The 461,373-nt window shown below is 73.0% G+C and carries 349 protein-coding genes, 4 tRNA genes, 3 rRNA genes, 1 other RNA gene, 18 pseudogenes and 1 riboswitch (1 of these 376 cut by a window edge); of the genes and pseudogenes, 153 read left to right on the top strand and 222 right to left on the bottom strand.

Annotated elements, in window-relative coordinates:
- On the top strand, positions 1-323 hold the 3' portion of the coding sequence (locus E4N63_RS20950; protein ID WP_230241434.1) for a GNAT family N-acetyltransferase. 181 nt of this gene lie to the left of the window's left edge; only the last 323 of its 504 coding nucleotides appear in the window; its start codon lies off the left edge, out of view; it ends in the stop codon at positions 321-323.
- Between the two features lie 617 nt (positions 324-940).
- Here the strand turns inward: E4N63_RS20950 and E4N63_RS20945 are convergent.
- The 7 genes from E4N63_RS20945 to E4N63_RS20915 all read right to left on the bottom strand — a co-directional run bounded on the left by E4N63_RS20945 (position 941) and on the right by E4N63_RS20915 (position 9,319).
- The gene (locus E4N63_RS20945) at positions 941-1,219 is read right to left on the bottom strand and encodes a DUF6059 family protein (protein ID WP_230241433.1); all 279 of its coding nucleotides are present in this window, start codon (positions 1,217-1,219) and stop codon (positions 941-943) included.
- 20 nt (positions 1,220-1,239) lie between these two features.
- Positions 1,240-2,682: an acyltransferase domain-containing protein gene (locus E4N63_RS20940; protein ID WP_230241432.1), complete on the bottom strand. Its 1,443-nt coding sequence runs from the start codon at positions 2,680-2,682 to the stop codon at positions 1,240-1,242.
- Between the two features lie 592 nt (positions 2,683-3,274).
- Positions 3,275-3,562, bottom strand: coding sequence for an acyl carrier protein (locus E4N63_RS20935; protein ID WP_043461716.1), 288 nt, complete (start codon positions 3,560-3,562; stop codon positions 3,275-3,277).
- Positions 3,563-3,969: 407 nt separating this feature from the next.
- Complete coding sequence (locus E4N63_RS20930) at positions 3,970-5,187, bottom strand: ketosynthase chain-length factor (RefSeq protein ID WP_230241431.1); 1,218 nt, start codon at positions 5,185-5,187, stop codon at positions 3,970-3,972.
- A complete protein-coding gene (locus tag E4N63_RS20925) occupies positions 5,184-6,449 on the bottom strand; it encodes a beta-ketoacyl synthase (protein ID WP_125626636.1) in 1,266 nt (421 codons plus the stop codon). Before E4N63_RS20925 ends, E4N63_RS20930 begins: the two co-directional genes overlap by 4 nt.
- Positions 6,450-6,764: 315 nt before the next feature.
- Entirely contained in the window at positions 6,765-8,309 is a 1,545-nt protein-coding gene (locus tag E4N63_RS20920; protein ID WP_230242578.1) for an acyl-CoA carboxylase subunit beta, read from the bottom strand.
- A gap of 215 nt (positions 8,310-8,524) precedes the next feature.
- Complete coding sequence (locus E4N63_RS20915) at positions 8,525-9,319, bottom strand: AfsR/SARP family transcriptional regulator (RefSeq protein ID WP_125622818.1); 795 nt, start codon at positions 9,317-9,319, stop codon at positions 8,525-8,527.
- A 237-nt stretch (positions 9,320-9,556) separates the two neighbouring features.
- Between E4N63_RS20915 and E4N63_RS20910 the strand changes: the two genes are divergently transcribed.
- The 4 genes from E4N63_RS20910 to E4N63_RS20895 all read left to right on the top strand — a co-directional run bounded on the left by E4N63_RS20910 (position 9,557) and on the right by E4N63_RS20895 (position 14,198).
- A complete protein-coding gene (locus E4N63_RS20910; RefSeq protein WP_039824057.1) occupies positions 9,557-9,874 on the top strand; it encodes a hypothetical protein in 318 nt (105 codons plus the stop codon).
- Positions 9,871-12,186, top strand: a complete 2,316-nt coding sequence (locus tag E4N63_RS20905; RefSeq protein WP_228429538.1) for a TOMM precursor leader peptide-binding protein — start codon at positions 9,871-9,873, stop codon at positions 12,184-12,186. Before E4N63_RS20910 ends, E4N63_RS20905 begins: the two co-directional genes overlap by 4 nt.
- Positions 12,187-12,278: 92 nt before the next feature.
- The gene (locus E4N63_RS20900) at positions 12,279-13,529 is read left to right on the top strand and encodes a sensor histidine kinase (protein WP_230241430.1); all 1,251 of its coding nucleotides are present in this window, start codon (positions 12,279-12,281) and stop codon (positions 13,527-13,529) included.
- Positions 13,530-13,583: 54 nt separating this feature from the next.
- Positions 13,584-14,198 carry a DNA-binding response regulator gene (locus tag E4N63_RS20895; RefSeq protein WP_125622816.1) on the top strand — a complete coding sequence of 205 codons (615 nt, stop codon included), beginning with the start codon at positions 13,584-13,586 and terminating at the stop codon, positions 14,196-14,198.
- Positions 14,199-14,411: 213 nt separating this feature from the next.
- Here E4N63_RS20895 and E4N63_RS31220 read toward each other — a convergent pair.
- From E4N63_RS31220 to E4N63_RS20835, 12 genes and pseudogenes are all read right to left on the bottom strand, one after another.
- Positions 14,412-14,636: pseudogene (locus tag E4N63_RS31220) on the bottom strand (4'-phosphopantetheinyl transferase superfamily protein); the annotation flags it as partial.
- Between the two features lie 424 nt (positions 14,637-15,060).
- Positions 15,061-16,305, bottom strand: coding sequence for an acyltransferase domain-containing protein (locus tag E4N63_RS20885; protein ID WP_125622815.1), 1,245 nt, complete (start codon positions 16,303-16,305; stop codon positions 15,061-15,063).
- A gap of 69 nt (positions 16,306-16,374) precedes the next feature.
- On the bottom strand, positions 16,375-18,114 hold the full coding sequence (locus E4N63_RS20880; protein WP_230241429.1) for an acyl-CoA dehydrogenase: 1,740 nt from the start codon (positions 18,112-18,114) through the stop codon (positions 16,375-16,377).
- The gene (locus E4N63_RS20875) at positions 18,111-19,922 is read right to left on the bottom strand and encodes a fatty acyl-AMP ligase (RefSeq protein WP_230241428.1); all 1,812 of its coding nucleotides are present in this window, start codon (positions 19,920-19,922) and stop codon (positions 18,111-18,113) included. The genes E4N63_RS20880 and E4N63_RS20875 overlap by 4 nt, the downstream gene beginning before the upstream one ends.
- Before the next feature lie 56 nt (positions 19,923-19,978).
- On the bottom strand, positions 19,979-20,176 hold the full coding sequence (locus E4N63_RS20870; protein WP_125622812.1) for an acyl-CoA carboxylase subunit epsilon: 198 nt from the start codon (positions 20,174-20,176) through the stop codon (positions 19,979-19,981).
- A 136-nt stretch (positions 20,177-20,312) separates the two neighbouring features.
- A complete protein-coding gene (locus E4N63_RS20865) occupies positions 20,313-20,951 on the bottom strand; it encodes an antibiotic biosynthesis monooxygenase family protein (protein ID WP_125622811.1) in 639 nt (212 codons plus the stop codon).
- Positions 20,938-21,933, bottom strand: a complete 996-nt coding sequence (locus tag E4N63_RS20860) for an aromatase/cyclase (RefSeq protein ID WP_230241427.1) — start codon at positions 21,931-21,933, stop codon at positions 20,938-20,940. The genes E4N63_RS20865 and E4N63_RS20860 overlap by 14 nt, the downstream gene beginning before the upstream one ends.
- A gap of 90 nt (positions 21,934-22,023) precedes the next feature.
- Positions 22,024-23,052: a ketoacyl-ACP synthase III family protein gene (locus tag E4N63_RS20855; RefSeq protein ID WP_043461746.1), complete on the bottom strand. Its 1,029-nt coding sequence runs from the start codon at positions 23,050-23,052 to the stop codon at positions 22,024-22,026.
- 28 nt (positions 23,053-23,080) lie between these two features.
- Positions 23,081-24,697, bottom strand: a complete 1,617-nt coding sequence (gene cimA, locus E4N63_RS20850) for a citramalate synthase (protein ID WP_125622809.1) — start codon at positions 24,695-24,697, stop codon at positions 23,081-23,083.
- 10 nt (positions 24,698-24,707) lie between these two features.
- Positions 24,708-25,865 carry a CaiB/BaiF CoA-transferase family protein gene (locus E4N63_RS20845; RefSeq protein ID WP_228429536.1) on the bottom strand — a complete coding sequence of 386 codons (1,158 nt, stop codon included), beginning with the start codon at positions 25,863-25,865 and terminating at the stop codon, positions 24,708-24,710.
- The gene (locus E4N63_RS20840) at positions 25,862-27,070 is read right to left on the bottom strand and encodes a cytochrome P450 (RefSeq protein ID WP_125622808.1); all 1,209 of its coding nucleotides are present in this window, start codon (positions 27,068-27,070) and stop codon (positions 25,862-25,864) included. The genes E4N63_RS20845 and E4N63_RS20840 overlap by 4 nt, the downstream gene beginning before the upstream one ends.
- A gap of 99 nt (positions 27,071-27,169) precedes the next feature.
- Positions 27,170-28,291, bottom strand: coding sequence for an epoxide hydrolase family protein (locus tag E4N63_RS20835; RefSeq protein ID WP_125622807.1), 1,122 nt, complete (start codon positions 28,289-28,291; stop codon positions 27,170-27,172).
- 140 nt (positions 28,292-28,431) lie between these two features.
- On the opposite strand from E4N63_RS20835, the gene E4N63_RS20830 reads away from it, so the two are divergent.
- The gene (locus tag E4N63_RS20830) at positions 28,432-28,890 is read left to right on the top strand and encodes a nuclear transport factor 2 family protein (RefSeq protein ID WP_125622806.1); all 459 of its coding nucleotides are present in this window, start codon (positions 28,432-28,434) and stop codon (positions 28,888-28,890) included.
- A 16-nt stretch (positions 28,891-28,906) separates the two neighbouring features.
- Positions 28,907-30,028 (top strand): winged helix DNA-binding domain-containing protein, encoded by a 1,122-nt coding sequence (locus E4N63_RS20825; protein ID WP_230241426.1) that lies wholly within the window; start codon positions 28,907-28,909, stop codon positions 30,026-30,028.
- A 120-nt stretch (positions 30,029-30,148) separates the two neighbouring features.
- Here E4N63_RS20825 and E4N63_RS20820 read toward each other — a convergent pair whose 3' ends face one another.
- Genes E4N63_RS20820 through mpaD form a run of 4 tightly spaced genes read right to left on the bottom strand, consistent with a single transcriptional unit; the run spans position 30,149 to position 35,345 of the window.
- Positions 30,149-30,970, bottom strand: coding sequence for a bifunctional 2-polyprenyl-6-hydroxyphenol methylase/3-demethylubiquinol 3-O-methyltransferase UbiG (locus tag E4N63_RS20820; RefSeq protein ID WP_125622804.1), 822 nt, complete (start codon positions 30,968-30,970; stop codon positions 30,149-30,151).
- A complete protein-coding gene (locus E4N63_RS20815) occupies positions 30,967-32,016 on the bottom strand; it encodes a ketoacyl-ACP synthase III family protein (protein WP_043461901.1) in 1,050 nt (349 codons plus the stop codon). The genes E4N63_RS20820 and E4N63_RS20815 overlap by 4 nt, the downstream gene beginning before the upstream one ends.
- A gap of 42 nt (positions 32,017-32,058) precedes the next feature.
- A complete protein-coding gene (locus E4N63_RS20810; protein ID WP_230241425.1) occupies positions 32,059-34,050 on the bottom strand; it encodes an amino acid adenylation domain-containing protein in 1,992 nt (663 codons plus the stop codon).
- A complete protein-coding gene (gene mpaD, locus E4N63_RS20805) occupies positions 34,047-35,345 on the bottom strand; it encodes a daptide-type RiPP biosynthesis aminotransferase (RefSeq protein ID WP_125622801.1) in 1,299 nt (432 codons plus the stop codon). Before mpaD ends, E4N63_RS20810 begins: the two co-directional genes overlap by 4 nt.
- A 168-nt stretch (positions 35,346-35,513) precedes the next feature.
- Between mpaD and E4N63_RS20800 the strand changes: the two genes are divergently transcribed.
- Entirely contained in the window at positions 35,514-36,908 is a 1,395-nt protein-coding gene (locus tag E4N63_RS20800) for a GMC family oxidoreductase (protein ID WP_230241424.1), read from the top strand.
- A 90-nt stretch (positions 36,909-36,998) separates the two neighbouring features.
- Here E4N63_RS20800 and E4N63_RS20795 read toward each other — a convergent pair whose 3' ends face one another.
- The 3 genes from E4N63_RS20795 to E4N63_RS20785 all read right to left on the bottom strand — a co-directional run bounded on the left by E4N63_RS20795 (position 36,999) and on the right by E4N63_RS20785 (position 39,824).
- Complete coding sequence (locus E4N63_RS20795; RefSeq protein ID WP_228429535.1) at positions 36,999-37,610, bottom strand: malonic semialdehyde reductase; 612 nt, start codon at positions 37,608-37,610, stop codon at positions 36,999-37,001.
- A gap of 222 nt (positions 37,611-37,832) precedes the next feature.
- The gene (locus E4N63_RS20790; protein WP_230241423.1) at positions 37,833-39,356 is read right to left on the bottom strand and encodes a vanadium-dependent haloperoxidase; all 1,524 of its coding nucleotides are present in this window, start codon (positions 39,354-39,356) and stop codon (positions 37,833-37,835) included.
- A gap of 144 nt (positions 39,357-39,500) precedes the next feature.
- Positions 39,501-39,824: a 2Fe-2S iron-sulfur cluster-binding protein gene (locus E4N63_RS20785; RefSeq protein ID WP_019711514.1), complete on the bottom strand. Its 324-nt coding sequence runs from the start codon at positions 39,822-39,824 to the stop codon at positions 39,501-39,503.
- A 148-nt stretch (positions 39,825-39,972) separates the two neighbouring features.
- Here E4N63_RS20785 and E4N63_RS20780 point away from each other — a divergent pair, with 148 nt between their 5' ends.
- Positions 39,973-41,466 carry an MFS transporter gene (locus E4N63_RS20780; protein ID WP_230241422.1) on the top strand — a complete coding sequence of 498 codons (1,494 nt, stop codon included), beginning with the start codon at positions 39,973-39,975 and terminating at the stop codon, positions 41,464-41,466.
- A gap of 106 nt (positions 41,467-41,572) precedes the next feature.
- On the opposite strand, the gene E4N63_RS20775 is transcribed toward E4N63_RS20780, so the two are convergent.
- The 4 genes from E4N63_RS20775 to E4N63_RS20755 all read right to left on the bottom strand — a co-directional run bounded on the left by E4N63_RS20775 (position 41,573) and on the right by E4N63_RS20755 (position 47,058).
- Positions 41,573-43,342 (bottom strand): MFS transporter, encoded by a 1,770-nt coding sequence (locus tag E4N63_RS20775; protein WP_185831121.1) that lies wholly within the window; start codon positions 43,340-43,342, stop codon positions 41,573-41,575.
- A gap of 281 nt (positions 43,343-43,623) precedes the next feature.
- Entirely contained in the window at positions 43,624-44,517 is an 894-nt protein-coding gene (locus tag E4N63_RS20765; RefSeq protein WP_221772604.1) for an SDR family NAD(P)-dependent oxidoreductase, read from the bottom strand.
- Positions 44,518-44,521: 4 nt separating this feature from the next.
- The gene (locus E4N63_RS20760; protein WP_230241421.1) at positions 44,522-46,039 is read right to left on the bottom strand and encodes an alpha/beta fold hydrolase; all 1,518 of its coding nucleotides are present in this window, start codon (positions 46,037-46,039) and stop codon (positions 44,522-44,524) included.
- Positions 46,039-47,058: an LLM class F420-dependent oxidoreductase gene (locus tag E4N63_RS20755; RefSeq protein WP_230241420.1), complete on the bottom strand. Its 1,020-nt coding sequence runs from the start codon at positions 47,056-47,058 to the stop codon at positions 46,039-46,041. The genes E4N63_RS20760 and E4N63_RS20755 overlap by 1 nt, the downstream gene beginning before the upstream one ends.
- Positions 47,059-47,311: 253 nt before the next feature.
- On the opposite strand from E4N63_RS20755, the gene E4N63_RS20750 reads away from it, so the two are divergent.
- On the top strand, positions 47,312-48,364 hold the full coding sequence (locus E4N63_RS20750; protein ID WP_050363827.1) for an NADP-dependent oxidoreductase: 1,053 nt from the start codon (positions 47,312-47,314) through the stop codon (positions 48,362-48,364).
- Complete coding sequence (locus tag E4N63_RS20745) at positions 48,361-49,911, top strand: MFS transporter (RefSeq protein WP_125622794.1); 1,551 nt, start codon at positions 48,361-48,363, stop codon at positions 49,909-49,911. The genes E4N63_RS20750 and E4N63_RS20745 overlap by 4 nt, the downstream gene beginning before the upstream one ends.
- Before the next feature lie 92 nt (positions 49,912-50,003).
- Here E4N63_RS20745 and E4N63_RS20740 read toward each other — a convergent pair whose 3' ends face one another.
- A complete protein-coding gene (locus E4N63_RS20740) occupies positions 50,004-51,563 on the bottom strand; it encodes an alpha/beta fold hydrolase (RefSeq protein WP_230241419.1) in 1,560 nt (519 codons plus the stop codon).
- A 223-nt stretch (positions 51,564-51,786) separates the two neighbouring features.
- On the opposite strand from E4N63_RS20740, the gene E4N63_RS20735 reads away from it, so the two are divergent.
- Both E4N63_RS20735 and E4N63_RS20730 read left to right on the top strand, forming a co-directional pair.
- On the top strand, positions 51,787-52,659 hold the full coding sequence (locus E4N63_RS20735; protein ID WP_230241418.1) for an LLM class flavin-dependent oxidoreductase: 873 nt from the start codon (positions 51,787-51,789) through the stop codon (positions 52,657-52,659).
- Between the two features lie 143 nt (positions 52,660-52,802).
- Complete coding sequence (locus E4N63_RS20730) at positions 52,803-54,029, top strand: FAD-dependent oxidoreductase (protein WP_230241417.1); 1,227 nt, start codon at positions 52,803-52,805, stop codon at positions 54,027-54,029.
- Positions 54,030-54,144: 115 nt separating this feature from the next.
- On the opposite strand, the gene E4N63_RS20725 is transcribed toward E4N63_RS20730, so the two are convergent.
- Positions 54,145-55,293, bottom strand: a complete 1,149-nt coding sequence (locus E4N63_RS20725; RefSeq protein WP_230241416.1) for a hydrolase — start codon at positions 55,291-55,293, stop codon at positions 54,145-54,147.
- 237 nt (positions 55,294-55,530) lie between these two features.
- Positions 55,531-55,998, bottom strand: a complete 468-nt coding sequence (locus E4N63_RS20720) for an SRPBCC family protein (RefSeq protein WP_227959730.1) — start codon at positions 55,996-55,998, stop codon at positions 55,531-55,533.
- Positions 55,999-56,199: 201 nt separating this feature from the next.
- Between E4N63_RS20720 and E4N63_RS20715 the strand changes: the two genes are divergently transcribed.
- The 4 genes from E4N63_RS20715 to E4N63_RS20700 all read left to right on the top strand — a co-directional run bounded on the left by E4N63_RS20715 (position 56,200) and on the right by E4N63_RS20700 (position 59,003).
- Positions 56,200-57,033 carry an SDR family NAD(P)-dependent oxidoreductase gene (locus E4N63_RS20715; RefSeq protein WP_125622788.1) on the top strand — a complete coding sequence of 278 codons (834 nt, stop codon included), beginning with the start codon at positions 56,200-56,202 and terminating at the stop codon, positions 57,031-57,033.
- 122 nt (positions 57,034-57,155) lie between these two features.
- Complete coding sequence (locus E4N63_RS20710) at positions 57,156-57,737, top strand: flavin reductase family protein (protein ID WP_125622787.1); 582 nt, start codon at positions 57,156-57,158, stop codon at positions 57,735-57,737.
- A gap of 32 nt (positions 57,738-57,769) precedes the next feature.
- Positions 57,770-58,705: an MBL fold metallo-hydrolase gene (locus tag E4N63_RS20705; protein ID WP_125622786.1), complete on the top strand. Its 936-nt coding sequence runs from the start codon at positions 57,770-57,772 to the stop codon at positions 58,703-58,705.
- Between the two features lie 37 nt (positions 58,706-58,742).
- Positions 58,743-59,003, top strand: a complete 261-nt coding sequence (locus tag E4N63_RS20700) for a hypothetical protein (protein WP_230241415.1) — start codon at positions 58,743-58,745, stop codon at positions 59,001-59,003.
- A gap of 93 nt (positions 59,004-59,096) precedes the next feature.
- Here the strand turns inward: E4N63_RS20700 and E4N63_RS20695 are convergent, their stop codons facing one another.
- Together E4N63_RS20695 and E4N63_RS20690 are read right to left on the bottom strand one after the other, a co-directional pair.
- Positions 59,097-59,558: a nuclear transport factor 2 family protein gene (locus E4N63_RS20695; protein WP_228429534.1), complete on the bottom strand. Its 462-nt coding sequence runs from the start codon at positions 59,556-59,558 to the stop codon at positions 59,097-59,099.
- A gap of 243 nt (positions 59,559-59,801) precedes the next feature.
- On the bottom strand, positions 59,802-60,923 hold the full coding sequence (locus E4N63_RS20690; protein ID WP_230241414.1) for a winged helix DNA-binding domain-containing protein: 1,122 nt from the start codon (positions 60,921-60,923) through the stop codon (positions 59,802-59,804).
- Between the two features lie 470 nt (positions 60,924-61,393).
- Between E4N63_RS20690 and E4N63_RS20685 the strand changes: the two genes are divergently transcribed.
- Positions 61,394-61,467: transfer RNA gene (locus tag E4N63_RS20685), tRNA-Lys, on the top strand.
- 116 nt (positions 61,468-61,583) lie between these two features.
- Here E4N63_RS20685 and E4N63_RS20680 read toward each other — a convergent pair.
- From E4N63_RS20680 to E4N63_RS20670, 3 genes are all read right to left on the bottom strand, one after another.
- Positions 61,584-62,624 carry a glycoside hydrolase family 6 protein gene (locus E4N63_RS20680; protein ID WP_230241413.1) on the bottom strand — a complete coding sequence of 347 codons (1,041 nt, stop codon included), beginning with the start codon at positions 62,622-62,624 and terminating at the stop codon, positions 61,584-61,586.
- Positions 62,625-63,498: 874 nt separating this feature from the next.
- Positions 63,499-64,278, bottom strand: coding sequence for an HAD-IIA family hydrolase (locus E4N63_RS20675; protein WP_125622781.1), 780 nt, complete (start codon positions 64,276-64,278; stop codon positions 63,499-63,501).
- Between the two features lie 348 nt (positions 64,279-64,626).
- Positions 64,627-65,520, bottom strand: a complete 894-nt coding sequence (locus E4N63_RS20670; protein WP_230241412.1) for a hypothetical protein — start codon at positions 65,518-65,520, stop codon at positions 64,627-64,629.
- Between the two features lie 603 nt (positions 65,521-66,123).
- Here E4N63_RS20670 and E4N63_RS20665 point away from each other — a divergent pair.
- The 3 genes and pseudogenes from E4N63_RS20665 to E4N63_RS20655 all read left to right on the top strand — a co-directional run.
- Entirely contained in the window at positions 66,124-66,507 is a 384-nt protein-coding gene (locus E4N63_RS20665; protein ID WP_228429618.1) for a YciI family protein, read from the top strand.
- A gap of 78 nt (positions 66,508-66,585) precedes the next feature.
- Positions 66,586-67,734, top strand: coding sequence for a Gfo/Idh/MocA family oxidoreductase (locus E4N63_RS20660; RefSeq protein WP_230241411.1), 1,149 nt, complete (start codon positions 66,586-66,588; stop codon positions 67,732-67,734).
- Positions 67,735-67,750: 16 nt separating this feature from the next.
- Positions 67,751-68,227 (top strand): annotated as a pseudogene (locus E4N63_RS20655) (heme-degrading domain-containing protein); the annotation flags it as partial.
- Between the two features lie 355 nt (positions 68,228-68,582).
- On the opposite strand, the gene E4N63_RS20650 reads toward E4N63_RS20655, so the two are convergent.
- Positions 68,583-69,365 carry an alpha/beta fold hydrolase gene (locus E4N63_RS20650; protein WP_230241410.1) on the bottom strand — a complete coding sequence of 261 codons (783 nt, stop codon included), beginning with the start codon at positions 69,363-69,365 and terminating at the stop codon, positions 68,583-68,585.
- A gap of 497 nt (positions 69,366-69,862) precedes the next feature.
- On the opposite strand from E4N63_RS20650, the gene E4N63_RS20645 reads away from it, so the two are divergent.
- The 4 genes from E4N63_RS20645 (at position 69,863) to E4N63_RS20630 (ending at position 73,431) form a co-directional block, all read left to right on the top strand.
- The gene (locus tag E4N63_RS20645; protein WP_230241409.1) at positions 69,863-70,957 is read left to right on the top strand and encodes a YncE family protein; all 1,095 of its coding nucleotides are present in this window, start codon (positions 69,863-69,865) and stop codon (positions 70,955-70,957) included.
- Between the two features lie 306 nt (positions 70,958-71,263).
- Positions 71,264-71,929, top strand: a complete 666-nt coding sequence (locus tag E4N63_RS20640) for a hypothetical protein (protein WP_230241408.1) — start codon at positions 71,264-71,266, stop codon at positions 71,927-71,929.
- 159 nt (positions 71,930-72,088) lie between these two features.
- Entirely contained in the window at positions 72,089-72,613 is a 525-nt protein-coding gene (locus E4N63_RS20635) for a SigE family RNA polymerase sigma factor (RefSeq protein ID WP_374112883.1), read from the top strand.
- Entirely contained in the window at positions 72,610-73,431 is an 822-nt protein-coding gene (locus E4N63_RS20630; RefSeq protein ID WP_230241406.1) for a hypothetical protein, read from the top strand. The genes E4N63_RS20635 and E4N63_RS20630 overlap by 4 nt, the downstream gene beginning before the upstream one ends.
- 129 nt (positions 73,432-73,560) lie before the next feature.
- On the opposite strand, the gene E4N63_RS20625 is transcribed toward E4N63_RS20630, so the two are convergent.
- A complete protein-coding gene (locus E4N63_RS20625) occupies positions 73,561-74,118 on the bottom strand; it encodes a GNAT family N-acetyltransferase (protein WP_374112808.1) in 558 nt (185 codons plus the stop codon).
- A 56-nt stretch (positions 74,119-74,174) separates the two neighbouring features.
- Positions 74,175-74,783: a TetR/AcrR family transcriptional regulator gene (locus E4N63_RS20620; RefSeq protein ID WP_230241405.1), complete on the bottom strand. Its 609-nt coding sequence runs from the start codon at positions 74,781-74,783 to the stop codon at positions 74,175-74,177.
- Between the two features lie 92 nt (positions 74,784-74,875).
- Here E4N63_RS20620 and E4N63_RS20615 point away from each other — a divergent pair, with 92 nt between their 5' ends.
- A complete protein-coding gene (locus tag E4N63_RS20615; RefSeq protein WP_230241404.1) occupies positions 74,876-75,625 on the top strand; it encodes an SDR family NAD(P)-dependent oxidoreductase in 750 nt (249 codons plus the stop codon).
- Positions 75,626-75,806: 181 nt separating this feature from the next.
- Here the strand turns inward: E4N63_RS20615 and E4N63_RS20610 are convergent, their stop codons facing one another.
- The 3 genes from E4N63_RS20610 to E4N63_RS20600 all read right to left on the bottom strand — a co-directional run bounded on the left by E4N63_RS20610 (position 75,807) and on the right by E4N63_RS20600 (position 77,738).
- On the bottom strand, positions 75,807-76,595 hold the full coding sequence (locus tag E4N63_RS20610; protein WP_230241403.1) for a YidC/Oxa1 family membrane protein insertase: 789 nt from the start codon (positions 76,593-76,595) through the stop codon (positions 75,807-75,809).
- Between the two features lie 118 nt (positions 76,596-76,713).
- Positions 76,714-77,055 (bottom strand): DUF6412 domain-containing protein, encoded by a 342-nt coding sequence (locus E4N63_RS20605; protein ID WP_230241402.1) that lies wholly within the window; start codon positions 77,053-77,055, stop codon positions 76,714-76,716.
- Between the two features lie 299 nt (positions 77,056-77,354).
- Positions 77,355-77,738 (bottom strand): hypothetical protein, encoded by a 384-nt coding sequence (locus E4N63_RS20600; RefSeq protein WP_230241401.1) that lies wholly within the window; start codon positions 77,736-77,738, stop codon positions 77,355-77,357.
- A gap of 298 nt (positions 77,739-78,036) precedes the next feature.
- Here E4N63_RS20600 and E4N63_RS20595 point away from each other — a divergent pair, with 298 nt between their 5' ends.
- The gene (locus E4N63_RS20595) at positions 78,037-78,330 is read left to right on the top strand and encodes a hypothetical protein (RefSeq protein ID WP_230241400.1); all 294 of its coding nucleotides are present in this window, start codon (positions 78,037-78,039) and stop codon (positions 78,328-78,330) included.
- Positions 78,331-79,111: 781 nt separating this feature from the next.
- Here E4N63_RS20595 and E4N63_RS31570 read toward each other — a convergent pair.
- Entirely contained in the window at positions 79,112-79,378 is a 267-nt protein-coding gene (locus E4N63_RS31570; protein ID WP_374112882.1) for a transposase, read from the bottom strand.
- A 36-nt stretch (positions 79,379-79,414) separates the two neighbouring features.
- Positions 79,415-80,503 carry a transposase gene (locus E4N63_RS20590; protein ID WP_374112807.1) on the bottom strand — a complete coding sequence of 363 codons (1,089 nt, stop codon included), beginning with the start codon at positions 80,501-80,503 and terminating at the stop codon, positions 79,415-79,417.
- Positions 80,504-80,751: 248 nt separating this feature from the next.
- Here E4N63_RS20590 and E4N63_RS20585 point away from each other — a divergent pair, with 248 nt between their 5' ends.
- From E4N63_RS20585 to E4N63_RS20555, 7 genes are all read left to right on the top strand, one after another.
- On the top strand, positions 80,752-82,140 hold the full coding sequence (locus E4N63_RS20585) for an SIR2 family protein (protein ID WP_230241399.1): 1,389 nt from the start codon (positions 80,752-80,754) through the stop codon (positions 82,138-82,140).
- Between the two features lie 16 nt (positions 82,141-82,156).
- Positions 82,157-82,573 carry a hypothetical protein gene (locus E4N63_RS20580; protein WP_230241398.1) on the top strand — a complete coding sequence of 139 codons (417 nt, stop codon included), beginning with the start codon at positions 82,157-82,159 and terminating at the stop codon, positions 82,571-82,573.
- A gap of 871 nt (positions 82,574-83,444) precedes the next feature.
- The gene (locus E4N63_RS20575; RefSeq protein ID WP_230241397.1) at positions 83,445-84,083 is read left to right on the top strand and encodes a hypothetical protein; all 639 of its coding nucleotides are present in this window, start codon (positions 83,445-83,447) and stop codon (positions 84,081-84,083) included.
- A gap of 57 nt (positions 84,084-84,140) precedes the next feature.
- Positions 84,141-84,515, top strand: coding sequence for a hypothetical protein (locus E4N63_RS20570; RefSeq protein WP_230241396.1), 375 nt, complete (start codon positions 84,141-84,143; stop codon positions 84,513-84,515).
- Complete coding sequence (locus tag E4N63_RS20565) at positions 84,490-85,707, top strand: hypothetical protein (RefSeq protein WP_230241395.1); 1,218 nt, start codon at positions 84,490-84,492, stop codon at positions 85,705-85,707. Before E4N63_RS20570 ends, E4N63_RS20565 begins: the two co-directional genes overlap by 26 nt.
- Complete coding sequence (locus E4N63_RS20560) at positions 85,694-86,041, top strand: hypothetical protein (RefSeq protein WP_230241394.1); 348 nt, start codon at positions 85,694-85,696, stop codon at positions 86,039-86,041. Before E4N63_RS20565 ends, E4N63_RS20560 begins: the two co-directional genes overlap by 14 nt.
- Positions 86,042-86,069: 28 nt before the next feature.
- A complete protein-coding gene (locus E4N63_RS20555; RefSeq protein ID WP_230241393.1) occupies positions 86,070-86,540 on the top strand; it encodes an S-4TM family putative pore-forming effector in 471 nt (156 codons plus the stop codon).
- A gap of 44 nt (positions 86,541-86,584) precedes the next feature.
- Here E4N63_RS20555 and E4N63_RS20550 read toward each other — a convergent pair whose 3' ends face one another.
- Entirely contained in the window at positions 86,585-86,965 is a 381-nt protein-coding gene (locus tag E4N63_RS20550) for a 5-formyltetrahydrofolate cyclo-ligase (protein ID WP_308188725.1), read from the bottom strand.
- Positions 86,966-87,095: 130 nt separating this feature from the next.
- Between E4N63_RS20550 and E4N63_RS20545 the strand changes: the two genes are divergently transcribed.
- The 6 genes from E4N63_RS20545 (at position 87,096) to E4N63_RS20520 (ending at position 95,688) form a co-directional block, all read left to right on the top strand.
- Complete coding sequence (locus E4N63_RS20545; RefSeq protein ID WP_230241392.1) at positions 87,096-87,479, top strand: very short patch repair endonuclease; 384 nt, start codon at positions 87,096-87,098, stop codon at positions 87,477-87,479.
- A gap of 223 nt (positions 87,480-87,702) precedes the next feature.
- Positions 87,703-89,235 (top strand): ATP-binding protein, encoded by a 1,533-nt coding sequence (locus tag E4N63_RS20540; RefSeq protein WP_230241391.1) that lies wholly within the window; start codon positions 87,703-87,705, stop codon positions 89,233-89,235.
- On the top strand, positions 89,225-90,259 hold the full coding sequence (locus tag E4N63_RS20535) for a PD-(D/E)XK motif protein (protein WP_230241390.1): 1,035 nt from the start codon (positions 89,225-89,227) through the stop codon (positions 90,257-90,259). Before E4N63_RS20540 ends, E4N63_RS20535 begins: the two co-directional genes overlap by 11 nt.
- 61 nt (positions 90,260-90,320) lie before the next feature.
- Positions 90,321-93,290 carry a Z1 domain-containing protein gene (locus E4N63_RS20530; RefSeq protein WP_230241389.1) on the top strand — a complete coding sequence of 990 codons (2,970 nt, stop codon included), beginning with the start codon at positions 90,321-90,323 and terminating at the stop codon, positions 93,288-93,290.
- Between the two features lie 86 nt (positions 93,291-93,376).
- Positions 93,377-94,372: a DNA cytosine methyltransferase gene (locus E4N63_RS20525; RefSeq protein WP_230241388.1), complete on the top strand. Its 996-nt coding sequence runs from the start codon at positions 93,377-93,379 to the stop codon at positions 94,370-94,372.
- Between the two features lie 185 nt (positions 94,373-94,557).
- Positions 94,558-95,688 (top strand): DNA cytosine methyltransferase, encoded by a 1,131-nt coding sequence (locus tag E4N63_RS20520; protein WP_230241387.1) that lies wholly within the window; start codon positions 94,558-94,560, stop codon positions 95,686-95,688.
- Here the strand turns inward: E4N63_RS20520 and E4N63_RS20515 are convergent.
- From E4N63_RS20515 to E4N63_RS20505, 3 genes are read right to left on the bottom strand one after another with little or no spacing between them, the layout of a single operon-like run.
- On the bottom strand, positions 95,667-96,617 hold the full coding sequence (locus tag E4N63_RS20515; protein WP_230241386.1) for a DUF6339 family protein: 951 nt from the start codon (positions 96,615-96,617) through the stop codon (positions 95,667-95,669). The genes E4N63_RS20520 and E4N63_RS20515 overlap by 22 nt on opposite strands.
- Entirely contained in the window at positions 96,614-97,588 is a 975-nt protein-coding gene (locus tag E4N63_RS20510) for a hypothetical protein (protein WP_230241385.1), read from the bottom strand. The genes E4N63_RS20515 and E4N63_RS20510 overlap by 4 nt, the downstream gene beginning before the upstream one ends.
- The gene (locus tag E4N63_RS20505) at positions 97,585-99,684 is read right to left on the bottom strand and encodes a helix-turn-helix transcriptional regulator (protein ID WP_230241384.1); all 2,100 of its coding nucleotides are present in this window, start codon (positions 99,682-99,684) and stop codon (positions 97,585-97,587) included. Before E4N63_RS20505 ends, E4N63_RS20510 begins: the two co-directional genes overlap by 4 nt.
- 376 nt (positions 99,685-100,060) lie before the next feature.
- On the opposite strand from E4N63_RS20505, the gene E4N63_RS20500 reads away from it, so the two are divergent.
- Genes E4N63_RS20500 through drmB form a run of 5 tightly spaced genes read left to right on the top strand, consistent with a single transcriptional unit; the run spans position 100,061 to position 111,799 of the window.
- A complete protein-coding gene (locus E4N63_RS20500; protein WP_230241383.1) occupies positions 100,061-104,761 on the top strand; it encodes a sacsin N-terminal ATP-binding-like domain-containing protein in 4,701 nt (1,566 codons plus the stop codon).
- Positions 104,758-106,683 (top strand): ATP-dependent helicase, encoded by a 1,926-nt coding sequence (locus E4N63_RS20495; RefSeq protein WP_230241382.1) that lies wholly within the window; start codon positions 104,758-104,760, stop codon positions 106,681-106,683. Before E4N63_RS20500 ends, E4N63_RS20495 begins: the two co-directional genes overlap by 4 nt.
- Positions 106,676-107,500, top strand: a complete 825-nt coding sequence (locus E4N63_RS31215; protein ID WP_308188724.1) for a hypothetical protein — start codon at positions 106,676-106,678, stop codon at positions 107,498-107,500. The genes E4N63_RS20495 and E4N63_RS31215 overlap by 8 nt, the downstream gene beginning before the upstream one ends.
- Positions 107,398-109,956 (top strand): helicase-related protein, encoded by a 2,559-nt coding sequence (locus E4N63_RS20490; protein WP_308188723.1) that lies wholly within the window; start codon positions 107,398-107,400, stop codon positions 109,954-109,956. Before E4N63_RS31215 ends, E4N63_RS20490 begins: the two co-directional genes overlap by 103 nt.
- Position 109,957: 1 nt before the next feature.
- On the top strand, positions 109,958-111,799 hold the full coding sequence (gene drmB, locus E4N63_RS20485; RefSeq protein WP_230241381.1) for a DUF1998 domain-containing protein: 1,842 nt from the start codon (positions 109,958-109,960) through the stop codon (positions 111,797-111,799).
- A 22-nt stretch (positions 111,800-111,821) separates the two neighbouring features.
- Here the strand turns inward: drmB and E4N63_RS20480 are convergent, their stop codons facing one another.
- Complete coding sequence (locus E4N63_RS20480; protein WP_308188722.1) at positions 111,822-112,442, bottom strand: ATP-binding protein; 621 nt, start codon at positions 112,440-112,442, stop codon at positions 111,822-111,824.
- A 239-nt stretch (positions 112,443-112,681) separates the two neighbouring features.
- Here E4N63_RS20480 and E4N63_RS20475 point away from each other — a divergent pair, with 239 nt between their 5' ends.
- The 8 genes from E4N63_RS20475 (at position 112,682) to E4N63_RS20440 (ending at position 117,134) form a co-directional block, all read left to right on the top strand.
- Positions 112,682-113,530: a helix-turn-helix transcriptional regulator gene (locus E4N63_RS20475; RefSeq protein WP_230242576.1), complete on the top strand. Its 849-nt coding sequence runs from the start codon at positions 112,682-112,684 to the stop codon at positions 113,528-113,530.
- Complete coding sequence (locus tag E4N63_RS20470) at positions 113,527-113,736, top strand: DUF397 domain-containing protein (protein WP_125624543.1); 210 nt, start codon at positions 113,527-113,529, stop codon at positions 113,734-113,736. The genes E4N63_RS20475 and E4N63_RS20470 overlap by 4 nt, the downstream gene beginning before the upstream one ends.
- A 33-nt stretch (positions 113,737-113,769) precedes the next feature.
- Positions 113,770-114,279 (top strand): DUF6879 family protein, encoded by a 510-nt coding sequence (locus tag E4N63_RS20465; protein ID WP_125624544.1) that lies wholly within the window; start codon positions 113,770-113,772, stop codon positions 114,277-114,279.
- 236 nt (positions 114,280-114,515) lie between these two features.
- Complete coding sequence (locus tag E4N63_RS20460) at positions 114,516-114,710, top strand: hypothetical protein (protein ID WP_230242575.1); 195 nt, start codon at positions 114,516-114,518, stop codon at positions 114,708-114,710.
- Complete coding sequence (locus E4N63_RS20455) at positions 114,691-115,215, top strand: DUF6879 family protein (protein ID WP_230241379.1); 525 nt, start codon at positions 114,691-114,693, stop codon at positions 115,213-115,215. Before E4N63_RS20460 ends, E4N63_RS20455 begins: the two co-directional genes overlap by 20 nt.
- Positions 115,212-116,042 (top strand): helix-turn-helix transcriptional regulator, encoded by an 831-nt coding sequence (locus tag E4N63_RS20450; RefSeq protein ID WP_230241378.1) that lies wholly within the window; start codon positions 115,212-115,214, stop codon positions 116,040-116,042. Before E4N63_RS20455 ends, E4N63_RS20450 begins: the two co-directional genes overlap by 4 nt.
- 109 nt (positions 116,043-116,151) lie before the next feature.
- Positions 116,152-116,400 carry a DUF397 domain-containing protein gene (locus tag E4N63_RS20445; protein ID WP_125624547.1) on the top strand — a complete coding sequence of 83 codons (249 nt, stop codon included), beginning with the start codon at positions 116,152-116,154 and terminating at the stop codon, positions 116,398-116,400.
- A gap of 146 nt (positions 116,401-116,546) precedes the next feature.
- Positions 116,547-117,134, top strand: coding sequence for a hypothetical protein (locus E4N63_RS20440; RefSeq protein WP_268271033.1), 588 nt, complete (start codon positions 116,547-116,549; stop codon positions 117,132-117,134).
- A 22-nt stretch (positions 117,135-117,156) separates the two neighbouring features.
- Here E4N63_RS20440 and E4N63_RS20435 read toward each other — a convergent pair whose 3' ends face one another.
- Positions 117,157-117,891, bottom strand: coding sequence for a hypothetical protein (locus E4N63_RS20435; RefSeq protein WP_230241377.1), 735 nt, complete (start codon positions 117,889-117,891; stop codon positions 117,157-117,159).
- A gap of 144 nt (positions 117,892-118,035) precedes the next feature.
- Between E4N63_RS20435 and E4N63_RS31565 the strand changes: the two are divergent.
- Both E4N63_RS31565 and E4N63_RS20430 read left to right on the top strand, forming a co-directional pair.
- Positions 118,036-118,135, top strand: a pseudogene (locus tag E4N63_RS31565) (DEAD/DEAH box helicase family protein); the annotation flags it as partial.
- Between the two features lie 261 nt (positions 118,136-118,396).
- Positions 118,397-120,706 carry a xyloglucanase gene (locus E4N63_RS20430; RefSeq protein WP_230241376.1) on the top strand — a complete coding sequence of 770 codons (2,310 nt, stop codon included), beginning with the start codon at positions 118,397-118,399 and terminating at the stop codon, positions 120,704-120,706.
- Between the two features lie 192 nt (positions 120,707-120,898).
- Here E4N63_RS20430 and E4N63_RS20425 read toward each other — a convergent pair whose 3' ends face one another.
- The 4 genes from E4N63_RS20425 to E4N63_RS20410 form a co-directional block, all read right to left on the bottom strand.
- A complete protein-coding gene (locus E4N63_RS20425) occupies positions 120,899-121,915 on the bottom strand; it encodes an endo-1,4-beta-xylanase (RefSeq protein ID WP_125624550.1) in 1,017 nt (338 codons plus the stop codon).
- A gap of 132 nt (positions 121,916-122,047) precedes the next feature.
- A complete protein-coding gene (locus E4N63_RS20420; protein WP_230241375.1) occupies positions 122,048-123,679 on the bottom strand; it encodes a glycoside hydrolase 43 family protein in 1,632 nt (543 codons plus the stop codon).
- A gap of 855 nt (positions 123,680-124,534) precedes the next feature.
- Positions 124,535-125,107 carry a hypothetical protein gene (locus tag E4N63_RS20415; RefSeq protein ID WP_125626740.1) on the bottom strand — a complete coding sequence of 191 codons (573 nt, stop codon included), beginning with the start codon at positions 125,105-125,107 and terminating at the stop codon, positions 124,535-124,537.
- Between the two features lie 355 nt (positions 125,108-125,462).
- On the bottom strand, positions 125,463-126,050 hold the full coding sequence (locus tag E4N63_RS20410) for a TIGR03086 family metal-binding protein (protein WP_230241374.1): 588 nt from the start codon (positions 126,048-126,050) through the stop codon (positions 125,463-125,465).
- 76 nt (positions 126,051-126,126) lie between these two features.
- Here E4N63_RS20410 and E4N63_RS20405 point away from each other — a divergent pair, with 76 nt between their 5' ends.
- From E4N63_RS20405 to E4N63_RS20395, 3 genes are all read left to right on the top strand, one after another.
- Positions 126,127-127,062, top strand: coding sequence for a helix-turn-helix domain-containing protein (locus E4N63_RS20405; protein ID WP_230241373.1), 936 nt, complete (start codon positions 126,127-126,129; stop codon positions 127,060-127,062).
- A 177-nt stretch (positions 127,063-127,239) separates the two neighbouring features.
- Positions 127,240-128,013, top strand: a complete 774-nt coding sequence (locus E4N63_RS20400; RefSeq protein ID WP_230241372.1) for a helix-turn-helix domain-containing protein — start codon at positions 127,240-127,242, stop codon at positions 128,011-128,013.
- A 223-nt stretch (positions 128,014-128,236) separates the two neighbouring features.
- The gene (locus E4N63_RS20395) at positions 128,237-128,494 is read left to right on the top strand and encodes a hypothetical protein (RefSeq protein WP_125626744.1); all 258 of its coding nucleotides are present in this window, start codon (positions 128,237-128,239) and stop codon (positions 128,492-128,494) included.
- 116 nt (positions 128,495-128,610) lie between these two features.
- Here E4N63_RS20395 and E4N63_RS20390 read toward each other — a convergent pair whose 3' ends face one another.
- The gene (locus E4N63_RS20390; RefSeq protein ID WP_230241371.1) at positions 128,611-129,594 is read right to left on the bottom strand and encodes a pentapeptide repeat-containing protein; all 984 of its coding nucleotides are present in this window, start codon (positions 129,592-129,594) and stop codon (positions 128,611-128,613) included.
- A 226-nt stretch (positions 129,595-129,820) separates the two neighbouring features.
- On the bottom strand, positions 129,821-131,032 hold the full coding sequence (locus E4N63_RS20385) for a DUF445 domain-containing protein (protein ID WP_374112806.1): 1,212 nt from the start codon (positions 131,030-131,032) through the stop codon (positions 129,821-129,823).
- Between the two features lie 550 nt (positions 131,033-131,582).
- Here E4N63_RS20385 and E4N63_RS20380 point away from each other — a divergent pair.
- A complete protein-coding gene (locus E4N63_RS20380) occupies positions 131,583-132,899 on the top strand; it encodes an SGNH/GDSL hydrolase family protein (RefSeq protein WP_228429530.1) in 1,317 nt (438 codons plus the stop codon).
- 37 nt (positions 132,900-132,936) lie between these two features.
- Positions 132,937-134,454 (top strand): oxidoreductase, encoded by a 1,518-nt coding sequence (locus tag E4N63_RS20375; RefSeq protein WP_230241370.1) that lies wholly within the window; start codon positions 132,937-132,939, stop codon positions 134,452-134,454.
- 298 nt (positions 134,455-134,752) lie between these two features.
- On the opposite strand, the gene E4N63_RS20370 is transcribed toward E4N63_RS20375, so the two are convergent.
- From E4N63_RS20370 to E4N63_RS20345, 6 genes are all read right to left on the bottom strand, one after another.
- Complete coding sequence (locus tag E4N63_RS20370) at positions 134,753-135,772, bottom strand: hemolysin family protein (protein WP_125625965.1); 1,020 nt, start codon at positions 135,770-135,772, stop codon at positions 134,753-134,755.
- The gene (locus tag E4N63_RS20365) at positions 135,769-137,079 is read right to left on the bottom strand and encodes a hemolysin family protein (protein WP_185831338.1); all 1,311 of its coding nucleotides are present in this window, start codon (positions 137,077-137,079) and stop codon (positions 135,769-135,771) included. Before E4N63_RS20365 ends, E4N63_RS20370 begins: the two co-directional genes overlap by 4 nt.
- Positions 137,080-137,647: 568 nt before the next feature.
- Complete coding sequence (locus tag E4N63_RS20360) at positions 137,648-138,385, bottom strand: DUF1707 domain-containing protein (protein WP_228429528.1); 738 nt, start codon at positions 138,383-138,385, stop codon at positions 137,648-137,650.
- 80 nt (positions 138,386-138,465) lie between these two features.
- Positions 138,466-139,482 carry an ATP-binding cassette domain-containing protein gene (locus E4N63_RS20355; RefSeq protein WP_228429614.1) on the bottom strand — a complete coding sequence of 339 codons (1,017 nt, stop codon included), beginning with the start codon at positions 139,480-139,482 and terminating at the stop codon, positions 138,466-138,468.
- A gap of 89 nt (positions 139,483-139,571) precedes the next feature.
- Positions 139,572-140,372: an ABC transporter permease gene (locus E4N63_RS20350; protein ID WP_230241369.1), complete on the bottom strand. Its 801-nt coding sequence runs from the start codon at positions 140,370-140,372 to the stop codon at positions 139,572-139,574.
- A gap of 144 nt (positions 140,373-140,516) precedes the next feature.
- On the bottom strand, positions 140,517-141,260 hold the full coding sequence (locus E4N63_RS20345) for an ABC-2 family transporter protein (RefSeq protein WP_230241368.1): 744 nt from the start codon (positions 141,258-141,260) through the stop codon (positions 140,517-140,519).
- A gap of 404 nt (positions 141,261-141,664) precedes the next feature.
- Here E4N63_RS20345 and E4N63_RS20340 point away from each other — a divergent pair.
- Positions 141,665-143,701 (top strand): annotated as a pseudogene (locus E4N63_RS20340) (transglycosylase domain-containing protein); the annotation flags it as partial.
- Positions 143,702-144,431: 730 nt separating this feature from the next.
- On the opposite strand, the gene E4N63_RS20335 reads toward E4N63_RS20340, so the two are convergent.
- On the bottom strand, positions 144,432-144,776 hold the full coding sequence (locus tag E4N63_RS20335) for a co-chaperone GroES (protein ID WP_230241367.1): 345 nt from the start codon (positions 144,774-144,776) through the stop codon (positions 144,432-144,434).
- Positions 144,777-145,012: 236 nt separating this feature from the next.
- Positions 145,013-145,327 (bottom strand): annotated as a pseudogene (locus E4N63_RS20330) (DUF3618 domain-containing protein); the annotation flags it as partial.
- 215 nt (positions 145,328-145,542) lie between these two features.
- Here E4N63_RS20330 and bcp point away from each other — a divergent pair.
- From bcp to E4N63_RS20310, 4 genes are all read left to right on the top strand, one after another.
- Positions 145,543-146,022 carry a thioredoxin-dependent thiol peroxidase gene (gene bcp / locus E4N63_RS20325; protein ID WP_125624413.1) on the top strand — a complete coding sequence of 160 codons (480 nt, stop codon included), beginning with the start codon at positions 145,543-145,545 and terminating at the stop codon, positions 146,020-146,022.
- 279 nt (positions 146,023-146,301) lie between these two features.
- Positions 146,302-146,772 carry an HNH endonuclease gene (locus E4N63_RS20320; RefSeq protein WP_374112805.1) on the top strand — a complete coding sequence of 157 codons (471 nt, stop codon included), beginning with the start codon at positions 146,302-146,304 and terminating at the stop codon, positions 146,770-146,772.
- Positions 146,769-147,614: an HNH endonuclease gene (locus E4N63_RS20315; protein ID WP_230241366.1), complete on the top strand. Its 846-nt coding sequence runs from the start codon at positions 146,769-146,771 to the stop codon at positions 147,612-147,614. Before E4N63_RS20320 ends, E4N63_RS20315 begins: the two co-directional genes overlap by 4 nt.
- 33 nt (positions 147,615-147,647) lie before the next feature.
- A tRNA-Leu gene (locus tag E4N63_RS20310) sits at positions 147,648-147,723 on the top strand.
- A gap of 54 nt (positions 147,724-147,777) precedes the next feature.
- Here E4N63_RS20310 and rdgB read toward each other — a convergent pair.
- From rdgB to E4N63_RS20290, 4 genes and pseudogenes are all read right to left on the bottom strand, one after another.
- Complete coding sequence (gene rdgB / locus E4N63_RS20305; protein ID WP_125624416.1) at positions 147,778-148,389, bottom strand: RdgB/HAM1 family non-canonical purine NTP pyrophosphatase; 612 nt, start codon at positions 148,387-148,389, stop codon at positions 147,778-147,780.
- 244 nt (positions 148,390-148,633) lie between these two features.
- A complete protein-coding gene (locus E4N63_RS20300) occupies positions 148,634-149,026 on the bottom strand; it encodes a hypothetical protein (RefSeq protein ID WP_125624417.1) in 393 nt (130 codons plus the stop codon).
- Between the two features lie 385 nt (positions 149,027-149,411).
- On the bottom strand, positions 149,412-150,158 hold the full coding sequence (rph, locus tag E4N63_RS20295) for a ribonuclease PH (RefSeq protein WP_125624418.1): 747 nt from the start codon (positions 150,156-150,158) through the stop codon (positions 149,412-149,414).
- A 266-nt stretch (positions 150,159-150,424) separates the two neighbouring features.
- Positions 150,425-150,694 (bottom strand): annotated as a pseudogene (locus E4N63_RS20290) (glucose PTS transporter subunit EIIB); the annotation flags it as partial.
- 232 nt (positions 150,695-150,926) lie between these two features.
- On the opposite strand from E4N63_RS20290, the gene E4N63_RS20285 reads away from it, so the two are divergent.
- Both E4N63_RS20285 and E4N63_RS20280 read left to right on the top strand, forming a co-directional pair.
- Positions 150,927-152,198 carry a PTS transporter subunit EIIC gene (locus E4N63_RS20285; protein ID WP_125624419.1) on the top strand — a complete coding sequence of 424 codons (1,272 nt, stop codon included), beginning with the start codon at positions 150,927-150,929 and terminating at the stop codon, positions 152,196-152,198.
- 314 nt (positions 152,199-152,512) lie between these two features.
- The gene (locus tag E4N63_RS20280; RefSeq protein ID WP_125624420.1) at positions 152,513-153,760 is read left to right on the top strand and encodes a PTS transporter subunit EIIC; all 1,248 of its coding nucleotides are present in this window, start codon (positions 152,513-152,515) and stop codon (positions 153,758-153,760) included.
- A gap of 189 nt (positions 153,761-153,949) precedes the next feature.
- On the opposite strand, the gene E4N63_RS20275 is transcribed toward E4N63_RS20280, so the two are convergent.
- Positions 153,950-154,702 carry an MBL fold metallo-hydrolase gene (locus tag E4N63_RS20275; RefSeq protein WP_125624421.1) on the bottom strand — a complete coding sequence of 251 codons (753 nt, stop codon included), beginning with the start codon at positions 154,700-154,702 and terminating at the stop codon, positions 153,950-153,952.
- A gap of 291 nt (positions 154,703-154,993) precedes the next feature.
- On the opposite strand from E4N63_RS20275, the pseudogene E4N63_RS31560 reads away from it, so the two are divergent.
- Positions 154,994-155,514: pseudogene (locus tag E4N63_RS31560) on the top strand (type II toxin-antitoxin system PemK/MazF family toxin).
- Positions 155,515-155,560: 46 nt separating this feature from the next.
- On the opposite strand, the gene E4N63_RS20265 reads toward E4N63_RS31560, so the two are convergent.
- The 6 genes from E4N63_RS20265 to clpS form a co-directional block, all read right to left on the bottom strand.
- Positions 155,561-156,511, bottom strand: a complete 951-nt coding sequence (locus E4N63_RS20265; protein WP_125624423.1) for a PLP-dependent cysteine synthase family protein — start codon at positions 156,509-156,511, stop codon at positions 155,561-155,563.
- Positions 156,511-156,840 (bottom strand): MoaD/ThiS family protein, encoded by a 330-nt coding sequence (locus E4N63_RS20260; RefSeq protein ID WP_125624424.1) that lies wholly within the window; start codon positions 156,838-156,840, stop codon positions 156,511-156,513. Before E4N63_RS20260 ends, E4N63_RS20265 begins: the two co-directional genes overlap by 1 nt.
- A 123-nt stretch (positions 156,841-156,963) precedes the next feature.
- On the bottom strand, positions 156,964-157,065 hold the full coding sequence (locus E4N63_RS31555; protein ID WP_019711586.1) for a putative leader peptide: 102 nt from the start codon (positions 157,063-157,065) through the stop codon (positions 156,964-156,966).
- A gap of 89 nt (positions 157,066-157,154) precedes the next feature.
- On the bottom strand, positions 157,155-157,580 hold the full coding sequence (locus tag E4N63_RS20255) for a Mov34/MPN/PAD-1 family protein (RefSeq protein ID WP_019711587.1): 426 nt from the start codon (positions 157,578-157,580) through the stop codon (positions 157,155-157,157).
- A 218-nt stretch (positions 157,581-157,798) separates the two neighbouring features.
- Complete coding sequence (locus E4N63_RS20250; protein ID WP_230241365.1) at positions 157,799-158,392, bottom strand: DUF2017 domain-containing protein; 594 nt, start codon at positions 158,390-158,392, stop codon at positions 157,799-157,801.
- Positions 158,392-158,703: an ATP-dependent Clp protease adapter ClpS gene (gene clpS / locus E4N63_RS20245; RefSeq protein WP_125624426.1), complete on the bottom strand. Its 312-nt coding sequence runs from the start codon at positions 158,701-158,703 to the stop codon at positions 158,392-158,394. Before clpS ends, E4N63_RS20250 begins: the two co-directional genes overlap by 1 nt.
- Before the next feature lie 83 nt (positions 158,704-158,786).
- On the opposite strand from clpS, the gene E4N63_RS20240 reads away from it, so the two are divergent.
- Positions 158,787-160,115: a nicotinate phosphoribosyltransferase gene (locus tag E4N63_RS20240; RefSeq protein ID WP_125624427.1), complete on the top strand. Its 1,329-nt coding sequence runs from the start codon at positions 158,787-158,789 to the stop codon at positions 160,113-160,115.
- A 312-nt stretch (positions 160,116-160,427) separates the two neighbouring features.
- Entirely contained in the window at positions 160,428-161,015 is a 588-nt protein-coding gene (locus E4N63_RS20235; protein WP_043471157.1) for an isochorismatase family protein, read from the top strand.
- A 139-nt stretch (positions 161,016-161,154) separates the two neighbouring features.
- On the opposite strand, the gene E4N63_RS20230 is transcribed toward E4N63_RS20235, so the two are convergent.
- From E4N63_RS20230 to E4N63_RS20205, 5 genes are all read right to left on the bottom strand, one after another.
- Positions 161,155-161,475, bottom strand: coding sequence for a hypothetical protein (locus tag E4N63_RS20230; protein WP_125624428.1), 321 nt, complete (start codon positions 161,473-161,475; stop codon positions 161,155-161,157).
- Between the two features lie 124 nt (positions 161,476-161,599).
- Entirely contained in the window at positions 161,600-163,990 is a 2,391-nt protein-coding gene (locus tag E4N63_RS20225; protein WP_374112804.1) for an immune inhibitor A domain-containing protein, read from the bottom strand.
- A gap of 801 nt (positions 163,991-164,791) precedes the next feature.
- Complete coding sequence (locus E4N63_RS20215; RefSeq protein WP_230241364.1) at positions 164,792-165,235, bottom strand: RDD family protein; 444 nt, start codon at positions 165,233-165,235, stop codon at positions 164,792-164,794.
- A gap of 370 nt (positions 165,236-165,605) precedes the next feature.
- Positions 165,606-166,271 (bottom strand): RDD family protein, encoded by a 666-nt coding sequence (locus E4N63_RS31205; protein ID WP_230241363.1) that lies wholly within the window; start codon positions 166,269-166,271, stop codon positions 165,606-165,608.
- Positions 166,272-167,047: 776 nt separating this feature from the next.
- Positions 167,048-167,470, bottom strand: coding sequence for a DUF2510 domain-containing protein (locus E4N63_RS20205; RefSeq protein WP_230241362.1), 423 nt, complete (start codon positions 167,468-167,470; stop codon positions 167,048-167,050).
- 318 nt (positions 167,471-167,788) lie between these two features.
- On the opposite strand from E4N63_RS20205, the gene E4N63_RS20200 reads away from it, so the two are divergent.
- Positions 167,789-168,232: an SsgA family sporulation/cell division regulator gene (locus E4N63_RS20200; protein ID WP_125626010.1), complete on the top strand. Its 444-nt coding sequence runs from the start codon at positions 167,789-167,791 to the stop codon at positions 168,230-168,232.
- 123 nt (positions 168,233-168,355) lie between these two features.
- Here E4N63_RS20200 and E4N63_RS20195 read toward each other — a convergent pair whose 3' ends face one another.
- Together E4N63_RS20195 and hppD are read right to left on the bottom strand one after the other, a co-directional pair.
- Entirely contained in the window at positions 168,356-169,723 is a 1,368-nt protein-coding gene (locus E4N63_RS20195) for an FAD-binding oxidoreductase (protein ID WP_230241361.1), read from the bottom strand.
- A gap of 142 nt (positions 169,724-169,865) precedes the next feature.
- On the bottom strand, positions 169,866-171,011 hold the full coding sequence (hppD, locus tag E4N63_RS20190) for a 4-hydroxyphenylpyruvate dioxygenase (RefSeq protein WP_125626008.1): 1,146 nt from the start codon (positions 171,009-171,011) through the stop codon (positions 169,866-169,868).
- Between the two features lie 145 nt (positions 171,012-171,156).
- Here hppD and E4N63_RS20185 point away from each other — a divergent pair, with 145 nt between their 5' ends.
- A complete protein-coding gene (locus E4N63_RS20185) occupies positions 171,157-171,630 on the top strand; it encodes an Lrp/AsnC family transcriptional regulator (protein ID WP_125626007.1) in 474 nt (157 codons plus the stop codon).
- 27 nt (positions 171,631-171,657) lie between these two features.
- Here the strand turns inward: E4N63_RS20185 and E4N63_RS20180 are convergent, their stop codons facing one another.
- Together E4N63_RS20180 and E4N63_RS20175 are read right to left on the bottom strand one after the other, a co-directional pair.
- Entirely contained in the window at positions 171,658-172,449 is a 792-nt protein-coding gene (locus E4N63_RS20180; protein WP_230241360.1) for a S16 family serine protease, read from the bottom strand.
- Positions 172,450-172,694: 245 nt separating this feature from the next.
- Entirely contained in the window at positions 172,695-173,336 is a 642-nt protein-coding gene (locus E4N63_RS20175) for an IclR family transcriptional regulator (protein WP_030547190.1), read from the bottom strand.
- Between the two features lie 376 nt (positions 173,337-173,712).
- On the opposite strand from E4N63_RS20175, the pseudogene E4N63_RS20170 reads away from it, so the two are divergent.
- Positions 173,713-174,003: pseudogene (locus E4N63_RS20170) on the top strand (alpha/beta fold hydrolase); the annotation flags it as partial.
- A 62-nt stretch (positions 174,004-174,065) separates the two neighbouring features.
- Here E4N63_RS20170 and E4N63_RS20165 read toward each other — a convergent pair.
- A complete protein-coding gene (locus tag E4N63_RS20165; protein WP_125626005.1) occupies positions 174,066-175,856 on the bottom strand; it encodes a DEAD/DEAH box helicase in 1,791 nt (596 codons plus the stop codon).
- A 364-nt stretch (positions 175,857-176,220) separates the two neighbouring features.
- Positions 176,221-177,993, bottom strand: coding sequence for an MFS transporter (locus E4N63_RS20160; RefSeq protein ID WP_374112803.1), 1,773 nt, complete (start codon positions 177,991-177,993; stop codon positions 176,221-176,223).
- A 366-nt stretch (positions 177,994-178,359) separates the two neighbouring features.
- Between E4N63_RS20160 and E4N63_RS20155 the strand changes: the two genes are divergently transcribed.
- A complete protein-coding gene (locus E4N63_RS20155) occupies positions 178,360-179,241 on the top strand; it encodes an alpha/beta fold hydrolase (RefSeq protein ID WP_230241359.1) in 882 nt (293 codons plus the stop codon).
- 264 nt (positions 179,242-179,505) lie between these two features.
- Here E4N63_RS20155 and E4N63_RS20150 read toward each other — a convergent pair whose 3' ends face one another.
- The 5 genes from E4N63_RS20150 to E4N63_RS20130 form a co-directional block, all read right to left on the bottom strand.
- A complete protein-coding gene (locus E4N63_RS20150) occupies positions 179,506-181,851 on the bottom strand; it encodes a xanthine dehydrogenase family protein molybdopterin-binding subunit (protein ID WP_125626971.1) in 2,346 nt (781 codons plus the stop codon).
- A gap of 1 nt (position 181,852) precedes the next feature.
- Complete coding sequence (locus E4N63_RS20145) at positions 181,853-182,719, bottom strand: (2Fe-2S)-binding protein (RefSeq protein WP_230241358.1); 867 nt, start codon at positions 182,717-182,719, stop codon at positions 181,853-181,855.
- A gap of 1,378 nt (positions 182,720-184,097) precedes the next feature.
- Positions 184,098-184,994, bottom strand: coding sequence for a xanthine dehydrogenase family protein subunit M (locus E4N63_RS20140; RefSeq protein WP_043469717.1), 897 nt, complete (start codon positions 184,992-184,994; stop codon positions 184,098-184,100).
- Between the two features lie 461 nt (positions 184,995-185,455).
- Positions 185,456-185,746 carry a DUF3039 domain-containing protein gene (locus tag E4N63_RS20135; RefSeq protein WP_078650063.1) on the bottom strand — a complete coding sequence of 97 codons (291 nt, stop codon included), beginning with the start codon at positions 185,744-185,746 and terminating at the stop codon, positions 185,456-185,458.
- A gap of 189 nt (positions 185,747-185,935) precedes the next feature.
- Positions 185,936-186,514, bottom strand: coding sequence for a YqgE/AlgH family protein (locus tag E4N63_RS20130; protein WP_019711605.1), 579 nt, complete (start codon positions 186,512-186,514; stop codon positions 185,936-185,938).
- A 288-nt stretch (positions 186,515-186,802) separates the two neighbouring features.
- Between E4N63_RS20130 and murA the strand changes: the two genes are divergently transcribed.
- Positions 186,803-188,143 carry a UDP-N-acetylglucosamine 1-carboxyvinyltransferase gene (gene murA, locus E4N63_RS20125; protein ID WP_230241357.1) on the top strand — a complete coding sequence of 447 codons (1,341 nt, stop codon included), beginning with the start codon at positions 186,803-186,805 and terminating at the stop codon, positions 188,141-188,143.
- 106 nt (positions 188,144-188,249) lie between these two features.
- Here the strand turns inward: murA and E4N63_RS20120 are convergent, their stop codons facing one another.
- The 10 genes and pseudogenes from E4N63_RS20120 to E4N63_RS20075 form a co-directional block, all read right to left on the bottom strand.
- The gene (locus E4N63_RS20120) at positions 188,250-188,531 is read right to left on the bottom strand and encodes an HU family DNA-binding protein (protein ID WP_019711607.1); all 282 of its coding nucleotides are present in this window, start codon (positions 188,529-188,531) and stop codon (positions 188,250-188,252) included.
- 317 nt (positions 188,532-188,848) lie between these two features.
- Positions 188,849-190,291: an NAD-dependent malic enzyme gene (locus E4N63_RS20115; protein WP_230241356.1), complete on the bottom strand. Its 1,443-nt coding sequence runs from the start codon at positions 190,289-190,291 to the stop codon at positions 188,849-188,851.
- Positions 190,292-190,782: 491 nt separating this feature from the next.
- Entirely contained in the window at positions 190,783-193,188 is a 2,406-nt protein-coding gene (locus E4N63_RS20110) for a UvrD-helicase domain-containing protein (protein ID WP_230241355.1), read from the bottom strand.
- Between the two features lie 228 nt (positions 193,189-193,416).
- A complete protein-coding gene (locus E4N63_RS20105) occupies positions 193,417-194,181 on the bottom strand; it encodes an anti-sigma factor (RefSeq protein ID WP_230241354.1) in 765 nt (254 codons plus the stop codon).
- Positions 194,178-194,765: a sigma-70 family RNA polymerase sigma factor gene (locus E4N63_RS20100; protein ID WP_030549204.1), complete on the bottom strand. Its 588-nt coding sequence runs from the start codon at positions 194,763-194,765 to the stop codon at positions 194,178-194,180. The genes E4N63_RS20105 and E4N63_RS20100 overlap by 4 nt, the downstream gene beginning before the upstream one ends.
- Before the next feature lie 567 nt (positions 194,766-195,332).
- Positions 195,333-195,960, bottom strand: a pseudogene (locus E4N63_RS20095) (ABATE domain-containing protein); the annotation flags it as partial.
- A 221-nt stretch (positions 195,961-196,181) separates the two neighbouring features.
- On the bottom strand, positions 196,182-196,553 hold the full coding sequence (locus E4N63_RS20090) for a hypothetical protein (protein ID WP_230241353.1): 372 nt from the start codon (positions 196,551-196,553) through the stop codon (positions 196,182-196,184).
- 365 nt (positions 196,554-196,918) lie between these two features.
- Complete coding sequence (locus E4N63_RS20085) at positions 196,919-198,295, bottom strand: uroporphyrinogen-III synthase (RefSeq protein WP_230241352.1); 1,377 nt, start codon at positions 198,293-198,295, stop codon at positions 196,919-196,921.
- Positions 198,296-198,402: 107 nt separating this feature from the next.
- A complete protein-coding gene (locus tag E4N63_RS20080) occupies positions 198,403-199,782 on the bottom strand; it encodes a NarK/NasA family nitrate transporter (RefSeq protein ID WP_230241351.1) in 1,380 nt (459 codons plus the stop codon).
- A 196-nt stretch (positions 199,783-199,978) separates the two neighbouring features.
- The gene (locus tag E4N63_RS20075) at positions 199,979-200,950 is read right to left on the bottom strand and encodes a LysR family transcriptional regulator (protein WP_230241350.1); all 972 of its coding nucleotides are present in this window, start codon (positions 200,948-200,950) and stop codon (positions 199,979-199,981) included.
- 345 nt (positions 200,951-201,295) lie between these two features.
- Here E4N63_RS20075 and E4N63_RS20070 point away from each other — a divergent pair, with 345 nt between their 5' ends.
- A complete protein-coding gene (locus tag E4N63_RS20070; protein ID WP_230241349.1) occupies positions 201,296-202,507 on the top strand; it encodes an MFS transporter in 1,212 nt (403 codons plus the stop codon).
- Positions 202,508-202,553: 46 nt separating this feature from the next.
- On the opposite strand, the gene E4N63_RS20065 is transcribed toward E4N63_RS20070, so the two are convergent.
- From E4N63_RS20065 to E4N63_RS20050, 4 genes are read right to left on the bottom strand one after another with little or no spacing between them, the layout of a single operon-like run.
- Positions 202,554-202,913, bottom strand: coding sequence for a hypothetical protein (locus E4N63_RS20065; protein ID WP_043469739.1), 360 nt, complete (start codon positions 202,911-202,913; stop codon positions 202,554-202,556).
- The gene (locus tag E4N63_RS20060) at positions 202,910-203,773 is read right to left on the bottom strand and encodes an extradiol ring-cleavage dioxygenase (RefSeq protein WP_125625169.1); all 864 of its coding nucleotides are present in this window, start codon (positions 203,771-203,773) and stop codon (positions 202,910-202,912) included. The genes E4N63_RS20065 and E4N63_RS20060 overlap by 4 nt, the downstream gene beginning before the upstream one ends.
- A gap of 27 nt (positions 203,774-203,800) precedes the next feature.
- Positions 203,801-204,628, bottom strand: coding sequence for a citryl-CoA lyase (locus E4N63_RS20055; RefSeq protein WP_230241348.1), 828 nt, complete (start codon positions 204,626-204,628; stop codon positions 203,801-203,803).
- Positions 204,625-205,821 carry a CaiB/BaiF CoA-transferase family protein gene (locus tag E4N63_RS20050; protein WP_230241347.1) on the bottom strand — a complete coding sequence of 399 codons (1,197 nt, stop codon included), beginning with the start codon at positions 205,819-205,821 and terminating at the stop codon, positions 204,625-204,627. Before E4N63_RS20050 ends, E4N63_RS20055 begins: the two co-directional genes overlap by 4 nt.
- Before the next feature lie 249 nt (positions 205,822-206,070).
- Between E4N63_RS20050 and E4N63_RS20045 the strand changes: the two genes are divergently transcribed.
- On the top strand, positions 206,071-207,561 hold the full coding sequence (locus tag E4N63_RS20045) for an amidohydrolase family protein (RefSeq protein ID WP_230241346.1): 1,491 nt from the start codon (positions 206,071-206,073) through the stop codon (positions 207,559-207,561).
- Positions 207,562-207,679: 118 nt separating this feature from the next.
- Complete coding sequence (locus tag E4N63_RS20040; protein ID WP_125625160.1) at positions 207,680-208,513, top strand: IclR family transcriptional regulator C-terminal domain-containing protein; 834 nt, start codon at positions 207,680-207,682, stop codon at positions 208,511-208,513.
- An 86-nt stretch (positions 208,514-208,599) separates the two neighbouring features.
- Here E4N63_RS20040 and ssrA read toward each other — a convergent pair.
- From ssrA to ftsE, 5 genes are all read right to left on the bottom strand, one after another.
- Positions 208,600-208,978: a transfer-messenger RNA gene (gene ssrA, locus E4N63_RS20035) on the bottom strand.
- 199 nt (positions 208,979-209,177) lie between these two features.
- A complete protein-coding gene (smpB, locus tag E4N63_RS20030) occupies positions 209,178-209,684 on the bottom strand; it encodes an SsrA-binding protein SmpB (protein ID WP_043469750.1) in 507 nt (168 codons plus the stop codon).
- A gap of 18 nt (positions 209,685-209,702) precedes the next feature.
- On the bottom strand, positions 209,703-210,887 hold the full coding sequence (locus E4N63_RS20025) for a S41 family peptidase (RefSeq protein ID WP_125625157.1): 1,185 nt from the start codon (positions 210,885-210,887) through the stop codon (positions 209,703-209,705).
- A 67-nt stretch (positions 210,888-210,954) separates the two neighbouring features.
- On the bottom strand, positions 210,955-211,866 hold the full coding sequence (ftsX, locus tag E4N63_RS20020) for a permease-like cell division protein FtsX (RefSeq protein WP_019711624.1): 912 nt from the start codon (positions 211,864-211,866) through the stop codon (positions 210,955-210,957).
- 42 nt (positions 211,867-211,908) lie between these two features.
- Positions 211,909-212,598, bottom strand: a complete 690-nt coding sequence (ftsE, locus tag E4N63_RS20015) for a cell division ATP-binding protein FtsE (protein ID WP_039824235.1) — start codon at positions 212,596-212,598, stop codon at positions 211,909-211,911.
- Positions 212,599-212,904: 306 nt separating this feature from the next.
- Between ftsE and E4N63_RS20010 the strand changes: the two genes are divergently transcribed.
- Complete coding sequence (locus tag E4N63_RS20010) at positions 212,905-213,096, top strand: hypothetical protein (protein ID WP_019711626.1); 192 nt, start codon at positions 212,905-212,907, stop codon at positions 213,094-213,096.
- A gap of 234 nt (positions 213,097-213,330) precedes the next feature.
- On the opposite strand, the gene E4N63_RS20005 is transcribed toward E4N63_RS20010, so the two are convergent.
- The 4 genes and pseudogenes from E4N63_RS20005 to E4N63_RS19990 all read right to left on the bottom strand — a co-directional run bounded on the left by E4N63_RS20005 (position 213,331) and on the right by E4N63_RS19990 (position 218,981).
- On the bottom strand, positions 213,331-214,236 hold the full coding sequence (locus E4N63_RS20005) for a hypothetical protein (RefSeq protein WP_230241345.1): 906 nt from the start codon (positions 214,234-214,236) through the stop codon (positions 213,331-213,333).
- Positions 214,237-214,567: 331 nt separating this feature from the next.
- Positions 214,568-215,674, bottom strand: a complete 1,107-nt coding sequence (gene prfB / locus E4N63_RS20000; protein WP_227959636.1) for a peptide chain release factor 2 — start codon at positions 215,672-215,674, stop codon at positions 214,568-214,570.
- A 106-nt stretch (positions 215,675-215,780) separates the two neighbouring features.
- Positions 215,781-217,121: pseudogene (locus tag E4N63_RS19995) on the bottom strand (serine/threonine-protein kinase); the annotation flags it as partial.
- 176 nt (positions 217,122-217,297) lie between these two features.
- Positions 217,298-218,981: pseudogene (locus E4N63_RS19990) on the bottom strand (serine/threonine-protein kinase).
- Between the two features lie 564 nt (positions 218,982-219,545).
- On the opposite strand from E4N63_RS19990, the gene E4N63_RS19985 reads away from it, so the two are divergent.
- The 5 genes from E4N63_RS19985 to E4N63_RS19965 all read left to right on the top strand — a co-directional run bounded on the left by E4N63_RS19985 (position 219,546) and on the right by E4N63_RS19965 (position 229,677).
- Positions 219,546-223,565, top strand: a complete 4,020-nt coding sequence (locus tag E4N63_RS19985) for an FHA domain-containing protein (protein WP_230241344.1) — start codon at positions 219,546-219,548, stop codon at positions 223,563-223,565.
- Positions 223,566-224,053: 488 nt separating this feature from the next.
- Positions 224,054-225,475, top strand: a complete 1,422-nt coding sequence (locus E4N63_RS19980) for an ABC transporter substrate-binding protein (protein WP_125626605.1) — start codon at positions 224,054-224,056, stop codon at positions 225,473-225,475.
- A 16-nt stretch (positions 225,476-225,491) separates the two neighbouring features.
- Positions 225,492-226,841: a carbohydrate ABC transporter permease gene (locus E4N63_RS19975; RefSeq protein ID WP_125626606.1), complete on the top strand. Its 1,350-nt coding sequence runs from the start codon at positions 225,492-225,494 to the stop codon at positions 226,839-226,841.
- A gap of 53 nt (positions 226,842-226,894) precedes the next feature.
- On the top strand, positions 226,895-227,797 hold the full coding sequence (locus tag E4N63_RS19970; RefSeq protein WP_125626608.1) for a carbohydrate ABC transporter permease: 903 nt from the start codon (positions 226,895-226,897) through the stop codon (positions 227,795-227,797).
- Positions 227,798-227,934: 137 nt separating this feature from the next.
- On the top strand, positions 227,935-229,677 hold the full coding sequence (locus E4N63_RS19965) for a glycosyltransferase (protein ID WP_230241343.1): 1,743 nt from the start codon (positions 227,935-227,937) through the stop codon (positions 229,675-229,677).
- A 52-nt stretch (positions 229,678-229,729) separates the two neighbouring features.
- Here the strand turns inward: E4N63_RS19965 and E4N63_RS19960 are convergent, their stop codons facing one another.
- From E4N63_RS19960 to E4N63_RS19940, 5 genes are all read right to left on the bottom strand, one after another.
- Positions 229,730-230,509 (bottom strand): glycosyltransferase, encoded by a 780-nt coding sequence (locus E4N63_RS19960; RefSeq protein ID WP_230241342.1) that lies wholly within the window; start codon positions 230,507-230,509, stop codon positions 229,730-229,732.
- 418 nt (positions 230,510-230,927) lie between these two features.
- Positions 230,928-233,810, bottom strand: a complete 2,883-nt coding sequence (locus tag E4N63_RS19955) for a CDP-glycerol glycerophosphotransferase family protein (RefSeq protein ID WP_230241341.1) — start codon at positions 233,808-233,810, stop codon at positions 230,928-230,930.
- Positions 233,811-234,057: 247 nt separating this feature from the next.
- Positions 234,058-239,061, bottom strand: coding sequence for an NAD-glutamate dehydrogenase (locus E4N63_RS19950; RefSeq protein ID WP_230241340.1), 5,004 nt, complete (start codon positions 239,059-239,061; stop codon positions 234,058-234,060).
- 588 nt (positions 239,062-239,649) lie between these two features.
- Positions 239,650-240,312 carry an HAD family hydrolase gene (locus E4N63_RS19945; protein ID WP_230241339.1) on the bottom strand — a complete coding sequence of 221 codons (663 nt, stop codon included), beginning with the start codon at positions 240,310-240,312 and terminating at the stop codon, positions 239,650-239,652.
- Positions 240,313-240,529: 217 nt separating this feature from the next.
- The gene (locus E4N63_RS19940) at positions 240,530-241,036 is read right to left on the bottom strand and encodes a hypothetical protein (RefSeq protein ID WP_125626121.1); all 507 of its coding nucleotides are present in this window, start codon (positions 241,034-241,036) and stop codon (positions 240,530-240,532) included.
- 294 nt (positions 241,037-241,330) lie between these two features.
- Here E4N63_RS19940 and E4N63_RS19935 point away from each other — a divergent pair, with 294 nt between their 5' ends.
- Complete coding sequence (locus E4N63_RS19935) at positions 241,331-241,852, top strand: Rv3235 family protein (RefSeq protein ID WP_230241338.1); 522 nt, start codon at positions 241,331-241,333, stop codon at positions 241,850-241,852.
- Between the two features lie 126 nt (positions 241,853-241,978).
- Here the strand turns inward: E4N63_RS19935 and secA are convergent, their stop codons facing one another.
- On the bottom strand, positions 241,979-244,810 hold the full coding sequence (secA, locus tag E4N63_RS19930) for a preprotein translocase subunit SecA (RefSeq protein WP_125626120.1): 2,832 nt from the start codon (positions 244,808-244,810) through the stop codon (positions 241,979-241,981).
- A gap of 236 nt (positions 244,811-245,046) precedes the next feature.
- On the opposite strand from secA, the gene E4N63_RS19925 reads away from it, so the two are divergent.
- The gene (locus E4N63_RS19925) at positions 245,047-246,306 is read left to right on the top strand and encodes a winged helix-turn-helix domain-containing protein (protein ID WP_125626119.1); all 1,260 of its coding nucleotides are present in this window, start codon (positions 245,047-245,049) and stop codon (positions 246,304-246,306) included.
- A gap of 75 nt (positions 246,307-246,381) precedes the next feature.
- Here E4N63_RS19925 and E4N63_RS19920 read toward each other — a convergent pair whose 3' ends face one another.
- The 7 genes from E4N63_RS19920 to mtnA all read right to left on the bottom strand — a co-directional run bounded on the left by E4N63_RS19920 (position 246,382) and on the right by mtnA (position 254,904).
- Positions 246,382-247,125, bottom strand: coding sequence for a response regulator transcription factor (locus tag E4N63_RS19920; RefSeq protein WP_019711647.1), 744 nt, complete (start codon positions 247,123-247,125; stop codon positions 246,382-246,384).
- A gap of 197 nt (positions 247,126-247,322) precedes the next feature.
- Entirely contained in the window at positions 247,323-248,009 is a 687-nt protein-coding gene (gene hpf / locus E4N63_RS19915; RefSeq protein ID WP_043471213.1) for a ribosome hibernation-promoting factor, HPF/YfiA family, read from the bottom strand.
- Positions 248,010-248,380: 371 nt separating this feature from the next.
- The gene (locus tag E4N63_RS19910; protein WP_230242571.1) at positions 248,381-249,124 is read right to left on the bottom strand and encodes a ComF family protein; all 744 of its coding nucleotides are present in this window, start codon (positions 249,122-249,124) and stop codon (positions 248,381-248,383) included.
- An 86-nt stretch (positions 249,125-249,210) separates the two neighbouring features.
- Positions 249,211-251,016 carry an LpqB family beta-propeller domain-containing protein gene (locus tag E4N63_RS19905; protein ID WP_230241337.1) on the bottom strand — a complete coding sequence of 602 codons (1,806 nt, stop codon included), beginning with the start codon at positions 251,014-251,016 and terminating at the stop codon, positions 249,211-249,213.
- Positions 251,017-251,060: 44 nt separating this feature from the next.
- Entirely contained in the window at positions 251,061-253,064 is a 2,004-nt protein-coding gene (gene mtrB, locus E4N63_RS19900) for an MtrAB system histidine kinase MtrB (RefSeq protein ID WP_230241336.1), read from the bottom strand.
- Between the two features lies 1 nt (position 253,065).
- A complete protein-coding gene (mtrA, locus tag E4N63_RS19895; protein WP_019711651.1) occupies positions 253,066-253,743 on the bottom strand; it encodes a two-component system response regulator MtrA in 678 nt (225 codons plus the stop codon).
- Between the two features lie 15 nt (positions 253,744-253,758).
- The gene (mtnA, locus tag E4N63_RS19890; RefSeq protein WP_230241335.1) at positions 253,759-254,904 is read right to left on the bottom strand and encodes an S-methyl-5-thioribose-1-phosphate isomerase; all 1,146 of its coding nucleotides are present in this window, start codon (positions 254,902-254,904) and stop codon (positions 253,759-253,761) included.
- 183 nt (positions 254,905-255,087) lie between these two features.
- On the opposite strand from mtnA, the gene E4N63_RS19885 reads away from it, so the two are divergent.
- The 5 genes from E4N63_RS19885 to E4N63_RS19865 are packed head-to-tail and all read left to right on the top strand — an operon-like array spanning position 255,088 to position 260,603.
- On the top strand, positions 255,088-256,359 hold the full coding sequence (locus E4N63_RS19885; RefSeq protein ID WP_230241334.1) for a hypothetical protein: 1,272 nt from the start codon (positions 255,088-255,090) through the stop codon (positions 256,357-256,359).
- 7 nt (positions 256,360-256,366) lie between these two features.
- Positions 256,367-257,068: a DUF4129 domain-containing protein gene (locus E4N63_RS19880; protein WP_228429610.1), complete on the top strand. Its 702-nt coding sequence runs from the start codon at positions 256,367-256,369 to the stop codon at positions 257,066-257,068.
- Entirely contained in the window at positions 257,065-258,315 is a 1,251-nt protein-coding gene (locus tag E4N63_RS19875; protein ID WP_230241333.1) for a DUF4350 domain-containing protein, read from the top strand. The genes E4N63_RS19880 and E4N63_RS19875 overlap by 4 nt, the downstream gene beginning before the upstream one ends.
- The gene (locus E4N63_RS19870) at positions 258,312-259,277 is read left to right on the top strand and encodes a MoxR family ATPase (protein WP_125626261.1); all 966 of its coding nucleotides are present in this window, start codon (positions 258,312-258,314) and stop codon (positions 259,275-259,277) included. The genes E4N63_RS19875 and E4N63_RS19870 overlap by 4 nt, the downstream gene beginning before the upstream one ends.
- Positions 259,278-259,292: 15 nt before the next feature.
- Positions 259,293-260,603, top strand: coding sequence for a DUF58 domain-containing protein (locus E4N63_RS19865; protein WP_230241332.1), 1,311 nt, complete (start codon positions 259,293-259,295; stop codon positions 260,601-260,603).
- A 155-nt stretch (positions 260,604-260,758) separates the two neighbouring features.
- Here the strand turns inward: E4N63_RS19865 and rrf are convergent.
- The 4 genes from rrf to E4N63_RS19845 form a co-directional block, all read right to left on the bottom strand.
- A 5S ribosomal RNA gene (rrf, locus tag E4N63_RS19860) occupies positions 260,759-260,875 on the bottom strand.
- 75 nt (positions 260,876-260,950) lie between these two features.
- Positions 260,951-264,076, bottom strand: a 23S ribosomal RNA gene (locus tag E4N63_RS19855).
- 322 nt (positions 264,077-264,398) lie between these two features.
- A 16S ribosomal RNA gene (locus E4N63_RS19850) occupies positions 264,399-265,924 on the bottom strand.
- Together the 16S, 23S and 5S rRNA genes form the textbook arrangement of a ribosomal RNA operon.
- A gap of 594 nt (positions 265,925-266,518) precedes the next feature.
- A complete protein-coding gene (locus E4N63_RS19845) occupies positions 266,519-267,526 on the bottom strand; it encodes a stage II sporulation protein M (protein WP_125627075.1) in 1,008 nt (335 codons plus the stop codon).
- A 130-nt stretch (positions 267,527-267,656) separates the two neighbouring features.
- Here E4N63_RS19845 and E4N63_RS19840 point away from each other — a divergent pair.
- A pseudogene (locus tag E4N63_RS19840) lies at positions 267,657-268,667 on the top strand (RDD family protein).
- Between the two features lie 93 nt (positions 268,668-268,760).
- Here the strand turns inward: E4N63_RS19840 and E4N63_RS19835 are convergent.
- Positions 268,761-269,366, bottom strand: a pseudogene (locus E4N63_RS19835) (hypothetical protein); the annotation flags it as partial.
- A 72-nt stretch (positions 269,367-269,438) separates the two neighbouring features.
- Positions 269,439-270,896 (bottom strand): adenosylhomocysteinase, encoded by a 1,458-nt coding sequence (ahcY, locus tag E4N63_RS19830; RefSeq protein ID WP_019711661.1) that lies wholly within the window; start codon positions 270,894-270,896, stop codon positions 269,439-269,441.
- 346 nt (positions 270,897-271,242) lie between these two features.
- Between ahcY and E4N63_RS19825 the strand changes: the two genes are divergently transcribed.
- On the top strand, positions 271,243-273,432 hold the full coding sequence (locus E4N63_RS19825) for a fructose-specific PTS transporter subunit EIIC (RefSeq protein ID WP_308188721.1): 2,190 nt from the start codon (positions 271,243-271,245) through the stop codon (positions 273,430-273,432).
- A gap of 170 nt (positions 273,433-273,602) precedes the next feature.
- Here the strand turns inward: E4N63_RS19825 and E4N63_RS19820 are convergent, their stop codons facing one another.
- From E4N63_RS19820 to E4N63_RS19795, 6 genes are all read right to left on the bottom strand, one after another.
- A complete protein-coding gene (locus tag E4N63_RS19820; protein ID WP_125624128.1) occupies positions 273,603-274,526 on the bottom strand; it encodes a cation diffusion facilitator family transporter in 924 nt (307 codons plus the stop codon).
- Between the two features lie 87 nt (positions 274,527-274,613).
- Positions 274,614-275,810: a mannose-6-phosphate isomerase, class I gene (manA, locus tag E4N63_RS19815; RefSeq protein WP_230241331.1), complete on the bottom strand. Its 1,197-nt coding sequence runs from the start codon at positions 275,808-275,810 to the stop codon at positions 274,614-274,616.
- Between the two features lie 150 nt (positions 275,811-275,960).
- The gene (locus E4N63_RS19810) at positions 275,961-277,148 is read right to left on the bottom strand and encodes an SIS domain-containing protein (protein WP_125624130.1); all 1,188 of its coding nucleotides are present in this window, start codon (positions 277,146-277,148) and stop codon (positions 275,961-275,963) included.
- A gap of 461 nt (positions 277,149-277,609) precedes the next feature.
- Positions 277,610-277,852, bottom strand: a complete 243-nt coding sequence (locus tag E4N63_RS19805; protein ID WP_230241330.1) for a Trm112 family protein — start codon at positions 277,850-277,852, stop codon at positions 277,610-277,612.
- Positions 277,853-278,019: 167 nt separating this feature from the next.
- Entirely contained in the window at positions 278,020-279,378 is a 1,359-nt protein-coding gene (locus E4N63_RS19800) for a phosphomannomutase/phosphoglucomutase (RefSeq protein WP_230241329.1), read from the bottom strand.
- Positions 279,379-279,522: 144 nt separating this feature from the next.
- Complete coding sequence (locus E4N63_RS19795) at positions 279,523-279,963, bottom strand: DUF3499 domain-containing protein (protein WP_230241328.1); 441 nt, start codon at positions 279,961-279,963, stop codon at positions 279,523-279,525.
- Between the two features lie 270 nt (positions 279,964-280,233).
- Here E4N63_RS19795 and E4N63_RS19790 point away from each other — a divergent pair, with 270 nt between their 5' ends.
- Positions 280,234-280,698, top strand: a complete 465-nt coding sequence (locus E4N63_RS19790) for a metallopeptidase family protein (protein WP_095757259.1) — start codon at positions 280,234-280,236, stop codon at positions 280,696-280,698.
- Positions 280,699-280,777: 79 nt separating this feature from the next.
- Here the strand turns inward: E4N63_RS19790 and E4N63_RS19785 are convergent, their stop codons facing one another.
- The 3 genes from E4N63_RS19785 to E4N63_RS19775 all read right to left on the bottom strand — a co-directional run bounded on the left by E4N63_RS19785 (position 280,778) and on the right by E4N63_RS19775 (position 286,867).
- A complete protein-coding gene (locus E4N63_RS19785) occupies positions 280,778-282,325 on the bottom strand; it encodes a DUF5719 family protein (protein WP_230241327.1) in 1,548 nt (515 codons plus the stop codon).
- Positions 282,322-286,332, bottom strand: coding sequence for a glycosyltransferase family 2 protein (locus E4N63_RS19780; protein ID WP_230241326.1), 4,011 nt, complete (start codon positions 286,330-286,332; stop codon positions 282,322-282,324). The genes E4N63_RS19785 and E4N63_RS19780 overlap by 4 nt, the downstream gene beginning before the upstream one ends.
- Positions 286,333-286,603: 271 nt before the next feature.
- A complete protein-coding gene (locus tag E4N63_RS19775) occupies positions 286,604-286,867 on the bottom strand; it encodes a WhiB family transcriptional regulator (RefSeq protein ID WP_004952403.1) in 264 nt (87 codons plus the stop codon).
- Positions 286,868-287,655: 788 nt separating this feature from the next.
- On the opposite strand from E4N63_RS19775, the gene E4N63_RS19770 reads away from it, so the two are divergent.
- The 3 genes from E4N63_RS19770 to E4N63_RS19760 all read left to right on the top strand — a co-directional run bounded on the left by E4N63_RS19770 (position 287,656) and on the right by E4N63_RS19760 (position 290,650).
- Positions 287,656-288,165 carry a cysteine dioxygenase family protein gene (locus tag E4N63_RS19770; protein ID WP_125624136.1) on the top strand — a complete coding sequence of 170 codons (510 nt, stop codon included), beginning with the start codon at positions 287,656-287,658 and terminating at the stop codon, positions 288,163-288,165.
- 122 nt (positions 288,166-288,287) lie between these two features.
- Positions 288,288-289,289: a 2-phospho-L-lactate transferase gene (gene cofD, locus E4N63_RS19765; protein WP_125624137.1), complete on the top strand. Its 1,002-nt coding sequence runs from the start codon at positions 288,288-288,290 to the stop codon at positions 289,287-289,289.
- On the top strand, positions 289,286-290,650 hold the full coding sequence (locus tag E4N63_RS19760) for a coenzyme F420-0:L-glutamate ligase (protein WP_230241325.1): 1,365 nt from the start codon (positions 289,286-289,288) through the stop codon (positions 290,648-290,650). The genes cofD and E4N63_RS19760 overlap by 4 nt, the downstream gene beginning before the upstream one ends.
- Before the next feature lie 123 nt (positions 290,651-290,773).
- Here E4N63_RS19760 and E4N63_RS19755 read toward each other — a convergent pair whose 3' ends face one another.
- The 3 genes from E4N63_RS19755 to E4N63_RS19745 form a co-directional block, all read right to left on the bottom strand.
- Entirely contained in the window at positions 290,774-291,739 is a 966-nt protein-coding gene (locus E4N63_RS19755) for a DNA-3-methyladenine glycosylase (RefSeq protein ID WP_374112802.1), read from the bottom strand.
- A 225-nt stretch (positions 291,740-291,964) separates the two neighbouring features.
- Complete coding sequence (locus E4N63_RS19750) at positions 291,965-293,047, bottom strand: NDP-sugar synthase (RefSeq protein WP_125624139.1); 1,083 nt, start codon at positions 293,045-293,047, stop codon at positions 291,965-291,967.
- 82 nt (positions 293,048-293,129) lie between these two features.
- Positions 293,130-294,497, bottom strand: coding sequence for a peptidoglycan recognition protein (locus E4N63_RS19745; RefSeq protein ID WP_230241324.1), 1,368 nt, complete (start codon positions 294,495-294,497; stop codon positions 293,130-293,132).
- A gap of 128 nt (positions 294,498-294,625) precedes the next feature.
- On the opposite strand from E4N63_RS19745, the gene E4N63_RS19740 reads away from it, so the two are divergent.
- The 4 genes from E4N63_RS19740 (at position 294,626) to E4N63_RS19725 (ending at position 300,517) form a co-directional block, all read left to right on the top strand.
- Entirely contained in the window at positions 294,626-295,381 is a 756-nt protein-coding gene (locus E4N63_RS19740) for a TIGR03089 family protein (RefSeq protein ID WP_125624141.1), read from the top strand.
- 142 nt (positions 295,382-295,523) lie between these two features.
- Entirely contained in the window at positions 295,524-296,810 is a 1,287-nt protein-coding gene (locus E4N63_RS19735; protein ID WP_230241323.1) for an LCP family protein, read from the top strand.
- A gap of 454 nt (positions 296,811-297,264) precedes the next feature.
- A complete protein-coding gene (locus E4N63_RS19730) occupies positions 297,265-298,776 on the top strand; it encodes an LCP family protein (protein WP_308188720.1) in 1,512 nt (503 codons plus the stop codon).
- Positions 298,777-298,825: 49 nt separating this feature from the next.
- The gene (locus E4N63_RS19725) at positions 298,826-300,517 is read left to right on the top strand and encodes an LCP family protein (protein ID WP_230241322.1); all 1,692 of its coding nucleotides are present in this window, start codon (positions 298,826-298,828) and stop codon (positions 300,515-300,517) included.
- Between the two features lie 153 nt (positions 300,518-300,670).
- Here the strand turns inward: E4N63_RS19725 and E4N63_RS19720 are convergent, their stop codons facing one another.
- A complete protein-coding gene (locus E4N63_RS19720) occupies positions 300,671-301,756 on the bottom strand; it encodes a glycosyltransferase family 2 protein (RefSeq protein ID WP_125626887.1) in 1,086 nt (361 codons plus the stop codon).
- 263 nt (positions 301,757-302,019) lie between these two features.
- Between E4N63_RS19720 and E4N63_RS19715 the strand changes: the two genes are divergently transcribed.
- Positions 302,020-303,192 carry an LCP family protein gene (locus E4N63_RS19715; protein WP_308188719.1) on the top strand — a complete coding sequence of 391 codons (1,173 nt, stop codon included), beginning with the start codon at positions 302,020-302,022 and terminating at the stop codon, positions 303,190-303,192.
- A gap of 80 nt (positions 303,193-303,272) precedes the next feature.
- Here E4N63_RS19715 and E4N63_RS19710 read toward each other — a convergent pair whose 3' ends face one another.
- Positions 303,273-303,821: an acyl-CoA thioesterase gene (locus E4N63_RS19710; protein ID WP_230241321.1), complete on the bottom strand. Its 549-nt coding sequence runs from the start codon at positions 303,819-303,821 to the stop codon at positions 303,273-303,275.
- 140 nt (positions 303,822-303,961) lie between these two features.
- Between E4N63_RS19710 and E4N63_RS19705 the strand changes: the two genes are divergently transcribed.
- Positions 303,962-305,215 (top strand): LCP family protein, encoded by a 1,254-nt coding sequence (locus E4N63_RS19705; protein WP_125626999.1) that lies wholly within the window; start codon positions 303,962-303,964, stop codon positions 305,213-305,215.
- Between the two features lie 44 nt (positions 305,216-305,259).
- On the opposite strand, the gene E4N63_RS19700 is transcribed toward E4N63_RS19705, so the two are convergent.
- Positions 305,260-306,237, bottom strand: coding sequence for a LacI family DNA-binding transcriptional regulator (locus tag E4N63_RS19700; RefSeq protein WP_228429516.1), 978 nt, complete (start codon positions 306,235-306,237; stop codon positions 305,260-305,262).
- A 218-nt stretch (positions 306,238-306,455) separates the two neighbouring features.
- On the opposite strand from E4N63_RS19700, the gene E4N63_RS19695 reads away from it, so the two are divergent.
- From E4N63_RS19695 to E4N63_RS19670, 6 genes are all read left to right on the top strand, one after another.
- Positions 306,456-307,472, top strand: coding sequence for a zinc-binding dehydrogenase (locus E4N63_RS19695; RefSeq protein ID WP_125625871.1), 1,017 nt, complete (start codon positions 306,456-306,458; stop codon positions 307,470-307,472).
- Entirely contained in the window at positions 307,465-308,046 is a 582-nt protein-coding gene (locus E4N63_RS19690; RefSeq protein WP_230241320.1) for a TRAP transporter small permease, read from the top strand. Before E4N63_RS19695 ends, E4N63_RS19690 begins: the two co-directional genes overlap by 8 nt.
- Entirely contained in the window at positions 308,043-309,317 is a 1,275-nt protein-coding gene (locus E4N63_RS19685; protein ID WP_230241319.1) for a TRAP transporter large permease, read from the top strand. The genes E4N63_RS19690 and E4N63_RS19685 overlap by 4 nt, the downstream gene beginning before the upstream one ends.
- A 66-nt stretch (positions 309,318-309,383) precedes the next feature.
- Positions 309,384-310,403 (top strand): DctP family TRAP transporter solute-binding subunit, encoded by a 1,020-nt coding sequence (locus E4N63_RS19680; protein WP_125625868.1) that lies wholly within the window; start codon positions 309,384-309,386, stop codon positions 310,401-310,403.
- 100 nt (positions 310,404-310,503) lie between these two features.
- Entirely contained in the window at positions 310,504-310,938 is a 435-nt protein-coding gene (gene aroQ / locus E4N63_RS19675) for a type II 3-dehydroquinate dehydratase (protein WP_125625867.1), read from the top strand.
- A gap of 5 nt (positions 310,939-310,943) precedes the next feature.
- Positions 310,944-312,824, top strand: coding sequence for a bifunctional sugar phosphate isomerase/epimerase/4-hydroxyphenylpyruvate dioxygenase family protein (locus E4N63_RS19670; protein WP_230241318.1), 1,881 nt, complete (start codon positions 310,944-310,946; stop codon positions 312,822-312,824).
- A 54-nt stretch (positions 312,825-312,878) separates the two neighbouring features.
- Here the strand turns inward: E4N63_RS19670 and E4N63_RS19665 are convergent, their stop codons facing one another.
- Positions 312,879-314,036 carry an acyl-CoA dehydrogenase gene (locus E4N63_RS19665; protein WP_267133669.1) on the bottom strand — a complete coding sequence of 386 codons (1,158 nt, stop codon included), beginning with the start codon at positions 314,034-314,036 and terminating at the stop codon, positions 312,879-312,881.
- Positions 314,037-314,220: 184 nt separating this feature from the next.
- Here E4N63_RS19665 and E4N63_RS19660 point away from each other — a divergent pair, with 184 nt between their 5' ends.
- Complete coding sequence (locus tag E4N63_RS19660) at positions 314,221-315,561, top strand: UDP-glucose/GDP-mannose dehydrogenase family protein (RefSeq protein WP_125625865.1); 1,341 nt, start codon at positions 314,221-314,223, stop codon at positions 315,559-315,561.
- Positions 315,562-315,617: 56 nt separating this feature from the next.
- Here the strand turns inward: E4N63_RS19660 and E4N63_RS19655 are convergent, their stop codons facing one another.
- Positions 315,618-316,286, bottom strand: coding sequence for a GntR family transcriptional regulator (locus E4N63_RS19655; RefSeq protein WP_125625864.1), 669 nt, complete (start codon positions 316,284-316,286; stop codon positions 315,618-315,620).
- Positions 316,287-316,603: 317 nt separating this feature from the next.
- Between E4N63_RS19655 and E4N63_RS19650 the strand changes: the two genes are divergently transcribed.
- From E4N63_RS19650 to E4N63_RS19640, 3 genes are all read left to right on the top strand, one after another.
- Positions 316,604-317,986, top strand: a complete 1,383-nt coding sequence (locus E4N63_RS19650) for an FAD-binding oxidoreductase (RefSeq protein ID WP_230241317.1) — start codon at positions 316,604-316,606, stop codon at positions 317,984-317,986.
- Complete coding sequence (locus tag E4N63_RS19645) at positions 317,883-319,313, top strand: (Fe-S)-binding protein (protein WP_308188785.1); 1,431 nt, start codon at positions 317,883-317,885, stop codon at positions 319,311-319,313. Before E4N63_RS19650 ends, E4N63_RS19645 begins: the two co-directional genes overlap by 104 nt.
- Before the next feature lie 91 nt (positions 319,314-319,404).
- Positions 319,405-319,791 carry a VOC family protein gene (locus E4N63_RS19640; protein WP_125624753.1) on the top strand — a complete coding sequence of 129 codons (387 nt, stop codon included), beginning with the start codon at positions 319,405-319,407 and terminating at the stop codon, positions 319,789-319,791.
- 60 nt (positions 319,792-319,851) lie between these two features.
- Here the strand turns inward: E4N63_RS19640 and E4N63_RS19635 are convergent, their stop codons facing one another.
- From E4N63_RS19635 to E4N63_RS19625, 3 genes are read right to left on the bottom strand one after another with little or no spacing between them, the layout of a single operon-like run.
- Positions 319,852-321,069: a dipeptidase gene (locus E4N63_RS19635; RefSeq protein ID WP_230241316.1), complete on the bottom strand. Its 1,218-nt coding sequence runs from the start codon at positions 321,067-321,069 to the stop codon at positions 319,852-319,854.
- A gap of 35 nt (positions 321,070-321,104) precedes the next feature.
- A complete protein-coding gene (gene purE, locus E4N63_RS19630; RefSeq protein WP_125624751.1) occupies positions 321,105-321,635 on the bottom strand; it encodes a 5-(carboxyamino)imidazole ribonucleotide mutase in 531 nt (176 codons plus the stop codon).
- Positions 321,632-322,771, bottom strand: coding sequence for a 5-(carboxyamino)imidazole ribonucleotide synthase (locus E4N63_RS19625; protein WP_125624750.1), 1,140 nt, complete (start codon positions 322,769-322,771; stop codon positions 321,632-321,634). Before E4N63_RS19625 ends, purE begins: the two co-directional genes overlap by 4 nt.
- A gap of 271 nt (positions 322,772-323,042) precedes the next feature.
- Here E4N63_RS19625 and E4N63_RS19620 point away from each other — a divergent pair, with 271 nt between their 5' ends.
- Entirely contained in the window at positions 323,043-323,555 is a 513-nt protein-coding gene (locus E4N63_RS19620; RefSeq protein WP_125624749.1) for a GtrA family protein, read from the top strand.
- Between the two features lie 44 nt (positions 323,556-323,599).
- Here the strand turns inward: E4N63_RS19620 and E4N63_RS19615 are convergent, their stop codons facing one another.
- Positions 323,600-324,841, bottom strand: a complete 1,242-nt coding sequence (locus E4N63_RS19615) for an ATP-binding protein (protein ID WP_043467732.1) — start codon at positions 324,839-324,841, stop codon at positions 323,600-323,602.
- 60 nt (positions 324,842-324,901) lie between these two features.
- Positions 324,902-325,582 (bottom strand): response regulator transcription factor, encoded by a 681-nt coding sequence (locus tag E4N63_RS19610; protein WP_043467731.1) that lies wholly within the window; start codon positions 325,580-325,582, stop codon positions 324,902-324,904.
- Between the two features lie 343 nt (positions 325,583-325,925).
- On the opposite strand from E4N63_RS19610, the gene E4N63_RS19605 reads away from it, so the two are divergent.
- Positions 325,926-326,129, top strand: a complete 204-nt coding sequence (locus tag E4N63_RS19605; protein WP_019711691.1) for a cold-shock protein — start codon at positions 325,926-325,928, stop codon at positions 326,127-326,129.
- On the top strand, positions 326,044-327,873 hold the full coding sequence (locus tag E4N63_RS19600) for a DEAD/DEAH box helicase (RefSeq protein ID WP_374112801.1): 1,830 nt from the start codon (positions 326,044-326,046) through the stop codon (positions 327,871-327,873). Before E4N63_RS19605 ends, E4N63_RS19600 begins: the two co-directional genes overlap by 86 nt.
- Before the next feature lie 356 nt (positions 327,874-328,229).
- Here the strand turns inward: E4N63_RS19600 and E4N63_RS19595 are convergent, their stop codons facing one another.
- The gene (locus tag E4N63_RS19595; RefSeq protein WP_125624748.1) at positions 328,230-328,718 is read right to left on the bottom strand and encodes an ATP-binding protein; all 489 of its coding nucleotides are present in this window, start codon (positions 328,716-328,718) and stop codon (positions 328,230-328,232) included.
- Positions 328,719-328,900: 182 nt separating this feature from the next.
- Positions 328,901-329,281, bottom strand: coding sequence for an STAS domain-containing protein (locus E4N63_RS19590; protein ID WP_125624747.1), 381 nt, complete (start codon positions 329,279-329,281; stop codon positions 328,901-328,903).
- Positions 329,282-329,518: 237 nt separating this feature from the next.
- On the opposite strand from E4N63_RS19590, the gene E4N63_RS19585 reads away from it, so the two are divergent.
- Positions 329,519-330,520 carry an RNA polymerase sigma factor SigF gene (locus E4N63_RS19585; RefSeq protein ID WP_125624746.1) on the top strand — a complete coding sequence of 334 codons (1,002 nt, stop codon included), beginning with the start codon at positions 329,519-329,521 and terminating at the stop codon, positions 330,518-330,520.
- Positions 330,521-330,728: 208 nt separating this feature from the next.
- Here E4N63_RS19585 and hutI read toward each other — a convergent pair whose 3' ends face one another.
- From hutI to hutU, 4 genes are all read right to left on the bottom strand, one after another.
- Positions 330,729-332,045, bottom strand: coding sequence for an imidazolonepropionase (gene hutI / locus E4N63_RS19580; RefSeq protein ID WP_230241315.1), 1,317 nt, complete (start codon positions 332,043-332,045; stop codon positions 330,729-330,731).
- A gap of 118 nt (positions 332,046-332,163) precedes the next feature.
- Positions 332,164-333,630: a formimidoylglutamate deiminase gene (locus E4N63_RS19575; RefSeq protein WP_125624744.1), complete on the bottom strand. Its 1,467-nt coding sequence runs from the start codon at positions 333,628-333,630 to the stop codon at positions 332,164-332,166.
- Positions 333,621-334,877, bottom strand: a complete 1,257-nt coding sequence (locus E4N63_RS19570; RefSeq protein WP_308188718.1) for an allantoate amidohydrolase — start codon at positions 334,875-334,877, stop codon at positions 333,621-333,623. Before E4N63_RS19570 ends, E4N63_RS19575 begins: the two co-directional genes overlap by 10 nt.
- A complete protein-coding gene (hutU, locus tag E4N63_RS19565; protein WP_125624742.1) occupies positions 334,874-336,556 on the bottom strand; it encodes a urocanate hydratase in 1,683 nt (560 codons plus the stop codon). Before hutU ends, E4N63_RS19570 begins: the two co-directional genes overlap by 4 nt.
- A 251-nt stretch (positions 336,557-336,807) precedes the next feature.
- On the opposite strand from hutU, the gene E4N63_RS19560 reads away from it, so the two are divergent.
- Positions 336,808-338,184, top strand: a complete 1,377-nt coding sequence (locus E4N63_RS19560) for a diaminopimelate decarboxylase (protein ID WP_230241314.1) — start codon at positions 336,808-336,810, stop codon at positions 338,182-338,184.
- A gap of 38 nt (positions 338,185-338,222) precedes the next feature.
- Entirely contained in the window at positions 338,223-339,596 is a 1,374-nt protein-coding gene (locus E4N63_RS19555) for an APC family permease (RefSeq protein WP_228429515.1), read from the top strand.
- 238 nt (positions 339,597-339,834) lie between these two features.
- On the opposite strand, the gene E4N63_RS19550 is transcribed toward E4N63_RS19555, so the two are convergent.
- The 3 genes from E4N63_RS19550 to E4N63_RS19540 form a co-directional block, all read right to left on the bottom strand.
- On the bottom strand, positions 339,835-340,467 hold the full coding sequence (locus E4N63_RS19550; RefSeq protein ID WP_228429514.1) for a hypothetical protein: 633 nt from the start codon (positions 340,465-340,467) through the stop codon (positions 339,835-339,837).
- 168 nt (positions 340,468-340,635) lie between these two features.
- Positions 340,636-341,511, bottom strand: a complete 876-nt coding sequence (locus E4N63_RS19545) for a MurR/RpiR family transcriptional regulator (RefSeq protein WP_227959549.1) — start codon at positions 341,509-341,511, stop codon at positions 340,636-340,638.
- A gap of 215 nt (positions 341,512-341,726) precedes the next feature.
- Positions 341,727-343,205 carry an acyl-CoA synthetase gene (locus E4N63_RS19540; RefSeq protein WP_374112881.1) on the bottom strand — a complete coding sequence of 493 codons (1,479 nt, stop codon included), beginning with the start codon at positions 343,203-343,205 and terminating at the stop codon, positions 341,727-341,729.
- Positions 343,206-343,500: 295 nt separating this feature from the next.
- Between E4N63_RS19540 and E4N63_RS19535 the strand changes: the two genes are divergently transcribed.
- The gene (locus E4N63_RS19535) at positions 343,501-343,926 is read left to right on the top strand and encodes a hypothetical protein (protein ID WP_125626111.1); all 426 of its coding nucleotides are present in this window, start codon (positions 343,501-343,503) and stop codon (positions 343,924-343,926) included.
- A 487-nt stretch (positions 343,927-344,413) separates the two neighbouring features.
- On the opposite strand, the gene E4N63_RS19530 is transcribed toward E4N63_RS19535, so the two are convergent.
- Positions 344,414-345,799, bottom strand: coding sequence for a cystathionine beta-synthase (locus E4N63_RS19530; protein ID WP_125626112.1), 1,386 nt, complete (start codon positions 345,797-345,799; stop codon positions 344,414-344,416).
- A gap of 183 nt (positions 345,800-345,982) precedes the next feature.
- Here E4N63_RS19530 and E4N63_RS19525 point away from each other — a divergent pair, with 183 nt between their 5' ends.
- From E4N63_RS19525 to E4N63_RS19515, 3 genes and pseudogenes are all read left to right on the top strand, one after another.
- On the top strand, positions 345,983-347,167 hold the full coding sequence (locus E4N63_RS19525; protein ID WP_230241313.1) for an SGNH/GDSL hydrolase family protein: 1,185 nt from the start codon (positions 345,983-345,985) through the stop codon (positions 347,165-347,167).
- Between the two features lie 353 nt (positions 347,168-347,520).
- A complete protein-coding gene (locus E4N63_RS19520) occupies positions 347,521-348,741 on the top strand; it encodes an acetyl-CoA C-acetyltransferase (RefSeq protein ID WP_125626114.1) in 1,221 nt (406 codons plus the stop codon).
- A gap of 483 nt (positions 348,742-349,224) precedes the next feature.
- Positions 349,225-350,036, top strand: a pseudogene (locus E4N63_RS19515) (hypothetical protein).
- A 41-nt stretch (positions 350,037-350,077) separates the two neighbouring features.
- Here E4N63_RS19515 and E4N63_RS19510 read toward each other — a convergent pair.
- Positions 350,078-350,443: a hypothetical protein gene (locus E4N63_RS19510; protein ID WP_125625557.1), complete on the bottom strand. Its 366-nt coding sequence runs from the start codon at positions 350,441-350,443 to the stop codon at positions 350,078-350,080.
- A 97-nt stretch (positions 350,444-350,540) separates the two neighbouring features.
- On the opposite strand from E4N63_RS19510, the gene E4N63_RS19505 reads away from it, so the two are divergent.
- On the top strand, positions 350,541-350,771 hold the full coding sequence (locus E4N63_RS19505) for a DUF4287 domain-containing protein (protein ID WP_019711705.1): 231 nt from the start codon (positions 350,541-350,543) through the stop codon (positions 350,769-350,771).
- A gap of 177 nt (positions 350,772-350,948) precedes the next feature.
- On the opposite strand, the gene E4N63_RS19500 is transcribed toward E4N63_RS19505, so the two are convergent.
- A complete protein-coding gene (locus E4N63_RS19500; RefSeq protein WP_230241312.1) occupies positions 350,949-351,782 on the bottom strand; it encodes a Bax inhibitor-1/YccA family protein in 834 nt (277 codons plus the stop codon).
- A 566-nt stretch (positions 351,783-352,348) separates the two neighbouring features.
- On the opposite strand from E4N63_RS19500, the gene E4N63_RS19490 reads away from it, so the two are divergent.
- Both E4N63_RS19490 and E4N63_RS19485 read left to right on the top strand, forming a co-directional pair.
- Complete coding sequence (locus E4N63_RS19490) at positions 352,349-353,578, top strand: cation:proton antiporter (protein WP_230241311.1); 1,230 nt, start codon at positions 352,349-352,351, stop codon at positions 353,576-353,578.
- A complete protein-coding gene (locus E4N63_RS19485; RefSeq protein ID WP_230241310.1) occupies positions 353,575-354,585 on the top strand; it encodes a potassium channel family protein in 1,011 nt (336 codons plus the stop codon). The genes E4N63_RS19490 and E4N63_RS19485 overlap by 4 nt, the downstream gene beginning before the upstream one ends.
- Before the next feature lie 263 nt (positions 354,586-354,848).
- Here the strand turns inward: E4N63_RS19485 and E4N63_RS19480 are convergent.
- Positions 354,849-354,931: transfer RNA gene (locus E4N63_RS19480), tRNA-Leu, on the bottom strand.
- A gap of 457 nt (positions 354,932-355,388) precedes the next feature.
- Here E4N63_RS19480 and E4N63_RS19475 point away from each other — a divergent pair.
- Both E4N63_RS19475 and E4N63_RS19470 read left to right on the top strand, forming a co-directional pair.
- Positions 355,389-356,165 (top strand): ABC transporter ATP-binding protein, encoded by a 777-nt coding sequence (locus E4N63_RS19475; protein WP_230242562.1) that lies wholly within the window; start codon positions 355,389-355,391, stop codon positions 356,163-356,165.
- A gap of 129 nt (positions 356,166-356,294) precedes the next feature.
- Positions 356,295-358,811, top strand: a complete 2,517-nt coding sequence (locus E4N63_RS19470; protein WP_125625561.1) for an ABC transporter permease — start codon at positions 356,295-356,297, stop codon at positions 358,809-358,811.
- Positions 358,812-358,925: 114 nt separating this feature from the next.
- On the opposite strand, the gene E4N63_RS19465 is transcribed toward E4N63_RS19470, so the two are convergent.
- Together E4N63_RS19465 and E4N63_RS19460 are read right to left on the bottom strand one after the other, a co-directional pair.
- Positions 358,926-360,245: a cyclopropane-fatty-acyl-phospholipid synthase family protein gene (locus E4N63_RS19465; protein ID WP_230241309.1), complete on the bottom strand. Its 1,320-nt coding sequence runs from the start codon at positions 360,243-360,245 to the stop codon at positions 358,926-358,928.
- Positions 360,246-360,555: 310 nt separating this feature from the next.
- The gene (locus E4N63_RS19460; protein ID WP_230241308.1) at positions 360,556-361,920 is read right to left on the bottom strand and encodes an NAD(P)/FAD-dependent oxidoreductase; all 1,365 of its coding nucleotides are present in this window, start codon (positions 361,918-361,920) and stop codon (positions 360,556-360,558) included.
- Positions 361,921-362,483: 563 nt separating this feature from the next.
- On the opposite strand from E4N63_RS19460, the gene E4N63_RS19455 reads away from it, so the two are divergent.
- Positions 362,484-362,756, top strand: a complete 273-nt coding sequence (locus E4N63_RS19455) for a type II toxin-antitoxin system Phd/YefM family antitoxin (RefSeq protein ID WP_230241307.1) — start codon at positions 362,484-362,486, stop codon at positions 362,754-362,756.
- Entirely contained in the window at positions 362,753-363,022 is a 270-nt protein-coding gene (locus E4N63_RS19450; RefSeq protein WP_125625565.1) for a type II toxin-antitoxin system RelE/ParE family toxin, read from the top strand. Before E4N63_RS19455 ends, E4N63_RS19450 begins: the two co-directional genes overlap by 4 nt.
- Positions 363,023-363,034: 12 nt before the next feature.
- Here E4N63_RS19450 and E4N63_RS19445 read toward each other — a convergent pair whose 3' ends face one another.
- From E4N63_RS19445 to E4N63_RS19395, 11 genes are all read right to left on the bottom strand, one after another.
- Positions 363,035-363,988, bottom strand: coding sequence for a Ppx/GppA phosphatase family protein (locus E4N63_RS19445; RefSeq protein WP_230241306.1), 954 nt, complete (start codon positions 363,986-363,988; stop codon positions 363,035-363,037).
- Positions 363,985-364,575: a DUF501 domain-containing protein gene (locus E4N63_RS19440; protein ID WP_125625567.1), complete on the bottom strand. Its 591-nt coding sequence runs from the start codon at positions 364,573-364,575 to the stop codon at positions 363,985-363,987. Before E4N63_RS19440 ends, E4N63_RS19445 begins: the two co-directional genes overlap by 4 nt.
- Before the next feature lie 119 nt (positions 364,576-364,694).
- Positions 364,695-365,171: a septum formation initiator family protein gene (locus tag E4N63_RS19435; RefSeq protein ID WP_228429513.1), complete on the bottom strand. Its 477-nt coding sequence runs from the start codon at positions 365,169-365,171 to the stop codon at positions 364,695-364,697.
- Between the two features lie 145 nt (positions 365,172-365,316).
- Positions 365,317-366,603: a phosphopyruvate hydratase gene (gene eno, locus E4N63_RS19430; protein ID WP_125626728.1), complete on the bottom strand. Its 1,287-nt coding sequence runs from the start codon at positions 366,601-366,603 to the stop codon at positions 365,317-365,319.
- Positions 366,604-366,890: 287 nt separating this feature from the next.
- Positions 366,891-367,622, bottom strand: a complete 732-nt coding sequence (locus E4N63_RS19425; protein WP_230241305.1) for a transglycosylase family protein — start codon at positions 367,620-367,622, stop codon at positions 366,891-366,893.
- A gap of 4 nt (positions 367,623-367,626) precedes the next feature.
- Positions 367,627-367,791: riboswitch (cyclic di-AMP (ydaO/yuaA leader) on the bottom strand.
- A gap of 320 nt (positions 367,792-368,111) precedes the next feature.
- Entirely contained in the window at positions 368,112-368,927 is an 816-nt protein-coding gene (locus E4N63_RS30680) for a transglycosylase family protein (protein WP_308188717.1), read from the bottom strand.
- Between the two features lie 181 nt (positions 368,928-369,108).
- The gene (locus tag E4N63_RS19415) at positions 369,109-370,422 is read right to left on the bottom strand and encodes a cytochrome P450 (protein WP_230241304.1); all 1,314 of its coding nucleotides are present in this window, start codon (positions 370,420-370,422) and stop codon (positions 369,109-369,111) included.
- A gap of 171 nt (positions 370,423-370,593) precedes the next feature.
- A complete protein-coding gene (locus tag E4N63_RS19410; RefSeq protein ID WP_228429512.1) occupies positions 370,594-371,382 on the bottom strand; it encodes a lysoplasmalogenase in 789 nt (262 codons plus the stop codon).
- A gap of 506 nt (positions 371,383-371,888) precedes the next feature.
- Positions 371,889-372,323: a DUF6479 family protein gene (locus E4N63_RS19405; protein WP_125624185.1), complete on the bottom strand. Its 435-nt coding sequence runs from the start codon at positions 372,321-372,323 to the stop codon at positions 371,889-371,891.
- 28 nt (positions 372,324-372,351) lie between these two features.
- Positions 372,352-373,452 carry a MazG family protein gene (locus E4N63_RS19400; protein ID WP_230241303.1) on the bottom strand — a complete coding sequence of 367 codons (1,101 nt, stop codon included), beginning with the start codon at positions 373,450-373,452 and terminating at the stop codon, positions 372,352-372,354.
- Positions 373,453-373,533: 81 nt separating this feature from the next.
- Positions 373,534-374,175 (bottom strand): SurA N-terminal domain-containing protein, encoded by a 642-nt coding sequence (locus E4N63_RS19395; protein WP_230241302.1) that lies wholly within the window; start codon positions 374,173-374,175, stop codon positions 373,534-373,536.
- A gap of 700 nt (positions 374,176-374,875) precedes the next feature.
- Between E4N63_RS19395 and E4N63_RS19390 the strand changes: the two genes are divergently transcribed.
- The 3 genes from E4N63_RS19390 (at position 374,876) to E4N63_RS19380 (ending at position 378,631) form a co-directional block, all read left to right on the top strand.
- Positions 374,876-375,952, top strand: coding sequence for an acyltransferase (locus E4N63_RS19390; RefSeq protein ID WP_374112880.1), 1,077 nt, complete (start codon positions 374,876-374,878; stop codon positions 375,950-375,952).
- Positions 375,953-376,157: 205 nt separating this feature from the next.
- Positions 376,158-377,123, top strand: a complete 966-nt coding sequence (locus E4N63_RS19385) for a glycosyltransferase family 2 protein (protein WP_125624188.1) — start codon at positions 376,158-376,160, stop codon at positions 377,121-377,123.
- Between the two features lie 11 nt (positions 377,124-377,134).
- On the top strand, positions 377,135-378,631 hold the full coding sequence (locus E4N63_RS19380; RefSeq protein WP_230241301.1) for an alpha-2,8-polysialyltransferase family protein: 1,497 nt from the start codon (positions 377,135-377,137) through the stop codon (positions 378,629-378,631).
- Positions 378,632-378,692: 61 nt separating this feature from the next.
- Here the strand turns inward: E4N63_RS19380 and E4N63_RS19375 are convergent.
- Together E4N63_RS19375 and E4N63_RS19370 are read right to left on the bottom strand one after the other, a co-directional pair.
- Positions 378,693-380,281, bottom strand: a pseudogene (locus tag E4N63_RS19375) (protein kinase).
- Positions 380,278-380,985 carry a hypothetical protein gene (locus tag E4N63_RS19370; RefSeq protein WP_230241300.1) on the bottom strand — a complete coding sequence of 236 codons (708 nt, stop codon included), beginning with the start codon at positions 380,983-380,985 and terminating at the stop codon, positions 380,278-380,280. The pseudogene E4N63_RS19375 and the gene E4N63_RS19370 overlap by 4 nt, the downstream one beginning before the upstream one ends.
- Before the next feature lie 466 nt (positions 380,986-381,451).
- Here E4N63_RS19370 and E4N63_RS19365 point away from each other — a divergent pair, with 466 nt between their 5' ends.
- On the top strand, positions 381,452-382,174 hold the full coding sequence (locus E4N63_RS19365; RefSeq protein ID WP_230241299.1) for a DUF4190 domain-containing protein: 723 nt from the start codon (positions 381,452-381,454) through the stop codon (positions 382,172-382,174).
- A 43-nt stretch (positions 382,175-382,217) separates the two neighbouring features.
- On the opposite strand, the gene E4N63_RS19360 is transcribed toward E4N63_RS19365, so the two are convergent.
- A complete protein-coding gene (locus E4N63_RS19360) occupies positions 382,218-382,994 on the bottom strand; it encodes an HNH endonuclease family protein (protein WP_374112800.1) in 777 nt (258 codons plus the stop codon).
- Positions 382,995-383,421: 427 nt separating this feature from the next.
- On the opposite strand from E4N63_RS19360, the gene E4N63_RS19355 reads away from it, so the two are divergent.
- A complete protein-coding gene (locus tag E4N63_RS19355; protein ID WP_230241298.1) occupies positions 383,422-385,500 on the top strand; it encodes a neutral/alkaline ceramidase in 2,079 nt (692 codons plus the stop codon).
- Positions 385,501-385,646: 146 nt separating this feature from the next.
- Here E4N63_RS19355 and E4N63_RS19350 read toward each other — a convergent pair whose 3' ends face one another.
- The 6 genes from E4N63_RS19350 to E4N63_RS19325 form a co-directional block, all read right to left on the bottom strand.
- Positions 385,647-388,367 carry a cation-transporting P-type ATPase gene (locus E4N63_RS19350; protein ID WP_125624195.1) on the bottom strand — a complete coding sequence of 907 codons (2,721 nt, stop codon included), beginning with the start codon at positions 388,365-388,367 and terminating at the stop codon, positions 385,647-385,649.
- 304 nt (positions 388,368-388,671) lie between these two features.
- Entirely contained in the window at positions 388,672-392,205 is a 3,534-nt protein-coding gene (gene mfd, locus E4N63_RS19345) for a transcription-repair coupling factor (protein ID WP_125624196.1), read from the bottom strand.
- A gap of 267 nt (positions 392,206-392,472) precedes the next feature.
- Positions 392,473-395,037, bottom strand: coding sequence for an ABC transporter permease (locus tag E4N63_RS19340; protein WP_125624197.1), 2,565 nt, complete (start codon positions 395,035-395,037; stop codon positions 392,473-392,475).
- Positions 395,037-395,867, bottom strand: coding sequence for an ABC transporter ATP-binding protein (locus tag E4N63_RS19335; RefSeq protein ID WP_125624198.1), 831 nt, complete (start codon positions 395,865-395,867; stop codon positions 395,037-395,039). Before E4N63_RS19335 ends, E4N63_RS19340 begins: the two co-directional genes overlap by 1 nt.
- A gap of 556 nt (positions 395,868-396,423) precedes the next feature.
- The gene (locus tag E4N63_RS19330; RefSeq protein WP_125624199.1) at positions 396,424-396,945 is read right to left on the bottom strand and encodes an SUKH-3 domain-containing protein; all 522 of its coding nucleotides are present in this window, start codon (positions 396,943-396,945) and stop codon (positions 396,424-396,426) included.
- Position 396,946: 1 nt separating this feature from the next.
- The gene (locus tag E4N63_RS19325; RefSeq protein WP_043470479.1) at positions 396,947-397,471 is read right to left on the bottom strand and encodes a YwqJ-related putative deaminase; all 525 of its coding nucleotides are present in this window, start codon (positions 397,469-397,471) and stop codon (positions 396,947-396,949) included.
- A 416-nt stretch (positions 397,472-397,887) separates the two neighbouring features.
- Between E4N63_RS19325 and E4N63_RS19320 the strand changes: the two genes are divergently transcribed.
- The 4 genes from E4N63_RS19320 to E4N63_RS19310 all read left to right on the top strand — a co-directional run bounded on the left by E4N63_RS19320 (position 397,888) and on the right by E4N63_RS19310 (position 402,898).
- On the top strand, positions 397,888-398,895 hold the full coding sequence (locus E4N63_RS19320) for an SMI1/KNR4 family protein (protein ID WP_230241297.1): 1,008 nt from the start codon (positions 397,888-397,890) through the stop codon (positions 398,893-398,895).
- Positions 398,892-399,749 (top strand): hypothetical protein, encoded by an 858-nt coding sequence (locus tag E4N63_RS31550; protein ID WP_374112799.1) that lies wholly within the window; start codon positions 398,892-398,894, stop codon positions 399,747-399,749. Before E4N63_RS19320 ends, E4N63_RS31550 begins: the two co-directional genes overlap by 4 nt.
- 611 nt (positions 399,750-400,360) lie before the next feature.
- Complete coding sequence (locus tag E4N63_RS31545; RefSeq protein ID WP_374112798.1) at positions 400,361-401,497, top strand: SUKH-4 family immunity protein; 1,137 nt, start codon at positions 400,361-400,363, stop codon at positions 401,495-401,497.
- A gap of 255 nt (positions 401,498-401,752) precedes the next feature.
- Positions 401,753-402,898, top strand: coding sequence for a cellulose-binding protein (locus E4N63_RS19310; RefSeq protein WP_230241296.1), 1,146 nt, complete (start codon positions 401,753-401,755; stop codon positions 402,896-402,898).
- A 137-nt stretch (positions 402,899-403,035) separates the two neighbouring features.
- Here the strand turns inward: E4N63_RS19310 and E4N63_RS19305 are convergent.
- A pseudogene (locus E4N63_RS19305) lies at positions 403,036-404,565 on the bottom strand (sensor histidine kinase).
- Positions 404,566-404,719: 154 nt separating this feature from the next.
- Between E4N63_RS19305 and E4N63_RS19300 the strand changes: the two are divergent.
- From E4N63_RS19300 to E4N63_RS19270, 7 genes and pseudogenes are all read left to right on the top strand, one after another.
- Positions 404,720-405,612: pseudogene (locus E4N63_RS19300) on the top strand (hypothetical protein).
- Between the two features lie 29 nt (positions 405,613-405,641).
- A tRNA-Gln gene (locus E4N63_RS19295) sits at positions 405,642-405,713 on the top strand.
- A 115-nt stretch (positions 405,714-405,828) separates the two neighbouring features.
- Positions 405,829-407,283, top strand: coding sequence for a bifunctional UDP-N-acetylglucosamine diphosphorylase/glucosamine-1-phosphate N-acetyltransferase GlmU (gene glmU / locus E4N63_RS19290; RefSeq protein WP_125626670.1), 1,455 nt, complete (start codon positions 405,829-405,831; stop codon positions 407,281-407,283).
- A 104-nt stretch (positions 407,284-407,387) separates the two neighbouring features.
- Entirely contained in the window at positions 407,388-408,365 is a 978-nt protein-coding gene (locus tag E4N63_RS19285) for a ribose-phosphate diphosphokinase (RefSeq protein ID WP_019711758.1), read from the top strand.
- 292 nt (positions 408,366-408,657) lie between these two features.
- The gene (locus E4N63_RS19280) at positions 408,658-409,242 is read left to right on the top strand and encodes a 50S ribosomal protein L25/general stress protein Ctc (protein ID WP_230241295.1); all 585 of its coding nucleotides are present in this window, start codon (positions 408,658-408,660) and stop codon (positions 409,240-409,242) included.
- A 144-nt stretch (positions 409,243-409,386) separates the two neighbouring features.
- The gene (gene pth / locus E4N63_RS19275) at positions 409,387-409,977 is read left to right on the top strand and encodes an aminoacyl-tRNA hydrolase (protein ID WP_125626673.1); all 591 of its coding nucleotides are present in this window, start codon (positions 409,387-409,389) and stop codon (positions 409,975-409,977) included.
- 92 nt (positions 409,978-410,069) lie between these two features.
- Positions 410,070-410,585: a hypothetical protein gene (locus tag E4N63_RS19270; RefSeq protein ID WP_230241294.1), complete on the top strand. Its 516-nt coding sequence runs from the start codon at positions 410,070-410,072 to the stop codon at positions 410,583-410,585.
- 175 nt (positions 410,586-410,760) lie between these two features.
- On the opposite strand, the gene ppc is transcribed toward E4N63_RS19270, so the two are convergent.
- On the bottom strand, positions 410,761-413,502 hold the full coding sequence (gene ppc / locus E4N63_RS19265; RefSeq protein ID WP_230241293.1) for a phosphoenolpyruvate carboxylase: 2,742 nt from the start codon (positions 413,500-413,502) through the stop codon (positions 410,761-410,763).
- 192 nt (positions 413,503-413,694) lie between these two features.
- Between ppc and E4N63_RS19260 the strand changes: the two genes are divergently transcribed.
- Both E4N63_RS19260 and E4N63_RS19255 read left to right on the top strand, forming a co-directional pair.
- The gene (locus E4N63_RS19260; protein WP_125624008.1) at positions 413,695-414,699 is read left to right on the top strand and encodes a fatty acid desaturase; all 1,005 of its coding nucleotides are present in this window, start codon (positions 413,695-413,697) and stop codon (positions 414,697-414,699) included.
- The gene (locus E4N63_RS19255) at positions 414,696-415,385 is read left to right on the top strand and encodes a TetR/AcrR family transcriptional regulator (RefSeq protein WP_125624007.1); all 690 of its coding nucleotides are present in this window, start codon (positions 414,696-414,698) and stop codon (positions 415,383-415,385) included. Before E4N63_RS19260 ends, E4N63_RS19255 begins: the two co-directional genes overlap by 4 nt.
- 136 nt (positions 415,386-415,521) lie before the next feature.
- Here the strand turns inward: E4N63_RS19255 and E4N63_RS19250 are convergent, their stop codons facing one another.
- Positions 415,522-416,349, bottom strand: a complete 828-nt coding sequence (locus E4N63_RS19250) for a trans-aconitate 2-methyltransferase (protein ID WP_125624006.1) — start codon at positions 416,347-416,349, stop codon at positions 415,522-415,524.
- 161 nt (positions 416,350-416,510) lie between these two features.
- Between E4N63_RS19250 and E4N63_RS19245 the strand changes: the two genes are divergently transcribed.
- Positions 416,511-417,008 carry a MarR family winged helix-turn-helix transcriptional regulator gene (locus E4N63_RS19245; protein WP_019711766.1) on the top strand — a complete coding sequence of 166 codons (498 nt, stop codon included), beginning with the start codon at positions 416,511-416,513 and terminating at the stop codon, positions 417,006-417,008.
- A gap of 40 nt (positions 417,009-417,048) precedes the next feature.
- Here the strand turns inward: E4N63_RS19245 and E4N63_RS19240 are convergent, their stop codons facing one another.
- The 20 genes from E4N63_RS19240 to rsmI form a co-directional block, all read right to left on the bottom strand.
- Positions 417,049-417,711: a TetR/AcrR family transcriptional regulator gene (locus tag E4N63_RS19240; RefSeq protein ID WP_125624005.1), complete on the bottom strand. Its 663-nt coding sequence runs from the start codon at positions 417,709-417,711 to the stop codon at positions 417,049-417,051.
- 10 nt (positions 417,712-417,721) lie between these two features.
- The gene (locus E4N63_RS19235) at positions 417,722-419,362 is read right to left on the bottom strand and encodes an amidohydrolase (RefSeq protein WP_230241292.1); all 1,641 of its coding nucleotides are present in this window, start codon (positions 419,360-419,362) and stop codon (positions 417,722-417,724) included.
- Positions 419,353-419,982, bottom strand: coding sequence for a thioesterase family protein (locus tag E4N63_RS31200; protein WP_230241291.1), 630 nt, complete (start codon positions 419,980-419,982; stop codon positions 419,353-419,355). Before E4N63_RS31200 ends, E4N63_RS19235 begins: the two co-directional genes overlap by 10 nt.
- Entirely contained in the window at positions 419,979-421,640 is a 1,662-nt protein-coding gene (locus tag E4N63_RS19225) for an AMP-binding protein (RefSeq protein WP_230241290.1), read from the bottom strand. The genes E4N63_RS31200 and E4N63_RS19225 overlap by 4 nt, the downstream gene beginning before the upstream one ends.
- Positions 421,637-422,554, bottom strand: coding sequence for an enoyl-CoA hydratase/isomerase family protein (locus E4N63_RS19220; protein WP_230241289.1), 918 nt, complete (start codon positions 422,552-422,554; stop codon positions 421,637-421,639). The genes E4N63_RS19225 and E4N63_RS19220 overlap by 4 nt, the downstream gene beginning before the upstream one ends.
- Positions 422,555-422,645: 91 nt before the next feature.
- Entirely contained in the window at positions 422,646-423,422 is a 777-nt protein-coding gene (locus E4N63_RS19215; RefSeq protein ID WP_125624002.1) for an amino acid ABC transporter ATP-binding protein, read from the bottom strand.
- A gap of 14 nt (positions 423,423-423,436) precedes the next feature.
- A complete protein-coding gene (locus E4N63_RS19210; protein WP_125624001.1) occupies positions 423,437-424,090 on the bottom strand; it encodes an amino acid ABC transporter permease in 654 nt (217 codons plus the stop codon).
- 76 nt (positions 424,091-424,166) lie between these two features.
- Entirely contained in the window at positions 424,167-424,976 is an 810-nt protein-coding gene (locus E4N63_RS19205) for an ABC transporter substrate-binding protein (protein ID WP_230241288.1), read from the bottom strand.
- 462 nt (positions 424,977-425,438) lie between these two features.
- Positions 425,439-426,215, bottom strand: coding sequence for a response regulator transcription factor (locus tag E4N63_RS19200; protein WP_125623999.1), 777 nt, complete (start codon positions 426,213-426,215; stop codon positions 425,439-425,441).
- 433 nt (positions 426,216-426,648) lie between these two features.
- On the bottom strand, positions 426,649-427,908 hold the full coding sequence (galK, locus tag E4N63_RS19195) for a galactokinase (RefSeq protein ID WP_125623998.1): 1,260 nt from the start codon (positions 427,906-427,908) through the stop codon (positions 426,649-426,651).
- Positions 427,905-429,092: a UDP-glucose 4-epimerase GalE gene (gene galE, locus E4N63_RS19190; protein ID WP_125623997.1), complete on the bottom strand. Its 1,188-nt coding sequence runs from the start codon at positions 429,090-429,092 to the stop codon at positions 427,905-427,907. Before galE ends, galK begins: the two co-directional genes overlap by 4 nt.
- A gap of 14 nt (positions 429,093-429,106) precedes the next feature.
- Positions 429,107-430,192: a galactose-1-phosphate uridylyltransferase gene (galT, locus tag E4N63_RS19185; RefSeq protein WP_230241287.1), complete on the bottom strand. Its 1,086-nt coding sequence runs from the start codon at positions 430,190-430,192 to the stop codon at positions 429,107-429,109.
- Positions 430,193-430,441: 249 nt separating this feature from the next.
- Complete coding sequence (locus tag E4N63_RS19180; RefSeq protein ID WP_125623995.1) at positions 430,442-431,140, bottom strand: LuxR C-terminal-related transcriptional regulator; 699 nt, start codon at positions 431,138-431,140, stop codon at positions 430,442-430,444.
- Positions 431,141-431,466: 326 nt separating this feature from the next.
- Positions 431,467-432,936 (bottom strand): PQQ-binding-like beta-propeller repeat protein, encoded by a 1,470-nt coding sequence (locus E4N63_RS19175; protein ID WP_230241286.1) that lies wholly within the window; start codon positions 432,934-432,936, stop codon positions 431,467-431,469.
- Between the two features lie 913 nt (positions 432,937-433,849).
- Positions 433,850-435,673, bottom strand: a complete 1,824-nt coding sequence (locus tag E4N63_RS19170; protein WP_125623993.1) for an ABC-F family ATP-binding cassette domain-containing protein — start codon at positions 435,671-435,673, stop codon at positions 433,850-433,852.
- 138 nt (positions 435,674-435,811) lie between these two features.
- Positions 435,812-436,912 (bottom strand): 4-(cytidine 5'-diphospho)-2-C-methyl-D-erythritol kinase, encoded by a 1,101-nt coding sequence (locus tag E4N63_RS19165; protein ID WP_308188715.1) that lies wholly within the window; start codon positions 436,910-436,912, stop codon positions 435,812-435,814.
- 44 nt (positions 436,913-436,956) lie between these two features.
- Complete coding sequence (rsmA, locus tag E4N63_RS19160) at positions 436,957-437,925, bottom strand: 16S rRNA (adenine(1518)-N(6)/adenine(1519)-N(6))-dimethyltransferase RsmA (protein ID WP_228429506.1); 969 nt, start codon at positions 437,923-437,925, stop codon at positions 436,957-436,959.
- Positions 437,926-438,091: 166 nt separating this feature from the next.
- Entirely contained in the window at positions 438,092-439,081 is a 990-nt protein-coding gene (locus E4N63_RS19155; RefSeq protein ID WP_308188714.1) for a ubiquitin-like domain-containing protein, read from the bottom strand.
- Between the two features lie 1,214 nt (positions 439,082-440,295).
- Positions 440,296-441,306 (bottom strand): TatD family hydrolase, encoded by a 1,011-nt coding sequence (locus tag E4N63_RS19150; protein ID WP_125626546.1) that lies wholly within the window; start codon positions 441,304-441,306, stop codon positions 440,296-440,298.
- Between the two features lie 88 nt (positions 441,307-441,394).
- Positions 441,395-442,285: a 16S rRNA (cytidine(1402)-2'-O)-methyltransferase gene (gene rsmI / locus E4N63_RS19145; protein WP_230241284.1), complete on the bottom strand. Its 891-nt coding sequence runs from the start codon at positions 442,283-442,285 to the stop codon at positions 441,395-441,397.
- Between the two features lie 114 nt (positions 442,286-442,399).
- On the opposite strand from rsmI, the gene E4N63_RS19140 reads away from it, so the two are divergent.
- Entirely contained in the window at positions 442,400-444,289 is a 1,890-nt protein-coding gene (locus tag E4N63_RS19140) for a dolichyl-phosphate-mannose--protein mannosyltransferase (RefSeq protein WP_230241283.1), read from the top strand.
- 100 nt (positions 444,290-444,389) lie between these two features.
- Positions 444,390-446,021: a penicillin-binding transpeptidase domain-containing protein gene (locus E4N63_RS19135; protein WP_125626549.1), complete on the top strand. Its 1,632-nt coding sequence runs from the start codon at positions 444,390-444,392 to the stop codon at positions 446,019-446,021.
- A 753-nt stretch (positions 446,022-446,774) separates the two neighbouring features.
- On the opposite strand, the gene E4N63_RS19130 is transcribed toward E4N63_RS19135, so the two are convergent.
- From E4N63_RS19130 to E4N63_RS19100, 7 genes and pseudogenes are all read right to left on the bottom strand, one after another.
- On the bottom strand, positions 446,775-448,190 hold the full coding sequence (locus E4N63_RS19130; protein WP_230241282.1) for an HNH endonuclease signature motif containing protein: 1,416 nt from the start codon (positions 448,188-448,190) through the stop codon (positions 446,775-446,777).
- An 812-nt stretch (positions 448,191-449,002) separates the two neighbouring features.
- Positions 449,003-450,265 carry a serine hydrolase domain-containing protein gene (locus E4N63_RS19125; protein WP_230241281.1) on the bottom strand — a complete coding sequence of 421 codons (1,263 nt, stop codon included), beginning with the start codon at positions 450,263-450,265 and terminating at the stop codon, positions 449,003-449,005.
- 130 nt (positions 450,266-450,395) lie between these two features.
- Positions 450,396-451,217, bottom strand: a complete 822-nt coding sequence (locus E4N63_RS19120; protein ID WP_125627043.1) for an energy-coupling factor ABC transporter ATP-binding protein — start codon at positions 451,215-451,217, stop codon at positions 450,396-450,398.
- 91 nt (positions 451,218-451,308) lie between these two features.
- Entirely contained in the window at positions 451,309-452,070 is a 762-nt protein-coding gene (gene cbiQ / locus E4N63_RS19115; RefSeq protein ID WP_125626691.1) for a cobalt ECF transporter T component CbiQ, read from the bottom strand.
- A gap of 2 nt (positions 452,071-452,072) precedes the next feature.
- Positions 452,073-453,391 (bottom strand): annotated as a pseudogene (locus E4N63_RS19110) (energy-coupling factor ABC transporter permease).
- A 333-nt stretch (positions 453,392-453,724) separates the two neighbouring features.
- Positions 453,725-456,055 carry an MMPL family transporter gene (locus E4N63_RS19105; RefSeq protein ID WP_230241280.1) on the bottom strand — a complete coding sequence of 777 codons (2,331 nt, stop codon included), beginning with the start codon at positions 456,053-456,055 and terminating at the stop codon, positions 453,725-453,727.
- Between the two features lie 464 nt (positions 456,056-456,519).
- Positions 456,520-457,119 (bottom strand): TetR/AcrR family transcriptional regulator, encoded by a 600-nt coding sequence (locus E4N63_RS19100; protein ID WP_230241279.1) that lies wholly within the window; start codon positions 457,117-457,119, stop codon positions 456,520-456,522.
- 292 nt (positions 457,120-457,411) lie between these two features.
- On the opposite strand from E4N63_RS19100, the gene E4N63_RS19095 reads away from it, so the two are divergent.
- Complete coding sequence (locus E4N63_RS19095) at positions 457,412-460,783, top strand: S41 family peptidase (protein WP_230241278.1); 3,372 nt, start codon at positions 457,412-457,414, stop codon at positions 460,781-460,783.
- A 113-nt stretch (positions 460,784-460,896) separates the two neighbouring features.
- On the top strand, positions 460,897-461,220 hold the full coding sequence (locus E4N63_RS19090; RefSeq protein ID WP_230241277.1) for a hypothetical protein: 324 nt from the start codon (positions 460,897-460,899) through the stop codon (positions 461,218-461,220).
- Positions 461,221-461,373: the final 153 nt, after the last annotated feature.

Raw genomic sequence — 461,373 nt, 5'->3', positions numbered from 1 at the left:
GCATCGCGCTGCTCCCCATCCAGCGCCGCGACGAGGGCGACTTCATCGGCTACTGCGGGCTGATCACCGGCCGCTCCACCCTGGAGGAGCCCGAGATCGCCTACGAGTTGTTCCAGCGCGTGCACGGGCGGGGCTACGCCACCGAGGCGGCCCGCGCGGTGCTCGACGCCGCTGCCGCGACCGGGCGGAAACGGCTCTGGTCGACCGTCGGCACGTGGAACACCCCCTCGCTCCACGTCCTGGAGAAGCTCGGGTTCGAGCGGGACCACGTTTCCACGGAAGACAACGGTGAAGTGGTATGGCTCACCCGCTCGTTGCCGTGACACGGGCCGCGCCCCCGTGGCTTCGCGCTCGCATGGTCCCGTGTGCCGGCGCGGTGTTGAGGGATGTGGGCAGCTGGACGGCAGTGGTGGCCGGCTCGGTCGGTAGTCCCCCGGCCTGCCTTCGTGACACCGGCCGACGCCATCGGCGGCGTCCGACCAGCGCACGTGGAGGGCTTGCCCGTACCGGCGGTTACGGGGGGGGCCGCCGGCCCCGGCGCCCGGGGCGGTGCGGAAAGCACCGAATCCGGCATGCCTATACCGGGTGAACGGGGGCACCCGCTCAGCAGGGTGAGGTGCCCGGTCCGGCGCCGCTGGGGGCGACGGGCCGGGCGAACCCGTGATTCGGCACCCTCTTCCGCCGGCTCCCCCCGTCTCGGGCTCCGCTTTCCCGGATCCTTCATCGATCCCGCACTGTGCGCTGCCGCGCGCGGGCGGTCGCGCCGCGTGCTTGCCCTCGTCCTCCGCCTGAGGTCCGCGGCTTTCCCGCCGGGGCCGGTGCTCTCGGCCTCACGGCTCCCCGGCGGCTGTCCGCCACGTCCGCCGGCCCTGCCGCCCGCTCCTTCCGCCCGTCCGGCCGAGACCCGGAGGGCCACCGGCGAGGAGGCGGCCGGTACGGGCTACGGGGTGCCGTCCGACGGGCCGGTGCCGGGTGTCAGTTGGCGGGCCAGGGCGCGTTCGGTGGCCGTCAGCGGGAGGTCCGGGCGCAGGCGTTCCGGGTGGGCGGCCGGTGGTCCTGCCCGCAGCGGTCCCGCCACCGGCTGCCTCGCCGCCGTTGCCGGATGGCGCCGCTCCGCCTCCGCCGGCGGCAGCGGCGGCATCCACAGGCAGCCGGCCCCGATCACCGCGTCGGTCACCGCGGCCGCCGCCCGGCGCAGAGCGCGGCCGATCCCCCGCACGGCCCTCCCCCGCCCGGTTCTCATGTTCCGGGTGCGGAAACGGTGGGCGCGGAGACGCCCGCCGCCGGGGCGGCCTGCGGCCGGGTCCCGGCCGGGGCGTCCAGGGCGTGCGCGATGTCCGAGGCGTCCGGCCTGTCCAGGGAGTCCAGAGCGTCCGAGGTGTCCGGGGCCGCCTGCCAGGTCCACAGCCGGGACAGGGCTTCCGGGTCGAGGGCGTGTCCCTCCTGCCAGATCCGTGCGGCGGCGGCCAGGACGGAGGAGCGGTCGGCCCCGGGCGGCCCCGGCCGGGCCGGGAGCAGCGGCAGGGCCGCCGAGGCCCCGAGCCGTACGGCCCGGTGCCGGCGGGCGAACGCGGTCAGCGTCTGCCGGGGCCCGGCCTCGACGAGCAGCATGTCGTCCACGGCGAGCAACTGGTCCAGGGCGGGCCGGAACCAGACGGTGTCGGTGAGCTGCCGGGCCCAGAAGCGCGGGCTGCGGGCCTCCTCCGGGGTCATCAGCTCGCCCGTGTAGCCGGAGTACAGGGGAAGTCGGGGCTCGTTGAGACGGATCTCGCGGTACGCCTCCTCGACGGCGTCGGAGGCGGGGGCCATCGCCGGGCAGTGGAAGGGGCTGGTGGCGGGGACGGCCACGACGGTGTGGCCGTCGGCGCGCAGGGCGGCGGCGACCGCGGCCAGCGGCTCGTCCGGGCCCGCGAGCATCGTCTGCGCCCGGGCGTTGACGGCGGCGACGGCCACGTCCCCGCGCAGATACGGGCGGAGGGTGTCCTCGGAGGCCGCGACCGCGAGCATGCCGCCCGGGGGGATGCGCACGGCGTGCCGCACCCGCTCGCGCATCATGGTGACCGCGTCGGGCAGCGAGACGACTCCGGCGAGGACGGCGGCCACCAGTTCGCCCGCGCTGTGGCCCAGCAGAGCGGCGGGGCGCACGCCCCAGCCGATGACCATGCGGCCGAGGGCGTAGTCGACGGCGAAGAGCAGCGGCTGCGCGCGGCGCACATCGTCGATGTCCACGGCAGGTGCCCCTCCGGCGGCACCGGCCAGCCAGTCGGCGCGGACCGCCGGGCCGTCCTCGCCGAAGAGGGCGAGCACCGCGTCGACGGCGGCGGTGAACACCGGTTCGCGCCCGTAGAGCCCGGCCGCCATCCCGAGGTGCTGGGAGCCCTGGCCGGGGAAGAGGAGGGCGACCGGGCGGGGATGGTGCGCGGTGACGGCCTTCGCCCCGTCGACGGCGGCGGGTGCTCCCCCGGCGGTGGTGACGGCCGAGGCGCGCACCGGGCCGGGGGCCCGTTCGCAGGGCACGGTGGCCGGCAGGGCGGGGAACGCCTCGGGCGGGAGTCCGTCGAGCAGCGGGCGCAGCACGGCGCGTACGGCGGCCTCGTCGGCCTCGTCGCGGCCCGACCAGAGCAGCAGCCGGGGCGCGTCCGGGTCGGCGAGCGGGCCGCCGTGTTTGAGGGGCCGCAGCACGGGCGGCTCGTCGGGGTCGTCGCCGGGGCGGCGGGGTCGAGGACGCCGAGGACGGGGTCGCCTTCGGCCACGGCCTCGGCGGCGCGCCGCAGCGCGTACACGGTGATGGCGCCGGGCCCTGGCTCGCCGAAGCCCGCGACGAGCGCGAAGTCGGTTGCCCCGGAGCGGAGTTCGTCCCGGGCACGGCGCAGGGCGCGGCCCGGGGAAGCCGAGGCGCGCACCGGGAAACCCTCGTGCTCGGGCCCCGGGCGGTCGGCGGCGGACGCGGGGACGGCGGCGGTGTCGGCGCCGATGTGGACGACGGTGCGGGCCGGAAGGGACTCCGGCGGCCGGCCGAAGGCGCGCAGCACCGCGGAGACGGCGGCGGTCGTCGCCGCGAGGGGCGGGCCGGGGCGGAGTCTTCGGCGGGCGCGGCTCCGGGACTGACCACGAGCCTGCGGACCACGGCGGTGTGGGTGGTGAGCGACGGCATCGGATGCCCTCCTTCTCGGCGCGCTGTCCGGCGGGTGCCGGTGGCCGCCCCGCCGGGTGACGGCGGGCGGCCGGGGCCGGCGCGGGCGGGGGTTCCCGCGCCGGCGCTGGGGATACGCGGTCAGGAAGCTTGGTCCCGGCCCGCGTTGACCAGTTCGAGCAGTGCGCGCGGGGTCTCCGCGTCGACGACCGCGTCGTCCGGTATCTCCCGTCCGTACTCGCGCTGAATCTGGCCGATGACCTGGAGCAGCGCGAGCGAGTCGTAGCCGAGGTCGATGAAGGTGGTGTCCAGGACGTCGCCGTCGAGGTCGACGCCCTCCTCCTCACCGGCGCTCTCGCGGAGCATCCGGGTGAGGTCGGCGAGGGTCACCTCGGTCGTGGTGGTGGTCGTGGCCGTGGTCGGCGCCATGGTGGGTCCTCTCTGTGATCGATGAGCCAACGCGCGTCGGTCCGCGCGGATCGGCGGGTCGGTGCGGTGGCCGCCGGGCCCGGGTGGCCCGGCGGGCGGTGACGGGCCTGCCCTGGCGACCGGGCGGGCAGGTGGCCGGGGAGTCCGGGTGGACTGTGGCCGGGTGGACCGGTGGTTCGGGTGGGTCCGGGTGGACCGGTGACCGGATGGACGGGTTGTTCGGTTGACGCGGTGGCCAGGTGCCGGCGGCGTCACCCGGCCGGCGGGCCGGTTGACGGTCGCCGGGGTGTTCCGCCGGTCGCCGCCGGCCCCGGGGCAGGCCGCCCGGTGGCCGGACGGGCGGGTCCGGACGAGCCCGTGGCGGATCCCGCCGGGCCCGGCCGGCGATCCCGGCCCGGCGGCCGCCGTCAGGCGGGCCGGCGCAGGACGAGGGCCGCGTTGAAGCCGCCGTGGCCGCGGGCGAGGACCAGCACCGTGCGCAGGTCCGCCTCCCTCGGGTCCCCGGTGACGAGGTCGAGGCGGTGCTCCGGGTCCGCCTCGGTGACGTTGGCGGTGGGCGGGATGACGCCGTCGCGCAGGGACAGCAGCGCGGTGGCGGCGTCGAGGGCCGCGCCGCCGGCGAGCAGCCGCCCGGTCATGCTCTTGGGCGCGGTGACGGGCACGCCGTGCGGACCGAAGACGTCCTCCAGGGCCCGCGCCTCGGCCCGGTCGAGGGCCGGGACCCCGGAGGCGTCGGCGAAGACCGCGTCCACCTCGCCGGGCGCGACGCGGGCGTCGGCGAGGGCGTTGCGCGCCGCGCGGGCCAGCCGGCAGGAGCCGGGGTCCTCGCCCGGGTCCAGGGTGGCCGCGTAGCCGGCGATCTCGCCGTAGATCCGCGGGGCGCCGCGTTCGCGGGCGGACTCCGCGTCCTCCGTGACGAGGATGGCGCCGCCCTCGCCGGGGACGTAGCCGCAGGCCGCGGCGGCGAAGGGCAGATAGGCGCGGGCGGGGTCGCGCTCGGTGCTCATCAGCCCGGAGGCGATCTGCGGGACCCAGCCCCAGGGGCACAGGGCCGCGTCGACACCGCCCGAGACGACGAGCGGTACGCCCTTGCGGATGTGACGGCGGGCCTGGCCGAGGGCGTCGATCCCGCCCGCCTGCTCGGTGAGGAGGACGCCGCTGGGGCCGCGCATCTTGTGCCGGATGGAGATCTGGCCGGTGTTGACGGCGTAGAACCAGGCGAAGGACTGGTACGCGCTGACGTATTCCTTGCCCTGGCTCCACAGGTTCTGCAGTTCGCGCTGGCCGAACTCGACGGCGCCGCCGGAGGCCGCGGTGACCACGCCCATGCCGTACTCCGGCAGTTCGTCCGGCCGGACGCCCGCGTCCTCGACGGCCCACTCGGCGGCGGTGAGCGCGAGCCGGGTCATGTGGTCGGTCTGCGGCAGCAGCCGGCTGGGGATGTGCTCCTCGGCCGTGTAGCCGGGGACCTCGCCCGCGACGCCCGACGGGTACTGCGAGGCGTCGAAGCGGGTGAGCTCCGCCAGGCCGCTCTCTCCGGCGAGTGCGGCCTTCCAGAAGTCGTCGGTGCCGAGCCCGTTGGGGGCGGCGATCCCGAGTCCGGTCACCACGGTGGTGGCTGTCATGCGGCGCTCCTCTCCGGGCGGGCGAGCACCATGGCGCTCTGGAAGCCGCCGAAGCCGCTGCCGACGCTGAGGACCACGTCGGCGCGCTGCTCGCGGGCGGTCAGCGGGATGTAGTCGAGGTCGAGTTCGGGGTCGGGGTCGCGGAGGTTGGCCGTGGGCGGCAGCACGCCGTGCTCCATGGCCAGGGCGCAGGCGGCGATCTCCAGGGAGCCGATGGCGCCGAGGGAGTGCCCGATCATGGACTTGATGGAGCTGATCGGGGTCTCGTAGGCGTGGTGGCCGAGGCTGCGCTTGAAGGCGCCGGTCTCGTGGCGGTCGTTCATCTTGGTGCCGGAGCCGTGGGCGTTGATGTAGCCGATGTCGCCGCCGTCGATCCGCGCCTCGGCCAGGGCGGCGTCGATGGCCTCGGACATCTCCCGGCCGTCGGGCTTGAGGCCGGTCATGTGGTACGCGTTGCAGCGGGCGGCGAAGCCGGCGATCTCCGCGTAGATGTGGGCGCCGCGCCGCCGGGCGCTCTCCAGTTCCTCCAGGACGAGCACGGCGGCGCCCTCGCCGAGGACGAGCCCGCTGCGGGTGCGGTCGAAGGGGCGGCAGGCGCTCTCGGGGGTGTCGTTGCGCGGGGTGGTGGCGTGGATGGCGTCGAAGCAGGCCGAGGTGATCGGCGAGATGGGGGCCTCCGTCGCGCCGGTGATCATGACGTCGGCGGTGCCCTCCCGGATCAGTTCGACGGCGTGGCCGATGGAGTCCAGGCCCGAGGTGCAGCCGGTGGAGACCACGGCGGCGGGGCCCTCGGCTCCGGCGGCGCGGCCCACCTCGGCGGCCATGGAGCTGGGCACGAAGTGCCGGTACAGCTCGGGTACCGCGTAGGTGTGGTCGACGTTCCAGTGGCGGCCGCCGTCGCTGACGACGACGTACTCCCGCTCCAGACTGGTGGTGCAGCCGACGGCGCTGCCGAGCGAGGTGCCGATCCGGCCCGGGTCCAGCGCGCCGGGGTCGAGGCCGCTGTCGGCGACCGCCTCGCGGGTGCTGACCACGGCGAACTGGGCGGCCCGGTCGAGGCGGCGGATCTCCTGCGGGGTGAGCCCGGCGGCGGCCGGGTCGAAGTCGCACTCGGCGGCGACCCGGGAGCGGAACGGGGAGGCGTCGTAGAAGGAGATGGTGCGGGTGGCGGAGCGGCCCGCGGTGAGCAGCTCCCAGTACTCCTTGACGCCCACCCCGCCGGGGGCCACGGCGCCCAGCCCGGTGATGACGACTCTGCGCATCGCCGTTACCTCGTCTCCGGCCGGGCCGGATGTCCCTGCGGACGTCCGGCGGACTGAACTGTGCGGGCCACTGTCGATCCCTTCGTCGGTGACGCATCGGCGCTCCCGGAGGCGGTCCGGGGCCCTTGGAAGCGGTGCGCCCCTGTGGAGGCGGCTTCGGCGGCCGGGGCGGTCCGGGGTCCTGCCGGTTCCGCCCCGGCGCCGGTCCGGGCGGCCGCCCGCTTGTGACGTGCCGCCGCTACCGGTGCCGTCATGGTTCGGGCGGGTCCTCGACAGCGGCTCGCGCCGGAATGGAACACCGGTGCGGGACCCCGTTCACAGCGGCACGTTCCCGTGCTTGCGGGCCGGGAGTTCGGCGTGCTTGCCGCGCAGCATCGCCAGCGAGCGGATCAGCACCCGCCGCGTCTCGCCGGGTTCGATGACGTCGTCGACGAGCCCCCGCTCGGCCGCGTAGTAGGGGTGCATCAGCTCGGCCCGGTACTCCTTCACCAGCCGGGCGCGGGTGGCCTCCGGGTCGTCGGAGGCGGCGATCTCGCGCCGGAAGACGACGCCCGCCGCGCCCTCCGCGCCCATCACGGCGATCTCGTTGACCGGCCAGGCGAAGGACAGATCGGCGCCGATGGAGCGGGAGTCCATGACGATGTACGCGCCGCCGTAGGCCTTCCGCAGCACCAGCGAGATGCGGGGCACGGTCGCGTTGCAGTAGGCGTACAGCAGTTTGGCGCCGTGCCGGATGACGCCGTCGTGCTCCTGGTCCACGCCGGGCAGGAAGCCGGGGACGTCGACGAGGGTGAGCAGCGGGATGTTGAAGGCGTCGCACACGGAAACGTGGCGGGCGGCCTTCTCGGAGGCGTGGATGTCCAGGACGCCGGCCAGCGCGGCGGGCTGGCTGGCGACGATGCCGACCACCTGCCCGTCCAGGCGGGCCAGCCCGCAGACCACGTTGGGCGCCCAGGCCTCGTGCACCTCCAGGAACTCGCCGTCGTCGACGATCTCCGCAACGACCTCGCGCACGTCGTACCCCCGCGCGGGGTCGGCGGGCACCAGCTCCGCGAGGGCGCCGGTGTGCCGGTCCGGGGTGTCGTCGCCGTGGGCGGCGGGCGGCAGTTCACGGTTGTTCGACGGCAGCATGGACAGCAGGAAGCGCACGTCCTCCAGGCACTCGGTCTCGTCGTCGTGGGCGAAGCCGGCGACGCCGGAGACGCGGGCGTGCACGTCCGCGCCGCCCAGCTCGTTGTGGGTGATGCGTTCGCCGGTCACCGCGTGGACCACGTCGGGTCCGGTGAGGAACATCTGGGCGGTCTCCCGCACCATGAACACGAAGTCGGTCAGCGCCGGCGAGTAGGCCGCGCCTCCCGCGCACGGCCCGAGGATCACGCTGATCTGCGGGATGACACCGGAGGCCGCGGCGTTGCGGCGGAAGATCCCGCCGTAACCCGCGAGGGCGGTGACGCCCTCCTGGATCCGGGCGCCCGCGCCGTCGTTGAGGCCGACCAGCGGGGCCCCGGCGGACAGCGCCAGGTCCATCACCTTGTGGACCTTCTCGGCGTGGGCCTCACCGAGCGCGCCGGCGAAGACCCGGAAGTCGTGGGCGTAGGCGAAGACGGTGCGCCCGTGCACCAGGCCCCAGCCGGCCACGACGCCGTCGCCGTGCGGTCTGCGGTCCTCCAGGCCGAAGCCGCTCGCACGGTGCCGGCGCAGGGGTTCGATCTCGGTGAAGGTGCCCTCGTCGAAGAGGACGTCCAGCCGCTCGTGGGCGGTCAGTTTGCCCCTGGCGTGCTGCCGCCGGGTGGCGGCGGGGTCTGGTCCGCGGCCCACTTCCTCCTTGAGGCGCCGCAGTTCGGCGGCGGCCCGGCGCAGGTCGGGCGCGGGAGGCGCGGTGCCGCGGGCGGCACGGGCGGCCGGGGGCGCGGGGTGCGGGCGGTGGCGGGGGTGGGGTGAGGTGGTCGTCAAGGGTCGTCATCGGCCGAACGTAGGAAGCACACCTGGAGTCCGGCTGGAGGAGGCGCGGCGGGCGGCGGGCGGGCGGCGGCGCGCTGCCCGTCGGTTCCGCGGGGGCGGGCGGCGCGGGCGGTTCAGCCCGCGGCGGGCACCGTCAGGTCGAGGCGCGGGTCCCCGGAGAGCACGGCGTGGTGGAGCTGCTGGAGCTTCGGCGAGGGTTCCATGCCGAGCTCGTCGACGAGGGTGCCGCGCAGCCGCTGGTAGGCCTCCAGGGCCCGCCAGGCGCCGCCGGCCCGGTGCATGGCCAGCATGAGCTGGGCGCAGAAGTTCTCGTGCATGGGGTGGCGGGCGGCCAGCACCCTTAATTCCGGAACGAGTTCGGTGTGCCGTCCCAGCCGCAGATCGGCGTCGATGCGGCGCTCCAGGGCGGCCATGCGGTCCTCGTCCATCCGCAGCACCTCCAGTTCGAGGACGCTGCCGACGCGCACGTCCACCAGGGCCGGGCCCTGCCAGAGGTCGAGCGCGGCGCGCAGCAGCCGGGAGGCCGCGCGGTGGTCGCCGGCCTCGTGGGCGGCGCGGCCGGAGGCGGCGAGCTGCTCGAACTCCTGGACATCGACCTGCCCCGGCTGCACCTGGAGCAGGTAGCCGCCGTGCTGGGTGACCAGGACGTCCTTGGCGTCCCGCGCCGGGTCGCCGCCGAGCGCGGTCGCGATCTTGCGGCGGAGCTGGAGGATGTACGTCTGCAGCGTGGTCGCGGCGCTGCGCGGGACGTCCTCTCCCCAGATCTCCTGCATCAGTGTGGGTACGGTGACGACGTGGTCGGCCTGGAGTGCCAGCAGTGCGAGGATCTGGCGGGGCTTGGCGGCGGTCGGCACCACCGAGATTCCGCGCTCCTGCGCCGTCAGCGGGCCCAATACCTTGATGTCCACAGTGCTCCTCCCCTTTCGAGCCGTCCGCACCGGCCGTCCGCCGGCGGGTCTTCTCGGAGCATGCGGTCGAGACTCGCACTCCGCCCCTTGAGCCGACAGTGAGCGGCTCATGAGCGCAATCATGAAAATCTCATGGCGAGGGGATGAGTTCGGCACTGCCGGTGAAAGGGCTTGCCACCACACAATTTCTCCACGATCCGTCGAACGCAGGCTCGTCGATCCAACGGAGGAATTGTCATGGCCACCATCGCACCCCAGACCGCGGCCGACGCCGTCTACACCCTGCAGGACGATCTCCGCTTCGCCGAACTGGCCGCCCGCACCGGGCTGGAGCCGGAGCTGGCCCGGCGCTGCGCCGACGACCCCGCGGCCCTGCTGGAGGAGTTCGGCCTGTCGGCCGCCGAGCCGCTCTACACCGGGCAGTCGGTCGTCGTCGAGGAACTCGACCGGGCGGACGGACTCGCCCTGGTCGCACCCACGCTCGGCTGCACCGTGGTGCCCGGGCCCGAGCCCACCCCGCTGCCGGCCGCCGGCCCGGGGGCGGTGGGCGTGTGAGGACTTCCGAAGAGGCCGCCGGGGGACGACCCTTCGTTGGTTTCAAGCGCCACTTCCGGGTCGAGGTGGTGCCGGGCGAGGCGGTGTACCTGCTGTCCGTCCGCGGTGTCTCGGCCCTGCACGGGGCGCATGTGGAGGCGCTGGCACCGCTGCTGGACGGCACCCGCACCCTCGCCGGGCTGCTGCGGGACGCCGGTTCCGCGGTCCCGGTCGCGGAGGCGGGGCGGGTGGTGGGTGAGCTGGCCCGGGCCGGTGTCGTCGGCTACCACCCCGCGGAGCCGGCCTCCGGGGCGCCGGACTCCGCCGCCGCCTACTGGGATCTGGCCGGTCTCGACGCCGGCCGGGCCGCCGAGACCCTGGCCCGGGCCACCGTACGGCTGGTCACGGTGGGCCGCGTGGACGCCGGGGAGGCCCTCGCGGCCTGCCGGGCGTCCGGGCTGGCCGTGGCGGGTCCGCCCACCGGGCCGGAACCGGACGGTACGGGTGCGGGGGAGGCCGTGTTCTCCCTGGTGCTCTGTGACGACTACCTGGCGCCGGGGCTGGCGGCGGTCGACGCCCGGCACCGGGCCGCGGGCCGGCCCTGGCTGCTGGCCAAGCCGTGCGGCGCGGAGCCGTGGGTGGGGCCGGTCTTCCGGCCGGGAGACGGGCCCTGCTGGTCCTGTCTCGCCCACCGGCTGCGCGCCCACCGGCAGTCGGAGATCCCGGTGCAGCGGGCCCTGGGGACGGAGGGGCCGGTGCGGCGCCCGGCGGCCTCGCTCGCCGCCGGGCGGTCGCTGGGCCTGCACACGGCCGTGCTGGAGGCGGCGAAGTGGCTGGCCGGGGCCCGGCACGAGGCGCAGCGGGCGGTGTGCACGCTGGACACGCTGAGCCTGCGCACCACTCACCACGGGGTGCGGCGCCGGCCGCAGTGCCCCGCGTGCGGGGACGCCGGGCTGGTCACGGCGCTGGGGAACCGGCCGGTCACCGTCGCGTCGCGGCCGAAGGCGGCGTACGGCGGCGCCAACGACCGTGCCCTCGCCCCGGAGCAGGTGCGCGAGCGGTACGGGCATCTGGTGAGCCCGGTCACCGGGATCGTCACCGAGCTCCGCCACGACCCCCGGCTGCCCGACGGCCTCAACTGCTGTACGTCCGGCCGCAATCTGGCCCTGGGGCCGCGGTCGCTGGCCGAGGTCCGGGGCGGGCTGCGCAGCCTGAGCGGCGGCAAGGGGGTGACGGCGGCGGAGGCCGAACTCGGCGCGCTCTGCGAGGCGGTGGAACGTTTCTCCGCGACCCGGCAGGGCGACGAGGCCACCGTGCGGGACACCCTGCGCGGCCTCGGGGAGGAGGCCGTGCACCCCAACGCCTGCCAGCTCTTCGCCGAGGAGCAGTTCCGCGACCGCGAGCGCTGGAACGCCACGCACCCGCTGTTCCAGCAGGTGTGCGCGCCGTTCGACGCGGACCGCCCGGTGGACTGGACGCCCGTCTGGTCGCTCTCCTCGGGGACCCGCCGGATGCTGCCGACGTCGATGCTGTATTTCGGCCACGGGGCGGACCAGGAGGGCGTACCCCGCGCGGACTCCAACGGCAACGCGGCCGGCAGCAGCCTGGAGGACGCCATCGTCCAGGGTTTCCTGGAACTGGTGGAGCGGGACGCGGTGGCCCTGTGGTGGTACAACCGCACCCGGCACGCCGCGGTGGACCTCGACGCCTTCGACGAGCCCTGGCTGGCGGCCGCCCGGACGGCTCACGCCCGGATGAACCGCGCACTGTGGGTGCTGGACCTGACCGCGGACTTCGGCATTCCCGTCATGGCGGCGGTCTCCCGGCGGACCGACAAGGCGGCCGAGGACATCAGCTTCGGCTTCGGGGCGCACTTCGACCCCCGGCTCGCGCTGCGCCGGGCGGTCACCGAGATGAGCCAGTTGCTGGTCCCGGTCGCCGGTGCCGGGGACGGCGGGGAGTATCCGGCGGCCGGCCGGGAACTGGTCTCCTGGTGGTCCTCGGCCACCATACGGAATCAGCCATATCTCGTCCCGGATCCAGCCGAGTCCCCCCGGGTTCCCGGCAGTTGGGACCACACGCCGCGCCCGGACCTGCGGCAGGACATCGAGGCGGCCGACGCCCTGGTGCGTGCCCACGGCATGGAATTGCTGGTCCTCGACCAGACCCGGCCTGACGTGGGATTACCGGTCGTCAAAGTACTGGCGCCGGGGATGCGGCACTTCTGGGCCCGGCTGGCTCCCGGACGTCTCTTCGACGTACCGGTGGCCCTCGGCCGTCTCGACCGGCGCACGCCCTACGGTGCCGTGAATCCCATTCCGCTCTTCGTCTGAACCCGGATGACCATTCCTCAACCATGGGCCCGGGAAAACCGTTGGCCATAATATGCGGTCCATACCCGAGGTTTCCGGCGAGGAGAAATCTGGTGATCGACCGCATGGTTGGTGCCGAGAACGGCGTGCCCTCCGGCCGGCCCCCCGATTCACCCGGGGACCGGCCGGTCCCGGACCCGGCTCTTCCGGCGCCGAGGCTGGCCAGGACGATCACGGTCGGCGTGCTGGTGTACTACTGCGGAATCGCCGTACTGAACGTCCTGTGGAGCGGGGCCACCGCAGGCCGGCTCGCCGTCTGCCTGGTCTGCGTGGCCGTGGTCTTCGCCCTGCAATTGTTCCACGTCTCGCCCCGCGCCCGGCGGTGGCCCCTGCGTCGCCGGTGTCTCACCCTCGGCGCGCAGGCGGCCCTGACCTATCTGCCCCTCGCCGTGTTCGGGCTCGAATGGGGCAGCATGGCCGGTCCCCTGGCCGGCTCCCTGTTGCTGCTGCTGCCCCCGCGGGCGGCCTGGCCGCTCTTCGCCCTGATCGCCGCCGGGATGCTGGCGCTGTCGCTGCTGGAGGGCTCCGGCATCGTCATGGTCGTGTATCTGACCACCTCGACGATGATGGCCGGAGTCATCCTCTACGGCACCGCCCGGCTCTCCGACCTGGTGACCGAGGTCCACGCCTCACGCGGCGAACTGGCCAGGATGGCGGTGAGCCAGGAACGGCTGCGCTTCGCGCGCGACCTGCACGACCTGCTCGGCTACAGCCTCTCCGCGATCACCCTCAAGAGCGAGCTGATACACCGGCTGATCACCAGCCGCCCGGACCGGGCGCGGGAGGAGATCGCCTCGGTGCTGGAGGTGTCCCGGCAGGCCCTGGCCGACGTACGGCTGGTGGCCAGCGGCTACCGGGACATGTCCCTGGCCGACGAGGCCGACTCGGCCGCCAGGATCCTGGCCACGGCGGACGTCGCCGCGGAGGTGTCCATCTCCACCGGCCGGCTGCACCCGGTGGTCGAGACCGTGCTCGCCACCACCCTGCGGGAGGGAATGACCAACGTGCTCCGGCACAGCAAGGTGGAGAACTGCACCATCACCGCCGAGGCGGACGGCGATCTCGTGCGGCTCACCCTGCTCAACGACGGAGTGACCGGAACACGGCGCCGTTCCCCCCACAGCGGCAGCGGTCTCGGCAATCTGCAGACCCGGCTCTCCGCGATCGGCGGCCGGGTGGAGGCCGGCGTCCAGGAGGACGGCCGTTTCCGGTTACTGGCCGAGGCTCCCGCCCGGCCGCTCGGCACCGGTATCCCCGGGGACGGCGCCGCCGGCTCCCCGGCCGCGGCGGTCACCGCGGCATGACGCGCACCCGCTCCGTGCAGCGGCACAGGGCGACACCTTGGTTTGGGGGAACCAATGCTGTCCGTGAGGATCCTGCTGGCCGAAGACGTGCACATGATCAGGGGAGCCCTGATCGCCCTGCTGGAACTGGAGCCGGACTTCGAGGTGGTCGCCTCCGTCGACCGCGGTGACCTCATCGTGGCGGCCGCCCTTACGGCACGGCCCGACGTCGCCGTCATCGATGTCGACCTACCCGGGACCGACGGCCTCACGGCCGCCGCCGAACTGCAGACGCGGCTCCCGGACTGCCGCACCCTGATCCTCACCAGCCTCGGCCGTCCCGGCGTCCTCCGCCGGGCGATGACCGCCCAGGTCTCCGGCTTCCTCCTCAAGGAGGCGCCGCCGGACCGGCTCGCCCAGGCGGTACGGACCGTCGCCGCCGGACAGCGGGTCATCGACCCCCAACTCGCCCTCTCCGCCTGGGACTCCCCGGAGAACCCGCTCTCCCCGCGGGAGACCGAGGTGCTCCGCCTCGCCGCGCGGGGCGCCGACGCCGCGGAGATCGCCGGCTGCCTGTACCTGACCACGGGAACGGTCCGCAACTACCTCACGGCGATCGTCACCAAGCTGAACGCCCGCAACCGGGTGCACGCCATCCGGATCGCCGAGGAGGCGGGCTGGATCCCCTGACCGTCCGCCCGGAGCGCCTTGGCCGCCCGGGCCGCCCAGCAGCAGGGTGTCCAGCAGCCCCTCGTCGAGCGCGGTCCGCACGGACAGGTCCGTGCCCCCGCCGAACCCGGCGTCGCAGACCGCGGCGCTCAGCACGTAGTGGCCCACCCGGAAGGTGGCGAAGGCCCACTCGTCGCCCTCCACGGGCGTCCCGTCCGGCCGTACGAGGCGGGCGCCCCGCTCCTCCCCCGGCGCGGCCGGGTCGAAGCCGAACTCCGTGAACCGGAACCGCAGTCCCTGGCCGACCGCCTTGCTGTACGCCTCCTTGAGCGTCCACAGCCGGACCAGGGCGTCGTTGCGCTCCCGGCCCGCCGTGGTGCGCAGCGCCGCGTACTCGTGCGGGGTGCAGGTCCGCGGCTCGGAGCCCGTCCCGGCCAGCCGCCGGTCGGCGCGCTCCACGTCCACCCCGAGCCGGCCGCGGCGGGTGATGCCCACCACGATCACCTCCTCGGTGTGGCTGAGGCTGACGTCGATCTGGTCGCACCCGCGGACGAAGGGGCGCCCGCCCGGCTGGTAGGCCAGGTCCACCAGATCCGGCGCGGTGTCGATGACCGCCGCGACGGCGTGCCGCAGCACCAGCCGCGAGGCGGCGAACCGCCGCCGCGTCACCGGGTGGGTGAGGGAGGCGTAGCGGCTCCAGTCCCGGCCCAGCAGCGGGCGCAGCCGGCCGGGGTCCCCCGCGGAGCCCAGCCAGTCCGCCTGGTACCCGTACAGCAGGACGGTGCCGGCCGCGGCGAGCGCCCCGCGCACCCGGGGCCAGGGACCGTCCGGGCCGGGGACCGCCACCGGCGCGGGTATCCGTCCCGCGGATCCCGCCGCCACCTCAGACGCTCGCCGACGAGCCGGCGAGCGGCCAGGCGTCCAGGGCCGAGCAGACCCCGGCCAGGTCCACCGCGTCGCTCCGCGGGCCCGGGCAGGCGGCCAGGCACACCGGCCCGTCCGTCCCGCCCAGGCGCCGCAGGAACGGGGTGAGCACCACCCGCGGGCCGATCTCGACGATGTGCGTCGGCACCTGCTGCGCCAGCAGTTCCCGCGCCGCGTCGGCGAAGCGGACCGGCGCGGTGATCTGTTCCGTCCAGTACGGGGCGTAGAGCGGCTCGGCGGTGAACCGGCCGTGGACGGTGGAGTAGTACGGCAGCCGCGGCGGGCCGCCGGGCAGCCGCCGGGCGACCGCCTCGAACCGGGGCAGCACGGGATCCATCAGCGGGGAGTGGAAGGCGTGCGTCACCCGCAGCGGGCGGCAGGCGATGCCGTCCGCCTCCAGCCGGTCGCGGAGCCGCTCCAGCGCGCCGAGGTCGCCGGAGAGGACGGTGGCCCGGGCGGCGTTGACCGCGCCGATGCCCACATCCGGCTCGGCGGCGGTCAGTTCGGCCAGTTCGCCGGGGGTGGCGCAGGTGGCCAGCATGCCGCCGCCGGAGGGCAGGTACTGCATGAAGGCGCCCCGGACGGCGACGAGCTTCGCCGCGTCGGCCAGGGTGAGGGCCCCGGCGACGGCGGCCGCCGCGAACTCGCCGATGCCGTGGCCGAGGACGGCCACCGGCTCGACCCCCGCCTCCTGGAGCGTGCGGGCGAGCGCGTACCCGACGGCGAAAAGCGCCGGCTGCGCGAACGCCGTCTGGTGGACGCGTTCGTCGCCGCTGAGGATCAGGTCCACCATCGACCGGCCCGTGTACGGGAGCACCGCCTCGGCCGCCTCGTCCAGCCGGCCGCGGTAGCCGGCGGAGTCGAGGTAGAGCCCGGCGGTCATTCCGGGGTGCTGGGAGCCCTGGCCGGTGAAGACGAAGGCGGCGCGGATGGAGTCGCCGCCGCCCGGCCGCGGCAGGCGCAGCTCCAGCCGGCGGGCGAGCTGCCGGATCGTCGGGTACGCCCAGATGTCGGTGGGCTCGATCAGCGGACCGAACTCCTCCTCGATGTCGCCGTAGAGGCCGAGGGCGGCCACGGAGTCGAGGCCGTACTCGGCGAAGTCCGCGTCCTCGGGGATGTCGCGGCAGAGATAGCCGGCGAGACGCCCCGCCAGCCAGGCCGGGAAGTCCGGTTCGCGCGCGTCGCTGGAGGGCCGCAGGGACATGGCCTCCTCCTTCTCATCGGTTGCGGGTGTCCGCCGCCACCGGCCGGGGGCTCCGCCGGCCGGCCGCGGTCAGGCCAGTGCGGTGCCGTACAGGTCGTAGCTGCGCCGGCCGTGCAGCCGGGCGAGCACCTCGGCGACGACCCGGCGTCCGGCCTCCTCGGGCAGCGGGGGCAGGTGCAGGCCGAGCCGGTGGCAGAGGCGGTGCAGCGCGGCGGTCACCCAGGCCGGGTCGGCGAGGAAGGCGTCCGCGCGGCCCCCGTCGCCGCCGCCGTCGCCGCCGCCGTCGCCGTGGAGCTGTCCGCGCCAGACGCCGAGACAGGCGGCGGCCGTCAGCAGCAGGGCGTAGCGGTCCGCGAGGCCGAAGCTGTACGAGCTGACCAGAGCGGCCCGGTCGCCCGGCTCGACGGCGGCGAACTCCTTCCGCAGTTCGCGGAGTTCGCCGGTGAGGGCGGTGAGCGGGGCGTACAGCGGGCTGTCCGCGGGCTCCCCGGCCGCGCCCTCCACGAGGGTCGCGGCGAGCGGGTCCGAACCGCCGAGCAGCGCGGGGCTGCTCAGGTCCAGCGGCGGCAGCGGACCGTGGAGCCGGAAGAGCGCGGGGGGCGGCGCCGGGTCGGAGAACCAGGCGTGCCGGGCGAAGAAGGGCAGCTGCGGCAGGATGCTGACCTGGCGGCCCGCGCTGCCCGCGTGTCCGAGGGAGGTCACCGGCAGGTCGCGCAGATGCTTGCGGAACATCCCGTACCGGCCGTCCTCGGCGAAGGTGCCCTCGCCGAGCACCGCCGACAGGGCGTCCATCGACTCGGCGACGAGTTTCGGCGCGACATAGGCGGCCGCGGCCGCGTAGGCGCTCATGCTGCGCGGCAGCACGTGCAGGGCCCGGGTGGCGACCAGGGCCAGGCAGTCGCTGAGCAGCTGGTCGAGGAAGGCGCCGGTCAGCACGGAGCGGACGTGCCGCCCGTCGAGCGGGGACCGCCCGTCCGCGCGGCCGCGGGCGGCGAAGCCCGCCACGGTGCGCAGGGCCGTGTCCGCGCCGGAGAGCACGATGGAGGGGATGAGGCCGCGGATCACCAGGGACGAGCGCAGGGAGAGTGCGTAGCCGTCCCCGGCCCCGCCGATCAGGGCCTCGCCCGGTACGGGGCAGTCCACGGCCTCCAGGCCGCCGAACTCGGCGCTGCGCATCCCGGTGGTGGTGTGCCGGCCTAGGTGGCGCAGCCGGCCGGCGGGGAGTTCCCGGCGGTCGAGGAGGAGGACGGAGTGGCTGAGCCCGCCGGGGGCGTCCGAGGTCCGGGCGAAGACGACGAGTCCGGCGGCGCGGGCGGCGTTGGCGATCACGGACTTGCGGCCGCTGAGCAGGAACCCTCCGGCGCCGTCGGGTGCGGCGGCGAACTCGTCGCGCACGAAGTCGTTGCCGTGCGCCACCTCGTGCCGGGCGACCGCGATCCGGTCGCCGCCGAGCAGCAGCCGGGCTGCGCGGTGCCGCTGCTCGGCACGGCCCGCCGTCCAGACCGGGACGGCGGAGAAGAAGCAGTTGAGGCCGTAACCGAAGCCGAGGGAGGCGTCGCGGCGGAAGACGGGGCGGAGCACCCGGCCCAGGACGTCCAGCCGGTCGAGCCGACCGCCGAGCGGCGCGGGGACGAACTCGGCGTTGAACTCCTGCTCGTCCAGCACGTGTTCGGCCCCGGGCGGGATCTCGCCGCGCGCGTCGGCGGCGAGCAGCGCGTCCTGGCCCAGCGGGTTGCCGGGCTCCTCCAGCGGGCCGAAGGCCCGTTCCAGCCGGTCGATCCGCTCCTCGGGCCGCTCCGCCCCCGTCACCGTCCACCCGCCGGCAGCAGCGGTGTGACCTCGGGGTCGAGCCGCTGGTGCAGCGGTTTCAGCTCGCCCCGCAGGAAGAGCCCGCGCATCGCCGCGCGCTCGACCTTGCCGCTGGTCGTCCTCCGCACCGTGCCGGAGCGCACCAGCAGCACCCCGCCCGCGCTGATCTCGAACTCCTCGGCCAGGCAGCGCTCGACGGCCGCGGCCAGACCGGGCAGATCGACGTCGTAGCGGCTGCGGGCGCGCAACTCCTGGACGACGACGACCCGTTCGCGTTCGCCGGGGACCGCGAAGACGGTGCCGGCGCCGAAGAGGGCGCTGACGCGCTGCACGGTGCGTTCCAGGTCCTGCGGATACAGATTGCGTCCGGCCACCACGATCATGTCGCGGAGGCGGCCGGTGACGTACAGCTCGCCGCGGTGGAGCGTCCCGAGGTCGCCGGTGCGGAGGTGGCCGGCGGTGTCCTCCGGCCCCTGCGGCCCGGCGGCGGGCGGTTCGCCGGCGCGCGGTTCGTCCGGCGTGCGGGCGCCGAAGGTCCGGGCGCTCTCGGCGGGCCGTTTCCAGTAGCCGCGGGCCACGCCGGCGCCGCGCACCCGGATCTCGCCGATCTCGCCCTCCGGGAGAACCCGCCCGCTGTCGGGGTCGGTGACGCGCACCTCGGTGCCGGCGGCGGCGGGGCCGCAGGAGAGCAGGGTCCGCACGGGGCGGCCGGGGACCGGCTCGGCGATCTCGTGCCGTTCGAGGGCGGCCGCGTCCACCGTGAGGGCGGCCGCGGCCCCGTTTCTCCGGTCCGCCGCCGCGCCGGTCACCAGCAGGGTGGCCTCCGCCAGCCCGTAGCAGGGGGTGAAGGCGCCGGGCCGCAGCCCGGCCGGGGCGAACTTCTCGGTGAAGGCCCGCCGTGTCTCCTCCCGTACCGGCTCGCCGCCGCTGACGGCGGTCTCCCAGCCGGACAGGTCCAGGCCCGCGGTCTGCTCCTCGGTGATCCTGCGCACGCACAGGTCGTACGCGAAGTCCGGGGCGGCGCTGACGGTGACGCCGTACCGGGCGATGGCCTCCAGCCAGCGGACCGGCCGCCGCACGAACGCCTCCGGCGAGAGCACCACGGAGGTGCCGCCGAGCCACAGCGGGTGCAGCAGCTGGCCGGCCAGGCCCATGTCGTGGTGGAACGGCAGCCAGCCGCCGATCCGGGCGGCGGGGACGGTGCCCAGCGCCCGGCAGATCGCCCGCTGGTTGGCGAGGAGATTGCCGTGGGTGACCACCACGCCGCGCGGCTCGGCGGTGGACCCGGAGGTGTACTGCAGGAACGCCACCGATTCCGGGCCGAGTTCCGGCGGGCGCCAGGGTGCGGAGCCCGGCACCACGTCGGCGGCAAGGCAGGGCACGCCGCCGTGGCCGGAGCGGGCGAGCAGCTGGGAGACCTCCGGGGCCGCGGCGGCGTCGGTGAGGACGACGCAGGGCGCGGCGTCCTTGACGATGCCCGCGATCCGCGTCTCGTGGTGGCTCCCTCGGCCGGGGCCTCCCGCCGGGGGCGGTGCCGGGACGGCGACGGCACCGGCGTAGAGGCAGGCCAGGAAGGAGACGGCGAACAGGCGGCGGTCCGTGTGGAGCACCAGCACCCGTTCACCGGCCGCCCCGCGGTCCTGGAGCCAGCCGGCCAGCCGCCGGGCGCCCGCGTCCAGCGCCCGGTACGAGACGGTCTCGGCCCGGCCCCGCTCCTCGGTGTCGGGCAGCACCACGAGCGCCTCCCGGTCGGGTGCCTGTGCTGCCCTCGCCTGGACGAGTTCTGTGAAGTTCCGGTAGCCGGACAACGCTCCCCCTCACATGTCGCGGACACCGTCGCCGGCCGGCGGCGGCTCGAACACCGTCACGCGCGGGCGGACCAGGTCACGGGCGGCCGGAAGCGGTCCCTGCCCGGTCCCCAGCCGGCGCGCGGCGGCGGTGGCGGTTCGGCGTCCGGGCCGCGTGCTCCGCGCAGCCGTGCCAGCAGCACGGCGGTGACGGCGGCCAGTTCGGCCTCGTCCGGCCGCCCCCGTACGACGGTGAGTCGCGTCTCGTTCGCCATGTGTGCAGGGTGCGCCCGGCCGCTCGAACCGCACTCGTGTGCGGAACGCGGACGAGCCGGGGACGCGTGGTCCCCGGCTCGCCCGGGAGCGGAAGTGCGGTGTGTGCGCGGAGAAGAGGCCCGCGGGGCCCGGGGATCAGTCGGTCGCGATCCGTTCGTACGCCACGTGCCGGGTGCGTTCCACCACGAGCCGGACGGCGGCCGTCCCGGCCTGCCGTTCGCGCCAGCCGGCGAAGCCCGGGCTGCTCAGCGCCCGGTCACAGGAGCCGGTGTCCCGCCACCACAGCAGGCCGGTGTACCGGCGCGGGTCGATGGTGGAGCGGAGCAGATCGCTGCCGCCGAAGCCGCCGAGCCGCTCGCAGGAGGCGGTCAGCTCCGCGAAGCCCGCCTCGAACAAACGGTGTTCGCCCACGACCGTGGCATGGACGAGCACCACGTTGGCCGCGCCGACCACCGCGTTCTCCAGGGTCCGGCGGGCGACGCTCACCGCCTGGTCGGCCTCGGTCTCCACCATGGCGCCGAGCCTCCGCACATGGGACAGGAAGACGTCGTCGTGCACCACCGCGAGGAAGCTGTCGAGCCGGTTCCAGTGGCCGAGGTGCACATAGACGTCCGGCCGCTCCACGAGCCGCACGGTCACCAGGAACTCGAAACCCGGCTGGCGGCGCAGATACTGCGAGTGCTCTCTGAACTCCCGTTCGAAACGCTCCACATCCCCCCTGACCGTGAAACGGTTGATCACGGCCAGGGGCCTGCTGAGGTCACGTCCGGGCACGTACGGCCTCCGCGAACTCCTTGGCGTGCCGCAGGGTGGTCGTGCTGTTGGTCCCCAGGGCCCGGCGGACGAGGGCCCGGGCCTCGGCGTACGTGGCCTGCTGCCCGAGGGCGTGCCGCACGCCCTCCGGGTCGAGGACGACGCTGTGCCGGGAGGTCGCCCGCACCCCGTCGCCGTGCGGCACGATCTCCCACCGCCCGGTGTGGACGCTCATCGCCACCGGCACCCGGAGCTGCTTGTAGACGATCACGTGGCGGTCGGGGAAGCAGATCCGCGCGGAGGTGGTGTTGTGCACCGAACCGTCCGGGCTGCGGGTGTCCATGTCCATGCGCTGGATGCCCGGTTCGTCCTCGGTGAGCTCCAGGCGGGCCACGTGCGGCAGCCGCTCGGGCCAGCGGTCGGCACGGTCGAGGAAGGCGTACACGTCCTCGGCGCGGCCGGCGATGTCCACCGAGTCCTCGAAGGTGAGCGCGAGTTCGTCGCGCGCCGCGCCCAGTTCGGCGGCGTTCCGCAGGGCCGCCAGCTCGGCGCGGCTGTTGCGGTCCACGGCCTCCCCGATCAGCTCGACGGCCGCCGGGTCGTCGTCCACGGCGCGGTAGTCGTGCAGCAGGACGACGCGGCTGCCGCCGCCGTCGACCGGCTCGACCCGCCACTCGCCGCCCATGGCGGCCACCGGGTGGGCGCTCACCACCTGGCGGAAGGACACGGTCCGCGCACTCGCGTCGAGGATCCGGCGGGAGGTCCAGTGCCGGACCCGGTCGCCCGCCAGGGCCCAGATCCGCAGCGTCTGACGGCCGTCCGGCTCCTCCTCCGCCTCGGCGTGCACGGTGGGGCCGAAGACCTGCGGCCACCCCGAGACGTCCGCGATCAGGGCGAAGACGGCGGCCGGGGCCGCGTCCACCGTGACGGTGTGCTCCGTGCGGTGGGCCGCGCCGCCGGCGGCGGGCGTGGTCGTCGTCGTTGTCGTAGCGTTCGGCGCCACGGCGAACCTTCCCTTCGGTCACGCCGTTCGCACGGCGGAGGTTGTCAGACTGCCAGCGGGCGCTGGAGCCCCGCTGGAGCGCGCGTCCCGTCAGGCCCAATCCGGCCGGTCGAGGATGTCCACCACCGCGCAGCCCCAGCTGTAGCCCGCGCCGACCCCGATGAGGACGCAGCGGTCCCCGGGCACGGCCGAGCCGGAGCCCACCAGGTAGTCCAGGCCCGCGAACTGGTCGCCCGCGCCCAGATGCCCCACCGTGCGGCTCCACTCCCAGGTGGTGCGGGCCGGATCGATGCCGTACGGCCCGTAGTAGATGGTGCTGAGGCGGCGGCGGCCGAAGTGCGGCAGCACCACCCAGTCGGCGTCGGCCAGTTCCATGCCGGCGTCGGCCAGGGCCTGCTTGACGACGCTCCGCTGGCCCGCGTTGGCCCGGGTGATGGCGTACGACATGCCGGCGCGGGCCGTGAAGGCGCGTTTCGCCTCCTCGAAGTCGACCGGAATGCGATGGCTGAACGGCGCCTTCCCGAACGGGTCGTCACCGCGGTGCATCGGCTCCAGCTCGGAGTCGGCGAGCACGGCGAGCGACACCAGCCGGGCGTAGCCGCCGCGCCGGGAGAGGACCAGCGCGGTGCCGCCGTCGGCGTACGGGGTGCCGGGGTCGGTGCGCCAGCGGTCGATGCCGGGTTCGCAGAACCGGTCGGCGGTGGTGAGCAGCGCGTCGCAGCGGTGCGGGGCCGCGGTGAGATACGCGGTGGCGAGGTCGAGGGCGGCCATGCCGCCGTTGGACATCTGCCGGATCTCGATCGCGGGGCAGGAGTTGCCGGTGGTCTCGCGCTGGATGTAGGAGGCGACGGGCCACAGGTCCTGGCCCTGGTGGTAGGTGTCGGCGTGCAGGATGAGGTCGATGTCCCCGGGGGACGAGCCGGCCCGCCGCAGCGCCGAACGGGCCGCGGCGACCGCCATCTCGGCCGCCGACTCGTCCGCCGAGTGGGACACCGACAGCACGCCGGTCGCCGACGCGAGCCGGGCCGGGCAGTCCCCGGCGGCCACGGCGTCGGCCACCCGCAGGGATCCGGGCAGCCGGATCCCGGTGCCCCGTATGAAGACGTTCTCCACGCGCACAGCCACTCCCCCTGTCGGTGATCCCCGGTCAGCCGGCCGCCGCGCAGCGGGACGGCTCCGCGGCGGCCGGTGCCGCCGTGTCGAGCAGCGCGTAGTGCACCGCGTCCAGCAGGGCGCGCCAGGAGGCGGCCACCGTGTTCTCGTCGACGCCGACGGTGCCCCAGGTGCGCCGCCCGTCGCCGAAGGTGATCAGGACCCGGGCGGCGGCCTCGCTGCCACGGCCCAGCACCCGCACCTGGTAGTCCGTCAGTTCCAGCCCGGCGAGCTGCGGGAAGAACGGGTCGAGCGCCGCGTGCAGGGCCCGGTCGAGCGCGTTGACGGGGCCGTTGCCCTCGCCCTCCGCGACGAGCGGCACCCCGTCGATCCGGAGCCGCACCCGCGCCCGGGTCGGGGCCCGGCCGGCCGGGCCGGCGTCCACCCGGACGTCCCAGGACACCACCTCGAACGGGCGGGCGGGGCGGCCGCCGCCGTCCAGTTCCTCGCGGAGCAGCAGCTCGAAGGAGGCGTCGGCGGACTCGAAGCTGTGGCCGCGGTTCTCCAGGTCCTTGATCCGGGCGGCGGCGCGCGCCACCGTCTCCGAGCCCGCGTCGACCTCGTAGCCCAGCTCGCGGGCCTTGAGCTCCACCGAGGAGCGGCCGCCCATGTCCGAGACGAGGGTGCGCATCCCGTTGCCGACCAGGGCCGGGTCGATGTGCTGGTACAGGCCGGGGTCGACGCGGAGCGCGGAGGCGTGCAGGCCCGCCTTGTGGGTGAAGGCCGCGGGGCCGACGTACGGGGCCGCAGCCCGGCCCGGTACGCCGGTGAGCTCCGCGACGGCCCGCGCCGAGAGCGCCATCCCCCGCAGCCGGGCGGCCGGGACGACCGGCAGGCCGCGCTTGAGGACGAGATTGGCCGCGACGGTGAACAGGTCGGCGTTGCCGCAGCGTTCGCCGTAGCCGTGCGCCGTGCCCTGGACGTGGCGGACCCCGGCGTCCACGGCCGCGATGGTGTTGGCCACGGCGCAGCCGGAGTCGTCGTGGCAGTGGATGCCGAGCGGCACCCCGGTCGCCCCGGCGGTGGCGGTGACGACGGCGCGGACGGCGTCCGGCAGCGAGCCGCCGTTGGTGTCGCACAGGACGACGGCCTCGGCCCCGGCGTCGGCGGCGGCGCGGACCACGTCCAGCGCGTAGCCGCGGTCGAGCCGGTAGCCGTCGACGTAGTGCTCGGCGTCCACGAACACCCGCCGGCCCTCCCGGACCAGCAGCCGGACGGTGTCGCCGATCATGGCGAGGTTCTCGGCGAGGGTGGTGCGCAGCGCGAGCTCCACATGGCGCGGGTGGCTCTTGGCCACCAGGGTCACGACGGGGGTCTCCGCGTCCAGCAGTGCGCGCACCTGCGGGTCGGCGGCGGCCGGGACGCCGGGTTTGCGGGTCGCGCCGAAGGCCGCCAGCTCCGCGGTGCCCAGGCGCAGTTCGGTGCGGGCCCGCCGGAAGAACTCGGTGTCCTTCGGTACGGCGCCCGGCCAGCCGCCCTCGATGAAGCCGACGCCGAAGGCGTCCAGGTGGCGGGCGACGGCGAGCTTGTCGTCGACCGTCAGCACCATGCCTTCCTGCTGCGTTCCGTCCCGCAGGGTCGTGTCGTACAGCTGGAAGCGCTGCGCGGTCATCGCCCCTCCCTCAACTCGGTGGTGTCGTCGCCGGCGTCCGCGACCGTCCGGTCACGGTCCGGCGGCCGGCTGGAGCCGTCCTCGATCCGGCCTCGAACGGCGGTACGGGCCCGGCCGGTGGAGCGGCCGGGGCGGCGGCCGGGTCCCGGAAGCGCGGCGCCGGGGCGGCCGGGCCGCTGCGCCGGGCCCGGTGGTGCGGGTGGTCCGCGGCCTCGGCGGCGGTCAGCACCGGGGTGACGCAGGCGTCGGTGCCGGCGAACCGGGCGGCCCAGGCGTCGCGGTCCCGGCGCGCGAAGGCGGCGGCGAACCGCTGCCGCAGAGCGGGCCAGTTGTCCCGGTCCCAGCGGTCGGGAAGGTGCTCCCCGTTCAGGCCGAGCCCGTCGAGCAGGGAGCGGTAGAACGGCTCCTCCAGCGCGCCGACGGCGATGTGACGGCCGTCGGCGCAGGCGTAGCAGCGGTAGAAGGGCGCACCGCCGTCGAGGAGGTTGACGCCCCGCTCGTGCCGCCACTGGCCGGCGCCGGCCATGGCGACCAGCATGCCCAGCATCGACCCGGCCCCGTCCACCACGGCCGCGTCGACGATCCGCCCCCGGCCGGTGCGGTGGCGTTCGTACAGGGCGGCGAGCACCCCGGCGACCAGGAACATGCTGCCGCCGGCGAAGTCGCCGAGGAGGTTGAGCGGCGGCACCGGGGGGCCGCCCTCCTCCCCGACCGCGTGCAGCGCGCCGCTCAGCGCCAGGTAGTTGATGTCGTGCCCGGCCGTGCCGGCCAGCGGGCCGTCCTGGCCCCAGCCGGTCATCCGGGCGTACACCAGGCCCGGGTTGCGCGCCTGGCACGGCCCCGGGCCGATGCCGAGGCGTTCGGCGACGCCGGGCCGGAACCCCTCCACCAGCACATCGGCCTCCGCCGCCTCCCGCAGCAGCCGGGCCGCGCCCTCCGGGGTCTTCAGGTCCAGCTCCACGGCGCGCTGCCGGCCGCGGTCCAGCAGCCGGTGCCACTCCGCGAAGGAGCGGCCGCCGCCGGGGCGGTCGACGCGGACGACCGCGGCACCCATCTCGGCCAGCAGCAGGCAGGCGTACGGGGCCGGCCCGATCCCGGCGAGCTCCACCACGCGGAGCCCGGCGAGCGGGCCGGCCCCGGACACGGCCCCCGGCAGGGCCTCGGTCACCAGGTCACCGGCATCTCGTAGACGCCGTACATGACGTTGCCGTCCTTGTAGGACAGCTCCTGCCAGGGCTTGGCCAGCCGCAGCTCCGGTATCCGGCGGAAGAGGGTGCTGAGGACGACGTCCAGCTCCACCCGGGCGATCTCCGCGCCGATGCAGTGGTGGACGCCGTGCCCGAAGGCGAGGTGGGTCCGGTCGCCCCGGCTCAGGTCGAGTTCGTCGGGGCGGTCGAAGACGTCCGGGTCCCGGTTGGCGGACATGCCGAGCAGGATCATGCCCTCGCCCTCGCGGATGACCACGTCGCCGATCTCGATGTCGGCGAGCGCGACCCGGGAGGTGGCGAGGTCGCCGGGGGACAGATAGCGCAGCAGTTCCTCGATCGCCTTGGGCGCCAGCTCCGGGTCGGACCGGTAGGCCGCGAGCTGGTCCGGGTTCTCCAGCAGCGACATGACGCTGAGCGCGATCATCGCGGCGCTGGTCTCGTGCCCGCCGTTGAGCAGCAGCCGGGTCACGTTGCACATCTCGCGCCGGTCGTAGTTGCCCTGTGTCCGGTAGCGGGCGATCATCCGGCTGACCAGGTCCTCCTCCGGGTGCTCCTCCTTGCGGGCGACCAGCTCCTCCAGATACTTTCCGACCCGGACGATGGCGGCGGAGCGCTCCTCGGCGGTGCTGCGCCCGCCGAACAGGATGTCGGTGCAGGAGTGCAGGTAGTCCTGGTCCTCGGCGGGGATGCCGAGGATCTCGCAGACGATGGTCATGGGGACCCGCAGGGCCAGCATGTGCACCAGGTCGACCGGGGGGCCGGTCTCCAGCATCCGGTCGATGCACTCGTCGACGATCTCCTGCATCCGCGGGCGCATGTGGCGCACGCGCTGCTTGGTGAAGTCGCCGGAGAGCGCCGCCATCCGGCGGTGCAGGGTGTGCTTGGGCGGGTCCCATCCGATGAAGGAGCCCTCGGTGCGGAACTGCTGCGGCACGTCGATGTAGTACGGGAATCCCTCGTGCGCCCGGTCGGAGCTGGCGCGGGGGTCGGTCAGCAGCGCCTTGACGTGCTCGTGGCGGGTGACCACCCAGGCGACACGCCCGGTCGCGAGCCGGACCTTCTTGATCGGTTCGCTGGATCGGATCTCCGCGTACTCCTTGGGGGCGGCCATGGGGCAGCCGCGGTGCCAGGGGAAGTCCGGGAGTTCGGTGGCGGCCTGGGTCATCGCGTTCCCTCTCTGTGCGGTGCTCGGTCGGTGCTCCATCGATGTGCGGACCACGGTTGGCGGTGGCCCTGGAGTGCGGCTGGACGTGCTCTCGAACGGTCAGCGGAGCGGATGGAAGAACCCGCGCAGTTCGTCGACGAGGAAGTCGGGGCGCTCGATCGCGGGGAAGTGGCCGCCGCTGCCGGCGTCGCACCAGTGGCGCAGACCGGTGAAGCGGCTCTCGACCCACGCCCGCGGCATCCGGGCGTCCCGGGGGAAGACCGTGACGCCGGAGGGGACGGGCACCGGGTGCGCGGGGCCGTCGGCGTAACTCTCCCAGTAGAGCCGGGCGGAGGAGGTCGCCGTCGCGGTGAACCAGTACACGCTCGCGGTGTCCAGCAGCCGGTCGCGCGGCACGGCCTTCTCCGGGTCGCCGTCGTGGTCGGTCCACTCCGCGTACTTCTCGGCGATCCAGGCGAGCTGGCCGGCCGGCGAGTCGGTGAGTCCGTAGCCGAGGGTCTGCGGGCGGGTGGACTGGACGGCCGCGTAGGCGGAGCCGGTCCGCCGGAACTCCTCCAGCCGCGCCAGCCCGGCGCGGTCCGCCTCGGTGAGCGGCGGCGCGTCCTCCGGGGGCCCGGCGAACGCCATCGTGACGTGCACGCCCGCGAGCCGGCCGGGGACGTGGTGCGCGAGCTGAGCGGTGACGAACGAGCCCCAGTCCCCGCCGTGCGCGGCGAACCGCTCGTAGCCGAGCCGGCTCATCAGCTCCGCGAAGGTCTCCGCGATCCGCTCGACGCCCCAGCCGGGAGCGGTGGGGCGGTCGCCGAACCCGTACCCGGGCAGCGAGGGGCAGACCACGTGGAAGGCGTCGGCCGGGTCGGCCGGGTCGGTCAGCGGCCCGACGACGTCGAGGAACTCGGCGAAGGTGCCCGGCCAGCCGTGCAGGAGCAGCAGCGGCAGCGCCCCCGGGTGCGGGGAGCGCGCGTGCAGGAAGTGCACGCCCAGCCCGCCGATCTCGGTGCGGAACTGCGGATACGCGTTCATCCGGGCCTCGGCGGCGCGCCAGTCGTAGCCGTCCGCCCAGTACGCGGCCAGCTCCCGGACGTAGTCCAGGGGCACGCCCTGCGACCAGTCGTCCACCGTCCCGGGGTCGGGCCAGCGGGTGCGCGCGAGCCGGTCCCGCAGCTCGGTGAGCTCGTCCTCGGGTATCGCGATGCGGTAGGGCTCCACGGGCCGGCTCATGTGTCCTCCACGGTCGGGTCGTCGGCGGTCCCAGACTGCGCATCCGCAGCTTGAGCGGCCCTCCAGCCGCTCTGGACCCCGGTGGGGCAGCCTGCGGAGCACCGAGCACGCACGGATCACCGATCACCGAGGGGGCCACCATGGCCGGCACCACGACCGACGCCGACCTCTACTGCGAGGTGGTGCAGTACTACGCCCGGCAGATGCCGCTGATGGAGGAGGGCCGGATCGAGGAGTACGCCGCGACCTTCACCGAGGACGGGGTCTTCGAGCACGCCATGGGCTGGCGCCTGGCGGGCCGGGAGCAGCTCGTCGAGGGCACGCGCACCGGCGTGGCCCGGTACGCGGGGAAGGCGATGCGGCACTGGTACGACCGCATCACCGTCACGGCCGCGGAGGACGGCGAGGTGCACTGCGGGTATCTCGCGATGGTGAGTCTGGTCGACGCCGAGGGCCGGGTCTCGTTCGAACCCTCCTGCACGGTGCGGGACGTCCTGGTCCGGCGCGACGGCGAACTGCTCACCCGCTACCGCTTCATCCGCCACGACACGGCCGATCCCAGCCGGATCTGGGAGGGACGCCTCGCCGAGCGGTCCTGACCGGAAAGAATGCCCCATGACCGACACGCCCGAACTCGACGACCGCGCGCTCAACCGCGCCACGCTGGAGCGCCAGCTCCTGCTGCGCCGCCACGACCTGACGGTCCCGGAGGCGCTGACCCATCTGGTGGGACTCCAGGCGCAGGTGCCCAACCCGCCCTATCTGGGCCTGTGGACCCGGCTCACCCGCTTCGCGCTCGACGACCTGACGGAGCTGCTGGAGCGCCGGGAGGCGGTGCGCGGCGGGATGATGCGCGGCACCCTGCACGTCGTCACGGCCGAGGACTTCCTCGCCCTGCGGCCGGTGCTCCAGCCGGTCTTCGAACGCGCGCAGCGCGGCTTCTTCCGGCGCGCCACCGAGGGGCTCGACCTGGCCGAACTCACCGCGTTCGCGGCGGAGAAGCTGGACGAGAAGCCGCGCAACGGGACGGAGCTGAAGGCCCTGCTGGCGGAGCGCTGGCCGGACCGGGACGCGCGGCAGCTCCTGTACTCCGTGCAGTACCTGCTGCCCGCCGTGTACGTGCCGCCGGGCGGCACCTGGGGCCGCGGCGGCTCGGTGCCGCTCACCACCGTGGAGTCCTGGTTCGGCCGGCCACTGCCCGCGGAGAAGGACCCCTCCCGGATGATCCTGCGCTACCTCGCCGCGTTCGGCCCGGCCTCCGTCAAGGACGTCCAGGCGTGGTCCGGGCTGACCCGGCTGGCCGCGCACATCCGTGAACTCCGGCCGCAATTAAGGGTGTTCCGCGCCGCCGGCAGCGGCGCCGAGCTCTTCGACCTGCCGGACGCCCCGCGCCCCGGCCCGGACACGCCCGCGCCGGTACGGCTGCTGCCCGAGTACGACAACCTCCTCGTCGCGTACGCCGACCGGAACCGGGTGATAAGCGACGAGCACCGGCGGATCACCAACACGAAGAACGGGATGGTGGCCGCCACCGTGCTGGTCGACGGCCGGGTCGCCGGGCGGTGGCGGCTCGACACGGGCCGGGAGGCCACGGCCGTGGAGGTCGAGCCCTTCCGGCGGCTCGACGACAGCGTGCTCGCCGCGGTGCACGACGAGGCCACGGCCCTGCTCGCCCTCGCCGCGCCCGACGCGCCCCGGCACGAGGTCCGGGTGACCGGCGTGGCCGCCGGCGCCTGAGGGCGGCGGAGCGGCCGGTACCCTGGCGCGCGTCCGGCCGTGCGGCGGGGCCGTCCGGCCGGAGCGCGCGGCGGCCCGGCACCGGTGGGGACCGGTACCGGGCCGCCGGCCGGGCCGTTGTCAGTCCCGGAGCCGCAGGGTGGCGAGGTAGCGGACGCCGGACCGCTCGACGGACGCCGGCTCCCAGCGGGTTCCGGCCAGGACGCGGCCCAGGTCGTCCGGGGAGATCATGGCGTAGTCGAACCACTCCCCGGCCAGCAGCCGGTCGCGGAGCCGGATCCGGACGAAGCCCTCGGGCCGGCCGCGTTCGGCGTTCCACCGCTCGTAGGCGGCGCGGTCCGGCGGCACGGGCACGTCCAGCCCGTCGCCGAGGATCACCGCGCCCGGCGCGGCCACCTCGGCCAGCGCGCCCAGGGTCTCCCGGGCCTGCGCCGGGGTGCCGAGCAGGCCGGTGCCGTTGCCGAGCAGCAGAAAGGTGTCGAACGGCCCGGCTCCGTCCGGCAGCCGGGCGGGCAGCTCGGTGAACCGGGCCTCCAGCACGTCCAGTCCGCGTTCCCGGGCGACCTCGGCCGCGCCCGGCGAGGAGTCCACGCCCAGGACGTCGAGGCCGGCCTTCCGCAGCGCCAGACCGTGCCGGCCGGCGCCGCAGCCGACGTCCAGCACCCGGCCCCGGGCCCGTTCCACCGCCCACTGCTCGGTGGGCGGCCACTCCTCGGGCGGCGCGAAGTAGATGCCCGCGTCCTGCGCGATGATGAACCCGTCGTCGCGTTCGACGACTTCGAAGGCCAGGTCGCGGGTGCCGCCGCCGTCCAGGCAGCGCCGGAGTACCGCGCCGAAGGGATCGCCGAGCAGCGGCTCGTGGCCGGGGGCGCCGGCGGCTCCCGCGGGCACCGGTCCGGTGGCGCCGGTGGTCCCGGTGGCCTCGGTGATGTCGGTGGTCATGGCTGGGTCTGCCCTTCTGCTGTGAATTCGAGGACGGCGACCGTCCATACGTGCCCGGCGCCCACCCCGTAGAGCAGGACGCGGTCCCCCGGGCGGGGGCTTTCGGACCGCACCAGGTGGTCGAGGCCGGCGATCTGGTCCCCGGCCCCGAGCTGGCCGTGTTCCAGCGCCCAGTCGTAGGTGGTCGCCTCCCGGGAGAAGCCGAGCGGCCCGTACACGGCCGACTGCGCGACCGGTCCGGGGAAGGTGGTGTGCACGCACCAGCGGATCGCGGACAGTTCCGTCCCGGCGTCCGCCAGGGCGCGGCCGACCGCCTGCTCGGAGCCCTTCCGCAGCCGGGCCAGGACCTCCTCGAAGGCGAACTCGTTCTCCTCGGCGTCGAAGTAGTCCCGTTTGCGGGCCGCGAGATCGACCGGGGCGCCGCCCTCCAGCGGGGCCCGGGTCCACGGCCCCGGGCCGCGGTCGAGGATCTCCAGCGAGGAGTCGCCGACCGAGGCGGTGGCCAGCAGGCGCAGCGGGCCGGGGCGGGTGGAGAGCACCAGCGCCGCGCCCGCGTCGCCGTAGACCATCTGGTCGTCGGTGTTCCACCGGTCCAGGTAGGGGAGGTGGAAGGCGTCACCGGTGGTGATCAGCGCCGCCCGGGCGTCCGGGCGGGCGGTGAGGTGGGAGGCGGCGAGTTCCAGGGCGGAGAGGCCGCCGTTGCAGCCCTGCCGGATCTCGTAGGCGGGTGCCCCGGAGGACAGGACGGCCATCTCCACGTAGCTGGCCGGGGACCAGATGTCGCGTCCCTGGTGGGCCGCGTAGGCGTGCAGCACCAGGGAGATCTCCTCCCCGCGCAGCCCGGAGCGCTCCAGGGCGAGCCGCCCGGCGCGGGCGGCCAGCACCGGCCCCGGTTCACCGTCGTCCGCCACCCGGACCGCTCGGAAGCCGCTGGTGTCCCGGTCGCGTGCGGTGTAGCGGCCGGCGGCGATCGCCTCCTCGGCCGTTTCGACGCGGTCCGGGAAGCGGCTGCCGAGTCCGGCGATGTAGAGGTCCTGCCAACGCACAGTGCTCTCCTTCCAGTGGGCGGGCCGGTCCGGCCGCCGGGGTCACCGCGCGGCGGTGTCCAGCAGTTCGGCGAGGCCGGTCGGCGTGGGGGTGCGGTACACGGACCGGACGGAGATGCGCCGGCCCAGCCGGCCGCGCACCCTCTCGGTCAGCTCGGCGGCGAGCAGGGAGTGCCCGCCCAGCCGGAAGAAGTCCTCGGCGGGGCCGGGCGCCGGGATGCCCAGCACCTCGCCGAACAGGGCGCACAGGGCCCGCTCGGTCGGGGTGCGGCCGGCCGGTGCCCCGGGCTCCCCCTCGCCCGGTGCCCCGGGGTCGGGCAGGGCGGAGCGGTCGAGCTTGCCGTTGGCCGTCAGCGGCAGGTCGTCCAGCTCCACCAGGACCGCCGGCACCTGGTGGGCGGGGAGCAGCGCCTCGGCGTGCGCGCGCAGGGCCGCCGGGTCCACGGGGTCCGGGCCGGAGCGGGTCACGTAGCCGACCAGCCGGTGACCGCCGGCGTCCCGCCGGGCCACCACCGCGGCCCGGCCGACGCCGGGGTGGCGCAGCAGCGCCGCCTCGGTCTCGCCGGGCTCCACCCGGAAGCCGCGGATCTTCACCTGGTCGTCGGTGCGGCCGGCGAAGACCAGCTCGCCGGCGGCGTCCCGGCGCACCAGGTCCCCGCTGCGGTACATCCGCTCGCCCGGGGCGCCGTACGGATCGGCGACGAACCGCCGCGCGGTCAGGCCGGGCCGGCCCAGATAGCCGCGGGCGAGCTGGGCGCCCGCGATGTACAGCTCCCCGGTGTCCGCGGGGCGGAGCCGCTCGTCGAGCACGTAGCAGCGGGCTCCGGTCAGGGCCGGGCCCAGCGGGGCGGCGGCGGGCCAGTCGGTGGGGTCGCCGTCGAGGGTGTACGCGGTGGCGGCGTGGGTCTCGGCGGGTCCGTAGATGTTGTGCACGCGCAGCGGGCCGGCGGGGCGGCCGGCCGCGAAGGCGCGGATGCGGCCGTCGACGGTCAGCGCCTCGCCGCCCTGGTAGACGTCGGTGAGGGCGGGCAGGTCGGAGCCCCGGGCGCGGGCGGCGGCGAGGAGCGCGTCGAGCACCGAGGTCGGTGCGAACAGTTCGTTCACCCGCTGCCGGTCGCACCACTCGGCCATGGCGTCCATGTCGGTGCGCACCTCGTCGGGCGGGATCACCACCGTCTGCCCGGCGACGAGGGCGGCCAGGATCTCCTGGACGGAGAAGTCGAAGCCGATCGCGGTGAACTGCGCGGTGCGCTTCCCCGGCCGCACGGGCATGGCGGTGCGGTGCCATTCGAGCAGGTTGGCCAGGCCGCGGCAGGGCATGACGATGCCCTTGGGGGTGCCGGTGGAGCCGGAGGTGTAGACGACGTAGGCCGGGTGGTCCGGGCGCAGTCCGCTCCGGTCGGGGCCGGGGCCGTCTCCGGGGCCGCCGCCGGCCGGCTCCCCCTGCTCTCCGGACTCCCCCCGCTCCCCCGGCTCGTCGCGCAGCACCGGGTGGTCCGGGGTGAGCACGAGGGCGGGGCGGGCGTCGCGGAGCAGGAACTCTCTGCGCTCCCGGGGGTAGCCGGTCTCCACGGGCAGGTAGGCGCCGCCCGCCTTCAGCACCGCCACCATGGCGACGACCAGCTCGGCCGAGCGGGGCAGCAGGACCGCCACCACGCTCTCCGGCCCGACACCGCGGGCGGCCAGCCGGCGGGCGAGGCGGTCGGCGCGGGTGTGCAGTTCGCGGTGGGTGAGGGTCTCGTCCTCGTAGACCACCGCGGCCGCCCCGGGGTCGCGGGCGGCCCCCTCCTCCAGCAGCTCGGCCGGCATCCGGCCCGGGGCTCCGGCCGGCCCGGCCCGGCCGGCCGCCAGGGACGCCGGGCGCTGGTCGGTCCAGTGCTCCTCGACGTGGGCCACGCAGGAGTCGTACGGTCCCGGGCCGTGCACCGTGCGCCAGCCGGGCGGCACGGGCAGCGGCTCGGGCCACAGCGAGTGCCGGCCCTCGTCGTCGGCCAGGACCCGGTACCGGCCGCCGGTGTCCTCGAAGGGGTTCACCGGGCCGCCCCCACCGGCCCCGCGGCGAGCGGTCCCGTCAGCAGCGTCTCCGCGGCCTCGTCCAGGCCGGTGCGCAGGCAGGCCGCCAGCTCCTCGAAGTCCTCGTCGCCGTAGACGAGGGTGGGGATGAGCTGGACGCAGCCGGGGCCCGGTTGCACGGTCAGCCCGGCGCGGCGCAGCGCGGCGACCGTCAGGAGGACGCCCGGGAAGGGGAGTTGGCCTCCGTCGGTGCCGAGCCGCAGCGCCTGGAAGCAGCCGGTGCCGCCGTGCCCGGTGACCAGCGGGTGGCCGGAGAGCCCGGCCAGGACGCCGGTGAGCCGCTCGCCGGTCCCGCGGGCCGGCCGGGCGCCGTTGAGCCGCTCCAGCTCCCCGATGGACGCGGTGATCGCCGCGCAGGTGGTGGGTGCGGCGGCCTGGGTCTCGCCGTGCACCAGCACCGCGTCGGCCCGCTCGAACTCCTCGCACACCCGGTGGCTGACGAGGACGGCGGCGGCGCCGCAGGTGCCGTTGGTGAGCCCCTTGGAGGTGATCAGCACGTCCGGGCGCACCGGCCAGGCCTCGGAGGCGAAGTTCCGCCCGGTGCGCCCGAATCCGGTGGCGACCTCGTCGGCCACCAGCAGGAAGCCGTAGGTCTCCCGCAGGGCGGCCAGGGCCGTGAGCATGGTCTCCGGCAGCGGGAAGGCGCCCGAGCCGAGGACGGGTTCGACGACGACCGCGGCCACCCGCTCGCCCTCGGCGCCCAGCAGCGCGGCCAGTTCGGCCGGGTCGTCGTGGCGGACGTGCCGCACCAGGCTGCGGTCCACGGAGTAGGCGGCCTGGCCGAGGTCCTCCCCGGTCAGCCCGTGGGCGCCGTAGGTCATGCCGTGGTAGCTGCCCTTGAGCCCGACGACGAGGCGGCGGCCGGGCTCGCCGCGCAGGGCAGCGTACTGGCGGGCGAGTTTCATGGTGACGTCGTTGGCGGCGCTGCCGGAGGTCGAGTGGATGACCCGGCCGAAGTGCTCCGGGCCGCAGAGCTCGACCAGGGCGCGGGAGGCGTCCACCGCGCGCCGGTGGCTGTTCCGGAAGGCGGGCAGGTAGGAGGCGGTGCGCAGGGCCTCGCCGATGGCGTCGGCGACCCGCGGGTTGTTGTAGCCGAAGTTGACGTTCCAGAGGCCGCTGGTGCCGCAGAGGCGCCACCGCCCGTCGGCGTAGAGGACCCTGGTGCCCTCGGCCCGGATCGCGGTGCGGGCGGGGTCGGCGAAAGAACTCGGCGGGCCGAACTGCTCCCACAGCGGATAGCGGGTCTCGGTCGTCATGCCGTCCTCCTCGGTCGGGTGGCCACGGCCGCATGCTGACGGCCGCGCCTCCAGCTCCGGTGGAGGACCGGTGCACCGGCACCGCCGCCCCCGCGCGCGTCCGGCTCGACCGGTACTGCAGGGCCCCGGCGGACACTGCGCGCACCTGTGTTTGGAAGGGGGACACGCATGTACGGAGTGATCATCGTGGGCGGCGGGTCGGCCGGCGGAGTGCTGGCGGCCCGGCTGAGCGAGGACCCGGACCGCCGGGTGCTGCTGCTGGAGGCCGGACCGGACGACCCCGTCTTCCGGGGGCCCGCCCATCTGTGGGGGTACACCGGCGAAGACGGGCGGCCGCTGCCCCGCGGCCGGATCCTCGGCGGCTGCTCCGCGGTCAACGCCGCCATCGCCCTGCACGGCCGGCCCGCCGACCAGGACGCCTGGGCGGAGCGGTGGGCGGTCCGCGGCTGGTCCCACGCGGACCTGACGCCGGCCCGCCGCGCGGTGGCGGAGACCGTTCCCGTCCGCCGCCCGGACTCCCGCGAACTGTCCGAACTGAGCCGGGCGTTCCTGGACACGGCGGTGGTCCTGGGGCACAAGCCGGTGGAGGACCACAACGCGCCGGACGCCCTCGGGGCCGGGCCGGTGCCGCTCAACGAGGCCGGCGGGGTGCGGCAGAGCACGGTGGTGACGCATCTGGCGGCCGCCCGCGGCCGGGCGAACCTCACCGTCCTCACCGGTGCCGCCGTGGACCGGGTCCTCGTCTCCGGCGGCCGGGCGCGCGGCGTACGGCTGGCCGACGGCCGGGAGTTCACGGCCGGTGTGACGGTGCTGGCGGCCGGCGCGTACGGCAGCCCGGCCGTCCTGCTGCGCAGCGGCGTGGGGGACCCGGCGGAGCTGCGCCGGCTCGGCGTGGAGCCGGTGCTGGACCTGCCCGGGGTGGGTGCGGGACTGCAGGACCATCCGCTGGTGACCCTGTGGCTGGAGGGGCCGGCGGGCATCACGTCACCGATGTTTCAGGCCCTGGTCACCGCGGGGGACGGCGTGCCCGAGCTGCACTTCCTCGCCGGGGCGCCGCCGCCCGCGCCGGGACGCGGGGAGCCCGGCCCGGACCGGGAGCCGTTCGTCGTCAACACCGGTCTGCTGAGGCCGCGTTCGCGGGGCCGGCTGCGGCTGCGCTCGGCCGGTCCCGCCGACCCGCCGCTGATCGACCTCGGCCTGCTCTCGGACCCGGCCGACCTGCCCGGGCTGCGCCGGGGTGTGCGGGAGCAGCTCCGCATGATCCGCACCGGACCGCTGGCCCGGCTGGTGACGCGGGCCCCGGAGGGCACGCCGCACCCGGACGCGGACGACGCGGTGCTCGACCGGTGGATCCGGGCGAACGCCGGCACCTACCACCATCCCGTCGGCACCTGCGCGATGGGCCCGGACCCGGCGGCGGGCGCCGTGGTCGACGAACGGTGCGCGGTGCACGGGCTGGAGGGGCTGCGGGTGGTGGACGCCTCGGTGTTCCCCGAGGTCCCCTCGGTCAACACCAACCTCCCGGTGATGACCGCCGCCGAGCACGCCGCCCGCTGGATCTGACCGGAGCGGGCCCACGGCACGGCGGCACACGGCACGGCGCGGCGGCTCCCCGTCCGGGGGCCGCCGCGCCGGGTCCGGGCGCGCGGGGTGTCACACCGCCGTGACGACCTCGTCGTACTCCAGCCGCGGCAGCCGGGGGTGCCCGGCCTCGCCGGCCGGCTTGCCGATGTTGAGGACGACCAAGGACTTGTGGGCGCCGTCGGGGAAGAACTCCCGGTCCATCGCCTCGGCGTCGAAGCCCGACATGGGGCCGACGTCCAGGCCGGCGGCGCGCAGGCCGATGATGAAGTAGGCGATCTGCAGGCCCGCGTTGAGCTTCGCGGAGTGGTCGCGGACGGCGACGTCGCTGTAGAAGACGTCCTTCGCCTGCGGGAAGAAGGGGAAGAGCCGCGGGAGTTCCTCGTGGAAGTCGATGTCCGCGGCGAGCACGGCCACCAGCGGGGCCCGGCCCGTCTTCTCGCGGTTGGCGTCGACCATGCACGGCAGCAGCCGGGCGCGGGCCTCCTCGGAGCGGATCAGGACGATGCGGAGCGGGGTGGAGTTGAACTCGGTCGGACCGTACTTCACCAGGTCGTACACCGCGCGGACGGTCTCCTCCGCGACGGGTTCGTCCGCGAACTCGCTCGCGGTCCTGGCCGCACGGAACAGCAGGTCCTGGGTCTCGTCGTCGAGTTTCAGCGGCGCGGACAGAGCAGTGGTCACGGCGGCTTCCTTTCCTCGGGGCCTGGGGTGGCACGTCGGCGTCACCTTCGCAGCGGGCGCTCGACCGGCGGTGGGGTGCCGGTGGCGCCCGCCGGCGCGGGTCCGCGGGCGCGGGACAGGCGGGCGCGCCCGTACCCCGCGCCCGGTGGACGCGGGGTACGGGCCGTGCGGTCGGTGCGGGTCCCGCCCGGTGCTCGCGGCGCGGCGCTCGGCTCCGGGCGCTCAGCGCATGGAGCCGACCTGCTTGCCCTCGATGTGGCTCTGCACATACCGGTAGGAGCTCTCGCCGACCTTGGCGCCGAGTCCCTTGCTCGCCTCGGTGGCGGCCTTGAAGTGCACACCGCCCCAGACCCGGCTCTTCGCGCAGTCGTCGACCATCTCGTTCCAGTCGGTCCAGCGGATCGAGGTGTCCTTCGCGGGTGTCACGCCGGGCTCGATGTAGGAGCCGCCCTTCTCGACGTCGTAGCGGATGTCCGTCTGGTCTCCGCCGCCGACGAGCTTGCCGACCTCGGCCTGGGCCGCGCAGAAGGCGGTGGAGCCCGAGGGGTACTCCGGGTGGTCGGACACCTGGAGGTAGCTCTGCCAGTCCTCGGCCGGCATGTCGTCGACCGTCCCCTTGCCGGGGCCGCCCCAGGCCCGCAGCTTCTGGCCCGCGTACAGGTACCGGATGGCGGTGAACGGCCGGGGCGCGTCGTACTTCCGCTTGTTGTACCAGGAGGCCAGCATCACGTCGAAGCCCGCGATGTGCGAGGCCGTGGCGCTGTGGATGAACTCCATCAGGTCGTCGCTGACCTCGCCCATGAAACCGGAGGCGAAGATGAGCTTGTCGTTGAAGAACTCGGCCTTCAGCTTCTGCTCGTCGGTGAGGTTGGCGGAGGCCCGCAGCACCTCGTCCGCCTGCCGCTTGTAGGCCGCGCGGTTGCGGTGGTTGCTCGACCGGGGCTTGGAGACCAGCAGGTCCTTCGGGTCCGCGAACGAGTACGGCTCGGCGCGCCCGAGCTGGGCGGTGACGAACGACTGGGCGAAGAAGATGCCGTTCCCCGTGGAGACGAGCGCCGGCTGCCAGCGCGAGGGGTTGCGGATCTCGTAGGCCGTGTTCACCGGCTTGTAGCCGGTGTAGTCGGAGTAGGGCTGCTGGTGGTACTTCTGCCCGCCCTCGTTGCCGAGCTGGTTCATGCCGTCGTTCTCGCGCTTCTCCACCACGGCGTTCCCCGCGGCGTTGCCGAGGCCGACAGGTGTGGTGCGGTCGGTGGAGTCGTCGTCCGGGTCGAGGCCCACGGAGGTGAGCATCTCGCGCCACTGCGCGTCGTAGGTCGGCATGAGGCTCTGCATGACCCGGTAGGTGGAGTAGAGCATCGCCGTGTTGAGGTTCTTCTGGGTGGCCTCCGAGGCGGGACGGCGGCCGAGGTCGGAGTGGATGCCGACGGCGGTGGGGTGGTAGGGCGCGGTGGCGTCGAACCAGGAGCTCTCCATCAGCGCGGAGACCCGCAGGACGAGGGTGCCGTCCATGGCGACCTGGTTGATGTGCTTGCGCACCGCTGGGCCGACTCTGGGATAGATGACCTCCAGAGCCGAGTTCCCCTCGGCGAAGTCGAACGCCTGCCGGCCGTCGGCGGTCGCGGCGCGTTCGCCGTCGCGGGTCTCCGCCACCGCGAAGCCGGTGGTGGCCACGGCGAGCGCCGTGACGCAGGCGAGGACCAGGGTCCGCGGGGAACGGCCACGCACGGGCCGGTGTGGGTGAGTCATGGTTCGAGCAACCCCTCTCGTGTCGGGCAACGGCCGGAAGGTGTCACGGGCTGCTCAACCTCCGGTGGAAAAGCCCTCGTCCGGCCGGTGCGCGGCCGGTGGCGCGGCCGGTGGCGTCCGCCGGCGGCGGGACGCGGGCCCGGCTCAGACCTGGCGTTCCGGCAGCTCGACCTGCAAGCCGTCGGTGTCCGGGGTCACCGGGAGCTGGCAGCTCAGCCTGCTGGCCGCGGTGCGCAGGGCGGCGGTGCAGTCCAGCACCTCGTCCTCCAGCTCGTGCACGGGGGGCAGCGCGGTCTGCGCCTCCCGGGGTATGTAGACGTGGCAGGTGCCGCACATGCCCGCGCCCCCGCATTCGGCCACGATCCCCTCGACGCCCTGAGTGACCGCGCCCCGCATCACGCTGATGCCTTCGGGGACCTCCACGATCCGGCTCCGGCCGTCGGCGCTCCGATAAGTGATCTTGGGCATGGCGGAATCTCCTCGCACAGTCGGTCGCGGGCGCGTCGGCCGACCGTGCCAACGCGGGCTGGTGCGGGGACGGAGAGCGCCTCGAACGGTGGCCGGGGATCGAGCCGCCTCCCAGCCCGGCTCCACCGCGCCACCGCAGCGTTCCGCCATGACACTCGAAACCAGAGACCCGAAAGCCGCGAGGACGGACGGGCCCGCGTCCGCCCGCCGGCCCGGGCTGATCCTCTTCGTCTGCTGCGCGGGCCAGTTCCTGGTGGTGCTGGACGGTTCGGTGGTCAATGTGGCCCTGCCGCTGATCGACCACAGTCTGGGACTGCGCGCGGACACCCTGCCCTGGGTGGTCAACGCCTACACGATCGTCTTCGCCGGTGCGCTGCTGCTCGGCGGACGGCTCGCCGACCTGTTCGGCCGGCGCCGGATGTATCTGGCCGGGATCACCCTCTTCTCCCTCGCCGCCCTGGCGGGCGGCACGGCCGGTGATCCGGCCACGCTGGTCGTCGCCCGGGGGGTGCAGGGCCTCGGCGCCGCGATCATGGCACCGACGACGCTGAGCGTCCTCGGCACGGTCTTCACCGATCCCCGCGCCCGGGCCCGCGCCTTCGGCATGTGGAGCGCGGTCGCCGGCGCGGGCGGCGCGATCGGGGTGCTGGCGGGCGGCCTGATCGCCGAGTGGCTGTCCTGGCGCTGGACCCTGCTCGTCAACGTGCCCGTCGGCATCCTGCTGTTCGCGCTGACGGCCGTCGCCGTGCCCCGGCCGGAACGCTCCGGACGGGACCGCGACGGGGTGGACGTGCCCGGCGCGGTCTCCGTGACGCTCGGCCTGATGCTGCTGGTGTACGCCGTCGCGGGCACCGAGACCCACGGCTGGACCGCGCCGCGCACCGCCGGGCTGCTCGCCGCCGGGCTGGGACTCCTCGGGTTCTTCGTGCTGGACCAGGCGAGGATCGCCCGGCATCCGCTGGTCCCCCTCGGCATCTTCCGCATCCGGCAGGTGACCGCGGCCAACATCACGGCGTTCGCGTGCAGCGCGGCGCTCTTCAGCACCTTCTACTTCTTCACGCTGCTGCTGCAGAACGTCCTCGACTACAGCCCGCTCCAGACCGGCCTGGCCTATCTGCCCATGACGGCGGGGCTGTTCGCGGGGGCCCGGGGCATCGCGCCGGTGGTGCAGCGGCTGGGGCCCCGGCCGGTCCTGCTCGCCGGCCATCTGCTGTCCGCGGCGGGGCTGGGCTGGCTCTCCCTGGCCGGTACGGACGCGACGTTCACCGGCGGGCTGCTCGGGCCGGGGCTGCTGCTGGGCGTGGGGCAGGGCATGGTCATGACCTCCCTGACCATCGCCGCGACCGCCGATCTGCCGTACCACCAGTCGGGGCTGGCCTCCGGTCTGCTGAACACCACGCGCCAGCTGGGCGGTGCCGTCGGCCTGGCGCTGCTGGTGACCGTGGCCAACGGCCGGGCGGCGGACCACTCCTCCGGCACGGCAGGCCCGGGCGCGGGCGGCGGTGCCGGCGAGGTGTCCCGCGAGGCGCTCGCCTCCGGCTACGGACTGGCCTTCGCCACCGCGGCCGGCTTTCTCGCCCTGGGCGTGCTCGGCGCCCTCGCGGTACCGCGCCGCAAGGCCCCGTCCGGCACGGACACCTGACCGGGGCCCCGATGGCACGGAAACGGCCGCCCCGACCGGAAGGAGATCCGGTCGGGGCGGCCGCTGCGTTGGTGCGTCGCCGGCGTGGTGCGGGCCGGCGGAGCCGTCAGACGGCGGGCGCCGGGCCCGCGGCCGGCGCGGGTCCGGCGGCGGGCTCCTCCACGGGACCCTCCGGCTCCTTCCGCCGGGGCAGCAGCGGCACGACCAGCGCCGCGAGCACCAGCAGCCCGGCGATCGAGGCCAGGGCGATCCGGAAGGCTCCCGCGAAGGTGAGCGCGGTGCCCTCCTGGTCGGCGTCGGCCAGCGCCCGCTCCACGGCGGGCTGCGAGGCCAGCAGGGGCTCCTGGGTGCAGGCCGCGGGCGCGTCGCCGTGCCCGTCGGACTCGGCGCTCGCCTCGGCGCAGCGGGAGAACGCGGCGACGGTCTCGTCGGCCCGCGCCTCCGTGACGCCCGCGGCCACCAGGTCGGACCGCAGCCGCGGCCCCACCTCGTCGGCGCTCGAAGCCGCCTGGCCGCCGAGCATCCCGAAGAAGACGACGCTGGCCAGGGCCACGCCGAAGGCGGCACCGAGCTGCTGGTTGGCGTTGAACAGGCCGGACGCGGACCCGGCGTCCTCGGAGCGCACGTCGGACAGCGCGATCTCGGGCAGCGGGGCGGCGACGAAGCCGAAGCCGACACCGAAGACGAACAGCGGCAGCACCTGGTGCCAGAACGACACGTCGGCGCCGAACTGCGCGGTCACCCAGACGTAGGCGGCGATGCCCACCAGCATCAGCCCCACACCGGCGTGCAGCACCTTGCGCCCGAAGCGGGGCATCAGCACCGCCACGGAGATGCCGGCGCCCGGCGCGGCCCCCAGGCAGAACGGGACTCCGCTCAGCCCCGCGCGCAGCGGGGACCAGCCGAGACCGAGCTGCATGTAGAGCGTCCACGACAGGAAGAAGATGCCCATGCCGATGTTGAACAGCAGGTAGACGCTGACGCCCGCGCTGAATCCCCGCTGCCCGAAGAGGCTCATCGGCACCAGCGGGTAGCCGCCCCGCCCGGTCTTGCGCCGCTGGTGGGCGACGAACAGCGCGGCGACCGGCACGGCTGCCGCCATGGAGACGAACCCCCAGGCGGGCCAGCCGAGTTCCCGGCCCTGCATGAGCGGGAAGAACAGCAGTAACAGCGCGCCGGTGGCCAGCAGCACACCGGTCAGGTCGAGCCGGACCCGGCGGGGGTCCCGGGACTCCCGGATCACCCGGGCCCCGATGATGATGCCGGCGATGCCGACGGGGACGTTGATCAGGAAGATGGGCCGCCAGGCGAGCCCGAAGAGGTCCCAGTGCGTGAGCACACCGCCCATGACCATGCCCATGATGGCGGCGAGACCGCCGATGGCACCCGCCAGCCCGAACGCCTTGCCGCGTTCGCCGGCGGGGAAGGTGACATGGATGATGGCCAGCACCTGCGGGATCATGACGGCCGCCGCGGCTCCCTGCACCAGCCGGAACACGGCGAGCTGCCAGGGTTCCTGGGCAATGCCGCAGAGCAGCGAGGCCAGGGTGAACCCGGTGATGCCGATCATGAAGATCCGTTTGCGGCCGTAGATGTCGCCCAGCCGCCCCCCGGTGATCAGCAGCAGTGCGAAGGCCAGCGCGTAGCCGGCGGTGACCCACTGAATGGCCGCGTAACCGGCGCCCAGCGTCGACTGGATGCTGGGCAGCGCCACGTTCACGATCGTGACGTCCAGCAGATCCATGAAGGACGCCACGAGCAGCACGGTGAGTGCGATCCAGCGGCGCGGGTCGGGGGGAGACTCCGGGGCGGCGGAGTCCTGCGGCGCGTCTTCCGGCAGCTGCCGGGGATCGTCGATCCCGTTTTCAACGGCCATGGTGAACCTTTCTGCTTCATGTGGTGAGCGGCATGCCGCACATGCCCGCTTGGTCACGGGGCTGGTCTGCGGGCCCCCGGACATGGTTCGGCCGCTCCCCGGCGCCATCAGGCTAGGGAGCGGCGCTGGACCGCCGGTCGAGTCCGGCTCGAGACATCCGAGGCCGGGCCCCTACCGGCGCTCCCCCGTTTCCCCCGGGCGCCGGCCGTCCCCTGCGCTGCCCGGCACGGACCGGGGGCGGGTGTGCGGGCCGGCCCGGAGGCCGGCCCGGACGGTGGTTCTCAGGAACCCCAGTCGGACCCCCGGCTGTCGCCCCGGTACGGCGAGTAGGGGCTGTCGGCGGCGGCGGTGAGGTCGGCACCGCCGTCGATGACGAGGATCTGGCCGGTGATCCAGGAACTCTCCGGCGACGCGAAGCGGGCGATCCAGGGCGCCACGTCCTCGACCACGCCGGTGCGGCCGAGCGGGTTGGCCGCGGCGAAGCCCCGGAACAGCCCGTCGATCTGCTCGGTGGTGAGCCCGTTGGCGTCGTAGACCTCGGTGCGCACCGCCGAGGGCGCCACCGCGTTGACCCGGATGCCGCGGTTCGCCAGCTCCTTCGCCATGGTCAGGGTGAGGCTGTGGGCGCCGGCCTTGGTGACGGCGTACATCGAGGCGTACGGCTCGGGGTTGTGGCCGGCGACGCTGGAGACGAAGACGATGCTGCCGCCCGGCGAGGTCATCAGCGGCAGCAGCCGGGCGGTGAGGAGCACCGGGCCCAGCACGTTGGTCTCCAGCATCTCCCGGGCGTAGGCCATGTCGGGGTCGGCCACCGGGGTCTGCCGGTAGATGCCCGCGTTGTGCACGAGGACGTCGAGCCGCTCGCCGTGCGACCGCAGTTCCTCGATGACGGCCTGCGCCCCGTCCTCCGTGGTGACGTCGGCGGGTACGGCGACGATCGCGGCGTGCTCGGCAGCGACCTCGGCCAGCCGTTCCTTGCGGCGCCCGGTGATGATCACCGCGGCCGCTCCGCGCCGTGCGAACTCCAGGGCCGCGGCCCGTCCGATGCCGGTGCCGCCTCCGGTGACGACGACGTTCCGGCCGGCGAACTCGGCGGCGCCGTCCGGCGCGGGGGCGGTACCCGTGGAAGGTGCGGTCTCGGACATGGTCTTCGCCTCTCTGGTCAGGGGAGTCATGGGATCAGTCCTCGGCGATCGCGGGCCGCGGTGCTCCGGCGCAGACGGTGTGGCGTCGGTCCGGCAGCCGGCCGGTGAGCAGGTAGCGGTCCACCCGGTCGTCGACGCAGCGGTAACCGCGCCTGCCGTAGATCTCGTTGCTGCCGTCGTCCGCGACCGTGATCAGCGGGTGGCCGAGCCGGGCGGCCATCGCGGCACCGCCCGCCCGGTGGGTCTGCGGGTCGTTCTCGGCCTGGACGACGAGGCCGGCGGGCCGGCCGGCACCGCGGATGCGGGGCGGCGGCTGCGGGGAGTCGGCGCGGAAGGCGCAGACCCACGGCTGGGCCCGGGTCATGCCGAGGCCGTAGGGGTACCGCTCGCGGAACCGCCGCATGTCACGTTCGTAGACGCCCGGTTCGCGCGGCCAGGAGGACTCGCAGGTGGCGGCCTCCAGGACGCCGGGGCGGAGTTCGGCCCCGGTGCCGGCCCCGGTTTCCGCCGCGGCGGCCGCGGCGCGGGACGACGGGGCGTCGCCCGCCTCCAGGGAGGCGACCAGGGCCGCCAGATCGGCCCAGCGGGTGCGGTCGTTGGCCAGCGAGCCGACGGTGGCGTCGAAGGCGGTGCGGTTCATGCCGTTCACGGGCCTCTCGGCCAGCGCGGCGGCGGTCCGCTCCACGGTGGCCATCACCCGGCGCTGCGATCCGCCGAGCCCGAGGGTGCCGTCGCGCCGGCCGGCCCAGCGGGCCCAGTCGCCGACGTTCTCGCGGATGGCGACGGCCTGCGCCATGAACTGCTGCCGCCAGGTCCAGTCCGGGTGCCGGACCGAGTCGAGGACGCTCCGGTCCAGGCGGTGCGGGAACAGGGTGCCGTACACGGCGGCCACATAGCTGCCGTACGCGTAGCCGATGAGGTTGAGCTTCCGCTCGCCCAGCGCGGCGCGCACCCGGTCCAGGTCGCGGGCCACGCTGACGGTGCCGATGTGACGGCGCTCCACTCCGCCCGCCCGCGCGCAGCCCTGCTCGGAGGCGCGGGCGTCGGCCCACAGGCCGGCGAAGGAGGAGTCGGGGGTGCGGGAGTCGAACGGCACGGTGGGGGTGGTCACTTCGCAGTGCACCGGGGACGAGGCGCCGGTGCCGCGCAGATCGACGCCGATGAGGTCGTAGGCGGAGCGGAGCGGCGAGTCCGCGAAGCGCAGCGGCGCCCGGCGGCCCATGCCCTCGTTGCCGCCCGGGCCGCCGTTGACGGCGAGCAGCACGCCGCGGGGTCTGCCCTCCGCCGCCAGCCGGCTCACGGCGAGGTCGAGGGTGCGGCCGCGCGGCCGCGCGTGGTCGAGCGGCACCCGCACCGTGGCGCACTCCAGGCGCGCGTCGAAGTCGCAGCGTTCCCAGGCCGGCTGCGGCGGCCGGTGGGTGGCCGCTCCGGCCGGGGCGGAAGCCGGGGCGGAGCCCGGGGTGAAGCCCGTCGCGCCCAGGCCGAGCAGGCCGGTGAGGGCGGCGGCGAGCCAGGCCCGGGTCCGGGTCGCGGTCCGTGTCGCGGTCCGCATCACAGACCGCCGAAGTGCTTGACGAGGGTCTCCCCCGCCATCCGGACGGTGTCCAGGTCGTGGGTGTCGGGCAGGTAGAAGACCAGCCCGTCCAGCCCCGCCTCGAAGTGCTCGGCCACCTGCTCGGCGATCCGGTCGGGGCTGCCCGCCATGGCCATGCCGCCGAGCATCGGCGCCCAGTCGCCCATCGCCGCGCCCATCTCGTCGTAGCGGCGCCGCGCCTCCGCGTCGGACTCGTTGATCAGCAGGCACGACATCTTCGTCCTGGTGATCTCGGCCGGGTCGCGGTTCTCCGTCTCGCAGTGGCCGTCGAGGACCTTCAGCTTGTGGCGCACGGTGTCCAGGTCGCCGAAGAGGTTGCAGGCGTCCGCGTACCGGGCCACCAGGCGCAGGGTGCGCTTCTCCCCGCTGCCGCCGACGAGGATGGGCGGGCCGCCGGGGCCCCGGGGCGGGGAGTTGACCGCGCCGTCGACCCGGTAGTACTCGCCCTCGAAGACGGGCCGCTCGTCCCGGAACATCGGCCGGCAGATCTGCAGGGCCTCCTCCAGCCGGCTGAGGCGCTCGGCGTCCGGCGGGAACTCGTAGCCGTAGCCGGTGTGTTCCTCCTCGTGCCAGGCCGCGCCGATGCCGAGCACCGCCCGGCCGCCGGAGATCACGTCGAGGGTGGAGACCGTCTTCGCCAGCAGGGCCGGGTTGCGGTAGGTGACGCCGGTGACCGTGGTGCCCAGCCGCACCCGGCTGGTCCGGGCGGCGAGGGCGGCCAGCATCGTGTAGGGCTCCAGGACCGGCTCGTCGGCCTGCCAGCCGATGCCCGGCACGGGTGCCTGGTAGAAGTGGTCCTGGGCCCAGATCGAGTCGAACCCGGCCTCCTCCGCGGTGCGCGCGATGTCGGTGACGCGGTCGAAGAGCTGGTGCGGCCCCACTCCCGGATAGTCGAACCGCGCTATCTGCAGCCCGAAGCGCAGCACGGGCCGCCGGCCCGTGCCGGACTCATCAGTGGTCCGCTCAGTCGTCTGCATGAACCGGCTCCTTCTTCCCGACGGTGACGTTGGCCGATACCGGTTCCGTACCGTCGCCCACCCCGGTGAAGTGCCGGTCGAGCACCGCTGGACCGGCCCGGGCGCCCTCACGCGGAACCAGCCGGTGGCGCCCGCCGGCGGCCAGGTGCGCCGCTCCGCGGCCGTCCCTCCGTTCGACCGGCTCTCCAGCGGTTCTCGGGCCGCGCGGACCACGGTCCGAGCGGAGTCGCCCGCCGCAGCGAAGGAGAAGCCAGTGACCTATGAGCCCGTTCCCGCCACGCACCGGGAGGTGCGGCTCGCCCGGCGGCCGTCCGGTGCGCCCGCCCCCGGTGATCTGGAGGTCGTGGAGGCCCCGTTGCCGGAGGGCGAGGTGCTCGTCCGCAACGAGTGGATGCTGATGGCGTCCGCGTACCGCGAGTTGATGAAGGAGCGGCCGGGGCTGCCGCTCCCGCCGTTCCCGGTCGGCGAGGCGCCGACCGGGCGCACCGTCGGCACGGTGGTGCGCTCCCAGGACCCGGCGGTGCCCGTCGGTGCCCTGGTGGAGCACTTCCAGGGCTGGCGGGAGTACGCCGCCGGGCCCGGCGGCGCGTTCGCCGTCCGCGACCGGGACCTGCTGCCCGGTCCCGAGTACTTCCTGTCCAACGGCCCGACCGCCTGGCTCGGCATGGCCGGCATGGCCGAGGCCGGCCCCGGTGACGTGGTCTTCGTCTCGGGCGCGACGAGCGGGGTGGGCTCCGTCGCGGGCCAGATCGCCAAGGCCCGCGGGGCGCGGCGGGTGATCGGCTCGGCGGGCAGCAAGGAGAAGGCCGAGTACCTGGTGGAGGAGCTGGGCTTCGACGCCGCGTTCGACCGGCACGACGGCCCGGCGCTCGACCTGCTCCGCGAGCTCGCCCCGGACGGGATCGACGTGTTCTTCGACAACACCGGCGGCGAGCAGTTCGAGGCCGCGGTGCAACTGGCCCGCCCCGGTGCCCGGTTCGCGCTCTGCGGGGCGCTCGCCGGCCAGAACGGTGACGACACCTCGGCCGGGCGGCCCCGGCTGGACCTGCTGACGGCCATCAGCCGGCAGCTCGTCCTCCGGCCGTTCGCCTGCTTCCACACCCCGGATCAGATCGACGGCTGGAACCGGCAGTTCGCGCAGTGGCTGGACGAGGGCCGGTTCGTGTACCCGCGCACGGTGGTCGAGGGCGGGGTCGCCGGGGCTCCGCAGGCCCTGTTCGACCTGCTCGACCGGAAGTTCTACGGCAATGTCCTCCTCCGGCTCACCGGCGGCACGGACCGGATCGACGAAGGTGGTTCCCGATGACCAGCCCGAACAGCCCGAACAGTCCCCAGAGATCGACCGGCTCCGCCGGCCCGGCGGGCCCGTCCGCGGCCGCCGTGAGAACCGGCCTGATCCTCGCCGTCTGCTGCCTCGGCCAGTTCATGTTCGTCCTGGACGTCGCCTCCGTGAACGTCGCCGTACCGGTGATCGCCGAGGCCCTCGGGTTCGACATGGCGGGCCTGCACTGGCTCTACAACAGCTACGCCATCGCCCTCTGCGGCTTCATGATGCTCGGCGGGCGGCTGGCCGACCTCTACGGGCAGCGGCGGGTCTTCCTCGCCGGCGGGGTGATCTTCACCGTGGCCGCCCTCGCGGGCGGGCTGGCGCAGGGCCCGGCGTCCATGGTCGCCGCCCGCGGCCTCCAGGGGCTCGGCGCCGCCATCCTGGTCCCGGTCACCCTGACGGTGCTGGGCACGACCTTCACCGGCGGCCCGCGCCGGACCCGGGCGTTCGGCCTGTGGAGCGGGGTGGCGGGCGGCGGCGCCGCCGTCGGCGTGCTGCTCGGCGGCATGATCACCGAGTGGTTCTCGTGGCGGGGCACCATGCTCGGCACCGCCGCGCTGGGCGTCGTCCTGCTCGTCCTCGTCGCGCGCTCCGTGCCGGAGCAGCGCAACACGGACGCCGTGCGCCAGCTCGACCTGCTGGGCGTACTGTCCCTGACCGGCGGCATCGTGGCCCTGGTGTTCGGCATCAACGAGATCGAGGACCACGGCTGGGCCTCCGCCCGGGTGGTCACCGGACTGACGGCCGCCGCGGCCCTGCTGGCGCTGTTCCTGTACGACCAGGCGCGGATCGCCCGGCAGCCGCTGGTGCCGCTGACCGTCTTCCGCAACCGGTCGGTGTCCGCCGCGAACTTGGTGGCGGTCTGCGCCTGGGGCGCGCTGGGCACCATGTTCTACTTCATCTCCATGCTGTTCCAGGCGGTGCTGGGGTACAGCCCGCTGCAGACCGGCGCCGCCTATCTGCCGCTGGCCCTGGGCATCTTCACGGCGGCCCGCGGCGTCGCCGGTGCCGTGCTCCGCCTCGGCGCCCGCCCGGTCCTGATGACCGGTCTGACCCTGGCGGCCCTCGGCATGGCGTGGCTCGCCCAGGCCGGCCCCGGCACCGCGTACGCCTCGGGGCTGTTCGGCCCGCTGCTGCTGCTCGGCCTCGGCGAGGGCATGGTGCTCACGGCCACGACGACGGCCGCCACCGCGGGGCTCCCCGGCCATCTGGCCGGGCTGGGCTCGGGCCTGCTCAACACCACCCGGCAACTGGGCGGCGCGGTCGGGCTGGTGACGCTGGTGAGCATCGCCACCGGGCTGACGAACGAGGCCGCCGCCCGGGGCGAGGAGTTCCCGCAGGCCCTGATGGCCGGGTTCTCCCCGGCGTTCCTCTTCTCGGCCGCCTTCCTCACCGTGGGCCTGCTCGTCGCGCTCGCGGTGCCGGGCCGGGAGAGCGGCCGGAGCGTCCCGGTGGCGTCCGGGCGTCCCGCACCGGCGCGGGAGCCCGCTCCACCGGTGCCCGCCGAGGCGCGGCCGCGGGCCTGACCCGGGGCCCCGCCGGTCCGCCGGTTCCGACGACGGCCGGGCCCGTCCCCCGCGGTGGGGGACGGGCCCGGACGTCGTGCGCGGGCGCCGGTTCATCTGCCCCGGTCGGCGGGGATGTCCGGCCGCGGTGCGCCGGCGCAGACGGTCTCCGCGCGGCGCGGCAGCGCACCGGTCAGCAGATACCCGGTGACCCGGGCGTCGACGCAGCGGTTGCCGCGGACCGCGTACACGTCGTTGCTGCCGTCGTCGGCGACCGTCACCAGCCGGTGGCCGAGCCGCTCCGCCATCGCCCGGCCGCCCGCGTGCCGGAGCACCGGGTTGCCCTCCGCGTGCACCACCAGGCCCCGGGGATAGCCGCTGTTGCGGATGTACGGCGGCCGCTCGGAGGGGGTGAAGCCGCGGAAGGCGCAGACCCAGGGCTGCGCCCGGAGCACCCCGAGGCCGTACGGGTACTTCTCCTTGAAGCGGCGCATGTCCTCGCGGTAGACGGCCATGTCGGTGGGCCAGTCGTCCTCGCAGGTGGTCGCCTCCACCGCGCCGGGGCGCAGCTCGCCCTCCGGCTCCTCCCAGGGCTGGAGGGCGGCGTTCGCCCGCCGCTCGGTGTCCGGGTCGGACGGCCGGTGGACCAGCGCCGAGACCAGGTCGCCGAGTTCGTCCCACTGGGTCCGGTCGGCGGCCAGCGCGCCGACGGCCGCGTCGAAGCCGGTGCGGTCCATGTAGCCGACGGAGGTCTCGGCGAGGCTGTCCGCGGCCCGTTCCACGGAGGCGATGACCCGGCGGCCGGAGGTGCCGAGCCCGAAGTGCCCGTCGCGCCGGCCCGCCCAGGCCGCCCAGGCGTCCACGTTGTCGCGGATCGCGTAGGCCTGGCTCTTGTACTGGCCGCGCCAGTCGACCTCGGGGTTGCGCGAGGAGTCCAGCACACTGCGGTCCATGCGCCGGGGGAAGAGCGTGCCGTACACCGCGCCGGTGTAGGTGGCGTCGCCGTAGCCGAGGAAGTTGAGTTTCCGCTCCCGCAGCACGGCCCGGATGACGTCCATGTCGCGGGCCACCGTCGCCGAGTTGAGGGTGCGCCGCACCGCGCCGCCGGTCCGGGCGCAGGCCGCCTCCTTGGCCCGGGTGTCGGCCACCAGGGCGGGGAAGGCGCTGTCGTCCGGCCGGGAGTCGAACTCGGCCGTCGGCACGGTCACCCCGCACATCACCGGCGCGGATCCGCCGGTGCCGCGCGGATCGAAGCCGACCAGGTCGTACGCGGCGCGCAGCGGGGTGTCCGCCAGCCGCTGCGGGCTCTTGACGCCCAGCCCGCCGTCACCGCCGGGGCCGCCGTTGAACGACAGCAGCACCCCGCGCCGCAGCGGGCTCGCGGTGCGCAGCCGGCTCACGGCCAGGCCGATCCGCTCGCCGCCCGGCTCGCGGTAGTCCAGCGGAACCCGCACGGTGGCGCACTCCATGCGGGCGTCGAAGTCGCACCGCTCCCAGTGGACGCGCTGCCGGTGCACCGCGCGGAGCGCGGACTGCTGTGCTGCCGCCTGCTGCGGTGCCGTCTGCTGCGGCTGGGCGTGCACGGGGGTGAGCGCGGTGCCGAACACGGCGAGCACACTCGCGCCCGCCACCGCGGCTCCCGTGGTGCCCCGCCGTTCTCGTCTGATCCCCATCGGGCCGTCTCCTTCGTCGCTGTCGTTCCGGTCGTCGCTGCCATTCCGGCCGTCGTCGGCTGCGCTGCCGCCGGCCGGCCACCGGAACCGTGCGGCGGCGGGGTCCAGCCACGCTCGAGGTCGGGTACAGCGGTCCGCTCCACCGGGTTTCCAGAGCGGCTCGGCCGCGGCCCAGCAGCCTGGGGGCCCATCCCCGTCCGTCTCGATCCCAGCGGGAGAAGCAATGAAGATTGGCATCGGCCTGCCGGTGCTCTCGCCCCACGCCGCGCTCGACTGGGCGCGGCGCATCGACGAGGGCCCGTTCGACACCGTCACCGTCAGCGACCGGCTCGCCTACGACACCCCCGAGCCGCTGATCACCCTCGCCGCGGTGGCCGGCGCCACCTCCCGCGTGCAGTTGCGGAGCCAGGTGCTGCTGGCAGGGCTGCGCGATCCGGTGCTGGCGGCCAAGCAGATCGCCACCCTGGACCGGCTGTCCGGCGGGCGGCTCTCGGTGGGCATCGGACTCGGCGACCGCGAGGACGACTACGAGGCGGCCGGGGCGCGGATGGCGGAGCGCGGCCGGCGGCTGGACGCCAACGTCGAGCGGATGCGGGCCGTCTGGGCGGCCCACGCCGACCCGGCCGAGGAGGTACCGGGGCGGGTCGGGCCGCGCCCGTCCGCGCCGGGCGGCCCTCCGCTGCTGTTCGGCGGGTTCAGCGACGCGGCGGTGCAGCGCGTCGCGCGGTGGGGCGACGGGTATCTGAGCGCGATGGTGCCGGAGCTCTCCGAGGGCATGTTCCGCGAGGTGGAGAGCGCCTGGAAGGCCGCGGGCCGGGAGGGGCGCCCCGCGCTGGTCGCCCAGGCCAACACCGCCGTCGGCCCGAAGGAGCTGGTCGAGGGCGCGAAGGAGCAGATCGCCCGCTACTACTCCTTCCTCGACGACTCCGAGGCCCCCTTCACCGGCGCCATGGTGGCCGACTACACGCTGAGCACCCCGGAACGCGTCCGGCACGTGCTGGACACCTGCGGGGCGGCCGGGGCCGACGAGATGGTCTTCCTGTGCTGGTCACCGGATCCGAGCCAACTGGACGTTATCGCCAAGGCGTTGGGCTGAGGTGGCGGCGATGGACACGGACGGCACGGACGAGACGCCCCCCGCGGCGGGCACACCCGGAACCCCGCCACCCCGGCTCACCGGACACCGACGTCACACCCGCCGCACCCGGCGCGTCCGGTGCCGCCGCGGGCGGGCCGGTCGTGATCGTCGGCGCGGGGCAGGCCGGCGCGGAGACCGCCGCCGCCCTCCGCGACCGCGGATTCACCGGACCCGTCACCCTCGTCGGCGACGAGCCCGGCCCGCCCTACGGACGGCCGCCGCTCTCCAAGGGCTATCTCACCGGAAGCGTGGACCCGGGCGGGCTCGCGCTGCGCCCGCCCTCGTACTACCGGGACCACGGCATCACCCTCACCGGCCGGGACCCGGCCGTCGAGATCGACCGCGACGGGCAGCGGCTCACCCTGGCCTCCGGCCGCGAACTGCCGTACGCCGCACTGGTGCTGGCCACCGGCGCGCGGCCCCGGCCGCTGCCCGTGCCGGGAGCCGGCCTCTCCGGCGTGCTCGCCCTGCGGTCCCTGGAGGACGCCACGGCGATCCGGGACCGGCTGGCGGACGCCCGCGACGTCCTCGTCATCGGCGGCGGGTTCATCGGGCTGGAGGTCGCGGCGACCGCGCGCCGGTCCGGGGCCCGCGTCACCGTCGTCGAGGCCGGCCCGCGGCTGATGGCCCGGGCGGTGAGCGGCCCGATGTCCGCGTTCCTCGCCGGCCACCACCGGGAGCAGGGCGTGCGGGTGCTGCTCGGACGCGAGGTGACCGCCCTGCGCGGCGACACGGCGGGCCGGTGCCGCGCCGCGGAGCTGGACGGCGGGGAGCGCGTCCCGGCGGACCTGGTCGTGGCCGGGATCGGGGTGCTGCCCAACTGCTCCCTCGCCGCCGCGGCGGGACTGGCGGTCGGCGACGGGGTCCTGGTGGACGACCGGCTGCGCACCAGCGACCGGGCCGTGTACGCGGTCGGGGACTGCGCGCGGTTCCCCAGCCCGTACGCGCCCGGACGGCTGCGCCTGGAGTCGGTGCGGAACGCCGTCGAGCACGCCCGCCGCGTCGCCGCCGTCCTCTGCGGCGACACCCCGCCCCCCGCGGCCGTGCCCTGGTTCTGGAGCGAGCAGTACGCGCTGCGGCTGCAGATCGCCGGGATCACCCAGGGCCACGACCGCACGGCGGTGGCCGGCGATCCGGCGGCGGGCCGCTTCTCCGTGCTCTGCTTCCGCGGTGAACGGCTCGTCGGCACCGAGTCGGTGAACCGCCCGGCCGACCACATGGCCACCCGGCGGCTGCTGGAGTCCGGCGCCCCCGGGCCCGCCCCGGCGGACGCGGAGCGGCCCGGTTTCGACCTGAAGGCGTTCACCCGCAGCGCCCAGCCCGTCTGACACCGGACACTTCCGGCAGCGGAACGGAACCGCGCACACGGGAGGGGCGGGGAACCGGCTGTCGGTTCCCCGCCCCTCCCGTGTGCGCGGTGCGTCCCGTGACGCGGCGGCCGTGTCACCCGGTGGCCGGGCCGAGCAGCACCGCCGCCCAGTTCTTCCGCGCCGCGGTGTCGTACTGGAGGGCGACATGGCTCGCCGCCGAGGTGACGTCCCGCCAGAACCGCTGGAGCGGCGCGCTTTCGCTCAGGCCGCCCGTGCCCGCCCCGCGGACCAGCAGGCCGACGGCCTCGGTGAGGATCTCGGTGGCGTAGGTGGCGTTCCGTTCGTTGCGGGCCAGGAACTCCGGCGCGAACCGCCGCCCGTCGATGACACCCGCGTTCTGCTCGACCAGCAGCCGCGCGGAGTCGATCCGGCCGGAGGCCCGCACCAGCACCAGCTCGTTCGGCGCCGTCCGCCGCCGCCCCGTGACGGTCCCGGCGCAGGCGCGCAGGGCTCCGGTGGCGGCACCGGCGATCGGCGCGACGAAGGTCAGGCTGCCCACCGCGGCGAACGGCACGTTGTGGCAGGCGGCTTCGGAGGCGGCGTTGCGTCCGGTCATGATGTCGGCGCGGTCGAAGGAGAGGTGCCCGGGGACGAACACGTCGTCGACGAGGACGGTGTGGCTGGCCGTGGCCCGCATGCCCACGCTGTCCCAGTCCTGGCGCACCCCGTAGGAGCCCCGGGGCAGGGCGAAGAAGCGGAAGGCCGGCGGCCGTCCCCCGCCGGCCGCCGCCACGCCCGGTGCCGCGGCCTCCGCCACCGCGGCGCAGACCAGCACCCAGTCGGCGGACTCGACGCCGCTCACGTATCCCCACGCGCCGCTGACCCGCCATCCCCCGTCGGCGGGCGCGGCCCGCCCGGCGGGCATCAGGCCGGTGGCGATGAACACGTCCGGCCCCTCGCCCCAGAGGGCGTGGTGCCCCTCCACGGGGAGGTGGGAGGCGAACCGGGCGGAGTAGGCGGACAGGGAGGCGCACCAGGCGGTGGAGGCGCAGTTCTCCCCCACCGTCATGACGGCCCGGGTCAGCTCCCCGAACGAGCCCTCGGTGCCGCCCCACCGCGCGCCCACGAAGTGCCGGGCGAAGCCGGCCTCCCGGATCACGTCGGTGACCTCGGGGGCGAGCGCGCGGGTGCGGTCGGCCTCGGCCGCGTACTGGGCCGCCAGGACACCCAGCTTCTCGGCGGCCGGGACCAGGGCGGTATCCCGTTGTGCGTCGGCAGACATCCTCACGACCTCCTGTGCTCACGGACTGTGCTGACAGATGTGCGGTGGCCCGCCGGCCCGGCCGGGGCCCGCGACCCGGATCGCCGAGTGCGGGCCCGGGGCTTCCGGGGTGGGGGCAGGGGTTCGAAGGGACGGGGTTCGGGGGCAGGGGTTCGGGGCGCGGGCCCGGTGGCCCGGCATCTCATCGGACCGGCATCTCACCGGACCGGTATCCGGGCGACCCGGTGGCCCGGTGGCTCAGAACAGGGCGGCGAAGCGTTCCAGCGTCTCGCCGGGCGACGGCCCGTCCAGGGCCCGCCAGATGTTCTCGGCACCCTCGCCGTGCCGGTGCAGCTTGACGTGGGCCAGCTCCACCCGGGTGCGGCCCGGGCCCTCGGGCACGAAGTCCACCTCGATCTCGCTCGCGAACTCGTCGTCCGGGACGGACTGCCAGGACGGCGAGATGCGCCAGGTCATCACCAGCCGCCGGCCCGGCTCCCACTCCAGGATCCGGCCCCAGTCGATCTGGTTGCCCTCCACGTCCCACTCGTAGTAGCGGCCGCCCTCGCCCGGCTCGAAGGCCAGACCGGCGCGCTCCTTCTTCAGCAGGACGTGGCTCGGCGGCCACCAGTCCGCCGGCCGCTCGGTGAAGACCTCGAAGCAGCGGCCGGGCGTGGCCGCCACGGTCACCGACTTCCGTACGTCCGGGATCGTCTGCTCGGGCATGGGCCCCTCCTCGCTGCTGCGGCCGCGCACGGCGCTGTGCGCGCATCGGACCGGCCCACCGTCGCGGCCCGTGGTCGACCGGGTGTCGAGCACGGCTCGAACGGGCGCCGTTCCGGGCGGGATCGAGGCGGAGTCGAGAACCGCGCAAGGCCCGCGGGTCACGGTCGTCGCACGCAGGCCGCCGAGAAGGGGAGAGCACCCATGACGGACACCGGGACGGACACGGGCACCGGGACGGACGCGGAGACCGCGGCGGGCACGGAACGCCGGGTCGCCTTCGTCACCGGCGCCACCAGCGGGATCGGCCTCGCCGTGACCGAGCTGCTGGCCCGGCAGGGCGTCGCGGTCTTCGGCTGCGCACGCGGCGCGGAGGATGTGCGGGCCCTGGTCAAGCGGCTGCGCGCGGAGGGGCTGGAGGTGGACGGCGCGGCCTGCGACGTCACCTCGGCCGAGCAGGTGCGGGCGGCGGTGGAGGCCGCGGTCGCGCGGTACGGCCGCATCACCGTCCTCGTCAACAACGCCGGACGGGGCGGCGGCGGTGTCACCGCCGAACTGCCCGACGCCCTCTGGCTCGACGTGATCGACACCAACCTCAACGGGACCTTCCGGGTCACCCGCGAGGTGCTGAGCACCGGACGGATGCGGGACGGCGGCTGGGGCCGGATCGTCAACATCGCCTCCACCGGCGGCAAGCAGGGCGTGGAGCTCGCCGCCCCCTACTCCGCCTCCAAGCACGGCGTCATCGGCTTCACCAAGGCCGTCGGCAAGGAACTGGCGAAGACCGGCATCACCGTCAACGCCGTCTGCCCCGGCTACGTCGAGACCCCCATGGCCCAGCGGGTCCGGCAGGGCTACGCGAACCACTGGGGCGTCACCGAGGCGGACGTACTGGAGCGGTTCGAGGCGAAGATCCCGCTGGGCCGGTACTCCACCGCCGAGGAGGTCGCCGGTCTCGTCGGCTATCTGACCTCGGACACCGCCGCCTCGATCACCGCGCAGGCGCTCAACGTCTGCGGCGGCCTCGGCAACTACTGACCCCGGCCCCGGCCCGGCCGGCCCGAACCGCGGCCCCCGGGCCCGGCCACCGGCCCGGCGCCACGTATCGCCCACCGCACGGCGCGCCCCGCGCGCAGCGCGACCAGAGACGGAGCGGCACCATGACGAATCCCGGCACCACCCTGCTCGCCGAACCCGGCCCCGGCACCGCCACCACAGCCACCGCCCCGGAGACGGCCGGGGCCCCCGGCATCACGGCCCCCGGCATCGCGGCCTTCCGCACGGCGATGGGCTCCTTCCCCACCGGCGTCACCCTGCTGACCCGGGGCAGCGGCGACGACACGGTCGTGATGACCCTCAACAGCCTGACCTCCGTGTCGCTCGACCCCCTGCTGCTCCTGGTGTCCGTCAAGCGCGAGGGCCGGATGCGGCCGCGGATCTCCGAGGCCGGCAGCTTCGCGGTGAACGTCCTGGCCGAGGGGCAGCGCGAGATCTCCACGGACTTCTCCCGCCCGGACCGGCCGGCGGGCCTGGCCGCGATGCGCCTGCTCGACGCCGTCGAGGGCGTCACCGGCAACGCCGTGCTGCCCTCCGCCGCCGCCTCCTTCGAGTGCCGTCTGGAGGCCGAGCACGAGGCGGGCGACCACGTCCTGCTGATCGGCCGGGTGGTGGCGCTCGCGGGCAGCGCCCCGGGCACCCGCCCGCTGGTCTTCCACCGCGGCCGCTACACGGCGCTCGCGTGAACGCGCCCCGCACCGGAACCGTAGGAGAGGGCATGGCACCGCAGTCCGCCGCCCCGCGCACCACCGCGCCCCCGGGCCGGCTCGACCGGATCGCCGACGGGGTGTACGCCTTCGTCCAGCCCCCCGGCGGATGGTGCCTGAACAACGCCGGGCTGGTCGCGGACGGCAACGGCGCCGTGCTCGTCGACACCGCCGCGACGGAGTCCCGGACCCGGCGGCTGCGCGAGGAGGTGGCGCGGATCGCCCCCGGCGGCCCGGACTACGTCGTCAACACCCACTTCCACGGCGACCACGTCTTCGGCAACGGCCAGTTCGCCCCCCGCGCGGCGATCGTCGCCCACGAGGGGACCCGCGCCGACACCGCCGAGGCCGGGCTCGCCCTGCGCGGCCTCTGGCCGGACGTCGAGTGGGGCGAGACCCCGCTCGTCCTCCCCACCCTGACCTTCCGCGACGAGCTCACCCTCCACGCCGGCGGCCTGCGGGTCGAACTGCTGCACGTCGGCCCCGCGCACACGGCGAACGACGTGGTGGCCTGGGTCCCGGACCGGCGCGTCCTCTTCACCGGCGACGTCGTCTGGTCGGGGGTGACCCCTTATGTGCTCATGGGCTCCATCGAGGGCTCGCTGCGCGCCCTGGACCGGCTGCGCGCCCTGGCGCCCCGCACGGTGGTGCCGGGCCACGGTCCCGTCGGCGGGCCGGAGCTGCTCGACCGGACCGGGGCCTATCTCCGGTGGATCGGGGCACTCGCCGAGCAGGGTGTACGCGACGGCTCGACCCCTCTGGAGGTGGCGGAGCGGGCGGACCTCGGGGAGTTCTCCGCACTGCTGGACGCCGAACGGCTGGTCGGCAATCTGCACCGGGCCTTCGCCGAGCGGCAGGGTCTGCCGCCCGGGGCCCGCATCGACGTGGCCGCCTCCTTCCGGGAGATGGCCGGGTTCTACGGAGGTCTGCCGCCCTGCCACGCCTGAGGCGGGACAGGGAGGCGGCCGGAAGGAGAAGCTGACAATGGCGACAGCGACAGTGACACCGGACACCGCACCGGACCAGCGGCGGCAGCGGGAACGGGCGGCCGGCACCCCGCCGTCCGGCCCGCCCCGCGACTCCGGCACGGACCGGCCGGCCCCGAACGCCGCCCGCCCGCAACGGGCCGCGGGCCACCCCCCGGTGCTGAGGCTGGCGGGATACGACGAGTACGACGGTTACGACGGCTCCGAGCGGGAGGCGGCCGCGGACGGCGACTGGCACATCTGCCGGGGCATCGACTGACCCCGCTCCCCGCCCGCCGGCGCCGGAACCGCACGGTGGGGCATGGGGAGGGCCCTCCCCATGCCCCACCGCCTCCGGCAGCGGGGGCGGGGGTCACTGCCCGGCGGGCCGGTCCCGGTGGATGACCCGGGACCGGGTCAGCAGCCGCCCGTCCCGGCGGACCAGTTCGTCCTCGACGGTGAAGGTCGGCTGGAACGAGACCTTCCCCTCGCGGTCGGTCAGCGCGACGAGCGTGTAGTAGGACGTCCGCACGGTGTCCTCGTCCCCCGTGTTCTCCGGATCCGCCTCGATCAGCAGATGCTCGAACCAGTGGCGCACGCAGATGTCCCGGTAGCGCGGCAGACTGGCGCGCATCCCGGCGATCATCTCGGCACGCCCCCGCTGGCGTTCGCCACCGGAGTGGACGACCTCGCCGTCCTCGGTGAAGGTGTCCGCGAACCCCTCGATGTCGAGGGCGTCCACCCGCCGCATCTGCCGGGCGTAGAACGTCCGCACCTCCGCGTAGAGGTCCCCGGTGACCTGCTTCTCCGTAGTAGTCGCGACCGGCTGGGGCACGGCAACTCCCTTCCCTTGAGCGGGCCGCCGGCTCCGGCGGCACGAATGCCGCCAGGCTGCTCCGCCGCGCTCCAGCCGCACTGGAGAGCCGGTACACGCCGCGCCCGCCGGTTCCCGGGGCAGCGGGACACCGCGGCCCGCCTCCTCCCCGGGCCCCTCCCCGGACCGCCCGGCGATCCGGGGTCCGTCGTCCGGATGGAGGGCCGGAATCCGCGAGCCCCGCTCGATCCGAGCGGGGAGGCGCTAGCCGCCGAGCGGCTCGGCGAAGCGGAGCAGCCGCTCGCCGGCCGTCTCCGCGCCGAAGGCCAGCAGCCGCTCCCCCTCCTCCGCCAGTTCGTCGCGCTGCCGCGCGGTGAGCGGGGTGAAGGGCTGGACGGTCAGGGTCGCGGTACCGCGCCGCTCGTCGATCCGCCAGGCTCCCCGGACGAAGCCGTCCACGAGGACCGTCCCGGGGATCACGGCGTTCTTGGTGGCTATGGCCCGGCGCCCCGCGTCGTCGATGATCCGGCTGCGGTCGGCGTGGGACAGGATGGCGTTGTCGTACGGGGCCAGGTAGCGCACCGGGGCGGGGGTGTCCGGCCCGGGCCGCGGGGCCTCCGGGAGGTCGAACAGCTCCCGGCCCGCGGTGTCGCGGAAGACGGCGAGCCGGGGCCGCAGCCGGGCCACGGTCTCCCGCAGCCGGGTCAGCCCCGACCAGGCCTGGATGTCCTTCACCGTCGCCGGTCCGAAGGCCGCCAGATAGCGGACGACCAGCTCCTCGGCGGGCGGCTCGGGGACGAGCGGCCGGCCGAGCCAGGACTCGGCGGTCGCGTAGGTGGTCCGGGCGCTCCGCCCCCACAGGCCGCGCGGCGGCACCTGCACGAGCGGCAGCAGCATCCGGGCCGCGTTGACGAGCAGGGAGGGGCTGTGGTCCGGCCACCGCTCCCGGAGAAGCCCGCCGAGTTCGGTGGTGGACAGGTGCCGCGCGCCGAGGAGTTCCCGGGCCGCCCCGGCCAGCGCGGACAGCTCGATCCCCGCCAGGTCCTTGCCCCAGGCGCTCCTCATGCCGCGGTCGAGGCAGGGCTGCACCCAGGGCCGGAGCGCGAGGGCGTCGCCCGCGGTGACGAGATGGACGGTGCCGCGCATCACGACGATGCGGGTCACGGCCCGCTCGCTGATCAGCCGGGAGAGCTCCTCCGGGCGGAAGTCCGCCAGCCGGGTCCACAGTCCGTAGTAGGGCGGTACGGGCTGCTGCGACTGGAGCCCGACCAGGCTCTCGATCGCGGCCCGCGCGGACATCCGGTGCCGGCTCAGCAGCATCTGCCGCGCCAGATAGGCCCGGTTGAGGGCCCTGTGGTCCAGCACGGCGGGGGCGGTCGTGGTCATCGGACGGAAACTCCCTCGGAGAGCTGCTGCGACGGCGGGACCGCCGCTCGGCTGCGGACCCGGGCGCTCGGCCCCGCCGGGCCGGGCCCGTCCCGAGTCTGCCGTGCCGGCCCGCGCACCGCGCGCCGATTCGGCCGCAACGCACTTGCGGACCGCGCCGGTTGGGGCTCGGCGCGGCTCCGCGGCCCGGTCGGGGAGGGATCGGCAGCGGCGCACCCCTCGGCCACCGGCGTCCCGGGGTGCCGCCGGACACGATCCCCGGCCCGGCCCGGCCTGGCTCCGGCGGCACGCGCACCCCGCGCGGCCGCTCGGGCCCGCCGCACCGGAGAACCGGGGCCCGCGCTCCGTCCGCTCCCGGTGGGCACCGGGAAACCATGACCCTGGTCACATTTCCCGCCCACAGGGCCCGGCAGCGGCCCCGGGCGTCCGGACCACCCGATCCGGTCCGGTACGATTAACCAGGTCAGCAGGCGCCGCTAGCTCAGTTGGTTAGAGCAGCTGACTCTTAATCAGCGGGTCCGGGGTTCGAGTCCCTGGCGGCGCACATGACACTCAGGGCCTTTCCGCCACGGCGGGAAGGCCCTGAGTCGTGTCCGGGACGCAAGGGACGCAAGGGCCGTACGGAATGCCGGGGTCCCGGGGGCCTCGGCCGGGCGGCGGCTACCAGTCCGCGTTGCGGGCCAGGTCCAGGGCGTACTCCGTCCACCACCGGCCGGCCGGGGGCCCGCCCCGGCAGGTGCCGTCGGACTCCCCCGGGCGCTTGATCCACAGATAGGCGTCGACCAGCTCGTCCCCGGTGCGGGTGGTGGGCGGCTCCCCGAGGGCGCGGCCCGGCGGGTTGCACCAGTTCATGCCCTGGCCGCCGGAGGCGGGCAGCGGGCCGTTGCCGTTGCGGCTGGTGTCGATCACAAAGGTCTTGCCGCCGCCGAGGAGCCGGGACAGGGCCCTGCCGTAGCCGCGGTTCTCGGCGGTCGTCCGGTAGTTGGCGGTGTTGAGGGCGAAGCCGTCGGCCCGGTCGATGCCCGCGCGCCGCAGCGGGCCGGTGAGCCGGCCGGGATCGGTGATCCAGCGGGGATTGCCCGCGTCCAGGTAGACCCGGGTGCGCGGGAGGGTCTTCAGCCTCTCCACGGCCTCCGCCAGCAGCCGGTAGCGCTCCTGGTGGTACACGGGTGGGGTACAGCCGTCCACGATGTGCGGCACCGCGTCCGGCTCCAGGATCACCGTGGCCGGGCGGTCGCCGATGCCCGCCACGACCTCGGCGAGCCAGCGGCGGTACGCGGTACCGTCCGGAGCGCCGCCCTTCGAGAACTGGCCGCAGTCGCGGTGCGGGATGTTGTAGAGCACCAGCAGGGCGTCCCGGCTCTCCCGCGCCGCGGCCCGGGTGAGGCGGGCGGTCTCCGCCCGGGGAGCCTTCGTCCCGATCCACTCGGCGACCGGCTGGGCCGCGATCTTCTCCTGAATCAGCCCGGCCTCGTCCGCGCGGCCCCGGGCCCGCAGTGCGGCGGCCTGCCGGGCCGCGGTGCCGTGCGGATTCACCCAGAACGGGGTCGCGGACGACTGGGGAGCCCGACGCGGCGGCTGCGCGCGGTCGTCCCCGGGCGACGGCCCGGGCGCGGGCCCGGGCGGGCGGAAACAGCCCGCGATCAGCAGTACCGCTCCGGCCGCCACGCTCGCCGCCAGCCGGCCCATGTGGCCGTACATCCGCTCCCCCTGGGGCCTCGGTCCGGGGTGGGCCCGGACCGCGTTCGGGACAATTCGGGTCGGACGCATCCTGGCACGCGGTCCGCGCGGGGCCCGGCAGTGACCGGGGCCGGGGAGGCCCCGTTACGGCGTTTGACGTAGCGGGGAGGGACCGGCGGTGGGCGACGGCCGGGAGACGGAAGCCGGGCCGTGGGCACCCGGTGACGGCAGCGCACCGGTACGGGCGGGTCACACCACTGAGGGGACGCTGCTGCGGGTCGCACCACCGCGAGGACACCGCCGCTGCGGGGCCGCCGTCAGCCGCCCGCGCCGGGGACCGCCCCGGCGCGGGAGGGCTCGGGGACCGGGAGCGCGTCCCGCTCCCGCGGCGGCGCGGGCGGTCTCGTGGCGCGGCGGCGGTGCACGGCGAGACCCGCCATCCCCAGGACCGCGCCGCCCGCGAGGCACACACCGACGACGATCTGCCGGGTGCTGGGACTGCCCCCCGTGTCCGTGGCGGCCGGGCGCCCTTCCGCCGCCACGGCTACGGAACCCGGGCCGGGGCGGCCGGGCGGGGACGGGCGGCCCGGGAGCAGCCGGGGCCGAAGCGCGGAACGCGGAAGCAGCCGTCACGGAGACGGGCTCCGCGGACGCCGGGAGCGCGGAAGCCGCCGCGGCGGAACTCGCGGCGGGGAGCACCACGGTGGCGCAGAGCAGGCCGGACGCCGCGATCTTGCCGGCCAGTCGGACAGAGTCCATCGTGCGACCTCCTCTCGCCACAGAAGGTTCGCGCGAACGGCGGCTCACCGCAGCCCGGCGGGCCGGGCACTGCTCCGTTCGGCCCGGGCCCGGGTGGGTCCCCGGAGCCCCGGCCGGCTCGGACCAACCGGCCGGCTCAGACCAGGTCGACGAGGTCGGCGATCGATTCGGCCACCCGCGACGGCCCGTACGGAAAGCGCCCGATCTCGTCCGGCCGCGTCACCCCGGACAGCACGAGGAACGTCTCCATCCCGGCCTCCAGTCCGGCCAGGACGTCGGTGTCCATCCGGTCGCCGATCATGGCGCTGCTCTCGGAGTGCGCCCCGATGGCGTTGAGCCCGGCGCGCATCATGAGCGGATTGGGCTTGCCGACGAAGTAGGGCTCCCGGCCGGTGGCCTTGGTGATCAGTGCGGAGACGGCGCCCGTGGCGGGCAGCGCGCCCTCCGCGGAGGGGCCGGTGGCGTCGGGGTTGGTGGCGATGAACCGGGCCCCGTCGTTGATCAGGCGGATGGCCTTGGTGAGGGACTCGAAGCTGTACGTCCGGGTCTCGCCGAGCACGACGTAGTCCGGCTCGGCGTCGGTGAGGATGTAGCCGACGTCGTGCAGGGCGGTGGTCAGCCCGGCCTCGCCGATGACGTAGGCCGTGCCGCCGGGCCGCTGGTCCTCCAGGAACTGGGCGGTGGCGAGCGCGGACGTCCAGATGTTCTCGACGGGGACGTCCAGGCCCATCCGGTTCAGCCGGGCGTGCAGGTCGCGCGGCGTGAACATGGAGTTGTTGGTGAGCACGAGGAAGGGCCGCTCCAACTCGCGCAACCGCTTGATGAAGGAGTCGGCGCCGGGGATGGGGGTGCCCTCGTGGATCAGCACCCCGTCCATGTCGGTGAGCCACGACTCGATCGGCTTGCGCTCTGCCACGGAACGGCTCCTGTCCTCGGTGCGGATGGGCGGCGGCCGGCCGCTAGGGCTCCGGCCCGCCGCTCGGTCCAGCCTAACGGCGCGGGACCCGGCGTCCCCTGCCCGCCGGTGACCGGTTTCCGTCCCTTCGGTGAGCGGTTCCGGTCGCTCCGGTGGCCGGGGGGCGTCGATCGCCGCGCACGCCGGCGGGTTCCGCGCGGTACGGAACGGCTTCCGTCTCCCCGCCCACGGCCCTTCCATTCCCCCGACGGCAGGGCTCACAGCATCCGGGGCCGGCGAACAGGCGGACCGGACCGGACGGGATCACGCCGCCGTCGGCATGCCGACGGCCGGGATGCGCGCGGCCGCTCAGCAGCGCACGCGCCGGGAGGCCGCGATCAGGACCGCGCCGAGCGCGATGGCCGCCCCGGCGGCCCCGCCGAGCCGGGCGGCCATGGCTGCCCGGGTTCCGGTCCGGGCATCGCCGCCGGTGCCGGTGCGGGCCAGTTCGCCGGGCGGGACGGGGCCGCCCGGGTCGCCGGAGATCCTCCCGGGGCGGCCGGCCCGGCCGTGGCCATCGTGCTCCCCCTGCTGCGTCCCGCCGCGCTGCCCCGGCCCACCGGGCCCGTCCGCCGCTCCCGGTCGGCCGGGCCGGTGGCGCCCGTCGCCACCGGTTGCCGGCGGTTCGGCGCCGCCGCCCGGGCGGTCCCGGCCAGGCTCCCGCTCCCGGTCCCGTTCTCCGTCCCCGCGGGGCCGGGTGTCCTCGGCCGTACCGGCACCCGCGCCGCCACCGCCCCGGATCGTGAACGCGTAGTCGTTGGAGGAGCCGACCCAGTCGCCGTCGTCGTCGCGCCGCTGCACGGCCGCCACGGTGAGCCGTACCGCATTGCCGGCCGTGCCCTCCGCGAAGCGCATCCGCACGCCGACGGTGACGGTTCCACCCGCCGGGACGGCGAAGCCCGGGAAGCCGTCGAAGACGGCGATGTGCTCGTGCCGGTCGGTGGTCTCCAGCGTCACCGGGCGCCAGGAGCGGCTGTACGCGTCGTAGAACTGGAAGTGGATCCGCTCGGCGGCCAGTTCCCGGGTGCTGTCGACGAGCACGGCCACGGGGTGCACGCCCCGGCAGGCCCGGTCCGTCGTGTTGCGCAGACTGATGGACCAGCGCCGCCAGCCGCCCCCGGCCACGTACTCCCGGGGGCCGCCGCGGAGGCGGGCCCGCAGGGGGAAGTCCGGGCTGTCGCGGTCGCCGCAGTACGGCTCCACGGCCAGGGGCAGCGGACGGGGCAGGGGCCGGGGACCGCGTCCGGCGCCACCACCGCCGCCGGGGCCGCCTGGGCCTGCGGCAGGAACGCCAGGGCCGGGGCGGCCACCATCACCAGCGCGGCCGCTCCGGCCACGGCCCCGGCGGTGAGATATCTGCGCTGGCGCATGGCACACCTTCGGTGGAGTCCGCCGCGGGCCCGGGGCCGACGCCCCGGCTCGCTGTCCGCGCCGGGCTTGCCGTCCGCGCGGTGGGTGCCGTCCGGGCCCGCCCGTACTTCTGGTCCCTTCCCCGCCCGGAGGGCCGGCGCGGCCTGCGGCCCGGCCGGTTCGTCCGAAGCGGCCGGGGATCGCGTCCGAACGGCCCGGAGCGGTTGCCGGCGCGGCGACCGGCGTCCATGCTCACCGCTGCCCACGGGGCCGGGGCTCGCGGAGAGAGAGACCGAGCCGCCGGGGCGCCGGGCGGCGATTCAGCCGACCGGGCCGTTCGCCCCGCTCGGCCGGCCGGGAAGGGCTGACGGGCGGACGGTCCGATCCGTTCGCCCCGGCGCCCGCCCTCCCGGCGGCGCCGGTCCTGAACCGGCAAGGAGCGACGACGTGCAGTACATGGTGCAGATTTTCGGCGGGCGCGACACCTGGAACGAGGAGATGGCCGCCTACGGGGAGGCCGGCTGGCGCCCTCTGGTCACCTTCATGGAGGAGGTCAACAAGGACCTGACCGAACGGGGCGAGTTGGTCGAGGCCCAGGGCCTGGGCGGCCCGGGGCGGGTCAGCACGGTGCGGGCGCGGCCGGACGGCGTACCCGAGGTGACGGACGGCCCGCATTTCCGCGCCGAGAAGATCCTGGCGGGCTACTGGGTCATCGATGTGGCCACACCCGAACGGGCGGTCGAGATCGCCGCCCGCATCTCGTCCGCACCGAGGCCCGACGGCGCCCCCGGCAGCGACCCGGTGGAACTGCACCCGATCATGGCAGGCCCTCCGGAGTAGGCGGCGGCACCCGGGGCCGTACCCGGCCCACCGGGCCCCGCCGGGATGCTCGTGGGCGCGCGTGGTTGAGTGAGGGGCATGTCCACGCGCATGTCCGCCGGTACCGGCTCCCGTTCCCCGCTCCGTGTCGGCCTGGTCGGCTACGGCCTGGCGGGCTCCGTCTTCCACGCCCCGCTGATCGCCGCCACCGCCGGCCTCGTCCTCGACACGATCGTCACGACGAGCCCCGAACGCCGCGAGCAGGCCCGTGCCGAGCACCCCGGGGTGCGATTCGCCGGCGACCACCGCGAGCTGCTGTCCCGTACGGAGGGCGGGGACGCGCTCGACCTGGTGGTCGTCGCCTCCCCCAACCGGACGCACGTGCCCATCGCCACCGACGCCCTCCGCGCCGGTCTGCCGGTCGTCGTCGACAAGCCGCTGTCCGCGACCGCCGCCGAGGCCCGCGCCCTCGCCGCCCTGGCCGAGGAGCGCGGCCTGCTGCTCTCCGTCTTCCAGAACCGCCGCTGGGACAACGACTTCCGCACCGTGCGGCAGCTCATCACGGACGGCGAGCTGGGCGAGGTCCAGCGGTTCGAATCCCGCTTCGAGCGGTGGCGGCCCAAGCCCAAGGGCGGCTGGCGCGAGTCCGGCGACCCGCAGGAGATCGGCGGGCTCCTCTACGACCTGGGCAGCCACCTCGTCGACCAGGCGCTGGTGCTCTTCGGCCCGGCCGTCCGCGTCTACGCCGAGTCCGTGGTCCGCCGCCCCGGCGCCGAGGCGGACGACGACACCTTCATCGCCCTCACGCACGCGAACGGCGTCAACTCCCATCTGTGGATGAGCGCCACAACAGCCCAACTCGGGCCGCGTTTCCGTGTCCTGGGCAGCTCCGCCGGGTATGTGAAGTACGGACTCGACCCGCAGGAGCAGGCGCTGCGCGACGGGCTCCGGCCGCCCGGCACCGACGGAACACCCGGCACGGACACCGGCACTTCCGGCACCGGCGCGTGGGGAGCCGAACCCGAGTCCCTCTGGGGCCGGCTCGGCGCCGGTGAGTCCCCGGTGACCGGCGGCGGCCGCGCGGTCCCGACCCTGCCCGGCGACTACCCGGCGTACTACGCGGCCGTGGCGGCGGCCCTCCGCGAGGGCACCCCGCCGCCCGTCACCGCGCTGGAGGCCGCCGCGGCGCTCGACGTCCTGGAAGCCGCACGCCGTTCGGCCCACGAGGGCCGGGCGATCACTCCATGACCCTGGAGCAGAGCTGATGACGGACCCCGCCTTCGATCCCATCGCCCTCGTCTCCGTGCTGCGCGCCCAGGAGGACCGCCTGGTGCTCCGCCGGTTCACGCACGAGGACGCCTGGCGCCTGGGCTGCCTGCTGGCCGACACGGCCCGGCAGCGCCTGGCGCCGGTGACCATCGACATACGCCGCGGCCACCAGCAGGTGTTCCACTGCGCGCTGCCCGGCACGTCGCCGGACAACGACGACTGGATCGACCGCAAGCGCCGCGTGGTCGAGCGCTTCTCTGAGAGCTCGTACCTGGTGGGCACCCGCTTCCGCGCGAAGGGGACGACGTTCGAGGCGTCGTCCCCGCTCGACCAGTGCCTGTATGCGGCGCACGGCGGCTCGTTCCCGATCAGGGTGGAGGGCGCGGGGGTCATCGGCGCCGTCACCGTCTCGGGGCTGGCGCAGGCCGAGGACCACGCGATGGTGGTCGAGGTGCTGGAGAGCTTCCTCGCCCCGGACGTGCCGGCGACCCCGGCCACGGCCCCGTCCGAGCCGCCGGCCCGGCCCACGGCCCCGCCCGAGCCGGCGGCCCCGCCCGAGCCCACGACCCCGCCCGAGCCGGCACCGTCTGCCCCGTCCCAGCAGGGCGCGCCGCCACCGCCGGCCGGCCCCGGCCGTCCCGCCGCCGTCCCCGGCCCCGTAACGGCCGGGTCCCCGCGACGGTCCGGGCCCAGGGCACGTCAGGGCTCCGGCACGTCAGGGCTCCGGCACGTCACGCTTCCGCCTGCCGCGCGCTTCCCCCTCCCGGAGGCCGGAGGGCGGACCGGGAACGCCGACCGGGTGGGCTCCGACGGGGCGCGCGGCCCGGCTATCCCTCCTGCTCCCGGGCCGCGAGCGCCGCCGCGCAGGCGCGGACGAAGGCTTCCGGGTTGTCCAGCATGATGTTGTGTCCGCAGTCCGGGACCGCGACGACGGACACCCCGGCCTCGGCGAGTGCGTCGGCGCCCGGGAGCGGGCCGTCGCCCTCGGGCAGCAGGTAGGCGCGGGGGATCTTCAGGTCCAGCAGGAGCTCCCGCATGGTGGGAACGGTGCCCCGCGTCAGATGGACCGCGCTGCGGTGCAGGGCCTCACGGCCGGCCAGGCGCATCGTGGACCACCAGTGCGAGCCGGCCCGGTCGCGGACCTCTTCCCAGCCGTCCCTCAGGAACTCCTGCTCGGAGTACGCGGCGATGCCGCTGCTGCCCGGGGAGCCCGGCAGGCGCGGGAGCGGGTCGAGGTTGGCGTCGATCAGGACCAGGCGGGAGACCAGGTGCGGGTGCCGGGCGGCCAGGACGACGGCCACCGAGCCTCCCATGCTGTGCGCGATCAGCTCCGCGCCGGTGACACCCGCGGAGGTCAGAGCTGTGGCCAGCGCGTCCGCGTGGGATTCCAGGGTGTAGCCGAAACCCGCCGGCCGGTCGCTGATGCCGTGGCCGAGCAGATCGATCAGCAGCGAACGGCGGCCGGCCAGGAGGGGATGGACCGCGACCTCCGTGAAATAGGCGGGCGACGTGGCGCCCAGCCCGTGCACGTAGACGCGCGCCGGCTCCCGCCCGGGCAGCTCGACCCAGCGGATCCGGTCACCCTCGGGCGTCACGGCGGCATCGCGCACAGCTGCTCCCCTGCAGTCGGATCGACGAAGAGAGAGTAGCCACCGGAGCCGGATGCACTGCCGTCGCTCCCCCGGTGCAGGCGCCTTGCGGGCGCCGGCATCCGGGCGCCGGACGGGGCCGGACGCCCGAGCGGGCCGGACGCCGGGCCCGGCCGGGCGCCGGAGCCGGCCGAGCCGCGGTCCGAACGGCGCAGGGCTCTTGCCGTACGGCGGTCCGTTCATTACCGTCGCGTAACACACCGACTTACCCTTGGTAACCCTCACGGCGATCACCACCCCCGCACCCCTCGCCCCGCAGACCCGCCCACCCCCGCACCCCCGGCCGACCTTCGGAGGACGACCATGCCAGCCACGCCCCGGCGCCCCGCCGCCTGCTGTCCCTGAGCGCCGCCGTCCTGACCGTCCTCGCCCTGACCGGCGGCGCCACGGCCGCGGGCGCGGCCGAACAGGCCGATTCCGCAGGGCAGTCGGCGCGCTCCGCCGCCCCGCGCGACGTCATGCTGATCGGCAACGGCCAGGGCGGAACCGTCAGCTTCATCGACCCCAAGACGTTCGAGAACCTCGGGTCGTTCAACACCGTCCCCGATCTCGACCAGCGCCTCCGCGAGATGAACGTCATCGAGCGGATCGGCTACGAGACCGTCAACAGCATCCAGGGCTACCGCAAGCTCGTCGACGACATGGCCATGTCTCCGGACGGCCGCACGCTCTACGTCTCACGGGGCGTCCTCAGCGACGCCGTCGCCTTCGACATCGCCAGCGGCACCATGCTCTGGCGCTACGAGACCGAGGGCTTCAAGGCCGACCACGCGGCCCTGTCCGAGGACGGCAGCCAGTTCATCGTCTCGGCCACCACGGCCGACAAGGCGGAGGTCATCAACACCGCCACCGGCAAGCTGCACGCCGAGTTCGCCACCGGCACGTATCCGCACGCCAACGACTACTCGCCGGACGGCTCGATCCTCTACAACTCCAGCATCGGCATCACCTCGATGCCCAAGGGTCTCAACGGCCTCAAGGGCAAGCGCCAGGTCGTGGCCGTGGACGCGGACACCTTCGAGCCGCTGCGGACCTACGACTTCGAGTACGGCATCCGCCCCGCCGTCTTCACCGCCGACAACAAGACCATGTACGCCCAGCTCTCGTACCTCAACGGCTTCGTCGAGTACGACCTGGCCAAGGGCGAGATCAAGCGCACCGTCGAGATGCCCTTCAGCGACAAGGCCGCGACGATGCGCGCCGACGACTACCCGCAGAACTCCGCCCACCACGGCATGGCCATGAACGCGGCCGAGAGCAAGCTCTGCATGGCCGGCACCATCGACGACTACGTGGCGATCGTCTCCCGCCCCGGCCTGGAGACCGAGGGCTATGTCCACTACGACACCGACGCCCTGCCGTACTGGACGGCCACCAGCCCGGACGGCAAGCACTGCTTCGTCTCGCTCTCCAACAAGAACGAGGTGTCGGTCGTCGACTATGCCACCGCCAAGGAGGTGGCCCGCATCCCCACCGGCCACTTCCCGCAGCGGGAGCGCCCGGGCAAGCTGACGGCCGAGGCGCTGGCGGCACTGGACCCGTCGAACGGCTGAGACGGACGACCGACGATGACGGCTGATGACTGACAACTGACGGCTGACGGCTGACGGCTGACGGCATACGCCGCGCGCGAGCAACTCGGCGGCCGCAGCGGCCGGTTGAGGCGCCGAGCAGACCGGCGGACGCGGGGGCCCGAGGTGGGACGACCACCACCGGGCCCCCGCGCCGCCGTTTCCGCCGCTCCCGGAAGAAATCTCCGGGACCGTGTCCTCCGGGTCCGGGGCGGACGGGGTTTCCGAGGGTGGAGAGGCGCCCTCCCCCTGATCCGCACACACCCGATCCGCAAGGAGACACAGTCGATGGCACGGACGATCACGTATCTGGCGACCGCGTCGGTCGCGGCCGCCCTGGTGGTGGCCCCCTCCCTCGCCCACGCGCTGGCGCCCGCGGGGGCCCCGGCCCCGGCCGCCGCCGAGTCGCCCGCCGGGGTGAAGGTCTCGGAGAGGTCCGGTGAAGTGCGCCCGGCCGCGTCCTCCGGCCCGCGGGTGGTCGCCCCCGGTGAGCGGGTCCGAGCCACCCCCGGAGTGGAGCTGTGGCTGACCCGGGACGGCAAGCACTGGTCCACGCCGGACCAGGAGGACCAGTTCCGCAGCGTCACCGACGGCAATCTCGACCTGAGCCGGCCCGGCGTCACCGTGCAGTCCGAACCCGTCGGCGACCGGTACTTCCATTCCGGCATCTATCACGGCGAGGGCGACGCCGACCGCGTGGAGATCGTCACCGAGGACGGCCGGGCGGACGGCAAGCTGGTGACCCTGGCCGGGAAGCCCGGCTGGGGCGCCTGGTACGCCACCACCGGACTGCCGGGCGTGAGCACTCCCGCGGACTCGGCCGCGAAGACGGAGGCAGGCACGGGTACGGGGCCGGCGAAGACTGCGGCGGATTCGTCGCCGACGGGCTTCGTCCGCTCCGTGACCGTCTACGACACCGAGGGCGGCGTACTCGCCGAGCTGACGCTCCGTTAGGCAACGGCGTCGGGCCACGGACGGACGGGAGGCCGTACCGTCCGGCGGCCCGACGCCCTTGTCCCCGGCGAGCGTTGAGGCCCGCCGGGGGCGAGGCCGCGGCCGTCCCTGTCACCCGTGACACCCCCACACCCGAAGGAACCGCTGCCCGTGACGGACGTGACGGAGGAGAGCCATGGTGAGTTCGCCGAGTTCGCCACGCTCGCCTGGCCCCGCCTGGTGCGTACCGCTCACATGCTCACCGGGGATTTCCACGAGGCCGAGGACCTGGTCCAGACGACACTGGCCAAGGTCTACTCCCGCTGGCGGCGGATACCGCGCGACGACGTCAACGCCTACGTGCGCCGGGCCCTCGTCAACAACAACCTGAGCCGCCTCCGCAAGAAGCGCGTCACCCATCTGCTGATGCCGTTCCTCCCCGAGTCCGCGCACCGCCCGCACGGCGGCCACGCCGAGACGGTCGAGCACCGCACGGCGGTCGACGAGGCCCTGGCGACGCTGCCGCCCCGCCAGCGCGCGGTCATGGTGCTGCGCTACTGGGAGGACCTCAGCGAGCAGGAGATCGCCGCGGTTCTGGGCTGCTCGGTGGGCACGGTCAAGACACACGCCCGGCGCGGGCTGCAGAAGTTGCGCTCCCATCCCCTCTTCACCCGGAACCCCGCCGACTCCGGAGTACGCCAATGACGTCCCGGCCCGAGGCCGAGCGGCTGCGTGAGGTCTTCACCGAAGCCGCCCGCGCCATCACCCCGTCCCCCGTCCCGCTGACCGAGATCGCGAGGGCGGGCGCCGCGCGGCACCGCCGCCGTGTGGCCGCCCTCGCGGCCGGCTGCCTGCTGCTGCTCCCGGCGGGCGCTGCCGCGGTCCACTACGCCACATCCCCCGGCGCCTCACCCGTGCGGCCCGCCGCGCCGTCCGGCATGCCCCCGCAGTCCGCGCCGGCCGAGACTCCGGCGCAGGAGCCACCGGGGTCCGGGGATCCCCGAGTGATGCGGCCGGAGGAGCGGGTGCGGGTCGCGCCCGGTGTGGAGCTGTGGCTCACCGCGGGGGGCCTGCGCTGGTCCCTCCCCGGGCAGCCGGACCAGTCCCGCAGCGTCACCGACGGCAATCTCGACCTGAGCCGGCCCGGCGTCACCGTGCGCTCCGAGCCGGTCGGCGACCGGTACCTCCACTTCGGCGTCTACCACGGCGAGGGCGCGGCCGCCCGGGTGGAAATCGCCACCGCCCGGGGCACGGTCGGCGGCCGCCTGCTGCGGCTCCCCGGGGCCCCGGGCTGGGGAGCTTGGTATGCCACCGCGCCCCTCCCGGAACGGGACCGGACCACGACGGGAGGCACGGAGGGCCCGGACGGCCCGGGTGCCCCGGACGGCCCGGACGGCCCGGACGGCCGTGAGGTGTCCGCCCCCGTCGGCAGGGTGACGGTCTACGACACCCGTGGCGCGGTGCTGGCCGAACTGGTCCCGGGAACTGCCGGGTCCCCCGCGGCCAACCCGCCCGGGGACTGACGGATCGAGGCCGGCGGCCGGCGGCTCGGGGTCCCCCGGCACCGGGACCTCGCGCGGTCCGGTAACCGGCCGGAGACGGACGGGCGGCCGGACAGCACGCGCCAGGCCCGCCATCCGGCACCGTCTCAGCTACCGCGTCTCCCACTCCGCACGGCTCAGCTCGTACCGGACCTCGCCGTGCTCGGCGCCCTCGATGTACTCCGGCCACTCCTGGTGGAAGGTGCGGACGTACACGAGTCCGGCCTTCTCCATCACGCGCCGCGAGCCCCGGTTGACGGCCATGGTCTCCGCGAAGAGCCGCTCGACGCCGAGTTCGGTGAACGCCTTCCCGACCAGGGCACGGGCGCCCTCGGTGGCGTGACCCCGGCCCCAGGCGTCCCGGCGCAGCCGGTAGCCGAGCTCGCACTCACGCCCATCGCCGTCCGTGGGCCGCAGCTCGAACCAGCCGACGAAGCGCCGCCCCGCCCCCTTCTCCTCGGCGGCCCAGTAGCCGAGCCGGCCGCCGTACTCCGCGTCGAGGCGGAGCATGCGCGGCAGGGTCTCGTCCCGGATGACGTGCGGGGGCGTGGGGGCACCGCCGGTGAGGAAGCGCATGACCTCGGGATCGGCGTCCAGGGCGACGAGATGCTCCTCGTCGCCCTCCACGAACCGCCGCAGCACGAGCCGCTCGGTCTCCAGGAAGATCACCGCCCACCTCCTCGGCTCTCGGGGCGTGTCCCGCGAAGAGGAACGCCGTGCGGTTCTCAGGCGATCGGCCAGTTGCGCAGGGCGGCGTCGGCCATCTCCTGGAGTTCATCGCGGCCGACGCCGCTCGCGGCCTGCACGGCGATGCCGAAGGCCAAGGTGGTGACGTAGCGGGCCAGCAGCCCCGGATCGGCCTCGGGAGGCAGGTCGCCGTCGTCGACGGCCCGCTGGAACCGGTCCCGGACGCGGGAGCAGCCGTTGTTGCGCCAGGCTGCGAGGAGCTCACGGACTCCGCGCCCGGAGTCGCCGGCGGCGAGGGCGCCCTGGACGCCCAGACACCCGTGCGGACGGGCCGGGCGGGTGGTGGTCCGGACGGCGCCGGCCAGGATCGCGGTGGCGACGCCGAGGGCGGTCGGCTCGTCCAGAGCCCGGCCCAAGTAGGCGCCCGGTCCTTCGGTGTAGCGCTCCAGGGCCTTGCGGAACAGCTCCTCCTTGTTGCCGAAGGCCGCGTACATGCTGGTGGTGGAGATGCCCATGGCGTCGGTGAGGCCGGCCAGGCTGGCCCCCTCGTAACCGTGCTCCCAGAAGACCAGCATGGCGCGCTCGAGAGCCTCGTCTGCGTCGAATCCTCGCGGCCGGCCGATCGGGCGGCTCTGTCCGGTCCCCATCCCCGCACTCTACCTTTTCCGCAACGATCGATGCAGAAGTGCTACCGTTCGAATTCCGCATCGATCGATGCGGAATTCGAAGGAGGCTTCCCGTGGGACTACTTGACGGCAAGACCGCTCTCGTCACCGGCGGCGGCACCGGTATCGGCCTGGCCAGTGCCGAACGGCTGGCGGCCGAGGGCGCGCACGTGTTCATCACCGGCCGGCGCAAGACCGAACTCGACGCGGCCGTCGAAGCGATCGGTTCAGCGGCCACCGCGGTGACCGGCGACATCTCCGACCCGGCCGACCTGGACCGGCTCTACGACACGATCCGCAGCCACGGGCGGGGCCTGGACGTCCTGTTCGCGAATGCCGCCACCGCCGCGTTCGTGCCGCTTGAGCAGGTCACCGAGGAGCACTTCGACACCGTCTTCGGCGTCAACGTCCGAGGCACGCTGTTCACCGTTCAGAAGGCGCTGCCCCTGCTCAACGACGGCGCCTCGATAGTCCTGAACGGCTCCACCACGGTGGACTCCGGCCAGGAGGCGTTCGGGGTGTACGCGGCGACCAAGGCCGCCGTCCGCTCGTTCGCCCGGACCTGGGCCAACGAACTCAAGGGACGCGGCATCCGGGTCAACACCGTCACACCCGGCCCGACCGATACCCCCGGCTTGTCCGGGCTCGTCCCCGACCCGGAGCAGGCCGCCGGCTTGAGGCAGCAACTGGCCGCACACGTGCCGCTGGGCCGGCTCGGGCGCCCGGACGAGATCGCCGCCGCCGTGGCCTTCCTCGCCTCCGAGCAGAGCAGCTTCATCACGGGTTCGAGCCTGTACGTCGACGGCGGCCTGAACCAGATCTGAGGCCCGTGGCCGCCCATCCGGCGAGGATGGCGGCGCCCGGCCGGCCGGGCTCGCTCAGGGCGAGCGAGCCCGGCGGCCTCGATCACCGGGCGGCGGCCGGGCGTGCGACCGTCCGTGATGACGGCGCCACCCGGGCCGGCCAACGGGGCGCCGGCCCGCCGGCCCGCATGACGCCGGCAGCTCAGGCCGCCGGACGACGGGAGCCGCTCTGGCCTACCCCCGCCGGCCGGACGTCCCGCCCCCGGTCGCGGAGCAGCCAGGCCCGTTCGGCGGCCGCCCAGGTGGTCGTGGTGACGAGGTAGAGCCCGGCCGCGAGCGGCACCACCGCCGCGGTGATGAGGGTGCCGAAGGACAGCAGCGGCAGCGCCTTGGCCATTCCGGCCATGCCGGGCACGGCCGGAATGCCGCTCTCGGCTGCGGCAGCGGCGCCCGGCACGCCCGCCGCCATGGCCCGGCGGGCGCGGAGGTACGTCCAGGTGGCCACGGCAGCGATCAGCGCGAACAGCCCGGCGTAGACGATGCCTTGCGCACCGAGGGGGCCGCCGTCGCGGAGGGCGTCGGCCCAGTGGCCGCCGAGCGGTGCGGCGAACAGCCGGTCACCCAGCAGTTCGTTGGCGCGCCCGCCGATCTCGGAGGCGGAGAAGAGCCGGTACATCACGAAGAAGACGGGGAGCTGGAGCAGCATCGGCAGGCAGCCGGCCACCGGTGAGGTGCCCTCGCGGGCGTAGAGGTCGGCCGTCGCCCGCTGCAGCCGCTCCGGGTCGCGGCCGTGCTTCCGGCGCAGTTCGGCGACGCGCGGCGCGAGCCGGGCCCGCGCCTTCTCGCCGCGGACGGCGGCGCGGGTCAGCGGGTGCAGGGCGAGCCGTACGCCCAGGGTGAAGAGGACGATCGCGGCGGCGGTGGCCGATGCCGCGAAGAGGGGTTCGAGGAGCCTCGCGAGCTGCGAGACGAGTGCTGCGAAGACGGACATGAATGAGCCCTCCCGGGTCTCGTCGTGCCGAGGAACGGGTGTCGGCGTGACGAGCCATGCAGGCGGACCACCGCCCCGCAGAGCCCTGTTGGGGGCATGCGGGCGTGGCGGCGGCTGCCTAGCCGGCCGTCGGGAGGAGACGGCCGGGTGCCCTGGGCCGCGGGCGGCCGGAGGCGTCGGGATCGCGCTGGGGCAGGAAGGCGGTACGGCGCTCGCGGTCGCGGAGCGCGGTCCGTACCCGGGTGGGCGGTACGGGACGGGCACTGCGGGCGGCGAGGACGGCGCAGACGAGCAGGGCCGCACCGGCCGCCGCGGTGGCGGTGGCGGTCGCGGCGAAGGAGACGGCACCGGCGAGGGCGCCTTCGGCGAGGCCACCGGGCGCGAGCAGCAGCCCGGAGAGCCCGGAGAGGAGGACAAGCAGCACGCCGAGGTGCGTGCGCGTGGCAGCCCTGAGGCCCATACCGCCGCTCCCCCCTCTCGCTGCCCGGTCGGCGATCGCCGACCGCCGATCGCCGGGGTGACAGCCCCGGCACTGTGATGCTAACCCGCAACCGGCGCGCGAAAGCGGGTGGATGACGAGTGCCAACAGACGGGCGCCACCCCGGACCGGACGGAGGCACCGCCACGGCAAGGCCCGGCATCACCGCGCACCATCGCCGCCGCGACACCGCTACCGTCGCCTCGGCCACCCGGAACCACGGCGGTACGGCGTGAGGGCCGCGCCCCGTCAGCGGGCCAGCGGGCCAGCGGGCCAGCCGATCAGCGGGTCAGCGCGAACCCGGCGAGCAAGACGCCGACCACGCTGACCGCGAGGAAGGCGAGATGCCCGCGCGGGGCCTTGAGATGGTCCGTGGCCTCACCCCTGCGCCACTGCTCGTACACCTCTTTGAACAGCTTCCGTTGGGGGAGCAGGCCGAGCGTCAGGCCGATATGGGCGCACGAGTACATGACGAGTGCCCCGGTCAGATCGATGCCCTGCGCCCGGCAGACGACGATCAGGCCCGCGCCGCCGACGACCATGGTCACCGGGTAGGCGATGCGGAACTGCCGCAGGGGGATCCAGCTGCCCAGGAGGCAACTGGACAGGACGGTGGACGCCGCGGCCAGCAGCCACAGCCATCCCATGGGTACGGACGCGAGCATGGGGTGCCCTTCTGTGCCGGGGCCGGGGACCGGCCTGGTGAGCCGGTCCCGCACGGCCCGGATCGGCAACCGGCGGCCGTCCGTTGACCATCGGAAAGGAATGCCAGCGTACTGGCGGCACGAGAGAGGACATCGCCGCCGAACTGCGTGACCCGCTCGGCAACGGGCAACACCACCACTCGACCCCGCCCTGTGATTCAGATCACACTCCTGCCCGTCGTATGGATTACCCAGCTCCCGCGTATCCCTGACGCAAGACCAAACAGCACAAGCGTCAACAAACAGCAGGAGTCGGGACATGAACCTCACCAGCACACGATCCGCCCTGGCCGGCATCGCCGCCACCACGACCGCGGTCGCGGCCCTGACCCTCGGCGCCGTCCAGGCCACGGCGGCCCCGGCGTCGGAGTCGCGGGTCGGCGCCGCCCAGGAGGCGGACACGGCCCAGGTGCCCGGCTGGGTGCTGCGCGGCAAGTACTGGCAGTACGGCAACTGCGTGCTCGCGGGCAACGAGGGCGTCCAGCGCGGCCACTGGGACCAGTTCCAGTGCGCCAGCGGCACCCTCCAGTGGGTCCTCTGGACCAACCGCTGAACCCTGCGGCCGGCCCGGCCAACCGCCGCGGCACCGTCCGGCTGATCGCGGACCCGTCACGCAGCGCGGGGGGCCGCATGAAGGGAACCCCACGATCAGCCGGACCAACCACCGCACCGCCCACGGGAACCGGGACGGGCCCACGCCCACAGACGGTCGGGGCGACCCGGCCCTGACGACGCCCCGAGACCGGCCCGCGGCCGGGCGCCCACCGCCACCAGGGCCCCGCCGCGGGCCTCGCCGCGAGCCGGCGTCTCCGGGGCTCGCCACACGTCACCGTTTGTTCGCCAAGACACCGACGTTGACGCGGAGCGGTACGGCGATTCGACCGGAAGAGAGCTCTGGAGCGGGGGCAGCGCGGGGGCGCGCAGCGGGAGCGCACAAGACGCGCGCGTGGGAGCGCGCAAGTAATGATCGGGCGCTGCTGGGCGCTTCGTGCTCCTATTGCCTTCGTCGAGGTATCCAATCACCTCAGAGTTTCAACTGTTTCTTTCTAGTGTGTGGCCAGGCACATGCAGTCCTTGGCCCCCACCTGCATCCGTGTCATCTGCGAAGCACGTCGGCGGACAGGAATGACATGGAACTCAACAAGCAGCACCCGGGCCAACGGCGTGCCCGACTCAGCCTCGATCCACCGACGTGTTTTGAAGTGATGCTCAGGGTCTGCGGGCGGGGTTTTGGGTTGTTGGCCGCGTGTGGGCAGGTGGTATCCGCTGGTATGCCCAGCTTTTCCACGAGTTCGGTTCCGGTTGGGCCCTTGCGGGCGAGGGGGACAGGAGCGTCAGGCCGGTTCAGGTGGGCCGTGGACGGTGTCGAACAGGTGTGTCCAGACGTGCTGCCAGGGCCATCGCTGCGGCAGATGCAGTGCGAGGCGCCGGGCGGACCGGGCGATGCGACCCGGGACGTGGATCAGGTGGTCGCGGATGGTGGCGTTGGTGGCCTTGGCGTGGAAGACCGAGGCCAGTGCGCCCGCTGCCCGCAGCAGGTTGTAGGTCATCGCCCACAGGGTCAGCCAGGCGGCGTTGGCGTTGAACTGTCCCGAGGGCAGATGGGCCAGAGGTCCGGCTTTGCCGTCGGCGATGATCTACTCGATCACCGCATGGTGGCGGTGCTGCCCTTCGGCCTGGAGGGTTTCGAACGAGCTGTCGGTGAAGAACGGGTGGTGGCGCCAGACCGGGAACAGCTCACCCTGTTCGCCCTCGACAGACGGTTTGGCCAGATCACGGACCCGACGCACGATCAGCGTGACCTGTTCGGCCCTATTCCGGCCGGTGAAGGCGGTGTAGGCGGGTATCTCGGCGACTTCCGCGTCATAGATCAGCTCGCCGGTATCGGGATCCACCACGGCACGGGGGTAGCGGATCTGCTGCCACGCGGCCTCGTCGATGGCGGCGATGGCCCGTTTGATGGAGGGGTTCATGCCGGTGGTGAGCGAGAAGTCGGCGTCGGCCCGACGGCAGGCGGCCACCACCCCGGCGTTGTAGAACTGCGAGTCCGCGCGCAGGATCCGTATCCCGGTGCAGCCGGCCTCGACGGCGGTGGCCAGGGCCTCGGTGACGAAGCGCGGTGCACCGCGGGAGTCGGCGGACTTGCCCTGCCGCAGCCGCACGCCGGCGATGATTGGCCGGGCGGTCGGGGTGCAGATCGTGGCCAGCAGGGGGTGCAGGGTGCGCACTCCCCTGAACCGGCCGTACTGGGCACCGTGCTTGGCGCGGCCGTAGACCCGCTTGTGGGTGGAGTCGATGTCGATGAAGGCGACCTGGCCGGCACTGTGCAGCAGCGGGGTGTGTGCGGCGAGCTCGCCGAGGAACTTGCGGTGCACCGCGTGCAGTTGAAGGGCGTGGCCGTGGGTGCAGGAGCGCAGGAACGTGCCCAGCGTGGAAGGGGCACGGATCCCCCGGAAGGCAACCGGCATGGCCCCGTGCCGCAGCCGGCCGGCGTCATCGATGCTGTCCGCACCAGCGCGCATCACCGCCACCAACGACAGCACCTTCGCCGCCGGATTCGCCCCACCGCTGCTGCCCGCAGCCTTGATCCGTATCGCCGCCGCGGCCAGTTCCGGCAACCGCGTCCGCTCCGCCAGCCGGACCACCGGCGCCAGCCCCGCGTCCGCGACCAGATTCGGCTCATCGAACACGGCAGAGACCACCGAAGCGGCATGGGAAGATTGCATCTCGCGGATGTTCTCTCGATCTGTGGATGTGGAACCGTAGGAAGTCCCATCGTCCCAGCTCAGAAGGCATCCGCGCTTTCATGTCCGGCTACCGGACCGACCATTGACCGGTGGATCGAGGCTTAAGGAGTTAAAGCATGGCGTGGGCACGCATTTTTTCTCTTGCCGCTCGCGCAGATCACCGTCACTGGATGGGTATCCTTGGGCATCACCTCACGGCGACCCGCGCACAGGCAGGATGAACGATCTTGAGCAGGTACCTCAGGGCAGAGATTGTCGAGGCCGTCCGTCAAGGAAATGCCGTTTTCGTTACCGGTGCAGGGATTTCCATGCTGGCATCCGAGAGTAATAAGGTCGCCTCTTGGGTAGGTCTCATTGAAAGCGGAATCGAGCTCTGCGCGGACCTGGACCCGACGCTTTCGAGGAAATGGAGATCCCAGAACCTGAAGGCATTGAAGGGTAAGGACGCGTCGGCGATGATCCGCTCGGCGGAATCCGTTCAGCATGAGCTGAACAAATTTCCAGGCCAGTACTATGCCAAATGGCTGAGTGATACCGTCGGAAGCCTTCAGGCTTCAAATCCCGGCATTATTCAGGTGCTTGCCGAATCCGGAGCACCACTCTTTACGACGAATTATGACGGGCTCCTGGAGAGCGTAACCGGTCGGAGTTCGGTAACGTGGCAGGAAATTTCGGACATGCAGAAGGAGATCGGTTCGCCAGGATCTCACATCGTTCACCTCCACGGATACTGGCGGCGGCCGGAAAGTGTGGTATTCGGCTACAAGGATTACGCCGAAATATTGGGGGATGCGAGCGCACAGGCATTCTTGCGGTCGCTCCTCACAGTGAAGTCGGTGATTTTCGTCGGCTTTGGCCAGGGGCTCACCGATCCAAACTTCGCCGCTCTCTGCTCGTGGCTGAGGTCTGTTCTCCCGGAGACCAGTCTTGCTCCTATCGCCCTGGTCAAAGAATCCGAGTTCAAGCAACGGCGGGACGAGTACCTCCCCTGGGGAATCAATGTCATTCCGTACGGCTCCGACTACGACGACCTTGAGATTTTCCTTGCAGATATCACAAGAGAAGCGCGGAAACCAGTGACCTCGGCTGACACAATTTCCCTGGGCTGGGAAACGCTGAGCACGCAACTGGGTCGCCTCCACAGGCGAATCAGTCGAGATTTTCAGCCAGACCTTATCGTGGCCATGTCGGGCCCTGGTAATTTTGCACCTGCATATTGCCTGCGACACTCTGCAGACGACCCCCCCATGTTTTCCGCAGTGACATTTCCACGCCGCCCTGACAGGAGTTGCCACAACACGGCCTTTGCAAAAATGGCTCGAACCGACGGATGGTTCCACTACGAGTCGGAAAAGTGGGATGTTTTTCTACCGAGCCTGATCGGCAAATTCCCAAAGGGTGCCCGCGCCCTGGTGTTCGACGACAGGGTGATCAGCGGCCGCGTACAGACTTGGGTCGCGGACTTGTTGCAGAGCTTTGGCTATGAAGTTCGAAGGGCCGCTCTCGTGGTCCACCCCAAATCTGCTTCAAGCGTACACTTCTACGAACGGGAGATCGAAAGTGACTTCACCTTTCCATGGGGTGGAAAACTCGGGAGAGGCGAGAACGCTCCTTGAGGAAGTCCTCAAGGGTATGACCGCCCTGCAGGAACTCCAACACCTCTACGATGCCGAAATGTGGGGCATCGAATCTCCATCGCATGCAAAGATTCGGCACATCCACCTGCATCTGTCGAAGACGCTCGGAAAGCTGGCCGCCTTTATTGAACCAGCAGACCACCAGGAATACGAAAACCAGGAGGTCGACTATCTTTCCAAAGCCGATGACCTTTCCCCTGTCGTCGCCGATCTTCTGATGCACTGCGCGCAGATCGCAAATCTTGTCCATGGATCCATGGGAGAATTTCTAAAGACTAGGTACACCCAAAATGCCAAGCGGTTCGCTCCCGATTCCGCGTTTTCAAACTTTACTGAACCTCTTTCGTTCTACCTTCGCGCAGAACAGAAGAGTGTAAAAATCGTGGACGATGCGACCGACCCAATTGGCTGAACAGCCGACTCTCCGGACGGACACGGCAGCTGTAGTTCTTGATCACGGTCCCGGTCGGGTGGCGGCAGCACGAGGGCTCGCAGGAGCCGGATGAGCTTGGGGCAGCTCAGCGGGACGAGCGCGGGCTCGTCCTCGGGGGCGTCGTGGACCGCGGTGGCCGTGAGGACAAGGACGGCGGCGGCGATCAGGGAGAACAGTGACCAGCGCGTCCAGGAGTTTCAGCAGGTCACCTGGCCTTGGTCGAGTCCGGTGAAGCCCTTGGCGAGTTGGAAGGATTCCTCGATCCGCCACCTGCGACAGATCACTTCCACCAGAGTGCCGAGCGAGACGTCGCCGGTGCCCAGCAGCGGAAGTAGGACACCTCGCCGGTGTAGCGGTGCCGCCGCGCCACCAGCACACTCGTCCCGGGCTTGTTGATCATTTTGTGGGCCTCTCACCGGCGTCCGGTCCCGTCGATGACCTGGTAGGTGGCGGCGATGCCAACGGTGTAGCCGAGCCCCAGCACCCATATGCCCCGGCGTAGTTCGCGCCCGCAGTACACCTCGTCGCCCGCGAACCAGCGGCCTCCAGCCCGGCGGCAAACGCGGCAGCCTTGATCCGTATCGCCGCCGCGGCCAGTTCCGGCAACCGCGTCCGCTCCGCCAGCCGGACCACCGGCGCCAGCCCCGCGTCCGCAACCAGATTCGGCTCATCGAACACGGCAGAGACCACCGAAGCGGCATGGGAAGATTGCATCTCGCGGATGTTCTCTCGATCTGTGGATGTGGAACCGTAGGAAGTCCCATCGTCCCAGCTCAGAGGGCATCCGCGCTTTCATGTCCGGCTACCGGACCGACCATTGACCGGTGGATCGAGGCTCAGCCTGCGCTGGGTGGAGCTCGTCGTGATCTCGCTGGTGACCGTGGCCACCGGATTCATCGGAGGACGGGTCACCGTGGTCCAGACCCAGCAGGCGGAGACCGCACCGGAGCCCGAGGTGACGGTCACCACCACCCGGACGGTCACCGCATCTCCCACAGCCCCAGCGGAGAACGTCGATGGCGGCGAAGATGGCGTCACCGACCAGGGCGAAGGCAACTCTCAACCCCGCGAGGGAACCGAGACCTTTCTCGCCGATCTCGAACGCGTAAGCGAAAAGGGCTACGTCTCCACCTCGTCCGTCAAAATATCGGGCTCCAATTACCCGAAGAGCGTGCGGCTCGGCTGCGACGATTCAAGCGGTGACCAGATGGTCTACGACGTCAGTGGGTACAAACGGCTGGTCGCGACCGTCGGCATCCCCGCGGACTCCAGCAACGCGATCGGCTCGGTCGGCTCGATCAAGGTCCTCAACGCCCGTGGCAATCAGATCCGGGAAACGGTGAAGGTCCGTTCCAGCACGACGACCGATCTGCAGGTCGACATCACCGGACAGGACCAGGTGTTGATCACCTGTGCACTGGTCACTTCGGGAGACCCGGACCGGCGCTCCTTCACCGGCGCTCTCGGCGACGCCAAGTTACTGGCCTGACAGCTCTTCTCGGCGCACCAGTGATCGTCCTTGCAGAGACGATGGAAGGAATCGACCGTGACCGCCGAGAGAGCCGAAAGGGCGGAGCTGGCAGCCTGTTTCGGACAGGAGGCCGCCGACGCGCTGCTGCGCTGGGCCCGCTCCCGCCCCCGTCCCCTCTCCCTCCGACCGCATCTTCCTATGTGGAAGCCCTCCGGGGCCGGCTACACGGGGGCCGTGCTCCAAGCCATCGAGGTGGGACCACCGAACCGCATCGTGGTCGTCAAGCTGTTGCCCGCGAGGGCACGCGAGAACGAACCCGAGGCGCTCGCGGAGGCGCGCAAGCACTCGCCCCCGAAGTTCTTCGCGGACCACCTCGTGGATGAGGCCTTCCCCGCCCTGGATCTGCCCGACGGACGGCACAGCGATGTTCCAACGGCCCGCGGGGGGTGACCTCAGAGACCATGAACCGCTCGGAAACCTGCGGGAAGGGGAGTTCACCGCGGCAGCGTCGGCCGTGGTGGACGGTCTGCTCACGGAGTGGAACCCAGCGCCCGTCGAGGAGCCGGCAGAGCGGATGGACGCGTCCGACTTCCTACGGGAAGAACTGGAGGACGCAGAGGACGACGAACTACATCACTGGGGACGGCATCTCGGCCTGCTGGACAGCACATCACCCTGGTTCGTCTTCGGTGGTGAACTACTGCCGAACCCCTACCTCGCGGTAGCCGGAAAGCACCCGCGTTTTCGCGACCTGACAATTTCTGTGCTCTGCGGGCTTGTACACAGCGACGCACACCTCGACAACATCTTGGTCGCCAGACACCGCGGCAAGTCCGTCCCGTCGTCCTACCGGCTCATCGATCTGGCCACGTTCCGGAGCAACAAAGCGCTCAGCCGCGATGTGGCGACTCTCCTGCTCTCAGCACTCGTCGCGCACGTACGCGAGCCGATGCCGCAGGAGCAACGCCACGCCCTGTTGTGTTTCGTCGTGGACCCGAAACACGGCCACCTGTCACACATACCTCCGCAGGTCGTCGAACGGGTGGACGCCATCCGGGGCAGGGCCGACGAGATCATGCGGCAACGAGAGTGGCTGCCCTGGAAACAGCAGTTCCTCCTATCCCTACAGGCCGGCGCGCTGGCCTTCACCACCTATACGAACATCGGTGAGCACGGTCGTGCCTGGTTCGCCCTGCTCGCCGCACACGCGGGCGCGCAGGTGCTGCGCGGCCACGGGCGGGCTCTCCCGGCGGCGACCGATGGCATGCCGGGGTCACAGTGGGCGTGGAGGACTCCTTTCGAGAGGATCACTCCCTTTCCGCTGCCCGGCGGCACATCCGCCCCCCGGAGCCGGGCATCAACCGACCAGGTCGGTACCGCGCCGTCGCAGCACCGGTGGTCGGTCCGGACAACGACGGTCGGGGACAAGACGGCGACCGTCGGATTCGGTCCGGACAACACCGTGGTCGTGGTGGACGGCCACGGAGGCGTACACACCGCTGGGCCGATGACGGCACCCCCAAGCAGGCTCGCCTGGAGCATCTCGGCACCTCCGTCTCGGCCACCAGGCGCTCGTGTCGTCGCTAACGCACAGCGTCGCGGTGGCAGAACCACAGAAGCTGCACCTGGTGCACTTCGATGACAACGATCGTGGATTGCCCCCGGCCGCCCCCGTCTCCCTCGGCCGGAACGAATTCCTGGTCACGAGCGGCGGCGATGTGCTGGCCACCCACGACCACAAGCGCCTGGTCCTCCGGGACTTCGAACGAGGGAGTGCGCTCGGCACCCTGCCCGTCCCGAGGAAACTGGCCGCTTCGGCGATCAGTGCGGACGGTTCGGTGATCGTTCTCGCGACGGGCTCCTCGTGGCGGGTCTCAATGACGCCGGCACCGTGGAGCTACAGGGCGTTCACTGATCCTCCCCTCGCTCCGGTGTTCCCGGGGAGCCGGCAAAGGCAGGCTGCATGCCGCCGGTGACGCCGGGGCATGCCAAGGTGCGGCCGCCGTGCCGAACCTCGCCTGGGGAGCCCGGATCCGCCGTCGCTACGCGATCGCCGTTCAGCTCGGCCTCGTCGTCTGGTGCACGGTGGGTGCGGTGGTCGGTGTGGTGACCCAGGTGTCACTGACCGATCTGCTGCTGCAGTGGTTCGTACCGTCCCTGGGGCTTCTCCTGCTCGGTATCGACACCTACCGCTCGCAGTTGGACACCGTCACCGCTCGCGAGCGCGTTCAGCAGAGCGTCTCCGAGCGGATCAAGGAGTACGCAAACCGCGGCGCACAGGAGTCCGAGACGCCGGGCCTGCTGGTCCTGGCCCGCCAGGTGCAGGACGTGCTGCTCCAGACGCGGTTGACCCAAGCGCGTGTGCCGGACTGGTTCTTCAACAGGTTCCACGCCACGGACCGGGCGGACTTCGCCGTCTCCATGGGGGAACTCAGCAGGATCGCGGCTCCCTTCACCCCGCGACTCCAGGAGTGAGGGCTGCGGGTGGCCCCGGTCACCTGAGCCCTGAAAGGGCGGGCTCAGTCCCTTCGCCTCACGGCCTGCCTGGCCGCAAGCGCCGGGATCGCCGCGATCGTCTCCATCTGCAGGCGGTCCCACAGAAGCCCCTCAGGCCGGTGCGGGGCCGGGCAGGTGATGGTGGCGTCCGGAGTGACGATGAGATCCACACCGGCGTCGTGATCACCGGCCGGTATCGGCCCGTCCACGACCTGGAGGGAATGTACCGTGGTCACGACGACCGTCTCGCCGGTGATGAGCCCGGCCTCGGTCAGCAGGGCGGACTCCAGATCGCAGTAGCCCGCGCCCTTCCCGGTCCGCACGCCCTCCCGGTTCACCGCGACGCTGCCGAGAACCACGAGATCGATCGGCAGCATCTCGTCCACCTCGACCGTGGGCGCCACGGCCGCGGCCGTACGACCGGCGGGACGGGCAGGAGACCCACGACGATGCCCGCGCCGGCGGAGATCCGGCCTGCCGGCACACAATGGTGCCGTGCCCGCGATCCCCTCCTCCACCGCCGTCTCGGCCCGCATGAGTCGCCAGGCCAGCCGGGACACCGCACCCGAGGTGGCCGTGCGGCGGCTCTTGTACGCGGCCGGGCACCGGTACCGCCTGCACCGGAAGGTGCCCGGGCATCCCCGCCGCACGATCGACATCGCCTTCCCCGGCCCCAAGGTCGCCGTCTTCCTCGACGGCTGCTTCTGGCACGGCTGTCCGCAGCACGCCACACACCCCAAGGCCAACGCCGAGTGGTGGCGGAAGAAGCTCGAAGGCAACATCACACGCGACCGCGAGACCACCGAGTCCCTGAAGACGGACGGCTGGACGGTCCTCCGCTTCTGGGAGCACGAGGACCCGGTGGCCGTGGCCGACCGGGTGGCGGCGGCGGTCGTCGCGGCCCGCGAGAGCCGCTGAGCCGACGCCCGTCCACCGGCGGTCCCCACCGGCAGGTCCGGCCTGTGGAAGGTTCCGCCCTTCCCGCCGTGGGCCCAGCAGATCCCGTCCCTGAGGTGTGCTTTTCCCGCAATCCCCTACATCGTTGCCAGAGGCATGTATTACGGTGCCTGTCTCGTCTCCCATCACACCGTCTTCACATCTCCGGCCGCCCCACCCACCCTGCGTCCCAAGGGCAGAGCACATGACCGACTGGCAGTTCACCGTCCCCATCACCGGCAGCAAGCACCTCCCGCCGGACGCCCGGTACGTGGAGGCGCTGAGCAGCCAGGGGTACGGCTTCGAGACGGCGGTGGCCGACCTCGTCGACAACTCGATCGACGCCGGTGCCAAGGACGTCGTCATCCACTTTCTCCGCGACGGCGAGCAGCTGGTCTCCCTCCTCGTCGTGGACGACGGCCGCGGCATGGACGAGGAGACCCTGGACGTCGCGATGACCGTCGGCGGGCGCCGCGACTATGCGCCCGGTGCCCTCGGCATGTTCGGTACGGGCCTGAAGTCCGCCTCCCTCTCGCACGCCGATGCCGTGACCGTCGTCAGCACCACCAAGCGCACCCGGTCCGTCGGCCGCCGGTGGCTGACGGAGCACGCCAAGGACGGCTTCCAGTGCGACATCGTGGACGACGACTACGCCCAGGCCCTGATCGACCGCTACGCCCACCGCCCCATCGTCTGGCAGGGCACCGTGGTCCGCTGGGACGGCGTACGGAACTTCCCGAAGCACGGCGGGGGCGGCCAGACCGACCGCTATCTGCACCGCACGATCAACAAGCTGGGCCTCCACCTCGGCCTGCACCTGCACCGCTTCCTGGCCCGCCCCGACTTCAACATCACGATCGCGGTGGAGGACGTCCGCACCGGCACGGTCTACCTCGATTTCGGGGTGGAGCCGCTCGACCCGTTCGGCTACCCCGTCACCGGCAGCGCCGACTACCCGCGCCGTTTCACCGCGCCCGTGCAGAGCCTCGGCGGCCTGCCGCTGGAAGCCCACATCTGGCCCGCCAAGTCCAATGTCGACGAGTACCGGGCCGTCGGTTCGGTGACCGACCGGCAGGGCTTCTACTTCTACCGGAACGACCGGCTGGTCCAGGCCGGCGGCTGGAACAACTTCCGCCAGCCCGAGCAGCACCTCTCCCTCGCCCGGATAGCCGTCGATCTGCCCGCCGTCACCGGCGACGTCTTCCGGCTCACCGTGAAGAAGTCCGGGGTCGAGGCCTCGCCCGAGTTCACCACGGCGCTGGAGCGGGCGACCGACGCGGAGGGCCGGACCTTCCCCGACTACCTCACCGACGCGGACACCGTCTACCGCACCGCCCGCAAGCGCTCCGGCACCACCCGCAAGCCGGTCATCGGACCCGGAAGAGGCATCGCCCCCGAGGTCCGGCAGACCATTGAGGAGGAGCTGCCGCTGCTGTCGCACGAGGACCCCATCACGGTCCGCTGGGAGAAGCTGGACAACGACCTCTTCTTCGATCTGGACCGCGAGGACCCCACCATCATCCTCAACCAGCACTACCGGGCCGCCATTCTCGGCGGCCGGCGGGGCGGGTTCAACGACGCACCGGTGCTCAAGTCCCTGATGTACCTCCTGCTGCACAAGGTGTTCGAGTCCGAGTACGCGGGGCCGCGGGAGAAGGACAACCTTCAGCTCTGGCAGTCCATCCTGGTCTCCGCGGCGCGCAGTGAACTGGACCGGGTGGGCGACGATGACAGCTGACGGAGAGGGCCCCGGCATACAAGGCGACGGGGAGGGCGGCACAGCGGCGGCCGGGCAGCCGTACGCCTCCTGGAGCCGGGTCGAGAGCTTTCTCGGCAGCGGCCGGGGTGTCACCATCCCGCTGCGGCCCTCCGGTGGCCGGCGCGTCGACTACGTCGTGGAGGAGGACGGCGGCATCGCGCTGCATCTGGAACTGGGTCCGCGCCGGCGCACGCCCCACTCGCCGCTTCCGTTGATACGGATCGAGGAGATCGCGCACGAGGGCGTGCGCATGGCCCGGCTGCGACTCACCGAACGACGCCTGCTGCGCGACTTCCACGACCTGCTCAACGCCGTCGCCGAGCGGGTGATCGTCCACGACCGCACGCCCGACCAGGCGTTCAACGAGACCGTCCGGGCCTGGGGTGCGCTACTGGAACGGCCTCGGACCCTCACCACGGAGAAACGTCTCGGCCTGCTCGGCGAGCTGATCGTGCTCAACTCCGTGGCCTCCGAGCACGGCTGGGAGCGGGCCGCCGCCTCGTGGAAGGGCCCGGACGGCGAAGAGCACGACTTCGGTCTCGTCGACCACGACATCGAGGTGAAGACGACCTCTTCCGAGTACCGCCGGCACGCGATCCAGGGCCTCAGACAGTTGTCCCCGAGCCCCGGCCGCGCCCTGTGGCTGGTCTCCGTGCAGCTCACCCGCGGCGGCGCCCACGGCCGGACGCTGAGCAAGGCCGTGGAGGCCGTTCGCGCCCGGATCGCCGACGAAGCACCGGGCGGCCTGCAGCCGTTCGACCGCCGCCTGGCCGCGGCCGGCTGGTCCCCGGAACAGCCCGACGACGAGCGGTGGTCACCGCGCACCGAGCCGCTGGTGCTCCCGGTCGACGACCGGCTGCCGCGCCTCGACGAACGCTTGCTCGCGGGATTGCCGGATACGATCCGTCTCCGCATCCAGGACATCACCTACCGCATCGACCTGTCGGATCTGCCTCCCGCACCCGAACCGCCCACCGAACTGCGGGCTTTCCGCATCCCCTAGCACGGCCGACCGTGCTGCCGACCGAGCCCCGCCACCGCCCGCATCCCGAGGACCCACACCGATGACCACAGAGGACACCTCCGCCGCCCCCTCCGCCCACGGCGACCTGTACGACCTCCATGACGCGGCCCTGGCCGGTATGCGCAAGAAGGGCCCCAAGCCGCTGGCCCGAGCCCTCCGCTTCTACGCGGAGGACATGGACCACGAGGGCACGGACCTCACCGAGGCCGCCCTCCGGGACGTCCTGTCGACGGCGCACACCGACCACGCCCTGCTGTGGCTGTGGCGCAGGCAGCTCGCCGACTGGGACTTCGACTCACGGGCGGACTGGACGGACACGGAACCGCGGACGGAGGAGCGCCGGGCCGCCATCCACGTGGGGCTCGGTCTGGAGCCGGAGACCCGCAAGGTGCTCGACGCCCTGATCCCGGTGTCCAAGCTGACCGGACCGGTCGTCATCAGCCGGGAGTTCACCCCGTGGCGCGGCCGGCGGGAACAGCAGGGGCACCACTGGTACTGGCCGAGGTACGCGGAGTTGCTGGCCCGCAAGGGCTGGGACGCCGACGCCGTCGCGAACCTCGACGAGGCGGCCGAGCGGGTCGTCGAGCGGCTGGCCGACCCGACAGCCGAACAGCCCTACCAGTCGCGGGGCCTGGTCGTCGGCTACGTCCAGTCGGGCAAGACCGCCAACTTCACCGGCGTGATCGCCAAGGCCGTCGACGCCGGCTACCGGCTCGTCATCGTCCTGGGTGGCACGCTCAACCTCCTGCGCGCCCAGACCCAGCGCCGTCTGGACATGGAGCTGGTCGGCCGGGAGAACATCCTGCGGGGCGCAAGCGAGGTGGAGTCCGACTACGCCGCGGACGAGGCGTGGGTCCAGGACAAATTCCTGCGGCACGGCGGGCTGCCCTCCACCCGCGGCGCCTTCGACATCATCCGGCTCACCACCCGGGACAACGACTACAAGCCGCTGGCCCAGGGCATCGGCGCGCTGGAGATCGAGAAGCGCGAGCAGACGCTGCCGTTGTACGACCCGCGCAATCTCCGCCACAGTGCGGCACGGCTGATGGTCGTCAAGAAGAACAAATCCGTGCTGGGCAAGCTGGTCAGGGATCTCAAGAAGATCGGCCCGTTGCTGAGCGAGATCCCGGTGCTGATCATCGACGACGAGTCGGACGAGGCCTCCGTCAACACCACCAGTCCGAGCAAGCCGGACGCCAACCGCACCGCGATCAACGAGAAGATCTCCGAGCTCCTGAAGCTGATGCCGCGCGCCCAGTACGTCGGCTACACCGCGACGCCGTTCGCCAACGTCTTCATCGACCCGAGCGACACCGAGGACGTCTTCCCCCGCGACTTCATCCTCTCCCTGGACCGTCCGGCCGGATACATGGGCGTCCAGGACTTCCACGACCTGGATTCCCCGATCCCGCCGGAGGAGCGCACCTTCGCCAACTCCCAGGAGAAGGCCCACGTCAGGGACGTCCACAGGGAGGACGAGGAAGACGACGTCTGTCTGCGCGAGGCCATGGACATGTTCGTCCTCACCGCGGCCATGAAGGTCTACCGGGAATGCGCGGGCCCGGAGCCACTCGGTACCGGCCACTTCCGCCACCACACCATGCTCGTTCACGAATCGCGCCTCCAGCGCGAACACCGAGAGCTCGCCGCCAAGCTGCTGCGCTTGTGGTACGACGGCGGTTACGCGGGCCCCTCCGGCCGCGAGCGCCTGCGCAAGCTCTACGACGCCGACGTGGCCCCGGTGTCCGCCGCCCGTGCGGAGGGCTTCGCCGTGCCGGCGGACTTCGAGGAACTGGCACCCCACATCGGCGCCGCGTGGATGCGCATCGGCGGCAATGAGAACCCGTTGATCGTGGTCAACGGCGACCAGGACATCGAGCGCGGCGAGGCGGACTTCGACCGCCGCGGCATCTGGAAGATCCTGGTCGGCGGCCAGAAGCTCTCCCGCGGCTACACGGTCGAGGGCCTCACCGTCACGTACTACCGACGCAGCGCGGGCAATGCCTCCACCCTGATGCAGATGGGCCGCTGGTTCGGCTTCCGCAAGGGCTACCGGGACCTGGTCCGCCTCTACATCGGCCGCGGCGAGACCCTGGGCGCCAAGGAGGTCGACCTCTACGAGGCCTTCGAGGCCATCTGCCGCGACGAGGAGACCTTCCGCGAGCAGCTCAAGCAGTACGCGGTCCTCATCGACGGCAGGCCCCAGATCACCCCGGCCCAGGTCCCGCCGCTGGTCTCCCAGCACCTGCCGTGGCTGAAACCGACGAGTCGCGAGAAGATGTACAACGCCCGTCTGGTGGAGGTCCGTTCCCCCGGAAAGTGGGAGGAGCCGACGGCTTACCCGACGGCGTCCACGGCGCTGCGGCACAACACCGGGTTGTGGACTCGCGTCCTGGACGGGCTGTCCACGGAGACCGCCGCGTTCACGTACGAGGGCGGAGGGAAATCTCACCGCTTCAGTGCTTTCACCGGTTTCCTCGCGCCCGACGATCTCATGCCGCTGCTGCGCTCCCTCAAGTGGCAGACGGGGCAGCAGTTCGAGCCGCATCTCGCCTACCTGGAAGAGATCAGCAAGTCGCCCCGTCAAGTCGACGATTGGCTGGTCCTCGCTCCGCAGCACGCGGGCAGCGGCAGGCGGGCGGCGATCGGCGCGTCGGACCGGTCCTTCTCCTGGTTCTCCCGTGACCGCCGCCGCGGACCGCTGTTCGGCGCGATCAGTGAGCCGAAGCACCGTCCCGCCGCTCATCGCATCGCCGGGGCCGTTCCGTCGTGCGGCGACCTCACCACGGAGCGGTACGTCGCCGAGCGCCGCGGTGTCGTGGTTCTCTACCCGATCGTGGAGCCGGAGCACCGGGTCGACGTCGAGGCCACCGGCCGGTTCGACCCAGGCCGAGTGGTTATGGCGTTCTGCTTCGTCGCGCCCGCTTCCGCGGAAGGAAGCGACAGCCGAGTGGTCCGCTTCACCACCGTCGACTCCTCCCGCGAGGACCAAGCGATCATCCAGGTCTGAGAACGCGGTGTCCCGGGCAGCATGACCCCCCGGGACACCGCTCACAGTGCCGTCCCCCCGGGACGGCACGAAGGGGGACATCCGACGTGCCCGCACGTGCCCGCCTCACCTCGGTCGACGTCTGCGCAGGCGCAGGCGGCCTGGCCCTGGGGCTGGAAGCCGCCGGCTTCGACCCGGTGGCCCTGGTGGAGAACGACCCGAAGGCCTGTGCCACCCTCCGGGCCAACCGCCCGCGGTGGAACGTCCTGGAGATGGACCTCCTCGAATTCGACCCGGAGGAACACCAGTACGTCTACGACGTGGACCTGTTGGCGGCCGGCTTGCCGCGGGTGAAGTCCAACGCGTCGGTCAAGCGCGCCGAGGACCGCTATGAGCAGGAGCTGCTGCGCGCCACGATCTGGCTCGTGCCCGGGATCCGACCGCGCGCGGTGCTGATCGAGAACGTGCCCGAGCTGGTCCAGTCCGATGCCTACGCGGACATTCGACGCTTCGTGCACGAGGAACTGGAGCACCTCGGGTACCGCCTGCACTGGCGGGTACTGAACGCAAGCGGCTTCGGCGTCCCACAGGACCGCAAGCAGGGCCTGCTGGTCGCGCTCCGCGACGATCTCGCGGACGGCTTCCAATGGCCCACCCCGGACCCCGTTCCGCCGCAGACGGTCGGCGAGGCCCTGAAGAAGTCCATGGCGAGCGCCGGCTGGCCCCACGCGGAGGCGTGGGCGAATCGAGCCTGCCGGATCGCTCCCGCGATCGTCGGCGGCTCGAAGAACCGTGGCGGCGCGGACCTCGGACCCACCGGCACGAAGAGGTCCTGGGCGGCGCTGGGCGTCAACGGAGGCAGCATCGGGGACGAGCCCCCGGGCCCGGACTTCCCCTGGCTCCCGGAAGGCGACCCGAAACTCCTCCCCAAGCTCACGGTCCCGCAGGTGGCCGTTCTCCAGGGCATGCCGATCGACTGGGTCCTGGCAGGCGGCAAGACCTCAAGCTACCGACAACTCGGACATGCCTGCCCGCCTCCGCTGGCCCGTGCCGTCGGCGAAGCGGTGGCCGACGCTCTCGGAGGCCCAACCTCCTTGCTGTGAACGTCCTCTCTCACCCGCAGGACAGTGGGCCGCGGAGGAACTCGGGAGCACAGCCCTCCTCCTGTTCGCACCGAGCGCCCCACCGGTAAACTGCACGGGGTCCTCCCGCGTGCTGATCACAGGTGCAGGATCGGAGACCGTCCGCGCAGCCGGACCGTTCATCACCACCCCGACCGGGAGACCTCGTGCACAGCACCAAGATCGTCGATCTCTTCGCCGGGCCTGGTGGTTTGGATGTGGCTGCGCAGAGGCTCGGGATTCCGGTCGTCGGCATCGAGTGGGACAAGGACGCCTGCGAGACCCGACGCGCCGCCAAATTGTCGACGGTCGAAGGCGATGTGCGGGACTTCAGACCCGCCACGAGGCACAGTCCCGAGGTCGAGGACAAACTCGCGTCGGAACTCGAGCATATTCGGACGGCCAACGTTCTGGCCGGCGGACCGCCCTGCCAGACCTATACGGTCGCCGGCAACGGCGCTGGGCGCAAAGCGCTTGATCACGTGCTCATGCTGGTAAAGCGGATGACGGATCGCGATAAGACCGTCCGTCTGGACATTCTGGGTGAGGACGAACGCACAGGTCTGGTACTGGAGCCTCTGTACTGGGCTCTCGCAGCCATCGACGCCGGGCACGCCTATGACACCATCGTCTTGGAGCAGGTACCAGCCGCGCTGCGGGTCTGGGAGGCCATGGGCGAGGCCCTGGCGGGCGAGCGCTACCAGGTGGCTCACGGGATTCTGCGCACCGAGCAGTTCGGTGTGCCGCAGACCCGCCGCCGCGCTGTGCTGATCGCTCGGCGCAACGGCGTGGCCGCCCTGCCCGAGCCGACGCACCGCCCCTACCGCAAGGGCGTACGCCGCGAGGACGGTGACCCGAATCTGCTGCCCTGGGTCACCATGGAGAATGCGCTGGAGCGTGAGAAGCCCTATGTCGTGATCTCCAACTACGGCACCGGAGGAGATCCCAAGGCCCGTGGCCGACGCCGCTTCTTCGAGCCCTCTGCGACTGTCACAGGGAAGATCTCACGCAACAGGGTCGTGACCCCTCGCGGCACCGAACGATTCACCGTGGCCGAGGCCGGTCAGTTGCAGACTTTTCCGGCCGAGTACCGCTGGCGGGGTCGAGCGATCGCCCAGCAAATCGGGAACGCCATTCCTCCCCGGCTGGGTATCCACATCCTCGCGGCAGCCCTCGGAATCGACCGGGAGAACCGCGACCGCGCTCTCGAGTCTCTCGACAACGACACGCTTCGCGGCCGCCGGGAGCCCGCCATCTCAGAGGTGGCTCGTGACTTTCACCAGCCCGAGCTGGCGTAGGGCTTGTCCAGACTGACGCCCTGCGAGGGGATCGGCTTGACCGCCGTGCCGTGCGGTTCGGCGCGCCCCCGCACCGGCGCCTCCGCGAACAACCCCTCGAAGCAGCGCACCATCGTCGTCACCGAGCTCTCCGGGATCCGGCCGTCCTTGGGGCCGTCCGGGAGCGACTCCCACGGTGCCGGCGGTGCCGTCTCGATGTCGCGGATCCACTCCCACAGCCCGTCGAGCTCCGGGTCCTCGTCCGGTGCCATCCCGTCGTAGAAGAGGGTTGTCCCGGCGCTGTTGATCGCGGTCGCGAGGGCGTTCACCTCACGGCCGGTCCGCACCGTGCCCCGCTCCAGGAGTCGAACCACCGCTCGCGCCGACGGCCGGTGGTCCATGATGTCGAGCCGCAGCACGGTGTTCAGTACGTCCTGATTGCCGCAGGCGATCTCGGCGGTGCGGTAGTCGTCGCCGTTCCGGAAGAGTTCCGCGGCCCACCACAGGCGCGCGAAGGTCTGGGTGTCGTGCCGTCCGGAGAACCGTCGAGCGGCGACCTCCGCCGGCTCACCGTCCGCTTTCCCCTTCCCCAAGTGTCGCCAGACCACGTAATCCGGCGCGACGACGAGTGCGAGGAAGTTCCAGAGACCGGTGTCGGAAGCCTCGGCCCGGGTCATACGGATCGTGGCGTGCAGGCGGGGCGCGAGCCAGGCGTCGGCACGGGTCCGCGAATCATCGCCGAAGCGTCGCATCGCCTCGTCCATGAGTTCGCGCACCGGATACGTCGCCCAGCGGGCGCTTCGCTCCTCCGGAGGTGTGGACGCCCGCAGCAGCGCCACCCGCGGCGGCTCCTCCTGCCCCGTGCGCACACTGCGGGTGAGGTACTTCGCGGCGGTCGAGTCCGGGAGAAGCGCCAGGAAGTCCGGGAGTTCGGCGGTGTTCCGGCTCATGACCGGGCCCCTTCGGGTCGATCGATTGTCCTGATCGCGGTGCCGAGATTCTTCGCGACCCGAGCCCTGCGCGAGGCCGCGTAATGGATGCGCGACTGGACTTCGTGCCATCCGCTGCCGTCGGCCCTGCTGCTGTGCACCTCGAACAGCGCGTCGGCAGGCGGTAGATCGGGGTACACATCCGGGAGCATGACGCGCAGGACCGAGTCCCGCCAACCGCCCGGCCACTGCGGTGTCCCGTCGTCGTCCACTTCGAGTTCGCCGATCGCGGAGTGGAACATGGCGCTCCACGCCTCGGCGGCGATCTGGGCGGCGACCGTGCCCCGCAGCGCCCGCTCGACCGGGGTGCCCCCGGTGTCGAGCAATTCCTTGAGCCCTTCGAAGGCGAGGTTGAGGTACACGGTCGGGATGTCCCCGCCGGCCGTCTCCACCAACCAGGGCGCGTCCTTGAACGGGTTCAACCACGCGTGCTCGGCGGCACGGAAATCCACTTCGCTGATGTTGAGATCACGCTGTCGAACCGGGGTGCGCACGGCCAGATCGACGATCCAGGAACGCTCGCCGGTCCCGATCACCCGACCACCGACACCGTCGACGGCCGCGCTGACGACGAACTGCAGGTCGGCACGCCTGCGATGCAGGTCCCGTGCCAGGATCACACTGCCCCTCCAGTCGCCCTGCGCGTCCCTGGAGAGTCTGCCGACGGTTCTGGCGTTGGTCGCCCCTTCGGTCAACACCGCGTAGCACTTCACGTCCGTCCAGGGGCCGGAGGACAGTTCCCGCTCGGGGAGGGTCGCTCGGAGTTCCAGTCGGGCTTCGCGCCAGTCGGGGTGCTCGTTCTCGTGGAGCGCCACCACGTGCTCCTGTCGGGAGATCATATGCAGCGGCTGCTGCCTGCCGTCGAGGCTCGCGCCGGTCACCTCGATGCACACGTCGCCCGCGAGCGTGGCGTACGGAAAGACGGTCCTCACGCCGACTTCGCCCTCGCCCTCTGCAGGTCGACGACCAGACGGGCCATCGCGGCGGCCACGGGGTGATCGAGCACATCCGTGACACCGCTGAAGGAGGCGCTGCGCACGCCCGCCGCGCAGCGCAGCAGCCCGTCCTCGATCACGCAGTTCTCCCCCGCGGCGAGCTCCGCCCATCCGACGCGGGGTCGGCCACCGGACCGTACATCGAACTTCGCCACGGGTTCCAGAAGCCACGGGTCCTCGCGTGACGGGAGTTTGATCTCCACCGAGACGTGCCAGGCCCCGGCTCCGTCGACCCTGCCGTTCACGTGCCGGATCGTGGGATGTCCCTCGACACGCCGGGGCACACCGGCACCCGGAGTGTCGAGTCGCAGGAGTTCACGGAGCACTGCGGGGCCTCCCTCCCGCTTCTCCTCCCGTCGTGCGACGAGACGCCGCACGGCCGCGTCCATTTCCTTGCGGAACTCGGTGATGCGGGTGCGCGCCCCTCGGGCGTATGTCGCGGCGAGATCCTCGGTCTTGTTCCAGTCGTTGTGCTCCGGCGGCTCGGCCGCCCGGAGGAATGCCTCGGCCGACTGCGCCTCCGGGGACGCGTCTCCGGTTGCGAGTCCGGCGAGGAGCACGGCCTGGAAGGCGTTGGTACCCAGTGGCAGGTCCCGCACCCGCCGTTCCATGACGCTCATGCGGTTCCCGCGCATGCACACCAGCTTGTTCGGATCCTTGTCCTGGTCGTCCGCCGGTGTCACGAGGACGATCGCATGGTGTTCGGCGCCTCCTCCGGAGCGCCTGCCCTCCGACGTCAGCGGAGGAACGCGCAACGGCACACGAGCGACGGCCACCTGGTGTGCGCCTGTCAGCTGCTCGACCGTCTCCCCGTTGAGGTACGCCTGTAGCGCGCGGGCGCGGGCGGGCTGCAACTCGTGTGGGTCCACCCGCTGTTCCGGCACCAGCACATTGCCGTTGCGGAGGGTGGTCACCGACGCCTCCAAGAGTGGCGCCGTGTGCCGGCCGGACGTCATGGCGGCCCAGAAGTTCTCGCCCAGGGCGGTCACCAGCTTGTTGTGCATGTCCTGCAGTGTCTCGGTGTCGCCGGCGGCGTCGTGAGCTCCGACGACCAGGAAAGACGTTCCCGGCTCGGGGCTCTCGCGCTCCAGATGGAGTGCCTCTGTGGTCTCCCGATCCGCCCACCAGGAACGGGCGATCCCGTCACGCGAAGGGTCCGTGTCGGTCTCGCCGAGCCATGCCGGCCCTGCGAAGGCCTTGTCGCCGAGCGTGTGCCAGGGCAGTTCCACCCTGCCGATGACCCGTCGCTCCGTACGGCCTTCATGGGCTTCCGACAGCGTGCTGTTGATCAGCACGAGACCGATCCGACTGGTGCCCCACAGAGTGGCTTTGCCGAGGCCGTAGGAGCCACCGGCCTGGTTGCCGCTTTTGTTGCTGTTGAGCTGGTCCCGCACCACGGCGGCGAACTTGCTGTCGCCGTACTCGGCTCCGACGAGCCCCGTGGCGTTGTAGTCGTCGACACGCAGCAGGAGCAGGCTTCCGCTCTCCCGCAACTGTCGCAGTCCTTCGGCCAGGACACGACCGACCTTCTGTCCCCGGCCGGCGGCCGCGTCGTAGTGGGGTTCGAGATCGTCCCAGCCCAGGGCGACGAGAAAGGCACGCAGGTGCTCACCGCTGAGCTCGTGCAGGGTATGGCGGACCCGCACGGGTCGACCGGTGTCCAGACGTTCGTCGAGGCTGTTCTGTGTGGCCTCCCGCGCCAGGACGGACAGGTCCGCGTCGAACGCGAAAGCGGCCGCGTTACCGAATTCGCGCCCGCCGTCGGCGTGCGCCGGCCGGTGGTACCAGGAGACGGGTGCGCCTGAGGACACCTCGGCGTTCCGGCTGTGAACGCTCCACTCGTCGGTGCCCAGGGCCTCGGCGATGGCCCGCTTCACGGCCTCCCGCGGCTCCGCACGGCCGGCGATCCATGCGGACACGGCGGCTCGCGTGAGTCCGAGCTCAGCGGCCAACTGTTCCTGCGTCGTGTCCCGACGCCGCAGTTGGCGGCCGAGCCAGGCGCCGAACGCCGTTGCCCCCTCTTCGCCCCCCACCGCTCCTCCTGACCCGTCGGCGACACAACGATGGCTCCATCCAAGCAGATGTGACACGGCTGATCGGTGGACAACCTTCTTGCCACCCCGAAGGTCTCCCCGTCCCGCATGGGCTCATCGGCGGAGAATCCGGTTGACGTCCGAACAGGCCGGTACCGCAAGTCCCTTGCGCACCGACTGTACGGCTTTTAGAGTGAACCATGCATCAGTGGACTGAGTTCACAGATGGATAGCTGCGTCCGCACGCTCGGGCTTACGACACGGACTCCTCGGGTTCGCCCCACTGTCAACGCCGCGCGTGGCCGCTCGACATGCCGCCACCACCGACGCGGACCCGCGCCTCGTCGGTCACCGCACGACACAGGAGTCCGCCACCATGAGCGCAGCCATGTCCGGTGCCTCGGACGTTGTCACCGTCGTCCTGGAACAGTCCCAGCGCATTCTGGACGTCTACCGGGCCGACCCCGGGCACGTCACGGAGCACGCCAACGGTGAGCGGCGCATCACCCAGGGCGGTTACGGCGAACGGCAGATCTACGAACTCGTCCAGAACGGCGCGGACGAGATCCAGGACCACGGCGAGGGCCGTATCCACGTCCTGCTCACAGACACCCACCTGTATTGCGCGAACACCGGGTCCCCGATGACTGCCGCGGGCGCCGACACGATTCTGCGGATGAGCGTGTCGCGCAAGCGCGGCGGACAGATCGGCCGCTTCGGCGTCGGTGTGAAATCCGTCCTGAGCGTCACGGACACCCCCCGGTTCTACGGCCGCGCGGGGAGCTTCGGCTTCGACAAGGAGTGGTCCGCCCGTCAAATCCGCTCGGTGGTGACCTTGGAGGACGGCACGGAGACCCCTGTCCTCCGCATGGCACAGCCGCTGGAACTGACCGAGGCCTGTGCTCAGGATCCGCTTCTGGCCGCGCTCCTGGAATGGGCGACGACCGTGGTGGTCCTCCCCCTCAAGCAGGGGGCCGCCGACCGCCTGGGCCGGGATCTGCGCGGGTTCCCGACACACTTTCCGCTCTTCTCTGCCCACGTCACCGCGATCGTCCTGGAGGACCGGCGGTCGCAGCGCCCCATGGGCCGGATCCTCACCCAGCGGGCCACCGGCACGACGCGCGTCATTCGCGAGGAGGCCAACGGGAAGGAACTCCGCACCGAGCGCTGGCAGGTCTTCTCCCGGGACCACGAACCGTCGCTCGGCGCCCAGGAGACGGCCGGTGAACTGCACGAACGCCCCACCATTCGCATCTCCTGGGCCGTACCGCACAAAGGCGTGAAGGCACGCAAGGAACGAGGGCAGTTCTGGGCGTACTTCCCGACCAACTACGACACCACGCTCACCGGCGTACTCAACGCTGCCTGGAAGACGAACGAGGACCGGCAGAATCTGCTGCAGAGCGAGTTCAACACCGAACTCGTTCGATCGGCGGCGGAGCTGATCGTGGACTCGATCCCGGAGCTCCTGGAGCCGGAGGACCCCGGCTCCTACCTCACCCTCCTCACCGCTCGTGGCCGTGAGGCCTCCCAGTGGGCCGACAGAATGATCAGCCAGGATGTTCTGACGGTGGCCGCACGCCGTCCGTCCCTGCCCGACCAGGCCGGGACCCTGCGCGTACCCGCCACCTTGCGTCTCCACCCGGAGGGCCTGCGACCCGAGTGGCTGAAGCTGTGGGCGGATCACAAGGGCCGCCCCGACAACTGGTGCCACCACAGCATCGAGAACCGGGAACGTCGGTCCCGGGTGCGCGACATCTTGGAGACCGCCGGTCGTTCGGCGTCCTCCATCCGGGAATGGCTCGAGGCTCTCGTCTCCGACGGGTCCGCGGAGGGATCGGCGATCGCCCTGCGCATCGCGGCCGACATGCAGCGCAGCGCCTCGGCGTTCGCGGCGGAGGCCGTCACCGCGCACATCCTCCTCACCGAACGGGGCCGATTCATCGCCCCGACGCGGGGTTGCGCGTACCGGCGAACCCCGGTGGGCGGGCAGCGGCTCCAGGACAACTGGGACTATGTCCACGAAGACGTCGTCCGGGACCCCGAAACGGTTCGGGCACTGGAGGATCTCGGCATTCCGGAGGCCGACGCGGAGGGTCGCTTCAGGGCTGTCCTGGACCGCGGCTTCTCGCACTACGACAACGGTGACTGGGTCGAGTTCTGGTCGCTGCTGCGGAGCACCAACGGCGACCGTGCCGTGTCCGCGATCCTGAACGGAGTCGCCGACTTCAAAAGGACGTTGAAGGTCCGATGCGCCGACCACACCTTCCGTCCGATGCACGACTGTCTGCTCGCGGGTCGTGTCGTGCCCGCCGACGGTTCCCGGGATCTCTCGGTCCTGGTCGATCCCGAGTTCCACAGCACGGATCTCGCGGTCCTGCGGGACCTCAGGATGACGGACGCGCCGATCGCGGACGTCAACCCGCGAAGGGACGGTTGGTACGCCGAGTACGAGGAGAGCCTCCGCGAGGACTACTACAAAGCCCTGCCCCCGGACGCCCCCCGCACCTCGCCCTCCAGAATCGTCATCGACGGCTCGAACCCGGCCGGGCCCCTCCACCTGCTCACCCGGCTCTCCCCGGAAGGAAAGGCGGAGTTCGTCCGGGCCCTGCCCCGGCACGGCATGGTTCACCACTGGCATCTCCAGATCGGCAAGAGCCGGAACGCGGATCGGCAGGCGGTGCAGTCCCCGATCGTGTGGTTGATCAAGAAGGAGGGGTCGATCCCGACCTCCCTGGGCATGCGCGGGACCACCCGGTGCGTCTCCCCCGCGCTCGACGCCCACAGTGATCTTCTGCCCGTGGCCGATCTCGACGAGGACACCGCGACGGCACTGCGGCTGCCCACACGGCTCACGGACATCGATCCGGGCCTGTGGTCGGAGCTGATCACGCGTATCCACGAGAGCACCGACGACACGTTCCCGGGACGGGCCTACGCGCTGTTGGCCCTGGCCACGGACGAGGGCGTCGACGTTCCCTGGCCCGCCGACCTCGACACCCGTTGTCGAGTCGGTCGGGAATGGGCAACCGAACCGGACGCCGACATTTACGTGACCGCGGAGCCTGGTCTCCACCGAAGCCTGGTCCAGCACGGGCTGCCCGCCCTCCTGGTGCCCGCCCCGGAGGACGCCGATCGCATGAGGCGTCTCTGGTCGATGAAGGACGCGGCGACCGCCGTGCACGAGGAGATCGAGCACACCCCGGCCGGGGACCGCGTGCCCCTGACCGACCTGTACCCCCGTCTGCGTCTCCGGCTGGAGCGGGGTGTCGACTGGCATCTCGTGCACTGCTCGGTCCTGACCAAGGTCGTCAGCACCGACAACGGCCAAGTGGTGCAAAGCCTGACGGAGGCACGAGTGGGCTCGGACGTACTCGTCTGCGGCCCGGACGACGAATTGTCCGTTCTATTCGCCGCCGATCGAGCCCTCGGTCTGCGCATGGGCGAGGACGGCTGCCGTGCCCTGCTCGCTCAGCAGGAGAAGGACCGAGCCGGCAAGAGGTTCAGCGCCGTGCGGGACGAGCCGGACCCGGCACGGAAACTGCTGTTGGCCGTCGGTGTGGACCGGCTGCGGGAACACCTGCCCGCGGGCCTGCAGATCACGGACGAGGAGCTGACCGGACGACCGGCCGACGACATGCGCATCGCCCAGCTCGTCATGGCGGTCCACGGGGACGATGTCCTCCGCATCCTCGCACCGACTCTCCGGGAAGCCGGCTTCGAGGCACCGCACCAGTGGGTGGGCGGCGGCACCACGCGGGCCTTCCTCAAGGAATACCGCTTCCCGGTCTCCTGGGCCGGTGGTCAGAACGCGAGTCCGGCCGAGCCCTACGAGACGGTCGGCGGCCCGCGGGACCTCCCCCCGCTGCACGCGTACCAGGAGGCGATCGTCTCCAACATGTACGAGCTGCTGGTGCGGCCCACCCCGGGCCGGGCCATGTTGCGGCTTCCCACCGGTGCGGGCAAGACGCGCGTCGCCGTGGAGGCCACGGTCCGTGCCCTGCGCGAGGGCCGGTTGCGCGGTCCGGTGCTCTGGATCGCGCAGAGCTCGGAACTCTGCGAACAGGCCATCGAGACCTGGCGATTCGTCTGGGCCCGGGTCGGTTCCACCGCCGACCTGCGCATCAGTCGCATGTGGCAGGGCTACCGCCCGACCCCGATCGAGGACGGCCCTCACGTCGTGGTCGGAATCGACGACACTCTTGTCAAGCATCTCGGCACCGACCAGTACGCCTGGCTGCGCGCCGCCTCGGCCGTGATCGTCGACGAGGCGCACTTCGCGATTCCCAAGACCTACACGCGGATCCTGGACCACCTCGGCATCGACCAGTACCGGGTTTCCCGCCCCATGGTCGGTCTGACCGCGACGGCCTTCCGCGGCACCAACGAGGAGGAGACCCGCCGGCTGGTGAATCGCTTCGGTGGCGCACGGCTGGATCTCGGAGTCTTCGACGAGGACGAGGACAACCCCTATCCGCACCTTCAGCGACTGGGCGTCCTCTCACAGGTCGAACAACGCGAACTCAGCGGAGGAACGGTCGCGTTGACGGCCGAGCAGATCAACGCCGTGACGAACAGCAACAGCATGGCCCTGCCCGACGGAGTCGCCCAACGGTTGGCGGACGACGTCAGCCGGACGAAACGCATCATCGACGAGATCGAGAAGCTTCCGGCCAACTGGCCCGTGCTGGTCTTCTCCACCTCCGTGGAGCACTCCAAGGTGCTGGCGGCGCTGCTCTCGGACCGAGGACTCACCGCATCCTCCGTGGACGCGAGCACCCCGACCGGCATCCGGGCCCGACGGATCGACGACTTCCGCAAGGGACGGACGCAGGTCCTCACCAACTACAACGTCCTCACCCAGGGCTTCGACGCGCCCGCGGTACGGGCCGTGGTGGTGGCCCGTCCGACCTACAGCCCCAACACCTACGTGCAGATGATCGGCCGGGGTCTGCGGGGTCCGCTCAACGGCGGCAAGGACAGCTGCCTGATCCTCAACGTCCGCGACAACATCCAGAACTTCGGCCGCGACCTGGCCTACACCCAGTTCGAATACCTGTGGAAGAAGGCGAAGTGACAGGCCCGTACGAAGGCGCCCCGGCTCTCACCGACGAGCAGCGCGCCGTGGTGGAGCAACCGGCCGACGCACTGCTCCTCGTGACCGCCGGCCCGGGCGCCGGCAAGACACACACTCTGGTGCGCCGGCTCGACGCACTCCTGGAGGACGAGGGTCTGAGCACCGGCGAGATCCTGGTCCTCAGCTTCTCCCGCGCGGCCGTGCGGGAGCTCAGGGAGCGACTCGTCCGGAGCGGTGGCGAGGAGGCACGCCAAGTCCGCGTGATGACCTTCGACTCCTGGGCGCTGTATCTGCTCACCGAGTTGGAGGCCGACACCGACTGGAGAACCAAGTCCTTCGACGAACGCATCCGGGCGGCGACCCTCCTGATCAAGGAGAAGAGAACCAACGAACTCTACGAGGATTCACTGCGCCACGTGATCATCGACGAGGTCCAGGACCTCGTCGGACATCGCCGACAGTTGGTGGAGTCCCTGCTGGCGACCTACGACTGCGGCTTCACCGTGGTCGGCGATCCCGCGCAGGCCATCACCACCTTCCAGGTGCGCGACGATTCCAAGCTTCTCGAGCAGGAACCCAACGGGTTCTTCGGCTGGCTTCGGCAGGAGTTCCCGGGCGAGCTGATCGAATTGCGTCTCGACCGGAACTTCCGGGTGCTCACCGACGAGGCCGGGGTCGCGCTGCGCCACCGGAACGCCGTACTCGACCACTCCGAACCGGGCTGCACCGGTGGCGAGGATCTCTACGACTCGCTCCGTGCCCAACTGCTCTCCCTGGACGAGTACGGCGACCTCGGCGCCGCCTATTTCCAGGAGCCGCTGCGTGACAGCAGCAGGAGCACCGCGGTGTTGTGCCGGAAGAACGGTGAGGCACTGCTGATGTCCGACCTGCTCCACGGCATCGGCATCGACCACCAGCTGCGCCGGACAGCCCGCGACCGGTCGGCTCCGGCGTGGATCGAGGCCCTGCTGCGCCGGGCCGGCAGCCACGTGCTCACCACCAACACGTTCAAGAGCCTCTTCCCGGATCTTCCCGACCTGCCACGGGATCACGACGCGGACCGCATGTGGCGACTGCTGCGTGCCTGCGCCGGCGACCGCACCGGTCGCACCGTGGACCTCTCCCAGCTCCGGGACGCACTGGCCGGTGGTCGCCTGCCGGACGAGCTGACCGCGCAGCCCTCACACCATCTCGTCATCTCCACCTTCCACCGCGCGAAGGGCCTGGAATTCGACCGGGTGATCGTCGTGGATCCGGGACCGCTGCGGGAATCCAAGGACGGCTACGAGGTCGACCCGGCGGAGGAGGCACGCACCCTCTATGTGGCGCTGACCCGTGCTCGGGAGGAGCTCCACCGTCTGCCGCCCCGAATCACCTGGCTGGTGCGCAAGCACCAGGACACCGGCCGCTGGGCGCGATACGGCCGGCAGAAATGGCAAAGGCACGGGTTGGAGATGCTGGGCACCGATGTCCACTCCGTTCATCCCGCCGGGACCGCAGGGTTCAGCGCCGACCCCCGGGCACTGCAGGAGCACCTGCGCTCCGAGCTGCGCCCCGGCACCCCGCTCGCCCTCGTCAGGTACGAGGAAGCCGAGGTGCCGTCCACGACTGGCGACCAGTCCCTCATGGCTCCGCCCTACCTCGTGTGCGAAGGAGACCGTCCGATCGGCGTCGTCTCGGAATCCTTCCGGCGGGACCTCTACCGCTTCATGCGGCGGAGCGCGCGTCACCAGCCGACCTCCTGGCCCCTCAAGATCACCGAAATCCGGGTCGACGCCATCGAGACCGTCAGCGGCAGCAGCGCCGCCGGTGCCCGTGCGGGGCTCGGTGATCTCGGTGTCTGGCTGGCACCTCGGCTGACCGGCCTCGGCCACTTCACGTACGACTCCGGCACCGACAAGGCGGAGGGCGACCATGCCTGACCACACGGAGCACTACCGTTTCCGCGAGGAACTGGTCACCCGGCTCCGGGCCGACCTCCTCGGTCCCTCGGGCGAGAAGGCCGGCTCCGAGGAAATCCTGAACGACTGGCCGATGACGGCCTACGCCATCGGCGTGCTCCATCCGCAGATCGTGGAGACGGAACGCGCACGCGCCGAAGCGGCCGAAGAGGACTACGACGACGCGGACTCCACCCTGACCGTGGACGAGACCCCCGACACCGGGGTCGTCCTGGCCAACCTCCGCAAGCCCTCCGCCACCGGCCTCACCTTCGCGGTGGACACCGAGGTGTCCGACACCATCGAGATCCGTGCCGAGGCCGCGGTCTACGAAGCCGTCGACCGCGACGGCAATCCCGTACAGGCCGTGCGGGCCGAACGCCGCACCACCGACGAGCAGGGCCGGCGCTGGCGCCGGCACCCGCTCGACCTGCGCCCCGTATCCGTGAACGTCATGGAAGGAACCCCCGGGCCCATCCCCTGGCCCCCGGCCTGGAGCTGCGTCTCCGCATCCGCCCGCCGATGCGCCCCGGGAAGGTGGTCGCCGTCACGGCGACTCTGGTCAACACCCATCGCATCGGTGTCGACCAACTCCAGGATCCCCACTGCTTCTTCCAGGTCGGACTGCGCGTCGCGACCCCGGGGGGCGCGCGGGCCTTCGTGGAGCGCCCGGCCGCGGGCGGTGTCGACGACGAGATGCGTCTCAACCGGCTTCTCCACCGGCACGCCCCGTCCTTCGCCACCGGACACGGCTGCGCGGCCGACTGGTACCGGGAGACCCCGCCGGCGCGGAACCTGACGGCGGAGAACGGCCGACCCGCGGCGGTCTCAGCGGTGTGGACCGAGGCGATCCCCACGTACGAAGTGCTGCTCACCGACTCGAATCCGGAGATCGACGTCAGCGGCCTCGGTATGCGGGGGCTCGGCAACAACGCTCCCGCCAACGTCGTGAGGACCCTGCGCCGCCTGGTGGAGGGCTACGGCCGCTGGATCTCCGATCGGGAGGCCGATGCCGCGGCACTCCGCGGAACGCACTACGGCGACACCGAGTACACCCGAATCGCCACCGAGCAACTGCGGCTCTGCCGCGTGGCCCGTGATCGTATGGTCGCCGGCATCGACCTGCTCGAACGCGACGCCACCGCCATGGAGGCGTTCCAACTCGCCAACCGTGTGATGGCCACCCAGCGCGCCCGTACCGAGTGGATCAGGAACGGCTCCGTCGGGGAACCGAAGGAAGACGAAGGCGTCTGGCGCCCGTTCCAGATCGGTTTCCTCCTGCTCTGCCTCAACGGCATCGCCGAGGCCGACCACGAGGACCGTGAGGTGGCCGACCTGCTGTGGTTCCCCACCGGCGGCGGCAAGACCGAGGCCTATCTCGGTCTCATCGCCTTCACCGTGTTCCTCCGCAGACTGCGGCTGAGCCCGGCCGGTGGCGGCGTCACCGTCTTCATGCGTTACACCCTGCGCCTCCTCACCCTGCAGCAGTTCGAACGGGCGGCGGCCCTGATCTGCGCCATGGAGTTCGTACGGTCGCGGGACCGCGCGCGCCTCGGGGAGGACCCGATCTCGATCGGCATGTGGGTCGGCAAGGCCGCCACCCCGAATCACCTGGACAAGAAGACCGACGACAAGTCCGCCGACAAGATGCTCCGCAAGCTCAAGAGGGGCGATCAGGTCCAGGAGGCCAATCCGGTCCAGTTGCGGTCCTGCCCCTGGTGCGGGACCGCGATCGACGAGCGACAGTACGAGATCGACGCAGCCCTGCGCTGCATGGTCATCTCCTGCCCGCTGGCAAGCTGCGAGTACCGGGACGGTCTGCCCGTGCACCTGGTGGACGAAGCGATCTACCAACACCACCCCACGCTGGTGATCGCGACCGTCGACAAGTTCGCGCAGGTGACCTGGCGGGACGACGTCGCCGCGCTGTTCAACCGCGATCTCACCGACAGGGGCACCCCGCCCCCCGAACTGATCGTTCAGGACGAACTCCACCTCATCTCGGGCCCCCTCGGCACCCTGACCGGACTGTACGAGACAGCCGTCGATGTCGCGGCCGGTCGACCGAAGGTGATCGCCTCCACAGCGACGATCCGTCGTGCCCGGGAACAGGGCAGAGCCCTGTTCGACAGAAGGGACGTGGCGCAGTTCCCTCCGGCGGGCATCGACGCCCGGGACTCCTGGTTCGCCGTGGAGGCCCCGGCGCGGGACAAAGCATCCCGCCGCTACGTGGGGTTGCTGGCGCCCGGCACCTCCCAGGCCACTCTCCTCGTACGGGCCTACGCGTCACTCCTCCACCACGCCTCCCGCATCGAGGGAGACGCGGCGGTGCGCGACGCCTACTGGACTCTGGTCGGGTACTTCAACAGCCTCCGTCTGCTGGCGGCCGCGGAACTCCAGGTCCGGGACGACGTCCAGGATCGGCTCAAGCTGCTCACCGATCGGGACGGGGCCGAGAGCGGAGTCCGGTCGACCGAGATGCTCGCCGAACTCACCAGCCGCGTCGCCTCCAGCAGGATTCCCGCTCAGTTGAAGGCACTGGAGACCCGTTACCCAGACCCCAACGCCCTGGACGTCGTTCTCGCCACCAACATGATCTCGGTCGGCGTGGACGTGGACCGGCTCGGCCTCATGGCCGTGCTGGGCCAGCCACAGACCACGGCGGAGTACATCCAGGCCACCAGTCGCGTCGGCCGGCGGCACCCGGGACTCGTGGCCGTGCTCTACAACTCCGCTCGTTCGCGGGACCGCTCGCACTACGAGGGGTTCGTCCCCTACCACTCCGCGCTGTACCGCCAGGTCGAGTCGACCAGCGTCACCCCCTTCTCGCCCAGGGCCCGCGACCGCGCCCTGCACGCGGTGTTCGTGGGTCTCGCCCGGCTCACCATCCCGAACGCTCGCCCCAACGCCGCGGCGAGCCGGGTCGAATCCTTCCTCGGTGAGCTGATCGGTCTGCGCACAACCCTCGTGAACCGGGCCCGCAGCGTCGCGGGCGGGGTGGGGGACGAGGCGCGGAAGCAGGCAGCCGCGACGGCCGAGGAACTGGACGCGTTCATCGAGCACTGGAGAAAGCTCGCGGTCGACAACCCGAAGCTCGTCTACGAGGCCCCCTACCGCCACCGCCGAAGCGACGTACGCGAGCCCTGGGCCGCGCTTCTCCGCACCCACCAGGACGAAGACCTCTCCGAAGCGGAACCGACCCTCTGGAGCTTCCGCGACGTCGATGTCGAGTCCGACCTCTACCTGGAGCACTGACATGGGACTGCGATCAGGAAGCGCGCGAGGCCGCGGCAAGGAGACACCGGAGAAGGCCAACGCCCGCAAGCGCCTGGGCGCCGTCCGGCGGACCCAGCAGATCACCACCTACGGGGTGGGCTCCATGGTCGCCATCGGCGACCAGTCGTTCCTCATCAGCAGCCTCGACAGCTGGCGTGTCCGGGGAGACCCCGAAATCCACGAACCCCGGCTGGAGTCGCGACTGCGTGTCGACGGCTTCCGCCTTCCGCCGGCCGCCAACCCGCCCTCCGGCGACGGGGTACGCGTACGGCGCTTCCCGACCCAGTACTCCTGCCAGGGCTGCGGCGCGTTGAAGCGCTACCGCGACTTCAACGGTGCCAAGGGAGAGGGCATCTGCGGCAGTTGCGATCGCGCCGTGACCCCGTCGCGCTTCATCCTGGCCTGCTCCAACGGTCACCTCGACGAGTTCCCCTACTGGGAGTGGGTCCACCGCCGGACCGACCCCACCGGCGGTCGTGACGGTGAGAAGCACCGTCTGAAGCTCATCACGACCGGCCGCACCGCATCGTTGCGCTCCATCGTCATCGAGTGCGACTGCGGCAAGAAGGCGTCCATGGAGGGAGCATTCGGCGGTCGGGCCATGAAGGATCTCGGCATCACCTGTCCCGGTGGGCAGCCGTGGCTCGGCACGCACACGAAGGTGACGGGATGCACGGAGATTCCACGGGCCCTGCAGCGTGGTTCATCGGCCGCCTGGTTCCCCACCGTGCGCTCGTCGCTGTCCATCCCGCCCTGGCACCAGGCCCTGATGCAGTTGGTGATCAGGGAGAAGAAGATGCTGCTGGGTGAGGACGCCGAGTGGATCGAACGCGTGGCCCGGAAGAAGGAGTGGCTGGACAAGTACTCGGTGGAAGAAGTGCTGCGAGCGGTGCGCACCCTCGATTCCGCTGCCGCCGAGCTTCAACCCGACCCGGAGACACCGCCCGCGCTGGAGGCCTCGGACGTGCTGCGGGAGGAGGAGTACCGCCAACTGCTGATCGGAGCGGAGGAGACGCCGGAGAACGAGCACTTCGTCTGCGTCCCGCCCGTGTCGTCGCAGGACGATCCCCCGCTTCCGGGCATCGACCGGACCATGTTGGTGAAGCGCCTGCGCGAAGTACGGGCCCTCCAATACTTCAGCCGAGTGGACACCCCGCTTCCGACCGACCCCAAGCGACGCCGCGCTCCGCTGCATCACGGCGCGGTGAACTGGCTGCCGGCCATCGAGGTGATCGGCGAGGGGGTCTTTCTCCGACTCGATCCCGACCGGCTGGCCGCGTGGGAAGCGAAGACCGGCCCGGACTCCCCGGCGCGACGCGTCGCACACCTGAGGGAACAGCACACAGCGGTGTTGAAGTCCCGTGGTGTCACCGGGACCGCGGCGGAATCCCCAGTGACCGCGCGCTTGGTCCTGCTGCACACCCTGGCCCACGCCCTGATCAACGAGTGGAGCCTCGACTGCGGCTATCCGGCGGCCTCGCTCCGCGAACGTCTGTATGTGTCGGACGAGATGGCGGGCATGCTGCTGTACACGGCGTCCAGCGATTCGGCCGGGAGCCTGGGCGGTGTGATCGCCCAGGGAACCCCGAAGAAGCTCGCGGCGTCGCTGCGGGCCGCCCTGGACCGGGTGTCGTGGTGCTCCGCCGACCCGCTCTGCATGGAGTCCGACGCCGGCGGTGTGGACAGTCTCAACCTCGCCGCCTGCCACGCCTGTGTCCTGCTGCCGGAGACCAGTTGCGAGATGAACAACACCTTCCTGGACCGCGGGCTGCTGGTCGGAACCGGAGCGACCCCCGGCTACTTCGCAGCTCCGACGCTCTGAGGAGGGCCGGCTCCACAGTCGATCAAGCCGGAATCCAGGCCGCGAGCTGCGCCTCGTAGTGGGTCTGAGCCCGGCCGAGGGCTTCTTCGGCGTCCCGCCCGTGCGCTCGGAACCAGTGGAGGAGATCCGCGATCAGCCCGATCGCGGATTCCTCCGCCACCCGTGCCTCCAAGGTCGACGATTCGCCGCCCGCCGAGACGCATTCCGTCCCGTAGAGGACGAGCACGGCCTCGGCCCTGTCGACCCGGCGGCCGCCGCCGTGGCCGGTGGGCGTGGTGAGGCCCGTGGCCAGCTCACACCAGGTCGTCTTGCCGGACGGCCCCGGTTCGACCCCCCACGTCTCGGCAAGCGCGGCAATGAGTGACAGACCCCTGCCGGATTCGGCCTCCGTGTCGGCAGCGCTCTGCACGGGCAGCGACCGGCTGTCCGGGTCGTGAACCGCGATGCGAAGGTTCGTGTCGCGCATGGAGACCGTGAGGCCGGTCGGCGTGCCGATGCCCACGTGGCGGATGACGTTGGTGACCAGCTCGCTCACACAGAGCTGTGCCACGTCGACCAGCTCGGGCAGTCCCCACATCCCCAGGTGCAGCCGCATGACGCGGCGCAACCCGATCACCTCCTCGGGATCGGCCCGAAAGTCCAACTCCCAGCTCTTCCTTGCCATGCATTGGGTGCCGCCCATTCCCCTTGTGCTCCCTTCGCTCCGTGCGCGTCCGCCTTCCGGCGCCGGGTAGCCCGGTGCCCGGTTGCCTTTCGCCGGGAGCATGGCAGCCAGCGCATCCCGATATGCAATGTGCACAGCAGTTTTCCCTCCATCGAGTGATCGCGCTGGCGATGACGACGAGCGAGGTGCAAGGCTCCGGGCGATCGGAAGGAGTCGCAGTGGCGGGATCACCGACGGCCCGGCGTCGCAGACTGGCGATCGAGCTCAAGAAGCTTCGGGAGGAGAACGGACTCACCTGCCAACAGGTGGGGCAGGCACTGGATTGGAGCGGCTCCAAGGTCAACCGTCTGGAGACCGGCAGCGGTCGGGTCCAACCGTCCGACGTGGATGCCCTGTGCTGCTTCTACAACACCTCGGACGACCTGCGCGAATTCCTCAAGCGGCTCGCCAAGGACAGCAAGATCCGCGGCTGGTGGCACGCCCACGGCAGCGCCGTTCCGCCCTGGTTCTCCGTGTACATCGGTTTGGAACAGGACGTGTCGAGCCTGCGGCAGTACCAGTGCGAGTTCGTCCCCGGATTGATGCAGACGGCGGCGTACGCGGCCGAACTGCACCGCTTGACCAACCAGTTGACCGGCGATGCCCTGCACAGCGCGGTCGACGTCCGCATGGAGCGTCAGTCACTCCTGACTCGTGAGGACCCTCCGGACCTGTGGGTGATCGTTCACGAGAGCGTCCTGCGGCATGTGATCGGCGACCGACAGGTGATGCGCGCCCAGCTCGAACATATGCTGTCCGTAAGCCAATTGAAGAACGTCACCCTGCAGGTTTTGCCCTTCGACGCGGGAACGTATCCAGCCACGGGAGCCTTCACCATTCTCGGCTTTCCCGAGCAGGAGGATCCCGATGTGGTGTATCGAGAGGGCATGACGGACGCCGTCTACCTGGAATCGCCGGACGATGTGGGCCAGTACACGAAGGCGTACGACAACCTGCGGGCGATCGCGTCGAGCCCGCCGCGGTCGGTCCAGATGATCAAGGCGATATTGGAGGAGCATTCCCGATGAGCGGCATGTCTCGCCCCGTACCGACGGGTGTCCAGTGGCACAAGAGCAGCTACAGCAACGGCTCCGGGGGCGAGTGCGTGGAGATCGCCACCGTGCGGACGTCCCTGCTGGTGCGCGACTCGAAGAACCCGGACGGGCCCGTGCTCGCCGTGCCCCGCGGAGAGTGGGCCGCCTTCGTCTCCGCGGTGCGGCACGAGACTGTGTGAACCGATCGGATCACGAGGACAGCAAGGACCAACATGCTGAGTGGCGACGAGTTCGGCCGGCTCTTCCAGGAGTTCCGGCAGACCGCGTTCCGGCTGGAGACACTGAGCGTCTACGACGTGGAGGACGAGCGGGAGGAGTTCGCCGCCTTTCTCGCCGGAGAGCCCATGCCGCCCGAGTGGAGCGACAACCCTTGGATCCGCTCCATGACGGACCTCGGTAAGTCCGTGTCCCGTGTACACGTGTTGCGTTCGCCGCTCACCGACTACCTGCGGTACGAGCTCTCGGCGTACCCCGGGAACATCACCGCCGGGGAGGAGATCGGGGTCATCGACTTGGCGCAGCGGACGGTGGACGGCCTCCCGGAGCACGACTTCTGGCTGTTCGACGACGCCAGGGTCTACCGCATGCACTACACCCCGGCAGGCCGTTTCGTGGGCGCCGAGTTACTGCCCGCTCACCGCCTTCCGGAGTACCGGCGCTACCGCGACATCGCCCGTGCGCACGCGGTGGCGTTCGCCGATTACCGGGACCTGTCCGCGTGATCGTGCCCGGAGCCGAACCACCCGGCCGCCTCCCGGCCGTCGAGCTCTCACACAGTCGGGCAGGCACCCGCAGCCGGACGGCCTCCTATCCGTCTCTGTACCGGGAACTGGAGGCCCGGGAAGCCGGAGCGCGATTTCCCGTTCCCGCAAGCCGTACGGCTTGACCGCGCAGCATCGACCTCGGGAATATCGACCGGGCGCGGAGTCGTCCCGGGAATGGGGGATCGCTCGTGGCCATGCGGGTAACCAAGCTCGTCAGTACGTGCGAATTGAAGGACTGTCCAACGCTCTACCCCACGGATCGCGACACGCTTCTCGTCCAAGGTGAGACCCCTACCGGTCACGGTCTGGAGATTCCGGCGCACGAGAAGCTGGTGGAGATTCCCATGGACCTCATCCGGAGGGCTGTCCGTGACAAGCTCATCCAGTGATTTCAGGGAACTCTTCGACACCTTCCGGGAAGAGGCGTTCCGCCTCGAAACCCTGGCCACTTACAACATCCCCCGCAGCGAGAGAAACCTCGGGGCTTTCCTCGCCGGTGAGGCACAGCCGCCGGACTACAACGAGGAATGGCTGTCCGAGGTGCGGCGTCACACAGGTGCCGGCAAGCGGGTCTACCGGGTCCATGTCCTCAGTCGCCCCCTGACGGATTACCTCCGTTACGAACTGGACTGGGGCTACACCAAGAACATGACGGCCGGCGAGGAGTTCTTCATCCTCGACACCACGGAACGGGCCAACCCCCTGGAGGGTGTCCCCGACTTCTGGTTCTTCGACTCCCGCGCGGCCGCCGTCATGCACTACGACGAGGTGGGCACGTTCCTCGGGCCGGAGGTCGTCCCGGAGAACCATGCGCCGGAGTTCATCCGGTACCGGGACACGGCCCTCGCTCATGCCGAGCCCTTCCCGGAATGGTGGTCCAGACACCGACCGTGAACAAGGCACATCTGGGCACGGCACTGCGGGCCTTGCGGAGAGCCTCCGGCCGGGAGGCCAAATCCGTGGCCCGCGGTGCCGTCATGTCCGCCTCCAAGCTGTCGAAGATCGAGAACGGCCGGCTGGCGCCGAGCGTCACCGACGTGGAGCGCATCCTCGGCGCTCTGGGAGTGTCGGACGAGATACGGCGCGAGTACGTGGACGCCGCCCGCGCCGCCGCCACCGAAGCCACCGCCTGGTGGCACCTGAAACGGATCGGCGCCGACAAGGGCCAGCGGGAGGCGCAGGCCCTCGAAGCCCAGATGACCACGCTGCGACTTTTCCAGCCGGCCTTGGTGCCGGGACTGCTCCAGACACCCGAGTACATGCGTGCGGTCCTGGTCCGCCATGAGCTGAGCGAGGACGTGCTCACCCGGACGATCAACGGCCGGCTCATGCGTCAGCACATCCTGTACGAGCAGAGCAAGACACTGCGATTCGTCATCACGGAGCCGGTACTCCGTTGGCGCCTCATCCCACCGCGGATGATGGCCGCGCAGATGGACCGGCTTCTGTCGGCATCGCGGCTTCCCAACGTCGACATCCGGGTGGTTCCGCTGGACGCGCCGCAGACGGACATCGCCAACCACGCCTTCGTCATCCGGGACGTCCGGCTGGTCACCGTCGAGACCGTCCACGCCGAACTCGTCGTCACCGATACTCAGGACGTCGAACTATACGTACGGAAATTCGAGAATTTCGCTAAAATTGCCGCCCGGGGGCCGGAGATGACGTCCCTGTTGGAGAAATTCCGAGACGCATTCTTGAGGGAAGAGGAAACCGGCTAGAAGCACCTCACTCCGCACGATGGACACACGGCAGTGCCGCACCGTCCAATCGGGGAGACCGGTACGGCCGGTTCCTCTCCTTTTCACATCGAGCGAAGAAAGGCTCACCATGCCCGAGAAGACGACGACCACGGTTCCCGCGATGTACGACCTCCCCCTCACAGGCGCGGTCTTCGTGAAGGCGTGTGGCGGCAGCACCCATCCGGACGGCGAGTCCTGTGTGATGCTCGCCAGGGTCGGTGAGAACGTGTGGGCCCTCGGTGACAGCAAGCGGCCGGAGGCCGAGCCGCTGCGGTTCACCACGGACGAGCTCCTTGCGGCCGGTATCGAACCGGGGCGCTTCGGGCTGTCCGCGTAGCAGGTTCCCGCACGGTCTCCTTGCCGTTCCCGCGCGCTGTCCGCGCCCGTCCTCATGTCTCTGGCGCTCGTCCCTACGGCGGCGTCGGTGAGGCGGGCGCGGCAGCGCCGACCGGTGAGAGAGACCCTCCCGGAAAGCGAACTGCCGTGCACTTTCACGGATATCTGTGGGTCGGCGAGAAAGCCGAATTCGACAAGGAGTCCCGGCGGCGGCTGCCCGTCGAGCCGTGGCCCGGCGCCGATCCCGACACGAGCGCTCAGCGGGCGGCCCTGCACCGCACGCTGACGGAGGAGTTCCTGCGGTCACCGCTGCCGCCCATCGAAGTCGCCCTTTGGCTGCTGAAGCCGGCCCACCTGGTGGCCGGGTCCTGGGACGGGGCGGAGAGCGCGGCGGCCTGGCTCGGGGCGCGGCTGGAGGAATACGCGCCGCGCCGCGAACCCCCGCTCGACGGGAGGACCGCCCATCTGCGCGGGCTGGTCGGCCGGCTGACCGGGACGCTGCTGCGGGGCGGTGACGTGTCCCTCGGCTACTACCTCGGGCCGCCCGCCTTTCTGTCCCTGGCCGTTGTGGCCTGCTCGCCGAATCGCGCCGCCCCTGGGCTCCCGTGTCCGGAACGGGCGGACGGGCGGGCCCCGTTGCGGAGCCGCGGCCCGGACTCCGGTTCGGCGCCGGCTCCGGCTTCCGCTCCGCCTTCCGGTGCGTCCCCTGCCCCGGGGCCGTATCCGGCCTCGTAGGCAGGCCCGTGCCCGTGTGGTGTCAGCCGCCCGCGTCCACGTCGTTGTTCGGGGCGCCGTCGCCCTCCGGCGGGAGGTCTCCTCGTTCGGGCTGCTGTCCGCCGCCGTCCGCGCCACTGACCGCACCGCCGGTCTCCGGGAGTTGCGGGAGGAGGGCGTCCAGTTCCACGTCGTCCGCCGGGTGCGCGTCCTCGGCCGCTCGGCGCAGAATGCCGCGGTCGGCGGTCTCCCGGGCGGCGCCGATCCGCACCACATGACCGCCCTCCGGGCGGGCGTACTCGTGCGCGTCACCCGAGGTGCGGTACCAGGCGTCGCCGTCCCGCTCGCACGTCACCTTCCCGCTTCCGCCGGAAGCGAGCGGAGTCCGCTCGCAGTTCTCCTCGTCGAGTGTCCCCCGGTCCACGGACAGCTGGACCGTGCCGCCGCCGGACGCGGAGACGTACATCGCCGAGAAGCCGTCGCCGCCGTAGACGCCGACGGACTGCTGCGCGCGTTCGAAGCCCGGCACCCGGGTCACGTAGATCAGCTCGATCGCCGAGCCCATCCACCGTGCCCGCTTCTCGATGTCGGTCCTGGACAGCACGGTGGCGCCGGGTGATCCGGCAGTGGCGGGGGCGCCGGCCGCCGTGGGGGAACCGCCGTCCTCGCCCGCCGGGCGTTCCGTCCCGCAGCCGGTGAGGAGGGCGGCGGCAGCGGTGAGAGCGGTCAGGGACGGCAGTAAGAGCGGCGTCCTGGTGCGGCGTTGGCGGGAGGTCATGGCCCGCATTCTTCCGCACACCCCGGGGCCGGGGAGGCCGTCTCGGTCGGGTTACCGGCCAACGCGATCCTCGCTTCCGACCGGGTCGATCCGATGACGTTCTACGCGTTCTCCGACGCCGGCCGGAGCCGGTCGCGCATCAATGACGACTCCCACCACGGGACCTCACCGAACCCACCGCAAGATCCTTGACCACTTCCGCCCCATGGAACTGCTCGGTCTGGCGGCGACTCCCGAGCGTATGACGGCCGCACGCGCGTGAGGCAGCCCCGGGCGCCCGTCCGGCAGCGCCGGCAGCAGCACGATGGTCATATGCGGTGCCGACACACGCCTTGTTCCGGCTTGTTCGAACCAGTACGGTCCCGAGAAGCAGGAGTGGGAGCGCTCCCATAGGTCCTCTGTGCACCCCCTGCCACCGCTTGGCGCACCGGTATCTCCGGAGCGGAAATCCCCCCACGACATCCGTGGGCCGGCTTCCGAGAGGACGACCATGACAGGCGACGGAATGACACGCAGACAGGTGATGGCGGCGGCGCTGAGCATCCCCGCGATCGGCATGCTGTCGGCGCCGTCGGCCGCGGCGGTGACCGCGGCGGCGTCCGATCCGTATGCCTTCCGGAACGTCCGGATAGGCGGCGGCGGGTTCGTCACCGGCATCATCTTCAGCGAGGCCCGGAAGGATCTGGCCTACGCCCGTACCGACGTCGGTGGCATGTATCGCTGGAACGCTGCCACCGGTGTATGGAAGCCGCTGCTGGACTGGGTGGACTGGGACCACTGGGGATACATGGGGGTGGCGGGCGTCACCGCCAGTCCGTCCGACGCGAACAAGGTGTGGGCCGCCGTCGGCATGTACACCAACGGCGTCGACCCCAACAACGGTGCCGTCCTGCGCTCACGCGATCAGGGCGACACCTGGCAGGTCACCGAGCTTCCGTTCACCCTGGGCGGCAACATGTCCGGCCGGGGCATGGGCGAGCGGCTGGCCGTGGACCCGAACAACGACGACATCCTGTTCCTGGGTGCGCCCGCGGGGAACGGCTTGTGGCGGAGCTCCGACGGCGGTGCGAACTGGAGCCGGGTGCCCGGCTTCCCCACCTCCGGCGACGACCCGCAGACGCCCGGCGGCACCGAGGACCCCGGCCTGGTGTGGGTGGTGTTCGATCCGAGCACCGGACGCGCGGGGAGCGCCACCCAGTCGGTCTACGTCGGCGTGGCCGACCGGGACCAGCCGGTGTACCGCAGTACCGACGGCGGTACGACCTGGGCCCCGCTGGCCGGTGCGCCGACCGGGTTTCTGCCGCACAAGGGCGTCCTGGACCCCGTCAACCACCTGCTGTACATCGCCACCAGTGACACCTACGGCCCGTTCGACGGGGGCAAGGGCGACGTGTGGAAGCACCATACGGCCACGGGCGCCTGGACCCGGATCAGCCCCGTCCCCTCGACCAGCGACGACAACTACTTCGGCTACTCCGGGCTGACCGTGGACCGGCAGCGCCCCGGCACCATCATGGTCGGCACCCAGGTCTCCTGGTGGCCGGACGGGATCATCTTCCGCAGCACCGACTCGGGGGCCACCTGGACCCGCATCTGGGATTGGGACGGCTATCCCGACCGCACCCTGCGCTACGACTTCGACATCAGCGGCACCCCGTGGGTCACCATGGGCATGGAGTCCGAGCCACCGGTCCTGGTCCCCAGGATCGGCCAGGCGATCTCGGCGATGGAGATCGACCCGTTCGACTCCGACCGCATGCTGTTCAACGGCGGTCCGGGCATCGCCGGTACGAGGAACCTCACCGCCTGGGACGCCGGCGGCACCGTCGATCTCGTACCGGTCGTCGAGGGCCTGGAGGAAACAGCGGTTCTGGGCCTGATCAAACCCCCCGGGGGCGCGCTGATCAGCGCCCTGGGCGACGTGGGCGGCTTCCGCCACGACAACCTGGATGCCCCACCGGAGACGATCTTCACCTCGCCGGTCTTCACGACGACACGGAGCATCGACTACGCCGAGCGCAAGCCCGAGGTCATCGTGCGCGCGGGCGACTTCCACGACTCCGACCGCCCCGGCGACAGCCATGTGGCCTTCTCCACGGATGGCGGCGCCACCTGGTTCCAGGGCACCGAACCGAGCGGCGTGAACCTCGGCGGCTCCGTCGCAGCCGCGAGCGACGGAAGCCGGTTCGTCTGGGCGCCGGGTGACTCAGGCCGGCCCGTGGTCCACTCGGTCGGCCACGGCACCTCCTGGTCCCCGTCCACCGGGGTACCGGCCAACGCGATCCTCGCTTCCGACCGGGTCGATCCGATGACGTTCTACGCGTTCTCCGAGGGGACGTTCCACGTCAGCACCGACGGCGGCGCGAACTTCACCTCCACCGTCACCGACGGCCTGCCGGCGACCGACTGGGGCGTGCGCTTCAAGGCCGTGCCCGGCCACGAGGGCGACATCTGGCTCGTCGGCAGCGCCACCTGGACCACCCACGGACTGTGGCGGTCGACGGATGCCGGGACCACCTTCACGCGCGTGACCACCGTGGAACAGGCCGACAACATCGGCTTCGGCAAGGCGGCACCCGGCCGGGACTACCCGACGCTGTACGCGGCCGTGAAAGTCGACGGGGTCCGGGGCGTCTTCCGCTCCGAAGACGCCGGCCGGAGCTGGACGCGCATCAATGACGACCTGCACCGGTTCGGTGGCCCGCCGGAATCGCTCACCGGGGATCCGGACCGCTACGGCCGGGTGTACCTGAGCGGCTACGGCCGCGGCATCTTCTACGGCGACCAGTCCGGTTCCGGGACGGCGGAGCGGTGAGAGGGATCTCCCGGGCAGCGTCGACGCCCACGGCCGGAGGCACCATGCGGCCGTGATCATCCCGCTCGGCCCGCACCCGGCGGACCGCGAGTTCACCGCCACCGGCGCGGGACCGCCCGGTCCGTGGCGGACGGCGGCACCGGGCCGTCACGCCCCCGCCCCCGGAAGGGCGTGACGGCCCGGCCGCGGGGGCTACGCGCCGCCCAGTACGGACATCACCGAGTGGTAAGCGGGTTTCTTGTTGCCCGCGTTGTCGAAGAGCAGCGGATTCTGGCCGGTACGCCAGGAGTCGCTGTCCCGGACACCCCAGACGGTGATGCCGGTGCAGCGGGCGACGTTCATGCATGCGCGCACGGCGTTCGCGTACGCGGTCTGGGAGGCCTGCTCGATGTCGAGTTCCGTGATCTGCACGTCCACGCCGAGCGCGGCGAAGCTGGAGATGGTGGTCTGGAAGTTGGCCGGCGGGCCGCCCGGGCCGAAGTGCGCCTGGAGGCCGACGCAGTCGATGGGCACGCCCCGCGCCTTGAAGTCGCGCACCATGCGGTAGACGCCCTGGGTCTTGGCGTCGGTCCAGTTCTCGATGTTGTAGTCGTTGTAGCAGAGCTTGGCGTTCGGGTCGGCCTGCCGGGCGGTGCGGAACGCCTCTTCCAGGAAGCCGTCGCCCAGCACGTCCCGGAAGACGGAGCTGCGGAGCTGGCCGCTGCCTCCGTCGGCGAACGCCTCGTTCACCACGTCCCAGGAGTGGATCTTCCCCCGGTAGTGGTTCATCACCGTGGTGATGTGGTTGTTCATCACGCTGCGCAGGGTGTTCGCGTCGCGGATGGAGCTGACCCAGCCGGGCAACTGGGAATGCCAGACCAGGGTGTGGCCGCGGACCTGCTGCCCGCGGCCCAGGGCACGGTTCGCGATCTGGTCGCCGGGGCCGAAGTTGAACGAACCGCGGGACGGTTCAACGGTGTCCCACTTCATCTCGTTCTCCGCGGTGACGCTGGAGAATTCGCGGTCCACGATCCCCGCGTACGTGGAGTCGCCCAGCCGGCCCGCGGCCACGGCGGCACCGAAGTACCGCCCGGACAGGGCCGCCTGCGCGCCGAGTGTGTCGGCCTGTGCCGTCGCCGGAGCGGCGGTCGCTGCCTGGGGCAGCATGAGGACCGCGGCCGCCAGCAGGGCCAGGGCCGGGAACCGGCGTCGGCCGAGTTGTAACGTCATCTGTCGCTCCTTCGGGAGTGTGGCGCCGCCGGGACGACGGGACGGGAGGAACCCGCCGCCGGCTCGCCGTTGTGGGGTTGAGCCGATGCCCGGTGCAGGCACCGGCGTAGGCGTCGTTCGGGTGCCTGCCGCTCAGGGGGTGGAGAGGTCGAACCGGGGCACGCGCACCGAGCCGCCGAGCGCCTGGGTGGCGTAGTTGAAGATCGCGTAGCGGTATCCCATGAAGAACCGCCAGTCGTTGCCCATGGTGAACGCGGGTCCCAGACGGGTGAAGGTGGTGCCGTCGGTGCTGTAGGAGAAGGTGCCCGGGCGGGGCGCGCCGGGCCGGATGTCGGCCTGGGCTCGCAGCCAGACCCGAGTGCCGGAGATCGTGGTGCTCGCCGCTTCGCTGCCGGTACCGGTGGTGTTCCAGTTGGTGTCCATGGTCAGCCCGTTCACCATCACCACGCGCGTCGCGCCGCCGTCCCGCCGGACGCCGATCCACGCCGAGGAGTCGCGCAGCAGCGCGAGCCCGGCCCGGTCGCCGTCCCGCATCCCCGCGAAGTCGAGTTCGATCGTCGCGGTGGAGGTGGGACCCTGAATGCGGTGGGTGAGGGTGTTGCGGGCCCAGTACAGGTCGTTCGTGACCGTGGCCGTGCGCAGGGTGAGGCCGCCGCCGGCAGACCACCTGCTGTTGTCCGGGTTGTGGTTCCACTCCCACTTCGGCTTGAGGGTGGCGCCGTCGAAGGTGTCGGCACCGGTCATGGGGGCGACCGGACGGGCGGGCAGCGAGCTGTCGTAGGAGGTGCCCCAGGCGCCGCCCACCAGCTGGATCTGCGGCCAGCCGTCCCCGGTCCAGGAGACCGGCGCCAGAACGGGGATGCGGCCGCCCGGATAGGCGTCCACGAAGGCCAGGTAGAACCAGGCGCCGTTCTGTGTCTGCACCAGCCCGCCCTGGTGGGGCACTCCGGCCCCGGACACCGGCCCGCGCAGGTCGAGGAGGACCTGGCGCAGGGTGTAGGGGCCGAAGGGCCCGCTCGTCGACTGCAGGATGTACTGGCCGTTGGCCGGGCGGGTCAGGAAGATGTAGTACCGGCCGTTGATCTTGTAGAAGCGGGCGCCCTCCAGTGTCCCGATGCTCGACGGCGTGGAGAAGACCTGCTGGTTGCGTATCTGGCTGCGCCCGTCGGCGGACAACTGCGCGACGCTGATGGTGGTGTTGCCGTAGGCCACGTACAGGCTGTCGTCGTCGTCGACGAGCAGGCCCGCGTCGTAGTAGACCTGCGGGAGTTCCGCGTGCCGGCTCCAGGGGCCCTCCACGGAGCGGGCCGTGTAGAGGTACGTCCGCGCGAAGTCGATCTGCCCGAGCCAGTAGAAGGTGCTGTTGCTGCGGCGGTAGGCCAGGGAGGAGGCCCAGACTCCGCGGACGTAGCCCCGGCCGCCGTTCAGGTCGTACTTGGCCCCGAAGTCCAGCGAGGGCAGTGAGTGCCCGGCGAACTCCCAGTTGACCAGGTCGTAGGAGCGGAGGATCGGGGCGCCCGGCGAATAGTGCATGGAGGAGGCCGAGTAGTAGTAGGCGTCCCCGACGCGGATGATGTCGATGTCCGCGAAGTCCTGCCAGAGAACGGGGTTGGTGAAGGCGGCGAGGGGGCCCGCCGGCCCTTGCGCGGTGGGGACGGCGGCCGGGGACACGGCGTGCGCGCCGGGGGTGGCTGACGCCACCGCCAGACCCGTGGCGGTGGTGAGCAGCCCTCTTCGGCTCAACGGAAGCTGGAGCCAGGACATGGGTGGCGTCTCCTTACATGGCGGAGGGGGGAGCGTGGGCCCGGGAGAGCGTGGTCGGGCCCGCGCCGCGGGGTGCGTCCGTCAGGCGCCGCGCGCCGAACGGACGGCGGAGCCGCAGAGCACGCCGGAGGTCCGGTGGCCGGGGCGGGCGGGGGCGGTCGCGGGCACACCGGCGCCCGCGGCCCCGCCGGCGCTCGGACGCGGCGAGGTGTGCCGTTCTCCGTGCACGGAGGGCTCCTGTGGGGGTGAGGGAGCTGATGGGTGGAGCGGGGGCCCGTTCGGGGCTACTCGCCGTCGGCGGTGACGCGCGTGGGTGGCCCAACCGGGACAGATGGTGCTGTGCGGTCGTACTCGGCCCGGGCGGTACGCGCAGCACGGACCCCGAGGCGTTCGATATGCCGAACGTCGGTCGTTACTTCGGACAGTCAGGATGATAGAAGCTTCAGAGACTTCGTCAATACGTGGCGCATCGCCCGTCGTTGACCGCCTCCGCCACGGGCGGCCGCCGGCGCACCCGGGTCCCGCCCCGCGGGGGTCGAGGTCTCACGGCGCCCGGGACCGCGGCGCACCGATCGGCCGCGTGTCGCCCCACGGGGGCCTGCCTCACTGGCAGCGGAGCATGCGGCCGTCCGTCAGGACGGTGACGGCGGTGACAGCCAGCGGCGACAGCGGACCAAGGGGGCCCCGGTGAGGCCGCCTCGGCCCGGCGGGGCGGGGCGGCGGAGACGGGTCGCGGCGGAGCCGCCGTCAACCGGCCGGCTCCGCCGCGCCCCCCGTCGTTCAGCTGTGGCACCTCACCGTCCCCCGTCGTCCCCGAGGTCACCTCGCTGTCCCCGTCCTCCCCGTTCCACGCGCTCAGTCGGGGATCAGCTGGCCGTCCTCCACGTGGAAGCGGTGCACCGGGGAGCAGCCGATGGACGGGGTGATCAGCAGGCTGACCCCGATCGGCTCCAACTGGGCGTTGGACGTGGAGAACTCGCAGACCGACGACCTGCCCGTCAGCGGGTACCAGAACCAGCCGTTCCGCTCCCCGACGATCGCCCGGTCCTCCTCGACCCAGCGGCCGCGCACCTTGGTGTGGATGGCCAGCCGGACCGTGGCGGCCAGGCGGTCGACGCGGGAACGCACCGCCGTCAGCGTGATCAGGCGGTCGTCGCCCAGCGTGGCGGACGCGATCCGCTCCGTCCCGTAGTGCCGGTAGGGGCCGATGTCGGCGGCCCCGGTGGCCCCGCCCGTCTCCACCGCTCCCCTGGCCTCGGTCGCCGTGGCGCCGCTCGCCCCGGGCAGCAGCGCCGCGCCGCACAGGGCCGTCACGGCGAGCAGGGTGGCCAGGCGCCTGCGGTCGCTGCGGCGGCTGCGGGCCGGCTCCTCGGCGGCCGTGCGCGGCTCGGGCCGTTCCGGCCGGTCCGGGTGGTGTCGATACCTCATGTGTCTCCTTCTGTCCGGAGGAGCGGGCGCGGCGGCCGGACGGAACTGCCGTACCGCCGGAAAACGCCTCCTTCACTCCTCTGGGCAGAGAGACACATAGCCGACGAATGCGGTTGCACCGGGACACCCGAACGGAGCATTCCGGGTTATTCCGGCGGTGGTGAGCGGTAGTGGACGGCCGGTCGGCCCCTCCGGCTCCTCCCGGCTTCCCCCGGTTTCTTCCGGCTCCTCCCGGCTCCCCACAGCCGGGCCCGGGCCGCCCCCGAGCCGTTCACCCGGCCCCGGCCCGCCGCGACCGCGTACGGCCCGGCCGCACACAGCGGGGCCGCGCACGGCCGGACGTGTACGCCGCCGCTCAGCCCCGGCCGGGCGGGGCCCAGCGGGGGTCCCGGCCGATCAGGGCGAGCAGCCGCTCGAACTCCGAGGCGCCGTCCGGCACCGGGGCCGGCTCGCCGAAGGCCCCGTACTGCCGCCCCATCGGCGCCATCTCGGCCACCGGCGCGGCGAGTTCGCGGACACAGTCCGGGTCCGGAGTGAAGTCCCGGCCGGTGGCCCGGGCCAGGTCCCAGGGGTGTGCGGTGAGGTCGAGCAGGATCATGTGGCCCACGGTGCGCGCCGGCAGGTCCATGGCCCCGGTGCGACCCTCCTCCGCGCCCGGCACCGCCCAGGCCGCGGCCAGGCGCGCCGTCTCCTCCGCGAAGGCGTCGCGCCAGCCGTCGCCGATCCGGGCGAGGTGGTCGGGGGTGGTGGCGAAGTCGGCCTCCTTCCGCGCGGCCAGCACCTGGAAGCCGATGACCACGTGGAGGAGGTGGTTGAGCAGGTCGCGCACGGTGTAATCCGGGCACGGCGTGGGCGCGCCGAACTGGTCGTCGCGGATGCCCCGGACGACCGGGACGGCCTGCCGGGCCGACGCTTCGAGCAGTTCGCTGATCTTCGTCGTCATGCGTCCGACGCTACGGGCGGCCGGGCGGGACCGGCTTGAAGAAACGCGACATAGGATCGGCGCATGGCAGGTCGTCATGGCAGGTCCGCGGCGTGACACCCGGGGCATCGTGGACGCCCCGGAACTCTTCGCACGCGTACGGTTCCGGCGCCGCGAGCCGTACGCGGAGCCGCTGCGCCGGTATGTGGAGCACTACTGGCTGATCGACTGGGACCTGGCCGAGCCGTATGCCACCCAAGTGGTGCCGCATCCGAGCGTCAACCTCGTCTTCCAGCGGTACGGGACGGAACCCGGCTCGGGGTTCGGCGAACTCGCCGGCATCGGGCTGGAGTTGTTCACCCGGAAGCTGGCGGGGACGGGGCGGGTGTGCGGGGTGCAGTTCCGGCCGGGCGGCTTCCGGCCGTTCGCGCCCGGCCGGCCGGTCTCGCACTGGACCGGGCGGCGGCTGCCGCACACGGAGGTCTTTCCCGACGCGTCCGGGGGCGCGTCCGACGGCCGGGGCGGTCCCGGGGCCCCCGGCGCCCCCGGCACGTCGCGCGCCGTCGGCGGACCCCGCGCCGGCGCCGCCGGGGGCTCCGGGCTGCCCGCCGTCCCCGGCTCGGCGGGCGCCCCGGCCGCCGTCCTCGGACCGGCGGACGAGGACGAACGCGTCACCGCCCTCGACACCTTCCTCCTCGCCGTCGGCCCGGAGCCGGACCCGCAGGCGGATCTGGCGATGGGCCTCGTCCACCGCATCCGTACGGACCGCACCATCCGGCGGGTCTCCGACTTCGCCGCGGAGGAGGGGGCTTCGGTGCGTTCGCTGCAGCGGCTGTTCGCCGCGTACGTGGGCGTCAGCCCGAAGTGGGTGCTGCTGCGCTACCGCGTCCATGAGGCCCTGGAGCGGGCGACCAGGGACACGGCCGTGGACTGGGCCCGGCTCGCGGCCGAACTCGGTTACAGCGATCAGGCCCATCTCGTACGGGAGTTCACGGCGACGGTGGGCGTGCCGCCGACCGCTTACGCGCGCTGAGCGGTGGGGGCGCCGCCCCGGCGTCCCCACCGCGTCCCGTCCCATCCGGTTCCGCTCTCCGGTTCCGGCTCTCCGTTCCGGTTCGGCGTCGGTGTCGGCGACCGGCCAGTTCCATACAAAGAAACTCTTGCAAAGAACCCATTGCATGGGAGTCTTTGCAAGCCTAACCTGATGGGCATGAGCCAGAACGAAGCCGAAGCCGTGGACGCGGAAGACCCCGCCGGCGCCGAGGACACCGGCCACCGGGAGGACGCCGAAGCTCCCGGGGCCCCCGGGACCGGCCGCCCGGACCCGGGGAGCGGCATCCCGGAGCACGTCCGGTCGCTCGATCCGCGCTCCCTGCGCGGGCTCGCGCACCCGCTGCGCATCCGCCTGCTCGGCGCGCTGCGCGAGTACGGCCCCGCCACCGCCTCCCAACTCGGCGCCCGGCTGGGCGAGTCCAGCGGTGCCACCAGTTACCACCTGCGGCAGCTCGCCGAACACGGCTTCGTCGTGGACGTACCGGAGCTCGGCACGGCGCGGGAGCGGTGGTGGCGGGCGGGGCAGCGGGGCATCCAGTCACGGACCAAGGACTTCGCCGGCCACCCGGACCCGGCCGTGCGGGGCGCGTTCGACCTCCTCCTCCACGAGGTGGCCACCATCCACGCCCAGGAGCTGAGCACCTGGCTCGGCACCCTGCACGAGTGGTCCGACGAGTGGCGCGACGCCGGGGAGGTGAGCGACTACAGCATGCGGCTCACGCCCGAGCTGGCCAAGGAGATGAACCAGGAGGTCCAACAGGTCATCGACGGCTACCGCGAACGGGCCGTCGAGGCCGGAGTGGAGGGCTCGGCTCCGGTCCGGGTCCATGTGCACGCCTTCCCGCGCGCGGAGGAGAAACCGGACGGGCCCGGAGGCCGTCCGGGGTCCGGCGCAGGGGCCTCGGGACCGGAGCCCGGCAAAAACCCTTAGCCAACGGGGCGTCCCGGACGGCACGCTGATGCCCCGGGCCGAGCCCTCTCCGCGTCCCCTCCGCCCGGCCGGCGTCCCTGGCTCATGCCCTGCTGTTGTCCGTAGTCCGCGGCCGACCCGTCCGCCCTGCCCGCCCTGCCCGCCCTGCCCGCCACCCGCGCCCGCACCGGCATCCCGTCCGCACCCACCGTCGTCACCCTTCCCGCCCCACGGAGGCCCGCTCATGCACTGCGACGTCCACCTACGGCTCCACGAGTTGCGAGCCGCCGAGTTGCGCCGCGAGGCCGGCGCCGCCTTACTGCTCCCCGGCCCCCCGCCCAGCCCCGGCCGCGGTTCCGGTACGGGGGACCGGAACCGGGGCCGGACTCCACTGCGGCTGCGGCTGCGCCACCGCGTCGGATGGACGCTGGTGGAGGTGGGGCTCCGCCTCGTACAGCAGCCGGGGAAACGGCTGCGGACCCTCCAGGCGCTGCGCGGATGAGCCGGTGACGGGTGCGCCGGGTACGGCAAACCCGGTGACGGCAGCGCCGTGACGCACCGCCGGTCACGGGCGAACGGACGGACGGGCCCGGTCACAGGGCTCCGCGCTTGCGGCCGTCACCAGTGGGCCGGCCGCCGCAGGGCCGGGGGAATGCGGGTGGCGGCGTCTCCGCGGGCCGCGTCGAGTTGCGGCTGGGTGAGGAAGACGGCGCCGGTCAGGTCGGCACCGCGCAGGTCCGCGTCCCGGAAGTCCGCGCCGATGACGTCCGCCGAGCGCAGATCGGCACCGCGCAGGTCGGCCGCGATGAGCAGGGCGCCACGCAGGCTCGCGCCGCGCAGGTCCGCGTTGCGGAGCCGTGCGCCGACGAGATCCGCTCCGCGGTGGTTGCGCGGACGGCCGCCGCGGCCCGGGGCCCGGGAGCGCACCAGGTCGCCGGCGCGCAGCAGCAGAGTGTTGACCTCGTGCCGGACCGCCGCCACGTCGGTGGCAAGAAGTGTCTCGGCGTCCCGGCGGGTGAGGCCGTCGAGTTCGCGCAGGGCGCGGCGAAGATCGCCGTGGAGGGTACGGGTGGCCGGCAGGGCGAGCGCCTCGGCGAGATACCGGAGCAGTTCGTGGAGCTGCCGCATCACGGGAAAGACCTCGAACATCCGGCGTGCGCCGTCCGGGTGTTGACGCCAGTCGCGGCCGCCGAAGGTGATCTGGGACACCTTCTGTCCGGCGCCGTGACAGTCGAAGACGGCGCAGCCGGACCAGCCGCGTTCGCGCAGGGTGGTGTGGATGCCGCAGCGGAAGTCGTCCCGGCGGAGGTTGGCGCAGGGCCGGCCGGCCTGTTTGCCGGCGGCGAAGTCGGCGGAGGCGGCGAAGGGGAGGGCCACGCAGCAGAGGGCGAAGCAGTTGGCGCAGTCCGCGCGCAGGGCCGGGTCCTCGGCCGGGGTATCGGCCGGGGCGTCACGCCCGGGGAGCGGGGCCTCCCGGGCTTCTCCGGTTTCCCGCGTTGCCGAGGCTTCCCGCAGAGCCGGGGTTGCCCCGTCCGGGAGCTGCGCGGCGTCCTCGGGGCGGCCCCGGGGTTCGCGGGGCGGGTGTGCCGCGGGCCTGGGCATGGGCCCGGGCCTGGGCTTGGGATGGGGTCTGCGGGGCAAGGCGGTCGTTCTCCTGCGGGAGACGGGGGCAGGCGCCCCCAGGGTGTCTCCCAGTGTCCCTGGTTCACCGGCGGGATGCGGCGGGGCCCCGACCGCCGCCGTGCGGCGGGACCCTCCACCGTCGCACGGCGCCGGGTGCGGTCCTCACCCCCGGCCCCGCCCTGCCGCTCAGCCCTGAAGTCCGGCCCTACGCCCCGAAACCCCGGCTCACCGTGTAGATCACCAGGCCCGCCAGGGCGCCGACCACCGTGCCGTTGATGCGGATGAACTGGAGGTCGCGCCCGATGTGGGCCTCGATCTTCTTCGTCGTGTGCTTGGCGTCCCAGCTCGCGATGGTCTCCGTGATCAGCGAGGTGATCTCGTCGCGGTACGTCGTGACGACGTGCACCGCCGCGTCCTCCAGCCAGCCGTCGACCTTCTCCCGCATCCGCGCGTCCGTGGAGATCCGCGTTCCGAGGGACAGCAGCCCGGTGCGGGCCCGTACCCGCAGTTCGCTGCTCTCGTCCTCGGCCGCCGCGACGACCATGCGGCGGACGGCGTTCCAGGTGGAGGCGATCAGGTCCTGCACCTCGTCGCGGTTGAGGAACTCGTTCTTGAACCGCTCGACGCGGGCGCGGGTGTCCGGCTCGTCGCGCAGGTCGGCCGCGAAGTCGGTGAGGAAGCGGTCCACCGCGCCGCGCGCCGGGTGGTCGGGCATGTCGCGCATCTCGCGGAAGAAGCGCAGCAGTTCCTTGTAGACGCGCTCCCCGACCCTGCGGTCCACGAAGCGCGGGGTCCAGTTGGGGGCGCCGCCCGCGACGGCCGTCATCACCGACTCGTTGTGCAGCACCAGCCAGTCGTGGGCGCGTACGCACACCAGGTCGACGACGCGGTGGTGGCCGCCGTCCGCGACGACCTTGTCCAGCATGACGCCCAGGCTCGGCGCGATCTCCCGGGCCTCGGCGCGGCGCGTGATCGCCTCGCCGACCACGGCCTGGACGTCGGAGTCGCGGAGCACGGTCAGCGCGCCGCGCAGGGCGGTGGCGAGTTCGGCGGTGACCCGTTCGGCGTTGGCCGGCTCGGTGAGCCAGCCGCCGAGGCGGCTGCTGATGCCGACGGCGCGCAGCCGGGTCCGTACGACCTCGGAGGAGAGGAAGTTCTCGCCGACGAAGTCGCCGAGGCTGCGGCCCAGGACGTCCTTCTTGGTGGGGATGATCGCGGTGTGCGGGATGGGCAGGCCCAGCGGATGGCGGAAGAGGGCCGTCACCGCGAACCAGTCGGCGAGCGCGCCCACCATGCCGGCCTCCGCGGCCGCCGCCACATAGCCCGCCCAGGCCCCGGCCCCGGCGGAGTGCGCCCACTCGGCGAGGGCGTAGACCACGGCGACGAGCACCAGCAGGCCGGTCGCGGTCGTCTTCATCCGGCGGACGCCGCGGCGCTTCTCCTCGTCGGCGGCGCTGTAGGTGAGGCCGCCGCCTCCCCGGGTGCGGGGGACGCGGGCGGGCCGGGCCGCGCGGAGGACCCGGACGGCCCCGGGGGTTCCGTCCGCCCGGCCGTGCCGGTGCCACCGGGCGCACCCGTCACACCGGCCGCCCGGCCGGCCGCGCCGTCCCCGCGTCCCGTACCGCGCGCCTCCCGCGCACCTCGCGCACCGCCTGTATCGCCTGTACCGCCCTTACGCCCCGCGCCGCCTGCTTCACCGGATTCGTCCGGCTCTTTCCGTTCCATCCGCTCCACCCGTTCGCGCCTGTCCTCCGTCGCATTGTCCCCGTACCGGTCACGAGTGGAACGCACCACGAGTTCCCCGCGTCTTCCCGGTCGGAGCCGATCGAAGCGGCCCCTTATCAGAAACGTGATTCCGACGTGGGATCATGGAGCAACCCGGCGGAGAGCCGCCAACTCGCCGCCCCCGACCGGGGAACGCACCAACGGGAGCAGGCAGCTCCCTCGTACGAGGAGACAAACCGCGCGTGACCAAGCGGAACGGTTATGCCCTGCTCGCCGCCCTCGCGGCGGTGGTGGTGCTCATCTCCGTCGCCATATTCGTCGGAGTGGGCGGCGACCGGGCGGTGGGCGACCCGAGCGCCGCCACCCGGCAGCAGCGCAACTCCGCCGCCCCGGCCGTCTCGGGCCGCTGGGTCGGCAGCTGGGCCACGGCTCCGGCCGCGGCCGAGCCCAACTCCTTCCACGGCCACGCGGGCAAGTCCATCCGCAACGTCGTGCACACCAGCATCGGCGGCAGCGCCGCCCGCGTCCAGCTCTCCAACCTCTACGGCACCCGGCCGCTCTCCATCACCGGGGCCACCATCGCCCTGGCCGCGGCGCCCAGCAATCCGACGGCAGCCTCCGGCAGCATGCGCCGGCTGACGTTCTCCGGCCGCCCGTCGGTCTCCGTCCCGGCCGGGCAGGCCGTGGTCAGCGACCCCGTGCGACTGAACGTTCCTGCCGCCGCCGACCTGCTCGTCTCCACCTACTCGCCGACCCCCTCCGGCCCCGTCACCTACCACCCGTACGCGCGGCAGACCTCCTACCTCGCCGAGGGCGACCGGACGGGCGACCCGCGCGGCACCGCGTACACCGAGCAGAGCCCCTACTGGCGCTACCTCACCGGCGTCGACGTCTACAGCACCGAGGCCCAGGGCACCCTCGTCGCCCTCGGCGACTCCATCACCGACGGCATCACCTCCACCGCCGGCGCCAACCACCGCTGGCCGGACTTCCTCGCCGAGCGGCTCCGCGAGGAGTCGGGCGCGCCCCGCTACGGAGTGCTCAACCAGGGCATCAGCGGCAACCGCGTCCTCATCGACGGCAGCCGCTTCTCCCCCAACAACGGCCCCAGCGGGCTCAGCCGCTTCGAACGCGACGTCATGGCCCGGAGCGGGGTGCGGGTGGCCGTCGTCCAACTCGGCATCAACGACATCCTCAAGACACCCCGGCAGCTGGACGCCCGTCGGATCGTCGAAGGGCTGCGGCAGATGGTGCGGCAGGCCCACGGGCGCGGAGTGCCCGTCGTCGGCGGCACGCTCCTGCCGTTCGGCGGCCACCGCGGCTACGGGCCGCAGACCGAGGCCGTACGGCAGCAGGTCAACCAGGCGATCCGCGCGGGCGGGGTGTTCGACGCGGTCGCCGACTTCGACCGCGCCCTGCGCGATCCGTCCCAGCCGCACCGGCTGCTGCCCGCCTACGACTCCGGCGACCACCTCCACCCCAGCGACGACGGCTACCGGGAGATGGCCCGCACGATCAAGCTGAGCGACCTGCGCGGCTCGGCCCCGGCCCGGCTCTGAACCTCCCGGGCCGGGCGTTGATCGATACCCTGACCGAGTGCTGTCGTACGAGGAACTGACGCCGCCCGAGCGCGACTTGTGGGACGCCTTCCCCGAAGGCCGTGCGGTGGACCTGCGTCCGCGACGGCACGGCGACGGCCCGGACGGTGCCGAAACCGGAGCCGGGGACGGAGCCGGGGACGGAGAGGAGTCGTGGGGTCCCGGGCGCACGGTCCGGGCCACGGTTCTGGCGGCGCTGCTGCTCGGAGGGCATCCGGGCAAGCCGGGATCGGTCGCTGCCCTGCGGCTGGCCGGCGCCCGGATCAGCGGCCGTCTCGATCTGGGCGGTGCGGAGATCGCGCACACGATCCGGTTCGAGGAGTGCCGCTTCGAGGAGGACATCGGCTTCAGCGGAGCCGCCACCCGGACCATCACGATCACCCGCAGCCGGCTGCGCGGCATCGACGCCGCGATGATCCGCGTCGAAGGCCGGTTCGACCTGCGGGGATCGGTCCTGAGGGGCCAACTCTCCCTGATGAACGCGCACGTGACCGGCGAGCTGATCCTCAGCGGCGCGCAGCTGTCGGCCCCCGGTGACTGGGCGTTGTTCGCCGGCGGTCTCGTCATGGAGGGCGGGGTCTTCTGCCGCGCCGGATTCACCGCCGCCGGCGGCCTGCGGCTGCTGGGCGCCCAGCTCCCCGGCGGCCTGTTCATGGAGGGGGCACGCTGCCGCAACCCCGGAGCCGCGGCGCTCCTCGCGGACAACGCGGCCATCACGACCCTGGTCTGCTCGCAGGGCTTCACCGCCCAGGGAGCCGTGCGGTTGCGAGGCGCCGCCATATCCGGCGAACTGACCTTCGACGGTGCCGTCCTCGGCGGCCGGGGCACCGCCCTGGACTGCGCACGGATGCAGGCGGACGATCTCGTCCTGACCCCCGCCGTCCCCCCGTCGGGCGCGGTGGACCTCCGGGGAGCGCGCGTCACGGCTGTGCACGACCGCCGGGACGCCTGGCCGGACACCGTGCGCCTGCAGGGCTTCGTCTACGGCGACCTGCACGGCGACGACGACGCCGGGCGGGACACCGTCGGCCACCGCCTGGCGTGGATCCGGCGGGAACCCGCCTACGCCCCGCAGCCGTACGAGCAACTCGCCGGCTGGTACCGGCAGATCGGCCATGACGACGACGCCCGCAGGGTTCTGCTGGCCAAGCAGCGGCACCGCCGCGGCACCCTGCGCCCCGCCGGGCGCGCCTGGGGCCTCCTGCTCGACGGCACCGTGGGCTACGGCTACCGGCCCTGGCTCGCCGGAGTGTGGCTCGCGGCCCTGGCCCTCCTCGGCACGGGCGTCTTCGGCGCCCATACGCCCGTGGCGGCGCAGCCCGGCGAGGGCGCCCCGTTCAGCGCTCTCGTCTACACACTGGACCTGCTCATCCCCATCGGCGGTCTGGGCCAGCGCAACGCCTGGTACTGGACCGGAGGGGCCCCCGCGTGGCTGGCCTACGCCCTGATCGCGGCAGGCTGGGTCCTCACGACGGCCGTCGTCGCGGGCGTGACGCGCACGCTGAACAAGACCTGACCCCGCCCGGGTGAGCGCCGCCGGCCCGGCATGACCGGCGCATCCGGGCAGGTGGGGCATCCGACCACACACCGGTACAGCTCCTGAGCCGGCGGAACGGCGCAGGACGGAGCGGGACTTCACCGACGAGAAGACCGGCGGCAGGCCGGCCGGCCGGTCCGCACCGGCGCCGGCAGGGCCCGGAACAGCGTCGGGCATGCGGGCGAGGAGAAGCCCGGTGGATACCGGCGCCCGGTCTTCCGGTCGGCGGCACAGCCCTCTCTCCGCGGGGGGGGGAGAGGGCTCGAGCCGCGCCCCCTCACGCGGTTCGCGTGTCCAGCAGGCGGGCGAGGAGATCGTCCAGGCTGATCAGTCCGGTGAGCCGGCCGTCCGCGTCCCGGATGACGGCGAGGGAGGCGCGGTGTCTGCGCAGTTGCTCGACCGCGTGGGAGAGGCTGTCCGTGCCTTTCAGCTCGGGAACGGGCCGGGCGAGACCGCGAGCCGTGGCGGCGCGCCCCCGGGCGCGGGACACGAGCGCGTCGCGGGCGTGCACCGAGCCGAGGACCGCCTCTCCGTCCGTGACGAGCAGGCGTGCCCGGTCGGCGGCGGTGGCCGTCGACAGGATCGTGCCGACATCGGCGTCGGCCGGCACGGTCACGATCTCACCGGCGGGTACCCGGAGTTCCGCGACGGGCGTCTGCGGCTCGGTCAGGGACCGGGTGATCAGTTCGGAGTCGGTCCTGCTGATCAGACCGAGCCGTTCCGACTCCGTGACGAGATGGGTGAGCTGCTCGCGGTTGTGGACCGCCGTCAGTTCGTCGCGCGGCTGTACGCGGACCATCCTGACCAGAGCGTTGCTGACCTGGTTGAGGAGCCAGAGCAGTGGCCGTACGGCCTTGACCACCGCGCGGAAGGGCGTGCCGAGCAGCATCGCGGAACGCTCCGGATGCGCGATGGCCCACGACTTGGGGGCCATCTCGCCGAGGACCATGTGCAGGAACACCACGAGAGCCATGGCGAAGGCGAACGCGATGCCGTAGCTGAGGCCGGCGGGCAGGCCGAGCTTCAGCAGCAGGGGATCGACCTGGTGGGAGATGGCGGGCTTGGAGATCGAGCCGAGCCCCAGGGTGCACACCGTGATCCCCAGCTGGGCGCCGGCGAGCATCAAGGACAGCTCGCGCATACCGGCGAGCGCCGCCTTCGCGCCACGCCGGCCCTCCTCGGCGGCCTTCTCCATGCGGTGGCGCCTGGCCGCGACGAGAGCGAACTCCCCGGCCACGAAGAACCCGCTGGCGACGAGGAGCAGGACGGTGACGAACAGTGCCATGGGGAAACTCATGCCTGGGCCTCCTCGGCCGCCGAGCTCTCGATCCGGACGCGTTCCGGTACATGCCGGTCCAGGCTCAGGACCTCGATGGCGACACCCTCCACGGTGAGGCGGTCCCCGACGGCGGGGAAGCGGCCGAGCCGGTCGATGACCAGGCCGGCGACGGTGTCGTAGTCCTCCTCCTCGGGCAGGGCGATGCCGGTGGCCTGCTCGACCTCGTCCAGGCGGCGCCCCGCGTCGACGAGCCAGCCGTCCCCGTCCGCGGTGGCGAGCCGGACGACGGTGTCGGTCTCGTCCGCGATGTCGCCGACCAGTTCCTCCGCGATGTCCTCGTACGTGACGATGCCGGCCACGCCCCCGTGCTCGTCCAGCACGACGGCGAACTCGTCGTCCCGCTGCCTCATCCGCGCCACGGCGTCCGGCAGCGGAAGGGTGTCGGGCAGGAGCAGCGGGCGCCGGGACACCTCGCGCACCCTGGTCGTCCCGTAGCCCGCGGCAGGCAGCCGCATCAGCTCCCACACCCCGATGACGCCCGCGATGTCGTCGGGGTGGCCGCCGAGGACCGGATAACTGGAGTGGCCGTGCTCGGCGATCAGGTCGGCAGCCTCCGCGAGGGTGGCGTCCTTGCGCACGAACACGGCGTCCACACGCGGGACCATCACCTCGTCGAGTGTGCGTTCGGAGAACTCCAGGGCGTGGTCGAGGAGATCGGCGGTGTCCGCCGGGAGCTGGCCCTGCTCGTGGGACTCGCCGATCAGGTGGCTGAGCTCTTCCAGGGTGGCGCCGTGGTGCAGTTCCTCCACCGGCTCGATGCCGACCTTGCGGAGCAGTTTGTTGGCGGCGCTGTCGAAGACGTGCACGAGCGGGCCGACGATCTTCAGATACAACAGAGTGGAGGTGGCCAGCGACTTCGCCAGCCTCTCCGGCACGGCGAGCGCCAGGTTCTTCGGCGCGAGTTCGCCGACCACCATCTGCAGAACCGTGGCGACCGTGAAGGCCAGCACGACGGAGAGCGCCGTGGCCGTGCCGCCGGTCAGCCCCAGACCGTCCAGCACGGGCTTCAGCAGAGCCGACACGGACGGCTCGGCGAGGAAGCCGACGACCAGTCCGGTGACCGTGATCCCGAGCTGCGCCCCGGAGAGCATGAACGAGAGCCGCTCCAGCACCACCAGGGCACGGGCGGCCCGCCGGTCACCCGCTTCGGCCTCGCGCGCCAGCGCGAGCCGGTCGGCGGCGACGTACGCGAACTCCTGGGCGACGAAGTATCCGGTGCCCGCCGTCAGGACGAGAACGGCCAGCAGGCCGAGTACGGCGCTCACAGCAGACCGTCCCGCCACGCGCCGGCGTCACGCACGGCGGCACGGGACGCTCGGGGACTGCCCTCCGGGGGATCCGTCGGTCTGGCGGGCAAAGCGAGCTCCTTCGCGTTTTCTGGCGGATGGGACGCGTGGGCGGTGACGGCCGGTCCCCCGGTCGTTGACGGAGACAGCCTCCGCCGGGTTCACAGCCTGTCCGGCCCTCGTGCACCCGGGGCGGTCCGGCCACCGGCGGAGCGACGCGGGGCTCCCCGCGCCTACATCCTCCTCGCCACCCGGCCCGTCCAGCGCCGGCCGCGCCTGGGTCACCCCCGGCCGGACCGGTTCCGGGGCGGCTGCCGCGAGGCCCGGCCCGCGTCCCGTGTCTCTACACACGTGTAGACGATATGCCGACGCCCCGGGATCCGGATCGGCCCCCCTGCGGAAAGCACTTCGGCGACGCGATGGGCACACGCCCACGCCCACGCCCACGCCCACGCCCACGCCCACGCCCGCACCCGCGCCGGCCGGGCCGGTGGGCACGGCGCAAGCGGCCGGCCCTCGACGCACCGGCCGGTCGCCAAGAGGGCTGTCAGTCCTCCAGCTCCCGGCGTTCCCGCTTCTCCAGGCGGTCCCGGTCCCCCTTCTTCCCCTTCTCCTCCAGCTCGCGCTGCTTCCGTTCGGCCTTGAGCCGGCGGCGCTCCTCCCTCGGCAGCTTCCGCTCCGTGCCGACCCCGCCCCAGAAGGCGAAGCCGGTGACCACGACCTTCGGCGCACCCGGATCGCCCTCGTCCACCTTGCTCTGGTCGAAGCCGCCCATCAGGCCGAAGCCGCGGACGTCCAGGCCCATCCCGGGTGGCACCACCACGTTCACCCCGCCCATGACGGCGAAGCAGCGGATCACCACCTCACGGTCCTCGAACCGCGCCTCGCGGAGGTCGATCTCCCCGCCGCCCATCACCGTCACGGCCGTGAACCGGCGCGGCGCCACCCAGCGGCCCCGGCGCTGGAAGCCGCCCAGGATGCCGACCGCCCACTTCGAACTGGGCGTGCCGCCGATCCGGGACGGCCAGGAGACCTCGCCGGCGGCCCCGGCGGCGGCCGGCTCCCCCGGTGCGCGCACCACGGGCAGGCCCGCCACGCCGCCCACCGGGAGATCACGGGTCAGCGGCTCCAACTCGGCGTAGGTGCGCGCCCGGTAGGCGGCGTCGAGCCGCTCGTCGAACTCCTCCATCGTCAGGCGCCCTTCGGCAACGGCCTCGCGGAGCACCTCGGCGACGCGTTCGCGGTCGGCGTCGGAGGCCCGCAGTTCAGGAGGTTCGCTCATCATGGGCCTCAGCCTAGGCAGAACCCGGCCCCGCGCGAACCGTTCCCCGGCAGGGAAAGCCCGCGGGGTCCGGAAACGGCGGCTCAGAAGGCCGCCCGCTCCGCGTACATCCGGGCGATGACGTCCTCGATCGCGGGTTCCCGCACCGACAGGTCCACCAGCGGATGCTCCGCGGCCACCGCCGCCACCACCGGCGCGGCACTCCCGCCCGCCGGGAACGCGAGCCACTGCCGCGGGCCCTCCGTCCGCACCACCCGCACCCCCGGCAGCCCCGCGCCGGACAGGTCGATCGGCGGCAGCTCCCGCTCCAGGTCCACGACGAGGACGCGCTCACTGCCACCCGCCGCGTGCAGCCCGTCCAGATCGCCGTCGAACACCACCCGGCCGTGGTCGATCACCATCACCCGGCGGCACAACTGCTCGATATCGGTGAGGTCGTGGGTCGTGAGGAGCACGGTGGTGCCGCGCTCGGCGTTGACGTCGGCGAGAAAACGCCGGACCTTCGCCTTGCTCAGGACGTCGAGGCCGATGGTCGGCTCGTCCAGATACAGCACCTCGGGATCGTGCAGCAGGGCCGCCGCGATGTCACCGCGCATCCGCTGGCCCAGCGAGAGCTGCCGCACCGGGACGTCCAACAGCGCTCCCAGATCGAGCAGTTCGACGCAGCGGTCGAGGTTCTCCCGGAAACGGCGGTCCGGGATCCGGTACAGCCGGCGGGCCAGCGCGTACGAGTCGCGCAGCGGCAGATCCCACCAGAGCGTGGTGCGCTGCCCGAACACCACCCCGATCCGGTGCGCCAGCCGCATCCGCTCCCGCGACGGATCGACGCCCGCGACCCGCACCCGGCCGGCGCTGGGCACCAGGATGCCGGTGAGCATCTTGACGGTGGTGGACTTCCCCGCGCCGTTGGGACCGATGTAGCCGACCATCTCGCCGCGCCGCACCCCGAAGGAGATGCCGTCCACCGCCCGCACCTCGCGCCGCTCCCGGCGCAGCCGCCCCACCCGGCGCCGGACCCGGAACACCTTCTCCACACCGTCCAGTTCGATGAGCGGGGCTCCGCCGCCGACCACACCGCCCGGACCGGCCCCGCCGTTCACGCCGTCCCCGCCGTTCACGCCGTCCCCGCCGCTGCCGCCGTGCCCCCGCTCACGCCGCTCACGCCGCTCCGCCGTCCATCCTCCGCCTCTCAGCTCCCCGCACTCCGGTACGAACCCAGCCCCGCCCGCCACACCAGCCCGGCGGGCACCCAGCACACCACCGCCACCAGCGGCGACAGGAAATCGACCCAGCCCGGCAACCCCAGCGGATCGTCGCGGCCCAGGACGAACAGCACCGGCAGCCAGTTCACGAAGGCCAGCGGCACCACGAAAACCGTCCCGGCCACCAGGTCCCGCGCGAACACCGTCGGCGGGTACTGGAGCATCGTCGTACCGCCGTAGGTGAAGGAGTTCTGCACCTCCGCGGCGTCCTGCGCCCAGAACTGGAAGGAACCGCCCGCCACGAGCAGCGCACCGAAGATCGCCGCGCCGCTCACCACCGTCACCGGCACCATCAGCACCTTCAGCGGCGTCCACTCGGCCTCCAGGACGGCCAGCGACCAGCCCAGCACCAGCAGCCCCTGCGCGAGCCGGCCGATCCGGCGCAGCTTGAAGCCGTCCGCCGCCACCTGCGCCAGCAACGGCACCGGGCGCACCAGCATCGCGTCCAGGCTGCCGCGCCGGACCCGGGCCCCGAGTCCGTCCATGCCGCCCAGCAGCAGATGCGCCAGGCCGAAGGCGGTGCCCGAGGTCCCGTACAGCAGGGCGACCTCCGCGAAGCCGAAGCCCCCGAGGGCCTCCACATGGGAGAACATCAGCAGGATCGCGACGAAGTCGAGCGCGGTCGTGGCGAAGTTGCCCAGCGCCGTCAGCAGGAACGACGTCCGGTACACCATCGTCGAGCGCACCCACATGGCGGTGATCAGGACATACGCGCGCAGCCCCGCCACCGCCCGGTGCGGGACACCGGCCTCCGCCCCCGCCGCATCCGCCTCCGCGCTCGCGGAGCCTTCCCGCCCTCGCGGTCCTCCCGGGCCTCCCGGTCCGGACCGGCCACCACGGGGCCGGGCGGCCCGGCCGTCCGCGGACGCGTGTCAGCCACCCTGGACCACCACCCTCCGCACCGCGACCGACTGCAGCACCCGCCCCGCCGCGAGCAGCGCCAGCGCCCACCCGGCCTGGAACCCGTACGCCCCGGCCAGCTCCCAGCCGCCGTACTTCCCGAGGAACACGTCCGCGGGGACCTGGAGCATCGACGCCCACGGCAGCATCCGCGCCACCTCCCCCAGCACCCCGGGGAAAACCGTCAGCGGCAGCAGCGACCCCGAGAAGAACATCGCCACCAGCGCCGAGATCTGGACGACGCCCTGACCGTCGAGCAGCCAGAACGCCGACAGCACCACCAGGAAGCGGATCGCGTAGCTCACCACCACGCCCAGCAGCACCGACAGCAGGAACGCCGCCCACAGCAGCGGCCCGCCGGGGAACGCCAGATCGAAGGCCGCCCCGCCCACCAGCAGCGGCACCACGCCGCGCCCCAGCAGATGGAACGCCGCCCGGCCGAGATCGTGCGCCAGCCACCACAGCTGGAGATCGGCGGGACGGAAGAGATCCACGGCGATGTCGCCGCTGCGGATGCGCTCGATCAGCTCGTCCTGGAAGCCGCCGCCCATCGTGGCCATCGCCATCAGCAGCGCCTGGCCCACCCAGACATAGGTCAGCGCCTGCGACAGGCCGTAGCCGCCGAGCCCGTCCCGCTGCTCCCACAGGGCCGTGTAGGTGAAGGCGAGGATGAAGCCGAAGACCGTGTTGGTGAAGACACCCGCGGCCGTGGCCATCCGGTACGTCGTATGGCGCCGGAAGACGCCCGCCGCCACCGCCCCGTACAGCCGCGGCCCGCCGCCGTGCCGCACTCCCCGCCGCCGCGCACCGCACCCCGCTCGTCACCCCGCCGCACCGACCACTGCCGGGCCCCGCCGGACGCCGCCGAAATCGCCCCAAATGGAGGAGCCTAGCGCGGTGAGTGGGGCGGGCGTGCATGTTTTTCCACCATCCGGTCAGCCGTAAGGGTGGCCCGGGAGGGCCTTCGGTGTGTCCCGGCAGCGCCGCCGGGCACCCCGGCCCCAGCACGCGGAAATGATGACGCGACAGTCCGCCTCGTGGCGCAGGCCCGCTGATCAGCCCGCCCGACAGTGATCGCCGCCGTACAACCTTCGGTGGCGGCCGAGGAGTCCCCAGACATATGAGCGACGAGCCGCAGCACCAGAAGCCGCCTTCCCCGGAACCGGAGCCGGAGCGGGAACCGGGGAACGGGCCGGAGCCGGAGCCGGGAGGGCGACCGGAACCGGGAGCCACCGAGCCGGCGGCCGCACCGGAGGCGGGCGGCGACAGCGGGCAGAGCGTCGGGGACGCCGGGCACGGGGCCGCGGACGGGGCCCCGGACGGGGCCGGAGAGGGGCACGGTACCGGTACCGCTGACGCCGGGACCGGTACCGCTGCCGCCGGAGCCGGGGCCTCCGGTGCCGGTACCGCCGGAACCGGGGCCGCCCGCCGCGCGCAGCGCACCGGCTTCCGCCGCTACCTGCCCACCTGGCGGATGGTGCTGGGCGGCGTCCTGCTGACCGTCCTCCTCCTCAGCGGCGGCTTCGCCACCGCCTACCTGCTCGTCGGCATCCCGGCCGCCAACGAGCACGCCGTCCGGCAGGGCAACGTCTACCTCTACTCCGACGGCACCCAGCTCGCCACCGACGGCGACGTCAACCGCCAGAACGTCGAGCTGGACCGGGTGCCCGAACACGTCCGGCAGGCCGTCCTCTCCGCCGAGGACCGCGACTTCTACACCGAGTCGGCCGTCGACCCGCAGGCCATGCTGCGCGGAGCCTGGAACACCGCCACCGGCAAGGGAAAACAGTCCGGCTCGACGATCACCCAGCAGTACGTGAAGAACTACTACCTGGCCCAGGACCAGACCCTCACCCGCAAGGCCAAGGAATTCATCATCGCCATCAAGCTCGACCGCGAGACGAGCAAGGACGAGATCCTCGAGGGCTACCTCAACACCAGCTACTTCGGCCGCCGCGCCTACGGCATCCAGGCCGCCGCGCACGCCTACTACCGCAAGCACGTCGAGGACCTGACCACCGCCGAGGGCGCCTACCTCGCCGCGCTCCTCAACGCCCCCGGCTACTACGACATGGCCACCCACCCGGAGAACAAGGCCCGCGCCCTCGCCCGCTGGAACTACGTCCTGGACGGCATGGTCGACGAGGGCTGGCTCAGCCGCTCCGAGCGCTCCCGCATGGAGTTCCCCACCCCCGCCGAGGGGCGGCCCTCCTCCGGGATGAGCGGCCAGCGCGGCTACCTCGTCGAGGCCGTCAAGCAGTACCTCTCCGCCCACGGCATCATCGGCGAGGACGCCCTCGAAGCGGGCGGCCACCGCATCGTCACCACCATCGACCGGAAGCGGCAGGACGCCTTCGTCGAAGCCGTCGACGAACAGCTGATGTCCAAGCTCGACAAGAAGGAGCGCAAGGTCGACCGCTATGTGCGGGCGGGCGGCGCCTCCATCGACCCGAAGACGGGCAAGGTCGTCGCGATGTACGGCGGCATCGACTTCACCGAGCAGTACGTCAACAACGCCACCCGGCGCGACTACCAGGTCGGCTCCACCTTCAAGCCCTTCGTCCTCGCCGCCGCCGTCGACAACGGCTCCAAGACCCTCGACGGCCGCCCCATCACACCGAACGCCCGCTACGACGGCACCAGCGGCCGCGCCGTACAGGCCCGGTCCGGGGCGACCGACTACAAGCCGGAGAACGAGGACGAGCGGAGCTACGGGCAGCTCACGGTCGCCGAGGCCACCGACAAGTCCGTCAACGCCGTCTACGCGCAGATGGCCCAGGACGTCGGCCCCGCCACCGTTCGCCGCACCGCCGTCGGCCTCGGGCTGCCCGAGGACACCCCGGATCTCACCCCCGACCCCTCAGTGGCCCTCGGCGTCGCCACCGCCAGCGTCCTCGACATGACCGAGGCGTACGCCACCCTCGCCAACCACGGCGAACACCGCGAACCCGTCCTCGTCACCAAGATCACCAAGGGTGAGCGGGTATTCGACCTGCCGCGGAAGGAGACGGAACGGGCCGTCAGCCGCGAGGCCGCCGACACCACCACCTCCGTCCTCAAGGGCGTCGTCGAGAAGGGAACCGGCACCGCCGCCTCCTCCGCCGGCCGCCCCGCCGCGGGCAAGACCGGCACCGCCGAGGAGGACCGCGCGGCCTGGTTCGCCGGCTACACCCCCGACCTCGCCACCGTCGTCGCGGTGATGGGCCAGGACTCCGAGACCGGCGAGCAGAAGAAGCTCTACGGAGCCACCGGGCTGGCCCGGATCAACGGCGGCGGCTACCCCGCCCAGATCTGGGGCCAGTACACCGCCGCGGCCCTCAAGGGCAGCCCGGCGCAGAAATTCGACCTCAAGCTGATGGAGGGCGCGAACGACCCCGACCCCGGCGCACCGGGCGACGCGTTCGAAGAGGCCGGGGAGGCCGAAGGCCCCTGGGAGGACACCGGCGAGACCGGCGCCGCCGAGAACCCCGGGGAGACCGGCGGGACGGACGGCCCCGAGACCTCCGCACCGCCCACCGCCTCCGAACCCCGCCCACCGACGACGGCAAGGGCAGCGGAGGCAGCGGAGGCGACGACACCGGCGGCACGGACGGAGGTACCGACGGGGGCACGGACGGGGGCGCCGACAGCGGAGGCAGCACCGGCGGTGACACCGGCGGAACCGGCGGAGACACCGGCGGCACGGACAGTACCGGCGGAACGGACGGCGGCACCGACGGCGGGGGCGGCACGGACACGGCGGGCGCGGACACGGCGAGCACGACCACCTGACGGGGCCGCCGGGCCGGGGATCCGCCCGGCGACGGGCCGGGGACGGCCGGGAGCCGTCCCCGATCCCGACTTCGGGGACGGCCCGGCGGATCGGAGACGCGGATCAGAGACGCGGATCAGAGATAGAGCCCCGTGGAATCCTCCGCGCCCTCCAGGCGCTCGGCCGCCACCGCGTGCAGATCCCGCTCCCGCATCAGGACGTACGCCACCCCGCGGACCTCGACCTCGGCCCGGTCCTCCGGGTCGTAGAGCACCCGGTCGCCCGGCTCCACCGTCCGGACGTTCTGCCCCACCGCCACCACCTCGGCCCAGGCCAGGCGGCGGCCGACCGCGGCGGTCGCGGGGATGACGATGCCGCCCGTGGAGCGCCGCTCGCCCTCCGCGATGTCCGTGCGGACGAGCACCCGGTCGTGCAGCATGCGGATGGGCAACTTGTCATCGTGCGTAACGTTCCGGCTCACGCCATGACGGTACCTGCCCCCGCACCCCCGGAACGCCACGGGCCCGGCATCACCGGACCCACGGGGGCGGGCCGGGAAGGCGGGCCGGCCGCGGTCCGAGGAGACCGGCGGATCCGCCCGTCACGGCAGCGGGAGACGGCCGCCACGGCGGCCCGCGCCACCGGGAGGACGACCGGACGGCGCCCGCCGCCCGGCTCAGCGCCGCCGTCCCCGTCCCCGGAGCGCCCGCCGGCGCCACCGCGCCGGGACGAGACCGTGACCAGCAGGCCCACCACCGCCACCGCGGCCACCGCCGCCGGGACGATCCGCTCCAGCCGCGGCTCGCCCTGCTCCGAAACAAAAGCGCCGCGTACGTCGTTGAGCGCGCGGTTCACCGCCACATAGGCCCGCCCCGCCGTACGGTCCACGGCCGACACGGCCTTCACCTTCGCGTCCCCGACGATCGTCCTCGGGTGCACCCGCACCGCGATCTCGTCGAGCGTCACGGCGAGCTCCTGGCGCCTGCGGGCGATATCCGCCTCGATCTGCGCCGGGGTCCTGGCATCCGACACCGCGCTGCCTCCGTCGTCCTGAGTTGATCGGTGTTTCCGTCCGTGCTGGTCGTCCGCGATGGACAGTCTGTCAGCTCCTGCCCAGCGTTGCCCCCCGGCACCCCAGCCGATCCGTCGTACCGCCCGGTTAATCTCGGGGAGAGCCCTCCGGCCACCGGGGCACTCCGGGCCCCGGAGCCGTCCGGCCGTCCGTCCTGTCACCACCGAGGAGAACCATGAGCGAGCGACTGCAGCCCGGCGACACCGCCCCCGCCTTCACCCTGCCCGACGCGGACGGCAAGCCGGTGTCCCTCGCCGACCACGCCGGCCGCAAGGTCATCGTCTACTTCTACCCGGCGGCCCTCACCCCCGGCTGCACCAAGCAGGCCTGCGACTTCACCGACAATCTGGAGCTGCTGGCGAGCGCCGGCTACGACGTCATCGGGGTCTCCCCGGACAAGCCGGAGAAGCTCGCCAAGTTCCGCGACAAGGAGAACCTGCGGGTCACCCTCGTCGGCGACCCGGAGAAGTCGGTCCTGGAGGCGTACGGCGCCTTCGGCGAGAAGAAGCTGTACGGGAAGACGGTGACCGGCGTCATCCGCTCCACGGTCGTGGTGGACGAGAACGGCACGGTGGAGCGCGCCCTCTACAACGTCAAGGCCACGGGCCACGTCGCCAAGCTCCTCAAGGACCTGTCCGTCCAGCCGGGCGCCTGACCGGGCCGGTGGCTCGTCCGGCGTAACCCGCATCGCCCCTCCTCGTTGCCCAGTTCGACACCACGTCATGTGACCGAATGACGGTGAGCGGGGAGGGGCAAGGCCATGGCACGTCGCGTCTACACCCGAGAGATGCTGTTGATTGCGGCCAGGGCGTCGTCATCGCTGGACGAGGCCGTGCGGCGGTGCGGTGGCACGCCGTCGCCCGGCAGCCGCCGTACCCTGCGGCAGAAAATGCGCGACGCCGGGATTGACATCTCGCACTTCGGGGATCTCCGCGTGAGACACACCGAGGAGCGCCTGCGCGAGGCGGTACGGCTGTCCCACAGCACTGCTGAAGTCGTACGGCGCCTCGGCATCAATCCGGTCGGCGGAAACCAGACGCACATCGCCCGCCGCATCGCGACACTCGGGATCGACACCTCGCACTTCACGATCGTCCGGCCGAGCAGGCCCCGCGGCGCCCTGGGAGACCGGTTGGTGCTGGGCTCGCCGTCCGACGGCAGGGTTCCCGGAAAACGGCTTCTGCGCGAGCTGCTGCGCAGAGGCGTTCCCGAGCGGTGCGCCATGTGCGGCACCGGACCCGTCTGGAACGGCAGACCCCTGCGACTGGAGGTCGACCACATCAACGGTGACTGGTGGGACAACCGCCCGGGAAACCTGCGCCTGCTCTGCCCCAACTGCCACACCGTGACGGACTCCTACCGCGGGCGCAACAACCGGAACCGGCCCCGGCGGGCACCGGCATGAGGGCCCCCCGCCGCTACCCGCCCGACCTCTTGGCCCGTACGGCCGCCGAGTCCAGCAGCCTGGTCGACATGCTGCGTCGGCTCGGAACCCCGCTGGGCTCGGGCTCCCTGGCTTATCTGCGCAGGCGCCTGGACCACTACGGCATCGACTGTGCGCACTTCACCAACGAGCCGCTTCCCGATAGTCCGCGGCGTACGTACCCGCGCGCTCTGCTGGAGGAGGCCGCTGCTCACAGCACCAGCGTCCGCGGCGTGCTGGACCGCATCGGCGTGCCGCCGTACGACAGCGCCTACAGCCATATCCGCCGAAGGCTGGACGCGTTGGGCATCGACACCTCACACTTCACCGGTGGATGGGGGCGCGGACCGGCGCTGCCCCCGCAGAATGAGCTGACGGCGGCCGTCAAGGCTTCGACCAGCATTGCCGGAGTCCTCAGACACCTCGGTCTTCCCGACAACAGCAGTACCCGCCGGCGGATCGCACACGGTCTGAGCGCCTACCGGCTGTCAACGGCGCACTTCACCGGCCAAAGGCAAGGCCGGGGTATCCCCTCGCCCCGCCGGAAAACGGCCGAAGCGATTCTCAGGCCTTTGCCCCCGGGCGCGCCGCGCACCAAGACAGCTCTCCTCCGCCGCGCACTCGACGAGCGCGGGGTACCCCACCGCTGCACAGCGTGCGGAACCGGAAATGTATGGCATGGCAAGCGACTTGTGCTGGAGGTCGACCACATCAACGGTGACCCCTTGGACAACCGGGTCGGCAACCTCCGCTATCTGTGCCCTTCCTGCCACAGTCAGACCAGGACCTTCTCCCGAAGGCGTTCCTCCCGGGAGAAGGCATGAGGCACGCCCCACGCAGTAGAGTGATCCTCTGCAGGGCCCGTACCCCAGCTGGCCAAGAGGGCGCCGGTTTAGGTCCGGTGTGTCGTGGGTTCGAGTCCCACCGGGCCCACATCAGGCAGGCGCAGCACTCCGGGTGCTGCGCCTCTCGTACCATCGGCCCGGCTCAGCCCAGCAGTTCGCGTACCAGCGGGGCCAGGGCGCGGAAGGCCTTGCCGCGGTGGCTGATGGCGTTCTTCTGCTCCGGCGTGAGTTCGGCGCAGGTGCGGGTCTCCCCGTCCGGCTGGAGGACGGGGTCGTAGCCGAAGCCGCCGGTGCCGGCCGGGGTGTGGCGGAGGGTGCCGGTGAGGCGGCCCTCGACGACGCGTTCGGTGCCGTCGGGCAAGGCCAGCGCGGCCGCGCAGGCGAAGTGGGCGCCGCGGTGTTCGTCGGTGATGTCGGCGAGTTGGGCCAGCAGGAGATCGAGGTTGGCCTTGTCGTCGCCGTGCCGGCCGGCCCAGCGTGCGGAGAAGATGCCCGGGGCGCCGCCGAGGACGTCGACGCAGAGGCCGGAGTCGTCGGCGACCGCGGGGTGGCCGGTGGCCCGGGCGAGGGCGTGCGCCTTGAGGAGGGCGTTCTCGGCGAAGGTGACGCCGGTCTCCTTGACGTCCGGGATCTCGGGGTAGGCGTCGGCGCCGACGAGTTCGACGTCTTCGGCGCCGAGGCCCGCGTCGGCCAGGATGGCGCGCAGTTCGGTCACTTTGTGGGTGTTGCGGGTGGCGAGGATCAGGCGCTTCATGGGGAGCGATTATTCCGCCCCGCGCCCCCGCCGGTCCGGCCGGGCGCGATACCGGCCCGCCGTGGCTCCTCTGGGGGCGCTCCGCCGCGGTCCCGCCCCCGGCGGGCGGCCGGGTCCGGGCCGCGCCCGGGGCGGGGGCGCAACAGGGCCGGGTGCGGCGCGCCGGGCCTGATGGGGCGCGCCGCTTCCGTTCGGGCCGGGTCGGCGCCGTCGGCGGAGGACGGGCTGCCGGTGCGGCTCCGCGTCAGCCCGGGGAGCAGACCTGGGTGATCTCGCCCGCGGCGTCCGTGATGGGGGTGAGGTCCGGCGTGCGGTTGTCCTTGATGGCGTCGCGGGCTTCCTGGACCGCCGTGTCGAGCTTCTCAACGGCCTTGCTGAGGTCGGCGTCGTCGGTCTCCTTGCCGAGGGTGTCGACGTTCCGCTCGATGCGGTCGAGGGCGTCGATGGACTCGGCCGGGTTCTCGGCGGCGTCGGTGGCGGCCTGCTGGAGGTCGGAGACGGCCTCGGTGATCGTGGCGGCGGTCCGGGCGCAGTCGAAGGCCTTCTCGACGGCACCGCACCCGGTCAGGAGCGGTACGGCGAGCGCCGCGGCGGCGAGAGCGGTGACGGCGGTGGTGGTACGGCGGCGCGGTGCCATGGACGGCGGTCCTCCCCTGGTGCGGGTGGGCGGACGGGGGCCCGTACGCCCGTACGTACCCGTATTAACGCATGCCCGGGCGGCGGAGTTGTCCCCGGTGCCGCCGCCCGCCCGGATCCGGCCGGGGAACGGCCGGGGAACGGCCAGTGGCCGTGGCCGGTACGTACGGGCCGGCCCCTGCCGTCCTGGGTCCTCGGTACGGGCGCGGCCGGCCCGTCGTATCACGGGGCCGGGACGGCGCGGCACGGTTCAGCCCGGCGGGCAGGGTTCGGGTCGAACCCGGGCCGGACGCGTGCCCGGCAGGCACCGCTCGCCACCGGCACCCCTTGCTCCCGGCACCGCTCGCTCCCGGCCCGCCCGCTCCCGGCCCGCCCGCCGCGGCCGGTCAGGCCGTGGAGTCGAGTGCTGCGCGCTGGGTGGCGCCCAGTTCGGTGCAGCCGGTGACGGCGAGGTCGAGGAGGCCGTCGAGTTCCTCGCGGGCGAAGGGCTGGCCCTCGGCGGTGCCCTGGACCTCGACGAAGCGGCCGTCGCCGGTGCAGACGACGTTCATGTCCGTCTCGGCGGTGACGTCTTCCTCGTAGCAGAGGTCGAGGAGCGGTACGCCGCCGACGATGCCGACGCTGACGGCCGCGACGGTACCGGTGAGGGGCTTGCGGCCGGGTTTGATCAGCTTCTTGCCCTGGGCCCAGCCGATGGCGTCGGCGAGAGCGACGTAGGCGCCGGTGATGGCGGCGGTGCGGGTGCCGCCGTCGGCCTGGAGGACGTCGCAGTCGAGGACGACGGTGTTCTCGCCGAGCGCCTTGTAGTCGATGACGGCGCGGAGCGAGCGGCCGATGAGGCGGGAGATCTCGTGGGTGCGACCGCCGATCCGGCCGCGGACGGCCTCGCGGTCGCCGCGGGTGTTGGTGGAGCGGGGCAGCATGGAGTACTCGGCGGTGACCCAGCCCTCGCCGCTGCCCTTGCGCCAGCGCGGCACGCCCTCGGTGAAGCTGGCGGTGCAGAACACCTTGGTGTCACCGAAGGCGATCAGGACGGAGCCCTCGGCGTGCTTGCTCCAGCCGCGTTCGATCGTGACGGGGCGAAGCTGGCCGGGGGCACGGCCGTCGATGCGGACGCCATCGTTGAGAAGCATGCCCCGACCCTATCGGCTGTCCGGGAGACGCCGTTCCGGTTGTCCGCGGGGGGCCCGGAGATGGCGGGGCGGACGTGAGGCGGGCCCGAGACGGCCCCGGTGCCCGGTCGTCCGGGCCCCGGGGCAGGGGCGGCCCCGGGAGCCACCGAGGGCTCCGGGCGGCGCGGGGAGGCGGCGGGCAGCGGAACCCTCGGAAGTCCGGGGCCGGGTGGCCGGTGACGGGACCGGGCCGCGGGGGAGCGGGCCGGCGCCGTGGCCGGGACCGGCTACATCATGTCTTCGATCTCGGCGGCGATGGGGTCGGCGTCGGTGCCGATGACGACCTGGACGGCGCTGCCCATCTTGACGACGCCGTGGGCACCGGCGGCCTTGAGCGCGGCCTCGTCGACGAGGGAGGGGTCGGCCACCTCGGTGCGGAGGCGGGTGATGCAGCCCTCGACCTCCTCGATGTTGTCGAGCCCGCCGAGCCCGGCGACGATCTTCTCAGCCTTGCTGGCCATGTCCACTCCTGGTGTTCTCGGCACGCTGGTCTCAGCACGCTTCTCTCGGTACTGCGGCGGCCCGCCGACCGCTTCCTCACGCTAACGCACGTTTGGCCCACCTTCGCGGGCATCCGTCCGCCATCTGGCGAAGGATGGCGGACACCGGTGCCGCGCCCGGGGGTGCGGTGGCGTCAGACGCACCCGGCAACTGGTCTACACCAGTATGCCGCGCTTGCCAACCCCTGGGTGGCGGGCCGGTGCGAAGCGAGTGGATCGGGAGGACCGGATGAGTTCGGAGGCCACCACCGCCGGCAGGCGGCCGCAGAAATCCTGGACATCCGTACTCTTCCAGGGACTGCAGAAGATCGGGCGGAGTCTGCAACTTCCCATCGCCGTCCTGCCCGCGGCCGGCCTGCTGGTCAGCCTCGGCAATCTGATCGAGGCCTACGGCGGGGGCGACTTCTGGGGGAAGACCGCCCAGGTGCTGCTGGGGGGCGGCACCGCCATCCTGGACGGGGCGTTCGGGCTGCCGCTGCTGTTCTGCATCGGGGTGGCGATCGGCTTCGCGCGGAAGGCCGACGGCTCGACCGCGCTGGCCGCCGTCGTCGGCTTCCTCGTCTACCACAACGTCCTGGCGGCCTTCCCGGTCGAGGGGTCGGTCACCGAGGCGATGCCGGACGGGGAGCCGCAGAACCCGGGGGTGCTCGGCGGCATCCTCATCGGTCTGCTCACCGCCGTGATGTGGCAGCGCTACCACCGCACCAAACTGGTCGACTGGCTCGGCTTCTTCAACGGCCGCCGGCTGGTGCCCATCATCATGGCGTTCCTCTGCACGATTCTGGGGGTGGGGTTCGGACTGCTGTGGGAGCCGGTGGGCGACGGGCTGACGTGGGTGGCCCGGCAGTTGATCGACATGGGCGAGTGGGGTGCGGGGATCTTCGGGGTCGCCAACCGGCTGCTGATCCCGATCGGTATGCACCAGTTCCTGAACACCTTCTTCTGGTTCCAGGCCGGGGAGTTCGAGGGCGCGGAGGGGGAGACGGTGCAGGGCGATCTGACCCGCTACTTCGCCGGGGACCCGGACGCGGGGCAGTTCATGTCCGGCTTCTTCCCGATCATGATGTTCGGCCTGCCGGCCGCCGCGCTGGCCATCGCGCACTGCGCCCGCCCCGAGCACCGCAAGGCGGTCACGGGCATGATGCTCTCGGTCGGTCTGACCTCTTTCGTCACGGGGGTGACCGAACCGATCGAGTTCTCCTTCCTCTTCGTCGCGCCGGTGCTGTACGGCGTCCACGCGCTGCTGACCGGGGTCTCGATGGCGGTCACCTGGGCGCTGGGGGTGCACGCCGGCTTCAGCTTCTCCGCAGGGCTGATCGACTACATCGTCAACTGGCATCTGGCGACCAAACCCTGGCTGATCATCCCGATCGGGCTGTGTTTCGCGGTGGTCTACTACGTGGTCTTCCGCTTCGCCATCACGAAGTTCGACCTGGCCACTCCGGGCCGGGAGCCGGAAGAGGTGGGAGAGGCCATGGACAAGGGGACCACGGCCCCGTAGCCCGCCGGCCGCTCCCGCCTCTCGCCCTCCGGCCGTTCCCCGTCCCCGGCTCCGCGGCCCTCCGCGCACCCCTGCCCGCCAACCCCCGGACGGCTGTCCCCACTTGCCCTTCCGCAGGCCGAAGCCCCGGTTCCCGTCGCTGGAACCGGGGCTTCCGCGAGTATGCACAGTTGTGATGCCGAAGCTTTGGCCGGAGGCTTCCTCAGCGTTTCGGAGCGTGGTACAAGAGGTCTAAACCACTTGGTGTAGACCGCGCGGCGTGGTGTCCCGACGGGCCGGGGTCCCGGGTCCGCATCCGCTCCGGAAGGAACCCGATGAGTACGACGACTGACAACGCGGCTCCCGCGAAAAAGCGGGGCTCCGGTTTGTGGCAGGGCTTGCAGAAGGTCGGGCGCAGCCTCCAGCTGCCCATCGCCGTCCTGCCCGCCGCCGGCATCCTGCTCCGCCTCGGCCAGCCCGACGTCTTCGGTGCGGACGGCCTGGAGTGGGGCAAGGTCGCGGCCGTCTTCGCCACGGCCGGCGGCGCGATCTTCGACAATCTGCCGCTGCTGTTCTGCATCGGTGTGGCCATCGGCTTCGCCAGGAAGGCGGACGGCTCCACCGCGCTCGCGGCCCTCGTCGGCTTCCTGGTCTACAAGAACGTCCTGACCGCGTTCCCCGTCGCCGAGGCGCAGGTCAAGGAGGGCGCGGACGTCGCGGCGCAATACCACAACCCCGGGGTGCTGGGCGGCATCGTGATGGGTCTGCTGGCCGCGGTGTTCTGGCAGCGCTACCACCGCACCAAGCTGGTCGACTGGCTCGGCTTCTTCAACGGCCGCCGGCTGGTACCGATCATCATGGCCTTCGTCGGCACGCTGGTGGGTGTGGTGTTCGGGCTGGTATGGGGTCCGATCGGGGACGGTATCCACGCGGTCGGCGAGTGGCTGACCGGGCTGGGCGCGCTGGGCGCCGGTCTCTTCGGCCTGGTCAACCGGGCGTTGATCCCGGTCGGTATGCATCAGTTCGTGAACACGGTGGCCTGGTTCGAGATCGGCTCGTTCAAGGACGGGGCCGACACCGTCACCGGTGACCTCAACCGGTTCTTCGCCGGCGACCCGAGCGCCGGGCTCTTCATGACCGGCTTCTTCCCGATCATGATGTTCGGTCTGCCGGCCGCCGCGCTGGCCATCGCGCACTGCGCCCGTCCCGAGCGCCGCAAGGCCGTGCTGGGCATGATGCTCTCGGTCGGCCTGACCTCGTTCGTGACCGGCATCACCGAGCCGATCGAGTTCTCCTTCATGTTCATCGCGCCGCTGCTCTACGCCCTGCACGCGGTGCTGACGGCGATATCCATGGCGGTCACCTGGGCCCTCGGCGTACACCACGGGTTCACGTTCTCCGCCGGCTTCATCGACTACACGCTGAACTGGCATCTGGCGACGAAGCCCTGGTTGATCATCCCGGTCGGCCTGGTGTTCGCGGTGGTCTACTACGTGGTCTTCCGCTTCGTCATCACCAAGTTCAACCTGCCCACCCCGGGCCGGGAACCGGAGGAGGAGGTCGAGGACCTCACCAAGGCCTGACCTCACGGAAGGCCTCACGGGAACGAGAAGCGCGGCCGTGCCGGACATCCCGGCACGGCCGCTGCCGTTTCGCGGCGGGGGAACGGATTCCGCGGCGGGGGAACGGCTCGGCAGGAGGGGAAACGGGACCCGGGTGGGACCATGGAACCCGGATCCCGTTACCGCTCCCGCCGAGCGTTCCCGCGCCGGTTACAGCTCGTAGACGGCGCCCGGGCGGGCGAGTTCGACGGGGCCGTCGAAGACCTCGCGCGCGTCCCGGAGGTTCACGGAGGCGTCCGTCCACGGCGGGATGTGGGTCAGCACCAGCCGCCCCGCCCGGGACCGCTGCGCCTGCTCCCCGGCCTCCCGGCCGTTGAGGTGCAGTTCCGGCAGGTCCTCCTTGCCGTGGGTGAAGGACGCCTCGCAGAGGAAGAGGTCGGCGCCCTCGGAGAGGCCCGCCAGCGCCTCGCAGGGGCCGGTGTCGCCGGAGTACGTCAGCACCCGGCCGCCGTGCTCGATGCGGAAGCCGTAGGCCTCCACGGGGTGGCTCACCTCGTCGGTGTGGACGGTAAAGGGGCCGATCTCGAAGGTGCCGGGCTTGAGCGTGCGGAAGTCGAAGACCTCGCTCATCGACTTCTCGGAGGGCACGTCGTCATAGGCGGCGGAGAGCCGCTGCTCCGTGCCCTCGGGCCCGTAGACCGGGATGGCGGCGGGACGGCCGCCCTCGTACCGGTAGTAGCGGGCCACGAAGTAGCCGCACATGTCGATGCAGTGGTCGGCGTGGAGATGGCTCAGTATCACGGCGTCGAGGTCGTAGAGACCGCAGTGGCGCTGCAGCTCGCCCAGGGCGCCGTTGCCCATGTCGAGGAGCAGCCGGAAGCCGTCGGCTTCGACGAGGTAGCTCGAACAGGCCGAGTCCGCGGAAGGAAACGACCCGGAGCAGCCGACGACGGTGAGCTTCATGAAGCGGGAACCTCCGAGGGCTTCAGTCCCCCGGCTGGTCTTGGCGCGGGGGAGGATCCGGGGGCCGTACGGTTTGTCGAGCGTAAGGCGCGAAAGGGCTGGTCGCCCCTCTGTCGCGGGCTGTTGTGGGGGAACTCACCCGGCACTTCACCGGTACGGGGGTGAAACCGGCGGAGGGTTCGGTTCCGGGGGCGCGGACCGAACGTCCTGTTCGCGGGGCGGGGTGCGGTGGAGGCAGAGCGGTGTGGGCATACGGTCGGGAGCCGGCCGGTCCGGGAAAGGTGTGTGGTCATGGACACATGGGTGTGGGTGGCGCTGGCCGTGGTGGTGGTCCTGGCGCTGGTGGCGTCGGTGGTGGACGGCTGGGGGCGGGTGCACCGCCGGGCCGTGCCCGCCGCCGCCCGGGGGCGGCTCCGGCCGCCGGGGCGGCCCGGGAGCGGCCGCGGCCCGGGCCCCGTACCCGTCCGGGCGTCCGCCCGGGGAAGCGGCCCGCCGGGGCGTTGCCGGCGCCCCGGGCGCGGGAGATCTGGTGGGCGGACGTGCCGTACGAGGACGGTCCGGGGTCGAAGGACCGGCCCTGTCTGGTGCTGTCGGTGCGCGGGGGCTCGGCCCGGGTCGTGAAGATCACCAGCCGGGACCAGGGGGCGCGCCCGGGGGTCGTGGAGCTGCCGCCGGGCTCGGTCGGTGACCGGGCGGGCCGGAGGAGCTATCTGACGGACGAGCTGCGGGACGTGCCGCTGGCGGAGTTCCGGCGCCGGGTCGGCGAGGTGGACCGTTCGGTGTGGAGCCGGGTCCGGCATCTCGCGGGGTGACGGTGGCGGCCTCCCGCGCGGTGCGCGGGAGGCCGGCCGGGTCCGGTCAGGCCCAGAGCTGGCCCTGGAGGGCTTCGACGGCTTCTTCCGTGGTCGCGGCGGTGTAGATGCCGGTCGAGAGGTACTTCCAGCCGCCGTCGGCGACGATGAAGACGATGTCGGCGGACTCGCCGTCCCGGACCGCCCTGCGGCCGACGCCGATGGCGGCGTGCAGCGCGGCGCCGGTGGAGATGCCCGCGAAGATGCCTTCCTCGCGCAGGAGTTGGCGGGTGCGGACGACCGCGTCCTCGGAGCCGACCGAGTAGCGGGTGGTGAGCACCGACTCGTCGTAGAGCTCGGGGACGAAGCCCTCGTCGAGGTTGCGCAGCCCGTAGACCAGGTCGTCGTAGCGCGGTTCGGCGGCGACGATCTTCACGTCGGGCTTCCGCTCGCGGAGGTAGCGGCCGGCGCCCATGAGGGTGCCGGTGGTGCCGAGGCCCGCCACGAAGTGGGTGATGGAGGGCAGGTCCTCGAAGATCTCCGGGCCGGTGCCGGCGTAGTGGGCACCGGTGTTGGAGGGGTTGCCGTACTGGTAGAGCATGACCCAGTCCGGGTTCTTCTCCGCGATCTCCTTGGCCATGCGGACCGCGGTGTTGGAGCCGCCCGCGGCCGGGGAGGGGATGATCTCCGCGCCCCACATGGCGAGCAGCTGGCGCCGTTCCTCGGAGGTGTTCTCGGGCATCACGCAGACGATGCGGTAGCCCTTGAGCCGGGCGGCCATGGCGAGCGAGATGCCGGTGTTGCCGGAGGTCGGCTCCAGGATGGTGCAGCCGGGGGTGAGCAGGCCGTCCTTCTCCGCCTGCTCGATCATGTGCAGCGCGGGGCGGTCCTTGATGGAGCCGGTGGGGTTGCGGTCCTCCAGCTTGGCCCAGATGCGGACGTCGTCGGACGGCGAGAGCCGCGGCAGCCGCACCAGGGGGGTGTGGCCGACCGCGGCGAGCGGACTGTCGTACCGCATCAGCGGGTCCGCTTCAGGCGGTGCGTCCGGCCGGCGCGGTCCTGCCCGGCGTGCGCCGAGCCGCCCGCGACGGCGGGGAGGATGGTGACGCTGTCGCCGTCGCTGAGCTTGGTGTTGATGCCGTCGAGGAAGCGGACGTCCTCGTCGTTCAGGTACACATTGACGAACCGGCGCAGGTTGCCGTCGTCGACCAGGCGCTCGCGGATGCCGGTGTGCCGTGCTTCGAGGTCGGTGAAGAGCTCCTCGATGGTGGCGCCGTTGCCCTCGACCGACTTCTGGCCGTCGGTGTAGGTGCGGAGGATGGTCGGGATGCGGACCTGGATGGACATGGGCAGGGTGCTCCTGTCGGGGAGGGGTCGGGGTGCGCGCGGCGGGACAAGGGCAGGGGCGGGTCCCCGGGCCGGTTCGCGGACGGGGACCGTGCCGGGGCGTGATGGTGGGGCCCCGGAGGCTCAGCGGGGACAGATCGCGCTGGCGAGGCGGCACAGATCGACGTGCAGCCGCGCCACGAGCAGCGGGCCCGGGGTCTTGTCGCTCACGCCGTGGACAACCATGAGGGCATCGTATCGATTCCCCGTCCGAGTGCCGGATACGCGTCTCGCAGCGTGGACGGTGCGCTGGACGCCGGGGCCGCCGGAGGGGCTCAGTACGCGGGGACGATCTTCACGTCCTCTTCGGTGATCTCACCCTCGGTGATGCGGAACGACCGGAATTCCGCCGGGCCTTCGCCGTTGCCGCACTCGGCGGTGGAGACCAGGACGTAGTGCGCGCCGGGCTCGTTGGCGTAGGTGACGTCCGTGCGGGAGGGGTACGCCTCGGTCGCGGTGTGGGAGTGGTAGATGACCACCGGCTCCTCGTCGCGGTCGTCCATCTCCCGGTAGAGCTTGAGCAGGTCGGTCGAGTCGAACTCGTAGAACGTGGGAGAGCGGGCCGCGTTCAGCATGGGGATGAAGCGTTCGGGGCGGCCGGAGCCGACCGGGCCGGCGATCACACCGCACGCTTCGTCGGGGTGGTCGGCGCGTGCGTGGGCCACGATCCGGTCGTGGAGATCCTGGGTGATGGTCAGCATGCCTCCTAGGGTATGGCGGCACCCGGGGGCACCGGCAGGGAGGTGTCCTCCTGGTGAGACGGTGCCGGACCACGGAGTGGGACGGTCCGGGGCGGGCCCCGGGACGGAGCCGGGAAGCCCGGGGACGGGGCGCGCGGGCCCGGCGGGGTGATCCCGCTCACGGTGCGGAACCCGGCGGGGCCGGGCCGGTGGCAGAGCCCGGGCACGGCCGGGGGCGGTCAGGCCGTGAGCGTCCCGATCAGGGATTCCTGGAGCCCGCCGAGCCAGAGGTAGGCCATCACCATGGGCTTGCGCGGGTCGCTGTCGGGCAGCCGGTACAGCTCCTGGTCGTCCTCGGTGATCTCCAGCCGGGCGCCGATGGCCAGCCGCAGGTCGTTGAGGGTGCCGAGCCACTGCCGGGTTTCCTCCGGGCCGAGTTCGAGGAGGGCCTCGCCGTCCTCGGGGGCGGGCAGCCGGTCCAGGGCCCGGACGACGCCGAGGGCGTCCTCGCGCTTGCGGGCCCGCAGGTCGTTCTCGGTGTAGCGGCGGAACTCGGCGGCGTACTCGCGGATCTTCTCCTCGTCACCGCCGGGCTCGCGCTCCGGGTCCCCGTAGGCGTCGGGGAAGAGCCGGGCCAGGGCCGGGTCGGACGGGGGGTCGCTGGGGCCGTCGGCGAAGAGGGCGTCCAGCGGGTCGGCCCCGTCGGCGGGCTCGTCGCCCGGGCCGACGAGCTCCAGCAGCTGCACGGCGAGGCTGCGCAGGATGGAGGCCTCGACCGGGTCGAGCGCGACGGCGGCCCCGCCGCCCGGGACGGCTTCGAACATGCCCGGCATCAGCGGTCCCGGCTCAGGGTGGCCCACAGGCCGTAGCCGTGCATGGCCTGGACGTCGCGCTCCATCTCCTCGCGGCTGCCGCTGGAGACGATGGCGCGGCCCTTGTGGTGCACATCGAGCATCAGTTTGCTCGCCTTGTCCTTCGAGTAGCCGAAGTACGCCTGGAAGACGTAGGTCACATAGCTCATGAGGTTGACCGGGTCGTTGTGCACGATCGTCACCCAGGGGACATCGGGCTCGGGCACCTCCGAGGGCGCTCCGCCGGTCTCCGTCTGCTCGATCTCGATGGGGGCGACACTCACAGGGTCCATGCTGCCATCCAGTGGCGTACATCGCACAAACGGACCGGTCCCAGAAATCGTCAAAGTGACGAGATGGGGTTAGCATCGCTGTCATGAACTCAGCAGACCTGGGGCTGCCGGTGGCCGTGCCGTCGACGGCGCTCTTCACCGACCACTACGAACTGACCATGCTGCAGGCCGCACTGCGGGCGGGCACCGCCGGCCGCCGCTCGGTCTTCGAGGTCTTCGCCCGCCGGCTGCCGGAGGGCCGCCGCTACGGGGTCGTCGCCGGCACCGGCCGGGTGCTCGACGCCGTGGAGAACTTCCGCTTCGAGCCCGAGATGCTCGGCTACCTGCGGGAGCGGCGGGTGGTGGACGAGCCGACCCTGGAGTGGCTGGCCGGCTACCGCTTCCGCGGCGACATCAGCGGCTACCGCGAGGGCGACGTGTACTTCCCCGGCTCGCCCGTCCTCCGCGTCGAGGGCAGCTTCGCCGAGGCCGTGCTGCTGGAGACCGTCATCCTGTCGATCCTCAACCACGACTCGGCGGTGGCCGCCGCCGCGTCCCGGATGTCGGTGGCGGCCGGTTCCCGTCCGCTGCTGGAGATGGGCGCCCGGCGCGCCCACGAGCTGGCGGCCGTGGCCGCGTCCCGCGCCGCGTACGCCGGCGGCTTCTCCGCCACCTCCGAACTGGCGGCCGGTTTCCGGTACGGCATCCCGACCGTGGGCACCAGCGCGCACGCCTTCACCCTGCTGCACGACAGCGAACGGGACGCCTTCACCGCCCAGGTCGAGTCCCTGGGCCGGGGCACCACCCTGCTGGTCGACACCTACGACGTGGCCGAGGCCGTCCGGCTGGCCGTCGAGATCGCCGGGCCGGAGCTGGGCGCGGTCCGCATCGACTCCGGCGATCTGCTTCTGGTCGCCCACCGGGTGCGGGCGCAGCTCGACGCCCTGGGCGCGCGGGACACGAAGATCGTGGTGACCAGCGACCTCGACGAGTACGCCATCGCCTCGCTGGCCGCCGCCCCCGTGGACTCGTACGGGGTGGGCACCCGGCTGGTGACCGGCTCCGGCCACCCGACCGCCTCCATGGTCTACAAGCTCGTGGCGCGCGCCGAGTCGGCCGACCCGGCGGCACCCCTGGTGCCGGTGGCGAAGAAGTCGCTGGGCGGCAAGACCTCGATCGGCGGCCGGAAGTGGGCGGCGCGCCGGTACGACGCCGAGGGAACCGCCGAGGCCGAGGTCGTCGGCACCGGCCCGGTGCCCCCGGAGTACGAGGACGGGCTGCTGCAGGTGGAGCTGGTACGGGCCGGCGAGGTGCTGGCCCGGGAGCCGCTGGACACCGTGCGCGACCGCCATCTCGCCGTCCGCGCCCGCCTTCCGCTGTCGGCGATGCAGCTCAGCAGCGGCGAGCCGGTGCTCCCCACCGAGTACGTGTAGCGGGCGGGGACGTGTAGCGCCCGTGCGGCGCGGGTACGGCGGTAGTGCTCCGGGCACACCGCGGATCCCACCGTCCCCGCGCCCGCGGGCGCCCACGCGCCCGGTACGACCCCCGGCGGCAACGACGCCGCCCGCTCCACCCGCCCCACGGCGGGCGCACCCCGGGACCTGACCCGCCCGGGCGGCACCGGGCGGTCCCCGCCCCCTGCCCCACGGGTCCGGACGCCGTCTCCTACCCTGGGTCACGGGACGGTTGTCCGGCCTCCCGCGGAGGTCCGTCCCCGCCGTTCGACCAGCCGAAGGGCCCGCACCATGCACCGTGCACTGATAGTCGTCGATGTACAGAACGACTTCTGCGAGGGCGGAAGCCTCGCGGTCGCCGGCGGCGCCGACGTCGCCGCCGAGATCACCGATCTGGTGGCGGAGTCGACGGCCGGTTACCGCCACATCGTCGCCACCCGCGACCACCACATCGACCCGGGCGGCCACTTCTCCGACAACCCGGACTTCAAGACCTCCTGGCCGGCCCACTGCGTCGCGGGCACCGAGGGCAGCAGCTTCCACCCCAACTTCGCCCCCGCCATCGCCTCCGGCGCCATCGACACCGTCTTCGACAAGGGCGCGCACGCGGCCGCCTACAGCGGCTTCGAGGGCCGGGACGAGAACGGCGTCCCGCTCGCCGACTGGCTGCGCGAGAAGGAGATCGAGGAGGTCGACGTGGTGGGCATCGCCACCGACCACTGCGTCCGCGCCACCGCCCTGGACGCGGCGCGCGAGGGCTTCCGGACCAGAGTGCTGCTGGACCTCACGGCGGGCGTCGCCCCGGACAGCACCGAGCGGGCCCTGGAGGAGCTGCGCGAAGCGGGTGTGGAACTGCAGGGCAAGCCGGTCGTGGGCTGACGGCCGCCTTCCCCTGCGGCACGTGCCGGGACCGGCCGGGGCCCGGTCCGGCGTCCCCGCCCCTCCCCGCCCCCTGCGGCGTACGGGCCGGCGCCCCGCGAGCGCGGTGCCCGGCCGGGAGGGCCGGTGGGCCCGCGGCTCAGGCCGCGGGGCGCATGAGGCTCGCGATGGGGTGCCAGAGCTCCGTGGCGTCGTCGGGCACCGAGCGCCACAGCAGGCCGTCGGGGTGGTGCAGCACGGCGGTGACCTCGTCCGGGGTGGGCGGCTCGGCGTTGCCCCGCAGATGGACGGCGCGCAGCCCGTGGTTCTTCAGCCGGGTCAGGGCCCGGGGCCGGTTCGCCGCGTGGACGAGAACCCGCACCCGGGACGTCTCCACGGCTCCGCGGGGCGCGGGCCGGGGCAGGGAGAGGGCGACGACGACACTGCCGCCCGGGAGTCTGGTGAATCCTCCGCCGGCCATGTCCCTCCCTCCCCCGCGAGGCGCGGGTGTCAATAAGAAGCTCGTCCCCGCATCCTAGACGGCAATCGGCCGCCGCCCGTCACGGGCGGCGGCCGAACCAGCTTTGACCTGCGGTTTTACCCGATTACTTGGTCGAGGGGCCGACCTTCAGGATCATCTTGGAGCCGCTGCGGGTCTCCTTGAGGATCTGGATGCGGGTGTTGGTGTCAGGAACCTTCACCCCGGCGGTCGGGTTGGACTCGTACCAGTACGTCCCCTTGTGGTCGTCGAAGACCCGGACGCCCTTCTTGGCCTTCACCTTGGCCGGCTCCCCGTCCTTGTGGAGGGTGAAGCCGTCCGTCCGGTACAGGCTGAACGGGGAGTCGTACGCCTGGATGCGGTTGCGCATCAGGGTGCCGTCGCTCCACTTCTCCGGGACGGCGTGCGCGTCGACCGGGAGGATCAGGCCCTCACCGGGGTGGACGCCCACGTTGTTGTCGTGCTGCGAGGTGTCCCACAGCCAGACCATCAGGCCGTTCTGGTAGGGGAAGTGCTCCACCCAGTTCGGCCGGTCCGGGAACCCGAAGTTGTACGGGCCGACCTCGAGGGTCTTGTCGTACGAGACGTACTGCCGGTTCTCGGCGATGTAGTACTGCGGGTACTCGTTGGTGAACGACTCGCCGATGCGCTTGAAGCCGTCGGCGGTCCAGCCGTTGTCGCCGTCCTCGGCGTTGTCCGTGAACAGCGTCTCGCCGTCGGCGGTGACGGAGATCGCGTCGGCCGCGAAGCCCATCATCGCCAGGCCGCCGTCCGTCTGGTAGCGGAAGCGGAGGTCGATCTTCTGGCCGGCGTAGGCGTCCAGCGGGTAGACCAGGTCCCGGTACTCGCCGGAGGCGCCGTGCAGGGCCGGCTCGCCGCCGCCGTCGCGCGGGATGGCCTCGCCGTTCGCGGTGCCGTCCAGCGGCTTCCAGTTGGCGCCGCCGTCCGTGGAGACCTCGGCGTAGAGGTAGTCGTAGTCCTTCTCGATGTCCCACCAGCCCTTGAGCTGGAGGGAGGCCGCGGACCTGCCGGTCAGGTCGACCGGGCGGGACAGGGTGTTCTTGAGGTCGTCACCCATGTCGCTCCACCACTGGGTGGCGCCCTCGGCGGGCTTCACCACGGTGGTGGTCTTCGACTTGTCCGGCAGCTCGACCACGAGGGCCTGGGCGTCCTTGGTGTTGTACTCGGCCACGCCCAGCTTGTGGTAGGAGCGCTTCCCCGCCTTGGCCGTGTCGTAGTCCAGCCAGCCGAGCTGCAGCTTGTCCCAGGCGGTCATGTCGCCGGGCAGGTTGCCGATGGACTCCTCGCCGTCGCCCAGCCAGGAGCCGGAGGACATCAGGGACCAGTAGCCGACCGAGGACTCGCCGGTGCCGGAGGTGTCGTACAGGTCCGGCAGGCCGAGGTCGTGGGCGTACTCGTGCGCGAAGACGCCGAGGCCGCCGTTCTCGGGCTGCACGGTGTAGTCGCCGACCCAGACGCCGGTGTCGCCGATCTCCGTGCCGCCGGCCTTGTTGTTCTCCGGGCCGGTCCTGCCCGCGTTGACGCCGTACGCGTACCAGCGGTGCGCCCAGATCGCGTCGCCGCCCTGGACACCGCCGCCCGCGGACTCGTCCTCACCGGCGTGCACGAACTGGAAGTGGTCGATGTAGCCGTCGGGCTCGTTGAAGTCGCCGTCGGCGTCGAAGTCGTAGCGGTCCCAGGTGTCGTACTCGGCGAGCTGGGCCTTGATCTCCTCGGTGGTCTTGCCGGCCGCCTTCTGGTCCGCGGCCCAGGCGGTCACACCGTCGCGCACCGCGTCCCAGACGTTGGCGCAGTTGCTGCTGCCGCAGTAGTTCGAGCCGTAACGGGCCTCGTTCCACTCGACCTTGACCCAGTCGGAGACGGTGCCGTCGACCGAGTAGCGGCCGGAGGACTGCTTCTCGTAGTACTTCTTGAGGGACTCCTCGCCCTTCTCCTCCGAGAAGTAGAGGTCCTGGAAGTGCTCCCGGTCGAAGTCCTCGCGCCACTCGGTGCTGTTGTCCACCGCGCGGTCGGGCTCGGCTATCTCGTTGTGGAGCGGGCCGGGCGTGCCGCCGTACTTGGGGAACGGCTCCTCGGGTCCGTCCGGACCGTCGGGGTCGAACATCGTGGTGTCGTCGACCTTGTCGCCGAACTCGACCAGGATGGTGAAGATCTTGTCGGTCTTCTCGCGGGCCAGCTCGACGTACTTGCCGCGGTCGAGCTTGACGACGCGCGAGGCGCCGCGCTTGGTCGTCCTGGCCTCGCCGGACAGCACCTGCTGGAGGGCGCTCTCCCGCTGCGCCTTCTGGCGCTCGCTGAACGGGCCCTCGAGGTCGTGCTCGACATGGGTCTTGGCGGGCGCAGGGTCCTGGCGCTCGATCGCGCCGGACCGGCCGTCCTCCGCCTCGGCCGCCACGGCCGGCAGGGCGGTCGCGCCCATGGCGGCGACCACGGTGGCCAGAGCCGCGGCTCCGCCGACTCTCCGATGGGTTCTCACTTGGCGCTGTCCTCCCGGGTGTTACCCAGTGCTGCGTCTTCCGCAGGGCATTGGATCCGACTTGACGCAGAAAAGACAGATCTTGACTTGAACACGCCACAGGTGTACGTTCACCGGCTTTTCAAGATCGGTAATCGGACACTTTCCCGGCGCCGACCATGGGCGACATCCGAACAGGCGCACCCGTCTCAGCCCGTGGAACGGGCGATGAATCCGTGCGCCCCCCGTGCACCTGGAGTGAGGGTCAGGTCACGCTTGCGGGAAGTTCCGCTCGGGCAGACAGCATCGTAGAGTCATGAAACGGCGCGAACGCTGCGTTTCTCCCGGGGAGTTGACGACGATACCGGCCCGCCGCCGGTCCCGCCGTCCCGGGGTGCGCGAAGACTCGACCATCCCCCAAGACCCTGTTCCGAGGACGGAATCCGCCATGCCGCGTCCGACTGCCGCACAGCTCGCCTACGGTTCGGCCACCGTCGTCTGCTCGACGATGGTCATGCTGGTGCTCTCCCAGACCCGGTCCGTGGCCGGCATCGCCTCGATCGCCCTCGCCGGGCTGGCACTCGGCCTCTTCGTCGCCGTGACGGTCTCCGGGCCGCGCGCCGTCCCCGCCGCCGCCCGGCGCGCCGTCGACCGGACCCCGTGCCCCGCCGGACGGTCTCCGTCCCGGCCCCCGCGAGCACACGGCGCGGCCCCGGGCCGGCGCCGGTGCCTCCCCGTCCTCCGGCCACCGCTGACCGGAGAGCAGCGAGCCCCCGGACCATGCCCGGGGGCTCCTGAGGGTTCCGGCCGCGACGGCCGGATTCAGCGCGTGGAGACCACCACCGTCTTCGCCGCCTTGTCGTGGAGACACTGCCGGAACGGCTTGTCCCAGGTGCAGAAGAGCACGTTGACCAGCCAGAAGACAAAGCCGATGCACGGCACGAGCTGCGGCAGCGAGTAGACCGCCGCGCGCGTCCAGCCCGGGTTCCCGGCCGGCACCGACCCGTTGGCGACCATCGCCACCCGGATCTTCATCAGCATCTTGCCGACCGTCTGGCCGGACCGGCTCAGCATGAGCCCCTCGTAGACGAAGTAGACCAGCAGAATGGCCAGTTGGACGCCGGTCGACTGCCCCATGTCGTCATCGTCGCCGAAGCCGTAGCCGCCGATCAGCCCGCCCGCCACCAGCCCCACGGGGATGCCGATCAGCAGACCGTCGATGATGCGGGCCAGCAGACGGCGGCCGAGGCTCGCCAGCGGGGGCATCCCGGCCAGCGGATCCGGCCCCCCGTACGGACTGCCGTAGGGGGCGCCGCCGTACGGTCCGCCGGGCGGGGCGCGCCGGGGCCGCCGGGGGCGGGGCGCCGTAACCGCCGGGCGGGGCGGGCCGGGAGGCGGGCCGCCGGGCGGCGGAGACCCGTACGGGCCGCCCCCGGTACGGCGCTGTCCGGGCCGCCGCCCGCGGAGGCGTGGTCCGGCGGCGGTCCGCCCTCCGGCGGGCGCTTGCGGAACGGGTCGTGCTCCGGCGGCTCGCCGGACGGGGACCCCGGCTGATCGCTGTTCATACCCGCCAGTCGACCGCGACGGCGTGGAGCGCGCAGCCCGGGGCGGGCTGTCCGGGGTAGCGGGCGCCCGGTCAGCCGCCGGACGCCACGAAGGTGCGGGCCGCCTTGTCGTGCCAGCACTGCCGCCAGGGCCGGTCGACGAAGCACCACAGCACGTTGACGACGCCGACCACCAGCAGCCCGAGCAGGCTGTAGACCAGCCAGCGGCGGAGCGACTCCGCGAACGACGGGTTCTCGTGCGACTCGATGCCCATGACCCGCACCCCGCACAGCCGCTTGCCGAGCGTCCGGCCCCAGCGGGCGGTGGGCAGCACCTCGTAGACGGCGCCGAGGAGCAGCAGCGCCGCGAGGAACATGCCGAGGTAGCCGGCCGTGGTGGCGTCGAGCAGCCAGACGGTGACGGTCTCACCGGTGAGCTCGGCGTTCTCGATCTTGGCGTCGATGTGGTCGGCCGTGCGCACGCCCAGCGGCACCGCGGCGGCCGACAGCAGCGCGCCGAGGACGGCCGTGTCGATCAGCCGGGCGAGGAGGCGGCGCCCGAGCCCGGCCGGGCGGGCCGCCGTCTGCGCGCGGACGGCGGCCAGGAAGGGGTCCTCGACCGGGGGCCGCCAGGGGGTGACCGTGCCCTCGTCCGCTGCCGCGGCGGGGCCGCCGGGCTGCGCCAGCCGCTGCACCTGCTGCGGCCAGGAGGCCGCCGGTCCGGCGGGCCGGCCGGCGGCGGGCTGCTGCGACGGCACGGCACCGGCGGCCGGCGCGGGCTGCGGCGAGGCGGTGGGGACGGCTGCCCGGGGCGGGGTCGGGGAGTGCGGGGCGCTGTACCGGGCCTTCGGGCCCGGGCGTCCGGCGCTGCGGGCCCTGGGGGTCCGGACCGTGGGGCTTCGGCCCCTGAGGGGCCGGGCCGGGCGCGGGGCCGCCGGGTGTGGGCACCGGCGGGCCGCTGCCGTCCACCGGGGCCGGCGGGCCGCGGGGGCTGCGCGGCCGCGGCTCCGGCTCCGGGCGGGCCGGGGTGCCCTCACCGGCGGGGCGCGGCACGGCGCCCGCCCGGGGATCGGCACCCGCTGCCGGAGCGCCGGGGCCTGTCCGCCGCCCTGGTCCGGGACGCGTCCGGGCGCCGGGCGGTCGTCACGCTCGCCCGGGGCGGCGGCCGGGGCTCCCTGCGCCGCGCGGGGGTCCGCCGGGCCGGGGTGCGGGAGCGGCGGCGGGGCCGCTCGCCCGGAGCGTCATGGTGCCCTCGCGGGCGGCGGTGGCCGAGGGCGGGCCGCCGGCCTCGTCGCCCCGGCGGGGGCCGTGCCGGGTCCGGAACGGCCGGGTCCCAGACCGAGGGTGGGCCCTCCGGTGCCGGGGCGGCGTGCGTCGGGCCCCGGCCGGAACCGAGGCCGAGGGTGGGGCCGCCGCTCGGCTCCGGGCCCCGGGGGCGGAAGCGGCCGGGGCGGTGTCCGGAGCGGCGGCGCGGGGATCGCCGCCGGTGCCCCGGGGCCCGTCCGCCTCCTCCCGGCCGCCGGGCCGCCGGGTGTCACCGGGCGCGGACCGGTCCCCGGCCCCGGCTCCGGCGCGGGACCGGGGCGGACTCCTCGCGGGTGCCGCGCCCGGTCCGTCCTCCCCGGCGCTCCCGCGGCGGCGGCCCCGGCGATCTCGTCGAAGTACATCGGGCCGGTGCTGTCCTGGGCGGGCACGGAGTTGCTGCCACCGGACGGGGCCGCGGAGGACGGCGGGGGGAGGACGGGGACGCGGCGGGAGCCGCGGGACCGCCGCGGACGGTCGGGGGCGGCTCCCGGCGGCGGGGCGGGCATCGCGTCCCCTCGCCCGGGGCCGGACGGCTCGTGCCCGGCACCCAGGAGGCGCCGTTCCAGTACCGGATGTAGCCCGGGATGGACGGGTCGGGGTAGTAGCCCGGGGCGGGGCCGCCGTCGGCGGATCCTGAGGTTGGGGCGCTCATTGTCCGTGGTCCCGTATCTGCTCGGCCGTCTGTGCGGTGGCTCTCCGCGGCGGGCGCGGAGTGGTGTACGTCGCCCCGGGACCGCCCGTTCACGACCCGGGCCCGGTGCGGTGTCCACATGTACCAGAACGGGAGGCCTGCCGGGCGAGTCCCGGGGTACGCACCACTTTCGCGTATGTGTGTGCGCGAGAGACCGGCACATCCGGTGAGGATCTCCGAGAGTTTTCCGGGAAGCCGCGTACTGAACGGTGAGAACGGGCTTCCGCTCCGTGCGGCCCGCGCCCGGCCGCCGCACCGAAGGGAAAGGACGGCAGTTCAATGCACACCGTGGTGGAGAGAGAACTGGAACTCGGCCTGCTGCTCACACCGGAGCGCAGCATCCCCGTGCCCGCCCGGCTGGTCTACCGCACGGACGATCCGTACGCGGTCCACATCACCTTCCACATCGGCTCCGAGGCGCCCGTCCACTGGACGTTCGCGCGGGAGCTGCTGGTGGAGGGGGTCTTTCGGCCGGTCGGCGAGGGCGATGTGCGGATCCGGCCGGGGAGGGCCGACGGGCACGCGGTGATCCGCCTGGCCCTGCGCTCCCCCGACGGGGAGGCGCTGCTGCAGGCTCCCGCGGCGCCGGTGTCCGCCTGGCTGGAGCGGACCCTGCGGCTGGTGGAGCCGGGAAAGGAGCTCGAACAGGTGGCGTTCGACGAGGCGTTGAGCGAGCTGCTGGCGGTGGCGCCGTCCGACGAGAGCTCCGACGGGGCGGCGTGACCGGCCCCGGCGGCCGCCCCTCCCGTCCGCGCATGCTCGCGCCCCGGCGCACGGGCTCGCACCCCCGTGCGCTCCCCCGTGCGCTCCCGCGTGACCGGCCCCGCGGGAGCCGTGCGGGCGCCGTCAGAACAGCTTGCCGGGGTTGAGCAGACCGAGCGGGTCGAACAACTCCTTGATCCCGCGCTGGAGTTCCAGCCCCACGGGGCCGATCTCCCGGGCGAGCCACTCCTTCTTGAGGACACCGACCCCGTGTTCGCCGGTGATCGTGCCGCCCAGCTCCAGTCCGAGGGCCATGATCTCGTCGAAGGAGGCGAGGGCGCGGCGGGACTCGTCGGCGTCCTGCGGGTCGAAGCAGACGACCGGGTGGGTGTTGCCGTCCCCCGCGTGCGCGCACACCCCGATGACGAGATCGTGCTTCGCGGCGACGGCCGCGGTGCCCTCCAGCATGTCGGCGAGCCGGGCGCGGGGCACGCAGACGTCGTCGATCATCGTCGCGGAGCGGATGGACTCCAGGGCGTGGATGGCCAGGCGCCGGGCCTTGAGCAGCAGTTCGGACTCGGCCGCGTCGGAGGCGGGGACGACCTCCGTGGCCCCGGCCGCGGCGCAGAGTCCGGCCACGGCGGCGAGGTCGGCCGCCGGGTCGGGGGTGTCGAAGCCGGCCAGCAGCAGGGCCTCGGTGGACTCCGGGAGGCCCATGTTCGCCAGTTTGTTGACGGCCCGGAGCGTGGTGCGGTCCATGAGCTCCAGCAGCGCGGGGGTGTGCCCGTCCTCCATGATCCGGCAGACGGCGTCACCGGCGGCCGCAGCGGAGGGGAACTCGGCGGCGAGGACGAGCTGCCGCGGCGGGTGCGGCTTGAGCGCGAGCACGGCCCGGACGACGATGCCGAGGCTGCCCTCGGAGCCGACGAAGAGCCGGGTCAGGTCGTAGCCGGCGACGCCCTTGGCGGTGGAGCGCCCGGTGCGGAGCAGCCGGCCGTCGGCGAGGACGACGTCCAGGCCGAGGACGTACTCGGCGGTGACGCCGTACTTGACGCAGCACAGCCCCCCGGCGCCGGTGCCGATGTTGCCGCCGATGGTGCACATCTCCCAGCTGGAGGGATCCGGCGGGTAGTACAGGCCCCGTTCGGCGACGGCGCGGGAGAGCACGGCGTTGATCACGCCGGGTTCGACGACGGCGGTCCGTTCGACGGGGTCGATCGCCAGGATGCGGTCCATCCTGACCAGGGAGAGGACGATGCAGCCGTCCGTGGCGTTGGCGGCGCCGGAGAGCCCGGAGCGGCCGCCCTGGGGGACGACGGGGACGCGCAGTTCGGTCGCGGTGCGCATCACGTGCCGCACCTGTTCGACGGTCCGGGGCAGGACGACCACGGCCGGGGTGCCGGCGGGGCAGAAGCTCGCGTGGTCATGGGCGTATCCGGCGGTGACATCCGGGTCGGTGACGAGGGCCTCGTCCGGCAGTCCTCCGCGCAGGCGTTCGATCAGGCGGCTCATGGGCACAGGGTGGCAGCCGGCCGTCCGCCTGGGAAGATCCGCGGACGGCCGGGTGCGGGGCCGGCAGGGGGCCGGGCGGCGGCGCGGTGCCGCCCGGCCCGGAGGCGGCGCGGCCCGGCCCGGCCCGGCCGCGCCCCCGGTCTCAGAGGTTGCCGCGCTTGGCCTGCTCCCGCTCGATCGCCTCGAAGAGCGCCTTGAAGTTGCCCTTGCCGAAGCCCATGGAGCCGTGGCGCTCGATCATCTCGAAGAAGACCGTCGGGCGGTCCTGGACCGGCTTGGTGAAGATCTGCAGCAGGTAGCCGTCCTCGTCCCGGTCCACCAGGATCTTCAGCTCGCGCAGGACATCCACGGGCACGCGGGTCTCGCCGGCCCACTCGCCGAGGGTGTCGTAGTACGAGTCGGGGGTGTCGAGGAACTCCACCCCGGCGGCCCGCATGGCCCGCACGGTGGCCACGATGTCGTTGGTGGCCAGGGCGATGTGCTGGACGCCCGCGCCGCCGTAGAACTCCAGATACTCGTCGATCTGCGACTTCTTCTTGGCGACGGCCGGCTCGTTGATCGGGAACTTCACCTTGAGGGTGCCGTCGGCCACGACCTTCGACATCAGGGCGGAGTACTCGGTGGCGATGTCGTCGCCCACGAACTCCTTCATGTTCGTGAAGCCCATGACGGTGTTGTAGAACGCCACCCAGTCGTTCATCTTCCCGAGTTCGACGTTGCCGACGCAGTGGTCGATGGCCTGGAAGAGGCGCTTGGCCGGGGGTTCGACGATCGGGCCGGCGGCCACGAACCCCGGGAGGTAGGGGCCGGTGTAGTCCACGCGCTGCACGAGGGTGTGCCGGGTCTCGCCGTAGGTGGCGATGGCGGCGAGGACGACGGTGCCGTGCTCGTCGCTCACCTCGTGCGGCTCCTCCAGGCCGGTGGCGCCGTGGCCGACGGCGTAGGCGTAGGCGGCGCGCACGTCCGGGACCTCCAGGGCGAGGTCGATCACGCCGTCCCCGTGGGCGGCCACGTGCTCCGCCAGGAAGCGGCCGCGCTCGGTGGCGGGCTTGATGACGCTGGTGAAGACGAAGCGGGCGCCGCCGGACTCCAGGACGTAACTCGCGGTCTCGCGGCAGCCGTTCTCCGGTCCGGAGTAGGCCACGCGCTTCATGCCGAAGGCGGTCGAGTAGTAGTGGGCGGCCTGCTTGGCATTGCCGACGGCGAAGACGACGGCGTGCATCCCTTTCACGGGGAAGGGGTCGGCCTGCCGGGCCGTGTCAGGGGTCTGGTTCATCGTCTCAGTCATGCGCTCAGCGTCTCCGCGACCCACAAGGTGCGCAATAGTTCCCGATCCCACTGGACAACCCGACCAGCATCAGAGCGATAATGCCGGACCATCTGTACAGGATGACCATCGAAGCGGACGGCGACGGGAACGGAGCGGGCGGGCCATGGGAATCGACGCGCTGGACGGACGGCTGCTCGAACTGCTCGCCGAGGAGCCGCGGATCGGCGTCCTGGAGGCCTCGCGCCGGCTGGGCGTCGCCCGGGGCACGGTGCAGGCGCGGCTCGACCGGCTGCGGGCCGGCGGCGTGATCCGCGGCTTCGGACCGGACGTGGACCCGGCGGCGCTCGGCTATCCCGTGACCGCCTTCGCGACCCTGGAGATCAAGCAGGGCGAGGGAGCGGAGGTGCGGGCGCATCTGGCGCGGGTGCCGGAGGTGCTGGAGCTGCATACGACGACCGGGGAGGGCGACATGCTCTGCCGGCTGGTGGCCCGCTCCAACGCGGACCTGCAGCGGGTGATCGACCTGGTGGTGGGCTACGAGGGCATCGTGCGGGCCTCCACGACGATCGTCATGGAGAACCCGGTGCCGCTGCGGATCATCCCGCTGGTACGGCAGGCGGCCGCGGACCGGGGCTGAGACCGGGCGGCCGCCGGGCCGGCCGGGTCAGCAGTGCGGGACCCGGCCGCCGCGTTCCAGGGCCGTGAGCGCCTTCACGGCACCCTCCAGGCTCGTCACCGGGATCAGCCGAAGTCCCTCGGGCAGTTCCGCGCGGGCGTCCCCGCACTCCTCCGCCGGCACCAGGAAGACCGTCGCCCCGTCCCGCTTGGCGGCCCGGGTCTTGAGCGGTACGCCACCGACCGGGCCGACCCGGCCGTCCGCGGTGATCGTGCCGGTGCCGGCGATCGTGCGGCCGCCGGTCAGATCGCCGCCGCGGCCGTCGCCGTCGAGCTTGTCGACGATGCCCAGCGCGAACATCAGACCGGCGCTCGGGCCCCCGACGTCCGCCAGCCGCAGCGTCACCTTCACGTTCTTCGGGGAGCGGCCGAGGTGTTCCAGGGCGGCGGCCGTGGCCGTGTCCTGGGACTCCCGCATCTCGGCCCGGTTGTACTCCTCGATCTCGTCGGTGTTCTCACCGACCGGGTAGACGGAGTCGCGCGGCATGACCGCCCGGTCCGCGCGGAACCAGCCGTCCACGACGTCGTCGAGGCCGACCGCCGCGTCCGGGCCCGTCGCGGCGATCGTCGTCATCCGCAGCTCACCGGTGGTCTTCCGGGGCTCGGCACCGGAGATGGTGATCACCTGCTCGCCCTTCTTCGAGCCGAGCACGTCCGCGGTCAGGCCCGGCTCCGCGAGACTGAACGGCAGCGGGGCGAACACCGCCACCGCCAGCAGGGCGGCGACGGGCACCGCGCAGGCGGCGAGGACGCGGGAGCGGCGGGTGAGAGCGACGGGCATGGGGGTGAATCTAGTGGACGGCGGGCGGCCGGGCCCGCCCGGCTGCCGAGAGCCGCACCGGGCCGAGGGCGCGGCACGTCAGCGCGCGGACGCGCGGCACGGAGGCGCACAGACGTGCGGCGGGTCCGGGCACCGGCCCGGACCCGCCGCGTCACACCGTCCGTGCGCGCCGCACACTGCCCGTGCGCGCCGTCGCACACGCGCGCCATCGCACACGCGCGCTGTCGCACACGCTCCCGCCGTGCTCAGCGCAGGGCGTCGGAGACCTCCCGGGCCGCGTCCGCGACCCGCGGGCCGACCCGCTCCGGCACCGAGTCGGCGAGCATCACCACACCGACGCTGCCCTCCACCCCCGTCACCCCGAGCAGCGGGGCGGCGACCCCGCTCGCGCCCGCCTGGAGTTCTCCGTGCGTGAGCGAGAAACCGGGGTCGGTGCCCGGATTCTGCCGGGCGGCGAGGATGGCCCTCCCCGCCGCGCCCTGTTCCAGGGGATGACGGAACCCGGCCCGGTAGGCCACGTGGTAATCCGTCCAGGTCGGTTCGACCACCGCCACGGCCAGGGCGTCATTGCCGTCGACCAGGGTCAGATGGGCGGTTGCCCCGATGTCCTCGGCGAGGGAGCGCAGCGCGGGCAGCGCGGCCTCCCGTACGAGTGGATGCACCTGGCGGCCCAGGCGCAGTACGCCCAGACCGACCCGCGCACGGCCGCCGAGGTCCCGGCGGACGAGCGCGTGCTGCTCCAGTGTCGCGAGGAGCCGGTAGACCACGGTCCGGTTGACGCCGAGCTTGTTGGACAGCTCGGTCACGGTGAGTCCGTGGTCGGTATCGGCGAGCAATTTGAGGACTCTCAGTCCTCGGTCGAGCGTTTGAGACGTCTCCGCGGTCACGACGCCCCCTCCTCGGGTGAGTGGCGGCGGCTTCTCACGGCAGGTGCGATGCCGGTCCCAGCGGCAGCGCGCGGAGAGGCCGCCGGTCGCTTGGCACCGGCTTGCACCATGGCGGGGTTGCCACGGCACGTCTGAGTGAGCGGAACGCTACTGACCTGTCCCGCTCAGCGGAAGAGGCCGTCCAGAATCCGGGCACTCCCGTACCCATTTATCCGCTTCCGGACCGGCCCGGAGCACGGACCGGAGCACGGCCGGCCCCGCGGAGGGCATTCGCCGCCCGTCCGGCGGAAACCCGGATCACCGGCCCTCCGGAGCCGGCGGGCCCCGCGCGGCCGGCCGGGCCGCGGAGGCGGGACACCGGTGGAGGGATGCGGCCATGGGCGTGCTCGCCAGGAACAACGCCATCGTGACCGGGCGTTCCGACGGACCCGTGGTGATGCTCGCCCACGGCTTCGGCTGCGACCAGAACCTGTGGCGTCTGGTGGCACCGCGGATCGCCGAGCACTGCCGGGTCGTCCTCTTCGACCGTGTGGGATCCGGACGATCCGATCCGGCCGCGTGGAGCGAGAAGCGCTACTCCTTCCTGGACGGCTACACGGAGGACGTGCTGGAGATCTGCCGCGAACCGGAGCTGCGGCAGGTCGTGTTCGTGGGGCACTCGGTGAGCCGCAGCCGGCCTGACCGAAGCGGGCTCCGCCCGAGCGCGCCGGAACCCGCCGCATCGCCGGTTCAGCGCATCCGCGTGGCCCACTCCTGGACCTTCTTGATCCGCTCCCGGAGCTGCCCCGCCGTGGCCTCCGCGCTCGGCGGGCCCCCGCACACCCGGCGCAGTTCGGTGTGGATCACCCCGTGCGGCTTGCCGCTCTGGTGGACGTAGGCGCCGACCAGGCCGTTGAGCTGCTTCCGCAGCTCCATCAGCTCCTTGTGCGTGACCACCGGCCGCCGCTCCGCCGGGAGTTCCAGCAGGTCGGCCTCCTCGGCCGGCTTCTTCCGGCTGTGCGCGATCTGCCGCGCCTGCCGCTTCTGCAGCAGCATCTGCACCTGGTCCGGCTCCAGCAGCCCGGGGATGCCGAGGTAGTCCTGCTCCTCCTCGCTGCCGGGGTGGGCCTGCATGCCGAACTCGGCGCCGTCGTACAGCACCCGGTCGAAGACCGCGTCCGACTCCAGGGCCTCGAAGGGCAGGGTGTCCTGCTCGCCGGTGTCCTCGTCCTGCTCCTTCTCGGCCTCCCGGAGGAGCTTCTCCTCCTCGGCGTACGGGTCCTCCTCGCCGTCCTTCTTCGGCCGGTCGAGGACGTGGTCCCGTTCGGCCTCCATCTCGTTGGCGAAGCCGAGCAGGTCCGGGATGGTGGGCAGGAAGACGGAGGCGGTCTCGCCGCGCCGACGGGAGCGGACGAACCGGCCGACGGCCTGCGCGAAGAACAGCGGGGTGGAGATCGTCGTGGCGTAGACGCCGACGGCCAGCCGTGGCACGTCCACGCCCTCGGAGACCATGCGGACCGCGACCATCCAGCGGTCCTCGGAGTGGCTGAAGTCGTCGATGCGCTGCGAGGCGCCGGTGTCGTCGGAGAGGACGACGGTCGGGCTCGTGCCGGTGATCTCGCGGATCAGCTTGGCGTAGGCCCGCGCCGAGTCCTGGTCGGCGGCGATGACCAGGCCGCCCGCGTCCGGGATGGCCTTGCGGACCTCACTGAGGCGGTGGTCGGCGGCCTTCAGGACGTTGGGCATCCAGTCGCCGCGCGGGTCGAGCGCGGTGCGCCAGGCCTGGGAGACGGCGTCCTTGGTCATCGGCTCGCCGAGCCGCGCCTCGATCTCGTCGCCCGCCTTGGTGCGCCAGCGCATGCTGCCGCTGTAGGAAAGGAAGATCACGGGCCGGACGACGCCGTCGGCGAGCGCGTTGCCGTAGCCGTAGGTGTAGTCGGCGGAGGAGCGGCGGATGCCGTCGGGGCCCTCCTCGTAGGCCACGAACGGGATCGGGTTGGTGTCCGAGCGGAAGGGCGTGCCGGTGAGGGCCAGCCGCCGGGTGGCCGGCTCGAACGCCTCCTGGCACGCCTCGCCCCATGACTTGGAGTCGCCGGCGTGGTGGATCTCGTCGAGGATCACCAGGGTCTTGCGCTGCTCGACGCGGTTGCGGTGCAGCATCGGGCGGACGCCGACGCCCGCGTAGGTGACGGCCACGCCGTGGTACTCCCGGCCCAGCGGGCCCGCCGAGTACTCCGGGTCGAGTTTGATGCCGACCCGGGCCGCCGCCTCCGCCCACTGCTTCTTCAGATGTTCGGTCGGCGCGACCACCGTCACCTGCTGGACGACATGGTGGTGCAGCAGCCAGGAGGCGAGGGTCAGCGCGAAGGTCGTCTTGCCGGCGCCGGGGGTGGCGACGGCGAGGAAGTCCCGCGGCTGCTTCTGGATGTACGACTCCAGCGCCCCGTGCTGCCAGGCGCGCAGCTTGCCGGCCGTACCCCACGGGGCACGGCCCGGGAAGGCGGGCGAGAGGTGATGGGAGGTGGTGGCGGTGGTAGTCACGGTCTCCGGTTCGGGCCCTCGGGTACGTACGACAACCGGGCCACCCTATCGGGGGCCCGGCGGGCTCTCCGGCACAGCGCCCCGGTCGCGCCTCCGGGTGGGAGAGAGGTCACAGTGGCAGACGGAGCGTCATCCGAGCCGCTCCCCCAGCTCACGCCACCGGGCTGCCCGGTCCTGGGCGGTCTTGCGCACCACGGACGGCCGGTCGGGCAGGGCGAGGTGGTTGTCGACCGCCTGAGCACGACGGCGTGCAGGCTGATCCCCTCCTTCTCCCCCCGCTGTTCGAGCGCCAGGACCGGCTCTTCACGGAGTCGCGGTTTCACGGCCGTACAGCACGGCATGAACGGACCGGGCTCGAATGGGGTCACGGAAAGCCGCCGGACTCCGCGCGGACTTCCGTACGGGACTCCGTACGGGACTCCGTGCGGGACTCCGTGCGGGACTCCGTGCGGGACTCCGTGCGGGCTTCCGGACGAGGGCTCAGCCGGGTGGCGACCCAGGCGCCGGCCAGGGCGACGGCCGCCATCGTGAGGTAGACGGCGGCGAACGCCGTGGCGTGGCCGGTACCGCCCGCGGCCGCGGTCCCCCGCGCCACTCCGGCCGTGTGCGCCCCGGCCGTCACCGAGCCGCCGCCGAGGCCGACGAAGAGCATGCCGCTCAGCCCGACCAGCACGATGTTGCCCAGCGCGTCGGAGACCTGCAGGGACGCCGAGTTGGAGCCCGCCTCCTCCGGCCTGGAGAGCCGGAGCAGGAGCACGCTGGCGCTGGAGATGGTCAGCCCCATGCCGAAGCCGCCGACCGCCCACGAGGCGGCGACCAGCGTCCACGGCGCCCAGCCCGGCAGCCCGTCGAGCAGCGCCAGCGCCGGGCCGGCGATGGCGACGGCCATCAGCGCCATACCGAGCTGCATCAGCCGCTCCCGGTGGGGCTCCAGCCGCGGCCGGCTCTGGGTGTACGAGCCGAGGGCCCAGGTCAGACCGCCGCCGGTGAGCGCGAAGCCGGCCAGGGTCACCGGCAGCCCCCGCTCGGTCACCAGCATCAGCGGCACGAACGTTTCCGCCCCGAGGAAGGACCCGGCCGCGAGCCCGCGCAGCAGCACCACCGACGGCAGCCCACGGCCCGCGCGGAACGTCCCGCGCGGCAACAGCCGCAGCACCGAGGGGACCAGGAGCGCCAGACCTGCGGCAGCCGGGAGGAGGGCCGCGGCGCTCCGGTCCTGGCCCGCGTACTGCAGCAGCCCCGCCCCGGCGGCGACGGCGAGGGCGAGCAGCACGCGGCGCCGGTTCACGGCGGCGGTACGGCCGCCGTTCTCCGGCAGCCTCCGCAGGGCGGGCAGCATCACCGTGAGCGGCAGCAGGACGAGGACGGGGATGGCCAGGAACACCCAGCGCCAGCCCAGGCTCTCGGTCACCGTGCCGGCCACCAGCGGCCCGACGATCACGGGCAGCACCCAGGCGGCGGAGAACGACGCCATCACGGCCGGACGCAGCCGCTCCGGGTACGCCCGGCCGACGACCACGTACAGCGCGACGATCACCAGCCCGCCGCCGATGCCCTGCACGGCCCGCCCGCCGACGAACGTCCACATGTCCCGCGCCGCCCCGGAGATCACCAGGCCGCCGCCGAATGCGGCCACCCCGGTGAACAGCGGCACGAGCGGGCCCTTGCGGTCGCACCACTCGCCGGAGAGGGCCATGGCGAAGAGGCTGGCGGTGAAGTAGCCGGAGAAGGCGTAGGCGTAGAGCGGGATGCCGTCCAGCGCGTGGGCCGCCGCGGGCATGGCGGTGTGCACGGCGCTCGCCTCGAAGGCGATGAGGGAGACCACCGAGATGATGCCGAGGGTGAGCCCACGGAAGGGCCGGCGCCAGATCGTCTCCCGCTCCGGCCCGGCCATCCCCGGCCCCTTGCCCGGGCCCGGGCTTCGTCCGCCGCGGCCGGCGGGCGGGGACGGGGGAGGCTGCCCGGTCACGCCGGTTCCCGTCGCGTCGGCCCTGCCGGCCGTGGCCGTCTTCACCCGCGTGGCGGCGGACGGGGTGGCGCGCCGGGCGGCGGACGGGGTGGCGGGGGCGGTGGGGTCGAGGGTGGCATCGACGGCGCCGGCGGTGTCGACGCCGTCACCGGGATCCGGAACGGTCATGGCGTCAGCGTAAGGGGCTCAACCGACACTGGCTCCTGTCCAAAGTCGGTCGTGCACTCGGCCGTCCGTCCTAGGACGGACGCCCGACGGCCCGGCGCCGGGAGCGGGGCCGGAGCGGGCGCGGAGCGGAGGCGGCCTTGTGCACGGGCAGGAACCGGCGCCCTCCCCGGTGCGGGCGGCCCGGGCCGGGCCCGGGCGGTGCGGGCCGGGTCGGCAGCCCGGGCGGGCGGGTTGGGCGGGCGGGCCGGGACCGAGCGGGGAGCCCGGGCAGGCAGGCCGGGCGGGCCGCCGGGCACCCGGTCGCCCTCCCGGGTGGTCCCGCGTCCCCCGAGGGGTGTGCGGCCGGTCGCGGGGCACCCGCAGGACATGCCCCGCTACCGCTCGTACGACGACACCGAGCTCGCCTACCGCGTCCTGGACAGCCGCGACGGCGCGTCGACCCCGCCCCTGCTCTGCCTCGCGGGCGGCCCCGCGCGCGACGCCGCGTACCTGGGGAACCTCGGCGGTCTCGACGCCCACCGCCCGCTGGTCCTCCCCGACGCGCGCGGCACCGGGGACTCCCCCACCGCGGCCGACCCGTCCGCCTACGCCTTCCCGGCCCTCGCCGAGGACCTGGAGTCGCTGCGCGAACACCTCGGTCTGGAACGGTTCGCGCTGCTCGCGCACGACGCGGGCACGGCGACCGCCCAGGCCTACGCGGCCGCGCACCCCGACCGGCTGAGCCGGCTCGTCCTGCTCTGCCCCGGCGCCCGGCTCCAGGGCGAACTCCCGGACGACGCACGGGAGATCTTCGACTCCCGGCGCGACGAACCGTGGTGGCCGGACGCGGCGGCCGCCATCGAACGGCTCGCGCGGGTGGCGGACTTCGAAGAGGTACGGGACCTGCTGCTCCGGGCCGCACCGATGGCGTACGCCCACTGGGACGAGCCGCAGCGCACCCACGCCGCCACGGAGCCGGGGCAGCTCAACCCGGTGCCCCGCGCAGGCTTCTGGCAGGGCGTGGGCGAACCGGCCCGGAAGGCGATCCTGGAACACCTGGGAGAGACCGGCTTCCCGGTGCTGGTGGTCACCGGCGCCCTGGACGCGGTGACGGGCCTGCGGTCCGGCGAACTGGTGGCCGAGTCCTTCCCCCGGGCCCGGTCCCACGTCCTGAAGAACTCCGGCCACTACCCGTGGCTCGATGAACCGGACGAACTCCGCGTCCTCGTCGAGAACTTCCTGTCCGGGAGCCGGCCCGGCACCGCGTGACCGGCACCCAGCGGAGCCGCCCACGGCACGCACGCCGGCCGCTCCGGGAGCGCGGCCGGCACCTCAGGTCATGTCAGGTAGGGGGCGCGGCACCGGCCCGGGCCCGCCACCGGACCCGGCGGATACGTCCCGCCGGCCGGCGGCGGATACGAGGCACCGGGCGGGGCCGTCGACGGAGGCGCCGCCGCCCCGGGCACGATCCGGCCCACCGCGCCCGCCCGGGAAGGGAGCGGGACGCAGCCGTCCGCGCCCCCGCCCGTGGGCTCAGTGCCGGCCCGGCACCGCGACCGCCGCCTGCGGGCGGATCGGGAGGCGGTTGACCGGGCGGCCCGTCGCCGCCCGTACCGCCGAGGCCACCGCCGCCGGGGATGTCACCACCGGCACCGCGCTGGCCGCCTTGGCTCCGAACGGCGCCACCACGTCCCGCTCCTCGACCAGCTTGACGATGCGGATGTCCGGGACGTCCAGCGCGGTCGGCAGCGGATATCCGGTGAAGTTGGGGCGCCGGACGACGCCCTTCGACGTGCGCAGGTTCTCCGTCAGCGCCGCCCCCACGCCCTGGGTGACCCCGGCCTCGATCCGGGCCGCCAGCTGGCGCGGGTTGAGCACCCGGCCGACGTCCTGCGCCACGGCCATCTCCACGACCCGTACCGAGCCCAGCTCGATGTCGACGTCGACCACCGCACGGACGGCGCAGAAGACCAGCCCCACGAAGGCGTCGCCCTGTCCCGTCCCGTCCAGCGGTTCGGTCGGGTGCGGGCGGCACTGGGCGGTCGCCCACAGTTCCTTGCCGTCCAGGGTCTCCGCGACGGTGGTGCTCAGCACCCCGTCATAGGAGGTGATCTTGCCGTCCGCGATGGACAGCAGCTCCGTGGACATCCCGAACTTGTGCGCGAGCGGCTGCAGGAGCTGGGTGCGGACCATCTTCGCCGCGCGCTCCACCGCCCCGCCCGAGACCCAGGTGTGGCGGCCGTGCGCCGCCGGGCCGGCCGGCGGCTGGTCGGTGTCGACGGAGGCGACGTGCACGTCGTCCACACCCAGCGTCTCCTGCACGATCTGGCGGGCCAGCGTCGAGAAGCCCTGGCCGGTCTCGACCGCCGCGCAGATGACCGTGGCCACCCCGTCGTTGACCTTGACCGTGGCGGTGGAGACCTCGTCCGCCCCCTCCGCGCCCAGGACGTGCACCATGCCCAGCGCGTAGCCGACGCCGCGCCGGACCGCGCCCGGCTCGCCGGCTCCCTCGGGGCCGCCGGGCAGCAGCCAGTCCACCTCCGGGGTGTCCTTGGGGAGCGCGGGCAGCGGCGCGTCCCGTACGGCCTGGAGGAGTTCGGCCACCGGAGCCGGGCAGGTCACCGTCTGGCCGGTGGGCAGCAGGTCGCCGGTGGCCATCACATTGCGCATCCGCAGCTCGGCCGGGTCCAGGCCCAGTTTGGCCGCGAGCTTGTCCATCTGGCCCTCGTACGCGGCGCACACCTGCAGCGCCCCCTCGCCCCGGACATGGCCGGACGGCGGGTTGTTGGTGCGCACCGCCCAGCCCTCGACGAAGGCGTGCGGCACGACGTACGGGCCGCAGGCGAACGCGACCGCGGCGGCCAGCGACTCCGAGGAGGCCTCGGCGTACGCACCCGCGTCCAGCAGGATCTGCGCCTCCACCTTGACCAGCCGGCCCTCGGAGTCGGCGTGGTGGCGGTAGCGGAGGAGGGTGGGGTGGCGGTGGGCGTGGCCGAGGAAGGACTCCTCGCGGTTGACGGCGATCTTCACCGGGCGCCCGGTGCGCAACGCCAGCAGCCCGAGCGGCAGTTGCACCCCCGGGTCCTCGCGGTCGCCCATCGCGCCGGGCACGCCGGTGACGACGACCTTGACCTGCTCAGGGGGGAGGCCGAAGCAGGCCGCGGCCAGGTCGCGGTCGGCGTGCGGGTCGGTGGACGCGGTGTAGATCTCGACGCCGCCGTCGGGGCGGGGGACGGCGAGTCCGGCTTCCGCGCCGATGGGCGACGGGTCCTGGCGGCCGATCCGGTACAGGCCCTCGACGATCACCTCGCCGGCGATCTCCGGGTCACCGTACCGCAGCGGGATGTGGCGGATGAGGTTGCCGTCGGGGTGGAGCGGTTCGGCCTCGAACGCCTTCTCGGGATCGGTGACCGGCTCGAGCACCTCGTACTCGACGGCGATCGCGGCGGCCGCCAGCCGGGCGGTGTCCGGATGGTCGGCGGCGATGGCGGCGATCGGCTCGCCGTGGTGGCGAACCAGGTCCTTGGCGAAGACGGGCCGGTCGGCCACCTTGCGCCCCTGGTTGGCGTCGCCGGGGACGTCCTCGTGCGTGATGACGGCCTGCACGCCGGGCATCTCGGTGGCACCGGAGGTGTCGATGGAGAGGATCTTGGCGTGCGGGTGCGGCGAGCGCAGCACGGCGGCCCACAGCAGGCCCTCGGCCCACAGGTCGGCCGCGTACGGGAAGGTGCCGGCGGTCTTCGGGAAGGCGTCGTGGGGCGGCAGGGAGGAGCCGAGACCGTGCGGTGCCGGCTCCTCGGCGTGCAACGTGGAGCCGTCGCCACCGGCGGGTGCGGTCAGGCCCGCCGGGTTCGCGGTGGCCGCGTCGGGACCGGTCATCTCACGCTGCCTTTCCGCTGCCGCAGGGAGAGGGGAGGTGGGGACGCGGACGGGCCGGGGGCGGGCGCGGGCGCGGGAGAGGGGAACGGGGGTGGCGCGCGGGCGGTTCACGCGAAGCCCGGGCGGGGTGCCGTTGCCGGGCGGGCCCGGCTGATGGGGATGCGGGGCCGTCGTGCGAGGCCTGCGCGGGGACGTGGCCGGTGCCGTTGCCGTAGTCACCGTGGCCGTTGCCATGGCCGCCCGGGCCGTGGGCCTGCTCGTCGTAGGGCTGCCCGGCATGGGGCTGCGCCTCGTACGACGGCCCCGGGTAGGCGTCCTGGGGATATCCTCCGGCGGCCTGCTCCGGGGCGGTCCCCCCGGCGGCCCGTGCCTCCGCGTCCGCCGCCGCGGCTTCGGCGTCGGCCGCCGACTGCGCCGCGGCGTCCGCCGACTCCGCGCGGGAGGTGACGACCTCGCGGACCGCGTTGAGCACACCCCGGTAGCCGGAGCAGCGGCAGAGGTTGCCGCAGAGCGCCTGGCGGGTCTCCAGCTCGGACGGGGCGTGGTTGCCCTCCAGCAGGTCGTGCACGGTCATCGCCAGACCGGGCACACAGAAACCGCACTGCACGGCGCCGTTGGCGACGAGCGCCCGCTGGACGTCGGAGGGGGTGCCCTCCGCGGCCAGCCCTTCGACGGTACGGACCTCCGAGCCGGCGGTGGTCGCGGCCGGCACCAGGCAGGAGGCGACGAGCCGGCCGTCGACCTGGACGGAGCAGGCGCCGCACTCGCCCTGCGAGCAGCCGTCCTTGGCGCCCGCCAGGCCCAGCCGCTCCCGCAGGACGTAGAGCAGGGACTCACCGATCCAGGCGTCGGTGACGGGGCGATCCATACCGTTGACCCGCAGGACGTAGGAGGCGTAGGGGTGTTCGCTGTGCGCGTCGAGGATGATCTCGGGGGGCGCGTCGGGCCCGTCCCGCTCCTCCGGCCCGGTCGGGCCGCCGGGGCCGTCCGGCGCGGTGCCGGTGCCGCCGTCGGTGCCGCCCCCGCCGGAGGGGTGGCCGGCCGCGGGCCGCTCTCCGGGCGCCTGCTCCCCGCCCCGGGTCCCTTCGTCGTGTCCGGGGGCGTTGCCGGTGCGGTCCGCGCTGTTCCCGCCGGCCGGGGTGCCGTCCGCGGCTCCGGGGCGCCAGTCGCCGGAGGGGGCTTGCGGGGCGTTCTCCCCGGCACCGGAAGGGGCGGTGGTGCCGGGAGCGGTACCGGCGTCCGCGCGGACGTCACGGCCGTCGCCGCCATCACGGCCGTCACCGCCGTACGGGCCGGGGCCGCCCGCCGGGCCCGCCGGGCCGGCCTCCTGCGCGCCGGGCGCGGGCCACTGCCCTCGCGCGGCCGGTCCGGGACGTCCGCGCCGGGGCCCTCCGCGGTGCCACCGGCCGTACCGCCGCCCGGGGTTCCCCAGGCGCCGTCGGTGTCCTGGGCGGGGCCGGGGGCACCCGCGGGCGCGGGCCGTTCCCAGGCGTCGGACCAGGTGTCGCCCGGTGCCGGGGCGTTGCCGGGCCGGTCGTGCCGGTGAGCGGGCGCCTGCGGCCCGTCCGGCGCCCCGCCCCACTGCTGCGGGTGCTGCGGGCCGCCGTCCTGGACCGGCTCGACGCCGGTGCCGGGCCCGTCCTGCCCGCCGGGGGCCCCGCCCCGGTCCCACCGGTCGCCCGCAGCGGCGCCGGTGGCGCTCCACGGTCCGGGGGCGGGCGCCGCGGCACCGCCGACCAGGTACTCCCCGGACTCGTCGGGGGCGTCGTCGGCCGCCGGCGGCACCCTCCAGGCGCCGGTGTGCTGCTCGCCGCCGTGACCCGCGCTCTCCCCGGGCCGGCCGGTCTCCCGGCCCTGCCCGTGGCCGCCCTGGTCGTGGCCCGGCTCATAACCCTGTTCGTGGCCCTGCTCGTGCTCCTGCCCGAACCCGTGCTGCTGTGCCTGCTGGTGGGGCTGCTGCCACGGGTACTGCTGCCCGCCGCCCGGATCGGTGTACGGCATCGTCCACTGGCCGCCCTCCGGCGGCTCGCCGTACGCGGACTCCAGGGGCGGCGGCGCGTAGCCCTGGCCGGGCGCGGCCAGTGGCTCGCGGCCGGCGGACGGGTCGAGCAGTCCCTCGGGGAGCTGGACGAAGGCCGTGGCCTCGGAGTCGTACTCGCCGCTCTGCGCGGTCGGCCGCCAGCCCCCCGACGGCCGCTCCTCCTCGTCGGAGTACGGCCCGTGCGGGTGCTGCGGCTGGTCGTTGGTCATGCGAGCGCCCTCCCCAGAGCTCGGCGGGCCAGTGCGGCCACCGTACGCCGCAGATGCAGGACGGCCGGCGGCAGGGCGGGCGCCTCGGAGCCGTCCTCGCCCGGTGCGGGATCCGGGATGCAGGCGCCCGCGACGTACTCGCCGAAGGCCGCGCAGGCCTCGGGGGCGAGACCGCGCTCGCCGTCCCAGTCGATGAGCCCGGCCACCCAGCGTTCGGCCTCCAGCGGCCGCAGCGGCATGGGCGCGACGGCGCCGACGGCGCAGCGGACGCTGCGGCGGGCGGGGTCGAGGACGAGGGCGACGGAGGCGGTGGCCCGGCCGGGGCCGGTGCGGCCGGTGGCCTTGAGGAAGGTCTGCGGGGCGTGCAGCAGCGGCACCCGCACCCAGCCGACGAGTTCGCCGGGGCGGAGCATCTCGATGCCCGCGAGGAGATGGCTGACCGGGATCTCGCGGCGGGCGTGCTCCGGCCCGGCGATGATCAGGGTGGCCTCCAGGGCCGCCAGCACGGGCAGGGAGTCGCCGGTGGGCGCGGCGGTGACGATGTTGCCGCCGAGGGTGCCGGCGTTGCGGATCTGCGGCGGACCGGCGGCGCGCGCGGCGGCGGCGAGGGCGGGGATGAGGGCGGCGAAGTCGGGGCGGCCCATGCGGGCGTGGGTGAGTCCGGCGCCGAGCAGGGCGTGGCCGTCCTGGTACTGCCAGCCGCGGGTCTCGTTGATCCGGCCGAGGCCGACGAGTGCCGCGGGGCGCAGCAGGCCGGAGTTGACCGAGGCCATGAGGTCCGTGCCGCCCGCGACGGGCACGGCGGCCGGCAGGGCGGAGAGCGCCGCCACGGCCTCGTCGAGCGAGGACGGCAGCATCACCGTTCGCGCCGCCTGCGGTGCGTGCGTGGTCAACCCAGCTGCCCCTTCCCGGTGTCCCGCCTGTTCCGCCGTACGGTACGTGCTCACAGCCCGGACGTGGCAACTCTGGCACATCTTCGCGGCCCCCCTGCGCGAGGGGCGGCGAAGGGCCGGTTCCCGCCTCCGGCAGGCGTCGGCCCGCGTGCAGGAGCTGTCACCCGCGCGAGTGGTTTACCACTCATCGCGGAACCTTACGGTGCCAACGCCTTGATCGGATCAACGGTTCCAGAGCGTTCCGCTCACGTTCGCGTCTCGCCCGCGGCTCACACGATCGGGGCAAGCCGGTCGATCGGACGTCCGAGGGTCCGGCGGGGGCCCGCGGCGGGGAAGCGAGCGGGCCGCGCCGCGGCGGCACTCCGTGCTGTCCCGCCCGCCCGCGGACGCGCGTGCGGCCCGGCGGGCGCGCACGAGGCGCCCGCCGGGCCGCGGGAGGACCGGTGGTGGCGGCGGGCCGGCTACTTGCCGTCGCCCTTGCCGCCCTTGCCCTTGTCGCCGCCCGCGCCCATGGATTCGTAGATCTCCTTGCACATGGGACAGACCGGGTACTTCTTCGGATCGCGGCCGGGGACCCAGACCTTGCCGCAGAGCGCCACGACGGGGGTGCCGTCGAGCGCGCTCGCCATGATCTTGTCCTTCTGGACGTAATGGGCGAAGCGCTCGTGGTCGCCGTCGCCGTTCGACACCTGGGGTGTCGGCTCTACAAGGGTGCCGGTCCCTGTCCCGCGCTCGGGCTCAAGAGTGCTCATGGGTCCCCAGGGTACTGGGACGGGGCGGAGAGCCCCATGCCCGACGCCGGGAAAAACGGCGGGCCGCACGACCCCGGGAAACGGCACGCTCGCCCGGCCGGGACCGGTGCGAGGACCGGCCGCGCCCCGCCCTCGTCCCGCCCGTGGGCCGCCGCCCGGCCCCGGCGGTCACGGGGCCGGACCGCGCCGTCAGTTGAGGGTCGGGTCGTCGGGGTAGGTGGCGACCATCGCCAGGCCGCTGCGCTGCCGGCGCAGCACCGAGCGCCACAGCCGCTCGGGGGCGGGCGAGGAGACGTCACCCGGTTCGGACTCCACGACGTACCAGGCGCCCTCGGCCAGTTCGTCCTCCAGCTGGCCCGGTCCCCAGCCGGCGTATCCGGCGAAGATCCGCAGGCTGCCCACGGCCGCGGCCAGCAGTTCGGGCGGGGTCTCCAGGTCGACCAGACCGATCGCGCCGTGCACCCGCCGCCAGCCCAGCGGCCCGCCGCCGACCGCCGACGCGCTCTCGCCGGGCACCACGGCGACGCCGAGCGCGGAGTCGAGCGAGACCGGACCGCCCTGGAAGACGACTCCGGGTTCACCGGCCAGATCCGCCCAGTTCTCCAGGATGTCGACGACGTCGACCGGGGTCGGCCGGTTGAGGACCACGCCGAGCGAGCCCTCCTCGTCGTGGTCGAGGAGCAGCACCACCGCACGGTCGAAGTTGGGGTCGGCCAGTGCCGGCGTCGCGACCAGCAGCCGCCCGGTGAGCGAGGACACCTCCGTCATGCCGACATGATCCCGCACGGAGGGGCCCCTCGGGGAGTCCACAATGCGACGGGGGCGGGGTTCCGCGGGGCGGGCGGCGGCAGCGGGGGCGCGCCCCCGCCCGGGAGTCGCGGGCCCGTTTCCGGCCCGTTTCGTGACGCTGAGACGTGGTAGACGCACGGTACGTGTTGTGACAAACCCATGACCTGCGGACGACCTGGCACTACCCCTCCCGGCCCTACGGCGGGGGTCCTGACGGCGCTTACCATGTGGGTTTGGTCCCAGTCCCACTCCAGGAACGCGAGATCCATGACCGGCACCGACGATGTCCTGCTTGTCCACGGCGGAACCCCGCTGGAGGGCGAGATCCGTGTCCGCGGCGCGAAGAATCTCGTGCCCAAGGCCATGGTCGCCGCACTGCTCGGCAGCGAACCCAGCCGGCTCCGCAATGTCCCGGACATCCGTGACGTCAGGGTGGTGCGGGGGCTGCTCCAGCTGCACGGTGTCACCGTCCGCCCCGGCGAGGCCGGCGAGCTGATTCTCGACCCGTCCCACGTCGAGAGCGCCAACGTCGCCGACATCGACGCCCACGCGGGCTCCTCGCGCATCCCGATCCTCTTCTGCGGCCCGCTGCTGCACCGGCTCGGCCACGCCTTCATCCCCGGCCTGGGCGGCTGCGACATCGGCGGCCGGCCGGTGGACTTCCACTTCCAGGTGCTGCGGCAGTTCGGCGCGACGATCGAGAAGCGCGCGGACGGCCAGTATCTGGAGGCCCCGCAGCGGCTGCGCGGCACCAAGATCCGGCTGCCCTACCCGTCCGTCGGCTCGACGGAGCAGGTGCTGCTGACGGCCGTGCTGGCCGAGGGCGTCACCGAACTGTCGAACGCCGCGGTGGAGCCGGAGATCGAGGACCTCATCTGCGTCCTGCAGAAGATGGGCGCCATCATCTCCGTGGACACCGACCGGACGATCCGGATCACCGGTGTCGACAAGCTCGGCGGCTACAACCACGCGGCGCTCCCGGACCGCCTGGAGGCGGCCTCCTGGGCGAGCGCGGCCCTGGCCACCGACGGCAACATCTACGTGCGCGGCGCCCAGCAGCGCTCGATGATGACCTTCCTCAACACCTACCGGAAGGTCGGCGGCGCCTTCGAGATCGACGACGAGGGCATCCGCTTCTGGCACCCGGGCGGACCGCTCAACGCCATCGCGCTGGAGACGGACGTGCACCCCGGCTTCCAGACCGACTGGCAGCAGCCGCTGGTCGTCGCGCTCACACAGGCCTCCGGGCTCTCCATCGTCCACGAGACGGTCTACGAGTCGCGGCTGGGCTTCACCTCGGCGCTGAACCAAATGGGTGCCCACATCCAGCTCTACCGGGAGTGCCTGGGCGGCTCCGCCTGCCGGTTCGGCCAGCGGAACTTCCTGCATTCGGCGGTCGTCTCCGGCCCGACCAAGCTGCAGGGCTCCGACCTGGTCATCCCGGACCTCCGGGGTGGCTTCTCGTATCTCATCGCGGCCCTGGCGGCGCAGGGCACCTCCCGGGTGCACGGCATCGACCTGATCAACCGCGGCTACGAGAACTTCATGGAGAAGCTCCGGGCGCTGGGCGCGGACGTGGAGCTTCCCAACGGCGCCCGCAAACACTGAACCCCGGAGCACCCCCGGCACCGCCCTCCCCGGCCCGGAGGGCGCTCCGGACACGGCGAAGGGCGGCCTCCCCCTCCCGGGGTGGCCGCCCTCCGTGCTGCCGTCCCTACTTGCCCTTGGCGGCTTCCTTGAGCTTGGAACCGGCGGAGACCTTCACGCTGTAGCCGGCCGGAATCTCGATCGGGTCGCCGGTCTGCGGGTTGCGTGCGGTGCGAGCGGCACGGTGGGTGCGCTCGAAGGTCAGGAAGCCGGGGATGGTGACCTTCTCGTCGCCCTTGGCCACGACCTCGCCGACGGTCTCGGCGAGCGCGGCGAGGACGGCGTCCGCGTCCTTGCGGGTCACCTCGGCGCGCTCGGACAGAGCGGCCACCAGCTCACTGCGGTTCATATGTACTCCCGTGTTCTACGTGCCAATGAGGCGTGAGATCGAAGCCGATGCTGCCAGGGCCCTCGGACAGTCCCCGGACCCGGGTCTGCTGGCAGACCCTCGCGCCCGGTTACGCATCCTGCCCGTACCTGCGGCGTTAAAGCCAATCCGGCGCCCTGCGAAGTCGCACGGAGAGCGCCGGCGCTCCACCGTGGTGGTGCTCCGCGTTCCGCCCCGGAGGCGCGCGGCATGGCCGCTTCGGGGCGTTTGCGGCAGTTTTGGCTGCCCGTCACCCTATGCATGCCGTACGAGCCGGGGGCTCCGCGACGCGCCGCCCCCTAGCCCTTCGTGGCACCTGTCACAGTCGCCCCGGCCGCTCCCACGGTCCTGGCGGCGTGGCTGACGGCTTCCGCGACGGCGCCGGCGACCCGGTCGTTGAAGACGCTGGGGATGATGTAGTTCGCGTTGAGTTCGTCCTCGGCGACGACGTCGGCGAGGGCTCCGGCGGCGGCCAGCAGCATGTCCGTGTCCACCCGGTGCGACTGGGCGTCCAGGAGACCGCGGAAGACACCCGGGAAGACCAGCACGTTGTTGATCTGGTTGGGGAAGTCGCTGCGGCCGGTGGCGACCACGGCCGCGGTCCGGCGGGCGACGGCCGGGTCCACCTCCGGGTCGGGGTTGGCGAGCGCGAACACGATCGCGCCGTCGGCCATCGTGGCCACGTCCTCGCCCGTCAGCACGTTGGGGGCGGAGACACCGATGAAGACATCCGCGCCGCGGACCGCCTCCCGCAGGGTGCCGGTGACGCCCTCCGGGTTGGTGTTGTTCGCGACCCAGCAGAGCGGGGAGTCCGGGTCGACGTCGACGAGGTCCTCGCGGCCCTCGTGGACGACGCCGTGGATGTCGGCGACCACCGCGTGCTTCACCCCGGCGGCGAGGAGCAGCTTGAGGATGGCCGTGCCGGCCGCGCCCGCACCGGACATCACCACCCGGACGTCGCCCATCCGCTTCCCCACCACGCGCAGGGCGTTGGTGAGGGCGGCGAGGACGACGATGGCGGTGCCGTGCTGGTCGTCGTGGAAGACGGGGATGTCCAGGGCCTCGCGGAGCCGGGCCTCGATCTCGAAGCAGCGGGGGGCGGAGATGTCCTCCAGGTTGATGCCCGCGAAGCCGGGTGCGATGGCCTTGACGACCTCGACGATGGTGTCGGTGTCCTGGGTGTCCAGGCAGAGCGGCCAGGCGTCGATGCCCGCGAAGCGCTTGAAGAGGGCCGCCTTGCCCTCCATGACGGGGAGGGCGGCCATGGGGCCGATGTTTCCGAGGCCGAGGACGGCGGAGCCGTCGGTGACGACGGCGATGCTGTTGCGCTTGCTGGTGAGGCGGCGGGCGTCCTCGGGGTTCTCGGCGATGGCCGTGCAGACCCGGGCCACACCCGGGGTGTAGATCATCGACAGGTCGTCGCGGTTGCGAATGGGGTGCTTCGACGACATCTCGATCTTGCCGCCGAGGTGCATCAGGAACGTACGGTCGGAGACCTTGCCGAGGGTGACGCCCTCGATCTGCCGGAGCTGCTCGACGATCTCCTGGGCGTGGTCCGTGGAGGTCGCGCCGATGGTGACGTCGATGCGCAGCATCTCGTGGCCGGAGGCCGTGACGTCCAGGCCGATCACCGATCCGCCGTGGGACTCCACGGCGGTGGTGAGCCGGCCGACGGCGCTCCCGCTCGCGGGAACCTCCAGCCGGACCGTCATCGAGTAGGAGACGCTGGGCGCCGTTGCCATGGCGGACTTCCTCTGCTTTTCCGGTTTCGCCTGGCGCGCCGGAGAAGGGCGGGAGGCCGGGGCGCGCTGCCCGATCGTGCCATTTACCGATCGGTAGCCGGTAACTGGAGGCCGGGATTGGAATGATTATTCCACGATGTGGTCGGTGCGAGGGTCCGCGGCCGGTACCGCACCCGGCGGAAGGCCCGGGCCGGAGAACCGAGCCCGGGCCTTCCGCCGGGGACGCCGAAGGGCGCCTCTCCGGGGAGGAGAGACGCCCTGCGAACGGAAGTGTGCGACACCGGCCCGCCATGCTCGCCTCGCGGCAAGTGGTCGCTCGAAGCGACTATGGTTGGGCCCGGGGGCTTGGATCGAGCCGGTGCCACATCCAAGGTAACACTCCCCCCGGCTCGGGCCATTCCCTCCGGCCACGGCTTTTTCCGGACCGCTCCCGGGCCGCCGGGCGGCACTCCGGCACCGCCCGCCCGCGCACCCTCCCCGTGGCCGCCGCGTCACTCCCGCAGCAGGTCGGGGACCCCGTCCGCGTCCGGAGCGTCCCGCTCCGCCGAGAGCACCGTGAGCCGCTGGGTGGCCCGGGTCAGGGCCACGTACAGCACCCGCAGCCCGGCCGGGGACTCGTCGGCGATCCCGGCCGGCGAGACCACCAGTGTCGCGTCGTACTCCAGCCCCTTCGCCTCCAGGCTGCCCAGCGCCACCACCCGCTCGCCCAGACCGGCCAGCCAGGCCCGGGCCTCCTCACGGCGGTCCATGGCGACGACGACGCCGACCGTGCCGTCCACCTCCGCGAGCAGCCGCCGCGCCTCCGCACGGACGGCGGCGCCCAGATCACCGCCCGCCACGGCGAAGCGCGGTACGAGACCGGTGGAGCGGACCGCCTCCGGGGGTTCCATGCCCGGCATCGCCAGCGCCAGCACCTTCGCCGCCACCTCGGCGACCTCCGCCGGATTGCGGTAGTTGACGGTGAGCGTGAACCGCCGGCGCGGCCGGCTGCCCAGCGCCTCGTCCCGCGCTCCGGCCGCCTCCTCCGGGTCGGACCAGGAGCTCTGCGCCGGGTCGCCGACGACCGTCCAGGTGGCGTGCCGGCCGCGGCGGCCGACCATGCGCCACTGCATGGGCGTGAGGTCCTGTGCCTCGTCGACGATGACGTGCGCGTACTCGGCGCGCTCCTCCACGGCCCGGTCGGGGCGGCGGCGGGCGGAGCGGTCGGCGAAGGTGGTGACCTCCTCCAGGCCGGTGAGCTGCTCCAGCGGATCCAGCTCGCGTTTCCGCGGCCGGGACGGGGTGCCCAGCAGCGTCTGCAGCTCGTCCAGGAGGGCCACGTCGTGGACGGAGAGGGGGCCCCGGCCGTCCGGGCCCAGCCGCTTGAGCGATCGGGCCAGCCGCCGGACCTCGCCCGGCTGGAGGACGCGCCGGGCCCAGCGGCCCAGCCGCCGCTCGTCGGCCATCGCGGCCAGCACGCCGCGCGGGGTGAGCTCGGGCCACCAGGCGTCGAGGAAGGCGTGGAACTCCGGCTCCCCGGAGATGTCCTCGTCGAACGCCTCGCGGGCCTCGGCCGCCAGCTCCGGGTCGCCGCTGTGCCGCCCGGCGGCGCCGGACTTCGCCCACAGCGCGTCCAGCAGCAGCCGGCGGGCGCGCGGGCGGAGCAGGTTCACGGGGGTGGTGGCGCCGAGGGCGGTGCGCCGGATCTCCCGCAGCTCCTGCGGGCCCAGTTCGACGCGGGCCCCGAAGGCGACGACGCGCAGCCGGCCGGCCGCCGGTCCCGCGGGTTCCGCGCCGTCCGGTCCGGCCTCCGGGTCGTCGAACGACAGCTGGCCGCCGGGGCGGCCCCCGCGGCCGCCGGGGGGCGCATCCGGGCGGGCCGGTTCCAGGGCGCCGCGGGCCGCGCGGCGGAGCACGGCCTGCATCCGCGCCGAGCCCTTGACGCGGGCGACGGCCGGTTCGTCGTAGACCGTGGCCTCGGCCCCGTCGACCAGGGAGCCCAGGGCGCGGATCGCCACCTGGCCCTCCTCACCCAGCGACGGCAGCACGCCCTCGGTGTAGGCGACCAGCAGCGGGGTGGGGCTGACCACGAGGATGCCGCCGGCGTAGCGTCTGCGGTCCTGGTAGAGCAGGTACGCGGCGCGGTGCAGCGCGACGGCCGTCTTGCCGGTGCCGGGGCCGCCGCCGACCTCGGTGACGGAGGCTGCGGGCGCACGGATGACCTTGTCCTGCTCGGCCTGGATCGAGGAGACGATGTCCCGCATGGTGTGGCTGCGGGCCCGCCCGAGGGCGGCCATCAGCGCGCCGTCGCCCACCACCGCCAGCTCCTCGCCGCCGAGGGTCGCCGTCATCTCCGGGCGGAGCAGGTCGTCCTCGACGCCGAGCACCTTGCGCCCCTTGCTGCGGATCACCCGGCGGCGCACCACCCGGCCGGGGTCCACGGGCGTGGCCCGGTAGAAGGGGGCGGCCGCGGGGGCCCGCCAGTCGATGACGAGCGGGGTGTAGTCGGCGTCCAGGACGCCGATCCGGCCGATGTGGAGGGTCTCGGCGATCTCGGCGTACGTCCGGCCGTCCCCGCCGGTGCGCACGGCGCCGTCGGCGGGTTCGACAGAGGTGAAGGCACCGTCCGGGCCGCGTTCCCCGTCCTGGCCCTCCAGCAGGTCGATGCGGCCGAAGAGGAAGTCCTCGAACTCGCTGTTGAGCCGGTTGAGGTGGAGGCCGGCGCGGAAGACCTGGGCGTCCCGTTCGGCCAGTGCGCCCGGAGTGCCGACCTGGCCGCGGCGGGCGGCGTCGGCCATCAGGAACTCGGCTTCGTGGATCTTCTCTTCCAGCCTTCGGTACACCTGGTCGAGATGATCCTGTTCGACACCGGTCTCGCGGTCCCGTACCGAATCGACCGTGGCTTCATGCGCGGCCACCCGGGCCCCCTTCTGACGTGCTGGGCAGCCGTCAACCGTACGCGAAGGGGGTGCTCCGCGCACCTGGATCTCCGAGTGGTCCGCGCGGGTGCGGACGGGGAGGGCGGCGGGGACGCCGGGGGCGGGGCGGGAGCGGGAGGGGAACGGCTGGGGGCCGTGGGAAACGGGGTGGCGGGGGTGCGTGGGGGTGGGGTGGGGGCGGGTGTGGGGGTGGCGCGGGGAGGCCGGTCAGTTCTTGACCGTGACCAGCCGTTCCCCGTCGAAGGTGCGGACCTCGAAGTGATCGATCTCGTTCGTGGACATGGCGGAACCGCCGTAGACGTAGAGCGGGTCCTTCCCCTTGGGGTCGGGGCTGTCCGGGATGCCGTAGCCCCACTTCGGCACCGACCAGGAGCTGACGACCTCCTCGTTGCCGTTCTTGGAGATCACGAACAGACTGCACTTCTCCGGGCCCTTGACGTTCTTCAGCTCCAGAACGACGTTGGTGCCGTGCGGCTTCTGCGCGGTCGCGACCGTGGCCGAGACCTTGCTGCCCGGGTCGGTGCCGGAGACCTTGGTGTCCATCGCCTGCCAGACGGCCTGGGCCGAAGCGGCCTGCACCGGCGGATTGTTGGAGCCGCCGTCGGAACCGCCCGCCGTGGCCCAGACCGCGACCGGCGGACCGCCGAGGACGAGGGCCGCGGCCGCGGCGAGCATGTAGCGGCCGCGCCGGCGGATCTTCCGGCGGTGGGCGTTGACCTCGCCGAGCAGCTTCGGCAGGACCTGGGGACTCGGCTTGGTGTGCAGGACGGCGGGGTCGGGGACGGCGGCCGGCGTCTCGGCGAGCCTGGCGAGCAGCGGCTCGATCCCCATGAACTCGTCGAGCTGTGCGGCGCAGTAGTTGCACCCCGCCAGGTGCAGCTCGAAGCGCTCGGCTTCCCCCGGGTCAAGAATGCCCAGGGCGTAGGCGCCGACGGCCTCGTGCTCCGAATTGCGCTCGGGCGGCGCTGTCATGCCCTAACTCCTCGTTCTTCGAGTGCGAGCTTCATGGAGCGCAGCGCGTAGAAGACACGGGACCGCACGGTCCCGCTCGGTATGCCGAGGGTCTCGGCTGCCTCGTTCACGGTACGGCCCTTGAAGTAGGTCTCGACAAGTACTTCGCGATGCGCGTCGCTGAGGTCGCCCAGAGCGTCGGAGAGCGTCATGAGCCAGAGTGCCTTGTCTATCTCGTCCTCCGCGGGCATGACTTCCAGAGGAGCCGGATCGACCTCCTGCGGACGGGCCTGCCGACTCCGGTGACCGTCGATGACAATACGCCTGGCCACGGTGACCAGCCAGGGCCGCACCGAACCCGTGGCCCGGTTGAGGCGGTGCACATTCTTCCAGGCCCGTACCAGCGTCTCCTGGACGACGTCCTCGGCACGGTGACGGTCGCCCGCCACCAGCCGGAGGACATACGCGAGCAACGGGCCGGCGTGCTCGCGGTAGATGACGCGCATCAGCTCTTCGTCGGGCACCGGCTCGTCGGAGCGGGATCGCTCGGCGCGGTGCCGGGTCCTGGAAGGACGATCTTGGGACACGGCCGCATCCTTGCGCACCCGGACCTCCCGGTCGAGAGCTTGTTCAGGGGAAATGCCTACGCCAACTGCCTCGAACTGCCCGTCGGTCGGGCGGGGACCCGCAGCCCTCGTCTGCGACGGGACCCCGCCCAGTCCTCGGACCACCTGCGTGGGGGACCGATCAGTGGTCCGAGGAGCTTCCAATGTCGCCGCTTTCATAGCCGTCCTTGTCGTTCCGCGTCGCACCCCGTCGCCCTGGGCGCGAGCACGGCGATCCCGGCTTTCCCCGGCAACCCGTGGCGACTTGTGGTGCGCATGTGACGTCTCTCCCCCCGGGAGTTCTCCGCCGAAGCGCTGAGCGGGCCTTCCGCTTGCTCCGGCCGCCCCCGTCCGGCCTGCGCTTCCCCCACAGTTACGGAGGCCGCGGCGGAGCTGCTCAAACCCCGGCGGAAAAACTTTCGCCGGCCGCGGGCGCGGGCAGGATACCCGCCGAAGCTCGGCCGTTTCGGGGTGAGTTGGTCAACTCTGTCCGGATGCCGTGACGTTGGCGGCGGTGGCGGCCGGTGAGGAGGAGGACCGGGCCGCGGCGGACGGCCGGGACCTCCGGGCCGTCGAGCGGCGGCGGTGACGGGCGACCCGCTCCCGGTTCCCGCAGATCTCGCTGGAACACCAGCGCCGGCGGCGGCCCCGGGAGGTGTCGAGATAGACCCGGGAGCAGGAGTCGCCCTCGCACTCCCGCAGCCGGCCCCGGGCCACGGGGTCGGTGAGCAGCCGTATGGCGTCGCGCGCGACATCGGAGAGGAGCGCCGCGCAGCCGGGGCCCCCGGCGAGGGCGCGGACGAGGGTGCCGTCCCGGCCGGGTACGGCGCGGATGACGGAGGGCGCGGGGGCGGCGAGGGCGTTCAGCCGGTCCAGGTCCCGGCCGAGGGAAGGGGGCGGAGCCGGGGCCGGGGGTTCCGGCCGGGTCCGCCGGAGCGCCGTCCAACTGGGCGCGGACCAGGCGGCGGAGGAGCTCCCGCAGTTCACGGAACCGGTCGAGCCAGTCCTGGTCGGCGGCGAGCGCGGTGCCCGGCGGGACCAGCCCGGACCGGACCAGCCAGACCCCCAGCCGCTCGGGCCCGTCGAGGCGCTCCGCCCGGTCCCCCGGTCCGCGCGGAGGCCCGGCGGCCGTGGCCACCAGATCGAGACAGAGCCGGCCGGTGTCGAATCTCGGGTCGCCGGAGGCCGCCGCCATGGTCCGGTCACTCCTTCGGAGCGTGCCGTGCGCCCGCGTGCGCACAGTGGGGGATGTCCTCCCCCCAGAGTGCCCGCCCGGGGCCCTCAAGCACAGGCGTGCGACGGGACCCGTCGGACGGGTGGCGGGCCGTGACGGCTCGGAGGCCCCGTACGGGAGCGGGGAGCGGGTACGGGCGACCGGTGCGCCGGGGCCGGCCGCGCCCCGTCGCGGGGCGGCCGTCAGCCGTACTGACGGGGGCGGTCGAACCAGGTGCTGGAGGGCCGCAGGCAGAGCAGCACCAGCGCGGGGGTGGCGAAGAACAGCGCCCAGCCCAGACCGCCCGGATCGCCGTTCCCGGCCTGTCCCAGACCGAACAGGATCATCAGCGACGTGAAGACGATGGCAGTGATCCGCACTCCGCCGCCCCCGCTGTTGAAGCGGAGCGCGCAGACGAAGGCGCCGATGAGCGGGAGAATCGAGCCGATCATCCGGCCCGAGGCCTCGGCGCCCCGGAGCGACGAGACGACCACGACGCCGACGACCGCCAGGCCCATGGCGACGAAGAGGATCACCTGGGCGGCGCGGAGCACGCCGGGCATGGTCAGGGGCACGGGTACGGCGGCGTACGGCTGAGCCGGGTAGCCGGGGTGTCCCGGGTAGCCGGGCTGCCCCGGACCCGAATGACCCGGCTGCCCCGGATAACCCGGCGGCGGCCCGGGGACGGGGCCGTACCCGGCAGGCGGGCTCTGCGGACAGGGCGCGGGGCCGCCGGGATACGGAGCCGGGCCGCCGGGATACGGCGACGCGGCCCCGGGTGCGGGCGGGACCGGCGGAACGTGACCCCGGCCGTATCCCTGCCCCTGGTGGTGGTCCGGTGGACCGGCGGGTGGCTGCTGATGCGACATGGCTTGAGCTTAGAACGCGGCCGCCCGCCACCACCGGGCCGTCCCGGAGGTCGAGGGCTCCGCCCCGGAGGTCAAGGGCCTTCGTTCTCGCCGTACTTGGAGTCGGACGCGGTGTCCAGCGCCAGCCGGTAGCCGCGCTTGACCACCGTCTGGATCAGCTTGGGCGTGCCCAGCGCCGTACGGAGCCGCGCCATCGCCGTCTCCACGGCGTGCTCGTCGCGGCCCGCCCCCGGCAGCGCGCGCAGCAGTTCGGCCCGGGAGACCACCCAGCCCGGGCGGCGGGCCAGCGCCCGCAGCAGCGCCATGCCCGCGGGCGGCACGGCGCGCAACTCGCCGTCGACCAGGGCGGCGTGCCCCCGGATGTCGAGCCGGTGACCCGCGACCGGCAGCACACCGGCCCGGGCCGGGAGTTCCCGGCAGAGCAGCTGCACCAGCGGGCCGAGCCGGAAGCGTTCCGGGCGCACGGCCTGGATGCCGTGCTCCAGCAGCGGCATCGCCGTCACCGGTCCCACGCAGGCGGCCAGCACGTCGTGGCGGAGCGCTTCCAGCAGAGGCTCCAGCAGGCCCCGGTCGCGGGCGCGTTCGAGCAGTCCGGCGGCGGCGGGCGCGCTGGTGAAGGTGACGGCGTCCAGGGAGCGGGCGACCGTGGCGTCCAGCAGCCGGTCGACGGGGCCGATGTCCTCCGGCGGGAGCCAGCGGTAGACGGGCACGCCGACGACCTCGGCGCCCGCCTCGCGCAGCGCCTCCACGAAGCCGGGCAGCGGCTCGCCGTGCAGTTGTACGGCCAGCCGGCGGTCCGCGACGCCCTCGGCGAGCAGCCGGTCCAGGACCTCCGCCATCGACTCCGAGGCCGGCGACCAGGTCTCGGTCAGCCCGGCGGCGCGGATGGCGCCGCGCACCTTGGGCCCGCGGGCGAGGAGTTCCACCCCGCGCAGCCGGGCGGTCAGCTCCTCGCCGAGCCCCCAGCCGTCGGCGGCCTCGATCCAGCCGCGGAAGCCGATGGCCGTGGTGGCGACGACGATGTCCGGGGCGTCGGCGATCAGGTCCTTGGTGGCGGCGAGCAGTTCGGTGTCGTCCGGCAGCGGCACGATGCGGATGGCGGGGGCGTGCAGCACGGTGGCGCCCCGGCGCTCCAGCAGCGCGCCCAGTTCCTCGGCGCGCCGGGCGGCGGTGATGCCGACGGTGAAACCGGCCAGCGGGCCGGGGGCGGGCGGGGAGCCGGGCGGTCCCTGGGGCGGTGCGGTACCGGCGGCCGTGGGGGCGGGCCCGGGGCGTCCGGCTCCGGGCCGCCCGGGCGGCCGGGGGCCGGCGGTGAGGGCTGCGGGGTCGGGTCCTGCATGGGGTCTGCCTCGCTCAGCTGGGAGTTCCTGCTCGGTCCGGTCGGCCTGGGCGGGGCCTCCGCCGCCCGGTCCGTCGGCGCGCGGCGGACGGCCGGGCCGTACCCCCATCTTCCCAAGCCCCGGTGTCCTTGTCGGTTCGGCGGGATTTCCCCGGTGTTACGCGGGGACGGCGGTGCGCGCGGCCCGGGGCTGTCGCCGGACCGCGCGCACCGGGCTCACACCTCGGCGTAGACGGGCTGCCGCTGCGGCCGCTCCGCGTGGCCGGCCGGCTCCGTGGCGGCCGCCGGCTTGCGGAGGTATACGGCCCAGGTCACGGCGGAGCACACCACGTAGTAGCCGAGGAAGAAGACGAAGGCCGTGGTGCCGGACTGCGAGGTGAGGAAGGACTGGCGCAGGGCGAGGTTGATGCCGAGGCCGCCGAACGCTCCGATGGCGCCGATCAGCGACATGGAGGCGCCGGACAGCCGCCGGGCGTAGACGTCCGCCGCCTCGCCGGTGAGGCCCTTGGCCGTGGCCTTGGCCCGGTAGATGCCCGGGATCATCTTGTAGGTGGAGCCGTTGCCGATGCCGGTGAGGACGAACAGGACGATGAAGCCGCCGATGAACAGGGGCAGCGACGCCTGGAACGAGGCGGTGACGACCACGCCGACCGCCGCCGTCATCAGCGCGAAGTTCACCAGCGTGACCCGGGCGCCGCCGAGCCGGTCCGCCAGCTTCCCGCCGACCGGGCGGATCAGCGAGCCGAGGAGCGGGCCGATGAAGGTCAGCGAGGCGGCCTGCAGGGGCGTGCGGCCGAACTGGGCGGTGAGCACGAGTCCGAAGGCGAAGCTGTAGCCGATGAAGGAGCCGAAGGTGCCGATGTAGAGGAAGGACATGATCCAGGTGTGACGGTCCTTGACGGCTTCCCTGGCCGCTCCGCCGTCGTTCTTCACCGGGCCGAGGTTGTTCATGTAGAGCGCGCTGCACACGGTGGCCGCGATGATCAGCGGAATGTAGACGCCGAGCAGGACGCGCGGGTTGGCCGCGCCGGCGATCGCGATGATCAGCAGGCCCAGGAGCTGGACCACGGCGACGCCGATGTTGCCGCCGCCCGCGTTCATCCCCAGCGCCCAGCCCTTGAGACGCAGCGGGTAGAAGCTGTTGATGTTGGTCATCGAGGAGGCGAAGTTGGCGCCGCCGACCCCGGTGAGCACCGCGACCAGCATGAAGGTCGAGTACGAGGTGCCGGGCTCCATGACGATCAGCAGCGCGGTGGTGGGCACCAGCAGCATCGCCGCACTGAAGATCGTCCAGTTGCGGCCGCCGAACCGGGCGACCGCGAAGCCGTAGGGCACCCGCAGCGTCGCGCCGACCAGGCTGGCGACCGCCACCAGGAAGAACTTCCCGGCCGGGTCGACGCCGTACTCGGGCCCCATGAACAGGGCGAGGACGGAGAACATGCTCCACACCGAGAACCCGATGTGCTCGGACATCACCGAGAAGATCAGGTTCCGTTTGGCGATGTGCTTCCCCTCCGCCTCCCAGAACTGCTCGTTCTCGGGATCCCACCGCTCGATCCAGCGGCCTCCCTTGTGCGCGGTCGTCGCGGCAGTCATCACGCCTCCACAGGTTTCGGGAACCGGGCCGGTTCGAGCCGGCTCCGTGCGTCCGACGCTAGGGACGGCGCGTTTCACGGCCGTGGCGTCAGGTGACCGTCACGCAACCTTGCTCTCACCCGGCGGTCACGCTCCATGTGAGCGCCGGCGGCCGCGTCCCGGCGGTGGGCGCGGGCCGCCGCCCGGGGACGGCCGGTCAGCGGGACATGGCGGCTCCGTCCGCGTCCGGGAGCCATGACCCGGACGGCTTGACGAGCCACGCGTGTTCGGCTGCGAGCGCTGCCGCCGCCGTCCGCAGAGAACCCAGTCCCGGGTGACGGATTCCACGGCGCCACACCATCGCGACCGGTGACAGCGGCACGGGGTCCGTGAGCGGCCGCAGCACCGTGCCGGGCATCTCGATGAACTGGGATGTCGCGAGGACGGGCCGGCCCAGTTTGCCCATCACGCGGGTGAACTCGTCCCGGCCCCGGATCGGCGGCAGCGGCGGCGCGACGGCGATGCCCCGGCCCGCGAAGAGCTGCTCGGCGAGACCGGTCCACTCGGCGGTCGCGTCGTTGCCCGCCGCCGCGTAGACGGTCTCGCCGGCGAGCGCGTCCAGCGGGACCGCGGGCAGTGCCGCGAGCCGGTGGGCCGCGGGCAGCACCACGGCCATCGGCTCGTACCGCACGGGCTGATGGCCCAGACGGGCACGGACGGCCGGGTCGAGGCCGGCGATCCGGCCGAAGGACACGTCGAGCCGGCCCGCGAGGAGATCGGCCGCGGCACCGGTGAGCCCCGCGTGGCAGGAAGCGTAGAACTCCGGGCCGGCGGCCGGTGCGATCCGGCGGGCCTCCTCCAGGACCAGATTGCCGGTCGACACCCGCTCCCCGATGTCGACGAGCAGCGGCCGGTCCGCCTCCGCCTCGGAACAGGCGGCGATCAGGTCGTCGTGGGCCTCCAGCACGCGCCGCGCGTACGGCAGCAGGCGCTTCCCCGCGGCCGTCAGTTCGACGCTGCGCGTGGTGCGGACGAAGAGTTCGGTGCCGAGCACGCCTTCCAGCCGCCGGATGTCGCGGCTGAGCGCCTGCTGGGCGACATAGAGCCGGGCCGCGGCGCGGGTGAAGTGCAACTCGTCGGCGACGGCGGCGAAGGCGCGCAGCAGGCGGGGGTCGGTGTCCCGGGGCATCCGCACAGTTTGACAACGCGGGTGCGTGAATGCGAGCGAGAAAGTGTTGGACCCCGGCGGACGCCGGGCGCCACCGTGGCGGGGTGATCCTCTTCCTCGCCTCGCGCCCCGTGGTGCCCCGCCGGACGGCGTCCCGGCCGGGCATCCCTCCCACGCCCCGGGCCCGTACCGTTCCGGCCGGCGCCACGGTTCGGACCGGCGAAGCCGAGGGCCCGGAAACCGCCGGGGTGGTGATGGCGGGACGGGCGGGTCCGGGACGGGTGGGCGGCGGCGGGCCCCGGCCGGGCGGGCGGCGGTGCCGGCGTTCGGACCGGCGGCTCCGGCCCCGGACACCCAGGCGCGCCGGTGCGGAGGAGCGGAGGACGGCCCGGGCCGCTCTCCCCGTACCGGCGTCTCTTCGCCCCCTCCGGGGCGCTCGCCTTCACACTCGCGGCGTTCCCCGGGCGGCTGGCCACCTCCATGCTCGGGGTCTCCACGGTCGTCATGCTGGCCCTCGTCCGGGACTCCTACGCCCTGGCCGGTGCCGTCTCCGCGGTCAACGTCACCGTCACGGCCGTCACCGGCCCCCTGCTCGGGCGGCTGGTGGACCGGCTCGGGCAGACGAGGGTGGCCGTGCCCGCCACCCTCGTCTTCGCCCTGGGGACGGCCGCGATGCTGCTGTGCGTCCGGTACGACGCCCCGGTCTGGGCGCTGTTCCTGTGCTGCGCGGGCAACGCCGGTATTCCGAGCGTGGGTTCGATGACCCGGGCCCGGTGGGCGGCCCTGCACGGGGACGATGCCGAGGCCCGGCACACGGCCAACTCCTTCGAGCAGGTCGTCGACGAGCTGTGCTTCATGCTCGGCCCCGCGCTCGCGATGGTGCTGTGCACGGTGGTGTTCCCGGAGGCCGGGCTGCTGACCGCCGCCGTGCTCCTCACCGCCGGCATGCTGTTCTTCGCCGGCCGGCGCGGCACCGAGCCGCCCGTGCGGAAGCGGACGTCCGGCACGTCCCGGGGCCCGCTGCGGGCACCCGGCTTCCCTGCCCTCCTCCTCGTATTCGCGGCGACCGGCGCCCTCTTCGGCTCCCTGGAGGTCGCCACGGTCGCGGCCGTGCAGACGCTCGGCGGTGGCTCGGCGGCCGCCGGTCTCGTTCTGGCGCTCCAGGCGGCCGGCTCCGGGGTGGCGGGCCTGGCGTTCGGCGCCTTCCGGTTGTCGGGGTCCCCCGCCGTGCGGCTGGCCGCGGGGGTGGCGGCGATGACGGTCTGCACACTGCCGCTGACGGCCGCCGGGAGCCTGCCGCTGCTGGCCGTGCTGCTGTTCGTGGCGGGCATGGCCACGGCCCCGACGATGGTCACCGGGATGTCGCTGGTCCAGCGTCTCGTCCCGGACGGCCGGCTCAACGAGGGCATGACCACCGCCTACACCGGCCTGCTGACCGGCATCGCGGCGGGCGCGGCGGCGGGCGGGCAGTTCGTCGAACGGTGGGGCGCCCCCGGGGCCTACTGGGCCCCGGTCGCGGCCGGGACCCTGGCGCTGCTGGCCGCTCTGGCCGGACTCCCCCGGCTGCGGCGGGTGTGAGCGCCGTGCCGCGCACCGGTCCCGCGTGCCGGCCCGGCGCACCGGCTCAGGTGGCTATGTCCGGGTAGGGCAGCGAGATGTGCCGCATGGCTCTGCCGTAGGCCTTCTGGTACTCCAGCGGTCCGTGGTCGCGCTCGAACATCGCGATGAAGAGGGTGAGGGTCAGAAAGGGGTGCGCGCCCATCTCGAAGAGGGCCACGTGGTCGTGCTCGCGCAGCGCCCGGCGCTCCTCCTCGGTGAACGCCAACCAGGTGGTCCGCTCGTCCGGGACGCAGTTGAGCAGCTTGCCCGCCATCTCCCCCTCCCACCAGGTCACCAGCCCGGCGGGATCCTCGCGGTAGCGCTCCACCAGTTCGGGGTCGCGGTCGACGGTGTAGAGGAACTTGTCGAGCAGGTACTTGCTCATGCCGGGACTCCGTTCGGATACCAGGTGAAGTACGCCTCCATCGTGTGAAAGAGGTCGAGGGTGTCGACGTGATCGGCCTTGGCGCCCTCACCGGCCACGCCCATCATCAGCATGAAGTCCATGAACCCGTGGGTGGCGTTGCCCGGACGGTGAAGACTGTCGAGGGTCACTTCCGACAGGCAGCCCTCGATGTCGCTGTTGGCGATCCACTCGACCGCTTTCCGGTCGAACTCCGGGTCCGGGCCGTGCTCGCCGAACTGGCGGGGGCCGCCCAGTTCCAGGGAGAGGTGTCCGGTGCCGATGATCGCCACCCGCTTGTCCTCGGGCCAGGACTCCACCAGCCGGCGCAGTGTGCGGCCCAGTTGCACAAAGCGTCTGGGCTGCGGCAGCGGTGGCGCGAAGATGTTGGTGTAGATCGGGACGATGGGCAGATCCGCCTGCGGGCGCAGGGTGATGATCGGGCACGTGATGCTGTGGTCGATGCGCAGTTCGTTGCTGAACGCCAGGTCGAAGTCGGCGTCCAGGCCCTTGCGGAGGATGTGGGCGGCCAGCCGTTCCTCCCCGCGCAGCGTCATCCGCGGCAGCCCGAACTCCCGCTCCTCGTTGTGGAAGTTGGCGTCGAAGAACGGCGCCTTGCCCACCAGGAACTGCGGCATGTTGTCCAGCCACAACTGGTGGAAGTGGTCGCTGCCCACCATCACCAGGACATCGGGCCGTGCCCTGGTCAGGGTCTCCCGGAACGCCTCGATCTTGGCGACCCAGGCGTCGGCGAACGGCGGCCGGTCGTCGCCGGTGGCCGTACTGGCCCGGTAGTAGAAGGGGTGGTGGGTGGAGGCGATGACCGCGGCGACGGTGGCCATGGGCGTACTCCTCGGGTTCGGGGCGGCTCAGCGCGACGGGTCGGGGCCGGAATCGGCGGAGGGGGCGGTGTAGACCGCGTTGCGGTCGACGGTGAGGTAGGCGTCCATGCCGATGGGGCGGCGGCGTTCCTCGGCTATCTGCCCGAGGAGGCCGGCGGCCCGGGCCAGCAGGGCGAAGCCGCGCAGCAGTTCCACCGGCAGCCCCAGATCGGCCAGTGCCGCGCCGCACACCCCGGCACCGTTCAGCGGAAGCCTGCGGCCGAGCACCTGCTCGTGGACCCGGCCGATGGCCTCGAAAAGCCGCAGGTGGGGCCCGCGCAGCCCCTCCTCCTCCGCGATGCCGATCAGCACCGGGGTCCGCGGGTCCCGCGTCTTGTGGACGGGGTGCCCGAGGCCGGGGACGTACTGCCCGGCCTCGCGGGTCCGGGTGACCGCGGCCAGGGCGAGGGCGTCCCAGCCGGCGTCGTCCCCGGGGAGCGGGCCCTCATGCCGGTCGAGGACGTCGCGCAGATAGCCGCCGCAGTCCTCGGTGACGCCGAGGAACCGAGAGCCGCCGCCCAGCAGCCCGGCCGCGATCGCCCCCTGCAGCGAGTCCGGGGCCGAGAGATAGGTCAGCCGGGCCGCGATCGCCGTGGGGGTGAACCCGTGGTCGGCGAGGGCGACCAGCACCGCTTCGAAGACCCGTGTCTCCGAGGGTGTGGGGCGGCGCAGTGCGACCAGCCAGAAGGCCAGTTCGCCGAAGCCCACCTTGCCCATGAGGTCGGCGGAGAGGTCCTCCCCCAGGAGGCGGATCTCATCGGCCGTGGAGGTGCCGAGTGACGTCGGGAAGGCGGGGACGCCGTCGGTGCCGGTCATGCGGGGGACTCCTCGTCGGGGGCGGCCGCGCCGGCCGGTGCGGACAGCCAGTGGCGGATCTCGGCGCCGTGCTCGTCGAGGGACGGCGGCGGCAGCCGGTACTCGGGCGGTGTCTCGGAGAAGGTGATCGGATTCCGTACGGAGGGGACGGCCTCCGGGCCCTCGCCGGCCGTCACGACCGGGTCGAGCCCGACCTCGCGCGCGAATTCCACACCGCCGGCGATGGTGTTGATCGGCCCGCAGGGGACACCGGCCGCGATGATGTCGCGGAACCACTCCATCCGGGTACGGGTGCGGAGCCGTTCCACCAGCAGGGGGCGGAGTTCCGCCCGGTTGGCCGTGCGGTCCTCGTTGCGGCCGAACCGCGGGTCGTCGGCGAGCTCCGGAACGCCGAGGACCTCGGCCAGCCGGCGGAACTGGCCGTTGTTCCCGGCCGTGACGATCAGGTCGCCGTCCGAGCAGGGCAGCGGTTCGTAGGGGAAGAGGCTGGGATGGCTGTTGCCCATCCGGTGCGGGACGACGCCCCCGGCGACATGGGCGCTGGTCTGGTTGACCAGCCCCGACAGGGCCGAGGACAGCAGATTGACCTCCACGTGCTGGCCGCGGCCGCTGTCGCGGCGGGCGTGCAGGGCGGACAGCACGCCGATGGTGGCGTGCAGCCCCGCCATCACGTCGAAGACGGAGATGCCCGCACGGAACGGCGGGCCGTCCGGGTCCCCGGTGAGGCTCATCAGGCCGGAGATGGCCTGGACGATCAGGTCGTAGCCCGGCAGGGCGGCGCCTTCCGGGCCGCTGCCGAAGCCGCTGATCGAGGCGTAGACGACGGCCGGGTTGCCGGCGGCGACCGTGCCGTAGTCCAGTCCGAAGCGGGCCAGGCCGCCGGGCTTGAAGTTCTCGACGAACACATCGGCGCGCCGGGCGAGTTCGCGGGCCGCCGCGAGGTCACCGGGATCCTTGAGGTCGAGCACGATGGAGCGCTTGTTGCGGTTGATCCCCAGGTAGTACGTCGAGACGCCGTTCCGGACCGGTGGCTGCCAGGACCGGGTGTCGTCGCCGCCGGGGGCCTCGACCTTGACCACCTCCGCGCCGAGGTCGGCCAGGAGCATCGTCGCGTAGGGGCCGGCGAGGATCCGCGAGAAGTCGGCCACCAGCAGCCCCGAGAGGGGGCCGCGGCGGCGCTCTGTACCGGGCACGGCTGTTCTCCGATCTTCGGCGTATGACGCGTCCGATTTCGCTTGTCCGCTGCACGGACACTCGTCCGCTGAACTCCGGCCCAGTCTCGGCGCGGCCCCTCGGGGCTGTCAAGGGACGCACACGAACGGGTAGCGCGCGACGCCGGACTCTTGACAGGCCCCACTGGCCGTTCCACAGTGGCCGCACCAAGTCCGCGACCGGCATACGGACATTCGTCCGCCACTCCGGCCGACCCTGTGGAGGATGAGATGTCCCACCCCGAAGCCCAGGTGCCGGCGGCCGGCCGACCTGTGGTGTTCCGCGGCGGCACCGTGCTGACCATGGACGACGCCCGCTCCGTTCTGACCGGCGCGGACGTCCTGGTCGTGGACGATCGCGTCGCCGCGGTCGGCCGGGGCCTCGACGTCCCCGAGGGTTGCTGGGAGATCGACGCCCGCGGGGGCATCGTCATGCCGGGCATGATCGACACCCACCGGCACATGTGGCAGACCGCCATGCGCGGCTACGGCGCCGACTGGACGCTGACGCAGTACTTCGTCTGGTACTACCTGGAGCACGGCAGGGCCTTCCGCCCGGAGGACGTGTACGCCGGCAACCTGCTCTCCGCCTGGGAAGCGCTGGAGGCGGGGGTCACCACCACGGTCGACTGGTCCCACGGCTTGCGGACCGTGGACCACGCGGAGGCCGCCGTCGACGCCCTCCGGGCGGTCCCCGGCCGGTTCGTGCTCGCCTACGGCAACATCCACGCGGCGCCGTGGGAGTGGACCGCCGACCCCGCCGTCCGGTCCTTCCTCGACCGGAGCCGCACGGGGAAGGGCGACCTCCTCGGCTTCCAGCTCGCCTTCGACGTCACGGGCGATCCCGCCTTCCCGGAGAAGGCCGCCTTCGAGGCCGCCCGCGAGCTCGGACTCCCGGTCACCACCCACGCGGGGGTCTGGGGTGCCACCGACGACACGGGCATCCGCCTGATGCACGAGAACGGCTTCATGACCCCGGAGACCGTCTACGTCCACGCGGCGACGCTCACCACCGACGCCTACCACCGGATCGCCGCCACCGGCGGTTCCGTGTCCGTCTCCACCGAGTCCGAGCAGAGCGCCGGCCAGGGCTACCCGCCCACCTGGCAGGTCCGCCGGCACGGCATTCCGGTGTCACTGTCGATGGACACCAGCGTCTGGTGGAGCGGCGACCTCTTCACCGCGATGCGCACCACGCTCGGCGCCGACCGGTCACGCGAGCATCTGGAGGCCCATACGCGCGGCGACACGGTGACCCATGTCCATCTGCGGGCCGAGCAGGTGGTCGACTGGGCGACCCGGGGCGGCGCCCGCGCCCTGGGCCGGGACGACCTGGGCCGGCTGGAACCGGGAGCGAAGGCCGACGTCGTGCTGATCCGGAACGACGCCTCACCGGTCTCGTTCCCGCTGCTCAACCCCTACGGGCACGTGGCGTTCCAGGCGCAGCGCGGCGATGTGCACACCGTGCTGGTCGACGGCCGGGTGGTGAAGTACGCGCACCGGCTGGTCGGCGCCGATCTGCCGGCCGTGCGGCGCACCGCCGAGGCGACCGTGGAGCATCTGCGGTCGGCGCTGGGCGAGGAGGCGTGGGCCGCCGGCATGGACCCCGACCTGCCGGACGACGAGGTGCTGGACAACCCGTACCAGTACACCGCGTACAAGTCGGACTCCACGCGCGGCGCCCGGGGCACCGTGTTCGGTGAGCCGGACTCCGGTGGCTGAGCGGCCCCGGCGGCCGCCACCGGGTGCCCGTACCGTCCCGCCGAGGCCGTAGGCTCCCCCGGGACGGGCGGTCGCCGAGCCGGGCACCGCGGGCCACACGATCACGGGAGGCAGGGAGATGGCTGGACGAGGGGCGGGGCCGGACTTCGTCGAGTCCCTGGCCCGCGGGCTGGACGTGCTGGCCGCCTTCGACACCGACCACCGCAGCATGTCCCTGACCGAGGTGGCCACCGCGGCCGGGCTCGCCCGGCCGACCGCCCGCCGGCTGCTGCTGACGCTGGAGGAGCTCGGCTTCGTCCGGTCCTCCGGCAGCGCCTTCCAGCTGACCCCCAAGGTGCTCAGCCTGGGCATGGCCTATGTGGGGGCCCTCGGCCTCTGGGACATCGCGCGGCCGCACATGGAGTCCCTGGTCGCCCGCACCGGCGAGTCCTCGTCCATGGCCCAGCTGGACGGTTCGGACATCGTCTACGTGGCCCGGGTCTCCGTACCCAAGATCATCGCCCTGCGGGTGGAGATCGGCACCCGGTTCCCCGCCCTCCGGACCTCGCAGGGGAAGGTGCTGCTCGCCGCCCTCTCCCCGGCCGAGCTGGCGGCCGCGCTGGCCCTGCCCAGCCGCTCCGGCCTGCCGGGAGAGAACGACCGGAGCACTCCGGAGCGGCTGCACGAGGAGCTCACCGAGGTGCGCGCCCGCGGCTGGGCGCTGGCGGACGAGGAGCTGGCTCCGGGGGTCCGCTCCGTCGCCGTCCCCGTGCGGGACGGCACCGGGACCGTCCGGGCCGCCATGAACGTCACCGTGCACGCTGCCGAGACCCCGACCGAGAAGCTGCTGCGGGAGCATCTGCCGCTCCTGCTGCGCACCGCCGGGGACATCAGTGCCGAGTGGGCGCTGTGGCAGTCCCGGCCGCACCGGGAGCTGGACCCCCGTACGGAGACGGCCTCCGCTCCCGGCTGAAACCGCGCGCACGGCGCACGGCACCGACCCGTACCCGTACAACGCCGAAGGCCCCGCTGGATCAGCGGGGCCTTCGGCGCACGGGATGGTGGAGATGGCGGGAATCGAACCCGCGTCCAACGGTGCGGAAACAGGGCTTCTCCGAGCGCAGTTCGCTGCGATTTTCTCGGCCCCGGAGATCACGCGAACAAGTCTCCGACGGGCTCAGCCACTGTTTGATTTCCCACCGGCCCCCGTGGCCGGGGCCGGTGGTTTAGATCCCTAGCTGATGCCAGGTTCCGGGACGGGATCAAGCCCGGGCTGACACTCCGCAGAGTCGCTGTCTGTTAAATCAGGCAGCGAGGGCGAAGGAATCGCGCTTGGTGTTGGCGATTATTTTTTGCGACATATGGTTTACGAGATCATTGCCGCTTCCTCGGCTCGCTTCCCCTGCTTCGACATCCGCTGTCGAAACCGATCATCCCCATGTTGATTTGACAAGCACACCCGGTGCGGAACACCCGGTGGCGCTGTGGTCCATCGTACGTCAACAACCGACGCGGGAGCCAGATCATTCCCGCCCGGCACCGGGAGAGCGTGATCCGCGCCACCCGCGGCCCGCCCCGGGCCCGCCGGCGTCCTCCGACCCCCGGCCGTCACGCCCGCCGGAACGTCCGCCGGCGTCTCATGCCCGCTGGCGCCGCCGCACCGCCGAGATCGCCCGGTCCGCCTCGCGCCGGTCCTGCTTCTCCCGCAGCGTCTGCCGCTTGTCGTACTCCTTCTTGCCCTTGGCCAGCGCGATCTCGACCTTGGCCCGGCCCTCCTTGAAGTACAGCTGCAGCGGGACGATGGTGTGCCCGCTCTCCTGCGACTTGCGCTCCAGCTTGTCGATCTCCTCGCGGTGCAGCAGCAGCTTCCGCTTCCGCCGTGCCGCGTGGTTGGTCCAGGTGCCCTGGGTGTACTCGGGGATGTGCACGTTGTGCAGCCAGGCCTCGCCGCCGTCCAGCTGGACGAAGCCGTCCACCAGGGAGGCGCGGCCCTGCCGCAGGGACTTGACCTCGGTGCCGGTCAGCACCAGACCGCACTCGTAGGTGTCCAGGATGGTGTAGTCGTGCCGCGCCTTCTTGTTCTGCGCGACCAGTTTGCGGCCCGACTCCCTGGCCTTCTCTTTAGCCTTGTTGGTTTTTGCCATAGCGCGGCCATTCTCGCACTACGAGCCACCCGCGAGGCCAGTCAATACCGTCCGGGCCCGCTCCTCGGCGCCCTCCCGGGCCACCAGGTCGGGGGTGATCCCCTCGCCGTCCACGGACCGGCCGGAGGGGGTGCGGTAGTGGCCGACGGTCAGCTCGGCCACCGAGCCGTCCGGCAGCTCCTCGGGCATCTGCACGGAGCCCTTGCCGAAGGTCTCCGTCCCGACGACGACCGCCCGGCCCCGGTCCTGCAGCGCGCCGGCCAGCAGCTCGGCCGAGCTCATGGTGCCGCCGTCCACCAGGACGACCAGCGGCACCCCGCTGCCGGCGCCGCCCTCCTCCGCGTGCAGGGCCCGTTGCTCGCCGTGCACGTCGTAGGTGGCGACGAGACCGCCGTCGAGGAAGGCGGAGGCCGCGGTCACCGCCTCGCCGACCAGTCCGCCGGGGTTGCCCCGCAGGTCGAGCAGCACCCCCGCGCCGTCGCGGGCCTTCCGCACCGCGCGGACGACCTCCTCGCCGGACCCCTTGGTGAAGGAGCCGACCTCGATCAGGCTCGTGCCGTCCGCCGCGGTCCGGACGGTGACGCTCTCCGCGGCCAGCCGGGTCCGGGTCAGGGTCTCCCGCCAGCGGTGGTCACCACGCTCCAGGTCCAGTTCGACGGAGGAGCCCTCCCCGGCGCCCCGGTCGTCGCCGCGGAGGAGGGCGACGACCTCGGTGACGGGCTGCCCGCCGGTCTTCTCGCCGTCGATGGCGCGGAGCCCGTCGCCGGGTCTGATGCCGGCGCGGTCGGCGGGGCTGCCGGGCAGGGCCCGCGCCACCTCGATCCGCCCCTCGGCGTCGTGCCGCACCCAGATGCCGACCCCGACGTACCAGCCGTCCAGGCTCTGCCGCAGCCCTTCGTACTCCCCGGCGCTGTAGACGGCGGACCAGCGGTCGCCGCTGCGGCTGACGACCTCCTCGGCGGCGTCGGTCCCGGACTCGCCTGCGGCCATGGCCGCGGCTGCCGCCTCGGCGACGGCGGCCTCGTCGGGCCCCTCACCGGCCGTGTCCGCGACCGCATCGGCCCGTACGGACACGTGCTCCCGGGTGTCGTCCTGCCAGATGCCGGAGACGCCGCCGGTGACGAGGACACTGCCGAGGACCAATGTCAGGGCGGCCCCGCGGCGGAGGCGGCGGGGCGGGACGAACATCGACGAGCCCGACATGCCGGTGAGTCTAGGCGACGCCGAAGCGCCGTACGGGGAGTTGGCCGTACGGCGCCTTGGACGAACATCACACCTTGAGGTACTTGCGCAGAGCGAAGAAAGCGGCGATCGCGGGCATGAGAAGGCCGATCGCCAGCACCAGCGGCAGCTTGGCGAGCACCACGTCCCAGCCGATGAAGTTGATGAGGTCGATCCGCTCCGCCAGCCAGTTGTTGACGAGGAAGAACTTCCCGAACACCAGCAGTACGCAGGCGAAGACGGCGCCGATGAGGCCCGCGATGGCGGCCTCCATGATGAACGGCATCTGGATGTAGAAGCTCGACGCCCCGACCAGCCGCATGATGCCGGTCTCCCGGCGCCGGCTGAACGCCGAGACCCGCACCGTGTTGACGATCAGCATCAGCGCCACGATCAGCATCAGCGCCATCACGACGAGTGCCGCGATGTTCATGCCGTTCAGCAGATTGAAGAGGTTGTCGAGCACATCCCGTTGGTCCTCCACCGCCTGCACACCGGGACGGGCCGAGAAGGCGCTCTTGATGACCTGGTACTTCTCCGGGTCCTTCAGCTTGACCCGGTACGACTCCTGCATCTGGTCCGGGGTGAGCGAGGAGGCCAGCGGGGAGTCGCCGAACTGCTCCTTGTAGTGCTTGTACGCCTGGTCGCTCGACTCGTGGTGGACGGTGTCGACGACCGGCATCCTCTGCAGCTCGGCCTCGATCTCCTTCTTCTGGTCCGCCGTGACCGCGCCCTTGGCGCAGTTCGGGTCGCTCTCCGCGTCGTTCTTGTTGCAGAGGAAGATCGAGACGTTGACCTTGTCGTACCAGTAGCCCTTCATCGTGTCGACCTGGTCCCGCATGAGCAGGGAGGCACCGAACAGGCCGAGCGAGAGGGCGACGGAGACGATGACGGCGAAGGTCATCGTGAGATTGCGACGGAGACCGACGCTGATCTCCGACAGGACGAACTGGGCGCGCATGATGTCCTTTCAGGGTGTGGCCCGCGGCTACGGTGTGGTCACTCAGTGCGCGTAGCCGTAGACACCGCGCGACTGGTCGCGCACCAGCCGGCCCTTCTCGAGCTCGATGACGCGCTTGCGCATCTGGTCGACGATCTGCTGGTCGTGGGTCGCCATCACCACGGTCGTACCGGTCCGGTTGATCCGGTCCAGCAGCTTCATGATGCCGACCGAGGTCTGCGGGTCGAGGTTGCCCGTCGGCTCGTCCGCGATCAGCAGCATCGGGCGGTTGACGAACGCCCGGGCGATGGCCACCCGCTGCTGCTCACCGCCGGAGAGCTCGCCCGGCATCCGGTCGTCCTTGCCGCCCAGCCCGACCAGGTCCAGCACCTCGGGGACCGTCTTGCGGATCTGCGCCCGCGGCTTGCCGATCACTTCGAGGGCGAAGGCGACGTTCTCCCCGACCGTCTTGTTGGGGAGCAGCCGGAAGTCCTGGAAGACGGTGCCCAACTGGCGCCGCATCTGCGGCACCTTCCAGTTGGAGAGCCGTGCCAGGTCCTTGCCCAGGACGTGCACCGAGCCATGGGTCGCCCGCTCCTCGCGGAGCAGCAGCCGCAGGAAGGTGGACTTGCCCGAGCCTGAGGAGCCCACGAGGAAGACGAACTCGCCCTTCTCGACCTCCAGCGAGACATCCCGCAGCGCGGGCCTCGTCTGCTTGGGGTAGGACTTGGATACGTTGTCGAATCGGATCACGGGTGCACCACGGTCGACCTTGTAGAGAGGGGACGCGGAACGCCGTACAGCCCAGCTGCGGCGCCCGCCGGTGAGCGTGACCATACGCGAACCCGGCGGAGTCGTGCAGTCGTCGCCCTCCGATGAGCGCCGATTCACGGCACCATCGGGAATAAACCCGGCAATAGCGGCACGGCTTCGCCGCCGGTGGTCCCCCGGCCCTTCCAAGTGCGCTTCCCGGTGCGCCGGATCGCCGGGAAGCTGGCACAGTGGTATGGGGAACGGAAGCGCTCCCCCGGGCGTTGGCCCCAGTGAGGAGGAGATCGCATGACATGCGACCGACTGGTGTGCGCCAACTGCGCGGGCCCGGTGAACGAGGGGCGCTGCGCCGTCTGCCGTGCCAGCAGAGAGCGGCTCCAGCACCAGAACGGCCTCTTCGCCGGACTCTCCCCGGCCGCGCTGATCGCCCTGCTGGTCACGCTCGTGGCCGTGGCCCTGCTGGCGCACCAGACCGCGTAGACGGCGGGCGGGCGAAGCAGACGGCGGGCAGGCGGGCAACCGGACGACTCGGGCTCCGGCCCGGGGGCCGCGTTCCGGCCCGCCCCTGGCGGCTCTGCCCGTACGCGCCCTGAACGGCCCCCGCGCGCATGCCGAGGGCCCCGGAACGCCGGCTGCGTTCCGGGGCCCTCGGTCCGTTCTCAGGCGCCCTGTGACGGGCGCGTGCCGTGCCCGGTGACCGTGCGGACCGCCCGGTCAGGCAGCGGCGCCGCCGCGGCCGGCCACGATCTGCGGCAGGAAGCGGAAGCCGATGCCACCGGCGATCATCGTCGCGGCACCGATCAGCAGGAACGCGGTCTCGGAGGCGCCGGTCTCGGCCAGCTCCTCCTTGGCCTCGCCCTGCTCGACCGGCTGCGCGCCGATGTTGTTGGTGTCGGTGCCGGTGTCGATGCCGGTGTCGACGTTGCCGCCGGTGTCGGGGCCGGGGTTGTTGCCCCCGCCGGTGCTGCCGCCGGTGCTGCCGGAGCCACCGTCGCCGCCGGTGCCGCCGGTGTTGCCGGAGCCGCCGTTGTCACCGCCGCCGTCACCACCACCGGTGCCACCGCCGTTGCCGGAGCCGCCGTTGTCACCGCCGCCGTCGCCGCCGCCGATGCCACCGCCGATCCCGCCACCGATCGCGCCGCCGTCGGCACCACCGTCCGCACCGCCGTCACCGCCGCCGATGCCACCGCCGATCCCGCCACCGATGCCACCGCCGTCGGCGCCACCGTCCGCACCGCCATCGGCGCCACCATCGGCACCACCGTCGGCGCCACCATCGGCACCGCCGTCAGCGCCACCATCGGCACCGCCGTCAGCACCGCCATCGGCACCGCCATCGGCACCGCCATCGGCACCGCCGTCAGCGCCACCGTCCGTGCCGCCGTTGCCGGCGCCGCCGTCCTCGCACTCCGAGGGGAGGACGTCGCAGGGGTCGGGCTCGTCGGCCTGGATGCCGACCTCGATGTTCCCCTCCTCCACGGACGCCTTGGTGGTGAGCCCGCCGATCTGAACGTCCACGCCGACGGCCTGTGCGGCGCCCGCGGCGGTCAGGGAGGCCCCGGCAGCGATCACCGCGCCGGCGGTTATGCGCGCAACGCGCAACCGCGTCTTCTTTGTCATCTAGCTGCTACCCCCAGTAGCTGATCTCGTCAGTGGAGCAGCCATGCATGGGCTGTTGGTCGTTGTGGGTAGGAGTGGTGCGGGACTCTCGTTCCGTCCGCCCCCTTAGCGCCCGCGCCCAGACATGGGCATGCCGAGCGTCACCCTTCCCAAGATTCACAGCAGCGTCAAGCGCGTTGAGCGCGCTATGTCCGTTGCGTGACCACTTGGGCCGCAGGCACGCACAGGACTGTGACGAAAACGGCAACTGCCGCCCATGAGGCGGCAGTTGAGCATTCATATTCTTTCTCCGCACGGCCCCCGGAGCCGGTCGCGGCGGCTGACCGGCGGGCTACTTCTCGCGCTGCTTGCGCCAGCGGATGCCGGACTCCAGGAAGCCGTCGATGTCGCCGTCGAGGACGGCCTGCGGGTTGCCGACCTCGTACTCCGTGCGCAGGTCCTTGACCATCTGGTACGGGTGCAGCACATAGGAGCGCATCTGGTTGCCCCAGGAGCCCGAACCCTCGCCCTTGAGCGCGTCCATCTTGGCCTGCTCCTCCTGCCGGCGGCGTTCCAGCAGCTTCGCCTGGAGGACGTTCATGGCGCTGGCCTTGTTCTGGATCTGCGAGCGCTCGTTCTGGCAGGAGACGACGATGCCGGTCGGGATGTGGGTCAGCCGGACCGCGGAGTCGGTCGTGTTGACGCCCTGGCCACCGGGCCCGGAGGAACGGTAGACGTCGACGCGCAGGTCGGACTCGTCGATGTCGATGTGGTCGGTCTGCTCGACCACCGGGAGCACCTCGACCCCCGCGAAGGAGGTCTGCCGGCGGCCCTGGTTGTCGAACGGCGAGATGCGCACCAGGCGGTGCGTGCCCTGCTCGACCGAGAGGGTGCCGTAGGCGTACGGGGTCTGGACGGCGAAGGTCGTCGACTTGATCCCGGCCTCTTCGGCGTAGGACGTCTCGTAGACCTCGGTCTTGTAGCCGTGCCGCTCGGCCCAGCGCAGATACATCCGCTGCAGCTGCTCGGCGAAGTCGGCGGCGTCCACGCCACCGGCCTCGGCGCGGATGTTGACCAGCGCCTCACGGGCGTCGTACTCGCCGGACAGGAGGGTGCGGACCTCCATCTCCTCGACGGCCTTGCGGACCGAGCGGAGCTCGTTCTCGGCCTCCTCACGGGTGTCCGCGTCGTCCTCCGACTCGGCCAGCTCGAAGAGGACGGAGAGGTCGTCGATCCGGCCGCGCAGTTCCTCGGCCCGGCGGAGCTGGCCCTGCAGATAGGACAGCTTGCTGGTGACCTTCTGCGCGTTCTCGACATCGTCCCAGAGGTCCTGGGCCGCCGCCTGCTCCTCCAGCTCGGCGATATCGGCCCTCATCCGGTCGAGGTCCAGGACGGCCTCGATCGACTCCATGGTCGAGGAGAGGGACTTCAGCTCTTCGGATACATCGACGACTGCCACGCCCCCAGCCTAACGGCTTCCGGCCGGAGACCACGCAGAGGCGGGTACGGGGTGGCCGCGGCGGCTCAGGGGGCTCCGGTGGCCGGGGCCACCCCGGCGGGCCCGCCGGGGCGGGGCCCGGGGCGCCGAGTGCTCCGTACCCCCACCCCGGTGGGCCGGGGCCGCCGCCGGTGACGGCGCCGTCGGCCGAGGCCGCCAGCCAGCCGCCGAGCCCGGCCACCGCCACCAGGCCCGCCACGACCACGCCGAGCCGGATCCGGCGGCGGCGCAGGGCCTCCGCCCGGCGGCGGGCCGAACCGGGCCGGGGCTCGCCCGGTCTGCGGGGCACCCGCGCGGTGCCGTGCGCCCCGCCCGCGAGCTCGTCCTCGGTGGGGACGCGCATGCTGGTGTGGGTGTCCCGTCCGGAGTCGGGCGCGGAGCCGTAGACCAGGGGCACGGCGCCGCGGCGGGGCTGCTCGGGTACGGAGCGGAAGGGTTCGGCCCGCTCCTCCGCGGGGTCGTCGCCGGCGCGCTCGCCGTCCAGCTCGTCCACGTCGAGCGGCGGGAGCCCGGCCAGAGCGGGCAGGAGCTCCCGGAGCCGGCCGGCGAGCTCGGCCGCGCGCAGCCGGGAGGCGGGCGACTTGGCCAGGCACTGGACGAGCAGTTGCCACAGCTCGTCGGGGATGCCGGGCAGCGGGGCCACCGTCTCGGTCACGTGGCGGCGCAGCACGGCACCGGGGTGGCCGCCCCCGAACGGGGTGAAACCGGCCAGCAGTTCGTACAGGACGGTCGCCAAGGCGTAGATGTCGACGGAGGCACGGGGCGGCAGTCCCTCGACGATCTCCGGGGCGAGGTAGTCGGGGGTGCCGATGATGTTGCGCGCCGCGCCGGCCTGCCCGGTGCGGGGGCTCTGGCCGGTGCGGGGGGCCGGTGCGGCTCCGGCGGTGGAGCGCAGGGCACGGGTGCGGGCGGGGGAGTCGACGAGCCGGGCGACGCCGAAGTCGGTCAGCAGCGCCGGGTGGGCGCCGCCCGGGCCGAGCGGGCCCTCCATGTCGAGCAGGATGTTCTCCGGTTTGACGTCGCGGTGCGCGATGCCCGCGGCGTGCGCGGCGGCGAGGGCGTCGGCCACGTCGGCGGCGATGGTGACGGCGGCCTCCGGGGCCAGCCGGCGCTCCCGTTCGAGGCGGGTGCGCAGATCGGTGCCGCGCACCAGCTCCATGACGAGGGCCAGGTCGTTGCCGTCGACGACGAGGTCGCGGACGCCGACGATCCGGGGATGGTCGAGGCCGAGGAGCGCGGTGCGCTCCTGGACGAAGCGTTCGACGAGCTCCTCGTCCGAGGCGAGGTCCTCGCGCAGGAGTTTGACGGCGACCGGGCCTTCGGGCCCCTCGCCCAGCCACACCGTCCCGGCGGACCCCCGCCCGAGGATCTGGTGGACGGTGTACCGGCTACCGATCTTGCGTGCCAAGACTGCTCCGACGTGTCATGCCCTCCGCGCGGAGGGCAGGCGTGGGCCACCAAGCTACGCGGCCACCGGGGTGTCCGTTGCCCAGGATGGGGCCAACCATCACTTCTGCGCGGTAAATCGGGTCCCGTAAGTCGACAAGTCTCCACAGTCGTGGAGATGTTGCGGCCGGGCCGGTGTCACTGGCCGGCGCCCGGGTCGAGTTCGGGGGCCTTGATGTCGGAGGTGTCGGGGAGCTGCTCGGACGCCTGGCCGAGTTGCGAGATCCAGTCGACGACCTGGCCGATGCCGTCGGTCGTCGCCTGCCAGAAGCTCTTGCCCTCCGCGACCCAGCTCTGGACCGGGGTGAACTCCCAGACGAGCCATCCCGCCAGGATGAAGACCGCGATGGTGAAGAGGCAGCCCTTGAGGCAGCCGAGCCCGGGGATCCGCATCGGGTTGGCGCTGCGGGGGCGCGGCTCCCGGCGCGGCGCGGGGCCGGCGGGGCGGCGGGGCGTACCGCTGGGGCTGCGGTTCCTGCCGGCGGCGGGGCTCCCGGCGCGGCTGGGGCCGGGGCTGCGGGGGCGGCGCGTAGGGAGCGGGCTGCTGCTGTTGCTGCTGTGCCGGGCGGCGCTGCGGGCGGCGGCGGAGCGGGTCCTCGTCCGGATCGAGGTACTGGACCTGGGTCTGCTCGTTGCGGTCGCGGGCCGCGCGCATCTGGGTCTGCCAGGGGTGCTCGCCGTCCTGGCCGTCCCCCGCGCCGGGCGGCCCCGGCGGCACCGGGGGCATCGCGCGGGTGGCGCCGGCGTGGTCCGGGCCGCCGGGCCCGCCGCCGGCGGGCAGGAAGGCCGTCTGCGCGTTGGGGTCGTACGCGCTCGCGCCGGACGGCAGCACCTGCGTCGGGTCGGCGTCCCCGCCGCCGGCAGCTCCCGCGCCGTGGCCGGCGGTGGTGCCGGGGACGGGCGCGGGCGCCGGGTCGGGCGCGAGCAGCGCGGCGACGCCGAGGGCCGCCTCGGCCTGGGCCGGGTTGGCGTGCACGCCGACGCCCGCGGCGACCGTGCGGAGGCCGCGGGCGAGGTTGACGGCGCTGGGCCGCTCGTCCGGGTTCTTCCGCAGGCAGTGCTCGATGACCGTCCAGAGCGGTTCGGGGACGGTGGTGGGGCGGCGCGGCTCCTCGCTGAGGTGCTTCTGCAGCACCTCCAGGGCCGTCTCCCCCGCGAAGGGCGGACGGCCGGTGACCAGTTCGTAGAGGAGGATGCCGCAGCCGTAGATGTCGACGGCGGAGGTCTGCGGGCGGCCCTCGGCGGACTCCGGCGCGACATAGGCGGGGGTGCCGACGAACTCGTGGGTGCGGGTGAGACCGGGCGAGTCCGCGAGCCGGGCGATGCCGAAGTCGGTGAGCATCGGGTGCATCTCGCCGCTCGGGCCGGTCGCCAGCAGGACGTTGGCGGGCTTGAGGTCGCGGTGGACGACGCCGTCGGTGTGGCTGGCGGCGAGCGCGTCCGCGATCTGCGCGGTCAGCAGGGCGGTGGCGACCGGCGTGAACGGGCCGTTCTGGCGCAGATAGCGGAAGAGGTCCGGGCCGTCGATCAGGTCCATGACGAGGGCCAGCAGATCGCCCTCGACGACGAGGTCGCGGGTGCGGACGATGTTGGGGTGGGTGAGCCGGAGCAGGACCGACCGCTCGCGCAGGAAGCGCATCACGACATCCGGGTCGTGCGCCAGCTCCTCCTTGAGGACCTTGATCGCGACGGCCTCGCCGGGATGCCCGGCCACCGCAGCCTCCGCGCCCGCCGTCTCGCGCTGCCGGGCCCGCCAGACGGTGCCGGTGGCCCCACGGCCGAGCGGCTCTTCGAGCAGATACTTACTGCCTACCGGCCGCACGTCATGCGCTCCCTACGTCCTGGTACCGGGCCGTGTTCCGCGGAGGGACTCCACGGGGCCGTTCCGCCCCACTCTAGTGCCGTGTTACGGGCGGGCGGCGGGTCCTGCGGCTGTTCTCCGGTTCCCTCCCGGTACGGACCCGGACACGCCGCGGTCCGTACCGGGAGGACGCGGCTGCCGCGCCGATGGTTGCCCGGTGGTCCCCGGTCCGGCCCGGCCCGGGGTGACGCGGGGCCGTCCGGCCGGGGGGCGGAGCCGGTGCTTCCGGGCGTGCCGGACGGAAGTCGACCGGGAAGAGACGCAATCGGTCCGCCGGGTGACAGGGGATGCCGTCACCGACGCCCTGTGCGGCGCTTTTTGGCCGGACAGGGATAATTCAAGATCGAATAACGGCGGTCACCGGGCAGGATGTCACCGGCAGGTGCGAGGATGCACCCACGCACGGAGGAGCGGGGGGCGGGGGCCCCGCGCTCTGTGGTGACCTGTACGTGCCGAGCGCCCGTGCACGGGCGGGGGACGGACCGGGCCCCTGCCGCGTCCGGGCGGAAGGGACCGCTGACGGCGATGCAGATCCGCTTGACCGTCCTCGGGCCGCTCAGCGGCCATGCCCCGCGTTCCTGCGATGTGCTCGTCACGGCCCCCGCCGGAACGGCGCTCGCCGCGGTGGCCGGCGGCCTCGCGGCCGCCGTGGCCGCCGTCGCGGAGCCCGGGCGCGGCGCGGAGCCCGCCGTCCCCGGCGTTTCCGGCACCCGTGCGGGCGGCGCGGCGCAGAACTCGGCCTCCGTGGTGCTGTACGCGGGCTCCGAGCGGCTCGACAGCCGCCACCGCCTGCTGGGCGAACCGCCGCTCGTCGACGGCGCGGTGCTCTCCCTGCACGCCCCGGTCGAGCCCGGACTGCACCCCGGCATCGCCCAGGAGACGGCCGCGCGGGGCACCGCCCGGCTCCACGTCGTCGCCGGGCCGGACGCGGGCGGGGTCCATCTGCTGCACGGCGGGCAGATCCGGATCGGCCGCTCCGCCGACGCCGACGTCCCGCTCGACGACCCCGACGTCTCCCGGCTGCACTGCGCGGTGACCCTCGCCGGGGACGGCCTGGTGACCGTCGCGGACCTCGGCTCGACCAACGGCACCGCGGTCGACGGCGCGCCCGTGGACGGCCGGCCCCGGCCGCTGCCGCCGGGTGCCCTGCTCCGCGTCGGGGAATCGGCGCTGCGGCTGGAGTCCGCGGCGGACGCCGGGGAGGACCCTCCGGAGGACTCCCCCAGCGGACCGGGGGCGGTGCGGCGGCCGGCGGTGCTGCCCGGTTCGCTTCCGGTGGCGCCGGACGGCGAGGGCCGGCTCCGGGTCGAGCTGCCCGGCAGCGCCCCCGCCGTCGCCGGCGGCCGGACCCTCACCCCGGCCCCGGATGCGGCCCGGGACGCGGCCGCGGGTTCCGGCGCCGCGGGTCCGGGCGGGCCCGCGCACGGCGGCCCGTACCGCCGGGGCGGCGAACACGCACCGGCCGGCGAGCGGCCGGGCGGACACGGGGCGCGTGAACAGCACGGCGGGCCCGGGGAGCCGGGGTACGCGGAACACGGGCGCGGCGTACCCGGATACGGCGAATCCGGGTACAGCGGCGCCAAGTACGGCCCGCAGGAGCCGCCCGGCCGGGCGCGGCTGCCCGGACAGCGGGGCCCCGGCGGGGAGCCGGGCCCGTACCTGCCCGGCGAGCACCCGGACGGCCCCCGGGAACACACGGTGACCGGCCACGGCGACGTCCCCCACCCGTACCGGATCCCCGCAGGCGAGACCCGCGCCGCCGAGGGCAGCAGTGCCTTCCGCGGCCCCGGCTCCGGCGACGCGGGGACCCCGTGGCCGCCCGCTGGGCCCGCGCCCGGCGCGGTCCGGCCCGGCGCCTCCGCCGGGGCGCCCCCCGCGGGCGGGTACGGCGCCGGCCCTCCCGGTGCGCGGCCCGGCGAGGGCGGCGAGCCGGACCGCCGCGCCGGGCGCCGCGGCCGCGGCATAGGAGCCTGGGCCCGCCGCCTGGCCGGCGGCCGCGCCGAGGACGAGCCCGCCGGGCCCGGCCGTCCGGCCGACGCCTTCGGTCCGTCCGCCGCCGCTGCCGCCGCGCTGCACCGGCGCTGGCCCGACCCCTCCGAGATCCTGCTCACCGCCCTGGGCCCCGGTCCGCGGCTGTGGGAACGCGGACCCGGACACCCCGACGCCCTGGTGGTGCGGCTCGGCACGGCCGATCGCGCGGGCGTGCCCTCCTTCCCCGTCACCGTCGGGCTACGGCAGGCCGGTTCGCTGGGCCTGGCCGGTCCGCGGGCGCGACTGGCCGGGCTGGCCCGGTCCGTCGTCGCGCAGCTCGCCGCGCTGCACTCCCCCGCCACCCTGGAGATCGTCCTGATCAGCGCCGACCCGGCGCGGGACATACGGGACCGGATGGCCGACTGGGCCTGGATCGGCTGGCTGCCGCAGCTGCGTCCGGCCCACGGCCAGGACTGCCGCCTGCTGCTCGCCTACGACTCCGAGCAGGCCGCCGCCCGGATCGCGGAGCTGGCCCGCCAGGTGGAGGAGGCCCCGCTCACCGGGGCGGCCGGACACGGCACCGGCGGCACGGCGGCCCGGGGCGACGGCTCGTACACCGTCGTGGTCCTGGACGGCGATCCCGGCTCCCCGGAGCTGCGGGGGGCCACGGCCCGGCTGGCGTGCGCCGGTCCGGCCGCCGGGGTCCATCTCCTCTGCGCGGTGGAGACCCCGGCCGCCTCCCCCGCGGCTCCGCTGCTCGCCAACTTCGAGACGGCCCGCACGGTGTCCCCGGCCTTCGGGGAGTGCGGTGCGGTGGCGATGCTCAGCGGTGAGGTGGCCACGGCGCTCCGGCTGATACACCTTCCCGCCGACCGGCGCGGGGCGCACGGACCGGGAGGCCCGGCCGCGCCCGCCGCGGACCCCGTCCCGGCCGCGTACGGCGGCCACGGGACGCACGGCCACGCCAACCCGTCCGGCACGGCGGCGGGCCCCGCCGGGCCCGGTGGTCCGCTCTCCGGCGACCCGGCGGACACCCATGGCATCGCGTCCCGCGCGGTGCCGGTGGAGCGCGCCCCGGGCGGTCGCCGTCCCGGAGTGCCGGACAACGGCACGGCCGCGGTCGCCGACGCCGTGTCCACCGCCTGGGCCGAGCGATTCGCCCGGTCGCTCGCGCCGCTGCGGCTGCCGGACACCGGGGCCGGGACACACGGTCCGGGCGGATCGCGGCGGGTGGCGGTGACGCTGCCGCGTGCCGCGCGGCTGCTGGACGAGCTGGGGCTGGCCCGCGCCACCCCCGCCTCGCTGACGGCCCGTTGGGCCGCCGCGGCCGACCCCGGGACTCCGCCGGGCGGGCAGCTCTGCGCGGTGCTCGGCGCGGGACCGCACGGCCCGCTCACCGTGGACGTGGCGGCGGAGGGCCCGCATCTGCTGGTCGAGGGCGGCGCGGGAAGCGGCAAGACGGAGCTGCTGCGGTCGCTGGCCGCCTCGCTGGCGGCTGCCGACCGGCCCGACCGGCTGGCGATGGCGCTGGTGGACGGCGGCGGGCTGCGCTCCCCGCAGCCGGAGGCCCGCGGTGAGGGCCTCCGGGCCTGCACGGACCTCCCGCACGTGACGACGTATGTGACCGGTGTCGACCCGGTGCGGATGCGGGCCTTCGCCCAGGCGCTCAGCTCGGAGTTGAAACGGCGGGCCGAACTCCTGGACGGGCTGGACTTCTCCGAGTGGCACACCCGATGGGCCGGCCGTGCGGAGCGGCCGGCGCGGCGTGCGGCCGAGCGCCCGGGCGGCGACCGGCGGAGCGGTGATCCGGAGCCGGAGTCCGGCGGCACGCTGAAGCTCCGGGTCCGCGGCGGCGGCCGTCCCGGGGAGGGCCGCACTCCGGCCGCGGGAGCCGCCCCGGCCGGAACGCACGGGAGTTCCCCCGGTGGCGCCCCGGTGGGCACCGCCGCGGCACCCGCCGGTACGGTGCCGGCGCCGGCCGGGAGCGCGCGGAACGGCGCGGCCGCCGGGGCGGAGCCGGAGGCCCGGGCGGTGGCCGGTCCGGAGGCGCTGCCCCGGCTGGTGGTTCTCGTCGACGACTTCGACGCCCTGCTGTCACCCGCGCTCGGCAGCACCGGCCGCCCGGCGGCCGGCTCCGTGGTGCGGGCGCTGGAGGCGGTGGCCCGGGAGGGTGCCCGGCTCGGGGTCCATCTGATCGCGGCGACCGGCCATCCGGAGCGCACGGCCGGCACCGCAGCGGCGGAGGCCGCCGGGGGGCGGGTCTCCCTGGAAGTGCTGCCCGCCGTGACCGACGGGCCGGAGAAGGCCGGGGCGACGGCGGGGCGCGGCCGGCTGACCGGCCCCGACGGCTCGGTCGTCTGGTTCCAGGCGGGCCGGGTCACCGGCCGCATCCCGCGGACGGCCACCCAGCGTCCGACGGTGGTGCCGCTCGACTGGGAGCGCATGGGCGACCCTCCGACGCGCCGCCCGCTCCGCGAACTGGGCAACGGGCCGACCGACCTGGCGCTGCTGGCCAGTGCGCTGCAGCGGGCGGCCGAGTCCGCCGACGCGGCTCCGGCTCCGCCGCTGGTCTGACGGGGCCGGGCCCGCCGTGGCCGGGCGGCCGCCGCGGCCCGGCCCTCGGCGGGGAGCGGCGGGCCGGGGCCGGTGCGACCGGCACGGGCGCGGGGCGCGCCCGCCCCGTACACCCCCGCCGGCCGCCCCGGGTGTCTGCTGCCGGCGCACCCTGCCCGGGCCGCGGTCCACCCGCTCGCCCCCAGGAACCGTTCACCGCCCCAAAGGGGCCGGGTACCCCGCGGCCGCACTGCCCGAACGGGTTTCCGGGTGCCGTCCCCTACGCGCGTTCAACAAGTCTGACTGCCCATCACGGCCCGGTCACAATCGGTCAGTTGATCACCGTCCCGGTATTGCGACCGCTCTCCTCCGGGGCATAGGACTGTCGCACAGTACGTACGGGACGAGCCCCGTGCGGTCGCCCGCCGGGCGGGCGCCGTACACGGGCCGGCCCCCTCACGGGGGTTCACGGGTGGGGCCCAGGCGGGACCCAGGAGAGGTCGGGCACAATGCGCACAACTCTCACCACCGCGAACAGAGCGGCACGCGGAGCGCGCTCCGCAGGCAGTCACACACGACGCACCACACGGGCCGTGCTGGCCGCCGTCACCGCGAGCGCGCTCGCGCTCACCGCCGCGGGCTGCGGCGGAGGCGGAGACGACGGGAAGGAAGGCGAGAGCGGAGGTGAGGGCAAGAGCGCCGTCACCGTCGACCTTCCGAAGCTCACGGGGGAGAAGCTCCAGGTGGCCGCCGTCTGGACGGGGGCGGAGCAGAAGAACTTCAAGGCCGTGCTGGACGAGTTCGAGAAGCGGACCGGCGCCGAGGTCTCGTTCGTCCCGACCGGCGACTCCATCTCCACCTTCCTCGGTACGAAGATCGAGGGAGGCCAGCCGCCGGACATCGCGCTGCTCCCGCAGGTCGGCGCGCTCAAGCAGTTCGCGGCCCAGGGCAAACTGAAGCCGGCCGGCGAGGAGGCGCAGGAACAGCTGGAGAAGAACTTCTCGCAGGGCTGGCGCGATCTCGGCGCCCACGAGGGCAAGCAGTACGGCGTCTACTTCAAGGCCGCCAACAAGTCCCTCATCTGGTACAACACCGCGGCCTTCGAGAACGCGGGCGTGGAGGAGCCCGGCACCTGGGACGACTTCCTCCAGACCGCCCGCACCATCTCCGACTCCGGGGTGGCGCCGGTCTCCGTCGGCGGCGCGGACGGCTGGACGCTCACCGACTGGTTCGAGAACGTCTATCTCTCCCAGGCGGGACCGGAGAAGTACGACCAGCTCGCCGAACACGAGATCAAGTGGACCGACCCCTCCGTCAAGGAGGCGCTGGAGACCCTCGGCGAACTGTTCGGCGACAAGACGCTGCTCGCGGGCGGCCAGGAGGGCGCGCTGCAGACCGAGTTCCCGAAGTCCGTCACCCAGACCTTCGCCGGCGGTGACGCGCCGGAGGCCGCCATGGTCTTCGAGGGCGACTTCGTGGCCGTCAACATCTCCTCGGACACCAAGGCGGAGATCGGCACCGACGCCAAGGTCTTCCCGTTCCCGGCCGTGGGCGAGGAATCCCCGGTGGTCAGCGCCGGAGATGTGGCCGTCGCGCTCAAGGACGGCAAGGGCCCGCAGGCCCTGCTGACCTTCCTCGCCTCGACGGACGCCGCCGAGATCTGGGCGAAGGCCGGCGGCTTCATCTCGCCCAACAAGGAACTGGACCTCAAGGCCTACCCGGACGACGTCCAGCGGGACATCGCCAAGGCCCTCGTCGACGCGGGTGACGACTTCCGCTTCGACATGTCCGACCAGGCGCCGGCCTCCTTCGGCGGCACCAAGGGCGAGGGCGAGTGGAAGGCGCTCCAGGACTTCCTCAAGAACCCCGACGACGTGGCCGGTGCCCAGAAGCGGCTGGAGGCGGAAGCCGCCAAGGCCTACAAGAACTGACGGGCGGCCGCGACCGATGACGACAGCGACCGCGGGGGGCGCCGCCACACCCGGCGCCCCGCCCCCCGTCACCAAGAAGGGCGTGGCCGGCACCCGGGCCTGGATCGCGGCATGCTTCCTGCTGCCCGCGCTCGTGCTGCTGGCCGCGCTCGTGGTCTACCCGATCGGGTACTCCGTGGTGCGGAGCTTCTTCGACACGGAGGGCACCGCCTTCGTCGGCCTGGACAACTACGGCGAGCTGTTCTCCGACCCCGGCACCCGCACCGCGCTGAAGAACAACCTGGTCTGGGTGATCGTCGCCCCGGCCGTCTCCACGGCACTCGGCCTGATCTACGCCGTGCTGACGGAGCGGGTCCGCTGGGGCACCGCCTTCAAGATGATCGTCTTCATGCCGATGGCGATCTCCATGCTGGCGGCGGGCATCATCTTCACACTCGTCTACCAGCAGGACCCGGAGCGCGGGGTCGCCAACGCCGTGTGGACGGGCATCCACGACACCTTCTCCGAGTCCTCCGCCTATCCCGGCGCCCGGCCGCGGCCGAACACGGGCATCGAGAAGACGGCCGGCGGCTCCTTCACCACCGAGGAGACCGTACGGGCCGGGGACCCGGCCGGGCTGCCGCTGGTCGGCATCCCCCCGGCCGAGATACCCAAGGACGCGGCGGAGGCCGTGGCCGCCGAGCCGGACGGGGACAAGGTCACCGGCACCGTCTGGCTCGACTTCACGCCCGGCGGGGGCGGCGAGGCCGGGGTGATCGACCGCGGCGAGAAGGCCCTGGCCGGGGTGAAGGTCGAGGCGGTCCGGGACGGCGAGGTCGTCGCGAGCGCCGAGTCCGGCGAGGACGGGAGATACAGCCTGCCCGCGAGCGCGGCCGGGGCCCAGCTGCGGCTGCCCGGCTCGAACTTCACCGAGGCGTACAACGGCATCAACTGGCTCGGTCCCAACCTCGTCACCCCCGCCATCATCGGCAGCTACATCTGGATGTGGGCCGGTTTCGCGATGGTCCTCATCGGAGCGGGGCTGGCGAGCGTGCCGCGCGAGCTGATGGAGGCGGCCCGGGTGGACGGGGCCAATGAGTGGCAGGTCTTCCGCAAGGTGACGGTGCCGCTGCTGGCACCGGTGCTGGCGGTGGTGACCGTCACCCTGATGATCAACGTGCTGAAGATCTTCGACCTCGTCTACATCCTGGCGCCGGGGGCCACGCAGAACGACGCCAACGTCCTCGCCCTCCAGCTGTATCTGCTGTCCTTCGGCACCGACGCCGAACAGGGCGTCGGCAGCGCGATCGCCGTGGTCCTGCTGTTGCTGGTGGTACCGGTGATGGCCTTCAACATCCGCCGCATGCGAAGGGAGCGACGCCCGTGAGCGCCTCGACGGATACGGGCCCCGGGGGCTCGGCGGAGCGGAGCGGTCCGACGGTGGCGAAGAAGGGAAGCGTGCCGGGCCCGTCCGGGCCGTCCGGGCCGGCCAGGCCCTCGCTCGTCGCGCGGCTGACGGCCCGTACCAGCGGCGGGCTCGTACAGGCCGTTCTGCTGGTGATCGCCCTGTTCTGGCTGACGCCGACGATCGGCCTGCTGGTCTCCTCGCTCCGCGAGACCTCGGACATCGCCACCAGCGGCTGGTGGACGGTCTTCACCGAGCCCGCGCAGCTCACCGTGGACAACTACGCCAACCTGCTCGGCAACGAGGACATCACCACCTCGCTGTGGACGACCGTGGCGATCACGGTGCCGTCCACGGTGCTCGTCATCGTCATCGGCGCCCTGGCCGGCTACGCCTTCGCCTGGCTGGACTTCCCGGGCCGCGACTGGGTGTTCATGGTGGTCGTGGGGCTGCTGGTGGTACCGGTCCAGGTGGCGCTGATACCGGTGTCGAAGCTCTTCAACAGCCTGGGCATCTTCCAGACGCTGGCGGGCGTGGTCTTCTTCCACGTCGCCTTCGGCCTGCCCTTCGCCGTCTTCCTGCTGCGGAACTTCTTCGCGGAGATTCCGCGCGAACTGCTGGAGGCGGCACGGCTGGACGGAGCGGGCGAGATCCGGCTCTTCACCCGGGTCGTGCTGCCGCTGGGCGGTCCGGCGATCGCCTCGCTGGGCATCTTCCAGTTCCTCTGGGTCTGGAACGACATGCTGGTGGCGCTGATCTTCGCGGACCCGGGTTCACCGCCGGTCACCGTGGCGCTCCAGCAGCAGGTACGCCAGTTCGGCAACAACATCGACGTCCTGGCGTCGGGAGCCTTCGTCTCGATGGTGATCCCGCTGGCGGTCTTCTTCGCCTTCCAGCGCCAGTTCGTCAACGGGGTGATGGCGGGCGCCGTCAAGTAACGGCGGTCGCGCCGCCTCTCGGCACCACCGCGCCGCGGGGTGTGCCGGACCACCCGGGTCCCGGTCACCCCGCGGTTCTCATGACGGCGGGCACGGCGCCCCTCCGCGCATCCTTGCGAAATATAGTCTTTGTCCCCATGGATGCCGATATGCCGCCGCCGGAGGACGCCACACAGATCAGTGTGGTCGTCATCGGCTACAACGACGCGGCGCACATCAGGACGGCGGTGCGCTCGGCTCTCGGCCAGGGGCCCGCCGTCCGTGAGGTGATCGCCGTGGACGACGCCTCCACCGACGGCACCGGTGCCCTCCTCGACCGGATGGCGGCCCGTGAGCCCCGGCTGCGCGTGCGGCACCGGACCGTCAACAGCGGCGGCTGCGGCAGTCCCCGCAACGACGGGCTGCGGCAGGCCACCGCCCCGTACGTGATGTTCCTCGACAGCGACGACGTGCTGCCGCCGGGCGCCGCCGACGCCCTCCTCGCGGCCGCCCTCCGGCACGCGGCACCGGTCGTCGCGGGCGCCTGCCTCCGGCGCGAACTGCCGCTGCGGCGCGACACCCGCTGGCAGCGCGCTCTCTACCTGGGCGAGGCGGTCCACGACGCGCCGGAGCTGCAGCCGCGCCTGGTCCGCGACACGCTCTGCGTCAACAAGCTGTACGACCGGGCCTTCCTCGCCGCGCACGGCATCACCTTCCCCGAAGGCCCGTTCCGCTACGAGGACTTCGTCTTCACCGCCCGGGTGCTGGCCGCCCGCCCCCGGATCGCCGTCATCCCCGACACCGTCTACATCTGGCACGTCCGCCGCACCGCCGCCCGGCCCTCGATCTCGCTGGACCGGAACCGGGTGGACGGCTGGCGGGCCCGGCTGACGGCGCACCGGCTGGCCGTGGACACCCTGCAACTGGCCGGGCAGCGGCGGCTGGCCCACGCCGCCCGGGTGAAGTTCCTCGACCACGACCTGCGGATATACCTGCGGGAACTGGGCCGGCGCGACGAGGACCACCGCCTCGCCTGGTGGGACCTCACCCGGGAGCATCTGGAGTCGTTCGGCGAGGAGGACCTGCTCGCCGCCCGGGCGCCCGCCCGGTGGAGCGCCCGGGTGATCGCGGCCGCCGGCCACCCCCGTGACGTGGAGCGGCTGGCCGGGCTCGCCGTCCACCCGGCCCGGCTGCTGCCCCCGTACGCGCGGGTCAACGGCCGGCCGGTGTGGGCGATCGACCTGCCGGCCGTCCTGCTCGACCAGGTGGACGAGACGCCGCTGCACCGGCTGCCGGTGACCGTCGACGGCACGCTCCGCGCGCACGAGCGCGGCACCGGCGGCAGAGGCCGCGGCGGCGGGAACGGAAGCGGCATCCGGAACGGGGACCGGGGCACCGGCACCATGGGCCTCACCCGGCCCCGGCTGCGGCTCGTCCTGCGCGTCCACGAGCTGTACGGACGGCTGATGGCCGCCGGGGGCCCGGTCACCGTGGACGTCGAGCTGCGCCACCGCGACGACGGCCGCCTGGGACTGGCCCGGAACGCCGTCCTCACCCGGGACGACACCGCGGCCCCGTCCTGGACCGCCGAGGTCCTGCTCGGCCTGGACACCCCGGGCACCGCCGGACCGGCCTCCGCCGGCGGGCACGGCGGAACGCCGGAGATCTGGGACGTCCGGGTCAGGATCCACTGTGCGGACGGCGGTTCGCTCTACACCGGCGTGCGGGCCGCCGGTCCGCTGCCGCGCCGCGGGGTGGCGGCCGGCCGGAACGGTCTGCTGCTGGTGCACCCGTTCGAGGCGGCGGGCGGCTCACTCGCGCTGCGGGTGGCGCGCGGGCCGCGCAGCGCGCTCCGTATCGCCGGCCGGGCGCTGCGACGGGGACTGGCCGAGCGGTGGTGAGTCCCGCCCCGCTCCCCGTGCCCACGTCACCTACGGCTCCTTCGCCGTCCGTTCAGCGGTCGATCTCCTCGAACAGTGCTTCCCAGCGGTCGAGCACCGCCGGCAGCGCGAGCGGGGCGACGTGCTCCCGTGCCGCGCGCCCGAAACGCTCCCGCAGTGCGTCGTCCGCCACCAGTTCGCGCAGCGCGGCGGTGAACGCCTCCTGGTCACCGGGCCGCACCAGCCTGCCGGTGCGGCCGTCGGCGACCAGCTCCCGCACCCCGTCCGAGAGGTCGAAGCTCACGGCGGGCACCCCGCAGGCCGCCGCCTCCGCCACGGCCATCGGGCGCCCCTCGCGCTCGCTGGTGAGCGCCAGCACGGACAGTTCGCGGTAGGCGGCGGCCACGTCGCGCACGCTGCCCCGGAAGACGACCCGCTCCGCGCAGCCGAGCCGGGCGGCCCGCCCGCGCAACTCCGGTTCCAGCGGCCCGTCGCCGAAGAGATGCAGCTCCCAGCCGGGCCGGCGGGGCGAGATCTCCGCGAAGGCGTCGATCAGCCGGTCCAGCCGCTTGATCTCCTCCAGCCTGCCGACGGCGCCGATCCGCCGGGTGTCGAGCGGGGCGGGCGCGGGGGGCGTGAAGGGCAGCGGGTTGGGCATCACGGCGGCGTTCGGCAGCCTCTGCCGGCGGAAGTCGGCGGCGTCGCCCTCACTGAGGAAGAGGGACTTCTCCAGGTCCGGGTAGTGCCGAAGGATCAGCCGGAGGTTCGCCGAGGCACGTGCCTGTGCGAACGACTCGTGGTACTGGCCGATGCCCTTGAGCTGCGGCCGGTCGACGGCGGACAGCCAGTCCACGGCCCAGGGCGAGCCGATGACGACGTAGCCCCGGCCGGCGGTGGCGAACCGGGCGGCCAGCCGTGCCCGGGCCCGGTCGCGCTCCGCGCGGCGCGCCCGGTTCTCCAGCAGCCGGGCGGGACCGAGGCGTTCGGTGAGGCTTCGGGCCGGGCGGAGGGGCGCCGCGGGGCGGGGTAGAGCGTGGTGTGCCGGTAGGCGGGGTCGGCGTGGTAGCGGTACGGCTCCGGGCTCGGCCGGATACCGATCAGCTCCGTGCGGTGCCCGCGCTCCCCGAACCCCTGTGCGAGGGTGTGCAGCACGCGTTGCGAGCCGCCCATCGAGTCGACGTCGATGCCCACGAGAAAGATGGTGCGCGCCCCGGCCGCCGCGCCGGCTCCGGCGCGTGCGCCCCCGTGTGCGCCGGCGCCCGCGCCGCCGCTCATGGTGCGCCACCCTCGAAGAACCGGTCGACCACGGCCTTGCTCTCCTGTCCGCTGTCCCGGGAGGCGAACATCGCCCGGAAGCGGGCGTACGCGGCGGCCGTGTCCGCGGCGACCCGGTCCAGGTCCCGTACCGCCGCCACCAGTTCCGCGGTGGTCGCGAGCATCGGCCCCGGAGCGATGTCCGGCAGGTCGTAGTACGTTCCGCGCGAGCCGCCGCTGTACTCCTCGTAGTCGTCGGTGAAGAGCAGGATCGGCCGTCCCAGGGCCGCGTAGTCGAACATCAGGGAGGAGTAGTCCGTCACCAGCGCGTCGGAGGCCAGCAGCAGGTCGTTGACGTCGGTGAAGCCCCGTCCGTCCCGGACCGCGTACCCCAGCTCCGGCGGCACGGTGAACCGGTCGTAGGCGTGCGGGCGGACCACCACGGTCCACTCCTCGCCCAGACCCTCGGCCAGCTCCGCCAGGTCCACCCGGATCGAGTCGCCGCTGCCCCGCAGGCCGTCCCGGAAGGTCGGTGCGTAGAGCAGCACCCGGCGGCCGTCCGGGATCTGCAGCCGGCCGCGGGCCGCGGCGGCCCGGGCCCGCTGCGCGGGTTCGTTCCAGCGCACCAGGACGTCGTTGCGGGGCAGTCCGCAGCGCAGCAGCTCACCGGTGTAGCCGTTGGCCCGGACGAACGTGCGCTCGAACTCCTCGCTGGGCGCGATCAGGACGTCCCAGCGGGCCACCATGTCCCGGTGGGTGCGCCGCCGCTCCTCGCCGCCCAGCCGCAATTCCGGGGTGTCGAAGCCCATGTGCTTCAGCGCCTGGCCGTGCCAGGTCTGCAGATAGCGGGTCTCCGGGCGCTTGGCGTAGACGGAGGGGATGCCGTGCGAGTCCACCCAGTACCCGGCCCGGGCGAGCGTCCGGACGTACGCCCAGCTGCCGCGGCGGACGAGCGGCACCCCGGGCGGGAAGGACGAGCGGTCCCCCGCGTACGACCACACGCTCCGGTACGGCAGCCCGCGCCGCACCAGTTCCTCGTGGATGTAGCGGGGGCTGTCGGCGTAACCGGCGCCCTCCATCGCCTCGAAGAGCACCAGGTGCCGGTCGACCGGAAGCCGCCACAGCTCGCGCTCGACCATGGCCTTCAGCCGGGGACCCGACAGCCGCCGCCGCAGCCGCCGGGCCTCGCGGTGGACCGGGCCCAGCCGGGGCGCCACCTCGGCCGCGAGGCGCAGCGCGCCGCCACGCCGCCAGCGGAACTCCAGCCGACCGGCGCCGCGGTCCTCGCAGACGACGCGGAGCTGGTGGCCGCCGAGCGGTCCGGCCCGGGGCAGCGCCGTCCGCAAGGGCCTCAGATCAAGGGGGGCCAGCAGCGGGTCCCGGCGGCTGAGGCCGTGCCGGGTGAGGACGACCACCGGGTGGCGGCGGCCGGCGAAGCCCTTGGCCCGCAGCGGGATACGGCGCGGGTCGAGGACGATCTCGGCGGTGTACTCGCCGCCGGTGGTGCCGGAAGGGACGGCTGCGACGGCCGTTCCGGGCTCCTCCGGCTCCGCCCGCCGGTAGCGGAAGGGGACCTTCAGCGGCGGCCCGCCCGCACTGAGCCACAGCTCGGCCGTCAGCCCGTCCTCCCGGCCCGGCGTCCCCGCGGTGTCCGTGAGCAGCCCCGCCGGGTCGTGGGTGCGCAGGCGCAACCGGAGCAGCGGCCCGTCGGGAGCCAGGTCCTCGGCCTCGTGGCGTATCCGGCCGCCGGCGAACGGCTGTTCCGTCAGCCGCCACTCGGTGATGTCCAGGTCGGCGGCCGCGTCCGTCCCCGCGTCCGGGAGCCGCGCGCCCCAGTACGTCCGCCCGGCGCCGTCCCGTACGGCGTGGCGCGGTGCGATGCCCGGCCGCCCGAGCCCCCGGGCACACTGCCGCACCTCCGCGTACCGGCCCTCGCGGAGCAGCCGCAGGCAGACGCGCTCGTCGCGCGGGAGCGTCGCGACCGCCTGCGGGGCGAGGCCGTCCAGGTAGGGGACGGCCTCGGCGGCGAAGCGCCCGGTCCACTCGGGGCCGCGGAAGGCCAGATCTCCGAGGTAGAGGCGGAAGTCGTGGTGGAGGAACTTCCGGTCCTTCGCGGGGCGCAGATCGGCGTTGCCGCTCTCCTCCAGAAAGGTGTCGATCATCCGGGCCACGGCGATCCGGTCGACGACGTTACGGATGCGGTGGCGGCTGGAGGAGATCGACGGCCGGGCCGGGTCGGCCGCCAGGCGCCAGGTGTAGACGGGCCACGGAACCACGGCGAACCGGCGGGCCAGGGTGAAGGCGCGGGCGGAGAAGAGCTGGTCCTCGTAGTGGATGCCCTCGGGGAAGCGCAGCCGGTGTCGGGCGATGAAGCCGGCCGCGTAGAGCTTGTTGGTGGAGAGATGGTCGAAGAAGAACTCCGGGGCCTCCCGGATGCCCTCGATCACCCGTTCGTCCGCGAAGAGGTCCGGGTACCAGAGACCGGTGGTGCCGGACTCCTCGTAGAGCCGGGTCACCTCACCGGTGACGAAGTCCGCGCCGGTCCGCTCGGCGGTGAGCAGCAGGGACTTGCAGGCGTGCCGGGGCAGTTCGTCGTCGCTGTCCAGGAACATCAGCCAGGGCGCCCGGGCCTCCTCGATGCCACGGTTGCGGGGGGCACTGCAGCCACCGCTGTTCGCGGGGAGCCGGCAGACGCGCACCCGGTCCGGGTCGGCGGCGGCCAGGCGGCGGGCCGTCTCGTGGGAGCCGTCGGTGCTGTGGTCGTCGACGATCACGACCTCGACGGCGTGCAGCGTCTGCGCGAGAACGGACCGCACGGCGGCCGGGAGGCGGTCGGCGTCGTTGTAGACGATCACGATCACCGAGACGTCCGGGGTCCGCCTCCCCTCTCCGGTCGTCATGCTCATCCCTGCCTTCCGGACGGGCCGGACACGGACACGGACAGAACGGGATCATCCGCCGTCCCATCGTACGGAGACCCGGGCAGATCCGCGCGGGGACGGAACGGGCACGGCGGCCCCGTACCGGCCCGCACGGCCCCGCACGGACCGGGAGCGGCCCCGGAAACGCCGCGGGGGGGCGGCCCGGCCCGAGCCGGACCGCCCCCACGGTGCGGAGCCGGGGCCCCGTCCGCGACACACCCCCCCGTCAGCGGTGTGCGCGCAGCAGGGTCCGCATGGTGCGCATCGCCACGGAGAGATTGGCCAGATCGAACGCGTCCGAGCCGTGGATCTCGTCGAGCGTGGCCCGGGCGCGGGCCAGGATCGCGCTGTTCTTCCGCTGCCAGGCGTCGAAACGCTGTTCGGGCGTCGAGGTGCCGTTGCCGGCCGCGAGCACGTCGGCCGTGAGCGCCGCGTGCGCCGCGAAGAGGTCCTCGCGGATGGCGGCGCGGGCCATCGACTGCCACCGGTCGGAGCGCGGCAGTTCGACGATCCGGTCCATCAGCCGGCTGATCCGCAGCCGGTCCGCGAGGTCGTAGTACACCTCGGCGACGTCCAGCGGCGTCTTGTCGTTGCGGTCCGCGATCGCCACGATGTCGAGCGTCGGGAACGCCGACGAGAAGCCCGCCACCCGCGCGGCCAGCTCGCCCGGTACGCCCGCGGCGGTCAGGTCGTCCAGGTTGGCCTGGTACCACTCCAGGTCCGCGCCCCTGAGCAGCTTGGGGAGCTGGGACCAGACGGCCTCCACCCGCTCGCCGAAGAAGTCGATCGTCTCGGCGATCTCCAGCGGCTGCGGGCGGTTGTTGAGCAGCCAGCGGGTGCCGCGCTCCACCAGCCGCCGCGAGTGCAGCCGGATCCGGGTCTGGACGACCGCCGGGACACGGTTGTCCAGCGCCTCCACCGCGTCCCAGACGGAACTCAGGCCGAAGATCGCGCGGGCCGAGGTCTGGGCCCGGACGACCTCCGCCGTCGAGGCTCCGGTCTCCTCCCGCATCCGGTGCAGAAAGGTGGTGCCGGCGCTGTTGACCGTGTCGTTGACCAGCACGGTGGTCACGATCTCGCGGCGCAGCGCGTGCCCGTCGATCTGCTCCGGGAACCGCTCCCGCAGCGCCTGCGGGAAGTAGGCGTGCAGCAGCCGCTGGAGGTACGGGTCGTCCGGGAGATCGGTGCCGATCAGCTCCTCGGCCGCGGTGATCTTGTCATAGGCGAGCAGTACGGCCAGTTCCGGCTGGGTGAGGCCGCGGCCGTTCGCCAGCCGCTCCTTGATCTGCCGGTCGGCGGGCAGGAACTCCAGCGCCCGGTCCAGGTCGCCGGTGCGTTCCAGCCGGCGGATGGCGCGCTGGTGGGCGTGGAGCAGGCTGGGCGCCTGCGTCACGGCGTTGGCGAGCGCGACGTTCTGCGCGTAGTTGTTGCGCAGTACCAGGGCGCCGACCTCGTCGGTCATCTCGGCGAGCAGCTTGTTGCGCTGCTTGACGGTCATGTCGCCGTTGGCGACGACCGCGTTGAGCAGGATCTTGATGTTCACCTCGTGGTCGGAGGTGTCCACCCCGGCGCTGTTGTCGATCGCGTCGGTGTTGACGTGTCCGCCGGTGCGGTCCGGGCCGCCGTGGACTGCGAACTCGATCCGGCCGAGCTGGGTCGCGCCGAGGTTGCCCCCCTCGCCGATCACCTTCGCCCGCACGTCCCGGCCGTCGACGCGGATGGCGTCGTTGGCCTTGTCGCCGACGTCCGCGTTGCTCTCCGAGGCCGCCTTGACGTACGTGCCGATGCCGCCGTTCCACAGCAGGTCGACGGGTGCGCTGAGGATGGCCTTCATCAGCTCGGCCGGGGTCATCTTGGTGATCCCCGCCTCGATGCCGAGCGCCTCCCGGATGTGCGCGTTCACGGGGACGGACTTCGCGGAGCGCGGATGGATCCCGCCGCCGGGCGAGAGCAGGGAGGTGTCGTAGTCCGCCCAGGAGCTGCGCGGCAGTTCGAAGAGGCGGCGCCGCTCGGCGTAGGAGACGGCGGCGTCCGGGTCCGGGTCGAGGAAGATGTGCCGGTGGTCGAAGGCCGCCACGAGGCGGATGTGCTCGCTGAGCAGCATGCCGTTGCCGAAGACGTCCCCGGACATGTCGCCGACGCCGACGACCGTGAAGTCCTCCGTCTGGGTGTCGTGGCCCAGCTCGCGGAAGTGCCGCTTGACGGACTCCCACGCGCCGCGCGCGGTGATGCCCATGCCCTTGTGGTCGTAGCCCGCGGAGCCGCCGGAGGCGAAGGCGTCGCCGAGCCAGAAGCCGTAGGCGGTGGCGACCTCGTTGGCGATGTCGGAGAACGACGCGGTGCCCTTGTCGGCGGCGACGACGAGGTAGGTGTCGTCCCCGTCGTGCCGGACGACGTCCTCGGGGTGGACCACCTCGCCGCCGACGAGGTTGTCGGTGATGTCGAGGAGACCGGAGATGAAGGTCTTGTAGCAGGCGACGCCCTCGGCCAGCCAGGCGTCGCGGTCCACGGCCGGGTCCGGCAGCCGCTTGCCGACGAAGCCGCCCTTGGCGCCGACCGGCACGATGACGGTGTTCTTCACCATCTGCGCCTTGACCAGGCCGAGGATCTCGGTGCGGAAGTCCTCGCGCCGGTCGGACCAGCGCAGCCCGCCGCGGGCCACCTTGCCGAAGCGGAGGTGGACGCCCTCCACGCGGGGCGAGTAGACCCAGATCTCGTACGCGGGGCGGGGCGCCGGCAGATCGGGGATGGCCTGCGGGTCGAGCTTGAAGGAGACGTAGCCGTGCCGACGGCGGCCGGTGTCCGCATCCCGTTCGCCGCTTCCCCCGTCCGCGTGCTGGAAGTGGTTGGTGCGCAGCGTGGCGTTGATGACGGTGAGGAAGGAGCGCAGGATGCGGTCCTCGTCCAGGCTCGCCACCTGGTCGAGGGCGCCCTCCAGTTCCTCCAGCAGCCCGTCGGTGAGCTCGCGGCCGGCCCGCTGCCGTTCCGGGGCCATCCGGGCCTCGAACAGGCTGACGAGCAGCCGGGTGGTGTGGACATTGTGGCGGAGGGTGTCCTCCATGTACTCCTGGCTGAACGTCGAGCCCGCCTGCCGCAGGTACTTCGCGTAGGCGCGCAGCACCATGGCCTGCCGCCAGGTCAGTCCGGCGCTCAGCACCAGCGCGTTGAAGCCGTCGTTCTCGGCCTCGCCCTTCCAGACGGCGGCGAACGCCTCCTGGAAGCGGTCGCGGGCGTCGTCGCCGAGGTAGTCGCCGTCGGCCTTCGGCATCCGCAGCCCGAAGTCGTAGATCCAGGCGGTGGTGCGGTCGGCGCAGCGCAGCTCGTACGGGCGTTCGTCGACGACCTCGACACCCAGCCGCTGGAGCACGGGCAGCACCGCGGACAGCGAGACCTGCTCACCGGCGCGGTAGATCTTGAAACGGCGTTCGCCCGGGGCGGCACCCACCGGCTCGTACAGGCTGAGCGCGAAGTCCCGCTCACCCGGGGTGAGCTTCTCCAGGTGCTGGAGGTCGGAGACGGCGCTGCGCGGCGAGTGGTCGGCCTTGTAGCCCTCGGGGAAGGCGTCGCCGTAGCGCCGGGCGAGCTCGGCGGCGTACTCCTCGCCGAGCTCGGCGTGGAGCGCCTCGGAGAAGCCGTCGGTCCAGGAGCGGGCGGCCTCGGCGAGGCGCGCCTCGATCCGCTCGGCGTCGGCCTCCGTCAGGTCGGGGAGCTCCGTGCCCTGCGGGACCCGGATGACGAAGTGCAGCCGGGAGAGAATCGATTCTGTGTTCCAGGCGGTGAAGTCGACGCTGGTGCCGCCCAGTTCCTCCTTGAGGATGTCGATCAGCCGCAGCCGGACGGTGGTGTTGAAGCGGTCCCGCGGCAGGTAGACCAGGGCCGAGTAGTAGCGGCCGTACTCCTCCTGGCGCAGGTAGAGGCGGAGCCGGCGGCGCTCCTGGAGGTAGAGCACGCTGGTGGCGATGGAGCGGAGCTGGCCGACCGGGGTCTGGAACAGCTCGTCCCGCGGGTAGGTCTCCAGGATCTGCAGCAGGTCGCGGCCGTCGTGGCTGTCGGCGTCGACGCCCGCGCCGGAGAGCACCTCGGCCACCTTGCGGCGGACCACCGGCACGCGGGTGACCGACTCGGTGTACGCGGCGGAGGAGAAGAGGCCGAGGAAGCGGCGCTCACCGATGACGTTGCCGTGGCTGTCGAACTTCTTGACCCCGATGTAGTCGAGGTAGGAGGGGCGGTGCACGGTGGCCCGGCTGTTGGCCTTGGTCAGCACCAGCAGCCGGTGCTCGCGGGCTTTGGCCCGGGCGTCGGCCGGCAGCCGGCTGAACGAGGACGAGACCGGCCGGCCCTCGCTGTCGCGCCGGTGGTTCGGGTCGGAGCGGAGGATGCCGAGCCCGGTGCCCGGGACCGCGCGCAGCGCGTCCTCCTCACCGCCGCTCTCGCCGGGCACGGACGTCAGCTCGTACTCGCGGTAGCCGAGGAAGGTGAAGTGGTCGGCGGCCAGCCAGCGGAGCAGTTCCCGGGCCTCCTCGACATCCTGCGCGGGCACGTCCTCGGAGATCGGCTCGGTGTGGAGGTCGTCGGCGAGGCGCAGCGCGGCGCCGTGCATCTTCTCCCAGTCCTCGACGGTCTCCCGGACGTCGGAGAGGACCCTGCGCAGATCGGCGGTGATCTGCTTGAGATCGGCGCGGTCGGTCTCGCGGTCGATCTCGACGTGGATCCAGGACTCGGAGAGCGCGTCGAGCGTGCGCTCACCGGGCGTCCGGCCCGGGTCGAGGACCTCGATCAGCGTGCCGGTGACGTCGCGGCGGACGGGCACCAGCGGGTGGACGACGACGTGGATGCCGCGGCCCTGGCGGGACAGCTCGTTGGTGACGGAGTCGACCAGGAAGGGCATGTCGTCCGTGACCACCTCCACCACGGAGTGGCTGCACGTCCAGCCGTTCTCCTCGACCGTGGGGGTGTACACCCGGACGTTCGCCTTGCCCTGCGGGCGGTTCTCGGCGAGCCGGAGGTGGGAGAGGGCCGCGCCGAGGACGTCGACCGGGTCGCGGCCGACCAGGTCCTCCGCCGCGGTGTGCCGGTAGTAGCGCTGGAGGTAGGCGCGGAGGGCCTCCTCGTCGAGGATTCCGTCGCGGTGGAAACCGGCCGGCTGTCCGCCTCCGGCCGGGCTCTTCTCGGCGACCCGGGCTGCTCGGGCGAGCAGCTCGGCCTTGGCTTCGTCCAGCTTGTTCTGCATGTCGTTCAGGCTCCTGTCGCGCGCCGTTGCGTGACGTGGGTGAGGGTGACGGTGTGCCGCGACGCGGGGAACACGGAGGATCGCGTCGCGTCCGGCCTGATGCCGGGATAAAAGAGGACCGGGCCGCTACCGGCCATGGTCGGCCGCTGGGGCCGCTGCCGCGATCCGGCGCCACGGGCATCGCCGCGGCGCACCGGGGGGCGCGGTACCGCCGCCGGCCCGCGCCACGGGTTCGGGGCCCGATGGCGACGGCCGGACGAGGGGGCGGCGCTGCCCCCGCGGGATATCGCGCAGATCACGGCCCCAGGCTATCGCTCCGCACACGGGCTGGGTCATCAGCCGATTATTCAGAAGACCGGGGCGAAATTTGACGTTCTGGACAGTGACAGCGGGGGTCACCGGGGGCATTCAGGACGGCCGCCCGCCCCCGGCCGGTGGGTTGGACGGTGCATACCGCGGGCAGCGCCGAGGCCGGCGGGACGCTCACCCCGGCGCACGCGGGCGCACGGGAACGCACCGGCCCAACGCGTGTGATCCGTACGCCCGTTCAGGGGGTTCACCCGCCCCGGCGGCAGGCTCCCGGTCCGCTCAGCCGACCAGGGCCTCGGCCGCCTCCACCGCCTCGTCGAGGGTGTCCACGACCGGCACCCCGGCCTGCTCCAGACTGCCCCGGCTGTGCGATCCACCGGTGTAGAGCACGGCCCGCGCCCCGATGTGGCGGGCCGCCACGGCGTCGTCCAGCGCGTCACCGATCACCACGACACGGTCGGCCGGTATCGCGCCCAGCGACGTGAGATGCCTCACCATCTGCTCGGCCTTGCCCACATGGGAGGGGCCCGTGCGGCCGTCCACCCGGGTGAAGTGCTCCTCGATGCCGTGGTTCCGCACAATCGGCACCAGGTGCTCGTGCGGAGCGAGGGAGCACAGCGACTGGGTGTGCCCGTCGGCCCGGCGGCGGTTCAGCAGCTCCTTGGCACCGGGGGTCAGCCCGGCGCTCCCCGCGCGGGCCCAGTAGTGCCGGTGGAAGACCGCGTCCATCCTCTCCCACTCGCTGTCGGTGGGCAGTCGCCCCATCAGCCGCTCGTAGAAGCGGGGCACGGGCACGCAGTACAGCTCCCGGTACCGCTCCAGGGTGATCGGCTCCAGGCCGAACTCCGCGAACGAGGCGTTCGTCGCCTCGATCACGGCCTCGATGTCGTGGAAGAGAGTGCCGTTCCAGTCCCACACGATGTGGGCCGTCCGCTGTCCCATGCCCCGACGGTAGCGGCGGGCACCGACAACGCGGCGGCCGGGCCCCGGAAACGGCCCCGGGCCAGGGGGTTTCCGGCCAACCGGCCACCCGGTCCCGTCACCGCGGCCGGCGCCGGCGCCGGCGCGGCGCGGCCGGCGGCCCGCCGTCTCCGGTCTCGTGGCTCCGCTCCCCGCCCCCGGACCCCAGGCCCACCCCGGACCCCGGACCCCGGACCCGTCAGTCCAGCAGGTGCTCGATCTCCTGGGTGGCGTACCAGAGCAGTTCATGGTCCTCGGCGCCGTCCACCGTGAACCGCGCGTCCTCGTCCCCCCGGTCGGCCGCGCCCAGGGCGGCGGCGGCCGCCGCCACGTCCGGCTCGGCGTCCTCCGCGTCGATGTGGACGGCCGCCGCCTTCGTCAGCGGTACGGCCGCCCGGATCCGCACCTCGCCCACGGCGGCGGGGTCCAGGGCCCGGTCCGGGTCCGCGGTGACGAGGCCGTCGGGGACGTCCACGGCCACCACGAGCCTGCGGCGGGGCGCCGCGGGGTCGATGGCGAGCAGCCTCAGCGAGGCCTGCGCGGCCCGGCTCAGCGCCGCGTACTCCAGCTCCTCGACGTCCTCGGAGACGTACCACTCGCGCAGCGCGGGCGTGACGGCATAGGCGTCCAGCGGGGCAGGCCCCAGTTCGCCCGCCTGCCGGGCCTCGGCGAGTCCGGGCAGGGTGGTGGGGACGTAGACGCGCATGGCTGCCGTTTCTCCTGGGGCACTGGCTGACGGTGCGGCCAGCATACGGGCGGCGTCCTCTTTCGGATTGCCGGGGCGGCCCGCCGGAACCCGCCCTCCGGCCCCTTTCCGGCTTCGACGGGACGGCAAATGCCCAGCTCAGACGCGTGCACTCACTCTGATAGGTGAATCTCCGCGCGCCCCGGTCCCGCCGATCCGCGCGGTTGCGCACCGCTCCCCGCGGCCGTTAGAAGTCTCGGCGGAGCGAAGTTACCGCCCGGTAGAAGCCGGGCGCCGACAGAACGGGGCATCGATATGGACAGGATCGGTACGGCCGGAACGGGACGCCGCCCGACAGGCCCGGGCCGCGGACGGAGCGGCCCGCCGACCCGGCGCGATCCGCGCGGCCCCGCCCCCACGGGCGCCGTCCCGGGGGTGGTGGCCCGCCGGCGGCGGGAACGCGAACTGCTGCCCCGCTACTGGTTCGCGGACCGCCTGCTGCTGACCCTCAGCGGACAGCGCCCGGTCCACTGGATGCTCGGCCACACCGCCGGCCCGGCCTACGAACAGCTGGTACGGCTCGCCCCGCGGGCACCGCTCGCACCGCCCCGGACCTCCGTCCGGGGCACCCGGCCGGCCCCCGTCGTCGGCCGCTGCGACGAGTACCGGCCGCGTCCGGGCGTCATCGAGGCCTACGCGCGCGTCCTCACCGGCGACCGGGTGCGGGCGCTGGCCTTCCGGCTGGAGCACGGCCGCGACGGCCGCTGGCGCTGCTCCGCCGTGGAACTGGGCCCCGAACCCGGCGTCCCGGCCGCGCGCGGCGGAACGGGGGCCTGAGGCGCGCCGGAAGACGACGGCAGCACGCCGGAAAGGGGGCCGGGAGCCTGCCGAACACGGGCCGGGGCCGGACACCTCGCGGTGCCCGGCCCCGGTGTGCCCGCCCCGCATTGCGGGGCGGCGGCGTCACTTCTTGCGGCGGCGGCCCTTCTGGGCCTTGCGGCGCTCGGCGCGGGTCATCCCGTCCGACTCGGAACGGGCGGGCCCGTCGTTGGTGAAGTCGCCCTCGACGACACCGCCCTCGCCGTCCACCGTGGGGGCGGAGAAGTGCAGCCGGTCCGGGCGCTGCGGCGCCTCCAGGCCCTTGGCGCGGATCTCGGGGCGAGGGGCGGCTCCGGACACCGCGGGGACGGGCTGCGGCTCCTTGGCGAGCGAGGGCCTGCCCTCCGCCTCGGGCCGCTCTTGCACCGGAACCTCCTCGACCTGCTGCTCGACCTGGACCTCCAGGTTGAACAGGTAGCCGACGGACTCCTCCTTGATGCCGTCCATCATGGCCGTGAACATGTCGTAGCCCTCCCGCTGGTACTCGACCAGCGGGTCCTTCTGGGCCATCGCGCGCAGGCCGATGCCCTCCTGGAGGTAGTCCATCTCGTAGAGGTGCTCACGCCACTTGCGGTCCAGGACCGACAGCACCACGCGCCGTTCCAGCTCCCGCATGATCTCGGAGCCGAGCTGCTCCTCGCGGGCCGCGTACTGCTCGTGGATGTCCTCCTTGATCATCTCGGAGATGAACTCCGCGGTGATCCCGAGCCGGTCGCCGGCCGCGTCCTCCAGGTCCTCGATGGTGACCTTGACCGGGTAGAGCTGCTTGAAGGCGCTCCACAGCCGCTCCAGGTCCCAGTCCTCGGCGAAGCCCTCGACCGTCTCCGCGTGGATGTAGGCGTCGATCGTGTCGTCCATGAAGTGCTTGATCTGCTCCTGCAGATCCTCGCCCTCCAGGACCCGGCGGCGCTCGCCGTAGATGACCTCGCGCTGCCGGTTGAGGACCTCGTCGTACTTCAGGACGTTCTTACGGGTCTCGAAGTTCTGCTGCTCGACCTGCGACTGGGCGGAGGCGATGGCACGGGTGACCATCTTGTTCTCGATCGGCACGTCGTCGGGGACGTTGGCCATCGCCATGACGCGCTCGACCATCTGCGCCTTGAACAGCCGCATCAGGTCGTCACCCAGCGAGAGGTAGAAGCGGGACTCGCCCGGGTCGCCCTGACGGCCGGAGCGGCCGCGCAGCTGGTTGTCGATACGGCGGGACTCGTGCCGCTCGGTGCCCAGCACGTACAGCCCGCCGAGGCTCACGACCTCGTCGAACTCCGCCTTGACGGCCGCCTCGGCCTTCTCCATGGCCGCGGGCAGCGCCTGCGCCCACTCCTCGGGGTGCTCCACCGGGTCCAGCCCGCGCTGGCGCAGCTCCGCCTCGGCGAGGTCGTCCGGGTTGCCGCCGAGCTTGATGTCCGTACCGCGGCCCGCCATGTTCGTGGCGACGGTGACGGAGCCCTTGCGGCCGGCCTGGGCGACGATCGTCGCCTCCCGGTCGTGCTGCTTGGCGTTGAGCACCTCGTGCGGCACACCGCGCTTGCTGAGCTGCTGGGAGAGGTACTCGGACTTCTCCACGGAGGTGGTGCCGACGAGAACCGGCTGGCCCTTCTCGTGCCGCTCGACGAGGTCCTCGACGACCGCGTCGAACTTGGCGACCTCGGTGCGGTAGATCAGGTCCGACTGGTCGATCCGGATCATCGGGCGGTTCGTCGGGATGGGCACCACGCCGAGCTTGTAGATCTGGTGGAACTCGGCCGCCTCGGTCATGGCGGTACCGGTCATGCCGGAGAGCTTGCTGTAGAGGCGGAAGAAGTTCTGGAGGGTGATCGTGGCGAGCGTCTGGTTCTCGTCCTTGATGTCCACCCCCTCCTTGGCCTCGATCGCCTGGTGCATACCCTCGTTGTAGCGACGACCGGCGAGGATGCGGCCGGTGTGCTCGTCGACGATCATGACCTCGCCGTCGATGACGACGTAGTCCTTGTCCTTCTTGAAGAGTTCCTTCGCCTTGATGGCGTTGTTGAGGTAACCGACGAGCGGGGTGTTGACCGACTCGTAGAGGTTGTCGATGCCCAGCCAGTCCTCGACCTTGCTGACGCCGGCCTCGTGGATGCCGACGGTGCGCTTCTTCTCGTCGACCTCGTAGTCCCCGGTCTCCTCGATGCCGCGCTGGGGGTTGGCGGGCTCGCCCTTGGTGAGCCGCGTGGCCAGCTTGGCGAAGTCCGCGTACCACTTGGTGGCCTGGTCGGCGGGGCCGGAGATGATGAGCGGCGTACGGGCCTCGTCCACGAGGATCGAGTCGACCTCGTCGACGATCGCGAAGTTGTGCCCGCGCTGCACCAACTCGTCCTTCGACCACGCCATGTTGTCGCGCAGGTAGTCGAAGCCGAACTCGTTGTTGGTGCCGTACGTGATGTCGCAGTTGTACTGCTCGCGGCGCTGCGCGGGCGACATGTTGGCCAGGATGCAGCCCACGGACAGGCCCAGGAACTTGTGAACCCGGCCCATCATCTCGGAGTCGCGCTCGGCGAGGTAGTCGTTGACCGTGATCAGGTGGACGCCCTCGCCGGAGAGCGCGTTGAGATAGGCGGGGAGGGTGCCGACGAGGGTCTTGCCCTCACCGGTCTTCATCTCCGCGACATGGCCGAAGTGCAGCGCGGCCCCGCCCATCATCTGGACGTCGTAGTGCCGCTGGCCGAGGACGCGCTTGGCCGCCTCACGGACCGTCGCGAAGGCCTCCGGGAGAAGGTCGTCCAGGCTTTCGCCGTCGGCGAACCGCGCCTTGTACTCGTCGGTCAGCGCCCTCAGCTCGGCGTCGGAGAGATGGACGAAATCCTCTTCGATGGAGTTGACCTGGCCCGCGATGCGGTGCAGCTTGCGCAGGAGCTTGCCTTCGCCTGCACGCATGAGCTTGTTGAAGACGGACACTTGGGGTGGTCTCCTTGCCGGTCGGGCCTGGCACGGTCGGGTGCGAGGGCACGACGAGGTGAGGCCTCGCCGCAACGGCCATCGTAAGTCAGGACACACCCGCATCGGGAGGTCCGTCGCCACGAAGGAATGCACTCGCTCCGATGACCCAACGTCCGGACCGCCCGGAAGGTGCCGGGAGCACGGGCCGTTTCCGGAAGCGGGGACACCGGCGGGCGTTCCGCCGCCCCGCCGCGATGTCAGTGGATGCCTCTAGGGTGCCCGGCATGACGACCCTGCCCTCACCCGCTCTGGAACTCTCCGCCGACGAGGCCCGACGCATCGCGCTGCGCGCCCAGGGGCTGCTCGGCGCACCGGACCGCCGCGCCGGAGTCCGCGGCGTGCTGCGGAGCCTGGGCGCCGTCCAGCTGGACACCATCTCCGTGCTGGCCCGCTCACACGAACTGGTGCCGTACGCACGGCTGGGAGCGGTCGGGCGGGAGACCGTCGAGTCGGCCTACTGGGACGGTTCGCACGCCTTCGAGTACTGGTCCCACGCCGCCTGCATCCTGCCCGTCGAGGAGTGGCCGCACTTCGCCTTCCGGCGCCGGGCCCGGGCGGCGCGCGGCCACCGCTGGCATGTCATGGAGGACTCCGAGCGCTCCTGCGCCGCCGTGCGGGACCGCCTCAAGAACGACGGCCCGCTGACCGCCTCGGAGCTGGGCGGCGCCAAGAACGGCGGCGAGTGGTACGACTGGTCGGAGACCAAGATCGCGGTGGAGTGGCTGCTCGACACCGGCGAGGTGGTCTGCGCCCGGCGCCGCGGCTGGAAGCGGGTGTACGACCTCGCCGAGCGCGTCATACCGGACACCCTGTTCCACGACGACCTCGACGACCGCGCGTGCGTGCGCCGGCTGGTCGCCCAGGCCGGAGCGGCGATGGGCGTGGCCACGCGCGCCGACCTCGCCGACTACCACCGGCTCAGGGCCGAGCAGGTCGACGAGGTCCTCGCCGACTCCGGGCTGGTCCCGGTGACCGTCGAGGGCTGGGGCAGACCCGCCGCCCGCGGCGGCTCCCGGCCGTCCTCCGGCCGGCCGCCGGGCACGGCCTGGGCGGACCCGGCGGCGCTCACCACCCCGCCGAGGGGGCGGCACCGCACGACCCTGCTCTCCCCGTTCGACTCGCTGATCTGGGACCGGCCCCGCACCGAGCGGATCTTCGGCTTCACTCACCGGCTGGAGGCGTACGTTCCCCGGCCGCAGCGGATCCACGGCTATTTCGCGATGCCGCTGCTGTCCGGCGGAAGGCTGCTGGGCCGGGTGGACCCGGCGCGCGAGGGCACCACCCTCGTCGCCCGGCAGCTTTCCCTGCTGAGCGGGCGGGCGGTGCGGCCGATGGCGGAGGCGCTGGCCGAGGCGGCCTCGTGGGTGGGGTGCACCCGGGTACGCGTGGAACGGATCGATCCGCCGGAGCTGGCCGTTCCGCTGGCAGCGGCCCTCGCCGAGATCACCGGCTGAGCCCGCGGAGGGAGGCACCCCCGGGAGGGGCGGGGAGAGGGAGGAGCGGGAGACGGGCCGGCGCCGGCCCGCCGCTCAGCGGATTTCCAGGATCTTCTCCCGCATCGCGTACACCACGGCCTCCATCCGGGAGTGCAGCTGCAGCTTCTCCAGGATGTTGCGCACATGGTTCTTCACGGTGTTCTCGCTGATGAACAGTTCCTTGGCGATGTCCCGGTTGTTCATGCCGGTGGCGACGAGCTTGAGGACCTCCAGCTCGCGGTCGGTGAGCCGGGGCGCGGGCACCAGCCGGCGCTCGTCGGTGCGCTGGATCATCGACTTGAACTCGGTGAGCAGCTTGGAGGCCATCGACGGGCTGATCTGCGACTGCCCGTCCGCGACCGCGCGGATGGCCGTCGCCACCTCGTCCGTGGAGATCTCCTTGAGGAGATAGCCGGTGGCCCCGGCCTTGATCGCCTCGTAGAGATCGGCCTCCTCGTCGCTGATCGTCAGCATGATGATCTTCGCGCTGGGAGCCACCTCCTTCAGCGACGTACAGGCCTCGATGCCGCCCCGCTTCGGCATCCGCACATCCATGAGGACGATGTCGGGCAGCAGATCGGCCGCCTTCTCCACCGCCTCGGCGCCGTCCCCGGCCTCGCCGATGACCTCGATGTCCTCCTCCTGTGCGAGGACGATCTCCAGCCCGCGCCGGAAGAGGGCGTGGTCGTCCACCACGAGGACCCGGATGGGCTCGCTGCGCGACCCGTTCGCGTCCGCACCGGTTTCGACGGCGTCCTCGCCGTCTCCTCCGGTCACGGGCCCGAAGCTGTCCGCCATGGTTCCTCCCCCCGAGGGCATGGCCCTCGATCGCGTGCCGGGCCAACCCATCCTGGCGAACGGCGGGTTGACCGCCTCGCCATGATTCCATGCCCGGGCGGTGGAACGGTGCGTCCGCGGTCGCACGTTGGAGCCCCCGGGGGCGCACGGACGCTCCCGGGGGCATGATCGGTCACCGCCCCATCGCGGGCCTCGGGTCAGCCGCCCAGCGCGCCGCCCGCGCCGCTCGGCGGTTCGGAGACCATGGGGTCCGACTCCAGGTGGATCACGCCGTAGTCGTAGGCGTGCCGGCGGTAGACCACACTGGGCTGCTTGGTCTCGGCGTCGATGAACAGGTAGAAGTCGTGCCCGACCAGCTCCATCTCGTAGAGCGCCTGATCGAGGCTCATCGGAGCTGCGGTGTGGGTCTTCTCGCGGACCACCAGCGGCCCGTCGCCCTGGACCTCGAGGGAACCGATCCGCTTGGTGGTGACGGTCTCCTCGGGCGGGGACGTCACGGCGGTGCCGCCGTTCAGATGCTCGGCGAGCGGCGCGGTGGCCTCGGCGACGCTGGTCGGCGTGCGGCCCGGCCCCCGGTGGACCCGGCGCTTGTCGCCCCGCTTGCGCAGCTGGGCGTCGAGCCGCGCCGTGGCCGCGTCCAGCGCGGCGTACGGATCGGCGGCGGCGGCCTCCGCCCGGATCACCGGTCCGCGGGTGCGGAGAGTGATCTCCACCCGGTCGGAGCGGTTGGCCTGCCGCGGGTTGTGCTCCTTGGACACCTCGACGTCGAGGCTGATCACCTTGCCGTCGAGCCTCTGGATCTTGTCCAGCTTCAGCTTCTCGGCCACGTGCTTGCGGAAGCGCTCGGGTACCTCGGTCTTGCGGCCCTTGACGACGATGTCCACGCAGAACTCCGTTCCGGGTCGCCCCGCTCGGGGCGGAGCGCATCCCTCTTGCCCTCGGTCCGGACGGCCGCCCCGGGGACGGGGCCCGTCCGGCACTGCGTCTGCCGCACCACCACGGCGTGGAGCCGGGCGCTGCGGCTTTCACCTCCTCCTCCCCAGCCGACAAGATCTACACCCCGTCGGCTCCGGGTCGGCGGTCATGCTGTGACTCGCACCTGTCCTCGCCGGGTCACACCAAAACCCGCCAGAAGTGGCATAAATCCCGCCACCTCTCAGAACCGAACATAACTCGCCCGAACGGGGGATGGCACCCCTTTGCGCCCTCCGTCTCTTCCGGGTGCGAAGTTCCTCTCTCGCCCGGATCGCCTCTCTCACCTGTAACGACGCGCGCCCGGAGTCGGTTCCGGTCCGGCACCGCGGGCCCGGGCACGGCTCCGGAAGGCGCTGGGCGGCGCCGCGACCACCGCCGCACCGACCACCTTCCCGCCCGCCGAGCGGACCGAACGTGCCGATTCCGCCAGCGACGCGCCCGTGGTCATCAGGTCGTCCACCAGAACCACCGGAGCCGACCGGAGCAGCTCCCCCGCCGGCCCGGCCACCTCCAGGGCGCCTGCCAGATTGGCGGTCCGAGCCCCCGCCGGCAGCCCGGACTGGTCCGCGACCCTCCGCCGGTGCCGGAGAGCGGGCACCACCCGGACCGGCCGCCCCGCACGCCGCAGCACCGCGGCGGCCGCGAGGGCGATACGGCGCGTGGGGTCGTGGCCCCGGCGCGCCACCGAACGGCGCGCCGACGGCACCGGCACCAGCAACCACAGCTCACCCCCCGGAACCCGCCGCGGGACGGCTCCGGCGAGCGCGGCGCCCAGCGGCCGGGCGAGTGACAGCGCCCCCCGCTCCTTGTGCGCGAGCAGCACGGACCGCACCTCGCCCCCGTACGGCGCGGCGGCGCGCACCTGCGGCAGTCCCGCCGGCGACGGCACCGGCCGTACCGGGGCCGCGGGCCGCCCGGTCAGCGCAGCGAGACACCGGCCGCACAGCGCGGTACGCGCCCGGCCGCACCCCGCGCAGTCGGCCGGCAGCACCAGCTCCGTGATCTCCCGCCACCACTCCCGCACGGCGGTCACTCTGCCCCGCGTCCCGGCGGCCCCGCCACCCCTGTGGAAAACACCGGAGGCGCCCCCGCCCGGGCGGCGGCTTCCCGCTATCCCGGATAGACCGGTTCCGATCCCTTCTCGGTCACCAGCTGCCAGTTGGCGCCCATCGGCGGGAGCCTGACGATCCCGTCCTCGGAGTCGGCGAGCAGCGGCTTGTCCTCGTCCTCCGAGGCCGCCACCGCCGTCACACCGTTGGCGCCCGGAAGGGGCGGCGTGTTCACCGCCGAGCCGTCCGTCCGCACGTACTGCAGCTGCTGTACGCCGGAGGCGCGGCCGACGACCACCAGCCGGCTCACGCCCGCCCAGGACGCCGACTCCACGTGCTCCAGCCTCGGGGTCACCGGGCGCAGGTCGTTCACCGACAGCGGCGGCGTCCCGGGCCCGCCGCCCGTCCGTTCGATCCGGCCCAGTTCCAGGGAGGTGCGCTCACCGCGCTTCACGACCAGCGCGATCCGCACGCCGTCCGAGGCGACCCGGAGCGCTTCGATCCGTCCGTCCCCGAGGGAGGGGACCACGATCTCCCGCGGTTCCTCCGCCCCCCGGGCCAGATACAGCAGCCGCGGGCTCTCCGGGTCACGGTCCGCGACCCACAGATTCCCGCTCCCGTCCCAGCTGGGCCGGGACAGCCCGTCCTCCGCCCGGCCGGCCCGGCTGCGCAGCAGCACCTCACCGGGCTCGGCCCCGGTCTCGATCGGCGCCAAGTACAGCGAGCGCCCGTCCTGTGAGACACCGGCCGCCAGCCGTTCGCTGCGGGCGACCGCCACCGACCGCAACGCCACCTGCCCGTCACCGAACGGACCGGCGACCAGCGAGGGCACCTCACCGCCGGGCGGCAGGCTCGCCAGCCGCCCGGCGGCGTTGAGGAAGTACTGGCGTTCGGACGGCTCCCGCAACCCCGCCGGGGCGTACGCGTCCGCCTGGCCGCGGTTGACCACGCACAGCCGCGCCCCCTTCGGATCGACCAGATCCACCTGGCTGACCTGGGCCGATGCCAGGTCCTGCACGGCGAAGAGGATCTGCGCTGCCATCTGGTTGCACTGCACCGGGCCCACCCGCGCGCCGCGGTCATTGAGCCGGACCCTCAGCCCGTTGGAGTCGTCCAGTGAGAGTGTTTCGTCGGCCAGCCGCGTCCCCGCGGGGAACTTCGACTCGACCACCGGGTCGAGCCAGCTGCTGGGCCCCTTGAGCAGCGCGTTGACGGTCGAGGTGACGAGATCCTCGCGTTTTCCTATGCGCTTCCGCAGATACACGGGGTCGGCGACCAGCACGTCCCCGCCGGTCCCGCTGTCCTCCTGGGAGCCGGGCACCGCGAAGTAGTACTTGTTGACGGGACGGTAGATCCGTTCGAAGTCGGAGCGGCCGAGCACGAGCCCCTCCGGCGGCTGGTCGATCCGCCACTCGCCGCCCACCTTCGCCAGCCGCACCCGCGTCTCGTACTCGGCCTCCGCCGGCCGGTATGCCTGGTCCTGGTCGACCGAGGCGATCTGATCGCCGCTGAGGACCGCCACGGCGGAGTCGTCCTGCCGGTCGCCGGCCCGGGGATCCATACGGGGCACGGGCCCGTCGGCCAGCACCGTCGTCACCGAGAGGGGCCGCCAGCGCCGTGATGCCTCTTTGGTCAGATACTGCCGCGCCGTGCGGAAGTCGGCCTCGTCGCTGGTCGTCGCCTCCAGGAAGCCCCGCACGATGTCGGCCGGCAACTCACCCTTCCGCGGTGGCAACCCGAACACCCGTACCTGTGCGTCGGCGTCGGCCCGCTGGGACACGTCCACCTGGCGCACGCCGCCGCTGTCGGGCATCGAGGCGCACCCGGCCAGCAGTGCCCCGCACAGGACCAGTGCGCCTGCGCGCACCGGGCCGCCGGGCCTCCTCCGTCCCCACCGACGCTGGTCAGACATCACCCGAGCCGTCCTCCCGATCGTCGTCGGCCCTGCCCTGCCGCGGGCCGCCGGTACCGGCCCCCGCCCGGCCGTCGGCCGCCCGCCCTCGCCCGTGCCACGACCCGGGTGCCGCTGCCCGGAAGCGCCGCCGGGTCCGCCACCGCCGGTGCGGGGCGCGGCGCGGGCGTCGCACCCGGGGCCGCGGCCCGGGTGGCTCCCTGCTCCGCCGGGGTGCCGTCCTGCGCCTGCTCCCGGTTGCGCCGGGAGTCCTCCGGCTCCAGCGGGATCGGGGAGCCGCGGAGCGTGCCGTCGGCCGTGCGCGGCAGCGTCAGCCGGAACTGGGAGCCACCGCCCGGTTCGCCCCAGGCCTGCAGCCAGCCTCCGTGCAGCCGCGCGTCCTCGACGGCGATCGACAGGCCGAGTCCCGTTCCGCCGGTCGTCCGGGCACGGGCCGGGTCCGCCCGCCAGAAGCGGTTGAAGACCCGGGTCGCCTCGCCCGGCTTGAGCCCCACGCCGTAGTCCCGTACGGCCACGGCGACGGCACCGCCCGCGGCTGCCAGCCGCACCACCACATCGCGCCCCTCACCGTGCTCCACGGCGTTGACGACGAGATTGCGCAGCACCCGCTCGATCCGCCGCGGATCGGCCTCGGCGATCACCGGCTGCTCCGCCCCGCGCACGACGATGCGGCTGCCCTTGTTCTCGGCGAGCGGCTCGGCCCCCTCGATCACCTGGTCGACCACGGTCCGCAGATCGATCGGCTCGGCCTCCAGGGCCGCCGCCCCGGCGTCGAACCGGCTGATCTCCAGCAGATCCGACAGCAGCGACTCGAAGCGGTCCACCTGGCCGCGGAGGAGTTCCGCGGAGCGCGCGGTCACCGGGTCGAAGTCCTCCCGCACGTCATGGATGACCTCGGCGGCCATCCGGACCGTCGTCAGCGGGGTGCGCAGCTCGTGCGAGACGTCGGAGACGAAGCGCCGCTGCATCCGCGAGAGCTCCTCCAACTGCTGGATCTTGTGCTGGAGGTTCTGCGCCATCTTGTTGAAGGACTCACCGAGCCGTGCGATGTCGTCCTCGCCGGTGACCTTCATCCGCTCCTGGAGCAGGCCGGCCGCGAGCCGTTCCGAGATCCCCGCCGCCATCCGCACCGGGGTCACGACCTGCCGCACCACCACCCAGGCGATGGCGCCGAGCAGCACGACGACGAACACGCCCGCGGTCGCCAGCGTCGTCTTGACCAGGCTCAGCGACTTCTCCTCCTGTGTGAACGGGAAGAGGTAGTAGAGCTGGTACGGATTGCCGTTGACGTCGTTGAGCTGCTTGCCGATCGCGAGCGCCGGCTCCCCCGCCCCCGAACTCCGGACGATACGGGTGTGCTGCATGTACGTGCCGGGCTCGGCGTCGACGGAGTCCCGCAGCGCCTGTGGCACGCTCTCCTCGGGCTGGACATCGCCGGAGGATCGAGGCGCGCGGGTGCCGGAGCTGTCGTCCACGAAAGGCTGTTGGGTGTCCGAGCCGAGCGCCACCACGGAGTAGACGCCCTGGCCCCCGCTCGCGAGCTGCTGCACCAGGTCGGTCAGCCAGACGCCGGAGTTCAGCTGGACCCGGCTGCCCGCGGTGGCGCCGGGCTCCCCGCGGGCATCGGCGTCCGCCTTGTTCTGGGCCACCCGGAAACCACCGGCCGCCTGGGACTGCGCGGCACTGGTCTTGGCGTCCTGGAGCCCGTTGCGCACCTGGCCGATCACCACGACGCCGAGCAGCAGTACGACACCGAGCGACATCAGCAGCGTGCTCGCCACCACCCGCAGCTGGATGTTGCGCCGCCACAGCCGGAGCGCCGCCAGCAGCGGCCGCCGCACCCAGCGCAGGACCATCCGCAGCAGCGGATTGACGGGGCCGCCCGGCGCCCCGTCCTGCAGCAGCCCGCCGCCCTGCCGGAGACGGTCGTAGAGCGAGATCCTGCCCACCGGACCGACGGGCCGCCCCTCGTTGCGCTCCGGAGCAGCACCGTGCCCGGCCATGTCAGCCTGGTCCCGCCTTGTATCCGACACCACGGACCGTCACCACGATCTCCGGCCGCTCCGGGTCCTTCTCGACCTTCGAGCGCAGCCGCTGCACATGCACATTGACGAGCCGCGTGTCCGCGGCGTGACGGTAGCCCCACACCTGTTCGAGCAGCACTTCCCGGGTGAAGACCTGCCAGGGCTTGCGCGCCAGCGCGACCAGCAGATCGAACTCCAGCGGGGTCAGCGCGATCGACTGCCCGTCCCGCTTCACCGAGTGACCCGCCACGTCGATCACCAGATCGCCGATCGCGAGCTGCTCCGGCGCGGGCTCCTCGGAGCGCCGCAGCCGCGCACGGATCCGCGCCACCAGCTCCTTGGGCTTGAACGGCTTGACGATGTAGTCGTCGGCACCGGACTCCAGGCCCACCACCACGTCGACGGTGTCGCTCTTCGCCGTCAGCATGACGATCGGCACCCCGGACTCGGCCCGGATCAGCCGGCACACCTCGATGCCGTCCCGGCCGGGCAGCATGAGATCGAGCAGCACCAGATCGGGCTTGGTCTCGCGGAAAGCGGCCAGAGCCTTGTCACCGTCCGCGACGAACGACGGCTCGAAGCCCTCGCCGCGCAGCACGATGCCGAGCATCTCGGCCAGTGCGGTGTCGTCATCGACGACGAGAACGCGTCCCTTCATACCGACATCATCCCATTAGCTGATCGTGACCTGGCGTGACCTGGAGCACAGGTCCCCGATTGCGTCCCCCGTGACGGGCGATACGACACCGTGCTCGGTGACGATCGCCGTCACCAATTCCGGCGGAGTGACGTCGAAGGCCGGATTGTACGCCTGAGTCCCCAACGGGGCCAACGGTATGCCCATACCCGCTTCCCGTGCGCCGCCGGGGACTTGGGGCGGAACGAACTCCGTCACCTCGTGCCCCGGACGCTGCTCCACCTCGATCGAGGCGCCGTCGGGGGTCTCGGGGTCCACCGTGGTGCTCGGCGCCACCACGATGAACGGCACATGGTGGTAGCGCGCCAGCACCGCCAGCGGATAGCTGCCGACCTTGTTGGCCACCGACCCGTCCGCCGCGATCCGGTCCGCACCGACCAGCACCGCGTCCACCTCACCGGCCGAGAAGAGCGAGCCGGCGGCATTGTCCGACAGCAGCGTGTAGGCCATGCCGCTCCGCGCCGCCTCCCAGGCGGTCAGCCGCGAGCCCTGCAGCAGCGGGCGGGTCTCGTCCACCCACAGCCGCCGAAGCTCCCCCGCGCGGTGCACCTTCCGCACCACCGCGAGAGCCGTGCCCTCACCTCCGGACACCAGCCTCCCCGTATTGCAGTGGGTGAGCAACCGGTAGCCACCGCCCGGCAGCAGCTCGCGCAGCAGCACCGCCCCGTGCTCCGCCATCCGCGCGCTCGCCTCGGCGTCCTGCCGGTGCAGCTCCCGCGCCTCGGCGAGGGCCGCGGCCCCGGCCTCCTCGGGTCCGCCTCCGCCACCGGCCACCTTCCGGTACGCGGCCAGCGCCCGGCGCACCCCGTAGCCGAGGTTGACCGCGGTGGGACGGGCTCCGGCGAGCAGGCCGGCCGCCTCCTCCACGTCGTAACCGCGTACGGCGGCCAGCGCGACACCGTAGGCCCCCGCGAGCCCCAGCAGCGGAGCACCCCGTACGGCGAGAGCGCGGACGGCCTCCACCAGGGCGGGCACATCCGTGCACACCAGCTCGGTCTCCTCGCCCGGCAGCCGGGTCTGGTCGAGCAGCACCAGCACCGGGCCCTCCGGGGGTTCGTCCCAGCGCAGCGAGGGAAGGGTGGGGTCGCCGGCCGCCGCGTATACCGCGTTCTGATCAACCATCCGTCCAGTCTGCCCGTGCGGTGGAGAGATCAGAAGGTGCCCTCGGCTCCCGAAGGCAGGGCCCGCCCCGCGCGGGGTGGGCCCCGTGGCACGATGGCAGCCAACCGGCCGTTACCGCGTGCCCGGGCCGGCACTCGCCGGCGCAGCCGGACGGCCCGCGGACGGCACCGCGAAGGAGCGATGATGAACGACTCTCCGGGCTGGGCCTCGCCCGGATCGGCCCCCTCCGGCGACCCGGGCCGAGACGGCGGGAACCCCGCCGGCCCCGACCGGGACGACACCGGCAGCGGCAGCAGCGAGCCTCCGGTGAACTGGTCCAAGGAGCAGCCTCCCGGCGGCCGGTGGGCCGCGCCCGCCGGCTCCGGACCGACCCCGCCGCCGGAAGGCGGCGGCCCCGGCGCCCCGGGCGGCTGGGGCACCGGCTGGGCCCCGCCGCCCGGCGTGGCCAAACCCGGCATCATCCCGCTCCGCCCGCTGGGCATCGGCGAGATCCTTGACGGCGCCGTCTCGACGATGCGCGCCCACTGGCGCACCGTGCTGGGCATCTCCCTCGCCGTCGCCGTGATCACCCAGGCCGTCTCCACGGTCACCACCGGCCTCTGGTTCAACGATCAGACGGGGCTGACCGCCCTGGAGAACGACCCCGATCCGACCCCCGACGAGATCCTGGACGCCCTCAGCGGAGCCCTCACCGGCAGCGCCGTCACCGGTTTCGTCAGCATGCTCGGCACCATCATCGCCACCGCCATGCTGACCATGGTCGTCAGCCGGGCCGTCCTCGGGCGCCCGGTCACGACCGGCGACGCCTGGCACAGCGCACGCCCCCAGCTCTTGCGCCTCTTCGGACTGCTCTTCCTCATCCCGCTGATCATCCTGGCGATCAGCGCCGTGGCGGTGGCACCCGGGCTCATCCTGACCGCCGCCGACCCCACCGGCGCCGCAGCCGCTCTCACCCTCGCAGGCGGGCTGGCCGCCCTCGTCCTCGCGGTCTGGCTCTGGATCCGCTTCAGCCTGGCCGCACCGGCCCTCATGCTGGAACGGCAGGGCGTCATCGCCTCCCTGCGCCGCTCCGCCAAGCTCGTCCGGGGCGCGTGGTGGCGGGTCTTCGGCATCCAATTGCTGACCCTGGTGCTGCTGGTGTTCGTCGCGGCCGTCATCGAGATCCCGACCAGTCTGATCGCCGTGGTCGTCGGCGGCGAGAGCGCCGCCGACTGGATGGCCGGCGAGACCGCGGAGACCGGCTGGCTCTTCCTCATCGTCCTCGGCATCGGCGCGGTGATCAGCTCGACCATCACCTTCCCCATCAGCGCCGGTGTCACGGCTCTCCTCTACATGGACCAGCGGATCCGCCGGGAAGCCCTCGACCTGGAACTGGGCCGCGCGGCCGGCCTCCCCGGCTACGGCACACCGGGCCCCGGAGACGGCCGGGCCGACGGAACCACCCCGGGGAGCTGATGCGGTGATCGCGGCAGCGGGCGGTCTCGCGGCGGCGTGGTACGGGATCCGTGCGGAGGACGGCGTCCCCGTGCGGATCCCGCGTCTGCCCGCTCGCGAGGCTGCGGAGGACGAACTTTCCAAGCGGATGTACCAGGAGCACGAACCGAGCCTCCTCCGGCGCGCCCTCGACCGTTTCTGGGAGTGGCTCGACACCCTCTTCAACGCCGCCGCCGGGGTGACCCCCGGCGGCCCGGTGGGCCTGGCCGTCGTCATCGCCGTACTCCTCCTCCTCGTCGTGGCGCTCCGTCTGCGACTCGGCCCGCTGCACCGCGCCCCCGCCGGCGCGGTGCCGCTCTTCGACGACCGGCCGCGGAGCGCCGCCGAACACCGGGCGGCCGCCGAACAGCATGCCGCCGCCCAGGAATGGGACCTGGCCGTGCGGGAACGGATGAGAGCCCTCGTCCGGTCCCTGGAGGAGCGCGCCCTGCTCGACCCGCGCCCCGGCCGCACCGCCGACGAGGCCGCCGCCGAGGCGGGACGTCCGCTGCCCGGCCACGCGGCCCGGCTGCGCACCGCCGCCCGGGACTTCGACGACATCACCTACGGCGGGCGCCCCGGCACTGCGGAGGTCTACGGCCGGCTCCGGGACCTGGACGCCGACCTCCAGCGCAGCAAGCCGCAGCCCGTCGCGGCCGGCGCAGGGTCCGGACCCGGGGGAGCCGCATGACCCGGACAGCCGCCGCCGAGACCTCGGCCACTCCCACCGCCCACCAGCTCTGGACCCGCTCCCGCGGCCTGCTGCTCGCCCTCGCCGTTCTCGTGCTGGCGGGCATCGCCCTCGCCGCCGTGCGCTCCGGTGAACAGCACGGCCGGCTCGACCCGCGCTCCGCGGACCGCTACGGCAGCCGCGCCGTCGCCGAGCTGCTGGCCGACCGAGGGGTACGGACCACCGTGGTCACCACCACCACAGAGGCCGCCACCGCGGCCGGTCCGGACACCACCCTGCTGATCACCAACCCCGACCTCCTCACCGAACGCCGGCGGAAGACCCTGAGGAACGCGGCCACCACACCGGGGGTGCGCACCGTGCTCCTCGCCCCCGGGCCCGCCGCCACCCGCACCCTGGCACCGGCCGTGCAGGTGGCCGAACCGGCCGAGGTCTCTCCCCGCTCCCCGGACTGCGACCTCCCCGCCGCCCGCCGGGCCGGAGACGCCGAAGTCGGCGGCATCCGCTACTCCCCCTCCTCGAAGGCGCCCGACGCCGACAGTTGCTACCTCAGCGACGGCCTGCCGACCCTGGTCCGGCTCCCGGACACCGACAACCGCGAGACCGTCCTGCTCGGCTCACCCGACATCCTTTTCAACGACCGGCTCGCCGAACGCGGCAACGCCTCCCTCGCCCTGCAACTCCTGGGCTCACGAGATCACTTGGTCTGGTATCTCCCCTCACTCGACGACGCCGCCTCCGATGGCGAAGAACGCGGCTTCCTCCAGCTCCTGCCCTCCGGCTGGATCTGGGCAGTGGCGCAACTGGGCGTCGCGGCCGTCTTCACCGCGCTCTGGCGGGCCCGGCGCCTGGGACCGCTCACCCCGGAACGGCTTCCGGTCACCATCAGGGCCTCGGAGACCACCGAGGGCCGGGCCCGCCTGTACCACCAGGCTCACGCCCGGGACCGGGCCGCCGAGATCCTCCGCTCCGCCACCAGAAGTCGGCTGGCCCCGGTCGTCGGCGTGGCCGGCGCCCGGGCCCACCGCCCCGAGGTGCTCTGCCCGGCCCTGGCCTCCCATGTCCCCGACACCGGCCCCGATCTCCCCACACTGCTCTTCGGGCCGGTGCCACCCGACGACCGGTCCCTCATCCGCCTCGCCGACGAACTGGACCGCCTCGAACGGACCGTCACCGCAGACACCCCCGTTTCTCCCACCGCACCTCCTGACGCAGCCCCCACCAAGAAAAAGGACACCACCTCGTGAGTGCCCCGACCGCCGACAGCGCCCGTGCCTCCCTGGAGGCGCTGAGGACCGAGATCGCCAAAGCCGTGGTCGGCCAGGATCCGGCCATCACGGGCCTGGTCGTCGCGCTACTGTGCCGCGGCCACGTCCTGCTCGAAGGCGTCCCCGGAGTCGCCAAGACCCTGCTCGTCCGCGCCCTGGCGGCCTCGCTCGAACTCGACATGAAACGCGTCCAGTTCACCCCCGATCTCATGCCCAGCGATGTCACCGGCTCCCTGGTCTATGACGCGCGCACAGCCGAGTTCTCCTTCCAGCCCGGTCCCGTCTTCACCCATCTACTGCTCGCCGACGAGATCAACCGCACTCCGCCGAAGACCCAGGCATCACTCCTGGAAGCCATGGAGGAGCGCCAGGTGACCGTCGACGGAGTCCCCCGCCCCCTGCCCGAGCCGTTCCTCGTGGCGGCCACGCAGAACCCCGTCGAGTACGAGGGCACCTACCCGCTGCCGGAAGCCCAGCTCGACCGCTTCCTGCTGAAGCTGACCGTGCCCCTGCCGTCTCGCGAGGACGAGATGAACGTGCTCATGCGCCATGCGCAGGGATTCAACCCGGGTGATCTGCAGGCCGCCGGCCTCCGCACGGTGGCGAATGCCACCGATCTGGCAGCAGCCCGCGCCGCCGTCGCCGGCACGTCCGTGTCTCCCGAGATCACCGGTTATGTCGTCGATATCTGCCGTGCCACCCGGGACTCCCCCTCCCTCTCACTCGGTGTCTCCCCACGGGGCGCCACCGCTCTGCTGTCGACCTCTCGGGCCTGGGCCTGGCTCACCGGACGCGATTACGTCATCCCCGACGATGTGAAGGCCCTGGCCCTGCCCACACTCCGCCACCGGGTCCAGCTCCGCCCGGAGGCAGAGATGGAGGGCATCACACCCGACTCGGTGATCCAGGCGATCCTCGCCAACGTCCCCGTCCCCCGCTGAACGGCGCGAGGAACCATGGCTCTCACCGGACGAACAGCTCTGATCGCCGCTCTCGGCGCTCTGGTCACCGGCCTGCTGATGCCCGGCACCACCGGGCTGCTCCTCGTGAACATCCCCCTGCTGCTGGCAATTCTCGGAGACCTCGCACTCGCCGCGCCAGTGCGCAGGCTGCACTTCACCCGATCCGGTGAGACGTCAGTTCGGCTCGACGAACAGGCGTCCGCCCACCTCACCGTCACCAACCCCGCGGGCCGCCCCTTGCGCGCACTCATCCGCGACGCGTGGCCCCCCAGCGCGCTGCCCCCGGGGGGCGCCACGGCCTTGACCCGCCACCGGCTGACCGTCCCGGGCGGCGAACAGCGCCGCGTCACCACCCCCCTCCAGCCCACGCGCCGCGGCGACCGCCGACCCGACCGGGTCACCGTCCGGTCCTACGGCCCGCTCGGGCTCGCCGCCCGACAGGGCCATCACCGGGTGCCCTGGCGCCTCCGCGTCCTGCCGCCGTTCCCCAGCCGCAAACACCTCCCCGCGAAGCTCGCCAGACTCCGCGAACTGGACGGCCGCACGAGTCTCCTCACCCGCGGTGAGGGAACCGAGTTCGACAGCCTCCGGGAGTACGTCCCCGGTGACGACACCCGCTCCATCGACTGGCGCGCCACGGCCCGACAGTCGTCCGTGGCCGTCCGCACCTGGCGTCCGGAGCGCAATCGCCACATCCTCCTGGTTCTCGACACCGGTAGAACCTCGGCCGGCCGCGTGGGAGACATCCCCCGACTCGACGCCGCCATGGACGCCGCCCTGCTCCTGACCGCCCTGGCGGGCCGGGCCGGGGACCAAGTGGGCCTCCTGGCCTACGACCGCCGCGTCCGCGCCTCCGTACAGGGCCGCACAGCGGGCGACCTCCTGCCGGCCGTGGTCGGCGCTCTGGCCCCCCTGGAACCCGAACTCGTCGAGACGGACGCCCGGGGCCTGGCCGCCGCCGCCCTGCGGACCGCTCCGCGCCACTCGCTGATCGTGCTGCTGACGACGCTGGACGCGGCCCCCGTGGAGGAAGGCCTGCTGCCGGTACTGCCCCAACTCACGCACCGTCATACGGTTCTGCTGGCCGCGGTGGCCGACCCCCGCATCCAGCGGATGACAGAAACCCGGGGCACCGTCGAGGCCGTCTACCAGGCAGCCGCCGGCACCCGCACACAGGCGGAGCGGACTCGTACAGCAGACCGGCTCCGCCGCCACGGCGTCACCGTGGTCGACGCCACCCCTGAGGAGCTCGCTCCTGCCCTGGCTGATGCTTACCTCGCGCTCAAGGCAGCCGGCCGCCTTTGAGGGGCCGGCGAACGCGAACAGAACCGAGCCCGCCGCCCCATGCTGTCCTCCCCCATTCCACACGGCGGTTGGAGAACCAGAGAACACGCTCCACAAACACAAAAAAGCCCTGTGGGGAGCCGGAGTCCCCCACAGGGCTTTCTATCTCAAGAATTGTTCGGCGGCGTCCTACTCTCCCACAGGGTCCCCCCTGCAGTACCATCGGCGCTGAAAGGCTTAGCTTCCGGGTTCGGAATGTAACCGGGCGTTTCCCTCACGCTATAACCACCGAAACACTATGAAACTGCACGAACCGGACGGCAACACAGTTCGTTGTTTCAGAACCAACACAGTGGACGCGAGCATCTGAGGACAAGCCCTCGGCCTATTAGTACCAGTCAACTCCACACCTTGCGGTGCTTCCATATCTGGCCTATCAACCCAGTCGTCTACTGGGAGCCTTAACCCCTCAAGGGGGTGGGAGTCCTCATCTCGAAGCAGGCTTCCCGCTTAGATGCTTTCAGCGGTTATCCCTCCCGAACGTAGCCAACCAGCCATGCCCTTGGCAGGACAACTGGCACACCAGAGGTTCGTCCGTCCCGGTCCTCTCGTACTAGGGACAGCCCTTCTCAAGACTCCTACGCGCACAGCGGATAGGGACCGAACTGTCTCACGACGTTCTAAACCCAGCTCGCGTACCGCTTTAATGGGCGAACAGCCCAACCCTTGGGACCGACTCCAGCCCCAGGATGCGACGAGCCGACATCGAGGTGCCAAACCATCCCGTCGATATGGACTCTTGGGGAAGATCAGCCTGTTATCCCCGGGGTACCTTTTATCCGTTGAGCGACGGCGCTTCCACAAGCCACCGCCGGATCACTAGTCCCGACTTTCGTCCCTGCTCGACCCGTCGGTCTCACAGTCAAGCTCCCTTGTGCACTTACACTCAACACCTGATTACCAACCAGGCTGAGGGAACCTTTGGGCGCCTCCGTTACCCTTTAGGAGGCAACCGCCCCAGTTAAACTACCCACCAGACACTGTCCCTGATCCGGATCACGGACCCAGGTTAGACATCCAGCACGACCAGAGTGGTATTTCAACGACGACTCCACCCGAACTAGCGTCCGGGCTTCACAGTCTCCCACCTATCCTACACAAGCCGAACCGAACACCAATATCAAGCTGTAGTAAAGGTCCCGGGGTCTTTCCGTCCTGCTGCGCGAAACGAGCATCTTTACTCGTAGTGCAATTTCACCGGGCCTATGGTTGAGACAGTCGAGAAGTCGTTACGCCATTCGTGCAGGTCGGAACTTACCCGACAAGGAATTTCGCTACCTTAGGATGGTTATAGTTACCACCGCCGTTTACTGGCGCTTAAGTTCTCAGCTTCGCCATGACGAATCATGACTAACCGGTCCCCTTAACGTTCCAGCACCGGGCAGGCGTCAGTCCGTATACATCGCCTTACGGCTTCGCACGGACCTGTGTTTTTAGTAAACAGTCGCTTCTCGCTGGTCTCTGCGGCCACCACCAGCTCACACCGCAAGGGCGATCACCAGCAATGGCCCCCCTTCTCCCGAAGTTACGGGGGCATTTTGCCGAGTTCCTTAACCATAGTTCACCCGAACGCCTCGGTATTCTCTACCTGACCACCTGAGTCGGTTTAGGGTACGGGCCGCCATGAAACTCGCTAGAGGCTTTTCTCGACAGCATAGGATCATCCACTTCACCACAATCGGCTCGGCATCAGGTCTCACCCTTACACGGAGGACGGATTTACCTACCCTCCGGGCTACACCCTTACCCCGGGACAACCACCGCCCGGGCTGGACTACCTTCCTGCGTCACCCCATCACTCACCTACTACCCCCTTGGATCGTCGGCTCCACCACTCCGACCTCGTCCGAAGACTCAGCCGGCGGCTTCACGGACTTAGCATCAGAAGGTTCAGCGCTGGCGCTTCAAAGCGGGTACCGGAATATCAACCGGTTGTCCATCGACTACGCCTGTCGGCCTCGCCTTAGGTCCCGACTTACCCTGGGCAGATCAGCTTGACCCAGGAACCCTTAGTCAATCGGCGCACACGTTTCCCACGTGTGTATCGCTACTCATGCCTGCATTCTCACTCGTGAACCGTCCACCACTGCCTTCCGGCGCGGCTTCACCCGGCACACGACGCTCCCCTACCCATCAGCACCCCCGTTAGGGGTATATGTGCCAATGACACGACTTCGGCGGTACGCTTGAGCCCCGCTACATTGTCGGCGCGGAATCACTTGACCAGTGAGCTATTACGCACTCTTTCAAGGATGGCTGCTTCTAAGCCAACCTCCTGGTTGTCTCTGCGACTCCACATCCTTTCCCACTTAGCGTACGCTTAGGGGCCTTAGTCGATGCTCTGGGCTGTTTCCCTCTCGACCATGGAGCTTATCCCCCACAGTCTCACTGCCGCGCTCTCACTTACCGGCATTCGGAGTTTGGCTAAGGTCAGTAACCCGGTAGGGCCCATCGCCTATCCAGTGCTCTACCTCCGGCAAGAAACACACGACGCTGCACCTAAATGCATTTCGGGGAGAACCAGCTATCACGGAGTTTGATTGGCCTTTCACCCCTAACCACAGGTCATCCCCCAGGTTTTCAACCCTGGTGGGTTCGGTCCTCCACACGGTCTTACCCGCGCTTCAACCTGCCCATGGCTAGATCACTCCGCTTCGGGTCTTGAGCGCGCTACTGAATCGCCCTATTCGGACTCGCTTTCGCTACGGCTTCCCCACACGGGTTAACCTCGCAACACACCGCAAACTCGCAGGCTCATTCTTCAAAAGGCACGCAGTCACGACGCACCGGACAAGTCCGATGCGCGACGCTCCCACGGCTTGTAGGCACACGGTTTCAGGTACTATTTCACTCCGCTCCCGCGGTACTTTTCACCATTCCCTCACGGTACTATCCGCTATCGGTCACCAGGGAATATTTAGGCTTAGCGGGTGGTCCCGCCAGATTCACACGGGATTTCTCGGGCCCCGTGCTACTTGGGTGTCGCACAAGCGAGTTGCTGACATTTCGGCTACGGGGGTCTTACCCTCTACGCCGGGCCTTTCGCATGCCCTTCGCCTACACCAACAATTTCTGACTCGCCCGATGGCCGGCAGACCATCGAAGTACGATCCCACAACCCCGTAAGCGCAACCCCTGCCGGGTATCACACGCCTACGGTTTGGCCTCATCCGGTTTCGCTCGCCACTACTCCCGGAATCACGGTTGTTTTCTCTTCCTGCGGGTACTGAGATGTTTCACTTCCCCGCGTTCCCTCCACATACCCTATGTGTTCAGGTATGGGTGACAGCCCATGACGACTGCCGGGTTTCCCCATTCGGACACCCCCGGATCAAAGCTCGGTTGACAGCTCCCCGGGGCCTATCGCGGCCTCCCACGTCCTTCATCGGTTCCTGGTACCAAGGCATCCACCGTGCGCCCTTAAAAACTTGGCCACAGATGCTCGCGTCCACTGTGCAGTTCTCAAACAACGACCAGCCACCCGCCACCCCACCCCACACGGAATGAGTACACCGGGACCGGCACCAAAGGACACAAGCTTCACAGCCCGTACCCTCAGACACCCAACAGCGCGCCCGGCCCGACCCGTTACCCGATCACGTTCCACGCCCCGAAGAGCAGTACTGGTGACCGGCCAACCGGCCGTGCCGAATAGTCAACGTTCCACCCATGAGCAACCAGCACCGGACACTCGCCGGTGTTCTGGCCTCTGGACCACCAGGAGTTACCCCCTGCCGGCCGAGAAGTGCTCCTTAGAAAGGAGGTGATCCAGCCGCACCTTCCGGTACGGCTACCTTGTTACGACTTCGTCCCAATCGCCAGTCCCACCTTCGACGATTCCCTCCCTTACGGGTTGGGCCACCGGCTTCGGGTGTTACCGACTTTCGTGACGTGACGGGCGGTGTGTACAAGGCCCGGGAACGTATTCACCGCAGCAATGCTGATCTGCGATTACTAGCGACTCCGACTTCATGGGGTCGAGTTGCAGACCCCAATCCGAACTGAGACCGGCTTTTTGAGATTCGCTCCACCTCGCGGTATCGCAGCTCATTGTACCGGCCATTGTAGCACGTGTGCAGCCCAAGACATAAGGGGCATGATGACTTGACGTCGTCCCCACCTTCCTCCGAGTTGACCCCGGCAGTCTCCTGTGAGTCCCCATCACCCCGAAAGGCATGCTGGCAACACAGAACAAGGGTTGCGCTCGTTGCGGGACTTAACCCAACATCTCACGACACGAGCTGACGACAGCCATGCACCACCTGTACACCGACCACAAGGGGGCGACCATCTCTGGCCGTTTCCGGTGTATGTCAAGCCTTGGTAAGGTTCTTCGCGTTGCGTCGAATTAAGCCACATGCTCCGCCGCTTGTGCGGGCCCCCGTCAATTCCTTTGAGTTTTAGCCTTGCGGCCGTACTCCCCAGGCGGGGAACTTAATGCGTTAGCTGCGGCACGGACGACGTGGAATGTCGCCCACACCTAGTTCCCAACGTTTACGGCGTGGACTACCAGGGTATCTAATCCTGTTCGCTCCCCACGCTTTCGCTCCTCAGCGTCAGTATCGGCCCAGAGATCCGCCTTCGCCACCGGTGTTCCTCCTGATATCTGCGCATTTCACCGCTACACCAGGAATTCCGATCTCCCCTACCGAACTCTAGCCTGCCCGTATCGAATGCAGACCCGGGGTTAAGCCCCGGGCTTTCACATCCGACGTGACAAGCCGCCTACGAGCTCTTTACGCCCAATAATTCCGGACAACGCTCGCACCCTACGTATTACCGCGGCTGCTGGCACGTAGTTAGCCGGTGCTTCTTCTGCAGGTACCGTCACTTGCGCTTCTTCCCTGCTGAAAGAGGTTTACAACCCGAAGGCCGTCATCCCTCACGCGGCGTCGCTGCATCAGGCTTCCGCCCATTGTGCAATATTCCCCACTGCTGCCTCCCGTAGGAGTCTGGGCCGTGTCTCAGTCCCAGTGTGGCCGGTCGCCCTCTCAGGCCGGCTACCCGTCGTCGCCTTGGTAGGCCATCACCCCACCAACAAGCTGATAGGCCGCGGGCTCATCCTGCACCGCCGGAGCTTTCCACCACCATCGGATGCCCGAGATGGTCGTATCCGGTATTAGACCCCGTTTCCAGGGCTTGTCCCAGAGTGCAGGGCAGATTGCCCACGTGTTACTCACCCGTTCGCCACTAATCCCCTCCGAAGAGGTTCATCGTTCGACTTGCATGTGTTAAGCACGCCGCCAGCGTTCGTCCTGAGCCAGGATCAAACTCTCCGTGAATGCTTCACGCAAGAGCGGCGCGGACCGGAGGAATAATCCAGGCCGCGCACAGCGTCCTCGCTGTAAGATTGCCTCCCGACCGCCACCGAAACGGTGGCACGGAAGGGCTTTTTCAAAGGAACCTCATCCCGGCAGCAAACAAAGAGTTGCCGCCCGGACGGGGTATCAACATATCTGGCGTTGACTTTTGGCACGCTGTTGAGTTCTCAAGGAACGGACGCTTCCTTCGGTCCCGTCTCCGGGCCCTCCGGGCGCTTCCCTTCGGTGTTTCCAACCCTACCAGACACTTTCCGAACCGATTTCCCGATCCGAATTCCGTATCCAGTGGCCGTTGGAATGGCCTTGCCTTTCGGCTGACCCGACGTTATCAGACGTGTTTCGGCTGAAGCTAATCGGCTTGCGTTTCCGCTGAGAATATCGGGGCGCTCCGTCGAGATCTGCTTTCGACCGGGAGCGGAGGTGATCTTATCGACTGCCGACCGGCTTGTCCAAGCCGTCATGGCAACCCTGTAAAGCTACCTCCCCAGGTTCCCCCTGTCAAACGGGAGCCCTGGGCGAAGAGGAGGTTAGCACTTCGGCCGGGCCCGACGCACATCAGGCGGCGGTGGGTTGCCCGGGGCTGCGGTCGGCGGCGGCCACGTCCCCGGTCTCCCCCGCCCGTGCGTGCTTGCCTCCGAGCACGTACACATAGGCCAGGAAGAGCAGTTCGGCGGCCACTCCGATGCCGATGCGGGCCCAGGTCGGGAGGCCCGACGGGGTCACGAAGCCTTCGATGACGCCCGAGAGGAAGAGGACCACGGCGAGGCCGATCGCCATGCCCAGCGCCGCGCGGCCCTCTTCGGCCAGCGCTGTGCGCCGGTCCCGGTCACCCGGGTCGATGACGGTCCAGCCGAGGCGGAGACCGGTGCCCGCGGCGACGAAGACCGCGGTCAGCTCCAGCAGGCCGTGCGGCAGGATCAGGCCGAGGAAGACGTCGAGGCGGCCGGCCCCGGACATCAGGCCGATACCGATGCCGAGATTGAGCATGTTCTGGAGGAGCACCCACAGAACGGGCAGCCCCAGGAAGACACCCAGCACCAGGGATATGGCGGCGACCTGCGCGTTGTTCGTCCAGACCTGGGCGGCGAACGAGGTGGCGGCGTGGGTGGAGTAGTACGACTCGTACTGGCCGCCGGGGCGCGTCATCTCGCGGAGTTCCTCGGGTGCCCCGATGGCGGCCTGCACCTCCGGGTGGGTGCCGATCCACCAGCCGATCGCCGCCGCGACCAGGACGGAGACCAGGGCGGTGGTCAGCCACCAGTGACGTGTGCGGTACAGCGCGGCGGGGAAGCCGGCCGCGAGGAAACGGCCGGCGTCGCGCCAGTTCGCCCGCCGGGTGCCGGCGACGGTGCTGCGGGCCCGGGCGGTGAGCTGGGTGAGACGGCCGGTGAGCTGCGGGTCCGGTGCGCTGGACTGGAGCTGGGAGAGATGCGTGGCGGTCCGCTGGTAGAGGGCCACCAGCTCGTCGGCCTCCGCGCCGGTGAGTTTGCCGCGCCGGCGCAGCAGGGCGTCCAGCCGGTCCCATTCCGCGCGGTGGGCGGTCACGAAGACATCGAGGTCCATGGACGCTGCTCCTGGGGATGTTCGGGACCGTATCCGCTCCCCAGCTTGGCAGACGGGCGAGCGGCGACGGCAGACTGGTGGGAAAGAGCCGGGCGGTCGGGCGGCTCGAGGCCTGAGGGAGGACACCCGCGTGAGTGAGCTCGTCACCGGTGAGGCGGTGGTGCTCGGATTGCGTCCCGCGAAGCTGCCCAGTCGCACCCTGGCCGTCGTCATCGATCTGCTGGCCGCCTTCGCCCTGTATGTGGCCGTCACCATGGCACTGACCGCCGCGGTGTCCTCACTGGACGAGGCGGCGCAGGCGGCGGTGTCGGTGGCGGCCTTCATGCTGGTCCTGGTGGGGGTGCCGATCGCCGTGGAGACGCTGACCCGGGGCCGGTCGCTGGGGAAGCTGGTGTGCGGTCTGCGGGTGGTGCGGGACGACGGCGGTCCGATCCGGTTCCGGCACGCGCTGGTGCGGGGGCGGTGGGGGCCGTGGAGATCATCATGACGTTCGGGGTGATCGCGGTGATCGCCTCGCTGGTGTCGGCGCGGGGGCGGCGGCTCGGTGACGTCTTCGCGGGCACGCTCGTCGTACGGGAACGGGTGCCGGCTCAGCGGACGGGGGCTGTTCCGCAGGCACCGCCCTGGCTGCACGGGCGTTTCACGGGGCTGGACCTGTCCCGGGTGCCGGACGCGCTGTGGCTGGCGATACGCCAGTACCTGACCCGGATGGACCAGCTCGACCCGGACGTGGGCGGGCCGCTGGCGGAGCGGCTGGCGGCGGATCTCGCGGCGGCCACGGGGGCACCGGTGCCGGCGGACGTGCCGCCCGCGATGTATCTGGCGGGGGTGGTGAGCGAACGGCAGACGCGGGACGCGCAGCGGGTTCTGCCGGTGGCCGCGGGGGCGCAGGGCCATGGGGAGCCCGGGTCCGGAGGGCCCGGCGGGGCCCCGGCCGGGGATGTCCGGCTGGGCGGCTCCGTCCGGTGCGACGCCGGGGCCTGGCGGGTCTGCCGGGTCCGGTGGGGTGGTGGCGCCGGCTCCCGCGGGATCGCCGGGGTCGCCGGCGTTGCGGGTGAAAGCGCGGGCGATGAGGGCGCGGCTGGTCGCGGGGCTCCGGGGTGGTTCCGGTCCTCGTACGGGGTTCGTGCCGCCGGGGTAGGAACGCGCTGGGTGCGGGTCGTTCCGCCGTGGCCCGCCAGAGGGCTCGGCGCGGTACGGCCCTGAGGGGGCGGGGTCGTGGCAGGGGGTCAGGGAAGGCCGAGGGCGGGGTGTCGAGGTCTTCGAGTTCGATGCCGGGGGCGCGAGGACGACGTCGCCGGCGAGGTGCACGGGGTGCCCTTCGCCCGTGTCCAGGTCCGTGACCTGGTACGCGTCCACGGTCAGCGGGCCGTTGTCGGTGGGGTGTGTTTCGCTCTTGAGCAGCGTCCAGGACTGGTCGAGGGTGCGCGGGGCCAGGACCGGGGCGGTCAGGGCGACCAGGCGGATTCGGGTGGCGGGCCCGCCGGGGGCGAGCCGCAACAGCCGGGCCATGGCGACGAGAAAGGCCGGGGAGGCGCCGGTGAAGGCATGGGCGGGGACGTTGCCCTCCGCCGCCCGGGCGCCTTCGGGGTCCGTGCGGACCCAGGTGACGCCGTCGAGCGCGGCGCCGCGGACACGCCAGTCCCCGGCGTGGAGTTCGAGCCGGAGGGGCCGGCCCAGGTGGTCGGTGGTCAGGTCGACCGAGCCGGAGGGTTCGCCGGAGGGACCGGTGGTCCGGGCCGTGTAGCGCCAGCCGGAGGGGCCGGGGGCGCAGTGGAAGTGTTCCTCACCGAGGGGGTGTGGTCGTGGGGTCATGGAGGGAGTAGCGGCCGCGGGGCATGGAGCTTCCTTGACGGGGCGGGCCCCCGCACGGTGCGCGGGGGCCCGTCTCGCCGGATGGGTGCCGGTGCTGTCAGTAACGGTAGTGGTCGGGCTTGTAGGGGCCCTCCACCGGTACGCCGATGTACGCCGCCTGTTCGGGGCGGAGCGTCGTCAGCTTGGCGCCGAGCGCCTCCAGGTGGAGCCGGGCGACCTTCTCGTCGAGGTGCTTGGGGAGCACGTAGACGCCGATCGGGTAGGACTGGGGCTTGGTGTACAGCTCGATCTGCGCGATCGTCTGGTTCGCGAAGGAGTTGGACATCACGAACGAGGGGTGGCCGGTGGCGTTGCCCAGGTTCAGCAGCCGGCCCTCGGACAGCACGATGATCTTCTTGCCGTCCGGGAAGGCCCAGGTGTGGACCTGGGGCTTGACCTCGTCCTTGACGATGCCGGGGATCGCGGCGAGGCCGGCCATGTCGATCTCGTTGTCGAAGTGGCCGATGTTCCCCACGATGGCCTGGTGCTTCATCCTGGCCATGTCGGAGGCCATGATGATGTCCTTGTTGCCGGTGGTGGTGATGAAGATGTCGGCGGTCTCGACGACATCGTCCAGCGTGGCCACCTGGTAGCCGTCCATGGCGGCCTGGAGCGCGCAGATCGGGTCGATCTCGGTGACGATCACCCGGGCGCCCTGGCCGCGGAGCGACTCCGCGCAGCCCTTGCCCACGTCGCCGTAGCCGCAGACCACGGCGGTCTTGCCGCCGATCAGCACATCGGTGGCGCGGTTGATGCCGTCGATCAGCGAGTGGCGGCAGCCGTACTTGTTGTCGAACTTCGACTTGGTCACGGCGTCATTGACGTTGATCGCCGGGAAGAGCAGCGTTCCGGCCTGCTGCATCTCGTACAGGCGGTGGACGCCGGTGGTGGTCTCCTCGGTCACGCCGCGGATCTCCGAGGCGAGCTGGGTCCACTTCTGCGGGTTCTCCGCCAGCGTGCGGTTGAGCAGCGTGAGGACGTGACCGTACTCCTCGCTGTCGGCCGTCGACGGGTCCGGGGCCTCGCCGGCCTTCTCGAACTCGACGCCCTGGTGGACGAGGAGGGTGGCGTCACCACCGTCGTCCAGAATCATGTTCGGGCCGCCGGTGACCGTGCCCGGCCAGGTCAGCGCCTGTTCCGTGCACCACCAGTACTCCTCCAGCGTTTCGCCCTTCCAGGCGAAGACCGGGATGCCCTTCGGCTCCTCGGGGGTGCCCTCGGGACCGACGGCGACCGCGGCCGCGGCGTGGTCCTGGGTGGAGAAGATGTTGCAGGAGGCCCAGCGGACCTCGGCGCCCAGCGCGACCAGGGTCTCGATGAGCACGGCGGTCTGCACCGTCATGTGCAGGGAGCCGGTGATCCTGGCTCCCGCCAGCGGCTGCGAAGCCGCGTACTCCTCACGGATCGCCATCAGGCCGGGCATCTCGTGCTCGGCGAGGGCGATCTCCTTGCGGCCGAAGGCGGCCAGGGACAGGTCGGCGACCTTGAAGTCCCGGCCGTTGGCGGCTGTCGTCATTACGAGCTGCTCCTCGGTGAATCGAGTGCGATGGATGGGGCTGATCCGCGACAGGGCATACGACTCCCACGGTCGCGGCGCAGTCCGTCGGAGGCCCTCTCTCCCTCGGCCGGCTCCCGGAGGGCCCGACCGACCGCCATCAGCAGCGACGTCTGTCCGGTCACGAATCTACACCGATTGGAGCAGCGACCGTAGTGCGCAACCTCGACCGGCCCTGGAGTCGCCTGCCCGGCGGCCGGGCCGGTATGGCTCCGCCCCGGCGCATTTCAGGTCCGTCCGCCGCGGGCAGGAGGCCCGGAGGACGCGCCCCGCACGGCGCGTGCCCGCACGGCGGTAAGGAGATCCAGTGTCCAGTCCGGCTGTTCCCCCCACCGAGAAGCGAACGGAGGACCGGCGGTTGAAGCTGCTCGCGGTGACCGCCTGTCCCGCCGGTATAGCCCACACCTATATGGCGGCCGAGAAGCTCAGCCGGGCCGCCGAGGCGCTCGGCCACAGCATGAAGGTGGAGACCCAGGGCTCGATCGGGGCCGAGAACGTCCTCACCGACGACGACCTGAGAGAGGCCGACGGCATCATCGTGGCCGCCGACAAGGAGGTCGACCGCAGCCGCTTCGCGGGCAAGCGGGTGCTGGTCGTCGGCGTCGCGGAGGGGATTCGCCATCCGGAGGAGCTGATCGAACGGGTGCGGACCGCCCCGGTGGTGCCCGGCGGCGACGGCGGCGGGCCGGAGGACGCCGGAGCGATCGCGGGCGGCGCGGGCGGCAGGGATCGCGGGGTCAGCTACAAGGCGCTGATGAACGGCGTCTCGTACATGATCCCGTTTGTCGTGGTGGGCGGTCTGCTGATCGCGCTCTCGCTGGCGCTCGGCGGCTCGCCGCAGGCCGACGGCGGTCTGGTCATCCCGGACGACTCGTTCTGGAAGCCGGTCAACGACATCGGCGTGATCGGGTTCACGCTGATGATCCCGATCCTCTCCGGCTACATCGCCTATGCCATCGGCGACCGGCCGGCGCTCGTGCCGGGCATGATCGGCGGCTGGATCGCGAACACCGGCGCGTTGTACGACTCCGAGTCCGGGGCCGGTTTCATCGGGGCGATCGTCACCGGCTTCCTCGCCGGGTACCTGGTGCGGTGGATCAAGAAGCTTCCGGTGCCGAAGTTCGCCCGGCCCATCATGCCGATCATCGTCATCCCGGTGGTCGCCACCACGGTGCTGGGGCTTTTCTTCATCCATGTGATCGGCCGGCCGATCTCCTGGGTGTTCGAGCATCTGACCGGCTGGCTGAGCGGTCTCACCGGGAGCAGCGCCGCGCTGCTGGGCATCCTTCTCGGACTGATGATCGCTTTCGACATGGGCGGCCCGGTCAACAAGACCGCGTTCCTGTTCGGGGCCGGGCTGGTGTCGAAGAACCCGGAGATCATGGGGATGTGCGCGGCGGCCATTCCGGTGCCGCCGCTGGGCCAGGGCCTGGCCACTCTCGTCCGGCGCCGGTTCTACGACGAGCAGGAGCGGGAAACCGGCCTCGCGGCCCTGTTCATGGGCTTCTTCGGGATCACCGAGGGTGCCATCCCCTTCGCGGCGGCCCGCCCGGGCCGGGTGATCCCCGCGAACATGGCCGGCGGGGCCGTGGCCGGCGCCGTCGCCGGGCTCGCGGCGGTGACGGACAGCGTGCCGCACGGCGGCCCGATCGTGGCGGTGCTGGGTGCCGTGGGCGGTGTGGGGATGTTCTTCCTCGCGATCCTGCTCGGCACCGTGGTGACGGCGGCGGTCACCGTCGGCCTGATGTCGGTGGGAGGCCGTGGCGGGGCGGTCCCGGGCCGGGTGCTCGCGGCGGCCGGTGCGGGCGGCGCTGCCGGGACGACCGCGGGGGCGAATGCGGGAGCGAGTGCCGGAGCACCGTCCCGTCGTGAGGCGGGGGCTAGGGAGCCGGCCCGGACCGGCGGTGCTCCCCGGGAGGCCGCGGTCCCGCGTCAGACGGGGAGCGCGGAGCCGGCCGGGTCCACCGAGCCGGGCGCCGGGGCCGGGGCGCCCGGGGAGTCCTCCGGGCCCGGTGAGGGGGCCGCCTCCCCCGGTGGCCGCCGGGTGCTGTCCGGCCATCTCGACGCCCGGACCGTACGCGAGTGGATCACCGCCGACGGCAAGGAGGCGGCGATCCGGGAGCTGACCGGGCTGCTGGCGGCGTCCGGCCGGGTGACCGACGAGGAGGCGCTGACCGCGGCCGTGCTGGCCCGCGAGGCGCAGGGCGGCACCGGGCTCGGCGAGGGGATAGCCGTCCCGCACGCCAAAACGGACGCGGTGACCGCACCGGTGGTGGGTTTCACGCGGTCGGCGGACGGTGTCGACTGGGGGGCGCCGGACGGCACCGGAGCCCGGCTGATCTTCATGATCGCCGTACCGGAGGCGGCGGCCGGGGACGAGCATCTGCGGATCCTCGCCCTGCTGTCCCGCAAGTTGATGGATCCGGGGTTCCGGGAGCGGCTGCTGGAGGCGTCCGGTCCCGGGGAGATCCTGCGGGTGCTGGCCGAGGTCGGCTGACCGGCGGCCCTTCCGCACGCGTCCGGCGGCGGCCGGGGCGCCGGGGCGAAGGGTGAGGAGAAAAGAGAGCGCGGGGGGAGGGGGACGGCGACGGCCCCGCGGATGGTCCGCGGGGCCGTCGCCGTGGTGTGCCGTACCGGCGTGGTGCCGTACCGGCGTGCCCGCCCGGGCTACTTGACGGCCGGGGCCCGGTAGATGTCCGGCTCCAGGTAGATCACGCGGGCGATGGGCACGGCCTCGCGGACGCGCGCCTCCGCGGCGTCGATGGCCGCGGCGATCTCCTGGGCGGTGTCGTTCCGCCCGACCGCGACCTTGGCGGCGACCAGCAGCTCGTCCGGGCCCAGGTGCAGGGTGCGCATGTGGATGACGCCGGTGACGGTCTCACCGTCGACCAAGGCCTTGCTGATCCTCTCGACCGCGTCCGTGCCCGCGGCCTCGCCGAGCAGCAGGGACTTGGTCTCCACCGCCAGCACGATGGCGATCAGGATCAGCAGCACGCCGATGCAGAGGGTGCCGATGCCGTCCCAGACGCCCTCGCCGGTGGCGAGGGCCATGCCGACACCGCCCAGGGCGAGTATCAGGCCGACGAGCGCACCCAGGTCCTCCAGCAGCACGACCGGCAGCTCGGGGGCCTTGGCGTGGCGGACGAACTGGATCCAGGACTGCTCACCCCGGATCGCGTTGGACTCCTTGATGGCGGTCCGGAAGGAGAACACCTCGGCGATGATCGCGAAGACCAGGACGCCGACGGGCCAGTACCAGTGGTCCAGCTCGTGCGGGTGTTTGATCTTCTCGTAGCCCTCGTACAGCGCGAACATGCCGCCGACCGTGAAGAGCACAATGGAGACGAGGAAGGCGTAGATGTACCGCTCGCGGCCGTAGCCGAAGGGGTGCTGCGGGGTCGCCTCGCGCTGGGCCCTCTTCCCGCCGACCAGCAGGAGTCCCTGGTTGCCGGAGTCGGCCAGCGAGTGCACGCTCTCCGCGAGCATCGACGAGGAACCGCTGAAGATGAAGGCCACGAACTTGGCCACCGCGATGGCCAGATTCGCGGCCAGCGCGGCCACGATCGCCTTGGTTCCGCCTGACGCACTCATGGGTGCTGTGTGTCCTTCCGTCGTGGCGCGGCACGGGCGCCGCGGTACGGCCGCACATTGTTGCAGTCCCGGAGAGCCCCGGCGGCGTCAGGGCGCCACGGTCGCCCGGAAGACCGTTCCGGCGCCGGAGAGTTCGGCGGATTCACTCGCCGCCGCGTACGCGGAGTCGCCGGGCCGGAGCTCCAGGCGGCGGCCGTCGTCCGCGGTGAGCAGCACCGAACCGGCCGTGCAGAGGAGGATCTGCGGCCTGCCGGAGGGGAGTTGACGGGGCGCCTCGCCCTCGGCGCGGGCGAAGCGGGAGAGCCGGAACTCCTCGGCCGGGGTCTCGTAGGTCTCCTCGCCGTTCACCGCCTCGGGGCGGAGGATGCCGGGGGCGGTGGCCTCGAAGCGGGTGACGCGGAGGAGTTCCGGCACGTCGATGTGTTTGGGGGTGAGACCGCAGCGCAGGACGTTGTCGGAGTTGGCCATCACCTCCACGCCGAACCCCTGGAGGTAGGCGTGCGGCACCCCGGCGCCGAGGTGGAGCGCCTCACCGGGCTGGAGCCGCACGTGGTTGAGCAGCATGGCGGCGATGACGCCGGGGTCGCCGGGGTAGTGCCGGGCGATGGAGGCGTGGGCGGCGTAGGTCTCGCGGTGCGGGCCGGGGCTCTGGGCGAGCCGTTCGGCGGCCCTCCCGGCCTGGCGGACGGTCTCGGCCATCTCCTCGCGGTCCGCGGTGAGGACGGCGGTGAGGACCTCGCGGAGGGCGCCGCTCTCCGGCTCGGCGCGCAGGATGTCCCCGTAGGGCTTGAGAGAGTCCACGCCGAGGCCGTCGAGCAGCGCGGCGGTCGCGGCGGCCGGGCGGAAGCCGCACAGGCCCTCGAACGGCGAGAGGGCGCAGATCAGTTCGGGCTTGTGGTTGGCGTCCTTGTAGTTGCGGTGCGGGGCGTCCACCGGGACGCCGCGGCTCTCCTCGCCGGCGAAGCCCGCCGCCGCCTGTGCGCGGTCGGGGTGTACCTGGAGGGAGAGCGGTGAGGCCGCCGCGAGCAGCTTGAGCAGGAACGGCAGGCGCGGGCCGAAGCGTTCGGCCACCTGTTCGCCCAGCTCGCCGGCCGGGTCGGCGTCGATCACCTCGGAGAGCGGTACGGGGCCGGCGCCGCGGTCCAGCCGGGACGGGGCTCCGGGGTGGGCGCCCATCCAGAGTTCGGCCTGCGGCTCACCGGTCGGTTCGGTGCCGAGCAGTTCCGGGATGGCGGTGGTGGAGCCCCAGGCGTAGGGGCGCACGGTGTTGACGAGGCGGTCCATGGCTCGGTGCTTTCTGCGGGATGCGTACGGGGGTCGCGTACGGGCCGGCCGGCCCGCGGCGGCGCCGGGGCGTGTGCGGGCCGGCGGGGTCCGGCGACGGGTCTCGGGGGCGCCGGGAGCGCGCGGGGTCTTCCGCGTGCTCCCGGCCTCTCATGATCGGTCCCCGGAGGCGAGCACCAGGTAAACGGAGGCGAAATCCGTGATGGCAAGGAGCTCCGCCGCCGCCTCCAGCGCGCTGCCCTCGGAGGGTTCGAGTTCGCTGACGGGGCTCTCGTGGGCCAGGGCGAACTCGCGGGCCGCGGGGGTCGGCGAGCCGGCCGTCAGGCCCTGTTCGCGGAGGAGCACCACGCGCGCGTGGAGAGCGGCGGGGTCCTCCACGCGGTCCCGGAAGAAGTCGTCCGGGTCGGCGCCCGCGGCGAAGGCGCCGGAGAGCAGCGCGGCGTGCTCGGTGAGGGCCTCGGGCAGGGCGGCGGCGAGCGCGGGACGCCCCGCGACGGCCGCGAGCGAGCGGGCGAAGTGTCGGCCGGCCGCACCGGCCACGGGTCCGTCGCTCCACAGCAGCGGCAGGGATTCGGCCAGCTCGGCGGCGAGGGTCTTGGCCGGGTTGCTGTACGTGGCGACGGCGGGGCCGCAGCGTTCGGCGGTCCGGTCGAGCCGGTCGGCGACGAGCTGGACGGTGGCCGGGGGCGCCGGGTGGAAGCCGGTCCGGTCGAGCAGGACGAGCAGCGGGACCAGGAGGGCCCACACCGTCCCGGGCCGCTCCCCGGATACGTCGCCGGCCGGTGCCCGGCGGGCGGGCCATGCGCTGCTGTCGTCCGCGTCCCCGGGCAGCGGGGTCTCGTTCACCGGCGCGGTGAGCGGCACCGCCAGGCCGTGCCGTCCGCCGACGTCGCCGGTGAGGGGGGCGTCGGCCGGGCAGACCGAGACGACGGAGCAGCCGCGCCGGTACGCCTGTTCGACCAGGGCGGACAGGCCCGGTTCGCTGCCGTCGGTCGTGAGGACGATCAGCAGGTCCAGCGGACCGGCCCAGCCGGGGAGGGTCCAGCGCAGCGCGCCGGGGGCGGCCAGGGCGCCGGCCGGGTGGATCGGGTGGACGAGGGTGTTGCCGCCGCTGAGCGCGGCCAGCAGGTCGGCGACGCAGGCGGTGGCCGGTCCGGAACCGGCGATCAGCAGGCTACGCGGCCGCCCGTCGGGCTTGAGGTCGGCCAGTCCGGCCTCCAGGGCGCCCCGGGCGGCGGTGCGGACCCGGGCGCCGGAACCGGCGGCGCCGCGCAGCAGGCCCCGGGTGTCGGCGCGGGCGAGTGCCTCGGGTGCGTCGAGAAGCGACTCGTCGAGCATCTGGTGGAGCCTCCGATCGCCGTGCGGCGGGCCTGCCGTGCTCGGGGGAGTACGCCGGCCCGGTCCGGCCGGTCCGTCCGGACCGGCGGGTCCGAGCCTAGAGCCTGTCCGGCCGATCCCGCCGGGTCCGCGGGGCCCCGGCACCGCGTCTCGCCGCGTTGCCGGGCACGCCCCGCACGTCCCGTGGGCGGGCGCCCCCACCGACCCCACCGCCTTGCGATGCACGGCACCGGACACCGCGTCCTGCCGGCACGCACGGCCGGACGGAACCCAAGGGTTGTCCCGTAATCCGCGGTGGGGCAGCGCGCGGCGTCGGATGCGGTGCATCGCAAGGCGGAGGGGCGTCCGCGTACTGGAGTGTGCGGACGTTCCGACAACGCGGCGTGGGGGCGCCCCCGGCCGGAGGCGGGGGGAGTGCCGTAGCCGGCGTCGGGCGCCCGCCGGGGATTACGGGACGACCCTCAGGCGGGGCGGCGGGCCTCGTCGACGAGGAGCACGGGGATGCCGTCCCGGACCGGGTAGGCCAGCCCGCAGCCGGTGCAGACCAGTTCGGTGGTGCCGGGCTCGCCGCCGGACGTCTCGCCGGGCGTCTCGCCGGACGTCTCGCCGGACGGGCCGGTGCTCGCGCCGCCGGACTCCTCGCGGAGCGGGGCGTGGCAGGCCGGGCAGGCGAGGATGGCGAGAAGACCGGCTTCGAGCGGCATGGCACGTCCCTTTCGGTGGGCTCTCCCGTCCGGCGGGGCGGTGGGAGAGGGCGTTCGGCCTCGTCAGCGTACCGCCGGGCCGCACACCGCGAGGCGTGCGGCCCGGCCGGGTCCGTGGGCGGCCGCCGGGCCGCCGGGCCGGAGAGGACCGGCCGGCGAGGGGCCGCTCAGGCGCGGACGATGGCCAGGACCTCGTCGCGGATCTTGTCGGCGGTGGCCCGGTCGCGCGCCTCGACGTTGAGGCGCAGCAGCGGCTCGGTGTTCGAGGCGCGCAGGTTGAACCACCAGTCGGCGGTGGTGACCGTCAGGCCGTCGAGTTCGTCCAGTTCGGTGCCGGGCCGGCCGGCGTAGGCGGCCCTGACGGCGGCGGCGCGGCCGGCCTGGTCCTCGACGCGGCTGTTGATCTCCCCGGAGGCGGCGTACCGGTCGTACTGCGCCACCAGCTCCGACAGCGTGCCGGGCTGGCCGCCGAGCGCGGCGAGGACGTGGAGCGCGGCGAGCATGCCGGTGTCCGCGTTCCAGAAGTCGCGGAAGTAGTAGTGCGCGGAGTGCTCGCCACCGAAGATCGCGCCGGTGCGGGCCATCTCCCCCTTGATGAAGGAGTGCCCGACGCGGGTGCGCACGGGCGTGCCGCCGTTCTCCTTGACCACCTCGGGGACGGACCAGGAGGTGATGCAGTTGTGGATGACGGTTCCACCGCCGTGCTTGGCGAGTTCGCGGGCGGCGACGAGGGCCGTGACGGCGGACGGCGAGACGGGCTCGCCGCGCTCGTCGACCACGAAGCAGCGGTCGGCGTCGCCGTCGAAGGCCAGGCCGATGTCGGCGCCGAGCTCCCGGACCCTCGCCTGGAGATCGACGATGTTCTCCGGGGCGAGGGGGTTGGCCTCGTGGTTGGGGAAGGTGCCGTCCAGTTCGAAGTACATCGGGACCAGTTCGACGGGCAGGCCGTCGAGGACGGTGGGCACGGTGTGGCCGCCCATGCCGTTGCCGGCGTCCACGACGACCTTCAGCGGGCGGATGCCCGTGAGGTCGACCAGGCCGCGCAGGCAGGCGGCGTAGTCGGCGAGGACGTCCCGCTGCGTGATGGCGCCCGGGGTCTCGGCGGGGGCGGGGGCGCCGCTCTCGCTCCACTCCTCGACGAGGGCGCGGATCTCCGCGAGGCCGGTGTCCTGGCCGACGGGGGTGGCGCCGGCCCGGCACATCTTGATGCCGTTGTACTGGGCCGGGTTGTGGCTGGCGGTGAACATCGCGCCGGGCAGGTTGAGTTGGCCGCTGGCGAAGTACAGCTGGTCGGTCGAGCACAGGCCGATCTCGGTGACGTCCGCGCCGAGGGCGGCGGCTCCGCGGCCGAACGCCCGGGAGAGGCCGGGGGACGAGGGCCGCATGTCATGTCCGACGACAATGGCCTCCGCCCCGGTCACCCGGGTGAAGGCCGCGCCGAAGAGCTCCGCGAGCGGTTCGTCCCACTGGTCCGGGACCACACCGCGCACGTCGTACGCCTTCACGATCTGCGACAAGTCGGGCACTGCCCACCCCTTCCGGGAGTCCTATCGGAACGACAAACCTACCCGGATCGGTGCCGGAGGCAGCAGGGGGTCCGAGGTCCGGACGGGTAGCGTGCGGAAACGGGCCCCGGGCGGGGCGGCGCACCGGGCGGCGGCGGATCCGGCTCAGGGCTCGGGCGAGCGCAGGACCCGCAGGTGCCCGCGGCGGGCGACCTCTCTCGGGTCGGCCTCGCGGCCGCCGGGTCCGCCCTGCGCCCCGGCCGCGCGCTCCTGCGGGCGGGCGGCTTCACGGACGGCGTTGGCGAGGGCTTCGAGATCGTCGCTGCTGGGCCGGGCCGGGCCGGTGTCGACGGCGAGCCGGACGACCTCCCAGCCGCGCGGCGCGGTGAGCCGCTCGGAGTGCTCGGCGCAGAGGTCGTAGCAGTGCGGCTCGGCGTAGGTGGCGAGTGGCCCGAGAACGGCGGTCGAGTCCGCGTAGACGTACGTCAGCGTCGCGACGGCGGGACGACCGCACGCGGTGCGCGAACATCGGCGTACAGGGCTCACGAGGTTGGACGGTACCGCACTCTTGAGCGGGCCGCGACGACTCTCCCGGAGCCCACCCACCGTGTCGCGCCCCTGGGGACAAGGGTGTTGACCTGCGAGCCCGAGGTCTGACCTGCGGCGGGCACCCGACGGAGCGGGACCTTCCGAGCGGGGTGGCACAGCGGCTCGTCCCGCTTGACGGCACTTCGCCCGGAATCGTTTCACCACATCGTTTCACCACGGAGGGCGGAGCCGCTGTCCGGATGATCCGGGTCATGCCGGTTCGCGATCCGAGCGGGCCCCGCTCGTCCATCTCTCGGGGCGGCCGGGCGGCGGCTACTCTCGGAGGTGATGAGCAGCTCCGTACCACCCCGCCCCTCCGAGCCCCGTCCGCGGCGCCGGGACCGCCACGGACGCGGTATGCGCGGACCGATCGCGCCGCCGCAGGTGCCGCTCGCCCTGAGCCGCGCCGCGGCCTTCACCGATCTGGTGCACGACTCGGTGGAGCGGCTCGAACGGCACTGGCCGCAGCTCTCCGAGGTGGAGTTCGCCGTTCTGGACGTCCCGTCCTTCGGCGACGGCGGCGAGGACCGCGCCGAGGGCTGGGAGGACGAGGGGACGGTGCCGCTGGGCCGGGTGACCTCCGCCCGGGGGGACGGGCCGGCCAGGATCGTCGTCTACCGGCGCCCGGTGGAGATCCGTACGAAGAATCGTGACGAGCGGGCCCTGCTGGTGCACGAGATCGTGGTCGAGCAGGTGGCCGAACTGCTGGGGCTGGCACCGGAGTCGGTGGACCCGCGGTACGGGCAGGACTGAGACCGGGCCGGAGCCGGACGCGCCCGGTGCGCCCGGACCGTGCCCTCGGCTGCTCCCGGCTGCCTGCTCTCGCCTGCTCTCAGCGCATCAGCAGGGACAGGTCCTCGGCGGCCTCGGGGACGACGACCGTGCCCCGGTCGTCGGGAACCGGCTGGACGGTGAACATCGGCACCCCGCCCTTGGGCCGTTCGAGCATCCGGGAGGCGTACACGGGCCCGCCGGACAGTGCCTCGACGGTCAGCGCGTGGGTGCCCTTGCCGCCCGAGGGGACGGGGGGCTCCGGCACGCTGAGCGTCGTACCGGCCTTGACCGTGTACTCCTTGCTCACCGGCTTGCCGCCCCCGCTGCCCGCCGAGGCGGTGACCTTGACCCTGGCGGCCTTCCCGGGCGCGACGAGGGAGAGGACGGACCCCTTGGCCCGGTTGTCGGCCGCGGTGCCGCGCGCCTCGATCCGCGCGGTGGCCGGGATGAACGCCATTTCCCGGTCTCCGCCCTTGCCGCGGACGACGCGCAGGGCGACCGCGTACGGGGCGGTGTCGCCGCCGTCCGCCGGGCTCAGCACCAGGGAGCCTGGCTCGCCCTTGGTGATGTCGTCCAGGTCCACGGACGTCACCATGCCGCGCTTGAGGGTCAGGGTCTCGTGTCCGGCGGGGGTGAACGAGCCGGTCGGTCCGGCGAGTTCCACCTTCAGATCGGCGTCGCGGTCGCCGGTCGCCACCGCCACCAGCCGTACGGAGACCGCGTCCTCCGGGATGCCGGGGAGCACGGCGCTGCCGGCCGCCGCCGTCGAGGGCGGCAGCCAGTCGCTGCCCGTCCCGCTGTCCGTGGCGCGGACGGCGGCGCCGACGCGGCCGGAACGGGCGACGACGTGCACGGCGACGTCGGCGGCCTTCTCGGAGGTGAGCGTGGACAGCAGGACGGAGGTGGCGGAGCGGGGCGGGACGGTGATGCCCTCACCCGTCTCGGTCTCGATCCGGCCCTTCCCGCCGTACAGCTCCAGATCGACGACGGCGGCGGCGTCATCGGGATTGGTCAGCTCGACGTAGTCCTGGCGGCTCTCGGCGGTGCTCGTGCCCGCGAACCAGAAGTCGGTGTCGGGGGCGGTGCAGGAGACGCCGAGGACGCCGCGTCCCTCACCGGAGCCGATCACGGTTGTCTGCTGGGCGGTCCAGCCGGGGGCGAGGGCGCCGTCGGCGGTACCGATGAGGGCGGGCGCGCCGGCCCCGGAGACGGAGGCGACCGCGGGGGCGCCCGGCTTCTTCAGGGGAGCGACAGGATCGGGTCCGGCCTTCTCGCCGCCGTTCTCCTCCTCGGCTCCCTCTTCGTCCTCGTCCTTCTCGCCGTCCTTGCCCCCGCCGGTCTCCGCCTCCTCCTCGGCGGGCAGGAGTTCGGCCGTGCCCTTGGGGCCCGCGGCCTCGTCCTCGGGCGTGAACGAGGTGTAGCCGGTCTCGGCCAGCTCCGACAGCGACGGCTCCGGGCAGAGCAGCTCGGAGCGCTCCACGGGCAGCCGTTCGGCCGCGGCCGCCGATCGCTCCGGTGTCCCACCGGGTGCGGCCAGGGCCGCGACTCCGGTGACCGCGGCGAGGGCCGTGGTGGCGGCGAGCAGGGAGAGGGTGGTGCGGTTCACTGCTGATCGCTCCCGTCGCGGCGGGGGGCGGGCTCGCCGTCCTCCCCGTGGACCGTCTCATTCCGGGCGGGATCGCCGCCGGCGTAGGGCTGGGCCGGGTAGCCGTACGGGCCGGGCTGCTGCCCGTCGTACTGCTGCTGCCCGTCGTACTGCTGCTGCGCGTCGTACTGCTGCTGCGCGTCGTACTGCTGCTGCGCGTCGTACTGCTGCTGACCATCGCTGTACGGAGCGGCCCGGTAGGGGTCCGGCTGGTACGGGCCGGTGTACTGGCCGGCGCCGTACTGCTGGTACTGCCCGTCGCCGTAGCCCTGGTACCGCTGTTCCCCCTGGCCCTGGTACGGCTCGCCCCCGTACTGCTCCCCCGGGTACGGCTGTCCGCCGCCGGGGGCGTAGCTCTGCTGGTCCCAGGTGCCGTAGGGCTGCTGCGGCATCTGCTGCGGCACGCCCTCCGGGTACGGCCCGGCCGGTGCCCCGGAGGCAGCGGCCCCCTGCCCCGCCCGGTCCGCGGACTCGGCCGCCTGGGAGGCGCGGAAGGCGTCGAACGCATCGAACGGGTCGTCCTCGGCCGCGGCGGCCGGTGCGGTCCCGGCCGGAACTGGCTGCTCCGGCGCGCTCTCCGGTTCCCTGCCCTGCGCCGCGGCCTCGGCCTCCGCGGCCGCCCGCAGCCTGCGGGCCCGGCGGCCCTCGCCGTCCACGGGCTGCGCGGGCACGGCCGGCTCCGGTGCGGTCTCGGGCAGGTCGTCGTCGACCTCACGGCGCCGGCCGGGCAGGGCGAGCACCACCAGGACGACGGCCAGCAGCCCTTGTGCCCCGATCCACAAGGTGTGGCTCAGCGGCGACTCGTACGTCAGGTCGAGGCGGCCGGCGTTCGCGGGCAGTTCGAAGCCCTGGGCCCACTCGTCGACCGTGGTCGGAGTCAGCGGCTTGCCGTCGAGAGTGGCGGTCCAGCCGGGGGCGGCCCGGTCGGCGACGCGCAGCACGCGGCCCTCCGGCCCTGCGGGGAGTGAGGTGTGGGCCTCGACGGGTCCGGCGGCGACCGGGACCGGCTCGGCGTCCTCCGCCGCTCCCCCGCCCCCGTCGGGGTTCTCGATGACGGTGAGGCGGGCGACGCGCCGGTCGAGCCGCCAGAGGGAACTGCCGTCCTCCTGGCTGAGCCGGGTCAGTCCGGGGGTGGTGTCCAGCACCCGGCCCATCTCGCGGGGGGCCCCGTCGCGGACGAGGATGTAGCGCACCGCGTAGCCGCCGAGCTGGTCGGTCTGGTCGGCGCCGGAGCCCGCGACGAGGTTGGCGACGATGCCGTCCAGCCGGAGGTCCCCGCCGCTCGCCGCGGCGAGGTCGGCGTCGCCCAGCCGGGCGCCCGAACCGCGCACCAGGGTGTACGAGACCCGGCCCGGCTCGCCGCCGAGCACGAGGGTGCGCGCCTGGTCCTGGGTGCGGCTCTCCTCGGCGACGAACGGCGGCACCTGCACGGGGTCGCGCCGTTCGACCGGGCCGGCCGCCCCGCCGTACATCCAGGCGACGGCGGAGAGCAGCGGGCCGGCGGCGGCCGCCAGGGCGATCAGTGCCGCGGCCGGCTGCCGCCAGCCGAAGCTCTGCGCGGCGACGCGTTCGCGCGCGTTCTCCGCGCCGACGGCAGCGGCGGACAGCAGTGCGATGCCGTAGACGAGGGTGGCGGGCCCGGCCCACGCGGAGCCATTGGAGAGCGCGGCCAGGAGCAGGGCCGCGATCGCCACGGCCCAGGCGGTGCGGACCGCGCGCTGCCGGTCGCCGCGGAGCAGGGCGGCCAGGGCCGCGAGCACCACACCGGCGAGGAGGAACCCGCCCGCCGCCTTCGGCCCGCCGGGGCTGACCATCAGCAGGTCCAGCGCGGTGGCGGAGCCGGTGCCGTACTCCAGTCCGGCCTCGCGGAGGAAGCCGGACGGCGAGGTCAGCAGCGACAGCGACCAGGGAGCGAGAACCACCAGCGGGGTGACGAGCACCAGGGCGAGGCGGATCCCGTAGGCGGCCGTACCGCCCTGGTGGCGCACGGTGCGCGTCACGAGCAGCACGATGCCCAGCAGCAGGGTGAGCGGCCAGACGACGGGGGTGAAGGCCGTGGTGAAGGTGAGCAGGAGCGTGTAGGCCCAGACGGCGCGCCAGCTCGGGCGGGCGCCCGGAGCCGCTTCCCCGTCACGCTCGCCGGCGTCGCTGTCGCGGCCGGACGGCAGGGCCGCTCCGGCGGCGGCGACGGCCGCACGGGCCATCAGCGGCAGCAGTACCGCGAGCACGGCGGTGCCCAGCCGGCCGCCTGCCAGCGCGCCGGTCGCGGCGGGCAGGAAGGCGTACGCCACGGCCGCCCAGGCGCGCAGCAGGCGCGACTCGACCAGCGGCCGGGAGGCGAAGTAGGCGCTCAGCCCGGCCAGCGGCACCGAGCAGACGAGGAGCAGCGTCAGGGCCGCGCCGGTGCTGCCGAGCAGCAGGGTGGACAGGGCGGCGATGACGGCCAGGTAGGGCGGTGCCGCCTCGGTGCCGCCGGTGCCGACGGGCTGCCAGGCGGACAGATAGCGGTCCCAGAGGCCGGAGGCGTCCGCCGGGGCGGGCAGCAGGGCCCCTCCGGCGAGCGTGCCGGAGCCGAGCAGTCCGCGGCAGGCGACGAGGGAGACCACCAGCAGCAGGAGGAAGAGGACCGGCCCCGGCTTGCGCGCGACGCGCTTCAGCCGGGCGAACTGTTCGATCTCCATGAAGTCGGCGTCGTCACCGCCCGGTCCGGACTCGACGGCGCCGTGCCGGCCGCCGGAGGCGAGCTCGGGTTCCGAGCGGCCGCTGAAGTTGCCGACGACCGCCTCGGCCGTCGCCCGCACCGTCGCACCGGGCGGTGGGAACAACGGCCGCAGCTCGGCCGGTTCGACCGCCGGGCGGCCGCGCCGGCGCCGCCCGGCGAGGATCCGCCCCGGCCGCAGCAGCACGCCGAGGAGTCCCGCGATCTCGTCCAGCGCCTGGCCGGGCACCTTGCCGACCAGATAGGCGAGGGTGCGCAGCACGGTGCCGAGCACCAGGCGCAGCAGGACGTACGGCAGCGCGGCGCCGCGGGAGTTGACGAGCATCGTGTAGACCGCGCCGGCTTTGTCGACACGGTGCGGGTTGGCCGCCGAGCGGCCGGCGCAGTCGATGGGCCGCCGTTCGCGCGCGGCGGCCTCCGCGTGCCGCAGGACGGCCTCGGGGGCGACGAGGACCTGGTGGCCCGCGGCCTGGGCGCGCCAGCACAGGTCGACGTCGTCGCGCATCAGGGGGAGCCGCCGGTCGAAGCCGCCGAGTTCGTCCCAGACGTCGCGCCGGATCAGCATGCCGGCGGTGGAGACCGACAGCACCGGCCGCACCTGGTCGTGCTGGCCCTGGTCCTGCTCACGGCGGTCGAGGCCGGTCCAGCGGCGGCCGCTGCGGGCGATGCTGACGCCCGCCTCCAGGAGCTGCCGGCGGTCGTACCAGCCGCGCAGCTTGGGGCCGATGATCGCGGTGGACGGGGAGGAGTCGGCCACCCGCAGCAGCTCGGCCAGGGCGTCCGGCTCGGGGGCGCAGTCGTCGTGCAGCAGCCAGAGCCACTGGACGGGCTCGCCGTGCGGCAGTTCGGGCATGTCGTAGGCGTCGTCGCGCCAGGTACGGGTCTCCGGGTCCCAGCCGCTGGGGCGCTTCAGATACGGCAGGTCGTCGGGGGTGAGCACACCAGCTGTCCGGACGGCCTCGTCGACGGCCGTGCCGAAGCCGGACCGGCGCGCGAGGTGCAGCACCCGCTCGGCTCCGAGGGTGTCGGTGAGCAGCGCCGCGGACTCGTCGGCGCTGCCGGTGTCGGCGGCGATGACGTTCTGGACGGGGCGTTCCTGGCCGACCAGTCCGGCGAGCGCCTGTGGCAGCCAGCGGGCACCGTCGTGGGAGACCAGCACGGCGGTGACGACATGCCGCGGGTATTCGGGGGCGGCGGCTCCGGAGAGGGCTGCCGGCCGGCTGTGCGCCGAGTGGCTGTGCACGGACATCGAGGTACGGGCCCCGGTTCGCTGGACTGCGGTGGACGCACGCGCTCGCGAGGAGGCGGGTGAGTCTCGGACGGCCCCCCACACTAACGGCTCGGAGCGGGGCGCCGGTCCGGCCGTCCGCACAGCAATCCGCCTCCCACGCGGCTGCGGGGGAGGCGGGATGAGAAATGTTCACGTATGCGCGGTCCGCGTATGTGACGTCGGGGTATGTGCGGTACGGGTATGTGCGGTACGCGCGGGCTCCGGGGAAATCCGCGGAAGGGCCCGGCGGTCAAACGGCGGCCTTCTTCAGCCGGCGGCGCTCACGCTCGGAGAGCCCGCCCCAGATGCCGAAGCGCTCGTCATTGGCGAGGGCGTATTCGAGGCACTCGGAGCGCACCTCGCAGGCCAGGCAGACCTTCTTCGCCTCACGGGTGGAACCGCCCTTTTCCGGGAAGAAAGACTCGGGATCGGTCTGGGCGCACAGTGCGCGCTCCTGCCATCCGAGCTCCTCATCCGCCTCCTCGACCAGCAATTGCTGGAACAGCTCGGTCATGTGCGCCCCTGTCTGTCTTTGCGTCCCCGTGATGCTGCCGTTATCGATAACGGCCGAACGACACGAGTGAAATTACAAGTGTGCCGATCCGGGCCAGTCAAGCCGAGATCTGCTATTGGGCCCCTTATTCACTCTGGGGAACCAAGGCTTTGCGGAAAGTGTTCAAATCGTCCTAAAGCATGACAGTTCGCCGCGCCCGCATGTGATCACCCCCTCCGCAGAAGAGACGCCGGCGCCCGCCGCCCCGTTGCCCTTCCGGCTCCGCGGGACGGAGCTGATCACAGTCGGATCACAGAAGCACAACGGCGGCGCTCCGGCGACTGCTGCGCCGTGTGTCCCCGAATCGGGGTGCACAAACCTTTCACCGTGCCGAGTCGCCGGAAGAGGTGAACCCTCGCCTCCGCAACGGGCCCCAGGTTGACAAGGAAGCAGCGCACCGGGTCTTCTGGGTGCCATGCCAGTGACGCTCGCGCCCTCCCGGACCCGCTCCCGCCTCTCGTGCGGTGTCGCGCTCCGCTGTGCCCCGGGCGCCCGTCGCTGCTGTTGTCGCTGTTCCGGCTGTTGATCGCCACCGCGTTCCGGCTGTTGATCCCCACCGCGCGTCACCGCTGCGGACCAACCCCGCCGCTCGCTCCCGCCGTTCCCCCCGGCCGGTCCTGACCGCCGGCCCGGGCCACCGGCGGACGCCGCCGACCGGCAGGACCGATCCTCACCGCTGATCGCCCTCACCGCTGATCGCCCTCGCCCCAGCCCGTCAGCTCTCCTTACGCCGAGGAACCCGACATCCCATGAACAGCGACGTCCAGATCGCCGGCGACCCGCTCGCCATCCCCCACCTCCTGCCGCCCGCGCCCGCGCACCCCGCCACGGTCGCCGAGTTCGCCGGACTCGCCCGCGCCGTCGCCGACGACCGCGCCTCGTGGGCGCCGCTCGTCCGGTACGACGCCACGAGCCGCTGGTACCACCGGCTGCGCACCGGCCCCGGATACGAGGTCTGGCTGCTGAGCTGGCTCCCCGGGCAGGGCAGCGGCGCACACGGCCACGGACCCTCCTCCGGTGTGCTGACCGTTCTCCGGGGCGAGTTGACCGAACGCTCGGGCAGCGCGCCGCGCGTGCTCGGGTCCGGGGCGCAGCGTGTCTTCGCCCCCGGGTACGTCCACGAGGTGGTCAACGACGCCCTCGTCCCGGCCGTCAGCCTTCACGTCTACTTCCCGGGACTGACCGAGATGCCGATGCACGACGCCGGCACCGTCCGCGCCGGGACCCGGGCGTGCCTCGGCACCACGGTGGCCGGCTGACGGCCGGGGACCCCCGCCCGTCACCCACCACCACCCTCAACGGAAGCCTTCGGCTGACAGACTGCCCCACCCGTCACCCACCACCACCCTCAACGGAAGCCTTCGGCTGACAGACTGTCCTTATGCGCATTGTGGTTCTGGCCGGGGGTATCGGTGGCGCCCGCTTTCTCCGTGGTCTCAAAGCGGCAAGTCCCGACTCCGACATCACCGTCATCGGCAACACCGGTGACGACATCCATCTGTTCGGGCTGAAGGTCTGCCCGGACCTCGACACCGTGATGTACACGCTCGGCGGCGGCATCCACGAGGAGCAGGGGTGGGGCCGGGCCGACGAGACCTTCTCCGTCAAGGAGGAGCTCGCGGCGTACGGCGTGGGGCCCGACTGGTTCGGGCTCGGCGACCGCGACTTCGCGACGCACATCGTCCGCACCCAGATGATCGCCGCGGGCTACCCGCTCAGCGCCGTCACCGAGGCGCTGTGCACCCGCTGGAAGCCAGGGGTGCGGCTGCTGCCCATGACCGACGACCGCGTCGAGACCCATGTGCTGATCGACGACCCCGACGCCGGAGCCGGCGGGACGGCCGGTGACGGGGCCGCCGCCCGGGGCGGGCGCAAGGCCGTGCACTTCCAGGAGTACTGGGTGCGGCACCGCGCGGCCATGCCCGCGCACGCCGTCGTGCCCGTCGGCGCCGAGCAGGCCAAACCGGCGCCCGGCGTCCTGGACGCGATCGCCGCGGCCGACCTCGTGCTCTTCCCGCCGTCCAACCCGGTGGTCAGCATCGGCACGATCCTCGCCGTCCCGGGCATCCGCGAGGCCATCGCCGACGCGGGCGTGCCGGTCGTCGGCCTCTCCCCCGTCATCGGCGGCGCGCCGGTGCGCGGCATGGCCGACAAGGTGCTCGCCGCGGTGGGCGTCGAGTCCACGGCGGCCGCCGTGGCGCAGCACTACGGCTCCGGTCTGCTCGACGGCTGGCTCGTGGACACCGCCGACGCGGACGCCGTCGAGGCCGTGGAGGCGGCCGGTATCCGCTGCCGCGCCGTGCCACTGCTGATGACCGACGGCGAGAGCACCGCGGCCATGGCGCGTGAGGCGCTCGCCCTGGCCGGGGAGGTGCAGGGATGAGCGGTGCCGCGGCCGTCCACTCCTGCCCCTCCTACCGGGTCTGGGCGCTGCCCGGGATACCGGAGGTGCGCACCGGGGACGATCTCGTCAAACTGATCGCCGACGCCGCCACCGCGCCCGGGGCGCCGGGGCTCGCGCACGGCGACGTCCTGCTGGTGACCTCGAAGATCGTCAGCAAGGCGGAGGGCCGGGTCAGCGAGGCCGCGGACCGCGAGGCCGCCATCGACGCGGAGACCGTGCGGGTGGTGGCCCGCCGGGGGCCGCTGCGGATCACCGAGACCCGGCACGGTCTGGTCATGGCCGCGGCCGGCGTCGACGCCTCGAACACCCCTGCCGGCACCGTGCTGTTGCTGCCCGTGGATCCGGACGCCTCCGCGCGCGCGATCCGGGCCGGGCTGCGGGAGGCCCTCGGTGTGGACGTCGGGGTGCTGGTCACCGACACCTTCGGCCGGCCCTGGCGGACCGGTCTCACGGATGTCGCCATCGGGGCCGCGGGGGTCCGGGTCCTCGACGACCTGCGGGGCGGGGAGGACGCGCACGGCAACCGGCTCAGCGCGACCGTCACCGCGACCGCCGACGAACTGGCCGCCGCCGGTGACCTGGTGAAGGGCAAGGCGGGCGGGCTGCCCGTCGCCGTCGTCCGCGGTCTGCCGCATGTGCTGACGGACGGCGCGGACGGCCCGGGCGGGGCGGCGGAGCCGGAACGGGGCGCGCGGGAACTGGTGCGCGATCCCGCCGACGACATGTTCCGGCTGGGCACCTCCGAGGCCGTACGGGAGGCGGTGACGCTGCGGCGCACCGTCCGCGAGTTCACGGCCGAGCCGGTGGACGGGGCCGCGGTGCGCCGGGCGGTGGCGGCGGCCGTGACGGCGCCCGCACCCCACCACACGACGCCGTGGCGGTTCGTGCTGCTGGAGTCGGAGAGCGCGCGCGTCGAACTGCTGGACGCCATGCGCGAAGCCTGGATCGCCGATCTGCGGGGGGACGGCTTCCCGGAGGAGAGCATCGCCCGACGGGTCCGGCGGGGCGACGTGCTGCGCCGGGCGCCGTATCTGGTGGTGCCGTGCCTGGTGATGGACGGCTCGCACACCTATCCGGACGAACGGCGGAACACGGCGGAGCGGGAGATGTTCGTCGTCGCGGCCGGCGCCGGGGTGCAGAACTTCCTGGTGGCGCTGGCCGGGGAGCGGCTCGGTTCGGCCTGGGTGTCGTCCACGATGTTCTGCCGGGACGTCGTACGGGACGTGCTCGGGCTGCCCGCGGACTGGGACCCGATGGGCGCGGTGGCGGTCGGCCACCCGGCGGCACCGCCCCGGGAGCGGCCCGCGCGGGACGCCGGGGCGTTCGTCGAGGTGCGCTGAGGGGGCCCGGTCCGATGCCCTCCTGCGGGGCCGCGGTGCCGTGGCGGGGGCCGGTGTCGCGGCGGGTCGGCCGTTCGGCACGGCCCGCCGTGGGCGGCACGGTGAGTCGTGTACCGGCGCGGCTCAGAGCCTGCGGATGTCGCCGACCGGGAAACGGGGGGCGCGCCGCGGCGGCACGCGCCCCGACAGCAGGATCAGCCGGCAGGCCCGGTGGCGCTGTCCGGCGTACGGGGCGAGGAGCTCCAGCATCCGGGCGTCGTCGGTGCCGCGGGTGCCGGTGAGCGCGTAGCCCACGATCCCCGGCAGGTGCAGATCGCCGACCGTGACCGCGTCCGCCGCGCCGTTGCTGCGCTGGAGGACCTCGGCGGCCGTCCAGGGGCCGATGCCGGGGATGAGCTGGAGCCGCGCGGAGGCCGCGGCGAGATCCATGGCGGTCGCCTCCTCCAGCCGGCGGGCGACGCGGGCGGCCCGCACGATCGCCGCCGAGCGCTTGCCGTCGACGCCCGCCGCGTGCCACTCCCAGGAGGGCAGCATCACCCAGCCGCGGGGGTCGGGCATGACACGCATGTGCCCGGCGCCGGGGGCCGGTTCACCGTGCCGCCGCAGCAGGATCCGCCAGGCGCGGTACGCCTCGTCGGATGTGACCTTCTGTTCGAGAACGGACGGTATCAGGGATTCGAGGACGAGCCCGGTGCGGGCGAGCCGGAGGCCGGGGTGACGGCGGTGCGCCTCGTACACCGGGCGGTGGCGGGGGGTGAACCGCCCGGGCTCGTCCTCCGCGCCGCAGAGGGCCGGCACGCCGTCGAGCAGCCATTCGGCTCCGGGGCCCCAGGCGTGCGCCTCGACCTCGCCCGTGCGGAGCCGCGCGAGCCGCAGCGTGCCCGGGCCGAGGGGCGTGCGGCTGGCCCGCCACACGGACCCGTCGGGTTCGGTGCGGAAGGCGGGGTCGCCCGGGCCGCGGCGCAGCACGCCCACGGTGCGGGCGAGGTCGAGCGGCCACGGCGGTGTCCAGCGCCGGCCGCGGGCGCCGGCGGTGCGGGCCGCGCCGCGTTCCGGGCTGCCCGGCGCCGCGGAGGGGCTGGGGTTCACGACGGTCGGTCCTCGGGGCGGGAGTGGGGCCCTATGAGGGTAAGCGCACCTCCGGACCGCTCCGGCCGCCGGCCCCGGGCGGAGCCTCCGGGCGACCGCGGGCCGGGAGCGGCCGGCCCCCGCCCCCTGGTCGTCCAAGGGGTCCGGCGGCCCTCTCCTCCGGTGCGCTGTCCGGGAGTTGGGGCTGCCGGCCGGGGAGAACGGCCAACGGGCCGGCGAGGACGGCTACTGATCGGAGGAGAAGCGGATCCCGGCCTCGGGGATGCGGGCGCCGCACCAGACGCGGACGCCCTCGCGGAGTTCGTTGTCGGCGCCCACGGTCGCGCCGTCACCGATGACCGCGCCGTGCAGCACCGTACGGGCGCCGATGACGGCCCCGGCGCCGATCAGGGAGTCGGTGATCCGGGCGCCGTCGCCGACGACCGCGCCGTCCAGGACGGTGCTGCCGTCGACGCTCGCCCCGGCGCCCACCCGGGCGCCCGCGCCGATGACGGTGCCGCCGGTGAGCTTGGCGTCCGGGGCCACGTCGGCCCCGTCCAGCACCAGTCGGTCACCGCAGCCGCCGGGCACGGCCGGGGAGGGCGCGCGGCCGAGCACGAGGTCGGCGGAGCCGCGGACGAAGGCCTGTGGGGTGCCGAGGTCGAGCCAGTAGGTGGAGTCGACCATGCCGTGCAGATGGGCGCCGGCTTCGAGCAGGCCGGGGAAGGTCTCGCGTTCGACGGAGACGGGACGGCCCTCGGGTATCGAGTCGATCACGGAGCGGTCGAACACATAGGCGCCCGCGTTGATCTGGTCGGTGACGATCTCCTCGGGCGTCTGCGGCTTCTCCAGGAACGCCGTGACCCGCCCGCTGCCGTCGGTGGGGACGAGACCGAAGGCCCGCGGGTCCTCGACCCGGGTGAGATGGAGCGAGACATCCGCGCCCGAGGTGGTGTGGGTCTCCACCAGGGCGCGGATGTCGAGGCCGGTGAGGATGTCGCCGTTGAAGATGAGCACCGGCTCGTCCGGCCCGGAACGGAGGCGCGGGGCGACATTGCGTATCGCGCCTCCGGTGCCCAGGGGTTCGGTCTCGGTGACGTACTCCAGGTGGAGGCCGAGGTCCGAGCCGTCACCGAAGTACGGCTCGAACACCTCGGCCAGATAGGACGTGGCGAGCACGACGTGCTCGACGCCGGCCGCCCGGGCCCTGGCGAGCTGGTGGCTGAGGAACGGGACGCCGGCCGCCGGGATCATGGGCTTGGGCGTGTGCACCGTCAGCGGGCGCAGCCGGGTGCCCTTGCCACCGACCAGGAGGATCGCTTCAGTCACCTTTGTCTTCTCTGCTTCCTGCCAGGGCCGGCCGTGTGGTCGGCGGTCAGTCTATGCAGACCCCCGGCGCCCGTATGCGGCGTCAGCGGCCCTGGAGCCGGGCGGCCAGACCGCGGATGCCGCCGAGCTTGTCGTAGAGGCGGGCTCCGGGGCAGTCGGTGTAAAACCCGTCCCGGTGTCCGGAGATGACTTTGAGGGTGACTCTGGTTCCCTTCGGATACTTGGTGTTCCCCAGCGAGACGCGAGTGCCGGAGCCCGCCGGGTTCCGGCCGAACAGGCCGAGTTTCCAGGCCGTGAGCTTGGCCACGGCCTCCACGGCCTGCCGCGAGGGCTGGGCCGCCTCGTACGTCCCGAGGACGGCGATGCCCATGCTGTTGTGGTTGAAACCGAGGGTGTGGGCGCCCTGGACGGCCCGGGCCACTCCCCCGGCGCGGCCTTCGTAGATGGTTCCGCACTTGTCGACGGCGAAGTTGTAGCCGATGTCGCGCCACTTCATGCTGTGGACGTGGTAGCGGTAGATACCGCGCAGAACGGAGGGGGCCTGCGCGCAGCTGTATCCGTTGCCGGTGCCGCTGTGATGGACGAAGGCGGTCCGCACGGTCTTCGTGTAGGGGAACCGCCGTTCGCGCCAGCTCTCGTTCGCGCCCCAGCCCCGGCGGATGACGATGCCGGGCCGGGGGCCGATGTAGCGGCTCTCCGCGCGGGGCTCCGCCGAGCGACGCGCTGCCTCCTCGGTGGCGGTCCGGCCGAGCGGGGCGATCTCCGTGGCGCCGATGGGGGCGAGTTCCGCGTTGGCGGCGGCGCTCTGGCGTTCGGCGGCGGTCAGCCCGCCGGCCCGGTCCCGGGGTCCGCCGCCGGGTTCGCTGCCGGGGGCGCCGCGCTCGTTGTCGGCGGTGTCGGCGGTGTCGCCGCCGGGATCGCCGCCGGGGTCGACGAGTTCGAGACTGAGGCCGGCCGGGAACGCGGCCGGGGCGCGGTCCGCGGTCCGCTCCGGCACCACCCGGACCTGGACGCCGTCGGATGCGCCGACCCAGAGCGGCGCGGTGCCGCCGCGGCGGCGTTCGCCGGGGACGGGGTCCGGTGCGTCGTCGTGGTGTGCCGAGAGGTCCCGCCAGCCGCTCCACTGCCCGGAGGCGGTGGAACGGGTACGGACCTGGGCCCGGCCGTGCAGTTCCTCGCCGGCGTCGTCCCAGACGATGCCGAGCATGGAGTAGGGACGCACCGTGCGGGGCGGCAGGACACGGGCGGCGGCGCCCGCCGACCGGTCCGCGCCGGCGGGTGCGGTCAGCGGCAGCGACTGGGTGCCGCCGGCGGGTTGTCCGGCCCCGGCCGCCGTGCCCGCCGGCTGCCGGGACGCGGAGGGTGCGGCGGCGCCGGCGGGCAGGGCCAGGGGGAGGGAGAGAGCGGCCGCGCAGGCCACACCGATCGTGGAAGCAAGGAGTGCACGCATACCGGCATGTTGGACATAGGCCAGTAAATCTGTCTATTCGTAATATGACGCCCGGTCGGCGCAATGCGGCCACCGTCCCGGCCGCCCGGTTCACCCGGGCGCAGTGACGGCCGCGTACGCTTGTCCGGGTGAACGCCACCGATCGCACCCCGGCCGACCTGCTGCGATCCGCGCTCGCCGCGGATCCGTCCCGCCCCCTCGTCACCTTCTACGACGACGCCACCGGTGAACGTGTGGAGTTGTCCGTCGCGACCCTCGCCAATTGGGTGGCCAAGACCGCGAACCTCCTCCAGGGCGACCTGGCGGTCCAGCCGGGTGACCGGGCCGCGCTGCTGCTGCCGGCGCACTGGCAGACGGCGGTCTGGCTGCTGGCCTGCTCCTCGGTGGGCGTCCTCGCGGACATGGGCGGCGACCCGGCGGCGGCCGATCTGGTCGTCACCGGCCCGGACACCCTGGAGGAGGCCCGGGCCTGCCGGGGCGAGCGGGTGGCGCTGAGCCTGCGTCCGCTCGGCGCGCGGTTTCCCGAACCGCCGTCCGGCTTCGCGGACTACGCCGTAGAGGTGCCGGGGCAGGGCGACCGCTTCGCGCCGTTCGCCCCGGTGGACCCGGACGAGCCCGCGCTGGCCTTCGCGGGTGCGGGGGAACTGACGGCCGCACAGGTCGTCGAACGGGCCCGGGCCGACGCCGCCACGCGGGAGTACACCCCGGTCTCCCGGGTGCTGTCCGGTCTGCCGTTCGACTCCTGGGACGGGCTCTCGGCGGGGTTGTTCGCCCCGCTCGCCGCGGGCGGCTCCGTCGTCCTCTGCCGCCATCTCGACCTGCTCGCGCCGGAGGCCCTGGAGCAGCGGCGGGAGAGCGAGCGCGTCACCGCGACGGCCGGCTGACGAACGTCCCGTCCGGCACTCGGGCCCCCGGCGGTGGCCGAAAGCCGCCACGCCACTCGTACAACCATGCGGTCAGCATTCCCGTCTACCCCAGTGACCGGCGGTCCCCCGCACGGTAAGACACCGCCGGAATCCGTGAGGGATGGACTCCACAGTGACCGACACCGCCGCGACCCCAGCGGGCCCGGAGGACGGCCCCGCCGACAGCGGCCACTCCGAGCAGGACAGGACCGAGGACGGGGAGCCGGGCGCAGACATACCCAAGCGCCGGCGCTGGCTCCGCTGGACCGCGCTGGGAGCGGCCGCGGCCGTGCTGGCCGCGGCCGGCACCGCCTGGTCCCTCTACCAGCGGCTCGACGGCAACATCCGCACCGACGCGGACACCTCCCGCGAACTGGAGGAGCACGCCGCGGACCGGCCCGCCTCCGTGGTCCGCGAGGCGGTGAACATCCTGGTCATCGGTTCCGACAACCGGGGCGACGGCAACGGCAAGTACGGTCGGGACAACGGCACCCAGCGCTCCGACACCACGATCCTCCTGCATCTCGCCGCCGACCGGAAGAGCGGCACCGCCGTCAGCATCCCGCGCGATCTGATGGTGGAGATCCCGGAGTGCACCACGTCCGACGGCACCACCATCGCTCCCCGGTTCGCCCAGTTCAACTGGGCGTTCCAGTTCGCCGGCGCGGGCTGCACCATCCGCACGGTGGAGCAGATGACCGGGATCCGCATGGACCACCACGCGATCGTCGACTTCAGCGGCTTCACGGAGATGGTGGACGCGATCGGCGGTGTGGAGATCTGCCTGGCGGAGCCCGTCGACGACTCCGAGGCACATGTGGAGCTGCCCGCCGGGAGGCAGACGCTGAACGGCGAGGAGGCGCTGGGCTACGTCCGCGCCCGCTACAGCCTGGGCAACGGGACCGACACCGAGCGGATGGTCCGGCAGCAGCAGTTCCTCGCGACGATGCTGCGGCAGATCCGGGAGGACGGAACGCTCCGGAACCCGTCCGAGCTGTACTCCCTGCTGGACGCCGCGACCTCCTCGCTGACCACGGATCCGGGGCTCGCCTCGCTGAAGAGCCTCTATGACCTCGCGGACAGTCTGCGGGGCATGCCGGAGGGCGGAATGCGCTTCCTCACCGTGCCCCGGCAGCCCTACCGATTGAACGCCAACCGCGATGAACTCGTACAGCCCGATGCGTCACTGCTGTTCGAGGAACTGAAGCACGACCGGCCCGTGACGGCCGGCGGCGGAGGGGACGAGGAGCCCGGGGCCGCGGAGAGCCCGGGAGCCCCCGAACCCACCGGGTCCCCGCGGGCGGCTCCGGCGCCACCCGCTCGCCGGCCTCTCGACCCCGGCCGCCTCCGCCCCGGCCGATCCGGCCTCCCCACCCCACCGGCCGAAAAAGGCCCCCTCTGCGGATGAGGAAACCCATGAGATCCCGAACAACGTAAAGCGAAATGCGAGCTTTACCCGCTTATCAAGACGTTGAATTCGTCACCGGCGTCGCCCCCCGGCGAATCGGGCGGCTAGTGTGAGCGACCCGGCGCGCACCACCTGCGCGTATGGACACCGGCACAAGGACTGAACGAGCGCCTGAGGGGGAGGGCGCCGCGTGGCACCGACGGAGGATTCAGGGAACCGTGGACGCGCAAGGCCGTGGGCGGTCGGACGACATCGACCCCGCAGACCAGTGGGTGCTCGACCCGAATACCGGTAACTACGTACTGCGACTGCAGGCCCCGCAGAGCGACCGGTCCCCCGCCCCGCGCAGAGGGACCCCCAGGCGCCCGCGCCCCGGTCCGCGCAGGGACGCTCCGGGCCGCCCCGCTCCACCTCTCGCCGCGCCGCCCCGGCCCGCGAGGAGGCCCAGCCCGGCATGCCGCCGCAGCGCGGCCGCCGGGCCGCGCCCAAGGCGGGTGGCGGCAGCAGCCGCCGCAAGCGCAAGCAGCAGGCCGCCCGGAAGAAGAAGGCGCTGTACTGGACCGGCGGCGCGATGGCGTTCGTCCTCGTCGCGGGCGGCGCGACGGCCTATGCCCTGCTCGAACACTTCAACGGCAACATCAGCACCGTCGACGTCGGTGACGCGGGCAGCGACACCATCACCGACGGCCCGATGAACATCCTGGTCCTGGGCACGGACGTCCGCACCGGCAAGGGCAACGAAGGCTACGGCGACAAGGGCAGCGTCGGCCACGCCGACACCACGATCCTCTTCCACGTCTCCGAGGACCGCTCCAACGCCACCGCGCTCAGCTTCCCGCGCGACATGCTGACGGACATCCCGGACTGCCCGACCAAGCAGCCGGACGGCTCGACCGAGGTCATCCCCGGTCAGCAGAACGTCCGCTTCAACACCAGCCTCGGCCAGAACGGGCGCGACCCCGGCTGCACGATGCTCACCGTCCAGGAGATAACCGGCCTGAAGGTCGACCACTTCATGATGGCCGACTTCAACGCGGTCAAGACGCTGTCCTCGGCGGTCGGCGGGGTCGAGGTCTGTCTCGCCAAGCCCATCGACGACCCGAAGTCGCATCTCAAACTGAGCGCGGGCAAGCACGTCGTCGAGGGCGACCAGGCCCTGGCCTTCGTCCGCACCCGCTACGGACTGAAGTTCGGCAGCGACCTGGACCGGATCCAGCTCCAGCAGCAGTTCCTGAGTTCGATGATCCGCAAGATGAAGTCCGGTGACACCCTGACCGATCCCACGAAGCTGTGGGATCTGGCCACCGCCGCCACCAAGGCGCTCACCGTCGACACCGGCATCGGCTCCGTCAACAAACTGATCACCCTGGCCAACAACCTGAAGAAGATCAATATCAAGAACATCTCCTTCGTGACCGTTCCCGTTCTCGACTCCGAGGACAAGGCGTCGGTCGTCCTCAACGAAGGGCCGGCCGACCAGCTCTTCGCGATGGTGCGGGAGGACGTCTCCCTCACCGAGGTCAAGAAGAAGGAGAAGGCCAAGAAGAAGGCCGCGGACAAGGCCAAGACCGAGGGCCCCAAGGCGGACCCCTCGGAGGTCCGGGTCAAGGTCCTCAACGGCGGCGCCCCGATCGGGGCCGCCCAGACGACCGTCGACTGGCTGCAGAACAGCGAGGGCGTCACCCGCTCCGCCAACGGCGGCAACGCCGAGGGCGGCGAGAAGCTGAAGAAGACCGTCCTGGAGTACGCGCCGAACCAGGCCGACCAGGCCCGGGCGCTGGCGGAGATGATGGGCCTGGCCCCCTCCGCCCTCAAGCCGGGCACGGAGGACGCCGCCGAGACGGACACCATGACGCTCACGCTCGGCGAGGACTTCGACGAGCCGGGGCAGCCGCTGAGCGCCCCGTCCAAGGCTCCGGAGAACATCCAGCGGGTCGAGGCCGACAAGCAGGTGTGCGCCGAGTGATCCGCCGGCCCTGAGGGCCCTGACGACGACTGACTAACGGGGAGGCCCGATGCGGCAGCCGAGTGCCCGCAGGGGCGGTATGGAGAAGGAACCCGAGCCGGCCGATCTCGGCTGGGACGACAGCCTGTACGACGAGCGGGGCGGCACGGACACCGTGCCGCTCGCCCGCGCCTCCACCGAGGGCCGGGCGGCGCGGCGGTCCGGCACGTCCGGCACCTCCGGTTCCTCCGGCGGCGGGCACGGCAGGTCCGCGCCGCCCCGCCGGGGCGGCGGCCGCCGGGTGCTCCGCTGGTCGGCCGTCACGCTGTCGCTGCTGATACTCGGCACGGCCGGCGCCGGGTACCTCTACTACGAACACCTCAACGGCAACCTGGAGAAGGACGAGCTCAACCTCGGCGACAAGCGGCTCGACAGGACCGCGCCGAACGCCGACGGCAACACCCCGCTCAACATCCTGCTGCTCGGCTCGGACAGCCGTAACTCCGAGGAGAACGTCCGGCTGGGCGGCGCCCGCGCCGACGCGGGCCGCAAGCCCCTCGCCGACGTCCAGATGCTGCTGCACGTCTCGGCGGACCGCAGCAACATGTCGGTGATCAGCGTCCCGCGCGACACCCGGGTCACGGTTCCCAAGTGCACCGACCCCGAGGACGGCACCGTCTACCAGGAGACGAGCACCACCATCAACTCCAGCCTCCAGCACGGCGGCCCGGGCTGCACCGTCGCCACCTGGGAGGAGCTCACCGGTGTGCCCGTCGACCACTTCATGATGATCGACTTCGCCGGCGTGGTCGACATGGCCGACGCGGTCGGCGGTGTGCCCGTCTGCGTCAACGCCAACATCAAGGACCCCAAGTCCGGGCTGCGGCTGGAGAAGGGCGAGACGGTCATCAAGGGCGAACAGGCCCTGCAGTGGCTGCGCACCCGGCACGGCTTCGAGAACGGCAGCGACATCGGCCGCGCCAAGGCGCAGCACCTGTACATGAACTCGATGGTCCGCCAGCTCAAGGCCGGCACCAAGCTGACCAACCCGAACAAGCTGCGCAAGCTCGCCGAGGCCGCCACCAAGGCGCTCACCGTCGACCAGGGCCTGGGCAGCGTCGGCAAACTGTACGACCTGGGCAGCGACCTCCAGCGGGTGCCGACGGAGCGGATCACCATGGCGACCATGCCGTGGATCGAGGACCCGCAGAACCCGCTGGCGCATCTCGTGCCGAAGCCCGGCGACGCCGACCGGCTGTTCTCCCTGGTCCGCAACGACGTGGCGCTGGACGGCAAGGACAAGAAGAAGGCCGCGGAGAAGAGCCCCGAGCCGAGCGACCCGGCCGCCCCCAAGGCGGAGATCCCGGTGGCCGTGCAGAACGGCACCGGCACCGCCGCGCAGGCCCCGGTCCGGGGCCGCGCCGCCGGCATCGCCGGAGTGCTGGTCCGGGAGGGCTACGCGCGGGCCGTCGCGGACGCGACGCCCAAGTCGCAGGCGGACACCACGGTCTCGTACCCCTCGAAGGACCTGCGCGGGGACGCCGAGCTCGTGGCGAAGTCGCTCGGCCTGCCCGCCGGCGCGGTGCGGATCGCGCAGGACGTCGAGCAGATCACCGTGGTCGTCGGCGCGGACTGGCGTACGGCGGGCGCCTACCCGGAGCCGTCGAAGAACCCGGCGGACGACAAGGCGCCGGAGAGCGCGGACGCGCTGAACGGCAACGAAAAGTCCTGCATGGACGTCAACCCGCGGTACAGCTTCTAGGGCCGGGGTTCCGGACCCGGGGGACGGCGGCCGGCCCGGTGCGCCGCGACGCGGGAACACGGGAGAGGGCCGGACCACCGGGGTCCGGCCCTCTCCGTACGTGCCGCCGGTCCCGCGCGGAACGGTGGCGGCACTCCGCGTGCGGCGTGCCCGTCAGCCGGCGGTCTCCGCCGACCCGGCCTTCTCCGCCGGTCCCCCCTCCGGGGACGGTGCGCGCTCCGCCGTGACCGCCGGGCGGCGGCTCGCGATCACCCGGCGCGCCAGGGAACGCGGGCTGGTGAGGAATCCGAAGCCCCACGACATGTGCATGGTCGCCAGCGCCACCGGGATGCGCAGCCGCGCCGCGAGCGGCAGCCCCCGGCCGGCCGGCAGCGAGCCCGCGGTGACGGCCGCGAGATACCCGGCGGGGACGACGAGGCCCCAGGGTGTGAGGGCCGCGCCCACAGCCGTGCCCGCCGCGATGGCGAGCAGGGCGGCCGGCGGGGCGAGATAGCGCAGATTGATGGAGCCCTTGTGGTAGCGGGCCACCACATGGCGCCAGCGGCCGTAGTCCTTGTACTGCTTGGCCAGGGCCCGGACCGTCGGCCGGGGCCGGTACGAGACCCGGAGCTCCGGCGAGAACCAGATCAGCCCGCCGGCCTCGCGGATGCGGAAGTTCAGCTCCCAATCCTGGGCGCGGATGAACTCCTCGTTGTAGCCGCCCTGCCGCTCCAGCGCCTCCCGGCGGAAGACACCCAGGTAGACCGTCTCGGCCGGGGCCGCCGCGCCGCCGGTGTGGAAGGCCGCGTTGCCGACCCCGATCCTGGAGGTCATCGCCGCGGCGACGGCCTGCTCCCAGGCGTTCTCCCCCTCGGCGTGCATGATGCCGCCGACGTTCTGCGCTCCGGTCTCCGCCAGCAGCCGGACGGCGGTGGCGATGTAGTCCGGGGAGAGCATGCCGTGGCCGTCGACGCGCACCACGACGGGATGCCGGGACGCCTTGATGGCGGCGTTGAGGGCGGCCGGGGTGCGGCCGGTGGGGTTGGGCACCGTGCGCACGCGCGAGTCCTCGCGGACCAGCTCGGCGGCGATCTCGTCCGTACGGTCCGCGGACGGGCCGAGGGCGATCACCACTTCGAGCTCGCCCGCGTACTCCTGCTGCAGGATGTGCCGGACGGAGGCGCGCAGATGCCGCTCTTCGTTGAGCACCGGCATGATCACGGAGACGGCCGGCGGCGGCTGTTCAGGGGAGGCGTTCATCGTTTCTCACGTTACCGCGAACGGGGGACGGCGCCGTAGCCGCCCGGGTACGACCGGGCCCGCCGGGCGGCGTGGGGGCGCGGTCCGCTGATCGTACGGATCTACGGTGACACCTTCCCAGCCCCGTCCCGGCCCCGCGGAGGTACCGCCGATGACCACGCCCGCCGCCCCCGGTCCGCGCCCCGACCCTCCGGCCGGACCAGGGGCGGCGCTCCCGCCGGTCGCGGTGGGGCCTGCGGCTCGCGCTCTGCGTCTCCGCGGTCGTGCTGTCGGCCGCCGGGGCGGGGCACGCGGTGGTGGGCGGCCTGGGCACCGCCATCGAACGGGTGGACCCCTTCGCCGGGCTGCCCGACCGGCCCGCGAGGGCGGAGGGCGGCGACGCGCTCACCTTCCTCCTCGTCGGCACGGACGGCCGGGACCGGATCACGGCCGAGCAGCGGCGGAAGTACCGGCTGGGCGGTGAGCCCTGCCACTGCACCGACGCCATCCTGCTGGTGCACCTCTCCGCGGACCGGAGGCGGGCCGGCGTGGTGAGCATTCCCCGTGACTCGTACGCGGAACTGCCGGCGGACGCGGAGAGCGGCGGGGAGGACGGGACCGGGGCCGGGGGCGGAAGCGACGCGGAGGGCACCGGCGGCGGCCGCCCCGTCAAGATCAACTCGGTCTACGCCGAGGGGGGTCCGCGGCTCACCGTGCGGACGGTGGAGAACCTCACCCGGGTCCGTATCGACCACTACCTGGAGGTCGACTTCAGCAGCTTCATCCGCACCGTCGACCTTCTCGGCGGCGTCGACATCTGCACCACCCGGCCGCTCCGAGACCCGCGGAGCGGCCTGGACCTGCCGGCCGGCACCAGCAGGCTGGACGGTGGCGAGGCGCTGGCCTACGTCCGGGCCCGCCATCTCGACGCCGAGGGGGACCTGGGACGGATGCGGCGCCAGCAGCTGTTCCTGGCCGCGCTCATGGACCGGGCGGCGGAGAGCGGCCTGCTGCTGAACCCGGTCGCACTGGACCGGGCGGCCGGTCAACTGCTCCGCTCCGTCCGGGCCGACCCCGGCCTCGGCCCGGAGGAACTGATCGGCCTGGGCCGGGCCATGCGCGGCTTCACCGCCGCGTCCTCGGAGTTCGTCTCGGTGCCGGTGGCCGACCCGGACCACCGGGTCCCCGGCATCGGCTCGACCGTTCTCTGGGACCGGCCGAAGGCGGAGGCGCTGTTCGAGGCGCTGCGCGAGGACCGGCCGCTGACCGGCGCCGGCGGGCACTCCGGCCGCCATGACGACTCAGGCCGCCCCGGGGCGGGGCCGGCCGCGCCCTCGGGGGAACCGGCGGAGGGATCGGCCGGGGAGTCCACCGGGGAACCGGTCGGCGAGGAGCCGCCGCGACCGGGCGGTGAGACGCCGGGCCCGGTCCGGGGCGACGAGGTCGTCTGCCCCTGAACCCCGCGCCGGCCCGGCCCGGCCCGCGACCGCCGCGGCCATCCGCCGTACCCCGCTCCGCCCACCCCGGCACGGCCGGGTCAGTCCCCGATGCCCTCGGCGGCGCGCTTCTCCCGCAGCTCCTTGATGGCCCGGCGGCGCGCCAGCCGGTGCGTCCGGCGGATCTGCGCCTCCTGGTAGCGGCGTTTGTCCCGCTCGGTCTCGGGCACCACCTGCGGCACCGGCCGGGGCTTGCCCTCGGCGTCGACCGCCGCGAAGACGAGGTAGGCGCTGCCGACCTGGGTGGCGGGCGTCGACTCGTTCCAGCGCTCCGCCATCACCCGCACGCCGACCTCCATCGAGGACCGGCCGGTCCAGTTGACCTGTGCCCGCGCATGCACCAGGTCACCGACGCGGACCGGCTCCAGGAAGACCATCTCGTCCATCGAGGCCGTGACGGCCGGACCGCCCGAGTGCCGCCCCGCGACCGCGCCCGCCGCGTCGTCCACCAGCTTCATGATCACGCCGCCGTGCACCGTGCCCAGAAGATTGGTGTCATGTGCGGTCATGATGTGGGACAGGGTGGTACGCGAGGCGCTGGTGGGCTTGCTCGGAACGGTCTGGTGCGCGGAGAGGGCCTGATCGGTCATGTCTTCAACTGTATGCGCCCGATCTTTCCCGGCCTTTCCCGGCCGACCGGGCCCATTTGTGCATCAGCTCTGCTACAGCATTGTGTGTATCCGCCACCCGCCCTGGGACCCGGCCCCCTCCGGCGTGCAGACTTCCCCCTATGACTGACTGGCCCCAGGGGCGGACCGCGGACGGTGACGGCTACGGACGCGGCGGCGCGATGCCCGGACCGGAGCCGACGCGGCGGATGCCCCATATGCGGCACGGCGCGCAGCCGGCCGGACCGACACCGCCGCCCCCCGCACCGCCGTACGGCCGCGTGCCCGCCCAGCAGTCGCAGGGCTACGACGACCCCTACGCCGGCGGTGACGGATACAACACCGGCCAGGTCTACGGCGGTGGCGGCGGGCACGGCGGCGACCCGTACGGCCGCCCGGCCCCGAACTGGGGCCGCCGCATCAAGCGCGGTCTGGTGACGCTGGTCCTCGTCGCGCTGGTGGTGAGCATCGGCACCTACTTCTGGGCCGACTCCAAGCTGCGCCGTGAGGTGGATCTCAGCATCGTCAAGGACCGCCCCGAGGCGGGCGAGGGCACCAACTACCTGATCGTGGGCTCCGACAGCCGCGAAGGTCTCTCCGCCGAGGACCAGAAGCGGCTGCACACCGGCCGGGTCGAGGGCAAGCGCACCGACTCGATGATGATCCTGCACGTCGGGGACAACGGGAACACCATGGTCTCCCTGCCGCGCGACTCGTATGTCACCATCCCCGACTTCACCGGCTCGGAGAGCGGCAAGGACTTCCCCGCCTCCGGCCCCGCCAAGCTCAACGCCTCGTACTCCAAGGACGGCGCGCCGCTGCTGGTCCGCACCGTCGAGTTCAACACCGGGCTGAAGATCGACCACTACGCCGAAATCGGCTTCGGCGGCTTCGCGGAGATCGTGGACGCGGTGGGCGGTGTCGAGATGGACATCCCGCGCGACCTCAAGGAGAAGAACTCCGGCATCGACCTGAAGAAGGGCCGCCAGACGCTCGACGGCGAGCAGGCGCTGGCCTTCGTCCGGCAGCGCTACGGCCTGGCCGGCGGCGACCTGGACCGCACCAAGAACCAGCAGAAGTTCCTCTCGGCCCTGGCCTCCCAGACCGCGAGCCCCTCGACGGTCCTGAACCCCTTCAAGCTCTACCCGGTGATGGGCGCCGGGCTCGACACCCTGATCGTCGACGAGGACATGAGCCTGTTCGACCTGGCCTCCATGTTCTGGGCCATGAAGGACGTCACGGGCGGCGGCGGCAAGCAGATGAACATGCCGATCGCGGGCTCGGCCCCCGGCGGCTCCCTCAGGTGGGACATGCCCAAGGTCAAGCAGCTCGTCTCCGAACTCAAGAACGACGAGCCGGTCACCGTCTCCGAGTAGCGGCTCGCCTGCCGTCCACCGCCGTGCCGCCCCGGCAACACCCTTTAGCGTGGGTGCCGGGGCGCGGGGCCGGTGGATTCGCGGACGATCAGGTGCGAGGGCAGCACGACCTGGGACGCGGTCTCCGAACGCCAGGCCGCGTCGCGCATGCCGAGGAGCAGGTCGACGGCGAGCCGGCCGGCTTCGGTGAACGATCCGCCGAGTGTGGTCAGCGGGGGTGAGCAGAAGTCCGCGCCGAAGATGTCGTCGTAGCCCACCACGCTGATGTCCTCGGGAACCCGGACGCGCCGCTCGGCGAGGCGGCGGAGCATACCGATGGCGAGCAGGTCGTTGTGGGCGATGGCCGCGGTGGCGCCGGAGGCCAGGGCGGCGTCGGCCGCCGCGGCGCCGCCGAGCACCGCGGGCGGGAAGGGGCCGAGCCTGGCCGCGGACATGGCGAGTTCCCGGGCGGCGGCCTCCACCACCCGCCAGCGCTGCGCGGCCAGCCACGACTGGCGCGGGCCGGCGAGATAGACGACGGAGGTGTGGCCGAGTGAGCTCAGATGCTCCACGATCTGCCGGGTGCCGTCCTCGTGGTCGATGATCGTGCTGTTCACGCCGTCGACCTGACGGTTGACCAGGGTCAGCCGGTGGTTGGCCGCCAGGTCCCGGATGCGGTCGTCCGGCATCCGGCTCGCGGCGATGACGAAGCCGTCCACCGACGGGCCGAGCCGCTGGACGTGCCGCACCTCCAGGTCGGGTGACTCCTCGGCGTCCCCCACGATCAGGGTGCATCCCGCCGCGCGCGTCTGCTGTTCCGCGCCCCGGATGATGCCGAAGAAGTGCGGGTTGGTGATGTCGGAGACGCACAGCGCCACCGTGTCGGTGCGGCCCGAGGGCAGCGCCCGCGCCAGAGGGTTCGTGCGGTAGCCGAGCCGTTCGGCCGTCTCCAGGATGTGCTCGCGGGTCGTGGCGCTCACCCGGCCGGGCGTGGAGAGGGCCCTGGAGACCGTCGACGCGGCGACGCCGGCCTCCCGGGCCACGTCGTAGATCGTCGGGTGCCTGTCGCCTTGCCGCCCCACTGCCGCCCCCCGGGTCGTCTTGCGTGTCGCGATGGATCCTCCCGTGGATGGCAACTTTTGGCAACCGCTTGCCCCATGGTTGCCATCCCTCTACGTTCTGCGAAACGTCTCAGCCACCTCCCGGGCATCCGCTCCGCGAGTGGCCGCCGCCGGGAACGGAATTGAGGAAGGAAGGCCTGATGAGGGCTATCGTCCTGACACGACCTCGCGAAGTCGAGGTGGTGCGCGACTGGCCGGAACCCGACCTCGGGCCGGGTGAGGTCCTGGTCGCCATGCGGGCCGTGGGGCTGTGCGGTTCGGACCTGAGCGTCTACGACGGGCACCGGACGACGCCGCGCCTTCCGTGGGTCATGGGACACGAGGGCGGCGGCGAGATCGTGGCCGTGGGCCCGGACGTCACGGACCGCCGGCCCGGTCAGCGGGTGGTGATCGAGCCGAACTACGGCTGCTTCGACTGCGCGGCCTGCCGGGACGGATTCACCTCCGCGTGCACGCGGCGGCTCAGCGTGGGGATGAACATTCCCGGGCTGCTCGCGGAACGGGTGGCGGTTCCCGCCCGCTACGCGTGGCCGGTGCCCCCGGGCGTCTCCGACGAGGCGTTCGCGTGTGTCGAGCCCCTGACGGTGGCGCGTGCCGCCGTGCGCCGGTCGGGGGTCGGCGCCGGTGACGAGTGCCTCGTCGTGGGCGCGGGATCGCAGGGCCTGTTCGTCTGCCAGTCCCTGCTCGCGGCCGGCGCGCGGGCCCACGTCACCGAGCCGCACGAGGGCAGGGCGGCTCTCGCCGAGCGGCTCGGGGCCCGGCCGATCGCCCCGGAGGACATGCGGGACTTCCCCGTGGTGTTCGACACGGTCGGCATCCCGGCCGCATGGGAGACCTCGGTGCGCGCGGTCGCCACGGGCGGGACCATCGTGATGATCGGCATGGGCGCCGAACCGGTGCCCATGTCCACCATGGATCTCACCAAGCGGCACCTCGTGATCCGCGGCTCGCTCATCTACGACCACCCGCACGACTTCGCCGAGGCGGTCGCCGCCCTGGCCGACGGCCCTCTCGCCGGCGGCGCCCTCGCTCCCACCCGGGTCCTGCACACCGAAGCCACTCCGGCCGGTGCCGTGGGCGCCTTCGCACGGGCGCGCACGGCACCGGGGAAGTCCTGGATCAACCTCACCGGCCGGCCGGGGGTCTGGGATGGCTGAGCACGTCACCCCGTCCGCCACGAGGCGGCCCGCCGCACTCCGCATGCTGTCGGCCGCCGAAGCCGTCGCCGGCGGACTGCTGCTCGCTCTGATCTTCGTCCTGGTGCTCACCCAGGCCCTCCAGCGGTATCTGCCGGGCGGCGGCTGGGTCTGGACGGGCGAACTGGCCCGGTACGGCCTGGTGTGGATGACCTTCGCGATGTGCGGTCATCTGACGGCCCGCGACGGGCACATCACGCTGAAACTGATCGACACCGTCGCCCGTGGCAGGCTGCTGCGGCTGGTGCGCATCTTCGCCAACGCCATGGTGGCCGTCGTCTGCCTGAACCTCGCCTACGAGGCGTACACCCTGGTGACGAGCGACTCACCGCAGGTGTCCCCCGCCATGGAGATGCCGCTCCGGTGGTTCTACGTCATTCCCCTGGCCGGGCTGGTGCTGACCGCCGTGCGCTCCGTGGTGGCGGTCTTCCTACCGGAGCCGGAGCCGGACGGCCCACCGGTCCACGCTTCCGGGCCGGAATCGGAGGAGTCCGGCGGGTCCGGGCGAACCAAGGGTGAGGAGCCCCGCGCATGACCATGCTGCTGCTGGCCCTGGGAATCCTCGCGCTGCTCGCGCTGCGCGTGCCCGTGGCCTTCGCCATCCTGGGCCCGTCACTCACCTATCTGGCCTTCAACGGCGCGGCGCCGGGCCTGACCACACGTCAGGTCACCGGTGCGATCGACAGCTTCCCGCTGCTCGCGGTGCCTCTGTTCATCCTGATCGGGGTGATCGCGAACCACGCCCGCATCGCCGACCGGCTCTTCGCCTTCGCGCTGGCGCTGATCGGACGGGTCAGGGGGAGCCTCGGGTACATCAACATCGGTGTCAGCGTGGGCTTCTCCTGGATGAGCGGGTCCGCGCTCGCCGACGCCGCGGGGCTGGGCAAGGTCGAGGTGCCCGCGATGGTCCGCAGGGGCTACCCCAAGCGGTTCGCGGTCGGCATCTCCTCGGCGTCCAGCCTGATCGGCCCGGTCATGCCGCCGAGCATTCCGGCGGTCGTCTACGCCGGTATCGCAGCGGTGTCCACCGGCGCGCTGTTCGCCGCCTCCGTGGTCCCGGCCTTCCTCATGGCCGCTGGGCTGGCCGTCGCGGTCTTCGTCTGGGCCCGGCGCCGGCCGGATCTGCGGGACGAGCCGTTCGCCTGGCGGCGGCTGCGGCAGACCGCGGTCGGGGTGATCGGGCCGCTGGGCGCCCCGGTGATCATCCTCGGCGGCATCCTGGGCGGTCTCTTCACCCCCACCGAGGCCGCCGCGGTCGGCGCCGCGTACGTACTGGCCCTCGGCTTCGCCTACCGCACGGTGCGGTGGCGCGACCTGGGCCCGATCGCCCGCGAGGCGGCGTCGACGACGGCTTCGATCATGCTCGTCATCGGAGCCTCCGGGCTCCTGGGATGGATCCTCGCCCGCGAGCGGGTCCCCCGCATGGTGGCCGAGGCCCTGCGCGGCGTCACCGATAACCCCATCGTCTTCCTTCTGCTGGTCAACCTGCTGCTGATCTTCCTCGGGGCGATCCTCGAGGGGATCTCCATCCTGGTGATCACGGTGCCGATCCTGCTGCCCGTCGCGGCGGAGTTCGGCGTCGATCCGCTGCACTTCGGCGTCATCACGATCATCAACCTGATGATCGGCCTGCTGACACCGCCCATCGGCGCGGTGCTCTACGTCATGAGCCCCGTGACCGGCATGCCGGTGCACGAGGTGTTCCGCGGCACGGCTCCCTTCCTGATCCCGCTGGCCGCGGTGCTCCTGCTGGTGACCTTCGTGCCGTCCGTCGTCATGTTCCTGCCCCGCCTGCTCGGTTTCTAGGGCGGGCACACCCACGCACCATCCGTTTTCCCTTTCGGTTTCAGTGTCGAGTGTCGAGGAGAAGTCATGCCGAACACCACACACCGCACCAGAACACTGGCGGTCCTGTCCGCCGCGGCCGTGCTGGCCACGGGCTGCACGGCGGTCGGCGGCAGCGGCGGCGAGGGCGGGGACACCGTCACGCTGTCCTTCGCCAACAGTTACGCCACCGGCCACCCGCACACCCGGTGCGGCATCCGGGCCGTGGCCGACGACGTCAACGGCCGGGACATCGGCGTGGAGATGGAGACCTTCCCCAACAGCGAACTCGGAGACGACTCCTCCCGCTTCACCTCCCTGACGGCGGGCGACATCGACATGGACGTCCAGGGCTCGTCGGCACTCGCCGAGACGTACGCGCCCGTCGGCGTCCTGGACATGGCGTACGCCTTCGACGGGCCCGACCACCTCTTCGAGTTCTTCGACAGCCCCACCGGCGACAAGCTGAAGGAGGACTTCACCGCGGAGACCGGGGCCCGGATCCTCGACGTCTGGTACTTCGGCATGCGGCACTTCTCGGCCAACAAGGCGATCAGGAAGCCGGCGGACCTCGACGGCCAGCGCATCCGCTTCCCGGACTCCAAGATCTACCTGGAGAACGCGAAGGCGCTCGGGGCGGACGCCACCGCGGTCGCCTTCGAGGAGGTCTACCTGAGCCTCCAGCAGGGCGTGGTCGACGGCCAGGAGAACCCCATCCCGACCATCGCGGAGAAGAGTTTCGACGAGGTGCAGAGCCACGTCAGCCTCTCCGGCCACCAGACCGGCTCCCAGCTGATCGTGATCAACGAGGAGCGCTGGCAGAAGCTCTCCGGCGAACAGCGCAAGGCGCTGCAGAAGGCGGTGTCGGACGCCCGGCCCGAGAACCGCGCGTGCATCGAGAAGGACGAGGCCGGGATCCTCGGCGAGTGGGCGGACGAGGGCTCGGTGACCGTCGTCGACGACGTGGACCGCGACGCGTTCTCCGAAAGGGCCGAGAAGTACTTCACCGGCAGCCTCAGCGGCGAACAGCGCAGGCTCTACGACGCCGTGCGCGCCTCCGCCGGGTAGCGCCGGCGAGCGGGGGGAGCGGAGCCACGGCGGGCGGACGTCCCGGAGTGGCGCCGAGCAGCACGGAGCGGCAGGAAACCCGGCAAGGAGGTACCGGAAAGTGCAGGTTCGAGTCCTCAACGGCCCCAACCTCGGCAGACTCGGGGTCCGCGAGCCCGGCACATACGGCAGGACCAGCCACGCCCAGCTCGTCGACGACTGCCGGCGGACCGCCGGCGAACTGGGCCTCACCGTGGAGGTGCGCCAGACCGACGCCGAGCACGAGATGCTCCGCTGGATCCACGAGGCGGCCGACGACGGCGCGGCCGTCGTCCTCAACCCGGCGGCCTGGACGCACACCTCCGTCGCCCTGCGGGACGCCTGCGCGATGCTGACCGCGCCCCTCGTCGAGGTGCATCTCACCAATGTGCACGCCCGGGAGCCGTTCCGGCGCCACTCCCATGTCTCACCGGTCGCCGACGCGGTGCTGGCCGGTTTCGGAACCTCCGGCTACGCGCTCGCGCTGCGCTGGCTGGCCACCACCCGAGAGAGGTGAGGAATATGCGCAGGTCCATCGCCACGGTGTGCCTGTCCGGCACGCTGGAGGACAAGCTGGAGGCGGCGGCCGCCGCCGGATTCGACGGCGTGGAGATCTTCGAGAACGATCTCATCGCCTCGCCCCGGACCCCCGAACAGGTTCGGCGGCACTGCGAGGAGCTGGGCCTGTCCGTCGACCTGTACCAGCCGTTCCGGGACTTCGAGGCCGTCGGCCCGGAAGTCCTCCGGCGCAACCTGCGGCGCGCCGAGCACAAGTTCGACCTCATGCGGCGGCTGGGAACGGACACCGTGCTGGTCTGCTCCTCCGTCTCGCCGGACGCCGTCGACGACGACGACCTCGCCGCCGAGCAGCTGCACTTCCTCGCCCGGCGTGCGCACAAGCACGGGCTCAGGGTCGCCTACGAGGCGCTCGCCTGGGGGCGTCACGTCAGTACCTGGGAACACTCGGCCAGGATCGTCGAACGGGCCGGCCACGCCGCGCTGGGCCTGTGCCTGGACAGCTTCCACGTGCTGTCCCGCGGCGGTGACATCGCCGGCATCCGTGACGTCCCCGCCGAGAAGCTGTTCTTCCTGCAACTGGCCGACGCCCCGCGGCTGGACATGAACGTGCTGCAGTGGAGCCGGCACCACCGGCTCTTCCCCGGCCAGGGCGCCTTCGACCTGCCCGCGTTCGTCGAGCACGTACTGCGCGCCGGCTACACCGGCCCGTTGTCGCTGGAGGTCTTCAACGACGTGTTCCGCCAGTCGGCCCCGGGCCGGGCGGCGGTCGACGCGATGCGCTCGCTGATCGTGCTGGAGGAGCAGCTCGGGCAGCGCCGTTCCGCGGTGACGGGCGGCCGGCCCGAGCCGGCCCGCCTGCCGTCCGCTCCGGAGCCGGCCGGATACGCCTTCGTCGAACTCGCGGTCGACGACGACTCCGCGCCGCGTGTCTCCCGGGCCCTGGCCGCCATGGGCTTCGCCCACCTGGGGCAGCACCGCTCGAAGCCGGTCCAGCTGTGGCAGCAGGGCACGGCCCGGGTCCTGCTCAACGGCGGCGCCGGGGAGCGGACCGCGGTCAGCGCGCTGGCCGTCGAGACCGCGGACCCGGTGCGCTCGGCGCGGCGCGCCGAGATGCTGCTCGCCCCGGCGCTGTCCCGGACCCGCGGGCCGTCCGAGGCGGATCTGACGGCGGTCGCCGCCCCGGACGGGACATCGGTGTTCTTCTGCCGCACGGGCGCCGGCGACGGCACCAGCTGGCTGTCCGACTTCATCCTGACCGGCACCGGGCACAGCGCGCCGACCGGCCTGGACCGGATCGACCATGTCGCGCTGGCGCAACCCTTCGACTCCTTCGACGAGGCCACGCTGTTCTACCGCTCGGTGCTCGGTCTCGCCCCGCAGGACGACACCGAGTACGCGGCTCCGTTCGGGCTGGTGCGCAGCCGCGCCGTCTCCGATCCCGGCCGCCGGGTCCGCATCGTGCTGGACGGGACCGTGCTGCGCCGGGGCGCGTGGGTGCCCGGCGTTCCCGATCCGCAGCACATCGCCTTCGCCACGGACGACATCTTCACCTGCGCGCGCACCATGTGCGAGCGCGGGGCACCGCTGCTGGCCGTCTCGGACAACTACTACCAGGATCTCGACGCCCGGCTCGGCCTCGATCCGGAGCTGCTGGCCGCCATGCGCGAGTGCCGGGTGCTCTACGACCGCGACGGGCGGGGCGAGTTCTTCCACGTGTACACCGAGGTGTTCGGCTCCCGGGTCTTCTTCGAGGCGGTACAGCGCGTGGGCGGCTACACCGGCCACGGTGCCGTCAACGCCCCCGTGCGCATGGCCGCCCACCGTGCCGCGCGGCAGGGCGGCGACCGGTCCGCCGGCCCGCACACGACACATGCCCCCCGCTGACCGGCCGGGGGGCATGCGCGCAGGGGCGGGGCGGCAACGAGGGCCGCGCCCGGGTTACTTGGGCAGGTTGCGGGCCATGACGATGCGCTGGACCTGGTTGGTGCCCTCGTAGATCTGGGTGATCTTGGCGTCGCGCATCATGCGCTCCACCGGGTAGTCCCGGGTGTAGCCGTAGCCGCCGAGGAGCTGGACCGCGTCGGTGGTGACCTCCATGGCGGCGTCCGAGGCGTAGCACTTGGCGGCGGCGCCGAAGAAGGTGAGGTCGGCGTCGACGCGCTCGGACTTGGCGGCGGCCGCGTAGGTGAGCTGGCGGGCGGCCTCGATCTTCATCGCCATGTCGGCCAGCATGAACTGGACGCCCTGGAAGTCGGCGATCGGCTTGCCGAACTGCTTGCGCTCCTGGACGTAGCCCTTGGCGTAGTCGAGGGCGCCCTGGGCGATGCCGAGCGCCTGGGCGGCGATGGTGATGCGGGTGTGGTCGAGGGTCTTCATCGCGGTTGCGAAGCCGGTGCCCTCCTCGCCGATCATGCGGTCGGCGGGGATGCGGACGTTGTCGAAGTAGACCTCGCGGGTCGGGGAGCCCTTGATGCCGAGCTTCCGCTCCGGGGCGCCGAAGGAGACGCCCTCGTCGGACTTCTCGACGACGAAGGCGGAGATGCCCTTGCTGCGCTTCTCCGGGTCGGTGACGGCCATGACCGTGTAGTACTCGCTGACGCCGGCATTGGTGATCCAGCGCTTCACACCGTTGAGCACCCAGAAGTCGCCGTCGCGGACGGCGCGGGTCTTCATGCCCGCGGCGTCGGAACCGGCGTCCGGCTCGGAGAGGCAGTACGAGAACATGCCCCGGCCCTGGGCGAGCGGGGTCAGGTACTTCTTCTTCAGCTCCTCGGAGCCGGAGAGCACCACCGGCAGCGAGCCGAGCTTGTTGACCGCGGGGATCAGGGAGGAGGAGGCGCAGACGCGGGCCACCTCCTCGATGACGATGACCGTGGCGAGCGCGTCGGCGCCCGCGCCGCCGAAGGACTCGGGGACATGGACGGCGTGCAGGTCGTTGGCGGTCAGGGCGTCCAGCGCCTCCTGCGGGAAGCGGCCCTCCTCGTCCACCTCGGCGGCGAAGGGCGCGATCTTCGCCTCGGCGAGCGCACGGACCGAGTCGCGGAGCATGTCGTGCTCCTCGGACGGCCGGTAGAGGTCGAATTCGGTGGACGACAAGGTGCCCTCACTCCCAGCTGCTGCTAACTACCGTTAAGTAACTTGATTCTAGTCGCGCGGGCCCACCGGGTACAGGTGAGTTTGGCGACAGCGGGACGGCGGGACGGGCGGCGGGTGGACGGCGGGCACCGCGGCGGGCCGATATGCTCGCCGCAGTCCGCTCGCACGCGCATACGGAGTAGCGATGGCACCCAAGATCACTGTGATCGGCACCGGCTACCTCGGCGCCACGCACGCCGCGGCGATGGCCGAACTCGGCTTCGAGGTCCTGGGGCTCGACATCTCCCCGGAGAAGATCGAGACGCTCTCGGCGGGCGACGTCCCCATGTACGAGCCCGGGCTGGAGGAGCTGCTCCGCAAGCACGTCGCGGGCCGCCCCGGATCCAGCGGCCGGCTCCGCTTCACCACCTCCTACGAGGAGGTGGGCGAGTTCGGCGACATCCACTTCGTCTGCGTCAACACCCCGCAGAAGCACGGCGAGTACGCCTGCGACATGAGCTACGTCGACAGCGCGTTCGCCTCACTGGCACCGCATCTGCGCCGGCCCGCGCTCGTCGTCGGCAAGTCCACGGTGCCGGTGGGCAGCGCCGCCCGGCTCGCGGCCCTGCTGGCCGAGCAGGCCCCGGCGGGCGAGGACGCCGAGCTCGCCTGGAACCCGGAGTTCCTCCGCGAGGGCTTCGCCGTCAAGGACACCCTCCACCCGGACCGCATCGTCATCGGCGTCACGAGCGAGCGGGCCGAGAAGCAGCTGCGCGAGGTCTACGCGACCCCGCTCGCGGAGGGCTCACCGCTGGTCGTCACCGACTTCCCGACCGCCGAGCTGGTGAAGGTCGCCGCCAACTCCTTCCTCGCCACCAAGATCTCCTTCATCAACGCCATGGCCGAGGTCTGCGAGGCGGCCGACGGCGATGTGGCCAAGCTCGCCGAGGCCATCGGGCACGACGAACGGATCGGCAAAAAGTTCCTGCGGGCCGGGATCGGCTTCGGCGGCGGCTGCCTGCCCAAGGACATCCGGGCCTTCATGGCCCGCGCGGGCGAGCTGGGCTCCCCGCAGGCGCTGGCCTTCCTCCGCGAGGTCGACTCGGTCAACATGCGCCGCCGCGGCCACATGGTCGAACTGGCCCGCGAGGCCGTGGGCGGCGGCTTCCTCGGGGTGCGGGTGGCCGTGCTCGGCGCCGCCTTCAAGCCGGATTCGGACGACGTACGGGACTCCCCCGCGCTCAACGTGGCCGGGCAGATCCACCTCCAGGGCGGCCAGGTCACCGTCTACGACCCGAAGGCCATGGAGAACGCCCGCCGGGTCTTCCCCACCCTCGGGTACGCCCCGAGCGCGCTGGAGGCGGCGCGCGGCGCCGATGTGGTGCTGCACCTGACGGAGTGGCGCGAGTTCCGGGAGCTCGACCCGGTGGCGCTGGGCGAGGTCGTCGCCGAGCGACGTCTCCTGGACGGGCGGAACGCCCTCGACCCGGAGACCTGGCGCGAGGCCGGCTGGACGTACCGGGCCCTGGGGCGGCCCCGCGCCTAGGCGTTCCGGCCGGTGATCCGCGGACGGGCACGGACCACCGGCCGGGTCCGGGCCCGTCAGCGGGTGCTGCCGCCGGCCACCGCGCGCAGGGCGTGGCAGGCGCCCTCCAGGTGTGCGCGCATGGTGCGGACCGCCTCGTCGGCGTCCCCGGCGCGCAGGGCGTCCAGGACCGCGGTGTGCTCCGCGATGATGCGCTCGCGCCCCAGGGCGTGCCGTGTCTGCACCATCGACAGATGGACCTCGCCCTGGATGCCCCGGTAGAGCCGGCTGAGCCGGGGGCTGCCGACCGCCTCCACCAGCGACTGGTGGAACCGCAGGTCGCTCTCGACGAAGGCGCTGTGCGGGGCGTCGTCCTCCAGCTGCCCGAGGTCCGCGATGGCGCGCCCGGCGGCGGCCGGCGGCACGGTGCCGCGCTCGACGAGAAGGCGGACGACCGCCGTCTCCAGGGGGGTGCGGACCAGGAAGAGGTCCTCGACGTCGGCCCGGGTCAACTGGGGTACGTACGCGGCCTTGTTGGCCTCGCGGTGCAGCAGGCCCTCGTGCACCAGGGCGGTGACGGCGCTGCGGGCCGTGGGCCGGGAGACGGCGTACTCGGACGCGATCTCGGTCTCGGCGAGAGCGGTGCCGGGCGCGATCCGCCCGTCGAGGACCCGGTCCCGCAGGGACGCGGCGAGCGCCTCGACGACCGAGACGGTGGACAGCCGAAGGGCGGCGTCCGGAGCCATGAACACCTCCGTGAGGAACGGCCCTCATTCTCCCATGAGCCGGCGCGGCGGTTGACAGTCATGATTGATTGACGGGCACGATTCATTGACAGCCATGAGCCATTGTCTGACAATCACCGGGTCCCCATCGGCCGGAACGGCGTGCGCCGCCGGCGTACAGAGAGGCAAGGGCACCTCATGGCTGCCGATCACCGGGTCGTCCCCCCGTTCGCGGGTGTCCTGGGCACGATGGTCCTCCCGCGGAGGACCCCCGCCGCCGTCCGCCCGCCGGATTCCGCGCGGACGGCGCCCGTACCGGACCGAAGGGTGGCGCGCTGATGGCCACGGACACCGATCTCGCCCGCGATCTGGCAACCATCGTCGGCCCCGGCCACGTCCGGACGGACGCCGGCGCGCTGACCGCCTACGGCCGCGACGCCACCCCGCTCTTCCACGCCCTGCCGCAGGCCGTGGTGCTGCCCGGCAGCACCGAGGAGGTCGCCGCGGTCCTGCGGTACGCCACCGAGCACCGCGTCCCCGTCGTGCCGCGCGGCGCCGGCTCCAATCTGTGCGCCGCCACCGTGCCGCTGACCGGCGGCATCGTGCTCGTCCTCACCCGCCTCGACAAGATCCTGGAGGTCAGCCCCGAGGAGCTGCTGGCCCGGGTGCAGACCGGTGTGAGCACCGCCGCCCTCGCCGACGCGGCCGCGGCGCGGGGGCTGCTCTACGCCCCGGACCCGGGAAGCCGCACCGTCTCCACCGTCGGCGGCAATGTGGCCACCTGCGCCGGCGGGCTGCGCGGCCTGAAGTACGGCGTCACCCGCAACTACGTCCTCGGCCTGGAGGCGGTCCTGCCCACCGGCGAGATCATCCGGACCGGCGGCCGGCTGTGGAAGGACGTCGCCGGCTACGACCTGACGCGGCTCCTCACCGGCTCCGAGGGCACCCTCGCGGTGATCACCGAGGCCACCGTGGCGCTGCTGCCCGCCCCCGAGGAGAGCGGCACCGGCGTCGCCTACTTCGACTCCCTCGCCGACGCCTCCCGGGCGGTCGCGGACGTCATCTCCGCCGGGATCGTCCCCGCCACACTGGAATTCCTCGACCGCAAGTGCATCGCGGCGGTCGAGGAGTTCGCCGGACTCGGACTGCGACAGGACGCGGGCGCGCTGCTGCTCTTCGGCGACGACGGCGCGCCGCCCACCGTGGCCGGGAACCTGGCCCGCATCCAGGAGGTCTGCGCGGACGCCGGGGCGCTGGAGACCACCCTCGCGGAGGACGTCGCCCGCGCCGACGCCCTGCTCGCGGCCCGCCGCTGCTCGCTCCCGGCCCTCTCCCGCCTCGGCTCGCTGACGATCCTGGAGGACGCCACCGTGCCGCGGCACCGGCAGGCGGAGATGGTGGACCGCATCGACGAGATCGCCGCGCGGCACGATCTGCTGATCGCCACCTTCGGCCACGCCGGGGACGGCAATCTCCACCCGACCTGCGTCCTGGACCCGGAGGACACCGAAGGCGCCGACCGCGCGCACCGGGCGTTCGCGGAGATCTTCGCCGCCGCCATCGCCCTGGACGGCACCATCACCGGAGAGCACGGCGTGGGCGCGGCCAAGCTGCCGTATCTCGCGGACAAGATCGGCGCCGAACAGATGGCCCTGCTGCGCCGCGTCAAGACGGCCTTCGACCCGGCCGGCATCCTCAACCCCGGAAAGCTGGGCTCGTGAACGACCGTACGAACGGCGAGCACGCCGTACCCCCCGAGCAGCCGGACCCCGGTCACGGTGGAGCGGGCCCCTGCGGCCCCGGCTGCGGCGGCTTCCGCGCTGCGGGGGCCGACGCCGCCTCCGGCCACGACCCCGCACCGCCCGCCACCGTCGCCCCCGCTCCCCGGGCAGGGGCGGCCCCGGCATCTTCGACAAGAGCCTGCTCGACCGCTGCATCTCCTGCGGTTTCTGCCTGCCCGCCTGCCCCACCTACGCCCTCACCGGCGAGGAGACCTCGTCCCCGCGCGGCCGCATCACCCTGATGCGGGCCCTGGAGACCGGGCAGCTTCCGCCCGACGACCCGACCCTGGCCGAGGAGTCCTCGTTCTGCCTGGGCTGCCGCGCCTGTGAGACCGTCTGCCCCGCCGGGGTGGAGTACGGCTCGCTGCTGGAGCAGTGGCGGGACCACCAGTGGAGCGGCCGCAACCGGCCGTGGATCGCGCGGATCCTGATGCTGATCGTGTCGCGCCCGGCGCTGCTGCGGCTCCAGGGGCTGGTACGCCGCCACGCCCGCGGCGGACCCGGGGGCCGGCCCGGCCGGCCCGCCGCGGAACCGGCCACGGAACCGGCCACGGCGCCGGAGCAGCCGGTCTCGCTGATGCTCGGCTGCGTCGAACGGGGCCTCTACCCGAAGGTCTCCCGCGCCGTCCGCGAGCTGTGCCCCGAGGTCTCCGTCCCCTCCGGGCAGGGCTGCTGCGGCGCGCTCCACGCCCACAACGGCGACTCCGTCACCGGCGCCGCGATGGCCCGTGCCCTCGGCGAGAAGCTGCCCGGCACCGTTCTAACCACCGCCGGCGGCTGCGCCGCCCACCTCGCCCACCATCTGGGCCGGGACCGGGTGCGGGAGCTGAGCGAGTATCTCGGCGAGGCGGGGTACGCGCCCGCCGGACAGGTCACGGTCGACGGCCGCCGGGCCCGGGCCACGCTCCAGGACTCCTGCCATCTGCGCAACGGCCTGGGGGTCGCCCGCCCGCCCCGCGAACTCATCACCGCCGTCGCCGACTACGTCGAACTGCCGGGCGCGGACCGGTGCTGCGGGGCGGCCGGCACCTACGCCATGCTCCGGCCGGAGGACAGCAGGGCCGTCCTGGACCCGAAGCTGGACGACATCGGCCGGCTCGACGTCGACTACGTCGTCACCGTCAACCCGGGCTGTCTCCGCCAGGTCCAGCAGGGGCTGCGGCGCCGCCGCTCCCGGGCCCGGGCGATCCACCTCGCGGAGTTCCTGGCCCTCGCCGAGAGGCCCGGCCGCCCCTCGGGCGGCCGGCCCGGGCCCGGGGAGGGGTGAGAGGACTGGCCCGCCGGTGACGCACACCCGCGGGTTTGGCCCGGCCCCTTCCGGTCAACCTTGGGATACCGATCGGATACCGGGAGGCAGCATGGCCATCGCACGCAAGGGCTGGGTCGTCGTCGACTGCCCCGACCCCCTCGCGCTCGCCCGCTTCTACGCCGGGCTGCTGGGCGGCGAGCCGGATGTCGAGCAGGACAACGACCGCTGGGTGGAGCTCATCACCGAGGACGGCTGGAAGCTCGCGTTCCAGCGGGCCGAGGGATTCCGGCCGCCGCAGTGGCCCTCGGCGGAGCACTCGCAGCAGCTCCATCTGGATGTGTACGTCGACGAGATGGAGGAGGCCGAACGGCGGACCCTGGCCCTGGGCGCCAAAGCCCTGGACACCGACGACCAGGGCGGCAAGCGCGGTTTCCGCGTGTACGCCGATCCGGCCGGCCACCCCTTCTGCCTCATCCAGGCCTCGTTCGCCACCTGACACCACCCGACACCGGCCGACACCGGCCGGCATCGGCCGGGCCCGCCGCCCGGAGGGCGTTCAGCCGTCCACGCCGTCCAGCTCCCCGATCGTGGCGTTCGACGGGCCGCGCCGGGAGCGGAGGTCGCGGGCGACGTCCTCGGCGGCGCGCAGCGTACGGACGGCGTTCCGCCAGGTGAGTTTCGCCAGGTCGGTCTTCGACCAGCCGCGCCGCAGCAGTTCCGCGATCAGGTTCGGGTAGCCGGCGACGTCTTCCAGGCCGGCCGGGGTGAAGGCGGTGCCGTCGTAGTCGCCGCCGATCCCGATGTGGTCGACGCCGGCCGCCTCGCGCATGTGGTCGAGGTGGTCGGCGACGTCCGCGGCGGTGGCGACCGGCCGCGGATGCCGTTCCTCATACATCCGCTGCACCCGCAGGGCGGCCTCGGTGGTGTCGAGCGGATGCAGGCCGTGGGCCTTCATGTTGAGGTCGGCGGCCTGCGTCCACTCGATGGCCTCGGGCAGGACGAACTTCGGTACGAAGGTGACCATCGCGGTGCCGCCGTTGGCCGGCAGCGCCTCCAGCACGTCGTCGGGGATGTTGCGCGGGTGGTCGCAGACGGCGCGCGCGGAGGAGTGCGAGAAGAGGACGGGCGCCTCGGTGACGCGCAGCGCGTCGCGCATCGTGCCGGTGGAGACGTGGGAGAGGTCCACGAGCATCCCGCAGCGGTTCATCTCCCGGACGACGTCCTCGCCGAAGCGGCTGAGTCCGCCGATCCGCTTCTCGTCGGTGGCCGAGTCGGCCCAGGCGATGTTGTCGTTGTGGGTGAGCGTCATGTAGCGCACGCCCAGTGCGTGCAGGGAACGGAGCGTTCCCAGGGAACAGTTGATGCTGTGGCCGCCCTCGGCGCCCATGAGGGAGGCGATCCGGCCCCCGGCGCGGGCGGCCTCCATGTCGTCGGCGGTCAGGGCGCGGCGGAGGTCGCCGGGGTAGCGGTCGATGAGCCGGCCGACCACGTCGATCTGTTCGAGGGTGGCGCTCACCGCGCGGTCGCCGTCGTAGTCGGAGCGGACGTAGACCGACCAGAACTGCGCGCCGACGCCGCCCGCCCGCAGCCGGGCGAGGTCGGTGTGCAGGTGCGCGCTCTGGTCGGCGGCGATGTCGCGGCGGTCCAGGTCGTAGAAGACCTGTTCGCGCAGGGCCCAGGGGAGGTCGTTGTGGCCGTCGGCGACGGGGTGCTCCGCGAGGAGCGCGCGGGCTTCGGCGAGGTGGCGGTCAGGGGCCTGGTCATGATCGGTCATGACCCCATCCCTGCCCGCTCGCCGCGGGGAGCGAATCAGCCTCCGAAGCCGAATCCGCCCGTGCCGCCGGTCCTGGCCCGCAGCCGCTTGCCCTTCTCGGTGGCCTGCTCCCTGAGCTTCTCCTGGAACTCCCGCATCCGCTCCAGCAGTTCCGGGTCGTGGGCGGCGAGCATCCGTACGGCCAGCAGGCCCGCGTTGCGGGCGCCGGCCACGGAGACGGTGGCGACGGGGACCCCGGCCGGCATCTGCACGATGGAGAGCAGGCTGTCCATGCCGTCGAGGTGCTTCAGCGGGACGGGGACGCCGATGACAGGGAGCGGGGTGACGGAGGCGAGCATCCCGGGAAGGTGGGCCGCCCCGCCCGCGCCCGCGATGATCACTTTGAGGCCCCGGTCCGCGGCCCGCTCGCCGTAAGCGATCATCTCGTGCGGCATCCGGTGGGCGGAGACGACGTCGGCCTCATGGACGATCCCGAACTCGGCGAGGGCCTCGGCGGCGGCCTCCATCACCGGCCAGTCGGAGTCGGAGCCCATCACGATGCCGACGGCGGGGGCGGTGGCGCTCATTCGGTGATCGTCCCTCGGAGGTAGCCGGCGGCGTGCCGGGCGCGGTCGAGCACCTCGGCCAAGTCGTCGCCGTACGTGGTGACGTGGCCGACCTTGCGGCCGGGCTTCACGTCCTTGCCGTACATGTGGATCTTGAGCTGCGGGTCCCGGGCCATGCAGTGCAGATACGCGGAGTACATGTCGGGGTAGTCGCCGCCGAGGACGTTGACCATGACCGTCCACGGTGCGCGGGGCCGCGGGTCGCCCAGCGGCAGGTCGAGCACGGCGCGGAGGTGGTTGGCGAACTGCGAGGTGACCGCGCCGTCCTGGGTCCAGTGGCCGGAGTTGTGCGGACGCATGGCGAGCTCGTTGACCAGCAGCCGGCCGTCACGGGTCTCGAACAGCTCGACGGCGAGATGGCCGGTGACGTCCAACTGCTCGGCGATGGTCAGCGCCATCCGCTGGGCTTCGGCGGACAGCTCCCCGGAGAGTCCGGGGGCGGGCGCGATCACGGTGTCGCAGACCCCGTTCACCTGCTGCGACTCGACGACGGGATAGGCGACGGCCTGGCCGTGCGGGGAGCGGACCACGTTGGCCGCGAGCTCCCGGACGAAGTCCACCTTCTCCTCGGCGAGCACCGGGACGCCCGCCTTGAACGGGTCGGCGGCCCCGGCCTCGTCCCGGACCACCCAGACGCCCTTGCCGTCGTAACCGCCGCGGACGGTCTTGAGGACCACCGGAAAGCCGTCGCCCTCGGCGGCGAAGCGGGTGACGTCGGCGGGGCCGGTGACGATCCGGTGGCGCGGGCAGGGGATTCCGGTCCGGTCCAGCGCGGCCCGCATCACGCCCTTGTCCTGGGCGTGGACCAGGGCGCCGGGCCCGGGGCGCACGGGGATGCCGTCCGCTTCCAGCGCCCGCAGGTGTTCGGTCGGGACGTGCTCGTGGTCGAAGGTGATCACGTCACAGCCCTGTGCGAAAGCACGAAGGGTGCCGAGATCACGGTAATCGCCCACGACCACCTCGCTCACGACCTGGGCCGCGGAGTCCTGCGGGGTGTCGCTGAGCAGCTTGAACCTGATGCCGAGGGGGATGCCCGCCTCATGGGTCATACGGGCGAGCTGTCCGCCGCCGACCATGCCGACTACCGGGAATGTCACATGAACCAGGGTATCCGGCCGGCGCGGCGTTCCCGCCGCCCGGTCTCTCGGAGGATCCTCCAGGCCCGGCCCCACCCGGGCCGGGCCGGCGGGGCCGGATCCGCGCGCGGGATGCGGGAGCGCGTGGTTAGCATGTGGTGGCCCGGCCGTCGGCGAGCCCACCGCGGCCCGGTCCGCGGCCGGCACGACCGCCCCATGGACACACCCACGGACGCCCCCAGGCCGGCGCAGACGCTCCCAGGCCGCCGAACGACGGAGTCAGACCATTCCCATGACCGGAAGGCCGACACTGCGCAGCCGCGTACGGCGCGTGAGCCGGGAAGCGGCCAAGTTCGGGACCGTCGGAGCCGTCGGCACCCTCGTCAACTTCCTGGTCTTCAACCTCTGCGTGCACGGCTTCGGACTGGCCGTCGTCCGCTCCGGGGTCATCGCCACCGTCGCCGCCATCGGCACCAACTACCTCGGCAACCGGCACTGGACGTACCGCGCCAGCGACAAGGACGGGCAGAGCCGGGAGCTGGGCCGCTTCGTGTTCTTCAGCGGCATCGGACTGGTGATCGAGAACGGCATCCTGGCCCTCTCCCACTACGGGCTCGGCTACACCTCGACCCTCGCGGACAACATCGCGAAGAACATCGTCGGGGTCGGCATCGCCTCGGTCTTCCGCTTCTGGGCGTACCGGACCTGGGTGTTCCGGAGGCGGCCGGTACGGGAGGCCGTCGCGGCCGGATCCTTTCCGGCGGAGCAGACGCCGTCCCCCGGGGAGCCGCCGTCCGGCGGCTGAGGCTCCTCCTTGTGCCCCGTCCGCTTCACGGCTCGGGCCCCTCCCTACGTCCCGTCCGCTTCGCGGCTCAGGAACAACGCGAACACCGGCGGCCGCTGCTGCAGCAGTTCCAGCCGGCCGCCGTCCGCCTCCGCCAGGTCGCGGGCGACGGCCAGGCCGATGCCCGTGGAGTTGCGGCCGCTGACCGTCCGCTCGAACACCCTGGCCCCGAGCGCCGGGGAGACGCCCGGTCCCTCGTCCGCGACCTCGACGACGACCTGATTGCCGGTGACCCGGGTGCGCAGGGCCACCGTTCCCGCCCCGTGCATCAGCGAGTTCTCCACCAGGGTGGCGAGGACCTGGGAGACCGCGCCGGGGGTGCCGACCGCCCGCAGCCCCTTCTTGCCCGAGCAGACCACCGCCCGTCCCGCGCTGCGGTAGGCCGGGCGCCACTCCTCCACCTGCTGTTTGACCACCTCGTCCAGGTCGAACGAGACGGCCGACCCGGTGCGCGGGTCACGGGAGTTGGTGAGCAGCCGCTGGACGACGTCGGTCAGCCGCTCCACCTGCCCCAGCGCTATCGCCGCCTCCTCCTTGACCGTCTCCGGGTCGTCGGTGCCCGAGATCTCCTCCAGCCGCATGGAGAGCGCGGTCAGCGGCGTGCGGAGCTGGTGCGAGGCGTCGGCCGCCAGGCGCCGCTCCGCGGTGAGCATCCGGCCGATGCGCTCGGCGCTGGCGTCGAGGACGTCCGCGACCCGGTCGAGCTCCGGCACCCCGTAGCGCCGGTGGCGCGGCCGGGGGTCGCCGGAACCGAGCCGTTCGGCGGTGTCGGCGAGGTCGGTGAGCGGGGCCGTCAGCCGGCGGGCCTGCCACAGGGCCAGCAGCAGGGCTGCCAGGACGGCGAGCAGGGAGACACCGAGGATGATCAGCACGGCGCGGCCGATCTGGTCCCCGACCACCGCGGCCGACTCCCGTACGGTGATCCGCTCCCCCATGTCGCCGGTGACCTCGGCCTCGATGACCTCGCCGGCCGGCCGCTCACCGATCTCCAGGTCGGGGGCACCGTCCAACTCGACCCGGGCGTAGCGCCCGGCGGCCACCTGCTCGCGCAGGATCTCGGGGCCGACCCGGTCACCGCCGGCCAGCCGCCCGTCCACCACGCTCATCAGCCGGACGGCGTCGGATTCCACGCTCTCCTGCGCGGCCTCCTTGATGGTGCGGGCCTCGACGAGGACGAGCGAGATCCCGAAGACGGCGATGACGACGAGGACCACGGCGAGCGTGGAGTTGATCAGACGACGGCGCACGGTGCACTCCGGGGCGGGCAGGGGTCTCGCACGGTCCCGGGAACGGCCGCGCGGCCCCGGTCAGCTCTTCTCGAAACGGAATCCGACGCCGCGGACGGTCGCGATGTAGCGGGGGTTGGCGGCGTCGTCCCCCAGCTTCTTGCGGAGCCAGGAGATGTGCATGTCCAGGGTCTTGGTGGAGGACCACCAGGTGGTGTCCCAGACCTCGCGCATCAGCTGGTCGCGGGTGACGACCCGGCCGGCGTCCCGTACCAGGACCCGCAGCAGGTCGAACTCCTTGGCGGTGAGCTGGAGTTCCTCCTCGCCCATCCAGGCGCGGTGCGACTCGACGTCGATCCGGACGCCGTGGGTGGCCGGCGGCTGGTGCGGGGCCTCGGCCACGCCGCGGCGCAGCAGGGCCCGCACCCGGGCCAGGAGCTCGGCCAGCCGGAAGGGCTTGGTGACGTAGTCGTCGGCGCCCGCGTCGAGGCCGACCACGGTGTCCACCTCGTCGGCGCGCGCGGTGAGCACCAGGATCGGGAAGGTGTGGCCGTCGGTGCGGAGACGGCGGGCCACCTCCAGCCCGTCCATGCCCGGCAGGCCCAGGTCGAGGACGAGGAGGTCGACGGCGTCCCGCAGCCCGGCGTCGAGCGCGGCGGGCCCGTCCTCCCGCACCTCGACCTCGTATCCCTCACGGCGCAGGGCGCGCGCGAGCGGCTCCGAGATGGACGCGTCATCCTCGGCGAGCAGTACACGGGTCATGGAGTGATGGTAGTCCGCGGTTCCGGGAGGCCGGGGCGGTCCGGGGAGACCGCGCGACCGGGAGGCTCCCCGCCACCGGAACCCCGTCACCGGAACCCCGGACCGGGCCCGCCGCTCCCCGGCGGGCGGGCCTGCCTGTGCCGGGGAACACAGGGATGCCTCGGCCCTTGTGTGGTAAGTTGGCGGAGTTGCAGTTGTGGTACCCAAGAACGTGCGCGCCTGGGAAATTGTGATCCCGGGCGCTCTTTGTTTTGCCGGAAGCATTTCCGGACTGGGGCGAACATCTCAGCGACTCGGAGCGGCGCAGTGCCGCTCCGCACGTCCCCCCATGAAGGAGAGCATTATGGCAACCGGCACCGTGAAGTGGTTCAACTCGGAGAAGGGCTTCGGCTTCCTGGAGCAGGACGGCGGCGGCCCCGACGTCTTCGCCCACTACTCCAACATCAACGCCCAGGGGTTCCGTGAGCTCCTCGAGGGCCAGAAGGTCGAGTTCGACGTCACGCAGGGCCCCAAGGGCCCGCAGGCGGAGAACATCCGCGCTCTCTGATGCGCTGAGGACCACCGCGTATCTCACGGCAGGGGCCCGCACTACCGGTGCGGGCCCCTTCCCGTGCCCCACCGAGCTCCCTGCCGCGGGGGCCGCGCCGTCCGGCGCCGCCCGTTCCGTACGCCGTCGAGCTCACCCGCAGCAGGAAGGCTCCTTATGCCCCGCCCCACCACCAGCGGCTCCACCGCCTCCGGCAACGGTTCCGGCGACGGCTCCGGCCGCCGCGGCCCGCGCTCCCGCGGCCGCAGGCCGGCGAACGCCCCGGAACGGCGGGCGGAACGGCGCCCGGAAGACGGCCGCCCCGGCCGTCACCAGCGAGCCCGCGGCCCCGCTTCCCCGGCACTCCCCGCGGCCTCCCGCCGCGACCTTCGCGGAGCTGCCGCTGAACCCGGCGCTGCTCACCACGCTGACGGAGAACGGCGTCACCGACCCGTTCCCCATCCAGTCCGCGACGCTGCCCGACTCGCTCGCCGGACGGGACGTCCTCGGCCGCGGCCGGACCGGCTCCGGCAAGACGCTCGCCTTCGGCCTGGCGATGCTCAGCCGCACCGCCGGCCGCCGGGCCGAGGGCAAGCGGCCCCTGGCGCTCGTCCTCGTCCCCACCCGGGAGCTGGCGACCCAGGTCACCGAGGCCCTCACCCCCTACGCGACGGCGCTCCGGCTGCGCATCGCCACCGTCGTCGGCGGCATGTCGATCAACCGGCAGGTCGAGGCGTTGCGCAAGGGTCCCGAGGTGCTCGTCGCCACACCCGGGCGGCTCGCCGATCTGATCGACCGCCGCTCGTGCTCGCTCGGCGACGTCGCCGTGACCGTGCTCGACGAGGCCGACCAGATGACCGACATGGGCTTCCTGCCGCAGGTCACCCGGCTCATGGAGCAGGTGGCGCCGGACGGGCAGCGGATGCTGTTCTCGGCGACCCTGGACCGGAACGTCGACAAGCTGGTGCGCCGCTTCCTGGTCGATCCGGTGACCCACTCCGTGGACCCGTCCGCGGCCACCGTCACGGCCATGGAGCACCACGTGCTGCACGTCCAGGACACGGACAAGAGGGCCACGGTGGCGGAGATCGCCGCGCGCGAGGGCCGAACGATCATGTTCGTGCACACCAAGCGCGGCGCCGACCGGCTCACCAAGCAGCTGCTGGCCGCCGGGGTCCGGGCCGTGGCGCTGCACGGCGGCAAGTCGCAGCCGCAGCGCACCCGGACGCTGGAGCAGTTCCGGACCGGCGAGGCCACCACGCTGATCGCCACGAACGTCGCCGCGCGCGGCATCCACATCGACGGCCTCGACCTCGTGGTCAACGTCGATCCGCCGACCGAGGCGAAGGACTATCTGCACCGCGGCGGCCGCACGGCACGGGCCGGCGAGGCAGGCACCGTCGTCACCCTGGTCACCCCCGACCAGCGGCGGGACATGAGCAAGCTGATGGCGGAGGCCCGGATCTCCCCCGGCACGGCGCGGGTGCGGCCCGGTGACCCGGAGCTGGTGCGGATCACCGGAGCGCGCCCGCCGTCGGGCCGGGCCATCGTCATCCAGGCACCCGCCCAGCCGGCGGCCCCGGCGCGCAAGCGCGGGCCGCGTTCCGGCGGCTCCGGCCGGGCCGGCGGAGCGGGCGGAGGGGCGGAGGGGCGGAGGGGCGGCACCGGTGGCGCCCCGCACCGCACCCGCAGCGGCGAGGGCCGGAGCCGGCGACGGCACTCCGGCCGCGGCGGTGCGGGCGGTTCGGCGCGGCCGGTCGCCTGAGCACGGGCCGTGCTCACGGCACCCGGGCTCCACGCCCGGACGCCGGGCACGTGAGGAGAGGCCCGGACCCCCTGGACAGCACCAGGGGGTCCGGGCCTCGCTCTGCGTACGGGAACTCCGCGGACGGGGTCTCGCGGACGGAAGACAGAGGTGACGGCGGCCGCCCGCACGGGGCGGAGGGGGCGCGGCCACGGAATCCCGGGAGCGCCCAGGGGGCCGCGGAGGCCGTCGAGCACTCCGCCCGGAAGGTACAGAACGGAGCCCGCGCCCGGCAGATGCTCGAGCGGAACTCCCCGACCGCGGGGGGCGCGGCGCGCGGACCCGGCGGCGTACGGAGGGCCGGGGGGCGGCCCGCCTCACTCCGGAGCGGTCAGCTCCGCCCAGACGGTCTTGCCCGTGCCGTCGGCGCTCCGTACGACTCCCCAGTGCTTGCAGAGCCGCTGCACGATGAACATGCCGTGCCCGCCGGGACGGCCCGCGCGGTGCGGGGTGCGGGGCTCGGGGGAGCCCTCGCCGTGGTCGTCGATCTCCAGCCGGAGGACGTTGCCCGCGCTGCCGAGCCGGAGTTCCTCCGGGCCCTCGGCGTGCAGGCAGGCGTTGGTCACGAGCTCCGAGACGACCAGCAGGACATCCTCGGCGGCCGCCCGCTGCTCGGGGGACCCGGCCGGCAGCCAGCCCCAGTCGTGGAGGGCCTGACGTGTGAAGTCACGCGCCGTCGGAACAATGCCGCTGGCACCTTCCAGGCGCAGCTTGCGGACCTGTCCGAAGCCGGATAGCGGGGTGGAGGCCGCATCGCCCGGATCCGGGCCGCGATCGCCCGGCGAATACGGGCGAGTGGTGCTCATCAGCGCTTCACCTCACCGGTTCGCCGATAGACAGGTTACGGATACCCGACGTATTCATCAGATTCAGCTGTCTCCTGCCCGACCTCTCCTGGGGAACACCCACATATTCGAGATATTCGAGTCGCCTGGTGTGACGCGCGTAACATTTCATCTGTGGAGTGGCCGGTGGTAGAAGGGACGGCTCAGTCGGCGGGTGAGTCGGCGAGCGCCTCCTCCACGGTGTCGTGCACGGTGAAGACGGCCTCCGCACCCGTGATCTCGAACACCCTCGCCACGACCGGGAGCATTCCGGCCAGATGTACGGAGCCTCCGGCCTCCTCCGCCCTGAGCCGCGCACCGAGCAGGACGTTCAGCCCCGTCGAGTCGCAGAACTCCAGCTGGGAGCAGTCGACCACCAGGCGCACCCGCCCCTGGTCGACGCATTCGTCCAGCGGCTCCCGCAGTACTTCGGCGGTGTGGTGATCGAGCTCACCCGCCGGCGTCACGACAGCAGTGGGGCCGTGGTGGCGAACCTCGACATGCAGCCGGCCCTTACTGGTACTGCCGACCATCCCGCGGTCCATGCGCACCCCTTCCGGTTAATGGCGACGGCAGAGCGAAGACTACGCCTTCGATACATCGACTGGTAGTCGAACTTCCCCACGAAAAGCCCAAATACGGACAATATGTCCTTGCTTTGGTCCCATGGAAGCGGGTAGGGCTAGAAGAGTCAGGTAGGCCCACGGTCGGCTCGGAGGCGCCGCACACCGCAGGAAGAGATCGGCTTCGGCAGCCGTATGCCGAGAAATGACGGAGGAACCATGTCACCCCAGCTCGACGAAGCGCACACCGAGTACGAGTCCCCGGCGTACGGCTCCGTGTACGAGACCCCCGGGATCGCGGCGTTCGTGACGTCGGCGGTGACCGGCGCGGTCACCGACGCGGTGACGGGCGCGGAGTCCCTCCCCTCCGCCGCTCCGTCCGTCCCCGCCGCCCTGTCCGGGACCCCGGGAGAGTCCGGGTTCCCCGCGCTCCCGTCCTCGTCGTACGAGACGCTCGGGCCGCTGGACGCGCGCACCCTGTCGAAGACGCTCTTCGCGCGGCTGGAGGGGCTGGAGGAGGGCACCCACGAGCACGCATACGTACGGAACACGCTCGTCGAGCTCAATCTGGCCCTGGTGAAGTTCGCCGCCGGGCGGTTCCGCACCCGCAGCGAGCCGATGGAGGACATCGTCCAGGTCGGCACCATCGGCCTGATCAAGGCGATCGACCGGTTCGAGCTCAGCCGCGGTGTGGAGTTCCCCACGTTCGCGATGCCGACGATCATCGGCGAGATCAAGCGCTTCTTCCGGGACACCAGCTGGTCCGTGCGGGTACCGAGACGGCTGCAGGAGCTGCGGCTGGACCTGGCCAAGGCGGGCGACGAGCTGGCGCAGCAGCTCGACCGGGCCCCCACGGTGGGCGAGCTCGCCGAGCGGCTGGACATCAGCAACGACGAAGTCGTCGAGGGCATGGCCGCGAGCAACGCGTACACCGCCAGCTCGCTGGACGCCCAGCCCGAGGAGGACGACACCGAGGGCGCCCTGGCCGACCGCATCGGCTACGAGGACCACGGCATCGAGGGCATCGAGTACATCGAGTCGCTCAAGCCGCTGATCGCCGAGCTCCCGGCGCGCGACCGGCAGATCCTCTCCCTGCGGTTCACGGCCAACATGACGCAGTCCGAGATCGGCGAGGAGCTGGGCATCTCGCAGATGCACGTCTCCCGGCTGCTCTCCCGCACCCTGGGCCGGCTCCGCAAGGGGCTGATGATCGAGGAGTGATCCGGCCGCGCGCGGGGCACGCCGGCCGCGCGGTCCTCATCGTGAAGGGCTCGCCCCGTCCGGGGCCGGGCCCTTCGGCATGCCCGGGGCACCGCCCGAGCGGTACGGCCCGGTTCAGCGGTTCAGGGCGTCAACGGTTCACGACGTCAGGGGCTCACGCCCGCAGGGGCTCACGCCCTCAAGGGTTCACACCGTCGGCGGTCACGGATCAGTGGACGCGCTCCCCGCTCCGCCAGACCGCGGAGACCAGCGGAACGCCCGGCCGGTAGGCCAGATGCACCGGCGACGGCGCGTCCAGCAGCACCAGATCGCCCCGCGCGCCCGGGGTGATCCGGCCGGTGTCGGTGCGGCGCAGCGCCGCGGCGCCGCCGGCCGTCGCCGCCCACAGCGCCTCGTCCGGGGTCATCCCCATGTCCCGTACGGCCAGGGCGATGCAGAACGGCATCGAACTGGTGAAGGAGGAGCCGGGGTTGCAATCCGTGGAGAGCGCGACGGTGACGCCCGCGTCCAGCAGCCGGCGCGCGTCCGGCCAGGCGGCGCGGGTGGAGAACTCCGCGCCGGGCAGCAGGGTCGCCACCGTCTCCCCCTGCGCGAGGGCGTCGACGTCCTCGTCGGTGAGGTGGGTGCAGTGGTCGGCGGAGGCGGCCCCCAGTTCGACGGCGAGGCGCACCCCGGGGCCGTATGAGAGCTGGTTGGCGTGGACGCGCGGTACGAGGCCGCGGGCGGCGCCGGCGGTGAGGACCGCACGGGCCTGGTCACCGTCGAAGGCCCCCCGTTCGCAGAAGACGTCGATCCAGCGGGCGTGCGGCGCGCAGGCGTCGAGCATCGGCCCGGTGACGAGGCCGACGTAACCGGCGGGGTCGTCCGCGTACTCCGGGGGCACGATGTGCGCGCCGAGGAAGGTGACCTCGTCGGTGTGGGCGGCGGCGATCCGCAGGGCGCGGGCCTCCTGATCGGCGGTCAGCCCGTAGCCGGACTTGGTCTCGATGACGGTGGTGCCCTGGCGGAGGGCTTCGGCGACGTAGCGGGCGACGTTGGCGTGCAGGCGTTCGTCGGTCGCGGCACGGGTGGCGGCGACGGTGGTGCGGATGCCTCCGGCGGCGTAGGGGCGGCCGGACATGCGGGCGTTGAACTCCTCGGTGCGGTCTCCGTCGAACACCAGATGGGAGTGGGAGTCGACGAAGCCGGGGACGGCGGCGCGGCCCGCGGCGTCCACGCGGGTGTCCGCGGCCGGTGCCCGGTGGGACGGCCCGGCCCAGGCGACGCGTTCGCCGTCGAGGACGACGGCGGCGTCCCGCAGCAGCCCGAGCGGGCCCTCGCCGAGGGCGGGGTCGTTGGTGACGAGCACGGCGATACCGGTGACGGCCGTACTCGTCGCACTGGCCGCCGGGGCCGGGCCGTTCCGGGCGGCGGACGGCGCCGGGTCACCCGGGCCCGCGGCTCCCGTCCCGGCGCCCAGCGGCCGTCGCCGTCCCGGCGATCCACCCGGTCCGGCGGTTCCGCTTCCGGTTTCCGTCCCGCTCATGCTCTCTCCTCTGTCCGTGCGCCGCGGAGCTGATGCCGCGTCACGCAAGAAACCGCCGGGTGGCGCCGGTGGCCGACGCGGCCGGACGGCCCGGCGCCGACGCTCGCCGGAACGGCCGTCACCCGCCGTCCGCGTCCAGCAGCGCGGCGACGGACTCCGCCAGTGCCCGCGGTACGTCGTCCACGAGCAGATGGGCGCCGTCCCGGACGATCTCGCGGCCGCCGACCACGGTGTGCCGGACGTCCGCGGCCGTCGCGGCGAAGACCGCCGCCTCCGCGGCCAGCCGCGGCGGCGGGCCGGCCGTGCGGACGGTGTCCAGGGCGACGGTGGTGAGATCGGCGAGCGCTCCCGGTGCGATGCGGCCCGCCTCGGGCCAGCCGAGTGCGGCGTGGCCGTCGGCTCCGGCGGCGCGCAGCAGTTGCGCGGCCGTCCAGTGGCCGCGGGTGCGGGAGGTGAGGCGTTCGTCGAGCTCCATCGCCCGGGCCTCCTCCAGCAGGTCGATGACCGCGTGGCTGTCGCTGCCGAGCGAGAGCCGGCTGCCGGCGTCCCGCAGCCGTACCGCCGGGCCGATGCCGTCGGCCAGATCGCGTTCCGTGGTGGGGCACATGCACACACCTGTGCGGCTGCCGCCGAGCAGGCCGATGTCGCCGGCGGTGAGATGGGTGGCGTGGACGGCGGTGGTGTCCGGGCCGAGGACACCGTGGTCGGCGAGGAGCCGGGCGGGGGTGCAGCCGTGTGCGCGGCGGCAGGCGTCGTTCTCGGCCGTCTGTTCGGAGAGATGGACGTGGAGCGGTGCCCCGCGCTCCCGGGCCCAGGCGGCCACCACGGGCAGCCCCGCCGCCGGGACGGCGCGTACGGAGTGCACCGCGGCCCCGATCCGCGCGTGGACCGCGGGCTTCAGAGCCGCGGCGCGCTCCGCCCACGCCTCGGCCGTGCCGTCGCCGAAGCGCAGCTGGGGCCCTTCGAGAGGCCTCCCGGTGCGGCCGGCGCCGCCGGTGCCCTCGGGGAAGCCCGCGGCCAGATAGGCGGTGTCGAGGAGGGTGAGGCGGATGCCCGCCTCGGCCGCGGCGGCGATCAGAGCCTCACCCATGACGTTGGGCTCGGCGTAGCGGGTACCGCCGGGGGCGTGGTGGAGGTAGTGGAACTCCCCGGCGCAGGTGATGCCGGCCAGGGCCATCTCGGCGTACACGGCGCGGGCGAGGGCGTGGTAGCCGTCCGGCGTGAGACGGGCGGCGGCCCGGTACATGACGTCGCGCCAGGCCCAGAAGGAGCGCGGCGCCCCGCCGTCCCCGGAGCCGCCCCCGGTGCCGTGGCCGGTCTGGGCGCGGCCGCGCAGGGCCCGGTGGAAGGCGTGCGAGTGGGCGTTGGCCAGGCCGGGGAGGGTCAGGCCGCGCAGGACGACGGCGCCGGGCGGCGGCTGCGGAGTGCCGGTGATTCCGGCGGTGCCGGTGCCGCTGCTTCCGGTGGTTCCGGTGCCGGTGGTGCCGACCCCGGCGATGCGGCCGTCCGCGCCGGCCGTGATGGTGACGCCCGCCGCTACGGTGCCGTCGAGCCAGGCGTACTCCGCCCAGTAGGTCAGGGGCACGCCAGTCCTTCCAGTACGTCGGCGAGCGCGGTGACTCCGGCGAGGCAGTCGTCCTCGTCCGCCGTCTCGGCCGGCGAGTGGGAGACGCCGGTGGGGTTCCGTACGAACAGCATGGCCGCCGGAACCTCGGCGGACAGGATGCCGGCGTCGTGTCCCGCGCCGGTGGGCAGCACGCGGGCGCCGCCGAGGAGGGCCGTGATCCGGTCGCGCAGCGCGTGTTCGAACTCGACGACGGGTGTGAACGATTCGCGGGTGACGCCGACCGTCACGCCGTCCCGCTCCCCCCGCTCCGCGGCCGCGCGTTCGATCGCGGTGACGACGGCGGCGAGGGTCTCCTCGTCGGCGGCGCGGGAGTCGAGCCAGCCGCGCACCAGGGAGGCGATGGCGTTGACGCCGTTCGGTTCGACGGCGGTCTTGCCGAAGGTGGCCAGCGCACCGGCGCGCGCGGCCTGTTCGCGGGCGGCGAGGACCGTGTGGGCGTAGGTGAGCATCGGGTCGCGCCGGTCGGCGAGGAGCGTGGTGCCCGCGTGGTTGGCCTCGCCGCGGAAGTCGAAACGCCAGCGGCCGTGCGGCCAGATGGCGGAGGCCACGCCCACGGCGTCGCCGGTACGGGCCAGGGTGCGGCCCTGTTCGATGTGGAGTTCCACGAACGCGCCGATACGGGACAGGCGTTCGGGGTCCGGGCCGATGCCCTCCGGGTCGTGGCCGGCCCGTTCCATGGCCCGGGCCAGGGTGGTGCCGTCGGTGTCGCGGAGTTCGCGGGCCGCCGAGGGGGTGAGCCCGCCGGTGGCGAGGCGGGAGCCGGCGCAGGCCAGGCCGAAGCGGGCGCCCTCCTCGTCGGCGAAGTTGGCGACCGCGAGCGGCCTGGCGGGGCGGGCGCCGCGAGCGCGGAGTTCGTCCAGGGCGGCGAAGGCGGAGACGATGCCGAGCGGCCCGTCGAACGCCCCGCCGTCCGGTACGGAGTCCAGGTGCGAGCCGGTGACCACGGCGCTCCCCGGTTCGGTGCCGGCGTGCGGGGCGGTGCCGAGCCAGGCCCACTGGTTGCCGTTGCGGTCGGTCTCGCAGACGAGCCCCCGGGCGCGTGCCTGGCCGGCGAACCAGGCGCGGCAGTCGGCGTCGGCGTCCGTCCAGGCGTAACGGCGGTAGCCGCCGGTGCCGGAGTGGCGGCCGACGGGCGCGAGGTCCCGCCACATCTCCCGGAAGGACGCGCCGTGGGTCCAGCGGGCGGTGCCGGTGGCGGCGGTCATCGCTGCTCCTCACCCTCCCGCATCGGGATGCGGACGCCGCGCTCCGCGGCGACCTCCTCCGCGCGCTCGTACCCCGCGTCGACGTGACGGATGACGCCCGTGCCGGGGTCGTTGGTGAGCACCCGGCGGATCTTCTCCCCGGCGAGCGGGGTGCCGTCGGCGACGGTGACCTGCCCGGCGTGGAGGGAGCGGCCCATGCCGACGCCGCCGCCGTGGTGGACGGAGACCCACGAGGCGCCGGAGGCGACGTTCACCATGGCGTTGAGCAGCGGCCAGTCGGCGATGGCGTCGGAGCCGTCGCGCATGGCCTCGGTTTCGCGGTACGGGGAGGCGACCGAGCCGCAGTCGAGGTGGTCGCGGCCGATGACGATCGGGGCCGCCAGTTCACCGGAGGCCACCATGTCGTTGAAGCGCTCCCCCGCCTTGTCGCGCTCTCCGTAGCCGAGCCAGCAGATCCGGGCGGGCAGGCCCTGGAAGTGCACGCGCTCTCCGGCGAGGCGGATCCAGCGGGCGAGGGACTCGTTCTCCGGGAAGAGATCGAGGACGGCGCGGTCGGTGGCCGCGATGTCGCGGGGGTCGCCGGAGAGGGCGGCCCAGCGGAAGGGCCCCTTCCCCTCGGCGAAGAGCGGGCGGATGTACGCGGGGACGAAGCCGGGAAAGTCGAACGCCCGCTCGTATCCGGCGAGTTGTGCCTCGCCGCGGATGGAGTTGCCGTAGTCGAACACCTCGGCGCCCGCGTCCTGGAAACCGACCATGGCCTCGACGTGCCGGGCCATGGACTCGCGGGCGCGGTGGGTGAAGTCGGCCGGCTTCTCGGCGGCGTACGCGGCCATGCCGTCGAAGTCGACCCCGAGCGGGAGGTAGCTGAGCGGGTCGTGGGCGCTGGTCTGGTCGGTGACGATGTCGACGGGCGCACTCTCGGCGAGCATCCGCGGCAGCACCTCGGCCGCGTTGCCGAGCAGGCCGACGGAGAGCGGTTCGCGCCGGTCGCGGGCATCGACGGCGAGCCGCAGTGCGTGTTCGAGGCTGTCGGCCCGGACGTCGAGATAGCGGTGCTCGATCCGGCGTTCGATGGCGCGGGGGTCGCAGTCGACGCAGATCGCGACGCCGCCGTTCATGGTGACGGCGAGGGGCTGGGCGCCGCCCATCCCGCCGAGGCCGGCGGTCAGGGTGATGGTGCCGGCGAGGCTGCCGTCGCCGCGCCCCCGGGCGGCCAGCTTCGCGGCGACGGCGGCGAAGGTCTCGTAGGTGCCCTGGAGGATGCCCTGGGTGCCGATGTAGATCCAGGAACCGGCCGTCATCTGGCCGTACATGGTGAGGCCGAGCGCCTCCAGGCGGCGGAATTCCTCCCAGGTCGCCCAGTCGCCGACGAGGTTGCTGTTGGCGATCAGCACGCGCGGGGCCCACTCGTGGGTGCGCATCACCCCGACGGGGCGGCCGGACTGGACGAGCATCGTCTCGTCCCGCTCCAGGGTGCGCAGCGTGCGGATCATGGCGTCGAACGAACCCCAGTCGCGGGCCGCCTTGCCCGTGCCGCCGTAGACCACGAGCCGGTCCGGATGCTCGGCGACCTCCGGGTCGAGGTTGTTCTGCAGCATCCGCAGGGCGGCCTCCTGTGGCCATCCCCGGGCGCTCAGCTCCGTACCGCGCGGTGCGCGCACGGGTCGCGGTCCCGCCATGGGCCTGCCTCCCTGCTGGGCTTCCGCCCTGACTGGATTGATTCATTCACATACTCACGGCATGAATATAAGTAGTCAACAGCGGCGTGCGGCCGCCGGCGGTGCCGACGGGTGACCGCCGGCCACGGACGGAGCAGGCACCGGGCCGGTGACCGGACGCGCGCTCCCGCGCACGCCCCGGCGTCGCATCCCGCCGCCGGGGCCCGGGCCGGTACTGGGCAGGGAGCCGCCGCGAGTGGTGGAGTGGTGCCATGACCTCCAGCGACACCACCGGGGCGGCGGGCGGGGAGCCGTACGGGCCCACGGAGACCGCCGCGCGCCGGGAGCAGGCCGTGCGCGCCGCCGTACGGCAAGGGCTCCTCGGGCCGGCCGACCCCGTCATCGGGCTGCTGGACGTGGCCGGCATCCGGGCCTCCGCCGCCGGGCTGCGCGCCGCCTTCGAGGAGGTCACCGCGCCGGGCACCCCCGTGCTGCACGCCTTCGCGGTCAAGGCCGCCTCCCTGGTGCCCGTGCTGGCGCTGCTCGCCGACGAGGGCCTGGGCTGCGAAGTGGCGAGCCCCGGTGAGCTGGCGCTGGCCCGCGCCGCCGGTGTGCCGCCCTCCCGGATCGTCCTGGACTCACCCGCCAAGTCGGTCGCGGAGCTGCGCGAGGCCCTGGCGCTCGGGGTCGCCGTCAACGCCGACAACGCGGAGGAACTCGCCCGCATCGACGCCCTCGTCCACGCGGCCCCGGTCGCCTCACCGCTCGGGCTGCGGGTGAACCCGCAGGTCGGCGGCGGCACCATCGAGGCGCTGTCCACCGCAACGGAGACCTCCAAGTTCGGTGTTCCGCTCCGTGACGAGGGGGCGCGTGCCTGGCTCGTCCGCGCGTTCCTCGACCGGCCGTGGCTCACCCGGCTGCACGCCCACGTCGGCTCCCAGGGCATCCCGCCGGAGCTGATGGCCCGCGGGGTGCGGGAGACCTACGAGCTGGCGGAGGAGATCAACGACGCCGCCGGGCAGCGGCGGATCACCACCCTGGACATCGGCGGCGGCCTCTCCGTCAACTTCGCCTCGGACCGCGAGCACCCGACCCACCGGGAGTATGCGAGGACGCTGCGGCACACCGTACCCGGCTTGTTCGACGGGCGGTACGGGCTCGTCACCGAGTTCGGCCGGTCCCTGCTCGCCAGGCACGGCACCGTCCTGGCCCGGGTGGAGTACGCCAAGACGGCGGGGAGCCGGCCGATCGCCGTCACCCACGCGGGCGCCCAGCTCGCCACCCGCACGGTCTTCGCACCGGACTCCTGGCCCCTCCGGGTGGCGGCGTACGACGCGGAGGGGCGGCCGAAGACCGGGCCGGTGGTCGAACAGGACATCGCGGGCCCGTGCTGCTTCGCGGGCGACCTGGTGGCGCGCGGGCGTCCGCTGCCGCGGCTGGAGAGCGGCGATCTGGCCGCGCTGCTCGACACCGGCGCGTACTACTTCTCCAACCACTTCGCGTACAACAGCCTGCCCCGGCCCGCCGTCCACGGCTTCGTCCGCACCTCCCGGGACGTGCGCTTCGCCCTCGTACGGCCCGCACAGACGCTCGACGAGATCGTGGCCGAGAGCGGCGGCGACCGGCCCGACGCACTGAGGTCGATCTGACGGATGCCAACGGCCGCCGGCCGGGTAGTCCCTCTCCCATGCAGAACCCCGGCCCGCCCACAGGACAGCCCGCCCCGCCTCCGCCCGCCCCGGCGGACGACACCGCACCGCTCAAACGGGTGCTCGGACCCAAGCTGCTGATCCTGTTCGTGGTCGGCGACATCCTGGGCACCGGCATCTACGCCACCACCGGCAAGGTCGCGGGCAAGATCGGCGGCGCACTGTGGCTGCCGTTCGTCATCGGCTTCGTGCTCGCCCTGCTGACGGCGGCCTCCTACGCCGAACTGGTCGGCAAGTACCCGAAGGCGGCGGGGGCCGCGCTCTACACCCAGAAGGCGTTCAAGGTGCCGTTCCTGACCTTCATCGTCGCCTTCATGGTGATGTCCTCGGGCCTCTCCTCGGCGAGTGCGGCGGCCCGGGCCTTCAGCGGCGACTACATGGCCGAGTTCGCCGACGTACCGCCGTCGCTGGTCGCGGTGGCCTTCGTCCTGGCGCTCGCGGCGCTGAACCTGCGCGGCGTCTCGGAGTCGGTGAAGGCCAACGTCGTCCTGACGCTGGTGGAGCTGAGCGGCCTGCTGGTGATCATCGGGATCGGGGCGTACGCCGTGCTGTCGGGCGGCGGGGAGCCCTCCCGGCTGGGCGAGTTCGAGGCCGGGGGCACCGGGTTCGCACTGATGACCAGCGTGCTGGGGGCGACCGCGCTCGGCTTCTTCGCCTTCGTCGGATTCGAGGATTCGGTGAACATGGCGGAGGAGACCAGGAACCCGGTCCGCACCTTCCCCCGGGCGCTCTTCGTCGGCGTCGCCGTCACCGGCACCATCTACGTGCTCGTGGCCCTGATCTCCTCGCTCCTCGTCGACTACCGCGTCCTGGAGGGCTCCTCGGGGCCGCTGCTGGAGGTCGTGAAGGCGGGCGGCGTCGACTTCCCGCCGGAACTCTTCGCGCTGATCGCCCTGTTCGCCGTCACCAACTCGGCGCTGATCAACATGATGATGGCCTCCCGCCTGGTCTACGGCATGGCCAACGAACGCATCCTGCCGCGGGCCATGGGGCGGGTGCTGCCGATCCGCCGGACCCCCGTCACCGGGATCGCCTTCACCACCCTGCTCACGCTCGGACTGGTGTCCACGGGCGAGATCGAGGGGCTGGGCGACACCACCGCGTTCCTGCTGCTGTGCGTCTTCGCCCTGGTCAACGTCTCGGTGCTGGTACTCCGCCGGGACCGGGTGGAGCACCGGCACTTCCGTACGCCGACGGCGCTGCCCCTCCTGGGCGCCGTCACCGCGCTGCTGCTGGCGAGCCCGCTGGCCGACCGGGCCGCCGACGTCTACGTCCGCGCCGGCGTGCTGCTGCTGATCGGGGTCGCGCTGTGGGCCGTGAACAGGCTGGCGCTACGGGCCCGTTCCGAGTGACGCCGGACGGCGCGGGCGCCACCGCGCCGGGTCGTCCGCGCGGACGACCGCGCGAGGCGTCCACGCGAATCCATGCGAGGCATCCGCGCGGGCCGGGCGGCGTACGCGAACGCCCGTACGGACTGAACCGCCGTACGGGCGATACGCGGAGGGGTGCCCCGGGCCCGCGCGCTCCCGGCGCCCACAGGTTTCCCGGGCCGCCGCGGGCGGCCGACGACGGACCGCCTTCGGACCGCCGTCAGACCGCTGCCGCGGTGCGCTTCCGGGTGCCGGCCGCCGGCGCCGGGCGCCCCGCGGCCGGGAGCGCCTTGCGCCTCCCGCCGCCCGGCGCGGCGTCGCCCGCGGCGATGCCCGTCGTCCGGTAGCCCCGGGTGTCCTTGCCCGCCGGGCCGCGCCGGGCCCACTCCGGACGGACCCACAGCAGCGCCTCGTTCCTCCGCTCCCAGCGGCCGAGCCACACGGCCTTGGCCCACAGCCCGGCACCGGCCCCGGCGAGCAGCATCCCGCCCGCCGCCGGCGCCGCGAAGGAGGAGCCGAGGGCCGCGGCGGCCGCCGCCCACAGCCACCAGCGGTGCCCGCGCCGCCAGACCCGGGCGGTCACCGCGCGGTCCTGCAGGAAGTCCCGCCGCCCGGCCCGCGCGGCGCCGTCCGCCAGCTCCCGGTACCGTCCGCGCCGCGCGGCGAACGCGGCCACCGCCGCGAGCAGCAGCAGCGCGGCCCCCGCGAGCAGCCCGGTCCGCCGTCCCAGCAGACTCACGGGAACGGCGGCGCCCAGCGCCGCGGTCACCAGTCCGGTCCACCACATCCACACCGCGGGCACACGCACCATCACCGCCACGCGTGCCAGCGTCGTCGCCGCCTCGCGCCCCACAGCGGGCCTCCTTGTCGCTCGATGTCACCTCGAATGCGGTCTCGGTAGGGGCGCATTGTAGTGAGGACGTATGAGAAACGGATAAGGAAAGCCGCGGCCTCTCCGGCCTCGGCGCTCCGTCCTTCCGTGGCGGACGGGCGCCCGGCGCGTGCCCGCCGGACAGGACGGCTAGTCGACGAAGAGCCCGCGTGCGGCGGCCCGGGCGTCGAACTCCTCCAGCCGGGCCTGCGCGTCCGGCAGTCCGTCGCACATCGCCTCCAGCAGCACGCGGCCGAGCATCATCGGCGCGCAGGCGGTGTCGAACGCCAGCCCGGTGCCGACGGCCGCGGGCAGCAGCAGGTCCGAGTGGCGGGCGACGGGCGCGAAGGCGCTGTCGGCGACGGTCACGACGGTCAGTCCGGCCGAGCGCGCGTGGTCGAGGGCCTCGGTCACCTCGCGCGGATGGCGCGGCAGCGCGAAACAGAGCAACGCGCTCGCGCCCGCGCGCCGGGCCGCGTCGACGCGGTCGGCGAGCATCGTGCCTCCCTCGTCGAACAGCCGGACGTCCGGGTGCACCTTGGCCGCGAAGTAGGCGAAACCGCGCGCCTGCGCGGAGGCCGCGCGCAGCCCGAGCACCGGCAGCGGGCACGACGCGGCCAGCAGCCGTCCCGCGTGCTCCACCGGCTTCGGGTCGGCGAGCAGCGACGCCAGATGGCGCAGATTCTCCATCTCCGCGTACACGGCCTGCTGGTAGGCGTTGTACGCGCCCGAGGCGGGACCGCGCTCTGCGGCCGGTACGTCCCGCAGGTGCCGGCGGAGCGCCGGATAGCCGTCGAAGCCCAGAGCGACCGCGAAGCGGGTCACGGACGGCTGGCTCACCCCGGCGAGCTCGGCCAGCTCCACGCTGGACAGGAACGGCGCGTCGGCCGCCCGCCGCACCATGCAGTGCGCGATCCGGCGCTGCGTGGGCGTCAGCCGGTGTCCTTCGAACAGCTTCTGCAGCCGGGCCGCGGCGCCGGCCGCGTTTCCGCCGCCGGCCGTCCTCCCCGTGCCGGTCCCGGACATCGGGCCTCCCGCCGTCGGGCCCGCGCCTCGGCGTGAGCCATTCACCAACCACGAATCTGTATGAGTCTATGCAGAGCTCCGGCCGCCCCCCCTCCGGCCGTCCCACCATCCCGCCGCCCTGCCCGCCCTGCCCGTCCTGTCCGCCTGCCTGTCCTGCCTGTCCTGCCCGTCCTGCCGAGTCCTGCCGTCCGACGTCCCCCGCCCCGCCGTCCGCCTCAGAGCGGCGGGAGCAGCCGCTTCTGCGGCTTGCCCATGGCGTTGCGCGGCAGCGCGTCCAGGAAGCGGACCGCGCGGGGGCGCTTGTGGACGGAGAGATGGCCGGCCACGAAGTCGGTGAGCTCCCGCTCGGTGACCGGGCCCCCGGCCACGACATAGGCGACGACCTGCTGCCCGAGATCCGGGTGCGGCGCCCCGACGACGGCCGCCTCCCGCACCGCGGGGTGGTCCAGCAGGGCGCTCTCCACCTCCCCGGCACCGATCCGGTACCCCCCGGACTTGATGAGGTCGGTGGAGGCCCGGCCGACGATGCGGTGGTGGCCGTCCTCGCCGATGGCGGCGATGTCACCGGTGCGGAACCAGCCGTCGGCGGTGTACGAGGCGGCCGTCGCCTCCGGGCGGTTCAGATAGCCGGAGAACAGCGTCGGCCCGGTCAGCTGCAGTTCGCCGATCTCCGCCCCGGGCTCCGCGACCAGCCGGGTGCGCACGCCCGGCAGCGGCAGCCCGACCGAACCGGGGCGCCGTTCGCCGCCGGCGCGGGTGGACACGGTGATCAGCGTCTCCGTCATCCCGTAGCGCTCCACCGGCCGCTGCCCGGTGAGCCGTTCGAGGTCCCGGAAGACCGGGGTGGGCAGCGGTGCGCTGCCCGACACCAGCAGCCGGGCGCCGCTCAGCGCGCGGGCCGCGTCCGGGTCGGCGGCGATCCGGGACCAGACGGTCGGCACCCCGAAGTACAGGCTGCCGCCGGCCGCCGCGTACGCCGCCGGAAGCGGCCGTCCCGTGTGCACCAATCGGCAGCCGGTGCGCAGCGCCCCCAGCACGCCGAGCACCAGGCCGTGCACATGGAACAGCGGCAGCCCGTGCACCAGGGTGTCCTCCGCCGTCCACTGCCAGGCGTCGGCGAGCCCGTCCAGACCGGCCGCCATGGCGCGGCGCGGGATGAGCGCGCCCTTGGGGGCGCCGGTGGTGCCGGAGGTGTAGAGGATCATCCCGGTGGTGTCCGCGCCGGGTTCCGGAGCGTTCCAGTCCGAGCGCTCGGCGAGACCGACGGGCAGGAACGGCACGGCCGGCGGGGCTCCCGCCGGCGGCCCGGACGGCCCGCTGCCCGCTCCCGGGCCCCGCTCCGAGCCCTGCGGCCCGCTGTACGCCGCCGCGCCCGCGGCCTCTTCCGTCCCCTGCCGCCCGAGCATCAGTTCGGCGCCCGAGTCCCGCAGGATGTGCCCGCGTTCGGCGGGGCCGGCGTCCGGCGGCACGGGGACCACGGGCACCCCGGCCAGCAGCCCGCCGGCCACCGCGGCGACCGTCTCCAGGGACGCGTCCGCGTGCACGGCGACGGCCCGGGCCCCGGAGATCCGCGAGGCCACCGCGCCCGCCGCGGCCAGCAGCCGCTCCCGCGAGCAGGACCGTCCGGCGACGGCCAGCGCGTCCGGACCGTCCTCGCCGGACGGGCCGCCGGACGGCGACAGGGCGGGCAGCAGCGGACCTGCGACGGGACCGGGCCCGGCACCGGCCTCCGGTCCGCTCGGGAGGGACGCCGCGGGCGGTCGGCGAGGGTTCGGGCACGGGAGGGTTCCTTTCCGCGGGACGGCGGTGGTGGCCGCGACAACGGCGACCGCGGCGGCGCCGGGCCGGCGCCGGCACGACGGCCGACAGCGGTGACGGCGGCGGTGACGAGGACCACCGCCCCCAGCATGGTGCCCGGTGGTGGCACCGCCCCGGATTGGGGGGTTGTCCCCACTGTGCCGGGGGCCCGTCGTCTCTAGCGTGGTCACCATGGAAGCCCGTGACCCTGAGCTCAAGAAGGATCTCAACGCCACCCTGCACGCGCGCAGGGAACTGGGATCGGAGTACGAGTCGGAGCTCGTCGACTCGTTTCTGGAGAAGCTGGACGGCGCCGTCGACCGCCGGGTGCGGCGGCAGCTCGCCGAGAGCCAGATGGTCGTCGCCCGCGGCTCCCGTCCGCCGGGGGCCCGCGAGGGCTGCGGTGACAGCTTCGGCGACCGGTACGGCTTCGGCATCATCTCGCTGGTGCTGGCCGTGCCGCTGTCGGCGATCGGCGCCGGGGTGGCGGGGCTGCCCGGCCTGATCGTCTCCTGGATCGGCATCGTCGGCGTGAACGCCGTCCACGGCAGCGGCCGTGCGCCCTGGTCCCGCTCCCAGCGCCGCGAGAAGCCCCGGCAGACCTCCGAGTGGGACTGACGGCCGGACCGATCACCGTTCCGCGGCCGGACCGCCGCGCCGACGAAGCGGCCCGGCGCGCCCCGCCCCTTGGGGAATGAGGAGCGGGGCGCGGGCCACGAGCGCGGGACGGAGCCCTCGGCCGGCGCGGGCCACGGAACCGTCCGCGGCCGCCCGGCGCCGCGGCGGTGCCGGGCGGCCGGGCGCGCGGGGCGCGGAAAGCGATAGGCGGGGACCGCCGCACCCCGGCGCGAGCGCCAGGGGCGGGACGACGGCGGTCCCCGCGTGGGACGCGACCGAAGCCTGACCGGGAGGCCGCGTCCGGGCGACCATGGAGGTCCGGGAGCCGCTCCGGATGTCCTGGCGCCGTTCGGGTGCCGGCTCGTTCACCTGTGCGGTGTCCCTGCCGACATCCACCACTGTGCCCCGCGACTGTTAAGGCCGTGATGCGGGTGCGTGTCGTCCGCGTACCTTCTGCCGGAACACCCGAATTCCCCTACGGAGAGGGCTACTTGGCGGTCTTCGCCAGATACGCCAGCAGGTCCTGGCGGCTGACGACACCGGTCGGCTTGCCGTCCACCAGCACCACCGCCGCGTCGGCGCTCTCCAGCACCGCCATCAGGTCCGCCACCGGCTCGCCCGACCCGACCTGGGGCAGCGGCGCGCTCATGTGCTTCTCCAGCGGGTCCTTCAAATCGGCGCTCCGGGTGAACAGCGCGTCGAGCAGGTCCCGTTCGACGACGGAGCCGATGACCTCGGCCGCCATCACGTCCGGGTGGCCGGCGCCCGGCTTCACGATCGGCATCTGCGAGACGCCGTACTCGCGCAGCACCTCGATGGCCTCGCCGACCGTCTCCTCCGGGTGCATGTGCACCAGCGAGGGCAGCCCGCCGTCCTTGTCGCGCAGGACGTCGCCGACGCGCGCGGCGCCGCCGCCCTCCTCCAGGAAGCCGTAGTCGGCCATCCACTCGTCGTTGAAGATCTTGCTGAGGTAGCCGCGGCCGCTGTCCGGCAGCAGGACGACGACCACGTCGTCCGGCCCGAGCCGCTTGGCCACCTCCAGCGCGCCCACCACGGCCATCCCGCACGAACCGCCGACCAGCAGGCCCTCCTCGCGGGCGAGCCGCCGGGTCATCCGGAAGGAGTCCTTGTCCGAGACGGCGACGATCTCGTCGGCCACCCCGCGGTCGTAGGCGTCCGGCCAGAAGTCCTCGCCCACGCCCTCGACGAGATACGGCCGCCCGGAGCCGCCGGAGTAGACCGAGCCCTCCGGGTCCGCGCCGATGACCTGGACCTTCCCGCCGGAGACCTCCTTCAGATAGCGGCCGGTGCCGCTGATGGTGCCGCCGGTGCCGACACCCGTGACGAAGTGGGTGATCTTCCCCTCCGTCTGCTCCCAGAGTTCCGGGCCGGTCGAGTGGTAGTGCGAGAGCGGATTGTGGGGGTTGCTGTACTGGTCGGGCTTCCAGGCGCCCGGAATCTCACGGACGAGCCGGTCGGAGACGTTGTAGTACGAGTCCGGGTGCGCGGGGTCCACGGCGGTGGGGCAGACCACGACCTCGGCGCCGTACGCCCGCAGCACGTTGATCTTGTCGGTGGAGACCTTGTCCGGGCAGACGAAGACGCACTTGTAGCCCTTCTGCTGGGCCACGATGGCCAGCCCCACCCCGGTGTTTCCGGAGGTCGGCTCGACGATCGTGCCGCCGGGGCGGAGCTCGCCGGACTCCTCGGCCGCCTCGATCATCCGCAGGGCGATCCGGTCCTTCACCGACCCGCCGGGATTGAAGTACTCGACCTTGGCCAGGACCGTCGCCGACAGCCCTTCCGTCACGTGGTTGAGCTTCACCAGCGGGGTGTTGCCGACAAGCTCGATCATCGAATCGTGATACTGCACGACGTCTCCAGGTTCGGCGGGGTCTCCGCAATCGGGGGCGGTCGCTGTTCGGGTGCCCGTCCCACCAGCCTATTGCGCGCTCCGGGTGGTGTGCCCGCCGTGCGCGGGCGTTGCGAAGGGGGCGCGGCGGGGCAAGGAACCGGTAGGCGTGCCAGCGGTTGGCGGCCGGGAAGCGGGGCGGAGATGTCGGTGTCCAGGGCGAGGGTGGCGCGGCGCATCGCCGCCGCGGCGGCCTACGGCGGTGGTGGCGCGGGGCTCCTGGGCGGCGCCGCCGTCGGGCTGCTGCTGGCGGAGATGCGCTGGGCGCGGCGCCTGGTCGGCGTCCCGGACGGTGAGCCGCCGCGGGCGGACGGCTGTTACGGAGCCTCGTTCGCCCTGCTGTCGGACGTGGAACCGCTGCGGCTGGGCTTCCTCGGCGACTCCACGGCGGCCGGGCAGGGCGTGCACCGGGCGCGCGAGACGCCGGGCGCGCTGCTCGCGTCGGGGCTCGCGGCGGTGGCCGAGCGGCCGGTGCTGCTGCGCAATCTGGCGCTGTCGGGGGCGATGTCCGGGGATCTGGACCGGCAGGTGTCGCTGCTGCTGGCGGACCGGGAGCGGGTCCCGCACACCTGCGTGATCATGATCGGTGCGAACGACGTCACCAACCGGGTGCCGGCCGCCCAGTCCGTACGACTGCTCTCGGACGCCGTGCGCCGGCTGCGGGACGCCGGCTGCCAGGTGGTGGTGGGCACCTGCCCGGACCTGGGCACGATCGAACCCGTGTACCAGCCGCTGCGCTGGGTGGCGCGCCGGCTCAGCCGGCAACTCGCGGCGGCGCAGACGATCGGCGTGGTCGAACAGGGCGGCCGCACGGTCTCCCTCGGCTCCCTGCTGGGCCCGGAGTTCGAGGCCAACCCGCGCGAGCTGTTCGGACCGGACAACTACCACCCCTCGGCGGAGGGGTACGCCACGGCCGCGATGGCCGTGCTGCCGACCCTGTGCGCGGCGCTGGGGCTGTGGCCGGAGGAGCGGCTGGACGTCTCGCGGGCCGAGGGCATCCTGCCGGTCGCCCAGGCGGCGGCGCAGGCGGCTTCCGAGGGTGGTACGGAGGTGGCCGCGGCCGGGGGCACGGCGGCGGGCGCGGGGCCGGCGCGCGGCCCGTGGGCGCTGCTCAAGCACCGGAGGCGGCGCCAGCTCCCGAAGGACGACACCCCGGCGGCGGACGGGGGACGGCAGCCCGGCCCGGAGCCGGAGCGAGAGCCGGAGCGGGAGCCGGAACACGGGACGGAACGCACGCCGGAGCGCGGGCCCGGGCGGGCGCCGGACCCGAAGCCGGGGCGCGGGCCGGAGCGGTCGTCCGGCCGGGCGACCGGACGGGTGGCCGGCTGACCGCCGCCCGGCGGTCGCCGGGTCGCTCGTCCGAGCGATGCCGGGGGCGGCGGCCGGCCACCCGGCGGAGCGGACGAGTGCCCTGCGCGCCCGGTGCGAGTACTGAGCCGACGGGGACCCGGGGAGCCGCGGGGACGGCGGGGCCCTGCCCCGAACGGGCCGTCTGTGCCCCCGTACCAAGGGGACGCGGGCCGGGCGGTGCAGCCGCACAAGCGCTGGTCCGGGCCTTCCGCAAGAGCTGAGCAAGCGCTTAGAAAAGAGGCCGGTGTCACACACCTCAGACCGTGACCCGGGCTGTACGTGGAGGTAACTTCCCACTCAGTCCTGCCTTCTCGCCCCCTCTTGGAGCCGTGATGCCCGAAGCCGTGATCGTCTCAGCCGCCCGCTCCCCGATCGGCCGGGCCTTCAAGGGCTCGCTCAAGGACGTCCGCCCGGACGACCTGACCGCCACGATCATTCAGGCCGCGCTCGCCAAGGTCCCGGAGCTCGACCCGCACGACATCGACGACCTGATGCTCGGCTGCGGCCTCCCCGGCGGCGAGCAGGGCCACAACCTGGGCCGGATCGTCGCCGTGCAGATGGGTATGGACCACCTGCCGGGCTGCACCGTCACCCGCTACTGCTCCTCCTCCCTCCAGACCTCCCGGATGGCCCTGCACGCCATCAAGGCCGGTGAGGGCGACGTCTTCGTCTCGGCGGGCGTCGAGACGGTCTCGCGCCAGGTCAACGGCACCTCGGACGGGATGCCCGGCACCCAGAACCCGCTGTTCGACGAGGCGCAGGCCCGCACCGCCGCGCGCGCCGAGCAGGAGGGCACCGACTGGCACGACCCGCGCGAGGACGGCCTGATCCCCGACGCGTACATCTCGATGGGCCAGACCGCCGAGAACCTGGCGCGCCTCAAGGGCGTCACCCGCCAGGAGATGGACGAGTTCGGCGTGCGCTCGCAGAACCTCGCCGAGGAAGCCATCAAGAACGGCTTCTGGGAGCGGGAGATCACTCCGGTCACCACCCCGGACGGCACCGTCGTGGCCAAGGACGACGGCCCCCGCGCGGGCGTCACGCTGGAGGGCGTCTCGGGTCTCAAGCCCGTCTTCCGCCCCGACGGACTGGTGACGGCCGGCAACTGCTGCCCGCTGAACGACGGCGCCGCCGCCCTGGTGATCATGTCCGACACCAAGGCGCGCGAGCTGGGTCTGACGCCGCTCGCCCGGATCGTCTCCACCGGCGTCTCCGGCCTGTCCCCGGAGATCATGGGCTACGGGCCGGTCGAGGCCAGCAAGCAGGCGCTGCGCCGGGCCGGGCTCTCCATCGGCGACATCGACCTCGTCGAGATCAACGAGGCGTTCGCCGCGCAGGTCATCCCCTCCTACCAGGACCTGGGCATCGACCTGGACCGGCTCAACGTCAACGGCGGCGCCATCGCCGTCGGCCACCCGTTCGGCATGACGGGCGCCCGGATCACCGGCACGCTCATCAACTCCCTGCAGTGGCACGACAAGCAGTTCGGCCTGGAGACGATGTGCGTCGGCGGCGGCCAGGGCATGGCGATGATCATCGAGCGCCTGAGCTGAGCCGGACGGGGCCGGCGACCGGCGACCGGCGACCGGCCGGACCGGACCGGCACGAGGACGGGGCCGCACCACGGGGGACCGCGGTGCGGCCCCGTCCGTTGCGGCGGGCGGGCCGGCCGGTCCGGAAAGCGGAAGGCGGAGCACGGACCGCCGGGGGACAGCGGCGCACTCCGCGAAACGGAAGGCACGCCCCGCCTCGGCGGCGGACTCCGCGGCCGCGCGGCGGCCGAAACGGAAGCCGGTCACGGACGGTGCGGCCGCGGCCACCCGGCTGACCCCGTCGTGACCTAATCTCCCCCAGGATGTGATCTACCTCCCCGGAGACGCCGTTACCGCAGCTCAGACGGTTGAAGCAGAAACGTATCGGCAACGCCGGCCGTCCGTTTGGTGAGGTTCCGCACTGACATCCGGGCGGAGCCACCATCAAGCTGAGGTAGGAATTCTTGGGGAGCCGTCGATTCCGGGAGAACGTCAGTGAGCGCCATGTCCATCGCCCTGCTGCTGGCCGCGTCCGCCGCCACGGCCGCGGGAGCCGCGGCCCTGCACGCCGCTCACGGTGTGCGCCGGCAGATCACGGCCCTGCGGGCCGAACTGGCCGCCACCGACCGCACCGCCGCACAGCTGCCCTCCCCCCGCCCCACACCCGCCGAGGAGATACGGACGGCCGTCACCCAGGCCCTTGCCGAGGAGCGGGAGCGCGAACTCGCCGAGGCCCGCGCCTTCTGGGCCGCCCAGGAGGCCCGTGACGCCGCCGACGCCACCCTGCTCAGCGGCCTCACCGGATACGGCGAGGACGGCCCGGGCCTCCTCCCCGCCAGCCCGACCCGACCGGCCTGGAGTCCTTCCTCGCCGCGGACTCCCTGAGCGCCCTCGACGCCGGCGAGGAGGACGACGCGGACGTGGAGATCGAGGAGCCGGCCGAGTCCCCGGAGCTGGCCGCCGCCCGCCGCCGCCACCCCTCCCACCCGGACTTCACCCCTCACACCTCGGCCACGGCCCACCACGAACGCACCATCGCGCTCCTCGCGGAACTGGCCGAGGACGGCATACCCCTGGTGGACGTCCGCCCCGGCCCGCTCGGCACACTCGACGTCTACGTCTTCGCCGACGGCACGACGGTCTGCATGACCCCGGGGCACCGCGAGACCGCGGAGCACCTGGTGGCGGCCCTGCAGGAGGGCACCGTCCCGTTCCTGCTCGGCGGCTCGGGCGTCTCCGGCGCGTACGCCCTGACGTTCGCCTGCGGCCAGGAGAGCATCTACGTCCTCGCGGACCGGGTCATCGCCTCGCTCTGACGGCGCGCCACCCGGGCGGAGCGGGCCCGAAGGCCCGGGGCTCAGCAGCCGCAGCGCTGCGCCGCCGCCCTGACGAGCGCCACCGCCTCGGACAGCTCCGCCGCGACCGCGTCCGCGCCCCCGCCGTCCGTACCGACGCCGCCCGTACCGCCGTCCGCACCGCGCAGGGCCGCCGCCAGGTCGTGTCCCGCGACGGCGACCTGGTCGGCCACCGTGAACAGCCCCGCCTCCGGCATCACCAGCGGCTCCCGGCCGGGAAACTCGATCCGCTGGGCGCGCACCGCCAACTCGCGGGCCAGCTCCAGCCCTTGCGCCGCCGCGCCGCGGCGCAGCCGGCTCCGGGGCGCGGCGCGCAGGCGGTCGGCGAGCCGGTCGACGGCGGTCTCCAGGGGCGTTACATCCAGCACGCCGGAAGCGTATGGGGCCTTCCGGACCATTGCCAAGGGACGAACGCTCAGGCACGGTGACGTGAAGGACCAGCATTGGAACCGCCCGGAGGCGCCGATGTCCCAAGTCTTCTCGGAAGAGACTCACCGGAACCTGCTCTCCCGCATCCCCCATTGCACCGGCCGCGATATCGCCGACTGGCTGCGCACCGTCGACGAAGGCCCCGCGCTCTTCCGCTTCGAGGAAAAGGTCAGCTGGCTGCGGGGCGAGCACAATCTCGCCTACGGCCATGCCAAAGCGATCATTCACGAACACGACCTGAGGCGAGCCGCGCGCAAGCTTCTCTGAGGGAGGTCCGTCCCCCGTAGGTCCGTCCCCCGTCCGGCACGCCCGGCGCGACGACAGGAAACGCGGCGGCGCGAGAACGCGAAAGGGGTCCGGAGGCTTTCCGCCTCCGGACCCCTCGTCGTGTCACGTGTCACTCGCGCCGCTCGGGGGCGGTTCGCACCGCCCGCCGCGGGAACGTCAGTCTCCGCGCAGGATCGCGATCAGCCGCAGCATCTCCAGGTAGATCCACACCAGGGTCAGCGTGAGGCCGAACGCCGCCAGCCAGGACTCCTCGCGCGGAGCGCCGTAGGCCAGGCCGTCCTCGACCTGCTTGAAGTCGAGGGCGAGGAAGGCGGCGCCGAGAACGATGCCGACGATGCCGAAGACGATGCCCAGGCCACCGCTGCGGAAGCCGAGGCCGTCACCGCCCGCGAAGACCATGAACAGCAGGTTGACGGCGGTCAGCAGCACGAAGCCGATCGCGGCCGCCATCACGAAGCGGTAGAACCGCTGCGTGACCCGGATGATCCGCGTCTTGTAGGCGATGAGCACACCGGCGAAGACCGCCATCGTGCCGAGCACCGCCTGCATCGGCGCGCCTTCGAACTGCTCGTTGATCGCGCCGCTGAGCGCCCCGAGGAAGAGGCCCTCGAAGGCCGCGTACGCCAGGATCAGCGGCGGGGACGGCTTGCGCTTGAACGCCTGGATCAGCCCGAGGACCATCGCGATCAGCGCGGCGCCGATGGCCAGGCCGAGCGGCATCTCCATGAGCCACGCGACGGCGGCACCGACGACGACGGTGCCGAGCGTCATGCCGGTCCGCATGACGACGTCGTCCATCGTCATCCGGTCGGCCTGCGGCGGCGCGCCGTGCATCTGCTGGGTCGGCTGTGCGTACGGGTTGGTGCCCGCGTACGGGTTGCCGGTCTGGACAGCGGCGGGGCCCCCGGCCTGCGGTGCCGCGTTGAAGCCCGCGTAACCGTTGTCGCGGCTGAATCCCCGTCGCGAGAAGACCGGGTTGCTGCTCCTCATCTCACTCCTCCGTGGCCGCCCTGCGCGACCTTGCCTCAAGAGTAATGGGTTAGCAAAAAAATCACCCTAGTGCTCAGGGAGGATCTTTGCAGGCGACACCGTCAACGGCGTCGCCCGGATACACATTCCCGCGATGACACCCGGCGGCACACCGGGAGTGCGAAGGTTTTTCCCCGTCAGATTCCCGGACTTGCGCCGGAAGCGGCCGGAAGGGCGGCCTCACGCCTTTCCGACGCCACCGGACCGGGGAGCCCGGTGGCCGGTGTGCGCCCGGTCACGCCCGGACCGGGCCTGCCCGAGTCCGGCGCGCCCCGCCGGCCGGCGGTCCCCCCGCGCTTCTCCGGTCCGGCGGGACGATACGGGCACCGTCCCCGTCCCGGCACACCCGGGTGGCCGAGGGCGGCACGCGCCGGGGCGTGGTGCCGGCCCCCGCCGGGTACGCCTGGCTCCCGGCGGTGACGCGCCACCCGGGCCCGGCCCCGTCCGGCCGGCTCCGGCCCCCGTCATCACGGTGCCCGCCGGATGAACCACCGGGGAACATACCGAGACCAGGAATGGGAAGCCGGATGCACGTGCTGGACCTTCTGCTGACAATCACCGGTGCCCTGGCCCTGGCGGTGGCCGCCGGCTCCGCTCTCATCCACCGCCTGCCGCTGAGCGGGCCGCTGCTCGCACTGCTGACCGGAATCCTCTTCGGCCCGGAAGTGCTGGGAGTCATCGACCTGCCCACCGTGGTGGAGGGGCACAAGGAGCTGCACGAGTTCTCCCGCCTGCTGCTGGCGTTGTCGGTGATGGCCGTGGCCCTGCGCTATCCGTTCCGCGCGGCCCGGTCGCGGGTCCGGCCGGTGGCCGTCCTCCTCGTCGTCGCGATGGCCGGGATGGCGCTGCTCACCACGGCGGTGTCGGCCGCCGCCCTCGGCGTCGGCCTGGGCACGGCGGTGCTGCTGGGTGCGGCGCTGTGCCCGACCGACCCGGTCCTGGCCTCGAGCGTGGTCACCGGAGAGCCGGCCGAGAAGGGCATCACCGAGCGGACCCGGCAGCTGCTCTCCCTCGAGTCCGGTTCCAACGACGGCCTCGCGCTGCCCCTGGTGCTGGCCGCGGTGGCGATCGCCGGGCCCCTCTCGGGCACCGACGCACTCCTGGAGTCCCTGTGGCAGGTTCTCGGCGCGGTCGTCCTCGGAGCGACGGCCGGCCTGCTCGCCGGCAGAGCGCTGCGCTGGGCGGAGCGCGAGGGCACCGTGGGCTCCGGTCCTCTGCTCCTCTACACCCTGCTGCTGGCCCTGGTCCTGCTCGGCGCGTCCGGGCTGCTCCGGCTCGACGGCATCCTCACCGTGTTCACCGGCGGCCTGGCCTTCAACGCGACGAGTTCCGCGCGTGACCGCACCGAGGACGACAAGGTGGACGAGTCGGTCAACCGCCTGCTGGTCCTGCCGCTGTTCACGGTGCTGGGCGCCATGATCCCCTGGCGCGAGTGGGGGGAGCTGGGCTGGTGGCGCGCCGTCCTGCTGGTCCTCGGTGTGCTGCTGCTGCGCCGGCTGCCGGTCCTGCTGGCCCTGAAGCGACCGCTCCGGCTCAGCTGGCGTGACGCCCTCTTCCTGGGCTGGTTCGGGCCCATCGGCGTCTCGGCGCTGTTCTACCTGACCCTGGAGGCCCACCGGCTCGGCGCCGACCCGGTCGTCCTGGCCGCCGGCACTCTGGTCGTGACCGCCAGCACCGTCGCGCACGGCGTGACCACGGCCCCGGGCCTGGCGCTCTACCGCAAGACCGCCCGCCGCGGACCGGAGGCCGCGGAGTGAACACGCTGCTGCTTCTCGGCGGCTGTGCTCTGGCCGCGCTGGCGCTCGCCGACGCCGTGGTGACGTCGCTGTCCATGGCCACGGGCACCGGGCCGGTCAGCGGCCGGGTGGCCGCAGGAGTGTGGCGGGTGCTGCTGGCCCTGCACACCAGGGCTCCCCGTGGCGGCAGGCTGCTGGAGCTGACCGGCACGGTGACGCTCGTGGCCACCTTCCTCAGCTGGACGGTGCTGCTGTGGACGGGGTGGTGGCTGGTCTTCACCGCCGAGGACACCGCTGTGGTCGCCTCCCGCACCGCCGAGCCCGCCGACGCCTGGACCCGGGTGTACTACACGGGCTACACCGTGTTCACCCTGGGCACCGGCGACTACGTGCCGGGCAACCCCTGGGCGCAGGGGGCCACCACCGCCGCCACCCTCTCGGGGCTCTTCCTGGTGACCCTGTCCATCACGTATCTGGTCCAGGTGGTCGAGGCCGTCGTCCACAAGCGCGTGCTCGCCGAACAGATTCACGCCCTTGGCCGGGATGCCGCCCGCATCGTCTCCGCAGGATGGACGGGTACGGCTTTCAGCTCCATGTTCAACCAGCACCTGGTCTCCCTGACCGCTCCCCTGCTGCGCATGGGCGAGCAGCATCTGGCCTATCCGGTCGTCCACTACTTCCACTCGGCCTCGCGCTCCAAGGCGCCCTCCCGTGCCATCGCGGCCCTCGACGACGCCTTGCTGCTGCTGCACGCCGGAGCGGCGCCCTCCGCCCGTCCCGACCCCTCGGCGACCGGCCCTCTGCTGGCGGCTCTGGACCAGGTGCTGGACACCCTGCGGGGCCAGTTCTTCGCCCGGGCCGAACGGGAACTTCCCGCTCCTCCCCTGTCGGTCCTCCACCGGGCGGGCATTCCCGCCGTCGAGGAGGAGCAGTACGCGGAGCGGGTCCGGGAGCACGCCGGGCGGCGGCGCACCATCCAGGGTTTTCTGCACAGCGACGGATGGCGGGACGATCCCGCGGCCTCCTGAGGACCGCCAGCGCGGGGCGGGGTCCGGAGCCGACGGTCCTCAGCGTGCTGCCGGGGCGCCGGCGAGGGCACCCGGCTGCCGGTGACCGTTGCTCACATCACGCGCGGGGCCGGCCGAGGGGCGCACCGGCCGCCTGTCCACGGGGAGGGTGTGCTCGCTCTGGGGACGGAAGTGACCGACGGCGTTCCCGCCGCATCCCCGGCAGCGGACCCGGAGGCCGGTTCTCCGCCGCTTCTCCCCCCCTCGGACCGGGGGACAGGGGGTGCCCGGAGCCGGACTTGAACCGGCACGGCCTTCTAGGCCAGTGAGGTTTAAGCTCACCGTGTCTGCATTCCACCATCCGGGCGGGATCCCCCATGACGATGCCAATGGGGCTGGTCAGGCTTGCGGGACCGCTCCCAGCGGCTCGCGGTCCCCCCATGGCGCCCTCCGAGCCTATCCGGGTGCGCGGTGCTGAACAGCCCGTTCCCGAAGGGTGGTTGTCTGATTTTATGGGCAGCTGAAGGTCCATCAGAACCGGGGTGGCGAGAACCTGCTGCTGGTCCCTGCGGGGCACCGCGTCCGGCTCGGTCCGGGGTGCCCGGAATTGACGCGATCTCGACTGCCCCCGGCCGCCCTCCGGCACATCCCGTCATCCCCAGGTATGACAGCGGCCCCCGCAGTACCTCCCTGGGGGGCCACGGAAACGGGTACGCGGGGTGATCCCAGGGGCTGTTCCGGCCGCGACGATGGTGGGGTCCCCGGGCGTCCCAGCCGATGGCCCGAACGCATGCAGACAGGAGCAGTTCCCCGTGACCACCAGCATCAAAGGTGCCCGGACCGCCACCCGCCCCACCACGGTCGCCGCCCGCGCCACGGACCTCACCAAGGTCTACGGCCAGGGGGAGACGCAGGTGGTCGCGCTCGACGGGGTCTCCGCCGACTTCCACCGGGGCGAGTTCACCGCGATCATGGGCCCGTCGGGCTCCGGCAAGTCGACGCTGATGCACTGCGTGGCCGGGCTGGACTCGATATCCGCCGGCTCCGCCCGCATCGGCGACACCGAACTGGCATCCCTCAAGGACAAGCAGCTCACGCAGCTCCGCCGGGACAAGATCGGTTTCATCTTCCAGGCGTTCAACCTGCTGCCCACTCTCAACGCCCTGGAGAACATCACTCTCCCCATGGACATCGCGGGCCGCAAGCCCGACCCGGAGTGGCTCGACCGGGTCGTGAAGACCGTCGGCCTGGAGGGCCGTCTCAAGCACCGGCCGACCGAACTGTCCGGCGGCCAGCAGCAGCGCGTGGCCGTCGCCCGCGCGCTCGCGAGCCGCCCCGAGATCATCTTCGCGGACGAGCCGACCGGCAACCTCGACTCCCGCTCCGGCGCCGAGGTGCTGGGCTTTCTCCGCAACTCCGTGCGCGAGCTGGGCCAGACGGTCGTGATGGTCACCCACGACCCGGTCGCCGCCGCCTACGCCGACCGCGTCGTCTTCCTCGCCGACGGACGCATCGTCGACGAGCTGGAGAACCCGACGGCCGAGGCCGTGCTCGACCGGATGCGCACCCTGCCCACCGGGGCGGGCGGCACCGGCGCCTGAACCGCCGCCACCGCCCGATCAGCCGCGCCCCCACCGCGCGCCCCGCCGTGCGCCGCCGTGCGGGAGCAGTGTGTGAACCTCCCCGGCCCGCGGGCCGTCCCGCCCACCCTCACCAGGATTGACAGGACCATGCTCCGTACCGCCCTGCGCAATGTGCTCGCGCACAAGGCCAGGCTGCTGATGACCGTGCTCGCCGTCCTTCTCGGCGTCGCCTTCGTCTCCGGCACCCTGACCTTCACCGACACCATCGGTGACGCCTTCAAGAAGAGCTCCGCCAAGAGCTTCGACCACGTTTCCGTCGCCATCCGGTGGGGCAGCGTCGCGGCCGGCGAGGAGGAGCCCCGGCTCGACGACGCCCTGCTGAAGAAGGCCGAGGAGCTGCCCGGCGCCGCGTCGGCCACGGCCGCCGTCTCCGACTTCACCGCGCTCGCCGGCAAGGACGGCAAGCTCGTCGGCGAGGGCTGGTCCACCCTCGGCGGCAACCACCACCCCGGCCCGGACGGCGAGGACCCCCGCTACACCTTCACCGACGGCCGCGCCCCGGAGACCGGTGACGAGGTGGCCCTCGACCGCCGCACCGCCGAGCGCACCGGCTACCGCACCGGCGACACCGTACGGCTCTCCGTCGACGGACCGGTCCGGACGCCCGAGGTCACCGGGATCTTCGACACCTCGGACGGCAACGTCGCGGCCGGCGGCACCCTGGTGCTCTTCGACAACGACACGGCCCTCGACCTGTTCGGCGGAGCCGACGGATACGACGAGATCACCGTCCAGGCCGCGGCCGGCACCTCGCAGACCGAGCTCAAGGCGGCGGTCGAGGAGATCCTGCCGAAGGGCACCGAGGCCGTCACCGGCAAGGTCCTCTCCGACGAGCAGGCGCGCCAGATCACCGCGGAGACCGAGGAGATGGGCAACGTCCTGCTCTACTTCGCGGCCGTCGCCCTCTTCGTCGGCATCTTCATCATCGCCAACACCTTCACCATGCTCGTCGCCCAGCGCACCCGGGAAGTCGCGCTGATGCGCGCCATCGGCGCCTCCCGCCGCCAGGTGACCCGTTCGGTGCTCATCGAGGCGTTCCTCGTCGGCCTGGTGGCCGCCGTCCTCGGTTTCGTGGCCGGTCTCGGCATCGCCGTCGGCATGCGCGCCGGCATCGGCGCGGTGGGGGCGACCATCCCGGACGGGCCGCTCGTCATCGCCCCGCAGACCCCGCTGATCGCTCTGGTGATCGGTGTGGTGGTGACCATGCTGGCGGCCTGGCTGCCCGGCCGGCGGGCCGCGAAGGTGCCGCCGGTGGCCGCGATGAACAGCGTGCACGCCACCCCGACGACCCGCGGACTGGTGGTGCGCAACAGCATCGGCGCGGGCATCACCGCCATCGGCGGGGCGCTCCTCTTCCTCGGCGTCACCCAGGACAAGAACCAGCTCCTGGCGGCCGGTTCGGCGACGATGATGGTCGGGGTGATCGTGCTGACGCCGCTGCTGTCCCGCCCGGTCATCGCCGCTGCCGCGCCCCTGCTGGACCGTTTCGGCACGGCCGGCAAGCTGGCCCGGCTCAACTCGCTGCGTAATCCGCGCCGCACCGCCTCCACCGCCTCCGCGCTGATGATCGGGCTCACCCTGGTCACCGGTCTGACGGTGGTCGCCACCTCGGTGCAGAGCGCCGTCGACAAGATGGCCGTGGGGCTGATGAAGGCCGACTACGCGGTGAGCATGGCGAGTTACACCGGGCTCTCCCCCGACGTGCGCGAGAAGCTGGACGGAATGCCGGAGGTCGCGGCCACCAGCCCGATGCGCGCCGCGTACGGCACGGTGAACGACGAATGGGTGGGGATGACCGGGGTCGACCCGGCGTCCATCGGCCAGGTGCTCTCCCTCGACTTCAGCAGCGGCTCGCTGGACCGCCTCGGAGGACGCCGCGCGGTCGTCGACCACAAGACCGCCGAGGCGGCCGGGATCGCGACCGGTGACACCTTCACCTACGAGTTCGACGACGGCAAGACCGAGAAGCTCGAGGTCGCGGGCGTCTACACCGGCAACGAGATGATCGACGGCTTCTTCGTCACCACGGGCGTGGTCGATCCGCATCTGCAGGAGATCACCGACTTCCAGGTGATGGTGAAGATGAAGGACGGTCCCTCCGCGCAGGCCGAGGAGACCATCACCGAGGCGCTCGGCAAGAACCCGGCGATCCGGATCCAGGACAAGCGGGCCATCAGCGAGGAGATCAGCGGCGTGATCAGCCTGATCCTCAACATGCTCTACGGCCTGCTGGCGATGGCCGTGATCATCGCGGTCCTCGGAGTGATCAACACCCTGGCCATGTCGGTCTTCGAACGGAAGCACGAGATCGGGATGTTGCGGGCGATCGGCATGGACCGCTCGCGGGTCAAGCGGATGATCCGGCTGGAGTCGATCGTGATCTCGCTCTTCGGTGCCGTGCTCGGCATCGGACTCGGGGTCTTCCTCGCCTGGGCCGCCGGGACGTCCATCACCGAGTCGATGGAGACGTACACCATGACCGTCCCGTGGGAGCGGATCGGCGCCTTCCTGGCCCTGGCCGGACTCGTCGGTGTCCTGGCCGCGCTGTGGCCGGCGCGGCGGGCGGCGAAGCTGAACGCGCTGGAGGCGATCAAAGCGGAGTAGCGGCGGGACCCCGCCCCCGTGGGGCGGGCACCGGCACCGGGCCCCGTTCGCGACGTACAGCCGTCGCGAACGGGGCCCGGTGCGGTCGGTGCCGGATGCCGCCGGAGCCGCCGTTCAGGTCTCCGTCCACGCCCGGGGGCGCAGCGGGAGGCCCGAGGTGCCGCCCTCCGGGGTGCGGACGGCGAGGATCTGGTTGACGCCGATCCGGTTCCGTTCGAAGGAGAGCGCGGACGCGGCCATGTAGAGCCGCCAGACCCGGGCGCGACCGGGCGAGACCATGCGCAGGGCCCGCGGCCAGTCCCGTTCCAGACGCGCCACCCACTGACGGAGCGTCAGCGCGTAGTGCTCGCGGATCGCCTCCACGTCGCGCACCTCGAAGCCGGCCTCCTCCAGGCGGGAGACGGTGGAGCCGACCGGGGCCAGCTCGCCGTCCGGGAAGACGTAGGCGTCGATGAACTCGTCGATGCGGTACTCCTCCTCGTCGGGCTGCGGGCGGCGGGCGATCTGGTGGTTGAGCAGCCGGCCGCCGGGGCGCAGCAGCCCGTGGAGTACGCCGGCGTACGCCCGGTAGCGCGCCGAGCCGACGTGCTCGGCCATGCCGATCGAGGCGATGGCGTCGTACGGGCCGTCGGGGACCTCGCGGTAGTCCTGCACCCGGATCTCCACCCGGTCCGCCAGGCCTTCCTCGGCGATCCACTTGCGGGCGTGGGCGGCCTGCTCGGAGGACAGGGTGATCCCGACGGCGCGCACCCCGTATTCGCGCGCCGCGTGCAGCACCAGCGCGCCCCAGCCGCAGCCGACGTCCAGCAGCCGGGACCCGGGGCGCAGCGCCAGCTTGCGGCAGACGAGGTCGAGCTTGTCGCGCTGGGCCGTCTCCAGGTCCGCGCCCTCCGTCCAGTAGGCGCAGGAGTACACCATGGACGGGCCCAGGACGAGGGCGTAGAAGTCGTTGCCGACGTCGTAGTGGTGGCTGACGGCCCGGCGGTCGCGGCGCGGGCTGTGCAGCGGCCCGCCGCGCAGGCGGCGCGCCTCCTCGCGGGGCGGCGGCGGGGGCAGCCCGGGGCCGGCCAGCGTCACGAGCTCGCGGACGGCGGCCCGGGTCCGCGGGTCGCGCAGGGCCGCGGCAGCGCCCAGGGCGCCGCGGACACCGCCGCCCGGGCCCGCGCCACGCTCCCAGAACAGGCCGGACAGCCGGTCCATCCCTTCGTAGAGATCGCCGAGGATGTCCAGCTCACCGGCCACCCAGGCGCGGGCCAGGCCGAGTTCGCCCGGACACCAGAGGAACCGGCGCAGCGCCCGCCGGTGGCGTACGGAGAGGACGGGCGCGCCGGGCGGGCCGTCCTCGCTGCCGTCCCAGGCCCGGATCCGCAGGGGGAACGGGGTGCCCAGCAGTTCCTCGGCGAGTGCGGTGAGCCGCCGCGCGGCGTCGGCCATGTCTCATACACCTCCGTGGGCGGGAGCGGTGAACGTCTACGTCTCTACGGAAGCACCGGGCCCGCCCGAATCCCAGACCCCTGCGGGACAGAGGCGGGGGCAGTGCGGCCGGGACGGAGGTCCGGCGCGCCCGGGCCGAGTGACCACGGAGCGGCGACCGCGGTCCGGGAACGCCGAAGGGGCGTCCGCCCCACGGATTCGGCGGACGCCCCTTCGGGCTGCTGTTTCTGCTGTTCGCGGGGCCGGGCCCCGCGCGGTCAGGAGGCCCTGGCCTTCTCGGAACGCTCGGCCTTCTCCGGCGACTCGGCCGTCACGGGCCGGGCGTCGGAGGGGCGGGCGCCGGGCGGGCGGCCTCGTAGAACTCCTCGCGGGGGTTCTCCATCGCACCGAGGGACACGACCTCGCGCTTGAGGAACGTCTGCAGGGTCCAGTCGGCGAAGACCCGGATCTTGCGGTTCCAGGTCGGCACGGCCATGCCGTGGTACGTGCGGTGGAAGTACCAGGCGGCGCGGCCCTTGACCTTGATCTTCACGCGCTTGCCGAGCCGGATCACCGCGACGCCCTTGTGCAGGCCCAGACCGGCGACCGCGCCCTTGTTGGCGTGCTTGTACTCCTTCTGCGGGAAGCCCCGCAGCGCGGAGATGACGTTGTCGCCGAGGACCCGGGCCTGGCGCAGCGCGTGCTGCGCGGACGGCGGGCACCAGGCGTTCTCGACGCCCTCGGCGCGGGCGGCGAGGTCCGGCACCTGGGCGTTGTCGCCCGCGGCCCAGATGTGGCCGCTGCCCTTGACCTGGAGCGTGGCCTCCGCGTCGACGTGGCCGCGCGGGCCGAGCGGCAGGCCGTAGCGGGCCAGCGCCGGGTTGGGCTTGACGCCGGCGGTCCAGACGAGGGTGCCGGAGTCGACCTCCAGGCCGTTCTTGAGCACGACGTGGCCGTCGACGCAGGACTCCAGGGAGGTCTGCAGGTAGACCTCGACACCGCGCTTCCGGAGGTGCTCCAGACCCCACTTGCCGAGCTCGGGGCCGACCTCCGGGAGGATCTTGTCGGCGGCGTCGACGAGCACGAACCGCATGTCCTCGCGGGAGACGTTCGGGTAGTACTTCGCCGCGTCGCGGGCCATGTCCTCGACCTCGCCCACGGTCTCCGCGCCGGCGAAGCCGCCGCCGACGAAGACGAAGGTCAGCGCCTTGCGGCGGACCTCCTCGTCGGTCGTGGAGTCGGCCTTGTCGAGCTGCTCCAGGACGTGGTTGCGGAGGCCGATGGCCTCCTCCACGCCCTTCATGCCGATGCCCTGCTCGGCCAGGCCGGGGATCGGGAAGGTCCGGGAGACGGCGCCGAGCGCCACGATCAGGTAGTCGAAGGGCAGCTCGTAGGCCTCGCCGACGAGCGGCGTGACCGTGGCGACCTTCCGGTCCTGGTCGATGGTCGTGACGCGGCCCGTCAGGACCTCCGCCTTGGGGAGCACGCGCCGCAGCGGGACCACGACGTGGCGCGGGGAGATGCTGCCGGCTGCGGCTTCGGGGAGGAAGGGCTGGTACGTCATGTACGAGCGCGGGTCGACGACCGTGACTGTCGCCTCGCCGTACCGCATCTTCTTGAGAATGCGGCGCGCCGCGTACAGGCCGACGTAACCGCCGCCTACTACGAGGATCCGTGGACGCTCCGTGGTGCTCATGATTCGAGTATCCAGCACTCCGGAGGGGGGTGCTCGTGAGGCCCTTCACAAGGACTCCTCAGCCCTGTGTTACACTCCGCCCCCTGCCGCGGAAGACCCGACATTCCGGGCGGACCACCAACCGGCCCGGCCTCCGCGAAACCCCCCGTGAGCTGCGGTTGTGCACTCCGGGACGAGTGGACCGCCGCGGAGCGGCCACTCCGGCACCCCACCGCCCGGGCCTCGCACACCTTCGTCTCGGAGGCTCCGCGCGCCCTTATCCGGGGTTTATCAGCCGCCCGGACGCATTCACCGCCACTTTTTCATGTGAAGAGTTTCACGAACTCTTTTTCGCCAGGTCGCGCGCCCTCCCCGCAGGGCCCCACCGAGGCCGCTCACCCGATGCGCGCCCAGCTCAGGAGAGAGCCGGGCACCTGCTCCGGAGGCGGGCCACCGACCCGGTCCCGGCCCAGGGAAACCGGCCGTCGACGCGACGCCTGCGCCACGGACCAGGCGATGCCGTCGAGGATGGCTCACGAGCGGGATCCTTACGTTGTGTACACGAGAATGCGTACACTCGGTCCATGACCGAGAACACCGCGACCGTCAGGGAAGCACGCGCGCATCTCGCGCAATACATCAACCAGGCCGAGGAAGGCACTCCGACCGTCATCACACGCAACGGTGCCCCGGTTGCCGCAGTCGTGCCGATCACCGACTTCGAAGCGCTGGAAGAGGCGGCCGACGTCATGCTGGCCCGCGAGGCGGAAGCAGTTCTGGCCGACGACGAGCCCACCGTTTCGATGGCCGAGCTGCTGGCGGACCTGTTCAGCGAGCGCGGTGAAGGCGCCGCGTGAAGTACGCGTTCCGGTTCACCACGGCAGCACAGCGACAGCTCCGGGCCATCAGCCGACTCGAAGCCATGCGCATCCTGACCGCACTGACCGCGCTCGGCGACGACCCCTACCGCGAGGACGCCGACATCAAGAAGCTCACCGGCCCCTCGGGGCTCTACCGGCTCCGAGTGGGCAACTACAGGGTCGCGTACCAGATCAACGACGGTGAACTCGTCGTCCTCGTCGTCAAGGTGAGCGACCGGCGGGACGTCTACCGCAACCTGTAGCCGCTCCGCCGGTCATCCCGCGTCGGCCACCAGAGACCAGGCGATGCCGTCCAGGATGTCGTGTTCGCTGACGACGACCTCCGCGGCGCCGGTCCGTTCCATGACCGCCAGCAGCACCAGGGCACCCGCGCCGATCACGTCCACCCGGCCCGGGTGCATCACCGGGATCGCGGCGCGCTCGGCGTGCGTCGAGCCCAGCAGCCGCTCGGTGACCTCGCGGACCCGCTCCACGGGGACGCGGGAGTGGTGGATGGCCGCCGAGTCGTACTCCGGCAGTCCCAGCGCGATCGCGGCCACGGTGGTGACGGAGCCGGCCAGCCCCACCAGCGTCCGGGCCTCGCGCAGCGGCACCGTCCGCCCGGCCAGGTCGAGCGCGGCGTCGACGTCGGCCCGTATGGCCGCGATCTGCTCCCGCGACGGCGGGTCGGCGACCGCGCCGTCCCGCACCAGATGGCGTTCGGTCATCCGGACGCAGCCGATGTCGACGGAGCGCGCGGCGCGCACCCGCTCGGCGCCGACGACGAACTCGGTGGAGCCGCCGCCGATGTCCACCACCAGGTATGGAGTCTCCAGATCCCGCCGCCCGGCCAGCTCCCGGGTCGCGCCGGTGAAGGAGAACTCCGCCTCCTGGTCCCCGGTGACGACCTCCGGCTCGACGCCCAGGATGTCGCGGACCCCGCGCACGAAGTCGTCCCGGTTCTCGGCGTCGCGGGAGGCGGAGGTGGCGACGAAGCGGAGCGGCCCGGCGCCCAGTGAGCGGATGGCATCGGCGTACTCGCGGCAGGCGGCGAAGGTGCGCTCCAGGGCCTCCGGCGCCAGCCGGCCGGTGCGGTCCACGCCCTGGCCGAGCCGGACGATCGTCATCCGCCGGTCGAGGTCCGTGAGTTCGCCGGTGGCCGGGTCGACGTCGGCGACCAGCAGCCGGATGGAGTTCGTTCCGCAGTCGATCGCGGCCACGCGGGTCATGCGGTCTCCCCTTCCGCGGCGCTCCCCTGCTCCCGCGCCCCCTCCGGCGCCCCCGGGCCGGCGGCGGCCGGTTCGCCCGGGCTCACGCACGGGCCCTTGCGCCACCACTCCGGCAGCAGGGCGATCGCCTCGTCACCCAGCGGGTTGACGCCCGGGCCGGCGGCCAGCGAGTGGGCGACCAGGACATGCAGGCACTTCACCCGGTCCGGCATACCGCCCGCGCTGGGAAAGCCCCGGAGGACCTCGACGGCGTCACGGCGGGCGATGTAGTCCTCGTGCGCGGCGCGGTAGGCGGCGGCCAGCTCCTCGTCCTCGGCGAGCCGGGCCGTCATCTCCTTCATCACGCCCTCCGCCTCCAGCGTGCCGATCGCGGAGGCGGCGCGCGGGCAGGTCAGGTAGTACAGCGTGGGGAACGGGGTGCCGTCCTCCAGCCGCGGCGCCGTCTCGACCACGTCGGGCCGCCCGCAGGGACAGCGGTGCGCGATGGCCCGCAAACCGCGGGGCGGGCGGCCGAGCTGCTCGCGGAACGCCGCGATGTCGGCCTCGGTGGGTGCGGTGGGCGCGGTCTGAGGAGGGGGCGTGTCCATGCCGGTGCGGATCTCTTCGGTCGGTTCGGGTGGGAAGTTCGGGCGGGAAGTTCGGAGGGAACAAGGAGGGCGGGACGAGACGGGGAGACGGCGGGAGGGCCCGGGCCGCCCCGGGTGCGTCAGCCGCCGGAGTCCGCCCGGTCGACGTCGCTCCACAGCTTCCGGTACCAGGGGAGCTCGTCGCCGTCGTCGTCCTGCCCGGCCTCCTCCCCGGCGCCGTCCGCGCCCCGCGGCACGATGTAGCCGGTCTCGCCCGGGCGTACGTAGTGCAGCCGCTCGCGCAGCTGCCGCTCGGCGTAGGCGTCGTCCTGCCAGCGGGCCTTGAGGTCGCGCAGCTCCTCGACCGCCGCCCGCGCCTCCTCGGCGCGGCGCTGCTGTTCGGCGATCTCCGACTGCTGCGAGACCCACTGCCGCATCGGATAGGCGAGGGCGACGACCAGCGTGCACACGACCAGCGCCAGCAGCGCGGCCCGGCCCGTCAGCCGGTTGCGGCGCTGGGGCCGGGCCCGGTAGACCCGGGCGGCGGCCTGCTCGCCGAGGGCCCGGAGCCGGGTCGCGGTCGAGCCCGGCTGGGAAAAGGGGGAAAAGCCGGACAACCTCGCCCCACCGCCGGCGGGGGCACCCCTGTCGCGGTCCGCGGCCACGCTCGCCTCCCCTGTCGTCCGTTGCGTCACGTCCCCGGCCACGGTACGGGACCGGGCCGGGGACATGACGTACTGACGTACTGGCGTACTGCCGGGGCTAGCGGCCGAAGCGCGGGAACGCGGAGCGGCCGGCGTACACCGCGGCGTCGTCGAGGATCTCCTCGATGCGCAGCAGCTGGTTGTACTTGGCGACGCGCTCGGAGCGGGCCGGTGCACCGGTCTTGATCTGGCCGCAGTTGGTGGCGACGGCCAGGTCGGCGATGGTGACGTCCTCGGTCTCGCCGGAGCGGTGGGACATCATGCACTTGTAGCCGCTGCGCTGGGCCAGCTCGACGGCGTCCAGGGTCTCGGTCAGCGAGCCGATCTGGTTCACCTTCACCAGGAGCGCGTTGGCGGTGTCGCTCTCGATACCGCGGGCGAGGCGCTCGGGATTGGTGACGAACAGGTCGTCACCGACGATCTGCACCTTGTCGCCGAGCTTCTCGGTGAGGGTCTTCCAGCCCTCCCAGTCCTCCTCGTTCAGCGGGTCCTCGATGGAGACCAGCGGGTACGCGGCGACGAGCTCGGCGTAGTAGTCGGTCATCTCGGCGGCCGAGAGGGACTTGCCCTCGAAGGAGTAGGAGCCGTCCTTGTGGAACTCGGTGGCGGCCACGTCGAGCGCCAGGGCGATGTCCTGGCCCGGCTCGTAACCGGCCTTGCGGATGGCCTCCACGATGAGGTCCAGGGCCTCGCGGTTGGAGCCGAGGTTCGGGGCGAAGCCGCCCTCGTCGCCCAGGCCGGTGCCCAGGCCGCGCTCCTTCAGGACGGTCTTGAGGGTGTGGTAGACCTCCGCACCCCAGCGCACCGCCTCGGAGAAGGACTCCGCGCCGATGGGGGCGATCATGAACTCCTGGATGTCCACGTTGGAGTCGGCGTGCGAGCCGCCGTTCAGGATGTTCATCATCGGGACCGGCAGCAGGTGGGCGTTCGGGCCGCCGAGGTAGCGGAAGAGCGGCAGGTCGGACGCCTCCGAGGCGGCGTGCGCCACGGCGAGCGAGACGCCGAGGATGGCGTTGGCGCCGAGCGAGGACTTGTCGGGGGTGGCGTCCAGGTCGAACATCGCCTGGTCGATCAGCCGCTGCTCGGTGGCGTCGTAGCCGACGAGCTCCGGGCCGATCTGCTCGATGACCGCGAGGACGGCCTTCTCCACACCCTTGCCGCCGTAGCGGTTCTTGTCGCCGTCACGGAGCTCGAGGGCCTCGAACGCACCGGTGGAGGCACCGGAGGGGACGGCAGCACGGCCGGTGCTGCCGTCGTCGAGGCCGACCTCGACCTCGACCGTTGGGTTGCCTCGCGAGTCGAGGATTTCCCGGGCTACGACGACGTCGATGGACGGCACGAGCATCTCCTTCTGGGAATGTGACGCTGGATCGCAGTGTCTTTCTCGCCGCGAACGGCTCTGCGCCACGAGCCTAACCGGCCGGGGGGCCGGGGTCGGCCGACCGCCCGTCCGGCGAGACGAAAAGACATCCGAAATCCGGCATTGAGGGGGCAATCACCTCGGATGAGGTGGCTCGAAGAGGTGCCCGGGGGCGCCGTGGCGCCGGGAACGGAAAGGCACCGGCCCGGCGCCGCCGGGGGCGTGCCGGGCCGGTGCCGTGCCGCCCGGAGCGGGGCGGCCCTGCGGGGCGGTCAGCTCAGCCTGAGGAGCTGGCCGGGGTAGATGACGTCCGGGGCGTCGATCTTGTCCCGGTTCATGGCGTAGAGCTTCTGCCAGCCGCCCTTGATCCCCAGGGTCTCGGCGATCTCGGAGAGGGTGTCGCCCTCGACGACCTCGTACTTGCCGTCGACCAGCTCGGGAGCAGACTTCTTCCCCGCCCCGGCGGCTTCCCCGGTCTTCGGCGCCCCAGCCGCGTCCCGCTGCTCCGCCCGGGCGGCGGGCGCGTCCGCGGACCGCTCCTGCCGCGGCGCGGCCTGCTCCTGCTCGCCGGCGTCCCGGCCGAGTCCGGTGAGCGGGGCGACGCCGGGGGCGGGGCCGCCCGCCTTCAGCCCGCCCGCCCCGGCGCAGGTCCAGGCGCCCGGGCCCTGCATGGCGAGCAGCCGTTCGGCGGTCGCGATCTGCTCTTCCTTGGTGGCGAGGTCGGCGCGCGGGGCGTAGCGCAGCCCGCCCGCGGCCTTCCAGCTGGACTGCTTGAACTGCAGCCCGCCGTAGTGGCCGTTGCCGGTGTTGATCTTCCAGTTGCCGCTGGACTCGCACTGGGCCACGGCCTCCCAGGTGTCGACGGAGGCGGCGGAGGCGGTGTCGGCGGTGCCCACGAGCGGGATGGCCGCGGCGGTGCCGGCAGCGCCGGCGAACGTGACGATACGACGTGACTTGGGCGGGGCGGGGCGGCGGTGCCTGCCCTTGTAACCGGTACGCAGCATGAAACGTCTCTCTCACCGACGCCTGCGAGGTGAGCTGTCGGGTTGGGGCTGTGAGCGGCCCTGCCGAGTGCTCCCGCACTGGGCTTCACCCCTAGCCGGTCGGTCCGCGCGGGCGGTCCTCACGGCACTTACCTGGGTCCCCCGCTCCTGCCTACGGCGCTTGCGCGGCGACTGCCCTCCGGCCACCGGCAGGACTCGGCGTGGTGGTCGGGGGTGCCCGCTGGCGGCGAGCGATAAGACGTTAAGCACATCGTCACTGACGGGACATAACCCGACACACCGTCACTTACCTCCCGCACCGTCGTCCGTACCGCCGTTGTCGCAGGTGACGGCCGGGACGGCGAAGAGGGCGGCCGGTGGCCCCGGTTCATCCGATGGGACGCAGGGACCGCGCGCCGCACCGGTGTGCTGCCGCCCCGGCCCGGAGCGGCCGGAGCCGGTGCCCCGCGTCCCGCGGGACGGTGCGCGCCCGGCCGCCGCGGGGACGGATCAGAGCGCGGGCCGCGCCGACCACGTCGCGGCGTTCGCGGAGTACGTCCACTCACCCGACACCGAACGGTCATCCGCCGCGCCACCGTAGACGGCGTCCGGAAGCACGGCGTAGGGGCCGGGCTCCGGCGACGTGCGCTCGGTACCGCGGTCGGCCGCCGCGTCGTCACGGGAGGCGTGGCGCCCGGACGCGCGGTCCCCGTCCTCGCTCCCGGACTCCGCCGCGGTCTCCTCCGGCGCGGGCCCGCCGCGGTGCTTGCCACTCTTCGAGGGGGCCTTCTCGTCGGCGGTGCCGGACAGCCCCAGGTCAAGGAGGCCCTCGCCCGGCTCCTCCTCGTCCGACGGCGCGGCGGACTCGCCGCCCTGCCCGGGCGCGGAGTCCCCGGCGCCTGAGCCGTCGGCGTCGTCACCGGAACCGCCGATCTCCAGCAGGCCGCCGAGCAGACCGCCCGACTGCTCTCCGCCCGCGGCCTCGGAGTCTTCGGAGGCCGCGTCCGCCGCCTTGCCCTTCGCGGTGAGGCCCGCGTCCGCACCGCACTTCGGCCAGGCGCTCGGACCGACGGCCGCGAGGACCTTCTCCGCGACGGCGATCTGCGCATTGCGGCTGGCCTGGTCGGCGCTGGGCGCGTAGTCCAGCCCCCCGTACTGCTCCCACGTCTGCTGGGTGAACTGCAGCCCGCCGTAGTAGCCGTTGCCGGTGTCCGCGCTCCACAGGCCGCCGCTCTCGCACTCGGCGACCTTGTCCCAGGTGCCGGCGTCGGCGGCCTGCGCGCCCGTCGCGCCGAGCAGCGGCATCGCGATCCCCGCGCCGGCCACGCCCGCCGTGACGAGAAGGGCAGGAGCCTGACGGGGTTTGCGGTGTCTGCCGTTGCCGGAAAGCATGAAGGGCCTTTCGTCGAGGGCCGAAGGTCAAGTCCCGCCGAAAAATAGCGGGCACCGGAGGCGCGTCACAAGTCGATGTAGTGGAGATCACGCAAAGATCACGAATGATGCCACGTCAGGTGCGGCGTGTTTCCCCCGGGTCCGGTACGGGCACAGGGGCGAACTCCACCGGCAGGGTACGCAGACCGCGCATGATCAGTCCGCCGCGCCATCGCAACTCCGCCGGATCGGCCGCCAGCCGGAGATCCGGGAGCCTGCGCAGCAGGGTCGCCAGCGCGGTGCGCGCCTCCAGCCGGGCGAGCGGGGCCCCGAGACAGTAGTGGATGCCGTGGCCGTAGCCGAGGTGCGGGTTGTCGGTGCGGGAGAGGTCCGGGGTGTCCGGGTCCGTGAAGCGCGCCGGGTCGCGGTCGGCGGCGGCGAGCACCACCAGCACCGGGTCGCCGGCGTCGATGCGCTGCCCGCCGATGACGGTCGGCTCGGAGGCGTAGCGCCAGGTCGCCAGCTCCACCGGGCCGTCGTAGCGCAGCAGTTCCTCGACCCCGGTGGCCAGCAGCTCCGTCTCGCCGGCGGCCAGTGAGCGCTGGAGCCGCTCGCGCGGGCCGGGTTGGCGGAGCAGGGTGTACATGCCGTTGCCGATGAGGTTCACGGTGGTCTCGAAGCCGGCGAACAGGAGGATGAAGGCCATGGCGGCGGCCTCTCCCTCGGTGAGGTGCTCGCCGTGGTCGCTCGCCCGGATCAGACCGGAGATCAGGTCCTCACCGGGGCGGGCCACCGGTCCGAGCGCGGCCCGCTTGCGGTGGATCAGCTCGGCGAGGTAGTCGCGCATCTTCCGGACCGACCGGCCCACGCCGCCGCGCGGCGCCCGGTCGCCGCCGGGCCCGGAGTGGCGCATCATCATGCCCGCCCAGTCGCGGAAGTCGTCCTGGTCCTCGCGCGGGACGCCCAGCAGATCGCAGATCGCGTAGATGGGCAGCGGGAACGCGAACTCGTGGATGAGATCGGCCTCCCCGCGGGCGGCGAAGCCGTCGATGAGCCGGTCCGTCAGCTCCCGCACGCGCGGCTCGAAGGCGGCCACCCGGCGGGGTGTGAACGCCTTGGAGACGAGGCGGCGCAGCCGGGTGTGGTCGGGCGGGTCGATGTTCAGCAGATGGGTCATCAGGTCGGCGCCGCGCTCACCGGGAATGCCCGTCTTGCCCTTGGCGCGCGCCGACCCGGAGTGGTGCGCGGGGTTCTTCGACAACCGCCCGTCGGCCAGGGCCTGACGGGCGTCGGCGTACCGGGTCACGAGCCAGGCCTCCACCCCGCTGGGCAGCGTGGTGCGGTGCACGGGGCTGTGCTCGCGCAGCCAGGCGTACGCCGGGTACGGATCGTCGGCGAACTCCTTGGTGAACAGCTCGGGCGGGGACGGGGCGACGGTCTTCTCGGGCACGTGTCCGACCGTACCCGGCGCCCGGACGGGCCCGCGGGGCCCCCGGCCCGGGAACCGGGCGGGCCACGGACGGTGCCTGGGCGGTGGCCGGACGCTGCCCCGCCGGGGGTCCGGCCGGTGCCCCGGCGGCTCGCGGCCTCGCCCGTCGCGGAGCGTACGGCCCCAGCGGCGTCAGCCGGGCAGGGAGCGCTCCTGCTTCTCCCGGCGTTCCAGCCAGCCGGTGGTGATCAGGTATTGGCCGGCGAGATAGCCCGCCATGATCATGAGCTCCTGGCCCGGCACCTTGCGGCCCGCGGCCTGGAGGCCGATCAGCAGGTCCGAGCCGACGAACGCCACCGCTCCCGCGCCCACCTTGCCCCCGACCCCGAGGCCGGCCGCGCCCATCGTCATCAGCGCCAGGCTGTATCCGGCGACCGGCAGGCGCAGCTTCTTCTCCAGCCCCGGGGAGATGACCGCGTTGGCGGCCGCCCAGGCGGCCAGGCAGCCGAGGGCCGGCAGGGGCCGCTCGCGGATCGCGCGGAACGCGCCGAGCCGGGCGTAGCCGGTGGTGTAGCCGACCTGGGTGCCGAGGAAGGCGGCCATGCCGAGGAGAAAGGCGGGCTCGTGCTCGTCGAAGAGCAGGGCGGTGTCGCCGACGGTGGCACAGGCGAGGCCCGCGACCAGCGGTGCCGGTGCGGGCGTCTTCCCGTCGGGCCTGCGGCGCAGCACGTGGGCCGCGAGGGCGGGCATCAGCAGGGGCTTGGCGGCGCGCTCCCAGCCGCGGGGGCCGCGGGCCACGGCTATCAGGTCGGCGGCGGCCAGCGCGCCGAAGGCGACCAGCGGGCCGCGTCCGTGGCCGTCGGGCCGCGCCATCCGGGCGGCGGCCGCGGCGGTCCGCCGCAGCAGCCCGCCCCGGCGGACCGTCCGGCCGTCCCGGCCGGTGCTCCCGCCGCGTACTTCGCTCCACCCGGTGATCGTCATGCCGGGCAGTCTCGCCGTCGGTAGACACGGCGTCAACAGTCTCTGCCGGGACGGAGGACGCGGTGACGTGCGGTGATCGGTGGTGTCCCTGGTGTCTCCCGGCGCCCGGCCCTGTCGTTGTGGGATGCGGCGGGCGACCGGGGAACGGGACCGGGGCGGTGGGGCGGGCGGGACCTCAACCGGAGCCACGGGCACCGCCCGGTCCCGGGCCGTCCCGGGCGTGGGCCGGTCCCGGGCGTGGGCCGGTCCCGGGCGTGGGCCGGTCCCGGGCGGCCGCGTGGCCCGTACCCGCCTGGCCGGTTGTACGGGCGGACAGCCCCGGTCGGCAGCGGCGGCGGCCCGAGCAGGTTGTACGGGGAACGGACCGGTCGTACGGCCCGGGCAAGAACCGGGCGGGGCGGGTCCGGACGGGCAGGACGGACCGGGACGCCCTCGCCCCGGACCCGTCGGTCCGCCGACCGCTCAGCGCCGCGGCCCGGCCGCCAACCCCTCAGCCCGCCGGCCCGTCAGCCCGTGCCGTGGCCGCTGCCGCCGCGGTCCCAGGTGGGACGCTTCGGGGCGGGGCCGCCGACCTCGCCGGTGCCGGGAGCCTCCTCCTCGACGCCGTACGGGCCCAGCTCGTGCGGGAGGTAGCGATGGCCGTCCCGGGGCAGTTCGGGAGAGTGGTCACGGTGTCCCTCGACCGCTTCCCCGTGACCCAGTGCGTCCTGGTGCCCCGGGCCGTGATCCGGTGACGTGGTGTGGCCGTACTCCTGGCGGGTCTGCCAGGCGCCGGAGCGCTGCTGCGGCCCCTTGGGGACGCCGGGCTCCCGTGCCTTCATCCTCCGGCCGAACCACACGGCCGCGATCAGGGCCGCCACGACTGCCAGCCCGATGAACAGCGGACCGAGGCCCACCAGGAGGTCTTCCTCCACCGCGAATTCCAAGCTCAGCAGATCCATGGCTGCCGGGTACCCCTGCGGGTCGGGCTCAATCGGACCGCTCGGCCTCCCGGACCGCGTCCCGGTAGACCCGGGCCGCCGCGCGGAGCGCGGACTCCGGGTCGGTGCCGGCCGCCTCGGCCCGCACCGCCAGGGCCAGCAGCGCCTCGCCGAAGCCGTCGCCGTCACCGGCCGCGGACGGGAGGGAGACCTCCAGTCCGGCGGTCCGGACCCGGGAGGCGAGCTTGGCGGCCAGCGCCAGCGCGGGCTGGCCCAGCGGAATGCCCTCGGTCACGGACTCGCGCCGCTTCTCGGCCGCCTTGGTGCGAAGCCAGTGCGCCTTGACGTCCTCGGGGGTCTCGGCGGCCTCGTCGCCGAAGATGTGCGGATGGCGGTGGACGAGCTTCTCCACGATCGTGCCCGCCACGTCGTCGATGGAGAACGGCTCCTCCGGGTCCTCCTCGGCGATCCGGGCGTGGAAGACGACCTGGAGCAGCACATCGCCCAGCTCCTCGCGGAGCGCCTCCCGGTCGCCCTCCTCGATGGCCTCGACCAGTTCGTACGCCTCTTCGATGCCGTACTTGACCAGGCCCTCGCTGGTCTGCCGGCTGCTCCACGGGCACTCGGCGCGGATGGTGTCCATGACCTGCACCAGGTCCAGCAGCCGGGCGCCCGGCAGGTCGTACGAGGCGGGGAGCAGCTCCAGGTCCGGCATCCGGAGGCGGCCGGAGCCGGCCAGCCGGGCCAGCCCGTCGGTCAGCCGTGGTTCACCCTCACCGGACGGGACGACGACGACCGTGCGGCCGCCCGCCGCTGCCTCTGCTCCCGCCCCTGCTCCCGCTCCCGCATCGGCTCCGGCACCGGCGCCCGTCCCCGGGTCCCCGGTGCAGTAGGCGACCAGTTCCTCGGCGGACGGCAGCTCCCCGCCCGCCTCCACCGTGATGCCCGCCTCCCGCAGATACGGCAGCTGGGGGTGGTCCGGGTCGGGGCAGAGCACGCGGTCGGCGGCGCGCAGCGTGCGCCAGGCGGGCCAGGACAGCAGTCCGGGCGCCACCCGGTGGCTGGTGGTCAGCAGGACGATACGGCCGGGGGCCGCGCTCTCGGAGGGGACCGGGGCGCCGGGCCCGGCCGCCGTTGTCGCGTCGTTCACGGAACCGAACGTAACCCACCGCCCGCGCCGCCCGCCGGGCGTCCCCCGCGGCCGCCGGGGCCGGCCCGGGCGGCGGGCCGCTCAGGACTGGCGCGGGGCCTGCTTCTCCGGCTGCAGCCAGGGCTCCTGGACGGTGTCGAGGAGCACCTGCTCGTCGTTCCAGGTGCCGAAGCGCGGGTTGACGTCGATGCCCATGCTCTCGGACGCCTGCTGCAGGGCCCCGACGACCTTCTCCTGGCCCTCCGGGGTGGTCCGGTCCGCGCCCAGACTCTTCGCGAGCTTGTCCATGAGGACCTGGTTGCGGAGGGTGCCCTCCAGCTGGTCCGGGCCGATGGAGTACTGCTGGAGCCACATCTCGCGCAGCCGGTCCGCGCCGCCCGCGGCCTTCTCGGCCTGCTCCCTGATCCGCTGGACGTCGGAACGGCTCGCGCTCACCCCGGCGTCCTTCGCGGCCCGCGCCAGCACCCTGTCGAAGATCATGCTGTTGAGCGTGGAGCGGCTGAGCCGGCCCGTGCCCTTGATGAGCTGGTCCGCGTCCTTGGACTCGCTCTGCGCCGCCCGGACGCCCCGGGCCTGCGCCTGGACCTGGGACACCGTGATCTTGTCACCGTCCACCACGGCCGCGGCCCCCGGATGGGCGTCACTGCCGCACCCGGTGAGGAGCGGCGTCGCGGCGAGCAGCGCGACGGCGGTGACGGAGAGCGCGGACCTGCGGCGGTGCATTGTGCCTCCCGGCGGTGGGGCCCCCGGCACCCGTCGGGCGGGGAGCATGGGCCATGCGGCGGTGCGTGGGCGGTGTGCGTGGTGGGCGGTGCACGGTCGGTGCGGTGATCGATATTAGGCAGTCCGGGCGGCGGGAACCAGCACTTCTTCCGGACTGCCCCGGCGGCCGCGGACCGCTCCGGGCCATCGGCGCCGCGGGCCCGCCGGAGGGCGACCACACCGGGGTCGTCCCGCATGTGGGGCGGTACGACGAACCGGGGGACGTTGAAGAGAATCACGGTCAGCTCGCACAGCAGGCAGAGCAGAGTGGTGACCACCGTGCCCGCGACGGGGCCGGGTTCGGGGGCGGGGCCGGGGTCGCCGAGAGTTCGCCCGGCGTTCCCCTCGGCGTCCGCCGGCCGTCGCCCGGGGTGGAAGTCTCGCCCTTCGGCGTGATGTCACGGGCCCGGCGGGTGCCGTGAGTCGCCCGCCTCCTTCTCCGCCCCCGCTCCTCCCCAGGTGATCCGTGCCCTCCAACGATGTGACGTCCGGCCGTGCCCCCGCACCGCGCCCCGCGGCCGCCGCAGTCGCCGCCGCGGTGGCGGAACCGTCCGGACGAGCGGAGGAACGGCCCGGCGACCGCGACTCCGGCCCGGGCGGAACGACCGTGGCGTCCACCGGCACCGCCCCGACCGCAGGATCCGCCGCTCCGGCCGGATCCGTGGTGTCCGCCGCTCCCGGCAAGGCTTCCGACGCACCCACGCCCACGGCCCCGGCTCCCCGGGAGCACCGGTACGACATCGACCTGATCCGGATGCTCTGCTCCTGCGGTGTGATCCTGGGCCACGTCGGCTCGGCCTTCATCGCCGCCGTGGGCCGCCAGGAGGCGGGCGGTCCGGCCGCGTACTGGGCGGGCATGAGCGCCGACGCCGTCAGCCGGTTCGCGGTGCCCATGTACTTCGCCATCGCCGGCTGGGCCGTGCTGGTCGGCGCCCCGCCGCGGGACGGCCGGCGCGTCTGGCAGCGGATCGTCAAGATCGGTGTGCCGCTGGCCGTCTGGACCGCGGTCTACCTCGCCTGGGGGCGGTGGCGCGGCACCAACGAGGACCCCATCGGCGAACTGGCGCTGGACTCCGTCTTCGCCTCCGTACGGCCCGCGTACCACCTCTGGTACCTCTACACCTATCTGCCGGTGATCACGCTGCTGGCCTGCGCCGCGCTGGTGCGCTCGGGCCGCCGCCCGTGGGGCCTGGGCGCGGGGCTGCTGGTGCTGGCCGCGGCGCCGCAACTCATGGGAGACATCGGGGAGTTCACCGGCTGGGAGATGCCCCGGTTCGGCTGGGGGTTCGTCGTCTACCAGATCGTGTACGCCGTCCTGGGCGCCCTGCTGTTCGCGCTGCCCGCGGACGCGCTGGGCAAGCGGCGGGCGCCGTGGGTGGTGCTGGCGGTCCTCGCGATGGGCGGCATCCTCTGGTACCAGCACGCGGTGCACTACGTCATCCCCAACGCCCATCTGCTCGTCGCCCTGTTCATGGGCGGGGTGCTGCTCTCCCTCCACCGGGTCCGCGTCCCGGAGCGGCTGCGGCCGGCGCTGGGCCGGCTCGCGGCGGCGGCGTACGGCGCGTACCTGGTGCACGTCCTGGTGATCGACGTGCTGGCACACCCGTTCGTCGACGCCGGACTGGGAGCGCTCCGCGCCGGCGTGCTCACGGTCGTGCTGACCGCGGCCACCATCGTGCTGTCGTTCGGGACGAGCCTGCTCTGGGGACGGCTCCGGCTGCGGCGGTGGCTCGGCTGAGCTCTCCGCCCGGTGCGGGCCCCCGCACGGCCCGGTACGCGCCGGCCGCACCCGTCCCGCCCACCGCGCCCACCGCGCCCACCGCACTTCACCGCACCGAGCCGACACCCGGCGTTCACCCCGTGCTCCCCCGGAGGCCATCCGGGAGGGCCGCCGTTTCCCCTACCGTCCCGCTGACGACACCCGATCGCGACAAGGCAGCCAGGTGACCAAGCTCTCCGTCATAGTTCCCTGCTACAACGTCCAGCAGTACCTGCCGGACACCCTGCGCAGCCTGGCCAACAACGCCGGGGAGCACGTCGAGTTCATCCTCGTCGACGACCACTCCACCGATGCCTCCGCGGAGATCCTCGACCGCGCGCGGCGTGAACTGCCCCGCGCGACAGTCATCCGGCAGCCGGAGAACGGCGGCATCTCCCGGGCCCGCAACACCGGTCTTGAGGCGGCGAGCGGACGCTGGATCACCTTCCTCGACGGCGACGACTGGTACGGCCGCGGCTATCTGGAGAATCTGCTGGCCGCCGCGGAATCGCTCGGCTGCGACTTCGTCCGCACCGACCACGTCCAGTCCACGGGGAAGGACCGGGTGGTGCGCCGTGCCCCCGCCTCCCTGCGGAACGCGGTCGGCAGCCCCCGGGACGCCGTCAACCCGCCCCACATGGAGACGATGGTCGACTACCCGTTCGTCTGGGCCGGGATCTACCACCGCCGCCTGTTCGAGAACGGGGCCCTCCGCTTCGACACGGACCTGCGCACCGCCGAGGACCGGCTGTGGACCTGGCGGCTCTATCTGACCGCCGAGACCTGCGCGACCGTCGGCCTGCTCGGTGTCTTCTACCGGCGCGGCCTCACCACCTCGCTCACCCAGATCCTCGACGAGCGCCAGCTCGACTTCATCCCCGCCCACGACGCGATGCTCGACCTGGTGCTGGCCGACCGCGAGCGCGACCGCTTCCTCCCCAAGGTGGTGCGCACCTACTGCGCCCTGATCGCCTTCCACCTGTCCAAGGCGGACCGGTACCAGCCCCGGGTCGCGCGGCGGCTGAAGCGCGAGGCCGCCGCCGCGCTCGGACGGATGCCGGCGGACGTCCTGGAGCGGACCCTCACCGACATGGGCCCCGAACGCGGCCGGCTGCTCGGCGCCCTGCGCCCGACCCGTAAGGCCGCCTGACCGTGGGCGCGATGGCCGACGGGCGGCAGACCACCGGGCCGCGGACCGTCCAGCTCTTCCAGGTCTCCACGCTCTATGGGGCCGCGACGCTCGTCGCGGCCCTGGAGGAAGGGCAGTTCGGCCCCCGGGAGGACGTCCGACGGGTGCTGCTCGTCTCGCACAACGCGGCGGTGCCGGAGACCGCCGTCCGGCTCACGGAGATGCGCGGCTGGGACCGGCTGGCCGCCCGCTTCGACGACATCGTCGACTGGAACGCCGCCATCCGCCCGCACCATCCCAGCACCTGGTCGCCGGCGGCGAACGACGCCGAGATCTGGCAGCGCCTCTTCCGCCACTCCTGGCGGCTGGGGGACGGGCCGGTGGAGCTGGCCGTGGAGTCGGTGCAGGTCAGCCCGGCACGGGCGCTCGCCACGATCTTCGCCGAGAGCACGGTGGACGTCTACGCCGACGGCCTGATGAGCTACGGCCCCACCCGCAACCCGCTGCCGGGCCCTCTGGCCCGCCGCATCCGGCGGCTGCTCCACCCGGACCTGGTGCCGGGCCTGCGGCCGCTGCTGCTCTCCGAGTACGGGGTGCCGGCCGAACTGGTGCCCACCGAGGCGCTGAAGAAGGTGATCGAGGAGATCGGCGGGCCGGAGGCGGGAGCCGGGACGGAGCCGGGGCCGGGATCCGGCGAGGGCGCCGCGGCCGCGGTCGCCGGTGCCACGGCCCCGGGCGCCCCCACCGCCGTCCTGCTGGGCCAGTACCTCGCCGCGCTGGACATCCTCACCCCCGCCGAGGAGGAGGCGCTGCACGAGCGGATGCTGCGCGGGGCCGCCGCGGCCGGGCACCGCTCCGTGCTGTTCAAGCCGCACCCCACGGCGCCGGCCCGCTACTCCAGGGCGCTGGAGAAGGCCGCCGCGGAGGCCGGGGTGCGGCTGACCGTCAGCGGCACCCCGATGCTCGCCGAGGAACTGTTCCGGAGCGGCGAACTCCGGCTGGTCGTCGGCTGCTTCTCCACGGCGATGTTCACCGCCGCCGTCTGCTACGGCGTCCCGGTCGCCCGGGTCGGCACGGATCTGCTGCTGGAACGGATCGCCCCGTACGAGAACAGCAACCGCGTCCCGCTGACGATCACCGATCACCTCATCCCCGAGATCGGCGCCTTCGCGGGGACGGCAGCGGAGACGGCAGCGGAGACGACGGGGGCGGCAGCCGGACCGCCGGGCGCGCGGCCGGAATCCTGGGACGTGGACGGGCTGACGCCGCTGATCCGCACCGTCGGGTTCTGCATGCGCCCGGAGGCGTACCCGTGGCTGCGCGCGGAGAGCGCGGCCTGGCTGGAGGCCCGGCTCGGGGAGGACACCCGGCGGTACTTCAAGCGCCGCCGGCTGACCGCCCTCGATCTGCCCGGGAAGTCGGAGCACTCCTGGCCGGGCCGGCAACTACGGCGCGTGGCACGGATGTCCGGGGTGAGCCGGATGGCGGGGGCGGCCCGCTCCGCGCGGGGACGGCGGCCCCGGCCGTAGCGGCGGGGAGCACCGCGGCCGGCACGGCCGGAGCCCGTGGCACCCACCGGGCCCGCCGGACTCAGCCGAGCCGTACCTGCCGCTGGCGGTCGAGCACACGGCGCAGTTCGCCGGCCATCGGGTGGTACGGGCCGTACATCCGCTCCACGTCGCCGAGCAGCCGCGACTGCGTCTCGTGCGCCTCGCGGTGGGCGCCGACCGCGTGCAGCAGGGCGCCGATGCGGGAGCGGATCTCCAGCGGGAGGGCGGGCCCGGTGGCGGCGTCCTGCTCGAAGTACGGCAGCACGGCGCGGTATTCGGCGATGGCGGCGGACGCCTCGCCGAGCTGCTCCAGGCACTGCGCGGCCTCGTAGCGGAACTGCAGCGCCTCGCGGTGGGCGTCCGGTCCCGATCCGGCGGAGGTCTCGGCGGCGAGCCGGCGCAGCTCGGGCAGGGCGCGGCGGTACTGGCCGTCGTCGAGGAGCGTCGCGGCGTACTGCTTGCGGAGGCTCCGCACGACGGGCGAGTTCTCGCCGTGGTGGGCGGTGGCGAGCGGGAGGACCGAGCCGAGGACGTCCACGGCCTGGGTGAGGCGGCCCGCGTCCAGCAGCCGCTTCACCTCCTCGACGGCGTCCGCGATCGCGGTGCGGCCGGTGCGCTGCGGGGCCGCCGCGCCGCCCGGCGCGCTGCGCGGGTCGGGGATCGCGGCGGCGGGTGCGGGCATCACGGCCGGCGCGGCGGGGAGCGCACCGGCCCGGTCGGGCCACGGGGCGTGCGGGCGGAGGAAGGGGCGGGTGGGGTCGAGTGGGCCGGGCGGGCCCCGGGCGCCGAGCCGGGGGACGGCAGCAGCGGCACCAGGGTCTGGTAGACCTCCTGGGCCCCGGACGGCCGGTGCCGCGGGTCCTTGGCCAGCAGCCGCAGCACCAGCGCCTCCAGCGGCTCGGGGACCTCGGAGCGCAGCTGGCGCACCGGCACGGGGGCGTCGTAGAGGTGGCGGTGGAGGACCCCGAGCGAGGTGGACGCCTGGAAGGGGACCTGGCCGCTGAGGAGTTCGTGCAGCAGCACCCCGAGGGCGTAGAGGTCGGTGTACGGGCCGACGGCGCCGCCCATGGCCTGTTCGGGCGCCATGTAGGCGGGGCTGCCGATGGGCGAACCGGTGTGGGTGAGGCGGGTGGTGTCGGTGTCGACGGCGGCGGCGATGCCGAGGTCGAGGACGCAGACCGTGCCGTCCTGACGGAGCATCACGTTACGCGGCTTGAGGTCGCGGTGGACGACGGGCGCCGCGTGCACGGCGGCGAGCACGGCGCAGAGCTGGGCGGCCACGGAGGCGGCCCACGGCCAGGGGTACGGCTCGTGCTCGGCGAGGTGGTCGCCGAGGTCGGCGCCGTCGATGTGCTGCATGACGAGGTAGAGGTCGTCCCCGTCGCTGCCCGCGTCGTGGACGGTGACCAGCCCGGGGTGGTCGACCCGGGCCGTGACCCGGCACTCGCGGAGGAAGCGGCGGCGCATCTCCTCGGCCTCGGGGGCGCCGGCCATGCGGTCGGGGCGGAGCAGCTTCACCGCGATCCGGCGGTCCAGGCGGCGGTCGTAGCCCAGCCACACCTGTCCCATGCCGCCCTGGCCGAGCAGCGTGGAGAGTTCGTAACGCCCGGCGATCACACGGCCGTTCACCGGGGGCCGCTCCCGTCCTCCGCGGCGCCGCCCTCTTCTCTGCGGAGCAGGTCGCTGAGTTCGTCCAGCTCGGCGCGGACGCGGTGGATGCGCTGCGGCTGCGGCCGGCTGCCCGCGGTGCCCGGCGCATACGGCTCACCCGCTCCGGGCACGGACGGCGGCGGGCCCTGCGGGGGCGTGGCGGAGCCGCCGGGACCGGAGGTGGCGGGCGGGTGCGGGAAGCCGTACGCGGGCACACCGGGTGGCTGCTGCTGCGCCGGGACGGAGCCCGGCCGGGTCGGTACGCCGCCGGCGGCGTACGTCTGGGCCCGGGACGCGGCCGCGCCGTAGGGGCCGGGGCCGGCGGGCCCGCCGGGCCGGCTCACCGCGACGGGCCGCCGGTGGTACTGGATGTCGGCGACGAGGTAGTGGGCGACGACGGCGACGGCCATGCCCAGCAGGCCGAGCGCCGCGACATCCGTGCGCCAGTCCGTCTCCGGATAGATCTCGATGACGACGAAGAACGTGATCGTCAGCCCCACCACCGCGCCGAAGAGCACCCAGTCCAGCGCCTTGCGGCGGAGGAGGGCGATCCGCAGCATGGCGGTCCATGCCAGCAGCCCGAGGAGCAGCAGCGTCATCGCCACGAACAGGACCCGCAGCGCGATGACGTTCCCCGCGTCCGGGGGGCGTGGCTGCGGCGGCACGGGAACGGGGCCGTACATGAATGCTCCTGGGGAACGGGTGCCGGTGAGCGGCTCAAATTGAGCGTATACGGGGACCCCGACAGCGCGGCAGCGGTTGTACAGATCCGGCTCACGATCCGGTCACACCTGTGACGTTCCCGGGACGGACGGCGCCGCGCACGGCCGGACAGCCCGTGCCGTACGGGCCCGAACCCGGACACCCCGCGCTCCGCCCCCGGCACCCGGGAGGGCGGACCGTCCCGGGCGGATGGCAGCAGAACAAGAGGCAAAACAGAAGCACACATTGACTCCGTTCACAGCTATCTGCTCAGATGACACCACCACTTGACGAACGACTCACGTTCGCCATGTCGAAAGGTGTCCCCATGTCCCAGCAGATGTACGGACCGCCGCCCCGGACGGGCGCCCCCGTGCCCCGCACGCGCTCCCGCCCCGCAACGGGCTCGGCACCGCGGCCCTGATCCTCGGCATCATCGGTGTCGTCATGGGCGTCATCCCGTTCATGTTCTGGCTCGGCGGGATCCTCGGCATCATCGCGCTGATCCTGGGGCTCTCCGGCCGCGGCAAGGCCAAGCGCGGCGAGGCGACCAACAAGGGCACGGCCACCGCGGGCGCGGTCCTCGGCCCGGTCGCCGTGGTCCTGTCGGTCGTCATGGGCGTGGTCACCTTCATGGCGGTGGACGACGCGGTGAACGAGATCAACAAGTCCGTCTCGGAGACCGGGGAGAAGGGCGCCACCGGGAAGAACGGCGGCGGGGGCGGCGGGAAGGAGAAGGCCGGGGACGACGGCGCGGCGGACTCCGGTGCCGCCGGCGGGGAGACCTACGCGGCCGGTGACACGGTCGTCTACGACGACGGCGTCCAGGTGACCGTCTCGCGGCACACCGCCTACGCACCCGGCGAGTTCGCGATCGGCCACAAGAAGGGCAACAAGGCCTACAAGGTCACGGTGACCGTCGTGAACAAGGGCAAGGAAAAGTTCGACACCGCCCTCCTCACCGTGGACGCCCGCGCCGGCAAGGACGGCAAGACCGCCGAGAGCATCTTCGACGACAAGATCGGCCAGGGCTTCAACGGCACGGTCGTCCCCGGCAGGACGGCCACCGCGGAGTTCGCCTTCGACACCCCGGCCGGAGCGAAGACCCTGGAGGTCGAGGTCAGCCCCGGCTGGTCGTACCACAGCAGCCACTGGAACCTCGAGCTCTGATCCACCGGATCGTCCGGCCGCCGGCCCGGAGCCTGCTCTCCGCTCAGGCCCCGCACTGCCGGAGCATCATGCTCTTGTCCGGGGCGGTCACCGGCATCTCGTACTTGGCCGCCACCTGCGCGAACCGGACCGCGTACGCGCAGCGGACGGCCTTGTGCGGGGGCAGCCAGGCCGCCGGGCCGGAGTCGCCCTTGACGGAGTTGGCGCGGCCCTCGACCGGCAGCAGGTTCAGCGGGTCGTTGGCGAGTTGCCGGCGCTTGTCCTCCGGCCAGCGGGAGGCGCCCATCTGCCAGGCGTACGACAGCGGCACCACGTGGTCGATCTGCACCTCCATGGCCTCCCGCTTCTTCCAGGCGATGTCCTTGCCCGTGTACGGGTCGGCCAGCGTCATGGAGACCACCACGCAGTCGGAACCGGAGCGGAACTCCAGCTTCTGGCCGTCCCGCTGCATCAGGTCGTTGCGGGTGTCGCAGCCGTTGCGGGCCATCGGCACCCCGTCGGCCGTGTCCATCCAGGCGTAGCCGAACTCGTCGCGGTCGTAACCGGTCCGGGGGCCGCGGCCCTTGGTGCGCACCCCCTCGATCAGCTTCCGCGCCTCGGCGCGTTCCGCGGACTCGGTGACGGGCGCGAGGCCCGGCTTCGTGCCGTCGGGGTTGTCGAGCGGGCCGGCCGAACGGCCGTCCGCCGCGGCGGAACCGGAGGAACCGCCGCCGCCCTCCGCGAGATCGTCCAGGGAGCCGGGTTCGCATCCGGTGAGCACGAACACGGCGGATGCGGCGGCGGAGACGGCGGCCAGGGCGGTACGGCGGCGGGATATCACAAGGCGTCAGTCCCATCGGGGTGGCGGAGCGTCCACGGCGGTGCGGAGGGTGGAGCGGCGCGGGCGGAGCAGTGGGCCGCGGCGCGGCTGCGGCCCCGGTCCGGGAATCGTATGCCCCGCCTCGGCGGCCTCCAGACGGGCCGCCGGACGGCGATCGGAGAGCGGCCGGAGGGCGGCCGGGCGGCGTTCGGGCGGCGTTCGGTACGGCATTCCCGACACGCGTGGACGGCGGCCGGCCCGCTGCCCGGCCTTGCGGAAACCTCCCGCCGGCGCCCGGGTGTTACCGGCCGTAAGCCGACTTGGTCATGGCTATTGACCCGCCAGTAACCCCAGCCCCATCCTGAGCCCCGACCCGTGGTGCGACCGGGCGCCGGAAAGCCCCGGCCACCGGAACACCGCCCTCCCCTCACTCCCCGGGGCTTGACGCATGCCGATACGGACCACTCGCCCCGCAGACCGACACCCCCGCCACGCGGGCCGCGCGCACCGCACCCGGGCGGTCGCCCTCACCGCCGCCGCGGCCACCCTCGGCTCGCTCCTCCTCGGCGCCGCGACCGCGGCCCCCGCGAGCGCCGCGGCCGACGGCTACCGGGTCGGCGTGGGCATCGCCGACATCACCGGCGAGGCCGCCGAGGTCGGCATGATGGGCTACGCCCGGCTCGACCAGGAGACCTCCGGCATCCACTCCCGCCAGTGGGCCCGCGCCTTCGCGGTCGCCGACGGCAGCGGCGGCCGCACGGTCTTCGTCTCCACCGACCTCGGCATGATCATGCAGGGGGTGCAGCAGGACGTCATCCGCCGGCTCGGCGAGCGCTACGGCTCCCGCTACACCGACTCCAACGTCGTCCTCTCCGCCACCCACACCCACGCCGGCCCCGGCGGCCACTCCCACCACCTGCTCTACAACCTGACGATCCTGGGCCACAAGAAGAAGACCTACGAGGCCATCGTCTCGGGCATCGTCCGGGCCGTCGCGGCGGCCGACGCGGACCTCGCCCCCGGCAAGGTCAAGATCGCCACCGGTGAGCTGGACGGCGCCAACGTCAACCGCTCCCAGGAGGCGTTCCGGCGCAACCCGGCCGAGGACCGGGAGCGCTTCCCGGACGGTGTCGACCGCTCGATGACCGTGCTCCGCTTCGAACAGGAGGGCCAGCCGGTCGGCATGGTCAGCTGGTTCGCCACCCACGCCACCTCCATGACCCCGGAGAACACCCTCATCAGCCCGGACAACAAGGGCTATGCGCAGTACCACGTCGAGCACGGCGTCAACGGCGTCGAGTGGGGCGAGCGCGGGAAGTTCGTCGCGGCCTTCCCGCAGTCCAACGCCGGCGACATGTCGCCCAATCTGCGCGAGGGCGGCGCCAAGGGCCCCACGGACGACGAGTTCGAGAACACCGAGATCATCGGGAGGCTCCAGGCCGACAAGGCCGTCGAACTCTTCAGCGCGGCCAAGGAGGAGCTGACCGGCCCCATCGCCCACCGCCAGCGCTACGTCGACTTCTCCGGCGTCGAGGTCGGCCCCGCGTACACCGGCGACGGCCGGACGCACAGCACCTGCCCGGCGGCGCTCGGCCAGGGCTTCACCGCGGGCGCCGAGGACGGTCCCGGGCCCGACATCGCGGAGGAGGGCGAGCTCAAACCGAACCCCCTGCTCACCGTCGCCGGGGCGGTCGTCGCCCCGACACCCGCCGCGGTGCGCGAGTGCCAGAAGCCCAAACCGGTCTTCCTCACCACCGGTGTGCAGAAGCCGGCGTGGACCCCGCAGATCCTGCCCCTGCAGCTCGTCCGCATCGGGCAGCTGACGCTGACCGCGGCCCCGGCCGAGTTCACCGTCGTCGCCGGGCACCGCGTCATGGACACCGTCGCGGAGAAGCTCGGCCCCTCCTCCGAGCACACCGTCTTCGCCGGCTACTCCAACGCGTACGCGGGCTACGTCACCACGCCCGAGGAGTACGACGCCCAGCACTACGAGGGCGCGTCCACCCACTTCGGCCGCTACACCCTCCCCGCCTACCAGCAGGAGTTCGCCGGGCTCGCCTCCGCACTCCGGTCCGGCGAGCCCACCCCCAGCGCCGTCCGCCCGCCGTGGCTGGGCACCACCCAGCTCGACGTGAAGCCCGGCGTCGTCCTGGACTCCCCGCCGCTGGGCAAGGAGTTCGGCGACCTCGCCGAACAGCCGGCCGCGGGCTACACGCGCGGTGAACGCGCCGAGGCCGTCTTCTACACCGGCCACCCGCGCAACAACCTGCGCAGCGAGGGCACGTTCCTGGAGGTGCAGCGGCACACCGCGAACGGCTGGCGGACGGTGGCCACCGACAACGACTGGTCCACCACCTACCGCTGGAAGCGCTCCTACGCGGCCGTCTCCACGGCCACCACCGGCTGGGAGATCCCGGCGGACGCCGCCCCGGGCACGTACCGCTTCGTCCACCGCGGGGACACCCGCAACCTCCTCGGCGAGATCGACGGCTTCACCGGCGTCTCCCGCACCTTCACGGTCGGCTGACCGGCCCGGCGGGGCTCTTCCGGCCCCGCCCGGCCTTCCCGTCCCCTCCCGGGGCGCGGCGCCCGTACCTCCGGCGAACGGGGGTGCGGGCGCCGCCGTGTGTGCGCCCCGGCGCTCACCGGGGGCGGAGCGCGGGTCCCCGGCGGCTACACCCACTGCCGCCGCAGGCGCTTGTCGACCGCGACGACGAGCGAGGCCAGGGCGGCGATGCCGAGAATGCGGAGCCAGGTCTCCCCGTTGATCGGGGTGGTCTCGAACAGGGTGTTCATGGCCGGCAGATACGTGATGGCGAGCTGGCCCAGGGCCTGCACGGTGACACCACCGATGATCCACTTGTTGCTGAACGGACCGACGTGCCACATCGAGCGGGTGAGCGAGCGGCAGCTGAACAGATAGAACAACTCGACGACGACGAAGAGGTTGAGCGCGGCGGTGCGCGCCTCCGCCAGCCCGGCGCCCTCGGCCCGCTCCCAGCTGAACAGCCACCAGGATCCGGCCACGAGCAGCGTGGAGACCAGCACGACACGGAAGGCCAGGGCGCCGGTCAGCAGTGGTCTGTCCGGATCGCGCGGAGCCCGGCCCATGATCCCGGCCTCCTTCGGCTCGAAGGCGAGCATCAGGCCGAGCGCCACGGCCGTGGTCATGTTGATCCACAGGATCTGGGTGGGGAGGATCGGCAGCGCGGAGCCGAACAGGATCGCCGCCAGGATGACGAGGCCCTCGCCCATGTTCGTCGGCAGCGTCCACACGATGAACTTGGTGAGGTTGTCGAACACCCCACGGCCCTCTTCGACGGCCGCCTCGATGGTGGCGAAGTCGTCGTCGGTGAGCACCATGTCCGCCGCCTCCTTGGCGACTTCGGTGCCGCCCCGCCCCATGGCGATGCCGATGTTGGCCTGGCGCAGGGCGGGCGCGTCGTTGACGCCGTCGCCGGTCATGGCCACCACGTGGCCGCGCGACTGAAGCGCCTCGACCAGCCGGAGTTTCTGCTCCGGCGAGACCCGGGCGAAGACCCGCGCGCGGTCCACCGCCTCCGGGTACTCCTCCGCCGGCAGCGCGTCCAGGTCGGCGCCGGTGAGCACTCCCGCGTCGCCGCGCGAGCCTCCGACGTCACCGAAGAGATGGAGCCGCTCGGCGATGGCCCCGGCCGTGGCCGCGTGGTCCCCGGTGATCATCTTGACCGTGATCCCGGCGGTGTGGCAGGCCCGGACCGCCGACGCGGCCGCCGGGCGCGGCGGGTCGAGCATCGCCTGCAGCCCGGTCAGGGTCAGGGTGCCGTCCAGCGTGTCCTCATCGAACGCGCGGGGGTCCGGATCCGTGCGCACCGCGGTGGCCAGCACCCGCAGCCCCCGGCCCGCCAGGCCCTCCGCGGCGCGCAGCACGGCGTCCGCGTCCAGTTCCCGTACGGTGCCGTCCCCGGCCGACCGCCCGCCGCACAGCGGCAGAACCCGTTCGACCGCCCCCTTGACCAGCACGACATGGCCGGTGCCGCCGCCGGAACCGGGATCGCGGTGGAGGGTGGCCATGAACTGCCGTTCGGAGCTGAACGGAAGGGTGCCGGCCCGGGCGTACTCTCCCGGGAGCTCCGCCGGGTCGAGCCCGCCCTTGGCGGCCGCGACGAGCAGCGCGCCCTCGGTCGGATCGCCGACGAGCCCCCAGCGCCCCTCCTCGTGGGTGAGGGCCGCGTCATTGCAGGCGGCCCCGGCCAGCAGGGTCCACCACAGCGCCGAGCGCGGCTGGGGGACGGCCACGGTGCCGTCCGTTCCGTGGACGATCTCCCCCTGGGGCGCATATCCCGAGCCGGTCACCTCGTACTCGGCCCCGTCCGGGGTCCACACCGCCCGGACCGTCATCTGGTTCTCGGTGAGCGTGCCCGTCTTGTCCGAGCCGATGACCGTGGTGCTGCCCAGCGTCTCCACCGCCGGGAGCTGGCGGACCACCGCCTTGCGCCGCGCCATCCGCGCCACCCCGATGGCCAGCGTGATGGTGACCGCGGCCGGCAGCCCTTCGGGGATCGCGCCCACGGCCAGGGCGACCGCCGCGGTGAAGGTCTCCGCCCCGTCCTGCCCCCGCGCCAGGCCGACGCCGAAGGTCAGCGCCGCCAGCGCCAGGATGGCCACGGTCAGCACCTTGCTGAACTGGTTGAGCTTCGCCGTCAGCGGGGTGACCAGCGTCTCGGCGGACCCCACCAGCCGGTGGATCGCCCCGAGTTCGGTCTCGGCACCGGTCGCGACCGTGACACCGGTGCCGCTGCCCGCGGTCACCAGCGTCCCCGAGTAGAGCATGTTGTGCCGGTCGGCGACCGCGGCCGTGGCGGGCAGCACCGTCTCGTCCTTCGCCACCGGCACCGACTCGCCCGTCAGCGCCGACTCGTCCACCCGCAGCGACACCGGCCGGATCAGCCGCACATCGGCGGGGACCTTGTCCCCCGCCTCCACCAGCACCAGGTCACCGGGGACCAGCTCCTGCGAGGGGATCATCCGCTCACGGCCGCCGCGCACCACCCGGGCCCGGGTCCGCACCATCGACCGCAGGGCGTCCAGCGCGGCCTCGGCCTTCGACTCCTGCACGAATCCGACGACCGCGTTGACCACCACGACGCCGAAGATCACCGCGGAGTCCGTGTACTCGTGCAGCAGGGCCGTGATCGTGCCCGCGGCCAGCAACACGTAGACCAGCGGATGGTGGAACTGCCGCAGCACCCGCAGGAGCAGGCCGCCACCCGTGGCGGCCGGCAGCACGTTGGGGCCGTAGCGCTCCTGCCTCCGGGCCACCTCCCCCTCGGCCAGACCCCGGTGGGGGTCCGTCTCCAGCAGCATCACCACTTCGTGGGCCGCCAGTCCGTGGTGCGCCTCCGTGGGCGTCATCGCCGTCCCTCATGCCACGTCGCGGTGCGGACCGCGGGCCACCGCAGCCCCGGTGCCGCCCCTGTCGGTCCCGTGCCCCTGCCGCCCTTTCTACCCGCCCGGCCCCGGAGATCCCGGCAGCGGCCGGTGACACGCGTCTCCAGGCCCCGGACAAGTCCCGGGGTTTCCGGACGACCGGGAGCGCCGCCCGTTCCCCGACTCGCCGGTGTACGCCGTCATGCCGGCCGAACTGCCCCTGCGACAGGCCGCCGAACGCGGCGGGGCCCGCCCTCGGGCAGGCCCCGCCGCCACGGCAGCACCACCCTCACGACACCACCGTCGTCAGGAACTCCCCCGTCCACGCCAGCAGTTCGCGGCCGACCAGCGGCTTGCCGCCGATCCGGGCCGTCGCCGGGCGCGGCACCAGGAGCTGTCGCGTGGCCGGCTTGATCACCGCCCGCGGGTGGAGCCGCTTCAGCCGCAGCTCCTGCGACTCCCGCAGCTCCACCGGGCCGAAGCGGATGTTGGAGCCCTGGAGCGTGATGTCCGTGACCCCGCAGGAGCGGGCCAGCATCCGCAGGCCGGCGACCAGCAGCAGGTTCTCCACCGGCTCCGGCAGCTTTCCGTACCGGTCCGTCAGTTCCTCGCGGACGGCGGCGATGTCCTCCTCGGAGTTCGCGGAGGCGATCGCCCGGTACGCCTGGAGGCGCAGCCGCTCGCCGGGCGCGTAGTCGTGCGGGACGTGCGCGTCCACCGGCAGTTCGATCTTGACCTCCAGCGGCGGCTCCTCCTCCACACCGCCCTCCAGGGAGGCGCGGTAGTCGGCGACCGCCTCGCCCACCATCCGGACGTAGAGGTCGAAGCCGACGCCCGCGATGTGCCCGGACTGCTCGCCGCCGAGGAGATTGCCCGCGCCGCGGATCTCCAGGTCCTTCATCGCGACGTACATGCCCGCGCCCATCTCGGTGTGCTGCGCGATGGTCGCCAGCCGCTCGTGGGCGGTCTCGGTGAGCGGCTTCTCCGGCGGGTAGAGGAAGTAGGCGTAGCCGCGCTCGCGGCTGCGGCCGACGCGGCCCCGCAACTGGTGGAGCTGGGAGAGGCCGAAGGTGTCGGCCCGTTCCACGATCAGGGTGTTGGCGTTGGCGATGTCGATGCCGGACTCGACGATCGTCGTGGACACCAGCACGTCGAACTTCTTCTCCCAGAAGTCGACGACGACCTGCTCCAGCGCCGACTCCGACATCTGGCCGTGTGCGATCGCGATCCGCGCCTCGGGCACGGCCTCGCGCAGCCGGGCGGCCGCCCGGTCGATGGACTCCACCCGGTTGTGGATGTAGAACACCTGTCCCTCGCGCAGCAGTTCGCGGCGGATGGCGGCGCCGATCTGCCTGGTGTCGTACGGGCCGACGAAGGTGAGGACCGGGTGCCGCTCCTCCGGCGGGGTGGTGATCGTGGACATCTCCCGGATGCCGGTGACGGCCATCTCCAGGGTGCGCGGGATGGGCGTCGCGGACATGGTCAGCACGTCGACGTTGGCACGGAGCTTCTTCAGCTGCTCCTTGTGCTCGACGCCGAAGCGCTGCTCCTCGTCGACGATGACGAGCCCGAGGTCCTTGAACTTCGTCTCGGAGGAGAACAGCCGGTGGGTGCCGATGACGATGTCGACGGACCCCTCCCGCATCCCCTCCAGAACGGCCTTCGCCTCGGCGTCGGTCTGGAAGCGGGACAGCGCCTTCACCTTGACCGGGAAGGCGGCGTAGCGCTCGGAGAAGGTGCCCATGTGCTGCTGCACCAGCAGGGTCGTGGGGACGAGCACCGCGACCTGCTTGCCGTCCTGGACGGCCTTGAAGGCGGCCCGTACCGCGATCTCCGTCTTGCCGTAGCCGACGTCGCCGCAGATCAGCCGGTCCATCGGGACCGACTTCTCCATGTCCTCCTTGACCTCGGCGATGGTGGTGAGCTGGTCGGGGGTCTCCGTGTACGGGAAGGCGTCCTCCAGCTCGCGCTGCCAGGGAGTGTCCGGTCCGAACGTGTGGCCGGGGGCGGCCATCCGGGCCGAGTAGAGCCGGATGAGGTCGGCGGCGATCTCCTTGACGGCCTTCTTGGCGCGGGCCTTGGTCTTCGTCCAGTCGGCGCCGCCGAGCCGGTGCAGCGTCGGGGCCTCGCCGCCGACGTACTTGGTGACCTGCTCCAGCTGGTCGGTGGGGATGTAGAGGCGGTCGCCGGGCTGGCCGCGCTTCGCCGGCGCGTACTCCACCAGCAGGTACTCGCGGGTGGCGCCCTGGACGGTGCGCTGCACCATCTCCAGATAGCGGCCGACGCCGTGCTGCTCGTGGACGATGTAGTCGCCCGCCTCCAGGGTCAGCGGGTCGATGGTCTTGCGGCGGCGGGCCGGCATCCGGGCGCCGTCCCTGCCTGCGGTCTTCTGGCCCGTGAGATCCGTCTCGGTGAGCACGGCCAGTTTGAGGCCGGGGTCGGTGAAGCCCTGGTCGAGGGTGCCGCAGGCGACGTGGACGACGGACGGGGCGATCGCCCCCAGCCCGTCCTCCAGCCGGGCGGGGACGCCCTCGCCGCCCAGCACCTCGGCCATCCGGGCCGCCGTGCCGTGGCCCTCGGTGAGGTAGACGGCGCGCCAGCCGTCGGCCAGCCAGCCCTTGGTGTCGGCCAGCGCGCGGGCGGTGTCGCCGCGGTAGCTCTCGGCGGCGCGCATGCCCAGCTTGACGGTGTCCCCGCCGGCCTCCTCGTCGGCCGCGAAGGGGCTGACCGACCACCACGGCATCCCGATCTCCCGCGCCCGTTCCCGGACCTCGGCGATGCCCCGCAGGGAGGCCGCGCCGATGTCGATGGGCGCCTCGCCGGTGTCGGCCATGGCGGTGGCCGCCCAGGACGCCTGGAGGAACTCCTGGCTGGTGGCGACGAGATCGGCCGCGCGGGTGCGGACCCGCTCCGGGTCGCAGACGACGGCCATGCTGCCCTCGGGGAGGACGTCGATCAGCAGTTCCATCTCGTCGACCAGGACCGGCGCCAGGGACTCCATGCCCTCCACCGCGATCCCCTCGGCGATCTTGCCGAGGAGTTCGCCCAGCTCCGGGCGGCGCTCGGCGAGCTCCGCGGCCCGCCGCCGCACGTCCTCGGTGAGCAGCAGCTCGCGGCAGGGGGGCGCCCACAGGCCGTGCTCGGCGACCTCCAGGGAGCGCTGGTCGGCGACCTTGAAGTAGCGGATCTCCTCGGCTTCGTCACCCCAGAACTCCACCCGCAGGGGGTGCTCCTCGGTGGGCGGGAAGACGTCGAGGATGCCGCCGCGGACGGCGAAGTCGCCGCGCTTCTCGACCAGCTCGACCCGGGCGTACGCGGCGGCCGCCAGCGCCTCGGTGATCTCGGCCAGATCGGCGCTCTCCCCCTGTCGCAGGCTGACCGGCTCCAGCTCCCCGAGCCCCTTGACCTGCGGCTGGAGCACCGAGCGCACGGGGGCGACGACGACCCGCACAGGGCCCGCGGACGGGTCGTCGGCGACGGGGTGGGTGAGCCGGCGCAGCACGGCGAGGCGACGGCCGACGGTGTCGGAGCGGGGCGAGAGCCGCTCGTGCGGCAGCGTCTCCCAGGAGGGGTACTCCACGACCTCGTCCGGGGGCAGCAGACAGCGCAGGGCGGCGGCGAGGTCCTCGGCCTCACGGCCGGTGGCGGTGACGGCCAGCACGGGCCGCCCGGTGTCCCGGGCCAGGGCCGCCACGGCGAAGGGGCGGGCGGCCGGCGGGCCGACGAGATCGACGTGCGGCCGGCGGCCGTCGGTGGCGGCCCGCACCGCTTCGGCGAGCGCGGGGTCGCGGACGACGGCGTCGAGCAGACCGTGCAGGCTCATGGGGGCTTATTCCGTCCCGGGAGGAGATGGGCAACGCGAACGGCCCGGCACGTCCCCGCCGCGGCTGTGCTGCGGGCGGGCGGACGGTCCGGGTAACGCTCTCAGCCTACGTCGCCGCGCGGACAGCCGTGGCCCCGCTGCGGCGGAGGCCCGCAGGAACAGGAGGCAGGGGCGGGACGTGGGGCAGGGGCCATCCGGGCCGGGAACGGAGCGGGCTCCGGACCGCTGAGTGGTCCGGAGCCCGCGCGTTCGAGACGGCCGACCGCGCTACTCGGTCGCGATGGCGTTCAGCACGTTCATCCGCCCGGCCCGGAACGCCGGGACCAGGGCCGCGATCAGCCCCACCAGCGCCGAGCCGAAGAACACGGTGATGATCGTCGGCCAGGGGATGTCCAGCACGCCCAGGCCCTCCAGGGCCAGCAGCTGCTGGGTCGCCGCGCCCCAGGCCATGCCGAGGCCCAGGCCGAGGCCCGCGCCGAAGAGGGCGATGACCACGGACTCCAGGCGGATCATGCGGCGCAGCTGGCGCCGGGAGAGGCCGATGGCCCGCAGCAGGCCGATCTCGCGGGTGCGTTCGACCACCGACAGGGCGAGGGTGTTCACCACACCGAGGACGGCCACGATGATCGCCAGGGCGAGCAGCCCGTAGACCATGTTGAGCAGCTGGCCGATCTGGTCGCGCAGGGTCTCCTTGTAGTCGGCCTGGTCGCGGACTTTGTACTGCGGGTAGTCCTTCAGGCTGTCCTTCAGGGCGGTGTACGCCTGGTCGGCCTTGCCCTCCTCCGCCTTGCCGAACATCATCATGTTCGCCGGCATCTTCCCCTCGGGGAGGTACCGCTCCACGGTGGCGATGTTGACGTACATCGCCCCCTGGTCGACCGAGGTGTCCTGGGTGGTGATCGCCGCCACCTCCAGTTCCGCGGACTTCCCGCCGACGAAGTCCGCGGTGACCGTGTCCCCGAGCTCGATGCCGTGGTCCTTGGCGAAGTCCTCCGGGACGGACACGGCGTCCTCGCCGTACGCGGCGGAGAGCTCGCCCGCCACGGTCTCCACCCGCAGGTCCTCGGCGTAGGTCGGGTCGGCGGCGGCCAGACCCGTCTCGGTCTTCTTCCCGTCCGGCGTGGACAGTTCGACGCGGGCGACCTTGTAGTCGGTGACGTGGGACAGGCCGGGGGTGTCCTTGACCGCCTGCTCCGCCTCCGGCGTGATCAGCTGACCGGTGTCGGAGCCGACGATGAAGTCCGCCCCGACCGACTTGTCGAGCTGTTCCTCGGCGGAGGCCACCATGGAGGAGCCGACCACGGACAGGCCCGCGACCAGCGCCAGGCCGATCATCAGCGCGGCGGCCGTGGCGCCCGTACGGCGCGGGTTGCGCAGGGCGTTGCGCTCGGCCATCCGGCCCACCGGCCCGAAGAGCCGCAGCACGACCACGCTGATCGCCCGGACCACGACACCGGCCAGCAGCGGGCCGATCACCACGAAGCCGATGAGGCTGAACACGATGCCCAGGGAGAGGAACTGCGCTCCCTCCCCGGCCTCGGCGGCCCGCGCGGCGAGGACGAGCCCGGCCGCGCCGATGGCCGTCAGGACCAGCCCGACCACGGCCCGCACCCGGCCGGCCCGGCCGTCGGCCGGGGTGCCCGCGTCGCGCAGCGCGGCCATCGGCGAGACCTTCCCCGCCCGGCGGGCCGGGAGGTAGGCGGCGACGACGGTGACGACGACACCGAGCACCAGACCGATCAGGGGCGTGGTCGCCTTGACGGTCAGGTCGGAGGTGTCGAGGTTCATCCCGACCAGGCCCATGAGTTCCATCAGGGCGATGGCGATGCCGATGCCCGCGCCGATGCCCAGCAGCGAGCCCACCAGGCCCAGCAGCAGCGCCTCGGTGAGCACGGAGCGGTTGACCTGCTTGCGGCTGGCCCCGATGGCGCGCATCAGGCCGATCTCGCGGGTCCGCTGGGCGACCAGCATGGAGAAGGTGTTGACGATCAGGAAGATGCCGACCAGGACGGAGATCCCGGCGAAGCCGAGCAGCGCGTACTTCATGAAGTCGAGGAAGCCGCCGACCTCGTCCGCGGCCGAGTCGGCCGCCTCGTCCTTCGTCTTCACCTCGAAGCCGCCGCCGAGCTCCGCGATGACGTCCTTCTTGAGCTGCTCGTCGGTGACGCCGTCGGCCGCGGTCAGCAGCACCTGGCTGACCTGGTCGGTGGAGCCGAGGAGCTTCTCCTGGGCGGTGGGGCGGTCGAAGAAGACCAGCGCGGCGCCGGGGTTGGTGGCGGTGAACTTCGCGATACCGGTGATCTCCGCCTCGGTGGTGCCCCGGAAGGAGATGACCTTGACGGCGTCGCCGATCTCCAGCTTCTTCCGGTCGGCGGTGTCGGCGTCGACGAGGACCTCGGTCGGGCCGCGCGGGGCGTGGCCGGAGACCAGCTCCATCACCGAGTCCTCCTCGGCCCCCCAGTCGGTGGCGATGGTGGGGGCACCGGTGTCCGGCGAGAGGTTGTTGCCCTTGTCGTCGACGAGGGTGACGCGCTCGTCGAAGACGTCCGCCTGCGCCTTCTCCACACCGTCCAGCTTCTCCAGCCGGGCGGCCGTGGCCTCGGGGATGGTGGGCGCCTTACCGGTCTGCTGGGCGTTCTCGTCGGTCTTCGCCGAGACGGTGACGTCCGAGGCGGTGGAGGCGAACAGCTTGTCGAAGGTGGTGTTCATGGTGTCGGTGAAGACGAGCGTGCCGCACACGAACGCCACCGACAGCAGCACCGCGACGGCGGAGAGCACCATGCGGCCCTTGTGCGCGACGAAGTTGCGCAGGGAGGTCTTGAGGACGGTCATCACGCCCTCCCGCGGGCGGACGCGGCCGGGTCGGACGGGGTGTGCCCGGGGCCCTCGTCCGCCGAGAGGCTGAGCATCCGCTCCAGGACCCGCTCGGCGGTCGGGTCCGGCATGTCGTCGACGATGCGGCCGTCGGCGAGGTAGAGGACCCGGTCGGCGTAGGCGGCGGCGACCGGGTCGTGGGTGACCATCACGATCGTCTGGCCCAGCTCGTCCACGGAACGGCGCAGGAAGCCCAGCACCTCGGCGCCGGCCCGGGAGTCGAGGTTGCCGGTCGGCTCGTCACCGAAGATGATCTCCGGCCGGGCGGCCAGGGCCCGCGCCACCGCGACCCGCTGCTGCTGGCCGCCGGAGAGCTCGGTCGGCCGGTGCTTCAGCCGGTCCCGCAGGCCGACGGTGTCCACGACGCGGTCCAGCCACGCCTGGTCGGGCCTGCGGCCCGCGATGTCCATGGGGAGGGTGATGTTCTCCAGGGCATTGAGCGTGGGCAGCAGATTGAACGCCTGGAAGATGAAGCCGACCCGGTCCCGGCGGAGCTGGGTGAGCTTCTTGTCCTTGAGGCCGGTGATCTCCGTGTCGCCGAGGTGGATCTCACCGGCGGTGACGGTGTCCAGACCGGCCAGGCAGTGCATCAGGGTCGACTTGCCGGAGCCGGAGGGGCCCATGATCGCGGTGAGGCGGCCGCGGTCGATGTCCACGTCCACCCCGTCCAGCGCCAGGACCCGGGTCTCCCCGGAGCCGTACGCCTTGACGACCTTGCGGGCACGAGCCGCGACAGCCGTATGTCCTCCGCTGCCCCCGGTCCTGGGATTCGATACAGCCGTTGTCACGGTATGTCTCCTATGTCGCTACGAATGTGTCGGGCCGCTGCGGCCCGGATGATCGGTGGTCCGGTGGCCCGGTGGTGCGGTGGCCCGGCCCTGGTGGTCCCGGGTGGCCCCGCGTGTCCGGCCGCCGGTACGGACGGTGCCGCGCCGGCCGGTGCCGCGCCGGCCGGCTGCCTCCAGCCTGCCGCCCCGGCCCGTCCGGCACGATGGGGCGGGGCACCGTCCCCGCGGTGGGGATGGCCCCACCCGGGGCCCCGGGCCGGGCCGCCCCCGAGCACCGCATCACCAGATTAGGAGCGACCGGACCGCCCCTCGTCCTCCGGCGGTACGAAACCGCTCCTCCCGTGGGTACGGATCTCCCCCTAGGGGCCTCCGCCGGGTGAAGGAGCCGGCCACCCGCACCGTCCGCCCCGCGGACCGCGCCCCCGGCCCCCGAAACCTCAGTGACCAGCCGGAATACCCATCTTCCGGGACCGGGCCGGCCATGACGTGTGCGTCGTACACGGACCCGCGCCGCTTCCCCGTGGCGCTCCCGGCCGGGGGAAGCCCTCGGCCGCCCTCAGCCGCCGTCGACCGCCAGCCGCTCCGGGCGGCCGCCGGTGACGAGGGTGGTGAGAGCCGCGTCCACACTGTGCCCCAGGAACCAGTCACCGGTGTGGTCGAGGCTGTAGACCCGCCCCTCGCTGTCGACGGCCAGAACGGCCCGCCCGCTGCCGGGCTCCGGGCCCGGGGCCTCCTCGCCCAGCGGGCAGATCTCCGTGCCCAGTGCCCGCCCCAGATCGGAGAGGGTCCGCGCCAGGTGCAGCCCGCACATCGGGTCGATCAGACAGGTCGTGGGCGCCACCTGGAGCCCCGCGGGGGCACCCGCGATCCGCAGCCCCCCGAACTCGGCCCACGCCTCGACGGCCGCCGGGAACACGGTGTGCCGGTGGCCCGCCGGCGACACATGGGCGCGCAGGCCGTCGGCCCACGTCTCGGCCTGCCGGATGTCCCAGCGTCCCGGCCGCCAGCCCGCCTTCCGCAGAGCGGCGTCCACGGCGACCGCGAACCGGTCGGTGGCCGTACGGTCGAAAGCGCGCACATCAGCTCCTGTCCGGGGCGGACACCGAGGGGTCCACGGCACGGACGCCGAAATGCGCCAGCAGCGCCGTGCAGGACCGGCAGGGAGGGGCGTACCGGCCGTGCCGGGGGTCGCCGTCCTCCCGGATGTGACGCGCCGTCAACTTGGCCTGTTTCAGAGCCTTCCGCGCCTCGCCCTGGGTCAGCGGCCGGCGGGCGGCCCGCTTGCTCCGCGCGCCCTCGACCTCGGCCAGCTGCCGGGAGAGCAGCAGGGCCTCGGGGCAGCGGCCGGTGAATCGTTCACGCTGAGCCGTGCCGAGCCGGTCGAGGAAGTCCTGGACCAGCGGATGGAGCACCGGCGGCCGGTCACCCCGCCCCGCCGTGGCGGTGAGGGTCTTCCCGCGCACGGAGAGCGCCGCGGCGACCGCGGGCAGAATGCCGTCCCGGCGGTGCCGGAGAACCGGCGGCCGCGCGGGACCGGCATCGCTGCTCCATCGCAGCCGCGGGTCACCCGGCGGGGTTGCCGGGAGGTCCTGGGTGGCGCTCATTCGGTGGTTCCCCTCCTGTGCAATCCCCCTGGTTGCGGGGACAGCCTGCCAAACCGCCGGGGAAATCAGGAAGTCCGGCGGGCCCCCTCCGCGCGTCGCACGACCGCAGGTCACCGGCGGGTGACAGGTCGTCACAGGAAAGACGACAGACCCCCCGAAAGGGTTATCCCGGGCCGCCCGGGAACGGAAGCGCGCCCGCCCCGCGAACACCGGTGCAGCCGCCCCGGACACCTCCGGGGGCCCGGGGCACCCGGCCTGGGCCCGTGCGAGCCCCTCACCGGCCCCGAGGACCCCGCGTCCCCGCACCGAATACCCCCGAATGGCGTACACCCCTGCCCCGCCACCGGGACGGGACCCGCACCCCCGGCACCGCATAGGCTGTGCGCCAACATCGGACGCAGCAGGGGGCAACCGCCATGACGACAGGCCGGCCCGGGCTGGGGGCGCCTCCCAGCCCCCGGGCGGGGGAACACCCCGCGCCACCCAACACCGCCTACGCCGGGCAGATCGTGCACTTCCCGGACCCGGTCCGCGCCGCCCGGTACCCCGGCGGCGTGCGGATCGACGAGAACGGCCGTCCGGACTTCTCCCCCTACGCGCGCGCGGCCGCCGAGATCGCCGACCCCCCCGAGGGCTTCGGCGTCGACGAACTCCGGCTCACCGACTACGTGTCGGCCAACGCCGCCCTGCACACCGCGGGCCACGACCTCTGGGGCAGCCTCCCGCCGGTGGCCACCCCGCACGGCTGGACCTGGCACCACGTACCGGACAGCCGCCGGATGGAACTCGTGCCCGTCGAGGTCAAGGCATTGCTGCGGCACCACGGCGGACTGGCCACCGCCTCCGTCGACCAGGACAAGCGCGGCACCCGCCCCCTGCAGGAGACCCGGCCCGCCCACCTCGGGCTGCCCAAGGGCGCCCTGTCCGTCACCGAGACGCAGGTCCTCGGCGCCGAGGAGGACCTCGGCTACCGGCTGCCCGGCGCCTACCGGTCCTTCCTGAAGGCGGCGGGCGGCTGCGCGCCGGTCGGCGCCGCGCTCGACGCCGGACTGGGCCTCCTCGTCGACCAGCCGTTCTTCACGGTGCGCGACGAGGCCGCCGTCAACGACCTCGTCTACGTCAACAAGTGCCTGCGCGACCACCTCACCAAGGACTACCTGGGCGTCGCCTTCGTCCAGGGCGGCATCCTCGCGGTCAAGGTGAAGGGTTCGGCGCTCGGCTCGGTGTGGTTCTGCGCCTACGACGACGCGCGCGACCACGACGGCCTCACCGTCCAGGAGCGGGTCGAACAGCTCCTGCTGCCCTGCGGCGACGACTTCGACGACTTCCTGCGGCGGCTGGCGGGCAGCCCGCCCGAACTGGAGACCGTGGCCAACCTGATGGTGGACGGCGGCTTCGCGTACGCCGTCCCGGTGGAGGGATGAGCGCGATGGTGACCTTCGCACAGGCGCAGGAACGCGCCGAGGAGTGGATCAACGGCGACGTCCCCGCGTACCAGCACCGCGAGGTGAAGGTGCGTGAGTTCGACCTGGGCTTCGTGGTCTGGGCCGAGGACCGCGAGGACGGCCCCACCTCGGACGGCGGCCGGTCCCGGCTCGTCATCGCCCGGGACAGCGGCGACGCCACCCTGTGGCCCGCGCTCCCGGTCGGCGAGATCATCCGCCACTACGAGGAGCGCTACGGCGCGGCCCCCCTCGACACCGGCGGCGCACCGGCCGAACGGCCGCAGCGGGTCGACCTGGAGGCCACATCCTTTCTGCTGACACCCCCGCAGTGGCTCCAGGACGCAGCCGACCAGATCGGTATCCCGGACCGCAGGCGGGACTCCGCCGCGCCGGCCCAGGGCTCCGGACCGGCGGCGGGCGCGGACACGAGCTCGGGCCCGGGCGCAGGCGCGGCCCCGGGCGCGGGCACCGGCTCCGCCACGCCCCCCGCCGCGGCCGCACCGTCCGGCGGCGCGCCCGTCGCGGGCACCACCTGGCCCGAGGCCGGCTCGTCCGGCGCCTCCGGCTCCCCGGGCGGAACGGGCTCCGCCGCCGGGAACAGCCCGGGCCCCTCCGCGCGGGACGGCGTCCCCTCGGCCGCCCCGGCGCCGTACCCGGCCCCGGCGCGCCTCCCAGCGGCACCCCCTGGGCCGGCACCGACATCACCGCGGGACCCGACGACGCCTCCGTCGATCTCCCCGCCACCGTCTTCGCACCGCCCCTGGCCGGCGAGGACGGAGACGAGGCCACAGGCCCGCAGCAGAGTTCGCGGGCGCACGACCGGACGGAACTGATGTCCGGGGGCAGCCAGTTGCCCCGCACCACCGTCGCCCCGGCCGTCGGCGAACCGTCCACCCCGGGCGGCACGGGCGGCTCCGGCACCGGCGGCGCCCCGGCTCCGGGCGGCACGCCGCAGGCACCGCACGCCTCGCAGGCGCCGCAGACCCCGGGCGCGGGTACGCCCCCGCCGCCCGGCCCCCGGGAGCCCCGGGAGCGTCCGGCATCCCCGGCACTCCCCGCCGCCCCCGCGCCCGGCGCACCGGGTGGCGGCGCGCACCATGCCGCCACCATGCTCGCCGGACCCAACCCGGGCGGCCCCGCCGCCCGGGAGCGCCCCGTCCCCGGGCCCGCCCGGCACCCCGGCGCGGGCACCCGCCACCCCCGGGCCGCCCGGTGCCCCCGGCGCTCCTGCTGCGCCGGGCGCCTCCGGCGGCGATCCGCACTACCAGGCGACCATGCTCGCCGGGCCCACCCCGGCGGCCCCGCCGCCCCGGGAGCACCCCAACCTCCCGGCCCGCCCGGCACCCCGAGTGCCGGCGCCGGCCGCCACCTCCCGGCCCTCCCGGCACCCCGGCGCACCCGGTGGGCCGGGCGCCCCGGCGGCGACCCCCACTACCAGGCCACCATGCTCGCCGGACCCAACCCCGCCGGCCCCGGAGCCCCGCAGCACCCCGCCCCCGGGCCCGCCCGGCACCCCGGCATGCCACCCGGCGCCCAGCCGCCGCCACCGCCGCCCGCCCCGGGCGCGTACGGCTACCCACAGGCACCGGCCGGCCCGCCCATGGTGGGCCCCGGCTACATGGCCGTCCTCCGCTACCGCGCACAGGACGGCTCGGAGCAGCAGATCATCCGCCGCTCCGCCTACGGCACCCCGCACCCGGAGTGGCAGATCCTGCACGAGCTGCGCGCGCAGAACGTCCCGCCACAGCAGGTGCTGGAACTCCACACCGAACTGGAGTCCTGCGACCTGCCCGGCGGCTACTGCGCCCGGATGGTCCGCGAGACCTTCCCCCAGGTGCGGATCAGCCACACCGCCCCCTACGGCCGTGATCACGCCACACGCCAGCAGGGCGTACGCCATCTGATCGAGCACCAGGGCGAGTTGCACCAGGTGGCCGACGGCCCGGCACGCCCCGCGCCGAACCGGGTGCCGCTGCCGCACCCCGGTCAGGTACCGCCGATCCCGCCGGTGCCGGCCGAGGGCCTCGCCCACGAACTGGCCCAGTCCTTCGGCCCCCAGGGGCTCTTCCGGTTCGACCAGCACGCGGTGTCCCGGCAGGGCGTGCCCGACATCGTCGCGCAGACCCTGGTGTGGGCCGGACTCCCGGTGGACTTCGGCCCGTTCTTCTGGGCCCAGGCCCAGCCCGGCCGCCCCGTGCCGACCCTGGCCGAACTGGCGGCCGAACGCGGCGTGCAGCCCGCCCCGGACGCCGGCTCGTACCTCGTCATGGGCAGCGACTTCGGCCGCCAGCTGTGCGTGCAGTACGGCACGGCCAACATCGTCGCCGTACCGATCGAGGCGGGGCCGGGCGGACAGCCGGTACCCCCGCAGTTCGTCAACACCGGGCTGCCCGAATTCGTCCGCTGTATGGCCATGCTCGGCCGCATGTGGCGGCTGCGCTACGGACTGACGCCCGAACAGGCCGGCCGCTGGACCGTCGACTTCCAGGCCCAGCTGATCGCCCTCGACCCCGCCTGCCTGTCGTCCCCCGAGAGCTGGTGGTCCGTCATCCTCGAACAGATGTGGGACGGGCTGCTCTGACCCCGGCGGCCCGCCGCCGCCCTTCCCCTCCCGGTACGCCGCCGGGTGCCCCGACACCCGGGCACCCGGCGGCGTCCTCGCACAGCCCGCCCCAGCCGTGCCCACCCGCCGCACCGGACCCCATTCCGGCTTCGCGGCCGATGCCGCATCCTTGAACAGGGACGGAAGGGCGGAGTGTCGCGTTATGGGCGCCTGACCCGCATCGGAAAGATATGCGCCGGAGCGGATCTCACAATCGGGACGAAAGGGCTCAAAATGAGTGCGACTGTGTCACCCCACGGGATCACCACCGTACGCGGCCACCGGCGCGGCTACCGGCCGGAGCAGGTCAACCGCGCGATCGCCGAACTCACCGGAGCCCGCGACGAGGCCCTCGACCGCGCCGACCGGCTCGCGGCCCGCGCCGAGGACATGGAGACCGAACTCACCCGGCTCCGCGAACACGCCGCACAACTCCCCCCGCAGACCTACGAGTCCCTCGGCGCGCGCGCCCGCGAACTCCTCCTCACCGTCGAGGCCGAGGCCGCCGAACTCCGCGCCCGCGCCGAGACCACCGCCCAGGCCCTCCGCGACGAAGCCGACGCGACCGCCCGCACCCTTCGCGACGCCGCCCGCGTCGACGCCACCGCACTCCGCAAGGAAGCCGACCACTGGGCCGAGCAGGCCCTCGCCGCCGCCCGCGAGATCGCCGGCAAGACCCTCACCACCGCCCGCCGGGCCGCCCAGGAACAACGCGCCCAGGCAGCCGCCGCCCTCAAGGACGCCCGCGAACGGGCCACCCGCCTCCACGCCGAACAGGAACGCGAACTCGCCGCCCGCCGGGCCGACGCCGACCGGGAACTCTCCGCCGCCAGGGCCGCCACCGAGAAGCACGTCACCGAACTGACGGAACGCGCCGAAACCCTCCTCGCCCGGGCCCGCGACACCCACGCCGACGCCGAGGACACCGCCCGGCGCGAACGCGACGAAGCCGAAGCCCGCGCCGCCGACATCATCGCCCAGGCCCACGCCCGCCGCGAACGCGTCGAACGCGAAACCGAACGCGCCCTGCGCGACCACGCCAGCCGCCGCGACACCCTCCGCGCCCAGATGGAACACATCCGCACCAGCCTCGCCACCATCACCGGCCGCGGCACCCGTCGCGACACCGACCACCCCCGGCCCGGCGCCACCGAACACCCTCGGGACCCGGCCGAAGACCACACCCCGGAACGCCCCGGGACCCGCACCGAGGAGCAGCCTCCGGGACGCACCCCGGAACACACTCCGGACACCACCACGGAACACCGCCCGGACCCCGCCCCTCCCGTGACGGGAACCACACCCCGGCCACCGGACCGGGACAGCCACCCGCCCCGACAGCGGATCCGTACCCGCCCCGGCCCCGGCACCGAGAACTGAGCAGCACCCGCACCCCCAGGGCACCGGACACCAGAAACGGCGACACCGGTAACCGGCCCGCCCGCCCTCAGCCGCTCCAGGGCCTCAACCACCCCGGGCCGCCCTCAGCCGCGCAGGGCATCCGCTCCGGGCCGGCCTCAGCCGCTCCGGTCCGGCAGCACCGCCGACACCCGGAACCCCCCCGAGTCCGTCGGGCCGAACACGAAACCGCCCCCCAGCGCCGTCACCCGCTCCCGCATCCCCACCAGACCGTTCCCACCACTGGGCAACCGCGCGTCCGAGCCGCCCTCCGCCGCCGGACCGTTCTCCACCAGCACCGCGACCTCGGACTCCCGGTGCGCCAACCGCACCCGTATCTCCGCCCCCGCCGCGTGCTTGTGCACATTCGTCAACGCCTCCTGCACCACCCGGTAGGCCGTCTGCTCCACCTGTGGCGCACGCTCCCGGACCGCCTCCCCCTCCACGGAGAACTCCACCACCATCCCGGCCGCCCGGGACTCACCGACCAGGACCTCCAGATCACCCAGCCCCGGCCCCTCGGCCTGCTCCGCCGCCACCGACGGCCGCGGCACCGACTCCACCGCCACAGCCGCACCCGGCCCCGCACCCCGCACATCCGGAGACACCACGGCCCCGGCCGGCACGGGCACCCGCTCAGCGCCCCCGGCCGCGCGCCCGTCGCCCCGTCACCCCGTCACCGCCCGGAGCCGCCACCGGCCGCCCGGCGCCCGGACCGGACCCGCACCCGGACCGGACCCCGCCCGCGAACCCGAATCCGGGCCCGCGCCCGGTTCCGCACCCGCGCCCGGCTCCGCGTCCGCCTTCACCGCCGACCCCGAGCGCAGCACCCCCAGCATCTCCCGCAACTCCGTCAGCGCCTGCCGCCCCAGATCCCCCACCAGACCGGCGTTCTTCACCGCCCGCTCCGGATCCTTCACCGCGACCGCCTGCAGAGCCGCCGCATGCACCACCATCAGACTCACCCGGTGCGCCACCACGTCGTGCATCTCCCGCGCGATCCGCCGGCGCTCCTCGTCCCGCGCCCACTCGGCACGCTCCTCCGCCCGCTCGGCCAGCAGCGACAGCTCCCGCTCCAGACCGTCCGCACGCTCCCGCAGACTCTCCACCAGCCGCCGCCGCGCCCCCACGTACAACCCCAGGAACACCGGCGGCGCGGTCAGCCCCAGCGACATCAGCACCGGCGCCAGCAGCACCACCCACTCCGGCGCCACGTACTCCTCTTGCCGACCGAGGTCCCGCTGGAACTGGATGAACGTCACCAGCAGCGTCCCGGCCATCGACATCCCCGCCAGCACCGCCGTGATCCGCCGCGGCACCTCCGACGCCGCCAGCGTGTACAGGCCCACCAGCCCCAGCAGCAGCCCCATCTCCGCCGGCGAGACCGCCACCGCCACCAGCACCACCGCGATCGGCCAGCGCCGCCGCACCAGCAGCACCGACCCCGCCACCACGCCCAGCAGCACCCCCAGTACCACCGGAATCCGCGCCTCACCGGCGAACGCGTACCCCTCCGCCGCACACTCCACGACCGACGCCACCGTCAGCGCGACGTCCAGCGCCATCCCGCGCCGCCGCTCCCACCACCACGGCCCCGCGGGCGCGCCCCGCACGCCCGATTCCGCGGCTCCTACCCCCGATGTGGTCATAACGTCCACCCTAAGGCCGCACTCCACGGATACCGGAGCGGGGCATCCACACAAACCGGACTCGAACGCGGTCGATTTCTGCGACTTCCACCCGAACTGCTGAATCGCCCGCATTTCCGCCCAGCCGTACACACGGACGGCCGACCCTGAGCCCATGACCGACGTACGACGCCGCGACGGCGATGGCACGGGCGGACTCCGGGACGGCTCCGCCACCTTCGAGGACCTGCGGGAACGAGCCGTCGCACTGCGCGGAGAAGGACTGAGCCGCAGGCAGATCCGCGACCGGCTGAAGGTGCACAACAACAACCTGCTCAACCGCCTGCTCGACGGCGAGCCCCCACCGGACTGGACGAAACGCCCCAACGCCAGGGACGACCTGCGCGCCGCGGCCCGCGAGATGCGCTCACGCGGGATGACCTACGACGAGATCCAGCTCGAACTGGGCTGCTCGAAGAGTTCGATCTCACTCGGGTACGCGACCTGCCGAAGCCGGAACGACCCCCCAGGACACCGGTCGAGGCGTCCGCAGCGGCGCAGAAGAGCCGGGAGGCCACGCTGGACCGGCGAAACTTCGAGCGCCGGCAGACAAAACTCTCGGCCGCGTACGAGATCGGCAACCTCAGCCGGCGGGAGCTCTTCCTGATCGGCGTCGGCCTGTACTGGGCGGAGGGCGCGAAGGACAAGCCGTACGACCGGCGCGAGAAAGTCGTCTTCGTCAACAGCGATCCGGGCATGGTGTCCACGTTCCTGGCCTGGCTGGATCTTCTCGGAGTGGCACCCGGGCAGCGACGCTACTCCGTCAACATCCACGAGTCGGCGGACATCGGCCGTGCCGAGCACTTCTGGCTGGAGCACACCGGTGCCGCCCCGGACCAGTTCGGCAAGACGGCCCTGAAGAAGCACAACCCGAGGACCGCCCGGAGGAATACGGGTGACAACTACTACGGCTGCCTTGCCATCCGCGTGAACGACAGCGCCGATCTATACCGTCGCGTCGAAGGCTGGTGGTACGGCATAGTAGTAGCGGCCGAGCGGACAGCTTAACCAAATGTCCAAATTGGCCACTTATGCCATCCGCTGTGGTGTAATGGGCAGCACTGGGTCTTTTGGTGGCCTAAGTCCGGGTTCGAGTCCTGGCAGCGGAGCTGATCGTCACCTCTCACGGGCCCCGGCCGCACGGCCGGGGCCCGCGCGCGTTCCGGGCCGAAAACACCCCGGTATCCTGCGGGTGTCCACCATCCGAAGCCGAAGGGCACACCCGTGAGCGTCAACCGCCCGGCAGCCGTCGTCGTCCTCGCCGCGGGTGAGGGCACCCGTATGAAGTCGGCCACCCCCAAGGTCCTGCACAGCATCTGCGGCCGCTCCCTCGTCGGACACGTCGTCGCCGCTTCCCGTGAACTCGATCCCGAGCAGCTCGTCGTGGTCGTGGGCCACGCCCGCGAGCAGGTCGCCGCGCATCTGGCCGGGATCGACCCCGCCGCGACGACGGCCGTGCAGTACGAGCAGAACGGCACCGGGCACGCCGTGCGGATGGGGCTGGAGTCCCTGGCCGCGGCCGGCCGCGCGGCCGACGGCACCGTGGTGGTGGTCTGCGGTGACACCCCGCTGCTCACCGGGGCCACGCTGCGGAGCCTCGCCGGCACCCACGCCGCGGACGGCAACGCCGTGACCGTCCTCACCGCCGAGGTACCGGACTCCACCGGCTACGGCCGCATCGTGCGCGACCCGGCGGACGGCGCGGTCACCGCGATCGTCGAGCACAAGGACGCCACGGACGAGCAGCGCGCAATCACGGAGATCAACTCCGGGGTCTTCGCGTTCGACGGCCGGCTGCTGGCGGACGCGCTGGGCAAGCTCCGCACGGACAACAGCCAGGGCGAGGAGTACCTCACCGATGTGCTGGGGATTCTCCGCGAGGCGGGGCACCGGGTGGGCGCGGCCGTGGCGGCCGACCACCGGGAGATCCTGGGCATCAACAACCGCGTGCAGCTGGCGCAGGCGCGGCGGTTGCTGAACGACCGGCTGCTGGAGGCGGCGATGCTCGCCGGGGTGACGGTGGTCGATCCGGCGACGACGTGGCTGGACGCGACGGTGGTGTTCGAGCCGGACGCGGTGGTCCACCCGGGTACGCAGTTGCACGGTGCGACGCGTCTGGCGGCGGGTGCGGAGGTGGGTCCGGACTGCACGCTGACGGACACGTCGGTGGGTGCGGGTGCCCGGGTGGTGCGGACGGTCGCGGACGGGGCGGAGATCGGCCCGGAGGCGTCGGTGGGCCCGTACGCGTATCTGCGGCCGGGGACGCGGCTGGCGCGGAAGGCGAAGGCGGGTACGTTCGTCGAGATGAAGAACTCGCAGATCGGTGAGGGGACGAAGGTGCCGCATCTGTCGTATGTGGGGGATGCGACGATCGGTGAGTTCTCCAACATCGGCGCGGCGAGCGTCTTTGTGAACTACGACGGTGAGAGCAAGCACCGGACGACGGTCGGCTCACATTGCAAGACGGGTTCGGACAACATGTTTGTGGCTCCTGTCACCATCGGGGACGGGGCCTACACCGCCGCGGGGTCGGTCATCACGCGTGATGTGCCGCCGGGTTCGCTGGCCGTGGCCCGGGGCCAGCAGCGGAATATCGAGGGCTGGGTGGCCCGGAAGCGTCCCGGGAGCGCCGCCGCGCAGGCGGCTTCCGCAGCTCAGGAGGAGGGTGACGGGGCCTAGCCCTCGTGCCGGGGTGCGCCGCGCTGGGCGTACCGTGAGAACTGCACCCAAAGTGCGCCCCCTGTTCCCCCAGAGTTTGATGTCGCTGCCAAGGAGACTGTGCTGTGACCGGGATCAAGACGACCGGCGAGAAGAAGTTGATGTTCTTCTCCGGCCGCGCCCACCCCGAACTCGCCGAGGAGGTCGCGCACCAGCTCGGTGTCGGCCTGGTCCCGACGAAGGTGTTCGACTTCGCCAACGGTGAGATCTACGTCCGTTATCAGGAGTCGGCGCGCGGCGCGGACTGCTTCCTGATGCAGAGCCACACGGCTCCCATCAATAAGTGGATCATGGAGCAGTTGATCATGGTCGATGCTCTGAAGCGGGCTTCGGCCCGGAGCATCACCGTGATCCTGCCGTTCTTCGGTTACGCCCGGCAGGACAAGAAGCACCGGGGCCGGGAGCCGATCTCGGCGCGGCTGATCGCCGATCTGCTGAAGTGCGCGGGTGCGGACCGGATTCTCACGGTGGATCTGCACACGGACCAGATCCAGGGTTTCTTCGACGGTCCGGTGGATCATCTGTTCGCGTTGCCCGTCCTCGCGGACTACGTGGGGGCGAAGGTGGACCGCTCCAAGCTGACGGTGGTGTCTCCGGACGCCGGCCGGGTGCGGGTCGCGGACCGCTGGTGCGACCGGCTGGGTGCGCCACTGGCGATCGTGCACAAGCGGCGTGACAAGGACGTGGCGAACCAGGTCACGGTGCACGAGGTGGTCGGTGATGTGAAGGGCCGGATCTGTGTGCTGGTCGACGACATGATCGACACGGGTGGCACGATCACGGCGGCCGCGGACGCGCTGTTCGCGAACGGTGCGGAGGACGTCATCGTGACGGCGACGCACGGCGTGCTGTCGGGTCCGGCGGCGGACCGGCTGAAGAACTCGAAGGTGAGCGAGTTCGTGTTCACCGACACGCTTCCCACGCCGGGCGAGCTGGAGCTGGAGAAGATCACGGTGCTGTCGATGGCGCCGACGATCGCGCGTGCGGTGCGTGAGGTGTTCGAGGACGGTTCGGTGACGAGTCTCTTCGAGGAGCAGGCCTGACGGCCCGGCACGGTCACCGCTGATGGTCACCGCCGGCGGTCACCGTTGGGCGGTGACCGGTCGCGGGCGGGCCTTGCCGGCCGGACCGTAGATCGACTTGGGGGCGGCCTTCCCGCCGGGTAGACTCGTGGAGTTGCTCGGCGAGGGAGGCCGCACTCGTGTGCGGTGTCCGTTATCGACGCGCTCTTCGTAGCAGGTCTGTCGTGGGCCGGGTGACGGCCGTCAGATCAGATCCGTACGGGCGGTGGCCGTTTCCGGGCGCCGTCGGGTACGCAGTACGAGGAGTGCAGCCATGGCTGAGGTCAAGATTCCCGCCGAGATCCGCTCGGAGTTCGGCAAGGGCGCCGCGCGCCGTCTCCGCCGTGAGGAGAAGGTGCCGGGCGTCGTCTACGGCCACGGCGGCGAGCCGGTGCACGTGGCGATGCCGGGCCACGAGCTGATGATGGCGCTGAAGACGCCGAACGTCCTGATCCGTCTGGCCACGGACGGCAAGAGCCAGCTCGTCATCCCCAAGGCCGTGCAGCGCGAGGCCATTCGCGGCTTCCTGGTCCACGTCGACCTGCTGGTCGTGAAGAAGGGCGAGACGGTCACGGTCGACGTCCCGATCCACACCGAGGGTGAGCTGGCCCCGGGCGGCAACCTTCTGGAGCACATGCTGGACGCGCTCCCGGTGGAGACCGAGGCCACGCACATCCCGGAGGCGTTCACCGTGTCCGTGGAGGGCCTGGAGGCCGGTGCCTCGATCCAGGCGAAGGACGTCACGCTGCCGAAGGGCACGGCGCTCGCCGTGGACGGCGAGACCGTGGTCCTGCAGGTCGTCTCCGCGCAGGCCGAGGCTCCGGCCGAGGGCGAGGAGGGCGAGGGCGAGGAGGCCTGAGCCTCCGCCGCCCCGCCGCGAGGCGCCGCGCCACGACCGCCGTCCCGCTCCGCTGGAGCGGGGCGGCGGTCGTGTATCCCTGGACCCGACCCACGAGACCGAGACCGAGACCCCCGGACCCGGGCACCGGCAGGAGAGACGTAGATGAGCGATGCGGACAGCCCCTGGCTGATCGTGGGCCTGGGCAATCCCGGGCCGGAGTACGCGGGCAACCGGCACAACGCCGGTTTCCTGGTGGCCGATCTGCTCGCCGGGCGGCTGGGCGGGCGGTTCAAGACGCACAAGGCGCGGGCGCAGGTGGTGGAGGGCCGGCTGGGGGCGCCGGGGCCGGGCAGCCGCCGGGTGGTGATCGCCAAGCCGATGTCGTACATGAATCTGTCGGGTGGCCCGGTGTCGGCGCTGCGCGACTTCTACAAGGTGCCGCTGGAGCGGGTGGTGGCCGTCCACGACGAGCTGGACATCGACTACGGGGCGCTGCGGCTGAAGCTGGGCGGGGGCGACAACGGCCACAACGGGCTGAAGTCGATGACGAAGGCGATGGGCGCGGGGTACCACCGGGTGCGGTTCGGCATCGGGCGGCCGCCGGGGCGGATGGATGTGGCGGCGTTCGTGCTGAAGGACTTCTCGGCGGCGGAGCGCAAGGAGCTGGACTACTTCGTGGACCGTGCGGCGGACGCCGTGGAGTGCCTGGTCGAGGACGGTCTGGAGCGGGCGCAGAGTACGTACAACAGCTGACGGCGGCATCTTTCACCGTCTAACGGGACAGTGTCCCGCAACCGGGGAGCGGCGGTTGACCGGGTGGTTTCCCATGGCCAAGGATCGCCCGCATGGCACCGACGAAGTCCAAGCGCCGCCCCGCCGTCCGCCGGGCGGGAGAGAGCGCCTACGGGCTGCTGCTGGTCGGCAAGCAGGCGTTGATGGCGGCGGTGGCCCTGCTGGTGCTGACCGCGGGGGTGTTCACGTCCTGGGACGCGGCGCAGCACGCGATGCTGACGAAGGGGCGCGAGCGCGGCACGGTGACCATAGAGCGCTGTGACGGGGATGTGTGCGGGGGCCGGTTCGAGCCGGCGGCCGGGGCGCCCGCGGAGGCGGACGCGGAGCTGCGGACGGTGACGGTGGTGGAGGCCGCGGGCCGGGAGCGCGGGGAGCGGCTGCCGGTGGCGGTGAAGCCGGGGACGGACGAGGCGGTGCGGACGGGGCTGGGCGGTGTGCTGCACGCGTGGATTCCGTTCGCGGGGTCGCTGCTGCTGGCGGCGCTGGTGGTGGCGGGCGGGCTGCGGATGCGCCGTACGGCGTGGGGGCTGGGGCTGGCGGGCGCGGCTCTGCTGGGCGGGTGTTTCTGACGCTGTGAGCGTCGTTCCGGCTTTGCGAGGGCCGCTCTTGGCGCTGTGAGCGTGCCGTTCCGTGAGGGCGGCAGGCGCCGCCCGTGACTCCCGGAACGTGGAACGCCGGCGGACCCGCACCCACAGGGGTGCGGGTCCGCCGGCGTTCGCCGTCAGGAGTGTGCGGTCGGCGGGGTCATCCGGTGTTGCGGAGACCGGCGGCGACACCGTTGACGGTGAGCAGCAGGGCGCGGGAGAGCAGCGGGTCGGGCTGTTCGCCGTTGGCGGCCGCGCGGCGCTGGCGGTCGAGCAGGGCGACCTGGAGGTAGGAGATCGGGTCGAGGTAGGCGTCGCGGATGCGGAAGGTCTGCTGGAGCACCGGGTTGGAGCCGAGCAGCCGTTCGCCGCCGGTGACGCGGAGGACTTCGCGGACGGTCAGGTCGTGTTCGGCCTCGATGGTGTCGAAGACGTGCTTGAGCTCGTCGGGGACGAGGGTTTCGACGTAGTGGCGGGCGATGCGCAGGTCGGTCTTGGCGAGGGTCATCTCCACGTTGGAGAGGAAGTTCCGGAAGAAGTGCCAGCGTTCGTACATTTCGTCGATGACGCTGTCGAGTCCGGCTTCGCGGGCGGCCTTGAGGCCGGAGCCGACGCCGAACCAGCCGGGGACGATCTGCCGGGACTGGGTCCAGCCGAAGACCCACGGGATGGCGCGGAGTCCGTCGAGGCCGGCGCCGCTGTCGGGGCGGCGGGAGGGCCGCGAGCCGAGGTGGAGTTCGGCGAGCTGGTCGACGGGGGTGGAGGCGAAGAAGTAGGCGGGCAGGTCGGGGTCGTCGACGAGGCGGCGGTAGGCGCTGTGGGCGGCGTCGGAGACGGTGTCCATGGCCGCGTCCCAGCGGGCGAGGGCCTCGTCGGACTGGCGGGGCGCGGTGTGCAGCGCGGAGGCCTGGAGGGTGGCGGCGACGGTGAGTTCCAGGTTCTCCCGGGCGAGGGAGGGGACGAGGTACTTGTCGGAGATGACCTCGCCCTGTTCGGTCACCTTGATCTCGCCTTCCAGGGTGCCCCACGGCTGGGCGAGGATGGCGTCGTGGGAGGGGCCGCCGCCGCGGCCGACGGTGCCGCCGCGGCCGTGGAAGAGGCGGAGCCGTACGCCGTAGCGGTGGGCGACGTCGCGGAGGCGTCGCTGGGCGCGGTGGATCTCCCACTGGCTGGTGGTGATGCCGCCGAACTTGGAGGAGTCGGAGTAACCGAGCATGACCTCCTGGACGTCGCCGCGGAGGGCGACGAGCCGCCGGTAGGAGGGGTCGGCGAGCATGTCGTCGAGGATGACGTCGGCGGCGCGGAGTTCGTCGGTGGTCTCCAGGAGCGGGACGATGCCGATCCCGGCCCAGCCGGCGTGGAGGTCGAGGAGTCCGGCCTCGCGGGCGAGGACGACGGCGGCGAAGACGTCGTCGGCGCCCTGGCACATCGAAATGATGTACGACTCGATGACCTCGGGTCCGAAGCGCTCCTTGGCGTCGCGGACGGCCTCGAAGACGCCGAGGGTCTTGGCTCCGGCGGCGTCGAGGGGCGCGGGACTGTGGGCGAGGGGGCGGCGGGAGCGGAGCTCCTTGGCCAGGAGCTTGGTGCGGTAGTCGCGGGGCATGTCGGCGTAGCGCCAGGATTCCTCGCCGAGCCGGTCGAACAGCTGGCCGAGGGCGTGGTGGTGGGCGTCGGCGTGCTCGCGGACGTCCATGGTGGCGAGCTGGAGGCCGAAGGCGGCGAGGGTGCGGATGGTGCGGTCGATGTGGCCGTCGGCGAAGAGGCCGCCGCGGTGGGCGCGCAGGGATTCCTGGATGAGGACGAGGTCGGCCAGGAGTTCGGAGGTGCCGAGGTAGTCGCGGCCCTCCTGGTGGGGGGTGCCGGTGGCGAGCCGCTGCCGGGTGTTGAGGAGCTTCTGCCGGATGGCGGTGGCCTTGAGGCGGTAGGGCTCCTCGGCGTTGAGCCGCTTGTAGCGGGGGCTGATGCCGGGGAGCCGCTCCAGGTCGAGGGAGAGGGAGTCCAGGAGTTCCTGGGTGGCGCCGGTGTAGCGGATGGAGTTGGAGAGCAGGCCGCGGAGTTCGTCGATGAGCCGGAGGGCGTCGGTGATGCCGTGTTCGTGCTGGAGGATCAGCACGTCGCGGGTGACGTCGGGGGTGACGTTGGGGTTGCCGTCGCGGTCGCCGCCGATCCAGGTGCCGAAGGTGAGGGGGCGGGTGCCGGCGGGCAGCTCGACGCCGACGCGTTCCAGCTCGGCGGAGAGGTCCTCCAGGACGTCGCCGACGGCTTCGGCGTGCAGCTCGTCGAGGTAGTAGATGGCGTTGCGGGCCTCGTCGGCGGGCTCGGGCCGGACGACGCGGAGTTCGTCGGTCTGCCAGACGAGGTCGATGTTCTCGGCGAGCCGCAGGTCGTGGCGGCGGCGGTCGCCGCTGCCGCTGCCGACGGACTCATCCAGGAGGGCGGCGATGCGGCGGAGCTTGTTGAGGACGCTGCGCCGGGCGGCCTCGGTGGGGTGCGCGGTGAAGACGGGCCGGACGTTGAGGTGCCGGACCGTCTGGCGCAGGTGCTCGGGGTCGGCGTCCTTCAGCCGGTCGGCGGTACGGGCGAGCAGGCCGCCCTCGGCGGCGCGGCGGGCGCGCAGCTCGCGGCCGCGGTGCACCTGTTCGGTGATGTTCGCCAGGTGGAAGTAGGTGGAGAAGGCCCGCACGAGCTTGGCGGCGGTGGGCAGGTCGGTCTCGCCGAGGAGCTTGGCGGCGGCTTCGCCGTCCGTACGGGTGAGGGCGCGGACGCGCTCGACGAGTTCCAGGAGCTCGGGTCCCTCCTGGCGGACGAGAGTCTCGCCGAGGAGGTCGCCGAGGCGCCGGATGTCAGCGCGCAGCGGTGCGTTGTCGTCGGTCTCGGGTGTGAGGTCGGCACTGCTCACAGGTGCGGCTCCTTGCATGGATGAGCACGATGGGCGGGGTGCGGACCGCGCTGTCCGGCGCCCACCAGGATAGGTGCCCGGCGCACCACGTTATCCACAGGCCATTGACCCTGAGGGGAGCACTGCCATACTTACGATGCCGTAGGTTACGCATCCGTAGCCATGCCCCCAGTTCGGTGAGGGACGCCCCCCATGACCACGACTTCCGATGTGATCGACGACGCCCCGAAGGCCGCCGACACCCATTCCCCCGTCCCGTCCGCCACGCTCGGCGGCGACAACAAGAGGTCCGTCGAGCAGCTCGCGCTGCTCCTGTTCATCACGGTGCCGTTCCTGGCGCTGGTCGCGGCGGTGCCGCTGGCCTGGGGCTGGGGGGTGAGCTGGCTGGATCTGGGCCTGATGGTCTTCATGTACTTCCTCGGCTGCCACGGCATCACCATCGGCTTCCACCGCTACTTCACGCACGGCTCCTTCAAGGCCAAGCGGCCGCTGCGGATCGCCCTGGCCGTCGCCGGGTCGATGGCCGTGGAGGGTCCGCTGGTGCGCTGGGTGGCGGACCACCGCAAGCACCACAAGTTCTCCGACGCCGAGGGCGATCCCCACTCGCCGTGGCGGTTCGGTGAGACCGTTCCGGCCCTGATGAAGGGGCTGTGGTGGGCGCACATCGGCTGGATGTTCGACGAGGAGCAGACGCCGCAGCAGAAGTACGCCCCGGATCTGATCAAGGACCCGGCGATCCGCCGGATCTCCCGCCAGTTCATGCTGTGGACGGCGGTGTCGCTGGCCATCCCGCCGCTGGTCGGCGGTCTGGTGACGTGGTCCTGGCAGGGCGCGGCGACGGCCTTCTTCTGGGGTTCCCTGGTGCGGGTGGCGCTGCTGCACCACGTCACCTGGTCGATCAACTCCATCTGCCACGCGGTCGGCAAGAAGCCTTTCAAGTCGCGGGACCGCTCGGGCAACGTCTGGTGGCTCGCGGTGCTGTCCTGCGGCGAGTCCTGGCACAATCTGCACCACGCCGACCCGACGTCCGCCCGGCACGGGGTGATGCGCGGGCAGGTGGACTCCAGCGCCCGGCTCATCCGCTGGTTCGAGCTGCTCGGCTGGGCCCACGATGTGCGCTGGCCGAGCAAGGAGCGCGTGGAGTCCCGGCGGAAGACCGGTAACTCCCGTGAAGACGAGGCCGCGAAGGCGGCATGATTGAACACGTGGCGAGTGATGGAAGCAGTGGCGAGAAGAGCAAGGCTTCGAGTCCGGGTGGCCGGCGCGGCCGACGCGTACGAATGACGGGCAAGGAGCGCCGCGAGCAGCTGCTGGACATCGGCCGCGCGCTGTTCGCCGAGAAGGGCTTCGAAGGCACGTCGGTGGAGGAGATCGCGGCGAAGGCCGGGGTCTCCAAGCCGGTGGTCTACGAGCACTTCGGCGGCAAGGAGGGGCTCTACGCGGTGGTGGTGGACCGGGAGATGCGCAAGCTCCTGGAGATGGTCACCAACGGCCTGACCGCTGGGCATCCGCGGGAGCTGCTGGAGCAGGCGGCGTTCGCCCTGCTGGACTACATCGAGTCGTACACGGACGGTTTCCGGATCCTGGTCCGGGATTCGCCGGTGGCCCAGTCGACGGGCACCTTCGCCTCGCTGATCAGCGATATCGCCACCCAGGTGGAGGACATCCTCGGGCTGGAGTTCAAGGCCCGGGGCTTTGATCCGAAGCTGGCCCCGCTGTACGCCCAGGCGCTGGTGGGGATGGTCGCCCTGACGGGCCAGTGGTGGCTGGACGCGCGGAAGCCGAAGAAGGCGGAGGTCGCCGCCCATCTGGTGAATCTCGCCTGGCACGGTCTGGACGGCATGGAGCAGAAGCCGCGGCTGATAGGTCACCGCAAGAGCTGACCGGTTTCCCCACGGGGCGCGGCCCCGGCCCGTTGCGGCGGGCCGGGGCCGCGTCGTTCCCGTGCCGCTCAGCCGCGGTGGCCCCGGGGACGTGCCGTCCCGTCCCACGGCTGCGGCTGCGGGGCCGGCGCGGTGGTCAGGTGTCCTTCTTCCGGGCGATGGCGAAGATCCGCCGGAACGGGAAGACGGTGCCGTGCGGGCCGGGCGGGTAGGCCTTGCGGAGCAGGTCGCGGTACTGGCCGAGGAACGCGGTGCGGGCCTGTTCGTCGTCGGCGAGAGCGGTGAGGATGGGGCGGAGCGCGGTGCCCTTGACCCAGTCGAGCACCGGGTCCTCGCCCTGGAGGAGCTGTATGTAGGTGGTCTCCCAGGCGTCGGTCTCGCAGCCGAGTCCGGTGAGCTGGGTGAGGTACTCCCACGGTTCGTACACGTGGACGTAGCGGCGGCCGTGGCGGCCGACTCTTTCGCGCCACTCCGGGGTGTCGCAGAGGTCGTCGAGGATGGCGTGGCTGGGCGAGGTGAAGTTACCGGGGACCTGTAAGGCGAGGGTGCCGCCGGGGGCGAGGGCCTCGATCCAGGCCGGGAAGGACTTGGCATGGCCGGGGACCCACTGGAGGGCGGCGTTGCTGACGATCAGGTCGTACGGCTCCTCCGGTATCCAGTCGGCGGCGTCGGCGTGCCGGAAGTCGATGCTGCCGCCGCCGGGGGTGGGGCCGGCGTGGCGGGCGGCTTCGGCGAGCATGTCCGGGGAGTTGTCGTAGCCGGTGATGCGGGCGTCGGGCCAGCGCTCGGTGAGAAGCGCGGTGACGTTGCCCGGTCCGCAGCCGAGGTCGGCGATGCGCGCCGGGCGGCCGCGGGCCGGGAGGCCGGGGATCCGGGCGAGCAGGTCGTGGAAGGGCCTGGTGCGGTGGCCGGAGTGGCGGAGGTATTGCTGCGGGTCCCAGGTCGGGTTCTGGGGTTTTTGCATCGTGTGAACCTCTCGGTGCCGGTGCGGTGGGTGAACGGGGAACTGCTGTCGGGCCGATCGATGCCCGTGTCACGTGCCCGCCACGCCTGACCATCAGTCTCGATATCAAGATATTTGATGTCAAGAGACTTCACATCGACAGACCTACTACACTGATCGGCATGGAGGACGAGGTCGATCGGCTGGTCGGGGCATGGCGCCGGGAGCGCCCGGACCTCGATGTGGAGCCGCTGGAGGTGCTGAGCCGGATCAGCCGGCTCGCGCGCCATCTCGACCGCGCCCGACGGCTGGCCTTCACCGAGCACGGCCTGGAGTCCTGGGAGTTCGACGTCCTCACCGCGCTGCGCCGGGCCGGGGCGCCGTACCAGCTCTCCCCCGGACAGCTCCTCACCCAGACCCTGGTGACCTCCGGCACCATGACCAACCGCATCGACCGGCTCGCCAAGAAGGGTCTCGTCGAGCGGCTGCCCGACCCCAGCGACCGGCGCGGGGTGCTCGTCCGGCTCACCCGGGAGGGCCGGGACCGCGCCGACCGCGCGCTCGCCGGACTGCTCACCCAGGAACGGGCCATCCTCGCGGAGCTCTCCCGCGAACAGCGCCGCGAACTCGCCGGGCTGCTGCGCCGGTTGACGGCGCCGTTCGACAACGTACCCGGCTGAGCGGACGGCGCGCCCGGGCCGCGGCCTCCGTCACTCTCCGTCACGGGGCGGGCTGCCGCTCCTCGCGTACGGCCAGTTCGCGGAACCAGGCGACCGGCGGCAGGTCCAGATCCTCCAGGCGCAGCTGCCGCGACCCCCGCCGGGCGCCGACCTGGGCCAGCACCAGATCCGCGTGCACCACGGCGACCTCGTCGAGATCCAGCTCCCCCTTCTCCGAGTACCAGTAGGCGACGCCCGTGCACATCGCGAGCAGCGCCAGCCGCGTCACCCGGACGTCGGGCACCAGCAGGGTGCCGTCCGCGGTACCGTCCGCGAGCTGGCGTCCCCACATCTCCTCGTACTCGTCCCGCAGGGCCACGACGGCCTGACGGGACTCCTCCTTCAGCGCCCGCAGCTCCCGGTCGACGACGACCGTCTCCGTGCGGCGCAGCCCGTGGGCGAAGACGTGCATGACGGTCAGCCCCGCCAGCCGCTCCACGGGCGAGGCGGCCTCGGCCAGCACGGTGCGTGCGTCGGCGTTGAGCCGCCCCAGGGACTCCCGCATCAGCCGGACCAGCAGGTCTTCCTTGCTGTTCATGTAGTGGTAGAGAGTCGCCAGCGATATGCCCGCCCCCGCGGCGAGGTCCCGGATGCCGGTGGCCTGGAACCCGCGGGTGGCGAAGAGCTCCAGGGCACTGGACCGCAGACGCTGGTACGAAGACATGCCGCCAACCCTAAGCCAGGACACCGAGGTCGTGTACGGCCCTGCCGCCGACGGCCGTCGCCAGCACACCGATTTCCGGCAGCGCGTCCGCGTCCACCCCGGCCGGGTCCGCGTCGAGCACCGTGAAGTCGGCCAGGAAACCGGGGGCGATCCTGCCGCGGGTCCGCTCCGCGTGCGCCGCGTGGGCGGAGCCGACCGTGTAACTCCGCAACGCCGTCGCCACGTCGACCCGCTCGTCCGGCGCCAGCACCCGGCCACCCGCCGTCCGCCGCGTCACCAGGGCATGGATGCCGGCCAGCGGCGCACCGGCGACCACCGGGCGATCGGAGCTCCCGGGCACCTCCACGCCGCGCTCGGTGAAGCTGCGGACCCGGTAGCACCAGGCGGCGCGCTCCGGCCCGAGGGCGTCGGCCATGCCGTCCCCCGCCTCCCGTACCAGGGAGCCCTGGGGCACCGGGATCACGCCCAGCCGGACGATGCGCTCCACCTGCTCCGGGGAGGTGACCGCGCAGTGCTCGATCCGGTGCCGGGGGTCGTGCCGGGGATGCAGCCGCTGAGCCTCCTCGTACGCGGACAGCACGACGTCCACGGCGCGGTCGCCGATCGCGTGGGTGGCCACCTGCCAGCCGGCCCGGTGGGCGGCGGTGATCGTGGCGGCCAGCTCCTCCTCCCCGGCCTGCAGATAGCCGCGGTTGCCGGGGTCGTCGGCGAAGTCGCAGCACATCGCCGAGGTCCGGCCGATGAGCGAGCCGTCGGAGAACACCTTGACCGCGCCGAGGCGCAGCCGGTCGTCACCGAAGCCCGTGCGCATGCCGAGGTCGAGGCCGGAGCGGTACGGGTCCGCGGCGTGCGCCGGAAGCGGGTGCAGCACATCGGAGGCGGGCATGAGCGTCACCCTCTGCAGCAGCGTGTCCTCGTCCCGGGCCCTCTGGTAGGCGGCGATCTCCACCCCGCTGTGCCCGATCCAGCCGCCCCCGATACCCGCCTCCTGCACCGAGGTGATGCCCTCGGCGGCGTAGTTGCGGGCGGCGGCCCCGAGGGCGCGCGCCAGCACATCGGCGGGGAACGGGACGAGCAGGTTCCGCACCAGTTCCTGGGCGCGTTCCTGGAGCAGTCCGGTGGGCGCCCCGGAGGCGTCGCGCAGGATGCGCCCGCCGTCGGGGTCGGGGGCCGTGTCCGCCCCGCAGCGGGCCAGCACCGCGGAGTTGACGGCGCACATGTGCCCGCTGGTGTGCTTCAGCCAGACGGGGTGGTCCGGCGCCGCCCGGTCCAGCCCGGCGGCCGTCGGGTGGCCGCCGGACATCCGGTTCTGGTCGTAGCCGGCTCCGATGATCCACTCGCCGGGCGGGCGGCGCGCCGCCTCCCGGGCCACCAGGCCGTACACGTCCTCCACCCGGGTCACCCGGCCCGGGGAGAGGTCGAGTTCGTCCAGGCTCAGCCCGTACCAGGCCATGTGGTTGTGGGCGTCGTGGAAGCCGGGCAGGACGCACCGCCCGGCGAGGTCCACGGTGCGGCGGGCGGACAGCCCCGCGGTCTCCGGGCCGCCGACCGCCACGACCCGGTCCCCGAGCACCGCGAAGGCGGTGGCCCGGGGGCGGGCCGGGTCCATGGTCAGGATCCGGGCGTTGCGGTAGACGACGTCTACGTCCATGGTGCTGTCTCCTTCGTCTCCCCGTCACCGGCCGCGGGCGGGTCGGCGAGTGCGGCGCGCAGCCGGGCGCGGAACTCCTCGCTCCAGGGCCGCGGCCGGCGGGTGGCCCGGTCGATGTGCACGGCGGTGCGGACCCCTTCGGCGACGACGCTTCCGCCGCCGGCCGCCCTGACGGTGAAGCCCGTGGTGAGGCTGGCGCGGCCGAGCGCCGTCACCCGCTGCTCGATGTGGAGCGTGCCGGGCCGGTCGACGGGGCCGGTGAAGGTGATGGCGAGGCGGGCCACCGCATGGTGTCGCTCGGGCCGGACGGCGGGGTCGGGGTCGTAGGGGTATCCCATGGTGTCGAGCAGGCGGCTGAAGGCCCGCTCGGCGTGCACCGGGAAGCGGGCGTGGTGCAGGACGCCCAGCGCGTCGAGTTCGTCCCAGGAGACCTCGGTCGTGGTGCGGAAGCTGCCGGGGAGGCCGGGCACGCCGGTGTCGCCGGTGTCGCCGGTGTCGCCAGTGTCGCCGGTGTCGCCGGTGTCGCTGGTGTCGCTGGTGTCGGCGGTGCCGGCGGTGCCGGTTCCCGGGCCCGGGGCCGTGCCGGTGCCGCGCGGGGACGGATGTCCGGGGACGGTCACGGTCCGCCTCCCGTCGTGCCGGCGGCGGGCGGCGGCGCCTCCGGGGAGGGCGCGGCCGCGTCCCAGCACGGGCCGCGGTCGGCGCGCAGCTCCCCCTTGGCCACCCGTTCCGAGGGCGTGCGGGGCAGTTCGGGCCGCACGCACCAGTAGCGCGGCACCTTGAAGGAGGCCAGCCGTTCCCGGCAGAACTCCAGCAGTTCCCGTGGATCGGGGGTCTCCCCGCCGGACGGTACGACGAAAGCCTTCACCTCCTCGCCCCGGACGGCGTCCGGCTCCGGCACCACGGCGGCCGTCCGCACCGCCGGATGGGACTCGAGGACCGCCTCGACCTCCCGGGCCGAGACGTTCTCCCCGGACCGGCGGACCATGTCCTTCGTCCGGGCCAGGTAGTAGATCCGGCCCTCGGCGTCCGCCCGCACCCGGTCCCCGGTGTGCAGCCGGCCGGAGCGCAGGACCCGGGCGGTGGCCTCCGGCTGTCCCCAGTAACCGTCCATCAGCCCCTCGCCGGAGATCACCAGTTCGCCGGGGAGCCCCGGTTCGACCGGCCGGCCGGAGCCGTCGACGACGTCGGCCCGCTTGCCCGGATGGGGCCGGCCCACGCATCCGGTGCCGACGGTCTCGTCGTGGTCCTCCGGGGTGACGATGAGGTCCGCGCCGGACTCGGTCATGCCGAACGCCTCGTACCAGGGCACTCCCCAGCGTTCCTCCAGCTCCCGGTGGAGTCCGGTGGGGATGCCGGAGGCCAGGACCGCCCGGACGGCGTGGTTCCGGTCGTCCGGGTGCGGCGGCCGGGCCAGCAGCGCGGCCGGCATCATGCCCAGGCAGTAGAAGACCGTCACCCCGTGCTCACGGATGTCGGCCCACATCCGGCCGGCGCTGAACCGGTCCGCCACCACCAGCCGGGCGCCGGAGCGCAGCGCGGCCACCACGTTCCACTGCGGGTCCATGTAGCTGAACGGCTGGGCGGTGTAGAGGACGTCGTCCTCGCCGAGCCGCGGGAAGTTGGTCCGCAGGGCGTGCGCGATGGTGAGCCAGTAGCGGTGGCTGAGCATGCAGCCCTTGGGCAGCCCGGTGGTCCCCGAGGTGTACTGGATGTTCACCAGGTCGCCCGGGGCCGCCGGCGCCCCGGAGGCGTCCGGGCCGCCCGGGCCGTCCGGGCCGTCCGGGCCGGCGGGCAGGTCGTCCGCCGGTACGACGGTGAGATCGAGGCCCGCCTGCGCGGCAGCGGCCGCGAGCACCTCGGCGTACGCGGGAGTGGTGACCGCGAGCCGGGGGCCGGCGTCGCGCAGCAGATGGGCCGCGTCGGTGGCGCGGGCCTGGGTGTTGACCGGTACGAGGATCCGTCCGGACCGGGCCGCGGCGAGCCACAGCAGCGGGAATTCCGGCACGTTCGGCAGCATCACCGCCACCCGGTCGCCGGGGGCGGTCGAGCTCCGGAGGAACGCGCTGATCCGGTCCACCGCGGCGTCGATCTCCGCGAAGGTCCAGCGCGGCCGGGCGGCGTGCGGGAAGACCCACGCCACCCGGTCACCGTGTGCCCGGGCCGCGTCGCGGACCAGCGCACCGAGGGTGCCGGGCGCGGGTGCGGGCTCGGGTGCGGATGCGGGAGCCGCCGGCCGGGTGCCGGGCACGGGGCGCCCGGAGGCGCGGGACGTCACGGCTGCCTCCGCCCGGGCCGCGGCACCGCGGGGGCGCGGTGCGGGCCTCCGGCGCCGGAGACGGAACCGGCGCCGGAGTCCGCGGCGGTGCCGGAACCGGCGCCCGGGCCGGCCTCGGTGGCATCGGTGCCGGCACCGGGCTCGGAGCCGGCACCGGGCTCGGAGCCGGTGCCGGTGCCGACCACGCGCATCGACAGGTCCACTTCCATGGCGAGTGTCTCCTCCAGACCCGCGCCCAGCCCGCGGTCGAGGGTCTCTTTGGCTAGGGCGAGCGCCAGGGGCGGCTTGTCGAGCAGCCTCCCGGCGAGTTCCAGCGCGTACCGGCGGTGTTCCCCGTCCGGCACGACCTCGTTGACCAGGCCCCATCCGCGCGCCTCCTCCGCGGTGAAGCCCGAACCGGTCATCAGCAGATACTTGGCGCGCTGCGGCCCGAGGACGGCGGCGAGCAGCTGGGAGACGCCGTTGGTCACGGTGAGCCCGACACCCGCCTCCGGGAACATGAAGCGGGTGTACTCGGCCGCCACCACCAGATCGCAGGCCAGGGCCCATTCGCACCCCGCGCCCACCGCCCAGCCGTGCACGGCCGCGATCACCGGGACCGGGCTGCGCTTGATCGTCCGGGTGACGTCCTGCAGCCGCTCCAGCCGCTCCCTGGCCGCCAGCGGATCCTCCGCCGGGGCGGGTTCCTTGAGGTCGTGCCCGCTGCAGAAGGCCCGGCCGGCGCCGGTGAGGACCACGGCCCGCGCGCCCTCGGCGACGGCGCGCCGCAGAGCACCGACCAGCTCGCGGCTGACCTCGTCGGTGACCGCGTTGAGACGGTGCGGCCGGTGCAGCTCGACCACGGCCACCGGGCCGTTCCGCTCGTACCGCACCGGGTCCCGCTCCGGGTGCCCCGTCTCCGTCACTGTCGACATGCTGTCCTTATCCCTGGCGTGTTGTGTGCGGCGGGGCGATCGCGCGCCCGCCGCCGTGGTGGCCGGTTGCCGGTGGCCCGTGGCCGCCCGGTCAGGCCCGTTCCACCTGTCGGAGGAAGGCGCGGCCCCGCTCGCTGCGTGGGTTGTCCAGCACCTCCGCCGGAGGTCCCTCTTCGGCGATCCCGCCGTCGGCCATGAGGACGACCCGGTCGGCGACGTTCCGGGCGAACCGCATCTCGTGGGTGACCACCATCATGGTCATTCCGGAGTCGGCCAGGTCCCGCATCACCGCCAGGACTTCGCCGACCAGTTCGGGGTCGAGGGCGCTGGTCGGCTCGTCGAAGAGCATCACCTTCGGCCGCATGGCCAGCGCCCGCGCGATGGCCACGCGCTGCTGCTGGCCGCCGGACAGGCTCATCGGGTAGCGGTCCGCGAACTGCCGCAGCCCGACCTGCTCCAGCAGTCCGAGAGCGGTCTCCCGGGCCTCGCCCCGGTCCCGTCCGGCCACCCGGACCGGGGCGGTGGCGACGTTGTCCAGCACCGACTTGTGCGGCCACAGGTTGAAGTGCTGGAAGACCATCCCCACCTGGCGGCGCATGAGGTTGAGGGACTTCTCGTCGTAGCGGAGTTCCTGGCCGTCGATGACGATCCCGCCGGAGTCGATGCGCTCCAGGCCGTTGACGCAGCGCAGCAGGGTGCTCTTGCCGGCTCCGGAGGCGCCGATCAGGACGACGACCTCGCCGGTGTCCACGGACAGGTCCACTCCGTCCAGCACAGTGTGCGCGCCGAACGCCTTGTGGATCCGCCGCATGACCACCAGGGGGGCGGTCCGCGGGGTGTTCTCCGGGGCGCTGTCGGGGTGTGGCATGGGGTGGGCGCCTCTCAGATCGCGTAACGGGAGTGCCGGCGCTCCAGCCGGCGCAGCAGCGCCGTCAGGAGAAGCACGATCACCAGGTAGTAGACGGCGGATATCAGGTAGTAGGTCAGCGGCTCATACGTCGCGGCCGCCAGCTTCTGCGCCTGCATGAACAGTTCGGGGACCGTGATGAAGGAGGCCACGGCGGTGTCCTTGACGGCGATGATGAACTGGTTGCCGAGCGAGGGCAGGATGGACCGGAACGCCTGCGGGGCGACCACGATCCGCAGCGCCTGCGTCCGGCTCATGCCGAGGGAACGCGCCGACTCGGTCTGGCCCTTGACGACCGACTGGACACCGGAGCGGAAGATCTCCGCCATATAGGCCGCGGTGTGCACGGTCAGGCCGATCACCGCCGACCAGAACGAGGAGATGTCGACGATCGTGACGAGGCCGTAGTAGATGACGAACAGCTGGGCCACGAGCGGCGTGCCCCGGATGATGGCGAGATAGCCCTGGGCGAGCCAGCGCAGCACGGCGAAGCGGCTCATCCTCATCCAGGCGACGACCAACCCGACCGCCAGGGAGAACACCACCGCCAGCGCGGCCAGCGACAGGGTGATCTGCAGCCCTTCGAGCATGAGCGGCAGGGAACGGCTGAAGCCGTCCAGAACAGACATGGCGGGGTTCTCCTCGGGCAGCCGGGCCGGCCGTCGTCAGCGGGTCATCAGGGGTGGCCGGGGGATCGGGGGGTGATCAGGACTGGCCGTCCGGGCTGATGTCCACGCCGAACCACTTCTCGCTGAGCTCGGCGTAGGTCCCGTCGTTCCTGATCTCTTCGAGGGCCTTGTCCACCTCGGCGGTGAGCTTCGGGTTGCCCTTCTGGCTCGCGATGGAGGCGGGGTCCGGGAAGAGGATGTCGCCGGCCGGCTTGATGGCGATGCCGGTCTGCTTGATCTGGTAGAGACCCAGGAGTTTCGTGGTGATCGCCGCGTCGATGCGGCCGTTGCCCAGCTCCGTCAGCGCCTCGTTGTCGCTGCTGTAGGTCTTGACCTCCGCGACCCCGGGCTGCTTCTTGGCGTACTCCTCGAAGGTCGTGCCGAGGACGACGCCGACCTTCGCGTCCTCGAGGTCGTCGACGGACTTGACCGGGGAGTCCTTCCCGACGAACAGCTGCGCGCCGGAGAGGTAGTACTCATCGGTGAAGTCGACCTGCTTCTTCCGCTCGTCGGTCGCCGACATGGACCCGACGATCAGGTCGTACCGCTTGGCCTTCAGTCCGGCGACCAGGGAGTTGAACGGTCCGGTGACCGGGTTCGGCTTCAGGTCGAGGCGCTTCGCCAGTTCGTTGCCGAGCTCCAGGTCGAAGCCGGCCAGCGTGCCGTCGTCCTCGAAGTAGTTGAACGGCCGGTACTGGCCGCTCATCGCGAAGGTGAGCTTGCCGTCCTCGACGAGCTGGTAGTCGCGGGCCGGAGCGCCCTCGGAGTCCGAGTCACCGCTGCCGCATCCGGCGGCCAGGACCATCACCAGAGAGCCGGTGAGTGCCAGTGCCGTACGTCTTGTCACACGTCCTGCAGATATCCGCATTGCCGAGCCTCCACGATCCGCGAGCCACAACCAGTCGATCGATTGATCGGTTCCCGGGAAACTACTGACCTGCGCAGATGGCTGTCAACAGTCGGAAGCGCGGCCGCTGGTTACGTTTTGGGAAGCGCTGCCGGACCTCAGAGTCCGCAATGCGGGCACCCGGGACGGCCGTCGCCGGGGAGGCCGGAAGCCGGGGAGCAGGGCAGGTTCATGACAACCGGCAGGTTCATGACAACCCCGCGCCGGAGCCCGCGGCCGGAACGCCGGTAGGGGTCGCAGGCGGGCACCGCGGAAGCCGCGACGCGAGACGGGAAGGGGCGCAGCCCGGCCCGAGGACGGCGGGCCGGCACGGCGGCGGACCGGACGGCCGAGAGAGCCGATACCTTGCGCCGCGAAACGGACGCCCGCACCGGCACCCGGGACGGATGCCGGCGGCGCGTGTCAGCCCGTGCTGCCGACGGCGGGCAGGTCCTCCGCCGGGCCCACCCCGGCGCGGCGCGCGAGGGCGACCGCGGCGAGAGTGGAGTGCACGCCGAGCTTGCCCAGGACGTTCTGCATATGGGTGCGGACCGTGTGCGGGGAGAGGAACAGCCGTTCGGCGACGGCCTTGCGGCCCAGGCCCGCCACCATGCACCGCAGCACCTCCCGCTCCCGCGGGGTCAGTGACTGCACCAGCCGCTCGCTCTCCGTGCGGTGCTTGCGCGCCGCGGTCAGCTCCCGCAGGACACCGGTGAGGAGAGCGGGCGGCAGATGGGTCTCCCCGCGGAGCACACCGCGTATGACGGCCAGCAGCCGGGAGAGCGAGCAGTCCTTGGCGACCCAGCCGGAGGCCCCGGCCTGCAGGGCCGCGGCGGCGCGCGCCGAGTCGTCCCGCTCGGCGAGCACCACCGTACGGACCGCGGGCCGCCGTTCGCGGACGCCGGCGACCAGGGATATGCCGTCCACGGCGCGCTCCGCGCCGCCGGCCCGGGCGGTGCCGATGACGGTCGGGCCGTTCCTCGCCGATCCGGGCACCGGCGGGGCGCACCCCAGGTCGGCGTCGACGAGCATGACGTCGAACCGGCGGCCGTCCGCGGCGGCCCGCTCCAGACAGCGCAGCGCCGCCGGCCCGCTGCCCGCCGCCGCCACCTCGACGTCCTGTTCGGCGGCGAGAGCGGCGGCGAGCGATTCGGCGAAGATGCGGTGATCGTCCACCACCAGCACCCTGATGACTGTCACTGAGGAACCCCCCTGTATCGGGACGATCCAGCGGGCCCGGCGCCCGGCTGCTCCGGCGCCCGGTGCCGTGGCCGGGATGCTCCCGGCCGGCCGCCGCCGTACCGGACCCACCCCGGGCGCCGTACCCGACCGCCTCGCCCCCTGCATTGACACCGGCCCCCACCGGTGCTGAGCATCAGCGTACGGATGCACTCCGACAAGTGAAGTGGATTGGCGAAAGTGTTCGCCCCGGACGTTCGACCTGTGTTCGCTGTTACTTCTTGTGCAAGAAATCGACTGGGAATGCCGATGTGCGCCCCGTGCCCGCCGGTACCCCCGCGCCCGGGCGGCGGTGTGCCGGACACCGTACCCGCCGCCCGGCGCGGCGGACCCGCCGGTGAAGCACATCCCCGGCCGGGGCCCGCGGTGTTCCGCCCGGCGCCGGACGGCCGGTTCAGGCCAGCCGGCGCGCGCCCGCCGACGGTACGGCCGGGAAGACCCGGGGCTCACGGTGCCCGGCCGCCGCGAAGGCCGCGGTGACCGCCTTCGTCACCGGCTCCGCCGCCGCCTCCTCCACCAGCGCGATCGCCGAGCCGCCGAAGCCGCCGCCCGTCATGCGGGCGCCGAGCGCGCCCGCGGCACACGCGGACTCCACCGCCAGGTCGAGCTCCGGGCAGGACACCTCGAAGTCGTCGCGGAGCGAGGCGTGCCCGGCGGTGAGCAGCGGGCCGATGCCGCGCGTGTCCCCGGCCGCGAGGCGGGCGGTGACCTCCTCCACGCGCCGGTTCTCGGTGACGACATGGCGCACCCGGCGGCGCAGCGTCTCGTCACCGAGCCGGGAGAGCGCTTCGTCCAGTTGCCCGAAGGCGACGTCGCGCAGGGCGGGGACGTCCAGCAGGGCGGCGCCCTCCTCACAGCTCGCGCGCCGCTCCGCGTAGGCGCTGTCGCCCAGGGCGTGCTGGACGCGGGTGTCCACGACCAGCAGGCGCAGCCCGTCGGCGGCGAGGTCGAACGGCACCTGCCGCTGGGTCAGGTCGCGGGTGTCGAGGTGCAGGGCGTGGCCCGCGGTGCAGCAGGCGGAGGCCGTCTGGTCCATGATCCCGCAGGGCATTCCGACGAAGACGTTCTCGGCGCGCTGCGCCACCCGCGCCAGCTGCCAGGGGCGCAGCCCCAGTCCATGGAGCTCGTTGAGCGCGAGCGCGGTGACGATCTCCAGGGCGGCGGAGGAGGACAGCCCGGCGCCGACCGGGACGGTCGAACTCAGGTGCAGGTCCAGGCCGGTGACCGGATGGCCGGCGTCACGCAGCGCCCACACCACGCCGGCGGGGTACGCGGCCCAGCCCAGGCCGGGCGCGCCGGGCTCCAGGGCGTCGGCGCGCAGTTCCACCACGCCGCCGAGCACATCGCCGGAGTGCAGGCGCAGCACGCCGTCGTCGCGGCGGGACACGGCGGCGCGGGCGGTGTGCGGGAGGGCCAGCGGGAGCACGTATCCGTCGTTGTAGTCGGTGTGCTCACCGATGAGGTTGACGCGGCCGGGGGCGGCCCACAGCCCTTCGGGCTCGTAGCCGTACAGGGCTGCGAACGTGCCGGCGAGGTGCTCCTCCGGCTCGGTCCGGCCCGTCTCGGGGGTTTCCGTTCCGGTGCGGGCGCCCGGTCCGGTCCCGGGGGTCCGGTGGGAGCCGTGGGTCCCGCCGGCCGTCTGCTGGTCCGTCACGCTTCCGCCGTTCTTCCGCTCTCGTGCTCCGCCGTCCGGTTCCCGTACGTCCCGTTCTGCGGCGTCCCGTTCTCCGGCGTCCCGTTCTCCGCCGACGCCTTCTGCGCACCGCCGTTCCGCCCCAGGGCGAACTCCCAGGCGTCCCGGACGATATCGGCCAGTCCGGGGCGCGCGGGCTTCCAGCCCAGCCGGTTCCGGGCGCGCTCCGCGGAGGCGACGAGCACGGCCGGGTCGCCCGGGCGGCGCGGGGCGGCGTTCTCGGGCACCGGGTGGCCGGTGACCCGGCGGACGGTCTCGATCACCTCCCGGACGGAGAAGCCGTTGCCGTTGCCGAGGTTGCAGATCAGGTGCTCGCCCGGGGCGGCGCCGTCCAGGGCGAGGAGGTGTGCCTCGGCGAGGTCGGAGACGTGGATGTAGTCGCGGACGCAGGTGCCGTCCGGCGTCGGGTAGTCGTCGCCGTAGACGGAGACGGCCTCCCGCCGGCCGAGCGCGACCTGCAGCACCAGCGGGATGAGATGGGACTCGGGGTCGTGCAGCTCGCCGTGGAGGGAGCCGCCGGCGGACCGGTGGGCGCCCGCGACGTTGAAGTAGCGCAGCGAGACGGCGGCGAGGCCGTGGGCGGCGCACTCACCGCCGATCATGTGGTCGACCGCGAGCTTGGAGGCGCCGTAGGGGCTGGTGGGCGCGGTGGCGTCGGTCTCGGCGATGGGCACGGACTCCGGGTCGCCGTAGGTGGCGGCGGTGGACGAGAAGACGAGCCGGCGGACTCCGGCGGCGCGCATCGCGGCGAGGAGCTCCATGGTGCCGCCGACGTTGTTGCGCCAGTACTTCTCCGGGTCCGCCACGGACTCCCCGACCTGCGAGAACGCGGCGAAGTGCAGCACACCGTCGTACGAGCCGTCGAGCCGGCCCTCGCCGGCCGGCGAGGTCAGGTCCTGGACGCGGCCCTCGATGAACTCCGCGCCGGCCGGGACCGCTTCGCGGTGGCCGGTGGACAGGTCGTCCAGCACGGTCACCCGGTGGCCGGCGTCGAGCAGATGGGCCGCGACGACGCTGCCGACGTAGCCGGCTCCGCCGGTGACAAAGTACTTCCGCCCGCCGCCCGGCTCCCCGCCGGTGGCGTCGCCCGGCCGCCCGGCCGCGCTCTCGTCCCCGCGTCCGCTCCCGTCCCCGCTTCCGTTCACGATCCCGCTCCCGTTCACTCGTCCGCCACCTCACGCAGCCGTGCCGCCGCCGTCTCCGGCGGCACATCGTTGATGAACACCCTCATGCCGGACTCGGAACCCGCGAGGAACTTCAGCTTGCCGGAAGTGCGGCGGATGGTGAAGAGCTCAAGGTGGAGCGCGAAGTCCTCACGTTCCACGGGGCGTTCCCCCCATCCGCGCAGCGGTGCCTGGTGCCAGCCGGAGATGTACGGGGTGGACGGCTCGTCCGGGCCGAACACCCGGTCGAAGCGGCGCAGCAGGTCCAGATAGATCCGCGGGAACTCGGCGCGGGCCTGCTCGCCAAGCGCGGGCAGGTCGGGCACCCGCCGACGGGGGTAGAGGTGCACCTCGTACGGCCAGTGGGCGGCGTACGGCACGAAGGCCGTCCAGTGCTCGCCCTCCACGACGACGCGGCTGCCGTCCTTGCGTTCGTCCGCGACGGTGTCGTCGAACAGGTTGCCGCCGGTGCGCTCGCGGTGGGCGGCGAGGGAGCGGAGGACGCGTTCGGTGTGCGGGGTGGTGAAGGGATAGGCGTAGATCTGGCCGTGCGGGTGGCCCAGGGTGACGCCGATCTCGCGGCCCCGGTTCTCGAAGCAGTAGATCTGCTCGACGCCGGGGCGCCGGGACAGTTCGGCGGTGCGGTCCGTCCAGGCGTCCAGGACGAGCCGGGCGCGCTCCTCGGTGAGATCGGCGAAGGAGGCGTCGTGGTCGGCGGTGAAGCAGACCACCTCGCAGCGGCCCGCGTCGCCGGTGAGGGAGGGGAAGCGGTTCTCGAACACGGCGACGTCGTAGTCGGCGGCGGGTATCTCGGTGAGCCGGTCCTCGCGGGAGGGGCAGAGCGGGCAGGCGTCCGCCGGCGGGAGGTAGGTGCGGCCCTGGCGGTGGGAGGCGATGACGACGGAGTCACCGAGGAGGGGATCGCGGCGGATCTCCGACGCGGTGGCGACGGAGCCGAGCGGCCGCCGGTCGGCGGCGTCGCGCGGGGCGCCGGCGCTGCCGGCCGTGCCGTCGCCGTCGCCGTCGCCGTCGTAGTAGATCAGCTCGCGGCCGTCCGCGAGCTTCGTCACCGTCTTCTTCACCAAGGCTCCTAGCGATGCTCTCCTAGCAGAACGATAGCAAACATAATCCAACACAACAGCGCAGAAGAAAACGAGGGTGCTGTCGTGAGTGTGCGTCCGCGCCCCAGGCGCGGTGGGTGGGCGGCCGCCGCCGAAGGCTCCGCGGCTTCTGCGGCCGGCTATCGCCGGCCCCTGGCGGGCCGGGTCTCCGGGCTTCCGGGCTCCGCGCTTGCGGCGGTGCACCCGTGGCCCGCACCCGGGCCGCCGGACTCAGCCCTGGTCCGGCCGGTCCAGCCGGTCCGGCCGGACCGCCGCCCGGTCCAGCAGTCCCGTACGGGCGGCCAGCGCCGCCGCCTCCAGCCGGGAGCCGACGCCCAGCTTCATCAGCACCCGCTGCACATGGGTGCGGGCGGTGCTGGGCGCTATCCCCATGCCCGCCGCGATGACCCGGGTGTCCTCGCCCTCCGCGACCCGCATCAGCACCTCGACCTCACGAGGCGTCAGGATGCGCAGCAGCCGCGTCGCCTCGTCGTCCGGCTGGGCGGCGGGGTTGAGGAGTTCCGCGAACGCGCCCTGGAGCAACTGCGGCGCCACCGCCGCCTCGCCCGCGCGGGCCTTCACCATGGCGCGTTCCACGCCCTCGATGCGCTCGTCCTGCCGTACGTAACCGGAGGCGCCGGCCGCGAAGGCCGCCGCTATGCCGCGCGGGTTCGGCACCGGGCCCAGCACGACCACCGCCACCTGCGGCCGCTCCCGCCTGATCCGCACCACCGGGTCGAACGCGCCGGGCTCCTCCGGAGCCGCGGTGCCCAGCAGGCACACCTCCGGCGCCCTGCTCACCACCAGGTCCGCCGCCCCGGCGCCCGGCGCCGCGGCGGCCAGCACGCGGTGTCCGCGCAGCTTGAGAGCCGAGGCCAGCGCCTCGGCGAGCAGACGGTGGTCATCGACCACGATGAGCCGCACGCCCATGAGCTCCTCCCCCATCCCCGAAGCCCCCGGGCTCCCTTGGACGGGGAAGCTACACGTTTGCGCGGCCTCACGCGCCCCTTACCTGGGAAAAGCGCCATGGAACGCCGGAATACCAGTCAATTCGGGACTGGATTGCGTCAGGCTCGGTCAGAGGAAGATCGTTCGGCGACGGCGCCGCGGACGGGCCGCAGCAGGCCCGGGGACGGCCCGCACAGTGGAGGCGCCGGGGCCGCGCGGGGCCGCACGAGAAGCCGAAGGGCCCGGCGGGCACGCGTCGTACGTGCCGGCCGGGCCCTTCCGCCCGCCGCTGAGGCGGAACGGCGGGATCACTCGCTGCCGAAGACCACCAGCAGGTATTCCTTCCGGTCCAGGGAGGAGCTCCGCTCCGACATGAGCGTCTGGCCCATGTAGAGCCGCCCGCCCTCGTAGAGCAGCCGGACGTTCAGCGACGGCCGGTAGCTGGACTCCGTCTCGATGGAGTCCTTCGGGTTCTTCAGATAGACCGTGCTCTTGAGCGTCTTCGGGTCGATGGCCATCACCTGGCCGCCCTGGTCGTAGGTCGGCTCCATGTAGGCCAGGAGCGTGCCGTCCTCCATCTGGAGCGGCGTCATGACACGGCGTCCGCCGGCCTCCGCCTTGCCCCTCGCCTTGCCGGTGTCCAGGTCGAAGGCGACGATCTCGTTGGTCCGCCCGTAGTCCTCCTCCTGGCTCTCGTGCTCCTCCGTGCCCATGTAGAGGGAGTCCTCGTCGACGGCGACCATCTTGCAGTCCTCGACCTCGACGGCGCTGCAGCGGACGGTGTACTTGCCGTTCTCCGTGGAGATGCGGCTGCGCATCTTGCCCTTGTCGTCGATCGCGATGACGTCGGACGTGCCGACGGCGCCGCCGGCGTCGATGCCGATGACCAGGGGGTCGGTGGAGATGACGTGGACGTAGTCGACGCCTTCCGGCACGTCGTACGAGAACTGCGGCTTGCCGGAGGACGGGTCGAGCTTCTGCACCTCGATCTTCGGGGCGTCATAGCTGCCGCACTTGCGCACCGCGACCAGCCCGGTGCCGCCGCCGTAGCCGGCGTCCTCGCAGTCGGAGGTCTGGTCGGGGCGCCACAGCTCCTTGCCGCTGTCGAGCTTCCACGCCGCACCGCCGTAGAGGCCGCCTGCCGCGACCACGTCCGGACCGACCGTCACCTCGGAGAAGCGCACGTTCTCGTCACCGAGCGAAACCTGCTTCTCCCACAGCTTCTTGCCGGTGTTGACGTCGAACGCGGCGACCCGGCTGCACGGCTGGACGCGGCCGTCGCTGCCGACCTTGCCGTCCTGGAAGAGAACCGCCGCCTTGCCGTCCTCGCTGGTGTGCTTGGAACCCCAGCAGATCTGGCCGGCCAGCTCCAGGGTCCACTTCTCCTTGCCGTCGGCCTTGTTGTAGCCGACCACGGAGTTGAGCGAGCCCTTGGCGAAGGCCTTGTCGGTCACCCAGAGGCCGTCGACCTTGGTGACATCCGTGAGCTTGGGCTTGTCGACGGAGAACAGCAGTTCGGCGTCGGTCTTCGCGGGCTTCTCGCCACCGCTGCCGTCACCGCCGCTGCCGTCGTCCCCGCCGGTGCCGCCCGAGGAGTTCCCGGCCGTGTCCTTCTTGCCGTCGCCGTCGCCGCCGGTGGTCGCGAAGAAGACACCGCCGCCGATGATCAGCAGCACGGCGACGGCCGCGGCGATGATGATCATCATGCGCTGCTTGCTGCCCTGGCCCCCGCCCTGCGGCATGCCCCCGGCGGGCATCGGGCCCGTGGGCGGGTACATGGCGTACTGCTGCTGGCCGTAGGGCGGCTGGCCGTAGGGCGGCTGGCCGGGCTGACCGTAGGGCGGCTGGCCGGGCTGACCGTACGGCGGCTGACCGGGCTGACCGTACGGCGGCTGACCGTACGACGGCTGGCCCGGGTAGCCGTAGCCGGGCTGGGCCGGGGGCTGCTGCGGGTAGCCGTAACCCGGCTGCGCTCCCGGGGGCTGCTGGGGATAGCCGTACCCCGGCTGCTGACCCGGGGCGGCGGGACCGGTGCGCCGAAGCCCCCGGCGGGCGGCGGGCCGGCCGGGGCCGGCGGTGCCTGCGGGGGCTGCGGAGGCTCCCCGGCAGGCTGGGACGGCTCCGTTCCCGGCGCCTCCCGCTTCGACAGATCCGGCTTGGCCGGATCGGGCTGCGCGGAATCGGGCTGCGCGGAATCGGACTTGGCGGGATCCTGTTGGGACGAATCCGCGGGATCCGGCTCGGCGGGGCCGGAACCGGACGGAGGTCCCGGAGGCGGGCCGAAGCCGCCGCCCTGGCCCTGGGCCTGCCCGTCGGCATCGGAGTGGGAGTCGCCCCCTGGCGGACCGGAGGGGGGCTGATTGGGCGGTTGCGGCGGCTGCGACATCAGTTTTCCTCTTCACGCGGGCACATGGCCCGATATCGGTCTCCCCCGCGTCACCGGTGGGCGTGAAGCTCTCCGGAACGGAGCGAATCGGACACGAGGCCCGCCTGCCAAGGGCAGGGCGAGCAAGGCTCTTTGTATCACCAGGTTCGAACGGCGCAGCGGCCGCTTTCCCCGCTATCGAACAGCTGAGACCGGCCCGTGACGCGCTTGTTGCCGGGCCGCCACCGCACTCCGGATCCGCCACCGCCGCACTTTCCGGCCGCCCCCCGGACCGGCCCGGCACCTCTGCCCCCGGCGGGGCCGGATCAGACCCCGTCGGCGAGTTCCAGCCAGCGGGTCTCCAACTCCTCGCGTTCCGCGACGAGTTCGCGGAGCTCCGCGTCGAGCTTCGCCACCTTCTCGAAGTCCGTGGCGTTCTCCGCGATCTGGGCGTGCAGCCCGGACTCCTGCTCACCGATGCGGTCGAGCCGGCGTTCGATGCGCTGGAGATCCTTCTTCGCGGCACGGGCGTCCTTGGCGCCGGCTCCGCCCGGCGTCCTCTGCCGTGCCGCCGAGGGCGCGGCGGCGGCCGGGGCGGACGCCTTGTCCTGCGCGAGGACCCGCTGCCGGCGTTCCAGGTACTCGTCGATGCCGCGCGGCAGCATCCGCAGCGTGGCGTCACCGAGCAGGGCCATGACGCGGTCCGTGGTGCGCTCCAGGAAGTACCGGTCGTGGCTGATGACCACCAGGGAACCGGGCCAGCCGTCGAGCAGGTCCTCCAGCTGGGTCAGCGTCTCGATGTCGAGGTCGTTGGTCGGCTCGTCGAGGAACAGGACGTTGGGCTCGTCCATGAGCAGCCGCAGGATCTGCAGCCGGCGGCGCTCACCACCGGAGAGGTCGGCGACCGGTGTCCACTGCTTCTCCTTGGTGAAGCCGAACTTCTCGCAGAGCTGCGAGGCGGTCATCTCCCGGCCCTTGCCGAGGTCGACCCGCTGCCGGATCCGCTCCACGGCCTCCAGCACCCGCCAGCCGCGGTCGAGTTCGGCGACCTCCTGGGAGAGATGGGCGAGCTTGACCGTCCTGCCGACCTTGATCTTCCCGGCCGCGGGCTGCAGCTCGCCGCCGCTGTACGCGGCCTCGGCCAGCGCCCGCAGCAGCGACGTCTTGCCCGCGCCGTTCACCCCGACCAGGCCGACGCGGTCGCCCGGGCCGAGCTGCCAGGTGAGGTGTTTCAGCAGCTCCTTCTCACCGGCCCGTACGGTCACGTCCTCCAGTTCGAACACCGTCTTGCCGAGGCGTGAGTTGGCGAACTTCATCAGCTCCGCGGTGTCCCGCGGCGGCGGCACGTCCGCGATCAGCTCGTTGGCCGCCTCGATCCGGAACCGCGGCTTGCTCGTGCGGGCCGGGGCGCCGCGGCGCAGCCACGCCAGCTCCTTGCGCATCAAGTTCTGCCGCTTGGTCTCCTCGGTGGCGGCGATCCTCTCCCGCTCGGCCCGGGCGAAGACGTAGTCGGAGTAGCCGCCCTCGTACTCGTGGACGGCGCCGCGCTGGACGTCCCACATTCGGGTGGCGACCTGGTCGAGGAACCAGCGGTCGTGGGTGACGACGACCAGGGCGGAGCGGCGGGCCCGGAGGTGGCCGGCGAGCCAGGAGATCCCCTCGACGTCGAGGTGGTTCGTCGGCTCGTCGAGGACGATCAGGTCCTGTTCGGCGATGAGGAGCTTGGCGAGGGCGATGCGGCGGCGCTCGCCACCGGAGAGCGGGCCGATGACCGTGTCCGGGCCCTGCGGGAAGCCCGGCATGTCCAGACCGCCGAAGAGGCCGGTGATGATGTCGCGGATCCGCGCGTTGCCCGCCCACTCGTGGTCGGCGAGGTCGCCGATGACCTCCTGGCGGACGGTGGCCGCCGGGTCGAGCGAGTCGTGCTGCGTCAGCACGCCGAGGCGGAGACCGCCCGCGTGGGTGACCCGGCCGTCGTCGGGGGTCTCCAGCTTGGCGAGGATGCGGACGAGGGTGGTCTTGCCGTCACCGTTGCGGCCGACCACGCCGATCCGGTCTCCCTCGTTGACGCCGAGGGAGACGCCGTCGAGCAGCGCACGGGTGCCGTACACCTTTCCGACGGCTTCCAGATTGACGAGGTTCGTGGCCATTCCGCTCCTGATTCCACGCCGCGCTGGGCGGCGTCCGTGTGGGTGCTTTCCAGGGTAGTCGCCGCGGGCGGACCGGCCGGACGGGCTGTGGACAACTCCGCGGGCGCGGAGCGCGGCGGGTCACGGGCGGCGGGCTCCCTACGCGGGCGGGTGCGCGGATGCCGTGCCCGGGGGCGCGGGTGCGGCCGTGGGTGCCGGGGTGCGGGCCGGTGTGAGCAAGGTCGCCCCGGCGGCCGGGGACGCGGCGACGCGGGCGGTGCGGCAGGTGCCGGAGTCGCGCAGGGCACGGGCCAGGAGCTCCGCCTCGCCTGCCGACCCGGCGAGGAACGCGGTGGTCGGGCCCGAGCCGGAGACGAGGCCGGCCAGGGCGCCGGCCCGGGCCCCCGCCGCGAGCGTGTCCGCGAGGGAGGGGCGCAGCGAGAGTGCCGCCGCCTGGAGGTCGTTGCCGGCCCCGCCGGCCATGAGGGCGTCCGCCAGGGCGGCGGCGTCCCCGGCGGCCAGGGCGCCGAGAAGCGGACGGGACGGTTCCGGATCGGGGATGTCCGTCACGGTGGCGCCGGTGCCGGAGACCTCGCGCAGCCGGTCGCACTCCCGGTAGACGGCCGGGGTGGAGAGGCCGCCGTCCGCGACGGCGAAGACCCAGTGGAAGGTGCCGCCCACGTCCAGCGGGGTCAGCAGTTCGCCCCGGCCCCGGCCCAGCGCCGCCCCGCCCAGCAGGCTGAACGGTACGTCGCTGCCCAACTCCGCGCAGACGTCCAGGAGTTCCTCGCGGCTCGTCCCGGTGTCCCACAGGGCGTCGCAGGCGAGCAGGGCCCCGGCGGCGTCGGCGCTGCCCCCCGCCATGCCGCCGGCGACGGGGATGTCCTTGGCGATGTGGAGCCGCACCCGGGGCTCGATCCCGTGGCGGGCGGCGAGGAGTTCCGCCGCCCGGACCGCGAGGTTGGTGCGGTCGAGCGGCACCTGGCCGGCGTCCGGGCCGGTGACGGTGACGGTGATGCCCGGCGCGCCGGCCGGGACGGCCGTGATCTCGTCGTGCAGGCCGACGGCGAGGAAGACGTTGGCGAGGTCGTGGAAGCCGTCCGGCCGGAGCCCGCCGACGGCCAGCTGCACATTCACCTTCGCCGGTACGCGGACGGTGACGGACCCGTCCTCCGCCGCACGGGCCGGTCGGGCGGCCGGGCCGCCGGGACTGTGCGGGCTGCTCGGGCCGTGCTGCCCGCGCGCGCTGATTCCGGTCACTGGGGGCGCTCCGTATCGTTCGTCCGGTCCGCTGCCGTCGCTGCTCACCGCTGCTGACGGCGCCTGGTCTCGTGCCCGCCGGTCCGCCCGCCGCCCGTACGGACAGCGGTTCCGGTACCGGCGCCGGTCCCGGGCTCGCGCCCGGGCTTGTGCTCCGCGATCGCCGCGAACTCCTCCACCGTCAGCGACTCGCCACGCGCCTGCGGCGACACCCCCGCCGCCACCAGCGCCTCCTCAGCCGCGGCGGCGGAACCGGCCCAGCCCGCGAGCGCCGCGCGGAGCGTCTTGCGCCGCTGGGCGAAGGCGGCGTCCACGACCGCGAACACGTCTTCCCGTGCGGCCGCCGTCCGCAGCGGCTCGGCACGGCGGACCAGCGAGACCAGCCCGGAGTCGACGTTGGGCGCCGGCCAGAACACGTTGCGCCCGATGGATCCGGCACGCTTCACCGTCGCGTACCAGGCCGCCTTCACCGACGGCACGCCGTACACCTTGGAGCCCGGCGGCGCGGCGAGCCGGTCGGCGACCTCTGCCTGCACCATGACGAGCGTCCGTTCGATGCTGGGAAAGCGTTCCAGCATGTGCAGCAGAACGGGCACCGCGACGTTGTACGGAAGGTTGGCCACCAGGGCCGTCGGCGGCGGGCCGGGCAGTTCGGTGACGCGCATCGCGTCCGAGTGCACCAGCGCGAAGCGGTCGGCGCGCTCCGGCAGACGTGCGCCGACGGTGGCCGGGAGCGCGGCCGCCAGGACGTCGTCGATCTCGACCGCCACCACGCGGCCGGCGGCCTCCAGCAGCGCCAGGGTCAGCGATCCCAGCCCCGGGCCGATCTCCACGACCGTGTCCTCGGGCCGCACTTCGGCGGTCCGGACGATACGGCGCACCGTGTTGGCGTCGATGACGAAGTTCTGGCCGCGCTGCTTGGTGGGGCGCACGCCCAGGGCGGCGGCCAGTTCGCGGACGTCGGCGGGGCCCAGGAGGGGGCCGGGCCCGTCGGTGTCGGTGCTCGTGCTCACCCGTGAAGCTTACGGCCGCGGCGGGGACCGGCAGCCGCCCGCCCGTCCGGGTGCGGGTGAACCCGGCCCGGGCGTTCCGGACCAGCGGTCCGTTCGGACAGCCCGGCCGGACCCGCGGTCCGGTTCGGACCCACAGCCCGGCCGGACCCGTGGTCCGTACCGGTCCTCACTCGTTCGGCCCGAGCCCGCAGTCCGGCCAGGGGAGCGCGCCTCGCTGGACGTACAGCTTCCTGGCCGTGAACGTCCGATCGCCCGGCGGTTCATACCGGGGCCGCCCGGCGGACACGCAATGGGCCATGGCGGCCCGGTGCGGCCCGTCGGCGCCGGGGACGCGGGCGGAGCGGGTGCCCACGCGCACGATGCGCGGCACCGGCTCCCGCACGGTCTCCGACCGCAGCACCCTCGGCCGCTGCCGGACGCCGTCCACGGTGCGCACGGCGTAGGTGATCCGCCGGACGCCGCTCACGCCCGCCCGCGCGACCACCTCCGCGCCCCGGAGAAGGGCCGGATCGGCCCGCCGGACCGCGGGGTACGGAATCGGTTCCTCCCGGACCCGTCGCTCCCCGCGGACCCGCAGCACCCTGAGGACTTCGCGGTCGCGGGGAAAGGTGTCCGGCGGCGGGAACGTGGTGTCCGGACCGCGCAGCACGACCCCGGCCTCCGCCACGGCGTCCCTGACCGTGCCCGCGTTGGTGCGCAGAGTGCGCTCCCGGCCGTCGGCGGTCACCGTGACGGTCCGCTCGGTCCGCACCTCCAGGACGAGCCCGGAGCGCGGAATGCCGGCCCAGCGCGGCACGGAGAGATACGCGCCCTCCGCGGGCACCCGGAGTTCGCGCAGCGCGCCCCTGACCGTGGCGGCGGTGGTCCAGCGGGCGCGCCGCTCGGTGTCGACGGTGAGATCCAGGGGCTTGCCACGGCGCACGGCGATCCGGTCGCCGTGCGCCAGGGGGCGCCCGGGCACCGGGTCCACGGCATCGTGCGGGCCCAGGCGCACGCCTTCGTCGTCGAGGAGTTCCCGGGTGTCGCCGGCGAAGGTGTGCAGGGTGCGCTGCCGGCCGTCGACGCTCAGCCGGACGGCCTTGTCGTGAGCGAGGAACGCCCACGTGCCGCCCGCCAGCGCGACCACGACGAGAGCTTGCGGGAGCAGCCTGCGCAACCGCTCCGGGCCCGTCGGCCGGTGCCTGCGCCGCGCTGCCCGCCGCGTCCCGCCCCGGCCATGCCCCCGGCGGCGGGCCGGGACGGGCGGGGCCACGGGAGACGGCGCGTCGGACACCGGACTGGCCGGGGGAATCGCCGCGTGGCGGACCGGCGACGGGACCGGGGCGGAAGCCGGTACTGGTGCCGGTACCGGTGCCGGTCCTGGTCCCCATGCCGGTGCCGGTCCCGCTGCCGGAGCCGGGACCGGCGCCGGAGGCCGGACCGGTGGAAGGGCCGACCAACTGGCTCCGCCTCCATACGGGTTGCCGTTCTCCGGAGCGGTCTGCAGCACCGACGGCAGGTCGCGTGGTTCGGTGCGGGCACTGGACGGGTCGTACGGCGGGTGGGTGTACGGGCCGTGCGCCTCGGGAAGCGTGTCGCCCTCCCGGCGCGGGACGCGCGGCGGAACGCCGTAACCGCCCGGCGGCGGCGCGGGGTGGGCACTGCGCCCGTACGGGGCACGGTGGGCGCCGTACGGCGTCCGCGGCGGACTCTGCGGTCCCGGTGGAGGCGGTGGGGACAGCGGCGAGGTCCGGAAGGCCGGAGGGGCGGCGGGGAGGGGCGGCGGCGGGGAGGGCGGGGAGCTGGGCGGAGGCACCGCCGAAGCCATCCGCGTCGGCACCCCGGCGGTGACGCCGAGGATGCCGGAGGTGCCGAAGGTGCCACAGGCCGCAGAGGTGAGAGAGGTCGCGGAGGTGCCGGAGGCCGCGGAGGTGCCGGGGACGCCTCCCGGAATGCCGGAGGTGCCACAGGTGACGCCGGAGGCCCCGCCGGTGCGGCGCCCGGCGAGGACGGCGCCGGGTCTCCGGAGAACCAGTCGCCCGGCCACGGCCCGCCGGGCGCGCTCGCGCCCCCGTGCCCCGCCGTGGTTCCCGGCTCCGCCCAGGCCCCGGGTTCGGGTGCGGGTGCGGATCCCGCCCCCGCACCGTCTCCTCCGTCAGCCGGTCCACGGCCCCCGCGGCGTTCGCCCCGGTGACTCCCCTGATGTGTGCTCACAACGCTCCACTGTCCGGCGGTCGGAGGCGGACTGTAGCGGAGCGGTGCTCACTCTCCAAAGTCGTATGACTACGCACCGTTCCCGGACGGGTGGTCGCGTCGTGTGGTGGCCGGATGGCCACCACGCCTTCGGCCGGCTGCCCTTCGGAGCCTCCGGTCCGGCCCCGCGTCCGGCTCTCAGTAGCCGAAGGCGCGCGCCGTGTTGGCCGCGACCGCCTCCGCGAGGGCGTCCTCCGGGACGCCCTTGACCTCGGCCATGGCCCGCAGCGTCAGCGGAATGAGGTACGGGGCGTTCGGCCGTCCGCGGTACGGCGCCGGGGTGAGGAAGGGCGCGTCCGTCTCCACGAGCAGCAGATCGAGCGGCGCGACCGCGAGCGCGTCGCGCAGCGGCTGCGCGTTCTTGAATGTGACGTTGCCCGCGAAGGACATGAGGTAGCCCTGGTCGGCACAGATCTTGGCCATCTCCGCGTCACCGGAGAAGCAGTGGAAGACGACCGTGCCGGGCGCGCCCTCCTCGTCGAGCACCCGCAGCACGTCCGCGTGTGCCTCGCGGTCGTGGATGACGAGCGCCTTGCCGTGCCGCTTGGCCATGTCGATGTGCCGGCGGAACGACCGCTCCTGCGCGGCCATCCCCTCCGGTCCCGTACGGAAGTGGTCCAGGCCGGTCTCGCCGACGCCCCGCACCTGCGGCAGGCCCGCGAGGGCGTCGATCTCGTCGAGGGCGGCGTCCAGCGCCGCCTCACCACCGGGCTCGCGGGCACCCTGCCGGGACCAGCCGTCGGGATCGCCGAGGACGATGCGCGGCGCCTCGTTGGGATGCAGCGCCACGGTCGCCCAGACGCCTTCGTGCGCGGCCGCCGTCTCCGCCGCCCAGCGGGAACCGGCGATGTCGCAGCCGACCTGCACCACGGTGGTGACGCCCACCGCGGCCGCCTTGGCGAGCGCGTCCCCGACCGTGCCGGACTGCATGTCCAGATGCGTGTGCGAGTCGGCGACGGGCACGCGCAGCGGCTCCGGCAGCGGCGGCGGCGCGTTCTTGTCGGCCTTCGCCGAGCCCTTCCCGGCACTCCCGGTCGGCCCCGCGCTCCCGGTGGCGGCGGAGCCGCGGCCCCGCCCGGTCGTGCCGTCCCGCTCAGCGCTGCCGCTGCCGCTGTCCCCGGGTCCGCCGGATGATGTCACTGCCGCCATGGCAGCGAGTTTACGGGCCGGACCACCGCGGCTCGCGACGTCCGGAAAGCGGACCGGGCCGCCGCTCAGCCGCCCTGCGCGGCGCCCTTCACCGTGCCCCTCCCGCGTTCGTCGCCGCGTTCTTCACCGCATCCCTCGCAGCGTTCTTCGCCGCCACCACCGCGTCGAACACCTCGCGCTTGGGCAGACCCGCCTCGGCCGCGACCGCCGCGATGGCCTCCTTGCGACGCTCGCCGGCCTCCTCCCGCACCTCCACCCGGCGCACCAGTTCCGCCGGGTCCAGCTCGGCCGGGCCCTTCTCCGGAGCGCCCTCCACGACCACGGTGATCTCGCCCCGTACGCCCTCGGCCGCCCAGGCCGCCAGTTCGGCCAGCGGCCCGCGCCGCACCTCCTCGTAGGTCTTGGTCAGCTCCCGGCAGACGGCGGCGCGCCGCTCCGCGCCGAAGACCTCGGCCATCGCGGCCAGGGTGTCGTCCAGCCGGTGCGGTGCCTCGAAGTAGACGAGGGTGCGCCGCTCGTCCGCCACCTCCCGCAGCCTGCCCAGCCGCTCCCCGGCCTTGCGCGGCAGGAAGCCCTCGAAGCAGAAGCGGTCGACGGGCAGCCCCGACAGCGCCAGCGCCGTGAGCACGGCGGACGGCCCCGGCACCGCCGTCACCCCGATCCCCCGCTCCACCGCGGCCGCGACGAGCCGGTAGCCGGGGTCCGACACCGACGGCATCCCGGCATCGGTCACGAGCAGCACCCGCGCGCCCCCGGCCAGCGCCTCCACCAACTCGGGCGTCCGGGCCGCCTCGTTGCCCTCGAAGTACGACACGACCCGCCCGCGGGTCTGCACCCCCAGCGCCTGGGTGAGCCGCCGCAGCCGCCGGGTGTCCTCCGCAGCCACCACGTCGGCCGCGGCCAGTTCCTCCGCCAGCCGCGGCGGCGCGTCCGCGATGGCGCCGATGGGCGTCCCTGCCAGTACGAGCGTTCCAGTCACCCGGTCATCCTCGCAGCTGCGGAACCTCCCCCGCCGCCGCCCGGGGCCGCGGCCCGGCCCGTCCGCCGGGGCAGCCGTCACCCGGCCGGCGGCCGCGTTCCCTACGATGGCGCGGTGACCAGTGACACCGCCACCGGCTCCCGGTACGAGCACGAGCTCGGCGAGCAGCCCTCCGGGGCGTCGGTTCCGGGTGCCGGCCCGACCTCCTGGCAGCTCCGGCTGCGCCGCTACGGATACGCGGAGCAGCCCCGTACCCCGCTCCGCGACCGGCTGGTCCCGCCGTACCGCACCGCGGGCACCCGGGTGTGGACTCTCCTCGGTGTGGACCCGTACACCGCCGAGAAGCTGGTGCGGTGGGCGGCCTGGGCCGGTCCGCTGCTGGTCGCGCTGCTCGCGGGCGCCCTGCGCTTCTGGCACCTCGGCAGCCCGGACGCGGTGATATTCGACGAGACGTACTACGCCAAGGACGCCTGGTCGCTGCTCCAGCTCGGCTACGAGGGCAGCTGGCCGGACAAGGCCAACGAGAAGATCCTGCGCGATCCCCAGAGCATCCCCCTCAACCCCGAGCACAGTTACGTCGTGCACCCGCCCGTCGGGAAGTGGACGATCGCCCTCGGCGAGGGCCTGTTCGGACTGCACCCGCTGGGCTGGCGGTTCATGCCGGCGGTGCTCGGCACCCTCTCCGTGCTGATGGTGTGCCGCATCGGGCGGCGGCTGTTCCGCTCCACCGCGCTCGGCTGCCTCGCGGGCGCGCTGCTCGCCGTGGACGGTCTGCACTTCGTCATGAGCCGGACGGCGCTGCTCGACCTGGTGGTGATGTTCTGGGTGCTGGCCGCATTCGGCGCGCTGCTCATCGACCGGGACAAGGCCCGCGCCAAACTGGCGGACGCCCTCACGACCGCCGCGGACCGGGGGGACGCGCCCGCTCCAACGGCGAAGACCGCGGGGGAGCCGGACGGGACGGCGAAGGGGACGAAGGGAACGGCGGAAGAGACGGACCTCGTCCGGCCGGACGCTCTCATCGGTGACCGGCTGGGGCTCGGCCTGCGGCCGTGGCGGCTCGCCGCCGGGCTCTTCCTCGGCCTGGCCTGCGCGACGAAGTGGAACGGCCTCTACATCCTGGCGGCCTTCGGCCTGCTGACCGTCCTCTGGGACGCCGCCGCGCGCCGCACGGCCGGCGCCCACCGTCCGTACCGGTCGATGCTGCGCCGCGACGCGGTACCGGCGTTCCTGTCGATCGTGCCGGTCGCCGTGGTGACGTACACCGTCTCCTGGGCCGGCTGGTTCCTCACCCGCGGCGGCTACTTCCGCGGCTGGGCCGAGGGCCGCCGGGGTCTCTCGCCCGACTCCGTCTCCCTGTTCGGCCTGCGCGTCCCGCTGCCGCAGGTCGACATGACCTGGGTGCCGGAACCGCTGCGCAGCCTGTGGCACTACCAGTCCGAGGTCTACAACTTCCACGTCGGGCTGACCGATCCGCACCCCTACCAGTCGAACCCCTGGTCCTGGCTCGTCCTCGGCCGCCCCGTCTCGTACTTCTACGAGTCGCCGCAGCCCGGCGAGGACGGCTGCCCCGTCGGCACCGCCGACAAGTGCGCCCGGGAAGTCCTGGCCCTGGGGACGCCGATGCTGTGGTGGGCGGCGTGCTTCGCGGTGCTGTACCTGGTCTACCGCTGGGGATTCCGGCGCGACTGGCGCGCGGGCGCGATCCTCTGCGGCATCGCGGGCGGCTGGCTGCCCTGGTTCCTCTACCAGGAACGCACGATCTTCTTCTTCTACGCGGTGGTCTTCGTTCCGTTCCTCTGCCTCGCCGTGGCCATGGCGATCGGCGCGCTGCTCGGGCCGCCGGGCTCCTCGGAACAGCGGCGGGTGCTGGGAACCGTTGGCGCGGGAGTGCTCGTCCTACTGATCGTCTGGAACTTCATCTACTTCTTTCCGCTCCACACGGGACAGCCGATTCCGGTCTCCGACTGGCAGGACCGCATGTGGCTGGACACCTGGGTGTGATGTCGGAGGGATGCCGTAGAGTGCGCCGCGTTGCGTTCCACACGGGGTGTCGTGCCTTTTCCGAAGTACGAAGTGCGAAGTGTCTGTGGGGGTTTCTCCGATGCGCAGTGGCGCGAAGGCCGCCGTCATCGGCGGTGTGTTCACCGCGATGGTGGGGGCCGCAGGTTACGGCGTGTACGGCCTGACGTCCGGCGACGGCGGGAACGGCTCCACGACGACCACGGCCGCCCGGCCAGAGGTGAAGACCGGACCGCCCAGCGCGGACGAGATACGTGAGACCTCCGAGGGGTTCCTCACCGCCTGGGCCGCCGGACAGCCGGAGAAGGCCGCGGAGTTCACGGACGACAGCACGGCCGCCACCGCCGCCCTCACCGGCTACCGCGAGGAAGCGGCCGTCGAGAAGGTCACCCTCCAGCCCGGCGCGGCCGCCGGTGCGAAGGTCCCCTTCGGGGTCACCGCGGAGGTCGTGTACGAGAAGGAGCGGGCGACCGTCTCCTACGACTCCGCGCTGACCGTCGTCCGGGACAAGACCTCCGGCAAGGCCCTGGTCCGCTGGGAGCCGTCCGTCGTGCATCCGGAACTCGGAAAGGGTGACAGCCTCGTCACCGGCGAATCCGAGGCCCCGCCGATCAAGGCCCTGGACCGCGACGGCGAGGAACTGACCAAGGAAGACCACCCTCAGCTCGCCGAGGTACTGGCCAGCCTGCGCGAACGGTACGGCGACAAGGCCGGCGGCAAGCCCGCCGTGGAGCTGGCCGTGCAGCGCGAGGAGGGCGACGAACAGCCGGACAAGACGCTGAAGGTGCTCGCCGAGGGAGAACCGGGCGAGCTGCGGACGACCATCGACGCCGGCCTCCAGGCCGCCGCCGAGAAGGCCGTGGCCGATCGCTCCAAGGCCGCCGCCGTGGCGATCAAGCCCAGCACCGGCGAGATCCTGGCGATCGCCAACGCCCCGGCGGACGGCTTCAACGTCGCGCTGCGGGGTTCACTGGCACCCGGTTCCACGATGAAGGTCGTGACCTCCGCCATGCTGCTGGAGAAGGGCCTGGCGTCCCCGTCGAAGGCGCACCCGTGCCCGAAGTACTTCTCGTACGGCGGCTGGAAGTTCCAGAACCTCGACAAGTTCGAGATCAAGGGCGGCACTTTCGCGCAGAGTTTCGCCGCCTCCTGCAACACGGCCTTCATCTCGCAGGCCGGAGAGCTGTCCGGCGCCGACCTCGGCAAGACGGCCCGGGACCTCTTCGGCATCGGCCTCGACTGGCAGACGGGGGTGGTGACCTTCGACGGTGCCGTGCCCACCCAGAAGGACGCGCCGATGGCCGCCTCGCTCATCGGGCAGGGCGGAGTCCGGATGAACCCGCTGACCATGGCGTCCGTCTCGGCGACAGTGAAGTCGGGGGTCTTCCGCCAGCCGGTGCTCGTGCCGGTGTCGGTGGACAACCGCACGATCGCCAAGGCACCGCGCACCATGTCGGCCGGCACGGCGGACGCACTGCGGGGCCTGATGCGGCTGACGGCGACCTCCGGTACGGCGGCCGAGGCCATGGCGGGGCTCGGCGGGGACATCGGTGGGAAGACCGGTTCGGCGGAGGTCGACGGGCAGAAGAAGCCCAATGGCTGGTTCACGGCATACCGCAACGACGTCGCCGCGGCGGCGGTCGTCCCGGCGGCGGGCCACGGCGGCAAGACCGCGGGACCGATCGTCGCCGACATCCTGCGCGCGGGCGGCTGACCACGAGCGGTCCGCGGTCGCGCTGATCACCAGCTGTCCGCGGTCGTACTGACCATCGGTCTCCGGACGCGCAGACCAGCGGTCTTCGGGCCGCGGAGCGGCCGTCTTCGGGCGCGCGGACCACTATTCTTCGGGCGCGCGGAAGCTGAGCGGACCAGGTCCACGGCGGCGTCCGGCCTGGTCATGACGCTGTGGGCGCAGAGCGTTGAACCGGCAGGCGAAGACGGACAGCCGGATACATGCGGACTTCTTGGCGTACTGACACCTTTCGAGATGTACCGGCCGGCCCAGTGGCGGGTTGGGGTTACGGCGCCGGGTGGGCGGCGCGATGGTGGTCACGGATGCGCTGCGGGCCGACGGGTGATTCTCGAGTCGGGGTTACGGCATCCGTGCTGGGGGTGGGCCGGTGGTCGGTCGTCTATCCGGTGCCGTGCGCGCCCGGGGTCGTTGGGAAGAGCGATGGCGTGGCTGGTGCCGGTGGGTGGTTGCGGGAGCACACGCGCGCCTGGGTTGTTCGGCTTTCCCGTTCGTCGTGGCGGGCTGTCGGTGGTGGCGGTCGTGGCGGGTGGTGGTGTGGCGGGCTCGGTTCTCTCCCCTTGCCGGTAGCCGGTAGCCGGTCGGTGAGGGCTGGGAGCAACTCGTACCCGTGGACGCCAAGGTGCCTGCCGTCGCCGGTGCGCATGGACGCCGAGGTGTGCGCGTGGCCCCTGTCAGGTGTTGCCCACCCAGTGGTGGCCCGGGGCGGGTTCGGGTTTAGGGCAGGGGTGTGGGCCCCTCCGCACGGTGGCGAAGGGGCTGATGCCGGTGGCTGCGGCCCGCTGCGGGGCTGGGGCTAGGGGTGTGGGGTGGGTTGGTGTAGGTGTGGCCCGTCGGCGCGGTCCAAGTGACTTCGCCGGTGTCCGGGTTGCGTTCGGCCTGCCAGCGGGTGCGGTGTTTCAACAGGTGGTGGCGTCGGCACAGCGGCATCAGATTGTCCGGCTCCGTCCTGCCGCCCGCCGTGGGATTCTCGTGGTCGAAGGGCTGGATGTGGTCCAGGTCGCAGCGGTGAGCGGGCATCTGGCAGGAGGGGAAGGTGCAGGTCATATCACGGGCGATGACGTGGCGTTCCGTTTCGGCGGTGGGGTGGTAGGTGGTCGGGTCGGTCTTGACCAGCAGCCCGGTGACGGGATGGGTGATCAGACGCCGCCAGATCGTGCCCGGAGCGAAAGCCACCTCCCGCGCCGCGGTGGCGCTGACCGGGCCGTAGCCCTTGAGCTGTCCGGGCTCCTCATCCACCCCGATCAACGTGTCCATCGACACCGTCACCTGCACGACCGCCGCCGACCGGCCACCCGGGGTCGGGTCTCCGGTGGGGCGGTTGACGACCAGGTCGTACAGGGCGTCCACCCGCTTCTGGTTCAGGGTGCGCCCGTCGTCGGTGAACGTGGCAGCATGCGCGTCGACGGCCGCGTCCAGTTGGGCGGCCTGCGGGGTGGGGAGGAACGCGGTCCAGGTGGCCATACCGTCCTCGGCGGCCCGGTGCCAGATCGTCCGGTCCTCCCGCCGCCGGCGATGCCGCCGCTCCGCACCCAGCGGGTCGGCCTTCAGGACGGCGCGGTTCAGCGCGCGCCGGGTCTGGCCGACGGACTGGGCGGGCATCTTGGGCGCGACCATCGCCTCCACCACACCTGCGGCCTCGGGGTCGAGGGTGCCGGTGACCTCCGCCACCGCCTTCGCCTGCAGATAGCAGATCTCCCCCCGCTCCAACAGCCCCACCGTCGTGGGGAAGCGCCCCTCCAAGGCGGTGGCGACCGCCAGACGGTCCGCGGCCGTGTTCCCCGACAGCTTCAACGCACAGGCCACATCCTCACAGGCGAAGTTCCAGTCATAGTCCACCCACCCGACCTCATTCGGCGTCGCATCCAGCGCATCGGCCTCGATATCGGCCAGCAGACCAACCTGCTGGGCCTGGATCCACGCCACATGCCGCTCCCAGGCCTTCAAAGCATCGATCCGCCCAGTGGTGGAGAGCTGCCCGCGCTCCAGCAGAGCGAGCATCGCCGCCGTCTGCGGGCCAGGGATGGCAATGGCCAGGTGCGCGGCCCACTCATCCGCCGTCACCGGCTGTTCCGGCGGGCCGGTGGCTTCGGTCGTGGCCGTGTCGTCGTGGTCGAGCAGCGTGGCCTGCATGATGTCCCCCCGTCCGGATCACACGCGTGAACTGCCTCCCTCACGAAGCGAGTTCGTACCTCTATTTTCCGTCACGGACGGTGATGAATCCAGGCCCAGAGCGCGGAACCACCCGAACGAGTGATCGAAAGCGGACCCGGGAACTCCACCCATGGCCCACACCAAACACCAACAACGCCACCCACCCACCACCACGACCACGGCCACGACCACGACCACGGCCACGGCCACGGCCACGGCCACCCAGCAGCCCGCCACGACGCAGAGAGCCGGAGAACCCGAGCGCACAGCGCTTCCGCGCCCCCGGCCGGGCACCAGGTCATCGCCGATGCCCCACCCCAACCGGTCCTCACCGCCAGAACGCCACCGAGAACCCCACCAGCCCAAACCCCGACCCCAGCGGCAGCCGACACCCCCGCAGCAACCACGCCACCCGCCACGACCGCCACCACCGACAGCCCGCCACGACGGCGGGTGAGCCGAAGAACTCAGGCGCGCGTGTGCCCCCTCAACCACCCACCGGCACCAGCCACGCCATCGCTTTTCCCAACGACCCCGGGCGCGCACGGCACCGGATAGACGACCGACCACCGGCCACCCCCAGCACGGATGCCGTAACCCCGACTCGAGAATCACCCGTCGGCCCGCAGCGCATCCGTGACCACCATCGCGCCGCCCACCCGGCGCCGTAACCCCAACCAGCACGGCACCGGGCCGGACAGCCTGCGACGGACAGCCTCCAACGCATCCCGCGGCCCATCCACTGCCAACCCGGCGTCACGACCCCGACCCACCGCCAGGGGCGGCCCAAGTCACCCCGCCTCAGCACCCGCCCCGGCTCGGAGACCTGACGTCTCCGCCCCCAACCCTCGCAGGCACCCCCGGAGCGCACGGACCAGCGCCTGGGCCCTGGGGTCCGCCGTCACGTTCTGCTGCAGACCGTTCGTCACATAGCCGAAGCCGATGCCCGCTTCCGGATCCGCGAAAGCCAGGGAGCCGCCACGGCCCGGGTGGCCGAAGGAACCGGCGGACAGCAGCGGGCAGGCCGGGCCGTGGAGCATGTAGCCGAGCCCGAAGCGGGTGTCCACGACCAGGACGCGGTCCGGACCGGCGGACTCCTCCGTACGGGCCTGGGTGAGGGTAGCCGGGACGAAGAGCCTGCGGCCGTCCTCCACGGGCCCGATCAGCGCGGCGTAGAAGCGGGAGAGCGCCCGGGCCGTGGCGATGCCGCCGGAGGCGGGGAGTTCGGCGGCGCGGTAGGCCGGGTCGTTCTCGTCCGGCAGCGGGTCGACGGCGGCGAAGGCGCGCCGCGTCAGGGAGGCCGGATCGGCGTAGGCGTCGGTGACGGACCGCTTCGGGCGGACGCGTAGTCCTGCCGCGGCGGACCGGGCGGGGGCCTGTACTTCCCCGATCCGTCCCACGCGGTCCTGTTGCCCGGCCGGGAGACCCAGCCACAGTTCCAGCCCGAGGGGGGCTGCGATCTCCTCGGCGATCCACCGTCCGATCGGGCGGCCGCCGACGCGGCGGACCAGTTCCGCCAGCAGCCAGCTGTAGGTCATGGCGTGGTAGCCGTGCGCCGTCCCGGGCTCCCAGGCGGGTGCCTGGGCGGCCAGCGCCTCCGGCCCGCTCACATCGTCGAGCGCCTGTGCGGGGGTGAGCGGGGTGTCCAGCACGGGCACCCCGGCGCGGTGGTTGAGCAGATGCCGTACGAGCACCCGTTCCTTGCCGGCGGCCTTGAACTCGGGCCAGTAGGTGCCGAGCGGCGCGTCCAGGTCGAGCTGTCCGCGCTGCTGCAGCAGGAGTGGTACGGCGGCGGCGACACCCTTGGTGACGGATCGCACGATCTGCGCGGTGTCCGCCGTCCACGGCTCGGTTCCGTACGGGTCGGCCGTTCCGGCCCAGAGGTCGACGACCTTCCGCCCGTCCCGGTGCACGGCCACGGCCGCCCCGCGCTCGCCGCGCTCCTCGAAATTGCGGGCGAAGGCGTCCCGGACCGGCTCGAAGCCGTCCGCCACCGTGCCGTGGACGTCCACCACTGTGCTGTATCTCCCGTTGCCCGTTCCGTCACCGACCATCCATAGTGCCTGGTATGCCGCACTGCCCGGTCGGCGGGTCCGGTGGCGAGGGCGGCCGGTGCCCGTGGCAGGCTCCGCTCGGTGCCGGTGACGGATTCTGCTCGGTTCGGTGGCGGCTCCGGTGCGGTCTCTAGCGTGTGGGCACCGTCACCGAGGACGGGTCGAAGCCGAAGGGCAGTTCCAGCCGGTGGGCGCGCATCAACTCCTCGTCCGCCAGCAGTTCCTGGGTCCGGCCGTCGGCGGCGATGACCCCGCCGCTGAGCACGACGGAACGCGGGCAGAGCTCCAGGGCGTACGGCAGATCGTGGGTGACCATGAGCACCGTCACGTCCAGGGACCTCAGCACGTCGGCGAGTTCCCGGCGCGAGGCCGGGTCGAGGTTGGACGAGGGTTCGTCCAGGACGAGGATCTCCGGCTCCATGGCCAGGACGGTGGCGACGGCGACCCGGCGGCGCTGGCCGAACGACAGGTGGTGCGGCGGCCGGTCCGCGTAGCCGGCCATGCCGACCCGTTCCAGGGCGCGGGCGACCGTCTTCTCCAGTTCCTCGCCGCGCAGTCCGGCGGCGGCCGGGCCGAAGGCGACGTCCTCGCGGACGGTGGGCATGAAGAGCTGGTCGTCCGGGTCCTGGAAGACGATGCCGACGCGGCGGCGGACCTCGGCCAGGTTCTTCTTCACGACGGGCTGTCCGGCCACCCGTACCGTGCCCGCTCCCGTTCCCGCGTCGGCCCCCAGGATGCCGTTGAGGTGGAGGACGAGGGTGGTCTTGCCGGCGCCGTTGGGGCCGAGCAGAGCGACGCGCTCGCCGCGTCCGACGGCCAGGTCGACACCGAAGAGGGCCTGGTGGCCGTCGGGGTAGGCGTAGGCGAGGCCGGTGATCTCCAGCGAGGGGACGGCCTCCGGGCCGGAGACGGCGGAGGAGGCTGAGGCCGGGGCGGGGGTCACGGTGTCCATTCCATCGGGCTGGGCGGCAGGGGCGGGAAGGGGGCCGGGGTGGGGCCAACGGCGGGCAAGGGAGGCGGGACGACGGGAGGAACGCGAGCGGTCACAGGGACCACCCCGTCAGGCACACGGCGAGCGCGGCCGCGGGCAGTGCGGCGGCGCGGGCCCACTGCGACCGGGTGGCGGTCACCTCGTCGATCACCGGCATCGTGCCGGTGTATCCCCGGCTCACCATGGCGAGATGGACCCGTTCACCGCGTTCGTAGGAGCGGATGAACAGGGCCCCGGCGGACTTCGCCAGCACGCCCCAGTGCCGGATGCCGCGGGCCTCGAAGCCGCGGGAGAGCCGGGCGATCCGCATCCGGCGCATCTCGTCCGTGATCACGTCCCCGTAGCGGATCATGAAGGAGGCGATCTGCACGAGCATCGGCGGCATCCGCAGGCGCTGCAGCCCGAGGAGCAGTTCGCGCAGCTCGGTGGTGGAGGCCAGCAGCACGGAGGCGGCAACGCCGAGTGTGCCCTTGACCAGGATGTTCCAGGCGCCCCAGAGCCCGGAGACGGAGAGCGACAGGCCGAGCACCTCGGTGCGCTCCCCCTCGGCGACGAACGGCATCAGGACGGCGAAGGCGACGAACGGCACCTCGACCAGCATCCGCTTCAGCAGAAAGCCCGCCGGGACGCGGGCCGCCGCGGCGGTCGCCGCGAGCAGCAGGGCGTACGCCCCGAACGCCCAGAAGACCTCGCGGGGGGTGGCCACCACGGCGAGGACGAAGCCGAAGGCCGCGGCGATCTTGCAGTGCGGCGGCAGCCGGTGCACGGCCGAGTGGCCGTGCCGGTAGAGCTTGTGGGCGTGGCCCGCGCCCATGGCTAGCGCTCGCCCCGGGCGGTGGCGGCCCGTTCCGTGCCGGGCGCGGTGGCGGTGCCGTCAGCCGCCGGGGCGGCTTCGCCGGACGCCTCCCCTTCGGGGCTCCCCTCCGCTCGGGTGTCCCGCTCATGGGCGCCCTGCGGTGCGGCGTCCTCCCCGCGGCCGTCCTGCGGGCGGCGGCGTACGAGCCAGAAGAGACCCGTGCCGAGGGCGAGGGTGGTGCCGACGCCGACGACGCCCGCGAGCCCGCCGGAGAGCCGCGGGTCTCCGATGTCGCGGGCCTGGTAGTCGGCGAGCGGGGAGTCCTTGGCCGCGTGCTCCTCGGTCTTCCGGTCGATGCCGTGATCGGCGGCGACCTTCTCCAGGCCGTCGGGACTGGCCGAGGCGTAGTAGCTCACGACCCCGGCGAGCAGCAGGGCGGTGAGGACACCGGTGATCCACAGCAGCCGGGTGCGCGGGCCCCGGGGGCGGGTGGCGGACATCAGGCGGTCGCCTCCTTGCTGTCGTTGCTCCGGCCCGTGTCGCCGGAGTCGGGGGGGCTGCCGGCGCCCGGGGCGGAGCCGGCCGCGGCTGTGGCCGTGGCCGCGGCGGGCACGGAGTCGGCGGTGGTGCCGGCCGGGCGCGGGCGGGCCGGTGCGCCGGCGGGGCCGTGGGTGAGGAGACGCGTCGGCTGTCCGAGGCCCCGGGCGCCGTACACGAGGTCGGGCCGGACGGCGATGACCGCGCCGATGGTCAGAGCGGTGATGACGCCCTCACCGATGCCGATGAACGTGTGGACGCCGACCATGGCGGCGAAGACCTTGCCGAGCGCCACATCGGCCGTGCCCCCGAGGGCGTAGAGGCCGGTGAACGCGGCCGCGGCGGCCGGTACGGAGAGGAACGCGGCCAGGAAGGAGGCGGCCGTGACGGAGGCCCGGTCCCGGGGCAGCAGCCGGACCAGACCGCGGAAGACGGCGTAGGCGACGGGGACGCCGACCACGGCCATGGTGGTGATGTTGACGCCCAGCGCGGTGAGGCCGCCGTCGGCGAAGAGGACGGCCTGCATGAGCAGGACCACGGAGATACAGAGGACGCCGGTGTACGGGCCGACGAGGACGGCGGCGAGCGCTCCGCCGAGCAGATGGCCGCTGGTACCGGCCGCGACCGGGAAGTTGAGCATCTGGACGGCGAAGACGAAGGCGGCGACGAGCCCGGCCAGCGGCGCGGTGCGCTCGTCGAGTTCGCGCCGGGCGCCGCGCAGACCGACCGCCACCGCGGCCGCGGCGACGGCTCCGGTGGCCACGGACACGGGCGCGTCGAAAAACCCGTCGGGAACGTGCATGGGGAGGCTCCGCTCTACTCACTGGGCCGGCCTGTCCTGTTCGACCACTCAAGAGTAGTACGCACTTGCATATGAGTTGCAAGAGCGCCCGGCTTTCCGGAATCACCGCCCGCGCCGCCCGCGCGCCACATGCGGGGCGGGGCGCATGCCGAAGCCCCCGGTGGCGTCCGTACTGGACGGCTGATGCCACCGGGGGCTGGTTCGGTACCGCGCCTCGTCCCCACGGGGCGGCACCGTCCGGTGTCTCCCGGCTCCGCTGGGACCGGGACACCGGAGTCTCGCGTTCCGGGGCGGCGGGCGGCGATCCGGGGGCGGCCGCCCGCCGCGACGTGCCTACCGGGCCCGGCCGGCTCCGGACGTCTGCTCCGCGCGCCCGGCACCGGCATCGGCGTCCGTGCCCGTACCGGCACCGGCGGCAGCGGCCTCCTCGTGGAGGTCCAGCTCGCGCTGGAGTCCGTCACCGTCCACATCGACGTTCGGCAGCACCCGGTCCAGGCTCCGCGGCAGCCACCAGGCCGCCTTGCCGAGCAGTCCGAGGACGGCCGGGACGATCGCCATGCGCACGATGAAGGCGTCGAACAGCACGGCGATCGCGAGCCCGAAGCCGATCATCTTGATCATCGAGTCGGAGGAGCCGATGAAGCCCGCGAAGACGCTGATCATGATGACCGCGGCCGCGGTGACGACCCGGGCTCCGTGCCGGAAGCCGGTGACCACTGCCTGGTGCGGGGTCTCCCCGTGGACGTGGGCCTCGCGCATCCGGGTCACGAGGAAGACCTCGTAGTCCATCGCCAGGCCGAAGACCACACCGACCATGAAGATCGGCATCATGCTCATGATCGGGCCGGTCTCCTCGACGCCGAACAGTCCGCCCAGCCATCCCCACTGGAAGACGGCCACGACCGCGCCGAGCGCCGCCACGACGGACAGCAGGAAGCCGAGCGCCGCCTTGAGCGGGACGAGCAGGGACCGGAAGACGACCGTCAGCAGCAGGAAGGCGAGCCCGACGACCAGGGCGAGATAGGGCAGCAGGGCGTCGTTGAGCTTCTGCGAGACGTCGATGTTCATCGCGGTGGTCCCGGTGACCAGGGTCCGCGCGCCGGTGTCGGCCTCCAGTTCATCGGACTCGGCGCGGATGTCCGCGACAAGCTCCTCGGTCTCGGCGCCGGTCGGCTCCGAGGCGGGGATGACGCTGAACATCGCCGTGTCTCCGGCCTTGTTGAACTGCGCCGGGGTGACGGTGGCGATGCCGTCCAGGCCGGAGACCCGGTCCGTCACGCGCTCCGTCGCCGCCTTCGGGTCGTCGCTGCCGTCCGCGTCGACGACGACCACGAGCGGCCCGTTGAAGCCGGGGCCGAAGCCCTCGGAGAGCATGTCGTACGCCTTGCGCTGCGTGGTGCTCGTCGGCTGGCTGCCGTCGTCCGGCAGGCCGAGGCTCAGGTCCGTCGCCGGTACCGCGAGGGCGCCGAGTCCGACCACGCCCACGATCAGCACGGCGGCCGGGCGCCGCAGGACGAAGCGCGCCCAGCGGGTGCCCATGTTCTCCCTGGCCGGAGCACCGGCCCCGGGCGTGCCGGAGTCGGCGTCGCCGGCCCCGTCGCCACCGGAGCCGGCGCTCTCCGCCGCGGCTGCCGCCCTGCGGGCCTTGCGGGCCCTGCGGCCCAGGACGCGGTCGCCCGCGAAGCCCAGCACCGCCGGGATCAGGGTGAGGGCGACGAGGACGGCGATGACGACCGTACCGGCCGCCGCCAGGCCCATCTTGGTGAGCATCGGGATGTTGACGACGGAGAGTCCGGCGAGGGCGATGACGACGGTCAGCCCGGCGAAGACGACCGCCGAGCCCGCGGTGCCGACGGCGCGGCCCGCTGCGTCCGCCGGTTCGCGGCCGTCCGCCAGTTCGGCGCGGTAGCGGGAGACGATGAACAGCGCGTAGTCGATGCCCACGGCCAGGCCGATCATCGTGGCGAGGATCGAGGTGGTGCTGGACAGGTCCAGCACACTGCCGAGCGCGGTGATGGATCCGACGCCGACCCCGACCCCGATCAGGGCGGTGATCAGCGGCATCCCCGCCGCGATCAGCGAACCGAAGGTGATCGCGAGCACGATCGCGGAGACGACGACGCCGATGATCTCGCCGCTTCCGGTCTCCGGGATGGCCTGGAGGGCGTCGCCGCCGGTCTCCACCGTCAGGCCCAGTTCGCGGCCGTTCTCGGCGGCGGCCTGCAGTTCCTCGCGCGACTTCTCGGTCAGCTCGAAGGAATTGGCCTCGTAGGAGACCTGGCTGTAGGCGGTGGTGCCGTCCTTGCTGACGGCCTTGGTCCGGAAGGGGTCCGGGGCCCCGGCGACCTGGTCACCGTCGGCGAGTTCGCCGACGACGTCCCGCACCGCCGCCTTGTTCTCCGGGTCGGTGATCTTCTCGCCGTCGGGTGCGCGGAAGACGACGCGGGCGGTGGCACCGTCGGCCGCGGCGTTCGGGAAGCGCTCCTCCAGGACGTCGAAGGCGCGCTGGGCCTCGGTGCCGGGGATCGAGAACGAGTTGCCGGCGGGGCCGGGCGCGGTCGCCGCGGCGATGCCGACACCGGCCAGCAGCGCCGTCCATATGAGGGTGGCGAACCAGCGTCGCCGAAAGGCGAGCCGGCCGATGCGGTACAGGAACGTGGCCACGAGAAGTGGTCTCCCGTCGGGTCGGATGGTCGTGAGGGGTAAAGGTGTGCTGGACGTTCGTGGTGGGCGGGCGGACACGGGCGGATACGGCCTGCGGCGGGTGGGACCCGCGGCGAGCCGCGCCGGCGGGAGCGGGGCGGGACCCCGCTCGCGGTTCGTACGCGGCCTGTACGCGGCCTGTACGCGGTGCGTAGGCGTTACGCCGCGGCCGCCACATCCCCCGCGTCCGCCGCACCGCCGCGTCCGCGGCACCACCGGCCGTCGGGGCCGGTGGCCCGTCCCGGCGGTGCGGAGCCGGCCCGGTGGCCGGACGAGGCCGCACCGGGCCCGCCCGGTGGCGGTCGGCGGGCGCCGCGTGCCGGGTGTTTCTTCAGTTGTGGGCGTGCTGCGGGCGTTGTTGTGGGCGGATCCGTGGCCGCGTGCGCGGGCCGGGAGGACCGGGACCGGGAGGACCCGGAGCCGGGCTAGGCGCCGAGGGCCGGGAGGATCACGGAGTCGACGTAACCGACGAGGAAGTCCGTGTCGGCGTACACCCCCTCGATCAGGAAGCGGGTGACGACCCCGCCGATGAGCATGTGCGGCACATACGTCCGGGCCGGGGAGTCCGCGGCCAGCTCGCCCCGGTCCACGGCACGCTGGAGCATCTGGTCGAGCGCCCGGACCTCGGGCTCGATCAGCAGTTCCCGCAGGGCCTGGTGGAGCTCGGCGTCCCGGTGCACGGCGTGGCCGAGGGCGCTCAGCAGTTCGGCGTCCTTGACGCACTGGCCCTCGTCCATGTGCCGGGCGATGGCCCGCATGTCACCGCGGAGCGATCCGGTGTCGACCCGCATCAGGTCGACCGGGGCCTCGTGCCGGAGGGCGGAGACGACCAGTTCCGGCTTGCCCCTCCACTGGCGGTAGAGGGTCGCCTTGCTGGACCTGGTGCGGCTCGCGACCGCGTCCATGGTCAGCGCGTCGTAACCGACCTCCCGCAACAGGTCGAGGACGGCACCGAACAGCTCGGCCTCGCGCTCCGCGGTGAGCCGGGTGCGGCGTACGGGCTGCGCGGCCTCCTCGGTCGGCATCCGGACCTCCTGGACGGAAAGGGGCATGGGAAAGCGGGAGAAGCCGGGTGAACCGGCCACCCGCTCCGCCCACTTGAACGAAACGGTTTCGTACAGCAGATCCTAGGACCACCTCGAACGAAACGACAACGTTTCGATGTGTGCCGCGCATCACGCACGGCCGGACGGGCGCGGGGAGGTCTCCGCCGGCGGCCCCGCCAGGGACTCCGCCCGCCGCGGCCCGCCTCCCTCCCGCCCCCGTTCCTCCCCTCCCCCACCGCCACGAGTTGCCGCCCCCGTCCGCCCCCGAACCATGGAAAAGGTGACCGATGGCGCGTATCTCCGGTTTCCGCACCTCCACGGTGATCTCCTCTGCTTCGCCGCCGAGGACGATCTGTGGCTTGCCCGGCTCCCGGCGCGGGGCGGCGGCGAGGACCCCGGCGCCGGCACCGAGCCCGAGCGGGCCTGGCGGCTGACCGTCGACCGGACCCGGATCGGCCACCCCCGCTTCTCCCCCGACGGCCGGCAGATCGCCTTCACCACCTGGCGGAGCCTGGACCCGGAGATCCACCTGGTCCCGGTCCGGGGCGGTCCCGCCCGCCGGCTCAGCTACTGGGGCAGCACCGACACCCGGGTCTGCGGCTGGGGCCCCGACGGCACCGTCCTCGCCGTGGCCTCGCACGGCCAGCCGTTCTCGTACTTCTCCTGGGCGTACCGGGTGCCGACCGACGGCAGCCCCGGCGACAGGCTGCCCTGGGGCCCGGTCTCCCACATCTCCTGCACGGACAGCGGTGGCGAGCGCCACACCCTCCTGCTCACCGGCAAGCCCCCGCACGAGCCCGCCGCCTGGAAGCGCTATCGCGGCGGCGCCACCGGACGGCTGTTCCTCGACGGCGAGCGGCTGCTGCCCGATCTCGACGGCCATCTGGACTGCCCGATGTTCGTCGGCGACCGGATCGCCTTCCTCTCCGACCACGAGGGGGTCGGCAATCTCTACTCCTGCCGGCCCGACGGCTCGGACCTGCGCCGCCACACCGACCACGCCGACTTCTACGCCCGCCACGCCTCCACCGACGGATCCCGGGTGGTCTACCAGTGCGCGGGGGATCTCTGGCTGGCCGAGGACTTCGGTCCGGACGGGGTCCCGCGCAAGGTGCCGGTCCGCCTCGGCGCCCCGCGCGCCGGCCGCCGCCGCTACCAGGTGCCCGCCGCCGCGAACGTCAACTCCCTCTCGGTCGACAACACCGGCCGGGCCAGCGCCGTCTGCGTCCGCGGCAGCCTCTACTGGCTCACGCACCGCGACGGCCCGGCCCGGACGATCACCGACGTTCCCGGGGTGCGCATCCGGATGCCGGAGATCCTCGGGGCCACCGGCCGGGTCGCCTATGTGACGGACACCGAGGGCGAGGACGCCATCGAGATCGCCTATCTGCCCCGGGCCAGCGGCGGCCGCGACAGCCGCCGGATCGCGGGCGGCCGGATCGGCCGCGTGCACGAACTGGTCTCCTCCCCCGACGGCGAACTGCTGGCCATCGCCACCCACGACGGCCGGCTGCTGATCGCCGACGCGCTGCCGGAGGGCGAGGGCGAGAGCGTGGAGCTGATCCAGTCGGTCAACGGTCCGGTGCGCGACCTGGCCTTCTCCCCCGACTCGGACTGGATCACCTGGTCGCATCCGGGCATCGGGCGCTCGCTGCGGCAGATCAAGCTGGCCCGGCTCATCGACCGGACGATCATCGACGTCACCGACGGCCGCTTCGAGGACGAACAGCCGGTCTTCACCCGCGACGGCCGCTACCTGGCCTTCCTCTCCTGGCGCGGCTTCGACCCGGTGTACGACGTGCACACCGGCGATCTGTCGTTCCCGCTCGGCTGCCGCCCGTATCTGGTGCCGCTGTCGTCCACGACGCCCTCGCCCTTCGCGCTGTCGGCGGAGGGGCGCCCGGCGGCCGGCGGGCTGGACGCGGAGGACGCGGAGGGGGACGGTTCCGTCTTCGTCGAGGTGAGCGGGCTGGCGAGCCGGGTGACGCCGTTCCCCGTCGCCGCCTCGAAGTACTCCTCACTGCGGCCGGTCGCGGGCGGCGGACTGGTGTGGCTGCGGTGGCCCATCTCCGGGGCGCTCGGCGAGACCTTCGCCAACCCCGCCGACATGACCGGACGGCCGACGCTCGAACACTTCGACCTGGTGAAGGCAAAGCGCACCGAACTGGCCGTCCACCTGGACTCCTTCGAGGTCAGCGGCGACGGCACCCGGCTGGTGATCAACGACGAGGGCGATCTGCGCGCCGTACCGTCGAACGACCTGCCCGACACGGACACCACCGTCCATCTCGACCTCCGGCGGATCATGCACGAGGCGGATCCGGGGGCCGAGTGGCGGCAGGCGTACGCGGAGGCGGGCCGGATCGTCCGGGCGTACTTCTGGGACCCGGGGATGTGCGGCATCGACTGGGACGCGGTGCTGGAGCAGTACCGGCCGCTGGTCGAACGGGTCGCCTCCCCCGACGAGTTCGCGGACCTGCTGCGGGAGGTCATGGGCGAGCTGGGCACCTCGCACGCCTATGTCGCACCCGCCCGGCGCAACGAGGGACCGCCGCACTACCAGCGGGCGATCGGCCTGCTCGGCGCGGACTTCCACCGCACCGGGGACGGCCGCTGGGTGGTCGGCCGAATCCTGCCGGGCGAGTCCTCGGACTCCCGGGCACGCTCGCCGCTCGCGGGCTCCGGTGTCCACGAGGGCTCGGTGCTCACCCATGTCGACGGGCGGCCGGTGGATCCGGTGGCCGGGCCGTATCCGCTGCTGGCGGCGGCCGGGGGCACCACCGTCGAACTCACCTTCACGCCACCGGTCTCCGAACGGAGCGCAAACGGGGAGGCCGGGGAGGCGGAGACGGGCGCGGAGACGGGCGCGGAGGCGAAGGCGGAGGCGGCCCGGACGGCGGCCAAGGGCCCGTCCCGGCGCGTCGCGGTCGTGCCGCTGATCGACGAACGGCCGCTGCGGTACCAGGACTGGGTGGCCAAGCGCCGGGCGGTGGTCCACGAGTTGAGCGGCGGCCGCTGCGGCTATCTGCACATCCCCGACATGGGCGGCTCCGGCTGGGCCCAGTTCAACCGGGATCTGCGGATGGAGATGGCCCGGCCCGCCCTCGTCGTGGACGTACGGGGCAACGCGGGCGGCAACATCAGCGAACTGGTCGTCGAGAAGCTGACCCGGACCATCCTCGGCTGGGATCTGACCCGGGACGCCCAGCCCATCTCGTACGCCTCCAACGCGCCGCGCGGGCCGATCGTCGCTCTCGCGGACGAGATGACCTCCTCCGACGGCGACATGATCACCGCCGCCTTCAAACTGCTCGGCCTCGGACCGGTGGTGGGCCTGCGGACCTGGGGCGGTGTGGTGGGGATGACGGGCCGGCACCGGCTCGTGGACGGCACCGTCATCACCGTGCCCATGAACGCGGCCTGGTTCGAGGGCTACGGCTGGGGCGTCGAGAACCACGGTGTCGAGCCGGACATCGAGGTGGACCGCACCCCGCTCGACTGGGCGGAGGGCCGGCACAAGCAGTTCGACGACGCGGTGCATCTCGCCCTCGAACTGCTGGAGCAGCATCCGCCGGCGAGCCCGCCGGACCACTCGGACATCCCGGGCCGCAGCCGCCCGCCACTGCCACCGCGCAAGGGCTGAACCTCCGGCCGCGGGATCGTCCCGTGAAGGGCGGGGAAGGCGGGGCGGACGGGGGGTGACGACCACGGGAGCACAGGGATCCACAGGAAGTCCGAGGCAAAGGAGAACGCAGGATGGGCGTCCGGGACGAGTTCCAGGAGAAGGCGCGCGAAGCGGCGCGGAAGCGGAGCCGGAAGGAGGCGCGGGACGAGCCGCCGGACCGGCGGGAGCAGCAGGCCCGGGAGCACGACCGGGCGGGGGACGAGGCGCGCGAGGAGACCCCGCAGGAGCGCAACAAACTCCAGAAGTTCGGCGGAGACGCGCGGCGGAGTGACAGCGCGGAGGAGGACGCGGGGAAGGCCCGGCGGGGGACGGAATCCCGGAAGGAGTCCCGGGAGGAGCAAGCGGCCAGGACGGGCCGGGCGGACATGAGCGATGTGGAGGACATGGGCATCTGAGGAGGGCGGCATCCGGCGGCCCGCCGCCCCCGCCGCCCCCGCCGTCCCGGTCGCCCGGGGCCCGTCCCCGTGGCCCGCCGTCCCGCCGCGTCGCGGCCTCGGGGCCGCCGCGCCGGAGAAGCGGGGAGGGGCGCACCCGTCGCCCAAGTGCGC

The organism is Streptomyces sp. MNU89, from assembly GCF_020982505.1.
GTDB lineage: Bacteria > Actinomycetota > Actinomycetes > Streptomycetales > Streptomycetaceae > Streptomyces > Streptomyces xinghaiensis.
This window is presented reverse-complemented; position numbering and strand designations above follow the sequence as displayed.

Bases quoted from the DNA above. Each gene is read 5' to 3' on its own strand.
- E4N63_RS19445 (WP_230241306.1), bottom strand. From the start codon at position 363,988: ATGACCCGCGTGGCCGCGATCGACTGCGGAACGAACTCCATCCGGCTG.
- E4N63_RS20535 (WP_230241390.1), top strand. From the start codon at position 89,225: ATGACAGCTGACGGAGAGGGCCCCGGCATACAAGGCGACGGGGAGGGC.
- E4N63_RS19210 (WP_125624001.1), bottom strand. From the start codon at position 424,090: ATGTCTGTTCTGGACGGCTTCAGCCGTTCCCTGCCGCTCATGCTCGAA.
- E4N63_RS20260 (WP_125624424.1), bottom strand. From the start codon at position 156,840: ATGTCCATCCAGGTCCGCATCCCGACCATCCTCCGCACCTACACCGAC.
- E4N63_RS19175 (WP_230241286.1), bottom strand. From the start codon at position 432,936: ATGTACCCGCCCACGGGCCCGATGCCCGCCGGGGGCATGCCGCAGGGC.
- E4N63_RS19405 (WP_125624185.1), bottom strand. From the start codon at position 372,323: ATGGATCTGCTGAGCTTGGAATTCGCGGTGGAGGAAGACCTCCTGGTG.
- E4N63_RS19660 (WP_125625865.1), top strand. From the start codon at position 314,221: ATGGCACCCAAGATCACTGTGATCGGCACCGGCTACCTCGGCGCCACG.
- E4N63_RS20400 (WP_230241372.1), top strand. From the start codon at position 127,240: ATGAGCCAGAACGAAGCCGAAGCCGTGGACGCGGAAGACCCCGCCGGC.
- E4N63_RS20200 (WP_125626010.1), top strand. From the start codon at position 167,789: ATGCACACCGTGGTGGAGAGAGAACTGGAACTCGGCCTGCTGCTCACA.
- E4N63_RS19365 (WP_230241299.1), top strand. From the start codon at position 381,452: ATGGGCGTCATCCCGTTCATGTTCTGGCTCGGCGGGATCCTCGGCATC.
- E4N63_RS20780 (WP_230241422.1), top strand. From the start codon at position 39,973: ATGACACTCGAAACCAGAGACCCGAAAGCCGCGAGGACGGACGGGCCC.
- E4N63_RS19690 (WP_230241320.1), top strand. From the start codon at position 307,465: ATGGCTGAGCACGTCACCCCGTCCGCCACGAGGCGGCCCGCCGCACTC.
- E4N63_RS19150 (WP_125626546.1), bottom strand. From the start codon at position 441,306: ATGGCGGCAGTGACATCATCCGGCGGACCCGGGGACAGCGGCAGCGGC.
- E4N63_RS20705 (WP_125622786.1), top strand. From the start codon at position 57,770: ATGGCACCGCAGTCCGCCGCCCCGCGCACCACCGCGCCCCCGGGCCGG.
- E4N63_RS19980 (WP_125626605.1), top strand. From the start codon at position 224,054: ATGCGCACAACTCTCACCACCGCGAACAGAGCGGCACGCGGAGCGCGC.
- E4N63_RS20500 (WP_230241383.1), top strand. From the start codon at position 100,061: ATGAGCGCAGCCATGTCCGGTGCCTCGGACGTTGTCACCGTCGTCCTG.
- bcp (WP_125624413.1), top strand. From the start codon at position 145,543: ATGAGCGAGCGACTGCAGCCCGGCGACACCGCCCCCGCCTTCACCCTG.
- mtrB (WP_230241336.1), bottom strand. From the start codon at position 253,064: ATGGCCGGGCACGGTGCTGCTCCGGAGCGCAACGAGGGGCGGCCCGTC.
- E4N63_RS19310 (WP_230241296.1), top strand. From the start codon at position 401,753: ATGAGTGCGACTGTGTCACCCCACGGGATCACCACCGTACGCGGCCAC.
- E4N63_RS19810 (WP_125624130.1), bottom strand. From the start codon at position 277,148: ATGCTCGACGAGTCGCTTCTCGACGCACCCGAGGCACTCGCCCGCGCC.
- E4N63_RS19745 (WP_230241324.1), bottom strand. From the start codon at position 294,497: ATGCGTGCACTCCTTGCTTCCACGATCGGTGTGGCCTGCGCGGCCGCT.
- E4N63_RS20410 (WP_230241374.1), bottom strand. From the start codon at position 126,050: ATGACGACGAAGATCAGCGAACTGCTCGAAGCGTCGGCCCGGCAGGCC.
- E4N63_RS20085 (WP_230241352.1), bottom strand. From the start codon at position 198,295: ATGGGGGTACGGCCCGGCCGTCCGCCGCGCGCCGACGGACCGGGCGGC.
- E4N63_RS19090 (WP_230241277.1), top strand. From the start codon at position 460,897: ATGGGCGTCCGGGACGAGTTCCAGGAGAAGGCGCGCGAAGCGGCGCGG.
- E4N63_RS19235 (WP_230241292.1), bottom strand. From the start codon at position 419,362: ATGGACGTAGACGTCGTCTACCGCAACGCCCGGATCCTGACCATGGAC.
- rph (WP_125624418.1), bottom strand. From the start codon at position 150,158: ATGCTTCTCAACGATGGCGTCCGCATCGACGGCCGTGCCCCCGGCCAG.
- E4N63_RS19255 (WP_125624007.1), top strand. From the start codon at position 414,696: ATGATTGAACACGTGGCGAGTGATGGAAGCAGTGGCGAGAAGAGCAAG.
- E4N63_RS19975 (WP_125626606.1), top strand. From the start codon at position 225,492: ATGACGACAGCGACCGCGGGGGGCGCCGCCACACCCGGCGCCCCGCCC.
- E4N63_RS20135 (WP_078650063.1), bottom strand. From the start codon at position 185,746: ATGAGCACTCTTGAGCCCGAGCGCGGGACAGGGACCGGCACCCTTGTA.
- E4N63_RS19500 (WP_230241312.1), bottom strand. From the start codon at position 351,782: ATGAGGAGCAGCAACCCGGTCTTCTCGCGACGGGGATTCAGCCGCGAC.
- mpaD (WP_125622801.1), bottom strand. From the start codon at position 35,345: ATGACGACCGAGACCCGCTATCCGCTGTGGGAGCAGTTCGGCCCGCCG.
- E4N63_RS19560 (WP_230241314.1), top strand. From the start codon at position 336,808: ATGACCTCCAGCGACACCACCGGGGCGGCGGGCGGGGAGCCGTACGGG.
- E4N63_RS19470 (WP_125625561.1), top strand. From the start codon at position 356,295: ATGCTCCGTACCGCCCTGCGCAATGTGCTCGCGCACAAGGCCAGGCTG.
- E4N63_RS19875 (WP_230241333.1), top strand. From the start codon at position 257,065: ATGACCCGGACAGCCGCCGCCGAGACCTCGGCCACTCCCACCGCCCAC.
- E4N63_RS20215 (WP_230241364.1), bottom strand. From the start codon at position 165,235: ATGCCCCCGCTGGCGAGCCTCGGCCGCCGTCTGCTGGCCCGCATCATC.
- clpS (WP_125624426.1), bottom strand. From the start codon at position 158,703: ATGGACCCTGTGAGTGTCGCCCCCATCGAGATCGAGCAGACGGAGACC.
- E4N63_RS19845 (WP_125627075.1), bottom strand. From the start codon at position 267,526: ATGGACCTCGATGTCTTCGTGACCGCCCACCGCGCGGAATGGGACCGG.
- E4N63_RS20075 (WP_230241350.1), bottom strand. From the start codon at position 200,950: ATGCCCCGGGACACCGACCCCCGCCTGCTGCGCGCCTTCGCCGCCGTC.
- E4N63_RS20130 (WP_019711605.1), bottom strand. From the start codon at position 186,514: ATGACGGAGGTGTCCTCGCTCACCGGGCGGCTGCTGGTCGCGACGCCG.
- E4N63_RS19805 (WP_230241330.1), bottom strand. From the start codon at position 277,852: ATGCCGCTCGAAGCCGGTCTTCTCGCCATCCTCGCCTGCCCGGCCTGC.
- E4N63_RS19280 (WP_230241295.1), top strand. From the start codon at position 408,658: ATGGCTGAGGTCAAGATTCCCGCCGAGATCCGCTCGGAGTTCGGCAAG.
- E4N63_RS20040 (WP_125625160.1), top strand. From the start codon at position 207,680: ATGGCTGGACGAGGGGCGGGGCCGGACTTCGTCGAGTCCCTGGCCCGC.
- E4N63_RS20470 (WP_125624543.1), top strand. From the start codon at position 113,527: ATGAGCGGCATGTCTCGCCCCGTACCGACGGGTGTCCAGTGGCACAAG.
- hutI (WP_230241315.1), bottom strand. From the start codon at position 332,045: ATGAGCGGGACGGAAACCGGAAGCGGAACCGCCGGACCGGGTGGATCG.
- E4N63_RS19555 (WP_228429515.1), top strand. From the start codon at position 338,223: ATGCAGAACCCCGGCCCGCCCACAGGACAGCCCGCCCCGCCTCCGCCC.
- E4N63_RS20115 (WP_230241356.1), bottom strand. From the start codon at position 190,291: ATGGCAACGGCGCCCAGCGTCTCCTACTCGATGACGGTCCGGCTGGAG.
- E4N63_RS20790 (WP_230241423.1), bottom strand. From the start codon at position 39,356: ATGACTCACCCACACCGGCCCGTGCGTGGCCGTTCCCCGCGGACCCTG.
- E4N63_RS19520 (WP_125626114.1), top strand. From the start codon at position 347,521: ATGCCCGAAGCCGTGATCGTCTCAGCCGCCCGCTCCCCGATCGGCCGG.
- E4N63_RS19545 (WP_227959549.1), bottom strand. From the start codon at position 341,511: ATGTCCGGGACCGGCACGGGGAGGACGGCCGGCGGCGGAAACGCGGCC.
- E4N63_RS19180 (WP_125623995.1), bottom strand. From the start codon at position 431,140: ATGGGCGTGCGGCTCATCGTGGTCGATGACCACCGTCTGCTCGCCGAG.
- E4N63_RS20665 (WP_228429618.1), top strand. From the start codon at position 66,124: ATGGTGCAGATTTTCGGCGGGCGCGACACCTGGAACGAGGAGATGGCC.
- E4N63_RS20185 (WP_125626007.1), top strand. From the start codon at position 171,157: ATGGGAATCGACGCGCTGGACGGACGGCTGCTCGAACTGCTCGCCGAG.
- E4N63_RS20010 (WP_019711626.1), top strand. From the start codon at position 212,905: ATGACATGCGACCGACTGGTGTGCGCCAACTGCGCGGGCCCGGTGAAC.
- E4N63_RS20285 (WP_125624419.1), top strand. From the start codon at position 150,927: ATGAGTTCGGAGGCCACCACCGCCGGCAGGCGGCCGCAGAAATCCTGG.
- E4N63_RS19940 (WP_125626121.1), bottom strand. From the start codon at position 241,036: ATGCGCGTCTACGTCCCCACCACCCTGCCCGGACTCGCCGAGGCCCGG.
- E4N63_RS19640 (WP_125624753.1), top strand. From the start codon at position 319,405: ATGGCCATCGCACGCAAGGGCTGGGTCGTCGTCGACTGCCCCGACCCC.
- E4N63_RS19885 (WP_230241334.1), top strand. From the start codon at position 255,088: ATGAACGACTCTCCGGGCTGGGCCTCGCCCGGATCGGCCCCCTCCGGC.
- E4N63_RS19505 (WP_019711705.1), top strand. From the start codon at position 350,541: ATGTCCCAAGTCTTCTCGGAAGAGACTCACCGGAACCTGCTCTCCCGC.
- E4N63_RS20460 (WP_230242575.1), top strand. From the start codon at position 114,516: ATGCGGGTAACCAAGCTCGTCAGTACGTGCGAATTGAAGGACTGTCCA.
- E4N63_RS19965 (WP_230241343.1), top strand. From the start codon at position 227,935: ATGGATGCCGATATGCCGCCGCCGGAGGACGCCACACAGATCAGTGTG.
- E4N63_RS20620 (WP_230241405.1), bottom strand. From the start codon at position 74,783: ATGGGGACCGGACAGAGCCGCCCGATCGGCCGGCCGCGAGGATTCGAC.
- E4N63_RS19955 (WP_230241341.1), bottom strand. From the start codon at position 233,810: ATGACGACCGGAGAGGGGAGGCGGACCCCGGACGTCTCGGTGATCGTG.
- E4N63_RS19680 (WP_125625868.1), top strand. From the start codon at position 309,384: ATGCCGAACACCACACACCGCACCAGAACACTGGCGGTCCTGTCCGCC.
- mfd (WP_125624196.1), bottom strand. From the start codon at position 392,205: ATGAGCCTGCACGGTCTGCTCGACGCCGTCGTCCGCGACCCCGCGCTC.
- E4N63_RS20590 (WP_374112807.1), bottom strand. From the start codon at position 80,503: ATGCAATCTTCCCATGCCGCTTCGGTGGTCTCTGCCGTGTTCGATGAG.
- cimA (WP_125622809.1), bottom strand. From the start codon at position 24,697: ATGACCGCGCAGCGCTTCCAGCTGTACGACACGACCCTGCGGGACGGA.
- cbiQ (WP_125626691.1), bottom strand. From the start codon at position 452,070: ATGGGCGCGGGCCACGCCCACAAGCTCTACCGGCACGGCCACTCGGCC.
- E4N63_RS20235 (WP_043471157.1), top strand. From the start codon at position 160,428: ATGCACCGTGCACTGATAGTCGTCGATGTACAGAACGACTTCTGCGAG.
- E4N63_RS19775 (WP_004952403.1), bottom strand. From the start codon at position 286,867: ATGACCGAGCTGTTCCAGCAATTGCTGGTCGAGGAGGCGGATGAGGAG.
- E4N63_RS19425 (WP_230241305.1), bottom strand. From the start codon at position 367,622: ATGCTGCGTACCGGTTACAAGGGCAGGCACCGCCGCCCCGCCCCGCCC.
- E4N63_RS20160 (WP_374112803.1), bottom strand. From the start codon at position 177,993: ATGACCGTTCCGGATCCCGGTGACGGCGTCGACACCGCCGGCGCCGTC.
- E4N63_RS20545 (WP_230241392.1), top strand. From the start codon at position 87,096: ATGAGTCGCCAGGCCAGCCGGGACACCGCACCCGAGGTGGCCGTGCGG.
- E4N63_RS20435 (WP_230241377.1), bottom strand. From the start codon at position 117,891: ATGACCTCCCGCCAACGCCGCACCAGGACGCCGCTCTTACTGCCGTCC.
- E4N63_RS20180 (WP_230241360.1), bottom strand. From the start codon at position 172,449: ATGCCCGTCGCTCTCACCCGCCGCTCCCGCGTCCTCGCCGCCTGCGCG.
- E4N63_RS20405 (WP_230241373.1), top strand. From the start codon at position 126,127: ATGGCAGGTCCGCGGCGTGACACCCGGGGCATCGTGGACGCCCCGGAA.
- E4N63_RS20275 (WP_125624421.1), bottom strand. From the start codon at position 154,702: ATGAAGCTCACCGTCGTCGGCTGCTCCGGGTCGTTTCCTTCCGCGGAC.
- E4N63_RS20605 (WP_230241402.1), bottom strand. From the start codon at position 77,055: ATGGGCCTCAGGGCTGCCACGCGCACGCACCTCGGCGTGCTGCTTGTC.
- E4N63_RS20025 (WP_125625157.1), bottom strand. From the start codon at position 210,887: ATGTCGGGCTCGTCGATGTTCGTCCCGCCCCGCCGCCTCCGCCGCGGG.
- E4N63_RS20935 (WP_043461716.1), bottom strand. From the start codon at position 3,562: ATGGCGCCGACCACGGCCACGACCACCACCACGACCGAGGTGACCCTC.
- E4N63_RS19100 (WP_230241279.1), bottom strand. From the start codon at position 457,119: ATGCCGACCGAGGAGGCCGCGCAGCCCGTACGCCGCACCCGGCTCACC.
- E4N63_RS20195 (WP_230241361.1), bottom strand. From the start codon at position 169,723: ATGAGCCGCCTGATCGAACGCCTGCGCGGAGGACTGCCGGACGAGGCC.
- E4N63_RS19635 (WP_230241316.1), bottom strand. From the start codon at position 321,069: ATGACCGATCATGACCAGGCCCCTGACCGCCACCTCGCCGAAGCCCGC.
- E4N63_RS31545 (WP_374112798.1), top strand. From the start codon at position 400,361: ATGCTCGCCGGACCCAACCCCGCCGGCCCCGGAGCCCCGCAGCACCCC.
- E4N63_RS20755 (WP_230241420.1), bottom strand. From the start codon at position 47,058: ATGCAGACGACTGAGCGGACCACTGATGAGTCCGGCACGGGCCGGCGG.
- E4N63_RS19770 (WP_125624136.1), top strand. From the start codon at position 287,656: ATGAACAGCGACGTCCAGATCGCCGGCGACCCGCTCGCCATCCCCCAC.
- E4N63_RS20240 (WP_125624427.1), top strand. From the start codon at position 158,787: ATGAACTCAGCAGACCTGGGGCTGCCGGTGGCCGTGCCGTCGACGGCG.
- E4N63_RS20445 (WP_125624547.1), top strand. From the start codon at position 116,152: ATGCCCGAGAAGACGACGACCACGGTTCCCGCGATGTACGACCTCCCC.
- E4N63_RS20640 (WP_230241408.1), top strand. From the start codon at position 71,264: ATGGCACGGACGATCACGTATCTGGCGACCGCGTCGGTCGCGGCCGCC.
- E4N63_RS20415 (WP_125626740.1), bottom strand. From the start codon at position 125,107: ATGAGGTATCGACACCACCCGGACCGGCCGGAACGGCCCGAGCCGCGC.
- E4N63_RS20390 (WP_230241371.1), bottom strand. From the start codon at position 129,594: ATGCCCAGGCCCGCGGCACACCCGCCCCGCGAACCCCGGGGCCGCCCC.
- E4N63_RS19270 (WP_230241294.1), top strand. From the start codon at position 410,070: ATGGCACCGACGAAGTCCAAGCGCCGCCCCGCCGTCCGCCGGGCGGGA.
- E4N63_RS20610 (WP_230241403.1), bottom strand. From the start codon at position 76,595: ATGTCCGTCTTCGCAGCACTCGTCTCGCAGCTCGCGAGGCTCCTCGAA.
- E4N63_RS19245 (WP_019711766.1), top strand. From the start codon at position 416,511: ATGGAGGACGAGGTCGATCGGCTGGTCGGGGCATGGCGCCGGGAGCGC.
- E4N63_RS20895 (WP_125622816.1), top strand. From the start codon at position 13,584: ATGCTGTCCGTGAGGATCCTGCTGGCCGAAGACGTGCACATGATCAGG.
- E4N63_RS19925 (WP_125626119.1), top strand. From the start codon at position 245,047: ATGTCAGTGGATGCCTCTAGGGTGCCCGGCATGACGACCCTGCCCTCA.
- E4N63_RS20715 (WP_125622788.1), top strand. From the start codon at position 56,200: ATGACGGACACCGGGACGGACACGGGCACCGGGACGGACGCGGAGACC.
- murA (WP_230241357.1), top strand. From the start codon at position 186,803: ATGACCGGCACCGACGATGTCCTGCTTGTCCACGGCGGAACCCCGCTG.
- E4N63_RS19595 (WP_125624748.1), bottom strand. From the start codon at position 328,718: ATGAGCACCACTCGCCCGTATTCGCCGGGCGATCGCGGCCCGGATCCG.
- E4N63_RS20800 (WP_230241424.1), top strand. From the start codon at position 35,514: ATGTACGGAGTGATCATCGTGGGCGGCGGGTCGGCCGGCGGAGTGCTG.
- E4N63_RS19220 (WP_230241289.1), bottom strand. From the start codon at position 422,554: ATGTCGACAGTGACGGAGACGGGGCACCCGGAGCGGGACCCGGTGCGG.
- E4N63_RS19695 (WP_125625871.1), top strand. From the start codon at position 306,456: ATGAGGGCTATCGTCCTGACACGACCTCGCGAAGTCGAGGTGGTGCGC.
- E4N63_RS20630 (WP_230241406.1), top strand. From the start codon at position 72,610: ATGACGTCCCGGCCCGAGGCCGAGCGGCTGCGTGAGGTCTTCACCGAA.
- E4N63_RS19410 (WP_228429512.1), bottom strand. From the start codon at position 371,382: ATGACGATCACCGGGTGGAGCGAAGTACGCGGCGGGAGCACCGGCCGG.
- E4N63_RS19260 (WP_125624008.1), top strand. From the start codon at position 413,695: ATGACCACGACTTCCGATGTGATCGACGACGCCCCGAAGGCCGCCGAC.
- E4N63_RS19465 (WP_230241309.1), bottom strand. From the start codon at position 360,245: ATGGCCGACGCCGCGCGGCGGCTCACCGCACTCGCCGAGGAACTGCTG.
- E4N63_RS19355 (WP_230241298.1), top strand. From the start codon at position 383,422: ATGCCGATACGGACCACTCGCCCCGCAGACCGACACCCCCGCCACGCG.
- E4N63_RS19570 (WP_308188718.1), bottom strand. From the start codon at position 334,877: ATGACCGCCGCCACCGGCACCGCCCGCTGGACCCACGGCGCGTCCTTC.
- E4N63_RS20680 (WP_230241413.1), bottom strand. From the start codon at position 62,624: ATGTACGGCCACATGGGCCGGCTGGCGGCGAGCGTGGCGGCCGGAGCG.
- E4N63_RS20840 (WP_125622808.1), bottom strand. From the start codon at position 27,070: ATGACCCAGGCCGCCACCGAACTCCCGGACTTCCCCTGGCACCGCGGC.
- E4N63_RS31555 (WP_019711586.1), bottom strand. From the start codon at position 157,065: ATGGTTGTCCACGGCGTGAGCGACAAGACCCCGGGCCCGCTGCTCGTG.
- E4N63_RS20080 (WP_230241351.1), bottom strand. From the start codon at position 199,782: ATGACTGCCGCGACGACCGCGCACAAGGGAGGCCGCTGGATCGAGCGG.
- E4N63_RS20690 (WP_230241414.1), bottom strand. From the start codon at position 60,923: ATGACCACGACCGCCCCCGCCGTGCTGGACCACAGGGCCCTCAACCGG.
- E4N63_RS20230 (WP_125624428.1), bottom strand. From the start codon at position 161,475: ATGGCCGGCGGAGGATTCACCAGACTCCCGGGCGGCAGTGTCGTCGTC.
- E4N63_RS20925 (WP_125626636.1), bottom strand. From the start codon at position 6,449: ATGCGCAGAGTCGTCATCACCGGGCTGGGCGCCGTGGCCCCCGGCGGG.
- E4N63_RS19935 (WP_230241338.1), top strand. From the start codon at position 241,331: ATGGACAGGATCGGTACGGCCGGAACGGGACGCCGCCCGACAGGCCCG.
- ahcY (WP_019711661.1), bottom strand. From the start codon at position 270,896: ATGACGACAGCCGCCAACGGCCGGGACTTCAAGGTCGCCGACCTGTCC.
- ftsX (WP_019711624.1), bottom strand. From the start codon at position 211,866: ATGCGCGCCCAGTTCGTCCTGTCGGAGATCAGCGTCGGTCTCCGTCGC.
- purE (WP_125624751.1), bottom strand. From the start codon at position 321,635: ATGAGCGCCACCGCCCCCGCCGTCGGCATCGTGATGGGCTCCGACTCC.
- E4N63_RS20465 (WP_125624544.1), top strand. From the start codon at position 113,770: ATGCTGAGTGGCGACGAGTTCGGCCGGCTCTTCCAGGAGTTCCGGCAG.
- hppD (WP_125626008.1), bottom strand. From the start codon at position 171,011: ATGACTGAGACGATGAACCAGACCCCTGACACGGCCCGGCAGGCCGAC.
- E4N63_RS20735 (WP_230241418.1), top strand. From the start codon at position 51,787: ATGAAGATTGGCATCGGCCTGCCGGTGCTCTCGCCCCACGCCGCGCTC.
- rdgB (WP_125624416.1), bottom strand. From the start codon at position 148,389: ATGAAGCGCCTGATCCTCGCCACCCGCAACACCCACAAAGTGACCGAA.
- E4N63_RS20580 (WP_230241398.1), top strand. From the start codon at position 82,157: ATGACCGCCCTGCAGGAACTCCAACACCTCTACGATGCCGAAATGTGG.
- E4N63_RS19130 (WP_230241282.1), bottom strand. From the start codon at position 448,190: ATGCAGGCCACGCTGCTCGACCACGACGACACGGCCACGACCGAAGCC.
- E4N63_RS20265 (WP_125624423.1), bottom strand. From the start codon at position 156,511: ATGCGGTACGACAGTCCGCTCGCCGCGGTCGGCCACACCCCCCTGGTG.
- E4N63_RS20490 (WP_308188723.1), top strand. From the start codon at position 107,398: ATGCGTCTCAACCGGCTTCTCCACCGGCACGCCCCGTCCTTCGCCACC.
- E4N63_RS20660 (WP_230241411.1), top strand. From the start codon at position 66,586: ATGTCCACGCGCATGTCCGCCGGTACCGGCTCCCGTTCCCCGCTCCGT.
- E4N63_RS19670 (WP_230241318.1), top strand. From the start codon at position 310,944: ATGCGCAGGTCCATCGCCACGGTGTGCCTGTCCGGCACGCTGGAGGAC.
- E4N63_RS20045 (WP_230241346.1), top strand. From the start codon at position 206,071: ATGTCCCACCCCGAAGCCCAGGTGCCGGCGGCCGGCCGACCTGTGGTG.
- E4N63_RS19720 (WP_125626887.1), bottom strand. From the start codon at position 301,756: ATGAACGCCTCCCCTGAACAGCCGCCGCCGGCCGTCTCCGTGATCATG.
- E4N63_RS19095 (WP_230241278.1), top strand. From the start codon at position 457,412: ATGGAAAAGGTGACCGATGGCGCGTATCTCCGGTTTCCGCACCTCCAC.
- E4N63_RS19455 (WP_230241307.1), top strand. From the start codon at position 362,484: ATGACCGAGAACACCGCGACCGTCAGGGAAGCACGCGCGCATCTCGCG.
- E4N63_RS20155 (WP_230241359.1), top strand. From the start codon at position 178,360: ATGCCCCGCTACCGCTCGTACGACGACACCGAGCTCGCCTACCGCGTC.
- E4N63_RS19780 (WP_230241326.1), bottom strand. From the start codon at position 286,332: ATGTCCGTGCACAGCCACTCGGCGCACAGCCGGCCGGCAGCCCTCTCC.
- E4N63_RS20120 (WP_019711607.1), bottom strand. From the start codon at position 188,531: ATGAACCGCAGTGAGCTGGTGGCCGCTCTGTCCGAGCGCGCCGAGGTG.
- E4N63_RS19610 (WP_043467731.1), bottom strand. From the start codon at position 325,582: ATGACCCGTGTACTGCTCGCCGAGGATGACGCGTCCATCTCGGAGCCG.
- E4N63_RS19705 (WP_125626999.1), top strand. From the start codon at position 303,962: ATGACTGACTGGCCCCAGGGGCGGACCGCGGACGGTGACGGCTACGGA.
- E4N63_RS20825 (WP_230241426.1), top strand. From the start codon at position 28,907: ATGACCGACACGCCCGAACTCGACGACCGCGCGCTCAACCGCGCCACG.
- E4N63_RS19370 (WP_230241300.1), bottom strand. From the start codon at position 380,985: ATGTACGGCCCCGTTCCCGTGCCGCCGCAGCCACGCCCCCCGGACGCG.
- E4N63_RS19215 (WP_125624002.1), bottom strand. From the start codon at position 423,422: ATGCCACACCCCGACAGCGCCCCGGAGAACACCCCGCGGACCGCCCCC.
- E4N63_RS20835 (WP_125622807.1), bottom strand. From the start codon at position 28,291: ATGAGCCGGCCCGTGGAGCCCTACCGCATCGCGATACCCGAGGACGAG.
- E4N63_RS19125 (WP_230241281.1), bottom strand. From the start codon at position 450,265: ATGGTCGGTGACGGAACGGGCAACGGGAGATACAGCACAGTGGTGGAC.
- E4N63_RS20885 (WP_125622815.1), bottom strand. From the start codon at position 16,305: ATGTCCCTGCGGCCCTCCAGCGACGCGCGCGAACCGGACTTCCCGGCC.
- E4N63_RS19320 (WP_230241297.1), top strand. From the start codon at position 397,888: ATGACGACAGGCCGGCCCGGGCTGGGGGCGCCTCCCAGCCCCCGGGCG.
- E4N63_RS19735 (WP_230241323.1), top strand. From the start codon at position 295,524: ATGGACTCCACAGTGACCGACACCGCCGCGACCCCAGCGGGCCCGGAG.
- E4N63_RS19440 (WP_125625567.1), bottom strand. From the start codon at position 364,575: ATGGACACGCCCCCTCCTCAGACCGCGCCCACCGCACCCACCGAGGCC.
- E4N63_RS19240 (WP_125624005.1), bottom strand. From the start codon at position 417,711: ATGTCTTCGTACCAGCGTCTGCGGTCCAGTGCCCTGGAGCTCTTCGCC.
- E4N63_RS20700 (WP_230241415.1), top strand. From the start codon at position 58,743: ATGGCGACAGCGACAGTGACACCGGACACCGCACCGGACCAGCGGCGG.
- hutU (WP_125624742.1), bottom strand. From the start codon at position 336,556: ATGGCGGGACCGCGACCCGTGCGCGCACCGCGCGGTACGGAGCTGAGC.
- E4N63_RS19135 (WP_125626549.1), top strand. From the start codon at position 444,390: ATGCGCAGTGGCGCGAAGGCCGCCGTCATCGGCGGTGTGTTCACCGCG.
- E4N63_RS19730 (WP_308188720.1), top strand. From the start codon at position 297,265: ATGCCGCCGCAGCGCGGCCGCCGGGCCGCGCCCAAGGCGGGTGGCGGC.
- drmB (WP_230241381.1), top strand. From the start codon at position 109,958: ATGGGACTGCGATCAGGAAGCGCGCGAGGCCGCGGCAAGGAGACACCG.
- E4N63_RS20060 (WP_125625169.1), bottom strand. From the start codon at position 203,773: ATGGCCACCGTCGCCGCGGTCATCGCCTCCACCCACCACCCCTTCTAC.
- E4N63_RS19535 (WP_125626111.1), top strand. From the start codon at position 343,501: ATGGAAGCCCGTGACCCTGAGCTCAAGAAGGATCTCAACGCCACCCTG.
- E4N63_RS20360 (WP_228429528.1), bottom strand. From the start codon at position 138,385: ATGATGAGCGAACCTCCTGAACTGCGGGCCTCCGACGCCGACCGCGAA.
- E4N63_RS20910 (WP_039824057.1), top strand. From the start codon at position 9,557: ATGGCCACCATCGCACCCCAGACCGCGGCCGACGCCGTCTACACCCTG.
- E4N63_RS19790 (WP_095757259.1), top strand. From the start codon at position 280,234: ATGAGCAGCTCCGTACCACCCCGCCCCTCCGAGCCCCGTCCGCGGCGC.
- E4N63_RS20760 (WP_230241421.1), bottom strand. From the start codon at position 46,039: ATGCGGACCGCGACACGGACCGCGACCCGGACCCGGGCCTGGCTCGCC.
- E4N63_RS20280 (WP_125624420.1), top strand. From the start codon at position 152,513: ATGAGTACGACGACTGACAACGCGGCTCCCGCGAAAAAGCGGGGCTCC.
- mtnA (WP_230241335.1), bottom strand. From the start codon at position 254,904: ATGGTTGATCAGAACGCGGTATACGCGGCGGCCGGCGACCCCACCCTT.
- E4N63_RS20725 (WP_230241416.1), bottom strand. From the start codon at position 55,293: ATGTCTGCCGACGCACAACGGGATACCGCCCTGGTCCCGGCCGCCGAG.
- E4N63_RS19590 (WP_125624747.1), bottom strand. From the start codon at position 329,281: ATGGACCGCGGGATGGTCGGCAGTACCAGTAAGGGCCGGCTGCATGTC.
- E4N63_RS19605 (WP_019711691.1), top strand. From the start codon at position 325,926: ATGGCAACCGGCACCGTGAAGTGGTTCAACTCGGAGAAGGGCTTCGGC.
- E4N63_RS20315 (WP_230241366.1), top strand. From the start codon at position 146,769: ATGAGGGCCCCCCGCCGCTACCCGCCCGACCTCTTGGCCCGTACGGCC.
- smpB (WP_043469750.1), bottom strand. From the start codon at position 209,684: ATGGCAAAAACCAACAAGGCTAAAGAGAAGGCCAGGGAGTCGGGCCGC.
- E4N63_RS19760 (WP_230241325.1), top strand. From the start codon at position 289,286: ATGAGCGGTGCCGCGGCCGTCCACTCCTGCCCCTCCTACCGGGTCTGG.
- E4N63_RS20420 (WP_230241375.1), bottom strand. From the start codon at position 123,679: ATGTCCTGGCTCCAGCTTCCGTTGAGCCGAAGAGGGCTGCTCACCACC.
- E4N63_RS20370 (WP_125625965.1), bottom strand. From the start codon at position 135,772: ATGAGTTTCCCCATGGCACTGTTCGTCACCGTCCTGCTCCTCGTCGCC.
- E4N63_RS19865 (WP_230241332.1), top strand. From the start codon at position 259,293: ATGGCTCTCACCGGACGAACAGCTCTGATCGCCGCTCTCGGCGCTCTG.
- E4N63_RS20740 (WP_230241419.1), bottom strand. From the start codon at position 51,563: ATGGGGATCAGACGAGAACGGCGGGGCACCACGGGAGCCGCGGTGGCG.
- E4N63_RS19620 (WP_125624749.1), top strand. From the start codon at position 323,043: ATGACCGGAAGGCCGACACTGCGCAGCCGCGTACGGCGCGTGAGCCGG.
- eno (WP_125626728.1), bottom strand. From the start codon at position 366,603: ATGCTCGTGCCGTCCATCGACGTCGTCGTAGCCCGGGAAATCCTCGAC.
- cofD (WP_125624137.1), top strand. From the start codon at position 288,288: ATGCGCATTGTGGTTCTGGCCGGGGGTATCGGTGGCGCCCGCTTTCTC.
- E4N63_RS19340 (WP_125624197.1), bottom strand. From the start codon at position 395,037: ATGACCGTCCTCAAGACCTCCCTGCGCAACTTCGTCGCGCACAAGGGC.
- E4N63_RS20005 (WP_230241345.1), bottom strand. From the start codon at position 214,236: ATGACAAAGAAGACGCGGTTGCGCGTTGCGCGCATAACCGCCGGCGCG.
- E4N63_RS20540 (WP_230241391.1), top strand. From the start codon at position 87,703: ATGACCGACTGGCAGTTCACCGTCCCCATCACCGGCAGCAAGCACCTC.
- E4N63_RS20300 (WP_125624417.1), bottom strand. From the start codon at position 149,026: ATGGCACCGCGCCGCCGTACCACCACCGCCGTCACCGCTCTCGCCGCC.
- E4N63_RS20600 (WP_230241401.1), bottom strand. From the start codon at position 77,738: ATGCTCGCGTCCGTACCCATGGGATGGCTGTGGCTGCTGGCCGCGGCG.
- E4N63_RS20820 (WP_125622804.1), bottom strand. From the start codon at position 30,970: ATGACCACCGACATCACCGAGGCCACCGGGACCACCGGCGCCACCGGA.
- E4N63_RS20395 (WP_125626744.1), top strand. From the start codon at position 128,237: ATGCACTGCGACGTCCACCTACGGCTCCACGAGTTGCGAGCCGCCGAG.
- E4N63_RS20530 (WP_230241389.1), top strand. From the start codon at position 90,321: ATGACCACAGAGGACACCTCCGCCGCCCCCTCCGCCCACGGCGACCTG.
- E4N63_RS20870 (WP_125622812.1), bottom strand. From the start codon at position 20,176: ATGGCGAACGAGACGCGACTCACCGTCGTACGGGGGCGGCCGGACGAG.
- E4N63_RS19725 (WP_230241322.1), top strand. From the start codon at position 298,826: ATGCGGCAGCCGAGTGCCCGCAGGGGCGGTATGGAGAAGGAACCCGAG.
- E4N63_RS19490 (WP_230241311.1), top strand. From the start codon at position 352,349: ATGCACGTGCTGGACCTTCTGCTGACAATCACCGGTGCCCTGGCCCTG.
- E4N63_RS19655 (WP_125625864.1), bottom strand. From the start codon at position 316,286: ATGGCTCCGGACGCCGCCCTTCGGCTGTCCACCGTCTCGGTCGTCGAG.
- E4N63_RS20250 (WP_230241365.1), bottom strand. From the start codon at position 158,392: ATGCCGGGCATGTTCGAAGCCGTCCCGGGCGGCGGGGCCGCCGTCGCG.
- mtrA (WP_019711651.1), bottom strand. From the start codon at position 253,743: ATGAAGGGACGCGTTCTCGTCGTCGATGACGACACCGCACTGGCCGAG.
- E4N63_RS20430 (WP_230241376.1), top strand. From the start codon at position 118,397: ATGACACGCAGACAGGTGATGGCGGCGGCGCTGAGCATCCCCGCGATC.
- E4N63_RS20150 (WP_125626971.1), bottom strand. From the start codon at position 181,851: ATGACCGGTCCCGACGCGGCCACCGCGAACCCGGCGGGCCTGACCGCA.
- E4N63_RS20205 (WP_230241362.1), bottom strand. From the start codon at position 167,470: ATGAGCGCCCCAACCTCAGGATCCGCCGACGGCGGCCCCGCCCCGGGC.
- E4N63_RS20515 (WP_230241386.1), bottom strand. From the start codon at position 96,617: ATGAGCCGGAACACCGCCGAACTCCCGGACTTCCTGGCGCTTCTCCCG.
- E4N63_RS20595 (WP_230241400.1), top strand. From the start codon at position 78,037: ATGAACCTCACCAGCACACGATCCGCCCTGGCCGGCATCGCCGCCACC.
- E4N63_RS19950 (WP_230241340.1), bottom strand. From the start codon at position 239,061: ATGCAGAACAAGCTGGACGAAGCCAAGGCCGAGCTGCTCGCCCGAGCA.
- E4N63_RS19945 (WP_230241339.1), bottom strand. From the start codon at position 240,312: ATGGGACAGCGGACGGCCCACATCGTGTGGGACTGGAACGGCACTCTC.
- E4N63_RS20930 (WP_230241431.1), bottom strand. From the start codon at position 5,187: ATGACAGCCACCACCGTGGTGACCGGACTCGGGATCGCCGCCCCCAAC.
- E4N63_RS19380 (WP_230241301.1), top strand. From the start codon at position 377,135: ATGGCCGACGGGCGGCAGACCACCGGGCCGCGGACCGTCCAGCTCTTC.
- E4N63_RS20425 (WP_125624550.1), bottom strand. From the start codon at position 121,915: ATGACGTTACAACTCGGCCGACGCCGGTTCCCGGCCCTGGCCCTGCTG.
- E4N63_RS19685 (WP_230241319.1), top strand. From the start codon at position 308,043: ATGACCATGCTGCTGCTGGCCCTGGGAATCCTCGCGCTGCTCGCGCTG.
- E4N63_RS20385 (WP_374112806.1), bottom strand. From the start codon at position 131,032: ATGAAGACGACCGCGACCGGCCTGCTGGTGCTCGTCGCCGTGGTCTAC.
- E4N63_RS19920 (WP_019711647.1), bottom strand. From the start codon at position 247,125: ATGGCGGACAGCTTCGGGCCCGTGACCGGAGGAGACGGCGAGGACGCC.
- manA (WP_230241331.1), bottom strand. From the start codon at position 275,810: ATGGACCGCCTCGTCAACACCGTGCGCCCCTACGCCTGGGGCTCCACC.
- E4N63_RS31215 (WP_308188724.1), top strand. From the start codon at position 106,676: ATGCCTGACCACACGGAGCACTACCGTTTCCGCGAGGAACTGGTCACC.
- E4N63_RS20565 (WP_230241395.1), top strand. From the start codon at position 84,490: ATGTTCCAACGGCCCGCGGGGGGTGACCTCAGAGACCATGAACCGCTC.
- E4N63_RS19710 (WP_230241321.1), bottom strand. From the start codon at position 303,821: ATGACCGATCAGGCCCTCTCCGCGCACCAGACCGTTCCGAGCAAGCCC.
- E4N63_RS19395 (WP_230241302.1), bottom strand. From the start codon at position 374,175: ATGCACCGCCGCAGGTCCGCGCTCTCCGTCACCGCCGTCGCGCTGCTC.
- E4N63_RS19650 (WP_230241317.1), top strand. From the start codon at position 316,604: ATGGCCACGGACACCGATCTCGCCCGCGATCTGGCAACCATCGTCGGC.
- E4N63_RS20785 (WP_019711514.1), bottom strand. From the start codon at position 39,824: ATGCCCAAGATCACTTATCGGAGCGCCGACGGCCGGAGCCGGATCGTG.
- E4N63_RS19460 (WP_230241308.1), bottom strand. From the start codon at position 361,920: ATGAGCACCACGGAGCGTCCACGGATCCTCGTAGTAGGCGGCGGTTAC.
- E4N63_RS19985 (WP_230241344.1), top strand. From the start codon at position 219,546: ATGCAGATCCGCTTGACCGTCCTCGGGCCGCTCAGCGGCCATGCCCCG.
- E4N63_RS20745 (WP_125622794.1), top strand. From the start codon at position 48,361: ATGACCAGCCCGAACAGCCCGAACAGTCCCCAGAGATCGACCGGCTCC.
- E4N63_RS20055 (WP_230241348.1), bottom strand. From the start codon at position 204,628: ATGACCGGCACCGACGGCGTCCCCGCCTTCCCGACGTCACTCGGCACC.
- E4N63_RS20065 (WP_043469739.1), bottom strand. From the start codon at position 202,913: ATGAGCAAGTACCTGCTCGACAAGTTCCTCTACACCGTCGACCGCGAC.
- E4N63_RS31550 (WP_374112799.1), top strand. From the start codon at position 398,892: ATGAGCGCGATGGTGACCTTCGCACAGGCGCAGGAACGCGCCGAGGAG.
- E4N63_RS19325 (WP_043470479.1), bottom strand. From the start codon at position 397,471: ATGAGCGCCACCCAGGACCTCCCGGCAACCCCGCCGGGTGACCCGCGG.
- E4N63_RS20830 (WP_125622806.1), top strand. From the start codon at position 28,432: ATGGCCGGCACCACGACCGACGCCGACCTCTACTGCGAGGTGGTGCAG.
- E4N63_RS20255 (WP_019711587.1), bottom strand. From the start codon at position 157,580: ATGCTGACCATCACCCAGGATCTCCACGACCGGATCGTGGCCCACGCA.
- E4N63_RS19585 (WP_125624746.1), top strand. From the start codon at position 329,519: ATGTCACCCCAGCTCGACGAAGCGCACACCGAGTACGAGTCCCCGGCG.
- pth (WP_125626673.1), top strand. From the start codon at position 409,387: ATGAGCGATGCGGACAGCCCCTGGCTGATCGTGGGCCTGGGCAATCCC.
- E4N63_RS20765 (WP_221772604.1), bottom strand. From the start codon at position 44,517: ATGACTCCCCTGACCAGAGAGGCGAAGACCATGTCCGAGACCGCACCT.
- E4N63_RS20720 (WP_227959730.1), bottom strand. From the start codon at position 55,998: ATGCCCGAGCAGACGATCCCGGACGTACGGAAGTCGGTGACCGTGGCG.
- E4N63_RS19120 (WP_125627043.1), bottom strand. From the start codon at position 451,217: ATGGACACCGTGACCCCCGCCCCGGCCTCAGCCTCCTCCGCCGTCTCC.
- E4N63_RS20105 (WP_230241354.1), bottom strand. From the start codon at position 194,181: ATGACAGCGCCGCCCGAGCGCAATTCGGAGCACGAGGCCGTCGGCGCC.
- E4N63_RS19350 (WP_125624195.1), bottom strand. From the start codon at position 388,367: ATGACGCCCACGGAGGCGCACCACGGACTGGCGGCCCACGAAGTGGTG.
- E4N63_RS20645 (WP_230241409.1), top strand. From the start codon at position 69,863: ATGCTGATCGGCAACGGCCAGGGCGGAACCGTCAGCTTCATCGACCCC.
- E4N63_RS20775 (WP_185831121.1), bottom strand. From the start codon at position 43,342: ATGGCCGTTGAAAACGGGATCGACGATCCCCGGCAGCTGCCGGAAGAC.
- E4N63_RS20710 (WP_125622787.1), top strand. From the start codon at position 57,156: ATGACGAATCCCGGCACCACCCTGCTCGCCGAACCCGGCCCCGGCACC.
- E4N63_RS19820 (WP_125624128.1), bottom strand. From the start codon at position 274,526: ATGAGTGCGTCAGGCGGAACCAAGGCGATCGTGGCCGCGCTGGCCGCG.
- E4N63_RS20345 (WP_230241368.1), bottom strand. From the start codon at position 141,260: ATGGCCACGGCCGCGGGTGTCTTCACCAACACGGTCTTCGGCTTCATC.
- E4N63_RS19525 (WP_230241313.1), top strand. From the start codon at position 345,983: ATGTCGGTGTCCAGGGCGAGGGTGGCGCGGCGCATCGCCGCCGCGGCG.
- E4N63_RS19250 (WP_125624006.1), bottom strand. From the start codon at position 416,349: ATGCAAAAACCCCAGAACCCGACCTGGGACCCGCAGCAATACCTCCGC.
- E4N63_RS19170 (WP_125623993.1), bottom strand. From the start codon at position 435,673: ATGGCCACGAACCTCGTCAATCTGGAAGCCGTCGGAAAGGTGTACGGC.
- E4N63_RS20145 (WP_230241358.1), bottom strand. From the start codon at position 182,719: ATGGATCGCCCCGTCACCGACGCCTGGATCGGTGAGTCCCTGCTCTAC.